Source organism: Streptomyces sp. NBC_01296 (assembly GCF_035984415.1).
Taxonomy (GTDB): domain Bacteria; phylum Actinomycetota; class Actinomycetes; order Streptomycetales; family Streptomycetaceae; genus Streptomyces.
The window spans coordinates 4,099,319-4,553,787 of record NZ_CP130720.1 but is presented as its reverse complement, the minus strand read 5'-3'; the positions used below and the strand labels follow the sequence as shown (position 1 = coordinate 4,553,787).

Here is a 454,469-nt window from a genome sequence, read left to right as displayed (position 1 = left end):
AGCGGCACGTACGGCAGCAGCACGCCGGCGTGGACCGTCATGTAGTCGACGCCCTGCTCGGCCTGCTCGATGACCGTGTCCTTGTAGATCTCCCAGGTCAGGTCCTCGGCGCGGCCGTCGACCTTCTCGAGCGCCTGGTACAGCGGCACGGTGCCGATCGGCACGGGGGAGTTGCGCAGCACCCACTCGCGGGTGGTGTGGATGTTGCGGCCGGTCGAGAGGTCCATGACCGTGTCGGCGCCCCACTTGGTGGCCCAGGTCATCTTGTCCACCTCCTCCTCGATGGAGGAGGTGACGGCGGAGTTGCCGATGTTGGCGTTGACCTTCACCAGGAACCGCTTGCCGATGATCATCGGCTCGATCTCCGGGTGGTTCACGTTCGCGGGAAGCACGGCGCGACCTGCGGCGATCTCCTCGCGGACGACCTCGGGGGAGACGTTCTCGCGGATCGCGACGTACTCCATCTCCGGGGTGATCTCACCGCGGCGGGCGTACGCGAGCTGCGTGACGGCGGCCCCTCCACGGCCGCGGCGGGGCTGGCGGGGGCGGCCCGGGAAGACCGCGTCGAGGTTCTTCAGACCACCGCGCGGCGAGGTGTGCTTGATGCCGTCGTCCTCGGGGCGCACGGGACGGCCCGCGTACTCCTCGGTGTCACCGCGGCTGATGATCCAGTTCTCGCGCAGCGGCGGCAGGCCGCGGCGCACGTCGGTCTCGATCTGCGGGTCGGTGTACGGCCCGGACGTGTCGTAGAGCGTCACGTCCTTGCCGTTGGTGAGGTGGACCTGGCGGACCGGCACCCGGATGTCGGGGCGGGAACCCTCCACATAGCCCTTGTGCCAGCCCGGCTGGCGCTCGGTCTGACCGTCGGCGTCCTGGCTGACGGCAGGCGTGCGTGCGTCCTGAATGGTCATGAGACCTGATCTCCCTACGCCGGCATTACCCGGTAACAGGTTCGGCGGTCGACGCAGCCTCTTCCCGTACGCATGTGTGCTGCGCGTACGGTGATCAGCGCCCTCTCAGCCCGGTGCTCCGAGCTCCCGCGTTGTGCAAAGGTGCCCCCACGCTAGCGTCATCTGTGGCGTGCTGAACAGTGGGCCCCCTCAACTCTTGCGATGATCGGCCGGTGACGTCCTTGCCACAGCCCCCCACCAAGCCCACCGAGCCCACGGGTCACGCGGACCACGATCACGCGGACCACGATCACGCAGGCCCCGGGCATGACCACGTCCCGCCCCAAGGGCACTCCCATGGTCATTCCCACGGCCACGGGCCGGCGGCTCCCGTCTCGAAGCACCTGCGCAAGGTCATCGCGGCGGTGCTGATCCCCTTTGCCGCCGCCGTCTTCGTCGGCATGGTGGTGCTGTGGCCGGGCGGTGCCCCCGCCCACGAGCGCTCCGGAGTGGGCTTCGACCGGCAGACCCAGCAGGGCAGGGTCGTCGCGCTCGAACAGGTCGACTGCAAATCCGTGAACGCCTCGCAGGTGCCGCCCACCAGCAGCGTCTCCACCCCGGAGGGCCGCGAGGCCCGGGCCGCGCAGACCGGCGAGTGCAAGAAGGCCACCATCGAGGTCGCCACCGGGTCCGACAAGGGCCGCACCTTCTTCGAGATCGTCCAGCCGGGCGCCCCCCGGCAGTTGGAGGACGGCCAGGAGGTGGTCGTCGCGTACGCGCCGGACGCGCCCCGGGACCTCCAGTACTCCGTGGTCGACGTGAACCGGAAGCTGCCCCTGGCAGTACTGGCCGGCATCTTCGCGGTGGCGGTGGTCGTCGTCGGCCGGATGCGCGGCCTCTTCGCGCTGGTCGCGCTGGCCGTCAGCTTCGGCGTGCTGACCCTCTTCATCCTGCCGGCGATCCTGCAGGGCTCGAACCCGCTGCTCGTCGCGGTCGTCGGTGCCAGCGCCATCATGCTCATCGCGCTCTACATGTGCCACGGACTGAGTGCCCGTACGTCCGTCGCCGTTCTGGGCACGCTCGTCTCGCTGCTGCTGATCGGACTGCTGGGCTCGGTGTTCGTCGACTGGGCGTTCCTGAGCGGCAACACCGACGACAACACCGGACTGATCCACGGGCTCTACCCGGACATCGACATGAGCGGCCTGCTGCTTGCAGGCGTGATCATCGGATCGCTGGGTGTGCTCGACGATGTGACGGTCACCCAGACCTCGGCGGTCTGGGAACTCCACCAGGCCGACCCGTCGATGGGGTCCCGCGCCTTGTACCGTGCGGCCATCCGGATCGGCCGCGACCACATCGCATCGGTGGTCAACACCCTGGTCCTGGCCTACGCGGGCGCGGCGCTGCCCCTGCTGCTGCTGTTCTCGATCGCGAACAGCAGCATGGGTTCGGTGGCCAACAGCGAGCTGGTCGCGGAGGAGATCGTACGGACACTCGTCGGGTCGATCGGCCTGGTGGCCTCGGTCCCGGTGACAACGGCGCTTGCCGCGCTGGTGGTTTCTGCCGACCGGCCGGGATCCCCGGCCGGAGCGGCGGCCTCTGGGCCGGTCCGCGGGGGCCGGGGACGGCGGCGCAAGCGCTGAGAGACCCGGGTTGCTCGGGGGCCCGGGGCCGACTCGGCGCGTCGGGTCCGTTCAGCCGGCGTTCTGCTCGTTCTGCCGGGACTCGGCCAGGATTCTGTCCAGCGCTTCGTCGAGGTTGTCCTCGAAGTCGCCGAGGTTGCGCTCCTGACCGAGCGGAACAAGCCGGTCGGTGCGGTCGAGGAACGCCACGAGCGGAGCGGCGCCGGCGCGGAACAGGGCCCGGTCGCAGCCGACCTGGAGCCGGATGTGGACATCCGACAGCTCCTCGGGGTCGGTGGGGGCGATGTGCACATCGCCGTCACCGCACGGCTTGTTGATGCCGTCGAGGAGGAGTTCCCGGCCGAACGCCCAGGTCACGGGCGCGTCTCCGGGAAGGTGGAACGTCAGGCGCACCGCGTAGGGGTCACGGGTGTCGTACCGGAGTTCCACCGGGATCCGGAACGAGAGCTCCTCGGAAACGAGGAAGCTCATCATGACCTCTGCCTGTACCGACTCGCGCATCGACTACCCCGCTGTAGGTGAAGTGGCCAGGAATGATCCCCCAGGGCCCTCTTGACAAGGGTGGTGGACGCGCTTGCAGATCACAAGGAGTGAGTTTTCAGATACTGATAGAGAACGAGAGGGTACTCAACAGCGCGCCTACTTCACTCCGTAGCCGATCAACCACATACAGCAATCGTTCCTCCTGGTGCAAAGGGAGAGAAATCGCCATGGTTGCGGCGGTATCGCCGGCAGTGATGGGGATGGCTGCACACACCGTGCCCAGCGCGTACTCCTGACGCTCCGTAACCGGCTCCATGCGCCCGAGGGACCCGATCCGGCGCTCCAGGGCGCGCTGGTCCCGGACGGTGTACTGGGTGACGGCCTCGACCGGGTGCCGGTCGTAGTAGTCCTTGCGCGTCTCCTCGTCCAGCTGGGCCAGCAGGCACTGACCGATGGCGTGCGCGTGCCCGGTCGCACGGAAATCGGCCCACTCCTCGACGGCGGGACTGGCCGGGGTGTCCGAAACGCCCACGAGCTCGATCTCACCGTCGCGGAACACCGCGAAGTAGACGGGGGCCCCGACCGCGTCGCGGAAGTGCGCGAGAGAGTCGAGGATCATGCTGCGACGTTTCTGCTGCAGCCCGCCGCCCGCGAGCCGGCCTGCGGCGGCACCGAGAACGAACACTCCACCCTCGCGCCGCAGATAGCCCTCGTGGGTGAGCGTGCGCAGCAGGTGGTACGCGGTGGGGAGCGGGAGCCCGGCCTCGCGCGCCAGTTGTTTCGCCGGGGCTCCCTCGCTGTGGGAGCCCGCTGCTTCGAGCAGTCTCAACGCTCGCTGCACCGAACCGATCAGCGTTGGCACACCGGCATTGTGAACCGAAGACAAAGCTCACCCCCAGGCATGGCGGCGGGCCTTGGGAGGGCCCGCCCTGCGGGGGCCGCCCCCGCACATGCCGTGGTTCCTGGAGGTCACGCTCGGCCGGTACTTGAGATAGCCGCAGGTCAGGGCGGCACTACCGGCCTTCGACCCAGGGGAACGGCACAGATTGCCACTCTATCCGCCGATTCCCGCGGTGTGAGCGGTTTGCCACCTCACGTTCCCCCGCCTGGGTTAATCCCCGGGCTTGACCCCGCCTACCAGTCGCCGGACGAGGACTTCGTACCGCTGCCGCTGAACTTCTTCACGAGGAAGACCAGGCCGCCGACGAGGCCGACGAAGAGCAGCAGCTTGAAGGCGAACCCGATCAGGGCACCGAGGATGCTGGTGATGACACCGCCGAAGACGAAGAGCACCAGAAGCGGGATCGCGACCCACTTAACCCACCAGGGCATGCCTGCGAATGTCTCTCGGATGCCGTCCATGTCCTCAACCTCTTCCTGAGCCGTGACTTCCTGCTCTCGATGCTAGGAGGCGGCAAAGGCGCCCGGGGGCCCTCGAGCCCCCGGAGTCCCCTGATCCGCCCCTTAGGGGAACCAGGGCTCCGACCCTCGGTCCGGGCCCTCCGGCTATGCCTCCGCCTATGCCTCCGGCGGGGAGAACACCACAAGGACCCGCAGGTCCTCGGTGATGTGGTGGAACTTGTGCACCACCCCGGCCGGGACGTAGACGACGCTGCCGCGGGCCACCGTCGTCGTCTCCTCCCCGACCGTGATCGAGGCGCGGCCGCTCACCACGAAGTACACCTCGTCCTGGCGGTGCGGCTGCTGCGGGTCGCTCTGCCCGGCGTCGAGCGCGTACAGCCCGACCGACATGTTCCGTTCGCGCAGGAACTGCAGATAGGCGCCGTCGTTCGCGAGCCGCTCCGCCTCGAGCTCGTCCAGCCGGAAGGCCTTCATCTTCGTTGTGCCCCTTGCTCTCTCGCGTTCCCTGGCATCCGCAGATCTGCTGATGTCCCACCGGGATCTTCTCTGCCACGATCAGACACATGACGAATTTCGTAGTCAAGACGCTCGCGAACGCCGCGGCCCTGGCCGTCGCCATCTGGCTGCTCTCCGGCATCACGCTCGACGACCACAGCTCTCTGGGCCGCAGGACGCTCACGCTGATCCTGGTCGCATTGGTCTTCGGCCTGGTCAACATCATCGTCAAGCCCGTGGTGAAGCTCCTCTCACTGCCCCTGTTCGTCCTCACGCTCGGACTGTTCACCCTCGTCGTGAACGCCCTGATGCTGCTGCTGACCTCCTGGCTGGCCACGCAGCTCGACCTCAGTTTCCACGTCGACAGCTTCTGGACCGCGCTCGTCGGCGGCCTGATCATCTCCGTCGTCTCCTGGGCCGTGAACATGGCCCTGCCCGACAAGAACTGAACGGACTGCCCATGTACCGCGTGTGCTTCGTCTGCACGGGCAACATATGCCGCTCGCCCATGGCCGAGTCCGTCTTCCGCGCCCGCGTCGCCGAGGCCGGGCTCGACGCTCTCGTCGAGGTGGACAGCGCCGGCACCGGCGGCTGGTTCGAGGGGGACGGCGCCGATCCGCGCACCGTCACCGTCCTCGAGTCCGCCGGGTACGAGCAGAGCCACCGGGCCCGGCAGTTCCGGGCCTCGTGGTTCAGCGGTCTCGACCTCGTCATCGCGCTCGACGCCGGGCACCTGCGGGACCTGCGGGCGCTCGCACCCACCCCCGAGGACGCCGCCAAGGTACGGCTGCTGCGGTCGTACGACCCGGCGGCCACGGCCACGGAGACCGACGTACCGGATCCCTACTACGGCTCCCTCGACGGGTTCGAGCTGTGCCTGGAGCTCGTCGAGGCGGCGAGTGCGGGCCTGCTGGACGCCGTAAGCGAGACAGTGAAGGAGCACACCGCGTGAACGACCATGCCGACCAGGCCGAGGCAGCAACAGCAGCGGCCGGCACGGCGGCCGCCCGGGCGGACGGGCTCGGCGACGGCACCCGGGCCGTGCGCGCCGGACTGCCCGAGCCCGTCAAGAACGAACCGCCCCTGCCCGGACCCGTCTTCGCCGCCCACTTCCACCTCCCCGGCGACGTCGAGGGCCCGTACACCTACGGCCGCGACACCAACCCCACCTGGGCCCTGCTGGAACGGGCCATCGGAGAACTCGAAGCCCCCGGCCAGGACGGCGTGGACACCATCGTCTTCGCGTCCGGGATGGCCGCGGTCTGCGCCGTCCTGCTCTCCCAGGCCCGCACCGGGGACACCGTCGTCCTGCCCGACGACGGCTACCAGGCGCTGCTGCTGGTCCGCGAGCAGCTGGAGGCGTACGGGATCCACGTCCGCACCGCCCCGACCGGCGACGACGCGCAGCTAGCCGTCCTCGACGGGGCCAGGCTGCTGTGGATCGAGACCCCGTCCAACCCCGGGCTCGACGTGTGCGACGTACGGCGCCTGGTCGAGGCCGCGCACGCGGGCGGCACCCTGGTGGCCGTCGACAACACCCTCGCCACCCCGCTCGGCCAGCGGCCCCTGGAACTCGGCGCGGACTTCTCCGTCGCCAGCGGCACCAAGGGCCTCACCGGCCACGGCGACCTCCTGCTCGGCTACGTCGTCTGCCGCGACCCGGGACTCGCCGCAGCCGTCCGGCGCTGGCGCAAGATCGTCGGTGCGATCCCGGGCCCGATGGAGGCCTGGCTCGCCCACCGCTCACTGGCCACCATCCAGCTGCGCGCCCAGCGCCAGTGGGCCAATGCGCTGGCCGTCGCCGAGGCGCTGGCCGACCGTACGGACGTGACCGGGCTGCGCTACCCGGGGCTGCCCGCGGATCCGTCGCACAAGACGGCCGCCCGGCAGATGCGGGGCTTCGGATCCGTCGTCTCCTTCACCCTGCCGGACCGTGCGCACGCCGAACGCTTCATGGCCGCCCTGCACCTGGTCGAGGACGCCACCAGCTTCGGCGGCGTACGGTCCACCGCGGAGCGGCGCGGACGGTGGGGCGGCGACCCCGTCCCGGAGGGGTTCATCCGCTTGTCCGCCGGGGCCGAGGACACCGGGGACCTGGTGGCGGACGTGCTGCGCGCCCTCGACGCCGCGGGCGCCGGCGCCTGAACGGCCGCGGACATGGAGCGGTCCGAGCCTCCCCCCTGGTGGCTCGGACCGCCCGGGTTCTGCGCGCGAAGAACCACGCACCCAAGGCTAGTTGACCCAGCGTCAGAGTCCAATCACGGTAACGACAGGGGCCTATCGACATATTTATAGTTGAAGGCCCCCACCGAGAGGGGCCTTCATGGACCTGGCCCTGCTGCGCACCTTCGTCGCCGTGCACCGGGCGGGCTCGTTCACCCGGGCCGCCGCACTGCTCGGGCTGTCCCAGCCCGCCGTCACGTCCCAGATCCGGACCCTCGAACGCCAGCTGGGCCGGCCGCTCTTCCACCGCAGGGCCCGCGGGGTCACCCCCACCGCCGTCGGCGACGAACTCGCCCACAAGGCCGCCCCGCACCTCGACGCCTTGTTGCGGATCACCGAGGCGGAGCGCGAGGCGGCCGGTGCGTTACGCACCCTGCACCTCGCCGGTCCCCCCGAATTCCTGTGCCTGCGCGTCCTGCCCGCTCTCGCACCGCTCGTCGGCCAGGGCCACACCCTGCGCACCGCCCTGCAGACCGGCGCCGAGGAGGCCCTCGACGGGCTCGCCGCCGGCCACCACGACCTCGTCGTCACGACCGCCCGGCCGCGCGGCGGGCTGTTCAGCGCGACCGCCCTGTGCGACGAGGAGCACGTCCTGGTCGCCGCACCCTACTGGGCCGCCCTCGTCGACCCGGACCGGCTGCGCGAGACCGGCCCCGCCGCCCTCGACGGCATTCCGCTCGTCGAGGTCCACGAGACCCTGCCGCTCGTCGCCCGCTACTGGGCCGCGGTGTTCGAGACCCGCCCCGGGACCCGGCCGGACGCCGCCACCATCGTCGCCCCCGACCTCCGGGCCGTATTGGAATGCGTCCGGGCCGGCGCCGGACTCGCCGTCCTGCCTCGGTATCTGTGCCGGGACGCCCTCGACCGCGGGCAGATCGTCGCCCTGCTCGAGCCGCCCGTACCGCCGCTGCGCACCTGGTTCCTCGTCGTACGGGCCGGCAGCCTCGCCCTCGCCCACCTCGCCCGTGCGCACGACCGGCTGCTGCGCGCCGCCGCGCACTGGTGAGCCTCCGCTTCCGGTGTGCGGCGGGTTTCGCCGACACGCGTTTCAGACACCGCAGTCTGGGCCACTCTTCTCCCATGACCGAACGTCCCGTGGTCAAACGCACCGCCCGCGCGATCCTGCTCGACGGTGACGACCTGATCCTCATCAAACGCACCAAGCCCGGCGTCGACCCGTACTGGCTCACCCCCGGCGGGGGAGTGGAGTCCTCGGACGCCACCGTCGTCGACGCCCTCCACCGAGAGATCCACGAGGAACTCGGCGCGAAGATCACCGATGTGGTGCCCTGCTTCGTCGACACCGTCGAGCACATCGCCGACGGCGGAGTGACCGGAGTGAAGGTGCAGCATTTCTTCGTCTGCCACCTCGAATCCATGGACCCCAGCCAGCGGCACGGGCCCGAAATCGACGAGCCCGCAGGCGAGTACGAGATCGTCCGCGTGCCCTTCAGCCGGGTCGGCATCGCCGCCGTCCATCTCGTCCCGCTGTCCCTGCGCCACTACCTCGACGGCAACATCGAGGGCCTGCGCGCCATGCACGCCCCCGACCTGGGCTGACCTCCGCCCGGGCCGTGTCGGCCCGGGCCTCAGCCGGCCGCGCCCACCAGCTCCTCGAGTGCGTCGAAGCGGATCCGGTCTCCGGGGATCCCGATCCGCTTGAGCTCGTCGACACCGCTGCGGATCATCGCGGGCGGCCCCGAGATGAACGCGTCGTACGAGCTCCAGGGCCCGTGCTCACCGACCGCCTGGGGCAGCTGCCCCGCCAGGCCCTCGCAGACCACCGGGCGCACCGACAGCCACGGATGCGAACGCTGCAGCCCCAGCAGGGTGTCCTTGTCGTACAGGTCTCCGTCGCTGCGCGCCCCGAAGAAGACCTCCACCGGGCGGCGCTCACCGTGTTCCGCCACGTCCTCGATCAACGCCTTGATCGGGGCTATACCCGTACCTCCGCCCAGGCACAGCATCCCGTTGTCGGTGGTGTGGTCCACCACCATCGACCCGGCCGGCGGCCCGAGCCGGAGCACGTCGCCGGGCCGGGCGTGCCGCACCAGCGCATTGGAGACCCAGCCCGCCGGAACGGCCTTGACGTGGAAGGACAGCAATCCGTCGGCTCGCGGTGCCGAGGCGAACGAGTAGTGCCGCCACACCCGGGGCCACCAGGGGGTCTCCAGGCTCGTGTACTGGCCCGCCAGGAAGGAGTAGGGCTGGTCGGGGCGGACCGTCAGCACCGCGATGTCCGGGGTGCGCAGATCGTGCGAGACCACCTCCGCGTGCCACCACGCAGGGGTCTTCACCTCGTCCTGCGCCGCCGCGTCGATCATGATCTGGGACATCGCGGTGTAGGCCCGCACCCACGCGGCCTGCGCCTCCGGCCCCCAGCTGTGCTCCGCGTACCGGGCCAGGGCGCCGATCAGGGCCTCGCCCACCACCGGATAGTGCCCTGCCGCCGTGCCGTACTTGCGGTGCCCGGTGCCCAGTCGGCGCAGATAGGGCACGAGCACGTCCGGGTTGTCGATGTGCTCGGCGGCGGTCAGCAGTGCCTTCAGGAGCCGGTCGCGCTGTGCGTCCATGGCGGCCGGGAACATGCCCCGCACCTCCGGGTGCCCCGTGAACACCAGGGCGTAGAAGTACGAGGTCACCTTGTCGGCGATCGGTGCGATTTCCTCGAGGGTCCGGCGGATCAGCACCGCGTCCGGGGAGGGCTCGACCGCACCGCCCCCGGACGGTATCCGGGCCGTCCGTCTGGCCGATCTGGTGGGCGGAGCGTCCATGCGGTGCCTCGCTTCGAACATCTCGGTCGGTAAGCACGCCACGGCCTTCGAATCCGTGGTTCCGGGCCTCAAAGCCTGCCAGCCGCCCCAACCACTCGCGGGGAAACGCAGAAAATCCGCGTTTCGAACCCACTTTCCTCCTAAGATGCTTGGACTTCCGGGCGGGCCGCCCCGACCAGCTGATACGCCTCTCGCAGGTCGCGGCCCTCGTAGACATGAGTCGCCCGCTCCGCCAGATACGACCTCGCGTTGACCGCCACCGACACCGAGACGGCCTCGAACAGCACGGCGTCGGTCGATGAATCCCCGTACGCGACACAGTCGGCCCGGCTCACCCCGAACTGCGCGCACAGCCGGTCCGCCACAGTGACCTTGCCCTCGGGCGTCAGGATCCCGGACGCTTCCACGGGCCGGGTGAAGGGCACCTCCGGGAAGACCGAGCCGTGTGCGGCATGCGCGCCCCACTCGAGCAGCAGCTCCACGAAGAACGACGGCGACAGTGAGATCACCGCGGAGTAATCCCCGCGCTCCCTGATCTCCCGCCACACGTCGCGAATCCCTGCCAGCCAGGGAGCTCCGTCGAACGCCGCCCGGACATGCGCAGGCGTCAGCCCTGCCCACAGCGCATGTGCCGCCACCGAGAATTCGTGCGGCCCGATCTCCCGCGCTCCGAACGATCGCTCCAGTTCGGCGATCTCCGCGCTCAGGCCGAGCTGTCGGGAGATCTCGACCGGCGCCGCCGAGCCGTACATCAGCGTCCCGTCGAGATCAAAAAGGTGCAGGAGGGTCATGGCAGTCGAGGCTAGCCCGTTCATTTCCCCGCGGGCACCTTCCGGCCGTGGCCGGGGCAGAAACAGCATGTTTCACGTGAAACATCGCCTGGTCCACCAGGGGACTCCCCGGGTTGGCCGGGGAGAGACAGCGGCATGTTTCACGTGAAACATGCTCCCCAAATCCTCTGGACGCCCTCCCTCCGGTGATCCACTCTGGGCCGGTGACACCACCACACCTGACCGACCTGCCGATCCGTGCGCTGACCGTGGACGACCTCCGCCACTGCGCCGACCTGTCCGAAGACCGCGGGTGGCCGCGCGAGGACCACAAGTGGGGGCTGCTCCTCGCCGCGGGCAGCGGCTACGGCATCGATGCCCCCGACGGACAGGGGCTCGCCGCCGCCTGCGTCGTCACCTCGTACGGCCACACCCACGACGGCCCGGAACTGGCCGCCATCGGAATGGTCCTCGTCGCCGAGCGCTATGCCCGCCAGGGCCTGGGCCGCCGTCTGATGACGTACATCTGCGACGACCTCCTCAAGGGCGTCCCGCTCACCCTGCACGCCACTCCCTACGGCCGCCCCCTCTACGAGGAGCTCGGCTTCGACACCACGGGCCGCGCGGAAATGCTCCGGGGTACGTTCCGCCACGACCCCGCCGCTCCGCGGCCGGGCTCCGTGGCGGTCCGGCCGGCGACAGGCGAGGACATCCCACGGATCCTCCGCCTGGACACCGAGGTCTTCGGTACCGACCGGACCCACATGATCACGCGGCTTCCCGCCTTCGCGGACCGGCTCCTGGTCGCCGAGGACGGACGGGGCGAGCTCGTCGGCTACGCCGCGATCTGGCCCAACATGGAGACCCACGTCATCGGACCGCTGATCGCCCGTGACACGGCCGGCGCCCAGGCGCTCGTCACCGCTCTCGCCGCCGCCACCGACCGGCCGCTGCGGACCGACATCGACGTACGCCACGAGGAGCTCCTGACCTGGCTCAAGGACCGCGGCCTCGGCTCCGTCGCCTTCAACGCGGTCATGACCCGCGACATCCCCCGCCTCCCCGGCGACTGGACCCGCCGCTGGGCCCCGCTCACCGTGGCAGCGGGCTGAGAAAGGACGTCTCCATGACCGACTCCGACGAACCGGCCATCCGCCCCGCCACCGAGGAGGACCTGCCCGCCATCGTCGCCATGCTCGCGGACGACCCTCTCGGCGCCACCCGGGAATCCCCCGGCGACCTCGCCCCGTACATCGAGGCGTTCAAGCGCCTGGCCGACGACCCCCACCAGCACGTGGTCGTGGCGGTCCGCCAGGGCCGCGTCGTGGGCACGCTCCAGCTCACGATCATCCCCGGGCTCTCCCGCAAGGGAGCCACCCGCGCGATCATCGAAGGGGTCCGCGTCCACGCCGACGAGCGCGGCAGCGGCCTGGGCACCCAGTTCATCCAATGGGCCGTCGAGCGGGCCCGCCGTGAGAACTGCCAACTCGTCCAGCTCACCTCGGACGTGACCCGTACCGACGCCCACCGCTTCTACGAGCGGCTCGGGTTCACCGCGTCCCACGTCGGATTCAAGCTCTCCCTCTGATCGCCGTGCGGAAGGCCGGGCTGGCGTCGGTGGCCCGGCCTACGATCGGGAGGATGAGCCCCAGCCTCCCTCTCGTCACGACCGCCGAGCGTCGCCACCGGCTCGGCCGCAGGCACCGTCTGGCTCCCTCGGCGCATGCGGCCACGGTCGCCCAGGCTGCGGACGCCGTGGTGGCGCTGCACGCCACCGACGCCGCGACCGTGTTCCTCTCCGCACGCGCCCGGCTCGCGGAAGGCGGCCCGGCCGCCGTCGAGCGGGCGCTCTACGAGGACGTCTCCCTCGTCCGGCTGCTCAGCATGCGCAATACGCTCTTCGCCGTCTCCACGGAACTCGCCCCGTACGTGGACGCCTCGACCGCCCGGGGCATCGCCGTCAAGGAGCGCCGTACCTTCCTGAAGCGCCTCGAAGAGGACGGCCAAGGCCTCGATGCGGCCTGGCTGGCCCGGGCCGAGGCAGCCGCGCTCGACGCCCTCGACACCGGCGGCCCCTGCACCGGCAGTCAGCTCTCTGCAGCCGTGCCCGCTCTGCGCGAGAAGATCACCATCGGCCGGGGCAAGAAGTACGAGACCGAGACCGGTGTCGCCACCCGTGTCATCCGGCTGCTGGCCGCAGACGGCCGGATCCGCCGTGACCGGCCGCGTGGATCGTGGACCTCCAGCCAGTTCCGCTGGGTGCACACCGAGCCCTGGCCCGCCGTGCCCGCAGCCGAGGCCCGCGCCGAGATCGCCCGCCGCTGGCTGCGCGCCTACGGTCCGGCCACCGAGGCGGACCTCAAGTGGTGGACGGGCTGGACCCTCACCGACGTCCGCAACGCCCTCGCCGCGGTCGGCCCCGACCAGGTCCGCCTCGACGACGGCAGCACCGCCCTCGTCAGCCCCGGCGACACCGCGCCCGAACCCGCCCCGGAGCCCTGGGCCGCACTGCTGCCAGGACTCGACCCCAGCGGCATGGGCTGGGCCGACCGGGGCTTCCACCTCGACCCCGCCCACCGGCCCGCCCTCTTCGACTACGCCGGCAACATCGGCCCCACGGTCTGGTGGAACGGCGAGATCGTCGGCGGCTGGGCCCAGCGCGCGGACGGCGAGATCGTCTGGCGGCTCCTGGCCGGCCCCGGCCGCGCCGCCGAGAAGGCGATCACGGCCGAGGCGGGGCGCCTCGCCCGGTGGGTGGGCGACGCCCGGATCACCCCGCGCTTCCGCACCCCGCTGGAGCGCGAACTCGTCGCCTGAGCCTGCCGGCCGACTACCAGGCCGTCTTTTCCGGAGGGACGACCTACCCGATGCCCCGCCAACCCTGCGGGTCCACCCCGCCGGGCACCGGGGCCTGGGCGTCGTACGGCTCCCTCGTGAACACGAACGAGCCCAGGTCGAGGTGGCTGACCGAACCGTCCTCGCGACGGACCGCCCGCAGCGTCTCCCCCGCGTAGTAGCCGGAGAGTCCGGTCCAACTGCCATCGGGCTCGGCCCGGAACCGGGCCGACCGGCCCGTCGCACCCACCGGCGCGAGTTCCAACAGCCCGTCCGCCTTCAGTCGCAGCACCTGCGCCGACGTACCCCAGTACCAGGGGCCACACAGCTCCAGGGCGACCGGATCGGCCTCCCGGAACGGCCGCCAGGGCTCCGGGAACCGCGGCTCCGCGTCCGCGACGATCGCCACCAGGTCCGCGGCCACCGCGGCGGCGGGCAGCCCCGACGTGCAGTTCGCCAGCACAACCGCCGCGAGGTCGTCCGCCTCGCTCAGCCACAGCCCCGCCACGAACCCCGGGAGGGATCCGGTGTGGCCGGCGAGCCTGCGCCCGCCGCTGTCCGCCAGCTGTACGCCGAGCCCGTAGCCGAGCTCGGCGAAACCGGGCTCCGGCGGAGAGGCCGGCGTCCGCATCTCCCGTACGCTCTGTGCGCTCAGCACCCGCTCGTCGCCACGGGCGAGAAACACCGCGAACCGCGCCAAGTCACGCGTCGTGGACCAGAGTTGTCCGGCCGCGGCCATCAGACCCAGATCCTCCAGCGGCTCGGGCATCATCACGTCGGCCCACGGGTGAACCGCCCAGCCGCCCGCATGCGGAGCCTGCGGCTGCGCCGTCGTACGGTCCAGAGCCAGCGGCTCCAGGACCTCGGCCCGCAGCACCTCTTCCCACGGCTTCCCGCGGACGGCCTCCACGAGCGAACCCAGCAGCGTGTAGCCCGGGTTGGAGTAGTGGTGGCGCCTGCCGGGCCGGAAGCGGAACGGCTCCTCGCCCAGCACGTCGGCAAGCCCGGGGCGCAGCGCGGCGGGCGTGCGCTCCCACCACTCGCCCGGCGTCTCCGCCGCCAACCCGCCGGTGTGGGCCAGCAGTTGGGCGATGGTCACCTCGCCGGCGCCGGTCCCGGGCAGGTGCTTCTCCAGCGGGTCCTCAAGCTGCAGCAGGCCCTCGTCGCGCAGGCGCATCACCAGAACGGCGGTGAAGGTCTTGCTGATCGACCCGATCCGGTACTGCACGTTCCCGTCGGGCCCGTGCCCCTCGACGGAGGTCCGGGAGCCCTCCCAGACCACCTCGCCGCCGCGGGCCACGGCCGCCACCACGGACGGCGCCCGCCCCTCGCTCTGCGCGACGGCGATCCGGTGCCTCAGCGCACGCCGGGTCGCAGGGAGCAGATCCAGATCTTCAGATACGGCATCCATGATCGGATGCTACGTGTTGGCCATGTCCACGAACCGCGAATAATGGCCCTGGAAGGCGACGGTGATCGTCGCCGTGGGGCCGTTACGGTGCTTCGCGACGATCAGGTCCGCCTCGCCCGCGCGGGGCGACTCCTTCTCGTACGCGTCCTCGCGGTGCAGCAGGATCACCATGTCGGCGTCCTGCTCGATCGAGCCCGACTCACGCAGGTCGGAGACCATCGGCTTCTTGTCGGTGCGCTGCTCGGGACCACGGTTCAGCTGCGACAGCGCGATCACCGGCACCTCGAGCTCCTTGGCCAGCAGCTTGAGGTTTCGGGACATGTCCGAGACTTCCTGCTGGCGGCTCTCGGGGCGGCGCGAGCCGCCCGACTGCATCAGCTGGAGGTAGTCGATGACGACGAGCGAGAGGTCGTTGCGCTGCTTGAGGCGCCGGCACTTCGCCCGGATCTCCATCATCGACAGGTTCGGGGAGTCATCGATGTAGAGCGGGGCGGCGGAGACGTCGGGCATCCGGCGGGCCAGCCGGGTCCAGTCGTCGTCCGTCATGGTGCCGGAGCGCATGTGGTGCAGGGCCACCCGGGCCTCCGCCGACAGGAGGCGCATCGCGATCTCGTTGCGCCCCATTTCGAGGGAGAAGATCACGCTCGGCAGGTTGCTCTTGATGGAACAGGCCCGGGCGAAGTCCAGCGCGAGGGTGGACTTACCCATGGCGGGACGGGCCGCGATGACGATCATCTGGCCCGGGTGCAGGCCGTTGGTCAGCGAGTCGAGGTCCGTGAACCCGGTCGGGACGCCGGACATCTGGCCGCTGCGCGAGCCGATGGCCTCGATCTCGTCGAGTGCGCCCTCCATGATGTCGCCGAGCGGCAGGTAGTCCTCGGAGGTCCGCTGCTCGGTGACGGCGTAGATCTCGGCCTGGGCGCTGTTGACGATCTCGTCGACGTCGCCGTCCGCCGCATATCCCATCTGCGTGATCTTCGTACCGGCGGCGACGAGGCGGCGCAGGACGGCCCGCTCGTGGACGATCTCCGCGTAGTACTCGGCGTTGGCCGCGGTCGGGACGGACTGGACGAGGGTGTGCAGGTACGAGGCACCGCCGACCTTGCTGATCTCGCCGCGGCGGGTCAGCTCGGCGCCGACCGTGATCGGGTCGGCCGGCTCTCCCTTGGCGTACAGGTCGAGGATCGCCTGGTAGATCGTCTCGTGCGAGGGCCGGTAGAAGTCGTGGCCCTTGATGACCTCGACCACGTCCGCGATCGCGTCCTTGGACAGCAGCATGCCGCCGAGCACCGACTGCTCGGCATCGAGGTCCTGCGGCGGGACGCGCTCGAAGCCGCCGCCACCGCCGTCCCAGGAGCCGCCCTCGCGGCCCCGCTCGTGCTGTTCGTCCCCGCGGCCCCGGCTGTCGCTGTTACGGCGCGGACGGGCGGGCAGACGGTCACCTGGACCGCTGTCGGCCCAGGGGTCGTCCATGGGCTCGGGCATGCTCACCGGGCCGCCTCCTCCCGTCCGCAACGCGGACCTCGCCGTGCCACTCTTTCTAGGGCACGGCTCTGACATTTGGGGCACCCGGATCCGCAGTCGGCGAGTCGGGCAACGCACAACGGTAGGGCCGGGAGCGACGTCAGCCAATCTTGTTATCCACAGGCTGTGTGGATGAGATGTGGATGACCGACCCAATGCTGTGGGTAAGTCGCCGGAAGCTGTGCACGGACCGGGGGACGGTGCTGTGGACAAAATCACCTGCCCTACCCACACACCCAACCTGACCTGCACGTTCTCCCTCCACGGGCTGTGGGGGAGAAATTTCTTGGCCGGGTTTGCGAGATCGCCTCCAACGGGGTGCCGAGAAGACGCGAGCCAACTCACAGGTAAGGATCCAAGACTAGTTGCGTCTATTACCTGTGGAAGATTAGATTGAGCGCATGACACAGGTCCTCGCGCCGCTGAAGGCCGCCCCGAGACGGCACGACCGCGAGATACTCGCGCTCGCCGTCCCGGCTTTCGGCGCCCTCGTCGCCGAACCCCTGTTCGTGATGGCAGACAGCGCCATCGTGGGGCACCTCGGCACCCCCCAGCTGGCCGGCCTCGGCATCGCCGCCGCCCTGCTCACCACCGCCGTCAGCGTCTTCGTGTTCCTCGCGTACGCCACCACCGCGGCCGTTTCCCGCCGGGTCGGCGCGGGAGACCTCCCTGCAGCCATCCGGCAGGGCATGGACGGCATCTGGCTCGCCCTCCTGATCGGGGCGGCCGTCGTCGCCGTGATGCTCTCCACGGCTCCCTGGCTGATCTCCCTCTTCGGAGCCTCCGACACCGTCGCCCCGTACGCGGTCACCTATCTGCGGATCTCCGCCCTGGGCATCCCGGCCATGCTGATGGTGCTGGCCGCCACCGGTGTCATCCGCGGCCTCCAGGACACCCGTACCCCGCTCTACGTCGCCGTCGGGGGCTTCGCCCTCAACGCGGCCCTGAACGTCGCCCTCGTGTACGGCGCGGGCTTCGGCATCGCCGGTTCCGCCTGGGGCACCGTGATCGCGCAGTGCGCCATGGCCGGCGCCTATCTCGTGGTGGTGGTCCGCGGAGCCCGCCGGCACGGGGCCTCCCTGCGCCCCGACTCCACGGGCATCCGGGCCTGCGCCCAGGCCGGCGTACCGCTGCTGGTGCGCACCTTGTCGCTGCGCGCCGTCCTGATGATCGCGACCGCCGTGGCCGCGCGGCTCGGCGACGCGGACATCGCAGCCCACCAGATACTGCTCTCCCTGTGGAGCCTGCTCGCCTTCGCTCTCGACGCGATCGCCATCGCCGGGCAGGCCATCATCGGCCGCTACCTGGGCTCCGGCGACACCGAAGGCGCCAAGGCCATCTGTCGCCGCGTGGTGCAGTGGGGGATCGCCTCCGGGATGGTCCTGGGCGCGCTGGTGATCGCGGCCCGCCCGCTGTTCATACCGCTCTTCACCGGCGATCCCGCGGTCGAGGACGCCCTGCTGCCCGCCCTGCTGGTCGTGGCCCTCTGCCAGCCGGTGGCCGGCATCGTGTTCGTGCTCGACGGGGTCCTCATGGGCGCAGGAGACGGCCGCTACCTGGCCCGGGCGATGCTCGTGACGCTGGCCGCGTTCACCCCGGTGGCACTGCTCGTCCCGGCCGTCGGCGGCGGTCTGACCACGCTCTGGTGGGCCATGACCCTGATGATGCTGGTCCGGATGGCCACCCTCCAGCTGCGCGCCCGCTCCGGCCGATGGCTGGTCTCGGGGGCGACCCGCTGATCCGCTGATCCACTGGCCGACGTTTCACGTGAAACGTCGGCTGCTCCTCGGCATGTTTCACGTGAAACATCGACCCACAGCCCCCGGTACAACGACGAAGGGCCGCACCCCACAGGGGTGCGGCCCTTCGTTCGCAGCACTTAGGCGGCGACAACCTCGACGCCCACGTTCGCAGCGACCTCAGCGTGCAGACGCACGGAGACCTGGTACGAACCGAGGGTCTTGATCGGGGCAGCCAGCTCGACGCGGCGCTTGTCGACCTTCGGACCACCGGAAGCCTCGATCGCCGTGGCGATGTCGGCCGGGGTCACGGAGCCGAAGAGACGACCGGCGTCACCCGAGCGGGTGGCCAGACGGACCTTCGTGCCCTCGAGCTTGGCCTTGATCTCGTTGGCCTGCTCGATGGTCGCGATCTCGTGGATCTTGCGGGCGCGGCGGATCTGCGCCACGTCCTTCTCGCCACCCTTGGTCCAGCGGATCGCGAAACCACGCGGGACCAGGTAGTTGCGAGCGTAACCGTCCTTGACGTCGACGACATCGCCGGCGGTACCGAGGCCAGAAACCTCGTGGGTCAGGATGATCTTCATTAGTCGGTCACCCTTTCCTTATCGCGCGGTGGACGTGTAGGGCAGCAGCGCCATCTCACGGCTGTTCTTCACGGCCGTGGCGACGTCACGCTGGTGCTGCGTGCAGTTGCCGGTGACGCGGCGGGCACGGATCTTGCCGCGGTCGGAAATGAACTTCCGCAGCATGTTCGTGTCCTTGTAGTCCACGTACGCGGTCTTGTCCTTGCAGAACGCGCAGACCTTCTTCTTAGGCTTGCGCACAGGCGGCTTCGCCATTGTGTCTCTCCTGTGTGATCAAGAAGTGGGGATGCGAGCTTCCCTAGAAGGGAGGCTCGTCCGAGTAGCCACCGTTGGAGCCGCCGGAGCTTCCGCCGGAGCTTCCGCCGGAGCTTCCGCCCCAGCCGCCCCCGCCGCCCTGCTGCTGGCCGCCGGCCGGCGCGCTGGACGCCCACGGGTCGTCGGAGGGAGCTCCGCCGCCCTGCGGGGCGCCGCCGCTGGGGGCTCCGCCCCAGCCACCGCCGCCACCCTGCTGCTGACCGCCGCCGTATCCACCCTGGCCACCGCGACCGGTGGTCTTGGCGACCTTGGCCGTGGCGGTCTTCAGGCTGGGGCCGACTTCCTCGACGTCCAGCTCGTAGACCGTGCGCTTGACACCCTCACGGTCCTCGTACGACCGCTGCTTCAGCCGGCCCTGCACGATGACGCGCATGCCCCGCTGAAGGGACTCGGCGACGTTCTCGGCCGCCTGACGCCAGACCGAGCAGGTCAGGAACAGGCCTTCGCCGTCCTTCCACTCATTGGTCTGCTTGTCGAAGATGCGGGGAGTGGACGCGACACGGAACTTCGCGACCGCCGCACCCGAGGGGGTGAAGCGCAGCTCGGGGTCGTCGACGAGATTGCCGACGACCGTGATGACGGTCTCGCCTGCCATGGATGAACCTCTCGGCGGGGATTTGCTGCTGGGCTGCTGTGCTACTCGGTCCCGATTACCGCTGAACCGAAGTTCAGTGGGTCTCGGGGCGGAGGACCTTGGTCCGGAGAACCGACTCGTTCAGGTTCATCTGTCGGTCAAGCTCCTTGACGACCGCAGGCTCGGCCTGAAGGTCGATGACCGAGTAGATGCCCTCGGGCTTCTTCTTGATCTCGTAAGCGAGACGACGACGGCCCCAGGTGTCGACCTTCTCGACCTTTCCGTTGCCCTCACGGACGACGGAGAGGAAGTTCTCGATCAGCGGGGAGACAGCGCGCTCCTCGAGATCGGGGTCGAGGATGACCATCACTTCGTAGTGACGCATGTGGAACCCACCTCCTTTGGACTCAGCGGCCACGGTCGTTCCGTGGCAGGAGGGTCGTGATGCGTGCGCACGGCGTCTGTAAGCAGACACCGCGCAGCTGTACAGACTACCTGCTCGACTCCTTCCGGTTGAAATCCGACGGGAGGAGGCCACACTCTGTATGCATCGGGTGTGCTCGGTGCTATGCCCCCGGCCCCTGCCGGAGGAGGCCCCGCAGCACCGCTCTGCGTCAGCCAGGAGGTGCCTTCCGATGGCACAGGCCATGCAACCCAAGTCCTCCATCTCGCTCCTCGCCACCGACGGCAAGCCCCATCCGCTGCAGGACACCCTCGTGGTGGCCACGGTGGTGCTCGGCATCGTGGCGTTCATCACGGGGTTCTTCGACAATCTGCACCTGCTGAGCTCGTGGACCGGGCTCGTCGGCATCCTGACCGGCGCGTACGGACAGTTCATCTCGGAGACGACACGCGAGCGCTTCGCACTGATCATCGGGCTTGGCGCCTCGGGCGTGGGCTTCTACCTCGGCATGGCGCACGGCGGTCTCTTCGGCGGCTGGGCGGGCTGACCGGGGCACCTCGGCGACAGGGCGCCGGCCTCACACCGGCCCGGGCCCGGCCCGTCCCCCAGATGGGTGGCGCCCTTGTCGCAGTAGGCTTCGCGCCATAGCCAGCGAAGCCGCCGGAGGAGACGCCCCGCATGAGCCTGTCCCTGAGGACCATCAGCCGAGAGCAGCATCTGGGATACCTCCAGAGCCTGCCCTCGGCTAGCCACTGCCAGGTCCCGGCGTGGGCCGACGTGAAGAACGAGTGGCGCTCCGAGAACCTCGGTTGGTTCGACCAGAACGACGAACTGGTCGGTGCCGCCCTCGTGTTGTACCGCCAGCTGCCCAAGGTGAAGCGGTACCTCGCGTACCTCCCCGAGGGCCCGGTCATCAACTGGTACGCCCCGAACCTGGAGGAATGGCTCCAGCCGATGCTGGCCCACCTCAAGCAGCAGGGCGCCTTCACCGTGAAGATGGGCCCGCCCGTCGTCATCCGCCGCTGGAACTCGGCCGCCATCAAGGCCGGTATCCAGGACCCGGACGTGAAGCGCCTGCGCGACGTGGAGGCCTCGGTCATCGAGCCCCGCGCCTTCGAGGTGTCGGACAAGCTGCGCCGCATGGGCTGGCAGCAGGCCGAGGACGGCGGCGCCGGCTTCGGCGACGTCCAGCCCCGCTACGTCTTCCAGGTACCGCTGGCCAACCGCTCGCTGGACGACGTCCTCAAGGGCTTCAACCAGCTGTGGCGCCGCAACATCAAGAAGGCCGAGAAGGCCGGCGTCGAGGTCGTCCAGGGCGGCTACGAGGACCTGCCGGTCTGGCAGGAGCTGTACGAGGTCACGGCCGAGCGCGACAAGTTCCGCCCGCGCCCGCTCAGCTACTTCCAGCGCCAGTGGACGGCCCTCAACTCCGAGGACCCGAACCGGATGCGGCTGTACATCGCGAAGCACGAGGGGGAGCCGCTGGCCGCCGCCACGATGCTCACCGTCGGCCAGCACGTCTGGTACTCGTACGGCGCCTCCGCGAACCACAAGCGCGAGGTGCGGCCCTCGAACGCGATGCAGTGGCGCATGCTGCGCGATTCGTACGCGCTCGGTGCCAGCGTCTACGACTTGCGCGGCATCAGTGACACGCTGGACGAGAACGACCACCTGTTCGGCCTCATCCAGTTCAAGGTCGGTACGGGCGGCGAGGCCGTCGAGTACGTCGGCGAGTGGGACTTCCCGCTCAACAAGGTGCTGCACAAGGCGCTCGACATCTACATGTCGCGCCGCTGACCTGCGTCCGCACCCCCCACACACCGCACCGCTGCACCTTGCAGCTTTTCAAGAGAGGCTCCGGACGGGCATGGCGCTCACGCTCTACGTCGACACCGCGCGCTGGCGTGCGCACCAGAAGCAGATCCAGGACCAGTTCCCCGGGATGATCCCGGTCTGCAAGGGCAACGGCTACGGCTTCGGCCATGAGCGGCTGTGCGAGGAGGCGACCCGGCTGGGCGCCGACGTCCTGGCCGTCGGGACCACGTACGAGGCCGCCAGCATCAAGGACTTCTTCGGCGGCGACCTGCTCGTCCTCACCCCGTTCCGGCGGGGCGAGGAGCCGGTGCCGCTGCCGGACCGGGTGATCCGGTCGGTGTCCTCGCTGGACGGGGTCCGCGGCCTGGTCGGCGCCCGCGTGGTCATCGAGTGCATGAGCTCGATGCGCCGCCACGGCATCTCCGAGCAGGACCTGGGCCAGCTGCACGCGGCGATCGAGGACGTGCGGCTGGAGGGCTTCGCCCTGCACCTGCCGCTGGACCGCCCCGACGGCTCGGACGCCGTCGAGGAGGTCATCGGCTGGATGGACCGGCTGCGCGCGGCCCGGCTGCCGCTGCACACCATGTTCGTCAGCCACCTGCGGGCCGAGGAGCTGGCGCGGCTGCAGCAGCAGTTCCCGCAGACCCGCTTCCGGGCGCGGATCGGCACCCGGCTGTGGCTGGGCGACCACGAGGCGACCGAGTACCGGGGCGCCGTCCTGGACGTCACGCGCGTCGCGAAGGGCGACCGGTTCGGCTACCGGCAGCAGAAGGCGGCTTCCGACGGCTGGCTGGTCGTGGTCGCGGGCGGCACCTCGCACGGGGTGGGCCTGGAGGCCCCCAAGGCCCTGCACGGCGTGATGCCGCGCGCCAAGGGCGTGGCCCGGGCCGGCCTGGCCACCGTGAACCGGAACCTGTCGCCGTTCGTGTGGGCGGGCAAGCAGCGCTGGTTCGCGGAGCCCCCGCACATGCAGGTGTCGATCCTGTTCGTGCCGTCGGATGCGCCCGAGCCGAAGGTCGGCGACGAGCTGGTGGCGCACCTGCGCCACACCACCACGCAGTTCGACCGGGTGCTCGACGCCTGACCGGTCAGTCCCTGGGGGCCATGCCCCACTCGACCCGCTGACCCTCCGAGGGCGCCGCATCCTGCGGCGCCCTCGCGGCGTCCGACAGCGCAAACACGTCCTCGGCCCCGTCCAGGACCCCGCCGGACGGGTCGTCCGACCCGTCGCGGCGTACGACGTCCCGCTCGGGCATCAGGATGTCGCGCACGACCACCGCGCACAGGTAGAGGGTCGTCAGCAGGTGGGCGGTGATCGCCACCTGGTAGCCCTCCACGGGCAGACCCTGGTGCTTGTCCCCGCTCGTCGTGTAGGCGAGGTACAGCCAGATCCCGAGGAAGTACACGACCTCGCCGGCCTGCCAGATCAGGAAGTCCCGCCAGCGCGGCCGGGCCAGCGCCGCCAGCGGGATGAGCCACAGCACGTACTGAGGCGAGTAGACCTTGTTGGCCAGGATGAAGGCGGCCACGACCAGGAACGCCAGCTGGGCGAAGCGGGGGCGGCGGGGAGCGGTCAGCGTGAGCACTCCGATGCCCGCGCACAGCAGCAGCGTCAGGCCCGTCGCGTACGTGTTGGCGTCCTGCAGGGGGTTCCCGGAGCGCTGGGAGATGAGCAGCCACACGGACCCGAAGTCGATCGGCCGCTCCTGGCTGAACGTGTAGAACTTCTTCCAGCCGTCCCAGGCGAGGAGCATGACCGGCAGGTTCACCACGAGCCAGGAGACGGCCGCGCCGAGGGCGGCGGAGCCGAACGCCCGCCACTTCCCGGCCCGCCAGCACAGCACGAACAGCACGCCGAGCAGCAGGACGGGATAGAGCTTGGCGGCGGTGGCCAGGCCGATGAAGACGCCGAAGAGCATGGTCCGGCCGCGGGACCACATGAGCATTCCCGCGGCGGTCAGGGCGATGGCCAGCAGGTCCCAGTTGATCGTCGCGGTGAGCGCGTAGGCGGGCGCGAGGGCGAAGAGCAGCGCGTCCCAGGGCCGGCGGTGGTGGGTGCGCGCGACGCACACGGCGATGACCGCGGCGCAGGCCATCAGCATCCCCGCATTGACCATCCAGTACATCTGCTCGCGGTGCTGCATGGAGCCGCTGCCGGGGGTCAGCCAGGAGGCGACCTCCATGAAGAGCCCGGTGAGCACCGGGTACTCCAGGTACTCCATGTCGCCGGGTAGCCGGTCGAAGTAGGGCGTGAGTCCATCGGCGAAGCCGCGTACGGCAAAGAGGTGCGGGATGTCGGAGTAGCAGGCGTGGGTGTACTGCGAGCCGGCTCCGCGGAACCACGCCCAGTCGTAGCAGGGGAGCTTCTGCACCATGCCGAGCGCGAACAGTCCCAGGGCGACGAGGACGACGACGCGCACCGGGGTCAGCCAATGGCCGCCCAGCCGGGCGTAGCGGCCCATAGGGCCGCCGATGAACTCGCTGCCGGCCGCGGCGACCTCGTCCTGCTGGGTGGGCAGTACGGGCCGTTCCTCGTGCACCTTGGTCATGCGCTCATCCTGCCGTACGGGGCCGGACATGCGGGAGGGCCGCCGCACGGTGTGCGACGGCCCTCGCCGGAACAGGGGGGGAGGGGGTCAGCCCGAGGTCCCGACCGTGGTCCCCCAGCTGGTGCCGCCCGGGCGGCCAGGTCTGCCCGATGGCGTCGGAGACGGTGATCCGCTGGATCCGCCGACGCCGCCGTTGGTGCTGCCGCCGTTGGTGCTGCCGCTGTTCGTGCCGCCGCTGGTGTCCGGGATGCAGTACAGCTCCCACGGCTTGCAGGTCGGCTTGCCGCCCTTCGACGGGGAGGGGGAGACCGGCGGAGAGGAGCTCGCCGACGGCGAGGGCATCGACGGGGACGGCGACGGGGAGAAGGAGGGGCTCGGCGAGGGGGCGCCGGAGGCGTCCGCGGTGACGCCGATCTTGTCGGCCTCCGGGAACTCCTTGACCGGCGTGCCCTTGAGGGCTTCCTTCATGTACTCGGTCCAGATCGCGGCCGGGATGTCACCACCGTGGATGGAGTCGACACCGCCCACGCCGTTCATGGAGATCAGCTTCTTGTCCGCCGAGTTCGGGTCGGTGCGGAACAGGGCGACCGAGGTGGACAGCTCCGGGGTGTAGCCGACGAACCAGGCCGACTTGTTCTGGTCGGTGGTTCCGGTCTTGCCGGCGGCGGGCCGGTTGAACCCGAGCTTCCTGACCTTGGTGCCGGTGCCGTTCTCGATGACGTTCTGCAGGACCTTGGTGACGTTGTCGGCGATGGCGTTGTCCATCGCCCGCTGCTCCTTGGGGGCGCCGAAGCCGGGCAGCTCCTTGCCGTCCTTCTCGACACTGGTCACGGAGAACGGCTCGCGGTGCGTACCGGAGGCGGCGAAGGTGGCGTAGGAGTCGGCCATGCGGATGGCGCTCGGGGTCGAGGTGCCGAGGGCGAACGAGGCGTCGTTGTTCGGGTTCATCGAGTCCTTGAGGATGCCCGTGGACTCGGCGACCTCCCGGACCTTGGTGTGGCCGACGTCGAAGACGAGCTGCGCGAACGGCACGTTGATGGACTTCTCCATCGCCTCGTTGAGGGTCACGTATCCGTAGGGGTAGGTGCTCTCGTTCTTCTGCTTGAACGGCTTGCCGGACGCGTCCCGCAGCGGCTTGCCGTCGCGGTTGTTGATCACCGTCAGGTCGTTCGCGTTGTACTTGCTGTCGGCCGAGATGCCCCGGCCGTCCGAGTTCTGGGTGCCGTACTGCATCGCGGCCGCCAGGACGTACGGCTTCCAGGTCGATCCGACCGGGACGCCGATGGTGTTGGCGTTGTTGCTGAAGTACTTCTTGTCCATGCCCGGGCCGCCGTACAGGGCCACGATCGCCCCGGTCTTCACGTCCACGGAGGCCGCGCCGAACTGCACGAAGGTGTCGTACTCGGGCCGGGCCTTCTCGTCCAGGAAGTCGTTGCGGGTGTCCTCGACGGCCTTGACCAGTGCGTCCACCCTCGGCTTCTGGAAGGTGGTCTTGATCTGGTAGCCACCGCGGGCCATCTCGTCGGCCGTGATGCCCGTGACCTTCATCACGTACTGCTTGGCCGTCTCGACCAGGTAGCCGGTCTGTCCGGACAGACCGCGGGCCTGCTCGGAGTCGACGAGCTTGGGGAACTCCTTGAACTGGTCCCGCTCGGACTTCGGCATCCGCTTCACCGCGACCTCGCGGTCCAGGACCCAGGCCCAGCGCTCCTTGGCCCGCTCGGTGTTCTTCTCGGGGGTGGCCGCGGCACCGATGCCGCCGTCCGGGTTGTAGAGGTTGGGGCCCTTGAGCACGGAGGCGAGGAAGGCACTCTCGGAGGGCGTGAGGTCCACGCAGTCCTTGCCGAAGTAGGCCCGCGCGGCCGCCTGGATGCCGTAGGCGTCCCGGCCGTAGTAAGCGGTGTTGAGGTAGCCCGCGAGGATCGTGTCCTTCTCCTCGGACACGCCCAGCTTTATCGAGATGAAGAGCTCGGTGACCTTGCGCTTGAGCGTCTGGTCGGAGTCCAGGTACGTGTTCTTCACGTACTGCTGGGTGATGGTCGAGCCGCCCTGGGTGGAGCCGCCCTTGGCCATGTTCCACACGGCTCGGGCGACGCCCATCGGGTCGACGCCCTTGTCCGTCTCGAACGACTCGTTCTCGGCGGCGATCACGGCGTTCTGCATCGACTTGGGGATCTTGTCGATGGGCACGATCTGCCGGTTCATCGAACCGCCGGTGGCCACCATCTGGGTGCCGTCTTGCCAGAAGAAGACGTTGTTCTGTGCCTGGGCCGCCTTGTTCGCGTCGGGCGTGTTCACCGACGCGATGCCGATGCCGGCCCCTGCCGTGATGATCGCGAAGAAGCCGAGGGCGGTTCCGCAGACCAGCTTCCAGGACGGCACGAAGCGCTGCCAGCCCGCCTTGTCGGAGCGCGGGTAGTTGATCAGCCGCTTGTCCGGGCGGCCGGCCCCGCGGCCCGCGGGGCCGGCGGCGCGGCCGCGGCCTCCGGATCCACGGGGGGCAGCCCGGCGCGCCCCGGCACGGCTGCCGTGGCCGGGCGGCTCTGCGTACGGTCCGCTGGGTGACGCCGTGGGGACGTCACGTGCGGGCCCGGCGCCCTGGCCAGGGCGCTGCTGGGCGGCCCGGCGGGCCGCGGCACGACCGCCACCCTCGGGCTGCGGCGGTTTGCGGCGGTGCTCGCTCATCGAACGACTACTCCTCGGGCAGGCGAGTGGCCTGGAAGCGGCAGGTGAATTCCGGTTCCCCCCGTTGTCATGGCCCACAGACTACGCACGCTCAAAACCCGAACAGTGCCGAAGTTCACCCCAAATCAGGCAACTCGCCTGGTACGAATTGGTGATGTGATGCCGGTCACCACGTCACCCCTTGTCGCCGGAGACGGCCCGCTCTATCGTCTGGATGTATCGAGCCGATACATCAGCTCGGCATAAAAACTCAGAGGCGAAGGAGGCAGGCGGATGAGCAGGCGCTCAGGCATCCTCGAGTTCGCCGTCCTCGGCCTCCTTCGCGAATCCCCCATGCACGGGTACGAGCTCCGCAAGCGGCTCAACACCTCGCTGGGGGTGTTCCGGGCGTTCAGCTACGGAACGCTCTACCCCTGCCTCAAGACGTTGGTCGCCAACGGCTGGTTGATCGAAGAACCGGGCAACGCCCCGGAAGACGCTCTCGCCACTTCACTCGCAGGGCGCCGAGCCAAGATCGTCTACCGGTTGACGGCCGCAGGTAAGGAGCACTTCGAGGAGCTCCTGGCCCACACGGGGCCCGACGCCTGGGAGGACGAGTCCTTCGCCGCCCGCTTCGCCTTCTTCGGTCAGACCGAGCGGGAAGTGCGCATGCGGGTCTTGGAAGGCCGTCGCAGCCGGCTCGAGGAGCGCTTGGAGAAGATGCGCGCCTCACTCGCCCGTACGCGGGAGCGCCTCGACGACTACACGCTTGAGCTGCAGCGGCACGGCATGGAGTCCGTGGAGCGCGAAGTGCGCTGGCTGAACGAGCTCATCGAGAGTGAGCGGGCGGGACGGGATCAGAGACGACCCGGTCCGCCCGACGAAACTGCAAAGTGAGGCCTGCATCTCGCAGGCCTCGTCCGAGAACAAACAGGGAGCAACCGGAATGGGTTCGGTTCGCGTAGCCATCGTCGGCGTGGGCAACTGCGCCGCCTCGCTGGTGCAGGGCGTCGAGTACTACAAGGACGCCGACCCGGCGGCCAAGGTCCCCGGTCTGATGCACGTCCAGTTCGGCGACTACCACGTGAGTGACATCGAGTTCGTCGCCGCGTTCGACGTCGACGCGAAGAAGGTCGGCCTCGACCTTTCGGACGCCATCGGCGCCAGCGAGAACAACACCATCAAGATCTGCGACGTCCCCAACTCGGGCGTGACCGTGCAGCGCGGCCACACCCTGGACGGCCTGGGCAAGTACTACCGCCTGACGATCGAGGAGTCCGCCGAGACCCCGGTCGACGTGGTCCAGATCCTCAAGGACCGCGAAGTCGACGTCCTGATCTGCTACCTGCCCGTCGGCTCCGAGGCCGCGGCGAAGTTCTACGCCCAGTGCGCCATCGACGCCAAGGTCGCCTTCGTCAACGCCCTCCCGGTCTTCATCGCCGGCACCAAGGAGTGGGCCGACAAGTTCACCGAGGCCGGTGTCCCGATCGTCGGCGACGACATCAAGTCGCAGGTCGGCGCCACCATCACGCACCGCGTGATGGCGAAGCTGTTCGAAGACCGCGGTGTCCGTCTTGAGCGCACCATGCAGCTCAACGTCGGCGGCAACATGGACTTCAAGAACATGCTCGAGCGCGACCGCCTCGAGTCGAAGAAGATCTCCAAGACACAGGCCGTCACCTCGCAGATCCCCGACCGTGAGCTCGGCGAGAAGAACGTCCACATCGGCCCGTCCGACTACGTCGCGTGGCTCGACGACCGCAAGTGGGCCTACGTCCGCCTCGAAGGCCGCGCCTTCGGCGACGTCCCGCTGAACCTCGAGTACAAGCTCGAGGTGTGGGACTCCCCGAACTCCGCCGGTGTCATCATCGACGCCCTGCGCGCCGCGAAGATCGCCAAGGACCGCGGCATCGGCGGCCCGATCCTGTCGGCCTCGAGCTACTTCATGAAGTCCCCGCCGGTGCAGTACTTCGACGACGAGGCCCTGGCCAACGTCGAGAAGTTCATCAAGGGCGAGGTCGAGCGCTAAGTCGCACCCCAAGGGTCTTCGGACACCTGGTCTTCGACTGTTCTTCCGCGGAGGGTCCCCGGGCAATGCGCCCGGGGACCCTCCGCGTATGTGACCCTTGCCCTCATGCCTGTCGTACGTGATCTGCGCGTACTCCTGCGCCTGAGGGACTTCCGCAACCTGCTCGCCGTACGGCTGCTCTCCCAGGCGGCGGACGGCGTGTACCAGGTGGCGCTCGCCACGTACGTGGTGTTCTCCCCCGAGAAGCAGACCTCGCCCGCGGCCATCGCCTCGGCCATGGCGGTACTGCTGCTGCCCTACTCGGTGATCGGCCCCTTCGCCGGGGTGCTGCTCGACCGCTGGCGGCGCCGGCAGGTCTTCCTCTACGGCAACCTGCTGCGGGCCTTCCTCGCGTGCGGCACCGGAGTGCTGATCGTCACGCACGTCCCCGACTGGCTCTTCTACGCCTCCGCCCTCTCGGTGACGGCCGTGAACCGCTTCGTCCTGGCCGGGCTCGCCGCCTCCCTGCCCCACGTCGTCGACCCCGCCCAGCTGGTCACCGCGAATTCGCTCTCGCCCACGGCCGGGACGCTCGCGGCGGTCGCCGGCGGCGGACTCGCCTTCCTCGTCCAGCTGCTGGCCTCCGACTCCAACGCCCTGGTGGTGCTGCTCGGCGCCGCGCTCTACCTGTGCGCGGCCCTGGTCTCGCTGCGTCTGGCCGTGGGGCTGCTCGGGCCGGACCACCCTGCCGGACGGGTCCACCCGTCGGTCGCCGAGGGGGTCGCCCTGACCGTCCGCGGCATGGTCGAAGGGCTGCGGCACCTGGCCTCCCGGCGCGAGGCGGCCCAGACGCTCACCGCCATGACCCTGATGCGCTTCTGCTACGGGGCCCTGTTCGTGATGCTGCTCATGCTCTGCCGGTACTCCTGGTCGGACACGGATTCCGGCGGCCTCGCCCTGCTGGGCATCGCGGTCGGGGTCTCCGGGGCCGGGTTCTTCACGGCCGCCGTCGTCACCCCCTGGCTGGTGGGCCGGCTGGGCACCCGCGGCTGGATCACGGCCTGCTCCGCCGGGGCAGCCGTCCTGGTGCCCCCGCTCGGCCTGTTCTTCAGGCCCGGACCGATGCTGGTCGCGGCCTTCGTGCTCGGCCTCGCCACCCAGGGCGCCAAGATCTCCACCGACACGGCCATCCAGTCCCATGTGGACGACGACTACCGCGGCCGCGTGTTTTCCGTCTACGACGTGCTGTTCAACATCGCGTTCGTGAGCGCGGCCGCCGTGGCCGCCCTCATGCTCCCCCCGGACGGGCAGTCCGTCGTGCTGATCGTGAGCGTGGCCGTTCTCTATGCGCTGACGGCGCTCCACCTGAAGCGGCAGGGCGATGTTTCACGTGAAACATCGCCCCGCTCGGACGCGTGATGCTCCGGCCGCATCAGGCCTGAGCGGCCCACCACTCCTTCAGCGCGGTCACCGCGGCGTCGCGCTCCATGGGGCCGTTCTCCAGCCGCAGATCGAGCAGGAACGCGTAGGCCTTGCCGATCACCGGCCCGGGGCCGACGCCCAGCACCTCCATGATCGCGTTGCCGTCCAGGTCGGGCCGGATGGCGTCGAGCTCCTCCTGCTCCTGCAGCTGCGCGATGCGCTCCTCCAGACCGTCATAGGTGCGGGAGAGGGCATTGGCCTTGCGCTTGTTGCGGGTGGTGCAGTCGGACCGGGTCAGCTTGTGCAGGCGCTCCAGCAGCGGGCCGGCGTCGCGGACGTAGCGCCGCACCGCGGAATCGGTCCACTCGCCGTCCCCGTAGCCGTGGAAGCGCAGGTGAAGCTCCACGAGCCGGGACACCTCCTTGACCATGTCGTTGGAGTACTTCAGCGCGGTCATGCGCTTCTTGGTCATCTTCGCGCCCACCACCTCGTGGTGGTGGAAGGAGACCCGGCCGTCGCTCTCGAACCGGCGGGTGCGCGGCTTGCCGATGTCGTGGAGCAGGGCGGCCAGGCGCAGCACCAGGTCCGGGCCGTCCTGCTCGAGCGCCATCGCCTGCTCCAGCACGATCAGCGAGTGGTCGTAGACGTCCTTGTGCCGGTGGTGCTCGTCACTCTCCAGCCGCAGGGCGGGCAGCTCGGGCAGCACGTGGTCGGCCAGCCCGGTGTCCACGAGCAGGCCCAGGCCCTTGCGGGGGTGCACGGACAGCAGCAGCTTGTTCAGCTCGCCCTGCACCCGCTCCGCCGAGACGATCTCGATCCGGTCGGACATCGCCTGCATCGCCGCCACGACCTCGGGGGCGACCTCGAAGTCGAGCTGGGCGGCGAAGCGCGCCGCACGCAGCATCCGCAGCGGGTCGTCGGAGAAGGAGTCCTCCGGGGTGCCGGGAGTGCGCAGAACGCCCGCCTGGAGGTCTTCCAGGCCGCCGTGCGGGTCCACGAACTCCTTCTCCGGCAACGCGACCGCCATCGCGTTCACGGTGAAGTCGCGGCGGACCAGGTCCTCCTCGATCGAGTCGCCGTAGGAGACCTCCGGCTTGCGCGAGGTGCGGTCGTACGACTCCGAGCGGTACGTGGTCACCTCGATCTGGAAGCCGTCCTTCTGGGCCCCGACGGTTCCGAAGGCGATGCCGACGTCCCACACCGAGTCGGCCCACGGCCGGACGATCCTCAGAACGTCCCCTGGGAGGGCGTCGGTGGTGAAGTCGAGGTCGTTGCCGAGACGCCCGAGCAGCGCATCGCGTACGGACCCGCCGACCAGGGCGAGGCGGAAGCCCGCCTCGTGGAACCGGCGGCCGAGATCGTCGGCGACAGGGGCGACCCGCAGCAGTTCACTGACCGCGCGGTGCTGCACCTGACTCAGGGCACTGGGATTGTCTGCGTTGGCGTTCGGCACAACAGAAAAGGGTACGTGCCCGGCCCGGCGAGGGCTTCCCTGTTTGTGGCCACCCCGGCCTGCGGCGCCCCCGAGGCGGCCCCGATCATGTGGAGCAAGGCGCGGCACTCGCGCACAGCGCGCCTCGTTACCATTCGTGGACGCACAAACGACGACCACTGACACTTCGAGGGACGGGCTAGCGCGTGGCCGAGGCGGCAGACATCCAGGGGGCACCCCCCGCACCTGCCCGGCGCCGCTGGCTGCGGCGCGCAGTCGTTCTGCTGGCCGGGACCCCCGTGCTCGCCGCTCTGGTCTACTCGCCCGCCCCACAGGCCGCCCAGGCCGCCGACGCGGGCACCGTCGACGTGCAGCTGGACGGAATGGCCCCCGCGGCCCCGGTCAAGGGCGACACGCTCACCATCTCCGGCAGCGTGGTCAACAACGGCCGCGAGACGATCACCGGCGCGCACGTGGGTCTGCGCGTCGGGCCCGCCCTGGGCGACCGGGCCTCCATCGACGAGGCGGCGGAACGCGCCGGGTTCCGGGCCGGCACGGATCCCGGGGAGATCGACCCGGCCTATGCCGTGAAAATCCCCTCGCTGCCGTCCAAGGTCAAGCAGGACTTCACCCTCACCATCCCGGTCAACAAGCTGGAACTGGACAAGGACGGCGTCTACCAGATCGGCGTCTCGCTGTCCGGCGAGACCGAGAGCCGCCAGTACGAGCAGGTCCTCGGCATCAAGCGGACCTTCCTGCCCTGGCAGCCGGAGGCGGCCTCCAAGCGCTCCCAGCTCACCTACCTGTGGCCGCTGATCTCCGGCACGCACCTGACGGCGGAGACCGGCTCGGACGAGCTCCAGACCCCCGTCTTCCTCGACGACTCGCTCGCCGACGAGCTCAAGTCCGGCGGGCGCCTCCAGCAGATGGTCGCCCTCGGCAAGGACCTGCCCGTCACCTGGGTCGTCGACCCCGACCTGCTCTACACGGTCGACGCGATGACCAAGGGCTATCGCTACCGCACGCCGGACGGGCGGATCGTCCAGGGCAAGAACAAGGCCGTCGCCGAGCAGTGGCTGAGCTCCCTGGAAGCCGCGGTCCAGGGCAAGAAGATCGTGGCGCTGCCGTTCGCCGATCCGGACATCGCCTCCCTCGCCCACCAGGGCAAGGACGTCTCGGGCACCCTGGGCCAGCTGCGGCCGGCCACCGACAAGGCGAAGCAGGCCGTGGAGACGGTGCTGCACGTCTCCCCGTCCACCGACTTCTCCTGGCCCGTGGACGGCGCCATCGACCCGTCGATCGTCAACGTGGCCACCTCGGCAGGCGCCCACAACGTCCTCACGCGCAGCGACAGCCTCCAGGAGACCGGCGCCCTGGGATACACCCCCTCGGCCGCCCGTCCCATCGGAGCGGGCACCACAGCCGTCGTCGCGGACGCCGATCTCTCCACCGCCTTCGAGGGCGACATGCTGGGCGCCGGGAACTCCACCCTGGCCGTGCAGCGCTTCCTCGCCCAGAGCCTCGCCCTGAACCTGCAGAAGACCGACAACCAGCGCAGCTTCGTCGTCACCCCGCAGCGGATGCCCTCCTCCAGCCAGGTACAGACGATGGCAGCCGCCCTGCGGGGCCTGCAGGCGGGCCGCTGGACCCAGCCGGCCGACCTCGAGGCCGCGGCCACCACCAAGCCCGACCCGGGCGTCAACACCCAGGTCCCCGGCGCCGGCCAGTACCCCGATGCGCTGCGCAAGACGGAGCTTCCGGTCTCCGCCTTCGAGAAGATCCGCACGACCCAGAACACCCTGGACCACTTCAAGGTGATCCTCACGGCGCCCGACCGCGTGGAGATCCCCTTCGGGAACACCACCAACCGCGAGATGTCCACCTCCTGGCGGGGCCGCCCCGAGGAGGGCCGGCTCTACCGGGACCAGGTGCAGGAGTACCTGATCGGCCTCACCGAGAAGGTCAAGGTCGTCCCCAAGTCCGACGCCACCCTGTCCGGGCACAGCGCGACCATCCCGGTCAGCGTCCAGAACAGCCTCGTCCAGGACGTCCACAACCTGGTCCTGCGGGTGAAGTCGGCCAACCCGACCCGCCTGGTGTTCGGCGACAGCGGCCAGGCCGAGCAGGAAGTGACCGTCACGGGCGGGCACAGCCAGACGGTGAAGTTCACCGCCAACGCCACCGCGAGCGGCCCCGTCGAGGTCACCGCACAGCTCTTCACCACGGACGGCGTGCCCTACGGCAAGCAGCGCAAGTTCACCGTGGAGGCCACCGAGATCACTCCCACCGTGATGCTCGTCATCGCCGGCGGCGTCCTCCTCCTCGTCCTCGCAGGCATCAAGATGTACGCCAGCCGCAAGCGCGTCGCGGCCCGGGCGGCCGCCGAGGAGAACACGCAGCCGAGTGACGAGACCCCGGACACCGGACCGCAAAGCACCGGGCCGTCCGGCACGGGTGAGACAGTGGACCGTTGAGCGATGCCGTGGCCGGTCGGCCTGGGGACGATGAGGTGGGGTTTCGATGAACGCGCCGTACGACGGTGACCGCGCGCAGGGCACTGGTGGGCCCGCGCCCTCCCAGGGCACTGCCCCGGGCACCCCGGTGCCCGGGCAGGTTCCCGTGCCTGCGCCCGCGCCGGACCGCGACCCATATGTCCAGGACGCCTACGACCACGACCCCTACCGGTCGCAGGACCTGTCGGCCCAGGATCCCGTCGCCGAGGTCCTGTACGACCGGGCCTCCCACCCGCCGCCGCCGCCCGGCACCTACCAGGAGCCCGGGCCGCTCTACGCGGCGCCCCAGACCCCCGTGCACGCCCCTGACCCGCACGTCTGGGCCCAGACTCCGCCGCCCGAGCCGGACGGGCCCTCCCGGCACCTGCCCTACGGCGACCACGCCACGACCACCCAGTTCGTCGGAGTGGACTCCCTGGTCACCAAGGCGGCGGACGAGCAGCCCGAGCCCGACGCCTTCGCGCACCTCTACCGGGACCAGCAGGGGACTCCCGGCACCACCGCCGAGGACCCCCCCGTCGCCGCCCCGGCACCGAGCAAGCCCGCCGGGCGCGCCTCCAGCCTGCTCAAGTCCAGCGCCCTCATGGCCGCCGGCACGATCGTCTCCCGCATCACCGGCTTCCTGCGGACCCTCGTCATCGCCGGTGCCATCGGCGTCGGCACGTTCAACGACACGTACCAGATCGCCAACACCCTGCCGACGATGATCTACGTGCTGGTCGGCGGCGGCGCCCTCAACGCCGTCTTCATCCCGCAGCTGGTGCGGGCCATGAAGCAGGACGACGACGGAGGCGAGGCGTACGCCAACCGCCTCCTGACCCTCGTCGTGGTCCTCCTGGCCGCCATCACCACCATCTGCGTCCTCGCCGCACCGGTGTTCATCACGATGATGTCGCCGAAGCTCGCCTCCGACCCCCAGCAGATGGACGTCGCGGTCGCCTTCGCCCGCTACTGCCTGCCAACCATGTTCTTCATGGGCATCCACGTGGTCCTCGGTCAGATCCTCAACGCACGCGGCCGGTTCGGCGCGATGATGTGGACCCCCGTCCTCAACAACATCGTCGTCATCGCCACGTTCGGGGCCTTCATCTGGGCCTTCGGCGGTTTCACCACCTCCGGTGTCGGTGCCACCACCGTCACGGCCGACGGCGTCCGCCTGCTCGGCCTCGGCACCCTCCTGGGCCTCACCGTCCAGGCGCTCGCAATGCTGCCCTACCTGCGCGACGCCGGCTTCAAGCCGCGCCTGCGCTTCGACTGGCGGGGCCACGGCCTCGGCAAGGCCGCCCGCCTGGCCAAGTGGACGTTCTTCTTCGTCCTCGCCAACCAGATCGGCCTCGTCGTCGTGACCCAGCTCGCGACCTGGGCCGGATCCGTCGCCGAGAAGCAGGGCCACCCCGGCACTGGGATCACGGGCTACCAGTACGCGCTGCTGCTGTGGCAGATGCCGCAGGCCATCATCACCGTCTCGGTCATGACGGCGGTCCTGCCCCGCATTTCCCGCTCCGCCCACGACGGGGACGCCGCCGCCGTCCGCGACGACATCTCCTACGGGCTGCGCACCTCGGCCGTCGCGATCGTGCCGTGCGCCTTCGCGTTCCTCGCGCTCGGCGTCCCCATCGCCACCCTGCTCTACGCCAGCTCCGGTTCCGGCGCCCAGAACATCGGCTACATCCTGATGGCCTTCGGCCTCGGACTCATCCCGTACTCCGTCCAGTACGTTGTCCTGCGCGGGTTCTACGCCTACGAGGACACCCGGACACCCTTCTACAACACCGTCATCGTCGCCGCGGTCAACGCGGTCGGCTCCGCCGCCGCGTTCTTCGTGCTCCCCGCCCGCTGGGCGGTCGTCGGCATGGCCGCCGCCTACGGTCTCGGCTACGCGGTCGGTGTGGGCGTCGCCTGGCGGCGCCTGCGCAACCGGCTCGGCGGCGACCTCGACGGCGCCCACGTCATGCGCACTTACGCCCGCCTCACCGGCGCCTGTGTCCCCGCGGCCGCTGTGGCGGGCGCCGCAGCCTACGCGGTCACCCAGTGGCTCGGCAGCGGAGTCACCGGCTCCCTCGCCGCCTTGGTCGTCGGCGGCATCGCACTGGCCGTCGTCTTCCTCGTGGCTGCCAAGAAGATGCGCATCGAAGAGCTCAACGCCATGGTCGGAATGGTTCGCGGACGCATGGGGCGCTGAATGCGCACAACCGTCGGACCCCTTCGCGTGTCGTGCATAGCGCCGGACTGTGGGCACAATTGGCATGGCTTCGCAGACTGGCCGACAGCGCGTAACGGATGGGGAGGCAGGAACGACGGTGGCGGAACGTAGCACGGCTGCCGTCGACGTGGCCGACAACGGCGGCAACGAGCCGCCGGCCGCAGATGCGGCAAAGGCCACGGCCGACGGGGTGGACACCCAGAACGGACGAGCCGCGGACGGACGCATGCCAGAAAAGGACGGCGAACGCAGAAAAGCGGCCCCTGCTGCCGCCCCCGAACTCCACAGCGGCCACAAGCTCGCCAGGCGCTACCGCCTCGAAGAGTGCGTCACCCGTCTGGACGGATTCAGCAGCTGGCGTGCGATGGACGAGAAGCTGCGCCGGGCCGTGGGCGTCCATCTGCTGCCTGCCGACCACCCGCGGGCCCGCGCCGTCCTGGCCGCCGCCCGCTCCTCCGCGTTGCTCGGCGACCCCCGGTTCGTCCACGTCCTCGACGCCGTGGAGGAGAACGACCTCGTCTACGTCGTCCACGAGTGGCTGCCCGACGCCACCGAGCTGACCGCGCTCCTCGCCGCGGGCCCCCTGGAGCCCCACGAGGCCTACCAGCTCGTCACCCAGGTGTCCCAGGCCATGGCCGCCGCGCACCGCGAGGGCCTGGCCCACCTGCGCCTGACGCCCAGCGCCATACTGCGCACTTCCACGGGCCAGTACCGGATCCGCGGGCTCGCCGTGAACGCCGCCCTGCGCGGCATCACCAGCGACACCCCGCAGCGGGCGGACACCGAGGCCATCGGCGCACTCCTGTACGCCGCCCTGACCCAGCGCTGGCCGTACGAGGTCGACGCCTACGGCCTCGCCGGCCTGCCCAAGGGCGTCGGCCTGATCGCGCCCGACCAGGTCCGCGCCGGGGTGCACCGGGGGCTGGGGGAGCTCGCCATGCGCGCCCTCGCCAACGACGGGGCCACCGCTTCCCGTCAGGAGCCCGCCTGCACCACCCCGGAGGAGCTGGCCAAGGCCGTCGCCGCGATGCCCCGCATCCGGCCGCCGGAGCCCGCTTTCACCCCGCCCCCCGAGTACCAGCACACCACCTACCAGCAGGGCAGCTACGGCCGGCCCATGCCGCCCGGAGCGCCTACCACCGCGGTCCGTCCCGTCGTACCTCCGCCGCCCCCGCTGCAGAGCCGTACCGGCCGGGTCCTCAAGTGGGGTGTCGCGGCCCTGCTGATCGCCGCCCTCGGCCTGGGCAGCTGGCAGCTCGCCGACACCCTCCTGGACCGCGGCAAGCAGGGCAGCAGCGGCAGCAACCAGACCCCGCACAACAAGGGTGACGACGAACCGGCGGCCAAGGACCCCACTCCGCTCGCCATCAAGGGAGCCGAGGAGTACTTCCCCGACGGCACCCCGCAGGACAAGGACGGCGTCTCCCACACCTACGACGGCGACGCCTCCACGTACTGGCGGACCAAGAGCTTCATCGACGGCCCCCAGGTCGTCATCAAGCCCGGCGTCGGCATCGTCTACGACCTCGGCTCCGAGCAGGAGGTCAGCGCCGCCTCGATAGCGCTGCGGTACCCCGGCAACCACACCACCGCCGCGCTGTACGCGACCAACGGCACCTCGTCGTCGACCCCGGTCAGTTCGATGACGAAGATCGCCGCCAACACGACTTCGGACACCACTCTCACTCTGAGCGCCGAAAAGCCCGTCAAGACGCGCTACGTCCTGGTGTGGATCACCGCCATGCCCATGGCCGGCGCCGACACCTACAGCAACGCGGGCTACAAGCAGGCGATCACGGACGTGAAGTTCACGGGCTGATACACCGCAGGGGAGGGCTCACCGTTGGACGGCTCCGCGCCCGGCAGCAGCAGCGACCAGGAACTGCTGGCGCTGCATGTCTCCGGTGATCCCGACGCCTTCGGGGAGCTCGTGCGGCGGCACCGCGACCGGCTGTGGGCCGTGGCCCTGCGCACGCTCGGCGACCGCGAGGAGGCCGCCGACGCCGTGCAGGACGCCCTCGTCTCCGCCTACCGGGCCGCCCACACCTTCCGCGGGGAATCGGCCGTCACGACCTGGCTGCACCGCATCACCGTCAACGCCTGCCTCGACCGGGCCCGCAAGGCGGCCTCCCGCAGAACCGCGCCCCTCGACGACACAGAGCGCCTGGAGCGCCTCCTGGAGCCCCACGAGTCCGCCGAGGCACCGGCGGAGCGCCAGGAGCTCCACCGGCAGCTCCTGGACGCTCTCGGCACGCTCCCGGCCGAGCAGCGGGCCGTCCTCGTCCTCGTCGACATGCAGGGATACCCCGTCGCCGAGGCCGCACGTATCCTCGACGTCCCCACCGGCACGGTGAAGAGCCGGTGCGCGCGCGGCCGGGCGAAACTCCTCCCGATGCTCACTCATCTGCGCTCGAATGCCGGGGATAACACCGCCGCCGAGCGGGGAAGGAACCGGACGCCGGGGACTCCCGTCCCACCAGCGGCAGACCCCAGTCAGCCAGCCCCAGACGCAGACACGGTGAAGGGCGGAGGTGGACGAACGTGACTCCCGCAACCGGCACGATCCGGCACCCTGACGTCTCGGAGATCTCCGACCTGACCGAGGGGCTCCTGTCCCCGGTCCGGACCGCCGAGGTACGCCGCCATCTGGGCGCCTGCCCGCTGTGCGCCGACGTCCACGCCTCCCTGGAGGAGATCCGGGCGCTCCTCGGCACCCTGCCGGGACCGCCGCGGATGCCCTCCGACATCGCCGGGCGCATCGACGCGGCACTCGCCGCCGAGGCCCTCCTCGACTCCACCACGCCCAAAGCCGGTACCGCACAGGCCTCCGAGCCCGGCACTCCGCGCGATGTTTCACGTGAAACATCGCCCGCCACACCCGCCGCTCCGGGCACCCGGCGGCCGGCCGGTCACCCGGCCGGAGCAACCGGCCCCGGGCGCCGTCGCGCCCGCCGCCGGATCGCCGTCATCGCAGGCCTGGCCGGAGCGGCCGCCTGCGCCCTCGGCATCTTCCTGGCGGGCAACCTGCTCGGAACCGGCTCCCCGGACACCGCCGCCCGTAAATCCGGCACGAGTGCAGCCGCCGAGGCCCCCACCGACGGTACGTACACCGCCCAGGGCCTCCAGGACAGCGTCCACCGGCTCCTGGTCCCCGGACAGGGCGCCAAGACCGCTCCGCAGGGGGAACAGCCGAACAACACGTACGGGTTGGAGAACTCCACGCCCTCACCAGGGCTGGTCCCCGGCGACCGCAACCGCACGGAAACCCCCTCGGTCCCGCCCTGCGTCCAGGGCGCCACCGGTCGCCCCGACACCCCGCTCGCCGCCGAACGCGGCAGCTACGAGGGCTCCGAGGTCTATCTCCTCGTCCTGCCGCACCCGGGCGACTCCACCCGCGTGGACGCCTATCTCGTCGGCGCCGGCTGCGCGGACACCCCCTCGGCCGAGTCCGGCACGCCTCTGCTGACCCGGACCTACCCCCGAAGCTGACACCTTGAGGTCCGGACGGGGGCGGGCCGGGAATGCATGCGCCGTAGGATCCGTTGGGTGGGGTGAGAGTTCACACCGGCCCCCCGGCAAGCAGCGCGCAGTCCACAGAGACGAGGAAGAAACCCGTGAGCGACGTACGAAACGTGATCATCATCGGTTCCGGGCCGGCCGGTTACACGGCAGCCCTGTACACCGCACGCGCTTCGCTCAAGCCGCTGGTCTTCGAAGGCGCCGTCACCGCCGGTGGCGCGCTGATGAACACCACCGAAGTCGAGAACTTCCCCGGCTTCCAGGACGGCATCATGGGTCCGGACCTCATGGACAACATGCGCGGCCAGGCCGAGCGCTTCGGCGCCGAGCTCGTGCCCGACGACATCGTGTCCGTGGACCTCACCGGTGAGATCAAGACCGTCACCGACACCGCCGGCACCGTGCACCGTGCCAAGGCCGTGATCGTCACCACCGGGTCCCAGCACCGCAAGCTCGGACTGCCGAACGAGGACGCCCTCTCCGGCCGCGGTGTCTCCTGGTGCGCCACCTGCGACGGGTTCTTCTTCAAGGACCAGGACATCGCCGTCGTCGGCGGCGGCGACACCGCGATCGAGGAAGCAACCTTCCTCTCTCGGTTCGCCAAGTCCGTCACCATCGTGCACCGCCGCGACAGCCTGCGTGCCTCCAAGGCCATGCAGGACCGCGCCTTCGCCGACCCGAAGATCAAGTTCGCCTGGGACAGCGAGGTCGCCGAGATCCACGGCGAGCAGAAGCTCTCCGGCCTCACCCTGCGCAACACCAAGACCGGTGAGACCTCCGAGCTCCCCGTGACGGGCCTCTTCATCGCCGTCGGCCACGACCCGCGCACCGAGCTGTTCAAGGACCAGCTGGAGCTCGACGAGGAGGGCTACCTCAAGGTCGACGCCCCCTCGACGCGCACCAACCTGAGCGGCGTGTTCGGCGCCGGCGACGTCGTGGACCACACGTACCGTCAGGCCATCACCGCCGCGGGAACGGGCTGCTCCGCGGCCCTCGACGCCGAGCGCTTCCTCGCCGCCCTCGCGGACGCCGAGAAGGCCCACGCGACGGTCTGACCCCCACGCACACCCCCCACCCCACACCCCGCAGGAAGAAATAGGAGGCCGCTGTGGCCGGCACCCTCAAGAACGTGACCGACGCTGACTTCGACGAGGTCGTCCTCAAGAGCGACAAGCCCGTACTGGTGGACTTCTGGGCCGAATGGTGCGGCCCGTGCCGTCAGATCGCCCCCTCGCTCGAGGCCATCGCGGCCGAGCACGGCGAGATCGAGATCGTCAAGCTCAACATCGACCAGAACCCGGCCACGGCTGCCAGGTACGGCGTCATGTCCATCCCGACCCTGAACGTCTACCAGGGCGGCGAGGTCGTCAAGACCCTCGTCGGTGCCAAGCCGAAGGCCGCCATCCTGCGCGACCTCGAGGGCTTCATCGAGGCCAAGGCCGTCTGACGGCCGACGCTCCGCCCGGCGGTGGCCGGGTGAGTTTCACGTGAAACGGGGCCGCCCCCTCAAGGGGCGGCCCCGTTCGCACATCACAGCCCGTGCGGCCGTCACAGCGGGCGCAGCGCGGGCTCCTTGCGCGCCGCACCGAGCAGCCGGTCCAGCGCAAGCTCCACGTCTTCCTTCCACGAGAGCGTCGAGCGCATCTCCAGCCGCAGCCGCGGATGCACGGGATGCGGCCGCACCGTCTTGAAGCCCACGGCCAGCAGGTGGTCCGCAGGCAGCAGGCACGCCGGGCCCCCCCACCGCGCGTCTCCGAACGCCTCGATCGCACGGAACCCGCGTCGCAGCAGATCCTTGGCCACCGTCTGGACCATCACCCGGCCCAGGCCCTGGCCCTGATAACCCGGCATGATCCATGCCGTGATCAGCTGCACCGCATCCGGCGACACCGGACTCGTCGGAAAGGACGCGGCCCGCGGTACGTACGCGGGCGGCGCGTACAGCACGAATCCCACCGGGACGTCGTCCACGTAGACCACGCGGCCGCACGAACCCCACTCCAGCAGGACGGCGGAGATCCACGCCTCCTTCTCCAGCGCCGGAGTCCCCGCCTTCACGGCGGCCTCACCGCTGACCGGATCCAACTCCCAGAACACACAGGACCGGCAACGCCGAGGCAGGTCCTGAAGGTTGTCCAGCGTGAGTGGTACCAACCGACGCCCCATGAGCGCATCGTATCCACTGCCCGAATCAGGAGAAACCGCTACAAGGCAAAGGGGCGGACCGCGCCGGTTCGCACCGGCACGACCCGCCCCTCGGCGGCCGGGGACTCACTCCCCGGACAGTCCCTGCTCCAGCACCCGGCCTTCGCCCGGCGCCAGCGTCCCCAGAATCCGCTCCAGATCCTCCATCGAGGCGAACTCGACGGTGATCTTGCCCTTCTTCTGGCCCAGATCCACCTTCACCCGCGTCTCGAACCGGTCCGACAGCCGCGTCGCCAGCTCGCTGAGCGCCGGAGCCACCCGGGCGCCCGCCCGCGGACCCTTCGGCTTCACGGCTCCGGAGGGCTCCGAGCCCATCAGCGACACGATCTCCTCGACCGCACGCACCGACAGACCCTCGGCCACGATCCGGTGCGCCAGCCGGTCCTGGACCTCGGACTCCTCCACCGACAGCAGCGCCCGCGCATGCCCCGCAGAGAGCACACCCGCGGCCACCCGGCGCTGCACCGGCGGCGAGAGCTTCAGCAGGCGCAGCGTGTTCGACACCTGCGGGCGCGAGCGCCCGATGCGGTCCGCCAGCTGGTCGTGCGTGCAGTTGAAGTCCTGCAGCAGCTGGTCGTACGCGGCCGCCTCCTCCAACGGGTTCAGCTGCGCCCGGTGCAGGTTCTCGAGCAGTGCGTCCAGCAGCAGCTTCTCGTCGTCCGTCGCTCGGATGATCGCCGGAATGCGCTCCAGCCCGGCCTCCCGGCATGCCCGCCAGCGGCGCTCACCCATGATGAGCTCGTAGCGGCCAGGAGCCGACTGCCGCACCACCACCGGCTGAAGCAGACCCACCTCCTGGATGGAGGTCACCAGCTCCGCCAGCGCGTCCTCGTCGAAGACCTCACGGGGCTGCCGCGGGTTCGGCGTGATCGCGTCCATCGGGAGCTCGGCGAACGTCGCCCCGGCGACCACATTGGCCTCGGGCTCCACTGCCGCCGGCTTATCCGCCACCGCGAGCGCGACCGCCGATGTTTCACGTGAAACATCCGCCTGCGCCAGCGAAGCCAGCTTCGCCGCCGCGATCCCGCGCTCCGATGCCATGGCAGGCACCGCTGACGGGGACGTCGACCCGGCACCGATCACCGGCGGCGTCTTCTCCTGCGGAGCTGCGGGGATCAGCGCACCGAGCCCCCGTCCCAGACCCCTACGTCGCTCACTCACTGGATCCCCTCCGCCACACTCTGCGTGCTGTTCATGCCCGCGCCCAGATGGGCGTGCTGGGCGTCGTACGAAATTCCGGCCCCCCGCAGCGCGATCTCACGCGCCGCTTCCAGGTAGGAGAGAGAACCGCTGGAACCCGGATCGTAGGTGAGCACCGTCTGGCCGTAGCTCGGCGCCTCCGAAATACGCACCGACCGCGGGATGCTCGTGCGCAGCACCTCCTTGCCGAAGTGGGTGCGCACCTCCTCCGCCACCTGCGAGGCCAGCCGGGTCCTGCCGTCGTACATCGTCAGCAGGATCGTCGAGACATGCAGCGTGGGGTTCAGGTGGGCCCGCACCAGGTCGACGTTGCGCAGCAGCTGACCCAGCCCCTCCAGCGCGTAGTACTCGCACTGGATCGGGATCAGTACCTCGGCGCCGGCCACCAGCGCGTTCACCGTCAGCAGCCCCAGCGAGGGCGGGCAGTCGATCAGGATGTAGTCGAGCGGCTGCTCGTACGCCTGGATGGCCCGCTGCAGCCGGCTCTCCCGAGCCACCAGCGACACCAGCTCGATCTCCGCACCCGCCAGGTCGATCGTGGCCGGAGCACAGAAGAGCCCCTCCACGTCCACCACCGGCTGGACGACCTCCAGCAGCGGCCGGCTGTCCACGAGCACGTCGTAGATCGAGGGCACATCCGCGTGGTGGTCGATACCGAGCGCCGTGGAGGCGTTGCCCTGGGGGTCGAGGTCGACCACGAGGACCCGCGCACCGTGCAGAGCCAGCGAGGCCGCCAGGTTCACGGTCGTCGTGGTCTTGCCCACGCCGCCCTTCTGGTTGGCCACCACGATGACCCGCGTCTGCTCGGGGCGGGGCAGCCCCTCGCCGGCGCGCCCCAGCGCCTCGACCGCCAGCTGGGCGGCACGGCCGATGGGCGTGTCGTTGTCTACAAGGGGCGACGATGTTTCACGTGAAACATCCTCGCCCGCCGATTCAGAGCGGGGACCGGGGACCGGATCGGCCATCGGCCCCGCGAGGTTGGCGTCGGACCGCACGGTGTCACTCTCCTCGACATCAGGCTCGCGATGAACAGAGCCTGCCATGGCATCGGGGTTGCGAACCAGCGGGGCCCGTACTCCTGTGGATGAATCCACCGATGTGGACAACTCCGTCCCCCCTTCGTTCTTGCGATCGCGGGGGGACGCAGCCGCACGGCCGCGGCTGATGATTCCGTGCAGCAGAGAGCGACGTTTCACGTGAAACACGATGCCCGGACGGAGGCATCAGGCCGCTACGACACTCCGAAATCCATACCTATAGGGCTCAATGCACCCGAAATCAGCGACGCCGACGCGTCCGGCTGGTGCGAGCGGCCTTAGCCCGCTTGGCCGCGAACCTCACCCCACCGGGGCTTTCTCCGACCTCTACCCGGACCACCGTCGACATGGGATCCACCACACCCTCGCCCACGTGCAGCACCGAGGTCTTCACCACACCCAGCTTCGCCAGCGCGACCTTCGCCGCCACCAGCTCCTCCTCGGCAGTGTCGCCCTTCAGGGCCAGCATCTCCCCGTACGGACGCAGCAGGGGCACGCCCCAGCCCGCCAGGCGGTCCAACGGAGCCACGGCACGCGCCGTCACCACATGCACCGGCTGCACCTTGCCCAGAACCTCCTCGGCCCGGCCGCGCACCACCGTGACGTGGTCCAGGCCGAGCAGCTCCACGGCCTCCTGCAGGAAGGTCGTACGCCGCAGCAGCGGCTCCAGCAGCGTGATCTTCAGATCGCGCCGCACCAGAGCCAACGGGATACCGGGCAGGCCGGCACCCGAGCCGACATCGCACACGGTGACGCCCTCGGGCACCACCTCCGAGAGCACCGCGCAGTTCAGCAGGTGCCGCTCCCACAGCCGTGGCACCTCACGCGGGCCGATCAGGCCGCGCTTGACCCCCGCATCCGCCAGCAGCTCCGCATACCGCACAGCTTCCGGGAAAAACTCGCCGAACACCGCGCGCGCCTCTTCGGGCGCCGGGGGAAGCTCCGCTGCCTCCGTCACGGGGACCGTCCTTCCGTACCGCATGGATCGTTGAAAACGCACTGCTCGAACTGGCACCGCCCGAACGGGCACTGCCAGGCTGACAAACTTCGGCCCCGTCTGCGACACAGACGGGGCCGAACACTCAGGGTTGCGATCAGGCCGGCAGCACGACGACGAAGCGCTGCGGCTCCTCGCCCTCCGACTCGCTCTTCAGACCGGCAGCCGCCACGGCGTCGTGAACGACCTTCCGCTCGAAGGGCGTCATCGGGGCCAGCTTCAGCGGCTCGCCGGACGCCTTCACGTCCGCGGCCGCCTGGGCGCCCAGCGCCGCCAGCTCCTCGCGCTTCTTCGCACGGAACCCGGCGATGTCCAGCATCAGCCGGCTGCGGTCCCCGGTCTCCCGGTGCACGGCAAGGCGGGTGAGCTCCTGCAGGGCCTCCAGGACCTCACCGTCGCGGCCCACGAGCTTCTGCAGATCACGGCTGGCCGAGTCGCTGACGATCGACACCGCGGCCCGGTCGGCCTCGACGTCCATGTCGATGTCCCCGTCCAGGTCGGCGATGTCCAGCAGACCCTCGAGGTAGTCGGCCGCGATCTCGCCCTCCTGCTCGAGGCGGGTCAGGGTGTCGCCACTCTCAGCGGCGGCGGTGGTGGTGCCTTCCGTCACGGGAGGGACTCCTTCTTACTTCTTGGAAGAGGGCTTGGGGGGCGTCTGGCGCTGCGATTTCGACTGCCGCTTCGGCTGCTGGCGCTTGGCGGCAGTGCCGCTCGCCGCGTCCGAATCGGCCGTGGCCTCGACACTCTTGATCACAGACCCGTCCGCCTGGGCAGCCAGACCCTGCTTCGTGAGAGCCGCGATGAACTTGCGCTCGTTGTCGTTGCGGTCCGGGCCCTTGGCCACGATCGCCGCGACGATCTTCTTCTTGCCCCGGCCCTTCACATCGCCGTGCGTGGTGACGTGCTTCAGCAGACGGGTCAGGTACTGGTCCTGGGCCTTGCTGCCGGGCGTCGGGTTCTGGTTGATCACGTACATCTGCTGGCCCATGGTCCACACGTTCGTGGTCAGCCAGTAGACGAGGACACCCACGGGGAAGTTGATGCCCATGAAGGCGAAGATCAGCGGGAAGATGTACATCAGCATCTTCTGCTGCTGCATGAACGGCGTCTTGACCGAGAGGTCGACGTTCTTCTGCATCAGCTGACGCTGGGTGTAGAACTGCGACAGCGACATCATGACGATCATGACCGCGGTCACGATCCGGACGTCCATCAGGGAAGCGCCGAGCGCGGCGACCTTCTCCTCGCTGTCCGTGAACTTCGCGGCCAGCGGGGCGCCGAAGATGTGCGCCTGACGGGCGCTCTCCAGCAGCTGCTGGTTGATGACGCCGATGGTCTGGCCGTTGGCGATGGCCGAGAGCACGTGGTACAGCGCGAAGAAGAACGGGGACTGCGCCAGGATGGGCAGGCACGAGGAGAGCGGGTTGGTACCCGTCTCCTTGTACAGCTTCATCATCTCTTCGGACTGGCGCTGCTTGTCGTTCTTGTAGCGCTCCTGGATCGCCTTCATCTTCGGCTGGAGCGCCTGCATGCCACGCGTCGCCTTGATCTGCTTCACGAAGAGCGGGATCAGGCAGATGCGGATCAAGACCACCAGGGACACGATGGACAAGCCCCAGGCCCAACCGCTGTCCGGGCCGAAGATCGCGCCGTACAGACTGTGGAACTGGACGATGACCCACGAGACGGGCGTGGTGATAAAGCTGAACAGACTGGCAATCGTGTCCACTAATCAGGCTCCTTGAGCATTGCGAGATCTACGCAACGCACTGCGCAGCTGCTCGTGCCAACGCGGGCGTTTACGGGGTGGGACATGATCGACACCACCGGCGGACCACGGATTGCACCGCAGGATCCGCCAGCCGGTCAGAACCGTCCCCTTCACCGCACCATGCCGGTCGATGGCCGTGAACCCGTAGTGCGAGCACGAGGGGTAATAGCGGCACACCGGCCCGAGCAGCGGACTGATCGTCCACTGGTACAGCTTGATCAATGCGAGCAGCGGGTACTTCATCGAGCCACGCCTCCCAGGAGCCGCGACAGGGCGGCATCCAGGTCCCGGGCCAGTTCGTCGACACCGGCATCACCCGCGCCGGGCAATGCCCGTACCACCACCAGGCTACCGGCGGGCAGCTGGGACAGCCGCTCGCGGACAAGATGGCGCAAACGGCGCTTCACCCGGTTACGGACGACGGCGCCACCCACGGCCTTGCTGACGACGAAACCCGCACGCGTCGAGGGATCGATCTCCCCCGGCTCGTGCGGGTCCGTTGCACCGCTTGTACGTAGGTGGACGACGAGGAGCGGGCGACCAGCCCGGCGACCTCGACGTACCGCGCTCGCGAAGTCCTCGCGCCGCCTCAGCCGATTCTCGGGAGACAGCACGACGTCACGACCCGCGCGTTGTTACGCGGAAAGGGCGGCGCGGCCCTTGCCACGGCGGTTCGCGAGGATCGCGCGACCGGCACGGGTACGCATCCGCAGGCGGAAGCCGTGGGTCTTGGCACGACGGCGGTTGTTCGGCTGGAAGGTGCGCTTGCTCACTCGGGGGCTCCAGAGAATAAATCGTTGTGGCGGGACATCGCCTGGCTGTCACCGTGCGCCCACGAGGAAACTCGCGTGTTCGCCCGAGTGGCACCGCTAATCGATCACAAAAGGTGATCTTCGCCCATCGGTAGGCAGGCGGCAGCAGCCATCGACAACTCGACCTCGTTACGGTACGCGCGGCTACGCCATCCGGTCAAACCGAGGCTGCGAGGCCCCACACTGTGCACAGGCTGTGGACAACGACTTGAACCGTACCCGTCGGCCTGACTACCGTTGTCTGATCCCGGATTTTTTGTCCCGACCGTCCCAAAGAACCACACATTCGTGGGACCCCTGTGAGAGAGCGTGCTCTGTGGCTGACGTACCTGCCGATCTTGCCGCAGTGTGGCCAAGGGTGCTCGAAAAGCTCCTCGGGGAGGGACAGCAGGCCATCGAGCCCAAGGACAAGCAGTGGGTCGAGCGCTGTCAGCCCCTGGCTCTCGTCGCCGACACCGCGCTCCTCGCCGTCCCCAACGAGTACGGCAAGCGCGTCCTCGAGGGCCGGCTCGCCCCGCTGATCAGCGATGCGCTCAGCCGTGAGTGCGGCCGCCCGATCCGCATCGCCATCACCGTGGACGACTCCGCCGGCGAGCCCGCGCCCCTGCCGGCGCCCGCGCAGCAGCGCCCCGAGTCGTACGAGCCGTACGGCGGCCAGCGCTCCGGAGGCCACAACGGGCCGGGCGGCCCCGGAGGCCCCGGCGGCCCCGGCGACGACCAGCTCCCGACCGCCCGCCCCGCCTACCCGGACTACCAGCAGTCGCGCCCCGAGCCCGGCTCCTGGCCCCGCGGCGGCCAGCAGGACGACTACGGCTGGCAGCAGCCGCGCCTCGGCGGCTTCCCCGAGCGCGACCCGTACGCCTCCCCGCAGCCGGGCTACCTCCAGCAGTCCGAGCCCGGCGGCTACGAGCAGGGCTCCTACGAACAGCAGCAGTACGAGCCCCGCCCGCAGCAGTCCCATCAGTACGAGCAGCAGCAGTACGAGCAGCCGGCCCCGCGCCCGGCGCCCGGCCGGCCCGCGCCGCCCCCGGCCCCGTCCGGCGGCTCCACGTCGGGCCCGCTCGAGCCGACCGCCCGGCTGAACCCCAAGTACCTGTTCGACACCTTCGTCATCGGTGCCTCCAACCGCTTCGCGCACGCCGCCGCGGTGGCCGTCGCCGAGGCACCCGCCAAGGCGTACAACCCCCTCTTCATCTATGGGGAATCGGGTCTTGGCAAAACGCATCTGCTGCACGCCATCGGGCACTACGCGCGGAGCCTCTACCCCGGCACCCGGGTGCGGTACGTGAGCTCCGAGGAGTTCACCAACGAGTTCATCAACTCGATCCGCGATGGCAAGGGCGACGCGTTCCGCAAGCGCTACCGCGAGATGGACATCCTGCTCGTCGACGACATCCAGTTCCTCGCGAGCAAGGAGTCGACGCAGGAGGAGTTCTTCCACACCTTCAACACGCTCCACAACGCCAACAAGCAGATCGTGCTGTCCTCGGACCGGCCGCCCAAGCAGCTCGTCACCCTCGAGGACCGGCTCCGCAACCGCTTCGAGTGGGGCCTGATCACCGACGTCCAGCCGCCCGAGCTGGAGACCCGGATCGCGATCCTGCGCAAGAAGGCCGTCCAGGAGCAGCTCAACGCCCCGCCGGAGGTACTGGAGTTCATCGCCTCCCGCATCTCGCGCAACATCCGCGAGCTGGAGGGGGCGCTGATCCGGGTCACGGCCTTCGCGAGCCTGAACCGGCAGCCGGTCGACCTGGGCCTGACCGAGGACGTCCTCAAGAACTTGATCCCCGGCGGCGAGGACTCCGCGCCCGAGATCACCGCGTCGGACATCATGGCGGCCACCGCCGACTACTTCGGCCTCACCGTGGACGACCTGTGCGGCTCCTCACGCAGCCGCGTCCTGGTCACCGCCCGGCAGATCGCCATGTACCTGTGCCGGGAGCTCACGGACCTGTCCCTGCCCAAGATCGGGGCGCAGTTCGGCGGCCGCGACCACACCACCGTCATGCACGCGGACCGCAAGATCCGGGCGCTGATGGCGGAGCGGCGCTCCATCTACAACCAGGTCACGGAGCTCACCAACCGCATCAAGAACGGCTGAGCCGAGCCTCTTCAAACGCATCCAGAGGGCGCTCCCGGGGTACTTCGGGGGCGCCCTTCTTCGTCCGCGCGCCCCTGACCTGTTCGAATACGCCCCCTGTGGAGCAACTCATCCACAGATTCCCGGACTTTCCTCCGTCCACAGGCTGGGGACGGCTTCCGTCACCCACAATCTGTCCACAGGGGTGCCGTATGAGGCTCCATCAAGCCTGGTCAGCCGCCTGTGGAATTGTGCGCAAGCGCCATCCACAGGCTGTGGACAGAAATTTCATCCACAGGCTCGTCCACTCCTCTGTCCACCGCCGACCCACAGGTTGTCGGATCCTGTGCACAGGATCCGACGAGTTACCCACACCGTTGTCCACTGTTCGGCAACATTGCACCCCCCGTCACCGCCCTGAGTGAAAGCCGTCACATCGAAGTCGACGTTTGGGCTGTGGAGTACCGGGGGAAAGCTGGGGACACACCTGTGGAGTAGTCGGGGTCGCCTGGGGACGGCCTGTGCAGAACTTTTCGTTCTCCACAGAGACACCGTGTTGTCCACCGGTGTCACCCACAGGGTCGGTGGATAAAAAACGCGGGTTGACCTGCGAAAACGGGCTTATCCACCGTTTCCACAGGCCCTACTACTACCCCCATAGAGAGTTAGGCCGGTTTCGGTTTTCAAGCGGGTCCTGTGCACAACTCGGTGGGCACGCCTCCCCGACACCTCGCTCCCGACTTGACCTCCGGCAGCACCGACTGTCGGCGCCGTACGTCAGACTGGTCCCCGGCAACGAGGCTCCGAGCCACCGAGGGCATCGAGGCATCGAGCCGACGACGAAGGCCGGCAGACGAGCGAGCAACAGCAGGAGGCGGTTCCGGTGAAGATCCGGGTGGAGCGCGACGTACTCGCGGAGGCGGTGGCTTGGGCTGCCCGTAGCCTCCCGGCCCGGCCGCCGGTGCCCGTTCTCGCGGGCCTGCTGCTGAAGGCCGAGGAGGGCACGCTGTCCCTCTCCGGCTTCGACTACGAGGTCTCGGCCCGCGTCTCCGTCGAGGCGGACGTCGAGGAGGACGGCACCGTCCTCGTCTCCGGCCGGCTGCTCGCCGACATCTGCCGCGCCCTCCCCAACCGCCCGGTGGAGATTTCCACAGACGGTGTACGGGCGACCGTGGTCTGCGGCTCCTCGCGATTCACGCTCCACACCCTGCCTGTGGAGGAGTACCCGGCGCTGCCGCAGATGCCGACCGCGACCGGCACCGTGCCCGGTGAGGTCTTCGCCTCCGCCGCCGCCCAGGTCGCCATCGCCGCCGGCCGCGACGACACGCTGCCCGTGCTGACCGGTGTGCGCATCGAGATCGAGGGCGACCGCGTCACGCTGGCCTCCACCGACCGCTACCGCTTCGCGGTCCGCGAGTTCCTGTGGAAGCCGGAGAACCCGGACGCCTCCGCCGTGGCCCTGGTGCCCGCCAAGACGCTCCTGGACACCGCCAAGTCCCTGACCAGCGGTGACACCGTCACCCTGGCGCTCTCGGGCTCCGGCGCGGGCGAGGGCCTCATCGGCTTCGAGGGCGCCGGCCGCCGCACCACCACCCGCCTGCTCGAAGGCGACCTGCCGAAGTACCGCACGCTGTTCCCGACGGAGTTCAACTCCATCGCCGTGATCGAGACCGCCCCGTTCGTCGAGGCCGTCAAGCGCGTGGCCCTGGTCGCCGAGCGCAACACCCCGGTCCGCCTCAGCTTCGAGCAGGGCGTGCTGATCCTGGAGGCCGGCTCCTCCGACGATGCACAGGCTGTGGAACGTGTGGACGCCAAACTCGAGGGCGACGACATCTCGATCGCCTTCAACCCGACCTTCCTGCTGGACGGCCTGAGCGCGATCGACTCCCCGGCCGCGCAGCTGAGCTTCACCACGTCCACCAAGCCGGCGCTGCTCAGCGGCCGCCCGGCGGTCGACGCCGAGGCCGACGAGGCGTACAAGTACCTGATCATGCCGGTGCGCCTGTCCGGCTGACGCACGCCTGCGTCGGGCCCGGTCTCGCAGGCTGCGGGGCCGGGCCCGACGGCGTTCGCCCCGCTCGCACGGCCCCCGGCGCCCCCCCGCCCCGGCGCCTCGTACGGGCCCTCGTACGGCCGCCCCTGGAGCGCCCGTGGCGCCGCGCGGCACCGCCCGGCGTAGGCTCGGAGCCTGGGTGTCCCGGGGGATTCCGGGGAACCCGGCACAGACGGCCACAACGCTTAAGGAACCACCTGATGGAGCTTGGTCTCGTCGGTCTCGGCAAGATGGGCGGCAACATGCGCGAGCGCATCCGCCGCGCAGGCCACACCGTCATCGGATACGACCGCAACCCGGACCTCGCCGATGTCCACAGCCTGCGGGAACTTGTGGACAGCCTGCAGGCCCCCCGCGTCGTGTGGGTGATGGTCCCGGCGGGTGCGGCGACGCAGTCCACCGTCGACGAGCTCGCGGAGCTGCTCTCGATCGGCGACATCGTGGTCGACGGCGGCAACTCCCGCTGGACCGACGACGAGAAGCACGCCGAGGAGCTGGCGGCCAAGGGCATCGGCTTCGTCGACTGCGGTGTCTCCGGCGGCGTGTGGGGCCTCGAGAACGGCTACGCGCTCATGTACGGCGGCGCGAAGGACCACGTGGCACGGGTCCAGCCGATCTTCGACGCCCTCAAGCCCGAGGGCGAGTTCGGCGCCGTGCACGCCGGCAAGGTCGGCGCGGGCCACTTCGCGAAGATGGTCCACAACGGCATCGAGTACGCCATGATGCAGGCCTATGCCGAGGGCTGGGAGCTGCTCGAGAAGGTGGACTCGGTCACCGACGTCCGCGAGGTCTTCCGGTCCTGGCAGGAAGGAACGGTCATCCGTTCCTGGCTGCTCGACCTCGCCGTGAACGCGCTGGACGAGGACGAGCACCTGGAGCAGCTGCGCGGCTTCGCGCAGGACTCGGGCGAAGGCCGGTGGACGGTGGAGGCGGCGATCGACAACGCCGTGCCGCTGCCCGCGATCACCGCCTCGCTCTTCGCGCGGTTCGCGTCCCGCCAGCAGGACTCGCCGCAGATGAAGATGATCGCCGCGCTGCGCAACCAGTTCGGCGGCCACGCGGTCGAGAAGGCGTAGCCGCCCGCCCGCCGAAGGGCGCGGCACCACAGCAGCACAGAGCAGAGCAGCAGGAAGCCGGGGGAGGTCGGCGTCGTATGCATGTTTCGCATCTCTCACTGGCCGACTTCCGCTCGTACGCCCGGGCCGAGGTTCCCCTCGACCCGGGCGTCACGGCCTTCGTGGGCCCCAACGGCCAGGGCAAGACGAACCTGGTCGAGGCCATCGGCTACCTGGCGACGCTGGGCAGCCACCGTGTCTCCTCGGACGCACCGCTCGTACGGATGGGCGCGGACCGGGCCGTCATCCGCGCGGCCGTCACCCACGGCGAGCGCCGGCAGCTGGTGGAGCTGGAGCTGAACCCGGGGCGGGCCAACCGCGCCCGGATCAACCGGTCCTCGCAGGTCAGGCCCCGGGACGTACTGGGGATCGTACGGACGGTGCTGTTCGCGCCGGAGGACCTGGCCCTGGTGAAAGGGGACCCCGGGGAGCGCCGGCGGTTCCTCGACGAGCTCGTCACGGCCCGCTCGCCGCGGATGGCGGCGGTGCGGTCGGACTACGAGCGGGTCCTCAAGCAGCGCAACACCCTGCTGAAGTCGGCGGCGATGGCCCGCCGGCACGGCGGCCGCTCCATGGACCTCTCCACCCTCGACGTATGGGACCAGCACCTCGCGCGCGCGGGCGCGGAGCTTCTGGCGCAGCGCCTCGACCTGATCGCGACGCTGCTGCCGCTGGCGGACAAGGCGTACGAGCAGCTCGCGCCCGGCGGCGGCCCGCTGGGCCTCGCGTACAAGTCCTCGGCCGGCGGCGAGGCCGGCGAGACGGTGGACAGCGGTACGGCGCGCACGCGCGAAGCGCTGTACGAGGTGCTGATGGCGGCCCTGGCCGAGGTGCGCAAGCAGGAGATCGAGCGCGGCGTGACCCTGGTGGGCCCGCACCGCGACGACGTGCTCCTGCGTCTCGGCGACCTCCCGGCCAAGGGGTACGCGAGCCACGGCGAGTCCTGGTCGTACGCGCTGGCGCTGCGGCTGGCCTCGTACGAGCTGCTGCGCTCGGAGGGCGCCGAGCCGGTGCTGATCCTGGACGACGTCTTCGCGGAGCTGGACGCACGGCGCCGGGAGCGGCTGGCGGAACTGGTGGCTCCGGGCGAACAGGTGCTGGTGACGGCGGCGGTGGACGACGACGTTCCGGGTGTCCTGGCGGGAACCCGGTTCGGGGTGTCCGGCGGTGAGGTGACCCGGCTGTGAGCGACGAGAAGAAGGAACCGCGCAAGGTCCCGGAGCCCTCGGGCGTGGACCTCGCGCGGCAGGCGCTGGCGGCGGCCCGGGAGCAGGCGCGGGCCCGGGGCAATGCGGCCGTCGGGAAGAAGGGGAGCCGGCAGCCGGGACTGCGCTCGGGTGCGCGCGCGGACGGCCGCGACCCGATGCCGTTGATGGCGGCGCTGGACCGGCTGCGCACGGAGCACGGCTGGGAGATGCCGATGGCGGTCGCGGGCGTGATGGAGCGCTGGCCGGAGATCGTCGGGCCGGAGATCGCGGCGCACTGTGAACCGGAGCGGTACGAGGACCGTGAACTGGTCGTGCGGTGTGATTCCTCGGCATGGGCGGCGCAGCTGAAGCTGCTGGCTCCGCAGCTGGTGGCGCGGCTGAACGCGGACCTGGGGCAGGGCACGGTCCGGATGATCAAGGTCCAGGGCCCGGGCGGACGCCCGAAGCGGTACGGGCCGCTGCGCGCACCGGGCAGTACGGGCCCGGGGGACACGTACGGATAGCCGCGCGGCCGCGCCCGCCGCGGTCCGCGGCAGGGCCGGCCCCGGCCCGGCATACCGGCCGGTGTGCCTCTTTCGCGCACCCCCTGCACCCATCGCCCCGGGTGGCGTCCCTCACGGTAGCGGGAGGTTGACAGGCCGAAGCGCTGGGTGCCCGTGTGAGCCTCTTTGAGCCCCTTCCCGGATATGGGGAGTCGGAGAGAGGAGGTTCAGGGCGGCACATGCGGACTCAGGTACCGGCAAACCCCCATTCATGTCCGTGGTACCGGTAGACTGAAGCGAATCCCGCCCGCTTGCGGGATCTAGCTGACAAACGCTGACAACGCAGATCGACGCAGCCGCTCCTGCTTGCATGCCTGCTGGCCCGGAGTACGGCCTGTGCTGTGCCAGAAAGGGCGCTTCGTGGCCGATTCCGGCAACCCCAACGACAACCAGTCCACAGCCGGCGAGAACGGCGAGGTAACCGCCTCGTACGACGCCAGCGCGATCCAGGTCCTCGAGGGCCTGGACGCGGTCCGCAAGCGGCCAGGCATGTACATCGGCTCGACCGGTGAGCGCGGGCTGCACCACCTCGTCCAGGAGGTCGTCGACAACTCGGTCGACGAGGCCATGGCCGGGCACGCGGACACGATCGACGTCACGATCCTCGCCGACGGCGGCGTGCGGGTCATCGACAACGGCCGTGGCATTCCGGTCGGCATCGTGCCGTCCGAGGGCAAGCCGGCGGTGGAGGTCGTGCTGACGGTCCTGCACGCGGGCGGCAAGTTCGGCGGCGGCGGCTACGCCGTCTCCGGTGGTCTGCACGGCGTGGGTGTGTCCGTCGTGAACGCCCTGTCGACGAAGGTAGCGGTCGAGGTCAAGACCGACGGCTACCGCTGGACCCAGGACTACAAGCTCGGTGTTCCGACGGCGGCGCTGGCGAAGAACGAGGAGACCGACGAGCACGGCACGTCGGTGACGTTCTGGGCCGACCCGGACATCTTCGAGACGACCGACTACTCCTTCGAGACGCTGTCGCGGCGCTTCCAGGAGATGGCCTTCCTCAACAAGGGCCTGACCCTGACGCTGACCGACGAGCGCGAGTCGGCGAAGGCGACCGTCGGTGCGGACGACCCCGACGCGGACGCGGCCGAGCCCACCGCGCGCACGGTCAAGTACTACTACGAGGGCGGCATCGTCGACTTCGTGACGTACCTGAACTCGCGCAAGGGCGAGCTCATCCACCCGACCGTCATCGACGTCGAGGCCGAGGACAAGGAGCGCCTGCTCTCGGTCGAGATCGCGATGCAGTGGAACTCGCAGTACACGGAGGGCGTGTACTCCTTCGCGAACACGATCCACACCCACGAGGGCGGCACGCACGAGGAAGGCTTCCGTGCGGCGCTGACGGGTCTGGTGAACCGTTACGCGCGCGACAAGAAGCTGCTCCGCGAGAAGGACGACAACCTCGCCGGCGAGGACATCCGCGAGGGTCTGACGGCGATCATCTCGGTCAAGCTGGGCGAGCCGCAGTTCGAGGGCCAGACGAAGACCAAGCTGGGCAACACCGAGGCCAAGACCTTCGTGCAGAAGGTCGTCCACGAGCACCTCAACGACTGGTTCGACCGCAACCCGGTCGAGGCCGCGGACATCATCCGCAAGTCGATCCAGGCGGCAACGGCGCGCGTCGCGGCCCGCAAGGCCCGTGACCTCACCCGCCGCAAGGGCCTGCTGGAGAGCGCCTCGCTGCCGGGCAAGCTGTCCGACTGCCAGTCGAACGACCCGACCAAGTGCGAGATCTTCATCGTCGAGGGTGACTCGGCCGGTGGCTCCGCGAAGTCCGGCCGCAACCCGATGTACCAGGCCATCCTGCCGATCCGCGGCAAGATCCTGAACGTCGAGAAGGCCCGTATCGACAAGATCCTCCAGAACACCGAGGTCCAGGCGCTGATCAGCGCCTTCGGTACCGGTGTGCACGAGGACTTCGACATCGAGAAGCTCCGCTATCACAAGATCATCCTGATGGCGGACGCCGACGTCGACGGCCAGCACATCAACACCCTGCTGCTGACCTTCCTGTTCCGCTTCATGCGGCCGCTGGTCGAAGCCGGCCACGTGTACCTGTCGCGCCCGCCGCTCTACAAGATCAAGTGGGGCCGGGACGACTTCGAGTACGCGTACTCGGACCGCGAGCGCGACGCCCTCGTCGAACTGGGCAAGCAGAACGGCAAGCGGATCAAGGAAGACTCGATCCAGCGCTTCAAGGGTCTGGGCGAGATGAACGCCGAGGAGCTGCGCGTCACCACCATGGACGTCGACCACCGTGTGCTCGGCCAGGTCACCCTGGACGACGCGGCCCAGGCCGACGACCTGTTCTCGGTGCTGATGGGTGAGGACGTCGAAGCGCGGCGCTCCTTCATCCAGCGCAACGCCAAGGACGTTCGGTTCCTCGACATCTGAGTCGGTCTCCGCTGACCGCCTGAAAGGACTTCTGACCAGCAATGGCCGACGAAACCACCCCCACCGCCGAGGAATCCGCGGCGGAGCAGCCCGTCATGCGCATCGAGCCCGTCGGGCTCGAGACGGAGATGCAGCGCTCCTACCTCGACTACGCGATGTCCGTCATCGTGTCCCGCGCGCTGCCCGACGTACGGGACGGCCTCAAGCCGGTCCACCGCCGCGTGCTGTACGCGATGTACGACGGCGGCTACCGGCCCGAGAAGGGCTTCTACAAGTGCGCCCGCGTCGTCGGTGACGTCATGGGTACGTACCACCCGCACGGCGACAGCTCCATCTACGACGCCCTGGTCCGCCTGGCCCAGCCGTGGTCGATGCGCATGCCTCTGGTGGACAGCAACGGCAACTTCGGCTCCCCGGGCAACGACCCGGCGGCCGCGATGCGCTACACCGAGTGCAAGCTGATGCCGCTGGCCATGGAGATGCTCCGGGACATCGACGAGGAGACCGTCGACTTCACGGACAACTACGACGGCCGCAACCAGGAGCCGACCGTCCTGCCGGCCCGCTTCCCGAACCTGCTGGTCAACGGCAGCGCCGGTATCGCCGTCGGCATGGCCACCAACATCCCGCCGCACAACCTGCGCGAGGTCGCGGCCGGCGCCCAGTGGGCGCTGGAGCACCCGGACGCCTCGCACGAGGAGCTGCTCGACGCGCTCCTGGAGCGGATCAAGGGCCCCGACTTCCCGTCGGGCGCGCTGGTCGTGGGCCGCAAGGGCATCGAGGAGGCGTACCGGACCGGGCGCGGCTCCATCACCATGCGCGCGGTGGTCGAGGTCGAGGAGATCCAGAACCGCCAGTGCCTGGTGGTCACGGAGCTTCCGTACCAGACCAACCCGGACAACCTGGCGCAGAAGATCGCCGACCTCGTGAAGGACGGCAAGGTCGGCGGCATCGCCGACGTGCGCGACGAGACCTCGTCGCGCACGGGCCAGCGTCTGGTGATCGTGCTCAAGCGCGACGCGGTCGCCAAGGTCGTGCTGAACAACCTGTACAAGCACACCGACCTCCAGACGAACTTCGGCGCGAACATGCTGGCGCTGGTGGACGGCGTGCCGCGCACGCTGTCGGTCGACGCGTTCATCCGCCACTGGGTCACGCACCAGATCGAGGTCATCGTCCGGCGGACGAAGTTCCGTCTGCGCAAGGCGGAGGAGCGGGCGCACATCCTGCGCGGCCTGCTCAAGGCGCTGGACGCGATCGACGAGGTCATCGCCCTGATCCGGCGCAGCAACACCGTCGAGATCGCGCGCGAGGGCCTGATGGGCCTCCTGGAGATCGACGAGATCCAGGCCAACGCGATCCTCGAGATGCAGCTGCGGCGCCTGGCGGCCCTGGAGCGGCAGAAGATCGTCGCCGAGCACGACGAGCTCCAGGCGAAGATCAACGAGTACAACGCGATCCTGGCCTCGCCGGAGAAGCAGCGCTCCATCGTCAGCGAGGAGCTGGCGGCGATCGTCGAGAAGTACGGCGACGACCGGCGCTCCAAGCTGGTGCCCTTCGACGGCGACATGTCCATGGAGGACCTGATCGCCGAAGAGGACATCGTCGTCACGATCACGCACGGCGGCTACGTCAAGCGCACCAAGACCGAGGACTACCGCTCGCAGAAGCGCGGCGGCAAGGGCGTGCGCGGCACGAAGCTGAAGCAGGACGACCTGGTCGACCACTTCTTCGTGTCCACCACGCACCACTGGCTGCTGTTCTTCACGAACAAGGGCCGGGTCTACCGCTCCAAGGCGTACGAGCTGCCGGACGCCGGCCGCGACGCCCGCGGGCAGCACGTGGCGAACCTGCTGGCCTTCCAGCCGGACGAGAAGATCGCCCAGATCCTCGCGATCCGCGACTACGAGGCCGCCCCGTACCTGATCCTGGCCACCAAGGGCGGCCTGGTGAAGAAGACGGCGCTCAAGGACTACGACTCGCCCCGTTCGGGTGGTGTCATCGCCATCAACCTCCGGGAGACGGGCGCCGACGGCGCCGACGGCACCGCTGACGAGCTGATCGGCGCCGAGCTGGTGTCCGCCGAGGACGACCTGCTGCTGATCAGCAAGAAGGCGCAGTCGATCCGCTTCACGGCGACCGACGACGCGCTGCGCCCGATGGGCCGCGCCACCTCGGGCGTGAAGGGCATGAGTTTCCGCGAGGGTGACGAACTGCTCTCCATGAGCGTGGTCCGGCCCGGTACGTTCGTCTTCACCGCGACCGACGGCGGTTACGCCAAGCGGACGCCGGTCGACGAGTACCGCGTCCAGGGTCGTGGTGGTCTGGGCATCAAGGCCGCGAAGATCGTGGAGGACCGCGGGTCGCTCGTCGGGGCGCTCGTGGTGGACGAATCGGACGAGATTCTCGCCATCACGCTGGGCGGTGGTGTGATTCGTACGCGAGTCAACGAAGTCAGGGAGACCGGCCGTGACACCATGGGCGTCCAGCTGATCAACCTGGGCAAGCGCGATGCCGTGGTCGGTATCGCTCGTAACGCCGAGGCCGGTCAGGATGCTGACGAGGTCGAGGAGACCGAGGCAGCCGAAGGACAGGCCGCCGAGTCCGCCGAGGGCACGCAGCCCTCGGCCGGGGAGCACGAGGAGTAAGTCGTGAGTGGAGCCACGGGCGCCGGACCGGCCGAGACTGGGGACGACGGTGCCCGTGGCCCCGCCGCGGACTCCCCCGGTGGGGGCGCGGCCGCCGAGGGCAGGGGGAGAACCGTGACGGACACCCGCAAGCCGAAGCAGGAGAAGGCCGCGGCCGGCCAGCAGCCGGAGCAGCCGTACCACCCGCCGCAGGCCTACGCGGCGCCCTCGGGCCCGGGCGCGCCGCGGGGTGCCGGGGACGCCGGTGCGCAGCGCAAGGCGCGTACGGGGGCCCGTACGACGCCCAGGACGCGCAAGGCGCGGCTGCGGGTGGCCAAGGCCGACCCGTGGTCGGTGATGAAGGTCAGCTTCCTGCTGTCGATCGCGCTGGGCGTCTGCACGATCGTGGCGTCGGTGGTGCTGTGGATGGTCATGGACGCCATGGGCGTCTTCTCGACCGTCGGCGGCACCATCAGCGAGGCGACCGGGTCGAACGAGAGCAACGGATTCGACCTCCAGTCGTTCCTGTCGCTGCCGCGCGTTCTGATCTTCACGTCGGTCATCGCGGTGATCGACGTGGTGCTGGCGACGGCGCTGGCGACGCTGGGCGCGTTCATCTACAACCTGTCGGCGGGCTTCGTCGGCGGTGTGGAGCTCACGCTCGCCGAGGACGAGTGACCGCCGAATGACCTGCGGGGACGCCCCCGGGGAACGGATTTTGGCGTGACCGTGTCTGTGCGCTAATCTTCAGGAGTCAGCGCGCAGCGCGGATGGGGCTATAGCTCAGTTGGTTAGAGCGCATCCCTGATAAGGATGAGGCCACAGGTTCAAATCCTGTTAGCCCCACAGTGAAGAAGACCCCCAGGCCACCGGCCTGGGGGTCTTCTTCGTAGGGCCAGTTGAGCCCTTCCCAGGTCACCGAACGGTATCGGTGCGTGTGTATTGTTGGCCGTCAGAAGTCCCCAACGTCAATGAAAGACGAGGTCGCGCGGTGAAGAAGCTGCTCCTGGTCGCACTGGCCGCCATCGGCGGGCTCCTCGTGTACCGCCAGATCCAGGCGGACCGCGCCGAGCAGGACCTGTGGACGGAGGCAACTGACTCCGTGCCTTCCGGTTCCGGTGTGTGAGACCCAAGGCTGATCTCATGAAGCCCCGGCTGCCGCTGCGGCCGGGGCTTTGTGCTGTTCTGTGACAAAAAGTTACGTTATGCAAAGATTTGGCTTGCGCTAGCAAAATCGGGGTGGGCGTGATGGCTCGGGTACGGAAGACGGTGCTGGTGGGGGCGGCGGCCCTGGGGCTGGCCACGGGCCTGCCGGGGGCGGTGCAGGCCGCCACGGCGCCCTCGCAGCCGCTGCCGGCGTACCAGGGCGCCCCGGGCGCCAAGAAGATCGAGGGCAAGGCCAGCAGTGCGGACGCCCCGCTCGTGGCGCCCGGGCAGGTCTACGCGGACACCCTGGCCCCGGGCGAGCGCGTCTACCGGCTCAACCTCGACGACGCCTCCAGCGTGTACTTCTCCGCGGTGCTCCAGCCCCCGCGCGGGGCCAAGGTCGGATACGGCGACGGCCTCGAGGTCGCGGTCATGACCAAGGAGGGCGCGCGCTGCCCGAACAACCCCGGCCGGGCCGGCTTCGGCTACGACCCCGTCCCGCTCGGCGCGGTCGCCGTACGGCGGCTCGAGGAGGACGCCGAATGCCAGGGCGCCGGGGTCTACTTCGCCAAGGTCACCCGCACCGCAGCGAAGGACTCCGACCAGAGCGCGTGGCCGGTGGAACTCCTGCTCCAGCGCGAGCCCGGCCTCGCCACGGGCAGCGCCCCCGCCACCGCGCCCAGCGTCTGGCCCTCGGCCTCGCCGACGCTGCCCGGCACCGAGCCGGTGGCGCGGACCGGCGGCACCGGTTTCAACGACGCCCGCGCCCTGGGCAGCGGGGTCTGGCGTGACGACCTGCGGCCCGGGCAGACCCGCTTCTACCGGGTACCGCTGGACTGGGGGCAGCAGTTGGGACTCAGCGCCGAGCTCGCCGACGCCAGGATGACCAAGCCGTACGGGTCCGCCTCCAACGGGCTCACCGTCTCGCTCTACAGCCCGTACCGGAGCCTGGTCACGGACAAGGACATCTCCTACAGCGGCAAGCAGGCGGGCGTCACCCTGCCGAAGACGGCCCCGGTGGCCTACGAGAACCGCTTCTCGGACACCGACGGGGTGCGCGGGGCCCGGGTGGCCGGCTGGTACTACATCGCCGTGACCCTGGGCGGGAAGGTCGCCGAGTTCACCGAGGGCGCGAGCCCCGTGCCGCTGACCCTGCGCATGGACGTCACCGGCGGCCCGGCCAAGGCGCCCGCGTACAAGGAGAGCCTGACCGCCGCCGGATTCGGGGTCGGCGCCGACGACCGGGCCGCGGCCAAGGACGGGCTCACCGCACCCGAGGCCACGGAGGCGGCCGGCAGCCGCTCGGTGATGCGGGTGGTGGCCGGCGCGGGCTTCGCCGCCGGGACGGCGCTGCTGCTGGTGCTCGGCGGCTGGATCCTGCTGGCCCGGCGGGGCCGGAGCGGGTAGTCCTCCCCCGGGGGCCCTCAGAGCCCGGTCAGTGCCCAGACGCCCACGGCGAAGCAGAGCAGCGCGGCGACCAGGATCCCGACGGCGACCTTCGGCGGGGGCGGGGCGATGCCGCCGGTCCGGGCGGGCGGCGGGGCAGGGGCCGCGGGGTGCGGGACGGTCGGCGGCTCCGGCGGAGCCAGGTGGAAGCTGCCGGTGCCGGTCGCGTCGGCCGGGGCCGCGTACGGGGAGGCGGGGGAGGCGGCGTACGGGGAGGCCTGGGCCGTCGCGACCGTGCCGCGGGGATCGGCGGGGGTGGGCCCGGACGGCGCCGTCACGGGTGTTGCCGCCGCGGGCGGGGCGCCGGACGGCTGAACCGCCGCCGCGGCCGCCGTGGGCGTCTCGGGGGTCACCGCAGCCGTGCTCTGGGGGCCCTGGGGGCCGAAGCCGACGGGGATCGGGCCGAGTTGGTCGAACACCTCCACCGGGTCCTCGTCCGGCGCGGGCGGCGGGAGCAGCTCCACGGCCTCGGCAAGGGCCTTGCGGGCCCCTGTGGCGGTCCGGAACCGGCTCTGCGGATCCGGTTGCAGGAGGTTCGCGACGACGTCCCAGAGCGGCGCGGGGAGGCCCTCGGGGGCGCCGGGGGTGCCGTGGGCGAGGAAGTGCTCCACCAGGGCTTGGGAATCGGGCTTGCGGCCCTGGAGGAGGTACAGCGCGACCAGCCCGACGGCGAAGAGGTCCGCGGGGAAGTCGGGTTCGGAGCCCAGCAGTTGTTCGGGGGCGAAATAACCGGGCGTGCCCACCACGTAGTTGGTCTCGGTGAGCCGGGGCTCGCCCTTGCGCATCGAGATGCCGAAGTCGGACAGCCGCAGGTGCGGCCGCCCGGTTCCGGTGGCCTCCATCAGGATGTTGGCCGGCTTGATGTCGCGGTGGACGACACCCTCCGCGTGCACCGCGGCCAGCCCCGACAGGAGCTGGTCGAGCAGCGTGCACACGAACCGGGGCGGCAGCGGGCCGTAGTCCCCGATCACGTGGGCGAGGGAGCCGCCGGCCACGAGGTCCATCGTGAACAGGACCTTGTCGTCGTCCGCCGCCCAGCTGGCCGGGGCCAGCACGTGCGGGTGGTCGATGCGCAGCGCCTGCTCCCGTACGAAGCGCAGCAGGGTGTGGGCGTCGCTCTGCCGGAGGACCTTGGCGGCGACGTACCGGCGGCGCCGGTGGTCCCAGGCCCGCCATACGGCGCCCACGCCGCCGCGGCCGATCGGATCGATCAGCTCGTACCGGCCGGCGAAGATCTCACCCATCGCTGCGCCCGTCCCCCGTACCCGTCCGTCGTGTCAGTTCTGGTGCGACTCGTAGTGGGCGACCGCGTCCGCGGTGCGGCCCGCGCCGTAGACCCGGAGGAACTCTGCCAGTTCCGGATGGCTGGGGGCGAGGGACTCGGCCGCGTCGATGATGTCGCCGGCCGCGGAGACCGAGCGCAGCAGCGACTGGATCTCCCGGACGACGCGCTTGACGGTCGGCGCGCCGGAACCGGTGGTGGTCTGGCCGCTGTTGCTGAGGACGGAGCCTCCCTGGGTCTTCTTGATCTCGTCCATCCGGTCGGTGGCCTCGGCCGCGCTCACGCTTCCGTCCGCCACCTGGCCGGCGAGGTCCTGGAGCGCCTGGACGCGCTGGACCACGGCCGGGTTCCCGATCTTGGCCCGCTGGCCGCTCATCAGCTGGGAGAGCATGGGCGCGGACAGGCCGAGGACGGCAGCGAGGCGGGCCTGGTTCAAGCCGAGGTCATCTATGAGCCGGCGGAAGAGGGCGCCGAGCGGCTCCCCGTACCAACTGCGCTGGAGTTCCCGGGCTCTGGCCGTGGCCTCTTGCTGTACAGCGTCCACTCTTACTACTCCCCTACTTCGCTGGTGCGAACCTCGCGAGCATCTTACGGAGAGTGGTCGCAGGGCGGGAGTCCCTATCATTTTGCGAGATGCGGGGGTACACCCGGTACTCTGTTCTGCGGAACGGCCACTCCTTCGCGGGAGACGGTCGCGTCCACCGTTTCGGGGCTTTAGCTCAGTTGGTAGAGCGCTGCCTTTGCAAGGCAGATGTCAGGAGTTCGAATCTCCTAAGCTCCACAGCATCAGAGGCCCCCTGGCCAGCGGAAACGCCGGCCAGGGGGCCTCTTCGTGCGGGCTGGGGCGACCGCGCGCGGCCGCTGCTAGAGGTCGATCCAGTAGCGGCGCTTGGGGCCGATGAGCGTCTCGCGGACGTCCTCGAGGACGCCGCCGCCGCGCTCGATCGTGCGCACGGACCCCGTGTTGTCCGGGTCGCACGTCAGCAGGACCCGGTCCATTCCCATGATCCGGGCCTCGTGCAGGACCGCGCGCAGGGCCCAGCCGGCCAGGCCGCGGCGGCGGGCGGAGGGCCGCACGCCGTAGCCGATGTGGCCGCCGGCGTCGAGGAGGAACCCGTTCAGGTAGTGGCGCAGGTCGATGGCGCCCAGATAGGTGTCGCCCTCGGCGATCCACCAGTACGTGGCGTGGACGCGGCCCTGCTCGACCGGGACCGTGCGGTCCCCGTACAGGCGCAGTCGCTCGGTCCAGGCGGCGAAGCCCTCGGCGCTGTCGACGTCGTCGTCGGAGCCGAGGCCGGCTCCGTCCATGTGGGCGTCGGGACCCCATTCCTCGCGGGCGGCGAGCCAGGAGGCGTGCAGCCGGGGGGAGGGGAAGGTGAGCTCGGGCATCCGGGGACAGTAACAGCCCGGCAGCAGCCCGGGCGCCCGGCGGCGAGCGGGCCCGGTGTCCCCCGGTTGGCGCCGTCACAGGGCCGGGCGGCCGCTCCTGTCCGACAGTGGGGGAAGGCACCGAGCCAGGGGGCGACACCACCGCCGGAGGCGTACAGACATGGGACTCTTCGACTTCCTCAAGTCCGACAAGAAGAAACACGAGGCCGCCGAGAAGGCAGCGGCGGCCTCGTCCGCCGACTACGCGTCGAAGTACAGCGACGGCGTCTCGGCCACCAAGGCCGCCGCCGAGCGGATGGCCGCCGCGGCTCCGCCGAAGGCCGCACCGGTTCCGCCGAAGCCCGCCGCGGCGCCCCACTCGCCGTACACCCCGACCCCGGCGTCCGCCGCCCACAAGGCGGTTCCCGCGGCCCCGGCCTCGGGGCCCGCGCCGACCGCCGCGCAGCTCATGTACACCGTGCGGGCCGGCGACTCGCTCTCCTCGATCGCCCGCCGGGAGCTGGGCAACGAGGCCCGCTGGCGCGAGCTGTACGCCATGAACAGGGGCGTCATCGGCTCCAACCCCGAACTGCTCCGCCCGGGGCAGGTGCTCACCCTCCCCCGCTAGCCGCGCGAGGGCAGGAACGGCGGGAGGGCCCGGATCCACCGGATCCGGGCCCTCCCGCCTGCTCCTGCCGTCCGTGCCGGGCGCCTGCCGGCTACATCGGGTTCTCGTCCGCCGGGCCGGACCCGCTCTCGCGCTCCTTCGCCGCCAGCTCGTCGTCGAAGCTGGCCTGTTCGCGCTCCCGGGACAGCTCCGTGGCCGCCGGCGGCTCGACGAGCCAGTCCGGGTTCGACTGCTGGTCCCACCACCGCCACGCCATGTACGCGCCGGCGGCCACGGCGCCGATCACCGCCACCCACTTCAGCGCCCGGCCGGTGCAGGCCCGCCGCTCGTTGCGCCTGACCAGCTTCTGCACTTCCTTGGCCGACACCTGGCCGCGCAGCGCCGCCAGGGCCGCCGTCGACCGTGACGCGGCCTCTTCGGCCACCGGCTGGGCCGCCGCCAGCGCGCTCTCGAGCCTCGGCTGCGTGTAGTCGGCCGCCTGGCGCGCCGCCCGGCGCGTGTGGTGCACCGCCATGGTCGCCGCCCGGTCGACGTTCGGCGGCACGTGCGCGCGCGCCGCCTTCATCCGCGGATGCAGATGGCAGTCGTACGCCGTACGGGCCTGCCGTGCCGCCTCGGCGGTCGCGTACGACACCTTCGGTGCCAGCCGCTCGTTCGCCTCGGTCGCGTAGTGCACGGCGGCTTCCCTGGCGGTTGCTGCGTACGGCGCCACCACTTCCGCTGCGTGCTTGACCGTGTCCCTGGCGCTTTCGGCGGCCAGGTGCACGCTGTCCTTGCGGGTCACGGGATCCTCCTCCTCGGTGGCGGACACAGTTCACCTTTCCACCCTTTGTCGGATCATGCCTGCCATACCGTCGAGCGGCATGCGTGACAGGGCATACGGGTGGAGGATTTCTGTGCCGTGCAGCCCTCCGTGGGAGGATCTGGAACCGACAGTGATGACTATGGAAGGCAGATCCGTGGCCGAGAAGCTCTACGCCACCCTGAAGACCAACCACGGCGACATCGAGATCGAGCTGCTGGCGAACTTCGCCCCGAAGACGGTCAAGAACTTCGTGGAGCTGGCCACGGGCGCCCGCGAATGGACCCGTCCCACCGACGGCCAGAAGACCACCGATCCGCTGTACGACGGCACTGTCTTCCACCGCGTCATCAGCGGTTTCATGATCCAGGGCGGCGACCCGCTCGGCAACGGCACCGGCGGCCCGGGCTACCGGTTCGCCGACGAGTTCCACCCCGACCTGGCCTTCACCAAGCCGTACCTGCTCGCCATGGCCAACGCCGGCCCGGGCACCAACGGGTCCCAGTTCTTCATCACCGTCGCCCCCACCGCCTGGCTGACCCGCAAGCACACCATCTTCGGCGAGGTCACCGGCAAGGCCAGCCAGAAGGTCGTCGACGACATCGCCGGCCTGCGGACGAACCCGCGCACCGAGCGCCCCCTCGACGACGTGATCATCCAGTCCGTCGTCGTCGAGAAGCGCTGACCGGCGGCCGCGCCCCCGGGAACCTTTCCGCCCCGCCCGTCCGTCCTGGATGTGTACCGGACCGGCGGGGTGCACGCCCTGCCCCCGCCGCTGATCGAGGGGACCGATGGACACCGACCGTCTGCCGGGCTGCTACCGCCACCCGGACCGCGACACGGGGATCCGCTGCACGCGCTGCGAGCGGCCCATCTGCCCCGAGTGCATGATCAGCGCCTCGGTCGGCTTCCAGTGCCCCGAATGCGTCCGTGACGGCTCCGGCACCGGCCACGGCCCGGCAGCGAACGCGCCGCGCACCGTGGCGGGCGGGGTGGTGGCCGCCGATCCCCACCTCGTCACCAAGATCCTCATCGGGATCAACGTCGCGGTGTTCCTGGTGGGGCAGCTCGCGCCGGCGGTCGTCGTCCAGCTGGAGCTGCTCGGGCGGTACGTCGAGTACTTCGGCGGTCCTGTCGAGGGCGTCTCCACCGGCCAGTACCACCGGCTGCTGACCTCGGTGTTCCTGCACGTGGAGTGGTGGCACATCGCGGGCAACATGCTGGCCCTGTGGGTGATCGGCGGCCCGCTGGAAGCGGCCCTGGGCCGGGCCCGCTACCTCGCCGTCTTCCTGTTGTCGGGCCTGGGCGCAAGCGCCCTCGTCTATCTGCTGACCGCTCCGAACACACCGACCCTCGGCGCCTCCGGCGCCATCTTCGGCCTGCTCGGCGCCACCGTCGTCCTGGTGCGCCGGCTGCGCTACGAGATGCGGCCGGTGATCACCATGGTCGTGCTCATGCTGGTGCTGACCTTCGTGCCCTTCGGCGGCAGCCTGTCCGTGTCCTGGCAGGCCCACATCGGCGGCCTGGTGACCGGCCTGCTGGTCGGTCTGGGCATGGTGGGACCGGCCGCCGGCAGGAAGCGCACGCTCGTCCAGTGGGGGACCTGCGCGGCGGCATTCCTGCTGGCAGCGGCGGTGGTCCTGATCCGTACGGCCGAACTCACCTGATCACACCGGCGTCAACACTCCACAGGGTTATCCACAGATCTTCTGTCTTTTCCTCAGGTGTGGATGACGCTGTGGATAACTCATGGGGAGAGCTTGTCGGACCCGGTGCGCCTGTGCTTGTCGGCGCTCGGACCGGGCCCGGCTACTTCCACTGAGTGGAGACGCCGAACCCCGCCGCGATGAAGCCGAAACCGACCACGATGTTCCAGTTGCCCAGTGCCTCGATCGGCAGCTGGGTCTCGGTCACGTAGAAGACGACGATCCACGCGAGACCGATCAGGAAGAACGCCAGCATGACCGGGGCGACCCAGCTGCGGTTGGTCAGCCTGATGGTCTGCGCCTGCTTCGCCGGCGGCGGCGTGTAGTCGTCCTTCTTGCGGATACGTGACTTCGGCACGAGGGGCTCTCCTGTCGATGCGCTGGGGACCTGGCCTGCCCCGGGCGTCCGTTAGCGTAGTGGACCTGTGGCGTTGAAGGAGAAGGGTACGTTGAGCAATTCCGACGACTCCTCCGTGGGTCCCCGTCGCCGGGCCAAACCGGTCCGGCTGCTGACCGCCGCCGTTTTCGCCCTGGCCGGCCTCATCTTCGTCACCAGCTTCAACACGTCCAAGGGTACGAACATCCGGACGGACGCCTCGCTCCTCAAGCTCTCGGACCTGATCCACGAGCGCAGCCAGAACAATGCGCTGCTCGAGCAGAGCACCGCGGCCGTCCGCAGCCGGGTGGACGCGCTCGCAGAGCGTGACGACGGCAGCACCAAGGCCGAGGACGCGAAACTGGCCGCCCTGCGTGTCGCCTCCGGCACCGAGCCGCTGTCCGGCAAGGGCCTCACGGTCACCCTGAACGACGCCCCGCCGAACGCCACGGCTCGCATCCCCAACGTGCCCGAGCCGCAGCCCAACGACCTGGTGATCCACCAGCAGGACCTCCAGGCCGTGGTGAACGCCCTGTGGCAGGGCGGCGCCCAGGGCATCCAGGTCATGGACCAGCGGCTGATCTCCACCAGCGCGGTGCGCTGCGTGGGCAACACGCTGATCCTCCAGGGCCGCGTCTACTCGCCCCCGTACAAGGTGTCGGCGGTCGGCGACCCGGCCGCGCTGCGCAAGGCGCTCGCCGCCTCCCCGGCCCTGCAGAACTACCAGCTGTACGTGACGGCGTACGGGCTCGGGTGGAAAGTGGACGAGCACAAGGAGCTGACACTCCCCGGGTACTCCGGCACAGTGGACCTCCACTATGCGAAGCCGCTGGATGCCTCTTCCGCGACCAGCACGCCGTGACGCCGTCCTGCGCCTGGTGGTGCGGACCTTCAGCGAGGTGTGCCTGACGGCGGGCACGCTGATCGTGCTCTTCGTCGCGTACGTCCTGCTGTGGACCGGGGTCAAGGCCGACCGGGCCATGGACGGGGAGATGGCGCGGATGCGCGACCGCTGGGCCTCGGCCGCCGCCCCCGCACCCGCCCCGGCCGCCCCCGTCCCGTCCGCCCCGTCCGCGAGCCCGGCCGCCCCGCAGCCCGCACCCTCCCCGCCGGCGCAGGACGGGCCCGCGTACCCCCCGGGCCGGGCCTTCGCCGAGATGTACATCCCGCGCTTCGGCCCGGACTGGAACAAGCCGGTCCTCGAGGGCACCGGTACGGAGCTGCTGAAGAAGGGCCTCGGCCACTACGCGGGCACGGCCAGCCTCGGCGCCGCCGGGAACTTCTCGGTGGCGGGCCACCGGCGGACCTACGGCGACCCCTTCAAGGACTTCCCCGAGCTGCGCCCCGGCGACGCCGTGATCCTCAAGGACGCGACGGCCTGGTACACGTACACGGTCCGCAGCGAGCCGCTGCGCACACTGCCCACCGACGTCGGGGTGGTCGACCCGGTGCCGCGCAGGTCGCCGTTCACGGGCCCGGGCCGGTACCTGACGCTGACGACCTGCGATCCGGAATGGGGCCACAGCCACCGGCTGGTCGTGTGGGCCGAGCTGACGCAGACCCGGACGGTCGCCCAGGGCCGCCCGGAGGGTTTGCCGAGCTGACCCACCGGGCCGGGCCGCTGCCTTTAGTCTGTTTGCGTACCGCCCCCGCGGTGCGGTGGGTTGTTCGTGGACGGATAAGGAAACAGACGGCATGTACGGCTGGATCTGGCGGCATCTGCCGGGCAACGCGTGGATTCGCGCGCTGATCTCCCTCGTACTGGTCTTCGCGGTGGTCTTCGTGCTGTTCCAGTACGTCTTCCCGTGGGCCGAGCCGCTGCTCCCGTTCAACGACGTAACGGTGGACGAGGGATCGGGAGCCACTCCGTGAGCGCGCGCATTCTGGTTGTCGACAACTACGACAGCTTTGTCTTCAACCTGGTCCAGTACCTGTACCAGCTCGGCGCCGAGTGCGAGGTGCTGCGCAACGACGAGGTCGAACTCGCCCACGCGCAGGACGGCTTCGACGGCGTGCTGCTGTCGCCCGGACCGGGAACGCCGGAGCAGGCGGGCGTCTGCATCGACATGGTCCGCCACTGCGCCGACACCGGGGTCCCGGTCTTCGGCGTGTGCCTGGGCATGCAGTCCATGGCCGTCGCGTACGGCGGCGTCGTGGACCGGGCGCCCGAGCTGCTGCACGGGAAGACCTCGCCGGTGGTGCACGGGGGCCTCGGCGTCTTCGAGGGGCTGCCTTCGCCGTTCACGGCGACCCGCTACCACTCGCTCGCGGCCGAGCCGGGGACCCTGCCGGACGTGCTGGAGGTCACCGCGCGTACCGAGGACGGGATCATCATGGGGCTGCGGCACCGGGAGCACGACGTCGAGGGCGTGCAGTTCCACCCCGAGTCGGTGCTGACCGAGTGGGGCCACCGGATGCTCGCGAACTGGCTGGTGCGCTGCGGGGACGCGGGGGCCGTCGAGCGCTCGGTGGGGCTGGCCCCGGTGGTGGGCAAGGCCGTCGCGTGACCGCGGTCGCGCCGTCCGCGCCCACGCAGGGCCGGGCCGCGCGGCGCAGGGCAGCTCAGGAGGCCGCGAAGCGCTCGCGGAGGCGGGGAGGCGGGCGGCGGCGCAGGCGGCCCGAGTCGGGCGGCCCGGCGGTCGTCGCGAGCCGGCTCGCCGGGGAGCTGTTCATCACGCTGGGCGTGGTGATGCTGCTGTTCGTCGCCTACCAGCTCTGGTACACGAACGTGCTGGCGGAGCGGACGGCGAACGGGGCGGCGGGTTCGCTGCGGCAGACCTGGGAGCGGGACCCGGGCGGGGCCGCCGCGCCGCTCGTCTCGGCGTTCGAGCCGGGGCAGGGGTTCGCGATCCTCTACATCCCGAAGCTGGACGTGAAGGTGCCCGTGGCGGAGGGGATCAGCAAGCCGAAGGTGCTCGACAAGGGGATGGTCGGGCACTACGGGGACGGCGCGCTGAAGACGGCGATGCCGGCCGACCAGCAGGGCAATTTCGCGCTGGCGGGCCACCGCAACACCCATGGCGAACCGTTCCGCTACATCAACCGGCTGGTGCCGGGCGACCCCGTCGTGGTCGAGACGCGGGACGCGTACTACACGTACGAGATCACCTCGTCGCTGGCGCAGACGCCGCCGACGAACGTGTCGGTGATCAAACCGGTGCCGGAGGGGTCGGGTTTCACCTCCCCGGGCCGGTACATCACGCTGACGACCTGCACCCCGGAGTTCACGAGCACCTACCGGATGATCGTATGGGGCAGGATGACCGGTGAACGCCCCCGCAGCCAGGGTGCTCCGCCCGCGCTGACCAGCCCGTAAGGACGAACAAGCAGTGTCACGTGCCGCACCGCCGCCCCAGCAGAGCCGCAGTGTGCTCGCCGGGTTCCTGAGCCTGCTGGGCGAGTTCCTGATCACCGTGGGCCTGGTCCTGGGCCTGTTCGTCGCGTACTCGCTGTGGTGGACGAACGTCCTCGCGGACCGGCAGGCCTCGGCGCGCGGAGACGACGTCCGCCGGCAGTGGCAGAGCGCCCCGGGGGCGAACGCGCCCGCGGCGCCGGGGGCGCTGGACACCATGGACGGCATCGGCTTCCTGCACGTGCCGGCGATGAAGAACGGCGAGGTCCTGGTCAAGCGGGGCACGGCGCCGGACGTCCTCAACGACGGCGTGGCCGGGTACTACACCGACCCGGTGAAGGCGGCCCTGCCGTGGGAGCCGTCGGGGAACTTCTCGCTGGCGGCGCACCGGGACGGGCACGGGGCGAAGTTCCACAACATCGACAAGGTGAAGGACGGCGACGCGGTCGTCTTCGAGACGCGGGACACCTGGTACGTGTACAAGGTCTTCGCGGAGCTGCGGCAGACCTCGAAGTACAACGTGGACGTGATCTCGGCGGTCCCGAAGGAGTCGGGGCGGACGGCTCCCGGCCGTTTCATCACGCTGACCACCTGCACGCCGGTGTACACGTCGAAGTTCCGGTACATCGTCTGGGGCGAGCTGGTGCGCACGCAGAAGGTGGACGCGCAGCGCACGCTCCCGGCGGAGCTGCGCTGACACGGACGGACCCCGACCCCACGCGGACACGGGAAAGCCCCTGTGAGCGGCCTCAGAGCCGCTCACAGGGGCTTTCGTACGTCTCCGCGTGGAACGCCGTCGGCTAGCGCCGGCCGCCCGTCAGGCCGCCGAAGAACGTCCCGCCGTTGTTGTTGCCGCCGTCCTGCGGGCCGGCCACCGTCTGGACGTTGATCACCCGGCCCGCCTCGACGGGCGTGCCCGCCGGCGGATCGGTCTGCATGACGATCGCCTTGTCGTCCGTCGGACCCGCGATGACCTGGAGGCTCAGGCCCCGGCTCGCGAGGTCCGCCTTGGCCTGGGCGACGGTCTTGGTGATCAGCTGCGGGACCTGGGTCTGCTGGCCCGCCTTGGCGATCTGCACATTGACGGTCGTCCCCACGGCGAGCTGCTCGCCCGCCAGGTACTGCTGCTGGACGATCGTCTTCGGCGGGGCACCGGGCGAGTCGACCTCCGTCACGCTGCCCAGCTTGAGCTTGGCGTCGTTCAGAGCCTTGACCGCTGCCTCCCTGGTCTTCCCGAGGAGGTCAGGCATGTCGGACTTCGACTGCTCCTTGGCGACCGTCAGCGTGACGGTCGAGCCCTTCGGGGCCTTGCCGCCGCTCTTCGGGGTCTGGTCCAGGACGGTGCCGGCGGTCCGGTCGGACTCCTGGGTCTTCTTCTCGACCGCGAAACCCTTGTCCTTGAGCGCCTTCTCGGCGTCCTCGAACTTCACGTTGAGGACGTCGGGCACGTCGACGTTCGGTGCGCCCGAGGAGACCTTGACCTTGACCGTGGAGCCCTTGTCGACCTTGGTGTCGGGCGCCGGGTTCTGCGAACAGATCGCGCCCTTGGGCTGGTTCTCGCAGGCCTCGTCGGCTTCCTTCTCGACCTTGAGGCCGACGTTGTCGCCGGTCTTCTGCGCCTGCTCGAGGGTCACGCCGATGAGCTTCGGCACGCTGGGCCGGTTGTCGGCGCCGCCGCTGAAGAGGGAGCGGCCGATGAGGATGGCGCCGACCAGGACGAGGATGCCGGCCGTGACCAGCAGGATCGTCGAGGCCTTGCTCTTCTTCTGCTGGCGGCGGCCGTGGCCGCCCTGGTCGTAGCCGCCCTGGCCGGCGTACCCGGCGGAGCCGTTGTATCCGCCGTCGCCCTGGGGCATCGGCGGGAGCATGGAGGTCTGGCCGGAGTCGGCGGCGCGCAGGGCGGTGGTGGGCTGGTCGTAGCCCTGCTGTCCGTAGCCGTGGCCCTGGTCGGGGTAGCCGTAGCCGGGGGCGCCCATGGCGGCCGCCGCGGCAACGGGCTGGCCCTCGAGGCAGGCCTCGATGTCGGCGCGCATCTCGTCGGCGGACTGGTAGCGGTAGTCGGGGTCCTTGACCAGCGCCTTCAACACGATCGCGTCCATCTCGGGCGTGATCTCGGGGTCGAAGTTCGACGGCGGCTGGGGTTCCTCCCGTACGTGCTGGTACGCGACGGCGACCGGGGAGTCGCCGATGAACGGCGGCCGGACGCTGAGGAGTTCGTACAGCAGGCAGCCCGCGGAGTAGAGGTCGGAGCGTGCGTCGACCTGCTCGCCCTTGGCCTGCTCAGGGGAGAGGTACTGGGCGGTGCCGATGACGGCCGCGGTCTGCGTCATGGTCATGCCGGAGTCGCCCATGGCACGGGCGATGCCGAAGTCCATGACCTTGACCTGGCCGTTGCGGGTGAGCATGACGTTGGCCGGCTTGATGTCGCGGTGCACGATTCCGGCGCGGTGCGAGTACTCGAGGGCCTGGAGGATGCCGATGGTCATTTCCAGGGTGCGCTCGGGCAGCAGCTTGCGGCCGGAGTGCAGGAGCTCACGCAGGGTGGAACCGTCGACGTACTCCATCACGATGTACGGGATGGAGATGTTGTCGACGTAGTCCTCGCCGGTGTCGTAGACGGCGACGATCGCCGGGTGGTTCAGCGACGCGGCCGACTGGGCCTCGCGACGGAACCGGGCCTGGAAGGACGGGTCGCGGGCGAGATCGGCGCGCAAGGTCTTGACGGCGACGGTACGGCCGAGCCGGGTGTCGTGGGCGAGGTAGACCTCGGCCATGCCACCGCGGCCGAGCACGTGGCTCAGCTCGTACCGGCCGCCGAGGCGACGCGGCTCTTCCATAACGTTGCAGCCCTCTCCGTCAGTCCCGACCGCACCCGTGTGTGGTCCGGCGGTGTGCTGTTCGCGCAAAGGCTACCGGCCGATCGTCGGTGATCGGTTCGTGACCACAGGCTGATACAGGACCGGTACCGTACGCTCGGATCCGGGCGGGAACAGTGATGTGGATCACTCCAGTTCGGCTTTTGCGCCCCTTTTGGTCTTTGCGCTCCCCCGTCAGCCCTGGTTCTTCAGGACGGCTTCCATGACGGCCTTCGCGACCGGGGCCGCGAGGCCGCCACCGCTGATGTCCTCGCGGTCGGCCTCGCTGTCCTCGATGACGACGGCGACGGCGACCGGGGAGCCCTTGTCGGTCTTGGCGTAGGAGATGAACCACGCGTAGGGGCGCTTGGCGTTCTTCTCGCCGTGCTGGGCGGTGCCCGTCTTGCCGCCGACGGTGACGCCGCTGATCTTGGCCTTGCCGCCGGTGCCGTTCTCGTTCTCGACGACGTTGACCATCATCTGCTGGAGCTTCTGCGCGTTGCCGGGCGAGAGCGGGCGGCTCATCTCCTGCGGCTCGTGCTTCTCGATGATGTCGAGGTTGGGAGCGGTGAGCTGGTCGACCATGTACGGCTTCATCAGCTTGCCGTCGTTGGCGACGGCCGCGGCGACCATCGCCATCTGGAGCGGGGTGGCGGCGGTGTTGTACTGGCCGATCGCGGAGAGCGAGTTGCTCGGCCGGTCCATGTTCTTGTCGTAGACGCTGGCGAACGCCCGGACCGGGGTGTCGATCTTGTCGTTGTTGAAGCCGAACTTCTGCGCCGTCTCCAGCATCTTGTCCTTCGTCACCTTGTCGGCGACGTTGGCGAAGACCGAGTTGCAGGACACCTGGAGCGCGAAGTTGAGGGTCGCCTTCTCGCAGCCCTTGGCGTGGTTGACCATCGGGGTCTTGGTCGTCGGCAGCAGGAACGGCTCGGGGGTGTCCGTCGGCGCGTTGATGTCGGTGACGACGCCGTGCTCCAGGGCGGCCGCGGCGGTGACGACCTTGAAGGTCGAGCCGGGCGGGTAGGTCTCGCGCAGGGCGCGGTTGACGAGCTTCTTCTCCGCGCTGTCCTTCAGCTCGACCCAGGCCTTCTCGTCGGTCTTGGAGTTGCCGGCGAAGCTGGACGGATCGTACGAGGGGGTGCTGACCAGGGCCAGGATGGCGCCGGTGCGCGGGTCGATCGCGGCGACGGCGCCCGTCTTGGTGCCGAGCTTGTCGAAGGCGGCCTGCTGGGCCTCCGGCATCAGCGTGGTGACGACGTTGCCGCCGGCCTTCTTCTCGCCGGTGAACATGCCGATCGTGCGGTCGAAGAACAGCCGGTCGTCGTTGCCGGTGAGGATCTTGTCCTCGAGGGACTCGAGCTGGGTGGAGCCGAAGGCCTGGGAGGCGTACCCGGTCACGGGCGCCCAGAGCGGTCCGTCGATGTAGGTCCGCTTGTACTTGTAGTCGCTGCCGTCCGTGGTGTCGGACCCGGTGATGGCCTTGCCGCCCGCGACGATGATGTTGCCGCGCTGGGTGGCGTACTGGGCGATCTGGACCCGGCGGTTCTCCTTGCGGGTGCTGAGTTCCTCGGCCTGGACGTACTGGAGCCAGTTGGTCCGGATCAGCAGGGCGAGGACGAGCAGCCCGCAGAAGATCGAGATGCGGCGCAGGGGCTTGTTCATGACGGGCGGACCACCTGGGTCATCTCGGAGTCGGGGGACGGTGCCGGTGCCGGGGCGGGGCGGCGTGCGGTGTCGCTGATCCGGATGAGGATCCCGATGAGGGCCCAGTTCGCGAGGACGGACGAACCGCCGGATGCGAGGAAGGGCATGGTCATGCCGGTCAGGGGGATGAGGCCCATGACACCGCCGGCGACCACGAAGATCTGCAGGGCGAAGGCGCCGGAGAGACCGATGGCGAAGAGCTTGCCGAAGGGGTCGCGGGCGGCGAGGGCGGTGCGCACGCCGCGCTCGATGATCAGGCCGTAGAGCAGGAGGAAGGCCATGACGCCCGCGAGGCCGAGCTCTTCGCCGACCGTGGAGAAGATGAAGTCGGAGTTGGCGGCGAATCCGATGAGGTCGGAGTTGCCCTGGCCCCAGCCGGTGCCGAGGACCCCGCCGGAGCCGAAGCTCATGATCGACTGGCCGACCTGCTCGCAGGCGCCCGACTTGGAGTAGCAGGCGAAGGGGTCGAGCCAGGCGTTGACGCGGACCTTGACGTGGCTGGCGGTCGCGCCGACGACGCCGGCTCCGGCCACGCTCATGACCAGGCCGATGACGATCCAGCTGGTGCGCTCGGTGGCCACGTACAGCATGATCACGAACATGCCGAAGAAGAGCAGCGAGGTGCCGAGGTCGTTCTCGAAGACGAGGACGAGCAGGCTCATCGCCCAGATCATCAGGATGGGGCCGAGGTCGCGGCCGCGCGGCAGGTAGAGGCCCATGAAGCGGCGGCTGGCCAGGGCGAGCGCATCGCGCTTCACCATCAGGTAGCCGGCGAAGAAGATCGCGATGACGATCTTCGCGAACTCGCCGGGCTGGATGGAGAAGCCGCCGACGCTGATCCAGATCTTCGCGCCGAAGACGTCGGCGCCGAGGCCCGGCACGACCGGCAGGATCAGCAGGACCAGCGAGGCCGCCATGGAGATGTACGTGAACCGCTGCAGGGTGCGGTGGTCCTTGAGCAGCAGCAGCACGCCGGCGAACAGGGCGATGGCCACGGCGGTGTACATCATCTGGCGGGGGGCCGACTCGGAGAAGTGGCCGAAGCTCCGCTTGGCCAGGTTCTGCAGCCGCTCGGACTGGTCGAGCCGCCAGATCAGGACGCAGCCGAGCCCGTTGAGCAGTGTCGCGATCGGCAGCAGCAGCGGGTCCGCGTACTTCGCGTAGCGGCGCACCACGAGGTGGGCGATGCCGGCGAGGACGGCGAGGCCGCCTCCGTACGCGACCATGCCGGGAGGCAGCTTGCCGTGGATCGACAGGCCCACGTTGGCGTAGGCGAAGATCGGGATGACCACGGCGAAAACGAGCAGCAGGAGCTCGGTGTTCCGCCGGCTCGGCAGCTCGATGGCGCCGATGGTGGTCGTGTTGGTGACAACGCTCATGGTGTGGCAGGCCCCCTGTGCCCGCGGGTGTCTACTACTGCTTGCCGCAGAGGCCGACCAGCGACTGCTCCGAGGGAGTCAGGCTGGGGCCGGGTGCTGGTGGGTTCTGCGCTTCCGCGGCGCGGCGCTCCTCGTCCTTCTTGCAGGCGGTGACCTGGGCGCCGAGTTCGTCGATCTTCTGACGGGCGCCGTCGAGGCTGGTCTCGGTGATGGTGGCCTCGACCAGCTTGCGCTTGAAGGGCGGGAGGTACTTCAGTTCGATGTCGGTGCGGTCGTTCTCCACCTTGGAGAGCTCCAGCGGGCCGAGGTTCTGGCTGATGCCGCGGAACAGCGCGACGTGCTCGCCCTTGACGCCGATGTAGAACTGGGTCTGGGTCCAGCGGTGGGCGGCGTAGAGGCCGCCTCCGACGACACCGGCGACGATCAGCAGGATCAGGGTGCGGGTGGTCCACTTGCGCCCTTTGCTGCGGCGCCGGCGGGGGTGGTCGTACGTGTCGTCGTAGCGGGAGTCGTCGTCGTACGGATCGGGTTCGCCGAAGCTGCCGTACGTGCCGCCGCCCTGGCCCTGGTCGGGGTATCCGTAGCCGGGGGCCTCGCCGCTGCCGGGGGGCCCGAAGGCGCCGGCCGGCGGGGGGGCCTGGCGGCCCAGGCCCGAGGCGCGGCCCGCCGGGGTCTGCATGGCGTTGCCGCCGTCGAAGAGCTGGTGCTGGTTCTCGGCGACCGCGCCGACGACGACCGGGGTGTCGTTCAGCTGGGCGGCGAGGGTGTCGCCGCTGTCGGTGTCGAGGACGTCCGCGACGATGCAGGTGATGTTGTCCGGTCCGCCGCCGCGCAGGGCGAGCTGGATCAGGGCCTGCACGGTCTCGTGGGGGCCGTGGTAGCCGGCGAGCGTCTCTTCCAGGGTCTGGTGCGAGACGACGCCGGACAGGCCGTCGGAGCAGATCAGGTAGCGGTCGCCGGTACGGACCTCGCGGATCGAGAGGTCGGGTTCGACGGTGTCACCGCTGCCGAGCGCCCGCATGAGGAGCGAGCGCTGCGGGTGGGTGGTGGCTTCCTCTTCGGTGATCCGGCCCTCGTCGACGAGGCGCTGCACCCAGGTGTGGTCCTGGGTGATCTGCGTGAGGACGCCGTCGCGGAGCAGGTAGGCGCGGGAGTCGCCGACGTGGACGAGTCCGAGGCGCTGGCCGGTCCACAGGAGCGCGGTCAGGGTGGTGCCCATGCCCTCGAGCTGGGCGTCCTCCTCGACCATGACGCGCAGCTGGTCGTTCGCGCGCTGCACGGCAGTGGCGAGCGAAGTGAGGATGTCGGAGCCCGGGACGTCGTCGTCGAGCTGCACGAGCGAGGAGATCACCTCGGAGCTCGCGACCTCGCCGGCGGCCTGGCCGCCCATGCCGTCGGCGACGGCGAGGAGACGGGGCCCGGCATAGCCGGAGTCCTCGTTGCCCTCGCGGATCATGCCCTTGTGGGATCCGGCGGCGAACCGCAGGGACAGACTCATGCGCACCTGCCCAGTCGACGCTTCCTCCGGGTACAACCGGTCTCGAGCCACACTGCCCACCCTCCGGTCGGGAGCGCGCTCGGGTCCGTGTCCTGGGTGGGCCGGACTGCCGCGGCTCGCTCGCTCCGCTCGCTCATTCTCGTACTACTTCCGCAGCTCGATGACGGTCTTGCCGATGCGGATCGGGGCGCCCGGCGGAATGGGCGTCGGGGTGGTCAGCCGGGTCCGGTCGAGATACGTGCCGTTGGTGGACCCGAGATCCTCGACGATCCACTGGCCGTCACGGTCGGGATAGATCCTGGCATGGCGGCTGGAGGCGTAGTCGTCGTCCAGCACGATCGTGGAGTCATGTGCCCGGCCCAGCGTGATCGTCTGCCCCGCGAGGGCGACGGTGGTGCCCGTGAGGGTGCCCTCCGAGACGACGAGCTTGGTCGGCGCTCCGCGGCGCTGGCGCTGCTGCGGAGGCGCGGCGGTCTGCCGGCCTCCGGCCTGCGCCGGCGCTCCGGACGCGGCGCTGCCGCGGCGCGAACCGCGCTGCGTGACGCGCGTACCGAAGAGGTCGCTGCGGATGACCTGGACGGCCACGATGACGAACAGCCACAGAACGGCCAGGAAACCCAACCGCATGACCGTCAGGGTCAGCTCTGACATTGCCCCCGCTTCACCCTTCGGCTTGCCGGTAAATGATGGTGGTACTGCCCACGACGATCCGCGAGCCGTCGCGGAGCGTAGCGCGGGTGGTGTGCTGCCCGTCCACCACGATGCCGTTGGTGGACCCGAGATCCTGGATCGTCGAGGGCGTTCCGGTCCGGATCTCACAGTGCCGGCGCGAGACGCCGGGGTCGTCGATCCGCACGTCGGCTTCGGTGCTTCGGCCGAGTACGAGCGTGGGGCGCGAGATCTGGTGGCGGGTGCCGTTGATCTCGATCCAGTGGCGCCGGGTGGCGCCCGCTGTCGGTACGGGGGCCGGGCCGCCGCCGCCCGGCCGGCGCGCGGCCCCGCCCGGGGGCGGTCCGGCCGGCATCGGCGGTGCGGCGACCGGAGGGTAGCCGTAGCCGCCCTGCTGGTTCGGGGGGGCCGACGGCTGCGCCTGGGAGGTGCTGGAGGCCAGCGTACGGCTGCGGACCCGGTAGAGCCCGGTGTCGAGGTCGTCGGCCTTCTCCAGCTGGACCTTGATCGGGCCCATGAAGCTGTAGCGCTGCTGCTTGGCGTAGTCGCGGACGAGGCCCGCGAGCTCGTCGCCGAGCTGGCCGGAGTAGGGGCTCAGGCGTTCGTAGTCGCCGGTGCTGAGCTCGACGATGAAGTCGTTGGGGACAACGGTCCGCTCGCGGTTCCAGATCGTCGCGTTGTTGTCGCACTCGCGCTGGAGCGCGCCGGCGATCTCGACGGGCTGGACCTCGGACTTGAACACCTTGGCGAAGGTGCCGTTCACCAGACCTTCGAGTCGCTGCTCGAACCGCTTCAGGACTCCCATGGGGCACCTCCTCCGTCGTTGTCGCCCTGTACTGCTTACTGATCGTATCCACGCGTGGCGGATTCGGCTGGTTCCCCCCGGGTCCCATGCGCAGGAGTGTTGGTCCTCACAAGGGATCGTAGGGGTGCTCAGGGGACAGTGTCCCGCACCGGACGTGCGGTGCGGGAGGGGCATTCGGAGCGGGGTCGACGGGGGCGGGGAAAGCGATGTGAATCCACCCCGTCCGACGTGCTAATGTTTCGACGTCGCCAGGGGAACGGACCGAAAGGGAAGATCCACTGGGGAGCTGCTCGGGCGAGTGGCGGAACGGCAGACGCGCTGGCTTCAGGTGCCAGTGTCCTTCGGGACGTGGGGGTTCAAATCCCCCCTCGCCCACATCGACGAAACGGTCGTCATCGCGAAAGCGATGGCGGCCGTTTCGCTTTTCCCGTGCCCTGGTGGGGTGTTGATCTCGAGCGGGTCGTCCTTGCGGACCGCCGGCGGGCCGATCCCGTTTCGTGCGCCGGGAGTTGGGGGCCGTGGCCGCTGCGGCCGCGGTGTCGGCCGTACGACTTTCGTCACGCAGGGCGCGACGAAAGAGGGCGGCCGGGCGGGGGCGCGGGTGTCTAGGGTCGGTCGCGTGGATGCGACGGCGAGGATGCGGGCGGGCTGGGACTGGCTGACGGGCCCCGAGCCGTGGACCCGGCGGATGCTGGCGGGGGACCTGGTGATCGCCGGGCTGATCGCGCTGCTCGGCCTGGGGGTCGAGGAGCTCGACAACGGCAGCGTGCAGCGGATGATCGGCAGCGCCGCGGCTGTGGTGCTGCTCACGCTGCTGCGGCGCCGCCTGCCGGCGGCGACCCTGGTCGTGGCGGCGGCGGTGTCCCCGTTCCTGCCCGGCTCGTTCCTGGTCATGATCCTGCTGGGCTGGTCGGCGGGGCGCAGGATCGTCGGGGTGGGCCGGGCGCTGACCGCGTTCACGCTGGCCTTCCTCGCCTCGGTCGGCTTCGGTGTGCTGCAGGCGTGGTCCGACAAGCGGCCCGTACTGGTGATCGTCTTCTCCACGCTGATGTTCCTCGCGATGACGGTGATGCCGGGTCTGGCCAGCCGCTACTGGTCGCAGCGCCGGACCCTGCTGCAGGCGCTCCAGGAGCGCAACGGGCAGCTGATGAGGGAGCGCGCGATGGTCGCCGGGCAGGCCCGGCTGCGCGAGCGCCAGCGGATCGCCCAGGACATGCACGACAGCCTGGGCCACCAGCTGGCGCTGATCTCCGTGCACACCGGCGCCCTGGAGGTGGACCCGAAGCTCACCGACCGCCAGCGCGAGGCCGTGGGGGTGCTGCGGCAGGCCTCGGTCGCGGCGATGCACGAGCTGCGCGAGGTCGTCGGGATCATGCGGGACGGCGTCGAGGCGCCGGTGCCGGTCGAGGAGGCCCAGCCCGCGGCGCGCGGGGTGGCCGGGATCACCGGGATCGTCGAGGCGGCGCGGAGCGCGGGGACCGACGTACGGATGACCTCGGCGGGGCGGCCGAGGCCGCTGGTCGCGGCCTGCGACCACGCGGCGTACAGGATCGTGCAGGAGGCGCTGACCAACGCGTACAAGCACGCTCCGGGGGCGCCGATCTCGGTGGAACTGCGGTACGAGGACGACTCGCTGGTGGTGGAGATCGCCAACGGGCCCGCGGCCGGGCCGGGCACGGGCGAGGTGGTGTCGGGCGGACAGGGGCTGACGGGGCTGCGCGAACGGGCCCGGCTGGTCGGCGGGATGGTGCACGCGGGCACGACCGAGGGTGGCGGGTTCCGGGTGGCCGGGGTGCTGCCGTACGGGACGGAGCCGGCGGGCGTGGAGGACATCGCCGACGACTTCGGGCAGCAGGCGCAGGCTCTGGGGCTCGCGGGTGCGCCGCCGATGGACTGGGCGGCGGTGGACCGGGAGCTGGCCGTACGGAGCCGCAGCCGGACCGGGGGCCTCGCGATGGGCTGCGGGATCGCCTTCGCGGCGGTGGTGCTGCTGGTGATCGTGCTCGGGGCCGGGGTGGTGCTGCTGATGGGCACGGCGGGCAGCGCGATGATCAGCCAGGACGACTACGACAGGGTGCAGGTGGGCGAGCCGGAGGAGGCGGTCCGCAGCCGGCTCCCCGACGGCGAGAGCTTCCTCACCGACGGCTTGGACCGGAAGGGACCGGAGCGGCCGGAGGGCGCCCAGTGTCTGGCACTGCTGTCGTCGGACGACTCGGGGCTCTCCACCGATACCGTTTTCCGGTTCTGCTTCAAGGACGGCAAGCTCGTCGACAAGCAGGCGTACGAGGTCGAGCAGTAGGAGCGCGGGTGACAGCCAAGGTGATCCGAGTGGTGATCGCTGACGACGAGCCGCTGATCCGGGCCGGGATCAGGATGATCCTGACCTCGGCTCCGGACATCGAGGTCGTCGCGGAGGCGGCGAACGGCCGTGAGGCCGTGGACCTGGCCCGCGCGCACGCGCCGGACGTGATGCTGCTGGACATCCAGATGCCGGTGATGGACGGCCTGACCGCGCTCGGTGAGCTGGGGCGGGCGGCACCGGAGGTCCGGGCGCTGATCCTGACCACCTTCGGGGAGAAGGAGAACGTGCTGCGGGCGCTCGGCTCGGGCGGCGCGGGGTTCCTGCTGAAGGATTCGGCGCCGGGCGAGCTGATCGGCGCGGTGCGGGCGGCCGCGGCCGGGGACGCGTACCTCTCGCCGGGGGCGACCCGGCACGTGGTCGACCAGCTGGCCTCGGGGCAGGCCGCGGGGCGCGGCGAGGAGGCCCGGCGCCGGGTGGCGGAGCTGAGCGAGCGCGAGCGCGGGGTGCTGGCGCTGCTGGGCGAGGGGCTGTCCAACGCGGACGCGGGCCGGCGGCTGCACATGAGCGAGGCGACGGTGAAGACGTACGTGAGCCGGATCCTGGCGAAGCTGGGCTGCGAGAACCGGGTTCAGGCCGCCCTGCTGGCCAGGGACGCCGGGCTCTAGATACGGTCGGGCCGAATTGATGATGTTGGCCGGGACAGTACGACGGGTACGGGCGGGGGCGGCACGGATGGTGGCGGTACCGGAGCAGCGGGTTGCGGAGCCGGACGGGACGACGGGCGGCGGGCGGATACCCGCGGTCGACGGGTTCGCCCCGCGGGCCGTGGCGGGCTCGCCCAAGGAGGCGGGCAAGGCGCTGCGCATGCGGGTGCCGCGCTCGGCGCACGCGCACTTCGAGGCGCCGGCCGGGCGGCCGGACGCGGTGCAGGCGGTCGAGGAGTCCAACGTCGGGCGGGTCGCCGAGCTGGCGCCGATCCGGGTGGGCCGGATGGCCGCGAACCCGTTCGCGTTCCTGCGCGGATCGGCCGGGCTGATGGCGCACGACCTGTCCGGCGGCCCGGTCACCGGGGTCGGCGCGCAGATCTGCGGCGATGCCCATGCGGCGAATTTCGGCCTGTACGGGGATGCCCGCGGCCGGCTCGTCATCGACCTGAACGACTTCGACGAGACCGTGTTCGGCCCGTGGGAGTGGGACCTGAAGCGGCTGGCGACCTCGCTGGTCCTGGCCGGGCGGGTGGCCGGCGCGGACGAGGACACCTGCCGGGCCGCGGCGCACGACACGGTGGGCGCGTACCGCCGCACCATGCGGCTGCTGGCCAAGCTGCCGGCGCTGGACGCCTGGAACGCCATCGCGGACGAGGAGCTCGTCTCCCACACCGATGCCCGCGACCTGCTGGGCACGCTGGAGCGGGTCTCGGAGAAGGCCCGCAACAACACCTCGGCGCGGTTCGCCGCCAAGTCCACCGAGGCCGGCTCCGACGGCGGGCGGCGCTTCGTCGACGCCCTGCCGGTGCTGCGCCGGGTCGGCGACGCCGAGGCGGCGGCCGTGGCGGACTCGCTGGGCCCGTACCTGAAAACCCTCCAGGGGGACCGGCTGCCGCTGCTGGCCCGCTACGCCATCCACGACGTGGCCTTCCGGGTGGTCGGCACCGGGAGCGTCGGCACCCGCTCGTACGTGGTGCTGCTGCTGGACCACCGGGGCGAGCCGCTGGTGCTCCAGGTCAAGGAGGCGCGGCCGTCGGTGCTGCTGCCGCACCTGCCCGCGCTGGGCTTCGCATCTGCCGTCGAGGAGCACGAGGGCCGCCGGGTGGTGGCCGGGCAGAAGCGGATGCAGGTGGTCTCCGACATCCTGCTGGGCTGGACCACGGTGGAGGGGCGGCCGTACCAGGTCCGGCAGTTCCGCAACCGCAAGGGCAGCGTGGACCCGGCGGCGCTGGCGGCCGACCAGATCGACGACTACGGGCGCATGACCGGCGCCCTGCTGGCCCGCGCGCACGCGCACAGCGCCGATCCGCGGCTGCTGGCCGGGTACTGCGGCAAGAACGACGAGCTGGACGAGGCGATGGCCACCTTCGCGGTGGCGTACGCCGACCGGAGCGAGGCCGACCACGCGCACCTGCTGGCGGCGGTGCGGTCCGGGCGGATCGCGGCGGAGGCCGGGGTCTGAGCGGGTCACGGTCCCGGGCCCGGGGTCGCGGTCCCGGGTCCCGGGGCCCGGGGACACGGGGTCACGGTCCCGGGTCGATGTTCCACGTGAAACATCGGCCCGGGCCGACCGGCCTTAGGGTGGCCGGGTGAGCGAGCAGCAGACTGAAGAGACCGGCGACGAGCGTCCCGAGGCGCGCCTTGAACGGGCCGTGCGGGCCGCCGAGCAGGCGCTGATCGAGTTCGAGATCGCCGTGGAGACCTTCCGGGTGGAGGTGGAGAACTTCTCCCGCCTGCACCACCAGAAGCTCGGCCCGATGTACTCGAGGCTCGACGAGCTGGATGCGCTGATCGCCGAGGCGAAGGCGGAGCGCAGCGGCGATGCCGAGGATCTGCGACGGGCCCGGGACGCCCGCTCGCTGGTGATGCCGATGCCGGGCGTGGACGAGCTGTTCCACGACTGGATGGGCTCGGACGGCATCTCCGACGACGCGTCCGCGATGCTCACCGACCACCCGGTGCGGCCCCCGGAGCGGGTGCGGCCGACGGAGGAGGTACGCCGGCTCTACCGCGAGCTCGTCCGTCAGGCGCACCCGGATCTCGCCCGGGACGAGGCCGAGCGGGAGCGGCGCGATGCGTTCATCGTGCGGGTCAACGCGGCGTACGCGCGGGGCGAGGAGCAGATGCTGCGCGAGCTGGCCGAGGAGTGGGCGGCGGGTCCCGTGCCGGAGGCCGTGCGGCAGCTGAACGAGAGCGAGGAGCTGTACGCCCGGCTGGAGTGGCTGGCACGGCGCAAGGAGCTGCTGTCGGTGCTGGCGCGGGAGCTGGAGGACAGCGCGATCGGGTCGATGCTGCGGATGGCGCCGGAGGATCCGGACCGGCTGCTGGAGGAGATCGCGGAGCAGCTGCTGGCCCAGGTCTCCGAGCGCGAGGCCGAGCTCGCGGAGTTTGGATAGGTTGGGAGTCAGACCTGCGATGAGAGAAGGCGACGTATGAACTTCGGACCGCTTCCCTCGGTGGACGCCGCCGCGGTGCCCTCCGAAGGCTTTGTCCTCGACGTCCGTGAGGACGACGAATGGGCTGCCGGACACGTGGAAGGCGCCCTGCACATCCCGATGAGCGACTTCGTGGCCCGCTTCGGTGAGGTGACGGAGGTCGTCGAGGACGGCCGCCGCGTGCACGTGATGTGCCGGGTCGGCGGGCGCTCGGCGCAGGTCACCCAGTACCTCGTGCGCCAGGGCATCGACGCCGTGAACATCGACGGCGGCATGCAGGCCTGGGACGGCGCCGGGCGCCCGATGGTGACCGACACCGGGAACCCGGCCTTCGTGCTCTAGAGCGCCGGGCGCCGGCCGTCAGGCGAGGGCGTGGGCGGCCAGCAGGTCGCCCAGCGCCTCCTCGTGCGCGGCGGCCGGGCCCAGCTGGAGCTCCAGCTGCTTGGCCCACGCGTGGTAGCGGTGCAGCGGGTAGTCGGTGTCGGCGCCGAAGCCGCCGTGCAGGTGCTGTGCCGTCTGCACGACCCGGCGTACCCCCTCCGAGGCCCAGATCTTGGCAACGGCGACGTCCCCGGCGCTCGGCAGCGGGCCGCCGGCTCCGCCGGTCGCCGCGTCGAGCCGCCATGCGGCCTGCCAGAGGGTGACCTCCATGGCGCGCAGGTCGATGTAGCGGTCGGCGGCCTGGACGGCGACGGCCTGGAAGGTGGCCACCGGGAAGCCGAACTGCTCGCGCTTGCCGGTGTATTGGCTGGTCATGGCGAGGACGTTCTCGCCGAGTCCGAGTGCCAGGGCGCAGGTTCCGGTGGCGAGCAGCTGGCGGAGCCGCTCCCAGGCCCCCGGGGTGTCGATGAGGTGGCTCGCGGGCACCCGTACGCCGTCCAGGGCGAGTTCGGCGAGCCGTTCCCCGCTGGTGGAGACCTGCTCGGCCAGGGTGAGGCCCTCGGCGGCGCGCGGGACGAGCGCGAGCACGGCCTCGCCCTCGCCGGTGTGGGCCGGTACGGCGATCCAGTCGGCGCCGTGCGCCCACGGGACGGCCGTCTGGACCCCGTCGAGGGTCCACTGCGTGCCCTCGCGGCGGGCGGTGACGGAGAGTTCCGCGGGATCGTGGCCGCTGCGCCCGTGGGCGGCGGCGGTGAGGACGAGCGTGCCCCGCCCGGATTCGGGCAGCAGGGCGGCGGCCAGTTCGGGGCTGCCGTGGGCCTGGACGGCCATGGCGGTGGCGCAGTGCTCCAGCAGCGGAACCCGGGCCAGCACCTTCGCCGCCTCGCGCAGCACCAGGCACAGGGCGATCGCGTCGAGGCCCGCCCCGCCGTGCTCCTCGGCGAGGACCAGGCTCAGCAGGTCGGACGCGGCGAGCTTGGCCCACAGCGGCCGGTCGAAGTCCTCGGCGACGGCCCCCGGGGTCAGCGCGGGGCTGGGCACGCCGTCCGGGGCGACGTCCGCGAAGACGGCCTTCGCCGCCTCGACGGCGGCCTGCTGCTCCTCGGTGAAGGTGAAGTCCACTGCCTGTCCTCCCGCGCGCACCGGATCCCCGTCAGGCCCGGTCCGGACCTGACGGTGCGTCAAGATAGAGCACGCGGTGGAAAATGCACAGCGAAGGAAAGGGGCGGCGCCTCAGCGGTCGAAGTCGATCTCCACTTCCTCCGTCACCGCGTGCGACTGGCAGGCCAGCACGAAACCGGCCTCCGTCTCCTCCGCCTCCAGCGCGAAGTTCCGGTCCATCCGGACCTCTCCCGTGACCAGGAACGCCCGGCACGTGCCGCAGACCCCGCCCTTGCAGGCGTACGGGGCGTCCGCGCGGTTGCGCAGCACGGCGTCCAGCAGGGACTCCCCGTCGCGGACCGGCCAGGTCCCGGAGCGGCCGTCGAGCCGGGCCGTGACCCGTACGTGGGAAGGGGCCGCGGCCGGGGCGGGCGGTGCCGTGTCCTCGACGTGGAAGATCTCCTCGTGGATCCGGGTCCGGACGACGCCGAGCGTGCCCAGCGCCCGCTCCGCGCCCACGACCAGCCCGTACGGGCCGCACAGGAACCAGCCCGTGACGTCCGCGACGGGCAGCAGCGCGGGCAGCAGGGCCTTCAGCCGCTCCTCGTCGAGGCGGCCGGACGGCAGCCCGGCCTCCTGCTCCTCCCGGGACAGGACCGTCACCAGCTGGAACCGGTCCGGGAAGCGGTCCTTGAGGTCGGCGACCTCGTCCAGGAACATCGTCGACGCCGCCGTACGGTCGCTGCGGACCAGGCAGAACCGGGCGTCGGGCCGTGCCGCCAGCAGCGAGGCGGCGATCGACAGCACCGGGGTGATCCCGCTGCCGCCGACGATCGCCGCGTAGTGCCCGGTGGCCGGCGCGGCGTCCGGCTCCAGGACGAAGCGCCCGGCCGGGACCATCACGTCCAGCACGTCCCCGGCGGCGATCTCCTTGTGCGCGAACGTGGAGAACTCGCCGCCCTCCACCAGCCGCACGCCCACCCGCAGCGCCGCCGGGCCGGGGCCCGCGGGGTCCGGGGCGGGGGAGCAGATCGAGTACGTACGGCGGATCTCCACGCCCTCGGGGGTGCTGCGGCGCAGCGTGAGGTGCTGGCCGGGGGCGTGCAGGTACTCGCCGCGCAGCTCCTCGGGGACGCGCAGGGTCAGCGCCACGGAGTCGTCGGTGAGCCGGTCGACCGCCGCCACCGTCAGCGGGTGGAAGGCGCCGTGGCGCGCGGGGCGCCCGGAGCCCGACGTGGGCGACGGCGTGGACGCGGCCATCTACAGCTCCTTGAAGTGGTCGAACGGTTCACGGCAGGCGGTGCAGCGGCGCAGCGCCTTGCATGCGGTGGAGGAGAACCGGCTGAGCAGCTCGGTGTCGGTCGATCCGCAGTTCGGGCAGCGGACGGAGAGGGTGAGCGGGACCGGTCCGCCGGCCGCGTGCGGCCGCGGCGGGGCGATGCCGAACTCGGCGAGCTTGCGCCGGCCCTCCGCGCTGATGTCGTCGGTCGACCAGGCCGGGGCCAGGACGGTGCGCACCCGCACGTCCGGGATGCCGTGGCCGGTCAGGACCCGCTCGATGTCGGCGGACATGGCCTCGATGGCGGGGCAGCCGGTGTAGGTCGGGGTGAGGGTGACCTCGACGTGCCCGTCCTCGTGCATCCGCACGCCGCGCATGACGCCGAGCTCGGCGAGGCTGAGGACGGGCAGCTCCGGGTCCGGCACGGAGCCGGCGAGCTCGGCCAGCTCCGCCTCCAGGCGGGTCATGGCCTCGGGGGTCTGCGGAGCCTCGGGGCCGGCCGCAGGGGCCGCGGTGCGCGGCTTGTCCGTCACCATGACGCCCCCGGATGGCTGCGGTGCAGGTGCTGCATCTCGGCGAGCAGCCTGCCGAAGGACTCGGTGTGCAGGCCCTGGCGGCCCGCCCCGGCGGCCCAGGCGCCGGTGCGCGGGCCTTCGGGGAGCGTGAGCCCGGCCCGCTCCAGTACGCCGCCCACGGCGGCCAGCCAGCGGGCTTCCAGGGCGGCCCAGTCCACGCCGCCGATGCCGTCGACCGGCTGGAACATCTCGCCCGTGAACTTCCACAGCGCGTCCAGGGCGGCCTGCATGCGCGCGGTGCTCTCCTGCGTGCCGTCGCCGAGCCGCAGGGTCCACTGCTCGGCGTGGTCGCGGTGGTACGCGGTCTCCTTGACGGCCTTGGCCGCCAGCGGGGCGAACGGGCCGTCACCGACGGCCAGTTCCGCGTACAGCTCGTGCTGGTGGAAGGAGAAGTAGAGCTGGCGCGCGATGGTGTGGGCGAAGTCCCCGTTGGGCTGCTCGACCAGCTGGAGGTTGCGGAAGGACCGCTCCTCGCGCAGGAAGGCCAGCTCGTCCTCGTCGCCTGCCAGGGACAGCAGGATGCGGGCCTGGCCGAGGAGGTCGAGCGCGATGTTCGCGAGGGCGACCTCCTCCTCCAGGACGGGGGCGTGACCCGCCCACTCGCCGAGGCGGTGGGAGAGGATCAGGGCGTCGTCCCCCAGCGCGAGGGCCGCCGACTGAACGAGATCGGGCTGAACGGCATCGGTGCTGGTCACAGGTGGTGCACCCCCTCGGGGATCTCGTAGAAGGTCGGGTGCCGGTACGGCTTGTCGGCCGACGGGGCGAAGAACGGGTCCCGCTCGTCCGGCGAGGACGCGGTGATCTCGGTGGAGGGCACCACCCAGATCGAGATGCCCTCGCCGCGCCGCGTGTAGAGGTCGCGGGCGTTGCGCAGGGCCATTTCCGCATCGGGCGCGTGCAGACTGCCCGCGTGCGTGTGCGAGAGGCCGCGGCGCGAACGCACGAACACCTCCCACAGTGGCCAGTTCTGCGTCATACCCCTGCCTCCTCGTTCGTTGCCGTGCTCTGTACCGCGGTGTGTGAGGTCCGGGCCGTGTGCTTCTCCGCGTACGCCGCGGCCGCCTCGCGGACCCAGGCGCCTTCCTCGTGGGCCCGGCGCCGCTGGCCGATCCGCTCTTCGTTGCACGGGCCGTTGCCCTTGAGCACGTCCCAGAACTCGGCCCAGTCGATCGCACCGAAGTCGTGGTGCCCGCGCTCCTCGTTCCACTTCAGGTCCGGGTCGGGCAGGGTCAGGCCCAGCGCCTCGGCCTGCGGAACGGCGATGTCCACGAAGCGCTGGCGCAGCTCGTCGTTGGAGTGCCGCTTGATCCGCCAGGCCATGGACTGCGCGGAGTGCGCCGACTCGTCGTCCGGCGGACCGAACATCATCAGCGAGGGCCACCACCAGCGGTCCACGGCGTCCTGCGCCATCGCGTGCTGCGCCTCGGTGCCCTTGGACAGGGCCATGAGGAGCTCGAAGCCCTGGCGCTGGTGGAAGGACTCCTCCTTGCAGATCCGGACCATCGCGCGGGCGTACGGCCCGTAGGAGCAGCGGCAGATCGGCACCTGGTTGGTGATCGCCGCGCCGTCCACGAGCCAGCCGATCGCGCCGACGTCGGCCCAGGTCAGGGTGGGGTAGTTGAAGATCGAGGAGTACTTCTGCTTGCCGGAGTGCAGCTTGTCGAGCAGCTCGTCGCGGCTGGTGCCGAGGGTCTCCGCGGCGCTGTACAGGTAGAGGCCGTGGCCGGCCTCGTCCTGGACCTTGGCCATCAGGATCGCCTTGCGGCGCAGCGAAGGCGCACGGGTGATCCAGTTGGCCTCGGGCTGCATTCCGATGATCTCGGAGTGGGCATGCTGGGCCATCTGGCGGACGAGCGAGGCGCGGTACGCCTCGGGCATCCAGTCGCGCGGCTCGACGCGCTCGTCGGCCGCCACGGCGGCGTCGAAGGCTGCCGCGAGCTGTGCCCCGAGGTCAGCCCCGAGGCCTGAGTCCTGCCCCGTTTCCGGGGTCACTGCCACCATCCCGGCCCCCTGCCAGAGATTGTTGACCGCCCGACCGACCGATCGTTCGGTTCGTACTCTTCAATGGTGGGTCGGCGGCCCGTAGGGTGTCAACCTCTGAGGTCAACCCTGTGGACGCCGGATGATCGGGGCGGGATGGAATCGAACGAGCGCGAGCCCGCGGAAGCAGCTGCTGCGCCGGCCGGTCCGCCGATCGATCCGCCGGTCGTCGCGGCGGCGGCCGCGCCCGTCCCGTCGGCCCGTCCGCCGGCGGATCTGCCGGTCGAGCCGCCGGTCGAGCCCCCGGCCGAAGCGGCCGTCGAGCCGCCCGTCGACCGGGCGGCGCCGCCGCGGGCTCCCGGGATCGCGGGCCTGTCCGCCCCGTACCGCGTCGTCACGGCCCTGGCCCTCGCGGCGGTGGGCCTCGCCGCCTGCGGCCACCTGGCGCTGGTCTTCCTGCACGTCGCCCCGTCCAACACGGTGAGCAAGCAGCACGCGCAGACGGTCGACGACTGGATCTACCCCGAGTTCGAGCAGAACTGGAAGCTCTTCGCCCCCAACCCGCTCCAGCAGAACATCGCGGTGGAGGTGCGGGCCGAGGTCCGCTCCACCCTCGGCGGCGAGCCGGTCCCCGTCGGCTGGCGCGACCTGTCGGCCGAGGACGGTGCGGCCATCCGGCACAGCCTGCTGCCGAGCCACACCCGGCAGAACGAGCTGCGCCGGGCCTGGGACTTCTTCACCGGCTCGCACGACGAGGACAACAAGCCGATCGGCGAGCGCGGCGAACTGTCGGAGCAGTACCTGCGGCGGATCGCGCTGAACCGGCTCACGGAGGACGGGTCCGTGCGGGGCGAGATCATACGGATCCAGCTGCGCTCGGCGACGCGCTCGGTCGCGGCGCCGCCGTGGAGCGACGAGAAGACCGACACCCAGACGTACTACCGGGAGCTGCCGTGGTGGACGCTGTGAGACGGGCGCGGGCCGCTGCCGGCCGGGCGGTCGCACAGGTCACCGGACGGGCGCTGGGCCCGTACCAGAGCGCCGTCGTCCGCATCGGCTTCTCCGCGACCTGGCTGTTCTTCCTGCTGAGGGAGTTCCCCAACCGGCACGAGCTGTACGGGCCGGACGGGCCCTGGAGCTTCGGGCTGGCGGAGCGGCTGATCGACTCGAACCACGCCTTCACGGTGCTGATGTGGTCGGACTCGGGGCTGTGGTTCGAGACCGTCTACGCGGTGTCGGTGCTGTCGAGCGTGCTGCTGATGCTGGGCTGGCGGACGCGCGCGATGTCCGTGGTGTTCATGGCCGGGGTGCTGTCGCTGCAGAACCGCAGCGTGTTCATGGGCGACGGCGGGGACAACGTCATCCACCTGATGGCGATGTACCTGGTGCTGACCCGGTGCGCACAGGTGTGGTCGCTGGACGCGCGGCGCGCACGGCTGCGGGGGTCGGCCTCGGCGGGGGCGGCCGGGCCGGTGCTGTGGGGTGTGCTGGGCGCGGTGTTCGCGTACGGGGCCGTGGCGGCGCGGTTCGGCTACGGCTGGCTGGCGGCCTTCGCGGCGCTGTGGGTGGTCTGCGCGGTGTGGTGGATGGTGGACCGGTTCGAGCCGGAGGGCGAGGGGCGGGCGGTCCTCGACGTCCTGGCGAACCTGGTGCACAACGCGGGGCTGCTGGTGATCATGGCGGAGGTCTGCCTGATCTACGCGACGGCCGGCTGGTACAAGATCCAGGGCTCGCGGTGGCAGGACGGGACCGCGCTGTACTACCCGCTCGGTCTGGACTACTTCACGCCGTGGCCGGAACTGTCGTCGGTGGTGGCGGGGAGCGGGACGCTCGTGATGCTGCTGTCGTACGGGACGGTGGCGGTGCAGGTCGCGTTCCCGTTCACGGTGTTCAACCGGCGGATCAAGAACGTGCTGCTGGGGGCGATGATGCTCGAGCATGCCGGGATTGCGGTGCTGCTGGGGTTGCCGTTCTTTTCCCTGGCGATGATCGCCGCCGATGCGGTGTTCCTGCCCACGGTGTTCTTGGTGTGGGTGGGGGCCAGGGCCTCCGGCCTGGTGGGGTCGGCGGGGTCTGCGGGGGCGGTGGCGTCTGCGGGGTCTGCGGCGGTTCCGGCGGAGGCCGGGCGGGCCCTTGCGCCGGCGGAGCCGGGCGCCGGCGTGCGCTGACCCGCCGGGGCGTGCGGGTTGCGCTGCGCGGGGCTCTCCCCGCCCCGCCCTTTCCCCGTTCCCGGGGCGTGCCCCGGACCCCCGGGCCACGGCCCGTACGCTCGTCGGCATGACTGAGCAGCACGGGAGCCCCGACGAGAGCGCACGGCAGTGGCGGGAGGCCGCCGAGCGGGGGGACCTCGTACTCCTCGACGGGTTCCACGCGCTGAAGCACGCCCTGCGGTTCGGGGCCGAGGTGCGGGCCGTGGTCGCCGATGATCCGGATGCCGTGCGGGCGCTCGCCGGCGAGCTGGCTCCGGACGTGGCGGGCGAGGTCGGGCGGCTGGTGCGGAAGGCCGAGCTGCGGACGCTGCTGACCCGGGTCCACCCCACCGGGGTCGCGGCGCTGGCGGTACGGCCCGACCGGGCCGAGGGCCGGGCCCGGCTGGAGCGGCAGCCCCGGACCGCGCCCGTCGTCGTGCTCGACAACCCCCGCAACCTCGGCAACGTCGGCGCCGTGGTCCGGCTCGCCGCAGGCTTCGGCGCCACCGGCGTGGTGACCCGCGGCGACCTCGACCCCTGGCACCCGAACGTGGTCCGGGCCGGGGCCGGGCTGCACTACGCCACCACCGTGGACCGGGTGGAGCTCGACACCCTGCCCGCCGGGCCGCTGTACGCGCTCGACCCGGAGGGCGAGGACATCCGCGCCCTCACCCTCCCGGACGACGCCCTGCTCGCCTTCGGCTCGGAGCGGCACGGGATCTCGCCCGAGCTGCGGGAGCGGGCCGATCATCTGGTTTCCCTGCCGATGCGGCCCCAGGTCTCCAGCTACAACCTGGCCACGAGCGTGGCCATGACGCTCTTCCACTGGGGAGGGCCGAAGCCGCACGAGGCAGCGCCGTAGGGCCGGGCGGGTCAGGCGTCCAGAGCGACCGGCATCAGGAGCGAGAAGGCGTCCTCGTCGGCGGGGCGCAGGAGGACGAGGGGGGCCTTGGGGCCGGCGTACTCCAGCAGCAGTTCGTCCGCGGCGGCGAGCGCCTCGAGGAGGAACGCGGGGTTGACCCCCACCCGGTCACCGGTGGAGTCGTCGTCGCCGACGGTCACCGTGTCCGTCAGGACGAGGACGCACACCTCGGCGTCCTGCTCCCCGAGCGCCTGCCGCAGGGCCGGTACGTCCAGCGTGAGGCGGCGGCCCTCGGGCAGCCGGGTGAGGCGGCGGTAGTCGGGGAACTCCTCGTCCAGGCTCTGCCCGGCGACCTGGCGGCCCTGGGTCTCCAGCTCCACCTTGCCGCCCGCCACGGTGAGGCGGGCCGGGGCGGCGTCGGTCAGCAGGGCGCGCATCGCGTCCACGAGCGGGGTGGGCACGGTCACCTGGACCCGGCCGCCGCCGTGGCCGGTGGTGGACGTACGGGCAACGGCCATCCGGTAGCGGTCCGTGGCCACGAGGTGCAGGGCGTCGCCCTCGATGTCGAAGTGGACCCCGCCGAGCACCGGCAGCTCGGGGTCGGTTCCGGCGGCGAAGCGCACGGTGTCCAGGGCGGCCGCGATCTCGGTGCCCGGCACGGTCAGCCGGGCGGTGGCGGTGGTCATGGGGGTCTCCTTGTGTCCGAGTAGAGCTCGTACCGTGGAGAACTCGTCGCGCGCATCGGCCAGCCCGCGTTCGAGCCGCCGCAGATGCGCGTCGAGCAGCCGGGGCACCAGGCCGGTGTCCCCGCCGGCCCAGCCGGCCAGCACCAGCCGGATGTCCGCGAGCGGCATCCCCGAGCGCCGCAGCCGGGCCAGCAGCCGGGCCTCGCCGAACTGCTCGGGCGCGTACCAGCGGTATCCGGTCACCGGATCCACCCAGGCCGGTACGAGGACGCCCGCGCGGTCGTAGAACCGCAGGGCGCTCACCCCGAGCCCGCTGTCCCGGCCCATCTCGCCGATGCTGCGCATGTCGCTCTCCACACCCACGACTCTGGGACCTCCACCAGGTCGAGGGTCAAGCGGGCCCGGCGCCGCCACGCCGGGCCCGCTCCAGCCGTCGCCGTCAGGCCTGGCGGCGGATCTCCACCATGCGGAAGCGGTTCGAGACGAAGGCTCCGTCGCACAGGGCCGCGTTCGCCGCCGGGTTGCCGCCCGAGCCGTGGAAGTCCGAGAAGGCCGCGGTCTGGTTGACGAAGACCCCGCCCGTCAGGTTCAGCGACAGCTGCGCCGACTCCTCGAGGCAGACCTCCTCGATGGCCCGCTCGGTGTCCGCGGACGTCGTGTACGCGCCGACCGTCATCGCGCCCTTCTCCCGCACCGTGCGGCGCAGGAGGTCCAGGGCGTCCGCCGTGGAGTCCACGGCGACCGCGAAGGAGACCGGGCCGAAGCACTCCGAGAGGTACGGGGCCTCCGGATCCGGCTTGGCGGCGTCCAGCTTCACCATCACCGGCGTACGGACCACCGCGTCCGGGAACTCCGGGTTCACCACCTCGCGGGAGGCCAGAGCCACCTCGCCGAGGGCGGCCGCCGCCTCCAGGCGGGTCTTGACGTCCGGGTTGACCAGGGCGCCGAGCAGCGCGTTGGCCCGGGCGTCGTCGCCCAGCAGGCCGCCGACCGAGGCCGCGAGGTCTGCGACGACCTCGTCGTACGACTTGTGGCCGGCGTCCGTCTCGATGCCGTCCCGCGGGATCAGCAGGTTCTGCGGGGTGGTGCACATCTGGCCGCTGTACAGGGAGAGGGAGAACGCCAGGTTGGACAGCATCCCCTTGTAGTTCGAGGTCGAGTCGACGACGACCGTGTTGACGCCGGCCTTCTCCGTGTAGACCTGCGCCTGGCGGGCGTTGGTCTCCAGCCAGTCGCCGAACTCGGTCGAGCCGGTGTAGTCGATCAGCTTGATCTCGGGGCGGACGGCCAGGGTCTTGGCGATGCCCTCGCCCGGGCGCTCCACGGCCAGCGCCACCAGGTTCGGGTCGAAGCCCGCCTCGGCGAGGACCTCGCGGGCCACCTTCACCGTCAGCGCCAGCGGGAGCACGGCGCGCGGGTGCGGCTTGACCAGCACCGCGTTGCCCGTGGCCAGGGAGGCGAACAGGCCCGGGTAGCCGTTCCACGTCGGGAACGTGTTGCAGCCGATCATCAGGGAAATGCCGCGCGGGACGGCCGTGAAGGTCTTGCCGAGCTCCAGCGGGTCCTTCTTGCCCTGCGGCTTCGACCAGTCGGCCTGGCCCGGGACGCGGGTCTGCTCCTCGTACGCGTAGGCCACCGCCTCCAGGCCGCGGTCCTGTGCGTGCGGGCCGCCCGCCTGGAACGCCATCATGAAGGCCTGGCCGCTGGTGTGCATGACCGCGTGCGCGAACTCGTGCGTCCGCGCGCCGATCCGGGCCAGGATCTCGATGCAGACGAGGGCGCGCGCCTCGGGACCGGCGTCCCGCCAGGCGCCCATGCCGGCCTTCATCGCGGGCAGCAGTACGTCGGGGTCGACGTGCGGGTACTCCACGCCCAGCTCGGGGCCGAACGGGGACACCTCGGCGCCCGTCCAGCCGTCCGTGCCGGGCTGGCCCAGGTCGAGCCGGGTGCCGCGGACGGCCTCGAAGGCGGCCAGCCCGTCGGCCGGCGCGGTTTCCCCGTAGGCCTTGGGGTGCTCCGGATGCGGGGACCAGTAGGCGCGGCTGCGGATGGCCGCCAGGGCCTGGTCCAGGGTGGACCGGTGCTTGTCGGACAGCTGGGGGACGGTGAGCTCGGCGGCCATCAGGGACCAACTCCTCGTTGAGCCGGGCAAGATCAGGCTGGGTCGCAGACTGAGATCAGGCAGGGGCGGGTGAAGAAGAGCAGACTGGAGTTAGAGTAACCGAACGATCGGTCGGGACAAGAGGGCCCGGCAGGCCTGTGGATAACCCGGTGCGGGAGGATCAGGACATGACAGCAATCGAGCGGTCCCGCACTGTGGCGGTCGTCGGCGCCGGCACCATGGGGCAGGGCATCGCCCAGGTCGCCCTTCTCGCAGGTCACCGGGTGCTGCTCTACGACATCAACGCCGAGCTCGCCGCAGGCGGCGTGGGCATCGTCCAGGACCGCGTCGACCGCATGGCCGCGAAGGGCCGTCTCGACCCGGCCGAGGCCGAGGACGCGATCGGCCGGATCGATGCGGCCTCCGCCCTCGCCGACCTCGCCGGCGCCGCGCTCGTCATCGAGGCCGTCGTCGAGGACGCCGCCGTCAAGCGCGCGCTCTTCGGAGCACTCGAAGAGGTGGTCGCGCCGGACGCCCTGCTGGCCACGAACACCTCCTCCCTCTCCGTCACCGAGCTCGCCGCCGGCCTCGCGCACCCCGGCCGCTTCCTCGGCCTGCACTTCTTCAACCCGGCCCCGCTGCTCCCGCTCGTCGAGGTGGTCAGCGGTTTCGCGACCGACGCGGCCGCCGCCGAGCGCGCGTACCGCACCGTGCTGGGCTGGGGGAAGACGCCTGTCCGCTGCGCCGACACCCCGGGCTTCATCGTCAACCGGATCGCCCGCCCCTTCTACGCCGAGGCCTTCGCGGTGTACGAGGAGCAGGGCGCCGACCCGGCCACCATCGACGCCGTGCTGCGCGAGTGCGGCGGCTTCAAGATGGGCCCGTTCCAGCTGACCGACCTGATCGGGCAGGACGTCAACGAGGCCGTCACCCGCTCCGTGTGGGAGTCCTTCTTCCGCAGCCCCAAGTTCACCCCGTCCCTCGCGCAGCGCCGGCTGGTCCAGTCGGGCCGCCTGGGCCGCAAGTCGGGGCACGGCTGGTTCCCGTACGGCCCGGACGCCCAGGCTCAGGCCCCGCACACCGCCGGTCCCGAGGAGGCCCCGGAGAAGGTCGCCGTGGTCGGCGACCTCGGTCCCGCCGCCGGGCTCGTCGAGCTGCTGGAGGAGGCCGGGATCGCGGTCACGTCCACCGAGCACGGGGGCCCGTACATCCAGCTCCCCGGCGAGGGCCAGCTGGTGCTCGCGGACGGCAAGACCGCGATCGAGTTCGCCGACGTCGTCTACTTCGACCTCGCACTCGACTACCGCGGCGCCACCCGTATCGCACTGTCCGCCGGCGAGGACACCAGCGAGCGGACCCTCGCCGAGGCGGTCGGCCTGTTCCAGAAGCTCGGAAAGCAGGTCTCCGTCATCGGCGACGTGCCCGGCATGATCGTGGCGCGCACGGTCGCGATGCTGATCGACCTGACCGCCGACGCCGTCGCGCGCGGCGCGGCCACCGCCGAGGACATCGACACGGCGATGCGGCTCGGCGTCAACTACCCGCTGGGCCCGTCCGAATGGCACGACCGGCTCGGCCGCGACTGGGCGTACGACCTGCTGCACCACCTCGACGAGCGCTGTCCCGGCGGCCGCTACGCGCCCTCGCTGGCGCTGTTCAAGCTCGGCTACGCGGAGGACGCCGAATGACCACCGCCAGGCGGGACACGTACACCCCCGAGACGCTCCTGTCGGTCGCCGTCCAGGTCTTCAACGAGCGGGGCTACGACGGCACCTCCATGGAGCACCTCTCCAAGGCGGCGGGCATCTCGAAGTCCTCGATCTACCACCACGTGGCGGGCAAGGAGGAGCTCCTGCGCCGGGCCGTCAGCCGCGCGCTCGACGGGCTCTTCGCCGTCCTGGAGGAGCCGGGCGCCGTACGCGGCCGGGCGGTCGAGCGGGTCGAGTACGTCACGCGGCGCACGGTCGAGGTCCTGGTCGCCGAGCTCCCGTACGTGACGCTGCTGCTGCGGGTCCGGGGCAACACCCGGACCGAGCGCTGGGCCCTGGAGCGCCGGCGCGAGTTCGACCACCAGGTCGCGGAGCTCCTCAAGGCCGCCGCGGCCGACGGGGACCTGCGCGCGGACGTGGACATCCGGCTGGCCACCCGCCTGCTGTTCGGCATGGTGAACTCCCTGGTGGAGTGGTACCGCCCGCACCCCGGCACCACCGCGGACCAACTGGCCGACGCGGTCGTCCACATGGCGCTGGACGGCCTGCGGACCATACGCGGTCGGTGACCGGCCATGATCCGTACGATCCGGCCGCATATTTTCTGATCGGCCGCCGCGCGGGGTCTGTACGATGAGCATGCTTTCGAACATGTTCAAGCAGGATGAGAAAATGGGGGGGCCGGTGCGCAGTCGCCGTCTCGTAGTTTCCGCTGCCGTCGTCGTCGCGGCCAGCGTTGGTTTCATCCCGGGCATGGCCCAGGCGGCCGGTCCGGCCGCGGGTCCGTCCGCACCGGTGGCCAAGGGGGTGTCCGCTCCCGGAGCGGACCTGGCCAAGCTCGGTGCATCCGAAGTCAAGAAGTTCCACAGCCCCGCGGAGCACTCGGTCCGCAAGGCCCTGCCGGCGGCCAAGGGCCAGACCGCCGCGACCGCCCAGAGCGCCGAGGCCGCCGTCGGCAACCCGGACCTGGGCCTCGTCCTCGACGCGCAGAGCACGTCCGCGCACGGCATCGAAGTGCGGGCCCAGGTCCTCAGCTCCCCGGGCGCCACGCTCCGCGTCACCTACAACTGGGGCGACGGGACGACCGACGGCGCCGACGCCCTCCCCGGCCAGGAGGTGTCGCTCAAGCACAGCTACGCCGAGCTCGGCGAGTACAACGTCAAGGTCACCGTCACGGACGCCGCGAACCAGGCCGAGGTCGTCAACGAGCTCCCGCTGTCGACGGTCGGCTCGGACTTCACCCCGTACACCCCGACCCGTCTCCTGGACACCCGGACCGGCACCGGAGCCCCGATGGGCATGGTCAAGGCGTACTCCTCGGCCAAGGTGAAGATCGCCGGCAACGGCAAGATCCCGGCCGGCGTCACGGCCGTGGCCCTGAACGTCACCGTCACCAACGCCGCCAACCCCGGGCACGTCACGGCCTTCCCCGGCGGCGGCACGCGTCCGACCACCTCGAACCTCAACTTCGAGGCCGGCCAGACCGTCCCGAACCTGGTGGTCGTGCCGGTCGGCAAGGACGGCACCGTCGAGCTCTACAACGGCAGCTGGACGGCGGTCGACCTGATCGCCGACATCACCGGCTACTTCACCCGCACCGCGGCCAGCGGCTACACGCCGATGGCCCCGGTCCGCGCCGTGGACACCCGCTCCGGCCAGGGCGCGCCCCAGGGCCAGGTCGCGGGCCGCGGCACGATCGGCGTGCAGCTCGGCGGCTGGTACGTGCCCGCCAACGCCACCGCCGTGGCGCTGAACGTGACCGCCACCGGCCCGCGCGAGGACGGCCACCTGACGGCCTACCCGAGCGGCCAGCAGGCTCCGAACACCTCGAACGTGAACTTCAAGGCCGGGCAGACCGTCGCCAACTCGGTGGTCGTCCCGGTCGGTCCCGACGGGAAGGTCAACGTCCTCAACGGCGCCTGGGCGGGGACCGACGTCATCGTCGACGTCGTCGGCTACTACAGCCCCGACAGCTCCGGCTCCTTCATGCCGGTCACCCCGGGCCGGATGCTCGACACCCGTGCCTGGGGCCAGGGGCCGATGTACCCCCGTGGCTACATCTGGATGCCCATCTCGCACGGCGAGCAGGGCATCGCGGGCTACGTCCTGAACACCACGGTGACGAACACCAAGGACGCCGGCTTCCTCTCGGTCGCCCCGGACACGAACACGCCGGACCAGTACGAGAGCGGCACCGAGGCGCAGCTGACGCGTCCCACCGCGTCCACGCTGAACTGGACGGCCGGCAAGACCGTCCCGAACCTGGTCCAGGCGAGCTCCGGCGGGGTCAACGGAGTCGTCGACTTCTGGAACCAGAGCTGGGACACCACCGACCTGATCGTCGACATCTTCGGCTACTACGAGACCAAGTGATCCGCCCGTAGGCGCCTCGCACAGCGCCCCGGGAACGGCCCTCCAGGCCGTTCCCGGGGCGCTGTCGTTCCTCCGGCCGGCTACTCCTCGGAGATGGCCGGGCCGGCGTTGGGGCCGGCGTCGAGGAGGTCGGTCTCCTCGAAGACCAGCAGCGTGCGCGTCGAGAGGACCTCCGGGATGGACTGGAGGCGGGTCAGCACCAGCTCGCGCAGGGTGCGGTTGTCCGGTGTGTGGACCAGGAGCAGGACGTCGAAGTCGCCGCTGACCAGGGCGATGTGTGCCGCGCCCGGGAGTTCGCGGAGCTTCTCGCGGACCGTGCGCCAGGAGTTCTGGACGATCTTCAGGGTGATGTACGCAGAGGCGCCCTGGCCTGCCCTTTCGTGGTTGACGCGGGCCGTGAACCCGCGGATCACCCCGTCGTCGATCAGCCGGTTGATCCGGGCGTAGGCGTTCGCCCGCGACACGTGGACCTGCTCGGCCACCGACCGTATCGACGCGCGGCCGTCCGCCTGGAGCAGGCGCATGATCGAACGGTCGATGGGATCCAGGGCGCGCGGCGGGGCCTGTGAGGCGGAAGGTGCGCCTCCCGGTGGGACCGGTGCGGAACCCGCTGCGGCCATTTGTTCATCCGGCATTGCCCACTGCCTCCCTCTTCTGGACGTCCTGCACCCATCCCAGGGCCCCGGCGCCACTTTGTCCACAGCCTGGAGCCGCCTGTAGCCAAATTGCGCCATCGACCGAACAATCGGTTGGTGAGGGGCCTCACATTCCCCCAGCCACCGCTGGGGGTACCCCCAGAGCGCCCAGACGACTTCCCACGAGGAGGTGTACGCCGCCATGACGGTCCAAGAGCTGCCCGGTGCCGGTGCGTCCCACCGATCCACCCCGCCGCCCGCCTGGAGGCCCCGTACGGATGCCGCCCCGCTGCTCCCGGACCCCGAGCCGTACCGGGTGCTGGGCACGCCGGCCGCCGAGAAGCTCGATCCCGAGCTGATGCGCCGCTGCTACGCCGAGCTGGTGCGCGGCCGCCGCTACAACGCCCAGGCCACCGCCCTCACCAAGCAGGGGCGGCTCGCCGTCTACCCCTCCACGGTCGGCCAGGAGGCCTGCGAGATCGCGGCCGCGCTGGTCCTGGAGGAGCAGGACTGGCTGTTCCCGAGCTACCGCGACACCCTCGCGGCCGTGGCGCGCGGACTCGACCCCGTCCAGGCGCTGACCCTGCTGCGCGGCGACTGGCACACCGGCTACGACCCGCGCGAGCACCGGATCGCCCCGCTGAGCACCCCGCTCGCCACCCAGCTGCCGCACGCGGTCGGCCTGGCGCACGCGGCCCGGCTGCGCGGCGACGACGTGGTCGCCCTCGCCCTGGTGGGCGACGGCGGCACCAGCGAGGGCGATTTCCACGAGGCCCTGAACTTCGCGGCCGTCTGGCAGGCCCCGGTGGTCTTCCTCGTCCAGAACAACGGCTTCGCCATATCGGTCCCGCTGGCCAAGCAGACCGCCGCCCCCACCCTGGCCCACAAGGCCGTCGGGTACGGGATGCCCGGCCGCCTCGTCGACGGCAACGACATCGCCGCCGTGCACGAGGTGCTGTCCGAGGCGGTCCGGCGGGCCCGGGCCGGTGGCGGACCGACGCTGATCGAGGCGGTCACGTACCGCATCGAGGCCCACACCAACGCCGACGACGCGACCCGCTACCGCGGTGACGCCGAGGTCGAGGCGTGGAAGGCGCACGACCCGGTGCAGCTGCTGGAGCGCGAGCTGACCGCGCGCGGGATGCTGGACGAGGCGGGCATCCAGGAGGCCAAGGACGCCGCCGAGGTGATGGCCGCGACGCTGCGCGAGCGGATGAACGCCGAGCCCGTGCTCGACCCGATGGACCTGTTCGAAAACGTCTACGCGGAGCAGACCGGCCGGCTCCGCGAGCAGGCGGAGATGCTGCGCGCCGAGCTCGACGCGGAGGAGCAGTCGTGACCACGGTGGCCGTGAAGCCGGCGACGATGGCGCAGGCCCTGGGACGGGCCATGCGCGACGCGATGGCGCAGGACCCGACGGTCCACGTCATGGGCGAGGACGTCGGGACGCTCGGCGGGGTCTTCCGGATCACGGACGGCCTCGCGAAGGAGTTCGGCGAGGACCGCTGCACGGACACCCCGCTCGCGGAGGCCGGGATCCTGGGCGCCGCGGTGGGCATGGCCATGTACGGGCTGCGGCCGGTCGTGGAGATGCAGTTCGACGCGTTCGCGTACCCGGCGTTCGAGCAGCTGATCTCGCACGTGGCGAAGATGCGCAACCGCACGCGCGGCGCGATGCCGCTGCCGATCACCATCCGGGTGCCGTACGGCGGCGGGATCGGCGGGGTGGAGCACCACAGCGACTCCTCCGAGGCGTACTACGTGGCCACTCCCGGCCTGCACGTGGTGACCCCGGCGACCGTCGAGGACGCGTACGGGCTGCTGCGCGCGTCGATCGCGAGCGACGACCCGGTGGTCTTCCTCGAGCCGAAGCGGCTGTACTGGTCGAAGGCGCAGTGGAACCCCGAGACGCCGGCGGCCGTACCGGGGATCGGGAAGGCACTCGTCCGACGTACCGGCACGAGCGCCACGCTGATCACGTACGGGCCCTCGCTGCCGGTGTGCCTGGAGGCGGCCGAGGCGGCGCGCGAGGAGGGCTGGGACCTGGAGGTCGTGGACCTGCGCTCGCTCGTCCCGTTCGACGAGGACACGGTCGTGGCGTCCGTACGCCGCACCGGGCGCGCGGTGGTGGTCCACGAGGCCAACGGCTTCGGCGGACCGGGCGCGGAGCTCGTCGCCCGCATCCAGGAGAAGTGCTTCCACCACCTGGAGGCGCCGGTGCTGCGGGTGACGGGCTTCGACATCCCGTACCCGCCGCCGATGCTGGAGAAGCACCATCTGCCCGGTGTGGACCGGATCCTGGACACCGTGGCCCGCCTGCAGTGGGAGAACTGATGCCGCAGGTAATGGAGTTCAAGCTCCCCGATCTCGGGGAGGGACTGACCGAGGCCGAGATCGTCCGCTGGCTGGTGGCGGTGGGCGACGTCGTCGCCATCGACCAGCCCGTGGTCGAGGTCGAGACGGCCAAGGCGATGGTGGAGGTGCCGTGCCCGTACGGCGGTGTGGTCACCGCCAGGTTCGGGGAGGAGGGCACGGAACTCCCCGTCGGAGCACCGCTGATCACGGTGGCGGTGGGTGCGGGCGCGGACGAGGTGGTGGAGCCCGAGGACTCCGGCTCGGGCAACGTCCTGGTCGGCTACGGGACGGACCACTCGCGCACGGCGCGTCGGAGGCGGGTGCGACCTGGCTCCGCGGCGCCGGCTGTTGCCGCTGCTCCCGCACCCGCTCCCATCGCACCCGCTCCCCTCGCAGCCACTCCCGTGGCGACCGGTCCCGTCGCCGTGATCTCGCCGCTGGTGCGCAAGCTGGCGCGGGATCACGGGATCGACCTGCGCGCGCTGCGCGGGTCCGGGCCCGAGGGCCTGATCCTGCGCGCGGACGTCGAGGCGGCGCTCCGCGCACCGGAGCCGGCGACCGTGCCTGCTCCCGCCCCCGTGGCGGTGGCGGCGAGCGGTGAGCGGATTCCGCTGAAGGGCCTGCGGGGCGTGGTGGCCGAGAAGCTGTCGCGCAGCCGCCGGGAGATCCCGGACGCCACGTGCTGGGTCGACGCCGATGCGACCGAGCTGATGGCGGCGCGGGCCGCGATGAACGCCGTGGGCGGACCGAAGATCTCGGTGCTCGCGCTGCTGGCCCGGATCTGCACGGCCGCCCTGGCGAAGTACCCGGAGCTCAACTCGACCGTGGACCTGGCGGCGAACGAGATCGTGCGGCTGCCGTCCGTGCACCTGGGCTTCGCGGCGCAGACGGAGCGCGGCCTGGTCGTCCCGGTGGTCCGGGACGCGCAGGCGCGCGGCGCCGAGTCCCTGTCGGCGGAGTTCGCCCGCCTCACCGAGGTCGCCCGGGCCGGGAAGCTGGCTCCGGCGGACCTGACGGGCGGGACGTTCACGCTGAACAACTACGGGGTGTTCGGTGTGGACGGCTCCACGCCGATCATCAACCACCCGGAGGCGGCGATGCTCGGCGTCGGCCGGATCGTGGCGAAGCCGTGGGTGCACGAGGGTGAGCTGGCGGTCCGGAAGGTCGTCCAGCTGTCGCTGACCTTCGACCACCGCGTCTGCGACGGCGGCACGGCCGGTGGGTTCCTGCGGTACGTGGCCGACTGCGTGGAGTCGCCGGCGGTGCTGCTGCGTTCGCTGTGACGGGGGCCTAGCGGGGCTCGTCCCCTACCCGCCCTTCGCCCGGTGAACGGGAGAAGGGCGGGGCGGGGAGAGAGCTCCGCGCAGCGGGACCCGTCAGGTGGTCAGGAGCAGCTTGCCCACGTGCGTGCTCGATTCCATCGTGCGGTGGGCCTCGGCGGCGTCCGCCATCGCGTACGTCGCGTGCACCACCGGCCGGACCCGGCCGGCGGCCACCAGCGGCCACACGTGCTCCCGCACGGCCGCGACGATGGCCGCCTTCTCCACCGCCGGCCGCGCCCGCAGGGAAGTGGCCGTGATCGCCGCCCGCTTCGCCAGCAGCGCGCCCAGGTTGAGCTCGGCCTTCACCCCGCCCTGGAGCCCGATCACCGCGAGGCGGCCGTTCACGGCCAGGGCGTCCAGGTTCCGCGCCAGATACTTCGCGCCCATGATGTCCAGGATCACGTCCGCGCCGGCGCCGCCCGTCGCGGCCCGCAGCTCCGCCACGAAGTCCTGCTCGCGGTAGTCGATCAGGATGTCCGCGCCCAGCTCCTTGCAGCGGGCCAGCTTCTCCGGGCCGCCGGCCGTCACCGCCACCGTCGCGCCGACCGCCTTCGCCAGCTGGATCGCCATCGTGCCGATGCCGCTGGAGCCGCCGTGCACCAGCACCGTCTCGGCGGGGCGCAGATGGGCCACCATGAACACGTTCGACCACACGGTGCAGACCACCTCGGGCAGCGCCGCCGCCGTCACCAGGTCCACGCCGGCCGGGACCGGCAGCAGCTGGCCCGCCGGGACGGCGACCCGCTCCGCGTACCCGCCGCCGCCGAGCAGCGCGCACACCTCGTCGCCCACCGCCCAGCCGGACACCCCCGGCCCGACGGCGGCGATCCGCCCCGAGCACTCCAGGCCGGGGTAACGGGAGGCGCCGGGCGGGGGATCGTAGAACCCCTGGCGCTGGAGGATGTCGGCGCGGTTCACGGCGCTCGCCGCGACGTCGACGAGGACCTCGCCCTCGCCGGCCACCGGATCGGGTACCTCGGCCCAGACGAGGGCCTCGGGGCCGCCGGGCTGTTCGATGGTGATCGCATGCATGGCCCGGAGGGTACGCCAACTCCGTGACCGGTCGGCTAGTCGGCAGGCCCGAGTGTCACCGACGGCGAGGCGGGCGGGGCCGCCCGCACGATGGTGATGAGACGGTCCGTCAGCTGGAGCGGGCTCGCGTGCGGGTCGTCGTACGCGAGCAGCCGGTGCCCGCGCAGCACGCTCACCACCAGGTCGTCCGTCTCCCGTACGCCCTTGCCGACCTCGGCCCTCCTCACGGGCCGTTCGACCAGGTCCAGCCCGCTGCCCTGGTGGATCAGGTCCTCCATCACGGTGCCCGCGCTCGGGCTCAGCACCGAGAGCCCCAGCAGCCGGCCCGCCGCGCTCGCGCTCGTGATCACCGCGTCCGCACCCGACTGGCGCAGCAGCGGCGCGTTCTCCTCCTCGCGGACCGCCGCGACGATCTTCGCGCCGCGGTTCATCTGCCGGGCCGTCAGCGTGACCAGCACGGCGGTGTCGTCCCGCTGCGTGGCGATGACGATCTGACGGGCCTTCTGCAGCTCGGCGCGGAGCAGTACATCGGAGCGGGTGGCGTCGCCGACGACTCCGGTGAAGCCCTCCGCGTTGGCCGTGTCGATCACCTTGGCGCTCGGGTCCACGATGACGACCTGCTCCTTGCGGAGGCCGGTGGCCAGCAGCGTCTGCAGGGCCGAGCGGCCCTTGGTGCCGAAGCCGACGACGACCGTGTGCTCACGCAAGTTCTTCCTCCAGCGGCTCAGCCGCCACTCTTCGCGGGTCTTCTCGGTCAGGACTTCCAGCGTGGTTCCGACCAGGATGATCAGGAAGAGCACGCGCAGGGGCGTGATCAGCAGGATGTTGGTCAGCCGCGCGCTGTCGCTGTACGGGACGATGTCGCCGTAGCCGGTCGTCGACAGGGTCACCGTGGCGTAGTAGACGCAGTCGAGCAGGTCGACCGTCCCGTTGGCGTTGTCGTGGTACCCGTCGCGGTCGAGCCACACGATCAGGACCGTCAGGAACAGCACGAACAGGGCCATCAACAGGCGTTTGCCGACCTGCCGGAGCGGTTTCTCCACGACGCGCTTGGGCAGTTTGATGCGCCGTGAGACGAGTTTCTCGTCGGCGCCACGGGCCATCGCGTCCTGGCCGTGGAGTTTCACGTGAAACATCCTCCCGAGACCCACGGCAGATCCAGGATCTCGAGGTCCTGCCCGTCGCGCGCCCCGTGCGGCGGTACGACGGCCAGCCCGTCGGCGGCGGCCACGCCGCGCAGCATCGCGGGGCCGTTGTAGCGCAGCGGTACGGCGTGCTCGTCGGTCAGCAGGACGGGCACGAGCCGGGTGTCGTACGGGTGGCCGGGTACGTCGCCCTGCACCGGGACCGTGTACCGGGGCCGCTGGCGGCGGCCGGCGAGGGCGCGCAGCAGCGGTTCGGCGAGGGTCAGCAGCCCGGATACGGCGGCGAGCGGGTTGCCGGGCAGGCCGACCAGGTGGCGGACCGGGTCTTGGCCGCAGGCCCCGTCGCCGAGCCGGGCCAGCAGCATGGGGTGCCCGGGGCGTACGGCGACCCCGTCGACCAGCAGCTCGGCGCCGGCCTCGTGCAGGACGGGGCGGACGTGGTCGACGGGGCCGGAGGCGGTCCCGCCGGTGGTGAGGACCAGGTCGGCCTCGGAGCACGTGATGGCCTCCAGCAGGGCCTTGGCTCCGGCGGGATCATCGCCGAGCTGCCGGGTGGCGATGACCTCGGCGCCGAGCCGGGTGAGCCACGGGCCGAGCATGGGGCTGAGGGCGTCGCGGATCAGGCCGTCGTGCGGACGGCCTTCGGTGAGCAGTTCGTCGCCGAGCACCAGGATCTCGACGCGGGGCCGGGGCCGGGTGGTGAGTTCGTCGTACCCGGCGGCCGCGGCGAGCCCCAGGACGGCCGGGGTGACCAGGGATCCGGCGGGCAGCAGCAGATCGCCGGAGCGGCACTCCTGGCCGCGCGGGCGGATGTCCTGGCCGGTGAGCACGGCCCGGTCGGCGTGCAGCTGGGTGCCGGACTCGCGGGAGTGCTCGCTGCGGATCACGGCGGTGGTGTCGGCGGGGATCCGGGCGCCGGTCGCGATCCGTACCGCCTCGCCGTCGGCCAGCGGCTCGGGGCGGTCGGAGCCGGCCAGCACGCCGCCGCCGGGGCGGACGGTCCAGGGGCCGGGGCCGGCGACGGCCCAGCCGTCCATGGCGGAGGTGTCGAAGGACGGCAGATCGGTGAGGGCTTCCAGGGACTGGGCGAGCACCTCGCCGAGCGCGTCGGCGAGCGGGACCCGGTGGGTGCGGGGCCGGATGCCGGAGCCGGCGCGGACGGCGGCCTCCCGGGCCTGCGGCCAGCCGGCGGCGCGGTGGGCGCCGGCCGCGCCGGACCGGGGATCGCGGCTGACCAGGGCCAGGGCCTCGTCGAGGGCTTGGAGGGCGTGGTCGGCGTCGGTGGGGGTCATCCTGAGCCGTTCTGTTCGGCCTCGGCCTCGGCTTCGGCCGCCCAGCGCAGGGCCAGGTCGGCTGCCTTGCGGGAGGCCTCGGCGACGGCGGTGGCGGGGTCGGTGCCGGTGGCTTCGGCCTGGGCGGCCGCGTAGCCGACCAGGAAGGTGGTCAGGGGGGCGGCGGGCCGGGCGACACCGTGCGCGGCGTCGCGGGCGAGGTCGAGCAGGGTCTTGGTGTCGACGGCGAGGTCGATGCCCAGCTCGGTCTTGACGGCGGTGATCCATTGGTCCAGCACGCTTCCATGCTCCCTGATCCTGGCGCGGGCGGCTGCGAGATCGTCCCAGGTGTCGCAGTCGAAGGAGGCGAGTGGCGCAGTGTCCGTCACCTTGGCCAGATCCAGCTCGGCGGTGAGGGCGCGCAGGGGGAGCCCGGCGAGGCTGCCGTGCTCGGTCGCCAGGAGGGCGAGCTCGCGGCGCAGGGGTTCGGCGCGGTAGGCCGCGACGAGCGGCTGGTCGCGGCCGGTGGGGTCGCGCAGGAGGGCGCCGTCGCCTCCGGGGGCGGGGGCGCGGAGGAGGGCGCGGACCGTGGCCCGGTCGAGGAACGGGAGGTCGGCGGAGAGCACGAGGACCAGCTCGGCGGTGGTCTGGCGCAGACCGGCGTCCAGGGCGGCGACGGGGCCGGCGCCGGGCGGGTCCTCCCGGGTCCAGCGGACCGGGCGGGAGGTGGGCCGGCGGCCGCCGACGACGACGGTGGTGGCGGCGTCCGTGCAGGCGTCCAGGACGCGGTCGATCAGGGCGCGGCCGCCTACGTGGAGGGCGGGTTTGTCCGCGCCGCCGAGTCGTCTTGCGGCGCCGCCGGCCAGGACGATCGCGTCGTAGGTCATACCCATGAGTATGCGCGGGCCATGTCCCCGGTGGGGAGCCGCATTTAGCCGGGCCGGATGGTGCGGCGGGGCCGGAAACGAAAGTGGCGGGGCCCGCAAGCCCCGCCGCCGCCTTCGCTTACAGGTACGGGCCCGAGCGGATGGCGCCGTGGGCGTCTTCCTCCTCCGTCGGGGCGCCCGGGGGGAGGGCGCGTCGCATCTGTTCCAGCTGGGCCCGCGCCGCCATCTGCTGCGCGAACAGGGCCGTTTGGATGCCGTGGAACAGGCCTTCCAGCCAGCCCACCAACTGGGCCTGTGCAATGCGCAGTTCCGCCTCGGAGGGGATCGCTTCCTCCGTGAACGGGAGCGACAGGCGCTCCAGTTCCTCGACCAGTTCGGGAGCCAGGCCGTCCTCCAGCTCCTTCACGGACGCTGCATGGATGTCCTTGAGACGGACCCGGCTGGCCTCGTCCAGAGGTGCGGCGCGGACCTCTTCCAGAAGTTGCTTGATCATGCTGCCGATCCGCATGACCTTGGCGGGCTGTTCGACCATCTCCGTCACCGGGACCTCGCGCGACTCGTCATCGGCGCCGCCGACCGGCATCCCGTCCTGTCCCACGATCAGGCCGTGCGGGGGGCTGTCCTGCGACCGTTCACTCCTCGGCATCTCCATGCCGCCATTCTCTCGCACACCTTCGTACTCACACGGTGTGCCCCCGTACGGGCGTGATCCACCCTGTACGGGGGCGTGAACGCACAGTGACCGTCAGCCCGCCTCGCGCCGGGCCATGGCGCCGCTGGACTTGGTGACCAGGGCCGCCAGCAGGGCCGCGCCCAGCGGGACCGCGACGAGCAGCCCGCCGAGGGTCTCCCACGGCACCGCGATCGGCACGTACAGCACGTCCTTCGCGTCGCCGGCCATCTCCATGAGGTGTTCCGTCTCCCGCCGCTGGACGAGCCGCAGGCCGACCGCCGGCAGGATGCCCGCCGCCGAGCCCAGGACCACGCCCATCAGGGCCACGACCCCGCACTGGAAGCCGCTGAGCGTCCGCCGCACCCGCGGCGGTGCGCCGACTGCCGCCAGGGTCTTCAGATCGGCCTCGGCATCGGCCTGCGCGAGACCGGTGGCGATGCCGGCGGCGCCGATGGTGACCAGGCCCGCGAAGATGGTCAGGGCCAGCATCGTGATGTCGGCCTCGGTCTGGTAGCCGGCCTCGATGGTGACGGGGGCCTCCACGCCGATCTGGTCGATCCGCCCCGCCACCCGCTGCTTCTGCCGGCTGGTGGCCGCGGAGTCCAGGGTGAAGTACGACGCGTACGGCAGGGTGGTCAGCCCGGCGCTCTTGGCCGCGGCGGGCGGCAGGACGAGCTCCAGGCCGTACCCCTCGGCGGTGTCGGGGGTCTGGTGGACGGCGAAGACCTTGTCCTGTCCCTTCGGGTCGACCCCCGGCTGGTAGTCGTCGTCCTTGTTGTCGATCAGCCGGACGGTGACCTTGCCGTCCTTGACGTTGCGCTTGTCGAAGGAGACGCCCTTGCCCTCCTTCAGGGCGGACACCGCGCCGGGATCGGTGACCGCGAGCGCCGCCATCAGCTTCTCGTCGGCGACGACCACGTCGAACTGCGCGGAGTGGCGGTTGTACGTGCACCGCGGGTCCTTGCGCAGCTCCTTCTGCTGAGCGCGGGTGAACGAGTCGATCCCGTCCTTGGCCTCGTAGAGCGGGCAGCGCTGCTCCTTGGGCCGCATGATCTCGGCCCGGCCGCAGCCCTCGGGGCCGGTGAACCGCTCACAGCCGGGCTTGCCGTACGAGATGTGGTCCACGTCCGCCCGTACGGCCAGGGGGAGTTCCTGGGCCAGGGCCTCGCGGACGGCGCCCATGTCCTTGCTGCGGCCGAGCTCGTGGATGGCCACCATTCCCGCGCCGTCCGGGAGTTCGGCGACGTACTCGTGGCGGGCCTGGAGGTCCATGCTGTGCTGGTAGGTGGCCACCGCGACGGTGCCGGCGACGGCGGCCAGGACGGCGGCCACGGCGGGTGCCGTACGGCCCCGGTTGCGTACGGCGTCGCGCAGGGCGAGCCGTGGCGACAGCGGCAGCCAGCGCCCGAGCCGCCCGAACAGGCCGACCAGCACCGGGGTGAGGGCGACGATGCCCAGCTCGGCGATGGCGCTGCCGCCCGCGACGACGGTGGAGCCCATCCGGGAGGCCGTGCCGTAGAGGGCGATCGCGGCGCCGGCGGCGAGGGCGACGAGGCCGAGGACGGGCAGGACCCGGTTGGCCCGGCGGACCCCACGACGGCCGGTCAGCGAGGCCAGCACGGTCTGCCGGGAGGCGGTGACGGCGGGGGCGATCGCGGCCAGCAGGCCGGTCACGACGGCGAGCAGGGCGATGCCGAGGATTTCCAGCGGGCGGAACGTGAACCCGCCGAAGCGCGCGCCGAGATACTCCTCCAGCGTCGACCGCAGCCCCAGGGTGAGGGCGACGCCGATGACCGTGCCGGTGACGGCGGCCGCGGCGCCGATGACGAGGCCGCCGGAGAGCACGATGGCCCGGATGTGGCGCCGGTCGCCGCCGTTGGCGCCGACCAGGCCGAGCTGGCGGCGCGAGCGCCGGGCGCCGACCGCGAAGGCGGGGCCGGCCAGCAGGCAGATCTCCAGCATCGCGAGGCCGACGACCGTGGCCAGGACGGCCAGTTCGGTGGTCGGGAGCCCGTTGGCCCGGTTGTAGTAGCCCAGTTCCTTCTGCTGGACGATGTACGGCACGTCGGACTCGGCCGGCGGGTCGAGCTGCACGGCGCGGGAGACGACCTGCACGCTCTTCGTGTTGAGCGCCTTGACCATGTTCCACGTGAAACCATCGCCGCCGACCTTGACCAGGTAGGTGTCGGTGGCGACCACGCCGGGGACCCCCGCGGCCTGGAAGGCCTTGTCGAGCGGGGCCAGCAGGGTGCCGGGCGGGGCGAGGATCTCGGTCTTGTTGAGCTCGGACGGCAGCTCGTACGCGCCCACGATCCGGTACCAGGCGTCCGAGCCGCGCGCGCGGAACTCGGAGCCCACGAAGAACCCGGACTCCTTCAGGAAGGCGGTCGTGGCGATGACCTCGCCCGGCTCCCGCGGCAACTGCCCCCGCTGCAGTTCGATCATGCCCTTGACCAGCGGACTGGCCGTGTCGATCTCCCGCAGGTCGGTCTCCAGCAGGCCGTACCGGGTGCGGATCTTGGTGTGCGCCGTGCTGTCCTTCAGGGACTGGGCACCCGGCGGGATCGCGGAGGGCAGGAGGTTCTGATCCCTCTCCGACCGGGGGTTGTACTTGTCGTAGCCGCCGACGGGCATGGAGTTCCTGCCCTCGACGTCCTGGTAGACGGGCCCGCTCAGCTCCGAGTCCTTCAGCCGGGCGTCGGCCGCGCCGATCGCACGGGTGACGGCCTGCTCGGGGGAGAGCTGAGCGCTGCGCGTGGTGAGATCGGCGGCGCTCACGCCGACGATCGGCAGGGCGATCATCGCGAGGACGAGGGCGCTGCGGCCCTTGGCCCGCCAGGCGTCGCGGCGGGCGATCCGGATGGCCGCGATCCATGCGTGGTACGAGGAGTTCACCGGCCGGCCTGCCCGGAGAGCAGGGAGTCGGCCTGGCTGCGCAGGGTCTCGTCGACGACGCTGCCGTCGCGCAGGAAGACCACGCGGTCCGCCCATGCGGCGAACCGCGGTTCGTGGGTGACGAGGATCCCGGCGGCGCCCGCGTCGCAGCGCGAGCGCAGCAGGGCGAGGACGGATTCGCCCGTCTCGGAGTCGAGGGCGCCGGTGGGCTCGTCCGCGAGGACCAGACGGCGGTCGCCGACGAGGGCGCGGGCGATGGCCACGCGCTGCTGCTGGCCGCCGGACATCTCGTCGGGGAAGCGGTCGGCGAGCTGCCCGAGGCCCATCTCCTCCAGCGCGGCCAGGGCCGAGACGCGGGCCTTGCGGGCGGAGGTCCCGTCGAGCTCCCGGGGCAGCGCCACGTTCTCGGCGGCGGTGAGGGCCGGGATCAGGTTGTAGTCCTGGAAGACGTACCCGATGCTGCGCCGGCGCAGCGCGGCCAGCTCCTTGCGGCTCGCGGTGGTGATGTCGGTGCCCTCGACGATGACGTGGCCGCTGGTGGGCGTGTCGAGGCCGCCGGCCAGCGTGAGCAGCGTGGACTTGCCGGAGCCGGACGGGCCCATGACGGCGACGAGCTCGCCGGGGTACACCGACAGGTCGATGCCGCGCAGGGCGTGCACTTCGGTGGCGCCGCTGCCGTGCGTGCGGACGAGCTTGGTGAGCTGGAGCACCGGCCGTGCGGACGGCGCGGGCGGTACGGGCTGTATGTGGGGCGCGGACTGCTGGTCAGGCATGGAGGTCCCCCCTGGGACGGTGGTGGCCTCAGCCGCGGGGCGTGCGGAAGGCGCGGGGCTTCGGTGCGGCGGCGGCCGCGGGGGCGTCGGTGTCTGTGGCCTGGGGTGGTTCGGGCTCGGCTCTCCGGTCGGCCGGCAGGGAGAGCCGTACGAGCCGTGATTCCGAGTGGTCGAGCCACCGGGCCTCGGCCTCGGTCTGGAAGATCAGCTGTTCCAGGACCAGCAGCCAGGCCACGTCGTCGCGTTCGCGGGACTTCCCGCTGTCGATCGCGGCGAGCGCCTGCGCCTTGAGCCGGGTGTAGTCCTGCATCGCCTTGATCGTGGCGTGCCGCTGGGCCTGGATGACGGCGCGGATGTCCACGCCGGGGGCGCCCACGGCCATGGCGAGCTTGATGGACAGCTCGTCGCGGGGCGGGTTGGTGCGGTCGACGGGGCGCTCGTACCACTGGTGCAGTTCGGCGCGTCCGGAGTCGGTGATGGCGTAGAGCGTGTGCCCGGCGGAGTCCTCGCCGCCGGGTGCGACGAGGCCGTCGCGTTCCAGCCGGGCGAGGGTGGTGTACACCTGCCCGACGTTGAGCGGCCAGGTGGAGCCGGTGCGGGATTCGAACTCGGTACGCAGCTGAGAGCCGTACCGAGGACCCCTTTCCAGCAGGGCGAGAAGGCCGTGGCGGATCGACATACTCAGTATGTATACCGAGTATGCCCACGGTCGCAACCGTCCTGAGGAGTAGGCCGGAAGGGGGAGAGGGAGCCTCGCGTCCCACACAGGGCGGGGTCAGATGCCCTTGCGCAGGCGCATCCCGAGGTAGCCCAGACCCAGTCCCATCAGGGCGAATCCGGTGCCGAGCGGCAGTATGTGCGCGGCCAGATCGGCGGCGCGCTCGTTCGGCCCGGTGCCCAGTGCGGTGACCGCGGGCGGCGGGCTCGGCGGGACCGGCAGCGCCGGCAGGGCCGGCAGGACCGGCGGTACCGCCTTCGGGGCGGCCGGCCGGTGGTGCGGGCGCACCGGGAGGGGGCGGGCCGCCAGCACGGTGTCCGGGTTCGCGGGCTCGGCCGCCGGCCGCCCGGGCCGTTCCCGCCCGACCCCGGCGGCGCTGCCGGCGAGCTCCTCGTACGCCTCGTGGGGTACGTCGGCCACCGGGTCGGTGCCCGCGGTGTCGCCGGTGTCGGCGGTGTCGTCCGGATCGGTCTTCGGGGCCTTGCGGGGAGCTCGGGCGGAGGAGTCCGCGGCGGCCGGCGCGAGCGGGCGTGCGGCCGCGGCGAGGCCGGCGGGGGACGAGGCGGCGGGGGACGAGGCGGACGCGGTGGAGGCGGCGGGGGACAGCGCGGCGGCGGCCACTGCGGCCCCGGCCAGCCAGCGCTGTGCGCGGAGGCGTTGAGTCACGGGGAGCCCCTCCCGTCCCGAGCACCGAGATGTCGTGCTCAGGTTGCCACGGGGGGACAAAACGGGCATCCCGGGCGCCCCGGCGGGGTCGCCGGGATGCCCGGGATGTCGTCCGGTTGCTCCTGGTTGCCCAGGATGCCCCGGCTGTCCCGACTACTCCGGAATGCCGGTCGACACGGTCAGCGTGTACTCCGTGCCTTCCTTGTCGATCTTGTCGCCGGGCCGCGGGTTCTGGTCGAGCACGGTGTCCTTCCCGTACACGGCCTCGTCCTTCTCGACGATCTTGTACTTGCCGCCGGAGGCCTGGATGCACTCCTTGACCGAGAGCAGGTTCTTGTAGCGCAGGTCCGGCGCCGTGTACTTCGTGGCGTCGCTGTAGTGCTTGCTCGGATCCTTGCACTTGGACGACTCGATCGTGCGCGAGACGTCCGGCCCCTTGAAGCCGGACTTGGCCGAGGCGGACGTGGAGGCCCCGGGCGACGCGGAATTGCCGTCGGCCTTGTCCTTGTCCCCGTCGCCGTTCATCGAGATCGCCGCGATCAGACCGCCGACGGCCAGCAGCGCCACCGCGATGGCGCCGATGATCACGGGCATGTTCCGCTTGTCGCCGCTCCCGGAGCCGCCGCCGGCCGGGGCCGCGGTGGTCGTCGGCGAGATGGTGAACGGCGGCGGGGTCTGCGGCGCGTACTGCTGCTGGTGCGGGACCGGCTGCTGCTGGGGCGGGTAGGCGTACCCGCCCTGCCCGTGCGGCTGCGCCACCGGCGGCGGGGTCTGCGGTGCGTACGGGGACGGCGGCGGGGTCGGCGCGTACGGCTGCTGCACCGACTGGGCCGGCGGCGCCTGGAACCCGGAGTCCACCGGCGGGAAAACGGCCGAGCCCACGCCCGCCCCGCTGGCGCCGGGGTGCGAGCCCGGGACGATGACCGGGGCACCGGTCTGGCCGGCCGACATCACGCGCGCGACCTCGTCGCGCATGGCGGCGGCCGTGGGGAAGCGCTCGTTCGGGTTCTTCTTCAGGGCCCGCGCCACCAGCGCGTCCATCGCCGGGGTGACGGAGCGGTTGATGGAGGACGGGGCGACCGGCTCCTCCTGCACGTGCGCGTACGCGATGGCCAGCGGCGAGTCCGCGTCGAACGGGATCCGGCCGGTCAGCAGCTGGAAGAGCATGATGCCGACCGAGTACAGGTCGGACCGGGCGTCGACCCCGCGCCCCAGCGCCTGCTCGGGCGAGAGGTACTGGGGGGTGCCGACGACCATGCCGGTCTGCGTCATCGAGGTGACCCCCGACTGCATGGCGCGGGCGATGCCGAAGTCCATCACCTTGACCAGGCCGCGCTTGGTCATCATCACGTTGCCGGGCTTGATGTCGCGGTGGACCAGGCCCATCTCGTGGCTGACCTCCAGCGCGGCCAGCACGTCGGCCGTCACCTTCAGCGCCTTGTCCGCGGGCATCGCCCCGTACTGGCGGACGTCCGCGTCGAGCATGGAGCCGAGCGGCTGTCCCTCGACGTACTCCATGACGATGTACGGCATCACCGCGGCGTCGCCCGCGCCGGGGCCGCTGAACGTCACTTCGCCTTCGCCCGTATCGAAGACCGAGACGATGTTCGTGTGCGACAGTTTCGCAACAGCCTGTGCCTCACGGCGGAAGCGCTCGCGGAACGACTGCTCACGGCCGAGATCGCTGTGCAGGGTCTTGATGGCGACCTGCCGGTCGAGCGCCGTGTCGTACGCCAAGTACACGGACGCCATGCCGCCCGCACCCAGCAAGTCCCTTAGCTGGTAACGGCCACCGGCCAGAGAGCCGCCCGCGTACTGGCCCTGAGTGCCGTCCTGGCTCATGACTGTTGCTTCCCCTCGGGATGTGTCCCTACGCCTCTGGCTGAGCGCATGTCGGGCCCAGTCTGCCGGAGGGCAAGCACACGTCAAGCCGGGTGCCCGTTCCGTGACCACGGGTCACGGCGCGCCATTGTCCGAACGGCGACCTGTTCCGAGGCTGTAGCGTTCATCGGAGCACCCGAAAAGGACCTACCGCTGAGCGGCGGCCGAGAGAGACGACGGCGAGGACTGATGGCACCCGAACCCGAGGGAAACGGCGCCGGGATGGCCGAGGGTCCTGAGCATTGGGGCGCCGGCGGCCTGGTCGGCGACGGCCGGTACCGGCTCACCCACCGCCTGGGCCGTGGCGGCATGGCGGAGGTGTTCGCAGCCGAGGACGTCCGGCTGGGCCGGACCGTCGCCGTGAAGCTGCTGCGCGCCGACCTCGCCGAGGACCCGGTCTCCAAGGCCCGCTTCACGCGCGAGGCGCAGTCGGTCGCCGGACTCAACCACCACGCCGTCGTCGCCGTGTACGACTCGGGCGAGGACCGGGTCGGCCCGAACACCGTCCCGTACATCGTGATGGAGCTGGTCGAGGGCCGCACCATTCGCGACCTGCTGATCAGCGCCGAGGCCCCCGGCCCGGAGCAGGCGCTCATCATCACCTCGGGCGTGCTCGAAGCCCTCGCGTACTCGCACCAGCACGGCATCGTGCACCGCGACATCAAGCCCGCGAACGTCATCATCACGGAGACCGGCGCGGTCAAGGTGATGGACTTCGGCATCGCCCGCGCCCTGCACGGCGCCCAGTCGACGATGACGCAGACCGGCATGGTCATGGGCACCCCGCAGTACCTCTCCCCCGAGCAGGCGCTCGGCAAGGCGGTGGACCACCGCTCCGACCTGTACGCGACCGGCTGTCTGCTGTACGAACTGCTCGCGCTGCGGCCCCCGTTCACCGGCGAGACCCCGCTGTCGGTGGTCTACCAGCACGTGCAGGACGCGCCGGTCCCGCCCTCGCAGCTGCCGGAGGGCCACCACATCCCGCAGGAGCTCGACGGCCTCGTCATGCGCTCCCTCGCCAAGGACCCGGACGACCGGTTCCAGAGCGCCGAGGAGATGCGCGGGCTGGTCCAGTACGCGCTGCAGATGCTGCACGACCAGGGGCCGAACACGGGCACCTGGAACACCGGCCCGGTCGCCATGGCCCTGCCGCACGGGCGCGGCGGCGCGGCGCAGACCACGGCGATGCCGATGGGCCAGCACGGCGGCCAGCAGAATTACCCGGCGCACGCCACGACCTCGCAGTTCCAGCAGCCGATGGTGCCGCCGCTGAACCCGGACGACGGCTCGGCCTTCCCCGGCGGGGGCGGGTACGACAACCACGGCCGCGGCGGTGGACCGGGCGGCTACGACGGCTACGACGACCGCGGCGGCAGCCGGTGGAAGCTGTGGCTGTTCGCGGTGCTGGCGATCGTCGCGATCGCGGGCGGCGTGGCGTACGCCGTCAACTCCATGTCGCACAAGAACAAGGACGACAGCGTTCCGCCTGCCGTCCAGAGTTCCTCGAGCGGCCAGCAGACGACCCCGTCCGCGCAGCAGAGCACGCCGTCGCACGAGACGCAGCCCTCGCGCTCGTCGGAGGAGTCCGTGCCGCAGCCGAGCCGCAGCAGCAAGTTCACGCCGAGCACGAGCCCGTCGGCGACGCCGTCGTTCAGCTCGACGCCCTCGGCGTCGATCACTCCGTCGAAGTCGCCGTCGACGAAGCCGTCGCCGTCGAAGAGTGTGATTCCGCCGGTGGACCCGCCCAATCCGGTTGACGAACCTTAGGCGTGACGAGTGAACAGGCCCGGCGGAATTCGATTCCGCCGGGCCGTTCGCGTTGATCGGTGAATGCGCAGCTCAGAGGGCGTGCTGGTACTCCCGGTCCGGATTTTCGGCCAGCGAGTGCACGGTGACGAACTGGGGCTCGATGCGCATGTAGGCGGGGTCGAAGACCGCGCCGTCCACGAAATGCGGGACCGGTCCGAACAACTCGAGTTCAAGGGTGGTCGGCTCGACGATCCGGGCCGTTCCGGTGAACTGCACGGACCACAGCCGGGGATCACGGGAATTGAAGTTGTCGGCGCCATAAGCCACCACGCTGCCGTTGCAGGCCTGGTGATGACCGAAGCCGGCGTGCATTCTCAGGACGACCTTGCCGTCCACCACGACGTGGCGGGCGAGGGCGAGGAAGGGGAGCGCGCGCATGCTGGTGGCCATCCTGCCGTACGGCACCCGGCGCAGCAGTTCGATGGCGTGGAGTTCCTCCGGTGACATGCGTCCACTGTCCGGTACGGATGCTCCGCCGGAAAAGAGGAAGCCGCCCCGACGATCAGGGACCTTGGTCCCGAGCGGACGGAACCGGGGTCAGGCCCGGTTCTCGGCCTGCAGCCGGGCCACGTACGCGGCGGCCTGGGAGCGGCGCTCCATGCCCAGCTTGGACAGCAGGCTGGAGACGTAGTTCTTGATGGTCTTCTCGGCCAGGTGCAGGCGCTCGCCGATGACGCGGTTGGTCAGGCCCTCGCCGATCAGGTCGAGGATCTTCCGCTCCTGCTCGGTGAGATGGGCCAGGCGGTCGTCGCCCTTGCCGTTCTTGCCGTCGCGCAGCCGCTCCAGCACGCGCGCGGTGGCGACCGGGTCCAGCAGCGACCTGCCGGCCGCGACGTCCCGTACGGCGCTCAGCAGCTCGTTTCCGCGGATCGCCTTGAGCACGTAGCCCGAGGCCCCGGCCATGATCGCGTCGAACAGTGCCTCGTCGTCGGCGAACGAGGTCAGCATCAGGCACTTGATGTCCTCGTCGTGCGACCGGACCTCGCGGCAGACCTCCACCCCGCTGCCGTCCGGCAGGCGCACGTCGAGGACGGCCACGTCGGGCCGGGTGGCGGGGATCCGGACCAAGGCGTCCGCGGCGGTGCCTGCCTCGCCGACGATCTCGATGTCCTCTTCGACCGAAAGGAGCTCATGGACCCCGCGACGTACCACTTCGTGGTCGTCCAGGAGGAATACCTTGATTTTTCCGTCTTCGCGCACGAACTCAGTTTCACACACTCACCCCTTCCCTGACGTCGTTACCCGGGATAACGTGCCGTTGTTCCGGCCCCCTGCAAGGCTGTGACCAGTGGTTGTTCCCCGAGCTGCCGATTTACTTGGAAATCCAAGCAAAAACGCAGGTCAAGTGGGGTTTCGCGGATATGCGACGCACTGGGTAACGTGCATTGCGCAGGGCACTTGCCGGGGCACCTGTCACGCTCGCATCCGCACACGACGCGCACCCACCCCGTGCGCTGGTACGGATCGGGTGAGCCGCACTGGACCCCGGAGAACCCGGGAGCCGGACCGACGGAGGAGCAACACGTGACCGTGGAGAGCACTGCCGCGCGCAAGCCGCGACGCAGCAGCGGCACCAAGCGGGCGGCAGGCGCGGCGAGCGCCGCCAAGGCCCCCGCTGCCAAGGCTGTCGCCACCGCGCAGAACGCCGAGCCCCAGCTCGTACAGCTGCTGACGCCCGAAGGGGAACGGGTCAGCGCCGCAGACAATCCCGATGCTGCGGAGTTCCTGTCCTTCGTCGAGGACATCACCACCGAGGACCTGCGCGGGCTCTACCGCGACATGGTCCTGACCCGCCGTTTCGACGGCGAGGCGACGGCCCTGCAGCGTCAGGGCGAGCTGGGTCTGTGGGCCTCGCTGCTCGGCCAGGAAGCCGCCCAGATCGGCTCCGGCCGCGCGCTGCGCGACGACGACTACGTGTTCCCGACGTACCGCGAGCACGGTGTGGCCTGGTGCCGCGGCGTGGACCCGACGAACCTGCTCGGCATGTTCCGCGGCGTGAACCACGGCGGCTGGGACCCGAACACCAACAACTTCCACCTGTACACGATCGTCATCGGCTCGCAGACGCTGCACGCGACCGGTTACGCGATGGGTGTGGCCAAGGACGGCGCGGACTCCGCGGTCATCGCCTACTTCGGCGACGGCGCGTCCAGCCAGGGCGACGTCGCCGAGGCGTTCACCTTCTCGGCCGTCTACAACTCCCCCGTGGTGTTCTTCTGCCAGAACAACCAGTGGGCGATCTCCGAGCCGACCGAGCGCCAGATGCGCGTGCCGCTCTACCAGCGCGCCCAGGGCTTCGGCTTCCCGGGCATCCGCGTGGACGGCAACGACGTCCTGGCCTGCCTCGCGGTCACCCGCTGGGCGCTGGAGCGGGCGCGCCGCGGCGAGGGCCCGACCCTGGTCGAGGCGTTCACGTACCGCATGGCTGCGCACACCACCTCCGACGACCCGACCAAGTACCGGCGGGACGAGGAGACGGCGTCCTGGGAGGCGAAGGACCCGATCCTGCGCCTGAAGACCTACCTGCTGGCCAGCGGCGGCGCCGACGAGGCGTTCTTCGAGGCCCTGGAGGCCGAGAGCGAGACGCTGGGCAAGCGGGTGCGCGAGGTCGTGCGCGCCATGCCCGACCCCGACACCATGGCGATCTTCGAGAACGTCTACGCGGACGGGCACGCGCTCGTCGACGAGGAGCGCGCCCAGTTCGCCGCCTACCTCGCGTCCTTCGAGGAGGGTCACTGATGGCTGTCGAGAAGATGTCGATCGCGAAGGCGCTCAACGAGTCCCTGCGCAAGGCCCTGGAGACGGACCCGAAGGTCCTGATCATGGGCGAGGACGTCGGCAAGCTGGGCGGTGTCTTCCGGATCACCGACGGCCTGCAGAAGGACTTCGGCGAGGAGCGGGTCATCGACACCCCGCTCGCCGAGTCCGGCATCGTCGGCACGGCGATCGGCCTCGCGCTGCGCGGCTACCGCCCGGTGGTGGAGATCCAGTTCGACGGGTTCGTCTTCCCCGCGTACGACCAGATCGTCACGCAGCTCGCGAAGATGCACGCGCGGGCGCTGGGCAAGGTCAAGATGCCGGTCGTCATCCGCATCCCGTACGCGGGCGGCATCGGCGCGGTGGAGCACCACTCGGAGTCCCCCGAGGCGCTGTTCGCGCACGTCCCGGGCCTGAAGGTGGTCTCCCCGTCGAACCCGAGCGACGCGTACTGGATGCTCCAGCAGGCGATCCTCAGCAACGACCCGGTGATCTTCTTCGAGCCGAAGCGGCGCTACTGGGACAAGGGCGAGGTCGACACCGACGCGATCCCGGAATCCCTGCACGCGGCGCGGGTGGCGCGTGAGGGCTCGGACCTCACCCTGGCGGCCTACGGCCCGATGGTGAAGGTCTGCCTGGAGGCGGCGGCCGCGGCGGCCGAGGAGGGCAAGTCGGTGGAGGTCGTGGACCTGCGCTCGATGTCCCCGATCGACTTCGACGGGCTGCAGGCCTCCGTGGAGAAGACCCGCCGGCTCGTGGTCGTCCACGAGGCCCCGGTGTTCCTGGGCACGGGCGCGGAGATCGCCGCCCGCATCACGGAGCGGTGCTTCTACCACCTGGAGGCTCCGGTGCTGCGCGTGGGCGGTTTCCACGCTCCGTACCCGCCGGCCCGCCTGGAGGACGAGTACCTGCCGGGCCTGGACAGGGTGCTCGACGCCGTCGACCGCTCGCTGGCGTACTGAGGAGCCACGTTCATGACCATCCGCGAATTCAAGATGCCCGATGTGGGCGAGGGCCTCACCGAGGCCGAGATCCTCAAGTGGTACGTCCAGCCGGGTGACACGGTCACCGACGGCCAGGTCGTCTGCGAGGTCGAGACGGCGAAGGCGGCCGTGGAGCTGCCGATCCCGTTCGACGGGGTCGTGCACGCGCTGCTCTTCGAGGAGGGCACCACGGTCGACGTCGGCCAGGTGATCATCTCCGTGCAGACGGGTCCGGCCGAAGCGGAGGCCCCGGCCGCTGCGGTGGCCGCTCCTGCTGCCGCCCCGGCTGCGGCCGAGGCTCCCGCCGCGGCGCCGGCCCCCGCGGCCCGCCAGCCCGTCCTGGTGGGCTACGGGGTCTCCGAAGCCTCCACCAAGCGCCGCCCGCGCAAGGCGGTGCCCGGCGCGCCCGGCGTCGCCGCGGCGCCGGCCGCGCCGGCCGCGCCGGCGGTCGCGGTCGAGCAGAACGGCACCGCCGCTGCGGCCGCCGGGCTGAACGGCAACGGGCACGCCGGCGGGGAGCGCCCGCTGGCGAAGCCGCCGGTGCGCAAGCTCGCCAAGGACCTCGGGATCGACCTGGCCTCCGTGGTTCCCACCGGGGAGGGCGGGGTCGTGACCCGCGAGGACGTGCACGCCGCCGCCGCGGCGGCGATCGCCCCGCAGGCCGCGGTCGCGCAGGCTCCGGCCGCTGCCGCCGCCGTGCCCGCGCAGGCCCAGGTCCAGGCCGTGGCTCCCGCCTCGGTTCCCGGCGAGGCGTCGGCCCGCGAGACCCGGATCCCGGTCAAGGGCGTCCGCAAGGTCACCGCGCAGGCCATGGTCGGCTCCGCGTTCACCGCGCCGCACGTCACCGAGTTCATCACCTTCGACGTGACCCGCACGATGAAGCTGGTCCAGGAGCTCAAGGACGACCCGGACCTCGCCGGTCTGCGGATCAACCCGCTGCTCCTGATCGCCAAGGCCGTCCTCGTGGCCGTCCGCCGCAACCCGGACGTCAACGCGTCCTGGGACGAGGCGGCCCAGGAGATCGTGCTCAAGCACTACGTCAACCTGGGCATCGCGGCGGCCACCCCGCGCGGCCTGATCGTCCCGAACATCAAGGACGCGCACGCCAAGACGCTGCCCGAGCTGTCGAGGGCCCTGTCCGAGCTGGTCACCACGGCCCGCGACGGCAAGACCTCCCCGGCCGACATGCAGAACGGCACCCTCACCATCACCAACGTCGGCGTCTTCGGCGTGGACACCGGTACGCCCATCCTGAACCCCGGCGAGTCCGCGATCCTCGCGGTCGGCGCGATCAAGCTCCAGCCGTGGGTCCACAAGGGCAAGGTGAAGGCGCGCCACGTCACCACCCTGGCGCTGTCGTTCGACCACCGGCTCATCGACGGTGAGCTCGGCTCCCGCTTCCTGGCGGACATCGCGGCCGTCCTGGAGCACCCGCGCCGGCTCATCACCTGGTCGTAGCGGCACCTGTTCGCAGGCGCGCATCCGAAGGCCCCCTCGCCACCGCACCGCGAGGGGGCCTTCGGCGTGCCGGAAAAGTCTTGGCCAGGGGCTCTGCCCGGTGTGATCATCGGGCAGTGACCCTGATCTACCGCGCTGCCCTCGCAGACCCCGCCGACATCGACCGCGCCGTCGCCTACCCGGCCGACGGGCCCGTCGAAGCCCTCTCCGCCGACAAGATCCGCGAGGAGCTCGCCGAGAACCGGTTCCGTCCCGAGTGGATCTGGTGCGCGGAGGACGAGACCGGCGAGATCCTGGCCCGCGCGCTGTGGTGGGGCCGCGCCGACAGCGAGCGGCCCATCGCGCTCGACTGCCTCCAGGTACGGGAATCCGTCGCCGACCCGGCGGGCGTCGCCGCCGCCCTGCTGGCCGCCGGACACGAGGCCTTCGGGAACCTCCCGCTCTACAACGTCTCGCTGCCCGGCGACTGGCGGACCCGCCCCGACCTGGTCGAGGCCGTCGCCTGGCGCCAGGAGGCCGCGCACAGGGCGGGCCTGACCCGGGAGATCGAGCGGCTGCGCTACGAATGGACCCCGGCCGCCGGGACCGCGGAGCCCACCGGGCGCCTGGTGTTCCGCGAGGGCGCGGACGAGGAGTTCCTCGAGGCCTTCGTCCGCCTCTCGGCCGGCAGCCTGGACGTGCACACGCAGAACGAACTGCGCTCGATGGACGCCGAGCAGCTGGCCCGCGAGGACGTCGAGTTCTACCTCGACTGCCCCGGCGAGCGCTCCTGGTGGCGCCTGGCCGAGCTGCCGGACGGCACCCTGGCGGGCATGGCCATCCCCTCCGCGACCCCGTACCACCGCAACGTCGGCTACCTGGGCGTCGTACCGGAGCAGCGCGGCCGCGGCTTGATCGACGAGGTCCTCGCGGAGATCACCCGCTTCCACGCGGCCGCGGGCGCCGAGCGCATCACGGCGACCACGGACACCGCCAACGTGCCCATGGCCGCGGCGTTCGACCGCGCCGGATACGAAGTCACGGAGATCCGGCTGGTCTTGGAGAGCCCGGAGGGGTGACCCCGTAGCGCGGGCGGGCAGGGAAGCAGGCGCTCGTGGGGTCGGCGGCGTTCCGCGCGGATGACGTGGCCGCGGCCACGGCGGAGATCCTCGAGGTGGTGGAGCTCGCCACGCGCTTGGCGGCCCCCGCACACGGGCGTTCGGTGCGCGAGGTCTTCCTCATGTGGCGGGTGGCCTTCCTCCCCGGTGTCCTGATGCCCGCGTCGGCCTCGCCCGAGGTCGTCAAGCGGCATTTCAGGCAGTACGCGCGCGCCCTGGAGCGCGCGTTGGACCGGTGAACCGGGGCGGCGGCCGGACACCGGCAGGCGGTAGCCTCCCGCCGGGGGAAGGGGGGGCCGGGGTGGCCATCGCCGAGTTGCAGGTGTACTCCGTAGAGGAGGCCGACGTCACGGGCGGCATATGCGTGGTCCGCTGCCTCGGCGGGGTCGCGCGCGCCGGACAGGTCTACGCCGTCGGGGAACTGCGGCTCGGCCTGCGGCGGATCGAGCGGTACGGGCGCTCCGTGGCCTTCTTCGACGCGGGGCACGTGGCCAAGGTCCACCTCACGGGCGCCCTGGTCGCGCTGCTCACCCGGGGGCAGGTGCTGACCGCGGTCCCGCCCGGCGCGCATGCGCTCGAGGACATCGAGGCCTGGCTGGCCACCGACCCGCCGCTGCAGGACGAGCCGCATCCGCTGACGCTGCGCACCCTGGCCGTGGGCCGGATGCAGGGGGACCGGCTGCCCGAGGAGACCCGGCTGCGCTGGGGCCGGGTGGCGCTGGCCGCGACCCACCGCAAGGCGCAGTGGGCGGGGTCGCACGCGCTGGACCGCGCGGTCGAGGTGGCCGCCGTACGGGGCTACCTGATCCGACAGTTCGGCCCGGGCCGCGGCGGCGACCCGGCGTCCCTGTGCCGGGACGCGCTGGCCGTGATCGACCTGACCCCGGCGGAGGCGGCCGCGGAGGCCCGCACCTGGCGCGACCTGCCGCGACCCCGCATCCGGCACCTGCGGCGCATCAAGCTGCTGCTGCCCTGGACGGCCCTCGCCCGCCCCCACCTCCCGGACGGCGACCCCCTGGCGCAGGCAGTGGACGCCTGGTCGGCGATCCGGCCGCTGTTGCCCTAGTTGCCCTAGCTGCCCTTGGCGGCGTTGCCGAGCACCTTGGTCGGGGTGATGCGCACGACGACGCGGACGTTCTCGGACGGGGCCTCGGCGTACTCCTTGCCGGCGCCCGGCCCCAGGTACTGCTCCGAGATGCGGATGGCGACCTCGCGGCCCGTGTCCTCGGCGAGGGTGGCCGTGCCGCGGATCTCGACGTAGAGGAAGGGGTTGGCGGTGTCGAAGACGGTCAGCCCGACGCGCCCGTCCCGCGCGATGTTCCGCTCCTTGCGGCGGCCCTGCTCGGTGGAGACCAGCAGATCGGCGCCGTCCCGGGCCACCCAGACCACCGAACTCTGGGGACTCCCGTCGGGGTTGAGGGTGGAGAGCACCGCCGGGTGCGGGGAGTCCAGCAGGCCACGTACGGTCTCGTTCATCTCAATCGTCATGCGCGCGAGGCTAGTTGGGGCCCTCGGCACCCGTACAGGAACCTGCCTCGACTGGTCGAAGTCGGATCACAGGACCCTGTCAGTCGATGGGTTCGCCGTCGTACGTGCCGCCGATACAGGTCCACAGGCCGGTTGCGGACTCGTACTCCACCGTTCCTTTGGCTTTCATGCACTTCGGCTCGTCGACGGCGGGCACGGACACGGACACGGCAGCCTGTGCGGCAGGGCCCATGAGGCCGAGAACAGCCAGCATCAGGGCAGCGATGAAACCGAGAAGTCGTTTACACATGGAGACCTCCTGTGAGGGCGGGCCATGGCCATGACGTTACTCCGATCGGGTAGGGGCGCACTCCGTGAGCGGTCACCCGCATTTGGCAGCAGACTGGAATCATGGCGAACACACCCGTGGTAGCCGTAGGTCGACCGGATGGCCTTGGCTGGCGGCATGTCACCATCAACGACCATCCCGCGGGCCAGGTCCGTTCCATGGGGGAGTTGCGAAGACTCATACGCGGCGCTGGTCTGGTATCCGGGTACGACATCCATTGGATCGGCGAGGACTGCACGGTCTGGCCGGATTGCCCGTGGTACCGACGCACCGTCGGCACTCTCATGGCAGCCGGCCTCCTGGCAACTGCATGCATGCTCTTCAAGATCGGCATGAAGGACACCCTTAACGCCCTTACCTACTCCGGGCGCATTACAGGAATTATTTTTCTCCTCGCCTTCCTGCTGGAAATAATTGCCGCAGCGGCTGCCGTTGACTATTGGCACAAGCGAAAAATGGCCTACTCGGGCATGATCATCCTGATGGGTGCACTGGTCTCGTTGGCTGTCAGCCTGCTCCTGCTCATCGTGTGGATGACCGACGGTGGGGATTATGCGGGTTACCTGCCGTTTTGGATAATTTTCACACTGTGGTCCGTATGGACCGTGGTCACACTCATCCACGGCCGGGCGTGGATCGGAATTCCCCATCCCAGGCGAATCGTGGCCGGGGCGGTCGTATCCGCTCTCATCGCCATCACCAACGTGACGTATACGCAGATATATATCCCCTATGCGACATCTCCGCTGGTGATGAGTTCCGCTTCCTTTGGAAAGCCGAGCCTGGACGGGGAGCGGAAGAAGATGTATTTGCCGGTTCATCTGTATGTGAAGAACAGTGGCCAGATCCCGATCTACCTGCTCGGTAGCATCTACTGGCTTGAAGGCGGCCCCGCTATCGATCCGCCCCGTACCGACTCGCCCCATCGCGACTTGTCCTACACGTTGATCCACGACGGCGAGTTCATCAAGCCTCCTGGTCGTCCGTTGAATCCAGGACAGGAATTCTCGGAGGATGAGGTCATTGAGTTCACCCTCGACAAGTTCAAATACGAGGCAGTAAGGGTCTATACCGAGTTGTACGCGATCAGGAAGGACAGGGTGACGATAGTCGGCGACTACGAGCGCTCCGGGAGGGATCTGCAGGCGCTCAAGCGGGAAGGTAAGGATCAAGATCCCAAGGGTCCGCGCCAGGGCTACTTCAGATACCAGACTGAGATCTCGAACAGTAATGAGATTCTCAATGTGACGAGAGGCCGGCAGCGTATAACCCTGTGGTACGTGGACAATAAGAAAAAGCCGTACATTTACGCGGTTGTGGCGCCGCCCAGCGAGAGAGTGGATTTTGACCTTGGGCATGTCCATGCGAACCAAGAGGCCATTGATCGGTACGGCCTGGAAGCGGTGCGCAGCTCAATCACGCAGAAACCCTTCAAAGAACTCATGGAGATGGCTGAGGCCGAGCCCAAACTTCCAGAAGGCGAATCGCCCACGCCGCCGAGTACTGAAGCGCCCTAGTGCTCCAGCGGTAGATCGTGATCGCACCGGGGCTGTGGCTTGCAGTTCTCGCGGGGCAGATCCGCGAGCAGGCCGGGCATCAACCGCCTTATCCGTCAGCGGGGTTCGACCCGCGTGTACCGGCCCGCGATCCGGTCCATCAGGGCCTCGAATGCCTTCAATGCCGGAGGAGTTCGCAGAAGCGGTCCAGGGCGCGGTCGGTGCGGCTGCGGTCGCCGGTGGTCGTGAGGTCGAACAGCAGGCCCCGGATGACGGCCATGACCAGTGTGGGAGTAACGGTGTCGTCAGGGCCGTTGGTGATGTCGCGGAACGTGGCGCCGAGGGTGTTGAACCAGTCCGTGATCGCCTCAGCCTGGTTTGGGTAGTTCTCGGGGTGGGCCAGGCCGTCGGCGTGCACCTCGAAGAACAGTCGGACGAACGCGGCGCGTTCGGGTGCGCTGATCCAGGCCCAGATGCCGCGCAGGCGTTCATCCGGAGAGGCTGCCTCCGGCGGGAGGTTCTCGGCCAACCGTGTCGAACCGCGGCGGCGGGCCTCGGCGAGGACCGCAGATACCAATTCCTGCTTGCTTCCGAAGTCATAGAGCAGCATCCGCGGGCTGGTGTCGAGAGCCGCGGCCAGCGGCCGCAGGCTCAACCCGGCCAGGCCATGACCCAGTACGTAGTCGGTCGCTCGCGCCAGCGTGCGCTCCCGCCGGGCGGGATCTGGGGGTCGCCCCACGGTGGATCATCCTCTCGGTCCTGCAGATCTGAGCCTGCGTCAGTATATGGTACGACTGTTTCAAGAACGAGAAGGAGACGGTCATGTACACACTCGATCGGGCACTCGCGCTGGGCGCCGGAGGCCCCGTGGGTGCGGCCTGGATGGCCGGACTGGCCTGCGGACTGCGCCGCGACGGAGTGGATCTCAGCGAGGCGGATCTGATCGTCGGCACGTCGACTGGCGCGATCATCGGCGCAGTGCTGGCCACCGGTCAGGACCCCGGCCGGCTCGCAACCCCTGTGCGCCCCGCCGCCTCCGACGGCACCCCGCCCCAGGTGGACGAGCGTCGGCTGGGCGAGGCGTTCGCCGTGCTCGGCGATGCCGCCTCGAACCCGGCCGAAGCGCGGCGCCGGGTGGGCCGGATCGCGCTCGTCGCCGAGACCGGTCCCGAGCAGGCGCATCTCGACCGGATGCGCGCCATGGTCGGCGCAGACCAATGGCCGGACCGGAAGCTGCTCATCGCTGTGCTGGACGCCGAGACCGGCGAGCAGGAGATCTTCGATCGTGCGAGTGGCGCACCGCTGCCCTCTGCCGTGGCGGCAAGTACGGCCTTCCCGGGCATCTACCCACCGATCACCATCAACGGCCGTCGATACATGGACGGCTCCCTGCAGTCGGCGACCAACGCCGGCCTCGCGACCGGAGCCCGCACGCTCGTCGTCATCGACCCGCAGGCGCACCTGTTTCCCCACGACCTCCACCAGGAGCTGACGGTCGCAGGAGCGCACACAGTGGTGACCATCGAGCCCGATCCGGCATCAATACGCGCATTCGGCTCGAACATGAACGACCGGACGGCCTGGGAACCGGCCTACCAGGCGGGCCTTCGCCAAGCCGCCGATGCCGCAGAGCAGCTCCACTTCGCGTGGAAGACCGGATCCGACACGGACTGATCGCCGCCCCATCTCCGGAATGGCGCTGCCTCCGGTTGCAACCCACCCCTCGGCCCCGGCCCTGCCGACAGCCGACCAGCGACCACCCGCCAACCAGCCGGTCAAGATCACGATCTACCGCTGGAGTACCAGGGCCTGTCCGGTGGATCTCGCCGGACAGGCCCTGGTCCCGAGGAGGGCTCAGCGCTTGAGCGTGAAAGTGAAGTCGCCGGAGAGCTTGCCGCTCAGCCGGACTGCCGAAACGAGTTTGCCCTCCGTGATCAGTCTCTCGACCTCGGCCCGCGAAAGACCGCACCCTTCGGCGATCAGTCGCACCGGCCGGACGGGGATCCGCGCCGCGAAGCGGACCGAGACGTCGACCACCTCGCGGTCCAGGTGATCCGATCCGCCGGTGTCGAGGCGCCAGGCGTTGTCCCAGTCGAGGGCGATGCGATTGCGGCGCCGCACGACTGGATCCTGGAGCAACTCAGCCGCCAGGCCGGGGTCGTTGCGATGCATCCGGTCCAGCAGCTCAGGTCGTATGGAGCGCACGTTCATCCGCTCCAGGATCGTGAGCTTTGCCGTGTCCCCGCAAGCGGTGCAGAGCACGAGGAGCCAGGCGTCGAGGAGCTTGTGGTTTGCGTTGACGCGGAATTTGCCGTTCGCCCGGAAGCGGTCGGACGCGCACGCGGGGCAACGGCGGAGAACGGTCGGCAGGCAGGTGGGCATGACCACCCAGTCATTGAGCACAGAAGTACACCGGTTTCAGTGAGAAAGTCCGCAGCAAGAAGCAGCGCGGCGCACAGGCGCGACGCGCGGCAGATCAGCACTCGGGGGGTCTCACAGGGTGTACAACGGGACGTCCTTGCCTAGACGACTTGACTCGGCAGCACGGTAATGGCGCACAGCGGCGCTGTTCCACTGGTTTTCGAGCGCCTCACAGCCAGGTTCCGCTCGCCCGGGAGTTCTTGAGCGCATTGATCGTTCGCTCGACTTCGTTTCTGCGCGGCCTCGAACACGGTGCCGTCGTGGATGAACGCTGAGGGGCCCGGCAGATGGTGGAGCCGACGCTGATCTGACTCCAGTCCACGCGGTCCTCGGCATCCGCGTCGGCCTGAACAGCGGTCAGTACCGCCCCGACACCCACACGCCGGCAGATGCGGCTCGAGCCGGGCCCACTCGTCCTTGCTCAGACCCTAGTTCCACGGGATGTTGAGCCAGGGGCTGCCCGGGTCGCTCATCAGGGCCTGGTGGGTGGCGGCCATGTCGGTGTACCAGTGCCCGTACTCCTCCTCGTCGAACTGCAGGCAGCGTCCGAGGATGAAGCCGGCGGAGAGGTCCTCCCAGGAGCGGTAGGCGAGGCGGCAGACCCTCCCGGCCCGGACGACGGCGTCCTCGGCCTCCCGCAGCGTGCCGAAGCGGGCGCCGAGGCCCCAGCGGGCCATCTGGGAGGCGCGCCCGTAGTCCCAGGCCTCGACGGACCGGACGAACCTGCCCTCGCCGAGGATCCCGTCGGCCCGGAAGCGCTGCTCGTAGCGGGCGATGCGGCCGATGACCCGCTGCACGCCGGCGACCTCCCCCTCGACCTCGGCTGCGGAGCGGGGCCGGGCGACGGTGACGCCCTCGGGGGTGATCCGGGGCTCGGCCGCCCGTTCGGCGTTGGCCCGCAGGGTCGCCTCGGTGGCGTGCCGCCAGTGCTCGACGTCCACCGGCCCGGCGAACTCCTGGGCGAGGGCGGTGCGGATGCGGAGCGTGAACTCCCACACCGCACTGACCATGTCGGCCGTCAGCAGCCGCTCGGTACTGAGCAGCCATTCCTCGCGAGTGGTGACGCCCCAGTACTCCCTGAGCTTCTCGCGCTCCTTCGTGTACCCCTCGCCGTGGTAGCCCAGGGCGTTCCAGAACAGGCCGTTGCGTACGGAGAGGTGCGCGCCGCAGGCGAGCCCGAAGGCGGCGGGGCCGCGCAGCGGTCCCCCGACGTGGAGGGAGTGCACCTTGTTCTGTTCCAGGCCGTACGTGGGGACACGGTCCCAGTGGGCGTTCCACACGGCGCGGTCGGCGGGGGACGCGGGCAGGAAAGCCTCGCAAGGGCTGCCGGGGTCGATGGCCAGGTACGGCGGATCGCCGGGCCCGAAACTGTCGGCGAACCAGGCGAGGTTCTGGCGCTTGAAGACCCCGTCGGGGGTGGGGGCGGGCAGCATGCCGGCGGTGTACGCCACGTAGGCGTGGGCGCCGACTTGCGGGAAGTACTTGGTTTCGAGCAGAACCGAGGTGGGATGCGTGTCCGCGTAGCCGCGGGCCATGGGTACGAACAGCCAGGCGCCGGCCAAGGCGTCGAAGTAGGCCGGCCAGTTGTTCGCGAGCTTGGCTTCGTACAACTCTCGCTCTATGACGCTCGGCGCGGTCCAGGTCCCCATGGGGAAACCCTAACGGGGCCCTCCGACGCCCGGCTCGGCCCATACCGTCTTGCCGATGACCCGCTGAGCTGCGCCGTGGTGGGCCGGTCACCATCCTCGGGGCGCGGCGTGGTGGGCCGGGCACCTCGGGCGGCGTATGCCCCGGGCGTGGTGCGGGTGGGGTGGGTGGTCCACTCGGGCTCCAGTGGCGCTCCAGGAGACTGCGAACGGTTGCTGCCCTGGCCAAGGCCCTGTGGCGGACTCCGGCGCCTGATCATTCGGGTTCCGCGGTCCGTTCGGGCTGATGGCGCGCCGTGCACGCCGGGCCGAATGTGTGTGACGGGTCCACCTGGTTCTCCCGCCTCCCCCGACCGCAGGGTTGAGGGGCTGGAGAGAACGTCGGGGGAAGGGATGGATCCGTCATGAGCGCACCGAGTCTCGAACGCCTGGAGACCCTGAGCAGCCGGTTCGTACCGGACCTGGTCGTGGCCGAACTCTGCGCCGAGCTGTTCGCCTCGCTGCCGCGCAGCGACCAGCGGCGCAAGGGGGAGGTGTACCTGCGCGGCCTGCTGAAGGCCGAGGGGCGCAAGTCGATACGCAATATCGCGGCGCACGTCGGCGACCGGGCGGCCGAGCAGAGCCTGCACCACTTCGTCGTCTCGTCCACCTGGGACTGGGGTCCGGTACGGGCCGCACTCGCCCGGTATCTGGAGCGGGCGCTGCGCCCCCGTGCCTGGGTCGTGCAGCCGGTGGTGATCTCCAAGGCCGGCACGGAGTCGGTCGGGGTGGCCCGCCGCTTCGTGCCCGAGCGGGGCCAGATGGTCAACAGCCAGGTGGCGTTCGGGGTCTGGTCCGTCGGCGAGGAGCACGGCTGCCCGGTGAACTGGCGGCTCGCGCTCACCCAGAAGTGGCGCGACAGCGTCGGCCCCCTCTCCCCCAACGTCCACGAGTCGGAACTGGCGACCAGCCCGCTCGAATGCGCCGCCGGAGCCGTCGAGGAGCTGCGCGACTGGGTCGGGCAGATCCGCCGTCCGGTGGTGTTCGACCTGCCCGACGTCGATCCGGCCGCGGTGGCCCGCCGGTTCGGGCCGGCCGGGACGCACTTCGTGGCCTCGGCCCGCGGCTCGATGCGGGTCCGCTGCGTGGACCCGGTGCTGCCGAGCAGCGGCAACCGGGAACTCGCGGCGCACCAGCTGCTGTTGATGGCGGGCACGCTGCGCCGCCCGGTGACCTGGCTGGACCCGCTGACCTTGCAGCAGCGCACCTCGCTGGTGGTCGGCGTGCGGGTGGAGCTCCCGCAGGCGCCCCGGCCGCTGCTGCTGTTCGGCGAGTGGAACGACCCGCGCGGCTGGCCCGAGCAGTGCTGGGTCACCGACATGACGCAGGCGCCCGCCGGCGGGCTGCTGCGGCTCGCGAAGCGGGCGCAGAACGTCGAGGCGGATTTCGCCAACGTCTCGCAGAAGGTGGGGCTGACCGACTTCGGCGGCCGCTCCTTCGGCGGCTGGCACCGGCACACCACCCTGGCCTCCGCCGCGCACGCGGTGCGGGTGCTCACCCAGGGGGCCGGCGAGCGGTAGGCATCCGGCCGCCGGCCCCGGTCAGCCGGAGGCCGGCCGGGGCCGGCGGTCAGCCGATGGTCTGCCGGGGCTGGTCGCCGCGGGGGCCCTTGTTCAGCGCCTGCCGGGTCCGCTGGAGCTGGAGGGCCAGCTGCACCTGGAGGGCCTGGGTCGGCTTCTGCCAGTCCTCGCCCAGGATCTCGGTGATCCGCTCCAGCCTGCGCGAGACCGTGTTCGGGTGGACGTGCAGGGACTCGGCCGCCCGGGAGGGGCTGTTGGCCGAGGCGAAGTACGCCTCCATGGTGCGGATCAGCTCGGTGTACTGCTGGTCGTCGTAGTCGAGGACGGGGCCGATGGTGTCGTTGATGAATCCGGCGATGTTCGGCTTCTCGGAGAGCAGGACGCCGAGGAAGCCCAGCTCCTCGGGGGACGCCGTGCTGCCGGGGCCGGTGAGTGCCGCGACCGCGTCCAGGACCCGGCGGGCCTCCTGGTACAGGTGGACGATCCCGGCCGGATCGTCGACGGGACCGGCGGAGCCGGCCGTGACGGGCTTGCCGAGCACCTCGGAGAGCTCCTTGGAGGCCGTACGGGCGATGGCCCCGGCCTGGGTGCCGGGCAGCAGCAGCACCACGATGTCGCCGTCCACGCTCTTGAGGCCGTGGTGGCGGTTGGCGTACGAGGCGGCCCAGGCGAGCACGCGGCCCTGGACCCCGCCCTCGGGCCGGGCGATCACGATGACGTGGGGTTCGTCGAGGTCGAGCGCGAGGCGGCGGCTCTGCTCGGCGATCTGCACCGGGGACAGCGAGGTGCCCCGCAGCAGGTCGTGGAAGAACTCGTCCCGCATGTGGCCCTCGGCGGCGGCCATGCCCTGCTCCATCAGCAGCACCACGGCGGTGACCTGGGCGGTGAGCGCGAGGAGCTGGATCTGGCGGTCGGTGGCCGGCTCGTCGCAGACCAGGATGAGCGTGCCCAGCATCTCCTCGCCCGCGGCGACCGAGGCGACCCAGACCCCGTCGCCCGTGCTGCGCGGCTGCCGGTCGGTGTGCGCGTCCAGCAGGACGGTGCGGATCTCGGACTCGTCCAGCTCGGGGGGTTCGCCGCCGGGGCAGGCGAGGTTGCGGCCGGCCGCGTCCCGTACGAGCAGCGCGCCCTCTAAACCCTTGGCCGCCTCGGCGGCCAGGTTGCCGAGGCCGCCGCCCTGGAGCACCAGGTCGAGCAGGCGGCCGTGCGTCTCGCGGAGCTGGCGGGCGGTGGTGGAGGAGTCCAGGGCGCGGGAGGTGTCCTGCTCCAGCTCCACGACCTCGTACCGGGTCTGCTCCAGCAGCCGGGCCTTTTCGATCGCAACGGTGGCGAGGTCGGCGAGCGAACTCATCAGCGACACCTCGTCCGGGGTGAAGTGCCGGACGTTGCGGTCCGCGACGTACAGGGCGCCCAGGGTGGTTCCGGCGTGCCGCAGCGGGACGGCCATGACGGCGTGCAGGCCCTCAGCTTGTACGACCTCGTCGATGACGGGGCTGTGCTGGAAGGTTTTGTCACTCATGTAGTCGGCCGACCAGAACGGGGCCGATCCGTCCGCGGCGCGCTTGCCGACGCCCCCGCCGGACAGCGGGATGGCGAACCCGATGGTGAGCGCGGAGGCGTGGCCGTCGGCCGAACGCACCCTGGAGCACTGCGCGTCGAGGTCGTCGAAGCTGACCCAGGCCATGTCGAGCCCGAGCAGCAGCCGGGCCCGCCGGGTGATCACCTTCAGCAGCTCGTCGAGGTCGTACGGCAGGGTCAGGTCGCGCGCGGTGTCCACGAGGGCGGCGAGGCCGGCCTCGCGCTGCTGGCGGCGTACGAACAGGGCCCGGATGCCGAGACTCTGGTCCCTGGCCCTGGTCAGCTGGGCGAGGGCGGCCCCGGACAGGCCGGACTCACGGGCTTTGCGGACCACGTCATCGAAGGCAGCCGCAGGCGCCTCTCTGTTCAGCAGTTCCAGCATTTCGTAAGCGTGGTCAACCACGACTTCTCCCCCGACCCCCATAAAAGCCGTTCACGATTGCACCAAACCGAGTGCAAGCAATCCCTGGCCTGCCTGAAAGTATCTCTTGGGGCAAGAACCGGTCAAGAAACACTCGAGAAGCGATCCAGGTCAGCGACGCGGAGGGTGATCGGATCACCACGGTCCATGACTGATGCTGTCACGTGAACACCTTCTGGTCGAGGCTGACTCAAGGGCAGGCTGCTCACTGAGCGTTCCGGTGCCGACACCACCATCGGCACCACCATCGGCACCACCAACAGCCTGATGTTTCCTTGGGGGAGTTCGCATGTCTCAGGTGTCACAGCTGTCTCAGCTCCAGAGCTACGAGCGGTCGCTGCTGCGCAGCCGGCTGTCGCTGACCCGGCAGGACCGGCCGCGGGTGTTCACGCTCGGCGACCGCGAGTGGGACCTGTTCGACGAGGTCTTCGCCCCCGTCTACTCCCCTTCGACGGGTGTGGCCCTTGAGCTGCTCGGCCTCAACAAGCTTGCGTCGAGCCCGCGTTCGGGCTCGTTCCTGGAGATAGGGTGCGGCACCGGCGTGATCGCCGTGACCGCCGCGCTGGCCGGATACGATCGGGTCGTGGCGGCCGACATCAGCCCGTCCGCCGTCGAGAACGCCTCCGTCAACGCAGAGCGGCACGGGGTGGCGGACCGCCTGCAGGCGCTGCACAGCGACCTGTTCTCCGGACTGCGTGAGAGCGAGCGGTTCGACGTCGTCTTCTGGAGCTCCAACTACGTGATGGGGCCCGAGAGTTACGAGTACAAGTCGGTGCACGAGCGGGCATACGTGGACACCGGGTACCAGGCGCACCGCCGGTATCTGGAGCAGGCGGTGCACTGGACCACCCCGGGCGGCCGCGTCCTGCTCCACTTCAGCGACCGCGGCGACCTGGCGGCACTGCACGAGATGGCGGACGGGAGCGGGTGCGAGCTGTCGACCGTGGCGAGCCACCGGGTCCGCGAGGGGGAGTACGGAGAGGACATGGTCGAGCACATGCTGCTCGAAATCAAGCCAATCTCGGCCTGATTCAGACGGGGGGATATTGCATCATGCGCACGCTGCTCGTGGACAACTACGACTCGTTTACCTATAACCTCTTCCACTATCTGACCGAGGTCAATGGTCGGGAGCCGGAAGTCGTTCGAAATGACGACCCGCACTGGAAGATCACGGATCTCGGCGGGTTCGACAACGTCGTGGTCTCGCCCGGCCCCGGCACCCCGCGCAGGGCGGCCGACTTCGGCGTCTGCGCCGAGATCATCGAGCGCTCGCCGCTGCCGCTGCTGGGCGTCTGCCTCGGCCACCAGGGGATCGGGCACGTGCACGGCGCCACGGTCGCCCGCGCGCCGGAGCCCCGGCACGGCCGCACCTCGCCCGTCCTGCACGACGGCACGGGCCTGTTCGCCGGGCTGCCCTCCCCGATGGAGGTGGTCCGGTACCACTCGCTCGCCGTGACGGACCTGCCGCCCGAGCTCGAGGCCACCGCGTGGACTCCGGACGGCATCCTGATGGGGCTGCGGCACCGGACGCGGCCGATGTGGGGGGTGCAGTTCCACCCCGAATCGATTTGCAGTCAGTACGGGATCGAGCTGCTTGCAAACTTCGCCGATCTGACCCGCGCGCACCAGGCGAACCAGGCGCATCACACGAACCACGAGCACCACGAGCACCGCGCGACGGGGGCCCGCCGCCCTGCCGCCGCGCCCGTCGCCGCAGCCGCAGCCGCAGCCGCCACCGACACCGCCCCCGCGCCCGCCGCCGAGGCCCCGGTCCGCCGGCTCCGGCTGGTCACGCGCGAGCTGCCCACCCGCTGGTCTTCCGAGACCGTCTACGACCAGCTCTTCCGCGGCAACGACCACGCCTACTGGCTGGACAGCAGCCTGCCCGGCGGCGACCGCGGCCGGTTCTCGGTCATGGGCGATGCCACCGGCCCGCTCGCCCGGGTCGCCACGGCCGACGTGTGGAGCGGGTGCGTCACCGTCGAGTCGGCGGGCGGCGCGAGCGAGCTGGTCGCCGCCCCCTTCCTGGAGTGGGTCGACCGCGACCTGCGCTCCCTGCACACCGAACTCCCCGAGCTGCCCTTCGACTTCGCGCTCGGCTGGGTCGGCTACCTCGGCTACGAGCTCAAGGCCGAATGCGGCGGCGATCTCGTGCACCGCTCGCCGGTGGCCGACGCCACCATGGTCTTCGCCGACCGCGCCCTGGTCTTCGACCACATCGGGAACACCACGCACCTGCTGGCCCTGGCGGAGGGGACCGCCGAGGAGTCCGCCGCCGCGGCCGACGCCTGGCTGATCGGCACGGCCGAGCGGCTCGCCCAGCTCGCGGGCCTGAGCCTGCCGGCCCCCCGGCCGACCGCCCCGAGCGGGGAGATCCGGCTGCGCCACGACCGCGGGGCCTACCTGGACCTCATCGACTCCTGCCTCGAGGAGATCGCCGCAGGCGAGACGTACGAGGTCTGCCTCACCAACATGGCCGAGGCCGATGCCCGCCTCGACCCCTGGGCCGCGTACCGCACCCTGCGCCGCACCAGCCCGGCGCCGTTCGCCGCGCTGCTCCAGTTCGGCGAGCTGTCCGTGCTCAGCACCTCGCCCGAGCGGTTCCTGCGGGTCACCCGCGACGGGCTCGTCGAGTCCTCGCCCATCAAGGGCACCCGGCCGCGCGGCAGCACCCCGCAGGAGGAGGCGGAGCTGATCGCGGACCTGCTGACCGACGAGAAGGACCGCTCCGAGAACCTCATGATCGTCGACCTGGTCCGCAACGACCTCGGCCGCTGCGCCGTGCCGGGCTCGGTCGAGGCCGAGGAGCTGTTCCGGGTCGAGACGTACGCCACCGTCCACCAGCTGGTGAGCACCGTACGGGCGCGCCTGCGGCCGGAGCTGTCGGCCGTGGACTGCGTACGGGCCGCCTTCCCGGGCGGGTCGATGACCGGGGCCCCCAAGATCCGCACGATGCAGATCATCGACCGGCTGGAGGCAGGTCCGCGCGGGGTGTACTCGGGGGCCATCGGCTACTTCTCGCTCTCCGGCGCCGCGGACCTGAGCATCGTGATCCGCACCGCCACGGTCACCGCCGACCGGGTCCGGTACGGGGTCGGCGGGGCCGTGGTGGCCCTGTCCGATCCGGCCGCCGAGTACGAGGAGACGGCCGTCAAGTCGGCTCCGCTGCTGGCGCTGACGAATACCCGGTTCCCGGAGAGGCGGCGAGACCGGATCCCGTCCTGACCCCCCAGCCGTGCTGGAGGCGGGTGAGCTCCTCCGTCTCCAGCGCGGCGGCGACCTGACGGGCGGGTACGCCGACCCGCTCCAGGGCCCGCAGGGCGCACGCCGCCTCCCCGTCGGCGTTGAGGAGGGTGTCACCCGTCAGCTCCGGCTTCCGGGCGGCGGCCTCCAGGGTGTCCACGGACAGGGCGAGCGCGGTGTTCCAGCCCACCAGGGCGCCCACGCCGCCGCCGGCGCCGGTACCCCACAGCAGCCGCGGCTGCGGGGCGCCGTTGGCGCGGAGCACCCGCCACCAGTCCCCGGACAGCCGTTCCTCGCGCAGCCGGTACATCGTGCGGGCCACGGCCAGCCCCGCGGCGCCGCGCACCTCGTGCCGGGGGCCGACGCGGAGCTCGTCCAGCCGGGCGTCGACCGCCACGTCGAGCAGGCCCACCGGGAAGGAGGCCACCATCGGGGCGGCGCCCAACGGCCGGCCGCAGGTCAGGGACCGCTCCAGCCCGTCGAGGTAGCCGTCGAGCACCTCGGCGTACCGCTCGTCCGAGAAGACCATCGAGGCATGCACCCCGATCCCCTCGGCGAGGCAGTCGGACAGCACCTGGGGACCCGCCGGGGTCATGGGGATGCGGACGAGTGCGTTGGGGCGGTCCACCGCCCGGTGCACCGCGCGGGCCGCCGCGCCCATCGCCTTCGCGTCATGGGCGCGGCGCGGGGAGACGGGCACGGAGACCTGGCCCACCGCGCCCTTGCTGATCTCGTGCACCGGCAGCAGGAGATCGCAGGCGCGCCGCAGCTGGGCCACGCTGCTGCCCGCGGGCGCGAGGGCGTTGTGGAAGTGGGCGCCCAGGGTCGGGTACCGGGCTCCGGCGTCGAAGTCCCCGGGGTCCTGCGTGCTCAGCCACGGCGAAACCCCCTCGGACACCAGTTGCTTCAGCAGCGCTCCAGCTCCTTGACTAACCACGAACACGACCTTAGAACGTCATGACATCCGTATGAACTGAACCGTTGATGGTGTGTCAAGTGCCGGACCTTCCGGGTCCTGTGTCCTCTCACGTGTGCGGACCTTAAAGGGTTCGAAGGCGACCCCGGTCCAACGCCCCGGTACTGCGTCAGGTTTATTTCGGGCCCTTGCTTTCAACCTGACCGAATGCGGCCCCACCTGACGTAGTGGCGAATCTCTTGTGGTTCCCCCGAATGCCTGTTTCACAGACTTCTGGCTGCATCTGATGTCACGGCAGGTTCAGCACTGGGAGGTGCCGCATGCACGGTGTTGCACGCTGGAAATCATTGCCCGCGGGCCAACAGCCCGTTTGGCCGGATGAAGACGCCCTGGAGAATGCCAGGGCCGAACTCGCCGAAGCGCCCGCACTCGTCCGTCCGCAGGACGTCGAAGCCCTTCGCGGCCTGCTCGCCGCGGCCGCGCGGGGCGAGGTGCAGGTCATCCAGGGCGGGGACTGCGCGGAGGACCCCGCGGAGTGCACTCCCGGCTATGTGGCGCGCAAGGCGGCGCTCCTCGACGTGCTGGCCGGTGTCATGAAGACGCGCTCGCTCAAGCCCGTCATACGGGTGGGCCGGCTGGCCGGCCAGTTCGGCAAGCCGCGTTCCCAGCCGACCGAGACCGTCGGCGGCATCGAGCTCCCCGTGTACCGCGGCCACATGGTCAACAGCCCGGAGCCGGACCCCGAGCTGCGCCGTCCCGACCCCCGGCGCCTGGTCGCCGGCTACCGGGCGGCGGCCGGGGCCATGGGCTGGCTGGGCTGGCACGGCGAGGGGCGCCCCTCCGCGGCCGAGGCCCCGGTGTGGACGAGCCACGAGGCGCTGCTGCTGGACTACGAGGGCCCGATGCTGCGCACCCAGCCGGACGGCTCGGTGCTGCTGACCTCGACCCACTGGCCGTGGGTCGGCGAGCGCACCCGCGAGCTGGACGGCGCCCACATCGAGCTCTTCGCGACCATCGCCAACCCGGTCGCCACCAAGGTCGGTCCGAAGATGACCCCGGCCGAGCTGGTGGAGCTGTGCGGGCGGCTCGACCCGGAGCGGGAGCCGGGCCGGCTCACGCTGATCTCCCGGATGGGCCAGGGCACGGCGGCCGAGAAGCTGCCCGAGCTGGTCCGCGCGGTGCACGACGCCGGGCACCCGGTGCTGTGGCTGTGCGACCCGATGCACGGGAATACCGTCAGCCTGCCCGGCGGCGTCAAGACCCGTTATGTGGAAACGGTCGTACGTGAGGTCGAGGAATTCCAGAAGGCCGTCGTCGACAACGGCGGAGTGGCGGCCGGTCTCCACCTGGAAACGACCCCGGACCTGGTCCACGAATGTGTTTCCGACCAATACCACGTCGACGAACTGGGCGAGAAGTACACCTCGTTCTGCGACCCGCGTCTCAATGTCGACCAGGCCGTCGAGGTCGCCTCGGCCTGGCGCGGCTGAGGCCGAAGAAAAAGAGGGGGTTTCTCCATCATGGAAGGAAAGATCGCTCTGGTCACCGGAGCGGCCGGCGGCATAGGCGAGGCGATTGTCCGCGCCCTGGCTTCCCGGGGCGTCCGGGTGGCCGCGGTCGACCGCGACGCCCACCGCCTGCGCGACGTCGCCAAGTCCGTCGCGGAGGAGGGCGGCCGGGTCGATCCGTTCCCGGCCGACGTCACCTCCAGCGCCGACGTCGAATCGCTGGTCGACGACGTCGAGGCGCTCGTCGGTCCGCTCGACTTCCTCGTCAACGCCGCCGGCGTGCTGCGGCTGGCCGAGGCACGCACCCTGACCGACCAGGAGTGGAGCACGACGTTCGCGGTCAACACCACGGGCGTCTTCTTCGTCTCCCGGGCCGTCGTCAACCGCATGGTGCCGCGCCGCCGGGGCGCGATCGTCACGATCGCCTCCAACGCCGCGGGCACCGCCCGTACCGAGATGTCCGCGTACGCCGCCTCCAAGGCCGCCGCGACGATGTTCACCAAGTGCCTGGGGCTGGAGGTCGCCAAGTACGGCATCCGCGCGAACCTCGTGGCGCCGGGCTCGACGGACACCCCGATGCTCAACTCCATGTGGCAGGACGAGAGCAGCGCGCGGGCCTCCATCGACGGGGTCCCGGACGCGTACCGCGTCGGGATCCCGCTGGGCAAGCTGGCGCGTCCCGAGGACGTCGCCGAGGCGGTGGTCTTCCTGCTCTCCGACAAGGCCGCCCACATCACGATGCACGACCTCACCGTCGACGGCGGTGCGGCGCTCGGTGCCTGAGACCGGTGCAACCAGTCAGCGAACCGTGAACGAGAGCGTGAACGAGAGGGAGAAACGCATGGCAGGCATACCTGCGATCAACCCCTATCCGATGCCGTCGGCGGCCGACCTGCCCGCCTCCGGCGTCGACTGGGAGATCGATCCGGACCGCGCCGTCCTGCTGGTGCACGATCTGCAGAAGTACTTCCTGGCCCCCTTCCCCGCGGGCGAGCAGCCCGTCGTGGACCTGTCCCGCAACGCCGGCGCGCTGCGCGTGCGCGCCGCCGAGCTCGGCATCCCGGTCGCGTACACCGCGCAGCCGGGCGGTATGACCCCCGAGGAGCGCGGACTGCTCGGGGACTTCTGGGGCCCGGGCATGCAGCCCAGCCCGGAGCACCGCCAGGTCGTGGAACCGGTGGCGCCCGCCGCCGGCGACTGGATGCTCACCAAGTGGCGCTACAGCGCCTTCTTCAAGACCGATCTGCTGGAGCGGATGCGCGCACAGGGCCGCGACCAGCTGATCCTCTGCGGCGTGTACGCGCACGTGGGCGTCCTGGTGACCGCGGTCGACGCGTTCACCAACGACATCCAGCCCTTCCTCGTCGCCGACGCCGTCGCCGACTTCAGCTGGGAGGAGCACCGGATGGCGCTCGAGTACGCCGCCGGCCGCTGCGCCCGCCTGACCACCACCAAGGAGCTCCTGACGGCCCTCCCGGACCGGGTGGCCGCCTATGCCGGAGCGGGAGGGGAAACCGCATGACCGGAGACCTGCTGGGCCGGATCCTGACCGGCCGACCGCCGGCCTTCGCGCTGATCCACCGCCCGGAGACCACCGTCACCGGGCACCTCGACCTCTTCTTCGGCGAGTTCGCCGAGGCGGCCACGCTCGCCGACATCCCGCTCCGGGACGTCGAGGCGGGCGCCGGCGCCCGCCAGGACGTGCTCACCCTGGTCCCGTACCGGCAGCTCGCCGAGCGCGGTTTCGAGGCGCCCGACGACGGCACCCCGCTGCTCGCCATGGTGATCGAGGAGCAGGCGCAGGTGCCGCTCGCCGCCGTCCTGGCGGGGATCCCCGACGCCCCCGTCCACCTCGCGACGGGCGGCGACTTCGACATCGACGACGACACGTACGCCGAAACGGTGCGCCGCGTCATCGCGGACGAGATCGGCACCGGCGCCGGCGCCAACTTCGTGATGAAGCGGTCCTTCGTGGCCGACATCAGCGAGTACTCCACCGCCGCGGCGCTGCGCTTCTTCCGCCGGCTGCTGGAACGGGAGACCGGCGCGTACTGGACGTTCATCGTGCACACGGGCGAGCGCACCCTCATCGGTGCCTCGCCCGAGCGGCACGTGAGCCTCTGCGGCGGCCGGGCCGTGATGAACCCGATCAGCGGCACGTACCGGTTCCCCGCGTCCGGGCCCGAACTGCCGGGCGTCATGGACTTCCTCGCCGACCGCAAGGAGGCCGACGAGCTGTACATGGTCGTCGACGAGGAACTCAAGATGATGGCCCGGATCTGCGCATCGGGCGGCCGGGTCGTCGGGCCGTACCTCAAGGAGATGGCCCGCCTCGCCCACACCGAGTACTTCATCGAGGGCCGCACCTCCCGCGACCCCCGCGAGATCCTGCACGAGACCCTGTTCGCACCGACGGTCACCGGGTCCCCGCTGGAGAGCGCGGGCCGGGTCATCAAGAAGTACGAGCCCCAGGGCCGCGGCTACTACAGCGGCGTGCTGGCCCTGATGGGCCAGGACGAGAACAGCGAGCGGACGCTGGACTCGGCGATCCTGATCCGCACCGCCGACATCGACGGCGCCGGCCGGATGCGCATCGGCGTCGGCGCCACCCTCGTGCGCCACTCGGATCCGCTGTCCGAGGTCGCCGAGACCCGCGCGAAGGCGGCCGGCCTGCTCGCGATGTTCGAGCCGTCGGGGCCGCGCCGCTTCGGCGACCACCCGGACGTACGGGCGGCCCTGAGCCGGCGCAACGCGACGATCGCCGGATTCTGGCTGGACGACGACGCCTCCCGGGCCCGGCCGGTCCCGCTGCTGATGGGCCGCAAGGTGCTGGTGGTCGACGCGGAGGACACCTTCACCGCGATGATCGAGCACCAGCTGCGGGCCATGGAGGCCGACGTCACGGTCCGCCGGTTCGACGAGCCGTACAGCTTCGCCCCGTACGACCTGGTCGTGATGGGGCCGGGGCCGGGCGACCCGCGGGAGGTGGACGACCCGAAGATCGCGCACCTGCGGTCGGCGGTGGACACCCTCCTCGCTGAGGGGCGGCCGTTCCTCGCGGTCTGCCTCAGCCACCAGGTGCTCAGCACGAAGCTGGGCTTCGCGCTGAAGCGCCGGGATCAGCCCAACCAGGGCGTGCAGCGGGAGATCGAGCTGTTCGGGCGGCGCGAGCGGGTCGGCTTCTACAACACCTTCGCCGCGCAGAGCGCCTCGGACACCGTCGAGGTGCCCGGGATCGGCATGGTCGAGGTGTGCCGGGAGCCGGGGACCAGGGAGGTGCACGCGCTGCGGGGGCCCGGCTTCCGCTCGATGCAGTTCCACGCGGAGTCGGTGCTCACGGAGGACGGCATCCGCATCGTCGGCGAGGCCCTGTCCGGACTGCTCCAGGAGCAGTCCGTATGAGCATGAAGGCGACGGTGGCCTGGTGGGACCTGAAGGGTTCGGGGCACAGCATCGACTCGCTGCGGGCGTACCTGCGCGATGAGGCGGTCGACCGGTTCGCCGCGGTCGAGGGGCTGCGGCTGAAGTTCTGGATCGCGGACCCGGCGACGGAGCGCTGGGGCGCGGTGCTGCTGTGGGAGTCCGCGCAGGCGGCGGCGCAGCCGCTGGCCCCGCGGGCGGCCGAGCTGATCGGGCGGGCGCCGGTGCAGTACACGGTGTTCGACGTGGAGGCGACGGTCGAGGGTGTCCACACGCTGCCCGGGACGGTGTGAAGCACGAGAGCGCGTACGGCCCCTCACGGGCCCCCGGGGGCCCGTGAGGGGCCGTACGCGTGGGTGTCACGGCCTCTGGTCCGCCCTGCTGGTCATCACCCGGCGCAGCACCTCCGTCATGGCGTCCAGCGTGCCGTGGAAATCGCAGTCCAGGTCCCGCAGATAGGTGTTCTGCGCCAGGATCGCGGCCGCCGGGCGGTCGGTCAGGGTGATGCTCAGCGTGAGCGTGAGCCGGCCGTCCTCGTCCTCTCCGATCTCATTGCGAATCTCGGCGATGTCGCTGTCGTCCAGATGCCGGTAGGTAATGCGCCCGGCACTCTCCTGCGGAGTGACGCGTTGCACGAAGGTCAGCTCGCCGCGCCGGATTTCCCGGAGAAATCCATCGGCGTACCGTTCGTTGATCCGGCAATCCGTAATGGCCGGAACATAGCCGGTGGGGAACTCCGCCTTGTGTAGCAGCGCCTGCCACAGACTCTCCCGCGTAGGAGCCGGACACCCCTCCTGAACTGCGCCGACGATCGGACGTGTCCACGAAAGCGTCAGCATTGATCTCTCCTTTCCGCTGCTAAGCCGGCGTGCAGCATCGGTTGGGCGAAGAGTGGTGTCAAAGTCGGGCGGATCATTTCGTCACCTGCCCCCGGGACCTGACGGAATGAGAGAAGGCCACTGCCTCACCGGCTGTTGTTTCTTGCAGGGTGACGGTTGGTCGGTGGCGTTCCGCGGAGCGCCTTCCCGTTAAATCCGAAGCGGAGAATCAGGAGAACGCTGATGTCTGAACGGTTCGACGGCCAGGTCGTCCTCGTCACCGGAGGAGGCGAAGGCATCGGCCGGGCAGCGGCGGTTGCCTTCGCCCGGCTCGGCGCACTGGTGGTGGTCTCGGGCCGCCACCCGGAGACGCTCGAAGGAACGGTCAAGCTGATCCGCGACGCGGGCGGGCAGGCCGACAGCGTGGTCGCCGACGTGTCGGAGACGACGGCCGGCGCGGACGCCGGCGCCGCGTACGTCGTCGCCGAGACCGTGCGCCGGCACGGCGCCCTGGACGTGGCCTTCAACAACACCACCGAACTGGGCCCGCACCAGTCCGTGGCGGACATCGACGAGACGGTCTGGGCGCACACCCTGACGGCCAACCTCACGGGTGTCTGGCTGTCCATGAAGCACGAGATCGCCCACATGCAGAGCGCCGGCGGCGGGGTCATCGTCAACACGGCCAGCAACATCGGCGCCCAGGGCATGCTCCCCGGCCTCGGCGCGTACGCCGCGTCCACGGCCGCCGTCAGCGCGCTGACCCGGACCGCGGCCCGCGAGTACGTCGCCCAGTCGATCCGCATCAACGCCATCAGCCCCTGCCCGCTCGGCCGGGGAGCCAGCGTCGAGGAGATCGCCGACACCGTGGTCTGGCTCTGCTCCGACGCGGCCGCGTACATCGTCGGGCACGACCTCGTGCTCGACCGCAAGACCAGCGAGTAGAGCGGTGGCCCGTCCCATGCAGACATCTCCCCGTCCCTGCGACGATCCCGGCGAGCCGGGCTGGTCCAAGCGGGACAGCGTCGTGGCCGAGGCCGAGGCCGATGTGGAGGGCGCCGTGCCCGACGTGGTGCTGATCGCCACCGGCAGCGAGATGCGCATCGCCCTCGACGCCCGCGCCATCCTGCACCGCGAGGGCATCGCCGCCCGCGTGGTGCCGCTGCCCTGCCCCCCGTCCCCGCCCGGCGTCCGGGCCCGGGTGTCCGTGGCGGCCGGCTCCGCGCTCGGCTGCTACGAACTGCTCGGCGAGGCCGGCATCCCGGTCCGGCTCGACCAGTGCGGCGCGCGCGGCCCGTACACCGCGCTCCACGGGCAGCACGGCTTCAGCGCCGCCCGGGTGGCCGCCACCGCCCGGGCCGGACTGGCCCGCGCCGGACACCGGGAGAGCGCGTGAGCACGGCCGTACTGACCGCCCGCATCCCGGGCTCGAAGAGCATCACCAACCGGGCGCTGCTGCTGGCCGCCGCGGCCGACGGGGTCTCGCTGCTGCGGGCCCCGCTGGTCAGCGCGGACACGGTCGCCTTCCGGGAGGCCCTGGCCGGCCTCGGCGTCCCCGTCGTGGAGGGCGACGACGGCTGGAAGGTCACCGGCAGCGGCCGCGCCCCGGCCGGCGGCGGCGCGGTGTGGTGCGAGGACGCGGGCACCGCGGCCCGGTTCCTGCCGCCGTTCGCGGCGACCGGCGCCGGCGCGTTCACCTTCGACGGCACCGGCCAGCTGCGCGCCCGGCCGCTGCGGCCCCTCGCCGAGGCGCTGGGCCGGCTCGGCGCGGACGCCCGGGTCACCGAGCCTGTCGGCGGACTGCCGCTGACCGTCGCCGCCCGGGGCCTGACCGGCGGCGAGCTGACCGTGGACGCCTCGCTCAGCAGCCAGTACCTCACCGGACTGCTGATGGCGGGACCGCTGATGCGCCAGCCGCTGACCGTACGGGGCGAGGGGCTGGTCAGCCGCCCGTACATCACCATGACCCAGGAGCTGATGCGCCACTTCGGCGCGTACGTCGACGAGTTCGAGGGCGGCGCGATCCAGGTGCTGCCCGGCGGCTACCGGGCCGCCGAGCTCGACATCGAACCCGACGCCTCCACCGCCTCCTACTTCTTCGCGGCGGCCGCCGTCACCGGGACCACCGTCACCGTGCCCGGCCTCGGCCGCGGCAGCGTCCAGGGCGACCTCGGGTTCGTGGAGGTGCTGCGCCGGGCGGGCGCCCGGGTGGAGATCGCCGACGGGGCGACCACCGTGACCGGCACCGGGCCGCTGCGCGGCGGCTTCGCCGTCGACATGGGCGACATCTCCGACACCTTCATGACACTGGCGGCGGTGGCCCCGCTCGCCGACGCGCCGATCACCGTCCACGGCATCGGCCACGCACGGCTCAAGGAGTCCGACCGGATCGCCGCCGTCGAGGAGAACCTGCGGGCCCTCGGGATCCGCACCGAGTCAGGACCGGACCGGCTCACCGTCCACCCGGGCCGCCCCAAGGCCGCCCGGATCGCCTGCCGACGGGACCACCGGATCGCCATGGCGTTCTCGGTACTGGGCCTGCGCGTCCCCGGCATCACGCTCGACGACCCGTCCTGTGTCGGCAAGACCTTCCCCGGCTTCCACGCCGAACTGGGACGGCTCTTCCCGGCCCACCGCTCGGGCACCCACAGTCAGTGACAACGAAAGGGATGTGAGAACCCCCATGGCCGACATACTCATCGCCGGCGGTGGCATCGGTGGCCTCGCCGCGGCGCTCGGACTCGCGAAGCGGGGACACCAGGTCACCGTCCTGGAGCGCAGGGACGTCTTCACCGAGGTCGGCGCAGGCATCCAGCTCGGTCCGAACGCCTTCCACGCGCTCGACCTGCTGGGCGTGGGCCAGGAGGTCCGCGACCGCGCCGTCTTCATCGACGAGCTGCGCTTCATGGACGGCACGACCGGCGAGAAGGTCGCCGCGATGCCGGTGAAGGAGAAGTACCGGGGCCGGTTCGGCAACCCGTACGCCGTCGTCCACCGCGTCGACCTGTACCTGCCGCTGCTGGAGGCCGCCCGCCGCCACCCCGGCATCGAGCTGCTGGGCCGCCACCACGTCGTCGCGTACGAGCAGAAGGCGGGCGCGGTCTGCGCCGTCCTCGCCGACGGCCGGCGCCTCACCGGCGACGCGCTGATCGGCGCGGACGGGCTGCACTCCGCGATCCGGCAGCAGATGGTCGGCGACGGGTCCCCGCGGGTCTCAGGACACACCATCTACCGGTCGGTGATCCCGATGGAGGAGGTGCCCGAGGAGCTGCGGTGGAACACCGTCACCCTGTGGGCGGGCCCGAAGTGGCACTTCGTCCACTACCCGATCGCGGGCGGCGAGCACTTCAACCTGGCCGCGACCCGGGACGACGGCGCCACGGAGGCCGTGGCCGGCCTGCCGGCGGAGCACGACCACGTGGTGAACTCCTTCCCCGAACTGTCCGGAGCCGCACGCCGGTTGCTGGAGCTCGGCCGGGACTGGAAGTCCTGGGTGCTGTGCGACCGCGACCCGGTGGACCGCTGGACCGAGGGCCGGGTGGCGCTGCTGGGCGACGCCGCGCACCCGATGCTCCAGTACGCCGCGCAGGGCGCCTGCCAGGCCATCGAGGACGCGGTGCTGCTGAGCGGGCTGCTGGACGGCTGCCCGGCCGATTTCGAGCAGCGGCTGGAGAAGTACAACGCGGCGCGGCGCGAGCGGACCGCGCAGGTGCAGCTGGTGGCGCGGGAGATGGGGCGACAGCTCTACCACGCGGCGGGCGAGGCGCGGGTCGAGCGCAACGCGATGCTGGCGTCGCTGTCGGACGACGACATGTACGACAAGGTGGCCTGGCTGCACGGCGCGTACGACTTCGACCGCCTCACGGCAGGCTCTTGACGCAGGCCCCGATGGCTTCGGTGAGGTAGGTCTTCGGATCCGCCGCGTATACCCCGGCGCCCGCCGGCCGCGCGGTGTTGCCGTCCGTACCGCATTCGCCGCCGCACCGCCCGAACGGGCGGTGCGGCGGCGCCGTCCGGGCCGGGTCAGACCGTGAGGACGATCTTGCCCGTGGTGTGGCGGGACTCGCCGTGCTCGTGGGCCTTGCGCACGTCCTGGAGGGGGAAGGTCTCCGCGATCAGAGGGCGCAGCAGGCCCGTGTCCACGAGGGTGGCCAGTTCCTGCAGGACCATGTGGTCGGGAGCCACGTTGACCGTGATGGCGCGGACGCCCGCCGCGGTCGCCTTCGCGGTGATCTCCTCGATCCCGAGGGGGTTCGTCACGCCGATGTAGAGCCCGCCGGGGCGCAGGGTGCGCAGGGAGCGGTCCTCGTACTCGCCGCCGACCAGGTCGAGTACGACGTCCACGTCCTGGACGGCCTCGGTGAAGTCCTGCGCCGTGTAGTCGATCAGCTCGTCGGCGCCCAGCTCGCGCAGCAGCTCGTGCTTGGCCGCGCTGGCCGTGCCGATGACGTACGCGCCGCGGGACTTGGCGATCTGGACGGCCAGGTGGCCGACGCCGCCGGCCGCCGCGTGGATCAGCACCCGCTGGCCCGCCTGCAGGTCCGCGCCGTCGATCAGGGCCTGCCAGGCGGTCGAGCCGGCGAGCGGCAGGGCGGCCGAGGAGACGTGGTCGAGGCTGCCCGGCTTGCGCGCGAAGTGGCGCGCGGGCGCGGCGACGTACTCCGAGTACCCGGCGGCCTCGTCGGGGAAGGAGGGGAGGCCGAAGACCTCGTCGCCGACCTTGAACCGGTTCTCGCCCGCCGCGACCGCCACGACGGTGCCGGAGACGTCCCAGCCGACGCCGAACGGCGGGGTCATCCACAATCCGAATGCACGGATCTTCCAGTCGATGGGATTGACTCCGGCGGCGTGGGTCTTTACCAGAATTCCCGCAGGACCGGGAATAGGAAGAGGGGAATCTGTCAGGTTCAGTACTTCGGTGCCGCCCAGGACGTCCTGGCGGACCGTACGCATCGTTTCTGTCATGCATTCAATGATCGCAACTCGCAAAGCCGAAGCCCCGTCGATATTCGGCCATTCACGACCTGACAGACCGGCCCGGATTGGTTTTTGCGCCGAAGGCGACTGCTCAATGCTGGGGTATATGACTCAGCTGCGATCACTTGGTTCGGCCGGCCCTGAGGTTTCCGCTCTCGGCCTCGGCCTGATGTCCATGTCCGACTTCTACGGCCCTGCCGACCGGGCCGAGGGAGTCGCCACCGCGCACGCCGCCATCGACGCCGGGATCACCCTCCTCGACACCGGTGACTTCTACGGCAGCGGCCACAACGAGCTCCTCCTGCGCGAGGTGCTGCAGAGCCACGACCGCGAGCAGCTCACCCTCAGCGTCAAGTTCGGCGTCCTGCGCGACCCGTCCGGCGGCATCCTCGGCGTCGACTGCCGTCCCGAGGCCGTCAAGAACTCCCTCGCCCAGACCCTGCAGCGGCTCGGCACGGACTACGTGGACGTCTACCGCCCGGCGCGCCTCGACCCGGCGGTGCCGATCGAGGAGACCATCGGCGCCATCAAGGAGATGGTGGAGGCCGGCCACGTCCGGCACATCGGCCTGTCCGAGATCGGCGCGGAGACCCTGCGCCGGGCCTCCGCCGTGCACCCCATCTCCGACCTCCAGATCGAGTACTCCCTGCTCTCCCGCGCCATCGAGGACGAGATCCTGCCGACCGCGCGCGAGCTCGGCACCGCCATCACCGCGTACGGGGTCCTCGCCCGCGGCCTGCTGTCCGGCCGCTGGAACCACCAGCGCGCCGCCGCCTCCGACGACGGCCGCAGCAACTTCCCGCGCTTCAGCGGCGAGAACCTCGACCGCAACCTGCAGCTGGTCGCGGCCCTGGGCAAGGTGGCCGAGGTCAAGGGCGTCACCACCTCGCAGCTGGCGATCGGCTGGGCCATGGCCCAGGGCGTGGACGTCGTCCCCGTCGTCGGCTCCCGCCGCCGCGACCAGCTCACCGAGGCGCTCGGCGCCCTCTCCCTCGAGCTGACCGCCGAGGACGTCGCCGAGATCGAGCGGGCCGTCCCCGCCGAGGAGGTCGCCGGCACGCGCTTCGACGCCGAGGGCATGGCCATGCTCGACAGCGAGAAGAAGGGCTGAGCATGAGGCCGTTCTGCAGCGCCGCCCAGTGGCAGGCCGAACTCCTCGACGTCGAGGCGTACCTCGACCGCCTCGGCATCACCGGGCCGCTGGAGCCGGACGCGGAGACCCTGCGCCGGCTGCACCGGGCGCACGCCCTGACCATCCCGTTCGAGAACCTTGACATCCTGCTGGGGCGGGGCATCGACCTCGACGTGGACGTCATGCAGTCCAAGCTCCTGCGCAGCAGGCGCGGCGGGTACTGCTACGAGCACAACATGCTCTTCGCGGTGCTGCTGGAGCGGCTCGGGTACGAGGTCACGCGGCTGTACGCGCGTCCGCTCCTGGACGCGCCCAAGCCGCTGCCCCGGACCCACCTGATGCTGAGCGTGGCCGTGGGCGGGGAGACGTACCTCGCTGACGTGGGCTTCGGAGACGAGGGCCCGCTGGAGCCGATCCTCGTCGCCGACGGGACCGTCTCGGACCAGGGCGGCTGGGTGTACCGGCTGGCCCGCGAGGAGGGCACCGACAAGGAGTGGGTGCTCTTGCTGAAGCGGGACGACGGCTGGTTCCCCCTGTACTGGTACGCCACCGAGGCGCACCACCACATCGACTGCGTGGTGGCGAACTACTTCATCTCCACGCACGGGAGCTCGCCGTTCACCGGCCGCGTCTTCCTGGAGCGGATCGCGGAGGACTGGCGGCTGAACCTCAACCACCGCAAGCTCACCCTGACCCGGGCCGACGGCACCGTCGAGGTCCGGCACGTGGCGGACGGGGAGGTGCGCGAGCTGTTGGCCAAGCAGTTCGGCATCGAGCTGACCGAGGAGGAGACCGCGGTGGTCGTCGCCGCGCTGCCGGCCCCCGAGCCCTCCTGAGCCCGCATGGCCCCTGCGGGGCCCGTGGCGCGCACCCGGCCGGTGCGCACCGCGGGCCCCGTTCCGTTGGCGGTGCGGGCGCCCGTACGCGACCAAGCCGGACGCGAGCCGTACGCGAGCCGTACGCGACAAAGCCGTACGGGCCCGGCGGGGGGAGCCGGGCCCGTACGGCGGACGCCTGAGGGGGGCGCCGAGGGGGGTGAGCGCGGTGCAGGGGGTGTGCGGGGAAGTACGGGGGTCAGCGGGGCTGGACGGCGATGCGGGTGGCCTTGCCGGTGGAGGCGCCGCTGGTGACGAAGGAGCCGTCCAGGTTGTTGATGGTGAAGGCGAAGTCGAAGTTCGCGGTGTTCTTGCCCGTCACCGAGATGTTGGCCTTGAAGGTGATGGTGGAGGCGGCCTTGCCGTCCGCGCCGATCAGGAAGGCGACGTCGGTGTCGGAGTAGGTGCCGCAGCCGGTCTGGCGCCACTCGCCGTGCGAGGCGGTCGTGGTGTTGTTCGGCGAGGTGAAGTTGACGACGCCGGCGGTGGCGGTGGCGCTGCCGTAGTAGCTGCCGAGGAAGACCTCGTGGGTGTTGTCGTCGACGACCTTCCAGCTGCCCGGCAGGGTGTAGCAGCCGCTTCCGCCCTCGACGGCGGCGTTCGCGGAGCCCGTGACGGCCGTCGCGGTGGCGAGCGCGGCGACTCCCGCGAAAACGGCGACCTTGATACGGGTGCTCTTGCGCATGTGATTGTCTCCCATGGAATTGGTGAGTATTCCTGCAATTCCTATGATGGCGCGCTGAATTCACCAGAGGTATGGACCAGATGTCGATCCGTCAGGTCGGCTCGATGCGTTCGCCGTGGCAGAAAAACCCCTGTGCCGCACGCGCAATGCATGCGGCACAGGGGCGTGGATATCAGGGAAGGATATTCAGTCGATCTGCATGACGATGCGAATGGCCGGGTCCACGTCCGGCTGCTTCGGCATGGCGACCGGGTCGATGACCAGGCCGAAGTCCTCCGCGTACACGGCGCGCAGGGCGGCGTCGTCCGCAAGTTCCACCGTCACGGTGCCGTTCTCGTCCGTACGCGTCAGCTCCCGGCCGTTGACGGTGACCCGGCCGCCCTCGTTCTGGATCGAGCAGATGAGGTTGTGCAGGAACACCGAATCGGGCGCCGTGCGGTACCACCAGAGCGTCGGGTAGAAGTCCTCGATCCGCACCGGCCGTTCGTCGAGCCGGTACTGGATCTCCCCGTTCAAGTGGACCTGGAGGAAGCCCTCCTCCGGCCGGGTCACCTGGTAATCGCCGTGCGGGTCCTTCTGGACCTCCGCAGACCCGGTCTCCAGCGGGAACCGGCTGTTCTTGCCGAAGCCCACGTCGATCAGCCAGTCCCGGTCCTCCAGGCGCACGCGCAGCGCAAGGTGGCACAGCGGCGCGCCGAACCCGCCGCCGAGGAAGACCTGGCCGGCGAGGATCTCCACGGAGAAGCCGAGCGCCTCCAGGAGGTGCCCGAAGGCGGGGTTCAGCTCGTAGCAGCCGCCGCCGCGCCGGCGGGCGACGACCTTCTCGTACAGGAAGTCCCGCTCGAGGCTGAGCTCGGCGCCCTCGACGTGGTAGTCGATGTTCTCGAAGGGCACCGACAGCACGTGGCGCTCCTGGAGGTGCCGCAGGGCGTGGATGTCGGCCTTCTCCGGCCGGCGCGCGCCGATGCGCTCCAGGTACGCGTCCACCATCGCATCGCTGAGCATGGTCTTCGTCCTCTCCTCGGTCATCGGGACCACCCGGTCGGCGGGATGTTGTGGTTCACCCGGAAGACGTTCTGCGGGTCGTACGCGTCCTTGACCGCGACGAGCCGGGCGTACGTCGCCTCGTCGTACGCCGAGCGCAGGTGCTCGGGCGTGCTCTCCAGGGCGCTGATGAAGCTCAGGAACGGGCCGCCGATGCGCCAGGGCTCCATCGTCTCGATCAGCCGCTCCTGGAACTCCCGTACGTCCTGGATGTGTTCGGGCCAGACGGGGGCGCCCGCGAACAGCGTGTACGCGGTCTCGCGGTGCGGCAGCGCGTTGGGGTGCTCGGGCTGCCGGCCCAGGGCCCCGCCCAGGTGGCGCAGCTCGATGCCGGGGCGGACGGCGTCCACCCCCTCCTTGATCAGCGGCAGCAGGGTGTCGATCGCCGCGTCGTCGAGCTCCCGGATCCGGGTGGAGCGCTCGTAGTAGACGAACGGGACGGTCGGGTCCATGTTGATCTCGGCGACCCGGGTGTACGGCATGTCCGCGACGGTGTCGAGGACGGCCGGCGCGATCTCCCGCAGCGGGCGCACCAGTTCCTCGCCCTGCGCGACGGGCCCGTTGTGGGCGATCCGGATGTGCGCGAGGAAGCGGCCGCGGACCGGCTCCGGCAGCACGTCGATGTCGGGGAAGCGCATCACGGCGATCGAGGACTGCATCGCGTCGGGGACGGTCCGCGTCCAGTCGCGCCAGGTGCGCAGGATCTCGTCGATGTGCTCGCCGGGGAGGAACAGGCCGCCGCCGTAGAGCCGGGCGACGGGGAAGAGGCCGATCTCGATGGAGGTGACCACGCCGAAGTTGCCCTTGCCGCCGCGCAGCGCCCAGAACAGGTCCGGGTGCTCCTCGGGGGACACGAACCGCAGCTCGCCGTCCGCGGTGACCAGGTCGATGTTCTTCACGTGGTCCGCGGAGTAGCCGTACGAGCGGCCGAGCGGGCCGAGGCCGCCGCCCAGGGTGTACGAGACGACGCCGACGCCGGGGGAGGCGCCGTTGAGCGGGGCCAGCCCGAAGGCGGCGGCCTCCTCGATGACCCGGCTCCACTGGACGCCGGGCTCGATGCGGGCGGTGCGGGTGCGCGGGTCGATCCGTACGCCGTCGAGGTTGCGGGTGTTGATCAGCAGGGCGCCGTCGGCGGGCAGCGCGACGCCGTGCCCGGTGGCCTGGACCGCGACCGCGATGCCGTGGCGCGCGGCGAAGCGCACGGAGGCGAGGATGTCGGCGGTGCCGTCGGCGAGGACCACCGCGGCGGGCCGGGCGTCCGGCAGGATCCGGTTGAAGCCGAGCGCCTCGTCCTGGTACGCGTCGGTGCCGGGCAGCAGGAGCGGCCCGCGCAGCTCGGACGCGAGCGCGGCGAGGTCGTCGGTGGTCACGGCGGTGGTGGTCACTGAGGAGGTTCCTTTCGCTGGCGGGGTGCTCACTCGGCGGCCTTGCCGGCGGTGCGCAGGCTCGGGAGGGTGAGCGCGGTGAGCAGCACCACGACGCCGCCCAGCCAGGCCACGGTGATCAGCTCTACCTGGTCGACGATCAGACCGCCGACGAGCGCGCCGAGCGCGATGGCCAGGTTGAAGACCGACACCCACAGGGCCGAGGCGGCCTCCATGGCGTCGGGCGCGGACTTGAGCATCCAGGTCTGCAGGCTGACGGAGACCCCGCCGAAGGCCAGGCCCCACAGGACCAGCAGGGCGATGCCGCCGGCCTGGCTCTTGCCGAGCAGCGGGAAGAGCAGCATCGCGGCGGCCAGCGCGACGATGATGACGGCCATGGTGCGGCCCAGGTTCTTCGCGACGGCCGCGCCGGCGACGAAGTTGCCGATGATGCCGGCGACGCCGAAGCCCAGGAGCAGGACGCTGATCAGGTCCTCGTCGATGCCGGAGACCTGCTGGAGCATCGGGCTGACGTAGGTGTACGCGGCGAGGTGCCCGGTGACGATGAGGGCGGTGGCGATGATGCCCGAGCGGACGCCGCGGTTGGCGAACTGGCCCATCAGCTCGCCCACGCTGACGGGCTTGGTGGCGGGCAGCGAGGGCAGCAGGACCAGCAGGGCGACGAGGACCGCGAAGGCGAGGACGCCGAGCGTGGCGAACGCGGTGCGCCAGCCGGCCAGACCGCCGATCAGGGTCCCGGTCGGCACGCCGAGGACGTTGGCGGCGGCGACGCCGCCGAAGATGAGCGCGGTGGCCCGGGGGATCGCCGCCGGCTGCACCAGTCGGAAGGCGAGACCGCCCGCGACGGCCCAGAAGCCGCCGATCGTGACGCCGACGAGGACGCGCGAGGCGAGCAGGATCCCGAAGTTGGGTGCGAGGACGGTGACCAGGTTGGCGACCGCCATCACGGTCATCAGGGCGACGAGCAGGAAGCGGCGGTCCATACGGCCGACGACCACCGGGATCAGCGGCGCGGACAGCGCGGCGACCAGGCCGGGCACGGTCACCATGAGGCCGGCCGTGCCCTCGGAGACGTGCAGGGCGCCGCCGACCGAGGTGAGCAGGCCGATGGGCAGCTGCTCTGCGGTGACGAGGGTGAAGATGCCGACGGCGACGGAGACGACGGCCAGCCAGCTCTTCAGGGAGGTGGGGTCCGGCGCCTGCGCCGGTGCGGCGGTCTCGGCGGGTGTTTCGAGTGTTGCCATGACAAGAACCTCATTCGTGTCTCTGGGGGCGGGGGCCGCGCCGCCGGGAGCCGGCAGGTCGGCCGCGGGGCAGGTCAGGTGCGCGGGACCCAGCCGGACTCGTCCCAGAACCGCAGCTGCCGCAGCTTCGACGTGGTGGCGATCTCCGCGACCTGCTCACCGCCGAGGACCAGCGTGGTGGGCTGCTCGGGATCGAAGACCGGCCATGCGGGGCTGCTCCCCCGGCTACCGCTGGGGGTACCCCCAGGGCCGGTGGGCACGCCGTCGCGGGCGAAGGCGGCCACCAGGTCCATGAAGGTCTCGGAGACGGCGCGCTCGTGCGGTCCGTCGTGGAACAGGGGCATGCTCTGCGGCACCGGGTAGGTCGCGGAGACGGCCGAGGGGTCGCCGTACGTGCCGAACAGGAACGGCGAGGTCGCCTCGTGCGGGGTGCCGTGGTGCGGCGGCCGTACGGGGTAGGCGAACTCCATGACGTACTGCGGCGACCGGCCGTGGCGGGCGTGCCGCTCGGACAGCCGCATGATCTGGTGGCGGAAGAGCGCGTCGCCCCAGATCTCCGTCCACAGCGACAGCGGGTCCAGCGGGAGCCCGTCGGCCTCGGCGGCCTCGCGGTAGGCGGCTATGCAGGCGTCGGCCAGCTCGTACGGGGCCTTGTCCATCCCCTTCTCCAGCACGCCGCGCACGGCTTCGCGGAGCTCGGCCGCGTCCGTGGGCGGCGGGGTGGGGGTGGGCTGCGGGGGGCAGGGGCCGGTGTAGAACGAGCCCTCGGTCCGGGCGTGGACGGCCAGGATCGGCACATCGGGGGTGGGCAGTTCGTAGTCGAAGGCGCTCATCCAGCGGCCGTCGACGACCGGGCCGCGGAACTCGCGGCCGCTGCCGACCTCGCGCTCGCCCGGCAGCCCGCCGAACACCTCCTCCCAGGCGCCCGTCAGGGCGGCCGCCGGGACCTCGCGCAGGCCCGGCACCGTCGTGCCGAGCCGGCGCGCGACCGACTCGTACGCCCGGCGGGAATCGGCGGGGGACAGCGAGGTGGCCGGCTCCCACACGTGGCAGGCGCTGATCGGGACGATGCGGCGGATGATGCCGCGCAGCTCGGGCAGGAGCGCGAGCTGCCAGGTGCTCGCCCCGCCGGCGGAGGTGCCGGCGACGGTGATGTTGCCGGGGTCGCCGCCGAAGGCCGCCGCGTTCTCGTGGACCCAGCGCAGCAGCGCCACCTGGTCCTGCAGGCCCCAGTTGGCGAAATCGCCGGTGTCGGGGTCGGTGAACTCCTCGTGCAGGCCGAAGCCGAGCGCGCCGAGGCGGTAGTTGAAGGTGACGACGACGAGGTCGCCGCGGTCGGCGAGGCGGGCGCCGTCGTAGACGGGCAGGCTGCCGCCGCCGACCATCCAGCCGCCGCCGTGGATGTAGACCAGCACCGGCCTGGCGCCCTCGGCGTCGGCGTCCTCTTCGGCGCCGCCGCTGTCCGCGGCCTGCGCGGGAGGCGCGGCCGGCGTCCAGACGTTGGCGTACAGGGAGTCCTCGGCGCTGCCGGGGATGATCGGCTGGAGCGATTCGGGGGCGAAGGCCGTGGCGTCGCGCACCCCGCTCCACGGGACGGCCGGCCGCGGCGAGGCGAAGCGCAGGCCACCGACCGGCGGCGCGGCGTACGGGATGCCGCGGAAGACGGACAGCCGTCCGCAGCGTTCCCCGGCGATCACGCCGGCGCTGGTGTGCGCGAGCACGGATCCGGCTTCGGCATCGTTTTCTGGCGAAGGGCGGTGGGCGGCTGAGGTGGCCATTGCCGTGGGTTCTCCATCGTCATCGGCGGGCGGTCAGTCACGCCGACTCCACGGTGACCATTCGAACCGAATGTGCCGCGTCGGATGACTCCGGACCATCCGATGCTGGTAACCGCGCGAGAACCCCGCAACAAGCGGAACGGCAGTGTGTCAGGTACCGGGTTGTCCGTCAGATCGATTCGGCAACGGCGGGTGGCCGTGTATTTTCATTCGGCGTACGCTGCCGGGTTCGAATCGTCAAGGAGAATGCGATGCTGGACGACGCAGGAGTGGCCGAATACCTCGGGCGGATCGGCGCGAAAAGGCCGGAGAAAGCCGATCTCGAGGGTCTGCGCCACCTTCAGGAGCGGCATGTCCTCTCGGTGCCCTTCGAAAACATCGACTACCACCTCGACCGCGAGATCCACCTCGGCGAGCAGGTCGTCGACAAGATCGTGCGCCGGCGGCGCGGCGGTGGCTGCTACGAGGTGAACACGGCCTTCGCGGTCCTGCTGGAGGCCCTCGGGTACCAGGTCGAGATCCTGCCGGGCCGGGTCTACCGGCCGGACGGGCTGGGGCCGGCGATGTGCCATCTCGCGCTGCGGGTGACCCTGGACGAGCCCTGGCTGGTCGACGCCGGATTCGGCCGCAACAGCCGCCACCCGCTCCGCTTCACCACCACTGACGTGCAGCAGGACCCGAACGGGGAGTACCGGGTCGCGCCGGCCGAGGCCGGCGGCTTCGATGTGTCCCTGGAGCGGAACCCGCTCTACCGGATCGACGACCGCCCCTGCCGCCTCGAGGACTTCGGGCCCACCCTGTGGTGGTGGCGCAGCAGTCCCGACTCGCCGTTCCTCCAGGAGCTGTTCTGCTCGCTGCCGCTCGCGGACGGCCGGGTCACGCTCAAGGGGAAACGCCTGGTCAGGGTCGAGGGCGGGGCGCGCACGACCGAGCGGCTGGAGGGCGACGAGCAGATCCTGGCCGCCTACCGCACCCACTTCGGAATGCTGCTCGACGAACTCCCGAAGACGGTGGCGCAAACCGGACCGTCGGGATCCAGCTGACCTGACACAGACAGTTGACGGACTCATCCGAATACCGTGGACCGGCTGCTGCGGCGAGGCGCACGATGCGAAGAGTACGGCGTTACTCCGTATCCGGAAGGAGCATTGTGTCCATCGTTGATCCCTTGCTGGAATTTCCACTCGACACCCAGCCGGACCCCGACGAATTCCTGCGCGCCGCCCTGCGGTGGCATTTCTCCCCGGAAACGGGTTCGCCGTTCTGGCTGGAACGCGCAGGAACTCTCGGATTCGATCCGCTGACCGACATCGGTGGATTCGCCGACCTGGGAAAGTTCCCCAACCTCGCCAACGAACTGCGCCACGTACGGGCCGAGGACCTCATACCCCGCGGTTACGGCGAGAAGCCCGAGGTCGTGGGCGTCTATGAGAGCGGCGGCACCACCGGCGCCCCCAAGCGCATCGTCCTGCTCCGGGAGTGGCTGGACCGGCTGCTCGCCTGGAGCAGCGCCCAGCTGGACCGCCACGGCGTCCCGCAGAACGTGAACTGGCTGGTCGTCGCCCCGACCGGGCCCCACATGGTCGGTGACGTGATCAAGCGGCAGACCGCCTTCCGCGGCGGCCTCGCCTTCACCGTCGACCTCGACCCGCGCTGGGTCAAGAAGCTGATATCCGACGGCAAGGGCGCCGAGGCCGGCGCGTACGCCGAGCACATCGTCGACCAGGTCGCCTTCCTGCTGCAGACCCAGGACATCGGCGTCCTGATGTGCACGCCGCCGGTCCTGGAGCGCCTCGCCCGCCGCGACGACCTCGCCAAACTGATCGACGAGAAGGTCAAGGCGATCAACTGGGTCGGCACCCAGATGGACGCCGACACCCGCTACCTGTACCGCACCGAGGTCTTCCCCAAGGCCCACCTGTACAGCGGCTACGGCTCGACGATGATCCTCGGCAACGCCAGCGAGCGCCCGGGCCTGTCCGACGACGACCCGTGCATCTACGACCCGTTCTCCCCCCACATGATCTTCGACGTGGTCGACCCCGGGACCCGCGAGACCGTCCCGTACGGCGAGCGCGGCCAGGTCGTCATGCACCACATCAGCAAGAGCCTGTTCATGCCGAACAACCTCGAGCGCGACTACGCGACGCGCGTGCCCGGCCCCGAGGGCATCTGGCAGCTCGGGGACTCCGTGGCCGACATCGCGCCGGTCCAGGAGTTCGACAACGAGACCGTCATCGAAGGGGTCTATTAATGGGCGCCGGGAGTGCCGGCGGCACCGGGAGCGCCGGGAGCGACGGCCTGATCACGCTGGACGCGCTCGGGCCCGCCGGATCCTTCCGCGCCCGCAAGCGCATGACCGTCACCGATGTGACGGGCGCCCCCGTCGCCGAACTCAGCCTGGTCCCGAAGCTGTTCGTGACCCGCGCGATGGACGCGCTGCGCAAGGCCGGCTCGCTGCCGGCCGAGGAGCGGACGGCGGCGCTGGCCCGCGCCGGGAAGATCTTCGCCGAGGAGACGATCGACGGGCTGTCGTTCGCCGAGTACGAGCACACGGTCGCCCGGGTCTCGGGCGTGCCCATCGGCGTCGTGCAGGCAGCGACCGCCGCCATCATCGAGGCGACCGAGCAGTCCCGGTTCGCCGCGTACCAGGCCCGGCCGACCGGCGCGGTGGACGACTGGCGCGCCGGGGAGACCCGTACGGGCAGCGCCGTGTGGACCCGGCGCGGCGACGTGTTCGCCGTGCACGCCGCGGGCAACCACCCCGGCCCGCACTCGCTGTGGGTCGAGGCGCTCGCCCTCGGCTATCGCGTCGCGGTACGGCCCTCGCGCCGCGAGCCGTTCACCCCGCACCGGCTGATCTCGGCGCTGCGGGCCGCGGGCTTCGGCAACGACCAGGTGGTGCTGCTGCCCACGGACTACGAGGCGGCGGACGAGATCCTGCGCAGCGCCGACTACGGCCTCGTGTACGGCGGCGACGACGTCGTGCGCAAGTACGCCGGCACCAACGTGCTGCCGCAGGGCCCGGGCCGCTCCAAGATGCTGGTCCCGGCCGGTGTCGACTGGCGCGACCACCTCGACACCATCGTGGACTCCATCAGCCACCAGGGCGGTGTGGCCTGCATCAACGCCACCACCGTGCTCGTCGACGGCGACCCGGCGCCGCTCGCGCAGGCCATCGCCGAGCGCCTCGCCACGATCCCCAGCCTGCCCCCGCAGGACCCGAAGGCCGTCCTCGCGGTGCAGCCGGTGGAGGGGGCGCGCGCCATCGAGAAGTTCCTGCTCGCCAAGGCGGCCGGGACCACCGCGCACCTCGGCGGCGACGGCATCGTGGAGGAGCTCGGCGACGGCAGCGCCGTACTGCGCCCGGCCGTGCACCAGCTGGAGCGGCCGGACGCCGAGCAGGCCGGCATCGAACTGCCCTTCCCCTGCGTGTGGGTGGCCCCGTGGTCGCCCGCCGACGGGATCGGCCCGCTGCGCAACTCGTTGGTGCTGACCGCGTTCACCGAGGACGAGGCGCTGATCGACGCACTGCTCCAGGAGCCCACCATCAGCAACGTCTACCTGGGCGACCACCCCACGTACTGGATCAGGCCGGGCGTTCCGCACGACGGCTACCTCGGCGAGTTCCTGATGCGGACCAAGACCGTCATCCGCGACTGACGCACCGAACGGGGCCGGGCCTCGGCCCGGCCCCGTTCACGCACGGCACACACCGCCGTGTGCGCACAGGTCTCCCGCCTTCCCTTTCTTCCCGTCACCCAGTCATCCCGTCACCCACGAAGGAGCGTATTTGTCATGTCCATGAATGGAACGGTCGGTTCCAGACCTGTGAGAGCGCCACGGCTCCCCTCGCTGACCGGACTCCGCTTCCCCGCGGCCCTCCTGGTCTTCTTCTTCCACGCCTCCCTCGGGGTGCCGTGGATCCGGCTCTTCGAGGACGACGCGGCGAACGACGCGTTCGCCAAGTACGCCTCGCAGGCCGGCGCGCTCGGCGTCACCTTCTTCTTCGTCCTCAGCGGCTTCGTCCTGACCTGGTCGGCCCGCGACCGGGACACGATGCGGGCCTTCTGGCGCCGGCGCTTCGTCAAGATCTACCCGAACTACGTGATCACCTGGGCGCTCGCGCTGCTCACGTTCGCGGCGGTCATGACGAAGCCCTGGCAGGCCGTGGTCAACCTGCTCATGGTGCAGGTGTGGGTAGCGGACTTCGCCACCAACTTCAGCGTGGACCCGCCCAGCTGGTCGCTCGGCGCCGAGGCGATCTTCTACCTCGCCTTCCCGCTGCTGTTCCTGCTGATCAAGAAGATCGACCCCGCCCGGCTGAAGTGGTGGATAGGCGGCGTCGTCGCCGCCATCTGCCTCACCCCGACGCTGACCTACGCGGTCATCCCGGGCGGCGGCATGCAGATGCCCGGCGCCGACGGCACCTCGACCGTGCAGTACTGGTTCGCGTACGTCCTGCCGCCCGTCCGGCTGCTCGACTTCGCCCTCGGCATCCTGGTCGCCCGCGCCGTGATGACGGGCCGCTGGCGCAACATCGGCACGACCTGGTCGGCGCTGCTGCTGGCCGTGAGCTACGCGGTCGCCATGAACGTGGAGCACCTGTACGCGCAGCGCTCGGTCACCCTCGTCCCGATCGTGCTGCTGATCGCGGCCGTCGCCACGCGCGACGCGGAGAACAAGCCGACGCCGTTCAACAACCGGTTCATGATCTGGCTCGGCGAGATCTCGTTCGCCTTCTACCTGCTCCACTACATCGTCCTGGCCTACTCCCGGGACCTGCTCGGCGACCGGCTCTACTCGACCCCGGTCGCCGTCGCCCTGATCGCCGCCCAGATCGTCGTCGCCGTGCTGCTGTCCTGGGCGCTGTACGCCTGGGTGGAGGCGCCGATCACGCGCCGCTTCTCCAGCTCCCGGAAGGCCAGGGCGGCGAAGGCCGCCGCGGCCGGGGCCGCCGTCCAGGGCGCCGGCCCGTCCGACTCCGAGGGCCGCACCCTCGAGACCGTCTGACCGTCCGACCCGTCGGGCCGTCCGAGCGTCCGACCGGGGTTCCGCTCCACCGCACGGCCGAGCCGGCCCCGCCGGCGCCCCCACCGGCCCTGCCCTGCGCCGCCCTTCGGGTTCCCGGGACCCCGAAGGGCGGCGTCCTGCGTCCGCCGTCCCTCAGGCCGTCCCGGCCAGCAGCCGGTGGCCCGCCGCGGGCAGGCCGAGGCCCACGTACGGGCGCAGCTCGCCGTAGGCGCGGGCGTCACCGACCAGGATGCCGCCGAGCAGGGTCCGGCAGTCCGCGTCCAGCACGAGCTTCGCGTACGTCCCCGCCGCCTCGTCCAGCCGGCTCAGCTCCACCGCGCCCGCGGCGGCCGCATGGGCGTCGCCGAAGCTCGCCACCTCCACGCCGAGCAGCTTGAGCTTGGTCGACAGGTCCGCCTCCCCGAACGGCTCCCCGCCCAGGCCCAGGAGCTGCCGGGCGACGGAGGTCGCCATCCGGTAGCCCGGTGCGGCCAGCCCGTGGCAGCGGCCCGACACGGCCGCGCACTCGCCGATCGCCCAGATCCGCTCGTCCTGCGTCCGGCACAGCTCGTCGACCAGGAACCCGCCGCGCTCCCCCCTGGCCAGGCCCGCCGGGCCCGCGAGCTCGTCCCGCGGGCGCACCCCCGCCGAGAACACCACGACGTCCGCCGCGAGCGAGCTGCCGTCGGCCAGCACCACCGAGGCCACCCGGCCGTCCGGGCCCGCTGTGATCGCCGCCGTCGCCACCCCGCAGTGGATCCGCAGCCCGCGCCGGGCCACGCGCCGACCGAGGACACCGCCGCCGGCCGCGTCCACCTGCAACGGCATCAGCCGCGGGGCGAGTTCCACCACGTGCGGCTCCATGCCGAGCAGCCGCAGCGCGTTCGCGGCCTCCAGGCCGAGCAGCCCGCCGCCGATCACCACGCCGGGGCGGCCCGGCACGGCGGCGGCGCGGATCGCGTCGAGGTCGCCGAGCGAGCGGTACCCGAAGCAGCCGGGCAGGTCGTGGCCCGGCACGGGCGGCACGAACGGCCGCGAGCCGGTGGCCAGGACGAGCGCGTCGTACGCGACCACGTCGCCGGCGGTGGTGGTCGCGGTGTGCGCCGCCCGGTCCACGGCGGCCACGCCGGTGTTCAGCCGCAGCTCCAGCAGCGGGTCGTGCGACCCGGGCCCGGCCAGGGCGAGGTCCGCCGCGCTCCGGCCGTCGAGGTACGAGGACAGCGCGACCCGGTCGTACGCGGGATGCGGCTCCTCCCCGAGCACCACGACCCGCCAGGCCCCGGCGGCATCGAGGCCCCGCAGCTCGGCGACGAGCCGGTGCCCGGCCATGCCGTGCCCGGCGACGACGAGGGTACGAACGGTACGGGTCATGGCGTGCTGCCCCCTTCGGGCCGTACGGCTGCACACAGCGTGCGGACGACGTCCGTGCAGCCTCCGCAGCCGGTGGTGGCGCGGGTGGTCGCGGCGATCTGCGCCAGGTCGGCGGCGCCGGCCCGGCAGGCTTCGGTGACGGTGTGTTTCGTGACGTTGTTGCAGCGGCAGACCACGGCGTCACCGGGGAGTTCGTCGGCCCCCGGCGCGGCCGGTGCGGTGCCGAGCAGGAGCTCCAGCCGCCCGGCGGGCACCGGCAGGTCGAGTGCGTACAGCCGGCTCACGGCGGCGATGGCCCGCGGCAGCCCCAGCAGGACCGCCCCGGTGATCCGCTGCCCGTGCAGGGTGAGGCGGGCGTACCGGCCGCGCGCCGGATCGGTGAACGCGACCACCTCCGCGCCCTCGGGGGCCGGACCGCCCCGGCCCAGGCGGACCAGGTCGACGCCGGGCACCCGCAGCCGGGTGATCTGCCGGGTGCCGCCGTACGCCGGGGCGCTGCCGGTGAGCTGCCGGGCCAGCGACTCCGCCTGCGCCCACGCGGGTTCGAGGTGCCCGGCGGTGTCCCCCGGGTGCTCGGCGCAGTCGCCGATGGCGTGGATGCGCGGGTCGTCGGTGCGCAGCAGCCCGTCGACGACCACGCCGGCGGCGACGGTGAGCCCGGCCCGGCGGGCGAGCCCGGTCTCGGGGACCGTGCCGGTGCACAGCAGCAGGGTGTCGGCCGCGAGCACCAGACCGTCGTCGAGGGTCAGCTTGCCGGGGCAGTACCCGGCCGCCGTCCGGTCCGCGTGGACGTCCACCCCGAGGTCCTCGAGGCGCCGGGTGAGCAGCGCGCCCGCGGCGGCGTCCAGGTGCCGGTGCAGCGGATGCGGCCCGCGGTGGACGAGGGCCACCTCGTGCCCGGCCCGGCGCAGCGCGGCGGCCGCCTCGACCCCGAGCAGCCCGCCGCCCAGGACGACGGCGGCCCCCGGGGGCGCCGCGGCGCAGCGCTCGGCATCGGCGAGGGTCCGCAGCGCCGTCGCGCCCTCGGCCGGCAGCCCCGGGATCCGGGGGACGGCCGGGCGGGACCCGGTCGCCAGGACCAGGGTGTCGTAGCGGTGCACGGAGCCGGCCGTGCCGTCGGTGGAGTGGACGAGGCGGCGCGCGCGGTCGATCCGGGTCACGGTGACCCCGGTGTGCAGGCGGATGCCCGCGGGCAGTGCGGGCAGGGCGAGGGCGGGGGCCGGCAGCGTCCCGTCCAGGACGGAGCCCAGCAGCGCCCGGTGGTACGGGGCCTGCGGCTCGGCGCCGAGCACGGTCACGCCGCCCCGGTGCCCGTGGTGGTGCAGCCGCTCCGCGAACCGCTGCGCGGCCGGGCCGCCGCCGATCACCAGCACCTCGCCCGCGCTCACGGCCCCGCCTCGGCCGGCTCGATCCGTACCGCGGACACCTTGAACTCCGGCATCTTGCTGCGCGGATCGAGCGCCGTACCGGTGATCAGGTTGGCCCGGCCCGCCCCGGCGAAGTGGAACGGCAGGAACACCGTGTCCGTCCGCAGCGAGGGGACCAGCCGGACCCGGGCCAGCGTGCTGCCGCGCGCCGAACTCACCCGGGCCCACCCGCCGTCGGCCAGCCCGCAGCGCCCGGCCGTGTCGGGGTGCACCTCCACGAACGCCTCCGGCGCGGCTTCGGCCAGCTCCGGTACCCGGCGGGTCTGCGCGCCCGACTGGTACTGGGCGAGCACCCGCCCGGTCGTGGCGTACAGCGGGAACGCGGCGTCGGGCGTCTCGGCGCCGTCGCGGTGCTCGACCTCGGCGAACCGGGCCAGCCCGTCCGGGTGGGCGAAGGCGTCGAGGAACAGGCGCGGGGTGCCGGGGTGTGCCGCCGTGCCCTCGGCGGTCTCCGGGCACGGCCAGTGCAGCGCCTCACCCGCGTCGAGCCGCTCGTAGCTGATGCCCGAGTAGTCGGCCCGCCCGCCCTGCGAGGCCCGCCGCAGCTCCTCGAACACCTCGCGCGGCGCGGTCCGGAAGCGGTCTGCGGGCTGGCCGAGCCGGACCGCGAGGCCGTGCAGCACGTCCAGGTCGCTGCGTGCCTCGCCGGGCGGGGACAGCAGCCGCCGCCTGCGCAGCACCCGGCCCTCGAGGTTGGTCATCGTGCCCTCCTCCTCGGCCCACTGGGTCACGGGCAGGACGACGTCCGCGATCTGCGCGGTCTCGGACGGCACGAAGTCGGCGACGACCAGCAGGTCCAGGGAGTTCAGCCGCTCCGCGATCCGGGCCGCGTGCGGCGCCGAGACCACCGGGTTCGAGCCGAAGACGAGCAGGGCGCGCGGCCCGCCGTCCGTGCCGAGCGCGTCGAGGAGCTCGTACGCACTGCGCCCGGGGCCCGGCAGCGCCTCGGGCTCCACCCCCCACACCGCGGCGACGTGGGCGCGCGCGGCGGGGTCGGTCAGCATGCGGTAGCCGGGCAGCTGGTCGGCCTTCTGGCCGTGCTCGCGCCCGCCCTGGCCGTTGCCCTGGCCGGTCAGGCAGCCGTAGCCGCTGCCGCCCCGGCCGGGCAGGCCGAGGGTGAGGGCGAGGTTGATGAACGCGGCGACCGTGTCGGTGCCCTTGCTGTGCTGCTCGGCGCCGCGCCCGGTCAGTACGTACGCTCTCTCCGCGCCGGCCAGCAGCCGGACCGCCTCGCGCATGTCGGCGACCGGGACCCCGGTGACCCGCTCCACCCGCTCGGGCCACCAGGCGGCGGCCCGCGCCCAGGCGGCGGCGAAGCCGGTGGTCCGCTTGTTCAGGTAGCCCTGGTCGGCGTGGCCCTCGACGACGGCGAGGTGGAACAGGCCCAGGGCGAGTGCGAGATCGGTGCCGGGCGTCGGCTGGAGGTGCAGGGCGGCGCCCTCGGCGGTGGGGGTGCGGCGCGGGTCGATGACGATCAGGGCCGCCCGGTTCAGGTGGCGCATCAGCGGCGGCATGGTCTCCGCCGGGTTGGCCCCGGCGAGCAGGATCACGTCCGCGCCGCCGAGGTCGGTGACGGGGAACGGCAGGCCGCGGTCGAGCCCGAAGGCCGCCGATCCGGCGGCCGCCGCCGAGGACATGCAGAACCGGCCGTTGTAGTCGATCTGGCTGGTGCCGAGTGCGACCCGGGCGAACTTGCCCAGCTGGTAGGCCTTTTCGTTGGTGAGCCCGCCCCCGCCGAACACGCCGACCGCGTCCGGGCCGTGTGCGGCGCGGATCTCCCGCAGCCGGGCGGCGATCGTGTCGAGCGCGGCCTGCCAGGTGGCGGGGGCGAGCACGCCGTCCGCGCCGCGCACCAGGGGCCGGGTGAGCCGCCCCGGGGTGTCCAGCAGCGCGGGCGCCGTCCAGCCCTTCTGGCACAACCCGCCCTGGTTCACCGGGAACTGCGTCGGCTCGACGGTCGTGCGGCCGGCCGCGCGCGTGAGCCGCGTACCGCACTGCAGCGCGCAGTACGGGCAGTGCGTGACGGTCTCGCAGGAGGCGGTGGTCTCGGAGGGTGCGGTCGTGTCAGACACGGGAGGCTCCGGTCCGCACGCGCTCCGGCGCGCTCTCGCCGGCCGGCCGCCTGCGCAGGTAGACCGCCCAGGTGACCAGGACGCACACCAGGTAGAAGCCGAGGAAGGCGACGAAGGCGGGCTCGCCGGACCCGGCGGGGCCGCTGTACGCGCTCCGGAAGACCAGGTTGACCCCGACCCCGCCGAGCGCCCCCACCGCGCCCGCGATGCCGATGACCGCACCCGACAGCCTGCGGGCCCGGGCGAAGGCGGCGCTCGCGTCGTGGCCGGAGGTGACCTCCTCCTCCGCCTGCCGGGCGAAGACGGCCGGGATCATCTTGTACGTCGAGCCGTTGCCCAGGCCGGTCAGCACGAACAGGACGGTGAAGCCGGCGACGAAGAGCCCGTACGAGCCCTGCGCCGAGGCCAGCAGCAGCACCGTGGTGCCCGCCGCCATCGCGCAGAACGTCAGCAGGGTGACCCGGGCCCCGCCCCACCGGTCGGACAGCAGCCCGCCCACCGGCCGGAACAGCGAGCCGAGCAGCGGCCCGAGGAAGGTGTACGAGGCGGACTCGAGCGGGGTGGCGCCGAACTGGCTCTGCAGGACCAGCCCGAAGGCGAAGCCGTAGCCGATGAACGAGCCGAAGGTGCCGACGTAGAGGAGCGAGATCCACCAGGTGTGCGGGTTGCGGGCGGCCTCGCGCTGGGCGCCGGGGGCGCTGCGCACGGCCGCGAAGTTGTCCATCTTCAGGGCGGCGAGCAGCGAGGCCGCCACGATGAGGGGGAGGTAGACGGCGATGACGTACGCGGGGTGGGTGCTGCCCGCGGTGGCGATGACGAGCAGGCCGATCAGCTGGATCGCGGCGACCCCGAGGTTTCCGCCGCCCGCGTTGATGCCGAGGGCCCAGCCCTGCAGGCGCTGCGGGAAGAGGGCGGTGATGTTGGTCATCGAGGAGGCGAAGTTGCCGCCGCCGACCCCGCCGGCGGCGCCGATCAGCAGGAACACCCACAGCGGGGTCCCGGGGCGCTGCACGAAGTACAGGGCGGCGAGGGTGGGGACGAGCAGGACGGCGGAGGCGAACGCGGTCCAGTTGCGGCCGCCGAAGCGGGTCACGGCGTAGCTGTAGGGGAGCCGGAGGGCGGCGCCGACGAGGGTGGGGACGACGACGAGCAGGAACTTCTGGGCGGGGGTGAAGCCCAGGCCGATCGCGGGTGACATGAAGAGCACCAGGACCGACCACATGCTCCACACCGAGAAGCCGATGTGCTCGGAGAGGACGGAGAGGATCAGGTTGCGGCGGGCGGTCTGCTTGCCGGAGCGCTGCCAGAACTCCTCGTTCTCGGGGTCCCAGTCCTCGATCCAGCGTCGGGTTGCCGGCCGTGCGGGCCGTGCGGGCGGCGTCATGGCTTCTCGGCTTTCTGTTCGGCGGCTGACCCTCTAAACTATACAGTTCAGTTCAGTTAATCTCCATGGGTTGTTCCGGGGATTGTGGAGTTCGGTCCGGCCGGCTCAGCGCGCGGTCCACCAGCGGGCCCGCGCCCCCGGTGTACGTACCGGGATCGCACAGCCGCGCCAGTTCGTCCGTGCTCCGGCTCCCCTTGAACACCGGCTCCTCGGCGAGCAGTTCGTACAGCGGCCGGCCGCTCTCCTCGGCCGCGGCCGAGGCCCGGGTCAGCAGCTGCTTCGCCGCCGCCTTGCCCAGCTCCGGTGCGAGCACGGCCGCGATCCGCTCGGAGACCACCTGACTGCCGGTCAGCAGCAGATTGGCCCGCATCCGCTCCGGCCGCGCGGTCAGCCCCTCGGCCAGCTCGACCGCGGTGTGGGCGGCGCCGCCGACCAGCCGCAGGCACTCGCGCAGCAGCTGCCATTCGGCGTGCCAGGCCCCGGCCGAGCGCTCGTCCTCCGCGACCAGGCACTGCACGAGCCCGGTGGCGAGGACCGGGACCTGGAGGGCGGCGCTGCGCAGCAGCGTGCTCAGGACCGGGTTGCGCTTGTGGGGCATGGCCGAGGAGCTGCCGCGGCCGGCCACGGCGGGCTCGGCGACCTCGGCGACCTCGGTGCGGGCCAGGTTCTGCACGTCGATCGCGATCTTCCCGAGGGCGCCGGCGGTGAAGGCGAGCGCGGCGGCGAGATCGGCGATCGGGGTGCGCAGTACGTGCCACGGCAGGGCGGGGCGGGCGAGTCCGGTCTCGGCGGCGAAGGCCTCGACCAGGTCGTCCAGGTACGCGCCGGGCTCGAGTTGGCGCCCGGCGCCGTCGATCCGGGCGTATTCCAGGTAGCCGGCCAGCGTGCCCGCCGCGCCGCCGAGCGACACCGGCAGCCCGCCGTCCTGCACCCGGGCCAGGCGCCGGTCGGCGTCCAGGAGCAGCTGCCGCCAGCCGGCCGCCTTCAGCCCGAAGGTGGTGGGCACGGCCTGCAGGGCCAGCGTCCGGCCCGCCATCGCCGTGTCCCGGTGCTCGCCGGCCAGCCGGGCCAGGGCCTCGGCGGTGCGGGCCAGGTCGGCCCGGATCAGCTTCAGGGTCCGGGCGGCCACCAGCATGGCGCCGGTGTCGAAGATGTCCTGGCTGGTGGAGCCGCGGTGCACGTACTCGGCCGCTCCGGTGCCCTGTGTGTCCTGCTCCGCGACCACCCGGGTCAGCTCCTGCACCAGGGCGACCACCGGGTTCGCGGTCTCCCGGGCGGCCAGGGCCACGGCCCGCAGGTCGAGGTGCTCGGCCCGGGCCGCCCGGGTGATGGCCTCGGCGGCGGTCCCCGGGAGGGTGCCGAGTCCGGCCTGGGCCCGGGCCAGGGCGGCCTCGGCGTCGAGCATGGCCTGCAGCCAGGCCAGGTCGCAGACGGCCTCCTCGGCCGGGGTGCCGGCCCGTACCGGCGACAGCAGCCCCGCGTCGGTGAGCGCGTCCTGCGCCGCCCGGCTCGTACCGGCCGCGCTCATACCAGCACGCCGGTCAGGTCGGTCTCGGTCGGCAGCGGCGCGACACCGCTGGGGACCGTGCCCGCCGCCGGGAGGGCCAGGACGGATCGGGCGATGGCGTCGGAGTCGCCGAGGGTGACCGAGTCGACGCCCGGGCGGATGCCGGCCGCGGTGACCCAGTGCACGGACTCGGTGGGCACCCCGTACGCGAACCGGCGCGGGTGGGCCCGGCCGCGGGCGTCGAGCAGCCGGTACGGGCGCTCGGTGACGGCGAGGCCGCCCGACTCGTAGCTGCTGCCGTCGGCGCCGGCGATCCGGTACGTGGTGCACTGCTCGGTGTCGAGCAGGTGGCGCAGCAGCGGGTCGTCGGTGCGCCGCAGGTCGGGCTCGGGCAGCCGGGCCTCGATCAGGACGGTGGCGCGGACCGCGGGGCCGGGCACGGTACGGGACTGGGCGATGAAGGTCGCATCGGCGCCGGCGGCGGTGTCGACGCGGATCTCGGTCCCCGGGCCGGTCAGGACGAGCACCCCGGCGTCGATGAGGGCGATCATCTCCTCGATGCGGGAGGCCGGCGGGCCGATGGAGAGGAAGGCGTTGAGCGGCGTGTACCAGCCTTCGAGATCGTCGCGGTGCGAGTCGCCGTCCAGACCGCCGTGGTCGACGGCGAGGCGGATCTCGTTGCGCAGGTCGCGCATCACGTCCAGGGCCGCCTTGAGCGGTCCGCTCAGGTTGCCGGCCTTGGCCTCCGCGACGTCCTTGGCCAGGTACGCCACCAGCCAGTCCCGGAAGTCCTCGCGGCTGGTGAACTCGCGGTCGCCGTACGGGCGGGAGAGCTTCTCCCAGTCCCAGCGCTGCTCGTCCTCGATGCCGTAGACGTCCAGCAGCGAGCCCCGGTCGGAGGCCGACTCCAGCGACAGGTAGCGCGTGGTGAAGCCCTCGCGCTCGGCGCCGCGGCCGCGGTTCTCCAGGAGGGTGCCGTAGTACACGCTCTCCGTCTCGCGGGAGATGAGCGGCCACAGGTCCGCGGAGAAGCTGATGCCCTCGCCGTCCTCGGAGCGGCGGCGCATCTCGGCGATCTTCTGCGGGGTCAGCAGGCGGGGCAGGTAGCGGCCGTACGCGCCCTTCTCGTTCTCGCCGCGGGCGTGGTACGGGATGCCGCGCCGCGAACTCGCGTACAGGACGGGCTCGTTCCCCGAGGGCCGGTAGACCAGGCGGCCGTCCTCGGCGCGGACGAAGCTGCCGCCGCGGCCGGCGGTGAAGAGCGCCATGTGGTCGAAGAAGTTCAGGCCGAGGCCGCGCAGCAGCACGTTCTCACCGGGCCCCACGACGTTCAGGTCCAGGTCCGCGGGGTTGGCGGGCGTGACGTAGGTGAGGTGGTGGATCCGGGCGAGGCTCGCGGTCTTCGCCTCGCGGGGGGTCAGCCGGGCCGGTACGTGGCCCTGCGCCATCACGATCGCGTCGAGGTCGTTGAGCCGGGTGCCGCTCTCGAGGCGGACGCCCTGCTGCCCGCCGGTGCTGCCGTGCGTGTCGGCCATGGCCACGGCCCGGGAGCGGTGCACCTCGACGGTGACGTGGGCCGGGGCGCTGCGCACGACGCGCTCGAAGGTGGCGCGCAGGTAGCTGCCGTAGAAGGCGCGGGTGGGGTAGGTGTTCGGGCCCAACCGGCGGGCCTCGGCGAGGGTCGCCGCGTCGGCGGCTCCATCTGCCTCTGCGGCTGCGGACGCGGCGACGCCCTGGGCCCACTCGTACAGGCTCGGGCCCGGCTCGATCGGGCCCTCGGTGCGGACGCTGTCGTCGGTGTAGATGGTGATCTGGGAGGCGACCGTGTTCATCAGCAGGTGCTGGGACTGGTCGGAGCGCCAGACCTGGCCGGCGCCCGGCGCCGAGGGGTCGACCACGTGGACGGTGACCGCCGAGTGCCAGGGGTTCCTGCGCTCGTTGGCGCACAGGCGCTCCAGGACGGAGAGGCCGCGCGGGCCGGCGCCGATGATGGCCACCTGGTGCTGTCCCTGCTTCTGTCCCTGCTGCTGTCCCTGCTGCTGTCCCTGGGGCCGGTTCATCGCTGCTCTCCGTTCTGGGCGGTGTTCTCGTCGAGGGTGCGGGCGCCGTGCATCCAGGCCACGTAGTCGTGGAGCTCCTCGGGGGTGTACGAGGACAGCTGGTCGTTGCGGGCCGTGGCGGCGGCTCCGGAGGTGTGCCAGAGCTTGATGCTCTCCCGGGCGAGGAGCTGGATCCGGGCGGTGCGCTCGCTCCGCTCGGCGTTGAACTTCCGGAAGCGCTCGGGGAGTTCGTCGGTACCGCAGTCGAGCAGGTCGCCCAGGATCACGGCGTCCTCCAGGCCCTGGCAGGCGCCCTGCGCCACGTAGTGGAGCATCGGGTGGGCGGCGTCGCCGAGCAGGGCGACCCGGCCGTCGGTCCAGGTGTCGACCGGGTCCCGGTCGACCAGCACCCAGGACTTCCAGCCCTCGCCGAGGGCGAGCAGGCGCTGTGCGTCCTCGCCGAGGGCGGCGAACTCGCGGCGGATGTCGCCCGGGGAGGCGGGGACCCCGGCGAGCGTCTCGGCCGCGTTGTTGTCGCTGCTGGCCGCGAGGTTGAGGTACTTGCCGCCGGCGATCGGGTAGTGCACGAAGTGGCAGTGGGGGCCGGTCCACCAGGTCACCGAGGTGAGGTGGCGCAGCTCCTCGGGGACCTGCTCCATCGGGATGACGGCGCGGTAGACGGTGATCCCGGAGTTGCGGGGCGCGCCGTCGCCGACGAGCTGGGCGCGGATCGCGGAGTGGATGCCGTCGGCGCCGATCAGGGCGTCGCCGGTGATCCGCTCGCCGTCCTCGAGGAGGACGCAGGCGCCGGTCTCGTCCTGCTCGTACCCGATGGCGGTGGCGGCGCTGCGCAGTTCGATGGAGTCGTCGGCCTGGCAGGCCTCGAGCAGCTTGGTGTGCAGTTCGGCGCGGTGGACGACGGCGTAGGGGTTGCCGAACCGTGCGCGGTAGCGCTCGGTCAGGTCCATGCTGACCACGTGCCGGCCGGTGACCCCGTCCATGAACCGGAGCTCGTCCATCTGGACGGCGGTGGCGCGGACGGCGTCGCCGAGGCCGAGGCGGTCGAGGGCGTGCAGGCCGTTGGGCGCGAGCTGGATGCCGGCGCCTATCTCGGCGAACTCGGGGGCGCGTTCCAGGACGAGGACGCGGTGTCCCTGGCGGGCGGTGGCGAGGGCGGTGGCCAGCCCGCCGATTCCGCCGCCGACGATGATCAGCTTCGACATCAGACGTTCTCCTGGGTGCGGTCGGCGGTGGCGCCGGCGATGGCTCCTGCGGGGACGGCGGCGGGGGCGGTGGCTCCGGCGGTCAGCAGCCGGGCGAGCTCCAGTCGCTTGATCTTGGTGGTGGCGGTCTGCGGCAGTTCGGACTGGCGCCACTGGACGGGCTCGGCCATCGGCGGCAGTCCGGCGACGGCGGCCTTCCAGGCCACGGGGTCGAGGGGCTTGTCGTCCTTGGTGCAGACGACGGGGACGGCGCGGCCGGTCTCGTCGGGGATGATGATGACCTCGGCGAGCTCGTCCAGCCGGGTGAACAGGGTGTCCTCGGCGGCGAGGGTGGAGCCGAAGCCCTCGATCAGGTCGACCTCGCGGTCGAGCAGGTGCACGCAGCCCCACTTGGTGCGGTAGCCGACGTCGCCCATCCGCCACCAGCCGTCGTTGACCTGCTTGTCGTAACGTTCCTGCTCGCCGAGGTAGGTGACGATCCGGCCGTCGCTCTTGACCTCGATGAAGCCCGGGTTGGTCTCGGAGGGCGGCAGTCCGTTGCGGCTGACGACGCGGACGTCCGTCATGCCGGGGAAGGGCATGCCCACGCAGCGGCCGTCGGCGTCGAGCCCGCGGCGCTTGGAGAAGGAGCGGGCGACGGCCGGGCCGATCTCGCTCTGCCCGTACAGCTGGCCGAAGACCGGGGCCTTGCGCTCCGTCGCCTTCAGCAGCCGCTGCACGGTGCGCGGGTGGATGGCGTCGAAGGTGCTGCTGAAGAGCTTGACGTTGGCCAGCGGCCGGCGGGGGTCGTCGGCCAGCTCCTCCCACTCCATGAAGGAGTTGGGGTGGGCCTCGAGGATGCCGGGGCGCAGCCGGGCGAAGAGGTCGGCGGCCTGCTTGGGGTCGGAGTCGGCGAGGACGACGATCGGGAAGCCGCGGAAGAGGGAGATGGCGAGGGCGGTGATGAGCCGCGAGTGGACGAAGGAGACGTGCATGGCGATGGTCTCGCGGCCCGGTACGAGCGGCTTGGTGATCGCGGCCTGCGGGCGGTAGCGCGCCTCGAGGGTGGCGCCGGTGTGGACAGCGAGCTTGGGGGTGCCGGTGGTGCCGGAGGTGTGCGTGATCAGGGTGGGGTGCTCGGGCGGCATCGTCACGGCGGGGACCCGGGGGACCCCGGCGAGCGAGGCGAGCTCGGTGGCGTCCTGGTAGCTGCCGGAGGTGAGCAGGACCTGTCCGGCCTCCTGGAAGACCGAGGCGGGCAGTTCGGTCTCCAGCTTGTTCTGGTCGGTGAGCAGGTAGGGCTGGTCGGTACGGCGTACGAGTTCGGCGACGGTCTCGCCGTCGAGCTTCGGCGACAGCAGCACCGGGACGGCGCCGATGCGGGCCACGGCGCAGGCCAGCAGGGTGATGTCGAAGCCGTCGGACTTGTAGACGACGACCCGGCGGCCGGGCCGTACGTCGGCGGCCCAGAGCCTCGAGGCCATGTCGTCGATCAGGTCGGCGACCTCGGCCACGGTCGCCCGGCGCCCCAGGCCCGGGGCTATGTCCAGGTCGTGATCGAGGATCACGACGTTCGACGGGTGCTTTCTCGCGGCCCGCTCGAAGAGCGTTCCGAGCCGGATTCCCTTGTTCCCGATGCGCTGCAGAATCATCGCCTTGACCTTTCCCAAGTAAGTTGCAATGACGATCAGTTACGGAAGAGAAGAGGAGAGGAGAGAAGAGGAGAGGAAGCTCAGGAGCCGGTCGCGCGCAGTTCCGTCTCGATGACGACCTTGATGCGCTCGAGGGTCGCGGTGAGGTCGCCGGCCACCTTCTCGCCCCACTCGGCGAAGAACTGCTGCTTCTGCTCCTCGTCCATCTCGGCGGTGATGCCGCGGATCCCCTCGGTGGCGGAGCCCATCCGGAAGTGGTGGACCAGGAGGCTCTCCTTGCCGTCCGGCTCCATGGAGAAGCCCCAGACGCTGTCCTGCTTCTCGCCGGAGCTGTTGTGCATCGCCCACTGGAAGGTCCGGCCGCGCTCGGCGGCGACGACCTCGGCGTACGTCGTCCACTTGCCGCGGACCACCGGCGCCCAGGAGACGACGTCCTCGCTCCGCTCGTTCTCGCCGCGGAACACGGAGCCGACCGCGCCGGGGGCGCCGGCGGTCCACTCCCCGCCGAGGCACTCGGGGCTCCACTCGCCGCTCCGGGCCAGGTCGCTGACGACCGCGTACACCTCGGCCGGCGCGGCGGAGACGTGGATCTGGGCCCGGGACCGGAAGAGGGGAGTCTGGGTGTCGCTCATGGGGTGACCTCCTGTTGCTGAACTGCCTCGAGTGCTTGCCTGCGGACTTCAACTGCGGTGCTCGGCGCCGTGTTTGGCGCTCTCAGCTAGATGAACCATACAGTTCAGTTCAACTGAACGCAACGGTACAGTTCAGTTGGGTTCTAGACTGGGCCCGCACCTTCGATGAGTAGGGATCGACATGACCGCAAGGAACAGCGCCACCGAAGCCCAGCAGCAGCCCGTTCCCACCGGCGCGCGCGCGGCGCGCAAGCGCGAGGCCATCCTGGAGGCGGCCCGCACGGTGTTCCTGCGCGAGGGCTTCGGGGCCGGAGTGGACCAGCTCGCCGCCGAGGCCGGTGTCTCGAAGGTCACCGTCTACAACCACTTCGGCAGCAAGGAGAACCTGTTCAACGCCGTGATCGGGCAGACGCTCGACGAGGCGCTGGAGGTGGCCCAGTCGGTGATCCAGGCCCGGCTCGCCGAGTCGGACGACGTCCGCACCGACCTGCTGGAGGCCTGCCGCATCTGGGTCGCGGGCCTCACCACCCCGGAGGTGCTGGCACTGCGCAACGTGATCGCGGGTGAACGCCACCGCTTCCCGGAGCTCGGCGCCACCTGGCAGGAGGAGGGCCCCGGCCGCCAGCACGCCGCCCTGGCCACGGCCCTGGGCCGCCTCGACGACCGCGGCCTGCTGCGCATCCCGGACATGGAACTGGCCGTCCTGCAGCTCTCCGGCCTGGTCCTCTCCCCCCACCTGGTCTACGGCGCCTACGGCACGGCCCTGGACGAGGACCTGGCGGAACGCCTCATCCAGGGCGGAGTGGACATGTTCCTCCACCACTACGGTGTGAACTCCTAGCCCGGCCGGGACCTTGCGCACGGATCTCGGCGATACGCCAGCCGACGCCCCCGTCGGCTTACTGCGACGCTTTCACGCCCAGGGGCGAAGGATGCCCAGGACGGCCGCGAGCAGTGCCGCAAGGCCGACGTGGGCAAGGGCGAGGAACATCCACTCCAGTCTGCTCATGCGCCACTGGCTGCGGATCAGTAGCCGCCACTCGTACACCACGGCCCCGACGCCGATCGCGAACAGCGGCCCCCAGAGCAAGGCCCACCATGACCAGATACCGCCGAAGGTGAGCACGGCGTTGACCGCGCCGAAGAGCAGTACGGTCAGAGACCATGCCGGCTTCTGCTTCTCCTCCTGCATGGAGTACGAGGGGTTGCTCATCACTCATGACCTCTCGGGTTGTGACGGTGAACGGTGCAGGGGGTGTGTCGCAGCCGTGGCTGTGACACACCCCCTTTCACAGCGACGCCCCCGATGCGTACGGTGCCGTACGACTTCGCGGACAGGCTGGGCGAGAGAACGGCCGACAGTTTCCTGGATACCGATCAGGGCCGGTTCGCCGGCCTTCTGGTCCTGGTTCCCGTCGGCGACCCCCCCTGCCCCCGTCAGCCCACTTGGCGCGACGAGATCTTGCCCCCGCCCCCTGCCGCCATGGTTAATGGATGGTCGCCGGTCCATGACACGGCACCACCTTGCAGACCAGGGGGAGAAAACACATGGAGAACTCGCAGCCGACGGGCGGAGCGCCGCAGGAGCCGCCGCCCGCCGGGTCCCGGAACGCGCCGCAGTCCGGGCAGGCGAACGGTTCCTTACCCGCGGGGCCGAGCGCCCCGCCTCCGCCGCCCTCCGCGCCGCCCGCGTCGCCGCCTTCGATGCCGCCGCAGGGCCACGGCATCGAACTCCGCATCAGCAGGAGGATCCTGTGGGTGGGCGGCGCCGCCTATCCGCTGGAGAGCATCGCCCGGGTGTACACCTTCACCCTGAACCCCAGGCGCAAGGACGCCACGATCCGCTTCCTGAAGAACCTCGCCGTCGTCCTGGCCAGTGCCTTCGCCCTGACCATCCTGGCCGGTCTGACATCGTTCGCGGACCGCGACGCGGCGGAGACCATCCTCAGCTTCGTCTGGCTCGGTGCGGCAGCTGCCTTGGTCTGGTCCCTCGTGGAGTGGGGGGCGGTCCTGACGGCTTCGTCGCACTACGTGCTGGCGGTCGAGACCTCGGGCCCGTCGATAGCAGTGGTCACCAGCAAGGACCCCGGCACACTGCACCAGCTCGTCGGCCAGATCACCCACGCCATCGACAACCCGGACACCGAGCTCTACGGGGTGCGGGTGGACACCATCGTGATCAACCCGAGGAACTACCACTTCGGCGACAACGTCAACATGTACGGCGGTTCCAACAACGTGGGGATGGGGACCCGGTGAGCGGCGACAACTACTACTTCGGCGACAACGTCAACATGACCGGCGGCACCGGCAACACCGGCATGGTGAAGAACGTGGGCGCCCCGGCCGCCGCGGCCGGACCGCATCCGGAGCTGCTGGCGGCCGTCGATGAGCTCCGCCGTCTGATCGGGGAGCTGCGCGCGCAGCTCCCGCCGACGAGCGCCCAGGTGCTGGACGCCGCACTGCCCGCCGCCACCGGCGAGGCGCCGGTCCCCGCGGAGTCGCGGCAGAGCGCGCTGATGTCGATCGCCGGCATCGCCGCCGTGGTCGGCCCGCTGGGCCAGCCGATCGTCGAAGCCGTGACCAGGATCCTCGACCTGCTGGCCGCCTGACCCCAGCGGTCGTGCCGGGGTCGGCCCCGCCCAGCCCTGGCACGACCGCCACCCCGAGACCGGGCCGGACTTCGTGCTGCCCAAGCGCGGTGCGGCTGCTCCCGAAGACCTCGTACGGGCCCGCGCCTTGTTCGCGCGGCATCCTCGGCGCATCTGAGCCGGCGCCGGTCGGTGCAGGTCGGTGCAGGGACGGCCCGGTGAGGCCGGCGGTGGCGGTTGCGGCGGCTGTGGCCGGGGCGGCCGGCTTCCGGCGGCGCCACCGTTGCGGTCAGTCCTCGTAGCGGCCCAGGCGGTCCGCCGCGTAGTCGTCGAAGGCCTGGTCGATCTCCTCGGCGGTGTTCATCACGAACGGGCCGCTGCGGAAGACCGGTTCGCCGATCGGCTCGCCCGTCAGGAAGAGCAGGTCGGCGCCGACCGGGCCGCCCTCGACGCGCACCGTGTCGCCGTCGTCCCCGAGTACGGCCAGTTCGCCGTCGGCCAGCTCGCTCGAGGCGACCCTGCCGCTGCCGGACAGGACGTACACCGCCGCGTTGCGGCCCGCCGGCGCCGGGAGTTCGGCGCTCGCGCCCGGGGCGATCGAGGCGTGCACGACCGTCACCGGGACCTGGGTGTCGAAGGGGCCGGTCACGCCGAGCGCCGAGCCCGCGATGACCTTGAACCAGGAGCCGTCCAGGTTCCGGACCACCGGGATCTGCGCCGCGCCGTGGTTCTGGGTGCGCGGCCGCAGCCCCTTGCGGGCGGCGGGCAGGTTCACCCAGATCTGCAGGTTGTGCTGGAGGCCCCCGGCCGCGCGGAAGGCGTCGGTCGGCTGGGCGGAGTGCACCACGCCCGCGCCCGCCGTCAGCCACTGCACGGCGCCGGGCGGGACGACCCCGCGGTTGCCGGTGGAGTCGGCGTACTCGATGTCGCCCTCCAGCACGTAGGCGATGGTCTCGAAGCCGCGGTGCGGGTGGTCGGGGGCGCCCTTGGGCTCGCCCGGGCCGAGGTCCACCGGGCCGACCTGGTCGACCATCAGGAAGGGGTCCAGCTGCGGGATCTGCGGGGTGGGGAAGGGGCGGCGGACCGGGAAGCCCTCGCCCTCCAGGGTGTGGACCGGCTGCAGTACGTCGATCACCGAACGGATCGCGGTGGTCTCGACAGCGGAAACCTGCGTGGTCATGATGCCTTCTCTCTTCGTTCGGGGCTCGTCGCTCTGCGGTCGAATGAACCGTACAGTTCAGTTCAGTTCGATGTCAGTTATACGGGAGGGCCCGTCCTCGATCAAGTCCTGCGGACCGACCCGCCCGCGGATAACTGACAGATACCGCCGACCGCCGTTGTCGGCGCATCCCGTGCGCGGACAGACTCCTGCTCATTCACCGACGTTCACCTCGCAGGGGCATGCCGGATTCGGCATTCGCTGCGCATGTCACCTTTGCGGAAGGACAGTTCATGCCCGAGCTCAAGATCCTGGCCATCTCCGGCAGCCTGCGCGGCGCCTCGTACAACAGCGCCCTCGTGCGGGCCGCCCAGAAGTTCGCCCCCGGTGACCTGGCCATCGAGATCTACGAGGGCCTGCGCGACATCCCGCCCTACGACACCGACCACGACGTCGAGCCCTCCCCGGTCGCCGTGGCCGATCTGCGGCGCCGCATCGCCGAGGCGGACGGCATCTTCATCGCCACCCCCGAGTACAACTACGGGATCCCCGGTGTGCTGAAGAACGCCCTGGACTGGGCGAGCCGCCCGGCCCTCAACTCCTCGCTGACCGGCAAGCCGATCGCGATCGCCGGCGCCGCGCAGACCAACTTCGGCACCGTGCGCGCCCAGCTCGCGCTGCGCCAGATGTTCCTGTGGACGGACTCCAAGGTCGTCGGCAAGCCCGAGCTCATGATCTTCCGGGCCCAGGAGCGCTTCGACGACGGCGGCAACCTGACCGACGAGACCACCGTCGAGATCCTGCAGGGGCTGCTCTCCGCGCTCGGCACGAAGATCCGCGAGACCCGCGCCAACGCCGCCGCGGGCCTCTGACCGGTCGGTCCCCGCCGATCCGCCCCATAGGCCGGAGTCGCCAGCTCCTGCACGTTCCCCCCTCTCCGAAGGGCCGCTCACACCCCCGTAGCGGCCCTTCGGCCTTTCCCGGATCCGGTACGGAACCCGGGACGGGCCTCGTCCCCGCATCCCGCCCCGGGAGTTGACGAAGCCTTCGCGGTGCTGTGCGCGAACCTTGGGGGGCCTTGCGAGGATCGCCTCATGCGTGCAGCTTTCATCGAAGAACTGGGCCCCGCCGAGAACATCCGCTACGGCGAGATGGCCCCTCCGACCCCCGGCCCGACGGACGTCCTCGTCGAGGTCGAGGCGGTGTCCGTCAACCCGGTGGACACCTTCGTGCGGTCCGGGCTGTTCCGCACCCCCGTCGAGTTCCCCTTCGTCATCGGCCGCGACCTGGTCGGTACGGTCGTGTCGGCCGGACCCGGCGCGGCGGGCTTCGCCCCCGGCGACCGCGTCTGGTGCAACAGCCTCGGCCACGGCGGCCGCCAGGGCGCCGCCGCCGAACAGGCCGTGGTCCCGGCCGACCGCCTCTACCGGCTGCCCGCCGCCACGGACGCCGCCGAGGCGGTCGCGGTCGTGCACCCCGCCGGCACCGCGTACCTCGCCCTGTTCACCCACGGCCGGGTCCGCCCCGGGGAGACCGTGCTCGTCGCCGGCGCCGCCGGGAACGTGGGGAGCGCCCTGATCGTCATGGCCGTCGAAGCCGGGGCCCGGGTCGTCGCCACCGCCGCTGCGCGCGACGCCGAGCACTGCCGGGCGCTGGGCGCCGAGACCGTCCTCGACTACAAGGACCTCGAACTGGCCGCCCGCATCCGCGAGTTCAGCCCGCAGGGGATCGACGTCCACATCGACACCTCGGGTACCAACGACCTGGCCGCCGCCGTCGAACTCCTCGCCCCCCGCGGGCGGATCGTGCTCCTCGCCGGCGCCCGCTCCCAGCCCGTCCTGCCCGCCGGGCCGCTCTACATGAAGGACGGCTCCGTCGTCGGCTTCGTGATCTCGCACGCCACCGCCGCCGAACTCGCCGAGGCCGCCGGGTCGATCAACCGCCTGATGGCGAACGGAAAGCTGCGCGCCCGCTCCGTCGAGCGGGTCCCCCTGTCGGAGGCGGCCCGTACGCACCGGCGCATCGAGGACGGCGAACTGCACGGCAGCCGCGTGGTGTTGCTGCCGAAGGAGTCCTGACGGCAGACCTGACGGCAGACCTGACGGCAGACCCGACGGCAGACCTGACGGACTGGCCCCACGGCGCCTCCCGCCGCTGACGGCGACTGCCAGACTCGCGGCATGGACGACTCCCCAGAGGCCCGGGCCCAGGCCCAGGTGAAGGCCCGGTCCCATGCCCACGCCGAGTCCCTGGCCGCCCCGCCTCCGGGGAACACCTGGGCGCGGTTCGCCATCCTCGGCGCCCTGCAGCTCATGCTCAACGCCTCGGTCTCGGTGACGTTCGCCGCCGGTCCGGCCATGCAGCGGGAACTCGGCCTGAGCCGGGTCGACCTCATCATCGACAGCGCCGCGTACGGCCTGGCCTTCAGCGGGCTGCTGCTGCTCGGCGGGCGGCTCACCGACCGGATCGGGCAGCGCCGGCTGTTCACCCGGGGCACGGCCCTGTTCGCCGTCGCCTCGCTCGCCGCGGCGCTGGCCCCCAGCTCGCACACCGTCCTCGCCGCCCGCTTCCTCCAGGGCTGCGGGGCAGCCCTCGCCGCCCCGGCGGCCATGGCACTGCTGCGGGTCGTCTTCCCCGAGGGCAGGGCCAGGGCCACCGCGCTGGCCCGCTGGGGTCTGCTGGCCAGCCTCGGCGCCGCCGTCGGCATCGTGCTCAGCGGGGCGCTCGTCGCCTGGCTGAACTGGCGGTGGAGCTTCGGACTGCTCGCCGCCGCGGCCGCGGCCGTACTGGCCCTCACCCCCCGGTCGCTGCCGGCCGGGCCCGCGCCCGTACGGGTCCCCGTGGACCTCCTCGGCGCGGTACTCGGCACCCTCGCGCTCTCCACCCTCGGCTACGGCTTCGTGATGGTCGGCCCGCACGGCTGGGCCGCGCCGCAGGTCCTCGCCCCGCTCGCGCTCGGCGCGGTCCTGCTCGCCGTGTTCGTCGCCGCCCAGCAGCGCGTGCGCGCCCCCCTGCTGCCACCCGGCTTCCTCGCCTCGCGCTACCGCGCGACCGCGCTGGTCTGCGCGCTGCTCGGCCCGGCGATCGGCGCGAGCACCGCCTTCCTGCTGGCCCTCTACTTCCAGCAGGTACGCGGCTATTCGGCGCTGCAGAACGCCCTGGCCTTCATCCCGTACAGCGCGATGCTGCTCGGTGTCGGCTTCGTCGCGGGCCGGATCGTGGCCCGCCTCGGCATCCGCGCGGTGGCGGTGGGGGGACTGGCGGTCATCGCCGCCGGCCTCTTCCTGATCGGCGGCGTGGGGCTGCGCACGGGCTCGACGCCGTACGTCCTCGCGGGCCTGGTCATCCTCTCGGCCGGCATCGGCACGCTGATGTCCGCCGCGGTGCCGGGGGCCGTCAGCGGGGTCCCGGAGGAGCAGTCCGCCCTCGCCGGGGCGGTGGTCAACACCGCCATCCTGGCCGGGCCGACCATCAGCCTCGCCCTGATCACCTCGGCCGCCGACGCCCGGACGGCCTCCCTGCTGGCCGCCGGGGACCCGGCGGCCGCGACGGGCGGGTACGCGTTCGCCTTCGAGGCGGCCTGCGCCGTGTTCCTGCTGGCCATCGGCCTGGCGCTGTACGGGCTGGCGCCCGCCCGCCAAGGCCGCAAGGGGCGCCGGGGAGACCGGATCGGTCCGTCCGACCGGATGGGTCGGCCCGGCCCGAGGGCCGCCGACCGGCAGGCGGAGCACTCCTCCACTCCGGCCTGACGAAGGGGGGCAGGCCGGGGTGGAGGTACCGAGGCCGCGGCGATCACGCAGGGTGAGGTCGTCACGAGGGTGCAGCACAGCTGAAGAGTGAAGCGATCCGTGCAGGTCACAGGAGTTGGCGCGCCGAGTTCAGGGCGTTTCACCGGGGTGCGCGCGCCGGCCTCCGGTTGCCGGATGTGACGGAGTGGCCGTGAGTGGACAGGGGCAAGTCCCGTGCCCCCGACATGTCCCGTGTCCCACGTCCCATGTCACCGCTCTGCCTCTGAACAGGAGAGAGATCTTGCACCGCATCACCCGCTACACCCTCCCCGCCGCCCTCTGCGTGACGCTGCTGTCCGCGTCCCCCGGTCTGGCCGGCGCGGCCAACGCCCCCGCCAGGCCGTCGGCGCCCGTGGCGAAGAAGTCCATCCCGGGTACCGAGGCGCTGACCGCGCAGGTGCAGGCACTGGGCTCGGCAGGCGTGCTGATCACGCCCGTCACCAACTTCCTCGGGGAGGTCCTCAAGTCGCCGGACGGGAAGCTCCCGGAGGCGGCCCTGGCCGCGCACAAGCAGAAGATCGACGCGGCTCTCGCGGGCCTGAAGCAGACGTTCGCGGCGGTTGCCCCGGCCGCCCCGGCCGCGCCCACCGCACCCGAGGCCCCGGCCAAGCCCCCGGCCGACGCCCCGGCGGCCCCGGTGGTCCTGCCCAAGCCTCCCGCGGAGGTGGCCAAGCCTCCGGTCGAGGCGGCGAAGCCCCCGGCGGAGGTGGCCAAGCCCCCGGCCGACGCGGCGAAGCCCCCGGCGGAGGCCGCCAAGCCGCCCGCCGAGGCCGCGAAGCCTCCGGTCGAGGCGGCGAAGCCTCCCGCGGAGGTGGCCAAGCCCCCGGCCGAGGCCGCGAAGCCCCCGGTCGAGGCCGCGAAGCCGGTGGAGGCGGCCAAGCCCCCCGCCGCGGTGGCCAAGCCCCCGGTCGACATGGCCATGCCGCCCGCCGAGGTCGCCAAGCCCGTCACCCTCCCGGCCGCGGCCCCGGCGCCCCTGCCCGCCGTCGCCCCCGTCTCCGCGCGGGCTGCCAGGGCCGGTGCGCCCCTCGACCTCGTCGCCGCCGCGGTCGACCACCTCAAGGCGTCCGTCGACGAAGTCGCCAAGGCGGCCGGCCCCTGCGGCTGCACGACCAACGCCAAGGACAAGGCCACGGACGTCGTGAACGACCTCGGCACCACCGTGGTCGCCCTGTTCACCGGTCTCGGCCTGCCCGGCATGCCGGAGGCCGCCCCGGCCCCCGCCCCGGACCCGGCCGAGTAGCTCCGCGCCGAGCCCCCGTCCGCCCCCGGTGTCCCCCGGACACCGGGGGCGGACGCGCGTGCCCCGTACGACCCCCTGTGCGACCGCGCGACCTCGCAGACACCCTTGACGCGCCCCGCCCCCGGATGGACGCTCCCGGATCTCGCATCCGAACGGTTGCAGCTGGGGGGCCGGTATGCCGGAGCAGTCTGTCGAGCCTGAGTCCGATTCTGTCCAGACGGTGGGGGAGCTGCGCGCGCAGCTCGTGGAGCACGGAGCGCGCTGGTCCGTCATCGAGCACCTCGCCGACGAGGAGGCCGTGCCCCGGCCCTCCCTCGGCCTGGAACCCGGGGCGAACCTCACGCCCGCCGAGGAGGCGGGCGCCGTCGACCTGCGCGGGCTCATCGGGCACGAGAGCGGCAATCCGCACCTCACCCGGCGCCGCGCCGCCCACGGGCTGCTGCCCGCAGCGCAGGGCGGGCCGGTCGTCGCAGCCCGCCCCGCCGCCGTCGACTGGCGGGCCCGCTGGGGCTGGCCCTGGATCACCAAGGTCAAGGACCAGAACCCGTGCGGCTCCTGCTGGGCCTTCGGGGCCGCGGGCCTCGTCGAGTCCATGGCCCGCATCGAGCACGACGTATGGGCGGAGCGGTCCGAGGGGGACGTCCACGACGGTCTGAAGTTCACCTGCGGCCAGGGCTCCAACCCGGAGACCGCCCTCGACTGGGTCAAGACCAACGGCGGCCTCGCCGATCCGGACTGCTGGCCCTACTCCCCGCCGCCCTCCACCGTCCCCGCCGACCGCCGCGACGCCTGGCGCGCCGAGTACACGCCCAGCTGGGACCGGTCCGGCCGTACCGTCCGGATCACCGACTACGTCCGCCTCGGCGATGTCGAGCAGCAGAAGGTCTGGCTCGACACCGTCGGCCCGCTGACCGCCTGCTTCGACGTGTACGACGACTTCTTCGGCCTCGGCTCCGGCGTCTACCACCGCACCAGCGACCGCCTCGCGGGCGGCCACTGCGTGCTGATCGTCGGCTACGACGACGCCGCCGGCTGCTGGCTGTTCAAGAACTCCTGGGGGACGGGCTACCACGTCGGCGGATACGGCCGGATCGCCTACGGCGAGGTCAAGATCGACTACTGGGCCAAATGCGGCCTGCGCGGCACCAACATCGACCCGTGGAGCAAGCGCCGCCTGCACACCGGCAACGTCTACGAGAGCGGCAACGGCCGCGCCCACCGCAACTTCGAGATGCTCGCCGCCGCCGGCGGCGGCCGCCTCCAGCACTGGTGGCGCGAGGGCGACGCCCCCTACCCGTGGGCCCGCGCCAAGTCCTACGCGAACGACGCCTCGGGCCAGCCCGCCTTCACCGGCACCACCTACAACCGGAACATGGAGTCCCTGCACGTGACCACCGGCGGCCGGCTGCGCCACTGGTACTACGAGCAGTCCGCCGGCGTCTGGCGCGACGGCGGCGCCTTCGGGCCGGGCGACGCGGCGATCGGCTCGACGCCGGCGTTCATCCAGAGCGACTACGGCAAGCCGGGCAACTTCGAGGTGGTCGTCCGTACCGCCGACGGCCGCCTGAACCACTGGTGGCGGATCAACGGCGCCCCCTGGACCTGGAACGACGGCGGCCGCTTCGCCTCCGACATCGCTCATTTCGGGCCCGCCCTGATCCAGACCCGCAGCCGCCACCTCGACCTCGTCGCCACCCGTACGGACGGCCGGATGCAGCTGTGGTGGCGCGACGACCCGAACGGGTTCGCCTGGCGCCCCGGGGAGGTCTTCGGCAGCGGGATCACCTCCGCGCCCTGCCTGATCGAGGCGCAGTACGGGGCGGCCGACGAGGACACCGCCGGGAACTACGAGCTGTGCGCGGTCGTGGCGGGCGGCCGCATCGAGCACTGGTGGCGCGGCAACGCCTCCGGCTCCGCCTGGAGCCGCAGCGCCGCCTTCGGCCACGACGCGCTCGCCGTCACCGGGATGCTTCAGGGCAGCTTCGGGTTCAACCTGGAGGTCATCGTCCTGCGCACGGACCGCCGGCTGCAGCACTACTGGCGTGACGGGGTGGGCTGGCACGAGGGGCCGGTGATCGGCCCCGCCTGAGCGGGAGGTCGTCGCGGGTGGAGGTACGCAAGGTCGCCCTCGGCGCCGGTGAATCGTACGAGCTGCGGCTCACCGGGCGCGGTGCGCGCGGGTACGTGTGGACCTGGCAGGTCACCGGGGACGCGGACGCCGTCTCCGTGAACGAGGCCCCGCCGCCGCCCGTCGAGGTCCTGCCCGGCGCCCCGCTGGAGCGGACGTACGTCGTCCGGGGCCGCTGCCCGGGCGGGCGGGCCCGGATCCGCTTCGCGCAGATCCGCCCGCCCTACCCGCAGGAGGCCCCGTACGACGAGTTCGTCCTGGAGGTGGAGGTCACGGCCGCGGCCGACGGGGGCCACGGGGACTGAGGGCCCAGTGCTGTACGGCCTCCAGCGGGCCCCGGTCGAAGCGGCGCAGCCAGAGCCGGGACCCGGCGAGCAGGGTGAGGCTGACCGCCGCCCACAGGCCCATCACCCACCAGGGCCCGCTCCCGCCGAGCCGGTCGGCGAGGCCCAGCCCGATGCCGTAGCAGAGCAGCATGCAGAGCAGGTTCTGGCCGACGTAGCAGGACAGGGCGGTGCGCCCGACGGAACCGAGGGCGCCGGCCCCGGGGATCCGCAAGCGGTCGAGGGCGCAGCCGATCAGGCCGATGTACCCGACGGCGACCAGCGGGGCGATGCCGTAGCGGCCCAGGACGAAGAAGTCGTGGCCGCCGAGCGCGGCGGCGGCTCCGAGCGGCAGCCCGAGCCCGAGGCCCCAGGCGGCCATCCGGACCCGGATCCGGCGCCCGGCGGCGGTCGGCGCGAAGGCGCCCGCGCGGTACAGCCGGATGCCGAGGAGGAAGAGGAAGACCAGGAGTCCGAAGGTGAAGACGGGCTCGATGCGCAGGGCGGGGGCGTGGTCGAGCCGGAAGGCGATCTGGTCGAGGTAGCCGCCGTGGGCGTACAGCCGGGCGGCCTCGGGGTCCAGGGTCTTGGGCCCGGAGTCCGCCTTGGCCAGGTCCCCGAGCGTCACGAGGCCGATCAGGGCCAGGTGCAGTCCGCCCGCGGTCCACATCATCGCCCGCTGCACCTTCTCGGAGCGGGCCAGCAGCCGGGCCACCAGCAGGGCGGTGACGGCGTACCCCATCAGCACGTCCCAGGCGAAGATCAGGACGAAGTGGACGGTCCCCTCCATGAAGAGGAACGCGGCCCGCCGCGGGTAGCGCCCGGGCCACGGCTCGCCGCGGCGCGCGGCGGAGTCGTACTGGATGGCCAGGCCCACCCCGAACAGGATCGTCAGCAGGGCGAGGAACTTCCCGTCGGCGAGGAACCGGAACGCGTTCTCGGCGATGTTGGCGGCGGACGGGTCCGTGAGCGGGTCGGGCGGATTCATGCCGCCCTGGAGCACGCCCCACTCGGAGCCGGGGGACGCGAAGATCCATACGTTGGTCATGAGCGTGCCGAGGATGGCGGCGCCGCGCAGGACGTCGAGGAGCGGGAGCCGGGTCGAGGTCACCGCGGGGGCGACGAGGGTCGTGTGGGCCATGACTTCAGCGTCCCGGCGCGCGGGCCCCCGTACGTCCTGCGGGTGGACGAAGCCCGGGTACATCCTTCGATGCAGTGGCGCGGGGCGGCGGTCCACATCCCGGACGGGGCGACCGTTGCACCCCTCATGTATCTATCCTGTGCGCATGCCGCCAGCCGCACCCCCCGCCCCGACCGCCGCCACCGCTGCCGAACGCGTCTACCGACACGTCAAGCAGGCCGTCTTGATGGACCGCCGCTACGAGGGCGGCACCCTCCTCACCGAGGGCGAACTCGCCGACGCCGTCGGGGTGTCCCGCACGCCGGTCCGCGAGGCGCTGCTGCGGCTGGAGACCGAGGGGCTGCTGAAGCTGTACCCGAAGAAGGGCGCGCTGGTGCTGCCGGTCTCCGCGCAGGAGATCACCGACGTCATCGAAACCCGGCTGCTGGTCGAGGAGTTCACCGTACGCAGGGCCGTGCCGTCGGCGCCCGGCCTGCTGGAGCGGCTCGCCGGGCTGCTGGAGGAGCAGCGCCGCCGCGCCGCCGAGGGCGACCTCGCGGCGATGATGGCCGCCGACCGGAGCTTCCACGCGGAGATCGTGCAGAGCGCCGGGAACGCGATCCTCTCCCGCCTCTACGACCAGCTCCGCGACCGGCAGCTGCGGATGGGCGTGGCCCTGTTGCACGCGCACCCCGAGCGCGTGGAGCGGACGCTGGCCGAGCACGCGGAGATCCTGGAAGCGCTGCGGGCCGGGGACGCGGAGACCGCGGCCGCCGCCGTACGGGGCCATGTGGGCCGGGTCGAGGCGCTGGTGCGGGGGCCGGGCCGGTGACCGGGCCCGTGGTGTTCAAGGATCCTCCGGGGGGCCGGAAGGCGGTGGCGGTCTGGTCCATCGGCGTCGCGGTCTACTTCGTCGCGGTGATCTTCCGTACCAGCCTGGGCGTGGCCGGACTGGAGGCGGCGGACCGCTTCCACGTGGGCGCCTCCGCCCTCTCGACCTTCTCCCTCCTCCAACTCCTGGTCTACGCGGGCATGCAGATACCCGTCGGCCTGCTGGTGGACCGGCTCGGCACCAAGAAGGTGCTGACGCTGGGCGCCGTCCTGTTCACGGCCGGCCAGATCGGCTTCGCGCTCTCGCCCTCGTACGGGATGGCCCTCGCGGCGCGCGCCCTGCTGGGCTGCGGCGACGCGATGACCTTCATCTCCGTGCTGCGGCTGGGCACCCGCTGGTTCCCGGCCCGGCGCGGCCCGCTGATGGCGCAGCTGGCGGGCCTGGTCGGCATGGCCGGCAACCTGGTCTCCACGCTCGTGCTGGCCCCCGTCCTGCACGGCGTCGGCTGGGTCCCGGCGTTCGCGGGCAGCGCGGTGGCGGGTGTGGCCGTACTGATCCCTCTGGTCCTGTTCCTGAAGGACCACCCGGAGGGCCACGAACCGCCGGCGTCCCCGGGCGGCGGCGGGAGCTTCGTACGCCGCCAGATCCGGGACTCCTGGAAGGAACCCGGGACCCGGCTCGGCCTGTGGGTGCACTTCACGACCCAGTTCCCGGCGATGGTGTTCCTGCTGCTGTGGGGGATGCCGTTCCTGGTCGAGGACCAGGGGCTGGCGCGGACCACCGCGGCGGGGCTGCTGACGCTGGTGGTGGCCTCGAACATGTGCTTCGGGCTCGTCTACGGCCAGCTGATCGGCCGCCGCCAGTCGGCCAGGATCCCCCTGGCGCTCGGCACGGTCACCCTCACGGCGGTGCTGTGGGCCTCGGTCCTGGCCTACCCCGCCCCCCACGCCCCGATGTGGCTCCTGGCCACGCTGTGCGCGGTGCTCGGCACCTGCGGCCCGGCCTCGATGATCGGCTTCGACTTCGCCCGCCCGGCGAACCCGGCGGAGCGCCAGGGCACCGCGTCAGGCATCACCAACATGGGCGGCTTCCTGGCCTCGATGACGACCCTGCTGGCGGTGGGCCTCCTGCTGGACGCCACCGGCGACGACTACCGGATCGCCTTCTCGTCCGTCTTCGCGGTCCAGCTCCTGGGCCTGACCCAAATCCTCCGCCTCCGCCCGGCGGCCCTGAAGACCGAACGCACCCGCGCACCGGCCCCGGCCCCGAGCCGCCCCGCTTCGGACGCCCCCAGCCCCACCCCGGCCTGACCGGCGCAGCCGGGCTCCGCTTACGCGGCGGCGCGGCACCCGAAGCCGGTCCGACCCCCGGCAGGGGCCTGGCGGGACAGACCCCCGTCCAGTCCCGCCCGGCCCGGGCCATGCCGACCCTACGGCCGCACGAGGCCCCCGGATGTACCTGGTGCGCACGGCCCGTTGACGTTGCGCGCAAGCGAACGGGCCTCCCGGACCGCCCGGTGCCGGAACTCGGTGGGGCTCGTCCCGTACGCCTCCCGGAACGCCCTGCTGAACACGGAGGCGTTGGTGAACCCCCACCGCCGCGCCACGGTGTGGACGGGGCTGGTGAGCAGCCCGGGGTTCCCGAGATCGGCCCGGCACCGCTCCAGCCGGCGCCGCCGGATCCCGGCCGCCACCGTTTCGCCCCGGTCCCGGAAGAGCTGCTGGAGGCGGCGCAGCGAGATGCCGTGCCGGGCGGCGACGGCGGACGGTGTCAGCTCCGGATCGCCGAGGTTGTGGTCGACGAAGACCTCGATCCGTTCCAGCAGGGCACGGGTGCGGGCTTCGGGCGCGAGCTCGTCCTGCGCGCCGAGCTGCCCGGCCAGGCAGGCGCCGACCAGGTCGTGCGCGATGGTTCCCAGCCGGTTCAGCTCGGCCGGTCCGCAGTCGGCCGCGTGCGCCGCCAGCGACTTCATGTACTGGGCGAGGATCGCCCCCATGCCGTGGCCGCCCGGGATCCGGTGGGCCAGCAGTCGTTCGACCCGGGCGCCGCGCAGCGGCAGCGCATCGCGCGGGAAGGACAGGACGATCGCCCGGATCCGGCCCCCGTCCACATCCGGGACCGCGTCCGAGTCCATCGGCAGCGAGGTGTCCCAGAGCACCATGTCCCCGGTGAACAGACCCGATTCGCTGCGGTTCTGGGCGAGCGACATGGCCCCGGTGGTCACGAGCCCCAGCTGGTACTGCTCGGGATCGCTGCGCCGTACGTGGGCGGCGGTGCGCTGCGAGCGCAGCGAGCTGAACTCGAACGACGACACCTGCACGCCGCCGAGGTCCAGGACGGACGCCTCGGCCCAGAAGTCCCGGACGCGTTCACTGCGGATCGCCGTGGGCACGAGCTCCTGCGCGATCACGTCGGTGAACCAGTCGAGCCGCTCCGGCGCCGGTACCGCGGCAGCCGACATCCTTGACCACACCCCCGGAACCCTCCTTCTCCTGCCATGTGTTGTCCCGTCCATGACAGGGACGTGACATCGACAGGAGCGGTTCTCGGCCGCCGTGAGGGGCGGGAGGAGGGCCGCCGTGAGGGGCGGGCGGGGGCGCCGTACGCGGTCCGCGCCGCCCGGCGGCTACGGGGTGACGGCGAAGTTCGCCAGGATGGCCGCGGCCAGCTCCGGGTCGCCCTCCGTCTTCACCCGGTCGGCCACGGCGTGGGGCCGGACCCGCCCCGCCGCGAGGCGGACGTACGTCTCCCAGTCCGTCGTCAGTGTCACCGCCGGCCCCAGCGACGGCGTCCCGTCCACCGTCCCGCGCCCCTCCGCGTCCACCCGCACCGTCCGCATGAACTCCACCGGACCGTGCACGTCGATCACGACCGCCGAGTTCGTCGGCGCCCCCGCCAGCTTCGCGACCACCTTCGGCAGCCCGGCCAGCAGGATGTCCCGCGCCACGAACGCCCCCGGCGAGTCCCAGTTCCCCGGCACGCCCAGCGCCGCCCGCAAGTCCTGCTCGTGGATCCACACGTCGAACGCCCGCAGCCGCAGTGCGAGCTCCAGGGTCACCTGGTCGCCCAGCGGCCCCCGCACCATGGTGTCCGGATCCCGCTTTTCATTGCGCAGCTGCCGCGACCGCCGGATGATCGTGTACTCGAGCTCCGAGGTCATCTCCGGCGCGGTGTGGTGGCGCCGGACGTCGACCTGCACCTCCATGTACCGGCTGAACTCGTCGACCACGTGCCGCAGGTCCCTCGCGACGGTGTGGATCGGCCGCGGATCCCCCAGCTGCTCGCATTCGATGCCGATGATGTGTGACACCACATCACGGACGGACCAGCCGGGACACGGTGTCGCCCGGTTCCACTCGCCCTCCGTCAGGGGGAGGACCAGCTCGGATATCGCCTCGATGGAGTGCGTCCACGCGTCGGCATAGGGCTGGAGGCTGGGATGCGGCTGGACGGTCAACGGGACCCCTCGCGTGCTGTTCAGTGGCGCATTTTCTGGAAGCGTGTGGACTGCTTCCAAAACTACGCTGCCGGTGAGCACCCCGGCAGTGCTTTCGTGTGACGATCGTAGGCCCGAGTTGACGGCTTGAATGCCAGGACGGTGGTACTGTGCGCGCCTCGCTGATCCAAATCGCGGTGACCGACGGGGAGTCGGTTGCTTCACGCCGTGCCCGCGTGGCCGATCTCGTGCGGGACCAGGCCGGCTCGGATCTGGTCGTCCTGCCCGAACTGTGGACGGTGGGTGCCTTCGCCTACGAGCAGTTCGAGACCGAGGCCGAGCCGCTGGACGGCCCGACGTACGAGGCGATGTCCAAGGCGGCGCGCGACGCCGGGGTCTGGCTGCACGCCGGCTCGGTCGTGGAGCGCGCGGGCGACGGCTCGCTCTACAACACCACCCTCGTCCTCTCCCCGACCGGCGAGCTGGCCGCCACGTACCGCAAGATCCACCGCTTCGGCTTCGACCAGGGCGAGGCCGTGCTGATGACGGCCGGCGACTCCCTGACCACCGTGACCCTGCCGGAGCAGACCCTCGGCATCGCCACCTGCTACGACCTGCGCTTCCCCGAGCTGTTCCGCGGCCTGGTCGACGCCGGGGCCACGACGATGGTGGTGGCCGCGGGCTGGCCGGCCCGCCGCCGCGCCCACTGGACCCTGCTGAACCGGGCGCGGGCCGTCGAGGACCAGTCGTACGTGCTCGCCTGCGGGCTGGCCGGTACGCACGCGGGCGTCGAGCAGGCCGGACACAGCCTGGTGGTGGACCCCTGGGGCGAGGTCCTGGCCGAGGCGGGCCCCGCCGAGGACGTCCTCACGGTGGACCTGGACCCCGCAAAGGTCGCCGAAACCCGCGACCAGTTCCCGGCCCTGAAAGACCGCCGCCTGGGCCGGTGACCAGGCGGCCGGGGATCGCGCAGTCGTCCCCGGGGTCGGCGTTTTGTCCCGGACCGGGTGCTTCGTGCCCGCATCGACGCCCGCGATAGGTTGCCGCCATGCCTCTCCTCTACGTGACCGATCTGGCGTACCCGGCGCGCGGCCGCCGGTACTGCGACGAGGACATCCTCCTCACCTCCCGCCTGCGCGAGCACTTCCCGCTGGCCCTGTGCCATCCGCTGGACGCGGCGGGCATGATGGCGGGCTTCGACGCGGTGATCGTCCGCAACAGCGGCCCGGTCCTGCACTACCAGGAGGCGTACGACGGCTTCCGCGCGGCCGCCCTCGCCGCCGGCACCCGCGTCTACAACCCGCTCACGGGCCGCGGCGACATGGCGGGCAAGCAGTACCTCCTCGACCTCACCGCCGCCGGCTACCCGGTGATCCCCACGATCGACGACCCCGCGGACCTCGCGCTGCTCCCCTCGGTCCCCTCGTACGCGGTGAAGCCCAAGCAGGGCGCGGACTCCATAGGGCTGACCTTCACCCCGCACCCGGCCGGTCCGGCGGGCGAGAACCTCATCCAGCCGCGCATCGACTTCGCGTACGAGGTCTCCTTCTACTTCGTCGACGACGCCTTCCAGTACGCCCTCTACGCCCCGGACCCGGACCGCCGCTGGGAGCTGAAGCCGTACGAGGCCACTGCGGCGGACCTCGACTTCGCCCGCAGCTTCATCGAGTGGAACACCCTCTCGCACGGCATCCAGCGGGTGGACGCCTGCCGCGCCCCCTCCGGAGAGCTCCTCCTGGTCGAGCTCGAGGACCTGAACCCGTACCTCTCGCTGGACCTCGTGCCCCCGGCAACCCGGGCGGCCTTCATCACCGCTCTCACAGAATCCCTTCACTCGTTCCTCACCGTCTGATGTCAGAGGCAGATGCCACGCTTCCCCCATGGACAAGCAGACGTTCTGGAAGCTGATCGAGACGGCCCGGTCCGAGGCCGAAGCGGACCAGGTGGCGGCGCGCGCCTCGGAGTTGCTGGCGCGCTGCCCCGAGGCCGAGATAGCCGCCGCCCAGCAGGTCCTGTGGGACCTGCTGGCGGAGTCGTACCGCAGCCCCCTCTGGGCCGCGGCCTACATGATCAACGGCGGCTGCTCGGACGACGGCTTCGACTACTTCCGCGGCTGGCTCCTGACCCAGGGCGAGGAGGCCTTCGCCCGCGCCCTGGCCGACCCCGACTCCCTCGCCGACCACCCCGCGGTGCGCGAGGCGGCGGCGGAGGGCCTGGAGCTGTGGGACGAGGAGGCCCTCTCGATCGCCTGGACGGCGTACGAGTCCGCCACGGGCCGCGAACTCCCGTCGGAATCCTTCACGATCAGCTACCCGCCGCTGGACCCGGCCTGGGACTTCGACTTCGACGACACGACGCAGACCGCCCCCCGCCTCCCCCGCCTGAGCGCCCTCTTCGACTAGAGCCGACTGGTGTCCAGGTCGATCCCGAAGGGCGTCGGCAGGGGGACCGTCTCTCCGAATGGGTGCGGCCCGTAGACCTCCGTGTAGCCGAGCCGCCCCGGCCCGGCAAACAGGGTGACGGTTTTGTCGAGCCGATCGACCAGCAGGTACAGCGGCGCACCGTACTCGGCGTACCTCCGCCGCTTGACGACGCGATCGGTCTCGGCGGTCGCTTGTGACGTTACCTCCACGATCAGCAGCGTCTGATCGGGCGCCAACGCACCGGACCCGCGAGCGAGTCTCCCGGGGACCACGGCGATGTCGGGGACGTACCAGTTCAAGGACCCTGGCAGGTCGAGGTCCCCGGAGCCGTCGATGCACTCCAGCGCGTCGACCGTCCCGGAGAGCTGCGAGCGCAGGACGTCCCGCACGCACTCGTGGTCCCACCCGGTCGGCAGGTCGCGGATGACGCCTTCGACCAGCTCGGCGCGGCCGCCGCTGACGCGCTGCACGGCGTACTTCAGCGCTCGCTCGGGATCGATGCCCTCGCCATGGTCGTGCGCGGTGGTCATCGCGGGACGCCCCCTTCGCTGCCTGCGACCACGGTCCCATGCGGGCCGGCCCGCCGTCGTCACCCCTGGGGGTGTCGTCGTACGGCCGTGATCGGGCGTTCATGCGCGGATGGCAAGCTTGAAGCATGAACGATGCCGCCCCGGCGCACACCCCCGCGCCCCGCCGTGCCCGTCTCCGTGCCCCCGAGCTGATCGGCAAGGGTGGCTGGCTGAATACAGGTGGGAAGGATCTGACCCTCGCCGACTTGCGGGGACAGATTGCGATCCTCGATTTTTGAAAATCGACAACGGGCCACCGAACTCTTCGTCACACTGAGTGTGTGCACCAAGACACGATCTGTGACCTGTACCTCCGCCTGTCTCTTGACCGGGACGGCAAGACCGCAATCGAACGGCAGGAAGCCGACTGCCGTGCCTGGGCCGAACGCAACGGACTGACCGTCCGCAAGGTCCACATAGACAGAGGGCGCTCCGGCTACAAGACCGTTGAGCGCAAGGGTTTCGACGCCGCGCTGGCGGCCGTCACGGCGGGCGTCGTGGGCACGCTGATCGTCTGGAAACTGGACCGCCTGTCCCGCAAGGGCATCGGCCAGGTCGGCAAGGTGCTGGACGACATCGAGAAGGCCGGCGGCCGTCTCGTCTCGGTGGTGGACGGTCTCGACACCTCGAACGACTCGGCGCGCATGGTCGTGGCGATGCTCGCCGAACTCGCCCGATCCGAGTCGAAGAATCTCGGCACACGCGTCGGCCATGCCAAGCGATACCTACGCAGCAAGGGTCAGTGGATCGGCGGACAGCCTCCGTACGGGCTGCTCATCGACCCGCAGACCAAGAAGCTCGTTCATGACCCGGAGCACGCCGTCTACGCCCGTCTCATCGCGGATGAAGCGCTCGCCGGAACGTCGCTGGTCAAGATCGCCCGACTTCTCAACGAGTACGAGATTCTTTCACCCAGAGGCGGGCAGTGGAACGCGGCCAGCATCATGCAGCTCCTGCGCTCCCCGGCGTTCGCCGGCCTGATGCCGGAGACCGAGACCGTCGAGACGGACGACGGCGAGCGGAAGTACACGGGCAGGGTCTTCCCGTACCGCGATCCCGAGACTCTGGACACCGTCGAGATCGGCGAGGGGATCATCACGGTCGGAGAGCGTGAACAGATCATCCGCACCCTAGAATCCAGGACGTTCGTACACGCAGGAAAGCGGCGGCCGAAGCCCGAGGGGACGGCGCTGCTCACGGGACTCGTCTACTGCGCGGTGCCCGGCTGCGGTCGCCGGATGCACCGCGTGGGAGGCAGCTACCAGTGCATGGCTCGCCGCGCGGGCAACCAGTGCATCGGAGCGTCGGCGCTGGCTGAAGCGGTTGACCAGTACGTGACGGAACAGTTCCTCACGAAGCTCCCAGCGCTCGAACCGGACGACCCGTTGCTTGTCGCGATCGCAGACCGCTGGGTGCACCGCGTGGACCCGGAGACCTTCGCGAAACGTGATGCGCTTACTGCTGAGATCCAGGATGAGGAAGCCCGCCTCGCCGATCTGGAGGACGCGCGATACGTGCGTGGTGAGTTCAGCGGCGCAGCAGCAGTGGAGCGTTATAACCGGCTTGCGGAGCGCCTGAGAGGACGCATCGAGGGGCTTAGCGCCGATCTCCGAAAGCTCCCCATGCCGTCCGTGGACGTGTCTCCGATGCTCGACGGCCTCACCCTGCGTGAAGCGTGGGCGGATGCGACTAGCGAAGACCGGCGTGGCCGGTTGTCGCTTGCCATTGACCGGGTTGAAGTGACGAAGGGGGTGCGCGGCCAGCGGATCATTCCAGAGCAGCGCATCCAGATCCAATGGGCGAAGCTGGGCGCCGACGCCGCCACCTGAGCACCAAGGTAAGCCCCCTGCTGTCGGCAGCGGACCCGCGTGACGAAGTGACGAAATGACGCTCTCGCCCGGTTACCTCTTATAGAAGTGTTGTTGTTTCCATGAGTGGATCAGAAGTAATCGTCATTCCGTCACTTCGTCACCAGAGATGTCCAAAGTTCAGGCGCAGCCCTCACAGCGATCCCGGCCCCAGCTCGGAAAACACGTCCTGGGTACGGCTCCATTTTTGGGTTGCCGACCCTTGCAGCCACTGGCCAAGGTCTCCTCTTAGCCCCTGAGAACGACCCCGTTAACGAGGCGATAAGCCGTGCGAGGCATCGCTGAAGCCCCCGATGGCTGCCCGTACTGGGCGGCTGTAGGGGGCTTCGTCGTACCCGCACCCTGAACCAACAAGCTTGTCCTGACGCCCTCTTGCGCCGGTCAGCCACAGGAGTGAGGCTCGTGCACATTCGTGCAACCGACTCGACACCTGGAGTGATCGTGAACCTAAGGTTCCTCGGCATCATCCCGAACACGCCAACCGACGAGTCCCCCACCATTTGGCTTGATGAACAGACCGGTGACCTGCTGATCCAGTCGTACAAGGCGACGGCGGAAGAGGTGAAGGCCTGCCAGGAGATCGGCTCGATCCCTGGGCACTCCACGGATGTACCGGACCACGAAACGATCATCAGGCTCCCTGCGGTGATGCTGAAGTACATCCCGCGCCCGAACGAGAACGGAGAGGCTGGAAGTGCAGCCACCCGCGCGTAACGCACTGGCCTGCGCGCAGCACTCAGCCGTGCATCTTGAGTTGCGTGACAGCTACATGCTCGATGATCCAGAGTTCCTTGCCTGGCAACAGGGCAAGCGGCTGGACCCGGCTGATCGGTCGTCGTGGTGGGGCGGCTGGCACGATGCGGTGAGCGCTGCCACGGCGCGCGGGGTGGTGGTCCGCCGGGTCCGCATCGTGTCCGAGCCGATCAGTGACTACGTGCGCTACGAGTACGACTGCACGTTCACCAATCTCGCTGCGGGTGAGTTGGTCCGGTGGCTGCCCCGCCGGCGGACGACGGACTTGGCGTTGCCAGGTGCGGACTTCTGGGTCTTCGACGGCAGCCAAGCCCTCTTCCACCACTTCACCGGAGAGGGCCAGTTGGACGAGGATGGGCGGGAGTACACCGACGATCGTGCACGGGTCCACCTGTGCGCCAAGGCGTTCGAGGCCGTCTGGCAACGAGCCATCCCGCACGAGGAGTACAAGCCGCGCTGATCGGTTACCGCCATGGCTGTCTCTCCTTCTTCGAGTGCCCAGCATGCCCGGCAGGCTCTGGCGAACCGACTCGCTGAGCTCTGCCGGGACTCCGGGCTGAACGGGCGCGATCTCGCCCGGATCTGCGGATGGCACCCGTCCAAGTCATCCCGGATCATGAACGCCCGTACGCCCCCATCCGCCGACGATATTCGGGCTTGGTGCCGCGCGTGCGGCGCCGAAGGGCAGACAGAGGATCTGATCGCCTCACTGCGGACCGTCGAAGACGTGTGGATCGGCTGGCGACGCATGGAGCGCGCCGGGCTCAAGCAAGCACAGGAAGCCCGTCTGCCGCTCTTCGAGCGAACCCGCCGGTTCCGCTCCTACTCCTCGTGGTTCGTTCCGGGCCTGATCCAGACCTACGGCTACACGGAAGCCGTCTTGCGTGCCGTTCAACGCAGAAGGGTCGAGGTCGATGACGTGGCCGATGCCGTCGCCGTGCGCATGGAACGTCAGCGCGTCCTCTACGAGGGCGACCGCCGGTTCGCGTTCCTGGTTGAGGAGTCGGTCTTGCGTAACGGTCTCGGTGGGCCGGACGTGCAGGAGGAACAGCTCAGCCACCTCCTTATGGTCGGTTCCCTGCCCAGCGTCAGCCTGGGCGTGGTGCCTACACGGACCGATCGGTCCCGGATGCCGGTGGAAGGGTTCTGGATCTTCGACACGGCACAGGTCAACGTCGAGCTGGTCTCTGGCTACCTCACGCTGACCCAGCCGAGCGAGGTTGCCGCGTACGTGGACACGTTCACTGAACTGGCCGAGATGGCCGTCCATGGGGCGAAGGCCCGCGCATTGATCACCAGCGCCATGCAGACCCTCAGGTGACGACCGTGCAACCTCATGCAATCTCCTGGAAGTTGCAGCTCCACCGTTTCTAGCGTGGTCGCTACACGGACGACACGAGGAGCGGGGCCGTGAAAACGATCACGTATGCGCAACCCCCGGTAGAGCTGCCGTTGCGAACAGCCCCGGACCCCGTACCGGCGGCTGGCTGCGGGGTATGCGCCGCCCTGGCCGTACAGCGCCGGGAAGCCAGTCTCCGGGGCGACCACTCCATGGCCAGTGATTGCAACGTAGAGCTTCGGAACCACCCTCACACCAGGGAAGCGGCATGACCGTGAGGGCCGTGCTCCGGTACGTCAGCTACGTCATGCACCGCCACCCCTCGGCGGAGACGACGGCCACAGCGCGGTGCCTGAACCCGGACTGCCGCTGGACTGCCGCGCCGACCGGGAACGCCGACGTGTGTACGGATATGTGCATCGAGCACACGGGCCGGACCGGTCATATGACCTTCCTCCGGGAGTTCTCGGAAGTCGCCGTGGTCGAGCGTGCCCAGTGAGGGCGTCAGTCACCGACCTGGTGTTCCACGCGGTGGCGGATGTACTCGTCCGGATGGGACCGGGCTATCGCCACGGCCGCGTCCACCAGGTCGTGCAGCTCCGGAGGATAGGCCGACTTCCGGAGCGGCAGGCCCGGCAGGATGCAGCGCCGGACGTCCAGGTGCTCGTTGCTCACGAACTCGCGCAACGCGGTTTCGTACCACTCGGCCCTCACGGTTGCGGCGTCGTCGGGTTCCGCCGGACCGTTGGCTGCGGGGTGCTCCGCCCGTACGGTGGGCATGCGCAGGGGTAGAGCCGACCAGTACCAGGCATTCGCCGCGCCCGCCCGCTCGAGGTCCGTGCCGGCCCGCAGGTATCCAAGCAGCGAGGCCTGGACCCGCCTGTGCCCGAACGCGTTCAGCGCCGGCTCGAGGAAATGGCGGTTGAAGCTCGGGTCAGAGTCGTAGACGGCTGCCTTGATCAGCGTCTGGAAGGACTCCTCGGAAAGGATCAGCTCCCGGCGGCAGGCCTTGTACAGCGCCGTCCGAGCATGGTTCACCCAGGTTCGTGGATCGCCGGGCTGCGGCTCCCGAGCGACATCGAGCCCGAGGACCCGGACGACCTCCGCCACGCATCCGGCGAACACCTCCCTACGGTCCTCCACCGGCCCCGGCAGCGCCAGGAACCCCTGAACCGTCCGCGCCGTCTCGCCGGCAGTCGCCTCGTCCTCGTCCGTAGCCAACCTTCGGCCCCCTGTCGTAGGTCCCGCCGTACGCGTGTGATCCGACGTTCATACCAGGATGGCAAGCTTGAAGGATGAACGATGCTGCCCCGGCGCCCACCCCCGCGCCCGCACCCCGCAAGCGTGCCCGTGTCCGTGCCCCAGAGCTGATCGGCAAGGGCGGCTGGCTGAACACCGGAGGCAAGGAAATCACCCTTGCCGACCTGCGAGGTAAGTGTGTTGTTGTCGATTTCTGGACCTTTTGCTGCATCAACTGCCTGCACGTCCTCGACGAGCTGCGGGAGCTGGAGGAGAAGCACCGCGACACCGTCGTGATCATCGGGGTGCACTCCCCGAAGTTCGTGCACGAGGCCGAGCACGCGGCCGTCGTCGACGCCGTCGAGCGGTACGAGGTGCACCACCCCGTGCTGGACGATCCCGAGCTGGCCACCTGGAAGCAGTACGCCGTACGGGCCTGGCCGACGCTCGTCGTGATCGACCCCGAGGGGTACATCGTCGCGCAGCACGCCGGTGAAGGGCATGCGCATGCCATCGCGCGGCTCGTGGAGGAGCTCGAGGCCGAGCACGAGGCCAAGGGGACGCTGCGGCGCGGCGACGGGCCGTACGTGGCGCCCGAGCCGGTGGCGACCGACCTGCGGTTCCCCGGGAAGGCGCTCGTGCTGCCGTCCGGGAACCTGCTCGTGTCGGACTCGACGCGGCACCAGCTCGTGGAGCTCGCCGCCGACGGCGAGAGCGTCGTACGGCGCATCGGCAGCGGGGAGCGCGGGTTCGGACCGGACGCCTTCAGCGAGCCCCAGGGCCTGGCGCTGCTCCCCGACGGCTCCGTCGTCGTCGCCGACACCGTCAATCACGCGCTGCGCCGCTTCGACCCCGCGACGGGCGCCGTCGAGACCGTCGCCGGGACCGGGCGGCAGTGGTGGCAGGGGTCCCCGACCTCCGGGCAGGCCCTGGAGGTGGACCTGTCCTCGCCGTGGGACGTGGCCTGGTGGCAGGGCAAGGTGTGGATCGCCATGGCGGGCGTGCACCAGCTGTGGACCTGGGACCCGGAGACGGGGACCGTGGCCGTCGCCGCGGGCACGACCAGCGAGGGCCTGCACGACGGGCCCGCGCTCGAGGCCTGGCTCGCGCAGCCGTCCGGGCTCGCGGCCGCCGCGGACCGGCTGTGGATCGCGGACTCCGAGAACAGCGCCCTGCGGTACGTGGAACCCGGGGGCGAGGGGGCCGACGGGTACGCCGTACGGACCGCCGTCGGGACCGGCCTGTTCGACTTCGGGCACCGGGACGGCGACGCCGGCCAGGCCCTGCTCCAGCACCCGCTCGGGGTGACCGCGCTGCCCGACGGCTCGGTCGCGGTGTGCGACACGTACAACCACGCCCTGCGCCGCTTCGACCCGGCGACCGGCCAGGTCTCCACGCTGGCCACCGACCTGCGGGAGCCCAGCGACGCCGTGCTGGTCGGCGAGGACATCGTGGTCGTCGAGTCGGCCCGGCACCGGCTGACCCGGCTGCGGCTGCCCGAGGAGGCGGTACGGGTCGACGCCGTCGCCCACCGCACCCAGCGGGCCGCCACCGAGGTCGCCCCGGGCACGCTCCGGCTCGACGTGGTGTTCCAGGCGCCGACCGGGCAGAAGCTCGACACCCGCTACGGGCCTTCGACACGGCTGCTGGTCTCCTCGACCCCGCCGGAGCTCCTGGTGGAGGGCGAGGGGGCCGGGACGGACCTGTTCCGGGAGCTGGCCCTGAACCCCGACGTCACCGAGGGGGTCCTGCACGTCTCAGCCATGGCGGCCTCGTGTGACGACGACCCGGCGAACGAGTACCCGGCCTGCCACGTCCACCAGCAGGACTGGGGCGTGCCGGTGACCGTCACGGCGGAGGGCGCGAACCGCCTGCCGCTCGTCCTCGCCGGCATGGACGCCTAGGACGACGAAGTCCGGGCGGGACCCCGATGCGGGGCCCCGGCCGGACGGGGTCAGCCCTCGTGCTTCCCGGGCTCCCCGGGCTTCCCGGGCTCCGTCTTCTCGTTCTTCTCGACGTCGGCGACCAGCAGGTTCGGGTCGATGCCCGTGAGGAAGGCGCCGCTCGGGACGTAGACCCGGTGGTGGCGGATCGCCACCGAGGTGGGGCCGGACAGGCCGTCCTTCCCGGTCAGCACGACGGTGTGGGTGCCGTCCGGCCGGACCAGGGCGAGCTGGCTCTCGGTGTTGTTCAGCGCGGCGAGCACCGCCTTGCCGTGCCCGGCGAACGCGAAGTCGTCGATCCCCGTCAGCCCGGTGGCGTGCGTCCTGATCGTCCCCGCGGACCCGTCCTCCCCGACCGGGATCCGCAGCAGCGTGCCCCGGTCGTAGTTCGACACCCAGACCGCGTGGTGGCCCACCTTGATGCCGTTGGCGCCGATGAACGTGGCCGGCTCCAGCGCGGCGCCGGTGGCCCACGTCGACACCGCCGGGTGTGCGTCGTCCAGCGAGATGCGCCACACCGTGCCGAGGACGGAGTCGGCGCCGTAGAGCAGTCCGCGGTGCTCGTCGAGGGCGAGGCCGTTGGTGAAACCGTTCGGCGGCAGGTCGGCGAGCTTGCCGACCTCGCCGTCCGGGGTGATCCGGTAGAGGCCCGTCTCGACCGTCCCGGTGTTGAAGGCGACGTAGAGCGTCCCGTCGGGCGTGCGGACGATCCCGGTCACGACGGCGCCGCCGACGAGGGGCGTCTTCGGGTCCGCGACGGCGGGCAGGGTCGCGAGGAGCCGTCTGCCGCCGTGCGGGTACACCCGGACGACCTGGCGGGCGAAGGCGAAGGTCAGATCGGCGGAGCCGTCGGGCTCCAGCGCGAGGTTCTCCGGCGTCTCGCCGGCCGTGAAGTCGAAGTGCGCGACGATCCGCGGGTCCGTGAGGGAGAAGGAGGATGCCGGCGGGCCGGCTGCGGCCGCGCCCGCGGAGGGGGCGGCCGCGAGGAGGGCGAGGACGAGGCCCACGGCGCCCGCGATGCGCGGCATGGGGAGGAGGCGGAACAGGCGGAGCACGGGACTCTCCTTGTCGGCCGGGAAGGACGGAACCCCAGCACAACATGACGGAGTGTCACCATAGGTTCATCACACCGCGTCGGCGCCTCAGATCGACCCGCCCGGCCGAAGCCCACGCCGCCCCCCTGGTGCGGGAGGCGGCGCAGCCGCGCGGCGTCAGCCCTCCAGGAAGGCCAGCAGCGCGTTCGCGAGCAGGTACGGGTCGTCCGCACCGCACAGCTCGCGGGCGCTGTGCATCGAGAGGATCGCGACGCCGATGTCCACCGTCTGGATCCCGTGGCGGGCGGCCGTGATCGGGCCGATCGTCGTGCCGCAGGGCATCGAGTTGTTCGAGACGAAGGTCTGCCACGGCACGCCGGCCCGCTCGCACGCCGCCGCGAACACCGCGCGTCCGCTGCCGTCCGTCGCGTACCGCTGGTTGACGTTGACCTTCAGGATCGGGCCGCCGTTGGCGCGCGGGTGGTGCGAGGGGTCGTGCCGCTCCGCGTAGTTGGGGTGCACGGCGTGGCCGGTGTCCGCGGAGAGGCAGATGGTGCCCGCGAAGGCCCGCGCGCGGTCCTCGTACGTGCCCCCGCGCGAGAAGACGGAACGTTCCAGCACGTTGCCCAGCAGCGGGCCGTCCGCGCCCGTGTCCGACTGCGAGCCGCTCTCCTCGTGGTCGAACGCGGCCAGCACCGGGATGTGGTCCAGCTTGTCGGCGGCCGCGGCGGCGGCGAGCGCCGCGACGCCCGCGTGCACCGAGATCAGGTTGTCCATCCGCGGGCCGGCGACGAGTTCCCGGTCGCGCCCCAGGTACGCCGGCGGCTCGATCGAGTGGACCATCAGGTCCCAGCCGGCCACCGAGCCCTGCGGCAGGCCCTCTTCCTCCTCCAGGAAGGCGATGAGGTCGCCCTCCCGGACCTCGCCCAGGCCCCAGATCGGCTGCATGTGGCGCTGCTTGTCGAGCTTGAGCCCGTCGGTGTTGACCGACCGGTCCAGGTGCACGGCGAGTTGGGGCACGCGCAGCAGCGCGCGGTCCACGTTCACGAGGCGCTCGCTGCCGTCGCGCAGGCTCAGCCGCCCCGCCAGCCCCAGGTCCCGGTCCAGCCAGGTGTTGAGCAGGGGGCCGCCGTAGATCTCGACGGCGATCTGCCGCCAGCCCTGTGATCCCGTGTCAGGCAGCGGCTTGACGCGGAGGTTGGGGGAGTCGGTGTGTGCGCCGACGATCCGGAACGGGGTGTGCGCGGTCGCGCCCTCCGGGACGAACCAGGCGATGAGCGCTCCGCCGCGGAGGACGAACCGGCCCCCGCTGCCCGAGTCCCAGGCGTCCGTTTCCGACAACTGCCTGAAGCCTGCCTTTTCCAGCCGCTCGGCCGCATTGGCCACGGCGTGGTACGGCGACGGACTGGCCGTCAAAAAGGTCATCAGATCGTCGGTGTGTCCGCGGTCGAAGCGGGCGGGAGAGCTCATGTGGTTCACCTTAACGACGGTCGTGTTCGCCATGGTCGGACTGCGGCGGATAGCCGAAACGCCGGGGCCGCGGGCCGTGTGGTCCACGTCCCGGCGGCTTTTCAGCCCGGCGGGCGCTCGAATCGGCGCTGCAGCTGCCTGCGCTCGCCCCGGCGGATGCGCGGGAGCATCTCCGGGGTCGTCGCGGAGCGCTGCGCGCGTCTCTTGCGTCCGGCGCAGAAGATACAGGCCTCACCGGGCGGCGCGTCCGGATCGATGGGCGCGCCGGGGTGCTGGGAGCAGCCGGAGGCGCCCCGGGGCCGTGACAGTTCGCGGGCCACGATGAACGCCCGGTGGAGATCGTCCGCGATCCGTACGAACTCATCGGCCGGGGAGGAGAAGCCCAGGTGGAAGCGGCGGTCCTCGACGGTGCGGAGGTGGTCGCGCAGGGCCTGCAGGGTGTACGGGGGGTCGGGCACGGGATAGCCCAGCCGGCGCTGTTCCCCGGCGGGCGGGGCGGCGGCGGCCGCGCGGGCGCCCTGGGCGCGCAGCCCGAGGCGGCGCCGGTCGTTGCAGATCAGACAGCGGCCCCAGCCGTCGGGCGCCTCGGGGTCGAGGGCCCCGTTGGGGTGCTCGGAGCAGCCGGTGTAGCTCTTGGCGGGGGCGAGCCCGGCGGCGGTCTGGAAGGCGGTGTAGAGGGCGTCGGCGACAGCCTCGTACTCCGCGGGGTGGGCGCCGTCGTACAGCTCCCGCAGATGGTCGCCGAGGCTGCCCAGGGCAGCCTGCAGCTCCTTGAGGGCGTACGGCCGCCCGGTCGGGACGGAGTACCCCCTGCTGTTGCCGTGCTGCTCTGCTGGGCTCATACCTACGAGCGTCCCATGAACCACCGACAACCTGTGAATGCCGCCGGCAGGCGGCCGGTACGCCGTCCGTACGCCGCCGGTACGCCGACGGCCGGACCCCTGCAGAGGGTCCGGCCGTCGGTGTGCGACTGGCGATGCGGCGCAGCCGGGTGGCTAGAACGCGGCCTCGTCGAGCTCCATCAGGGTGTTGTCGACGGCCTCGGCCAGCGTGCGGGCGACCGAGACGTTCGGCAGGACCTGCGAGGCGAAGAACTTCGCGGCCGCGATCTTGCCGGTGTAGAACGGGACGTCCTTCGCGGAGGCGCCCGCCAGCTTCTCGGCGGCCACGGCAGCGCCCTTGAGCAGCAGGTATCCGACGACCACGTCACCGGACGCCATCAGCAGGCGGGTGGTGTTCTGGCCGACCTTGTAGATGTTCTTGACGTCCTCGCCGGTGGCGGTGAGGTCGACGATCATCTGGCCGACGATGCCCTCCAGGTCGACCGCGGCCTTGGCGAGCGCGTCGCGGGCGCCGGCCAGCTCCTCGCCGCCGGCGGCCTCGGCCAGGAACTTCTTGATCGTCTCGGAGAGGACGTTCAGCGAGGCACCCTGGTCGCGGACGATCTTCCGGAAGAAGAAGTCCTGGCCCTGGATCGCCGTGGTGCCCTCGTAGAGGGTGTCGATCTTGGCGTCCCGGATGTACTGCTCGATCGGGTATTCCTGGAGGTAACCGGAACCGCCGAAGGTCTGCAGCGACTGGGCGAGCTGCTCGTACGAGCGCTCCGAGCCGTAGCCCTTCACGATCGGCAGGAGCAGGTCGTTCAGGCCGATCTCGGCGGAGGCGTCCTCGCCCGCGGCCTGCTTGACCTGGATCGCGTCCTGGACGGAGGCGGTGTACAGGACCAGGGCGCGCATGCCCTCGGCGTACGCCTTCTGCGTCATGAGCGAGCGGCGCACGTCGGGGTGGTGCGTGATGGTGACCTTGGGCGCGGCCTTGTCCATGAAGTTGGCCAGGTCGGTGCCCTGCACGCGCTCCTTGGCGTACTCCAGGGCGTTCAGGTAGCCGGTGGAGAGCGTCGCGATGGCCTTCGTGCCGACCATCATGCGGGCGAACTCGATGATCATGAACATCTGGCGGATGCCGTCGTGCTTGTCGCCGATCAGCCAGCCCTTGGCGGGGTGCTGGTCGCCGAAGGTCATCTCGCACGTGTTGGAGGCCTTGAGGCCCATCTTGTGCTCGACGTTCGTCGCGTAGACGCCGTTGCGCTCGCCCAGCTCGCCGGTCTCCCAGTCGAAGTGGAACTTCGGGACGAGGAAGAGGGACAGGCCCTTGGTGCCGGGGCCGTGGCCCTCGGGGCGGGCGAGGACGTAGTGGAGGATGTTCTCCTCCATGTCGTGCTCACCGGACGTGATGAAGCGCTTGACGCCCTCGATGTGCCAGGAGCCGTCGTCCTGCTGGATCGCCTTGGTGCGGCCGGCGCCGACGTCCGAGCCGGCGTCCGGCTCGGTGAGGACCATGGTGGAGCCCCAGCGCTTCTCGACCGCTATCTGCGCGACCTTCTTCTGCGCCTCGTTGCCCTCTTCGAAGAGGATGCCGGCGAACGCCGGGCCGGAGGAGTACATCCAGATGGCCGGGTTCGAGCCGAGCAGCAGCTCCGCGTAGGCCCAGATCAGGGAGCGGGGCGAGGTGGTGCCGCCGATCTCCTCGGGCAGGCCGAGACGCCAGTACTCGGAGTCCATGAAGGCTTCGTAGCTCTTCTTGAAGGACGCCGGGACGGGCGCGGTGTTGGTGGCCGGGTCGAAGACCGGCGGGTTGCGGTCGGCGTCCGCGAAGGATGCGGCCAGCTCGTTCTCGGCGAGGCGGGCGATCTCGGACAGGACGCTCTTGGCGGTGTCGGTGTCCATCTCACCGAACGGGCCGGTGCCGTACAGCTTGTCGCGACCGAGCACCTCGAAGAGGTTGAACTCGATGTCTCGGAGATTCGACTTGTAGTGCCCCATGGCGACGGCTCCGTTAAGGCTCGGGAAGACAGGTTCCTCGTACATACCAATCGGTAATGTCATGATGCTACCCGTGGGTAATAAGACGCAACCCCCTGCCGGTCGACTGTGACCAGGGTCAAGCCCGCAACCCTGGCGGGAATCCGCGTCCACGGGGCGCGGGGCGCTCGGTAGGCTTCGCCCTATGTACGGCTACGACCAGAACGTGAGCGCAGGGCAGCAGTACGCCGCCCCGCAGCAGATGGCCGGCGGGTACGGCGAGCAGCCGCTGTACCCCGAGCCCTCGCCGCCGTCGCTCGCCGACGCGGTGCGGGCCTTCACGACCGGGTCGCTGTCCGCCGAGGACTTCCAGCAGATCTTCGCCACGTCGAAGGTCTACTGTCCGCGCGGCGAGACCCCGGGCTTCCTGGCGCTGCACAACACGCAGCAGCCGGTGATCCCCATGTTCACCACGCTCAAGGAGCTGCGCCGGTACGCCGGCAAGGAGTCCAAGTACTTCGTGATCACCGGCGCCGAGGTGATCGACCTGCTGCCGACCGGGTACGGCTTCGTCCTCGACATGGAGGGCGACCACCGGATGGTCTTCGACGCGAAGGCCGTGGAGCAGATGGTCGACTTCGCGATGCGCCGCATGTACGGCTAGACGCCGTAGGCGCAGGTGAGCGGCTTCGGGCCCCGGGGAATTAACCTCGGGGCCCCTTCTGTTCTGTGGGGTGTGGCAGAAAGTTCGAGTTTCAACTAAACTCGACGCAGAAGGAGGTTCCGACCATGCCTGCAGTGACTGTGGAGAACCCGTTGACGCTCCCCCGCGTCGCCGAGCCCGCCCCGGAGACCGCCGCCCGCAAGGTGCTGGCCGTCACGACAGCTCCCGGTGGGTTCGAGGGCGAGGGGTTCCCGGTGCGCCGCGCGTTCGCCGGGATCAACTACCAGTACCTCGACCCGTTCATCATGATGGACCAGATGGGCGAGGTGGAGTACGCACCGGGCGAGCCCAAGGGCACCCCGTGGCACCCCCACCGCGGCTTCGAGACCGTCACGTACCTGATCGACGGAACCTTCGTCCACCAGGACAGCAACGGCGGCGGCGGGGTCATCAACGGCGGTGACACCCAGTGGATGACCGCCGGCTCGGGCCTGCTGCACATCGAGGCCCCGCCGGAGTCCCTCGTCGTGTCCGGCGGCCTCTTCCACGGCCTCCAGCTGTGGGTGAACCTCCCCGCCTCCGACAAGATGATGCCCCCGCGCTACCAGGACATCGGCGGCGGCCAGGTCCAGCTGCTGTCCACCCCCGACGGCGGCGCCCTGCTCCGCGTGATCGCCGGTGACCTGGACGGCCACGCCGGCCCCGGCATCACCCACACCCCGATCACGATGATCCACGCGACCGTCACCCCGGGCGCGCAGGTCACCCTCCCCTGGCGCGAGGACTTCAACGCCCTCGCGTACGTCATGGCCGGGCGCGGCAGCGTCGGCACGGACCGGCGGCCCGTCCACACCGGGCAGACGGCGGTCTTCGGCGACGGCGGCTCCATCACGGTGCGGGCGGACGAGTCCCAGGACGCGAACACCCCGGACCTGGAGGTCATCCTCCTCGGCGGGCGCCCGATCCGGGAGCCGATGGCGCACTACGGGCCGTTCGTCATGAACAGCCGGCAGGAGCTCCAGCAGGCCTTCGACGACTTCCAGGCGGGCCGGCTGGGGACCATCCCCACCACTGCCCGGGAGCGCACGAAGTCGGCGGACCAGCACTCCTGACCGCGCCTGACCGCGCCTGACCGCGCCTGACCGCGCCTGACCGCGCCTGACCGCGCCGGGCAGGACGTTGCGGGTCTCTCCTAGCGGCGCAGGGCCTCCGCCGGCTGCGTACGGGAGGCCCGCCAGGCCGGGTACAGGCCGGCCAGCACCCCGGTGACCAGCCCGATCAACGGCGCCACGGCGACGGTGAGCGGCGACATCACCGGGGTCCAGTCGCGCAGCGCCGACACGCCGACCACGGTCAGGGTGCCGAGCGTGGTGCCCACCAGGCCGCCCACCGCACCCTGCGCGGCGGACTCGGCCAGGAACTGGGCGGTGATGTGCCGCCCGCGCGCCCCGAGGGCCCGGCGCAGCCCGATCTCCCCGGTCCGCTCCAGCACCGCGACGAGCGTGGTGTTGGCGATCCCGACCGCCCCGATGACCAGGCAGATCGCCGCCAGCAGCAGGAACAGCTGGTCGAGGTCGGAGGTCACCCCCGCCCGCAGGGTCTTCGGGTCCGGTGGCGGCGCGGGCGTCAGCCAGTCGGGATGGTCCGGGCGCAGTGCGAGCGGGAGTTCCGCGGCCACCTGCCGGGCCGCGCCGAGCTCGGTCACCACCAGCATCCTGGCCCGCTGGGCGTTGTCCGGCGGCCCCCACAGCTTCTCGGCGGTGCCCCGGGGCACGATCACCGACAGCAGCAGGTCCGGTTTGCGGTCCGCCCCGCTCGCGATGCCGATCACGGTGAACGGGTGCTCGCCGATGAACACCGCGGGGCGGCTCTCCAGCGTGGTGATGCCCAGGCGCGCCGCCATCGCCGAGCCCACGACCGCGACCTGTTCGGTGCGCCCCTCGTGGAAGGCGTCGTACGCCCGGCCCGAGCCCAGCGTGAGCCCGGCCGCGCGCAGCATCCCCGGGGAGGCGGCGACCACCGGGATCCGCTCGCCCGTCGCTCCCGCGACAGGGGCGGACCGTACGGTGGTCTCGCCCAGCGGCACCGGCCAGAACACCCCTGCGGCGCGCACCCCGTTGAGCGTGCCCGCCCGGGCGTCCGCGTCGCGGGGGAAGGCGAGGGGGACCTGCCGGGCGAGCTGGGGATCGCCGCCGCCCGCGGTGTCCTGGACGCCGACCTCGGTGGCCGTCAGCGCGTTGAAGCGGCTGTCGATCTGCGAGGAGGCGGTGGCCGTGAGGCCGAGGATCGCCACGAAGGTGCCCACGCCCAGCACGGTGCCGAGGCCGGTCAGCGCGGAGCGGGCGGGCCGCTGGAGCATCCCGGCCAGGGCCTCGGAGAGCAGGTCGCGCAGGGACAGCCGGGACGGCGTGATCCCGGTGCCGGCCCGCCGGCTTCGCCGGACGCTCCTGATGCTCCCCATGCGGGCACTGATGCTCCCCATGCGGGCACTGATGTTCCTCATGCGGGGACGACCTCGCTCAGGACCCCGTCGCGGATGGACACCGTCCGCCGGCCGCGGGCGGCCACATGGAGGTCGTGCGTGATGACCAGCAGGGTCAGCCCGTCGGCGTGCAGCGCGTCCAGCAGGGCCAGTACGGCGCCCGCCGTGGTGGTGTCCAGGTTCCCGGTGGGCTCGTCGCACAGCAGCAGCGAGGGTTCGGCGACCAGGGCGCGGGCGATGGCCACGCGCTGGCGCTCGCCGCCCGACATCCGGGTCGGGAGATGGCCGGTGCGGTGGCCGAGGCCGACCCGTTCCAGCGCCGTACGGGCCCGGTCGGCGCGCTCCGCGCGCGGGATGCCGTTGTAGACCATGGCGAGGCGGACGTTCTCCAGGGCGCTGCGGTGCGCCAGGAGATGGAAGGACTGGAAGACGAAGCCGATCCGCTGCCCGCGCAGGGCGGTCCGGTCCCGGTCGCGCAGGGCGCCGGTGTCGATGCCGTCGAGCAGGTACCGGCCGGTGGTCGGGGCGTCGATGAGCCCGGCGACGTTGAGGAAGGTGGACTTCCCGGAGCCGGAAGGGCCGACCACGGTGACGTACTCGCCGCGTTCCACGGTCAGTTCGCAGGGCCGCAGCGCCTGGACGGGCGGTGGTCCGGGGTAGGTGAGGCCGACGCCTTCGAAGCGGACGACGGGAGTGGCCTCCACGGCCGGGTGGGCGGCGGTCATGGCTTCGCCTGCGCGACGAGCACCCGGTCGCCGTCGGCGAGCGCGCCACCGCCGACCGGCTCGACCTGGACCATTCCGTCGGCGGACATCCCGGCCCGGACCTCGACCCGGCGCCGGGCGTCCGCGGCGGCGGGGTCCTTGCCCAGCACCGTGACGGTGGTCCGGCCGTCGGCGCCGGCCGAGACGGCGGAGAGCGGTACGACGAGCACCGGCTCCCCGGACGAGGCGGCGGTCACGGTGAGCCGTACGCCCTGGCCCGAGAGCCGGGGGTCGAGGGTCTGATCGGGCTTGACGGTCAGCGCGTACCCGCCCGGGTCCTGCGCGGCGGCCGGCGGGCTGTCCCCGGAGCCCGCGCCGGAACCGGCGCCGGAGCCGCCGCCCGTCGGGGAGCCGGCGGCGGCCGGGGCCGGGTCGGTGGCGACCGAGCCGACGGTCCCGGTGGCGGTCAGCCCGGTGGCCTCGGACAGCACCTCGACCTTCATCCCTGCCTTGACCAGGTCCTTCTGGTGCGCCGGGAGCGAGGCCCGGATCACCGGGGCGCCCGCCGAGAGGGTCAGCAGCCCGTCCGGGACGGGTTCGCCGACCGCGGCCTTGACCGTGTCCACACGGGCCGGGAAACCCTTGACGAAGACGAGCTCGTCCGCCGGGACCATCGGGCCGGCCGCCGCCCGGGCCGCCTCCAGGCGGGTGGTGGCCTTGGCCAGATCCTGCTGGGCGAAGGTGAGTTGCTGCTGCGCCTCCGCGGTGTCGGCGCCGCCCCCCGCCTTGGCCTTGGCGAGGGCGCTCTTGGCGGTGGTGACCTGCCGCTGGGCGCTGTCGGCGGCGTCCTCCGCCGCCTGGAGCTTCTCGGCGTCGCCGGGGTCGGCCGGCCGCGGGGTGTAGCCGAGCGCGGCGTAGAGCGCGGTGACGGCGGCCTTCGTACCGGCGCCGTACGTGCCGGCCGGATCCTTGCCGGTGGCGTGGCCGAGCGCCTTGAGCCCCTCCTGGAGCTGCCCGACGTCCTTGCCGGTGGCCCCGGGCTTCAGGTCCCGGTACACGGGCAGGGCCCCGGCCAGCGCGAACACCGGCCGCCCCGACACCTCGACGAGTACCTCGCCGGCCTGTACGGCGGCGCCGGGCTGTTTGTTGACCCGCGTGACCACGGGCTTCCCGCCCGTTCCGGCGGCAGCGGCGGCCCCGGCCCCCGGGGACACCGTCAGCGACTGCTCGGCGGTGACCGTGCCCCGTACGACCACGGAGGAGGTGAGCACCCGCCGTTCGACCCGGTCGGCGAGGACGGACGCGGGCGGCGCCGCGGCATCGGCCGCGACCTGGGCGGGGGAGCGGATGGCTCCGGCGAGGACCACCCCGGCCCCGGTGAGGGCGACGGCGCCCGCGACGACCCAGATCAGGATCCGGCGCCGCCGGCCGAGCGAGGCCCGTACGTCCTCGGTCCCGCCTGCGGCGTCCGGCTCCTCGGGGGCGGCGGCCTCTTGATGTTTCACGTGAAACCCACTTCTTCGTTCAGCAGTTCTCGCCGAGCACCTCGAGGGAACTCACCTTCCACGGGGCGCCCTCCTTCTCGCGGGTCAGCGTGAAGGCGCCCATCTGGGTCGGCTTGTCCTGGAGTTGGTCTATGGGCTGACCGGTTTTGGCGTCGTGGATGAGCCAGCGGTCCAGATCGACGCAGTCGTGCAGGATCCGGGTCTGTGCGCCGGGGGCTTCCACGCCGTCGATCCGGTGGCCCACCTCGCCGAGCAGCACCTGGCCGTGGGTCTTCGACTGGGCGAGGTTGTCGCGGAGCTCCTGCAACTGCGGCCCGGTGGCGACGCGTTCGACGGCAGGATCCTGGGGATCGGGCGCCCGGTTCGCCGCCAGCCACGTGGCCCAGTACGTGTCGTACGCCTGCTGCACGTCCGGGCTCGGCGGCTCCAGCGCCGACCCGGTGTCCGCACCTGCCGGGGAGGCGGCGGAATCCACGGTGCACCCGGTCGTCAGGACGAGCACCAGAGCCGCCGCCAGGGCCGGCAGCAGGGCGGAAACCGTGGCCCGCGGGCCGGCCGGGGCCCTCACGCCGAGCCGTCCTTCAGCACCTTCTCCGCATAGGTGACCTGCTCGTCCAGGCGCTTCTTCTCCTGGTCCAGATCCTGCTTGCGCCGTTCGATCAGGCCTTTCTGGTAGGCCGTCAGGACCGCGCTCCAGGTGTCGGTGAGCTTCGTCTTCTGCTTGCAGGACACGTCCGTGGTCGCGGCGGTGATCTCCTCGGAGGTGACCGGCCCGGTCCACCGCGTGCCCTCCATCTGCTGGAGCTCCCAGGGCGTCTTCACCTGGAACCCCGCATCGCGCATACAGGTGCTCCACTGCGTGATCCCCGCGACGATCCGGCTGTCGCCGCGCGCCCGGTCGCCGGCCTGCTGCGTGAGCTGGTCGACGAGGCTGTTGCCGGCCGGGGCCGCGGACGGGCCGCTGGTGCTCCTCGGGTACAGCTTGCGGTCGGCCTCGCCCGAGCAGCCGCCCTCCGGGGCCCCCGGATGGGCCGGTCCGCCGTCCTGCGGACCGAACAGGGCGGCCGTCTCGTTCGGGTCGCGCTTCTTCTCGCCCGCCGCGTCGCGGTCCGGCAATGCGCCGGACCGGTACCCGTACTTCTTCGCGGATTCGGCGTCGACCAGGCCGATTCCGGTGGTGGCCCGGTGTGCACCGACGACGGTGACGTAGGTGCTCGCGTTCTTGAAGGAGGCGAATCCGATGCGGTGCATACAGGACTCGGTGAGCAGGTCCTGTGCCTGCCGCAGCACCTTCGCCTGGTTCTGGTCGAAGGCGTAGGCATCGAGCGGGAGTACAGCGTTCGCCGGGTCCGCCTGCGGTGTGACGCTCACCTGTGGTTCGCCCGTGGGACCGTCCGGTCCCCCCTGTTTCGCCGCCGGTTCGGCGGTGCAGGCGCCGAGCGTCAGGACCGCGACGGCACCGGCCAGCAGCAGGGGCAGCCGTTGGCGTGCGTGGAGCACGATCAGCCTTTCCGTGGTGGTCTGGTGGTCGTACACTGCCCGGCACGCCCGGGGGCCGGGACCGATTCCAGCGGTCCCGGCCCCGGGCGGCTCCGAGCGCCCGATCAGCAGGGATTGGCCGCCCACTTGGTGATCAGGGTCATCGAGCTGTACCCGGTGACGCCGGTGTTGTTGTTCTTGTGCCGGTCCCACCACCTGTTGCCGTTGATCACGGTGCCCGACTTGTAGCAGATGGGCGTGATGGTGTGGTTCCGGTAGCCGAGGCCGTTGACGGAGGCCGAGGTGGTGGAGTTGGAACGGATCCGGACCCCGTCCTCGGTGTAGTCGCCGGCGTGGGCGACGGTCACGGAGCCCATGACGATCGTCGCGGCGGAGAGTGCCACTGCGGTGAACCTTGCTGCCTTGCGCACGCTGTCTCCTCTTGGATATCGGACACGTCGTGGTGCAGCCGAGAGGAGTGCTCCGCGGCTCAAGTGCTGCAGCGGCCCCCCGGTCCGGTGAAAGACGATGGCACGAAGACGAATGCCGTACCAGGGGGATCCGGGCGTGCGGCGGAGACCGGCTTGAATGCTGTGTTTCGGGGCGCGTGGCCGGTTACACGGACTCTTCAGATCCTTTTGGGCATTTCCGCAGGAGGGGGCGGTGGCCGGAAAACGGACACCTCGGGTTCTCCGCGAACGGATGATCGAGGACCGTTTCGCGGTTGTCCTGAAACCCTTGTTACTCGGGCTCCTCGGTGCGCTCGGCCCCCGCGTGGCGCCCCCGAAGCTCCGACACCACGCCGAACGCGGCCGCGGTCAGCGGTACGGCCAGCAGCATGCCCAGGATCCCGGCGACGCTTGCGCCGGCGGTGATGGCGAGCAGGACCACGGCCGGGTGCATCTGGACGGTCCGGCTCTGGACCGCGGGCTGGAGGATGTACCCCTCCAGCATCTGTACGGCGAGCACCACGCCCAGCGTCCACAGCCCGATGGCCCATCCCCGCTCGGCGAAGGCGACGAGGACGGCCACCGCGCCGGAGATGAAGGCGCCCAGGTACGGGATGTACGCGCCGACGAACACCAGGACGCCGAGGCCGACGGCACCGGGGACACGGAGCACGAGCAGCCCGACCGTGATGAAGACCGCGTCGATCAGCGCGATGAAGGTGGTTCCGCGCATGAAGCCCTCGACGGCCCCGAAGGCGCGGCGGGCCATGGCCTCGACGATGTCGCCGGTGGCGCGCGGCGCGAGCGAGCGCAGGGCGCCGGCGGCGTGGTGGGAGTCGCGCAGGAAGAAGAACATCAGCAGGAGGAAGAGGATGGTGGTGGCGAGCATCTCGCCGACGACGCTGATGCCGGAGATGACGCCGGAAGCGGCCGTGGCGCCGAACTTGGCCAGCAGCTCCTTGGCGTGGGAGGCCAGGTCCTCGAGGGAGGTCCCGGCGGGACCGAAGTGCTCGGCGAGGCCCTGCCCGGCCTGCTTGAGGGAGTCGAGGATCTGGTCGCCGGTGCTGATGAGGGCGTGGACGACGATGTACGTGACCCCGCCGAACACCGCGAGTACGGCGAGGCAGGTCAGCGCCGCTGCGGCGCCGCGGTTCACCTTCATCCGCACGAGCCGCCGGTGCATCGGCCCGAGCAGGGCGGTGCCGAGCAGCGCCAGCAGTACGGGCGTGACGACGGCCTTGAAGGTGATGCACAGCCATACGCCGACGGCGACCACGCCGGTGACGAGCAGGACGGCCGCGCACCACGCGGCCAGTCGCCTGACCGGCGGGGGAAGCAGTGTCAGCACAGGTGCATCAAACCACGGCATTCCGGTGCGGATCGGGCGCGGCGCCCGTACCGACGGCCCCGGCTGGGACGGGCGGTCGTCCTTCAGTCGTCCTTCGCCTGTTCGTACATCTCGAACCAGATCGACTTGCCCTCGCCGCGCGGGTCCACGCCCCAGGTGTCCGCCAGCATCTCCATCAGCAGGACGCCCCGCCCGCTCGACGCCATCTCGCCCGGATGCCGCTTGTGCGGCAGCTCGTCGCTGGCGTCCGCGACCTCGATGCGCAGCCGGCGCGTCCCCAGCTCGCCCACCGCCTCCGCGGCCAGCAGCGCGTCGCCGTCCGTGTGCAGGAGGACGTTCGTGACCATCTCGGAGACGATGAGCACCGCCGAGTCCACCTGCTCCTCGTCCGCCCAGTCGTGCAGCAGCTCCCGGATCTGCCGGCGTGCGCCCGCGATCCGCTCCGGCTCCGCCTGCGCCACGGTCAGCACCGTGCGGCGCGCCGGCCGGGTCAGCTGCGCCGCCGGGGCGCCGCAGCCGCAGCCCGCGCCGTCCCGGCACAGCAGGACGACGGCTATGTCGTCCTCGCGCCGGTCGGCCAGCGGGCCGGTGGTGTGGTGCGAGGAGGGCCCGTGCACGGCCTGGACCAGCAGGTCGGCGAGCTTCTCCAGGCCGTCGGACGCGTGGGTCACGGGATCGTGCGTCTCGGATTCGAGGATCGCCCGCAGCCGTGCCCAGCCCGTGTCCAGGTCGTGCCCGCCGGTCTCGATGAGCCCGTCGGTGCACAGCATCATCGTCTCGCCGGGCTCCAGCGTGAACCGCGTCGTCGGGTAGTCCGTGTCGGGGACGATGCCGAGCGGGAGGCCGCCGGCGGTCGGGCGCATCAGCACCGTGCCGTCCGTCATCCGGATGGCGGGATCGGGGTGGCCGGCGCGGGCCACCTCCAGCAGCCCGGTCTCCGGGTCGCACTCCACGTACAGGCAGGTCGCGAACCGCGGGCTGCGGAAGTCGGACTCCTCGTACGAGTCGGCCTCCTTCGAAGAACACAGCCCCGCCAGGAAGCGGGAGGCGCGCGAGAGCACGGCATCCGGCCGGTGGCCCTCGGAGGCGTACGCGCGCACCGCGATCCGCAGCTGGCCCATCAGCCCGGCGGCCCGCACGTCGTGCCCCTGCACATCCCCGATGACCAGCGCGAACCGTCCCGAGGGCAGCGGGATCATGTCGTACCAGTCGCCGCCGACCTCGAGCCCGCCGCCGGTGGGGACGTACCGGGCGGCGATCTGCATGCCCGGGATGTCGGGGCCCAGCATCGGCATCATCGACCGTTGCAGGCCGGAGGTGAGCTCCCGCTCGGACTCGGCCACGCCTGCCCGCTGGAGGGCCTGGGCCAGCATCCGGGCCACCGTCGTCAGGACGGACCGCTCGTCCGGCGAGAAGGACACCGGGTGCTTGAACGCGGCCATCCAGGCGCCCATGGTGCGCCCGGCGACGATCAGGGGGAGGAAGGCCCAGGAGATCCGGCCGAAGCGCTGGGCGAGCGGCCAGGTGGCCGGAAAGCGCCGCTTGTAGTCATCGGGGGAGGGCAGGTAGATCGCCCGCCCGGTCCGGACGACCTCGGCGGCCGGGTAGTCCGTGTCCAGCCGCATGTCCGTGAAGAGGTCCTCGTCCCCGGGACCGTGCCCGTGGTGCCCGATGACCGACAGCCGGTCCCCGGCCACCCCGAAGACCGCCAGCCCGTCCGGGTTGAAGCCCGGCATCGAGAGGGACGCGGCGACCCGCAGCACCTCGGCCGTGGACCGGGCCTCGGCGAGCGCCCGCCCCGCGTCCAGCAGGAAGGCCTCGCGGGAGCGCCGCCAGTCCCCGGTGATCGGGGTGTGCACGGCGGTGGTGCCGGGCTGCGGCTCGGCGATCTCCTGGATGGTGCCGATCAGCTCGTAGTCGACGCGGCCGTCGACCGAGCGGTTCTCGAGGGGTCTGGAGCGGCTGCGCACGGTGCGCAGCACCCGTCCGTCCTCGTCCATGATCCGCAGCCGGGCCTCCGCGAGGGTGCCCTCGGCCACCGCGAGATTGACGATCCCGTTGATCTCGTTCCAGTCCACCGGGTGAAACCGCGACCGTACGGCGACCTCCGGCAGGACGACGGGCTCCGCGGGCAGCCCGAGGAGCCGGGCGGCCTCGCTGTCCAGAGTGACCGTCCCGGAGGCGTTGTCCCATCGCCACAGGCCGGTCGCGATGGCGGCCAGGACGTCCTCGGTGCGCACCCGGTCATCTTTACAGGTCATCCCCCCGACGTGCCTGTTCGCGGGGGCTGCCGGGCACTCCCGCACGGCCCCCGGCCCGGACGGTAACCTTGTGAGGGTTGAATCCACCTTGGTATCGCGAAGAACTGGATGACTGATGCATCGGTACAGGTCCCACACCTGCGGCGAGCTCCGCGCCTCTGACGTCAACGCCGACGTCCGGCTGAGCGGCTGGCTGCACAACCGTCGAGACCTGGGCGGCATCCTCTTCATCGATCTGCGCGACCACTACGGCATCACGCAGCTCGTCGCCCGCCCCGGCACCGCCGCGGCCGCCGTCCTGGACAAGCTCTCCAAGGAGACCGTCGTCCGCGTCGACGGCAAGGTCGTCTCGCGTGGCACCGAGAACGTCAACGCCGACCTGCCGACCGGCGAGATCGAGATCGAGGCCGTCGAGGTCGAGGTGCTCGGCGCAGCCGCCCCGCTGCCCTTCACCATCAACACCGACGACGGTGTGAACGAGGAGCGGCGCCTGGAGTACCGCTTCCTCGACCTGCGCCGCGAGCGCATGCACCGCAACATCATGCTGCGCTCGGCCGTCATCGCGTCGATCCGCTCCAAGATGGTGGCCCTCGGCTTCAACGAGATGGCGACCCCGATCCTCACCGCGACCTCGCCCGAGGGTGCGCGTGACTTCGTCGTCCCGTCCCGCCTGAACCCGGGCAAGTTCTACGCCCTGCCGCAGGCCCCGCAGCAGTTCAAGCAGCTGCTGATGATCTCGGGCTTCGACCGGTACTTCCAGATCGCGCCGTGCTTCCGCGACGAGGACGCCCGCGCCGACCGTTCGCCGGGCGAGTTCTACCAGCTCGACGTCGAGATGTCGTTCGTCGAGCAGGAGGACGTCTTCCAGCCGATCGAGCGCCTGATGACCGAGATCTTCACGGAGTTCGGCAAGGGCCGCGAGGTCACCTCGCCGTTCCTGCGGATCCCGTTCCGCGAGTCGATGCTGAAGTACGGCAACGACAAGCCCGACCTGCGCGCCAAGCTGGAGCTCGTCGACATCACCGACGTCTTCGAGGGCTCGGAGTTCAAGGCGTTCGCCGGCAAGCACGTGCGTGCGCTGGCCGTCCCGGACACCGCCGCGCAGCCGCGCAAGTTCTTCGACGGCCTCGGCGAGTACGCGATCTCGCTGGGCGCCAAGGGCCTGGCGTGGGTCCGCGTGGGCGAGGACGGTTCGCTGACCGGCCCGATCGCCAAGTTCCTCACCGAGGAGAACGTCAAGGTCCTCACCGAGCGCCTGGGCCTGGTCCCCGGCCACGCCGTGTTCTTCGGCGCGGGCGAGTTCGACGAGGTCTCCAAGATCATGGGCCCGGTCCGGGTCGAGGCCGCCAAGCGCGCCGGCCAGTTCGAGGAGAACGTCTTCCGGTTCTGCTGGATCGTCGACTTCCCGATGTACGAGAAGGACGAGGAGACCGGCCGGATCGACTTCTCGCACAACCCCTTCTCCATGCCGCAGGGCGGCATGAAGGACCTCGAGGAGAAGGACCCGCTCGACATCCTGGCCTGGCAGTACGACATCGTCTGCAACGGCATCGAGCTGTCCTCCGGCGCCATCCGCAACCACGAGCCCGAGGTCATGCTGAAGGCCTTCGAGATCGCCGGTTACGAGGCCGAGACCGTCGAGCGCGAGTTCGCCGGCATGCTGCGCGCCTTCCGCCTCGGCGCCCCGCCGCACGGTGGCATCGCCCCGGGCGTGGACCGCATCGTGATGCTGCTCGCCGACGAGCCGAACATCCGCGAGACCATCGCCTTCCCGCTGAACGGCAACGCGCAGGACCTGATGATGGGCGCGCCCACGGTCCTCGAGGAGTCCCGCCTGCGCGAGCTGAACATCGCGCTGCGCAAGCCGGTGGAGACGAAGCCGGCGGAGGCCAAGCCGGTCGCCGAGGCCGTCCACCCGGACGCCGCGCGCTAACCGCGGGCCGCCGCGGGCAGCCGCGGCCAGGCATCACGAAGGGCCCGGGATCCGATGGATCCCGGGCCCTTCGCCGTACGTACGTGCGGGCGGGCTCAGAAGCTCTGGAGCAGGCCCTTGACCAGTGCGCCGGACGTCAGCTCGGCGGGGGCCGGGCCGGCGTGGAAGAAACCGGCGTTCTCGGCGTCCAGCTTGCGCAGGAAGTCGAAGGCCTTGGCGTCGTGGTCGCCGAAGGCGACGAACTGCCAGTGGACGCCGGGTGCGCAGGCGGCGGCGTCCGCGAGGGCCTGCTTGGCGGGCCGGACGCTGTCGGGGGCACCGTCGGTCTGGAACACCACGAGGGCGGGGTGGTCGCCGCCGTCCTTCTGGTAGCGCTCGATGACCTGCTCCACGGCGCGGTGGTAGCTGGTGCGGCCCATGTGGCCGAGTTCGGCGTGGCGGGCCTCGACCCAGGCGCCGTCGTGGGCGTCGAGGGTCAGGTCGGCGGTGCCGTCCACGTCCGTGGAGAAGAACACGGTGTGCACGGTCGCCTCGTCGTCCAGGTGGGCGGCGAGGGCGAGGGCGTGGTCCGCGAGGTGCTGGGCGCTGCCGTCCTTGTAGAACGGGCGCATCGACCCGGACCGGTCCAGGACCAGGTACACCTTCGCCCGCGCACCGGCCTTGCCCTTGCCCCGGAGCACCTGCCCGGCGGCCTTGTAGGCCCCGGCCACCCCGGGCGCCTGCCGCTTCACGGCGGCCAGCGCATGGGCCGGCCCGTCCCCGCCGGCCTCGACGACCGGCTCCGCCACGATGTCCGCGGCCTCGACCACGTTCTCCGCCACGGGAGCCTCGGCCTCGGGCTCGGCCACGACGACCTCGACCTCGGGCTCGGCCGCGACGGCTTCCGCCTCGGGCTCGGCCACGACGACCTCGGCCTCGACCTCGGGCGCGACGGCTTCCGCCTCGGGCTCGGCCACAACGACCTCGACCTCGACCTCGGGCGCGACGGCTTCCGCCTCGGGCTCGGCCACGACGACCTCGACCTCGACCTCGGGCGCGACGGCTTCCGCCTCGGGCTCGGCCACGACGACCTCGACCTCGACCTCGGGCGCGACGGCTTCCGCCTCGGGCTCGGCCACGACGACCTCGACCTCGACCTCGGGCGCGACGGCTTCCGCCTCGGGCTCGGCCACGACGACCTCGACCTCGGGCTCGGGCGCGACGGCTTCCGCCTCGGGCTCGGCCACGACGACCTCGACCTCGACCTCGGCCTCGGCCTCGGGCTCGGCCACGACGACCTCGACCTCGGGCTCGGCCACAACGACCTCGACCTCGGGCTCGGCCACGGGGGCCTCGACCTCGGGCTCGGGCTCGGCCACGGGGGCCTCGGCCTCGGGTTGTACCTCCGCCACCGGCTCGGCGACGGCCTCGTCAGCCGCCTCCGGCGCGGGCGCCTCAGCCTCGGCCGCAACCTCGGCCTCGGCTGCCGGTTCGGCGACCGGCTTCGCCGCAGCCGCAGGTTCCTGCGTAACCGACCCCGGCATGGGGCGGCGCGCCTCCGGGACCGTGGGGTCCGGCGCCGGGGCGGTGAGAAGGGTCCCCGGTTCACGGTCCCGCGGAGCGGACTGTGGGGGAACCGTCGGATTGTCGAAGGACGCCGCGACCAGTTCGGCCGCCACGTCCAGGGGGGTGCGTTCCGCCTGGCTCGGGACAGCTGCCGAAGTACCGTCCGTCGTCTCCGGAACCGGCTCGGCAGACCGTCCGAACACCTTGCGCAACAAGCTCCGAATACCCATGGGCCAGGCCTTTCGCATGAGTGCGTGCGTCATTTGTCCGTGCTGCGCGGTTGATCCCTGCCCAGAGTGGACACGTAAGGTTATCGGCCGCTTGGCTGGAACTTCGGCAGGGGCGCCCTTCGTGGCGCCCGGCCCACCCAGCACACACCCCATCTTGCCGAACTCCCGCACCGACGTGCCCGGTTCACCGGGCGTTCATTCCGCCGCCGCCGCATCGGCGCAACTCGCGCCTACCGTCACCGCTGGATTCGACCGACATGATGTCGGCGCCCGTGTATCTACGGAGGACATTCGTGCGCAAGCTTCTGCCGCTCATAGGCAACCCGCATGGGGGCGGCCGTTCCGCCCTCACCTGTCGCTACCGCTGTGGTGACGCCTGCTTCCACGAGGTGCCGAACAAGAGCGACAACGAGTACGTCGGCGATGTCATCGCCCGCGCCTACTCCCGCCGCTCGATGCTCCGCTCCGCCGCCGTCGTCACGGTCGCCACCGCTGCCGGTACCGCCATCACGCTCAGCGGCAACGGCTCCTCGGCCGCCGCCGCCCCCGCCGCCGACGCCCAGGGCGGCGCCGATGCCGCCAACGCCGCGGGCGCCCGCGGTCTGCGCTTCAAGGCCGTCGCGCCGAACACCGACGACCGGGTCACCGTCCCCGAGGGCTACGAGCAGAACGTGGTCATCCGCTGGGGCGAGCCCATCGTCAAGGGCGCTCCGGGGTTCAACGCCGACAAGCAGACCGCAGCCGCCCAGGCCGGCCAGTTCGGCTACAACAACGACTTCCTCTCGCTGCTCCCGCTGGGCAGCGACTACGAGCGCCAGCAGCTCCTCGTGGCCAACCACGAGTACACCGACGAGATCCTCATGTTCAAGGGCTACGACCCGGCGAACCCGACCCGCGAGCAGGTCGAGATCGCCTGGGCCGCGCACGGCCTCGGTGTCGTCGTCGTGCAGGAGGACCACCGCAGCGGCAAGCTGACCGCGGTCAACCGCCACCAGCTCAACCGCCGCCTCACCGCGACCAGCGAGTTCAAGCTCACCGGCCCGGCCGCGGGCAGCCCCCTGGTGAAGACCTCCGTCGACGCGACCGGCACCAAGGTCCTCGGCACGCTCAACAACTGCTCCGGCGGCACCACCCCGTGGGGCACCACGCTGCACGGCGAGGAGAACTTCAACCAGTACTTCGCCAACGCCGGCCAGGTCACCGAGCCCGTCCGGGCCGCCCGGCTGAAGCGCTACGGCGTCACCACCGGCGCCACCGAGCGCAAGTGGGAGCGCTTCGACAAGCGCTTCGACGTGCTCCAGGAGGCCAACGAGCCGCACCGCTTCGGCTGGGTCGTCGAGCTCGACCCGTACGACCCGAACTCCACCCCGCGCAAGCGCACCGCACTGGGCCGCTTCAAGCACGAGGGCGCCCAGCCCCGCCTGACCGAGGACGGCCGTCCGGTCGTCTACATGGGCGACGACGAGAAGTTCGACTACTTCTACAAGTTCGTCTCGTCGAAGCAGATGAAGAAGGGCAATGCGCGCGCGGCGAAGGAGCACAACCTCACGCTGCTCGACGAGGGCACCCTGTACGTCGCCAAGCTGACCGGTGACTCCCCGGCCGCGGAGATCGACGGCTCCGGCAAGCTCCCCTCCGACGGCCAGTTCGACGGCTCCGGCGTGTGGATCAAGCTCCTCACCTCCTCCCCCTCCGGCAACGTCTCGCACGTCGAGGGCATGACCGCCGAAGAGGTGGCCGTCTTCACGCGTGAGGCCGGCGACAAGGTGGGCGCGACCAAGATGGACCGCCCCGAGGACATCGAGCCCTCGCCGCGCACCGGCCGCGTGTACGTGGTCCTCACCAACAACAGCGACCGCGGCAAGGCCGGCAAGGCCGGTGCGGACGAGGCCAACCCGCGCAACCTGAACAAGCACGGCCAGATCCTGGAGCTCGCCGAGAACTTCGACGACCCGGCCGGTGACGGCTTCGCCTGGCGCCTGTTCCTGGTCGCCGGTGACCCGAAGGACCCGTCCACCTTCTTCGCGGGCTTCCCGAAGGACAAGGTCAGCCCGATCTCCTGCCCGGACAACGTGACCTTCGACCCGCACGGCAACCTGTGGATCTCCACGGACGGCAACCAGCTCGGCTCCCACGACGGCCTGTTCGGTGTCGCCACCGCCGGTGACCGCCGCGGCGAGCTGAAGCAGTTCCTGACCGTCCCCCGCGGCGCCGAGACCTGTGGCCCGCTGGTCCAGGACAAGCGCGTCCTGGTGGCCGTCCAGCACCCGGGCGAGATCGACGGCGCGTCCGTCGAGAAGCCGCAGTCGGTGTGGCCCGACGGTCCCGGCAAGATCGTCCGTCCGGCGGTCGTGTCCGTCTGGCGCAAGGACGGCAAGAACATCGGCGTCTGATCGGGCCGGCAGGCGCGGTCGTCGACCGGTTGCATCCATCCCCGGGCGGGCGCTGTTTCACGTGGAACACCGCCCGCCCAGGGGCGTTTCGTGCTGAATGTCCGTTCGTCAGTCGTTCGTCAGGCGTCCGACGGGGAGCCTGAGCGTGGTCACCGCCCCGCCGTCGGGTGCGTTGGCGAAGCTCAGGGCGATCTCCAGGACCGCCGCCTGGCCGGCCGCGATCGTCAACCCCAGCCCGTGGCCCCGGCCGCGGCCCGGGTCCCCGGTGCGGAACCGCTGCGGGCCCTCCTCGATCAGCGCGGGCGGGTACCCGGGCCCGTGGTCGCGCACGACCACCACCGGGCCCTCGACGCTCACCTCGACCGGTGGCTCCCCGTGCTTGTCGGCGTTGACCAGCAGATTGGTCAGGATCCGGTCCAGCCGCCGCCGGTCGGTGAGCACCACCGCGTCGCGGATGACCCGTACCGAGGCCTCCAGGCGGGTCGCCGCGACGGCCCGCTGCACCGCCTGGCCGAGTTCCACCCGGGCCGAATCCGCCTGCTCGACGCCCGACTCCAGCCGGGAGATCTCCAGCAGGTCCTCGGTGAGCAGGTGCAGGGCCTTGAGCCGGTCGTTGATCATCTCCTTGGGGCGGCCCTCGGGCAGCAGGGCGGCCGCGGCCAGCGAGCCGGTGAGCGGCGTGCGCAGCTCGTGCGCGACGTCCGCGGTGAAGCGCTTCTCCGCCTCGATCCGCTTCTGGAGGGACGCGGCCATCGAGTCGAGCGCCTGCGCCACGTCCCCCACCTCGTCGCGGTGGCGCGGCAGACGCCGGCCGCTGCCCTCGTACGCGCCGCGCGTGCCGTCCTCCTCGACGGGGAACCCCACGCGCGCGTCCAGGTCGCCGGCGCTGATCCGGCGGGCCACTGCGGCCGTGGTCGTCAGCCGCCGGCTGATCCGGTGGGCGAGGAACACGCCGGCCAGCGCGACCACTCCGGCCGCGAGCGCCGAGGAGGCGAGGATCGCGGTGTCGATGTCCCGCAGCCGGTGGCGGGTGCTCTCGTACGGGATCCAGACGGTGAGGGCCTTGCCGTCGGCGGGTGCCGCGGCCCACATGACGGGGACGTCGTCGTGCTCGCCGACCATGCTCCCGGTCAGGCCGCGGGCCACCAGCCTCCGCAGTGGCCCCGGCAGCCCGGGCGGGTCGAGGGCGAGGTTCACGTCACCGTGCGCGGTGCCGTACTGGTAGTGGGCGAGGGCGTGCTCCAGCTCCCGGTCTGCGTCCTTGCGCACCTCGCCGACGATCTGCCGGGCGACCACGTTGTGCACGAGGATCCCGAGCCCCGCCGCGACCGCGCAGCACACCGCCGCGATGGTCAGGGCGATCTTCCAGCGCAGGCTGCTCATGACCCGCATCGCGGCCCGGCCCCCTCAGACCCTGCTCGTCGAGCACGGGATGCCGCTGTCGCTCGTGCCGGCGCATTCGTCGAGGGTGAGCTGGGAGAGGTTCATGATCCCGGCCTTCGGGTCCCACACGTAGTCGGAGACGGAGACCTTGTCCGGGTTCGAGGTCGGCTCGCGGACCGCCAGGTGCTCGGCGGCCACCTCCACGCCCTCCAGCACCCCGCGCCGGGACAGGATCCGGGCGATCGACCCGTCGTCGCGGACGGTGTAGACGCGCAGTTCGCTGACCCGGCCGTCGACGTCCAGGGCGGTGATCAGCTCCTCCCGGCCGTCACCCGTCACGTCGCGCAGGACGGCGGGCCGCACCGGGCAGTACGGGCCTCCGTCCACAGCCTGTGTACACAGTGAGATCCGCTGCACCGCCCGGGGGTCGACGAGGCGACCGGTCCCGCCGTCCTCGGCGGTGGCGGCGGTGACGTCGGCCCGTACGACGTCCACCGCGTTCACGCCCCGCATGCTGCGGTTCGCGGCCTTGGGCAGTCCGGGGACCACGGCGGCCTTGCCGGGCTGCTGGCCGGGGCCGGGCGGGTCCGGGTGGATGTTCTCCCACAGGGTCTCCGGGGCGTGCGCCGTGCCCAGGTCGCCGTCGTTGCGCAGCCCCTCCACATCGGCGCACCCGGCCGTCGCCGCGAGGACGGCGGCGAGGACCGGGGCCGCGGCGCGGCCGCGCAGGGAGAGGCGCCTCATGCACCGATGCTCTCCCGTCCCGGGCACGCGGGCCCGGCCCCGGGGCCATTCGGGCGACGGACGCGTCCCGGTGCCCCGTGCCCGGCGGACGGTGCCCGATGCCCGGCGGACGGTTCGGCGTCAGTGGTCCGCGGAGGCGATCGCGCGGGCCGCCGCGACCTCCTGGCGCACCGGGGCGAGGACGGAGGTCTCGTCCCCGGGCTGCGGGGCCGCGGGCCGCAGCTGGGCCGGGGTCCGGGCGCTGCGCACCCCCTCGGCGAGGGCGTGCAGGTCGGTGATGACGCTCGCCACCTCCTCGTCGCGGGGGGCTTGGGCGCCGTGGTTGACCCGGACCCGGGCGGCGGTGGTCGCGTCCACGATCCGCTCGACAGCGACGACCAGCGGCCACCAGGCGGCGGCCCGTGCTCCCGTCGGCGGCGGCTCCGTCAGCGCCCGCTGGAACTCGTTCCGTACACCCGACATGTCCCGGTAGATCCGCCGCCGGGCCTGGAGCCGGGCGGTCCGGGCGGCCTGCCGGCCGGCCTCCGTCTCCGGATGGCCGCCGAAGGCCCGTTCCACGTACCGGGCCGCATCGTCCACGGTGTCGGCGAGCCGGTCGCCGATCCGGGTGTGCCAGCTCTCGGGCCACAGCAGATAGCCGAAGACGAGGGTGATGGCGCAGCCGATGAGGCTGTCCAGCAGCCGGGGCCGGATCAGGTCGAAGCCCTGGTGGTTGAGGAGGTCCGAGAGCAGCAGGATCACCGGGGTGATCGCGGCGGTCTGGAAGGCGTACCCCTTGACGGAGAACACGGGGATCAGTGCGGCGAGCACCACCATCACCGGCACGTCCCACCAGCCGCGCGGCACCTCGGCGAGCACGGCGGCGGCCACGACCAGCCCGGCCGCCGTCCCCAGGGCGCGCAGCAGGGCCCGGGAGAACACCGAGCCGAAGTCGGGCTTGAGGACGAAGGTGACGGTCAGCGCGACCCAGTACGACCGCTCGACCGGCACCAGGGAGACCAGGCACTGGGCCAGCCCGATGCACAGCGCGAGGCGCAGCCCGTACCGCCAGGAGGCGCCGGACAGCACCATGTCGCGCACGGCCCGCCGGGCCCGGACCGTCAGCGCGGCGGGCCGGCCGAGCCGGTCGTCGATGTTGTGCAGGTCCGGGTCGGGCAGGTGCACGATGGCCGCCGCATGCCGCAGGGCCGCGTCGAGGGCCCGTTCGGCGGGGGTGTGCGGTGCGGGCAGCTCCGGTACGGACTTTCCGGTGCGGCCTTGTTCCACGGCCTGCGCCAGGTCCCGTACGGCCGCCGGGATCTCGGGCGGCAGGGGTCTGCCGCGCAGGTGCATGGCGGGTGCGGCCTCGACCAGCGGGATCACCACGTTCAGCTGGGCCAGCATCCGTACGAGGGCGGGGCTGCGGCCGTGCACCCGGGCGCGGCGGCCCAGCACCAGGTCGTAGGCCTGGTTCAGGGCGTGCGTGACCTGCCGGCGGCGCTCGTCGTAGTCCGGTCCGCCCGCGGCTTCCAGGGCGTCGGCGAGGGCCCGGTAAGTGGCCGCCACGGCGGCGCGCTCCGGTTGCCGCCCGCGCAGCGGCCAGCCCAGCAGGGTCAGCAGGAGGACGAACAGCCCGCCCGCGCCGAGCAGCAGCGGGGCCGTCCACCAGGGCCGGGGGAGCGGCAGGCCGGCACCGACCACGGCGTTGAGGAGCAGCAGAAGTCCGGAGACGGAGGCGACCGTGCCGATCGAGGAGATCATCCCGGAGACGAGGGCGATCAGGGTGAGGGCGCCCACCGCGAGCCAGCCGTGGCCGAAGACCAGGGTGCCCAGGGCGACTCCGATCGCGCCGAAGAGCTGCGGCACGGCGATGTTCAGGATCCGCATCCGGTAGGCGTCGGCGGTGTCGCCGATGACCCCGGACAGGGCGCCCATCGAGACGAGGGCCCCGTACTCGGGCTCGTCCAGAGCGAAGCCGACGGCGAGCGGGGTGGCCATCGCGACGCCCGCGCGCGCGGCCGCGGCCCAGGGGATCGGGGCGGTGCTCGGCCGCAGTCCCTTGAGCAGCCAGGCGGGCGGAGCCAGTGGACGGTGCCGGGGTCGCCCGGACGGTATCTGTTCGGTGCGTTCGGTGCTCATTCAGCTTCCGTGCGGCCGCTCGTGAATCGGTTCTTCTGCGCTGTTCCGTGGTCTTGCGTTCTTCTTGCGTTCTTCTGGGGCGGTCTGAGTGCGTTGGTACCTTCCGAGCTTATGGGGTGCGACGCAGTCGGCCGGTCAACCAGGCGGCAAGAGCGGCGGCGAGCCCGATCGCCAGGATCACCCAGGCGGTGGTGCGCAGGAACGCGGTGAGCGCGTCGTACACCGCCGCGGCGGCCGCCCGGTCGATGTCGGCCGGCAGGTCGTCCAGCGTGAGCCGGCGGCAGACGGCCACCGCGATCCACAGCAGGACGGCGCCCACGGCGACCCCCAGGCCGGTGGCGATCACGGCGCGGCGCCGGTGGACGGCGACGCCGATCGCCGCCGCGGCCAGCACCACGGTCAGCACGGGAAGCCAGATGCCGGCGATCTGCAACATGTGGAAGCCCTTCCTGAGCGCGCCGAGATTGTCGTACTCCATGACCTTCACCGAGACGTGGGTCACGGGGATGCGGTCGGCGAACGGCACCCCGTCGCCGACGAGTTCCCCTTTGATCTGCTCGATGACGGGCGCGAGGTCGATGGTGAGGGCGTCGCCGTCGCCGGTGGTGAGGGCCTGGAGGAAGGCGGCGTGCGCGGCGCGGTTGGCCGCGTCCCAGGCGGTCCGGTAGGCGGGGGTGCCGGCAAACGAGTGGAGGGCCTCGCCGAGCAGGGCGTCGACCCCGCCCTGGAAGGGGCCGGCGTCGATCTGCCCGGCGAGGGCGCGGCTCGCCTGGGCGACGACGACGCCCTGGACGGCCGTGTTCTCGGCCAGCGGGGACATGGCGGCGGTGTACCGGTCGGCGTTGCCCAGCTCGCGGTCGGCCCAGTACGCGACGGCGCCGGCGGGCACGAGGACGGTCACGAGGACGATGAGTACCGCCGAGAGGAAGGTGCGCACGTCACCAGGGAAAGCCGGGAGGGTGCGGGGCGCGAGCGGTGCTGCTGCGGGCGGGTGGCGGGCGTTCGCACGGGGGCCGGTGGTGCGTCGGGGCGCGGCACCCTTGCGGAAAGGGATTCTGGACGCCTACTATCCAGATTATGAGGATGGGCGAGGGCGTCGAGTGGGCGCTGCACAGCTGCGTCAACCTGGCCTGGGCCGGTCCCGGGCGCGCCGTCCCGGCGGCGCGGCTGGCCGCATGGCACGACCTGCCGGCGGCGTACCTCAACAAGCAGCTCCAGGCGCTGGCCCGGGCGGGCATCGTGACCTCCACGCCCGGGCCCAGGGGCGGCTTCCGGCTGGCCCGCCCGCTCGCCGAGATCACGCTCATGGACGTGGTCGCCGCCGTCGAAGGCACCGAGGAGGCCTTCCGGTGCACGGAGATCCGGCAGCAGGGACCCGGTGGCGCCCCGACCGCGGACGACGCCCCCGCGTGCGCGATCGCGCACGCCATGAACCGGGCCGAACTGGCCTGGCGCCAGGCCCTCGCCGCGGAAGACCTCGACGGGATCCGGCGCCGCGCCGAACTGCAGGCGCCGGATGCCGCGTCCCGGCTGCGCGCGTGGCTCGCGGCCGGGGCCGGGGGCCGCTGATCCGCCGATCCGCTGATCCACTTGCCGGGCGGGGGCGGCGGGTGTGCCCTGGATGATGGGAGAGAGGAGCCCTGTCATGGCACACGCGGCACCCACCGCCCCGAGGCGGCACCTGCAGGCGACCGGCATGGACGAGGCGAGCAGGGGCCAGCTGACACGGGCGCTGCTCCTCGGACTGGTCTACGGAGTCTGGGCGGCCTACATGCAGCGCCAGACGGGACCGGTCGATGCGGGCAACGTCTTCTACGGCATCCTGTGCGGCGCCCTCTTCGCCGGCATCATGTTCACCCTCGCCCGCGTCGGCCCCCGGCTGAAGCGGGAAGTGCACGCGGCGGCGTACGGCGTCTTCGCCGGTATCGCCGTGGGCTACCTGAACAGCCTCACCGACCACTCGGTCCTCCGCTCGAGCTGGATCGGCCTGATCACCGGCATCGGCATCGGACTGGTGGCGTTCTACCGCTTCCACCAACGCGAGGCCTGAGCCGGAAGCCGAGGCGGGCGCCGGTCCCCGTACGGGAACCGGCGCCCGCCCGTATCCCGGGTCAGTCCTCGGGCGAGGACTCGGAGCCGGTGGCAGAGGTGGCCACCGCGGCCACGGAGGCGGCGGGGGCGTCCTCGCCGGCGGTCCTACGGCTCGGCTGCTTCGGGGCCGGCGGGGCGGAGCGGGTGACCTCGGCGCGGAGCATGGCGTTCAGGGCGGCGTACGGGTCGATGGGCATGCCGGAACCTCACGGTGTTCGGGTGTGTGTGTGTGTGTGTGTGGGGGACGCGCTGCTGCTCGGCCCGCTCAGCAGCGCAGGACCACACCCCGCACCGTCCCCGCGGACGGCATCGGTCCGTCCGTCCCGAACGACTCGGCGCGCATCGCCTGACCGGCGTGTTTCACGTGAAACACCGGCCGCGGCAGCTGCCGTACACCCGCCGGTCCGCGCACGACCAGGCGTACGGCGGGGCGCACTTCGGGATCCGCGGCCGGATCGGACTCCCCCTCGACGGGCGCGCCCGGCTCGCTCGGCGCTCCGGACCCGGTGCGCTCGACGACGGCGGCCGCCGCTGCGGCCGTCGTGACGGCGGGACCGGACGCGAACAGGCACAGCAGCACGACACAGGCCGCCGAAAGGGCCCTGGCCAGTGCCGTGCGTGCCTGCCGTGTCCCGCTCATGCGAGGGGTCTGCCCCGACACGCCGGGCGACTCCCCGACCGGAGTGCAGAAGCCCCCGACCGGGGGACGAAGACACCCCCCTCGGCTGACAGAAGCCGAGGGAGCTGCCGGTGCGCGGGGCGGTCGGGGCCGGTCGCGGGCGGTCGGGGGCGGTCGGGGCGGCGCCGGCGGGGTCAGCCGGTGCGGTGCCGGCCGGTCAGCCGCGCCAGGACCGTGGTCTCACCGCTGATCAGCCGCAGTTGGGCCCGCCCGGGCCGCTGCCCGCGACCGCTGATCCCGCCGGGCGAGACGCGGTCGACGGTGAAGACGGCGGTACGGCCGTCCGCGCGCGCGATCTCGACGGTCAGCCCGCGTCGCAGCTCGGCGAGGCGCAGGTCGGCGGCCGTGACCACGGCGGTGCCGGCCGAGCCCGGGGCCGGGGTGTCGTGGTCCCAGGAGGCTTCGTCCCCGTCCCCGCCCAACGGCAGGTCGATCCCCAGACTGGGGATGTGCAGCCGCAGCGGCCGTGCGGCCCGCAGCGGTGTGATGCCGGCGGCCCGTGCGGGTCGGGGCCCCTTGGCGGCGGCGTGCTGCCCCGAGTGCTCCAGCTGCTCGACGAGCCGGCGGTGACCGGACAGGCCCAGGGCCCGCGAGGGCAGCGCGTCCGCGGCGGTTGCGGCGCTGGGCCGCGCGCCCTCGGTGCTCCGCAACATCCCTATGCCGGCGCCCAGCAGAGCCACTGTCAGCACGCCGACCACCCACTTGGCGCGGGGCATGGAATTCCCTCCTGGTCCGATTCCCCGGCTCAGGCGGCCGGGTCTCCTGAGAGCAGTGGAACCCCTCCCTGCCCGTCAGTACCGGTTACAACGCCGAAGACTGACGCCACGTCACAGGCGTGTCGGAGCCCCGCCCCGGACGTCTTCCCAGCTGGTGACGGGTGCACCGCCCCTGACCCGAGGATTGCGCAGGATACGGCCGAACGAGTGCACCGCGTACCGCGCGCGGGTGGACGGCGGAGCGGCTACTGCTGCCGCGTAGCGCCGTCCGGGTCGTTGAGGATCAGCTCGGCCATCCTCAACAGACGCCGGAAGTACGTGCATGCCGCGTCGTGCGGGGGTGGCGGCGAGGCCCACCGGCGCAGTCCCGGCAGACACTCCGCGACCGCATCCAGCCGATGCCGGTCCAGACGGCCGCCGGCCGTCAGGTACGAGAGGACGTGCCCGCACACCACGATGTCGAGGCCGGTCGCCCCGGTGGCCCCCGCGGGCAGTTCGGGAACCGGCCCGGCGTGAGCGCGCCAGAGCCGGGCGACCTCGTGGACCACCGCCCTGTGCCCGTCGGGCCCGGGCCAACGGGGCCCCCGAAAGAACTCCGTGTCGGCGGCCGAGGGACGCTGCCGGTGCAGGATCCGCTTCTCCTCGCGCCGCCGCTCGGCGAACGCGGCCCGCTCGGCGATCCCCGCGTCCCGGCTCGACTCGAGCTTCTCCAGCGCCCTCAGCAGCGCGTCCCCGTCCCGGTCCAGGTCCCCGACGGTGCCGAGGTAGGACCAGGTCGCCCGGAACCCGAAGGGCTTGAACAGGACGACGGCGCTGCGCAATGCGCTCCGCCGGTGGGCGTGCGGCAGCGTGCGGTCCCGCACCCGCCGGGCGTACACGCTGAAGCTCATGGACCCGACCCTATGAGTGCGGGGCGGGGCCCCGGGGCCGGGGAGGGTCAGACGAGGACGAAAGCGATCGCCGCCGCCCCCATGAGGGCGGCGGCGAGGTGGATGGCCGGGTGGCCGTGGTCGCCGAACCAGAGGTGGCGGGCCAGGCCGCCGAGGGCGGCCAGGGCCGTGATGAGGCCGACCTGGGCCAGTAGCGTGGCGGCGGTGAAAGGGGCCAGGAGCAGCAGAACGGTGTTGAGCCAGAACGGGACGGCGCCCGTCCAGCCGCGCCATTCCCAGATCGCCGTCTGCATGTACTACCGGCCCCCTCATCGTCAGCTCGCGGGCTGTACAGCCTCCTGGGGTGCGGCGGCCGGGACAAGGGCCCGTTCGGCAAGAAAACCGAAGGCCAGGCCGAAAGTCGTCCACATCGCGACCTGGATGGCCACGGTCGCGAGGCGGAACTGCCAGATCAGGGCGGCCGGGAAGTCCGCCGGGACCTCGTTGATGCCGGGCAGGGCCGCGTAGGCGATGGCGACCACCGCGACGAAGCCGACCGAGGCGACGACCGAGGCGTTCCAGTTCCCGAGCTTGGGCGCCAGGCGCCGGCCCAGGATGAGCGCACCCGCCGAGAGCAGCGCGCTCAACGCGATCATCAGGATGTAGAGGGTTGTCCTCCGGACGACGGTGTCGGGGTCCCCGACGGCCGGCGGGTTGGAGGGGTACTTGAGGAACGGCACCAGGTTGAAGGCGACGAACAGGCCGCCCGAGACCAACAGGGCCGTGGCCCGCGGGCCGAAGCGGCCGATCCGGCCCAGGGCGTAGCAGAACACGAGCGCGGCGATGCCGCCGAGCGCGATCCCGTACAGGAGCGTGCCGGTGCCGAGGCCTGCCGTGGCCTGGAGGGCCCGGCTGACCGGGGCCGCCTCCTCGCCGTGATCGTGGGCGGCGTGGCCCGCCTCCTCGATGGCGATGGCCGCGTCGACCTTGGACTCACCGAGGACGTACGCGACGAGGAACGCCGCCACGCCGGCGAGCAGCCCGGCCAGCATGCCCCGCACCAGCAGGACGCGGGGGGAAATGGAGTTCATGGTTCGGTCTTCCCTTGCCGAGGCGGCGATCAGTGGCAGGGGAAGCCGAGGAGGTGGCGACCGTCGTGCATCCACTCGTGGACGGTGTCGCCCTGGAAGAGCGCGGTGGCGCCCTGCTCGGCACCGACGAGGTAGAGCAGGACCAGCATCAGGACGCCGACGAACAGGGCCCAGGGGGCGAGCGCGGAGAGCGAGATCGGGGTGACGGCAGGGGCCGTCGTGGGCACGGCGGAGTGAGCCATGGCAGAACCTCCAGAGGGAACACGCGTCCCGGTCAGTGGTGCTCGCGACGACATGGCGGGTCTGACTTCTCCTCCCCCTCCGGGAGGATTCACAGTGGCGCGACCGTGCCGGATTTTCACCGGTACTTCCGTCATACCGTCGTCTTTTTTTAGGTTGTCGTCCGAGACCGTACCGCGTTTACGCTCCCCTTATGAAGAGTGCCGTGGTACGAGTTCAGTTCGTGAGACGTCCGTTCGACGCCTCGCGACAGGTGCGCTTCGACCACGGCGACCCCTGCCCGGAGTTCGCGGGCCTGCAGGGCCCGGACGCGGGGGAGTGGGCCGGGCGGACCCTGGACGAGGTCGCCGCCGAGGATCCGGCCGCGGTCCGCAGCTGGCTGACGGACCCCGACTACGCACCGCCCGGCGGGGAGTCCGTCGCCGCGCTGATCGCCCGCGTCGGCGCCGCCCTCGCCGCTCTGCCCGCGGGCACGCACCGCGCCGTGGTCGACCAGGCCGTCGTACGGGCGGCCGTGGTGTTCGCGCTGGAGCTGCCGGCCGCCGCGTTCTGGCGCCTCGACGTACGGCCGGACACGGTGACCAACCTCACCGGGCGGCTCGGGCGGTGGAACCTCCAACTGGGGCAGCCGGTCGACAAGTAGCCGGAGCAGAACGGGGCGCGGGCAGCAGAACGGCCCGGACCCCGCGACGCGGTCCGGGCCGAACGTGTGCAGGAGCCGTTGCGCGACCCGCGCGACCTACGCGACGATCCAGTCGCTCGTCGCGATCACCGGCTGCACGCCGTCGCGGTGCACGGTGCCCTCGATCAGGCCGTACATCCGGTCCGCCGCGAAGTAGACCTCGTTGTCGTTCTTGAGGCCGAAGGGCTCCAGGTCGACGAGGAAGTGGTGCTTGTTGGGGAGGTTCAGGCGTACCTCGTTGACCCGCGGGCAGTGGTCGAGCACCCGCTCGGCCATCTGGTTGAGGGTCTGCTGCAGCGAGTACGAGTAGGTTTCCGCGAACGCTTCCAGCATGTTCTTGCGGACCTTCTTGTACGACTGGTCCCAGTCGTACGCGGAGTCGTCCGCGGCCAGCGCCGAGTGCGCCCAGCGCGCGGTGACCTTGGTCGCCAGGATGCGGTCGTACGCCTCCTTGAGCGTCGTGTACTTGTCCTTGATGTAGCCGTGGAACTCGGAGTTCGTCGAGTTCATCACCGTCAGGTCCTTCAGGCCCGAGATGACCTGCAGGCCGGTCGTCTCGCTGTACGTGATCTGCGCGGTGCGCACCTCCTGGCCCTTGAGGACGAAGGAGTGCTGCTCCTTGCGCGTCGGGACCGGGATCCGCTCCCAGGCGTACTCCTCGATCCGGATCTGCGCCTCGCGGATCGGCGACTGGGAGGAGACGAAGTGCTTCGCGAGCAGGATGCCGAAGGCCTCGGGGGAGGCGATGCCGTGCTCCTTGCCGAAGGCGTACACCGTGTTCTTGGTGGTGTCCGTCGGCAGGCAGTTGGCGTTGTCGCCGGTCAGGTGGACGTCGCGGAACTCGCCGCGGAGCGCGACCGAGACGTTGAGGTCGCGGATCTCGTGCCACGAACCGTCGCCGCCCTTGCGGGTGACCTTGACGATGCGGTTCTCGGCCTTGCCGTACTGGTTCTGCGCCAGGACGTGCTTGCTCATGGTGTCTTCCTTCGGTGCCTCGGGAACACGGAGTCCGGTGGTCTGGATCCCGTACGCCCGGCGTCCAGCGCCCGCCCCTGACCGCAGGACGTCCCGCTCCCCGCCGTTCGGCCCCGAGGGGCCGCCCCGGGACTGACGTGCATCCCGGTCCGTAGGTGCTGCTTCGGATTGCAACATGCGCGAAGGGCGTTGTTACCCGTACAGATCATCCGAACACCGGCACCCACGGCTTGGGCGACCGCACAGCGCAGCAGGTCAGACGGTGTGCGTATCCGCGACCGACAGCGCCTCGTCGAGGATCGCGAGGCCCTGGGCCACGTCCTGCGGGCCGATGTTGCAGGGCGGGGCGACGTGGATGCGGTTGCCGGCGGTCAGCGGCCAGAGCCCGCCCTTCTTGCAGGCGGCGGCGAACTCGGCCATGGGCGCGTTGTCCGCCCCCGAGGCGTTGTACGGGACGAGCGGCTCGCGCGTCTGCCGGTCCCGTACGAGCTCCAGGGCCCAGAACGTGCCCAGACCGCGGACCTCGCCGACCGAGGGGTGCTTCTCGGCGAGGGCGCGCAGGCCCGGCCCCAGCAGCTCCGCTCCGGTGCGGGCGGACTGCTCGACGATGCCCTCCTCCTCCATGACGTTGATCGTCGCCACGGCGGCTCCGCAGGCCAGCACGTGCCCGGAGTACGTCAGCCCGCCCGGGTAGGGCCGGCGGGCGAAGGTCTCGGCGATGGCGGCCGAGATGGCGACCCCGCCGAGCGGGACGTATCCGCTGGTCACGCCCTTGGCGAAGCAGATCAGGTCGGGGGTGACGTCCCAGTGCTCGGAGGCGAACCACTTCCCGGTGCGGCCGAAGCCGACCATGATCTCGTCCAGGATGAAGACGATGCCGAAGCGGTCGCAGAGCTCGCGGACCCCGGCGAGGTAGCCGTCGGGGTGCACGAGCACGCCCGGGGCGCCGCCGACGGTCTCCAGGATGATCGCGGCGATGGACTGCGGGCCTTCGAAGACGATGGTGTCCTCGAGGTGGCGCAGGGCACGCTCGCACTCCTCGGCCTCGGTGGCCGCGTAGAAGGGCGAGCGGTAGGCGAAGGGCCCCCAGAAGTGCACGACGCCGGCGGTCGCGCTGTCGTTGCCGAAGCGGCGGGCGTCACCGGTCAGGTTGATCGCGGTGGACGTGGCCCCGTGGTACGAGCGGTACGCGGACAGCACCTTGGGCCGGCCGGTGTGCAGCCGGGCCATCCGTACGGCGTTCTCGACGGCCTCGGCGCCCGCATTGGTGAAGAAGATCTTGTCGAGGTCGCCCGGGGTGCGCTCGGCGATCAGCCGGGCCGCCTCCGAGCGGACGTCGACGGCGAAGCCGGGCGCGACGGTGCAGAGCTTGGCCGCCTGCTCCTGGATGGCAGCGGTCACCTTGGGGTGCTGGTAGCCGATGTTCGTGTAGACCAGGGCACTGGAGAAGTCGAGGAAGCGGTTGCCCTGGTAGTCCCAGAAGTACGAGCCCTCGGCCCCGGCCACGGCGAGCGGGTCGATGAGCTCCTGCGCCGACCAGGAATGGAAAACGTGCTTCCGGTCGGCGTCTTTCACGGCGGCGAGCGCGTGGGCAGCTTCTGCGTTCATGTCCCGAGCGTAGTTGTCCACGATGCGGACCCCGGGGAGGGTCGGTACCCCGTGCGCCATCCAGTGGGGGCCGTGTTTCTCCCCCAGCTACCGCTGGGAGGTGCCCCCAGTGAAACCACCGCCCCGGTCCGCCGGCCATCACGGCCACCGGGCTGCGCAAGGCGTACAGGGACAAGACATCCGGCCGCAATCCACGCGCACATGACGCACCGTCCGGTTACCGTCCATGCGTGCACCGACGATCAACGACGCGAGGACGTGACAGGTGAGCGAGCAGGACGCGCTGGCCCGGCGCTTCGAGGAGTACCGCCCCCATCTGCGGGCCGTGGCCTACCGGATGCTGGGCTCGATCAGCGAGTCCGAGGACGCCGTGCAGGAGGCCTGGCTGAAGCTGAGCCGCTCGGACGTCACCGCCGTGGACAACCTGGGCGGCTGGCTGACCACCGTGGTCGGCCGGGTGTGCCTGGACATGCTGCGCTCGCGCACCACGCGGCGCGAGGATCCGCTGCAGGGCCAGGACGGGCACGTCCGGCTGCCCGACCCGGTCGTCACGCGGCTCGCAGCCGTCGATCCGGAGCACGAGGTCCTCGTCGCCGATTCCGTGGGCATCGCGCTGCTGGTGGTCCTGGAGACCCTGGCTCCCGCCGAGCGGCTCGCCTTCGTCCTGCACGACCTGTTCGCGGTCCCGTTCGACGAGATCGCCCCGGTCCTCGGCCGCAGCGCCGCCTCCACCCGGCAGCTCGCCAGCCGCGCCCGCCGCCGGGTCCAGGGGGCCGCGCCCGCCCCCGACGCCGACCTGGTGCGCACCCGGGAGGTCGTGGAGGCCTTCCTCACCGCCTCGCGCGGCGGGAACCTCGACGCGCTCGTCGACCTCCTCGACCCCGATGTCGTGGCCCGCTCCGACGGCGGCACGCTGCGCCCCAGCGCCGTCCGGCGCGGTGCGACCGACGTCGCCTCGAACGCCGTCATGTTCGCCCGGTTCGCAGCGGCCGCCCACCCGGTCTTCGTCAACGGGTTTCCCGGGGTGCTCGCCATGGCGGAAGGCAAGCCGCTGTCACTCATGGCGTTCACCGTCAAGGACGGAAAGATCGTCGCGCTCGACATCCTCACGGACCCGGAGCGCCTGGCACGGATCGACCTGGGGTCCGTCCTGGGCGACTGACCCGCACCCGCCGAACCGCCGGGCCCGGTTCCGGTCTTGTCGAGGATCACCAGTGATTCCTCGGTGGACCGGGAAAGCTTGCATTGATTCGAATATCAATAACCGGGTCGATCGTCGGAATCTTCGCTCGAACCCTTGCGCTTCCTGGGCGGTTTGGGCAGGATCTGGTTCCTGTTCAGCCGCCCGGTCGTGCGATCCGCAACCGGGTCGGCTCTGCAAGGGACGGGAACGCCACCGCGAAGCCGCCCGAATTTCCGACGCGCCGGGCCTCCCACGAATTTACCCCGGCCCCCTTTCCCGCCTCCCCTTTCCCTCACCCTTTCTTTCCTCTCTCCCTCCCCCTTTCCCTTGGTACGCATCCAGGAAAGACGTGATCGTGAGCAAGCACTCTGGTGCCGGAGGGAGTCTGCGGGCCGACGCGCTGGGCACGTTCGACTCCGTCGTGATGGCCGTGGCGGGCTGCGGCCCGGCCTACACCATCGCGGGCACCTTCCCCGCACTGATAGCAGCCGTCGGTGTCGCCGGCCCGGCGGTCCTCCTGTACTGCGCCCTCCCCGTCCTCGGCATCGCCCTCGCCTTCCGCCACCTGGGCCGCCTCGACCCGAACGCCGGGGCCTCGTACGCCTGGACGGGCCGGTCGCTGCATCCCTCCCTCGGCTTCCTCAGCGGCTGGGCGCTCGTCGTCTCCGCCACCGTGTTCATGGCCTCCACCGCCCTGCCCGCCGGCGCCGCGACGCTGTCCCTCTTCGGGGTCCCGGCGGCCGGCCACACCGCCCTGGCCACGGCGGTCGGTGCGGGCTGGTTCCTGCTCGTGGCCGGCGTCGTGATGTACGGCGCCCGGATCAGCGCCCATGCCCAGACCGCCGTCACCGGGACGCAGCTCGTACTGCTCCTGGCCTTCGCCGTCGCCGCCCTGTCCACCGACGGCAACGTGGCGGACTTCTCCCTCTCCTGGTTCGGATTCGGCCACTTCGACGGCCAACACCACTTCGTGACCGGCGCGTTGATCGCCGTCTTCGCCTACTGGGGCTGGGACGTCACCAGCAACCTCGGCGAGGAGACCCGCAGCGGCCGCCGCGGCTCCGGGTTCGGCGGGGTGATCGGCGTCGTGACGTGCTTCGCCCTGTTCGTCGTCTTCACCATCTCCGTCAACATCCTCGTCGGCACCGACGTCGTACGGCAGAACCCCGAGTCCTTCCTCACCGTCCTCGGGGACGCGGTCTGGCCCGGCTGGGGCGGCCGGCTGCTCGTCCTCGCGGTGCTGCTCTCCACCGTCGCCACGCTGGAGACCTCGCTCATCCAGGCCACCCGCACCCTGTTCGCCATGGGCCGCGACCGCACCCTGCCCCCGGCGTTCGGCCGCATCCACTCCCGTAGCCGGACGCCGTGGACCGCCACCGCGGTCGTCGCGGGCGTCGCCCTCGCCCTCACCGTCGCGGCCAATCTGGGCTCCGGCACGGGCTCCGGCTCCGGAGCGCGGCTGCTCGCCGACGCGGTCAGCGGCGTGGGCCTGCTGATCTGCTTCTACTACGGCCTCGCCGCGTTCTCCGCCGTCGTGGTCCACCGCAAGCAGCTGTTCGCGTCCGTGGGGAACCTGCTCCTCATCGGCCTGTGGCCGCTGGGCGGCGGTCTGTTCATGGTGTGGATCTTCGTCCGGTCGCTGACCGAGCTGAACGCCCTCGCCCTCGGCATCGGGCTCGGAACGCTCGTGCTGGGCGTCGTGCCGATGCTGAGGTACCGGCAGCACGGCCGCTCGTACTACGAGGCGGTCCCGCTGGACCCCGAACGCGCCCGGGCCGTGGACGCCTCGTACGGAGTCACCGACCTCGACCCCTCCTCCCGGGCCGGCACGGGCCGCTCCGACGAACTCCTCACCGACTTCTGAGCCGTCGGCCCGTACGCCCGCAGTCCCGCAGGTCCCCAGCTGGTTGGGTCCGTCGATCCGAGGAGGGTCCAGTCCGCATGGCCATGGCCTGGAAACGCCGCCGCTCCCCGGCGGCACCGCAGTACGATCCCGCATTCGGCGACAAGGCCCTGTCGGAGGCCTGCCAGGACGTCGCCGCCGGCCGCTGGCAGGGCCTGCGCGACCTGCTCGCGGCCGGTGCGCCCCGCGACTGGGACCGGCGCAGCCACCGGATCCGGCTGCTGGCCGACGCCGCCGCGGACCGGCGGGTCGCGGAGGCCTGGCAGGCTTCCGAGCCGGACAGCCCCGACGCGGTCGTGCTCCGCGCGGACATCGAGGTGATGCGGATGTTCGCGGTCGCCCGGCGCGGGACGATGCCGGCCGTGAACCGCCTCGACTGGACCGCCCGGATCTGCCTGCAAGCCTCCGACGCAGCCCCGGAGGACCCCCATCCGTGGGTCTCGCTGGTGACCCTGGCGCGGCTGTACGAGGGCGGGCACGCCTCCATGGGCCGGTGGTGGCAGGAGCTCTGCGCCCGCGACCCGTACCACCGGGAGGCGCACCACCAGGGGCTGCGCTACATGTCCGCCCGCTGGCACGGCTCGCACGGCCAGGCGTACAACTTCGCGCGGGACCGCGCGGCCGCCGCCCCGCTGGGCTCGCCGCTCGCGGTCCTGCCGCAGGTGGCCCGGGCGGAGCAGTACCGGCACCGGGCCGAGGGCGAGGGCAGGAACAGCCTGGACCTGCTGCACCACTGGAGCGGCGACGCGGGACGCTGGGACCTGCGGACGACGATGGAGCGCTGGATCTGGCCCCGTACGGCCCCGCAGGCCCAGGACGTGGCCGACCTCAACCACCTGGCCCACGGCCTGGTCCACGCCGACATGCTCGCGGACGCGGCCACGGTCTTCGACCTCCTGGACGGCCGGGCCACCCGGGTCCCGTGGGCGTACACGGGCGATCCGGAGGAGCAGTACGTCCGCTGGCGAGCCCGCACCCGCGCCGCCACCCGCTGACCGGGCGGCGGCGGGCGGAGGAGGCCCCGCTCCTCCTCAACCCCGACCGGCGATCCGGCTGCGGACTCAGGACACCCAGGCGGCGTCGGCTTCGGACTCGGCGTCCGTCAGGATCGCCTTGCCCATCTCGCCCGAGATCGCGGCGAGCAGGGCCGCCTTGCGGGCGGCGAAGAAGCCGTCGAAGTCGTCGGCGCGCATGAGGGCGGGGTCGGCGACATGGGTGCGGACGTGCGCGTCCAGCTCCGCCGGGCCGATCTCGGCGGTCTTCGCCAGCTGCGTCAGGTAGGCGGAGGGAGCCTGGCTGCCGATGATCCGGTTCGTGCGTGAGGTCAGGGGGGTCTTGTTGACGATGGAGTTGTAGATCTCCGACTTGAACCCGTTCTGCTCGCACCACGCCTTCGGGAAGATGTGGTGGATGTCGACGGCCTCGTCGAAGTAGTCGGTCACCTTCACCGGCTCGCCCGTCCGCCAGTCGGCCGCCCCGGCCTTGAGCAGCAGCGCGTAGATGCCCTTGTACGCGGCACTCTGGCGGGTGCGCAGGGTCAGCAGCCGGCCCGGCGCGAACTGCGCGGCCGTGACCGTGCGCGGCTCCTGGTCGCTGCCGCGGATCCACTCCACGACGTCCGGCAGGTCCTGGCTGAACCGGGTCTCGGTCGAGCCTCCGTACAGCTCCCCGAACACTCCGCACCAGTACCAGCGGGCGAGCTTGCGCTGGGCGCCGGCCGGCTCGGCCGCGTTCCCGGCGGCGGCCAGGACGGCGGCGAGGGGGATGAGCTGGGCGCGGGTGTCCCGCAGCCTCTCCTCGAGCCCACGTGGCGGCGCGCTTGTCATGCTTCCTCCAGTCGTACGGTGCCCATCGGTCGGCGGTGACGTTTCTGCGGTGACGGATCAGGGCGTGGGCGCCATCGATGCGGCCTCCCAGGCGAACCCGTCCGGGTCGGTGAAGGGGCCGGCACCGCTGCCCAGGACGAGCCGGTGGGATCCGGCGCCGTCGGCGGGGACGCCGAGGTCCTTGGCGAGGGCGCGGCGCCCGTACAGCGCCAGCTTGACGCCGCCCGAAGGGGCGTCGAACTGGACGTACTTGCTGCCGAAGCTCTTCGCGACGGCGAGGCCTTGGCCGACGTAGAACCGCTTGCTCGCGGACACGTCCGCCGATCCCAGCAGGAGCACGATCTCGTCGATCTGCCGGGTGTCCGGGCCGGTGTCCTTCCTCGCCGAGGTGGCGACCTTCCAGATCGTCCCGTCGGGGGCCCGTACGACGCCGCCGTAGCCCCAGAAGGACTTCGAGGCGGGCTTCAGCGCCGTGGCGCCGGCGTCGAGGGCGGCGCCGAGGAATGCGTCGACGGTGGCGGGCTGGGACACCGTGAGCGCCAGGGCGAAGCCGCGGAAGCCGGATGTCGGTGCCTCCGAGGCCTGCAGGCGCACCCGGGCGCCCGGGCCGAAGGCGGTGTAGAAGCGGTCGGCGGCCGTGTGGTCGGCCACCTCGAGGGTGACGGATGCGAGGGAGTTCATGCCGATCACGCTAGTTCCGGCCCGGTCGCCGGTGCTTCTCGATTCCTGACCGGTCTGGTGACCTGCTTCGCCACGCACGACGGTATGCCCGCCGCCCCGTCCGCCGCGCGGCGCCGGTAGACGCTGGGCGGCATGCCGACCAGCTCGGCGAAGCGGGTGCTGAACGTGCCCAGCGACGAACAGCCGACCGCGAAACAGACCTCGGTGACGCTGAGGTCGCCGCGACGCAGCAGCGCCATCGCGCGCTCGATGCGCCGCGTCATCAGGTACGAGTACGGCGACTCGCCGTAGGCCAGCCGGAACTGGCGGCTGAGGTGCCCGGCCGACATGTTCACGCCGCGGGCGAGCGCCTCGACGTCGAGAGGCTGCTCGTACTCCCGGTCGATCCGGTCGCGAACGCGCCGCAGCCGGGCGAGGTCGCTCAGGCGCTGCGCGGCGGTGAGTGCGCTCATCCACGCAGGATGGCACATGGGGGGACTCCGTTCATCGATGTTCACGATCACCGGGCCGGCCTTCAACTGGCGGGCGGTGGCGCTGTGTTCGCCGGTGAGGGGAGGGCGGGGGAGCGGTCCGGCGGCGGCCGGGGTCAGCGCAGCTCTTGGATGCGGACCAGGTTGCCCGCGGGGTCGCGGAAGGCGCAGTCGCGTACGCCGTACGGCTGCTCGGTCGGCTCCTGGACGACCTCGGCGTCGGTGGCCTGCACCTTCTCGAAAGTGCCGTCGAGGTCCCGGGTGGCCAGCAGGATCCAGCCGTAGGTGCCCTTGGCCATCATCTCGACGATGGTGCGGCGCTCGTCCTCGGTGATCCCGGGGTCGGCGGCCGGCGGCGCCAGGAGGATGGACGTGCCGGGCTGGCCGACGGGGCCGACCGTGATCCAGCGCATCTTGCCCTGGCCGACGTCGCTGCGGACCTCGAAGCCGAGGGCGTCGCGGTAGAAGGCGACGGCGGCGTCCGGGTCGTCGTGCGGGAGGGCGGTCGTGTGAATGGTGATGTCCATGACCATCACGCTAGCCGCGGCGCAGCGGCCGGGCTTCTCGATTCCTGACCTGTCAGGCCGCGGGGTCAGCCACGGGGTCAGGCCATCGAGCCGGGGCGGACCATTCGACGAGCGGTGGCCGTACCCGGGCGCACAGCGGCCGGCCGCACGCATCGGTGAGGCGCAGGCGCGCGAGCAGACGTCCGCAGCGCAGCGCGGCGGCGGTGGTGTCCGGGCCGACGGCATCGAGCATCAGCTTCGCGCGGCGGAGCCGTAGGCCGACCCGGAAACCTGGAGGGCCTCGAGCAACGACCCACGTGTCCCCCCGGGCATCCCGGCGGCACCCGAGCGTCGGGTCCGGTGCGGGGGCGGGCGCTACTCCCGGGGGAGTACGGGCGGGTCCGGGACGCCCGGGGGAGTAGGGGCGATCTCCTGCGTCGGCGTGAGGGAACGGCCCTTCGGGGGCGGGACGCTGGAGGCAACCGGGCGGGCCATCGGGGCCACCGGGCCGAGTCCATGGGGAGGGGCCCGAGATGGGGCAGGCGGGGCGAACAGGTGGATACCGCAGGGTGATTCCCTGGGGCGTGCTGGCGCTGTGGGTGATCGCGATCGCCGTCGCCGGGTCGTTCGCGGGCAAGCTCGCGGACGTACAGCGTGACCGGACGGCGGACTATCTGCCGTCGGGAGCCGACTCGACGCAGGTGGCCGGGCTCCAGGAGAACCTGCCCGGCGGCGAGGTGACCAGCGTGCTGCTCGTCTACCACCGCGACGGCGGGCTGACCGCCGCCGACCGGGGCGCCGCCGAACGGCAGGTCGCGGCGGTCACGGTCCCGGCGGGTACGGCGGGGACAGGGTCCGCCGAGCCCCCCGTGCTGCTTGCCGGGTCGAAGGACCCCCGGGACTTCGGCGCGACCCTCCGCGGACCCGGTGTTCCGTCCGGGGACGGCGCCACCCTCATGTACGCGGTGTCCACGGCCGCGCCCGGCACGGACGACACCGCGCGGAAGGCCTTCGTCGAGGGCGTACGGGCCCATGCGCGCGGTGGCGACGGGCTGAGCGTGTGGGTCGGCGGCGACGGCGCCGTCGAAGTCGACGCCAAGGAGGTGTTCGGCTCCATCGACGGGACGCTGATGCTGGCAACCGGCCTGGTGGTGGCCCTGCTCCTGATCCTCACCTACCGCAGCCCGGTGCTCTGGCTGGTGCCGCTGGTGGTGGTCGGGGCGGCCGCGGTCTGCGCGCGGGCCGCCGTGTACGGGCTCGCCTCGGGCTTCGGGCTCACCGTGACCAGCCAGAGCGCCGGGATCATGACGGTCCTGGTCTTCGGCGCGGGCACCGACTACGCACTGCTGCTCGTCGCCCGCTACCGCGACGAACTGCGCCGTACCCCCCTTCCCCACGATGCGATGCGCACCGCGCTGCGCGGTTGCGGACCGGCGGTGCTGGCCTCCTGCGGGACGGTCGTGGCGGGGCTGGCCTGTCTGCTCGCCGCCGACCTCAACAACATCCGCGGTCTCGGCCCGGTCGGCGCGGTGGGCGTACTGTGCGCGCTCATCGCGATGATGACGCTGTTGCCGGCGGTCCTGGTGCTGCTCGGACGGCGGGTGTTCTGGCCGCTGATCCCCGCGTACGGCAGCGAACCCAAGCAGTACACCTTCAACGTCTTTGCCGTGATGGGGAGTTCGGCAGGCAAGCGGCCGGTCGTCGTGCTCGTCACGGGAGTCGTGCTGCTCGGCGCGCTGGCGCTCGGTGTGTTCAGCCTGCCCGGTGCGCTCAAGAGGGAGGACAGCTTCACCAGCAAGCCCGAGTCGATCGCCGCCATGGGAACGCTGGCCAAGGCCTTCCCGGATCGCAGCAGCCGGCCCATCGAGGTCATGGCGCCCACCGCAGCCGCCGACCGGATCCTCGCCGAAGCCAGGTCCGTCGAAGGCGTCGCCGGCGCCGAGCGGGGCCGCAGCGGCGGCGGCTGGACCGAGATCGCCGTCACCGCCGAGGCCGCGCCGGAGTCCGCGGGGGAGAGCGCCGTCATCGAACGGCTGCGGGCCGGACTCGACGGCGCGCACGTGGGCGGCGCGAGCGCCCGGCAACTCGACCTGGCCACCACCAACGCCCACGACCGCCTGATCGTCATCCCCCTCGTGCTCGCCTCGGTGCTGCTCGTCCTCATGCTGTTGCTGCGCAGCCTGGTCGCCCCGCTGCTCCTGGTCGCCGCCGTCGTGCTGGTGTGGGGCGCGGCGCTGGGCATCGGCGGACTGGTCTTCGGCCCGGTCTTCGGCTTCACCGGCGTCGACCCGGGCCTGCCGCTGCTGACCTTCGTCTTCCTGGTCGCCCTCGGCGTCGACTACGGCATCTTCCTGATGCACCGCACCCGCGAGGAGACCCGGGGCGGCGCCGAGCCGAGGCGGGCCGCACTGACCGCGCTCCGCACCACCGGCGGAGTGATCGCCTCGGCCGGGATCGTCCTGGCGGCGACCTTCGCGGTGCTCGCCTCGCTGCCGCTGGTGATGTTCGTGGAGATGGGCACGGTCGTCGCGGTCGGGGTGATCCTGGACACCTTCCTGGTCCGCACGTACTTGGTGACCAGCGCCAGTGTGCTGCTCGGCCGCAGGGTGTGGTGGCCGGGCCGGCCTTCCGGTACCTCGGCCCCGGTGGCCGGACCCGCGCCGGAACTGGTCGGCGACCGGCGATGAGGGCGACGATGTCCCGGTGGCAGAAGTGACCGACCCCCCGAGCGCGGCCGCGCGCGTACTGCGCGTACTGCACCAGGACCCCCTGGCGGCCGCGCACCCGACGCGGAACGACGCGGTGATCGCGGCCGGTGTCGCCCTGCTCTGCGGGGCCGTGGCGTACGCCGACACCGCGATGCGGCCGGACGCGCTCGGGTGGGCCCTGCTCGCCTGCTCGGCCCTGCTCCTGGTGTGGCGGCGGCGCCGGCCGCTCGCGGTGATGATCGGATCCGTCGCCTGCATCGCCCCGTACCAACTGCTCGACAACGCCCACGCCGCCCCCATGCCGGCCGGGATGCTCGCCCTGTACACGGTGGCCGCCACCGGCACCGTCCGCCGGACGGTGACGGTCGGCGTGTGCGTCGTGGGCTTCGCGGTGAGCGCCATGTCGTCCAACGGCGTCCACCGCGCCCTGGACGTCCTGCGCACCTCCGGCTGGCTGGTGGCGGCCCTCGTGCTCGGCGTCGCCGTCCGCAACTACCGCAAGTACCTGGCCGAGGAGAGCACCCGGGTCGGACAGGCCACCGACCGCAGGATCGCGGAGGAGCGTCTGCGCATCGCCCGCGACCTGCACGATCTGCTGGCCCACAGCATCACGCTGATCGGTGTCCGTACGTCGGTCGCCGCCCACGTCCTCGCCGTGGACCCGGACCGGCTCGACCGGGCGGCGATCGCCGAGGCGCTGGACTCCATCGCCGACACCTGCCGCGAGGCCCGCGCGGAGCTCCGTACGACCCTGACCGTGCTCCGCGCCGATGAGCACGGGCCGCTGCCGGACCTCGCGGGGCTGCCCGATCTGGTCCGTACGGCCGAGGCGGAACTGACGATGGACACCGGCGGAGTCCATGTCCCGCCGGCCGTGGGGGCCGCCGCCTACCGCATCGTCCAGGAGTCGCTGACCAACGCGGTCCGCCATGCGGGTCCCGCCGCCACCGTCCGGGTCCGCGTGGCGGCGGCGGAGGGGGCTCTGCGGCTCACCGTCAGCGACGACGGCCGGGGCCCGGGGGCGGGTTCCACCGCCCCGGGTTTCGGCATCGTCGGCATGGGCGAGCGCGCCCGCAGCGTCGGCGGCACCGTGCGGACGGGCCCCCGCTCCGGCGGTGGCTTCGAAGTGGCGGCGAGCCTGCCGCTGCCACCCCGTCCACCCCGTTCCCCGGAGGCATCCGCGTGACCACGCCACCCGAAGGTCAGGACCGCGTCATCCGGGTGCTGCTCGCCGACGACCAGACGCTCGTACGGGCGGCCTTCACGATGCTCGTCGAATCGGCTCCCGACATGACGGTCGTCGGACAGGCCGGCAACGGGCGGGAGGCCGTGGAACTGGCCCGCGCCGAGCGGGTCGACGTGGTCGTCATGGACATCAGGATGCCGGGCACCGACGGCATCGAGGCGACCCGGCTGATCGCCTCCACCGAGGACCTGGCCGGGGTGAAGGTCCTGGTCCTCACGACGTACGACACCGACGAGAACGTGGTCGAAGCGCTGCGGTCCGGGGCCTCCGGCTTCCTCGTGAAGGACACCAGGCCGGCCGAACTCCTGGCCGCCATCCGCACGGTGGCCGGCGGCGAGTCGCTCCTCTCACCGGGCCCGACGGCCCGACTGATCGCCCGGGTCCTGCGCACCCCGAGTTCCGCCCCGGCCCCCGCCGCCCTCGACCCGCTCTCCGGCCGGGAACGGGAAGTCCTCACCCTCGTGGCCCGGGGCCTCAACAACACGGAGATCGCCGACGCGCTGGCCCTGAGCCCCCTCACCGCGAAGACCCATGTGAGTCGGATCATGGGCAAACTGGGGGTGCGCGACCGGGCGCAGCTCGTGATCGTGGCGTACGAGTCAGGGCTCGTGGTGCCCGGAGACTGAGCGGGCACGAAAATCTTGGTGAGCGCGGCCGACGGAACCGGGTACCGTCTTTGTCATGTTCTTCCAGACCCCGATTTACGAGTGAGAGCGTGACGGGCCCCTGCTGACGTCCTTCGACGTCGCCGCGCCCGTCCCCCACCGTTGAATCCGTAGATCACTGCACATCATGACCGGGAGAACCCATGACCGTGAGCAAGAACATCAACAACCCCGTGGGCCAAGGCGGCGGCCAGCGCAAGAGGCAGTCCCGCGCCGAACGGCAGAACAACGGTCCGCACCGCAACCTCGACCGCCGGGGCGCCGCCGACCAGAAGGCGGAGCTGGTGCGCAAGATGCGCGAGAAGGCCGGCGCCGCCGAGGACGCCGGGCAGACGGGCGACGACACCGCACAGAGCTGAGGCACGTTCCCCAGCCCTCGTGCCACCGGCGGGCCACCACGACACCCCCTAGAGGGGCGGAGCCCCGCGCAGATGACGTACGAGCTGTTCGAGGGCGGTCCAGCTCTCGGCGGTCTCGCCGTCGCCGAGCGCGTAGTAGTAGCCCGGCCGGGCGCTGGGGCCCAGCTGCACCGGGCGTTGACTCAGCGGCGTCCTGCTCGCGGTCTCGCGCCCTGCCTCCCGGACCTCCGCGGGGCCCAGTACGAAGGCGTACGGCAGCGGCGGGTGCTCGAAGCGGGGCGGGGCGCTCAGGTCCCGGCGTGCCTCGCGCAGCTGGCACATCATGGTCTTGAGCCCGTGCCGGGTCACCAGCTCGCCGGCCAGCTCCGGCAGTGCCTCCAGGGGCCGCTCCTCACCGGGGCCGTAGCCCACCGTGAGGGTGACGTCCTCCTCCACCCCCTCCGCCGTGCGGATCACGCGCAGGGTGGCGACGGCCGGCCGGTCCGGGGGGCCGACGACCACCGTCCAGGTGGGCTGGGGGGCGCGCTCGTACGCCAGGTCGGTCAGCTGCCGCCGCGACCAGGGCAGACCGGCCGGCTCCGACGTCCCCCAGCCGGCCGGCGGGCCGCCGGTCAGCGCCCGGTATGCCGCTTCCAGCCCACCGCCGAGGACGAGGTCCGCCTCGGGCTGGTGCAGGGTACGGAAGGAGACGATGAGCTGACGCTCGCCGCTGGGCCGGACCTCTGTGAAGGCGTCCGCCACCGGGGACTCGCCGTTCTCGTCCCGGTCCGGGGAGAAGGCGCCGTCCTGCCAGCGCAGCACCGCGCCGGTCAGCCCGTCGTAGTAGCCGCACCGCTCGTCCTGCACCACCCAGCGCGAGGGCACGGTCTGCAGCAGCATGCGGGTGGGCAGGGAGAGCCGGCAGTGCGGCGGGGTGACGATCTGCAGGGACCGGTCGCTCTCCACGGTGGCCCGCAGCGCCTCGGAGAGCCAGCTCGTCATGGGAACGACCGGGCGGTCCTGGAGGACGACGGCGGCCTCGTCGGTGAGCATGTCGACGGCCGGCTGGGCAGCGGCGGGCACCGGTACGGCCGTGATGCCCGCGACGTCGACCGGGCGTGCCGCGCCGACGGTCCCGGGGGCGTCCGGCGGCCAGACCCGGCCGCCCAGAAGCATGGTCAGACGGGCCGCGAAGGCACCCGCAAGCTGTTCGGCCTGGGGGAGGCCCGTGGTGGCGCGGGCCTCGATCCACCACGCCGGGCCGTCGCCGGACGGCTCGGCGCCGGGCCCCAGCAGCCGGGCCGCCTCGCCCGGCACCTGGAGCATCAGCGGCGCCTCGATCGAGACGAGCGGCCGGCCCTCGGCGTCGCACAGCTGGATCACGGCGCCCTCGCCGGTGGTCCCGATCGTCAGGTCCGGGCCGCCGGCGAGCAGGCCCGCCAGGATGCTCAGGGCGTCCGGCATGCGCTCGGTGAGCGCGATCACGTCCTTGGTCATACGGTGTTCCCCCTGGTCATGCGTGGTCGGCCGGAGTTTCGGTGTCGCCGTCCGCGGCGGCGAGCGCCGTCTGGACCAGCCGGGTCGGCTCGCCCCGGCGCACGAGCGTGCCGCGCCCGGGCGGCTGGCTGTTCGCGTACACGCCGGGGAACAGCTGGCCCTCCTGCCGGTCGCCGGTCATGACGACCGCCGTCGTACCGCTCTCGCGGAGCGTCATCATGAACGGCTCGTACAGCGCCCGCGAGGCTCCCGCCACCCTGCGGGTGACGACGAAGTGCAGGCCGATGTCCTGCGCGGAGGGGATGAACGGCACGAACGGCGCGAGCGGTTGCTGGCCGCCGCTGGTGAGGACGTCGTAGTCGTCGATGAGGATGACGATGCGCGGACCCGAGTACCAGGTGCCGGACGCGAGGGCGTCCTGGGAGGCGAGGTCGTCGGGCATGCGCTTCTCGAGCTCGGCGGCGATACCGGTGGCCAGCGCACCGCACAGCCGGGAGTTGTGGGCGTAACCGCCGCGGTACTCCTCGGGGACCAGCCTGCGCAGGCCCCGGCGCGGGTCCATGACCGCGAAGACGATCTCCTCGTCGGAGTAGCGGTCCATGAGCCCCTGGGTGACCAGGCGCAGCAGGTTGGTCTTCCCGCACTCGCTGTCGCCCAGGATGATCAGGTGCTGGTCGCGCTTGAACAGGTCGAGCAGGACGGGCGCGAGGGCCGTCTGGTCCAGTCCGAGCGGCACCCGGTTGGGTTCGGCCGTCACGGACGGCAGGGAGGCGGCGGGGATGCGGGTGGGCAGGACCCTGATCCGCTGGGCGCCGTCGCCGGACCAGGACGAGCGGATCACCAGGGCCGCCTGTTCGACGGCCGGGCCCAGCTCGGCGGTCGAGGCGAGGGAGTCGATGCGGGGCAGCGCCGTCTGGGCGAAGAGCTTGCCGTCGGTCAGGACGCGGCCCTTCTCGTCCGGGGCCAGGGTCTCGGCGAGCTTGCGGTCGATGCTGGAGTCGCCGGGGTCGTTCAGGCGCAGCTCGACGCGGGTGCCGAACAGGGACTGGGTGGCGATGCGTACGTCGTTCCAGCGCAGCATGCCCGCGACGACGTGGATGCCGTAGCCGCCACCGCGCTTGAGCAGGTCGGTGACCGCGTCCTCGATCTCGTCGAAGTCGTCGCGCAGGGCGCCGAATCCGTCGATGAGGAGCACGATCTCGGTCGAGGACAGCTCGGGGAGCCGGCCTTCGGCGCGCAGTTCGCGCAGCCGCTCGACGGAGTCGATGCCGTGTTCGCGGAACAGCTCCTCGCGGTCGGCGAGCATGCCGCGGATCTCTTCGATCGTACGGGCGGCGCGTTCGCGGTCGGCGCGGCCGGCGATGCCGCCGACGTGCGGGAGCCCGGTAAGGGCGGCGAGGCCGCCGCCGATGAGGTCGAGGCCGTAGATGCCGACCTCGCGCGGCGTGTGCGTCATGGCGAGGGACAGCGCCAGGGTGCGCAGCAGGGTGGTCTTGCCGGACTGGGGGCCTCCGATGACGGCGGCGTGGCCGCCGGCGACGGTGAGGTCGAGGACCCACTGCCCCTGCCACTGCTTGGCCGGGTCGTCGAGGAGGCCGAGCGGCACCTTGAGCGGGCCCGGCCGGACGGCCAGCTGGATGCCGCGCTCGCCGGCCCGGAGCGGACCTGCCGAGGCGTCCAGGGCGATGGCCCGGGGCAGCGGCGGCAGCCAGATGGCACGGGTGGGCCGGGCCGCGTCACGGAGTTGGTCGACGACGACGGACATGACGGTCGGCCCGGGGTTGCGGTGGCGCATGGCCGGCTGGCCCTCGCCGGGGCTCGTCTCGGGCTCGCCGAGGGTGTTGAACTCCGGGTAGGGGTGTACGGCCGGGCCCTTGTCCTCGAGGTCCCGGGCGACCGGGCCGTGGTAGGGGCCGGAGACGAAGCTGGCCTTGAACCGCTCGTACGCGCTGGTGTCGACCTTGAGGTAGCCGAAACCGGGGATGGGCGGCAGGTGGAAGGCGTCGGTGGTGTCCAGCACCGTACGGGACTCGTCGGCGGAGAAGGTGCGCAGGCCGAGCCGGTACGAGAGGTACGTGTCCAGGCCCTTGAGCTTGCCGCCCTCGATGCGCTGGCTGGAGAGCAGCAGGTGGACGCCGATGGAGCGGCCGATGCGGCCGATGGACAGGAACAGGTCGATGAAGTCGGGTTTGGCGGTGAGGAGTTCACCGAACTCGTCGATGACGACGAAGAGGTGCGGCAGCGGATCGAGGTCGGGGCGGGTCTCGCGCAGCGCGGCGTAGTGCCCGATGTCGGCGATGTTGCCGGCGTCCTTGAGGACCTGCTGGCGGCGCTTCACCTCGCCGGCGAGGGAGGAGTGGACGCGCTCGACGAGACCGGCCTGGTTCTCCAGGTTGGTGATGACGCCGGCGACGTGCGGCAGGCCGGCGAAGGGGGCGAAGGTGGCGCCGCCCTTGTAGTCGACGAGGACCATGGCGAGGTCCTCCGGCGGGTGCGAGGCGACGAGCGCCAGCACCAGCGTGCGCAGCAGCTCGCTCTTGCCCGAGCCGGTGGCGCCGACGCACAGGCCGTGCGGGCCCATGCCGAGTTCGGAGGATTCCTTCAGGTCGAGCAGGACCGGCTGGCGGGAGTCGCTGATGCCGATCGGTACGCGCAGGAAGGCGCGTTCGCCGCGGGGCCGCCACAGTTCCTTGACGTCCAGGGCGGCCGGGTCCTCGACGCCGAGCATCTCGGCGAAGTCGACGGGGCCGGAGAGCGGGGCGTCGACGAGGGACTCGGGGGACAGCCGCAGCGGGGCCAGCAGGCGGGCGAGGCCCTCGGCGCCGGGGGCGGTGGCCTGGTCGGCGGTGCCGTCGGCGGTGACGGGCTCGGCGGGGCGCAGGTCCTCGATGTGGACCCGGTCGCCGTCGACGGTGATGCGCAGGGAGACCTGGCCGGGCTCCTGCACCCGCTCGGCCACCAGGTGCAGCACGGTGACGCCCATGTCCCGCAGGCTCACGGCGTCGTCGGGGCGGGGCAGCTCGCGCGCGTCGTCACCGTACTCGTCGCTGACGATCAGCAGCCGGTCGGTCATCTCCAGGGCGTCCTTGCCGGACAGGCCGCGCCGCACCTCGGCGGCGTAGGAGGCGCGGGTGCGCAGGTCCCGGCTCATGAGCCGGGCGAGTGGGGCCAGCGCCGGGGCGATGCGGCGGGCGCTGACGGGCCCGTCGTGCTCGTCGGGGTCGAGGATGTGGGGCAGCCACTTGGCCCAGGCCCAGTCGGTCATGCGGTCGCCGGGGCAGGCGAGGGCGAGGGCGACGTCGTCGGGGGCGTGGGCGACCGCGGTCTGCGTGAGCAGGGCGCGTACGACGCGCAGGACGCCCTCGCGGTCGCCGACGACGCTGATGTTGCCGGCGCGGTCGAGGGGGATGGTCAGGGGCAGGTCGGTGGCTGAGGAGAATCGATTCGTCAGCGCCCCGGCCTCGTTGAGCATGAACCGGTCGGGCGGGGTGAGGACGCTGCCGCCCTGCTCGCCGATGACCAGGGGGCGTACGGGCATCCGACCGGTGCCCACGCGCATCCGCAGGAAGTCGCTGTCGCGGCGGCGCCGCTCCCACAGCCGCGCGGGGTCGCGCACGATGTCGTAGAGCGCCTCGGGCGGCGGGTCGAGGACCCGGGCCGTCTCGCGGCGCTCGCGCTCCTCGGCGCCCAGCTCCTCGCGGAGCTCCTCCAGGTACTCCAGGTAGCGCTCGCGCTGCTGGCGCCGGGTGCGCTGGGCCTTGCCCCGCTGGGACAGCAGCATGCCGACCGAGCCGATGACGGTGACGAGGAGCACGATCGCGCCGAGTCCGGCGAACTGGCTGTTGCGCACCATCGTCATCATCACGACGGAACTCATCACGCCGGCAATGGGCATGAGGGTGTGCAGGGCGCCGCCGGTCTTGCCCTCGGGCAGGTTGGGCGGCGGCTCGATGGTGCGCGCCTCGGGGGTGGGCAGCGGCCGGGTGGTGCGGGCGGGGCGGTGGACTATGCGGGTGCTCATCGGTTGCTTCGCCTGCTCATGGCTCGGGTGAGGACTTCGGCGGCAAGCTCGGTGACGGCCTCGCGCGTGACCTGGCCGAGCAGGTCGGTGCGGATCGGGCCCCCGGTGGCGAGGTGCCGGTCGTAGGGGAGCATCAGTACCTTCACGCCGTCGAGCCGGAGGTGCTCTCGCGCCGCGGTGGCATCGAGGGTCATGTGCGGGGACGACGGGGAGACGACGACCACGGTTCTCTCCAGCATCCTGGGGCGCGACAGCGACGCCATCCAGTCCAGCACCGATCGGGTACCGGTGATGCCCTCGGCGGTGGCGGGGGTGACCAGCACGCGGGCCTGGGCCGCCGACAAGGCGGTGCGGGACAGTTCGCTCGGGAGGGTGTCGCAGTCGACGACGGTGACGCCGAAGTAGCGGCGCAGCGCGACCATCACCGTGCGGTACTCCTCCAGTTCCAGCCGGTTGCCCACCCGGCCCTGGCTGCCGGGCAGGAGCCAGCCCCGGTCGGGCAGCTGGACGAGGTAGCCGACGACGTCGGTGAGCTGCATCGACGGGTCGATGAGCTGCGCGACGTCACTCGTCGTCCAGCGCACCTTGGTGACGCCGAGCCTGGCCGGGAGGGTGCCCAGTGCCGGGTCGGCCTCCAGCATCAGCACGGGGTCCTGACGGTAGTGCGCGTAGGTGTGGCCGAGCAGCGCGGCGACGGTGGTCTTGCCCGCGCCGCCGCGGATGCTGGTGACGACGATCTGTCGGCCGGTGGTGAGCGGCTGCTGCAGCGCCTGCGCGACGCGGGTCGCCTCCTCCACCTCGCGGCTGGCGGAGGAACCGACGAGGCGGCGCAGCGAGCGGGAGGTCCGCTTTGCGGCGGAGTCGCCGCTGAGCGGCTTGCCCTTGACCAGCTCGTCGGGGAGCGGGAGCTCCATGGTGACGGGCGCGGGCAGGGGCCTGGGGGCGGGCGCGGGGGCGGGCGCAGGCGCGGGCGTGGGCGCCGGGTGGGCGTCGGCGGCCGGGCCCGGTGCGCCGGCCTGCGCAGGCGCGTCGGCGGATGCGGTCGGGGGCCGGCCGGCCTGCTCCCCGGGCGGTCCCGGTTCGCCGGGGTCGTTGGTGAGGTTGCGCAGGTCGCGCAGTAGGTCGCCCTGCCAGTCGTCCTGGGGCATGCGGTCTCTCCTGGAGCTCAGAACTGGTGGAGCAGACGTACGTAGACGCCGAACACCCCGACCGCGAGCGGGAACAGTGCGATCACGCCGATGGTCTCGACGAGGTCCACGGCGCGCCGCAGCCGGACGCAGACGTGTTCCGGCAGCCGGACCGACAGCACGGCGAGCGGCACGATCGCCACCCCGCAGAGCGCTGCCAGCGGACCGGCAGGGGTGCCGGGGACGTGGTCGATCCACAGCACCGCGAGGCGCACGAGCAGCACCAGGGCGGCGGCCAGCAGCGTGACGACCTCGGCGATCAGGGGGAAGGCGCGCGAGCGGGAGAGCAGCACGACCACCATCACGGACGCGAGCAGGACCGTCCACCACGAGGGCGAGGTGACGGCCAGCAGCCCGCCGGCCATGGCGGACACGGCGACGGCGACCGTGGCCAGGACCAGCCCGCGGTGGGTGGCGGCCAGGGCGGTCTCGACCTCGTGGCGGCTGACGGAGGCGCCGCCCGAGCGGCGGTCGTCGAGCCCGGTGAGCCCGGCCGCCATCAGCGCGAGGCGGGGCAGCAGGCCGAGGACGACGAGGGAGACGACGGCCATGACGGAGCCGAGGCGCGCCGGGTCGGCCTGGAATGCCGCGATGGCCTCCCACACTCCGGTGGTGACGGCGACGGCTCCGGCGCCGATCAGACCGCCCCTGCCGAGCTGCGAGAACAGCCCGAGGAGCGCGAGTGTCACGGTGAGCGCGCCGGCCACGGCGGCGAGCCGTGCGGGCCCGGACCAGGCGTGCGCGTCGGCGGCGGTCCACGCGGCGAACACGCCGAGCGCGCCACCGGTCAGCAGGAGGGTGGTGCCGAGGTCGCGCGCTGCCTGGCCTTCCGCCTCGGCTCCCGCCCGGCTTCCCGGCTGCGCGGACCGACCGGCCCGGATGCCGATCCGGGCCGCGACCGCGCCGACGGCCGCGACCAGCACGGCCGCCACCGCGAGTGCGGCCGCCACCGGGGCCGGGCCCTGGCTGCTGCGCGCGAGCACGGCGGCGGTCACGGCCAGCACGATCGCCGCCAGGCCCGAGGTCCACCGCCGGGCCTCGGAGCGCCAGCGCCACGCGCGTACGTCCAGGTCCTCGGCGAGCTCGTCGGTGACGTCGTGCACGACGGGCGCGGAGGGCGCGTCGTGCACGCGGACGAGCCGGAGCACGGCGCCGTCGGGCACGGCGGCACCCGCGAGGGTCCCGTCCTGCGGCAGAACCGTTCCCTCAGCGGTGATCAGATGCCGGGCGGCCGGGCGCTCGCCGACCTTGTCGCCCAACAGCCGTAGGACATCGGGCAGGAGCCGCCCGATGGGCTCGTCCGCGGGCAGCACGAGATCCACGCGCCGGCGGTCGCCGACGAGTGTGATCCTGCTCAATTCCGTACGCTGTTTGCCCCCCACGTTCACCACGCGGCAGAACCTATCACTGGGCCGACTCCGTCACTTTGTGCGTTCCTTTCGGATTGTTCGGCGTTTTCGCCTTCGAGGAGGACGGCGAAGGTGACTTCGACGGTGACTTCGACGGTGACATCGACGGTGAGGGCGTCAACTGCGGTGCATAGCGCTGCTCTTGCTGCCCCTGCTGCTCTTTCTGCTTGGCCAGGGTGTGCTGGATGAAAGACCACCCCACACAACCGGCGCACAGAAGCGCCGCAATGGCGATGCCCGCGAATATCCTGCCGAGCTTCTCGTCCGCCGTACGGCGGGCCCGCTGGGCCCCGTAGAGCAGGGCATCCCGCATGCGTCGGCGCCGTACCGACACCGACTCCAGCAGCTGACTGTCGTAATCCTTCGCCATCATTCCCCGATCAGCCGGGCTCCACGAGCCGGTGTGGACCTACGAACCCCCGGCGATCTGCAAGGCCATGAACAGCGGCCAGGACACCCCTGCACCATGGAACGGCGCGGTCATGACACGCACCGGGCGCCATGACTATCAACTTTCACCGGGGGAACGCAAAAGCGCGTCGACGATCCACCCGTCGCCGGGCGGTAGTTCACCGCCCGGCGACGACCGGAGCCCGGAAGACCTCGGTCTCCGAGAAACTCACTGCCGTTCCTGGCCCAGCGCCTCGCGGACCTCAGCGCGCACCTTCTCGTCGCCCACTGCCAGCAGGTAATCGGCGAATTGCCGGGCCTCCGGCCCCTTGGCGCGATACACGAGGGCGACGGCGTGGTTCAGCGGGCGGGGGGAGGAGCTGACGTTCAGCACGCTCAGGGCCATGTGCACACCCAGGGGGCCATCGAGAACCGACACCGCACTGGCCAGGTCGACCAACTGCGTGGGCAGGTCGAACAGGCGCTTCTCGCCCGCCGCCAGGGACCGCACGCCCAGGTCGACCACCTCCTTGATGTCGTCCAGCAGCGCCCGCAGCGTGGCGTTGTCGAACAACTCGCCCAGCCTGTCCTCGAAGTACTGGCTGTCGGCGAGCCGCACCAAGGAGCGGGCCGCCTCCACGCGCAGTGGTCCGGTCCCCTTCTCCTGCGCCAGGTCCCCATCGGCCACCGCGTCCGCGAGCTGCGCGAAGGTGCTGTCGACCGAGAACTTGCGGTCGATCGAGAACTCGTGCCAAAGCGTGTTCCCGGGGTCCGCGGCAGCCCGGATGACCGCCTCGTACCCGGCCGTCTCACCCCAGGTCGCCAGCGCCACGCAGGCCAGGAAACGCTCGATCTCCGGTTCGGCGGGATCGTTCATCAGCTCGACGAGTCCGGCCACGCGGTCCCGGTGTCCGGGCTCGTCGAAGGCCCCGAAGATCACATCGTCGATATCCGTCGTCGGCTCGCCGTCGAAATCCGTGCCGAGCAATTCAGTGAAGCGGGTCACGAGTGGCATCCTTTCGCATTCCGCCCGTCGGTCGTCGTCACGGTCCGCTGATGTAGTCATGCGGCACGACGCTCTTGATGAGCCACTCCGAGTCCCGGCGTGTGTGCATCATGTCCGTCCAGCGAATCGCGACCGCGCTCCGCAGCGTATTCGCGTCGTCGCGATTCGGCCTCTTCGGGATTCGCCAGGCGGCAGTAGTCCCAGAAGTCGGCCAGGACCGGGAACGCGTCGTCGAGGGAGTAGTCACCCTGAACGTGCTCGACGTAGTGGTTCTCCACCCTGACGCCCTGCGGGCTGATGGTGACGGTATGCGCCTTTCCGTTCAGATCCTCCGGTGCGAAGTCCGGGTTGGCCTTGGTTTCGTTCACCAGGTCGATCGCCTCCAGGACTTTCAGCGGCGAGCGCCGGATGTCGGCCGTCACCCACTGTCCCAGGAACTTCAGCTCGTCAGGCACGGAGAAGAACGGCACCCCGAACGCCTGGCAAGGGCCAGGCTTCGGGCTCCACCACGTCGTCCCCACGGTTCTCCATGAAGCGACGGCAGCCGACCACGGCCACCGCCAGCGAGAACACTCCATTAACCCGGCGGCGTCGGCTGCTCCGGCGCACCATTGAACAGATAGTCATACATGGCCTGGAGGTAGGCGTGAAGAGTTTCCCTGTCGGAGAATTCGATATCGGTCAGCCGCTCATATTCGGCCGGCCCGAACGAGTCGTCTGCCAGAGCCTGGGTGAAACCTGAACGAACCGCTTCAACGAACGATTCGTTGAATCCCATAAGTGTAGGCCTGAGGTAGCCGCTCGTATCATATCCTTCCGTGAGGTTGAGATATGTCTTGACGAACCGCTCGAATCGCTCTTCCATTCAATTTCTCTTTCACGGGTGGCGGCCGGGTGCCGGGTTGGCGAACATGGTGTGCAGATCCCACTTGCCATCATGGAGTCGATAGACCGGAACGATTGATCCGCCTTCGAAGTCTACCGGTTTGAAGGCAGTCGGGTTGGCCGGATCGCGATAGTAGCCGCTAAATTCATCGTGAGCTCCAGGACCCAATATGTCCTCAATCGACGTCTCTTTCGGCACCTCTCCGGTGCGCGCGATTTCGTCACGGAAATATGCATCCGCACGCACCATGTCTTCTGCGTTGTCGAAGCGGGTGGCATAGGGGCCAACTCGGTGCACGCCGCCGTTCACGCCGTCCACCGTCGTGCCGGTCAACGGGTCGATGTTGTTTTCGGACTTGAGGAGTCCGGGGTAGTTGGAAGCCGGCCCGTACACCTTGGGAGTTCCATTGCTGTCAAGGAGTACCGTCCCAAGCCGGTCGATGAGGGCCTGGTCGTCAGGGTAAAGGTGACGGCCTGGTGCGTGCCCCTGGCCACCCTGTCGGTCGTCCAACTCCTTGATGCGTTCGTCGACCACCTTGGGGTCCATCGGCTGGTCTCCGGCACCACCTGTCGAAGCATCGGGTGCGTCGCCCTGGCTGCCTGCATCGGGGGAGCTGCTCGAGGCGTCGTGGCCGCCGCCGTCACCCTGGTGGGGAACGCCCGAGCCGCCGCCGTGGCCGTCGCCGCCCGTCGTGGTGGTGTCGCCATGGGTGGCAGTGCCGCCGCCGGTCGCGGTGCTGCCGGTGCTGCTGTGGGTCCCGGAGCCACCGCCACCTGGTGTGGTGTGGTTGTTGTGCGCCGTGTTGTCGGCTGTGCTGCCTGGAGTGTGGGTGGCCGTCCCACCGACGGGGTGGGTGGTCGTCCCGGTCGGGTGGCCCGCCGCACTCTCCACGTGGCTGGGGCCGCCCGCGCCTTCGAGGACCTTCGCCTCTTCCTTGACCGGAGCGGTCTCGTGCTCGTGGACGTTGGGCAGGTCGTCCTTGTGCGGCTCCCTGACGGGTTCGGTGTCGCGAACGACGTTGCCGTGTTCGTCCCTGATGTACCCGTCATCGCCGATGACGCGCTTGTTGCCCGCATGGTCGACGTACTCACGCCCAGGCGGCGTCTTCTCGCCGGAGCCGGAGGAGTGGGAAGCTCCGTCGCCCGAGTGGGACGGAGTGGAGGCCGGCTCCCCCGAACGGCCGGGAGCCGCGGGAACCTCGCCCGGGTGCGGCGCGGTGCCGGTCGGCATGTTGCGGGCCATGTCGTCCACGCCCGCCTGGCTGGCCTTGAGGCCCTCCATGAAGTCGCCGACCTTGAGCTTGGTGATGCCCGCCGCCTTGCCGAGGTAGCTCATCGGGTCGACGAGCGCGCCCGCCTTGCCCAGCAAGGTCGCGGCCTCCGCGGCCGCACCCAGCTTCCCGGCCTGGCCGGCCTTGCCGAGCTTGAGGAGGGAGCCCGAGCCGAGGGTCAGACCGTTGAACAGCACCGTCCCGACCGCCCGCGAGGGGTCCTTGCCCCATTCGTCCCACGCGACCATCGACTTGCCGAAGTTGCGCAGGGCCGCCTTCTGGCGTTCACGGTCAGTGTGGTCCTCCGGGCCGAGCGTCTTGTCGAGCACCCAGTCGTACGGCGTGATGAGGTAGCCGCTGACACCGCCGAAGACGTCGCCGATGCCCGACCAGGTCTTCTTGAAGTTGTCCCAGTCGAACACGTTGACCATGCTGCCCAGGCCCTTGAGCGTGCCCCAGACACCGTCGACGAAGAACCCCTTCAGCGCACCGCCGACATTGTCCTTCGTCCACTCCCACGCAGCCCGCAGACCCGTGTACTCACGCTCGTCGACCGTCCCCCAAGGCGTCTCCTTGGCATCCTTGACGTCGCTTTCCTTGAAGCCGTACATGCCGGCCTTGTGCGAACCGTCATCGACGACGAAATGCGTACCACCCACCAATGAGGTGATCTTGTTGGCCGCATCCCGTTCGACGCCCTGGAACGCCACCCACGTCGTACCGACCTCACGGACAAGACGCGCGTTCTCGTCGATCTTGCCCTGGTCCTGCTGCCAGTCGTCATCGTCCTTGTTGTCCGCGACGAACTTCTCCGCATCCTCGCGGAGCTGCTTCATCTTGTCCACCAGCGGACGGGCGGTCGACGCGAAGCTCGTCAGCGCACCGCTGACGGACTCCAGCTTCTTCGCGAACTCGTCCGCCTTGTCCCGCACCGGAATCGTCGAATTGAGCAACTCCTCCTGCTCGGGGGCGTCGTAGACCGGATCCAACGCCTGAAACGCGTTGTGAACGTCCTTGCCCGTACCGCGAATGCCGGAGGCAGTCGTCTTCAGCGACGTCGCATGCGTCTCCAAAGTCTCCAGATTGCCCGTGAAGGTCGGTATCTTCCCCAGGTCGATCACTTCTTGGGGCCCTTCATCTCTTCCGGAGTCGGAGCCTTGGAGTACTCCTCCTGCTTGTTCTTCGCCATCTGCAGGTCGCCCTTGAGGTACTCCTCAGTGGCCAGGCGCGCCCCGGTGATGGACTTCGCCGTCCGGACCGGAAGGAATTTCACGTCGTTCTCCGTGTGCTGCTGGAACTCCTGCAGCGCCTGGGCCACGGGACCGAACGCACCCCCCTTGGGGATCTCGGTCCCGCCCAGAACCATCGTGCCCGCCCACGTCGCGGCGCCCACCAAGCCGTCGCCGTACGCTGTGAACTCGTCCTCGAACTTGCCCCCGGCCTCGACGGTCTTGCTGAGGACCCCACGAACGCCATCCGGCTTGATGTCCCAATTGGACACGATGTCCCCCGTTTCGTAAGACGTTTCTTTCCCGTGCCCCGGCGTCAGCCGATGGCGTCGACCGCGGCCTTGGCCCTGGTCAGCGTCTGGCGCGCGGTGCCGTCGTTCTTCGTCATCGTCGAACGCAGCAGCGCGATGATCGCGCGGACCTCGGCGGCCGCCTTGTCCCAGCGCTGCTCCTTGCCGTGGTACTCGTCCGACACGCCGTCGGCCTGGAAGTCGGCCATCGCCGCCTTCACCGCCGACTCGCGCTCGCGGAGCACCGTCTCCAGCCGGCCGATGATGCCGTCCAGCGACCCCTGCACCTCGGTCGAGGCGCCGAGGTCGTAGCTACGCCGGTCCGTACCCGTTCCACCCATGTCAACTACCCCCGTCTGCCTAGCGGCCCGAGAAACGAGCCGCGTCGAAGTTCGCCGCCGCCATCTGCTGCTTGGCGTTGTCCGCCGACTCCTGGTCACCCTGGCCGAACGACGTGTCCATCCCCGACTGACCACCCAGGATCGAGCGCAGCGCACTGTTCAGCGCGGCCGTCACCTCGTCCGAGTGCTCCTTGAACTGGTCGAAGGCCACCTTGCCCGAACCGTGGAACTTGCCCTCCAACGGCGCGGCAGCGGCAATCAGCTGTCGGATCAGACCATCGAGATCCTCAGTCGAACCCTGCGTCCGGGACTTCAGCCCCGACAACGCCGTGTTACCCATGTCGAACTTCACGAGCTCACCCCCGCACCTCTCACAACAAGCCACTCGAACACCCGTGGCCAGAACTGGCGTTCCATGTCTATCAACCAGGCGTTGTCACTTACAAAGTGATTGAGGGTCACATCTCGTTATTTGTTGCTGAGTAGTGGCATTCGTCGCCGAATCAGCCGTCTCTGTCACACGTTTGTGACGAGACGCTGCTGCGTCTGCACAGGTGAGCAGCAGTGCCCGGTCTCGCCCTGCCGGAACCACGACCCCTCGAGGGGAACGGCCGCAACCCTGCTGCTTCAGGTCGCCGAAGGGCCCGTTCGCCAAGGGTTGATCGGTGGGGCGATGAGCGCGCGCCCAGGATGGACCGCGCTGTCCACCGCTTACGCAGGCGAGCAGCCCCGGGACTTCGACCCGAGGGGCACCGCGGGCTGAGTGTTGCCCTGGGGTGCAGGTGTCATCGGGGCCTGCGAGAGCGTTTCCGCGAGGACGGCGATGTGGGCTGCCGCGGTCGCGTCGTCGCCCGGGTCGAGGGCATCGGGGATCCGGATCCGGGCAAAGCACCTGCCGAGACGGCTGCGCGAAGCGTGACGGTCCGGGGGGCGGATGTCAGCCGCCCCGGCCTTGAGGGTTCGGACAGGGGTGGGTCGTTGGGTGGCGTGTCGTCGAAGGGCTCCGCTCCGTATCCGTAGTCGGCGCCGCTTACAGCCGGCCACCAACCGATCGGTGGTCATTGGTGATCACCAGCTGAGTCGCGGGGGCGGGCTCGCAGTCCGCCCCCGCCAAGTTGGTTCTTCGAGTGGGTGATTGACCGTCTGCCTGCGACGTGGCGAGTGTGCGAATCCCCATGGTGTTGTGGGCCGGTCTCCGCTCACGCGTCGGCCGTGACGGGGCCCTCGATGAACCGGGTGACGAGCTCGGTGAAGACGTCCTCCTGCTCGAAGAACATGACGTGGCCGGCGTCGATCTCGGCATAGGAACTGTCCGCGATCGCGGCGTGGAGGGCGCGGCTGTGCTGGACCGGGATCGTGATGTCCTGGGTGCCCCCGATCACGAGGGTGGGGGCCTCGATGAGCGGCAGCAGGGGCCGGATGTCCACCCTCAGGTCATAGGCGATGTGGCGGAGGGTGCCGGGGGTGGGCGGCATGTTGGGGATGAGGGCCTCGAACTGGTCGCGGCCGATGGAATTGAGGAAGCCGCGGCTGAAGCCGGTCATCGTCACCGCGCGGCCGAAGGAGGCGGGGACGGAGGCGCCGAGGTCCTGCCAGAGGGTGAAGAGGCTGCGCAGGTATTCGTCGCCGTCGGTGTGGGCCCAGCCGGCGACGAGGATCAGCCGCCGCACCAGGTCGGGGCGCAGGGCGGCGACCGTGGCGGTGACGGTGGAGCCCATCGAGAAGCCCAGCAGGTCGACGGGCCCGTCAGCCGCGTCCTCGATGACGGCGATGACCTGGGCGGCGAGGCCCTCGGCGGTCAGCGGGGCGCCGTCGTCGACGGTCGCTTCGGTGCCGGACAGGTCCGGGGTGATCACCGTGTGGTGCGGGGTGAAGCGGGGCGCGGTCTGACCCCAGTTGACGGCGGCGCCGGCCGATCCGGTGCCGTGGACCAGGACCAGGGCGGGGCCCGAGCCGGCCTTCTCGTAGTGGACCTGTGCGCCGTTGACGGTGACGGTGGCCATGGAATGCTCCCTGTCTGCTGTGTCGGCCGGGGCGTTCGTGCTCCGGCCAGACCCACAGTGCCGCCGTCCGGCAACGGTCGGGAGAGACCTCCCTACCCTGGGATCGGCAGTCCCTGGTTGAGCCCCGGACCGTCCGGCAGGATGACCGTATGAAGATCGACCGTGAGGCACTCGCCGACTTCCTGCGCCGCTCGCGCGACCGGGTCCGGCCCCAGGACGCGGGTCTGCCCGTCGGCCCCCGGAGGCGTACGCCGGGCCTGCGCCGCGAGGAGGTCGCCCAGCTCGCGGGCATGTCCGCCGACTACTACATCCGCCTCGAACAGGCCCGCGGCCCGCAGCCCTCGTCGGAGATGCTCGCCGCCCTGGCCCGCGCCCTGCGTCTGTCCGGCGACGAACGCGACCACCTCCACCTCCTTGCCGGCCGGCGCCCCCCGGCCGCCCGCACCTCGGGCGACCACGTGAGCCCGGGACTGCTGCACCTGCTGGACCAACTGCCGGGCACGCCAGTGCAGGTGCTCAGCGATCTCGGTGACGTCCTGGCCCAGAACGCGATGGCCGAGGCGCTGCTGGGCGGCGTCTGTTCGGTGTCCGAGCACGGCCGCAACGTGGTGTGGCGCTGGTTCGCCGACGCGGCCCAGCGCACCGCGTACCCGCCGGAGGAGCACGAGTACTACAGCCGGCTGCATGTGGCGGACCTGCGGGCAGCCGTGGGCCGACGGGCCGCCGACCCGGCCGCGACCCGCCTGGTGGAGCGACTGAAAGGATCCGGCGAGGAGTTCACCGGACTGTGGGAACTGCACGAGGTCGCCGTACGCCGGGCATCGCGCATGCGTGTCCTGCACCCGCTGATCGGCCCGGTCGACCTGGACTGCCAGGTCCTGCTCGCCCCGGAGGGGGATCAGCGCGTGGTCCTGTACACCCCGCCCGTCGGCAGCGACACCGGCGAACGCCTCGCCCTCCTCAAGGTGGTGGGCACCGGCCAGTTCACCGGGTCCGGCTGACGGGCGGTAGGGCGGGGCGCGTGGTGAGGGACGCTATGCCCGGTCGGGATCGGCCGCCTGTTCGCGAGCGTCTGTCAGTACGGCAAGCACTTCGCCCACCTGCTCGCGCACATGCGGATCGGTGATGAGTCCGTCGGCGCCGACCATATGGGAGGGCACCGGAATCCTGGCGCAGGCCGATTCCACGATGGCGGCTCCGGTGTAGCCGAGTACGAGTCGCAGCGTGGCCTCCGCACCCTGACCACGTCCGGGGGAGGCGGCGTTCACCCAGGCCACGGGCTTGTCGCAGATCTCGGTGCCGCCGATCGTCCAGTCCAGCAGGTTCTTGAACGCGCCGGGCAGAGTGCCCGCGTACTCCGGAGTGCAGATCAACACCGCAGCCGCCTCGCCGATCGCCGCCCGTAGCTCGACCACAGGCGCGGGCAGCGGATCGGTGTCGTCGTCGGGGTTGAAATGCGGAAGCGCGGCCAACCCCTCGTACACGGCGGTGCGTACCTGCGACGCGGCCACTGCTTGCGCAGTGCGCAGTACCGCCTCGTTGGACGAACCGGCCCGCAGGCTTCCGGACAGCAAGAGGATCAGCGGCAGCGTAGACACGTCGTCACCCTACCGACCCCGTTGCACACGGCGGATGTGCTCTTCCAGGCGCCCGAGGCGTCACCCCCGTAGCCCTATGCGCCGCCGATCGCAGCAGGGTCGAGGGAGTCGACGTCTTCCATGAAGGACAGCATCCGGGCGTTGACCACGTCGGGGTGGTCGATCTGCGGGCCGTGCCCCGTCGCCGTGATGATCTCGGCGCGGGCTCCGGGAACGAGGCGCGGAACGCGTTCCAGCTGCCGCTTGGGGTGTACGAGCAGGCTGTGCTTGCCCATGATGACGTAGAGCGGGGTCCGGATGGACCGCAGCGCGTCCTCGGCCAGCGGCAGGGGTGCGGGACGGCGGATCCGGTACGCGCGGGCGCCGAGCTGGATCCACTCGCGCATCTCGGGGATGGCGAGGACCGGCTGGTCCAGCCACTTGGCGAGTCGGGGGCGCAGCGCCTTCGGGGCGAAGGTGGCGAACAGGCTGATGAAGATCCAGACGAAGAAGCGCAGGCCGACCTTCTCCAGGCCGCCGGGGTCCAGGGCGGTGACCGAGGCCAGCCGTTCGGGCCGCCGGTGGGCTTGGTTGAGCACGAGCCAGCCGCCGTAGGAGGAGCCGACGAGGTGCACCCGGTCGAGGCCGAGCGCGTCGAGGGCCTCGTCCATCCACTGCGCGGCGCGCTCGGGCTGCCACATGGGCTCGCGGTGGACGCTGCGGTTCGCGTCGCCCGGGGTGTCGAGGGCGTAGACGGGGCGGTCGAGGCTGAGCCCGGGGGTGTTGGGGAACCACATGGCGGAGGAGTAGGCCGCGCCGTGGATCAGGACGATCGGCGTCCGGGACTCGGCGGCGGGGTCCGCGGGCCCGTACCGGTAGACGTGCGTGGTGCCGAAGGTCGTCTCGACGTCCCTCTCGGAGCGGATGGGTGCCCCCATCGCGTGGAGCACGTCCTCGGCGGCGAAGTAGCGGTCGCGCAGAGTGTCGTTGACGTAGCGGCCGACATCGCGGCGTACGCGGGCGGTGTTCTCGGGCACGGCGGCACCTCCTGTGAAGATCCGTTCTTCGTGGTACGACCGTATCATCAATGTGGTACATCGGTACCATGAAGGGGTTCGGGCAGCGGAGCACGAACCCACCATCGACAGGCGACAGGCGGAGACACGGGAACATGCCGAAGCGTGTGGATCACGAGGAGCGGCGCGCCCAGATCGCCGAGGCGCTCATCCAGGTCGCGGGGCGGCGCGGACTGCACGCCGTCGGTATGCGCGACGTGGCCGCGGAGGCGGGAGTGTCGCTCCGGCTCGTGCAGTACTACTTCGAGACCAAGGAGAAGCTGCTCTTCTACGGCCTCCGCCACCTGACCGACCGCTTCACCGCGCGGGTGGGCGCCCGACTGGCCGCCGCGGGCCCGGACCCGGGCCCGCGCACCACGGTGGAGGCACTGCTGCTGGCCTCGCTGCCGACCGACGAGGAGAGCCGCACGTTCCACCTGCTGTACAGCTCGTACGCGATCCTGTCGGTCACCGACGAGGCCCTGGCCGCCCAGCCCTTCATCGACAACCCCGACGCCGCGGAGCACGCCCTGACCGGCCTCATCGAACAGGCGCAGAGCTCAGGCCTGGCCGACCCGGACGCCGACGCGCGCACGGAGGCGATCAGTCTGCTCGCGATGGCGGCGGCCATGGGCACCAGCATCCTCGTGGGCCAGCGGAGTCCGGAGTCGGCGATCGCGGTGCTCCGTCACCACCTGGACCGGATCTTCACGACTGCCGAGACGTCCGGGAGGGGAGCGGGATCAGCCTGACGTGTTGCGGCCAGCCGGCGGTTGCCTCAGGGCGAGGATGATCAGCAGAACGAACGCGGCTAGGGCGGTGAGCGTGCGCAGGTTGTTGAAGAGTTCCCAGCGCCGCAGGATCTCCGCGTGATCGACCGGTGCCGAGGTGCGTGCCCATTCCTTGATCCGGCCGTTGATCGGCACATTGCCAAGCCGCGTTATCAGGAAGGACGCGAAGGTCAGCAGGGCTGCGGTACCCGCGATCAGCCGGGCGCGGCCGCGTGTCAGGGCCGCGAGAGCGAGGGAGCTCAGCGTCGACACGGCCATCGCCGCCTGCATGGTGATGCCGTTCATCTTCATCAGCTCGGCGTGGAATGACAGCCGCATGTCGAGCGGTACTGCGTTGAAGGTGGGGACGAGGTTGGCCGCGCCGTAGCCGAACGCGCCGGCGAGGAGGCCGGTGGCGAGCAGGGCGAGTCCCTGGAGGAGTCGGATGCGCATGTTCGTTGGCTCCAGAACGTGGATGGTTGTGCGGCCATGTCCGTTCGACGTCTCCGGGTTGGGAAGGCGGGCCTTCATGCCCGCGCAGCGAGGAAGCGGTCGCCCGGTTCGCCGCTGAAGTGCCCTGGGGGGAGCCGTCGGCCGTACGCGACCAGGAGGAGGTCCTGTGCGGTTCCGTGCAGGGGCGTGCCGGTACCGAAGGACCAGTCGAGGTCGTCGGCGCGGAGCTCGATGCCGCCCAGGTCGGCTCCGAAGAACTTGAGGGTTTTGGCGTCGACGCCCTCCAGGAGGATGCGCAAGCGATCCTCGGGAACCTGACGGCCGAGGCCCAGGGCGACCGTGATGTCCAGGCCGTGGATCACGTCGTGGCCCAGGGCCGCCTCGATGCCGCCGACCGGCGGCCTCCAGGGGTGATCCGCGTTGTCGCCGAGCAATGCGGCGAGCTCGCGCGTCGAATGGGCGGCCGCGTCCTTGTGGGCGCATCGGTCGGTCATCTGGTGGAGGCTGCCCCGCGCTCTGATCAGTTCCCACGCCATCTTGGTGAGCGAGTACCGGAACCCCATCGTCATGTGGGCCGCGACTTCCCGTACCCGCCACCCCCCGCACAGGGTCGGCGCGTTCCACTCCTCGGCCGACAGGCCGTCCAGGATGACCGCCAGCTCCCTGCGTTCGGCCGCGATCGCGGCCCTGATCTCCGAGGCTGGTCTGCGGTGCGTCGTATTCCCCATGGCCTCAAGGCTCTCGGCAGGCCCGCCATAAGTCCAAGAGTTTGCATGTCTCGCAACTAGCATGATCAGTTATGGACATTCGGCAGCTGCGCTACTTCGTCACGGTCGTGGAGGAAGCCAACTTCACCCGCGCCGCCGCCCGGCTGCACCTGGCGCAGCCTGGGGTGAGCGCCCAAGTCCGCCGGCTCGAAAAGGAACTCGGGCACCCGCTGCTCGACCGCTCCGGTCGGTCGGTGACCCTGACGGAGGTGGGCGAGGCCGTACTGCCGTACGCGCGGGCCGCGCTCTCCGCAGTCGAAGCGGTACGGCAGACCGCAGACGAGTTCACCGGACTGTTGCGTGGTCACGTCACCCTCGGCCTCGTCTCGGGCGCGTCCGCGGCAGCCCACGACTCCGACCTGGCCGGCATTCTGGCCCGCTTCCATAGGGGCCACCCCCAGGTGGAGATCACCCTCACCGAGGACACCTCGGAGCGGATGCTCGCCGCGCTGCACCGAGGGGAACTCGACATCGCCGTGATCGGACTCGCGGACGAGGAGCCCCCGCCAGGCATCTCCATCCAGGTCCTGGTGGACGAACCCCTGGTCGCGGCGGTCGCCCCGGACGACCCCGCCCTCACGCCCCCGGACCGCACGCACATTCCGTTGGCAGAGCTCCGCGACCGTCCGCTGATCAGTCTGCCGCGCGGCACGGGTATCCGTGGAGTGCTCGACCGCGCGTGCACTCAGGCCGGTTTCCAGCCCCGCATCGCCTTCGAGGCAGCCGCTCCGCCGTTCCTTGCACAGCTTGCCGCCCGCGGTCTCGGCGTGGCGGTGCTCCCGGCCCTGCCCGCAGGCGCGGCGTCGGCCTTCGGGCTGCGGACGCTGGAGATCACCGAGCCACGGCTACGCGGCCGGGTCGCCCTGGCCTGGCGGACGGACGGCCCCTCCAGCCCTGCCGGCACCGTCTTCCTGAACCTGTTGCGTACGCGCCTGGGCCCAACCTGATGCACGGTGAAGGCAGTTATGGCGCGCGAATGACATCGCGAGCCCTGAGAGGCCTAGACAACAAACAAGCCCCAGGTCGCTGACCTGGGGCTTTGCAATGGAGCGGATGACGGGAATCGAACCCGCGCCATAAGCTTGGGAATCTATGGAGCTCAGAGTGTCGATATGGCCTCTGACCTGCAAATATCGGTTGCTGGGTGGTCCGCTGCGAGGGTGCCGCTGTACCCCTGTCGACCGCTGTTCACCCCTCCGAAGGGCACGGATGGGGCACGGGTGGAAGGCCCCTGCGAGTACTACCGAAGGTGGCTGCGATGCGAGCGTCGGGACCGTCGTGTGGCGATGAAGGCCACGTAGGCCACGACGAGCAGGATGGCGATGATCAGGAGATAGAGCATGCCCTCCACCACCGCGCCGATGAGTCCCAGGATGACGGCCACGAGAAGCAGGAACAGGAAGATCGCCATTGCGGACACCTCCTCTGGCACGGGGCTCGGGGCGGTCAGCGGCGCGCGAGCTTCCGTTCGCCGTGGGCGCCGGGCTGGTAAGCCATCTCGTAGTGCTTGAAGATCGCTTCTTCCTGCTCGGCGGGCAGGATGTCATCAGTGCCGATGGCCGGGGCCTTCTTCACGACTGCCTTGGCGTGCGCGACCTTGACGTAGCCGGGTCCCACGATCGCCTCGTCGAGAGGAACGAAGACCAGGCGCCGGCGGGTGGGCAAGCCGGTGAGGACGGTGGCCATGGCCGGTTCGTCGGTAGCGGTGTGCACGTAGATCGCTTCCAGCGAGCCGATCCTGTGTCCTTTTGGGTCGACGACGTCGCAGTCGCGCCACTCGCGGATATCGGCTGAATGGATCATGCCCCGCTCCCTGCGGCGCGATGAGGGTGACACAACGGCCCCGGCACATTCACACGCCGGGGCCGCCCTTCCGGGCGCTGCACGTGAGAGTGCACCGACCCATTCATCATGGTATGCCCTGGCGCTTCTCCGGTACCAGTGATGTTTTGCGGCGGTACAGGCCACCTATCGCCGTGAGAATCCTGGCAGTAGCGCGCCCGTAGCGACGGGGGCGCCAGGCCCTCTTCGCGTGTGCGAGGGGATTTCAGCCGTGCTCTTCCTCCTCGGCCTCCATGCGCCGGATTCCCGCGTGGGTGAGGGTGGCCATCGCGGGGGTGTTGCCCGGTTCCCAGTCGACGGTGATCAGGCCTTCGCCCGCGAGGTAGGTGCAGGCGGCGGCCAGGTCCTGTTCCGGTACGTGGAGGTCGCGCCGCAGCTGTGCTCCGGTGATGCCGAGGAGCCGGTTGCCTTCGACGGCTTCGTACAGGACCCGGAGCACCTGTTCGCGGTAGGTCTTGCGATCCCGCAGTGTGGCCATGACCGCGTCCTTTCGTGTGCGGGGGTGGGCTCCGGGGCCCGTTGGGGCTCGTCGGGGTTCTCAGGTCTCGTCGGAGTGGGCGCCGGTGCCGACGGGGGTCCTGCTGGTGGCCAGCCAGGAGCGGGCGGGGCCGGCAGGTGTTGCAGTGTCCACGGTGAGGTGGAGGCGGGTGTCGCCGTCGAGGCCGGGATAGCTGCGCTGCTCCGGCGCGGCGAAGCAGCCGCGAAGGGCTTCCGCGACTGCTCGGGCGGCTTCGGGCGTGTGCGCGATGATCCGTACCTCGGCATGCCCGAGCGATGGCAGTGTCTGGGTCTCGATGTACTTCACGTAGGCGTGTTCCCTTTCTGAGTGGGCGAGAAGTCGGCGGATCGGGGCGCCGTGGCGCCCCGACCGCTGCCCCCGGTCGGAGGAAGGTCTGTTCCTCACCGGTCGGCATCCGTGCGGTGGGCTCGACGACCGGTGTCGTCCGGCAGGCCGGGAGGTCTCGGCAGGGGGTCGCTGAAGCGGTAGGCCTCGATCCGCGCGTCGTGCTGGGCGTTGAGCAGGTGGATCCAGCGCATTCCGATGGCGATCGCGAGGATGGTCACCGCGATGAGGACGATGGTCTCCACGGACCTCACCTCCAGCCGTTCGCGGGCAGCGGGAGGGCGCTTCGTCCCATCGGCTCCCCGAAGGGCGACATGCAGGCCCCGCCCTCGCCCTCCCAGGTGGCTTCCCGGCGAGTGCGGGCGTCGCGGATGCCGCGCCCGATGACGGTTTCGTTGGCCATCAGGACTGCGGCGGTGAGGGCGCTGCCCGGGATCGCGGCGGCGGCCATCAGGCGGGCCGCGGCGGCGGGTGCGGTTTCGGGCGGGATGACGAGGAGGTCCCAGCGGCCGACGGTGTAGGAGAGCAGGATCAGTTTGTCGGGGTCCTGTTCGGTGAACCAGCCCACGTGCAGCGTGCGCCCGTCCACGGCAACCGTGTGCGGGACGACGGGCCAGCGGGTGGGGTTCACGGTGACGCGGGTGACGCGGCCCCAGGGTTCCTCCAGGGCGGCGGCGAGCGGCGGAAGCTCGGCTTCGAGGTCGCGGGAGTGGGGCCACCAGGCCCCGTCCAGCAGGCCGGCGAGCGTGGTCTTCGGGGTGAGGGACAAGCGTGCCGGGAGCTCTGCGGCGAGGTCGCGGGACGCGGTCCGGTCGAGGGTCGTGGTCATGATGCGGACCTGCCCCCGGACTGCCCGTCGGCAGCCCGGTTTTTAGGCGATCGCCGGAAACGACACCCGCATGAAAGCCGGTGTGCGAAGTACTCCCGGTGCTTTAACTGTACGCCTGTTCGGCGGGCTACGGCCGGTCTGACCAGGTATTTTCCGGCGGGCGGTGGAGCGGGCGGCGGGAGTACCGTGAAAGGACGACAGGCCGCACGTCGCCCGACCGGCACCGGCACCGGTGCCGACCTGCGGCGCAGTACGGCCGCACCCGTAGACGGGCGAACCCACATGGCTGACTCCGACATCCCCCACCCGTCCCCGCTGCTCCTGCCGGATGAGATCCACCAGGCGGTCAAACCGGGTACCGCCTTGCTGCGGCTGGAGACCACGCGGTCCCGGGAGGGGCTTCTGGACGGTGCGTGGTGGCCGCGCACCCGGGACATCGAGACCGAGCTGCCGGCGCTGATCAGCGTGTTGTCGGGGCATCTCGGGCCGATCACCCGGGTGGGCGTGGACGCGTCCGCCTGGAACGGCCTCCCGGCCCGCCTGGTCATCGACGGCCAGGTCGTGCACCTCGACTCCGACCCGGTCGGCGACGACACCGTCCTCATCACCCGCGGCCACAACGACCACTTCGCCCTGCTGGTGGTTCCCCCGGACACCACCGCCGACGCCGCCCGCGAAGCAATGGCCCGTGCCGTCCGCGCCGACAACATCACCCAGGCCGCTCAGATCCTCATCGCCACCACACCCGAACCCACGGACGGCGGCTCCGCCGACCCGGCGGCCTGATCCCGAAGCCTCAGCGGCCGAGGTACCACTCGACGGCCGCGGCGACGGCCTCGGGGGACTCTTCCGGCGCGTAGTGCCCTGTGTCCGGGAGCACCTCGAGCTCGGCATTCGGGTACCACTGCATCCAGGTGGGCCCGCATGGCCTCGGGCCCCAGCGCGGGGTCGTTCGCACCGGCGAGGAGGAAGACAGGGGGGGTGCGACACCCCACGCCGCGGGTATTCGCTGTCGGTCCGGACCTACGAGCGACGGCGCCACAACGACCCCGGCACATTCACACGCCGGGGCCGCCCTTCCGGGTCGCCGCACATGAGAGTGCAATGACCCATTTGTCATGGTATGCCCGTAGCGCACCTCCGGCATGAGGGGCTTTTCGCCCGAGGGGCCGACTGCCCGGAGGCGGGTCTGGGGGCGATCTCTCCTGGCTGGCATATTGCGCAAAGCGCGATCTGTCATTCGCGTCGATGAAAAGCAGCATAAAGATATTTGGGTTCTAGTTATTCGGACCAAAAAATATGGCCAGTCGGGTGATAATAAATGCGAACCGAGACCGCCATTCGCCCGGCGCCAATCGTCGTGCGCGACACGTAGCTAAAGCGGAGCCGGCGGGCCCGGTCGTGGCAATCTGCTCGCCTGTGCAAAGTTTTCGAGCGGAGGTGCGCGTCCTGTGAGCGCCACTGTCAATCCCACCGTCAGCAGGCGCCGACTGGGGTCGGAGCTGCGTCGGCTCCGGGAGATCAGCGGTATGACGACACAGCAGGTGACGGAGCGCCTGCTGATCTCCCAGCCCAAGATCAGCCTGCTGGAGAACGGCCGCCGTCTCATCAAGCCGCGCGATGTGCGCGATCTCTGCGCGCTGTACGGAGTTCAGGACCAGCGGCGGGTCGACCATCTGATGCAGCTGGCCAGGGAATCGGGTCAGCAGGGCTGGTGGAACTCCTACGGCGACATTCCGCACGGCGCCTACATCGGTCTGGAGGCCGAGGCGGCCGCGATCCGGCTCTACGAGCCGCTGGTGATCCCCGGCCTGCTGCAGACCCCCGCCTATGCCCGGGCGGTCATTGCAGGAACGATCCCTCATGTCACCCCCGAACAGGCCGCCGCACACCTCCAGGTGCGGCTGCGGCGCCAGGACCGGCTGGGAGCCCCGCGGAACCCGCTGCGCTTATGGGCCGTACTGGACGAATCGGCGCTGCGGCGCGTCGTGGGCAGCCGCGAGGTCATGCGCAAGCAGCTGGACCATCTGATCCACCTCGGTGCCCAGCCGCACATCACCATGCAGGTTCTCCCTCACGGTGTGGGTGCGCACCCGGGTGTCTCAGGACAGTTCTCGCTGCTCGAGTTCGCCGACGCCACCGATGCAAGCGTGGTGTATCTGGAAAGGCTCACCAGCGACCTCTATCTGGAGAAACGTTCCGACGTGCGGCTCTACGGAGATCTGTATGCGCACTTGCAGGCTCAGGCGCTGAGCCCGGACAGTACCCGGCATTTCATCGACGAAGTCATGAAGGCGTACGCCGGCCAGGGATGACGTGAGGGCCGATCTCGGAACTGATCACTCGCGAGCGCCACTGAGCCCCTGGACGATGTGTCCAGGGGCTCAGCCGCCGAACGGCGGACGGGACGTCCTACGTGCTTGACCGAGCTTCAGCCCCTGCCGCCGACCCGTAAGCAGCAGTCGGTGACGGGAGTGCGGAGCGTTGGCCGATCCGGCCGAGTGCTCGAGACCCGAAGGGTCAGGGGCGTGACGCGGTCAAGTCTGCGATGGGCTAGTCCTGTCGGGTTGTCGTACCTCGCCGGATTCTCTTCATGGTGAAGAGGACCGAGCCTCCGACGAATGCCAGCGCTGCTGCAGAGGCGGCCATGATGCCGGTCCCGCTGCTTGAGCCGGCCCCCGCCGGCTGCTGGCCGGTGGCGGCGCTCACGTGGGCGAAGTTGACGCTCTTGGCCGCGTGGCGGGGACCCTCGTCGCCGGGATCAGCGTCTTGGCCGTTCGGCAGGAAGTCGGCCCACGGCGGCTTGCCCTCGTCGTGGTCGTCCTGACCGTTCCCGTTCTCGCCCTTGTCGTGGTCGCCGTCCTCGTCCTTGTCGTGGTCGTCGCGGCCGTTTTCGCCCTTGTCCTTGTCCTTGTCGTGGTGGCCGTTCCCGCCCTTGTCCTTGTCCTTGTCCTTGTCCTTGTCCTTGTCGTGGCCGTGGTGCCCCTTCTCGCCCTTGTCACCGCGAGGCCCCTTGGGTCCCTTGGGTCCCTTGGGTCCGACAGGTCCTGCGGGTCCTGCGGGTCCCGTCGGGCCGGGAGCACCGGGGGCGCCGGGGCTGCCCGTCGGGCCGGGGGCGCCGGGGGATCCGGGAGCGCCGGGGGCGCCGGGGCTGCCGGTCGGGCCGGGGGCACCGGGGGCGCCGGGGGATCCGGGAGCGCCAGGGGCGCCGGGGGCGCCGGGGCTGCCGGTCGGGCCGGGGGCACCGGGGGCACCGGGGGCACCGGGGGCGCCGGGGGATCCGGGAGCACCGGGGGCGCCGGGGGATCCGGGAGCGCCGGGAGCGCCGGGGGCGCCGGGGCTGCCGGTCGGGCCGGGGGCACCGGGGGCACCGGGGGCACCGGGAGCGCCGGGGGCGCCGGTCGGGCCGGGGGCACCGGGAGCGCCAGGGGCGCCGGGGGCGCCAGGGCTGCCGGTCGGGCCGGGGGCGCCAGGGGCACCGGGAGCGCCAGGGGCGCCCGTCGGGCCGGGGGCACCGGTCGGGCCGGGGGCACCGGTCGGGCCGGGGGCACCGGTCGGGCCGGGGGCACCGGTCGGGCCGGGGCTGCCGGTCGGGCCGGGGCTGCCGGTCGGGCCGGGAGGACCGCTCGGACCGGGAGGACCAACGGCGCAGGTCGGCCTCGTAATGGTGTTGTTGTCCATCGTGACCGCGGCCTCACGCGCCAGGGCGCGGCCTTCGATCACGGCGCTGTTGTTCAGCGTGATGGACTGCATGGCCAGGATGGTGCCCTTGAACTGGGTGGTCGTGCCGAGGGTGGCGGAGCTGCCCACCTGCCAGAACACGTTGCAGGCATTTGCTCCGTTGATGAAGGCCACGGAACTCGACGAAGCCGTGGTCAGGGTCGAGGGGATCCGGAAGATGAAGACGGAGTTGGGGTCGCCCTCGCCGTCGAGGGTGACCGTCCCGGTGAGTTGCAGGGACGGCGGGGACGCCGGGGCCGTGTAGACGCCGGGTGCCAGCGTCAGTCCGCCGATCTCGTCCGAAGCGAGAATGGTCCCGGGCCCCCGGCCTGCCGCGTCGTCGTAGGCGACGACGAGGTCGGACTTCGCCTGAGCGGCGGCGGCGTTGGGGGCTACGCGCGTCACTCCGTTGACGATGCCGGGCGGGAAGCCGGTCACCGATGTGCCCGGATAGAGGCCCAGGTCGCCGTTGATGACGGAGGGGTTCGTGTTGGTGACCGTCGAACCGGCCAGGACCCCGTAACTGGCGGTGGTCCCCAGCAACACGGGGGCTTCTGCGGCGTGGGCGAGGGTCGGGACCAGGGCGGCCGACGCCAGGAGCGCTGCGGGGAGCAGTACAAAGGCTCCCCGTTTGAGCAGATTGCGTTGAGGGCTTGTGTCGGGTGGAGCCGACCGGATGACATCCAATGCCATAGCAGGACCTTTCTTGTTGCTTCGATCCTCAGTCCTCCCGAAGGAGGGTTCCGAGCGCCCGCGACGATGACTGCTCAGGGCCGCAAGCTCCCTACCTGCGTCGGCGCGCAGGCTCACCCTGAGCAGGGGGACCCGCAGAACGACTCCCTGTCAGGGGTGGTGATGCGCCGTCACCCGGCAGTATTCACGCATATTTCACAGCAATAGACCACAAATCGGAAAAAAGGGGCTGCATGAGTGACGCAGCGTCAGGAAGGCAGATGTATCGCACGTCCGTGCGAATCGGTTGCGTGGTCACAGTGGGGAGCACGCGCGGACAGGCTGGATCTGATCCGCTTGACGTGCGAGATCAGCGGCTCAGGTCCCGAGGCCGTCGACCCGGCGGACGCGACGGGGGGCCGGCGGTGAAGGCGAGGCGCCGGCCGCGCTGCGATCAGAAGTCCGTGCACTTCGCAGTCACCGAGGCCGGGCGTCCGCTGCTGCCGCACCGCTGAACCGGCGGGCATCCGTGGGCGACCACGGCCCGCGGGGCCAAGTCCGAAGTCTCGCGCAGACGGCATGCGTTGGTGGGCCCGACCTCATGGCAGCGCGCTGCCCGGGGGCGGTGCGGCGCACTCGCTGCACCTGCCGCGGGTGGTAGGCCTGCCCAAGTAGCCGACGGAGGTCTAGGCAATAGAGAAGGCCCAGGTCTGTGACCTGGGCCTTCTTTCAAGACCGGATGACGGGAGCCGTGGCGGCCCTCCAGGGCTCCTGGACGGTGCGTGGTGGCCGCGCACCCGCGACATCGGAACCGATCTTCCGGCGCTGATCAGCGTGTTGACGGGGCATCTCGGGCCGATCACCCGGCCGGGTTCCGGGCGTGTGGTGCGCTGGTCAGAGCCCCTCGTCGTGCAGGTCCTCTTCGCGCAGCAGGTCGTCCTCGCGGCGGCGCGAGGTCTCCTTCTGGCCGGGCTTCTGTCCCTTCTCACGGGACTGCTTGCCCGGCTGGGGCTGCGCGGGGTCTCCGGGGCGGCGATGCTGTTCCTGCGCCTCGCGGCCCTTGCCCGACTCCTGACGCTTGTCCTGCGAACCGTCCATGACGGCGACTCCTCTTGATGCGTGGGGTACGGATTCCTCTCGGATCACGCTGACACGCACGGCGACGGTCTGCATCATGTCGGCTGCGAAGCGAGGCACACGGATGACGCCCATCCCCTCTGTCGGCCGCTGCTTACCAACGGAGGCATGGGCCGTCGAGGTGGCCATTGCCCGACACCCGGAGACCGCCGCCCGGCTCCGCGCGCTTGAGGCCCGCGCCGGAGAGGTCACCGACCTTGGCGAGGCTCGGGACGTCGCCGCCGAGATCAGCCGCATCCGCAACTCCGCCGCCGCCGAGGCCGGCCTCCGTACCGCCGGCGAGGCCGCCCGGTGACCGATGACCGTTGGGTGTGGGAAAGGGCATGGTCGGGGCACGGACGCGTCGCCGCTACCCGGCGTCCGCCGTGGCGGCCCCCCCGGCGTGCGGCCGTTCAGCTCACCGGGATGATGTCGGGGGCGCCGAGCCGCACCGCGTCGGCGGTCCGGTCGTCCGGCTGCTGCTGGGCCTCGCGCTCGGCGGCCACGCGCTTGAGGTAGTGGTCGACCTCGCGGTCCTGGTGCGCCCGGTCCCATCCCAGGTGGGGCGCCATCAGCTGGGATACGGTCGGCGCCGCGTCCACCCCGCGGTCCCAGGACTCGATGGAGATCCGGGTGCGCCGGGCGAGGACATCCTCCAAGTGGCGAGCTCCCTCGTGGGTCACGGCGTACACGGCCTCGACCCTCAGGTAGTCGTCGGAGCTCGGCAGTGCCTCGCCGAGTGCGGGGTCGGCCGCCACCAGGGCGAGCAGTTCGGGCGCCAGGGAGCCGTAGCGGTTCAGGAGGTGCTCGATGCGCGCGACATGGAGCCCGGAGCGCCCGGCGAGCCGGTGCCGCGAGTTCCACAGAGCCGGATAGCCGTCGGCGCCCAGCAGCGGAACGCGGTGCGTGATGCAGTCGGGGACCTTCTCGTCCAGGCCTCGGACGGCCTCGTCGACCGCGTCCTTGGCCATCACCCGGTACGTGGTGTACTTGCCGCCCGCCACCACGACGAGTCCGGGTACCGGATGGGCGACGAGGTGCTCCCGGGACAGCTTGCTGGTCTCCGCCGCCTCGCCGGACAGCAGGGGGCGCAGGCCGGCGTAGACGCCCTCGACGTCCTCGGGGACCAGTGGGGTGGCCAGGACGCTGTTGACGTGTTCCAGCAGGTAGGTGACGTCCTTGGAGCTGAGCGCGGGGTGGGCTTTGTCGAGCGTCCAGTCCGTGTCGGTGGTCCCGATGATCCAGTGCCGGCCCCAGGGGATGACGAACAGCACGCTCTTCTCGGTGCGCAGGATCAGACCGGTGCGGGAGTTGATGCGGTCACGGGGGACGAGCAGGTGGACGCCCTTGGAGGCGCGGACGTGGAACTGGCCGCGGGTGCCGGCCATGGCCTGGGTGTCGTCCGTCCACACCCCGGTCGCGTTGATGACCTGCTTGGCCCGCACCTCCGTCTCCGCGCCGCTCTCCAGGTCCGTGACCACGGCGCCGACCACCCGCTCGCCCTGCCGCAGGAAGCGGCTGACGCGGGTCCGGTTGGTGGCCAGCACCCCGTACGAGGCGGCCGTACGGGCGAGGAACAGGGTGTGCCGGGCGTCGTCGACCTGGGCGTCCCAGTACTGGATGGCTCCCACCAGGGTGTCGGAGCGCAGCGCGGGCGCCTCGCGCAAGGCCCGATGCTTGCTCAGGTGGCGGTGGACGGGCAGGCCGCCGGAGTTGCCGGAGGCCCTGGCCATCGCGTCGTACAGCAGCACGCCGCTGCCGACGTACGGGCGCTCCGCGAGGCGGTGTTGCAGGGGATAGAGGAACGGCACCGGACGCACCAGGTGGGGGGCGAGGTACCGGAGCAGGAGGCCCCGTTCCTTGAGGGCTTCGGCGACGAGGCGGAAGTCGAGCATCTCCAGGTAACGCAGGCCGCCGTGGATGAGTTTGCTGGAGCGGCTGGACGTGCCCGAGGCCCAGTCGCGGGCTTCGACGAGTCCGACGCTCAGGCCCCGGGTGGCGGCGTCCAGGGCGGCTCCGCTGCCGACGACGCCGCCTCCGACGACGAGGACGTCGAGTTCGCCCCGTCCCATGTCGGCGAGGGACTGCGTGCGGGCTTGGGGTGAGAGGGCCACCGGATCGACCATGGTCTCCTCCTCAGTGCTGTGGGCACGCGTGGCCGGATCGGCCGGAACCTATTCGACCTTGGCCCAGTCGAGCGTGCGCTCCACCGCCCGCTTCCAGCCCTCGTACCCTTCCGTGCGCCGTTCCTCCGACCACTCGGGCGCCCAGCGCTTGGACTCCTGCCAGTGGGTGCGCAGTTCGTCCGTGTCGCGCCAGAAGCCGGTGGCGAGCCCGGCCGCGTAGGCGGCGCCGAGCGCGGTCGTCTCGGCGACGACCGGACGGCTGACCGGTACGCCGAGGACGTCGGCCTGGGTCTGCATGCACAGGTCGTTGGCCGTGACTCCGCCGTCGACCTTGAGCACGTCGAGGTGGACACCGGAGTCCTGCTCCATGGCTTCCACCACGTCGCGGGTCTGGTAGCAGATGGCCTCCAGAGTGGCCCGCGCCAGGTGGCCGTTGTCGTGGTAGCGGGCCAGACCGACGATCGCGCCGCGGGCGTCGGAGCGCCAGTACGGGGCGAACAGGCCGGAGAAGGCGGGGACGAAGTAGATGCCGCCGCTGTCCTCGACCGTGCGGGCCAGACGTTCGCTCTCGGCGGCGTCACCGATGATCTTCAGCTGGTCGCGCAGCCATTGCACGGCGGAGCCGGTGACCGCGATGGATCCTTCGAGGGCGTAGATCGCGGGGCTGTCGCCGAACTGGTACGCCACGGTGGTCAGGAGGCCGTGCTGCGAGCGGACCAGTTCCGTCCCGGTGTTGAGCACCAGGAAGTTGCCGGTTCCGTACGTGTTCTTCGCCTCGCCGGGCGCGTAGCAGACCTGCCCGACGGTGGCCGCCTGCTGGTCGCCGAGGACACCGGTGATGGGAATGGCCTCGCGCAGCGGCCGGGAGGTGCGGGTCCGTCCGTACGCCTCCGGGTGGGAGGACGGGTTGATGGTGGGCAGCATGGCCCGGGGTACGCCGAAGAAGCCGAGCAGTTCGTCGTCCCAGTCGAGGGTCTCCAGGTCCATGAGCATGGTGCGGCTGGCGTTGGTGACGTCGGTGGCGTGGACGCCGCCATCGGGTCCGCCGGTGAGGTTCCACAGCACCCAGCAGTCGGTGTTGCCGAAGAGGGCATGGCCCTGCTCGGCGGCCTCCCGCACGCCGTCGACGTTCTCCAGGATCCATTGGATCTTGCCGCCGGAGAAGTAGGTGGCCGGTGGCAGCCCCGCTTTGCGGCGGATGATGTCGCCTTGGCCGCCGCGCTCCAGTGCCGCGGCGATGGAGTCGGTACGGGTGTCCTGCCAGACGATGGCGTTGTAGTACGGGCGGCCGGTGCGGGGGTCCCAGACGACGGTCGTCTCGCGCTGGTTGGTGATGCCGACGGCCGCCAGGTCGGAGGCGTCGAGGTTTCCGTGCCGCAGGGCGTTCTGGATCACCGAGTTGGTGCGTTCCCAGATCTCCACCGGGTCGTGTTCGACCCACCCCGAGCGCGGGAGGATCTGGGAGTGCTCCAGCTGGTGCCGCGCCACCTCGTTGCCGGCGTGGTCGAAGATCATGAAACGGGTGCTCGTGGTCCCCTGGTCCACTGCGCCGACGAAGTCAGCCATGGGGTGCCGCCTCCTCTTGGGATGCCGTGTGTGGGGGCTGTCCGTCCGGGACGGGACGGACGGGACGAACCGACGTGCCGTGCCGTGTTCCGCCCGCCCCGGATCCGGTCAGCTCTCCTCCGGTGCCGGTACGCGTCCGGGAGGCTCCGGTTCGGCGGTCGGCAGGAACCGGCCGATGAGGAGCTTGTAGATACCCGCACCCAGCACACCGCCGATGAACGGGCCGATGATCGGCACCCAGAAGTAGAAGTTGCCGTACTGATCTCTCCATGCCCCGCCGTACCCGGTGAGGAAGCTGGCCAGCCGGGGGCCGAGGTCACGGGCCGGGTTGATCGCGTACCCGGCGTTGGTGCCCCACGCCATGCCGATGGCCACGACGATCAGGCCGACGATGAACGGGGCCAGGTTGGCGCCGGGAGGCGTGCCCAGCAGGTCCGTGACCGCGAAGATCAGCATCAGCAGGATCGCGGTGCCGATGATCTGGTCGCGCAGTGCGCCCCACTCGGTCACCGGCAGGTTGGTGTTTCCGTTGGCCGGGAGCGTGGAGAAGACGCCCTGCGTCTTGATGGTGTGACCGGGGTCGGCCTTGGCCAGCGCCTCGGTGTAGTTCCAGCGGACGATCAGGGCCGCCACGAAGGCTCCGGCGAGCTGGGCCAGCGCGTAGGGGGCGACCCTCTTCCACGGGAATCCCTTGAAGGTCGCGAGGGCGACGGTCACCGCGGGATTGAGGTGGGCGCCGCTCAGCCTTGCCGCGACGTAGACGCCCAGGGTCACGCCGAGACCCCAGGCCCAGGCGATGCTGTCGTGGTTTCCGAGGCCGCCCGCGGGGTCCGTCAGGGCTCCGCCGGCGACCACCTGGGCCACGACACCACAGCCGAAGAGGATGAGGATCATGGTGCCGGCGAATTCGGCAGAGAGTTCGCCGATCAGCCCATGCGCTTTGAGGCGCTCCTTCATGGGTGCCCGCTTCCCGCCGGTCCGAAGACCGGCATTCGACTGCCCCGAGCCCCCCGGTTCAGCGTAAGACGGGTCGCCCGTACCGGAAAGGCGAGGGCGGTCCGGTCCCGCGGAGGCCGGTGCCCGCTTCGGATTCCCGGTCCTCCTCCGAGGCGGCCGACCGAGCTCTCGCGGATGTCCGCGGCGTGGCAGCACACTGTTCGTATGGATCGCCGGCCCCGACCGGGAGGCACACGATGAAGATGCTGATCAACAGTCCGCAGACCGTGGTCGCCGACGCCCTCCGGGGGCTGGCCGCAGCCCACCCGGACCTGGACGTGGACGCCGAGGCCCGGGTCGTCGTACGGCGGGACGCGCGGCAGGGCGGGCGGGTCGGTCTCGTCTCCGGCGGCGGCTCCGGACACGAGCCCTTGCACGCGGGCTTCGTCGGACCCGGAATGCTGTCCGCCGCCTGCCCGGGCGAAGTGTTCACTTCCCCCGTGCCCGACCAGATGGTGCGGGCGGCCAAGGCCGTGGACTCCGGCCAGGGGGTGCTGTTCGTCGTCAAGAACTACACCGGGGACGTGCTGAACTTCGACATGGCCGCCGAGCTCGCCGAGGAGGACGGCATTCGGGTCGAGCGGGTGCTGGTCAACGACGACGTCGCCGTGACCGACAGCCTCTACACCGCCGGGCGCCGGGGGACGGGGGCCACGCTCTTCGTCGAGAAGATCGCCGGGGCGGCGGCGGAGGAGGGCGCTCCCCTGGAGCAGGTCGCCGCCATCGCCCGGCGGGTCAACGAGGCCTCGGGCAGCTTCGGCGTGGCGCTGAGCGCCTGCACCACGCCCGCCAAGGGCAGTCCCACCTTCGATCTGCCGGACGGCGAGCTCGAGCTGGGCATCGGGATCCACGGGGAGCCGGGCCGGGAGCGGCGCCCGATGATGTCGGCGGGGGAGATCGCGGAGGTCGCGGTGGGCTCCGTGCTGGACGACATGGCGAACGCGACCCCGACCGCCGACGGGCCGGTACTGGCCCTGGTGAACGGGATGGGCGCGACGCCGTTGCTGGAGCTGTACGGATTCCACGCGGAGGTGGCCCGGGTGCTGGCGGCACGGGGCGTACAGGTGGCCCGGACCCTTGTGGGGAACTACGTCACCTCGCTGGACATGGCGGGGTGCTCGGTGACGCTGTGCCGGGCCGACGAGGAAATGCTGCGGCTGTGGGACGCGCCGGTGCAGACGGCAGCGCTGCGCTGGGGCCGCTGACCCCCCAGGCGGTCTCCCGCGGCGCATCCGCCGGGAGCCGGACACGGGCTCCGACCGGTGTGCCGGATCTTCTGTCGAACGGCGGGCGCCCGCCCGCGTGTCGGACGCGGCGCGTCTTTCCTGTCGCTCCAAGGGCGGGGGCCGGAGCCCGTCGTCGCGAACTGGCGGGCCTGGGTGGGCGGTTACGTGCCCGGCTTTGTGCCGCGATGCGAGACGCCCTCACGTTCGCGTGGTGCACGGCCCGCGAAAGGCCCTCCGAGCAGGGCATTCCTGCGAGTTGGCGTGCGCGGAGGGCGCTGCGAGGCTGAATGGGTCTAGACAACGAAGAAGGACCAGGTCGCTGACCTGGGCCTTCTTGCAAGAGCGGATGACGGGAATCGAACCCGCGCTATAAGCTTGGGAATCCCCCGGCACTCAAGGGCCTGCACAGCCTCTGACCTGCTGAGATGGTGGCCAGGAGTGGCGCAGGAGCGGCCCCGTCGAGCCCTCTGGTGACCGCTGCTTACCGCCTCTACCGGCACGTTGTGGCACGGCCGGCGGCTTCGCATGGCTCCTGTCTGTCCTCCAGCGGGAGAGCCCCATAGCGTCAAGTCACGGTGACGGTTTATGCTCGGGTTGTGCGAGCCGAGAGTGAACCCCTGACCGACGACGAGAAGACCGACCTGGACGACGCCCTCAAGGCCGTCCGCCGGGCCGAGCAGGCCCTTGCGCGGGCGCAGGCGCACCTCAATCGCACGGTGGGCCGGATCGGCTCCGCCGACCGCTACGGGCAGAAGGCTGCGGCAGGCCGCCGCGTCGGCTGGTCCCGCCAGCACGTCACCACCCTTGCCAACGCCTACCGTGCGGGCGAACTTGACCAGGAGGAGAGGACCGAAGCCGCATGAGCACCGCGCCCCAGCCGTCCGCTGTCCCACAGCCGCCCACCCAGCCCGAGGCGATCCGCGCCGCCCTCGCCCAGGTGGCCCCGCAGCTGCTCGCCGACTTCGACCGCGACCGCGCAGCCAGCACCGCCCGCGCGCGCGCCGACGTTTCCGCCATTCCCCTCCGCACCTTCACGGAGGCGTGGGCTGTTGAGGTGGCCATTGCCCGACACCCGGAGACCGCCGCCCGACTCCACGTGCTTGAGGCCCGCGCCGGAGAGGTCGCCGACCTCGGCGAGGCCCGTGACATCGCCGCCGAGATCAGCCGCATCCGCAACGCCGCCGCCGCCGAGGCCGGCCTTCGTACCGCTGGCGAGGCCGCCCGGTGACCGACGACCGTTGGGTGAAAGGCCCAGGTCGCTGACCTGGGGCTTCTTGCAAGAGCGGATGACGGGAATCGAACCCGCGCTACACGCTTGGGAATCTATGGCGCGCGGTGACACATACGGCTTCTGACCTGCCGTTTCTTGTTCCGGCGGCCTCCACCCGGACTGCCTCTGGGTACCGGTTCTGACCGCTGATCACCGCCCCGAAGGGCACGGATGGGGCACACCCTCCATGATGGTGGCCCAGATCGGCGGCCGAAGCCCCGCAACTCAGCGGCTCACGGCAGTCTCCCGCTCCATGCGTGTCAGCTTCTCGGGGTTGCACACGGTGTAGAGCCCGGTGATGAGACCGTCGTCGATCCGCATCGCCACGATCATGTCGATCTCCCCGTCGATGCGCGTGATCAGAGCCGGGGGCCGTTGACCTGTGCCGGTTCCACCGTCACCTGGGGGCCGAGAAGCTGGTGAAGGGGACACGCGAGCTGATCAACTGGATCGCCGGGCAGGCCACACTGACCGATATCCGCCTCAACTCGCCCGTGCGGCGCGTCGTCCAGACCGACGGCGGAGTACGGAACGAGCGCAGCCAGTCCGATGCCACGTCCAGAGATCGCGCGCCGCTCAGCGAGGCTTCAGCATCTTTGGACCAGCACCGCCTTGGGGCGGGTACGTTGCCCTCATGGCCTGTCCAGGGACGCTGCCCCTGCCATATCGCGGCAACCGTCCGCCCGCCCCGAGCGTGTCGACTGCCGCGGAATCCAACCAAGCTCTACCAGTGACCTGGGTCTGAGGTTTGGCGTTAGGTCGGCAGGAGTCGTCCTGGTCCGAAGAGTCCGCCATTGTCGGTAACCGATGCCCAGCGGGCTGTGCTGGAGGGCTGGGTGCGTCGTCGTACTACGGCCCAGGCTCCGGCTCAGCGGTCGCGGATCGTGCTGGAGTGCGCGGACGGGCACTCGATCATGGAGGTGTCGCGTCGGCGCCTGGCCGGCAAGCCAGACGAGCCTAGGGACCGCGTACCGCCTTCGTCGACCGGGAGAGAAGTATGACCATCAAGGACATCGGGCCGGAACCTCAAAGCTTCGACCTCGAGAAGGCGACGCTCGAGAATACCAACTATCGCGCGGTCGCCTGGTCTGGGAAGTACCTTCAGCTGACCCTCATGTCGATCCCGGTGGGTGAGGACATCGGCTTGGAGGCGCACCCGGAGACTGACCAGTTCCTACGACTGGACGCAGGCCGGGGCCGCGTCCAGATGGGCCGCACGAAGGATCGACTCGACTTCGACCGGGAGGTCGAGGATGGCTGGGCCATCTTCGTGCCCGCCGGCACTTGGCACAACGTCACCAACATCGGTGACGAGACCCTGCAGCTCTACGCCGTGTACGCGCCGGTCCACCATGCGTCGGGCAAGATCCATGCGACAGCTGCCGCCGCTGAGCGCGACGAGCACTCGGGCAACGACGAGCCGGCAAGGTGGTCGGTCCAACCTGCCCAGCAGCCATCGGACGAGCACGCCTGACCAGCGGGGGCTTATCGCGACCGTAGTTCCTGGCCCCGAGGTGAGCCGGGAGAATCACGATCTTCCCTCCCACCTGTACGCCCGGGCTATCGCTGGTTCAGAGAATCCGAGGTCCTGATCGGCGCCGGCATCCATGCGGCGTCGCTTGTTGATCCTTTCCCGCTCCGGCAGTCTGTCCGTCCTGAGTGTGGACAGCGGGGGTGGTGGCCCCAGCGGTGGCCATGGTGGCGGTGAGGGAGGGGCATCGGCAGCCCAGGGTGCTGTCACGGTGGGCCTGGGGCACCGGCGGTCGGGGTCGGCCAGGGCCGCAGGGGGATCGTGTCAGGAGCAGGCCGTGCGGCGTTTGGTGGCCCCAGTGGCCGTGCGTGCTGGATGGCTGCGAGGGGGATTGAGGATCCCAAGTACCGTGCGGGCAACCGGGAGATCATGTTGCCCAGCTTCGTTCTTCTCGACGTCCGCCGGCACCTGGAGTGGTTCGCGCAGGACGGGCCCGATGGCCCCGTCTTCGGCCCGTGACGCGGTCGCTATGTCGGAGGAGTTCCGCGTCGGCCGATCGGGATCCGAGACGCATCGACGTGGGGTGGCCGAGAGTGACTGTTCGGCTCCAATCCGACGCCCCGTTGCGGCACTTGTGGCACGCGAATGACAGGCAGGCGTGAGAGGTCTAGACAACAAACAAGCCCCAGATCTGTGACCTGGGGCTTTGTCGTGGAGCGGATGACGGGAATCGAACCCGCGCTATAAGCTTGGGAAGCTCATGTTCTACCATTAAACTACATCCGCATAACGTTCCAGTTGCCTGGATCGGTAGCGTTGCTCACTCTACCCCATGATCGACCCCCGGTGAATCGACCGCGGGGTCGTCGTCATGTGTGGGGTGCACCGAGGGTCGTGGGGGCGGGAGTTGGGGCGTACCGTACAGGTGCGCAGCGGTGCTCGAGGGCCGCTGGAGTGGCGGCTGGAGCAGGTCGCGATCATCCCCTAATGTGGCGATTCGTCGCAGTACAGCAGGTTGGGGAAAGGGACTCGATGGAGAACACCGTCGTCCGTTGTGCCGAAGGGCACGTTTTCAGTACCGCTTCGTTCCCGCTGCAGCACCTCGGTGCCGGCCGGATCGGGCCCGGGCGGCTGCTGCGGTGCCCGCGGTGTGCGCGGCTGAGGCATGCCGTGCCGGTCGGTGCGGCCGTCAAGCGATAGTCCGACAGACGCGCGGGCGCCCGCTCTCGATTGCGGGAGGCCCGCGCGCACTGCGTATCCTCGGGACGTGCTTCTCTCAGACAAAGACATCCGGGCCGAGATCGACAGCGGACGGGTTCGCATCGACCCGTTCGAGGAATCGATGGTGCAGCCCTCCAGCATCGATGTACGTCTCGACCGCTTCTTCCGGGTGTTCGAGAACCACCGCTACGCCCACATCGATCCGGCGGTCGAGCAGCCCGACCTGACGCGGATGGTCGAGCCGGAGGGCGACGAGGCCTTCATCCTGCACCCGGGGGAGTTCGTACTCGCCTCGACGTACGAGGTCATCTCGCTGCCCGAGGACATCGCCTCCAGGCTGGAGGGGAAGTCCAGCCTGGGCCGCCTGGGGCTGGTGACGCATTCGACCGCCGGGTTCATCGACCCCGGGTTCTCGGGGCACGTCACGCTCGAGCTGTCGAACCTCGCCACCCTCCCGATCAAGCTGTGGCCCGGGATGAAGATCGGGCAGCTGTGCATGTTCCGGCTCAGCTCGCCCGCCGAGTTCCCGTACGGGAGCGAGCGGTACGGATCGCGGTACCAGGGCCAGCGCGGCCCGACGGCCTCGCGCTCCTTCCAGAACTTCCACCGCACCCAGGTGAGGCACGAGGCATGAGCGACGCAGTACGCGAGAACCTGAACTACGAGGGCTTCGGACGCGCCGTCCGCGAGCTCGCGCAGACCATCGCCGACGACGGCTACGAGCCCGACATCATCCTGAGCATCGCCCGCGGCGGCGTCTTCGTCGCCGGCGGTCTGGCGTACGCGCTCGACTGCAAGAACATCCACCTCGTGAACGTGGAGTTCTACACGGGTGTCGGCACCACGCTGGAGATGCCGGTCATGCTGGCGCCCGTGCCCGAGGCGATCGACTTCACCGACAAGAAGGTCCTCATCGCCGATGACGTGGCCGACACCGGGAAGACGCTGAAGCTCGTCCACGACTTCTGCCTGGGGCACGTCGCCGAGGTCCGGTCCGCCGTGATCTACGAGAAGTCGCACTCGCTCGTGAAGTGCGAGTACGTGTGGAAGAAGACCGACGAGTGGATCAACTTCCCGTGGTCGGTCGAGCCGCCCGTCGTGAAGCGTGAGGGTCAGGTTCTCGACGCCTGAGTTCTTGGAGGGGCCCCGGTGCTTTGCGCCGGGGCCCCTTCGCGCACCCGGTTGCCTACAGGGTGCCCAGCTTGATGATCGACAGCAGTGCGACCAGCTGGATCGAGGAAGCGCCCAGCGCCTTCGGCCACGGCAGGTCGTGCGACTTGCTGACGAGCGAGGTGAACAGGGCGCCGGCCGCCAGCCAGGTGACCCAGCCCAGCACCTGCACGAACATGTTGTCGCCGCCCAGGAACACGGCGAAGAGCAGGCGCGGCGCGTCCGTGATGGACATGACCAGCATCGACAGGCCCACGGTCGGCTGCCACGCGCCATCGCCGCTCAGCTGGCGGGCCAGGGTGTGCGTGACGCCGCCCAGGATCAGCCCGCAGATGACGAAGGCCACGCCCGCGCTGAGGACGATCGGGACGGCGTTGGCGAGGGTGGCGCCCATGACGTCCTTGCGGGCGTCGTCGAGGCCGAACACCGCGAGCAGGCCGTACAGGAACGTCACGATCAGCGCCGGGCCCCAGACGGCGTGGTCGCGCATCTGCAGGAACGTCGGCCCCGGCTGCATCACGATGCCGCGGAGCAGTTCCTTCCACGGCAGCCGCGGGCCCGTCGGCGCGGCCGCCGCTGCGCCCGCGTGGTACGTCGCGCCCTGGCTGTACGGGTCCTCGCCGTACGCGAAGACCTGGGTGTGCCCCGGGTTGTCGTTCGCGTACGAGCCGCCGCCCGTGCCTCCCTGGCCGTACGGGGGCTGCTGCTGGCCTTGGGGAGGCGGCTGCTGCTGTCCGTACGGGTCGAAGTACTCGGGCTCGCCATGGCCTCCGGCGGCGGGCTGCTGAGGCCACTGCTGCTGGGGAGGGTAGGGCTGCTGGCCGTACGGCGCCTGCTGCGGTTGCTGCTGACCGTACGGCTGCTGCCGCGGGGGTTGTTGGGGAGCGCGGTTGTTGTCCCTGCCGCGTCCGATCCTGAATCCAGCCACGTGATCGAACGTACCTGGTCCCGAGAGCGGTGGTGGGCGGGCCGCCGGAATAAGCACCCTTTGCGGCTGACCTGTGACATCCCCTAGGGGAACCCCGGGGGGCTGTCCCCACTGCGGAGGAGGGCTGCGAATTGTCGGGTTTACATAGTTGCGTGGGAGTGTGTGGCGCTTCGTTACATTGCCTACGGATTACGTAGATGTCGGGTCCGTAGCTTCGAGTCTGTCGCCGACAAGCCATGAGTAGGTGGCACCGAGCTACGAGAAGAGCCCCCACATGCGCAGCACTCGCCGCACCACCCTTCGTACCGCCGCCGTCCTCGCCGGCGCGGCCACCGTTCTGGCCGTCCCGGTCGGGTCCGCGTTCGCGGACTCGCCGTCCGCGCCGGGGCCGGAGGTTCTGCCTGGGGTCGAACAGCCCGCGACGGACCCGACGGGTCCGGTTCCTCCGGCGGTCACGCCGGAGAAGCCGGAGAAGCCGGCCCGGGCCTTTGTGACCACGGTCAAGCTCGCGGACGGGTCGACCGCCAAGGTCTACAAGATCGGCGCCGACCACTACGAGGCCGAGATATTCGCCGACCCCACGAAGCTGGACACGCTGGTCAGCAAGGGGGGCTCCGCGACGTACGGGCAGAGCAACGGGCTGCACGTCGTCCTGCAGCCGAACGGGACCGTGACCTCGTGGGTGGACGGTGCGCACAAGCCGAAGCCCGAGGTCAAGAAGGAGAGCTCCGTCCGGATCGCCATGCCGGACGGGCGGATCGCGAAGCTGGTCGACGGCCCGAAGGGCAAGCGCGTCGAGATCTCGATGCCGAACGGGAACCGGCTCGGGACGGTCGACCTGTCGCACCCGAGCGCGCAGAACGACGGGTGGACGTACCGGATCGTCCAGGACGGGAAGCGCGTGAAGTTCGTCGTCATCGACGGGAAGGGCGGCGGGAGCAGCTGGGTGTACGGATTCGACGGGAAGCTGATCGAGAAGTACACGGCGCAGACCCCGAAGAAGAGCGGGGTGGGTGGGGAGCGTGTGGTCCCGAAGGGGGGCGTGAAGGCCGGGGCGGAGGGGCTCTCGACGGGTGACGCGCCGATGCCGGTTGCCGCCGGCGGGGGGATGGCTGCCGTGGGGGCGGCGGGGCTGGGCTTCGCGCTGCTGAAGCGGGGCCGCGCCGACCAGTCCTGACGGGGCGGGGGCCGGGGCGGCAGCATGCGCGGCTCCGCCGCGTGGGGGGCTGCGCCCCCGGGCACCCAGGCCCCCGGCCCCCGGGCCCCCGAACGGCCGGTCCCCTGAGTGGGGACCGGCCGTTCCGGCGTCGCGTTGTCCGGACGGACTACTTGGCGTTGCCGCCTTCGGCCGACGCCTTCGGCTCGGCCCCGGCAGCCCCCGCCGCCGGCTTCGCCTCGGCACCAGCCGCCGGCTCGGCACCAGCCGCCGGCTCGGCACCGGTCGCGGGCTGGGCCTCGGCCTCCGGCTCGCCCTTGGCCTGCGCTTCGGCGCCGGCCTCCGGCTCGGCCTTGACCTCTGCCTCTGCGGCGTCGGTCTCGGGCTGCGTCTCGACCGTGGCTTCCGCTTCGGCGGCGGCTTCCGGCTCGGCCTTCGCGTCCGCCTCTGCGTCAGGCTTTGCAGCGGCCGGCTCGGGCTTGGCCTCCGGCTCGGCGTCTGCCTTTGCCGCAGCTTCGGCGTCGGCCTCCGCCTTGGCCGGAGCCTCGGTCTCGGCCTGGGCAGCAGCCTCCTCCGCCTCGGCTTCTGCGGCGGCCGCAGCCTCGGCCTTGGCCGCAGCCTCCGCCTTGGCCTTCGCGGCGGCCTCTGCCTCCGCCTTGGCCTTCGCGGCGGCTTCCGCCTCCGCCTTCGCCTTCGCGGCGGCCTCGGCTTCCGCCTCCGCCGCCTGTTCGGCGGCCAGGGCCTCGGCGGCCAGTTCTTCCTCCGTCGGGGCCGGGGCCTTCACCGACTCCAGGAGGAGCTGGGCCACGTCCACGACCTGGATGGATTCCTTGGCCTGGCCGTCGTTCTTCTTGCCGTTGACCGAGTCCGTCAGCATCACCAGGCAGAACGGGCAGGCCGTCGAGACGATGTCCGGGTTCAGGGACAGGGCCTCGTCGACGCGCTCGTTGTTGATGCGCTTGCCGATCCGCTCTTCCATCCACATCCGGGCGCCACCGGCGCCGCAGCAGAAGCCCCGCTCCTTGTGGCGGTGCATCTCCTGCTGGCGCAGCCCCGGCACGGCGGACATGATCTCGCGCGGCGGCGTGTAGACCTTGTTGTGCCGGCCCAGGTAGCAGGGGTCGTGGTACGTGATCAGGCCGTCCACCGGCGTGACCGGCGTCAGCCGGCCCTCGTCGATCAGGTGCTGGAGCAGCTGCGTGTGGTGGATGACCTCGTACTCGCCGCCCAGCTGCGGGTACTCGTTCGCGATGGTGTTGAAGCAGTGCGGGCAGGTCGAGACGATCCGCTTCGCCGACTTCGGCTTCTTCGTCGACGGGTCGTCGTCGTCCTCGCCGAAGGCCATGTTCAGCATGGCCACGTTCTCCTGGGCCAGCTGCTGGAACAGCGGCTCGTTGCCCAGGCGGCGCGGGGAGTCACCGGTGCACTTCTCGTCGCCGCCCATGATCGCGAACTTGACGCCCGCGATGTTCAGCAGCTCCGCGAAGGCCTTCGTCGTCTTCTTCGCGCGGTCCTCGAGAGCGCCCGCGCAGCCGACCCAGTACAGGTAGTCGTACTCGGAGAGGTCCTCGGCGTCCTTGCCGACGATCGGGACCTCGAAGTCGACCTCCTTGGTCCACTCCACGCGCTGCTTCTTGGCCAGACCCCAGGGGTTGCCCTTCTTCTCCAGGTTCTTGAGCATCGTGCCCGCCTCCGACGGGAACGCGCTCTCGATCATCACCTGGTAGCGCCGCATGTCGACGATGTGGTCGATGTGCTCGATGTCGACCGGGCACTGCTCCACGCACGCACCGCAGGTCGTGCAGGACCACAGCACGTCCGGGTCGATGACGCCGTTCTCCTCGGCCGTGCCGATGAGCGGGCGCTCCGCCTCCGCCAGCGCCGCCGCCGGAACGTCCTTCAGCTGCTCCGCCGTGGCCTTCTCGTTGCCCTCCATGTCCTTGCCGCCACCCGCGAGCAGGTACGGGGCCTTGGCATGCGCGTGGTCGCGCAGCGACATGATCAGGAGCTTCGGCGACAGGGGCTTGCCGGTGTTCCACGCCGGGCACTGCGACTGGCAGCGGCCGCACTCCGTGCACGTGGAGAAGTCGAGGATGCCCTTCCAGGAGAACTGCTCGACCTGGGAGACGCCGAAGACGTCGTCCTCGCCCGGCTCCTCGAAGTCGATCTCCTTGCCGCCGCTCGTCATCGGCTGGAGCGCGCCCAGCGCGGTCGCGCCGTCGGCGTTGCGCTTGAACCAGATGTTCGGGAAGCCGAGGAAGCGGTGCCAGGCCACACCCATGTTGGTGTTGAGCGAGACGACGATCATCCAGATCAGCGAGACGCCGATCTTGATCATCGCGGTGAAGTAGATGGCGTTCTGCAGGGTGCCGAGCGAGAGGTTCTGGAAGACCAGGACCAGCGGGTACGAGGCGAAGTACGCCGGCTCGTACGAGTCCACGTGGTGGATCGCGCCCTCGAGCCCGCGCAGCGTCAGGATCGCGAGGCCGATGGTGAGGATCACGTACTCGACGAAGTACGCCTGCCAGGCCTTGGAGCCCGTGAAGCGCGACTTGCGGCCCGCCCGGGACGGCAGCGACAGCAGGCGGATGACGATCAGCACGGCGATGCCGAGGATCGTCATGACGCCGATGAACTCGATGTACAGCTCGAACGGCAGGAAGCCGCCGACGATCGGCAGCACCCAGTCGGCCTGGAAGAGCTGGCCGTACGCCTGCAGCAGCGTCGGCGGCAGCGTCAGGAAGCCGATCGCGACGAACCAGTGCGCGAAGCCGACGATGCCCCAGCGGTTCATCCGGCTGTGGCCGAGGAACTCCCGGACCAGGGTGAGCGTTCGTGCCTTCGGGTCGTCCGTACGGCTGCCAGCCGGTACGGGCTGTCCGAGCTTCACGAAGCGGTAGATCTGCGCCACGGCTCGGGCGAGCAGCGCGACGCCGACCACGGTCAGGACCAGCGACACGATGATCGCGGCGAGTTGCATGGGAGGGCTCCTCGGGCGGGACTTACTAAGCGGTAACTTATTGAGTCAAGGCTTGAGGTTACCCAGTTCCCGCGCCGCAATGTAGGTGGGCGAGCGGTGATCTGTGTCGCTCAGGCATGCCTCGGTCGGCACCGCTGTCGGTAGGCCGCCCGAGGGGTCTGAGCCAGGATCGCGAGATCCATCCCCAGCCAATGGCTCTCCACATAGTGCCGGTCCAGCAGGGCCATCTCCTCCCAGGGGAGGTCGGATCGTGCGCTGACCTGCCACAAACCGGTCATTCCGGGCCGTACGAGGAGCCGGTCGGCCCGGTCCGTACGCGCCTGCGCGCGCGGCCCGACCAGTGACATCTCTCCGCGGAGCACGTTCAGCACTTGCGGGATCCCGTCCAGGGCGCACCGCTCCACGGCCGCGCCGAGCCGGCCCGCCGCGTCCGTACGCAGCCGCCAGGTCCGAAACGGCCGCCCGGCCAGCCCGGCCGCCGGCTCCCGTACGAAGACCCGGCCGCCCTGGGCTGCGTACAGCAGGGCGGCGACGAACAGCAGCGGCGCCGCGAAGACCCCGAGCAGCACCACGGCCCCGAGGAGGTCGGCCACCCGCTTCGCCGAGAGGTCCGGGCGGTGCCGGAACGGGAGCGGGGAGGGGTGCGGATTCGCGGGTCGCCGTCGCACGAGGCGCCGGATCGGGGGGAACGTGAGCGGCGGCAGCGGCATGGGGGCACCCTGCATGCGCCTGCGGCGGTTTCCGTGATGCCGCGCAGCGGACCGCCCCGGCATCGCCCGCTCGGCCCCCTGGTGCGGCCCCGCCGAAACCCCTCCGCGACTCCTCCGCGACCCCTGCGGCCTACCCCCGACCGGGCGGCTTCGAGTGGTTCTGCAGCGCTTCCGGACCACCCCGCCTGCCCGCCCCCGTGGGGCGTTTCCGCAGGTGGGGCCCACTGTCGCCGGTCGCCCCGCGGCTGCGTCAAGCCGCTCGCCAAGCCTGAGTGAGCGTAAGGCGAGGATAAAAGTTGAGCCATGCAGACTCACCTCTGTTGACGCCGGAGCGGCGTTACGGCATGGTTGAGTCTGTTCCACTCAAGTCAGCTGGAGGAAATCAAAATGGCACGTGCGGTCGGCATCGACCTGGGCACCACTAACTCCGTCGTCAGCGTTCTGGAAGGCGGCGAGCCCACCGTCATCACCAACGCCGAGGGCGCCAGGACCACGCCGTCCGTCGTCGCCTTCGCCAAGAACGGCGAGGTCCTCGTCGGCGAGGTGGCCAAGCGCCAGGCGGTCACGAACGTGGACCGCACCATCCGCTCCGTCAAGCGCCACATGGGCACTGACTGGAAGATCAACCTGGATGGCAAGGACTTCAACCCGCAGCAGATGAGCGCCTTCATCCTGCAGAAGCTGAAGCGCGACGCCGAGGCCTACCTGGGTGAGAAGGTCACGGACGCGGTCATCACCGTCCCGGCCTACTTCAACGACTCCGAGCGTCAGGCGACGAAGGAAGCCGGTGAGATCGCGGGTCTGAACGTCCTGCGCATCGTCAACGAGCCGACCGCCGCCGCCCTGGCCTACGGCCTGGACAAGGACGACCAGACCATTCTCGTCTTCGACCTCGGTGGCGGCACCTTCGACGTGTCGCTGCTCGAGATCGGCGACGGCGTCGTCGAGGTCAAGGCCACCAACGGTGACAACCACCTCGGTGGTGACGACTGGGACCAGCGCGTCGTCGACTACCTGGTGAAGCAGTTCGCCAACGGCCACGGCGTGGACCTCTCCAAGGACAAGATGGCGCTCCAGCGCCTGCGCGAGGCCGCCGAGAAGGCGAAGATCGAGCTGTCCTCCTCCACGGAGACCACGATCAACCTGCCCTACATCACGGCTTCCGCCGAGGGCCCGCTGCACCTGGACGAGAAGCTCACGCGCGCCCAGTTCCAGCAGCTGACCGCGGACCTGCTGGACCGCTGCAAGACCCCGTTCCACAACGTCATCAAGGACGCCGGCATCGCGCTGTCCGAGATCGACCACGTGGTCCTGGTCGGCGGCTCCACCCGCATGCCGGCCGTCGCCGAGCTCGTCAAGGAGCTGACCGGCGGTCAGGACGCGAACAAGGGCGTCAACCCGGACGAGGTCGTCGCCATCGGCGCGACCCTCCAGGCCGGTGTCCTCAAGGGTGAGGTCAAGGACGTCCTGCTCCTCGACGTGACCCCGCTGTCCCTCGGCATCGAGACCAAGGGCGGCATCATGACCAAGCTCATCGAGCGCAACACCACGATCCCGACCAAGCGGTCCGAGATCTTCACGACGGCCGAGGACAACCAGCCGTCCGTGCAGATCCAGGTCTACCAGGGCGAGCGCGAGATCGCGGCGTACAACAAGAAGCTCGGCATGTTCGAGCTGACCGGCCTGCCCCCGGCCCCGCGTGGCGTCCCGCAGATCGAGGTCTCCTTCGACATCGACGCGAACGGCATCATGCACGTCACGGCCAAGGACCTTGGCACGGGCAAGGAGCAGAAGATGACCGTCACCGGCGGCTCCTCGCTCGGCAAGGACGAGGTCGACCGCATGCGCCAGGAGGCGGAGCAGTACGCGGACGAGGACTTGCGCCGCAAGGAGGCGGCCGAGTCCCGCAACCAGGGCGAGCAGCTCGTCTACCAGACGGAGAAGTTCGTCAAGGACAACGAGGACAAGGTCCCGGCCGAGGTCAAGACCGAGGTCGAGGCCGCCGTCGCCGAGCTGAAGGAAAAGCTCAAGGGCGAGGACACCGCCGAGATCCGCACCGCGACCGAGAAGCTCGCCGCGGTCAGCCAGAAGCTCGGCCAGGCCATCTACGCCGACGCGCAGGCCGCCCAAGGCGCAGCCGGTGCCGGTGACGCCGGTCAGGCCGGAGCCGCGGACGCCGCCGACGACGTCGTCGACGCCGAGATCGTGGACGAGGACAAGCCGAAGGGCGGCGCTGCCTGATGTCGGAGGAGACCCCGGGTTTCGACGAGAAGCCCGAAGTCCCCGCCGGCGCCACGCCTGACGACGCCGAGCCGAAGGCCGCAGCTTCCTCCGAGGAGGAGGCCGCGGCCCCGGCCGGGGACTCCGGAGCGCCGTCTTCTCAGGAGACGGCTCTCCTGGCGCAGCTGGACCAGACCCGTACCGCGCTCGGCGAGCGCACTGCGGACCTCCAGCGGCTCCAGGCGGAGTACCAGAACTACCGCCGCCGGGTGGAGCGGGACCGGATCGCCGTCAAGGAGATCGCGGTCGCGTCCCTCCTGACGGAGCTGCTCCCGACCCTGGACGACATCGGCCGGGCGCGGGACCATGGCGAGCTGGTCGGCGGCTTCAAGTCGGTGGCCGAATCGCTGGAGACCGCCGCGGCCAAGATGGGGCTGCAGCAGTTCGGCAAGGAGGGCGAGCCCTTCGACCCGACGATCCACGAGGCCCTGATGCACTCGTACGCGCCGGACGTCACCGAGACGACCTGCGTGGCGATCCTGCAGCCGGGGTACCGGATCGGCGAGCGTACGATCCGCCCCGCGCGGGTCGCGGTGGCCGAGCCCCAGCCCGGGGCCGCCCCCAAGTCCGAGTCCGCGGACGGCGACACGCCTTCGGACAAGGACGCGGATGCCCCCGACAAGGGCTGACGCAGCAACCGTAGAGGCACGAGAGGAGGGACACCGGGGATGAGCACGAAGGACTTCGTCGAGAAGGACTACTACAAGGTCCTCGGTGTTCCGAAGGACGCCACCGAGGCCGAGATCAAGAAGGCGTACCGGAAGCTCGCGCGCGAGTTCCACCCGGACGCCAACAAGGGCGACGCCTCGGCCGAGGAGCGCTTCAAGGAGATCTCCGAGGCGAACGACATCCTCGGCGACGCCAAGAAGCGCAAGGAGTACGACGAGGCCCGCACCCTGTTCGGGAACGGTGGCTTCCGCCCCGGTCCCGGCGGGGGCGGCGGCTCGTTCAACTTCGACCTGGGCGACCTGTTCGGCGGCACCCAGCCGGGTGGCGGCCCGGGCGGCGGTTTCGGCGGCGGCGGTCTGGGCGACGTCTTCGGCGGGCTGTTCAACCGCGGCGGCGCGGGCCCCGGGACGCGTGTCCAGCCGCGCCGCGGCCAGGACATCGAATCGGAGGTCACCCTCTCCTTCACGGAGGCGGTGGACGGGGCCACGGTCCCGCTCCGGATGTCCTCCCAGGCGCCCTGCAAGGCCTGTTCGGGCACCGGCGACAAGAACGGCACACCGCGCGTGTGCCCGACCTGCGTCGGCACCGGCCAGGTCTCGCGGGGCAGCGGCGGCGGCTTCTCGCTGACCGACCCCTGTGCGGACTGCAAGGGCCGCGGCCTGATCGCGGAGACCCCCTGCGACGTCTGCAAGGGCAGCGGGCGCGCCAAGTCCTCCCGCACCATGCAGGTCCGGATCCCGCCGGGCGTCTCCGACAGCCAGCGGATCCGGCTGCGCGGCAAGGGCGCTCCGGGTGAGCGCGGCGGTCCCGCCGGCGACCTCTACGTCGTCGTCCACGTGGACGGCCACCCGGTGTTCGGCCGCAAGGACGACAACCTGACGGTCACCGTCCCGGTGACGATCGCCGAGGCCGCCCTGGGCGCCGACATCAAGGTCCCGACCTTGAACGGCCCCGCGGTGACGCTGAAGCTCCCGCCGGGCACCCCCAGCGGGCGCACGATGCGGGCCCGCGGCAAGGGAGCGGTCCGCAAGGACGGCAGCCGCGGGGACCTGCTGGTGACGGTGGAGGTCACTGTTCCGGCCTCGCTGTCGGACAAGGCCCGCGAGGCGCTGGAGATGTACCGCGACGCGACGGAGTCGGAGGACCCGCGCGCCGCGCTGTTCGAGTCCGCGAAGGGAGCATGACATGGACGGCCGCCGACGACCGCCCCGGTTCGGCAACGGGGCGTACGAACTGACCGACGAGACTCCGGTCTACGTGATCTCGGTGGCCGCCCAGCTCTCGGGCCTGCATCCGCAGACCCTGCGCCAGTACGACCGCCTCGGCCTGGTCTCCCCGGACCGGACGGCCGGCCGCGGCCGGCGCTACTCGGCCCGCGACATCGAACTGCTCCGCACGGTGCAGGCGCTGTCCCAGGACGAGGGCATCAACCTGGCCGGCATCAAGCGGATCATCGAGCTGGAGAACCAGGTCGCCGCGCTCCAGCAGCGCGTGGCCGAGCTCTCGGCGGCGGTGGACGGCGCGGCGGCCGTGCTCCAGCAGCGCGAGGCCCAGGTGCACGCCTCGTACCGGCGAGATCTGGTCAAGTACCAGCCGCCGGTGCCGGGCAGCGCCCTGGTCGTCTGGCGCCCCGCGCCGAAGCGCCAGAGCGACTGACGTCGGCTTCCTCCGGCTGCACGACGCGCACGTCCTGCATGCACGCACAGGCCCCGCCCAAGATCCCCGGGCGGGGCCTGGCGCGTTCCGGTGCGTTCTTCAGTCGCCCTCGTCCTCGAGGATCCCGGAGCGGGCGATGAGGAAGCCGAGTTGGGCGCGGCTGCCGCTGCCGAGGGTGCTGGCGAGCTTCGCGATGTGCGCGCGGCAGGTCCGTACGTTCATGCCCAGGCGGCGGGCGATGGCCTCGTCCACGTGGCCCTCGATGAGGAGCTGCGCGATGGTGCGCTGCACGCCCGAGATGCCGCCGCGGGTGTGCTGGTACGTGACTTCCTCCTGGAGGGGCACAGCGCGGTGCCACAGCTGCTCGAACACCTTGATGAGGTAGTCGACCAGCCCCGGGTGGCGCAGCTCCAGGGCGACCTGGCGGTCGTCGCTGGCCGGGATGAAGGCGACGGTCCGGTCGAAGATGATGAGGCGTTCGAAGAGCTCCTCCAGCGTGCGCACCTCGACCTTGCCCGCCTTGAGGAGGTCGACGTACGCGAGCGTGCCGCGGCTGTGCCGGACGGTGTGCTGGTAGAGGGTCCGGATCCGGACACCGCGGTCGGTCAGCGGCTGGTCGCGCTCCAGGGCCTCCGTGAGCTCGAGGCTGGGGCGGGCGCCGCCGGGCTGGATGGTGAGCATCTCGGTGCGGCACTCGGCGGTGGCGAGGTTGAGGGCCGCGTTGATGGGGTCGAAGCCTTCGAGCACGGTGATGGCGTGGGTGCTTGCCGGATTCTGCGCACTGATGGCGAGAAACGGCTCGAAAGCCTCGGACAGTTCGAGAGAATCCCGGTGTCTGTCGCGGATCTCCCGTTCGATCGGATGCAGCCGCTGTGCGAGTGCCACCGCCGGTGGAACCGGACGGAGCGAATTGGCGTCATCAGGATCTGGCTGCAACAACGCCAGATCGAGCAGGCAGGGTGCCGTTTTGACGTCCCCACGTGCGATACGTCCGGTCCGCAGCGCGCTCGTGTAGAGCCGCGCCCCCTCGCTGCACAGCTCCGTGACCGAGTGGGGATGTGTCGCTTTTGTTCTGTTTATGGTCAAATCTCCACCCCCCAGGGTCCTGAACATGCAAGAACATGATGCATCGTCCCTGTGGCAGTGATGTGCCTGAATGAGCCATCGTCTGACAGGCGGGGGAGAGGATTTCATCAAGTGAGGACGAAGCCGACCATGAACAAGAGAATGCTTCGCTCGGCGCTTGCCACCGTCATCTTCTCGGCTGTGGCCGGTCTGGGACTTGCCGGGGTCACCCTGGGGGGCGCCGAAGGGGGTGCCGCAGGCCTCCGGGCGGCGCCGCTCGAGGACAGCGGATGGCGCGCGGCACCGATGGACAGCGGATGGCGCTCGGCCCCCGTCGAGGCGGATGCCGGCACCGTTGCCGTGGAGACCGCGGTATGACCCCCGACGACCGCGGATTCCGTCGCGAAATGGCCTCTGCCTACCGCTCCGGCTGGCAGTTCATCGACCTTGCCACGGCCATCCCCCACCCTGGCGACTCGTTGATGGTCACCCTGTTCGGACAGCCCATCGTCATCACGCGCGAGGAGGACGAGGACGTCCGGGCGTACCGGTGCCTGCGCCGCCCCCGCGGCGCGCCGCAGCCCGTCCGCTGCGAGGTGCGCTACGGAATGGTCTTCGTCAACCTTGATCAGCGCGATCACCAGCTCTTCGAACCCGATATCACCACCGCCACCCCCCGCAGTGCCTGAAGCGATTCCCCCGTCGTTGCAGATCGCTCCAGGTGCTTCCCCCACACAACGGCGCCATCGTGGACCTGACCACGGTGGCGCCGTTGTGATGTCCGCGTCCAGTCCCTGAACCGGACAAGGTGAAAGCTGAACCGTTTTCGGTTCAGGCGCGGCCCATCGCCCGGTCGAGGGTGATCTCCATGACGACCCGGTCCGGGTTGGGAGAGGGCGTCCGCCCGTAGCGCTCCGCGTAGCGCGCCACCGCCTCGGCGACCGAGGCCTCGTCCGTACGGATCACCGCGTGCCCCTCCAGGGTCGCCCAGCGGCGTCCCGCCATCTGGCACACCGCCACCCGGGCCGGGCCCCGCTCCGTCCCCTGGGCCGCCAGCACGTTGCGGATCTTCTTGCTGTTCTTGTTGCTGATCACCCGGGCCAGGCCGGCCTCCGGGTCGTACGTGACGCCCACCGGCACCACGTGCGGGGTCCCGTCGGGGCGCGGGGTGGTCAGCGTGCAGACGTGCCGCTCCCGCCAGAAGGCGAGGTACTCGGGCGTCGGGTTGAGTACGTCAAGAGCCATGGCCCGAGCGTACGGGAGGGGGCCGATTCCGCCCTTGAGTGGAATAGACTCAACTTTGCGCACGCTGCCATAGTCAAAGAGCGAGACGCGAAGAACGAGACCTTGAAGCCTGTGTCTGACCTGTCTGAGAGGAGAAGTCGCACGTGGATGCCGAGCTGACCAACAAGAGCCGGGACGCCCTGAACGCGGCCACCAGCCGGGCCGTGAAGGACGGCCACGCGGATCTGACCCCGGCGCACCTGCTGCTGGCCCTGCTCGCCGGCGAGGACAACGAGAACATCACCGACCTCCTCGCGGCCACCGAGGCCGACCAGGCGGCGGTCCGGGGCGGCGCCGAGCGGCTGCTGGCGGCCCTGCCCAGCGTCACGGGCTCCACGGTGGCACCCCCGCAGCCCACGCGCGAGCTGCTCGCCGTACTCGCCGAGGCCGACCAGCAGGCCGGGAAGCTCGGCGACGAATACCTCTCCACCGAACACCTCCTCATCGCCATCGCCGCCAAGGGCGGCGCGGCCGGCGAGGTCCTTTCCACCCAGGGCGCGACGGCGAAGAAGCTGCTGGACGCCTTCGAGAACGCACGAGGAGGACGGCGGGTGACCAGCCCCGACCCCGAGGGCCAGTACAAGGCCCTCGAGAAGTTCGGCACGGACTTCACGGCGGCCGCGCGTGAGGGCAAGCTCGACCCCGTCATCGGCCGCGACCAGGAGATCCGGCGCGTCGTCCAGGTCCTGTCGCGCCGTACGAAGAACAACCCGGTGCTCATCGGCGAGCCCGGCGTCGGCAAGACGGCCGTCGTCGAGGGCCTCGCGCAGCGCATCGTGAAGGGCGACGTCCCGGAGTCACTGAAGAACAAGCGGCTGGTCTCCCTCGACCTCGGCGCGATGGTCGCGGGCGCGAAGTACCGCGGCGAGTTCGAGGAGCGGCTGAAGACGGTCCTCGCCGAGATCAAGTCCAGCGACGGCCAGATCATCACCTTCATCGACGAGCTGCACACCGTCGTCGGCGCCGGCGCCGGCGGCGATTCGGCCATGGACGCGGGCAACATGCTCAAGCCCATGCTGGCCCGCGGCGAGCTGCGGATGGTCGGCGCGACCACGCTCGACGAGTACCGCGAGCGGATCGAGAAGGACCCGGCGCTCGAGCGGCGCTTCCAGCAGGTGCTGGTCGCCGAGCCGTCCGTCGAGGACACCATCGCGATCCTGCGCGGGCTCAAGGGCCGCTACGAGGCCCACCACAAGGTCGTCATCAACGACAGCGCGCTGGTGGCCGCCGCGACCCTCTCCGACCGGTACATCACCTCCCGCTTCCTCCCCGACAAGGCCATCGACCTCGTCGACGAGGCCGCGTCCCGGCTGCGCATGGAGATCGACTCCTCCCCGCTGGAGATCGACGAGCTGCAGCGCTCGGTCGACCGCCTGCGGATGGAGGAGCTGGCGCTGAAGAACGAGTCCGACCCGGCCTCGATCGAGCGCCTGGAGAAGATCCGCAAGGACCTGGCGGACCGGGAGGAGGACCTGCGGGGCCTGACCGCCCGCTGGGAGAAGGAGAAGCAGTCCCTCAACCGCGTCGGCGAGCTCAAGGAGCGCCTCGACGACCTGCGCGGCCAGGCCGAGCGCGCGCAGCGCGACGGCGACTTCGACACCGCCTCCAAGCTGCTCTACGGGGAGATCCCGACGCTGGAGCGCGAGCTGGCGGAGGCCACCGAGGAGGAGGAAGAGGCCTCCAAGACCGGAACCTCCAAAGGCACGATGGTCAAGGACGAGGTCGGTCCCGACGACATCGCGGACGTGGTCGGCGCCTGGACGGGCATCCCGGCGGGCCGTCTCCTCGAGGGGGAGACGCAGAAGCTGCTGCGCATGGAGGACGAGCTGGGCCGCCGCCTGATCGGCCAGGGCGAGGCCGTACGGGCCGTCTCGGACGCCGTACGCCGCACCCGGGCCGGGATCGCCGACCCGGACCGCCCGACCGGCTCGTTCCTCTTCCTGGGCCCGACGGGCGTGGGCAAGACGGAGCTGGCCAAGGCCCTCGCGGACTTCCTCTTCGACGACGAGCGGGCCATGGTCCGCATCGACATGTCGGAGTACTCCGAGAAGCACAGCGTGGCCCGTCTGGTCGGCGCCCCGCCCGGGTACGTCGGCTACGAGGAGGGCGGCCAGCTCACCGAGGCCGTACGCCGCCGCCCGTACTCCGTGGTGCTCCTGGACGAGGTCGAGAAGGCCCACCCCGAGGTCTTCGACATCCTGCTCCAGGTCCTGGACGACGGGCGCCTCACGGACGGCCAGGGCCGCACCGTGGACTTCCGCAACACGATCCTGATCCTGACCTCGAACCTGGGCAGCCAGTTCCTGATGGACCCGGCGACCTCGGCCGAGGAGAAGCACGACCGGGTCATGGACGTGGTCCGGGCCTCCTTCAAGCCGGAATTCCTCAACCGCCTCGACGACCTGGTGGTCTTCTCCGCGCTGACGAAGGACGAGCTGGCCCACATCGCCGAGCTCCAGATCGGCAGCCTCGCCAAGCGCCTGGCGCAGCGCCGCCTGACCCTGGACGTCACCCCCGACGCCCTGGCCTGGCTGGCGGACAAGGGCAATGACCCGGCGTACGGCGCCCGCCCGCTGCGCCGCCTGATCCAGACGGCGATCGGCGACCGCCTGGCCAAGGAGATCCTGGCGGGCGAGGTCCGCGACGGCGACACCGTACGGGTCGACGTGGCCGGCGAGGACCTCATCGTCGGCAAGGCCCTCTGAGCTGCGCCGGCGCGGCCGGCCACAGGCACACCGCCCCCGCTTATCGGCGGCTTACTCCTGTCCGCCCTGCGCGGATCGTGCGTGCGGGGGTGGACAGGGGGTGGGAGCCATGGGGGAGGATGACATCATCCGCACGAAGGGAAATCACGGTGAGCATCGACCCGGCCTCGATTCCGAACTTCGGAGGGCAGCAGCCCGATCCGCAGGCCACAGGACCGGCGGGCCCCGTCGTCCCCGACCAGGATCTGGTCAAGCAGCTGCTGGAGCAGATGGAGCTCAAGTACGTCGTCGACGACGAGGGTGACCTCGCGGCGCCGTGGGAGGAGTTCCGTACGTACTTCATGTTCCGCGGCGAGGACGAGCAGCAGGTCTTCTCGGTGCGGACCTTCTACGACCGTCCGCACGCGATCGAGGACAAGCCCCAGCTCCTCGAGTCGATCGACGACTGGAACCGTCGCACCCTGTGGCCGAAGGTCTACAGCCACACGCACGACGACGGCTCCGTCCGCCTGATCGGCGAGGCGCAGATGCTGATCGGCACCGGCGTCAACCTGGAGCACTTCGTTTCCTCCACGGTCAGCTGGGTCCGTGCCTCCATCGAGTTCGACAAGTGGCTCGTGGAGCAGCTCGGACTGGAGAAGGAGATCGACTCGACCGACGGTGACGAAAAGGACGGGGACGACGACAACTAGTCGTCGCCACCCGTCACAGCGGCACGCGGGCGATCAGCAGCAGGTACAGCCCGTAGCCGTACGAGAGCCCGGCCAGCCCCGCGGTCACCACGACCGCGGAGCGCGGCCGGGCTCGTGCCATTGCGGCGGCGACCGGCAGGAGCAGCGGGAACGCCGGCAGCAGGAAGCGCGGCTTCGATTCGAAATAGCCGGCCCCGCCGTAGGTGATCAGCAGCAGCACGGCGGTGTACACGAGCAGCGCCGGCGGCATCCGGTCGAGCAGCAGGAGCACCGCCAGGAGCCCGGCCGCGGCCAGCACGGCCACGGTCACGACGGTGGCGAGCGGTACGTGCCCGCCGGTCAGCACCCGCCAGACGGTGCCCGTCGTGTACGAGCCGAAGTCGAAGCGGGAGCCCCAGCGCCGCTGCACGGTGAAGTACCCGGCCGGATCCCCCGTACGTATCCCGACGGCGAGGACGTACGCGGCCCAGCCCGCCGGGGCCAGCAGTGCGGCCGCCCACACCTCGGGCGCGCGGGATCTGCGGACGAACAGCGCGTGCAGGGCCACGGCGGACACGGCGGCGGCGACGGCGATCCCGGTCGGGCGGGTCAGCCCGGCGAGCACGGCGAGGCCCGTGGCCCACGGCCAGCGCTCGCGCAGCACGGCGTACAGGGCCCAGGCGGCGAGCGCGGCCAGCAGCGGCTCGGTGTAGGCGAGGGTGAGCACCACCGCGTGCGGGGTCGCCGCCCACAGCGCCACCAGCAGCACCCCGACGCGCGGGCCGAGCACCAGCTCCCCGACCCGGTACACCCCGACGGCGGCCACCGCGGCGGCGGTCCAGGCCACGAGCAGCCCGGCCCACGGGGTGGCTCCGGCCAGCCGGACGAGCAGCGGGTACAGCGGGAAGAAGGCGTAGTCGCTCTGCACCAGCCCCGACCCCGCCCACATCTGGGTGCGGCCGTAGCCGTGCACGGCGATGCCGAGGTACCAGACGGAGTCCCAGGAGTGCCCGAGCACCCGGACGGGGCTCCGCCCGGCCCACCACGCCCCGACGGTGAGCACCAGCGCCCCGCCGGCCCGGACGGTGGTGAACACCCCGAGCGCGACGAGGGCGGCGGGCACCCTGCCGGTCCGGAGCTGCTGCGGCCGCACGGAAACCGACGCACTGCCCGTCGCCGTCATGAACCCCGTCTTTCCCGCGCTGCGTGCGTACGCCCATCCCGACGAGGAGAGCCTCGGGCACCCTAAAGCTCACCACCTTCCGGCGGGCGTGAATGCCCCCGGAATCTCCGGTGAAATCAGCCCGCCCCGGAGGCGTCCCCCCGATGAGCGCCCCGCTCAGAGCCGCCGCAGGCGGTCCGCGGCCTCCTCGAGGACCTCGGTCTTCTTGCAGAAGGCCCAGCGGACCTGGGTGGCTCCTGCGGCCTGGTGGTCGTAGAAGACCTGGTTGGGGATGGCGACGACGCCGCAGCGTTCCGGGAGGGCGCGGCAGAAGGCGAGGCCGTCCTTTTCGCCGAGCGGGGTGATGTCCGTGGTGATGAAGTACGTGCCCCGGGGGCGGAAGACCTCGAACCCGGCCGCCGTGAGGCCGTCGGCGAGGATGTCGCGCTTGGCGGCCAGGTCGGCGCGGAAGCCCTCGTAGTAGCTGTCGGGGAGGGACAGGGCCTCGGCGATGGCGTACTGGAAGGGGCCCGAGGAGACGTACGTCAGGAACTGCTTCGCAGAGCGGACCGCCGAGACGAGCTCCGGCGGGGCGGTGATCCAGCCGACCTTCCAGCCCGTGAAGGAGAACGTCTTGCCGGCCGAGCTGATGGTGACCGTGCGCTCGCGCATGCCGGGCAGCGAGGCCAGCGGGACGTGGGCGCCCTCGAAGACCAGGTGTTCGTAGACCTCGTCCGTGACGACGAGGAGGTTCCGCTCCACCGCCAGTTCCGCGATCGCCGCGAGCTCGGCCGGGGTCAGGACCGTGCCCGTCGGGTTGTGCGGGGTGTTCAGCAGGAGCAGCCGGGTGCGCGGGGTGACCGCGGCGCGCAGTTCGTCGAGGTCGAGGGTGAAGGCTCCGGCGTCCGGGCGCAGGGTGACCGGCACGCGGGTGGCGCCGGCCATCGCGATGCAGGCCGCGTACGAGTCGTAGTACGGCTCCAGGGCGATGACCTCGTCGCCCGGTTCGAGCAGGGCGAGCAGCGAGGCGGCGATGGCCTCCGTCGCGCCGGCGGTGACCAGGACCTCCGTGTCGGGGTCGTGGCTCAGGCCGTAGAACCGCTGCTGGTGCCGGGTGATCGCGGTGCGCAGCTCCGGGACGCCGGGGCCCGGCGGGTACTGGTTGCCCAGGCCCGAGAGCACGGCGCGGGAGGCGGCCTCGGCGATCTCGGCGGGGCCGTCCGTGTCGGGGAAGCCCTGGCCGAGGTTGATCGACCCGGTGCGGGCGGCCAGGGCCGACATCTCCGCGAAGATCGTGGTGCCGAAGGAGGCCAGGCGGCGGTTCAGGAGGGGGCGGCTGCCGCCCACGGGTGCGCTCATGGGCGCCATCCTGCGGGGAACCTCTGGACTTGCTCAAGTGTGCTTTGGCCCGGGTGGCGTGCGGGCATCCCCCCTTCACACCCCGGGGGACCGGGGCGATGAACGTGAACGGGGGTTGGTTGTCATGTCTGTCTTCGGTTTGGCGCTGGTGGCGCTGGTCATCCTGGGCTTCGTGCTCCTGGCACGGAAGGTCGTCCGCGCCTGGACCGGCGCCGACTCCGGCTCGGGTTCCCGCTCGTCGTGGTGGGCGAACGGAGGCGGGTCTTCCAGCTCGTGCGGGGGCAGCTCGTCCTGCGGTTCCTCGTCGTCCTGCGGTTCTTCCTCGTCGTGCGGTGGAGGATCGTCCTCCTGCGGCGGCGGAGGTTGCGGTTCCAGCTGACACGGGGCAGCTGGCGCCGCGTGCGTCGGGGCGCCCGGCGGTGCTAACTGCCGTCGGGCGCCCTCATGTTCGGACTCCCCGTTCGGCCGCGGTGCGACGCGCGGGGCGCATGTGGCTGAACACGTGAACTGTGTAGCCCCCGGGGGGATGTAAACCCAATCAAGTTGGGTAAAAACGCTGTGAGTGCCGTGCCTTTCATGATTCCCTCGGTTGAGTAGACCAGTCCTCGGACCTCCCTGGACTTCCTGTGGACCCGTGCCGGTGTCCCCCACCCGTTGACTACCGCTGGCGGGCCCCGGCCCATCTCCCTCGCGCGTTTGCGGAGCCGACTCATGCTCACGACCCTCCAGACCACCTACACCGACACGCGTGCCGCCGATCTCGCCTGGGCCCTGGGTCGGGACCGGCTGCCCGCCCTGGCCGTACTGAACCTCGAACTGGCGGGTGCCAAAGTGGAGTTGCGCCTGCTCGGCGCCTCGCACCAGGTGCTGCTGGAGGCCGGCCGGGTGCTCTGCTCGGAGACGGTCGCCTGCATGCCCGGCAGCAGTACGCCGCTGCCGCTCGGCGTGGCCAAGCGGATGGGGGACTGGGAGTACGAGTTCGCCGCGCGGGTCGAGACCCTGTCGCAGGGGTCCTTCGCGGGACGTGCACAGGAACTGCTGGCGCTGGTCGCGGATCACCCGAACGGATTGGCCGGAACCTTTCCCGGCAGCCCGCACGCCTTCACCGCCATGCTCGCGCAGCGCCACGAGGGCCAGGTGCGCTGGCGGACCTGGCACGCGTATCCGCAGGAAGGCCAGTTGGTGGCCACTCGTACGAGGGTCGGTGTGCGCACGGGCGCACCCGCGGGCGCCCTGGAGTCCGACGCACGGTAGTGCGGGACTGGGCTGGGCGTTCCGGGGCGCGGGCGCCGGGGGCGTCCCCCCGCGGTTAGGCCAACTGGCTGGAACGGTAGGTCACTTACACCCATGTGGGTGACGGGATGCGAGTGGGTGGTGACGTACGGTTCGCTGCATGATCGACCGTTCCGTCCCGCGCCGGGTGCTCCCGGCTCCGGAGCCGCGGGGCGTGGCGACCCTCCCGGCCGCCCTGCCCGTACGGCCCCGGACCGGCCGACTCCTCGTCCTGGCCACCGTGTTCGTCTGCGCCGCCTGCGGGCTCGTGTACGAATTGGAGCTGCTCGCCCTCGGCTCCTACCTCATCGGCGATTCCGTCACCCAGGCGTCCGTCGTGCTGTCCGTCATGGTCTTCGCGATGGGGGTCGGCTCCCTGCTGGCCAAACGGCTGCGCAGACGGCCCGCGTTCGGATTCGCCGTCATCGAGGCGGGCCTGGCCCTGCTCGGCGGGCTCTCGGCGATGGCGCTGTACGCGAGCTTCGCGTGGCTGGGCGAGTCCCGGCCCGCCCTCGTGGCCTTCTCCTTCGCGATCGGCGTGCTCATCGGCGCCGAGATCCCCCTGCTGATGGTCCTCATCCAGCGGATCCGCAGGCAGGACGCGGGCGGCGCCGTCGCCGACCTGTTCGCCGCCGACTACGTGGGCGCCCTGGTCGGCGGGCTGGCCTTCCCGTTCCTGCTGCTGCCGGTGCTCGGCCAGCTCACCGGCGCCATGCTGACCGGCACCGTCAACGCGGTCGTCGGCGCGGGCCTGGTCCTGTGGCTGTTCCGCCGCGACCTGAGCCGGCGCTCCCGCTGGCTGCTCATCGCCGCGAACGTCACCGTGCTGGCCGTCCTCGCCTGCGCGACCGTCCTCGCCGACGACTTCGAGCGGGTCGCCCGGCGCGCCGTCTACGGCGGCGAGGTCCGGGTCGCGCAGCAGACCGGCGTCCAGGAGCTCGTGCTGACCGGCCCCGCCACCGGCTCCCCGCGCTCCCTCGACCTGTTCCTCGACGGCCGGCTGCGGGTCAGCGGCTACGACGAGTACCGCTACCACGAGGCCCTCGTGCACCCCGCGATGACCGGCCCGCACGCCCGGGTCCTGGTCCTCGGCGGCGGCGACGGGCTCGCCGCGCGCGAGGTGCTGCGCTACCGCGACGTCGCCTCCGTCACCGTCGTCGAGCTCGACCCCGGCGTGGTCCGCCTCGCGCGCACCGACCCGATGCTGTCCGCGCTCAACGGCCGGGCGTACGAGGACCCCCGCCTCGCCGTCGTCACCCAGGACGCGTTCCGCTGGCTGCGGGGGCCGGCCGCCCGGGACCGGTACGACGTCATCCTCTCCGACCTCCCCGACCCGGGCATCACGCCCAGCACGAAGCTGTACTCGCAGGAGTTCTACGGGCTCGCCGCCCGGGCCCTGCGCCCCGGCGGGCGGCTCGCCGTCCACGCCGGACCGCTGGCCACGCGCCCGCGCACGTACTGGACGGTCGAGGCCACCCTGCGCGCGGCCGGCCTGCGCACCGCTCCCTACAGCGCGGGCGGGCGGCTCTCCGGCTTCGCCGCCGGACCCGACCGCAGCCTCGGCAGGACCGACGCGCCGCCGCAGGACTGGGGCCTCGTACTCGCCGGCCGGGACCAGGTCCCCGAGCTGCGCGTGGACCGCGACACGCCGTGGCCGCGCTCGCTGTCCACGCAGTCCCTGCGGGACGCCGCGCGCGACGCCGAGCGCACCCGGGTGGGGGGCCTGCCGCCCTCGACGCTCCCGCACCCGCGGTATTCGTAAGCGCCGGACCGGGTGCGGGAGGGTCTCTCGTCGGTAGGCTCGACCACATGGAGCATCAGGTGTTCGTGCCGGTACCGGCAGACGACCTCCGCGCCGTGCTGCGCGACCCCGCCCGGGTGGCCCGCTGCGTACCCGGGCTCCAGCAGGACGCCGACGCCGCGTCCGGGCCCGTGTCGGGCCGGCTCAAACTGCGGGTCGGCGGGAACACCGTCACCTACCGCGGAGCCCTGTCCGTCACCGAACGGGATCCGTACGTCTTCACCGTGACCGGTGAGGGCACGGAGATCCGCGGCAGCGGGACCGTCAAGCTGTCGCTGGCGCTGCTGCTGACCCCCGTGGACGACGGGACCCGACTGGGGTTCACCGCCGAGGCCGCCGCCGACGGGCGGGCCGCCGCCTTCCCGCCGGAGGCCACCGCGACGGCCGTCCAGCGGCTCCTGGACCGGGCCACCGAGCAGCTCGCGGCGCTGGCGGCCGAAGCGGCGGAGCCGATGACCGACGTCATCGCCGAGGCCGAGGAGGCGGAGGGCGACGCACCCGACGGGGAGGACGGCGGCGTCACGGAGGTCACGGCCTCCGTCTTCGACACCGACGTGCCGCCCCCGTCCCTGGACCCCTTCATGGACGGCGATTTCGAGGGCCTCCCGGACTTCGGCCGGACCGCGGAGAGCGGCGAGGCCGGGGAGAGCGGAGAGATCGACGGGTTCGGCGCGGCCGCGCAGCCCCCCGCCGAGGCCGCCCACGCCCGCCGCACCATGATCGGCCGCAGCGCCGAGGAAGTGGACCATGCGCCCCCGCGCGGCCGCTACGCCCCGGTACCCGCCCCCGCGACCACCGGCGCCGGCGCGAACCTGCGCTGGATCGCCCCGGCCGCCGCCCTGGCGCTGGCCTCGGCGGTCGTGGTCGGCCGAGCCCTGCGCCGCCGCCGCTGACCCACCGCACACCGCCTAGAGTCGGCCGCATGAGTACGCAACTGAGCGCAGGCGGCGCCGAGGTGACCGTCGACCAGGAGAACGGCTGCCGGATCAGCAGCCTGCGCATCGACGGCACGGAGCTGCTGCGCCAAGGCTCCCACTACGGATGCTTCCCGATGGTGCCGTGGTGCGGGCGCACGGCCAACGGGCAGTTCCAGGACGGGGCCGTCGTCCACCAGCTGCCGATCAACCAGCCGCCGCACGCCATCCACGGCTTCGGCCGCGACGCGCCCTGGCGCCCCGCCCGCGTCACCCCCGCCGAGGCGGCGTTCACGTACGACCTCACCGAGCCCTGGCCGTACCCGGGCCGGGTCACGCAGATCGTCGAGCTGGGCCCCGACTCGCTGACCCTCACCCTGGGCGTGGAGACGTACGGGGACTCCTTCCCGGCCCAGGCGGGCTGGCACCCCTGGTTCCACCGCAACCTCGGCGCCGGCGGCGAGGACGTACGCCTCGACTTCGCACCCGACTGGCAGGAGGAGCGCGGCGCCGACCACCTGCCCACCGGCAAGCGCATCGACCCGCTGCCCGGCCCCCGGGACGACTGCTTCGGCATGCCGCACGGCGTCCTGGCCACCCTGACCTGGCCCGGCGAGCTCGAGCTGAAGATCAGCAGCCGGGCGGAGTGGGTGGTCGTGTACGACGAGCAGCCCGAGGCCGTCTGCGTGGAGCCGCAGTCCGGCCCGCCGAACGGGCTGAACTCCCTGCCGCGCCTGGTCAGCCCCGTGGACCCGCTGGAGATCTCCACGACGTGGACCTGGCGGCGGCTGTCCCGGGCCGGGTCCGTGCACAACTAAGCTCGGGGCCATGAGTGACGTACGGGATGCGCTTCTGCAGCAGATCAAGGACAAGGCCGTCGTGCACGGCAAGGTGACCCTCTCCTCCGGCAAGGAGGCCGACTACTACATCGACCTCCGCCGGATCACCCTGGACGGCGAGGCCGCCCCGATGGTCGGCCAGGTCATGCTCGACCTCACCGCCGACCTGGACTTCGACTGCGTCGGCGGTCTGACCCTGGGCGCCGACCCGGTCGCGACCTCGATGCTCCACGCCTCCGCCGCGCGCGGCGAACGCCTCGACGCCTTCGTCGTCCGCAAGGCGCAGAAGGCCCACGGCATGCAGCGCCGCATCGAGGGCACCGACGTGAAGGGCAAGCGCTGCCTGGTCGTCGAGGACACCTCGACCACCGGCGGGTCCCCGCTGACCGCCGTCGAGGCCGTCCGCGAGGCCGGCGGCGAGGTCGTCGCCGTCGCCACGATCGTGGACCGCGGGGCCGCGGACGCCATCGCCGAGGCGGGCCTGCCGTACCTCACCGGCTACCGGCTCGCCGACCTCGACCTGGCCTGATCTCGCCTGATCTCGCATTCTGGCCCCCCGGAGAACTGGTGACTCAGCTCCCCGGGGGTCCGGGCACAGGTCCTGACCTGCTCTTTCCCGGCCGAGCCGAATGTTTCACGTGAAACGGTCCAGCCTGCACGGGTGGAGTGTCGCGCGGAGTCTGGAAAGATGAGCCCGACGGTTACGTCGCCCCCAGGTCAGGGCCAGCAATCGCACACTCCCCGCACATCCAAGGAGCGGACAGATGCCCATCGCAACCCCCGAGGTCTACAACGAGATGCTCGACCGGGCGAAGGCAGGCAAGTTTGCCTACCCGGCGATCAACGTGACCTCGACCCAGACCCTGCACGCTGCACTGCGCGGCTTCGCGGAGGCCGAGAGCGACGGCATCATCCAGATCTCCACGGGTGGTGCGGAGTTCCTGGGTGGCCAGCACAAGAAGGACATGGTCACGGGCGCGGTCGCCCTGGCCGAGTTCGCGCACATCGTGGCGGCGAAGTACGACGTCACCGTCGCGCTGCACACCGACCACTGCCCCAAGGACAAGCTGGACGGCTACGTCCGCCCGCTGATCGAGGTCTCCGCCGAGCGCGTGGCCAAGGGTCTGAACCCGCTCTTCCAGTCGCACATGTGGGACGGCTCCGCCGAGACCCTGGCCGACAACCTGGCCATCGGCCAGGAGCTGCTCGCCAAGGCCGCCGCCGCGAAGATCATCCTCGAGGTCGAGATCACCCCGACCGGTGGCGAGGAGGACGGCGTCACCCACGAGATCAACGACGAGCTGTACACCACCGTCGACGACGCGATCCGCACCGCCGAGGCCCTGGGCCTGGGCGAGAAGGGCCGCTACCTGCTCGCCGCCTCCTTCGGCAACGTGCACGGCGTCTACAAGCCGGGCAACGTCGTCCTGCGTCCCGAGCTGCTGAAGGACCTGCAGCAGGGTGTCGGCGAGAAGTACGGCAAGACCAGCCCGTTCGACTTCGTCTTCCACGGCGGTTCCGGCTCCTCCGAGCAGGAGATCGCCACCGCGCTGGAGAACGGCGTCGTGAAGATGAACCTCGACACCGACACCCAGTACGCCTTCACCCGCCCGATCGCGGACCACATGTTCCGCAACTACGACGGTGTCCTGAAGGTCGACGGCGAGGTCGGCAAGAAGTCCACCTACGACCCGCGCACCTGGGGCAAGCTCGCCGAGGCGAGCATGGCCAAGCGCGTCACCGAGGCGTGCGCGAACCTGCGCTCGACGGGCACGAAGCTGAAGTAGTACCCGCTCCACCCGCTGTGCCGAAGGGCCCGGCCCGCCGTCTCACGACGCAGGGCCAGGCCCTTCTGCACCGGCATCCCGCCGAACCATGACCGGGGGAATGTTCTCCGGGTCAAAGCCCAGGTCAAAGGCACTGGTCGACGGCCTGGCCAACGGTCTCCGGTCGACACCCCGGGGAGACCGGGTGAGGATGAACGAGCGGGCGCCCGCTTCCCGGCTTCTCGCTGATGGGAGCAACCCTCATGCAACTGCACACCCGACTGAACACCCGACGCGCAGTGGCTTCCCTGTTCGCGGGCTCGCTCGTGCTGTCCGGCGCGATCGTCCTCGCGCCGACCGCGAGTGCCGCACCCGCCGCAAGCTGCACGGTCACCCCAGGCCCGAACAACACGTACGTCACCATCTCCGGCGAGGGCTTCACTGCCCCGCGGACCCTCAACGACGGTGAATCCACCGTGCCCTTGGCAGTGGACGGGTCCGGACACTTCCTGGTGAAGCGCTTCCAGAAGAACGTCAACTACACCGTTCTTGCCGTCAACGAGGACCAGCCCTTCGTCTTCGTGAACTGCAAGGTCGTCAAGGGCTCGAACACCCAGAGCCCCACCCCCACCCCCAGCCCGACCAGGACTCCGCGCCACCACCGCAGGTAGCCCGGCCGGGGGCGGTCGTGCCCCGGGTCAGCGGGCCGTCAGGGCGGGGTGGGGGCGCGGGCGGCGGACCAGGCTGTGCCGCGCGGGAACCGGGGGCGCCACCGGTTCCAGGCTGCGGGCCGCATGGGCCACCGACGCGAGGGTCACGTGCCGGTGCCAGCCCGGCAGGGAACGGCCGGAGAAGTCACGGAGCCCGATCTCCTGCACGCTGAGGCCGGCTGCCGCCGACACCCGGTGCGCCGTCTTCGTCATCCGCACCAGCGCCCCCGGGTCCGTCCGCACCATGTCCGTGACCCACAACTGCGTCGGCAGCCGCCGGGCCGACTCCCACTCGCCGAACAGCAGCACCTCGCGCCGCCGTCCCGGTGCCGGATCCGGCACCATCACCCGGACCGCCGCCACCAGCGAGGTCCGCCGCGCCCCGGGAGCGTCGGGCGCGTCGGGCGCGGCCCACTCCACCGGCATCCGCAGCCCCCTGACGTTCTGCAGGATGTCCCGCGCGGCGAGGGTCCCCGCGCCGAAGCCCGGCAGCCGCGGGTCCGTCACCAGCAGCCGCGCCTCGGGGCTGATCCGCCCCACCACGGGCACCCGCGCCTCGGCGAACCGGTTCAGGGTGGCCCGCGTCGCGATGTCCCGGATGTCCATCACCACCGGCCGCGGCGCCAGGCCCGACTCCCGCAGGGTGTCGAGCGCGCCCGTCACCGCGCACTCCTCGTAGCCCTCGTACGACGCGGTCTGCGCGGCCTCCGGCTCCTCGCCGAGGAACAGCCGCCATCCCACCGGCGTCACCACCCCCGGCGACGTGAACCACATCCCGAACGCCTGCTGCCCGCGGAACATCTGGCCCCGGTGCGGGTCGAAGCGGTGCCCCGCCCCCACCGAGTGCTCCCCGCCCTTCGGGATCGCCATCGGCTGCGCGACCCACACGTTGAGCGGAGCCGCCTGCCCCAGGTACTGCGCCAGGGCCGCGCGGATCGGCTGCCAGTCCCACGTCGACGCGGCGATGAAGTGGTGCAGGCTCTGCTCCGCCGCCGTGGCGCCGGCCCCCGCCCCCAGCTGCTGCGCGATGTTGCGGATCGACTTGCGGCCCTCCGCCGCGAGCAGCCCGCGTACGTACTGGCGTCCCCGCTCCCGCTGGTCCTTGCGCCGCAAGGACGTGAACACCGCCGCGCACAGCTCCTCGACGGCCTCGTCCGCGAGCTTCCGTCGTCCCGCCCGGACACCCTGGTACGTACTGCTGCTCGCGCTGCTGATGGTGGTGTTCACGACTCCCCCTTCGTCGATGGCCCTCCTACCGTCGGCCCGCGGCCCCCTCGCCGGGGAGGTGTGCCGGGCACACGACTGGGCCGACTGGTGGTGGGGCGCCCACCACCCCTCACCCACGGGAGCCGCAGCGGTGGTTGGACCACCGTCCGTACGCACCACCGCCGCACCGCGGAGGGGTCCGATACCCCAGACTTGGACCATGTCCATTCACCAGAACCTGCTCGGGGGCCCCGCCCCCACCCACCTCCCCGACGAGCCGGGCCGCGAGGCCCTGGCCGCGGGCACGCCCGCCGTCGAGGTGGCCGCCGCGCACCCGACCTCGTCCCTCGCCTGGGCGACCCTCGCCGACGAGGCGTTCGCCGCCGGCCGCACCGTCGAGTCGTACGCGTACGCCCGTACGGGCTACCACCGCGGCCTCGACGCCCTGCGCCGCGCGGGCTGGAAGGGCCACGGCCCGGTGCCGTGGGAGCACGAGCCGAACCGCGGCTTCCTGCGCGCCCTGTACGCCCTGTCCCGGGCGGCCGGGGCGATCGGCGAGAAGGAGGAGTACGAGCGCTGCTCGACCTTCCTGCGCGACTCGTCCGAGACGGCGGCGGACACCCTCGGCGCCTGATCCGCGGGCATATGTACGTGATCGGGGCCTCTCACCGGGGCCCCGATCGGCCACAGTGTCCCAAAAGTGACTGTGACCCCGGTCACACCGCGCTGGAGGGAATCCGCCAACCGGTCCTATGATGCGGGCAGGGGACCGGGGCTCCACTCACCCATCGGAAGGGGCGGACCGCTACCCGGAAGCACGTGTCGAGGAGACAGCGATGTCGAACACCCTTGATGCCTCCGGAGCCGGTTCGGACACCCCGAACCTCGACTTCGCCGGCACGACCCCGTACGAGGACTACGTCCAGGCGGACGTCCTCACCCACCTCCAGCACCTGCGCTCGGACGACCCGGGCGAGATGGTCTTCCTGGTGACGACCCAGGTCATGGAGCTGTGGTTCACGGTCATCGTCCACGAATGGGAGACGGCCGCGAAGGCCCTCCGCGAGGACCGCATCCCCGTCGCGATGGATGCGCTGAAACGATCCCTCCGCGAGCTCGAGGCCCTCAACGCCTCCTGGCGACCGCTCGCCCAGCTCACCCCGGGCCAGTTCAACGCCTACCGCGCCGCCCTCGGCGAGGGCTCCGGTTTCCAGTCGGCGATGTACCGCCGGATGGAGTTCCTGCTCGGCGAGAAGTCGGCCTCCATGCTCGTCCCGCACCGCGGCGCCCCGCGCGTCCACGCGGAGCTCGAGAAGGCCCTCCAGGAGCCCAGCCTCTACGACGAGGTGCTGCGCCTGCTGGCCCGCCGCGGCCTGCCGGTCCCGCAGACGGTCCTGGACCGCGACCTCTCCCAGCGGTACGAGCCCTCGCCCGAGGTCGAGGCCGTCTGGACCTCCCTGTACGCGGACCCCGACGCCGAGCTCGACCTCCACCGCCTCGGCGAGGTCCTCACGGACGTGGCGGAGCTCGTCTGGCGCTGGCGCAACGACCACCTGGTCGCCACCCGCCGCGCGATGGGCGCCAAGACCGGCACGGGCGGCTCGGCCGGCGTGACCTGGCTCGAGAAGCGCGCCACGAAGAACGTCTTCCCCGAGCTCTGGACGGCGCGAAGCCATGTCTGAGCCGACGAAGGGCGACCTGGCGGCCCGCGCCGCGGAACTGGACACCGCCGACGAGCTCGGCAAGCTCCGCGACCGCTTCACCCTGCCCGACGGCGTCGTCTACCTGGACGGCAACTCCCTGGGAGCCCTCCCGACCGGCGTCGCGCAGCGCATCGCCCAGGTCATCACCCACGAGTGGGGCACGGAGCTCATCCAGTCCTGGAGCGCCGGCACCTGGTGGACCGCCCCCGAGCGGATCGGCGACAAGCTGTCCCCGCTCATCGGCGCCGCCCCCGGCCAGACGGTCGTCGGCGACTCCACCAGCGTCAACCTGTTCAAGGCCCTGGTCGGCGCCGCCCGCCTGGCCCGCCCCGGCCGCACGCAGCTGCTGGTCGACGCGTCCACCTTCCCCACCGACGGGTACATCGCCGAGTCGGCCGCCCGGATGACCGGCCTCACCGTCGTCCCGGTCGACCCGTCCCACGCGGCCGAGGCGATGGGGGAGGACACCGCCGTCGTCCTGCTCAACCACGTCGACTACCGCACCGGCCGCCTCCACGACCTCCCGGCCCTCACCACGGCGGCCCGCGCCGCCGGGGCCGTCACCGTCTGGGACCTGTGCCACTCGGCCGGCGCCCTGCCCGTCGACCTCGACGAGCACGGGGTCGACCTCGCGGTCGGCTGTACGTACAAGTACCTGAACGGCGGCCCCGGTTCCCCGGCGTACCTCTACATCGCCGCACGCCACCAGGGGGCCTTCGACTCCCCGCTCCCCGGCTGGAACGGCCACGCGGAACCCTTCGCGATGACCCCGGACTACGCCCCGGCGGCCGGCGCGATACGCGGCCGGGTCGGCACCCCGGACATCCTGTCCATGCTGGCCCTGGAAGCCGCGCTCGATGCCTGGGACGGGGTCGCGGTGGAAGCCGTACGGGCCAAGTCCCTGGCCCTGACGGACTTCTTCCTGGAGTGCGTGGCGGCGTACGTGCCGGCCGGCAAGGTCGAATCGGTCACCCCGGCCGAGCACGACCGGCGCGGCAGCCAGGTCTCCCTGCGCACCGAGAACGCCCGTGAGGTCATGGACGACCTGATCTCCCGCGGGGTGATCGGGGACTTCCGTGCCCCGGACGTCCTGCGCTTCGGGTTCACCCCGCTCTACGTCGGTTTCGCCGATGCGGAGCGTGCCGCCCGGACACTGGGTCACATTTTCGGGTGATGTAGCGGCGAAACGTCACGGCAACCGGGCGGGCGGGGCTTCGGCCCCGTCCGCCCCTGCACATTCCGTCCCTGGCCGCCGCCCACCACGGACGGTCCTGTTCCGGCCTGATACGGTCCCGCTCTGCCGGAACACCAGTCCCACGCGTTACCGAGAGGTTGAGCCGATGACGGACCCCGCAGTCGAACGGGACGCCGCTGAGGCCGCCTCGGCCTTCTCCCACCCGCCGGTCGCCCCCGACGCGACCGGGTCGTACGGGGACCACCCCGACCAGGTGATCGACTTCTACGTCCCGCGCGGCGCCGCCGCGACGGGCGCGGCCCCGCTGGTCGTGGTCCTGCATGGCGGTGCCTGGCGGGCCCCGTACGACCGGCACCACATCACCCCGCTCGCGGACTTCCTGGCCCGCCGGGGTTTCGCCGTCGCCAACGTCGAGTACCGGCGCGGCAGTTCCCTGCCCCGCCAGAACGCCGAGGGCCACGTGGCCGGCCGCTGGCCGGAGACCTTCGACGACGTCGCCGCCGCGATGGACGCCCTCCCGGGCCTGGCTTCGGCCCACCTCCCGCAGGCCGACCCCCGCCGTACGGTCATCACCGGCCACTCGGCGGGCGGCCACCTCGCCCTGTGGGCGGCAGCCCGGCACGTCCTGCCGCCCGAGTCCCCGGCCGCCTGGAGGCTGCCTTCCCCGCCGCTGCTGCGCGGCGTGGTGGCACTGGCCCCCATCGCGGACTTCGTGGCCGCGGAGGAACTGGGTGTGTGCGGGGGTGCGTCCGCGCAGCTGCTGGGCGGCGCCGACCAGTGGGCGGAGCGCCTGCCGTTCGCGGACCCGGCGGCCCTGCTGCCGACCGGGATCGCCACGACCGTCGTCCACGGCCGGGAGGACATCGTGGTCCCGCCGGAGGTGGCCGAGTCGTACGTGGCCGCCGCGGCGAAGGCCGGGGAGACCGTGGGCCTGACCCTGCTGGACGGCGTCGGTCACTTCCCGCTGATCGACCCGGCGGCGGACGCCTGCGCGGTGGTGGCCGAGGAGATCTCGCAGCTGGCCTGGTAGAGGCCGGCGGCCCGGTACAGCAGCAGGGCGTGCACGAACCGGTCCTCCCGCCTCGGCGGACACCGCCAAGCCAGCGGCCAGGCGCCGTCGAGGGCCGGGACGGGGATGTAGGTGGTCCGGCGCGGCCCTGACGCGAGCCGCGTGAAGCCCGGTGGCCAGATCCGGTACGCGGCACTCCCGACGGGGATCAGGAAGTACACGGGCCGCTTCCCGTTGGCCTGCACGACGATCGGCCCGGGGTCACCGCCAGTGAGCGTGACGAGGAGGTCGGCCAGGTCGCGCCCCATGTCACCGTCCACACGTACAGCGTCAAATAGCACTCCCGCCTTGCGAATTCCGATTCCGGTGGACGGAATCCAGCTGGGCGTGCGGGAGTTGGGCGCGTGACTTTCAGTGTTCATGGCCCCAGCGTGATGGCTCAGGTCTACCGTTTTCTACGTCTCGGACTTGATAGGTGAGAAGTCTGGGAGGGCGCGCGATGCGCTGGAGACCATTTGAGTTCGTTTCGGTTCGGGGGTGTTCACCATGCCGAAGGCCGGCGCCAACAAGGACAAGGAAAACGACAACGAAGACGAGCGACCGACGACGTCGTACGTCGCGGAGATCGCCCGCATCCTCCGGCTGGAGAAGAAGCTGACGCAGGTGGAGGTGGGGGAGATGACCGGCTACACCGGCTCGGCGATCAGCGCCATGGAGACGGGTGCACAGCCGGTGAGCGACAAGATGCTGGTGGGCCTGGAGGTGGCGATCGGCGACCGCCGCGGCTTCTTCGAGACCGCGCGGAAGTACGTCCTGATGGAGAAGTACCCGGTCCGCTTCCGGAAGTTCTCGCAGGTGGAAGCCGAGGCCCTGATGCTCTCCTCGTACCAGACGATGGTGATGGACGGCCTGTTCCAGACGGAGTCGTACGCCCGGGCGGTGTTCAAGGGCAGCTATCCGCCGGTGTCCGACACCAGGGCGGAGGAGCTCGTCGAGGCCCGGATGGCGCGTAAGGCGCTGTTCGATCGCGACCCGATCGCGATGCTCGAACTGATCGTCGAAGAAGGGGTTCTCGAGCGTCCGTACGGGGGCTGGGACGTCCAACGGGGGCAGCTTCTGTCGCTCGCGGAGGATGCCCAACGCGACAACGTATCGGTGCAGGTCCTGTCCAAGCACCGGGGCCTGAAGGGCTCCCACGCGGGCGAGCGCGGCCCGATGAAAGTGGTGGAAACCGGGGATCACCAACACGTCGTCTACATGGAAATCAACGACGAGGGCATCCTCATCAGTAACCCGGCAAAGGTGTCCCGACTGGCGCAGCGGTATGCGAAGATCCGCTCGCAGGCACTGAGCCCCGATGAATCTCTGGAACTCATCCAGCGGTTGGCAGGAGAACGGAAATGAGCACCAGCACCCTGCAGTGGTTCAAGTCGAGCTACAGCGACGGCGGTGGTGGGGACTGTGTCGAGGTGGCCGCCTGCCCGCACGCCGTGCACGTCCGGGACTCCAAGGACCTCGCCGGCCCGACCCTGGCCGTGGCTCCCGCGGCCTGGGCCGACTTCGCGGGCTGGGCCGCGGGGGCGTAAGGGCCGGTGGCCGGAGCCGGCTACTGCACGAAGTCCCAGGTCTGGCCGCTGGTCACACCGCACCGCGCCATGATGACCCAGCCCCGCTCGACCGTCAGGCAGTGGCCGTCGCCGTCGTTGACGAGGCCTTGGCGTTCCTCGTTCCACTTCTGACCGCGGCTGCCGTCGCAGTCGGCGAGGACCACTTCTTCGTAGTCGGCGCTCGCCAGGCAGGCTCCCGTCACGGAGCTGCGGATGGTCACGTGATCGGGGCTGTACCACCGCTGTCCCGGGGAGCTGCTGCAGCCGTACACGGCGACGTCGTGGTCGCCGTTCCACTCCAGGCACACGTTCAGCTCGGAGTTGACCAGCTCGAAGCGGGAGGCGTCGATGGCCCGCGGTGTCGGCACTGCCGCCTGCGCGGCCGTGGTGGTGAGCGCGACCGTGGTGAGTACCGCGAGGGTGCGGAGGGTTTTGGTGAGCACACCCGAGTTGTAGGGCGGCGCTGATCGCCGGGGAAGGCGGACCGGCCCCGTGCTCACCCGACCGGGCGGCCAGGTTCACTCGACCCGCTCCGCCGCGCTCGGCGACAGGTCCCCGACTTCCCCACGCCTCAGCGGGTTGCCAGCGCGGCCAGGGCGCGCAGGAAGCGCACGTACGGCGACCAGCGTGCCGGGCGGGCCACCCTGCCCGTGCAGGCGAGCTCGGCGCGGTCGAGGCCGTCCTCCAGGCAGGCGTCGTGCAGGGGCCGGAAGGCCAGTGGCCAGGTGATGCGGGCCAGGCCGCGCGGGGACATGGAGAGGGTGTGGTGCAGCCGGGTGCTGTCCGGGCCTGCGGGCAGCACGGCCAGCTCGTGGTGGCCGTGGAACCCTCGTGGTCCGGTGAACTCGAAGCGGATCCAGCGCCCGGGCGCGTACCCGGCCACGGTGTAGCGCACCGGCCCGTGGCCCCCCGTCGCACCGGGGCCCAGCGGGCGGTCGAACTCCATCGGGGACCAGTCCCGGCCCGGCCACAGCAGGTCGTCGTCCCCGCTCGCCAGGGTGTCGATGAGTGCACCCACCTCGCTCCCCTTCGCGGGCAGCAGGCGCTCGTGCACGTTGTGGACGCCCATGCGTCCTCCCCTCACCATTATTAGAGACGGCTCTCTAATAAATTGGAGAGTACTCTCTGATTCATGGCGCGACCACCCCGCTTCGACACCGACCAGCTCCTCGACGCCGCCGTCCGGCTCGCCGCCGCCGGAGGGCCGGCCGCCGTGACCATGTCGGCGGTCGCCCAGGCCGTCGGCGCGCCGAGCGGATCGGTCTACCACCGCTTCGCCGGGCGTACGGCGCTGCTCGCCGAGGTGTGGCTGCGGACCGTGGAGCGGTTCCAGCAGGGCTACTTGGCCGTGCTCGCCGCCGAGGCCGATCCTCGCCGCGCGGCGCGCGCCGGCTCCCGGTACGTGGTGGGCTGGAGCCGGGAGAACACGGAGGAGGCCTGCCTCCTCCTCTACGGCGCCGCCGACTTCGGGCGCGCCGACTGGTCCGAGGGGCACACCGCGCGGGCCGACGCCGGCAACGGCCGGGTGTTCGCCACCCTGGGCGGCCTCGCCGGGGCGCTGGGCGCCACGGACGAGCAGGCCCGGGACCGGGTCGCGGTGGCCCTGGTCGACCTGCCGCTCTCCGTGGTCCGCCGCCACCTGCGCGCGGGGGCGCCCCTGCCGCGGCACGCCGAGGACCTCGCCGAGGAGTGCACGGCGGCCCTCCTGGGCTAGGCCTGGGCTAGGCCGTCTCGACCTGGTTGGCGGTGGCGGCCAGGCGGGCGGCGAAGGTGGCCAGGCGCTCGCCCTGGTAGCGGGCCGCGGTCAGGGTCTCCTCGCTGACGGCGCCGCTGCTGGCCGGGTGCGAGGTGCCGTACGGGTTGCCGCCGGCGCCGAAGACGACCGGGTTGGTGAAGCCGGGCGAGACGATGACCGAGCCCCAGTGGTGGAACGTGTTGTAGAGGGCGAGCAGCGTGGACTCGTTGCCGCCGTGCGCGTTGTGGGCGCTGGTGAAGCCGGTGGCCGGCTTGTCGGCGAGGGCGCCCTGCTGCCAGAGGCCGCCCGTGGTGTCGAGGAACTGCTTCAGCTGGCCCGCGATGTTGCCGTACCGGGTCGGCGAGCCGATCGCGTACGCGTTGGCCCAGACGAGGTCGTCCAGGGTGGCGACCTCGACGTCCTCGGTGTCCTCGACGTGCCGGCGCCAGGCCGGGTTGGAGTCGATGGCCGCATCGGGGGCGAGCTCGGGCACCCGGCGCAGGCGGACCTCGGCGCCCGCCTTCTCGGCGCCTTCGGCCACGGCCTTCGCGAGCTCGTGGACGTTTCCGGTGGAGGAGTAGTAGACGACCGCGACCTTGGCGCTCATGGTGAGGACCTCATCTGTAAGTGGATTGCTATCCGGTTCGATGGGTGCGAGTAAAGCGGATAGTCATCCGCTTGGCAAGGGGTGTCCGGTAGCCTCTGGGTATGAGCCGCATCGAACTCCCGGTCACGGGACAGGCCCCGCCCGAGCGCGCGGACGCCGCCAGGAACCGGCGGAAGATCCTGGACGCGGCCGCGCGGCTGGTCGCCGAGCAGGGGCCGGACGCCGTGACCATGAACGCCGTCGCCCATGCCGCGTGCATGGGGGTCGGGACCGTCTACCGCCGCTTCGGCGACGTGAGCAGCCTGCTGTTCGCGCTGCTCGACGATGACGAGCGGCGCTTCCAGGAGGCCTTCATGAGCGGGCCGGCTCCGCTCGGCCCCGACGCGCCGCCCGCGGTCCGGCTGCGCGCCTTCCTGCACACCCTGGCCGAACGGCTCGTCGAGCAGCGTGCCGTGATGGCCGTGGCCGAGGCCGCGTCACCGGGCGCCCGGTACGCCAGCGGTGCGTACCTGACCATGCACACGCACGTCGCGATGCTGCTGCGGCAGGCCCGCCCGGAGGCCGACGCCCCGGTCCTGGCACATCTGCTCCTGGCCCCGTTCGTCCCGAGCCTGTTCGAACACCTCACGGCCCGCGAAGTGCCGATCTCCCAGGTCAAGGCCGCAATCGACGCCCTGATCGGATTCGCACAAGAACCCTATGGATCAAGACGCTGACCGTCTGTACTCTGGCTGAGCTTTCGAACCTGTTCAAGGTTCGCACCAGACCAAGGGGGGTACGGTGCTCCGTCGCCGTGTCATGTTTTCCGCTGCCCTCGTGGCGGCGGGCGTAGGCCTCGTATCGGGGACGGCCCACGCGGCCGACCCGGTCGCGCCCGCCACTCGCGCGGTGTCCGCGCCGACGGTGGACCTGGGCAAGGCCAAGGCGGCCAACGCCCAGACCTTCTCCAGCGCTGCCGACCGTACGGTCCGTACGCCGCTGCCCGCGGGCAAGGGCAAGAGCGCCGCCGCGCAGGCCCAGGCCGCCGAGGGCAACCCGGACCTCGGCATCCACCTCAACGCCAGCGCCCACAGCGCCCACGGGCTCGACCTCGTGACCGACATCACGAGCGCCGCCGCGCCGCTGACCGTCACCGTCGACTGGGGTGACGGGACCAAGGTCGAGGCCCAGGCCTCCGGCAGCACCCAGCTCAAGCACAGCCACGCGTACGCCGAGCTCGGCGACTACAAGGTCACCGTGACGGTGGTCGACACGGCCAACCAGGTGCAGGCGGCCAACGACGTCCTGATCCGCACGGTCGGCTCCGACTTCGTCGCGCACGCGCCCACCCGGCTGCTGGACACCCGCAGCGGCACCGGTGCGGCGAGGGCGAAGGTCGGCGGCCGCAGCAGTGCCCAGGTGAAGATCAAGGGCGTCGCCGGCATCCCGGACGAGAACATCACCGCCGTGGCGCTCAACGTCACCGTCACCAACACCGTCGAGGCCGGCCACATCACGGCGTACCCCAAGGGGGGTGCGGTGCCGACCACGTCGAACCTGAACTACGAGGCCGGGCAGTCGGTTCCGAACATGGTGATCGTGCCGGTCAGCACCGACGGCTACGTGGAGCTGTTCAACGGCGGCTGGGCGCCCGTCGACCTGATCGCGGATGTGACGGGGTACTTCACCCGTTCCTCCGCCGCCGGGTACACCTCGCTGGCGCCTTCCCGGTTCGTCGACACCCGTGAGGGCCTCGGCACGTCGAAGGGCCAGGTTTCGGGCTACGGGTCGTTCGGGGTCCAGATCGCCGACCGCGGGAGCGTGCCGAAGGGCGCCACCGCCGTCGCGCTCAACGTGACCGTCACCAACCCGCAGGAGGCCGGCCACGTGACCGTCTTCCCGAGCGGGCAGTCGGCGCCGACCACCTCCAGCGTGAACTTCAGCGCCGGTCAGACCATCGCCAACTCGGTGATCGTGCCGGTCGGCGCGGACGGCAAGATCAGCATCCGCAACGGCAGCTGGAAGGGCACCGACGTCATCGTCGACGTCGTCGGCTACTACAGCCCCGACAGCAAGGCGGCGTACATGCCGCTCACCCCGCACCGGTGGCTGGACACCCGCCTGATCGAGTGGAAGGGCGGGCCGGTGCCCTCCCGCGGCTACATGCACATGGCGATCTCCCCCGATGAGCAGGGCATCGAGGGCTACGTGTTGAACACCACGGTCACCAACACCGTCAGCCCCGGCTTCCTGTCGGTCGCTCCGGACCCCAACACGCTGGACCAGTACAAGAACGGCACGGCGGTCTGGCCGGAGCGTCCGGTCTCCTCGGTGCTGAACTGGACGGCGTTCAAGACCGTTCCGAACCTGGTCCAGGCGAGCTCCGGCGAGCACGGTGTCATCGACCTCTGGAACCAGAGCTACAACAACGTGGACCTGATCGTCGACATGTTCGGGTACTACGAGTCCAAGTAGCCCGCAGGTTCTCGAAATGACGCCAAGGGGCGGTGTGCCGTAGGGCACACCGCCCCTTCGGCACTGCCGTGCGGCCGGCGCTCAGTCCGAGGCTTCCACCGGGCTTATCTCGAACATTCCGCACACCCGCAGGTTGTAGGGGATCTCCACGGCCACGCCGCTGTTCGGCGGGTAGACCTTGACGTAGGACGACGTCTGCCGGCAGTTCGGTGCAACGGACCGGCTGTTGGTGCGCATGATCGCGGTCACCGTGTCGTCGGGGCCGAGGAACACCGTGCTGATCGGCTCGCCGGTGCGGATCGCGGAGGTGCCGATCTGGTGGTGCCTGGCATCCGTGACGCTGACGCCCGGATATCCGCGCAACGCGCAGGTGTGGCCTGTGGTGTTGGTGAACAGGATCGGGTAATTGACCGATCCTCCGGCGCGTTCACGCGCGCCGATGGCCAGGTCCAGGTCGGCCACTCTGCAAGTAGGGGTGGCTGTCGGCAAGGCCGACGCCTGGGCGGCGCCCAGTGAGGCGCCGGTGGTTGCCAGGAGGGCTGCGGCAGCAAGGGCCGCGGCCCGCGGCAGGACGTTGCTCATGGCAAACTCCTGTGCGAGCTAAAGGGAGTTGCCCGCGACTGGCGCGCGACGTGTGCGCATGCCGTTGGGGGGAGAAGTGCTCGCACCCTCGCGGGGGCCCGACCGAGCGGTGCGCTCCCGCGGTTGAACAGCGCGGGCCTGATGGCACCAGTTTACCGGCCAGGGGCTCCCACGGCCTTCCGGCGGCGGACACGCCGGAGGGGCGGCGCACCACACGGCGCACCGCCCCTCCGTGGTGCTGCTACAGGAACGAGTTGATCTCGATCGTCTCGGTACGGCCGGGGCCGACGCCGATCGCGGAGATCGGGGCGCCCGACATCTCCTCGAGGGCCTTCACGTACGCCTGGGCGTTCTTCGGGAGGTCCGAGAACGTCTTGGCCTTGGTGATGTCCTCGGACCAGCCGGGGAGGTTTTCGTAGATCGGCTTCGCGTGGTGGAAGTCCGTCTGCGAGTACGGGAGCTCCTCGACGCGCTTGCCGTCGATCTCGTACGCGACGCAGACCGGGATCTGCTCCCAGCCGGTCAGCACGTCCAGCTTGGTGAGGAAGAAGTCCGTCAGGCCGTTCACGCGGGTGGCGTAACGGGCGATCGGCGCGTCGAACCAGCCGCAGCGGCGGTCGCGGCCGGTGGTCACGCCGCGCTCGCCGCCGATGCGGCGCAGGTCCTCGCCGTCCTGGTCGAACAGCTCGGTCGGGAACGGGCCGGCGCCGACGCGGGTCGTGTAGGCCTTGAGGATGCCGATGACGCGGCTGATCTTCGTCGGGCCCACGCCGGTGCCGGTGCAGGCGCCGCCGGCGGTCGGGTTCGAGGAGGTGACGAAGGGGTACGTGCCGTGGTCGACGTCGAGCAGGGTGCCCTGGCCGCCCTCGAACAGCACGACCTTGTCCTCGTCGAGCGCGTTGTTGAGGATCAGCGTGGTGTCGGCGACGTACGGCTTGATCTGCTCCGCGTACTGGAGCATCTCCTCCACGATCGCGGCGGCCTCGATGGCGCGGCGGTTGTAGAGCTTCGCGAGGAGCTGGTTCTTGCCCTCGAGCGCCGCTTCCACCTTCTGGACGAGGATCGACTCGTCGTACAGGTCCTGGACGCGGATGCCGATGCGGTTGATCTTGTCCGCGTACGTCGGGCCGATGCCGCGGCCGGTCGTACCGATCTTGCGCTTGCCGAGGAAGCGCTCGCCGACCTTGTCGAGGGTGACGTTGTACGGCGTGATCAGGTGCGCGTTACCGCTGATCAGCAGCTTGGAGGTGTCGATGCCGCGCTCGTTCAGACCGCGCAGCTCGGAGAGCAGGACGGCCGGGTCGACGACGACCCCGTTGCCGATGACAGGTGTGCATCCGGGGGAGAGGATGCCGGAAGGGAGAAGGTGCAGTGCATACTTCTGGTCGCCTACGACGACCGTGTGGCCGGCGTTGTTGCCGCCCTGGTAGCGCACCACATAGTCAACGGATCCACCGAGCAGGTCGGTGGCCTTTCCCTTGCCCTCGTCACCCCACTGAGCTCCGAGCAGCACAAGAGCGGGCACAGGCGTACACCTCTTCCGGATGGGGCATGTCCAAGGTCAGGGGGCGTACGACGATGTACACCGCAGGCTGAGCCGTCGGACCGGTGCCCCGGAATAGACGAAGGCCCTGGCGCAATAGCGCAAGGGCCTCTTGCACAAAGATGCTACCCGAGGAAGGACCGAGGTGTCGGCTCCAGAGCCCACCATGAGCCATGCGGGCGCGCCGGTAGGCGGCCTGCTCGTGCTCGTCGACCCGGTCGCCCGCCGTCTTGACGGCGAGTCCGTGCGGATCGCGAAGGATGTTCTGTCAGCGGGCGCGGCAGCGAAAATCTGCCTCCCGGACTCGCAGGAGGAGTTTGCGCGGGCACTTGCCCGCCGGGGTCATCGCCAGCCGGTGATCGTGGGCGACGACCGGGCGCTGGTACGGGCCGTGGGGTTGCTGTACCGGGCGCGGGGGCTGGGCGAGGGCGCCCTGTCGCTGGTCCCGGTCGGTCCCGCGGGCTCGCTGGGGCTGGCCCGGTCCCTGGGCGTGCCGCTGTCCGCGGTGGCGGCGGCGCGGACGGTGCTGGACGGGTCCGTCCGGACGTGCGACCTGCTGGTGGACGACAGCGACGGGGTGGTGCTCGGGGATCTGCGGATTCCACCCGTCCGGGCGGTGGCGCGGCCGTCCGTCTGGAGTGCGTACCGCTCGCTGGTGCGGACGCTGGTCCCGGCGGGCGCTCCGGCGGGCCGCCGGCTGCGGGTGGAGGTGGACGGGCGGGTCCTGGTGGACGTGGACCGGGTGGTGGAGGGCATCCGGGTGGTGCCGGTGTCGTCCGACGGTGTGGCGGAGGTGACGGTCCGGGTGGCCGGCGGGCCTTCGCTGCTGGCGAGGGCAGGTTCGGTGACGGTGTCGGGATCCGACTTCCGCTACCGGGCGGACGCGCTGGTGGCGGGTCCGGTCCGCCGCCGCACCTGGACGCTGCGCCCGGCGGCCTGGTCCCTGACGGTCCCCCGCTGACCCCTGTCCCCGGCGGGCCCTGCCCGCCGGGGACATCCGGCCCCGCCCGGGCAGGGCCTGGCGGCTACGGGGGCTACGGGGGCTACGGGAGGTTCAGGGTGGCCCGGTGGGCCCGCCAGCGGTCCATCAGCCCGGCCATCTCACTCTGCAGGAACTCGAAGAACTCGGCCGTCTCCGCCATCCGCACTCCCGCCGGACTGTCCGCGCCGAGCCCGGCGACCCCGTCGCGCAGCGTCTTCTCGAAGAGGGTCAGCACCTGGTCCCGCCGGGTGAACGTCGCGTACCAGAGCTCGTTGTGCAGCACGTAGCGGTCCCGCCGCGAGCCCGGCTCCCGCTCCCGGCTGATCATGGTCACCTGCGTCAGGTACGCCACCGCCCCCGACACCGCCGCCGGACTGATCTGCAGCGCCTCGCTCAGCTCCGCCGAGGTCATCGCCCCGCTGTCGCTCGCGAGCAGCTGCGCGAAGACCCGTGAGGCCATCCGCTGCATCCCCGCCTCGGTGAGCTGCGCGGCGAACCGCTCCACGAAGCGGGAGACCGCTTCCTCGCTCCGTACGTCCTGCGCCTGTGCATCCATGTCGTCCGCCACCCTCCTGACTTTATACGTTTCCCTAGCTTCACAAGTTTGTGAAAGTAGCGTACGTTCAGAATCATGACGAAGGCAATCAGCGTCGCCGGACTGCGCAAGGCGTTCGGCCGCACCCACGCACTGGACGGACTCGACCTCTCCGTGGCCACCGGCGAGGTCCACGGCTTCCTCGGCCCCAACGGCGCCGGCAAGTCCACCACCATCCGGGTCCTGCTGGGCCTGCTGCGCGCCGACTCCGGAACCGCCGAGCTGCTCGGCGGCGACCCCTGGGCCGACGCCGTGGAACTGCACCGCCGTGTCGCCTACGTCCCCGGCGACGTCACCCTGTGGCGCAACCTCTCCGGCGGCGAGGTCATCGACCTCTACGGGCGCCTCCGCGGCGGCCTGGACCGGGCCCGGCGCGCCGAGCTCGTCGAGCGGTTCGAACTGGACCCCACCAAGAAGGGGCGCACGTACTCCAAGGGCAACCGGCAGAAGGTCGCGCTCGTCGCCGCCTTCGCCTCCGAGGCCGAGCTGCTCATCCTCGACGAGCCCACCTCCGGGCTGGACCCGCTGATGGAGGAGGTCTTCCAGGCCTGTGTCGCCGAGGTGCGCGCCGCCGGGCGGACCGTCCTGCTCAGCTCGCACGTCCTCAGCGAGGTCGAGACCCTCTGCGACCGGGTCAGCATCATCCGCAAGGGCCGCACGGTGGAGACGGGAACGCTGGCCGATCTGCGGCACCTGACCCGTACGTCGATCAGCGCCGAGCTCGCCGGCCCGCCGAACGGCCTCGCGCACCTGCCAGGCGTGTACGACGTGGAGGTGCAGGGGCTGAAGGTCCGCCTCCAGGCCGACACGGACAAGCTGGACGCCGTACTGCGCTCGCTCGCCGAGTCCGGTGTGCGGTCGCTGACCTCGACCCCGCCCACGCTGGAGGAGCTCTTCCTGCGGCACTACGCCGAAGACGCGGACGACGCGAACGTGAGCGGGAACGGGACCGGGAACGTGAAGGCGGGCGTGTCGCGATGAAGAACCAGCTGGCCGGCACCGGGACGCTGCTGCGGCTCGCGCTCCGCCGCGACCGCGTGATGATGCCGGTCTGGATCATGGTCGTGGCGATGACGGTGCTCAGCCTGCCCGCCTCGCTCGAGTCGGTGTACGGGACGGCCGCCGAACGGGCCCGCCTGCTCGGCACGATGAACACCAACGGCTCGCTGCGCGCCCTGTACGGGCCGGTCTTCGGCGACTCGATCGGCGCCCTGACCGCATGGCGCGGCGGCATCTTCGCCGGGGTGCTCGCCGGGATCATGAGCCTGGTCGTCGTGGTCCGGCACACCCGCGAGGAGGAGGAGACCGGACGTCAGGAACTGCTCTCCGCCGCGATGGTGGGGCGGCGGGCGCCGCTGACGGCCGCGCTGCTGGCGGCACTGACGGCCAATGTGCTAGCCGCGCTCCTGGTGACGGGCGGACTCGCCGGGCGCGGTGCGGGCGGTGCGCTCGCCCTCGGGGTGGGCATCGGCGCCACCGGCATGCTGTTCGCGGCCCTGGCCGCCATCGCCGCGCAGCTCACCGAGAGCGCGCGGCTCGCGAAGGGGCTCGCGGGTGCACTGATCGGCGCGGCCTTCGTGCTGCGCGCCGCCGGGGACGCCGGGAGCGCCGGGGGTTCGAGCGCGCTGACCTGGGTGTCTCCGCTGGGCTGGCTGGAGCACGTACGGGCCTTCGCGGCCGAGCGCTGGTGGGTGCTCGGCCTGTTCGCAGCCGCCGTGGCGGTGCAGGTGGCGGCGGCGTACGCGCTGGCCGGCCGCCGTGACCTCGGCATGAGCTTCCTGCCGGCCCGGCCGGGACCGGCGGAGGGCCGGCTGGGCAGCGCGGGGGCGCTGGCCTGGCGGCTCCAGCGGGGCAGCCTGATCGGCTGGAGCCTCGGGTTCCTGGTGGCGGGGGTGGTGTTCGGCGGGATGACGGACGGGGCCACGCAGTTGGTCGGCGACAACGAGCGGACCCGCGAGATCATCGAGCGGATGGGCGGGCAGAGCGGTATCGCCGACGCCTTCCTCGCGACGATGGCCGGGATGCTCGGCATGGTCGCCGCCCTGTACATCGTCTCGGCGGTGCTGCGCCTCAGCGGCGAGGAGTCGGGGCAGCGCGCCGAACCGCTGCTCGCGAACGCGGTCGGCCGGCTGCGGTGGGCCGGCGGCCACCTGGCCGTGGCGTTCGGCGGCTCGGCGCTGATCCTGCTGCTGGCGGGGCTGGGCCTGGGCATCGGGCACGGCCGGGACGTGGGAGCGGCCGTCGGCGCCTGCCTGGCCCAACTCCCGGCGGTGTGGGTGATCGGCGCCCTCGCGGCCCTCCTGCACGGCGCCGCCCCGAGGTACGCGGTGGCCGCCTGGGCGGTGGCCGGGACGGCGCTGACGCTGGGCTGGATCGGCCCGGCGCTGAACCTCCCCCAGGCCGTCCTGAACCTCTCGCCCTTCGCCCACCTGCCCAAGCTGCCGGGCGCGGAGGCCGTGGCCTGGGCCCCGTTGTGTGCGCTGACCGCGCTGGCGGCGGCCCTGCTGGCGGCCGGCCTGACGGCACTGCGCCGCCGCGACCTGGCCGCGTAGGACCCCGTCAGAACTCCACGAGGAGTTCTTCCAGACCGCGGATGACGTACCCGTCCCGCCACCGAGGCTCCCGTACGAGCTTCAGGGGCGGGACGCCGTCTGCCAGCAGGGCCCCGAACGAGGCGGTCAGCTCGCGCCGCGCGAGCGGAGCGCCCAGGCAGTAGTGGATCCCGGCCCCGAAGCTCAGATGCGGGTTGTCGGCCCGTACGAGGTCCAGGGCGTCGGGGTCGTCGAACCGGGCGGGATCCCGGTTCGCGGACCCGAACAACAGTGCGACCTCGGCTCCGCGGGGGACGACCGTGTCGCCGATCCGGATGTCGTCCAGCACCCAGCGCTCGAACATCTGCAGGGGAGTGTCGTAGCGCATCAGTTCATCCACAGCTGTGGACAACTTTTCGGAATCGAGCGAGGCGCGCTGCTCGGGGTGCCGGAAAAGGGTCCACCAGCCGTTGACGGTGGTGTTCACGGTGGCCTCGTGGCCGGCGTTCAGCAGGAGCACGCAGGTGGAGATCATCTCCTGCTCGCTGAGCCGGCCCTCCTCATCGTGGGCGGCGATCAGACCGGAGATCAAATCCTCGCCGGGCTCCCCCCGTCGCTCCGCGATCAGCTCGCGCAGATACGCGCTGAACTCCACGCTCGCCCGCACCGCCCGCTGTGCGGTCTCCTCGTCCGGCCGGAGCTCGAACATCCCGCAGATGTCCGCCGACCAGGGCCGCAGCAGCGCCCGATCGGACTCGGGCACCCCGAGCAGCTCGGCGATCACCGCCACGGGCAGGGGCTCGGCGACGACGGTCAACAGGTCCCCGCCCCCGTCGGCGAGGAGCTGCCCGACCAGCTCCCGGGCGAGCCGGTCCACGGCGGGGGCGAGTTGCTCCACGGTCCGCGGGGTGAACGCCTTGGACACCAGCCGCCGCACGCGTGCGTGGGCGGGGTCCTCCAGGTCCAACAGGCCGTTCCCGTTGAGGACGTGGAACGGCTCGTGCTCCGGGGGCGGGGCCTCGCGCCCGAACTCCTCGTGCGAGAAGCGGTGCAGGTAGGTCCGGCCCAGCCGGCGGTCGCGCAGCAGCGCGCTCACATCGGCGTAGTGCGGCACCAGCCACTGCCCGGTGGCCTCGAACCACAGGGCGCGGCCCTGTTCGCGCAGCTCCCGGTAGGCGGGGTACGGATCGGCGACAAACGCGGCATCCCACGGATCAAAGCCCATCCCCGCAGCCTAGGACGTCTCCCCGCACACGGCGTGACTCGCCGTCATGTTGCGGTGGCTCACGCCGGAGTCACCAGGCGGGTCTCGTAGGCGAAGACCGCGGCCTGGGTGCGGTCGCGCAGGCCCAGCTTCACCAGGATGCGGCTCACGTGCGTCTTGATCGTGGACTCCGCGACGATGAGCCGGTCCGCTATCTCCGCGTTGGACAGTCCCTGCGCGATCAGCACCAGCACCTCCGTCTCCCGCTCCGTCAGCTCCGCGACCCCCGCCGGATCCGCGAGCTTCGGCGGGGTCGAGAGCTTCGAGAACTCGAGGATCAGCCGCTTGGTGACCGTGGGTGCCAGCAGCGCCTCACCGGACGCCACCACCCGCACCCCGTCGGCCAGCTGCCGCGCCGAGGCGTCCTTGAGCAGGAACCCGGAGGCCCCGGCCCGCAGGGCCTGGTACACGTACTCGTCGAGGTCGAAGGTCGTCAGGACCAGCACCTTCGCGTCCGTGTCGGAGGCGACGATCTCCCGTGTCGCCTCCAGCCCGTTCATCACCGGCATCCGGATGTCCATCAGCACCACGTCCGGCTGCAGCGCCGCCACCTGGGCGATGGCCTCGCGGCCGTCCACCGCCTCGCCGACCACCTCGATGCCGTCCATCGCGTTCAGCAGGACGGAGAAGCCCTCCCGGACCATCATCTGGTCATCGACGATGAGGACCCTGATCGTCATGCCGACTTCCCCGATTCCTGCCCTGACGCCTGCGCCGACTCCTGCGCCCCGTCCTGCCGTCCGCGCACCGGTATGAACACCGCCACCTCGTACCCGCCCGCCGCGGTCTCCCCGGCCGTCATCTCCCCCTCCAGCATGGCCACCCGCTCCTGCATCCCGGTGATCCCGTGCCCGGCGCCGGCCGAAGGCCGCACGTCCCCGGTCGCCGCCGCATTGACGACCCGTATGCCCAACCCGCCCAGCACGTACGAGACCTCGACCGAGGCCGCCGCCCCCGGTGCATGGCGCAGGGTGTTGCTCAGCGCCTCCTGGATGATCCGGTACGCCGACAGCTCGACGCCCGGCGGCAGCTCCCGCACCGCACCCGTGACCGTCTTCTCCACGCTCAGCCCGGCCTCCCGCACATTGGCCAGCAGCCCGTCCAGCGAGGCCAGCGTCGGCTGCGGGGCGTCCGGCGCCTCGTAGTCCGCGGAGCGCACCACACCCAGCACCCGGCGCAGTTCCGTCAGCGCCGCCACCGCGTTCTCCCGGATGGTGACGAACGCCGCCTCCAGCTCCGGCGGCGGGTTCTTCACCCGGTACGGCGCGGCCTCCGCCTGGATCGCCACCACCGACATGTGGTGGGCCACCACGTCGTGCAGCTCCCGCGCGATCGTCGTCCGCTCCTCCAGCAGCGTCCGCCGGTCCCGCTCGACGGCCGTCACCTCCTGCTGCGCGCTGACCTCCTGCTCCGCCGCCCGGCGGATGTTGCGGACCGTGACCACCAGCAGGGAAACCGCCAAGAGGAAGGCCATGGGCATGATTTCGACGGGCTCCCCCCGGCCGAGCACGAGCGGTATCGCGAGCCCCATCCCCAGGGTGATCACCCACATCCAGCCGGCCGCCCGAGGCCTGGTCCGCATCGCCGCGATGGTCACCGTGAGGAAGAAGGAGGCGAAGGCACCCGGCGACCAGGGCCACACGTCGTTGCTGGCGCCGACCACCGCGAGCACCCCGGTGGCGGCCCCCGCCGCCCAGAACGCCCCCACGGGCCGCACCAGGGTCATCAGCACCGGCGTGGCAGCGATCAGCCCCATCACGAGCGAGTTGCTCGGCGCGACGAACTCGTCGGTGCTGGTGGACGTGAGCATCACCACGAGGAACGCCAGGAGACCCACGACCGCATGCGGCAGATGGGCCAGCGACGGCCGTATCCGCTCCGGGAGCCGCCGCGTCACCGGCCCGTCCGTGCGCATCGGCGACAGCGGCCGGTACGCGAAGGCGTCCGTGATCAGATCCTGGCGCAGGCTCTGGAACAGGCCGGAGGCCATCCGGAACTCGGGTGCCCGGGGGGTCACCCGGGAGGTCGTCTCGGTCATACACACACCGTAGGTCGGCCGCCCCCTCGTCCGCGTCGCCGCTGAAGGGGATATCCCGGCCTCCCTCTCAAGTACTACCCGGGCCACTCAGTAGCCCGTCGGACGGACCAGCCCCGTCTCGTACGCGAACACCGCGGCCTGGGTGCGGTCCCGCAGGCCCAGCTTCACCAGGATCCGGCCCACATGGGTCTTCACGGTCTGCTCGGCCACGACCAGGTGCCCGGCGATCTCCGCGTTGGACAGGCCCTGCGCGATCAGCGACAGCACCTCGGTCTCCCGCTCGGTCAGCTCATCGATCCGCGCCTTCGAGGGCGCCCGCGGCGCCCCCATCCGGGAGAACTCCGTGATCAGCCGCTTGGTGATGTTCGGCGAGAGCAGCGCCTCGCCGGCGGCCACCACCCGGACCGCCTCCGCGAGCTGGTCGGCCGACGCGTCCTTCAGGAGGAACCCGGAGGCCCCGGCGCGCAGCGCCTCGTACACGTACTCGTCGAGGTCGAAGGTGGTCAGCACCAGCACCTTGACGGTGGCGTCCGGGGCGGCCGTGATGACGGAGGTGGCCTCGATGCCGCCCATCCCCGGCATGCGGATGTCCATCAGGACCACGTCCGGGCCGAGTTCGCCGACCTTCGCCACCGCGTCGGCGCCGTCCACGGCCTGGCCGACGACCTCGATGTCGGGCTGGGCGTTGAGGAGGACGGTGAAGCCCTGCCGGACCATCATCTGGTCGTCGGCGATCATCACCCTGATCGGGTCGGCCGGAGTGCTCATGCTTCTTCTGCGTCCTTCTTCGTCTCGGGATCCATGGGGAGCACGGCGCTCACCTCGTACCCGCCGCCGGGGCGCGGACCGGCGGCGAGCTCGCCCCCCAGCATGCCCGCCCGCTCCCGCATCCCCAGCAGACCGTGTCCGGCACCGTGAGAGGGCGGCGCCGGCCGGGTCGGCGCGCTGTTGGCGATGCACAGGTGCAGTTCGCGCGGCCCGTACGCGATACCGACCTCCACCCGCGAACCGGGGGCATGGCGCAGACAGTTGCTCAGCGCCTCCTGCACGATCCGGTACGCGGTGAGCTCGACGCCCGGGGCGAGCGGCCGCCGGATGCCCGCGATCTCGGTGGTGACGTCCAGCCCGGCGCCGCGCACGTTGTCCACGAGGCCGTCCAGTTCGGCGAGGGTGGGCTGCGGATGGTGCGGGTTCGCCGGATCGTCCGGCTGCTCGGAGCGCAGCACGCCCAGGACCCGGCGCAGTTCCGTCAGCGCCTCCAGGGCGTTCTCCCGGATCCCGGCCAGGTTCTCCTTGAGCTCCGCGGAGGGGTTCTCCACCAGGTGCGGGGCGACCTGCGCCTGGATGGAGATCACCGACATGTGGTGGGCGACGACGTCGTGCAGCTCGCGGGCGATCCGGTTGCGCTCCTCCAGCAGGGTGCGCTGGGCCCGCTCCTCCTCGGTGAGCGTCTCCTGCTCGACGAGCTTGCCGCGGGCCAGGCGCGTGGCCCGCAGGGCGTACCCGAGGATGCCCACGAACCCGAAGAGGATGGCCACGACCGCGACGATGGTCTGGCTGTGCGGCGGCCTGAGCACGGCCTCGGCCAGTCCGGACAGGCCGAGCGTGATGCCGATGACCCAGGCGGTCACCCGGGGCGGCACCCGCAGCGCGACCATCAGGATCAGGGGCGCGAACGTGAACGGCCCGGAGGGCGTCCACGGCCAGGACTGCCCCTGACCGACATGGTCGTGGATGGCCCAGGCGACCAGAGTCGTGGTGACGAGGCCGAGCCACCAGGCGGCGATCGGCCGGACCATGCTGAGCAGGACCGACGCGGACGTCAGCAGCGACAGCCCCAGCACGGCCGCGCCGTAGACCCCGTAGTGATCATTCAGCTGCATCCCCGTCAGGACCCCGCAGGGGATGGCCGCGTAGGTGAGGACCACATGCGGCAGCCAGGCCAGCCAGCGGGGCCGGGACATCTTCGGGAGGGGATCCCGCCTCAGGGTGAACAACTCCCGGGCCAGACCGTGCAGAAGGAAGGTGCGGTCCTCGGCGGCGGGCGGCTCGGTCTGCTGGTTCACGTCGCCCAGGCTAAGGCGGGCCCTAGACATGGCTGACTTCCTTGGCGGGGGTCATCCGGGGTCGGCGGACGGCGGCGGCCGTGGTGGCGGCCTTCGGCCGCCGGGTCTGCTCGTACGTGCGGAACGCGGCCCAGCAGACGCCCAGCGCGGCGGCGAACACCGGCAGCCACAGCAGCCGGGCGGCTATCCACTGCACGGAGTCGGGCACGGTGTGCAGCCCGGGCAGATCGAAGGGGGCCAGCAGCCCGAGGGCGGTGACGGCCATCATCGCGGTCTGGTGCCACAGGAAGATCGTCATCGCGGACAGGTTCATCAGCGCCACCTTCGCCCAGGCCCGGGGCCGCCGCATGGCCCGGTCCAGCGGCCCGCGGAGCAGCAGGGCCAGCCCGCACTGGGCCAGGCCGAAGGCGACGGCGGCCAGCGTCGGCGGGTTCAGGTTCGATATCGGCGCCCCGGGGACACCGACCATGGACGCCGGATACCCGCCCCACAGAACGAGCCCCAAGGCGGCCGCCGCGCCCCCGCCCACCAGCAGCGCGGCCGGGGTCCGCCGGGCGAACGCCCCGCGGGACCAGGCGGCGCCCAGGGTGTAGGGGACGAGCCAGCCGGCGGCCACATTGACCCAGCCGATCCACTCGGGCCCGCCGAGGCCGAACCGCCACACGTCCACGCCCGCCACCACCGCCAGCGGCCACAGCGGATGGAGCCGGGCCACGAGCGGGGTGGCGGCGGTGAGCACGGCGAAGACGAGGAGGAACCAGAGGGGGGAGAGCACGAGTTTGACCAGGGTCTGGACGGTGCCCGGTGCGGCCCCGCCGAGCAGCATCCCGCCCGCCGTGACGGCCCAGAGGACGAGTACCGCGGCGACCGGCCGGAACAGCCGGGACAGCCGCTGTCCGACCCACACCCCGTACGGGACCCCGCGCTCCCGCGCCGAGGCGTGGCCGCGGGCGGCGACATGGCCGCCGACCAGGAAGAACACGGCCAGCGTCTGGAACAGCCAGGACACCGGCGCCAGCCAGGGCAGATGGGCCAGCGGACTGGTGGTGCTCAGGCCGCCGTCGGCGGCGGTCAGGGCGGTCACCAGCCAGTGGCCCAGCACCACGCCGAGGATCGCGAAGGCCCGCAGCGCGTCCACGGTCCGGTCCCGGTCGGGCGGTGTGCCGGCGTCGATGCGGTCCGCGAGGACGGACCAGCGGGCGCGGAGCTTACGCACGGGGTACCTCCGGGGTGGTCGGGGCGGCGGTGGCCAAGGCGATGCGGGTCAGGCTGTCGAGGGACGCGGTGCCGGGCTTGAGGTAGTCGCTGTGCCCGCCGGGGCCGGCGTCGAAGGGCCGGGCCCCGAAGGCGGGGTCGACGGGGTCGGTGCCGAAGCCGATCCCGCCCAGGCGGACATGGGGGACATGGCCGATCCAGTCGGCGCCGCCGCGCCCGGCCCAGACCCGGGCGCCGGTCGGCAGTTCGGCGGCGGATCCGGCGCCCGTGCCCGGACTGCCGAACAGGGCGATGTCGGTGACCTGGGGGCCGGTGCCGGTCCGGGCGCAGACCACCGAGCCGTACGAGTGGCACAGCAGCGAGAGCCGGGCGTGGGGAGCGGCGGCCTGCCCCAAGCGCACGAGGAAAGGGCCCAGTTCGGCGGCAGCAGCATCGGCCCGGTCCGCGGTCAGGACGGTCGTGCTCACCGTGCCGGGGGTGTCGTACCCGAGCCAGGCGACCACGGCGGAGCGCGGGTGCTCGGCCTGGAGGCGCTGCTGCAGGGCGACCGCCCCGGCACGGAACCTCTGGTAGGTGTCCAGCGTGGTGTCGGAACCGGGCACCAGGACGGCGACCCGGTCGGCGGTCTCCAGATCGCCGAGCACCTCGACGGCCCGCCCCTTGCCGCGGCCGTCGAACGCGAGGAACCGGGCCGTCCCGTCGGCCCCCATGGCGCGCAGCTTCGCGGCACGGCCCGTGCGGCCGGCGTCCTGCGCCATGCGGGCCGCCTCCGCGAGGTTGGCGCGGTTGCCGGCGTACCGGTCCGGGAGCGCGGTGTGTTCGGCGAAGGCGACGGGCGCGGGCGCCGGGACGTCGGGAGAGGCGGCGGCGGACACGGGGAGGACGACGGCCGCGGCGACGAGGCCGGCCAGCAGGGTGCGACGCAGACGGCCGCGGGGGCGTCCGGCACGGCCGCCTTCGGGGCGACCTGCTGTGCGTCCTGCGGGGCGTCCTGCGGGGCGTCCTGCGGGGCGGGTCATGGCGGGTCCCTTTCCTTCGTTCGATCCGGAGGGGCTGAACTCGCGAGGGGCTGACCTCGCGTCTTCTCCGGTTCTGAAGTTAGGAATTGAGGGGCATCGTCGGCGTCCCGCTGGGGAGCGGTCTTTGCGGATAGCTCTCAGGTATGACAGGGGGAACCTGAGAGCCACGGGCGCAGCGGGCGGTCATCCCCGGGGCGGCGTCCCGCAGGCGGTCGACTAGGGTCCCGGGATGACCAACGGCAACCACGGCAACAGCGGGAACCACAACGGCAGTCGCCCCGCCGACTGGCGCAACGACCGCATCGGCAGCGCCCATCGGGGCGAGAACCCGACCGTCCTGCGCCGCCTCGACCAGGGATTCGCCGTGATCGGCGACCGGCAGTTCCTCCCCGGGTACGCGGTGCTGCTGACCGACGACCCGTCGGTGACCCGGCTCTCGGACCTGCCCCGGGCGCGCAGGACGGCGTACCTCGCCGACATGGACCGGCTCGCCGAGGCCGTCGAACGGGCCTGCCGCCGGCTCGACCCCGCCTTCCGCCGGGTGAACATCGAGATCCTGGGCAACACCGACCCGTACCTGCACGCCCACATCTGGCCGCGCTACGAGTGGGAGCCCGCCGACATGGTCCGGATGCCGGTGTGGCGGTACGAGCAGGAGGAGTACTGGAGGGGGAGCCGGTACGAGCTGGCGGACCGGCACGACGCACTGCGCGTCGCCATCGGGGAGGAGCTGGACCGCCTGCCCGAGGGCTGACGCCCACGGGCAACGCGCCGGCCGTACGCTGCGAGTGCTACGGCTCCGGCGGCTCTTACGGCTCCTGTCGCTCCTACGGCGTCGTCGCCACGCGGATGCCGAAGCCGATCAGGACCACGCCCGTCGCCCGGTCCAGGACGCGCCGCACGCGCGGCCGGGCGAAGAAGCGCCGGGCGCGCGAGAGGACGTACACGTACGTGCCGAGCCAGGCCACCGTCAGGGCGAGGTGGATCAGGACGAGCAGCGCCATGCCGGTGGCCGGCCGGAGGCCGGACGGCGCGAGGGCGGGCAGCAGGCCGGTGTAGAAGACGGCGATCTTGGGGTTGAGGGCGTTGCTGACCAGGCCGGTCCGCCAGGCGCTGCCCGCGGAGCCGCGCACGGCGGCCGGCTCCGCGCCCGGCCGGCGCAGGGAGCAGACGCCGAGGAAGCAGAGGTACGCGGCGCCCGCGAGCTTCACCGCCAGGTACACCTCGGCCGAGGCGGCGAGCAGCGCGGCGAGTCCGGCGACGGTGAGGGCGCCCCACAGGAGCAGCCCGGCGGTGATCCCGGCGACGGTGCGCAGCCCGTCGGCGCGGCCGCGGGAGACCGCGCGCTTCGTCACGACGGCCATGTCGGGGCCGGGGACGAGGGTGAGCAGTGCCAGGACGCCGGTCGCGGTCAGGAGTTGCGTGAGCACGCGGCTCAGTCTGCCACCAGGGGCTCCGCGAGCGGTTCGACGAGGGCCGCCGCGCCGGCGGGGGGCCGGGTCCTGGCCGGGGCTGGTCCAGTACGCGCGGGCGCCGATGATCTCCCCGTCCTGCACGCTCCCGGGGGAGACGCAATCCGGGGCGGCGGCCGTCCGCCGCCCCGCATCACGTGTCGGCCAGCAGCGTGTCCACGGCCTTCGTGAGGCGGTCCAGGACCTCGACCGTTTCCGCGAAGGCGGCCTCGCCCAGTTCATCGGCCAGGCGGGCGGCCAGGGCTGCGTGGGCCGGGGTGATGCGGGCGACCGCGGCGCGGCCCTCGTCCGTCGGGCGGAGCAGCTTCGCGCGCCGGTGGGCCGGATTCGGGACGTACTCCGCGAGGCCCTTGGCGGCCAGCAGGTCAGCGATGCGCTGGACGCTCTGCCGGGTGATGCCCATGACCCGGGCGATGCCCGCCACCGGCAGGGGCTCCTGGAGCACCGCGCCCAGCACCTGCCACCAGGCCGCGGTCAGCCCGGCGGGCCGGGCCAGCTCCTCCGAGAGCGCGAGGAACCGGCCGTTCAGCCCGAACACCCCGAGCGCGGTGCGGCTCAGCAGGTCCTGCCGGGCCCGAACCGGCAGGGGCTCCGGCGGGGAATCAGGCATCGCCGCGCTCCGCAGCCGCCATCAGGACCGGGAACGCGCTCGCGTCCGAGTCGTGGAACAGGCGGTACCAGGCGTCGAGGACGTCCGGCTTGTAGACGTTCAGCCGGGCGAAGACCTCCCGGGCGAAGGCCACCGGTTCCGTCGGGCCGGCCGTGATCAGGTCGCCGTCCGTCACGGCGTCGGCCTCGACGTACCGCTCGGCGCCCCCGTAGCCCGGCTGCTGCGCCAGGTAGACGCAGGCCGCGCTGGTGTGGCCGCGGGCGTCGAGCAGGCCCTCCCGGGCGAGGCCGGCCGTGGCCCCGCAGATCGCCGCGACCGGGACCCCGGCCGCCAGGAACTCGCGCGCCTTCGCAGCGAAGGGGGCCAGGTCGTCGCCGGAGTCCCACAGGGAGGCGCCGGTCAGGATGAGGAGCGAGGAGTCCTCGGGGGAGAGGTCCGCGAGGGCCAGGTCGGGCTGGATGCGGACGCCGCCCATGGTGGTGACGGGCGCTCCGGCGGCGAAGCCGACCGTACGGACCTGGTGGCCGCGCTGGGCCAGGTGTGCCGTGGTGTGCCCGGCCTCCCAGTCCGCGTAGGTGTCGTAGACCGCCAAGTGGACGGGCCTGGTCGTGGGAGCGGTGGGGGGAGTGGTCATCTCGTCGCCTCCTCCATCTGCACTTCATAGGGCGTGTCAGCAGACTGTCATATCGACAGTATGCTGTCAATCAATGGTCAATCAACGGTCAATCAACCCCTTCCGTGCGGACACGTGCAGACAGACTGCCGAGACCCGGCCCCCACCCGCAGACAGTCCGCCGATATCCCTTCCCACCTGCGCACTTTTAGCGTGGCCGTATGACCCCTCACGTCACCTCCGCCGCCCCCGGGGCCTCCCGCGCCGACGGCGCGGCCGTCAAGGCCGCCGACCGCGCCCACGTCTTCCACTCCTGGTCCGCCCAGGCCCTGATCGACCCGCTCGCCGTCGCCGGGGCCGAGGGGTCGTACTTCTGGGACTACGACGGCAACCGCTTCCTCGACTTCTCCTCCCAGCTGGTGAACACCAACATCGGCCACCAGCACCCCAAGGTCGTCGCCGCGATCCAGGAGCAGGCCGCGCGGCTCTGCACCCTCGCGCCCGGCTTCGCCGTCGACGTCCGCTCCGAGGCCGCACGCCTCATCGCCGAGCGGACCCCGGGCGACCTGGACAAGATCTTCTTCACCAACGGCGGCGCCGAGGCCGTCGAGAACGCCGTACGGATGGCCCGGCTGCACACCGGCCGCCAGAAGGTGCTCTCGACGTACCGCTCGTACCACGGGGCCACCGCCGCCGCGATCAACCTGACCGGCGACCCGCGCCGCTGGCCCTCCGACACGGCTGCCGCCGGCGTCGTGCACTTCTGGGGCCCGTTCCTCTACCGCTCGCCGTTCCACGCCACCACCGAGGCCGAGGAGTGCGAGCGCGCCCTCGCCCACCTCGCCGACACCATCGCGTTCGAGGGGCCGGCGACCATCGCCGCGATCATCCTGGAGAGCGTGCCCGGCACCGCCGGGATCATGACCCCGCCGGCCGGCTACCTCGCGGGCGTGCGCGAGCTCTGCGACCGCCACGGCATCGTCTTCATCCTCGACGAGGTCATGTCCGGCTTCGGCCGCACCGGCAAGTGGTTCGCGGCCCAGCACTGGGACGTCACCCCCGACCTGATCACCTTCGCCAAGGGCGTGAACAGCGGGTACGTGCCGCTCGGCGGCGTCGCCATCTCCGGCGCCATCGCCGAGACGTTCGCCACGCGCCCCTACCCCGGCGGCCTGACGTATTCCGGCCACCCCCTGGCCTGCGCGGCCGCCGTGGCGACGATCAACGCCATGGAGGAGGAGGGCGTCGTCGAGCACGCCGCCCACCTCGGCGCGAACGTGATCGGCCCGGCGCTCGCCGAGATCGCCGAGCGGCACCCTTCGGTCGGCGAGGTCCGCGGCCTGGGCGCCTTCTGGGCCCTGGAGCTCGTACGGGACAAGGAGACGCGCGAGCCGCTCGTCCCCTACAACGCGGCCGGCGGCGACAACGCGCCGATGGCCGAGTTCGCGGCGGCCTGCAAGGCCTCCGGCCTGTGGCCCTTCGTGAACATGAACCGCACGCACGTCGTCCCGCCGTGCACCATCACGGAGGCGGAGGCCAAGGAGGGCCTGGCCCTGCTGGACGAGGCGCTGACGGTCGCGGACCGGCACACCACGTCGGCCTGACGCCGGAAACCGTCCGCGTTCGATCGGTTTCAGCCGCGCTGCCTGGCCTAAGGTGTCCGAAGTTCACTTAAGGAGACGGACCCTTATGTCAGGCAGCGGCGCTGTCACCCGCAACACACTTCGCCAGCAGATCGCGGACGCGCTGCGTGACGAGGTGCTCGCGGGACGCCTGCCACCGGGCACCGAGTTCACGGTCAAGCAGATCGCCGAGCAGTACGAGGTCTCCGCGACCCCCGTGCGCGAGGCACTGGTCGACCTCGCGGCCCAGGGGCTGCTGGAATCGGTCCAGCACCGGGGCTTTCGGGTGCGCGTCTACACCGTGGACGACTACCGGGGGATGATCGAGGCCCGTACGCTCATCGTGGACGGGATCTTCCGGCGGCTCGTCGAGCGCGGCACCGCGCCCGGCTCCGGCGAAATGCTGGTGTCGGTGCGCCGTCGTGCCGAGGAGGCGTGCCGGGCCGCGCAGAGCGGCTCGCTCGAAGTGCTGATCGGCTACGACCTGCGCTTCTGGAGGGAGCTGAGCGGGCTGGTCGGCAACACGTACATCTCGGATTTCCTGCACCGGATCCGGGTGCAGTGCTGGGTCTTCGCCGTACCGCACCTGAAGGCGGCGCCGGATCTCCACACCGGACTGTGGTCCGGCCACAACGAACTGGTCGACGCGGTGACCCGCGCCGACGCCGACGAGGTACGCGGCCTCGTGTACGCGTACAACCAGCACGGGCTGGACTGGGCCGCGGGCCTGAAGGCGGTCGGCGCATGACAGGCCCCGCAGCGACCGGCGCGACCGCCGGCGCCGACGCGGCAGCCGGGACCGGCGCGAGCGGCACCGAAGCCGCCCCGGCCTGGCTGGGCGCCGTCGGGCTCTCCGTCGTCATCCCCGCCCACGACGACGAGCACCGGATCGGCGCGACCCTCGACGCCCTCCGCGAGCACCTCGACTCCCGCCTCGGCACCGGACCCGGCGACTGGGAGCTCCTCGTCGTCGACGACGGCTCCGCCGACGCCACGGCCGCCGTCGTCGAGGCCGCGGCTGCCGACGAGCCCCGGATCCGGCTGGTCCGCTCCGAGCACCGCCGCGGCAGGGGCGCCGCGCTGCGCGCCGGAGTACTGGCCTGTGCCGGGGAGCGGGTGCTGCTGACCGACGCCGGGCTGCGGACGCCGCCGGCCGAGCTGGACCGGCTGCAGCAGGCCCTCGGCCAGGAGGGCCAGGAGGGTCAGGAGAGCCGGGACGGCCGAGAGAACCGCAGCGGCGGCGAGCCCGCGGCCGTCGCCCTCGGCCGGACGGGAAACCGCCTGGTCCGCGCCCTGGGCATCCCCGGGATACCCGGTTTCCGCTCCGACACCTGCGGCTTCGCGCTCTTCGACGGGGACCGGGCGCGCGCCGCCTTCGGTGCCTCCGTCCTCGACGGCCCGGCCATCGACGCCGAGGTGCTGCGCTGGGTCCGCCGCCAGGGCTGGCCCGTGGCCGAGGTACCGGTGCGCCGCACGGCGCAGCCGGCGCCCAGGCCCCGCCGGGCCCCCGGCGACCGGCGCCGCGCGCTCGCGGAGCTGTTCCGGCTGAACGCCGGCGGCCTCGCCGTCGCCGCGGTCTTCCTCGTGCTCTCCGCCTACGTTTTCCACGGCCTGTGGGCGGACCTCGACGGCCGCTACCTGAAGGACGCGCTCCAGGACCAGAACCAGTGGGAGTGGTTCGTCGGCGTCGCCACCGACAACATCACCCACCTGCGCAATCCGCTGTTCACCACCGCCCAGGGCATGCCCGACGGCGTGAACCTGATGGCCAACGCGACCATGCTCGGCCTGACCGTCCCGCTGATCCCGGTCACGCTCCTGTTCGGGGAGACCGTCACCTTCGCGCTGGTCCTCACGCTCGGCATGGCCGCCAGCGCCTGGACCTGGTACTGGCTGATCCGCCGCCGCTTCGTGCACAGCCGCTGGGCCGCCGCCGCGGGCGGGGCGCTCGCCGCGTTCGCGCCGCCGATGGTCTCGCACGCCAACGGCCACCCGAACTTCGTCGTCCTCTTCATGATCCCGCTGATCATCGACCGGGCCCTGCGCCTGTGCGACGGGCGCAACCACGGGCGCAACGTGGTCCGGGACGGTGTCCTGCTCGGCCTGTTCGCGACGTACCAGATCTTCCTGGGCGAGGAGCCGCTGCTCATCGCCGCGCTCGGCATGCTGGTCTTCTCGCTGGCGTACCTGCTGGTCGACCGCCGACGCGCCCTCGAGGCCGCGCGGCCGCTGGGCCTCGGCCTGGTCATCGCCGCCGGCGTCTGCGTGCCGCTGCTGATCGTCCCGCTGTACTGGCAGTTCTTCGGCCCGCAGAGCTACCACTCGGTGCTCCACGGGGACAACGCCGGGAACAGCCCGCGCGCCCTGGTCGAGTACGCCGCCCGCTCCCTCTTCGGCGACGCCGAGACGGCGGGCCGGCTCTCGCTGAACACCACCGAGCAGAACGCCTTCTACGGGTGGCCCCTGCTGGCCTTCGGCGCGGCCGTGTGCGTGTGGATGTGGCGGCGCACGGTCGTCCGCGCGCTCGCGATCACCGGCGCCGTGGCGCTGCTGCTGTCCCTGGGGCCGTGGGTGCCCGTGCCGCGGACGGACGTCGTCCTGCCGGGGCCCTGGCGGCTGGTGGTGAAGCTGCCGCTGTTCGAGTCGGTGATCGAGGGGCGCGTGGCGATGGTGTGCGCCCCCGTGCTGGGCGTGCTGCTCGCGCTCGCGCTGGACCGGATCGTACGGGTCCGGACGCGTGAGCTGCGCACGCTCGGCCTGCTCGGGGTGGCGGCCGCGCTGATCCCCGTGCTGCCGCTGCCGCTGGCCGTACGGGAGCGGGCGCCGGTGCCGGCGTTCATCACCTCGGGCGCCTGGAAGGGCTACGTCAAGGACGGCGAAGCACTCGTCCCGGTACCGCTGCCCGACCCGGGCCAGGCGGACGCGCTGCACTGGCAGGTCGAGGCGGACTTCGGCTTCCGGCTGGCCGGCGGCTACTTCAACGGCCCGTGGGGCCCCGACCGGATCGGCATCTACGGGGCCACCCCGCGCCACCTCTCGAACGTCCTGCGGGACGTCCGGTACGGGGCGCAGCCGCCGGAGATCACCCCGCAGTGGCGGGAGCAGGCCCGGCAGGACCTGGAGTTCTGGAAGGCGGGCGCGATCGTCCTGCCGTTCCAGGACCGGGATGCCGAGCTGCGGGGCATGATCAGCGAGCTGCTGGGGCGGCAGCCGGAGAAGGTGCAGGACGTCTGGGTCTGGAGGATGGGTCCGGGGCGGGTGTAGCGGGCGGCTCCGGAGCGGGTTCTGCCTGGTGGCGGCCGTGTTCCGCCGCAGGTTCGCCAAGGGTTCCGCCACAGGTTCTGCGCAGCCCTTCGCGGAGGGTGTTCGGCACACTACGCTGGCCGAATCGGCGACAACGACTGATCGGAGCCCGCGTGGCCTGTGACCTGTGGCTGGTCCCCCTTGTCGACGTGCTGTGCCACAGCCCCGACAACCCCTTCGCGGAAGAGATCGCCTCGTACGACAAGGCGCTGGGCGAGGCGGGGCTGCCGTCCGTGCCCGTGTTCGCGTACATGCCGGGCCTGAGCGGGGACGTGGCCCCCGTCGCCGGCTTCGACTACGACGCCCTGCACTTCCTGCGGCGTGCGTACCTGCTGCAGATCTGCGGGCTGCCGGTGACGCCGGTGGACGAGCTGGGCGGGGACTACGAGCAGCTGCTGGAGATGTTCGAGCCGACGGCGCAGCAGTCGCACCTGGTGTGGCACTACGACCATGCCGGGGCGTACGTGCCGGTGGACTTTGCGTTTCCGCTGGCCAACGAGGAGCTGTTGGCCGGGGGCGGGCCGTTGGGGTCGGCGCAGGGTTTGCTGCGCGAGCTGATGATGGTGGCGCCGGCGATCGGGATCGACCCGGGGAATCCGCCGATGGCGCCGGCGGCGCCGGGGCGGGCCACGTCGCTGGAGGAGCCGGCGGGGCCGATTCCCTATGACGAGAGCCCGTTCGCGCGCGAGCGGCACGTCTGGCTGGGGCTGCATGCCGCTGCGACGCGGAGCCTGGGCCAAGGGTCGATGATCATCTTCAGCTGAGCCGGCCGCGGGGGCGGGGGTGCGGTTTCCGCTGCGCGGAGCCGCTCCCCGCCCTTTCTCCGTATCCCCGGGCACGGCCCCGGACCCCGAGCCCGCCCGCGGCGCCGTTGCGGGGGCGCTGCCCCGAGCCCCCGCGCCTCACACTCCCCCGGACTCCGTCCGGGGGCCCCAGGGGGCCGGGTTTTTCAGCGGGGTTGTTCCGGGGGGCGTTGGCGGGGCATGTTGGGGCGGGTGCCCGGCGGGAGCGGGAAGCGGGCCGGCGGCAGGCCCGCCTCGGCCCGGGACGACGGGGCGCCGAGCGACTGCATCACCAGCGGCGCCGGGCCCGAGGAGAACTCCACCATCCACTCCGCGGTCTCGGACCGCACCAGCTCCGTCACGTCCTCCGAGAAGCGCCGCAGGACGGTCAGGCACCGCTCCGCCGCCTCGCTCGCCGTGCCCTCCGTCGGGCCCAGGACCTCCCGTACGTTCTCCGAGGCCCAGTCGAACTGCAACGTCTGGAGGCGGCGCTGGACCGCCTGCGCCGTCGCCACGTCCCGCATCCAGCCCGACGTCAGGCCGAAGAACCGGTCGCAGGCCAGGCAGGCCGCGGCCAGCAGCAGCGACAGGTAGCCGTACGGCATCGCGCCCGTGGCGCCCGTGAGCTCCAGCAGCGGCATCGAGGCACCCGCGACGGCCCCCACCGCCGCGCCGACCCGCAGGACCCGCGCGCCCCGGCGCTTCCACGCCCGGTCGGAGAGGTACCACTCCGCCGTGCGCAGTGCATCGGACTCGACCCGCCGGTAGAGCTCGTCCAGCCGCTCGGCCGGCTCGCCCCAGTCCCCGAGAGGGAACGGCCCGCCGGTCAGATCGCCCGCCGCCATCGGTCCGCCGCCCTCCTCCCGGGAGTCCCGGGGTTCCCGGGGATCCCGGGGTGGCCCCTCGGGCTGCATCTCCGGCTGGCTCACCCGGCACTCCCTCTGCCTGCGCTGACGTGTGGTGGTGCGCGTGTGCGCAATGATGCGCATGCTCTTCCTACCTTCGAATGGCGGCCGATGGGCGACGAATCCCCGGTTTTCCGCCCGCAAGGAGGTCTCCATCAGGTCCGCGCACGCCCCGTCTCTCACTCGAAAGAGTTGGTCCTCACGGCGTAGGGCGCGCCGCGCGGTGAGCACGTAGGCTCGGATTGACCAAGCGTCCCGACGGTACGGAGTGAGTGACCTGTGATTCCCGGTGGTGGCCAGCCCAACATGCAGCAGCTGCTCCAGCAGGCCCAGAAGATGCAGCAGGACCTCGCCGCGGCGCAGGAAGCACTTGCGCAGGCCGAGGTCGAGGGCCAGGCCGGCGGCGGTCTCGTGAAGGCGACCGTCACCGGTTCCGGTGAACTGCGTGCCCTGGTGATCGACCCGAAGGCCGTGGACCCGGCGGACACCGAAACCCTCGCCGACCTGGTCGTCGCGGCGGTCCAGGCGGCCAACGAGAACGCCCAGGCGCTGCAGCAGGAGAAGCTGGGCCCGCTGGCCCAGGGCCTGGGCGGCGGCAGCGGCATCCCCGGTCTCCCGTTCTAATTCCTCCACCCCTACCGAAAGAAGGCAGTCCGTGTACGAAGGCGTGGTCCAGGACCTGATCGACGAACTGGGCAGGCTGCCCGGCGTCGGGCCCAAGAGCGCGCAGCGGATCGCCTTCCACATCCTGCAGGCGGAGCCCACCGACGTCCGGCGCCTCGCGCACGCGCTGCTCGAGGTCAAGGACAAGGTCCGGTTCTGCGCCGTGTGCGGGAACGTGGCGCAGGAGGAGCGGTGCAACATCTGCCGCGACCCGCGCCGCGACACCACGGTCATCTGCGTGGTCGAGGAGCCGAAGGACGTCGTCGCGATCGAGCGGACCCGCGAGTTCCGGGGCAGGTACCACGTCCTCGGCGGCGCGATCAGCCCGATCGAGGGCGTCGGCCCGGACGACCTGCGCATCCGCGAGCTGCTGGCGCGCCTCGCGGACGGCGAGGTGACCGAGCTGATCCTCGCCACCGACCCGAACCTGGAGGGCGAGGCGACCGCCACGTACCTCGCCCGCATGATCAAGCCCATGGGCCTGAAGGTCACCCGCCTGGCCAGCGGGCTCCCCGTCGGGGGAGATCTGGAGTACGCGGACGAGGTCACGCTCGGGCGGGCCTTTGAAGGAAGGCGACTTCTCGATGTCTGACGCAACGCTGCACGCCCTGGGCCAGGATCCGGACGACTTCGCCGTCCAGATCGCGGACCAGATCGAGTCCTTCATCGTCGCGGTCACCGAGGTGGCCAAGGGCGAGGACCCGGACAGCGCGGTGCCCTTCCTCCTCCTGGAGGTGTCCCAGCTGCTGCTGGCGGGCGGCCGGCTGGGCGCGTACCAGGACGTCCTGCCCGAAGAGCGCTACGAGCCCGACCTCGGCCCGGAGCCGGACGTGGAGGAGCTGCGCGAGCGGTTCGCGTACATGCTGGACCCGGTCGACGTGTACTCCGAGGTCTTCGACCCCTACGAGCCGCGCAAGGCGCCCGTCGCGCACCGGATCTCCGACGACCTGGCCGACGTGGTGGCGGACCTGCGGCACGGCCTGGGGCACTACCGGGCGGGCCGGACGACCGAGGCGCTGTGGTGGTGGCAGTTCTCGTACTTCTCGAACTGGGGCCAGACGGCCTCGGCCACGCTGCGCGCCCTGCAGTCGCTGGTCGCGCACGTGCGGCTGGACCAGCCGCTGGAGGCCCTGGACGGCCTGGACACCGACGAGGACCTGGCCGAGGACGACCTCGCCGAGCAGGCCGGACGGGTGATGGCCGAGGAAATCGGTGCCCGGCTGGGTGTGCACGGGAAGTAGGGCCACGGGAAGCAGGGACCCCGTCAAACGGGGAACTCGAACTCTGATCTGTTCGTCTCATGATGTGGTACGAAGCGGTCGGATCGCGACCGCTCGTTACACTGCACCAGCAATGAGACGGACTGAGCGAGGAGCGCACGTGGGCCTTGTCGTGCAGAAGTACGGAGGCTCCTCCGTAGCCGATGCCGAAGGCATCAAGCGCGTCGCCAAGAGGATCGTGGACGCCAAGAAGAACGGCCACCAGGTGGTCGTCGTGGTTTCCGCGATGGGCGACACGACGGACGAGCTGATCGATCTCGCCGAGCAGGTATCCCCGATGCCTGCCGGGCGCGAATTCGACATGCTGCTGACCGCCGGAGAGCGTATCTCCATGGCCCTGCTGGCCATGGCGATCAAAAACCTGGGCCACGAGGCCCAGTCGTTCACCGGTAGCCAGGCAGGCGTCATCACCGACTCGGTCCACAACAAAGCGCGCATCATCGATGTCACGCCGGGCCGGATCCGCACTGCGCTGGACGAGGGCAACATCGCCATCGTCGCCGGCTTCCAGGGCGTGTCGGCGGACAGCAAGGACATCACCACCCTCGGCCGGGGCGGCTCGGACACGACCGCCGTCGCGCTCGCCGCGGCGCTGGACGCCGAGGTCTGCGAGATCTACACCGACGTCGACGGCGTCTTCACCGCGGACCCCCGCGTCGTGAAGAAGGCCCGGAAGATCGACTGGATCTCCTCCGAGGACATGCTGGAGCTCGCCGCCTCCGGTTCCAAGGTGCTGCTGCACCGCTGCGTCGAGTACGCACGCCGATACAACATCCCGATCCACGTCCGCTCGTCCTTCTCGGGACTGCCGGGCACCTGGGTCAGCAACGAGAATCCGCAAGGGGACGAGCCGGTGGAGCACGCCATCATCTCCGGAGTCGCTCACGACGTCTCCGAAGCCAAGATCACGGTCGTCGGCGTCCCGGACAAGCCGGGCGAGGCCGCGGCGATCTTCCGCGCCATCGCGGACGCCGAGATCAACATCGACATGATCGTGCAGAACGTGTCCGCCGCGTCCACGGGCCTGACGGACATCTCCTTCACCCTCCCCAAGGCCGAGGGCCACAAGGCCATCGAGGCCCTGGAGAAGGCAAAGGGCAAGATCGGCTTCGACTCGCTGCGCTACGACGACCAGATCGGCAAGATCTCACTGGTCGGCGCGGGCATGAAGACGAACCCGGGCGTCACCGCCTCGTTCTTCCAGGCGCTGTCCGACGCGGGCGTGAACATCGAGCTGATCTCGACCTCCGAGATCCGCATCTCGGTCGTGACCCGCCAGGACGACGTCAACGAGGCCGTCCGCGCCGTGCACACGGCCTTCGGCCTCGACTCCGACAGCGACGAGGCCGTCGTCTACGGAGGCACCGGACGATGACCGCCACCCGGTCGACCCCGGCTCCGGCGCTGGCCGTGGTCGGGGCGACCGGAGCAGTCGGCACCGTGGTGCTCCAGATCCTGTCCCAGCGGGCGGACGTCTGGGGCGACATACGCCTGATCGCCTCCCCGCGCTCGGCCGGCCGCATGCTGGCCGTGCGCGGCGAGGAGAGCGAGGTGCTCGCCCTCACCGAGGACGCCTTCGAGGGCTTCGGCCAGGGCGACGTGGTGCTGTTCCTGACCCCGGCCGAGGTATCGGCCCGCTGGGCCCCCGTCGTCGTCACGCGCGGAGCCGTCGCCGTCGACCAGTCCGCGGCCTTCCGTGAGGACCCCGAGGTGCCGCTGGTGGTGCCCGAGGTCAACGCGCAGGCCGTACGGATGCGGCCGCGCGGGATCGTCGCGAGCCCGGACTGCGTCACCGCCTCGATGATCGCGGCCCTGGGCGCGCTGCACGCCGAGTACGCGCTGGCCGACCTGACCGTGTCCTCGTACCAGGCCGCGAGCGCGGCCGGGCGGGCCGGCTCCGAGGCGCTGCGCCGCCAGCTGTCGCTGGTCGCCGGGACCTCCCTGGGGGAGCAGACCGGGGACGTGCGGCGCGCCGTGGGCGAGGACGCGGGCCCCTTCGCGGCCCCGCTCGCCCTGAACGTGGTCCCGTGGTCCGGTGAGCTCCGCGAGGGCGGCTGGTCCTCGCACGAGCTGGCCGTACGGGCGCAGACCCGCCGGGTCCTGCACCTGGACGCGCTGCCGGTGGCGGTGACCTGCGTACAGGTGCCGGTGCTGACCGGGCATTCGCTGAGCGTACGGGCGCGGTTCGAGGCCGAGGTCGAGGCCTCGCACGCCCGGGAGATCCTGGAGGCCGCGCCCGGCGTGGTCGTCGTGGACGACCCGGCGGCGGGGGAGTTCCCGACTCCGGTGGACGCGGCCGGGACGGATCCGGCATGGGTGGGGCGGCTGCGGGCCTCGCTCGACGATCCGCACTCCCTGGAGTTCTTCGTGTGCGCCGACAATCTCCGCAACGGGGCCGCCCTGAATGCCACTCAGATCGCGGAACTGATCGCTGGTGAATTCGCGTAATTCACTTTGTAGGATCAGTGCTGATCCCTTGATCAAGGTGATGGCCTGACTGCCGCCTGGGGACGGGCGGGGCAATCAGGAAGAGCGGGTACGCATGAGGGCAATGGGGATTTTGCTGGTGAGGCTGCCTCGCGCGTACAACCCTGGTGGGGGGACGCGTGTCCAACTGGCGTGGCAGAGGCACTTCTCGACTTCGCCGTCGTACCGGCGCGCAGCGCAACCAGTGCGCCGCGCCGGCCTCCCCGCACGCCCGCGTCCGGCGGCTACCCGGTGATCGTTCCCGTCCCGCCGGCCGTGCCGTCCGCAGTGCCGCCGATCGCCGCGCCCTCCGCCGTACCGATCCGGGGCGGCCGCGTGCCCGCGCCGCGCGATAGCGCGGAGGCCTCGGGGCGCGGGGAGGAGGCGTCCGCCGCTGCCGAGCCGGTCGTTGCCGAGCCGGTCGCCGCAGAGCCTGCCGTCGTCGCCGGCACCACGGTCGACCACCTCACCGCGACCTACCAGGCCCACTACCGCTCGCTGCTCGGCCTGGCCGCGCTGCTCCTCGACGACACCGCCTCCTGCGAGGACGTCGTCCAGGAGGCGTTCATCCGCGTCCACTCGGCCCGCAACCGGGTTCGCGATCGGGACAAGACACTGGCGTATCTGCGCCAGACCGTCGTCAACCTCTCGCGCTCCGCGCTGCGCCGCCGCATCCTCGGCCTCAAGCTGCTCTCGAAGCCGATGCCGGACATGGCCAGTGCCGAAGAGGGCGCGTACGACCAGCTGGAACGGGACGATCTCATCAAGGCGATGCGCGGACTCCAGCGGCGTCAGCGCGAGGTGCTGGTGCTGCGGTACTTCGCGGACATGACGGAGGCCCAGGTCGCCGAGACGCTCGGCGTCTCGCTCGGCTCGGTCAAGGCGTACGGATCGCGGGGCATTGCCGCGCTGCGGGTGGCGATGGAGGCTGCGCAGTCATGATGGACGACCACACTCCGCCGGGCGGCGCGGGCGAGGAGCAGGCACTGCGGAACCTGCTGCGCGGAGCCGTCGAGGGCCTGGGGCCCTCCGAGGGCGCGCTCGAGCGGCTGCAGTACGCCGTCCCCGTACGCAGGACCCGCAAGCGCCAGGCCCTCGTCGGGGCGGCGGCGGCCGTGCTGCTGGCCGGAACGGCGGTCCCGGCGGCCCTGCACCTGCACATCACCGGCGGCGAGGGCGGCGCGGCCGAGCACTCCGCCATGGCCGGGCACGGCGAGGAGCCCGCCACGGCGGGCGGCGGCACCTCCGACCCGCACCAGAACGGTTCGGGCTCCCCGTCCAAGTCCGCCGAGGCCGCCGGCCGGGGCGTGGAGACGGGCGGCGCCGGAGTGCACCCGCAACCGGAGCACGGCGGATCCCCGACCGGCGGCGCTGCGGCCGGCCCGGCCACCGAGGGAGCCTCTGCGGGCGCCTCGGCCGGCACCGGCCCGATGCCCCCGGCGGCGGCGTCCGGACTGCCCGGGTGCAGCGCGGAGCAGCTGGGCGTGCAGGGCACGGCCAAGGCCCCGCAGGCCGACGGCAAGGTGTACGGCAGTTTCAAGGTCACCAACGTCTCGGGGCGCGGCTGCACGGTCATCGGCCCGGACACCGTGACCGCGGCCTCGGTGACGGCCTCGGCGCCCGGCCAGGGCTCGGGGGTCACCGTGGTCGGCCATACGGCGGGGGATCCGGCGGCCGGGCTGCCCGACCCGTCGGCGGAGACGCCGCTGCTGCTGCTCCAGCCGCACACGGCGTACGAGGTCCGCTTCGCGTGGGTGCCCTCGGCGCAGTCCTGCCCGGCGGCATCGCCCGACCCGGGGCCCAAGCCCCCGGTGGACGGCGCCCAGGACACCGGGCAGCGCGCGGGCGCCGCTGCGGCGGGCCCGGAGCCGGACACCCGCGGTCCCGCCCCGGACAACACCGGGGTGGAGGTGACCCACACGCCGAACACGGCGCTGCCGGGGGCGCCGACCACGCAGACGACGATCCCCGCGGCGTGCGGGGGGACGGTCTACCGGACGGGCGTCATTCCGCTGGACGCGCCGAAGCCGTAGCCGAAGCCGTGGCCGCCGCTGCGGGCGCCTCCTGTACGGCAGGCCCGGGCAGCAGCCCCGCCTCGGCGTCGCGCAGGGTCTCCACCTCGCGGCGGTAGAGCCGGAACCACATGAACAGCACGAAGGCGGCGAAGACGAACCACTCGCCGGTGTAGCCGAGGTTCTGGAAGGCCTTCAGGTCGAGCCCGGTGTTGCTCGGCGCCTGCGCGGGCACCGGGATCAGCCCGTCCGCCGGGGTCTGCACCGTCAGCCAGGCGTCGTACAGCCCGTACGGCACCAGGTTGACCAGCGAGGCCGCCCCGATCACCCCGAGCTGCCCGGCCGGGAGCCCGCCCGAGGCGTACACGCCCTTGCTGCCGGCGCTCTCCGAGGCCTGGAGCGCGCCGGTCACCTCGACCCGCCCGGTCGGTGCGGCCGGAGCCCGGGCCGCGTCCGCCGCGCCCGGCAGCCAGCCCCGGACCACCGGGACGGCCTTGCCGGTGTCGGTGCGCAGCAGGGTCAGCACGTAGAAGCCGGACTTCCCGTCGAGCCGCCGCTCGGGGACGAGCAGCTGGTCGGCGTACTCGCCGGAGACGGAGGCGAGGCGTCCGGAGGTGTTCTTGTCCACCGGGAGCAGCGAGTCCAGCGGTGCGGCCACCTGGTCGGCGGGGCGTGCGCCGGCCGCCTCCTTGTGGCTGTCGACGCGGTCCTCGAAACGGCCGAGCTGCCAGGTCCCCATGAACAGGCAGACGGGAACGGCGAGCGCGACGAAGACGTTGATCCCCCACCAGCGCGGGGTCAGGAGAAACCGGTGCACCCCACCACCGTACGGGGGGTGCACCGGATCACCGGGGCCGGGGCCGCCGCCGGGCCACGGCCTGGGCCGCGTCGCGTCCTACTGCGGCAGGTGCTTCTGCACGAACTCGAGCTCCATCCGGACCTGCTTGATCCGCTCCTCCACGACGAGCGAGCCGTGCCCGGCGTCGTACCGGTACACCTCGTGCACCGCCCCGCGCGCCGCCAGCCGGTCGACGTAGTTCTCGATCTGCTTGATCGGGCAGCGCGGGTCGTTGACGCCCGCCGCGATGTGGACCGGGGCCTTCACGGCGTCGACGTAGGTGAGCGGGGAGGACGCCTCGAACCGCTCAGGGACCTCCTCCGGCGTGCCGCCGAAGAGGGTGCGGTCCAGGGACTTCAGCGCCTCCATCTCGTCGTGGTACGCCGTGACGTAGTCGGCGACCGGTACGGCGGCCAGGCCCACGGCCCAGGCCTCGGGCTGCCTGCCCAGGCCCAGCAGGGCCAGGTAGCCGCCCCAGGAGCCGCCGGAGAGCACGAGGCGCGCGGGGTCGGCGAGGCCGGAGGCCACCGCCCACGCGCGGACGGCCTCGATGTCCTCGAGCTCGATCAGGCCGACGCGGTGCTTGAGGGCGTCCGTCCATTCGCGGCCGTAGCCCGTCGAGCCCCGGTAGTTGACCCGGACGACCGCGAAGCCGTGGTCCAGCCAGGCCGCCGGGGTCGCCGCGAAGGAGTCGCTGTCGTGGTGGGTGGGCCCGCCGTGCACCTCGAAGACGGTCGGGAACGGGCCGTCGCCGTGGCCCTCGGGCCGCTGCGCCAGCGCGTGGATCCGCCCGCCGGGGCCGTCCACCCACACGTCCTCCACCGGCACCGAGCCGGGCGGCCGAAACCCCGGGGGATCCAGGACGATCCCGCCCGCGGTGGACCGTACGGAAGAGGGCTCGGCCGCCGAGGACCACTGGTACTCGACCGTGCCGTCGGGCCGGGCCGTCGCGCCCGAGACCGTGCCGGGCGGCGTGTCCACCTTGGCGAGCTCCTGCGCGGCCAGGTCGTAGCGCCAGAGCTCGCTGCGCGCCTCGAAGCTGTGCGCGATCAGCAGGGCGGAGCCGTCCGGGTACCACTCGGCGCTCACATCGCCCGGCAGCTCGATCGCCAGGTCCTGCTCGGCGCCGGTGCCCACGTCCCACACCATCGGCTCCCAGCGGCCGCGCCGCTGGTGGCCGACCAGCAGCCGGGTGTCGCCGGCGACCGGCGCGAAGCCGAGCACCTCGAGGCCCAGCTCCACCGTGCCGCCGCGGGAGTCGTCGAGCTCGGCGACGGTGGCCCCGTCGAGGGTGACCACGCGCAGGGCCGAGTGCATGGCGTCCCCGTGCTCGGTGTGCTCGATCGCGATCAGGGTGCCGTCGTGGGAGAGGTCGCCGACGCCGGCCGACTCCCGGTGCCGGTAGATCACCACCGGCTCGGCGACGTCCGGCCGCACCACGTGGATGGTCGAGCCGTCCTCGTCGGTGGAGCGGCCGACGACCGCGGTCCCGTCGCGGCCGATGGCGAGCCCGCCGGGGTACGAGGGCTCCAGCCCGGGGGTGGCAGGCTCGTCGGGGCCGCCCGCGAAGGGCTGGCGCACCCAGGTGCCGAATTCGTCGCCGTCGGTGTCGGAGAACCACCAGATCCACTCGCCGTCGGGGGAGAGGGTTCCGTCGGTGGTCCCGTTGGGGCGGTCGGTCGCCTGCCGCTGCGTGCCGGTGGCGCGGTCCCAGGCGTAGAGCTCGTAGGTTCCGGTCGCGTTCGAGACGAAGAGCGAGCGGTCAGGGGCGTCCTCGGCCCAGTCGGGCAGCCCGACGCGCGGCGCCCGGAAGCGCTTCTCCCAGTCCGGCATGGCCGTGTTGTCAGTCATACCCCCCATGTAACCCGATTGGCGCTGCCGGATGGTCGTGAAGGGCGGGAGGGGGCAGCGTGGGCGGGGTCCCACCCAGCCGTTTTCCAGTGAGGAGCGATCATGGCGAAGAAGCGCAAGGAGTCGACTCAGGAGAACCTTCGGTCGTCGGAGTCCGGGACCCCGCAGAAGCCGGCGCAGCTGATCGAGGACGTCCGACAGGCCCAGACGGAGGCCATGAAGGAAGACCGGATGCGCGAGCAGCGCCGTAAGGGCGGGCGCGGCTGACCCCGGCCCTTGTCCCGGATGCCGCCTCCTCCGAACGGAGGGACAGTGGAGGGCGTAGGCCCTCCGGCGTGTCCCGAGGAGGAGTGACCATGGCCAGGAAGGCTCGTACCGGCACGGCGCAGGCCGCGGAGCGCGCGCACGAACGGGCGAAGAACACGGCGGCCGAGGCGCGCGCCAAGGCCGCGGTCAGAGACGTGCAGTCCGTCTCGGCGAAGACGCGGGGCATGCAGCAGAAGGCCCAGGCCAAACGTGGCTGAGCCGCTGCCGTTGCCGGTTCACCGGTCGTGGCCTGTGGTTTCCCCGGGAAACCACAGGCCGCGGTCGTAGGGTGGCCGCATGCGGATGATCGTCCGGGGCGCCCGGCTGCTGACCGCCCCGAATTCCGGGGACACCGGCCTGTACGACGTCGAGGTCGCCGAGGACGGCCGGATCGCGCGGGTGGTCCCGTACGACGACCAGAAGGAGCCGCCGGGCACCGGCGTGCTGATCGAGGCGCACGGCGGGCTGCTGTCGCCGCCCTTCGTCGAGCCGCACATCCACCTGGACACGGCCCTGACCGCCGGCGAGCCGCGCCCGAACGCCTCCGGGACGCTGTGGGAGGGCATCGCCTGCTGGAGCGAGCGCAAGGCGACGTTGACCCGCGAGGACGTCATCGCCCGGGCCACGCAGGTGCTGCGCTGGCAGGCGGCCCAGGGCGTGCTGCACGTACGGACGCACTGTGACGTCACCGACCCGGCACTCACCGCGCTGGACGCGCTGCTGGAGGTCCGCGACCGGGTCCGGGAGTTCCTGACCCTGCAGATCGTCGCCTTCCCGCAGGAGGGCATCGTCTCGTTCCCGGACGGCGAGGCGCTGCTGCGCGAGGCGGTCGCCCGCGGCGCGGACGTCGTCGGGGCGATCCCGCACTTCGAGGACACCCGCGAGGACGGGGTGGCGTCGCTGGGCATCGCCTTCGCGGTGGCCGAGGAGCACGGCCTGCGCGTGGACGCCCACTGCGACGAGATCGACGACGAGCAGTCCCGGTTCGTGGAGGTGCTGGCCGCGCTCGCGCTGCGCACGGGGCTGCGGGAGCGGGCGACGGCCTCGCACACGACGGCGATGGGCTCCTACGGCGGCGCGTACAGCTTCAAACTCCAGCGGCTGCTGTCCCGTTCCGGGATCAACCTGGTCTCCAACCCCTTCGCGAACCTCAACCTCCAAGGGCGCTTCGACGGCTATCCCAGGCGGCGCGGCCTCACCCAGGTCAAGGAGATGCTGGCGGCCGGCGTCAACGTGGCCTTCGGCCACGACGACGTGATGGACCCGTGGAACGCGCTCGGCACCGCGAACCCGCTCCAGACCGCCCTCGTCGGGCTGTACGCGGCGCAGCTCACGGGAGCGGACGAGATCCCGGTGGCGTTCGAGATGGTGACGGAGCGCGCGGCGCGGGTGCTGGGGCTGACGGCCTCGGAGTACGGCATCGTGGAGGGTGCGCCCGCCTCCTTCGTGCTGCTGCCGGCCGAGACCCCCGCCGAGGCGATCCGCCGCCAGGTCCGGCCGCGGTACGTGGTCTCGCACGGGACGGTCCTCGCCGAGACGCGGCCGGCGCCGACCCGGCTGAACTGGCCGGGGGAGCCGCCGTCGGAGGTGGATTTCCGCCGGACGTAGGCTCACGCCCCATGACGACATGGACATGTGACACCGCATCGGGCCGGGCGGCTCTGGAGATCGCCGCCGAGTACGCGGATGCGAGCCTGCTGAACCACTCGGTCCGCTCCTACGCCTTCGGCGCGCAGTACGCGGCCCGGCACGGGCTCTCGTACGACGAGGAGCTCTTCTACGTCAGCGCGCTGGTCCACGATCTGGGGCTGACCGCGCCGTTCGACAGCCACACGCTGCCCTTCGAGGAGGCGGGCGGCCATGTCGCCCGCGTCCTGACGGCGGGCCTGGGCTGGCCGGCGGACCGGCGCGCCCGCGCGCAGGAGGTGATCGTCCTGCACATGCGGGACGACGTCACCGCGGCCGAGGACGTCGAGAGCCACCTCCTCCAGGTCGGCACCAGCGCCGACGTCTCGGGGCTGCGCGTCGCCGAGTTCGAGACGGCGTTCACCGCGGAGCTGCTGGAGGCGTACCCCCGACTGGGTTTCGGCGCGTCCTTCCTCGCCCTGGTCGAGGACCAGGCCGTCCGCAAGCCGGACTGTGCGGCCGCGGCCTATGTTGCGGGCGGCGCGGCGCAGCGGATCGGGGCGAACCCGCTCGACCAGCGGTAGCCTGCGCGCATGTCGTGGGACGAGGACGGAACACCGCACCCGCTCGCACTGCGCCGCACCGGCCGCAGCGAGCAGGAGCCGGACCGGCTGCCCGAGGTCCGGGAGCTGGAGGTGCTCGGCTGGGAGCCCGCGCCCGAGGACATGCTGTGGGTGTTCCTCCCGTACGTGTGGCCCCCGGCGGCCCGGACCTGGATCCCGGACCGCTCCACCCACTGGGCGGTGGAGACCCGGCTGGACGGCCACGGGCACATCACCGACGTGCAGGCCGCCCCGCTCGCCGAGCCCGATCTGCACGACCTCGACTGGGAGGCGGAGGAGGTCCTCACGGAGCTGGGCCTCCCGCACCGGCCGCCGGGCCGGCTGTGGCTGCTGCGCCCGCTCGGCTCCCTCCCCACCGTCGGGGCGGTCCTCGACCGCCTCCGGGCGGTGGCGGAGGAACGCGGGGTGGAGGTCCGGGCCTCGGCGGCCTTTCTCGCGCTGACGCGGGGCGAACTCGCCGCCCTGGCCGCCGAGTCCGGCAGCGAGACGTAGGCCAGGACCGGGTATCCCGCCGATTTCACCCGCGGAATCCTCGCCACCGGTGGCGAGAACCTGCACTCGTCGGTGCGCGCCCCGCGCCCGTGCGGGGCTCACCGCGGCGCGGCCGCTGTGGCCGGGGCTGCGGCCGGGGCCTGCCGGGATCGCCGTCCGCCCGTGGATTGCGGCCGGTCGTCGGGCCCGTAACCCATTCCTGATGCTCTCCTTACAGACCTCATGGCTCCTGCAATGTAAAGCCCAATTCTCGCCACGAGTTGCTTCTGGACGCATCTGAAGAGGCGTCAATATGCTGGCCTGCAAGGAAGTTCAAGAGTTGTGTAATGTGACTGACGTCGCATCATTCGGACTGCCGCGGCGTTAACGATCATTGCTAGAGTCCAAAAATGGCCAGCCGATTTTTCGGGTGTGCCGGAATTGGCCTCGGGATCGGAGATCACCTTTCCGAGGCGCGCCGCCCGTTCGGACTCCGTGGCGGCGACCCAAGTGGAACCAGAGCGCGCCGCCGGCCGATGATCTCGGTCGCGGCGGGCCGAGACGGGGAAGGGCCGTGCCTCATGACGTATGACACCTCCGGGGTAATCGCTGCGTTAGGGAGCCGCAACCTGCTCCCGGACGAGTACGAGACGGTGTTCGCGAGCGGCTCCCTGATCAGAGGCTGGGGCAACCCCACCAGCGACCTCGACGTCCACGTGGTCACCAAGGACGTCTGGATCAGCACGATCGACGAGACCAACCACGTCGCGCTCGAACCGAACACGCTCCAGTACGAGGGCACGTTCGTCGACGGCCGCCGCTGGGACATCGAGTACTGGACCTCGTCCCAGCTCGAGCAGGTCCTCTCGAAGGTCGCCCAGGAGCAGTTCGCCGACGACCAGGGCACCTGGCGCACCCTCAGCTACCACGAGATCGCCATGCTGGAGCGGCTCCCGTACGCCGCCGCAGCCGACGACGGCGCCTGGCTGACGGCCACCCGCGAGCGGCTCGCGGCCTCGGCCCACCGGTCGGTGCTGATCGTGAACTCGCTCAAGCAGGCCGACAGTTACACCGAGGACGCGGCCGGCCAGATCGCCCGGGGCGACCTGCACAGCGCGGTCATCGCGACCAAGAACGCCTTCAACCACGCCGTCGACGCGCTCCAGGCGAGCCTGGGCCAGTTCGGCAGCCTGTGGCCGAAGTGGCGGGCCCGGCGGATGGAGATCCTGAACCCCGCGCTGCTGCCGTTCGACGCGTACTGGGCCATCGAGACGATGCGCTCCTTCGACCCCGACAACCCGCAGAAGTGGGTCGAGGAGACCATCGCCGTCTGCCAGCGGATCTCCATGGAGGTGTCGGTCTGATGCCGCTCGACGAAACGCCCGCCGACAAGGACCTGCAGGTGGGGCCCGGGTCGGTGGCCTCGCTGCCGCTGAACGTGAAGATCCGCAACCACCGGGGCACGACGGTGGTCGGCGGGTACGAGCACTTCTTCGAGCTGACCGCGTCCGCCGCCCACATCTGGCGGCAGATCGACGGAAAGCGCACCGTGAGCGATATCGCCGCGCTGATCGCCGAGGAATACGAGATCGATCAGGAATCCGTGGTGCAGGACATTGTCGAGCTCTTCACGGAACTCGCGCAGCACGATGTCGTGAACATTGCGCAAGGCGATTCTCGGAGCTGAATTCCACAAGGGGCCACCGCCTCCTGCACATTTGCCCGTGGGTTTGAAATTTCGGGGGCATCACATGCTGGACGATCTCCAGTTCGATGTATTCGGTCCGCTGACCGTTCGGCGGAACGGTGAGTTATTAGAGATTCCGCAGGCGAAACACCGGGTCGTGCTGGCGGCCCTGCTGCTCCGCGCCAACCGCACCCTCACCGCGGAGGAGCTCATCCAGCAGCTGTGGGGCGGCGAACCCCCGCTGACCGCACGCAAGACGCTCCAGGGGTACATCGCCCGCCTGCGCAAGGTGCTGGGCGCCGACGTGGTCGTCAGCCGGGCCTCCGGCTATGCGATCGCGATCGAGGGGGAGCGGCTCGACCTCGACCGGTTCAATCTCCTCCTGCACGAGGCGGAACTCTGCACCGAACCGGCGGAACGCGCCCGGCTGTTCCGGTCGGCGTTGGAGCAGACCAAGGGGACCCCGCTCGTCGACATCCCCTCGGAATACCTCCACCAGGGCGACGGTGCAGCCTTGCTTGAACGCTGGCTGAATGCCACGGAAAGCTGGGCCGACGCCGAAATGGCGGTGGGGCGCTGCGCCGAGGTCTTGCCCCGGCTCAGGGCCCTCGTATCCGAACACCCCTTCAGGGAAAGCGCGTGGGGCCGCCTGATGACGGCCCTGTACAAGGCGGGCCGCCAGGGCGAGGCCCTCACCACGTACCAGGAGGCCCGGCGCCTGTTGTCGGAGGAACTCGGCGTGGAACCCGGCGAGGAACTCCGCGCCGCCCACCGGCAGATCCTCACCGGGCCCGCCCGGTCGTCCGACGGGGATCGGGCGCCGCGCGCCTTCGCCGCGCCCGGCAGCGGCGGCGGCAGCGGCGAAGGCAGCTCCGGCAGGGGCACGGGCCCGCGCCCGGTCGTCGGCGCCGCCGGGCGTGCGGCCGCCCCGTACACCCTCCCGCCGCGCCTCGCGGAGTTCGCCCGGCCCGGCATCGAGGCCGAGCTGATCCAGCGGCTGCGGGACGTCTCCCGGGACGGCGCGGAGCGCACCGTCCCGCAGACGCTCAACCTGTACGGGGCCGCCGGGGTCGGCAAGACCACCATGGCGGTCCGGGTCGCCCACGCCGTCAGCCCCGTCTTCCCCGACGGCCAGCTGTACGTCGAGCTCCAGCGCGGGGACGGCTTCCGCGAGCCGGCGGACGTGCTCGGCGAGCTGGTGCGCGCACTCGGGGTCGCCCCCGGCGCGGTGCCCGCGGAGTTCGCCGAACTGGTGGCGCTGTACCGGGGGCTGCTCTCCCACCGGCGGGTGCTGATCGTGCTGGACGGGGCGCGCGACGAGGCCCAGGTACGGCCGCTGCTTCCGGCCTCGCCGACCTGCGCGGCCGTGGTGACCAGCCTGGAGATGCTGTCCACCCTGGGCGGCACCCGGCACGTACGCCTGGGGCTGCTGTCCGCGGAGGAGTCCCGCGAGATCCTGGCCCGGATCATCGGCCGCGAGCGGGTGGCGGCCGAGGAGGGTGCCGCGCAGGACCTGGTGCGGTACTGCGGGCGGTTGCCGCTGGCCATCCGGATCGTCGGCGCGCGGCTGCTGGAGCGGCCGCACTGGCGCCTGGAGACGCTCGCCCGGCGGCTGGAGTCGGACCGCAGGAGGCTCGACGAGCTGGTGGTCGGCGACCTCGGCGTCCGCGAGAGCCTGGCGGTCGGCTACGCCGCCCTGGACGCCCCGGAGCGGCGGGCGTTCCGGCTGCTCAGCCTGCTGGAGATGGCCTCGTTCCCGGTACGGGTGGCCGCGGCCGCGCTGGGGCTGCCGGACGACCGTGCCGAGGAGGCCCTCGAGCGGCTCACCGCACAGCACCTGCTCGACGCCGACTTCGTCAAAGGCAGCGGGGTGCGCTTCTCGTACCACCCGCTGGTCCGGCTGTACGCGCGGGAGCTCACGTTCGACGTGGACTCGATGCAGAGCCGGCACGGCGCGGTGCAGAACGCGCTGGCCGCCTGGTACACGAGGCCGGCCGGAGCACTGGTCCCGCTGCGGGCCACCGCGCCCGCGACCGGACCGGCCGGGCGCGCCGGATCCCCCGGCGTTCCCGCCGCCGCCCTGCCACCGGAGCTCGGCTTCACCGCCTGAGCCCCACGACTGCACGACACGCCACGATCCCCACACCCCCCACGTCCCGTCCCCCGCCGTGCCGCCCGAGGCGTGTCAGCCCGCCCCTGGTTCCCGGCCCACGGGGAGATCCGAGGAGAACCGACGTTGATCGAACGCTATTCCACTCCGGAGATGGCCGAGCTCTGGACCGAGGAGCACAAGTACGAGACCTGGACGCGCGTCGAAGTGCTCGCGACCACGGCCCAGGTCGAACTGGGCGTCGTGGACCAGGGCAGCCTGGACGACATCCGCCGCGCCCCCGTCCCCGCCGTCGCCCGCATCCGGGAGCTGGAGCTCACCCGCGACCACGAGATCCTCGCGTTCCTCGCGGCCTACACCGAGACGATGCCGGCCGCTTCCGCGCGGTGGGTGCACCACGGGATGACGAGCTACGACCTCGTCGACACCTCACTGGGGCACATCCTGGCGCGCAGTTGCGACCTCGTGCTGAACGCCGCCCGCACGTTCGCCGAACTGCTCGTGGAGCGCGCCCTGGAGCACTGGGACACGGCGTGCATCGCCCGCACCCACGGCATCCACGCCGAGCCCACCACCTTCGGGCAGAAGCTCGCCGTGCACGCCTTCGCCCTCCACCGCAGCCTCGCCCGGCTGACCGCGGCCCGCGCCGCCGTCGCCGTCGGCACCCTCTCCGGTCCCGTGGGCACGTACGCGCACATCTCCCCGTACGTCGAGGAGTGGGTCTGCGGGCAACTCGGGCTCGGCGTCGAGCCGATGCCGACGCAGGTGGTGGCGCGCGACCGGCACGCCGAGCTGCTCTCCGCGCTCGCGGTGACGGGGGCGGTCGTCGAGCAGTTCGCCCTCGAGATGCGGATGCTCCAGCGCACCGAGGTCGGGGAGGTCGACGAGCCGCGGACCAGCGCCTACCAGGGGTCGAGCGCGATGCCGCACAAGCGCAACCCGACGACGAGCGAGCGGCTGTGCGGCCTCGCCCGGATCCTGCGCTCCCACGCCGGGGCGGCCTACGAGAACGTCGCGCTGTGGCACGAGCGGGACCTCGCGCACTCCTCCGTGGAGCGCGTCATCCTGCCCGACAGCCTGACCGTGGCCCACTACCAGCTCGTCTCGGCCGCCGGGCTGCTGCGCGGGCTGCGGGTGTTCCCCGAGCGGATGGCGCGCAACATCGACGCCACCCGCGGCCTGGTCTACAGCTCCGAGGTGTTCCTGGACCTGGTCGACCGGGGACGGGACCGCGAGGAGGCCTACCGGCTGGTCCAGGCCGCGGCCACCGAGGCGTGGGAGACCGGTACGAGCCTCGCCGAGGGCCTCGCCTCCCGCGGGGTCGCCGTCACCGGTGAACAAATGGACCCGCGGCGCTTCCTCGGCAACCGCGACCACCTGAAGTCCCGACTGATCGAACTGAGCAAGGAGCTGCAAGACCATGTGGAAGTGTGAGCCCGTCGTCGGTGCCAGCCTCGACGTCACCGAAGTCACCGCCCTCTACCGTGCGTCCACCCTCGGCGAGCGCCGTCCCGTCGAGGACGTCGAACGGTTCACCCGGATGCTCGCCGGTGCCAACCTCGTGATCACGGCCCGCCTCGACGGCCGGCTCATCGGCATCGCGCGCTCGATCACCGACGGCTCGTACGTCACGTACCTGAGCGACATCGCCGTGGACGCCGAGTTCCAGCGCCGGGGCGTGGGCCGGGACCTGATCCGGGCCACCCGGGAAGCCGCGCCGCAGGCCAAGCTCGTGCTGCTCTCGGCGCCGGGCGCCGTCGCGTACTACCCCCACATCGGGTTCACCCGCCACGAGTCCGCATGGACCCTCGATGCGCTCGGCTGAAGCCGGGCCCCGCGGGGTCGGCCGTCCCGCCCCGATCCCGAACCGCCGTCGAATGACGTTCCGTAGGTGACGACAATGCAGCTGAAGACGCCCGGATTCGATGCCCAGGTCAAGGCGGCCGCCGAGCGGGCCCGTGCCTGCGCCCTGGCCGCCGACGCGATACGGATAGCGGCCACCCTCGACGGGATGGTCCCCGAGCAGGTCGGCCGAGCGGCCATGGGGCTCGGTGAGCGCGTGTACACGGAGATCGCCGAGTCCCAGGTCGCCGGTTTCGCCCCGACCGGCGGCCCCGAAGCCGAGGACGGGGCCGGCGCCCCGGCCCCGTCCGAAGCCGGCACCGGGGCCGACAGCGGCGCCGGTGACCTGCTGATGCTGACCGGGACCGGGCGGCTGCGCATCGTCCCGGCCGGTACGCAGCCCGCCGGGACGCCGGAGGGCGAGCCGCTCGGCACCCTCAAGTGGCAGTCCCGGCCCGAATCCCTGGGCAGGCTGTGGGCCCTGGCCCAGGACGTCCAGCGGCTGCAGTTCGAGGAGATCCACCGCTGGCTCGCGCAGCAGGAAGCCGAGTCGGTGCGGGAGCGGATCGACGCCGTCGCGCACGCGCTGGTCCACATGGCCCCCGTGCTGCTGTACGTCGGCGACCGCTTCTACAGCAACCTCGGCAAGTTCAGCAATCTGCCCGGGCGTTCGATGGCCCCCGGGGCCGAAGGGTCCGTGCTCACCGTGCTCCGGGAGACCCCGGCCGCGCGCTGGTCGCCCGAGGACGCCACCTTCCTCGTGTGCATGCACGCGCTCATCGGCTCGGGCTCCCCGGTCCGGGCCGAGGAGTTCAACGGGGTGCAGCTGGCCCCGGACCGGCTGGCGGACTTCCTCCGCGAGCGCATCGAGGCGTACGGGGCGCAGCTCCCGGACCTCGCCGGCGAGCCGACGGGCGCCGCGCTCGACGCCCTGGCCGCCGCCTGCGCCGGCGGGCGGGCGGAGCTGTTACGCCGCGGCGCCGTGTTCTACCGCGAGATCAACGGCGCCTCCCTGCACAAACGGGAGCGGATCATGGCCGAGCCGCTCGGCTGGGACGAGCTCCCGGCGCCGGTGGCGGGCCTGCTCTCCGGCGCCGCGGGCCGGCACTTCCCCGTCGCGGCCTCGTCCGAGACGGTGCGGGCGTACGCCGAGGAGGTCGTGGAGCGCGTCGTACGGCTGGCCCCACCCGCCGGGTTCACCAGCGCGTACGAGGGGTTCCTCCACCGGTTCTTCGAGACGCTGGCCGACGCCCTGGACTGCGACGTCGTGATGGGCCGCGGCCCCAAGAGCGTCGCCGTGCTGCACAGCGACCACCCGGCCGCGGACCGGATGGCCCTGGCCACCCGCGACTTCTACTGCTGCGTCGCGCCCGGCGCCGCCTTCGCGCGGAAGTTCACCGACGACCGGGACGGCCTCGCCAAGACCCTCTCCGCGTACAGCGCGCGGATGCGCTACAACACCTGGCACTACCTGCCGCACAGCATGTCCTGGACCGAGGAGTCCCCGGGCCGCGACGACTGGTTCTTCGCGCCGATGACGGCCGACATCACCAACTGGTCCGACCAGCACCACACCGGGCACGTCGCCTTCGGCGTCCGGCACGCCCTGCGCGTCCCGCTCGGCATCGTGCTGGAGGGCGCGTACCGCCCCGGCCTGTACGACCTGCGGCTGCTGCGCACCTCCGGCGCCGAGTTCGAGCTGCCCCACCTGCGGGCGGCCATGGTGACGGGCCGGGTCCAGGCGCTGCTGCACCAGGCGGCCGCCGACCGGGGCCTGGAGGTCGGCGACTTCGACAACAGCTGGTACCGGACCTTCCATGGCGGCTGACCTGCAGTACGCCGACATCCGCACCCTCCGCGCGGCGTACGGGGACGGCAGCCTGCTGCCCTCGGAGCACCTGGCCGCCACCTTCGCGCAGCTGGACCGGTGGGAGCCGCGGATCGGGGCCTTCCTCACCCTCGCCCGCGAGCGCGCCACGGCCGAGGCCGCGGCCGCGGACCGGCTGCTCCACCGGTACGGCAAGGCCGTCTGGGAGGACCGGCCGCTGCTCGGCATGCCCGTCTCGGTCAAGGACCTGACCCCGACGGAGGGCATCCGGACCACCCGCGGCTCCCTGCTGCACGCCGACGCCGTGCCCGACCGCGACGCTCCGGCCGTGGCCCGGCTGCGGGCCGCGGGGGCGGTGGTCATCGGCAAGACCAACACCACCGAGGGCGGGTGGAGCGCGGCCGGGGTGAACCGGCTGCAGGGGCCGACGCGCAATCCGTGGGATCCCGCCCGCACCCCCGGCGGCTCGAGCGCCGGTGCGGCCGCCTCGGTGGCCGTGGGCATCGGCGTGGGCGCCACCGGCACCGACGGCGCCGGGTCGATCCGCATCCCCGCGTCGTTCTGCGGGGTCGTCGGGTTCAAGCCCTCGCTGGGCCGGATCCCGTACGTGCCGCAGAGCCCGGAGGAGCTGTCCCATCTGGGGCCGCTGACCCGGACGGTGGCCGACGCGGCCCTGCTCACGCAGGTGATGTCCGGCTACGACGCGGGCGATCCGCTGTCCTTCGGGGTCCCCGGCGAGCCGACCGGGGACCCGGAGGCCGCGGCCGGGCGGCTCCCGCGGCTGCGCATCGGCTGGATCCCCTCGCTCGGCGATCCCGCGCCGCAGCCCGGCATCGCGGCCGCCGCCCGGCGGGCGGTCGAGGCGCTGGCCGCCCGGGGGCACACGGTCGAGGAGATCCCGCCGCCGTTCGAGGACCCGTACCCGGCGCTGGAGACGATCCTGGCGGGCTGGGAGGCGGCCGGCCACGCCCGCGACCTGGACGAGGTCGCAGACCGCCTCGACCCCGGCCGCCTCGAGGTCATCCGGTACGGGCGCGGGCTGAGCGCCGCCCGGCTGGCCCGGGCGTACGAGGCGCGTGCCGTGCTGCGGGCCCGCAGCCAGGCCCTGATGGAGCGGTACGACCTGCTGGCCATGCCGACCGTGGCCATCGAGCCGTTCGCCGCCGAGCTCCACGAGCCGCCGGACCCGGTGCGCAAGGGCGCCCTGTCCTGGCTGGCGTGGGCGCCCGAGGCCTACACCTTCAACCTGACCGGCCAGCCCGCGGTGTCCGTCCCGGCGGGACGCTCGCCGGGGGGCCTGCCCGTCGGCCTGCAGCTGGTGGGCGGGCGCCACGAGGACCTGCGGGTCCTGGCCGCCGCGTACCAGGTGGAGCAGGCGCGCCCCTGGCACCACCGGTACGCAGCACTCACCGCACAACGCCCGGAAACCGAAGGGGAACCGACATGACGAAGCCCACCACCGCGCGGGAAGCCGGCGAGCGCCGCTACGCCCGCTTCGCCACCGGCAGCGTCGGCTTCGTCGAACGGCACGGCCTGTGGAACGCGGACCAGCGGGCCGCGGCGGACGCGCTGGAGGAGACCCTGGCGGGGCTCGAGTTCGTCCGGGTCGGCTTCGGCGACCCGCACGGGCTGATGCGCTCCAAGACGCTGACCGTCGACGCCTTCCGCACGGCGCTGCGCAACGGCATCGACATGAGCCCCGGCCCCTTCGTCTTCGACACCGGGCACGCCGTGGGCGTCGACTTCTTCGCGCCCGGCGGCGGCATCGGCATCCCCGAGCTGACCGGCGCCGGCGACTTCCTGATCGTCCCCGACCCGCTCACCTTCAAGGTGCTGCCGTACACCGAGGCGGCCACCGGCTGGGTCATCGCCGACGAGTACCTGCGCGACGGCAGCGCCCACCCGCTCTCCAGCCGCGCCGTGCTGCGCCGCCAGTGCGCCCGGGCCGCCGAGCGCGGTCTGAGCTACGTCGTGGGCCTGGAGGTGGAGTGGTACGTGACCCGGCTGGCCGGTGTCACGGGGCACGGCCCGGCAGCCGCCTCGGCCGCCGCCGCCGCGGCGGTCGGCGGGTTCGGCGTGCAGGGCGAACCGCCCGCCGTCGAACCGGTCAACAGCGGCTACCAGTTCAACCTCGACACGTTCACCGACGGCCTGATGCACGTCGTCACCCCGCTGGCGCGCGCCCTGCGCGAGCTCGGCCTGCCGCTGCGCACCGTCGAGCACGAATCGGGCCCGGGCCAGCTGGAGTTCACCTTCAGCCCGATGGACGGCCTCGACGCCGCCGACGCCATGCTGCTGTTCCGCACGGTCGCCAAGCAGATCTGCGCCCGCCTCGGCCACCACGCCTCCTTCATGTCGCTGCCCCGGCTGGAGCGCTTCGACCCGAGCGGCTGGCACCTGCACCAGTCGCTGTTCGACGCCGCGGCCGACCGCAACGCCTTCGTACCGCAGCAGGGCGCGGCCCTGCTGTCGGACGAGGGGCTCGGCTACGTCGCCGGGCTGCTCGAACACGCCGCGGACATCGCGCTGTTCGCCATCCCGACCGTCAACGGGTACCGCCGGCTCGACGAGCAGTTCTCGCTCTCCCCGGACCGGGTCGTGTGGAGCGCCGAGAACCGGGGCGCCCTGATCCGCGTGCTCGGCGGCCCCGGCGAGGAGTCCACCCACCTCGAGAACCGGCTCGGCGAGCCCTGCGCCAACCCGTACCTCTACCTCGGCTCGCAGCTCGCCGCGGGCCTCGACGGCATCGAGCGCGGGCTGCGGCCGGGCGCTCTCGCACAGGACCCGCACGCCCCCACGGAGGCGGCCCTGCCGCGCGACCTGGCCGAGGCGGTGGCCGCGATGGAGGGCAGCGCCCTGGCCCGGGAACTGCTGGGCAAGCCGCTCCACGACTGCCTCGCGCAGCTCAAGCGCAGCGAGGTGTCCCGGTTCGGGGACTGGCTGGCCGCATCGGGGCCCGCCGGACCGGGCGAGACCACCGTATGGGAGCACCGTGAGTACTTCGGCGCCTACTGACGCAGGCCCGCCGGGGGACGGGTGGGGACCCCGCGGGACCACCGCATGACTTCCGTACGGCGACGGCCCGTGGCGGACCTTCCGAAGGGATTTGAACAGTGATCGTTGCGATGGACGGACCCGACGGCGCGGGCAAGAGCACCCAGGTCAAGCGGCTGCAGAGCTGGGCCGAGAGCCAGGGCCTGTCGTTCCGCGTCGTGGGCAAGTGGCAGGTCTTCGAGGAGGCGCAGGTACCGCAGGCCCGCTTCCTGCGCGGCACCACCCTCGACGAACTGCGGGTCTGCATCGCCGAGATGCCGAACCCGGCCCGGATGCTCTTCCTCGGCTGGCTCAACACCCTGGCCGCGGAACGCGCCCGCGCCGCCGAGGCGGACCTCGTCGTCCTCGACGGCTACTGGGTCAAGCACGCCGCCACCGAACTGCTGGCGGGCTGCCCCCAGGCGCTCGTGGACGCGATCGTCGAGGCCATGGCCCCGGTGGACACCGTCGTCTTCTTCGACGTCACGCCCGAGGAGGCGCTGCGCCGCAAGAAGGGCGACATCACCCCGTACGAGTGCGGCCGGGACCCGCAGTGCCGGCCGGAGAGCTTCCTGTCGCACCAGACGGCCACCCGGGAGGTCATGCTCGACTGGGCGGACCGGCGCGGCTGGGACGTCGTACGGGCGAACACGGCCGAGGCCGCGGCGCAGCAGCTGCGCAAGCTCCTCGCGCCCAAGCTGGGGGTCGAGGTCAACCCCCGCCTCGCGGCCGCCGACACCCCGGCCGGACACTGATGCTCCGCGACGGGCAGGGCCTGCGGCGCGGCCTCGCGGCCGCGCTGTTCGTCCGCTACCTCGGGGCGGGCAGCTGGGCGCCCCTCCAAGTCCTGTTCTTCGTCCGGTCCGTGGGCCTGTCCACCGGCAACGTCGTCATGGGGCTGACGGCGGCCGGGCTGGCGGGCCTGGTCGCCGGGCCCGTCGTCGGCCGGCTCGCCGACCGGTTCGGGCCGCGCGAGGTGGGCATCGCCGGACTGGTCGCCCAGGCGGGCGCCGCGGGCGCGCTGCTGCTGGTGGAGGGCATGTCCGGGTTCCTCGTGGTGATCACCCTGATCGCCCTGGGGCGCGGCGCCTTCCCGGCGATCAGCGGGGCGCTGATCGCGTACGTCGGCGGCGAGGACCGGGTCGCGTACCGGGCCCGGATCTACTCCCTGCAGAACCTCGCCATGGTCTCCGGCTCGCTGCTCGGCGGGCTGGCGCTGCAGGCCGACACCCGGACCGCCTATGTGATCGCGATCTGCGCCGACGTCGTCTCGTACCTCGTCGCCGCGCTGCTGGTGGCCCGGCTGCCGCACCTGCCGCCGGTGCCCAGGGAGCCGGGGGGCGGGCAGCGCTACGCCCTGGCCGACCGCCCGTTCCTCGCCGTCAGCATGCTCGCGGGGACCCTGGTCATGTTCGACGTCTTCATGACCGTGCTGATGCCGGTGTGGATCGCCGAGTACACGGACGCGCCGCGCTGGACGGTGTCGCTGGTCTTCGCACTCAGCTGCGCGCTCGTGGTCCTGCTCCAGACCAAGGTCGCCAAGGGGGTCGAGACCCCGCGCGACGGGGCGCTGGCCATGCGGCGCAGCGGTCCGGTCATCGCGCTGGCCATGGGGCTGGTCTTCGCCGCCGCGCACGTCCCGATGTACGCGGCGATGGGGCTGATCCTGGTCGGCACGGCGGCGCTGACCTTCGGGGAGATGCTGTTCACTGCGGGGGAGTACGCGCTGTCGTTCGGGCTGGCCCCCGAGCACGCCCAGGGCGAGTACCAGGGCGTGTTCTCCGTCGGGGTCGGCATCGGCGGGGCCGTGGCGCCGGCCGTGCTGAACGCGCTGTGCCTGAGCGCGGGCCCGCTGGGGTGGGTCGTGCTCGCCGCCGTCATGGTCACGGCCGGAGCGGCGGTGCCGCCGGTGGCGGCGATCGCCGAACGCGGCCGGACCCTGCGGGAGAAGGACCGGGAGCCCAGACCGGCCGGGTGAGCGTCGCGGCCGGCCTGGGCCCGTCTTCGGGTGGGTGCGGGCTTGGGGGGCTTGCCCCCTACCGGCCGCGCGCGTCCACCAGCTGTGCCACCCGCGACTCGATCCCCGGGTCGTGGGAGGCGAACTCCGTGCGCCGGGCCTTCTCCTCGGCGCGTACGCGCTCCAGGACCGGCCCGGTCCACGGGGCGTCGAGGACGATGCCCCACAGGGGGCGCAGGCGGGCGGCCCGGGACACCTTGGCCTGGAAGGCGTCGCAGCTCAGGTCCACGGAGCGGTAGCCGTGGGCCGCCGCGTACTGCACGGCCTCGTAGTAGGTGAGGTTGAAGTAGAGCTTGGCCTCGCGGGCGATGGAGTCGTCCAGCCCGTGCGAGCGGGCGTACATGGTGTCCCCCCAGAAGAAGTACTGGGTGAAGCCCACCATCCGGTCGCCCCGGTAGGCCGCCAGGATCCGGCAGTTGTCGTCGAACAGCGTGGCCTGCTGGGCGAAGCGCTCCGACTCGCTCGCGTCGGTGACGGGATGGCCGTAGCGGATCAGCACCTGCGCGGACAGCGGGCCGAGCAGCTGGTGGCACTCGGAGAGGCGCTTGACCTCGGTACGGCAGCCCGCGTCCGTGTAACGGCGCATCTCCCGGCGGATGGACGTGAACTGGTGCGAGGTGAACCGCCTGCGGTACCCCTCCAGGCCGTCGGGGTCGACGGGCAGGACCGCGGTCGCGTCCATCATCACCACCTGGTCCCGGGGGCCCAGCAGCGGCAGCAGCCGCTCCACCGACTCGTCGGTGAGGTAGAGCAGGGCGGCCAGGCCGCCGTCGGCGGCGCCCAGGGCGCGGAAGCGGTCCAGTACGGTGCGCACGCCCGCCGTGGCGAGCGGCCCGGCGGTGCCCGGGGCGACGATCACCTCGCTGGTGTAGCCGAGGCGGGTGCCGCCGAGGAGCAGCGGGCGCTCGGGCGTGGCGGGCTCGGCGGCGCCGGGGAACAGGACGGCGGGATCGTAGAAGTGCGGGACCTTCCCGGTGAAGCGGTGGGTGGGCAGGCCGGCGACGTACGAGCCGCCGGAGGAGGCGACCAGATGGCGGGAGCCGGAGTCGTGCAGCTCCTCGCCGTAGAGCAGCCAGCGGTGGCTCGAGTAGAGGGCGGAGTCGCCGGCGAGTGCGTTCCACTCGTCGACGTCCGCGTCGCGTATCGAGGCGAGCTCGACGAGCTCCGGCCCCTGCGGGTCCTGCGTACCGTCGGCCACGCCGTCCGTCCCTGCCGTCACGCTGTGCGTCCTTCCGGATCGTCATCGAATGCCCTGGTCATGCAGGCCAGCTTCACCCGGGCGCCCGGTCGAGGATGCGAAAGTCGGCCATTCCTTCGTCGATGCGCAGATAGGCGAGCCGGGCGGCGCTCGCGCCGCGGCAGGCGTACATGCCGACGGCGGCGGCGGTGAGTTCCTCGGGGTCGGCCTGCGGGTCGGTCTCCAGGTGGTCCGACACGGTCGTCTGGACGAGGTCGGAGTCGGCGTCCACCGCCATGCGCTCGGTCAGCGTGACCGTGAGGCCGTAGCCGTTCTCCGCGGCCCAGGCGCGCAGTTCGCCGTCGATGACGAGCTCGTGGCCGGCCTGGAGGAGGAGCCCGGTCAGATGGGCCGTGCCGCCCTTGCCCAGGTGCCGGGGCAGCCCTGCGAGGACCCGGCGGCCGATGCTGAACCCGTCCTCGCCGCCCTCGTGGGCGGCCTCCTCGCCCCGGGCGGAGAGGGTCGGCAGGAAGGGGATGTTGGCGATGACGTGGTCGTACGGGTACGCCCCGGCCGGGAGCGGGTCGTACAGGTCGCCGACGAGGACCTCGATCCGGTCGCCCGTCCCGTTGATCTCCGCGTTGAGCCGGGCCACTTCGGCCGTCTCGGGCAGCAGCTCCACCAGCGTGGCCGCGGCCCCCCGCTGCGCGGCCACCAGCCCCTGGAAGCCCGGCCCGGAGCAGAGGTCGAGGACGCGGTCCCCCGCCCGGCAGCCGGTGCGCCGGGCCAGGGCGACGGAGTCCCGCCCGAAGTAGTGGCGTACGGGGAAGGGGCTCGGCGGCTCCGCGAAGAGCCACACCCCGGCGGAGCGGAACAGGCTGACGTCGACCAGCCGGACCCCGTCCCCGCGCCGCACGGCGACGCCGCTCTCGACCAGGGCGGGCAGGGCCTCGGCGAGGGCGGGCGGCAGCCGGTCGGCCGCCGCGTCCTCGCCGAGCAGCAGGAACCCGGCGAGGACGCGCAGCTCCCCGTCGAGGCCGCGGGTGGCGGCGGCCCACTGGCGGCGGTCCACCGAGTCCCCGGGGAAATCGGCCAGGAACTCGGCCAGTCCGGACCGTTCGAGCGCGGTGACGAACCGCGTCACAGGACGGCTCCGGCCGTGCCCTCGCCGTGTTCCGGCAGCCCGATCCAGGTGCGCAGCATCAGCCGGCCGCCGTCGACCGGCTTCTCGTCGTCGAACGCGGTCCGGCCGTGCACGATCGACCGGTTGTCGATGAAGATCATCTCGCCGGGTGCCAGCCGCCCGTGCGTCTGCAGATCGCGCCGGTCCAGCAGCGAGTCCAGCAGGTCCAGCGCCTTGACCTGCTCGGGCGTCAACGGCGGTACGTGCGGGTGCCGGTGCCCGATCTCGATGTAGTCCCGCAGGTAGTACATGCGCTCCCGGCCGCCCCTGAACTCCAGGACGGGACGCTCGGTCGTCAGCGGCACCCCCGGGGTGTCGTCCCGGGTGTCGAAGTGGACGGGCAGCCGCAGCGCCGCGAGCTCCTCCGGGTGGGCCCGCAGGATCTCCAGCAGATCGCTCACGTGCACCGTGACCAGCGCTCCGCCGCTGGAGGCCTGCCGGAAGCAGAACAGCGTGAAAATGTCCGGAAGCCGCCCCGGCCGGTGCGCCGCGTCCGTGTGCAGGCTGCCGCCCTGCCGGCTGTCCGAGTAGCGGCCCGTCGCACCCTCGCCGAGCCGCACCCCCCGGTCCCGTACGTCCCGCAGCAGGGCTCCCGCACCGTCCTGCGGCAGCAGGTCCCCGGCCAGCCGGGAGACCGCCACCGTGAACCGGCGCGCCTGCTCCTCGGTGAGGTGGTCCAGGCCGCCGAGCACGAAGTACCCGGGCCGGGCGTCGAGGTGGCGCCGAACGTACTGCCGGATGCTCTCCCCGAACTCCCGGTACCGGCCCGTGCGCACGTCGTCCTCCCCGCTCTCGGCGACGGCCGTCGCCAGCGCGCGGTCGACGGGGTGGCGGACGGTCGAGAACGGATCGTTGCTGTTCATTCAGACTCCCAAGGCCTGGCTGCCGAGACGCTCCGGGACCAGTCCCGAACCGCGCAGCCACACGGCTATCTCTTCCGCGCAGTGCGCGACCCCCGAAACCCCGCTGCCCCCGACGGCCCGGAGCACCGCCCCGGCGGCCGCGCCGCGGCCGTCACTGCAGGCCAGGACCTGGGTGACGATGTTGTCGAGCACGACCGGCCTGCGCACGTCGAGGGCGCAGTTGTACGTCACCCCCGGCTCCGGGGCCAGCTCCAGGGCGGTGATCCGGCCGGGCGCCCCGCCCGCCGCCGGATCGATGAACAGGCGGGCCTCCAGACAGTGCGTGTCCCGGTCGACGCGGATGCGGCCGGGGGCGGGCACCGCGCCCTGCGCCAGCTCCATCTGGAAGGCCACCACGTCCAGGCCGGTCTGCGCCTCGCACATCCGGTAGGCCAGCGGCAGCCGGCCGTTGACCTCCAGGAAGTAGTGGCCCCGGGCGCCGACGATGAACTCGACCGTCGCCACGCCCCGCAGCCCCATCCCGGTGACGAGCCGGGCCGTGTCCCTGCGCATCCGCTCCAGCAGCTCCGGCGCCACGCCCAAGACCGGCGAGGCCTCCAGCAGCTTCATGCTGCCGTCGACCAGCAGGCTCTCCCGTTCGCCGAGCGGGTGCACGGTCCCGGCGTCGTCGACGGCGACGGTGACCCCGACCACCCGTCCCTGCTCCACGTACCGCTCGGCGTACCAATCGGTGCCGTCGCCGTCGCCGTCGGCCTCGCCGTCGGCGGAGCCCGCGTGCGCGCCCGTGACCTCGCCCGCGCCCCCGTCCTCGGCGATCAGGGCGAGTGCCTGCTCCGCCTCGGCCTCCGTCTGCACGATGCGCACGCCGAGGCCGCCGCAGCCGGTGACCGGCTTGAGGATGACGGGCAGCCCGATCTCCTTGACCAGCTCGGCTATCTGCCGGTGCCCCGTCGCGTGCGGCAGCACGGGCAGGCCGAGCCGGTCGGCGGTGGCGACCGCGTGTTCCTTGTCGCGGGCCGCCTCGAGCACCTCGGCCGTCGGCCCTATGAAGGCGATCCCGGCCGCGGCGAGCTGCCGGGGCAGCTCCGGATCCTCCGCAAGAGCCCCGTAGCCCGGGTAGACCGCGTCGGCGCCGCAGCGCCGGGCCGCCTCGACGATCCGGCCCACGTGGTCGTACGTCTCCGCGAGCCCGGCGCCCTCGAGGTACTCGCACCCGTCCGCGGCGAGCGTGTGCAGCCGCTGGGGGTCCGACAGGGCGACGACGGCGATCGGTGACCATCCCAGCGTGCGGAAGGTGTCGACGGCCCGGGCCGCGATCGCACCACGGTTGGCGATCAGGACTCTTTTCATGGCCTCTCTCAGCCTTCTCTCAGTGGTCGGGATGCGGCCGGCCGAGCGCCCGGTAGTGCGTGACCAGCCGCCGCCGCTCGTCGAGCACGTGGAACGCCAGCGCCGGGGCCAGCTCGTAGTCCACGGCGGGCCGGCCCTCGAACGGCAGCGGAACGGTCGAGGCCACCCCGGGCGCCACCAGCAGCGGAAGGCCCGCGAACGTCGTGGCCGCGGCGACGTGCGCATGACCGCACAGCAGGGCCACGACCTGCGGGTGCCGTTCCAGCACCGCCGCGAGGCGCTCCTCGCCGAACTGGCGGACCCGGTCCACGTACGGGGTGTGCAGGTCGACCGGCGGGTGGTGGAAGCAGACGAAGACGGGCAGTTCGCCGTCCTCGGCGGTCAGCGTCTCGTCGAGCCACCGCAGGGTGAGGTCGCTGAGCAGGCCCTCGTCGCTGCCCGGGATCGTCGAGTCGCACAGCACGAAGACGGCTCCGGGCGTACGGACGACCTGGTTCAGCTCCTCGTCCTGCGGCTTGCCGTCGAGCAGGCCGGTACGGAACGCACCGCGCTTGTCGTGGTTGCCGGGCAGCACCAGCACCGGGTACGGCAGGTCGAACAGCTTGCGGGCCTGCGCGTACTCGTCCGCCGTGCCGTGGTCGGCGATGTCCCCGGAGACCAGGACGGCGTCCAGGGGGCCGGGGAGGTCGCGCAGGTAGTTCATGACCGTCAGCGCGCGCTCTGTGGCGCGCTCCGAGAGGTCCAGGTGCAGATCGCTGACGTGGGCGATGACGGTGGTCACGGCTGGTCGTCCTTCCGGGATGCGATCGCCGCGGCCTGGAAGCGGGCCCTGACCTCGGCGTTGGTGTGCGCCGACGTTACCCGCGCAGGGGTGGCCCCACCCCTGCCGATGTGCAGGGCCACCAGGTGAGGACCGGGCACCCCCTCGATCTCGGCCAGATGCGCGGTGACTTCCTTGGCCGTGTGGCAGACCCGTCCCGTGCGGTATCCGGCCGCGAGCGCCAACTCGTCCCAGCGCATGGCCACATCGCGGGTGCGCTGGCCGCCGGTGGAGTCGTACGCGCCGTTGTCGAGCACGAAGTGGGTCAGGTTCGCGGGGCGCCGCTCGCCGACGAGCGCGAGCCCGCCGAGGTGCATCACCGCCGCGCCGTCGCCGTCGATGACCACGACCTGCTGGTCGGGGCGGTTCAGGGCCGTGCCCAGGCCGAGCCCGATCGCGTGCCCCATGGACCCCTGCATGTAGAAGTTCCGCGGGTTGTCGACGATCCCGAACAGCTCCCGGCTGATCATGCCGGTGGTGCTGTAGACCAGCGCGTCGCCCAGGTGCCCGGCGATGGCGGACACCGCTTCCCGCCGGTCCATCTGCGCGTCCGAGGCGGCCGCCGGCACCGGGTGGGCGCCGACGGTCTTCGCCGGTACGAGGACGACGAACGACCGGTTCTCGCGGCGGGCCTCCTCCGCGCGGTCGAGGAGCCCTCCCAGGCTCTCCTCGGCCGGGTCGAGGATGCCGTGGGCGACCCCGACGGACTCCAGTACGCCGATGGTCCCGGCGCCCATGGCCGCGTGGTGCGGCTCGTCGTCCTCGGCGTTCGGCCAGCCCCGCAGGCTGACGAAGAGCAGCAGCGGGATCTCGTACGCCATGGTGAGCGAGGTGAGCGGGTCGAGGAGGTTGCCCAGCCCCGAGTTCTGGGCCAGCACCACGGCCTTGGTCCCGCCCAGCTCGGCGCCGGCGGCCATGGACAGGGCGATGCCCTCGTTGGGCGCCGGTACGTAGCTGCCGCGCTGCTCCAGCAGCGCGAACGGGCCCTTGAGGAAGGAGCAGGGCACCCCGCTGAAGAACCCGTACCCGCGGCGGTCCAGCTCCGCACAGAAGAACTCGGCGCTGATCATGCGCTCCACTCCTCCCACCGGTTGACCTGCGTGAGACCGAACAGCTCCTTCATCGGGGCGATGGTGTCCTCGACCCCGCCGGTCCCGCCCTGCAGCCGGATCTCCCCGAGGACGTCGCGCATGGCGGAGACCGAGGCGCGCAGCGCGTGGTTCGCGTAGATCACCATCGAGACGCCCGCCGCCTGTGCCTCGGCGAGGTCCCAGTGCGGATAGGTGGTCGGTACGACGACCACGGGCGTGCGGGCCTGCCAGGCCTGGAGGAACTCCAGGATCTCGGCGGGCGTGGACTCCTTGGAGTGGATCAGGATGGCGTCGGCGCCCGCGTCCGCGTACAGGTGGGCGCGGCGCAGCGCCTCCTCGAGCCCGGCTCCGGCGATGAGCGCCTCGACCCGGGCGACGACGGTGAAGTCCCCGGTGGTCCGGGCCCGCACGGCTGCCTGGATCCGGCCGGCGAACTCGCCCGCGTCCTCGAGGTTCTGGCCGCCGCCCAGGAAGCTGTTCCGCTTGGGGAACACCTTGTCCTCGAGGCAGATGCCGCCGATGTCCGCCGCCTCGAACTGGCGGACCGTGCGGACGACGTTGATGTTGCCGCCGAAGCCGGTGTCGCAGTCCGCCAGCAGCGGCAGCGAGGTCGCCTGGTTGACGTGCGAGGAGGCTTCGAGCAGCTCGGACATGGTCAGCAGGCCCAGGTCGGGCAGGGCCCGGGACGCGGAGATCTCGAAACTCGACGCCCACAGGCCGTCGAAGCCGGCCTCCTCGACGAGCAGGGCCGTCAGCGCGTCCCTGGATCCGACGATCCGCGCTATCTCTTTGCGCTCCAGCAACTCGCGCAGTTGCGCCGCCTTCGACACTATTCCCCGGCCCTCTGCGCGAAGCGGCCGTGGTTGGTGCCGGCCACGTCCTCCCCGGGCAACTCGAAGACGCAGTGCCAGTGGAAGGAGCCGGGCTTGGCATGCTCGGCGTCGGTGGCGCTGAGCAGCCGGAATCCCGCGTGCAGGCGCAGCAGGTCGGCCGCGTCCACGTACATGTGCGGGTGCACCTTGTCGTCGGTGGCCCCGGGCTGGCGGAAGGTGTTGGGGCCGACCTCGTTGCCGCGCCCGTACTCGCCGTTGCGCTTGGAGAGCATCGTGGACTGGTAGACGCCGCCCGGGCGCAGTACGCGCCGTACCTCGTCGAGTACGCGTCCGAGCCCGGCCTCGTCATTGTGGTAGACCACGTTGAAGGCGAGGACGTAGTCGAAACTGTCGTCCGCGTAGGGAAGTTCGCCGAAGTCGCCGACTTCGAGGCCGACCTGCACCCCGCGCTTGACGCTCTCCTCCCGGGCGGCCAGGACGGCCGCCTCGCTGGCGTCGGTGCCGGAGCTGGTGAACCCCGCCTCCGCGAACCAGACGGCGTGCCGGCCGACGCCGCAGCCGAGGTCCAGTACGTCCACGGCGCCGAGCTTCTGCAGCCGGGCGGCCTCGTCCACGACCCACGGGTGCGGCCGCGACCAGTCGCCTGTGCGCCCGCTGTCGGTGCGCCAGACCTCGTCCCAGTAGAGATGGGCTGTCATCGGGGTGACCTCACTCGTGATTACTTCCGTACATCCACATCCGGATGCCGATTTCCAATGGGGGACCGAACGGCGCGGCGGCGGCGCCGCGCCTTCAGGCGCTGTCGACGGTCTCCAGCAGGCCGGCCTCGAGCGATCCGTCCAGCAGCGGACGCATCGCGTCGAGCTCGCAGCCGGCGGCGGCGAGCGCCTCCGACAGCGGCCGGCGCCCGTCGAATCCACGCAGCAGCCGCAGCCAGTCCGCGTGGGTCAGGTGGTCGATGACGAACCGGATCCCGCCGTCGACCAGGACGTACGAGGTGTTCGCCTCCGCCGCGTCGTCGAGTACGAGCACGCCCTCGGCGAGGCGGAACACCGAGGTGTCCTCGATCCGTACCTGCGGGAACAGCTCCTGGACCTCGGGGCCCTCGAAGTCCGTCACGCGCAGCTCGTACGGGGCGGGCCCGGACGGGGCCCGGCTGCCCGGGACGTCCACGGCCATCAGGTCGAGGATGCCCAGGTTGACCACGCGCAGCAGCAGTTCGACGTGCCCGGAGCTCTGGTCCCGCTCCAGCCTGCGCAGGGCGCGGTGGATGTTCGCGCCGTCGAGGTACTGGGCGGCGCGCGGTGAGGACAGGGCCTGCTCCAGGAGCTCGTCGCCGTTCTGCGCGAGCATCCGGGTGAAGGTGCGGTGCGTGTGGCGCACGCCCTCGCCCTCGTAGAAGGCGAGCTTGGGCCGGATGATCACCTCTGCGGGCAGGATGTCCCGTACGGCCTCGCGGATCACCTGCTTGTCCCAGAACAGCCGCTTGCGGTAGGCGCGCGGCACGGTCGCCAGCAGCTCGATGATCCGGTGGTCCAGGAAGGGGACGCGGGCCTCGACGCCGTTGCCGGAGGCGGTGCGGTCCTCGACCCAGAAGTTGTACTGCTGCATGTCCCGGAACTTCCAGGCCAGGTAGGAGCCGTACGGGTCGTCCACCGCGCCGGGGGCGTACGCGCCGACGGCGTCGTCGCTGAGCAGCGGCAGGTCGGTGCCCTCCCACCAGACGGAGACGGAGGACTGCGAGCCGAGGGCCTTGCGGCGGGCCATCGTCCGCAGGTTGCCCTCGAAGTCCTCCCAGTCGCCGCCGCCGGAGAGGGCGACGCTGTAGCCGCCGCTGAACTCGTCGGCGCCGGAGCCGAGCAGGATGGCCTTGAGCTCGGGCCGCTCGGCGCGGGCGAAACGATACATCTCGCTCTTGTAGAACTGCTCCGGGCCGCACTGCGGCGTCTCCATCAGCCACAGCAGGCGCCGCCACTCATCGGGCGAGGGCACGCGGTCGGCCCCGAAGGCCACCTGGTGGTTGGGCAGTCCGAGCAGGTCGGCGGTGGCGCGGGCGTACTGCGCGTCCTTGTTGACGACGGTGGCACCGGTCAGCGCGGAGAAGGTGTGCAGCCCGGTGTGCGCCGACAGGGCGGTGATGGCCGCGGAGTCGAGGCCGCCGCTGAGGAAGACGCCGATCTCGGCGTCGGCGATCAGGCACTCCCGTACGGAGGAGGCGAGCAGGTCGCCCATGCTCTGCACGAAGAAGCTCTCGGGGAGCGCGTCGGCCTCGGCCGGCGCGGGCAGCTCCCAGTATCGGTGCACCCGGGTCGCGCCGTCCTGCAGGCTGATGTTGACGATCGCCCCCGAGGGAACGTGGTCCACGTCCTTGAACCAGGTCACGGGCTCGTCGTCGGTCATCACGGGCGCGGCGCTGAGCCCCTGGTCGGCGAGGGCGCGCGCCCAGTCGAGCTCGCGCGGGCAGTCGGGGTGCGCGAAGAGCGCCTTGACCTCGGAGCCGAAGAGCACGGTGTCGCGGTTGCGGTGGACGAACAGCGGCTTGATGCCGAGCCGGTCGCGGGCGAGCAGCAGCCGCTGCTCGCGCAGGTCGATGACGGCGATGCCGAACATCCCCCGCACGTCGTCGAGAAAGGCGAGCCCCTTCTCCAAATACAGATGGAGCAGAACCTCGCAGTCGGACTCACTCCGAAAGCGAACCCGCCCCTCGAACCCCTTGCGCAACTCCCGGTAGTTGTAGATCTCGCCGTTCGCCGCGAGGATGACGTTCCCGTCCTCGCTGATGAACGGCTGCCGCCCGCCCTCGGGGTCGATCAGCGCGAGCCGCGTGAAGGACATGCACGCCTGCCCGGTGTGGTGGAACTGCATGTCGTCCGGCCCGCGCGGCCGCAGCGCATGGGCCATGTCGCGGAGAATCGCGTCGGCCGACCCCGCGAGGGCGCTTCCGTCGGTGTGGGCGAACCCTGCAATTCCGCACATATGGCTTCCGATTCCCCTGTGACGTGGTGACTGGAGCGGACATGCCACGCCCCCGGTCCGGGAGGCGTGGCATGTGGGTCGCTACTAGCGGACAGCGGCGACGATGGTGCCCTGGTCGACCTTCTTGGCCTCCGGCTTGATGTAAACCTTCATTTCTTTCACCTCCGCTCGGCGTCAGTGGTCATTTGCTGTTGAAGAGCATCCACCGCCCCGGTGTTGCCCCGGTGGCGCGAGGGTGGCGCCCCGGCGCCGAGGCCCGCGCCCTCGTGGGCAGGGCGCCGGATCACCCGGGCCCGGGCAGCAGAGTGCCCCACCCCCGGGCGCGGGGATGGGGCGTCAAAGGGGGGCGTCAGGACACGTCGGCGCGGATCGCCTTGCCGATCAGACCGTCCGTGTACGTCACCGTCTTCGCTGTGAACGCGCCCTTGCCGGTGATCGCACCGGTAACGTTTTCACCGGGGGCCAGCTGCACCGTGGAGATCTGGTCCTCGTCGGCGCCGAGTTCGGCCATGTGCTTGGTGCCGTTCGTGTCGGTGATCGCGAAGTAGAGCGGGTTCACGTCGATCGGCTTGCTGCTGTTGTTCGTGATCGTGACGGACACGCTGGTGTAGGCGTCGCCCTGCGCGATGATGCTCTTCTTGAACTCCGCCTTCTTCGCCACAACATCGACCGCAGCCTTCTTCTCAGGTGCGGCGGAGGACGGCTTGGACTCGGGGGCCTTCGACGGCGCGGACGTTGCAGCGGCCGGCGGTGCGGCGTCCTTCACCGTCTTGTCACTGCTCCCACCGCCGAGGACCGCCCCGATGACGCCGAGGAGCACGACTAATCCCACGACACCCAGACACGAGAAGCCGACGATCTTCCCCGCGCCGGACTTCTTCGGCGGCGGGGGCGGGTAGCCGTACCCCGGCTGCGGCTGGCCGGGCGGCGGGAACTGCTGAGACATGGAAACCCCCACAGGGACGGGTGCGAATCCGGTCACCGTATGGGGACGTGTGCGCGCGGGTGCGGAAACGTCCGAACCGTGACAATCGAACATTCAACCATCGGCCGCCGCCGCGACCGCCATGGGTGGCACCTTCAAGGTCGACCCAAGAGTGTGGTCACCCGGCCGGTCACGCAGAAAGCAGGTCAGGCCACCTACTGCATTAGTAGGTGGCCTGACCTGGTACTACAGCGTCGGGGTGGCGGGATTTGAACCCACGACCTCTTCGTCCCGAAGCAACTCGGGTGGGGGCGCTTCCCTGGGTTGCTGAGCCCGTCACCTGCGCTGATGGTTCGCAGGCGTCCGCACTCGTCCGCCGATGTTCGTCGGCGTTGTCACGCAGTTAGACACTCACCACTCAACGGCCCATCACGGGCAGGGCTGTTGTCAGTGCCGGCCTCTATGGTCTCAAGCGCGCGGTCGGCTTCCGGGGGTTCCAGCTCTGAAGGGAATGGTTGCATCCCCGGCCTGTCTGGGGGCGGCCCGGAGACTCGTCCGGGACCTAACCGACGGTCGGGCTTCGTCGATGGCCAGGAGTGACCTGTCAGCGCCGACCGCGCGCACACCTCTCGCCTGGGCGCGGCAAGCGTACGCGTTCCAGTTGGCACAGTTAGGGCGCTGCAGGAAGCGATGTTAAGCGGCAAGTTCGGGAGAGTGCGGCGGTGCAAGCAACTCGCTCTCGCCTTGTTGCGCAGGAATGGCAACGGTGTCTCGGGCAGCCCGTGCGAAGTCGCGCTGTGCTTGCCAACGAGCGCGTGACGCTGCGACGAACTCTGGCTTCGAGTCAGGGGCCCGATGGAACTTGCTAGCCTTCGCGCCTTCGGTCATCAGGGCGTTCGCGGCTTGGTCTGCCAAGTCGGCTACCTCTGCCGGCCCTTCGATGGTCACCAGCGCCAGGAGCGGCCACAGCTCCGCCAGTCTCTCCTGGGCTTGTGCGGCGGCGCTGAGGTAAGTCTCCTCAGAGATACGAGCTTCCGGCTTGACCATCGCGCTTATCGCATGTGCAGTCCGTACTGCCTGATTTATGAACTGTACGTACGCTTCCTTGCGTGTTGTACGGTATTGGTCTTGCCTGGCCTCGACTCGCTCCTTGTCCGTCAACCTCTCTTGGTGTCGGAACTGGTGACGATTCGTTAGCAGACTGAGCCAACTGGTGATGCCAGCGCCAGCGAGCGTTGACAACGCAGTGATCAGTGCAATCGAAGCTCCATCGCTCATGAGTCCATTCTGCTTCGGGGTACTGACATTAGGCGCCGAATGACTCCATCACCCGACCTCAGCCACCTCAACTCCCATCCCGTCTGCCGTCGACCCACACACCGTGGAGCAGGCGCGGTGCCGGGCGTCCAGGTGGAGCGCGCCACTGTACGAACGACCTGGACGCCCGGTGCCGTGTCTGCTCGGCTCTGCCTGGGTCGACGGCAGACGGGATGGGAGTCCCCCACCGACACAACCCACAGGCCGGCACCCGCGTACGGTCCCCTCCCATCCCGGAGTCGGAGCGCCCCCGCCGGAGGCATCGTCTTGAGCCGCACTCGCGTACCGCCTCGGCCACATCGTGGGTTCGTCACCCATCAACCCAAGCTGTTAGGCGTGCGGTCGGCGGCCGGGCCGGAGCGGGGCGAAGACAGGAGCGGCGGCCCGGACGACGGGCCGCACGCGCCGCGCGTGCGCGGCGGGTGCCTTGATGAGGTAGAGAAACCTGTAACAGGCCCATGGCTCAGGGTACTTCGTGTGTCCACTGGCACTTTTCCTGACAGTGCCTCCTAGTGGCACGGGTACCTTCGTAGTGTCGAAGGGAGCCCATCATGGGGGCGGATCTGAGCACGGGGTAAAGGGTGGCAAGGGCGCGCCGCCGACTTGGCTGGGACCAGGCGCAGCTAGCCGCTGCTGTAGACCGCTCGGTCAGCTGGGTCTCGAAAGTGGAGACTGGGCGACTGCCGCTCGACCGTATGAGCGTCCTTGGGCAGCTGGCTGAAGCCCTCGGCGTCGAAGTCATTGAGCTGACAGGGCAGCCCTACCGCCACGACTCATCCGAACTCGACTCGGGTCACTCCGCGATTCCCGGTCTTCGCCTTGCCCTCCAGCAAGCCACGATGCCGGGCGGTGCACTGCTGCTCGGGGCCATCGAGCCGCCCTCACTCGAAGACGTCGCCGCGCGGGTGGTTGCTGCTGAGCGGCTCCGGCAGGACGCGAAATTCACGGCTCTGGGTGACGTGCTCCCGCAGATCCTGCGGGACCTGATCGTCGCCTGCGACATCGCGGATGGGGACGACCTCCGGCGGGCAGAAGCCCTGATGCTCCGTGCAAGCCACATGGCCCGGGTCTCCTCTAACCTGCTGGGTCACCACGACCTTGGTTGGAGTGCCGTTCAGCGTGAGCTGGTGGCGGCTGAGCGCGCCGAGTCCCCGACACTTCGAGCAGCTGCCCGATGGGATCTCTGCGGAGTCTGGCTGTACGAGGGGGAGGTAGCCGCGGCGCGGGACATGGCACTTAGGGCTCTCGATGACCTCGAACCTGATCTGTCCATGGCTGATGCGAGCATCCGGTCTCTGTGGGGTGCGATGCACCTCCGGGCCGCCGTCGCCTGGTCCCGACTCTGGGACCGCACCGAGGCGGAATCCCACCTCGCGGAAGCACGACGGATAGCGGCAGATCTACCCGCTGATGGCAACGTCTTCCAGACGCAGTTCAATGCGGTCAACACGGAGATCCACAGTGTGGAAGTCAGCCTTGAGCTCGGGCACCCGCGGGACGTGCTTTCCCGGTCGGGGCTGGTCGACGTCATGAACATCGCGTCTGGCGAGCGGAAGTCTCACTTCTGGGTCTGCACGGCGGCCAGCCAGATGATGAACGGGAAGACCGAAGCTGCGGCGGAGTCCATCGTTCGCGCTGACGGGGTCGCTCCTCAGCACGTACGCAACCGCCCCGTCGCCCGGAACTTGGTGGACGACCTGCGGTCCGCCAACAGGAACGCGCGCACGGAGGAGATCCGGCGCTTGGCCGGACACATGAAGCTCGGCTGATCAGCCCAGACGGAGAGGGGGCCGTTGCCGTGAGGGTGGCAGACAAGGCGCGATTACTCGTGGAGCTACACGAGATCCGGAAGAAGTTATCCGAGGCTGCACAGCGTGTGGATCGGCTGTCCACAGCGGTCACGGCAGATCGGCAACGTGCCCTTCGAGGCGATCGAGCCGCGAGTTGATCAGATCCAACGCGGCTTTGATCTCGGCAAGTTCGCTGGCCAAGGTGGCGGCCTGCTCGACCTCGACGCTCGGCGGGTCGCTGGCCACGAACGTGCCACGACCCTGCTGACTCACAATCAAGCCTTCATCGCGAAGGATGTCCAACGCGTGCCGAACGGTCATGGCTGCTACGCCATACCGCTCGGCCAGTTTGGCGTTTCCGTCGAGCCTCTGGCCGGCCGTTAGAGCGCCGATCGCGATCTGCTTCCGAAGGTCGTCGGCAACCTGCGCGTAGGCGCTGCGGGGATCATCTGGGCTCACGGTCACAAACCCAGGTTATCTAAGTGATCTAAAGAAGTCTCCCCAAAGGGCTTGTGCTCTTCGACATCCCTACTAATCTAGGTAACACAAGAGAAGTTAGAGATGTTGGGAGCGGCGCCCTACCGCCAAGCAGTCCGCCGCTCCCGTCCCCGTGAAGGGAGCTTCCATCATGCCCGCAACGCTCAAGGTCGTGCAGTCTCCGCAGATCTCGGTCCGGGACCTGTCGAACATGGAACGGACTGTCGCTCTGTACGCCTCGGACATGCCCACCACCTACCGCCACCGCCTGTCCGACGACGCGCTCGGCCGCCTTCACTAGCGGATACCTGCGGCTCTGGATCGCGGACGGGGCCACCCCGGGGCAGACCGCCGCTCATCTCGCGAGGTTCGCTGACGAGCCGCGATTCAACCTCGCCCAGCGGATGGCCTCCTCGGTGTCCCTTTGGGTCGTCAAGGAGATCAGCCCCGCTGCCCGCGCCCGCGCTGACCGGCCGATGGTCGAGACGACCGACATGGTTTCGGCGGTGGCCGCGTGACCCGTTTTCCCGTGGCCCCGGCCGCCGTCGCGCCCATGGCGGCGGCCGCGCGGGCACTGACCCCTTGACCCTGGCTGACCTCCTGCGGGTTGCTTCCGCCCCGGGCTTCGACCGTTGGCGGGACCAGATCCGTCGTACCGGTGGCTGCTCGGACCCGATCCACCTCTCAGGCCAGACCGTCACCCGCGACCGCCGGACCGGGGACGTCCTCTACTCGTACTCGACTGCTGCCGAGCCTGGGGGCCGGTTACGGATCGCGTGCGGCAATCGGCGGGCCTCCCGCTGCCCGTCCTGCGCGTGGACCTACGCGGGAGATACCTACCACCTCATCCGTGCCGGGATCACGGGTGATGAGGGCAAGGATGTCCCCGTCACGGTCCGCTCGCACCCTCGAGTGTTCGCCACGCTGACGGCCCCGTCGTTCGGCCCGGTACACAACCGCCCTGCCTCCGGCCGGTGCCGCTGCGGTACCGCCCATGCCGAGCAGGATCCGGCGCTCGGTACGGCGCTGAACCCCGAGCGGTACGACTACGCGGGCGCCGTGCTCTGGAACAACTACGCCGGACAGCTCTGGCAGCGCTTCACCATCTACCTCCGCCGGGAGATCGCCGCCCGCGCGGGCCTGTCCCAGAGGGCTCTGGCGGACTGCTGCCGGGTCTCCTTCGGGAAGGTCGCAGAGTTCCAGAAGCGTGGCGCGGTCCACTTCCACATGGTCGTGCGCCTTGACGGTCCGGACGGGCCCGACACTGCTCCGCCGTCGTGGGCTTCGGTAGCCCTTCTCGATGATGCGATCCGGGCAGCGGCCGGCCGAGTCGCCCTGAGCGTCCCGGCTTCCGGCGACTTCGCTGCCCGAACCCTCGGATGGGGCACGCAGGTGGATGTCCAGCCCATCGGCGGACTCGGGCACGAGGATCTGACCGAGCAGGCGGTTGCCTCCTACGTGGCGAAGTACGCGACCAAGGCTGCCGAGACCACCGGCACCGCCGACCGCCGCATCGGCGAACTCGCCGAGCTGGACAAGCTCCACCTGCCTGGCCACACCCGGCGCCTGATCGAAGCCTGCTGGGCCCTCGATTCTGCCCACCCGGACCGGCTGCTTGCGCGCTGGTCTCACATGCTCGGTTTCCGGGGCCACTTCTCCACCAAGTCCCGCGCCTACTCGACAACCCTCGGCGCGCTCCGCCAGGTCCGCGCCGACTTCCGCGCCGCCCAGGAGCGTCGCGAACGCGGTCTGGCCGACCCGGACGACTCCTCGGAGGGCTCCACGCTCGTCCTCGCGCACTGGACCTACGCCGGACACGGACATACGCCTGGTGAGTCCTGGCTTGCCGCCACGATCGCCGAAGGCATCAAGACCAACCGCACCACTGCCCGCGAAGCCCTCGCGGAGCTGGACCAAACGGATGCTGAGGGGGAGCGATGACCACGATGGCCTTCCGCAGGGTGGACCCTGTGCCGGTGCTTTACCGCGTCTCCGACGCCACCCGGGTGCTGGGGATCAGCCGCAGCGTCATCTACGACCTGATCCGTGCGGGCCGCCTTCGGACGGTCAAGGAAGGGCGGACGCGCTTGGTTCCCGCCTCCGCGATCGCCGACTACGTTGCCCTCCTGGAGCGCGAAGCGGTGGCCCGGTCGTGACCAAACGTAGAAGCCGCGGGGATGGCGGTCTTTCACTGGGACGAGAAGCGGCAGCGGTGGATCGCCAGCGTGAGCCTCGGCTTCGACCCCAGCGGCAAGCGCATCGTGAAGCGGGGCAGCGGCCGGACCAAAACCGAGGCGAAGACCAAGCTCAAAGAGGTGCTGCGGGACCACGAAGACGGTCTTGCCATTGCGCCGACGAACTACACCGTGGCGGACGCCGTGAACGACTGGCTTCTGTACGGGCTGGCCGGCCGGGATCAGGGCACCGTGGACACGTGCGCGTCCCTTTGCCGGAACCACGTGATCCCCGCGCTGGGCGCTCGCAAGCTGCGTGAGTTGAGCGGTGAAGACGTGGACAAGTGGCTTGCTGCCAAGGCAAAGACGCTGAGCACGCGCACGCTCCAGGCCGTGCACTCGTGCCTGAACCGCGCCGTCAAGCGCGCGATGGTCCGGGACAAGGTGAAGCGCAACATCGTGGAACTCTGCTCCATCCCGAGCGGGCAGTCCGGCCGGCCGTCCAAGGCGCTGACGCTCGTCCAGGCTGAAGCCGTGCTCCGGGCCGCCGAAGGCACCTCAACTCACGCGTACATCGTGCTCGCCCTCCTCACCGGGGCTCGTACGGAAGAGCTGCGCGCGCTCACCTGGGATCACGTCTTCCTGAAGGGGGAGCCGAACGGGGTCCCGCCTGTGCCGCCGCACATTGCGGTGTGGAGGTCGGTCCGGGCCACTGGTGACACCAAGACGAAGAAGTCGCGTCGGACGATTGCCCTGCCTGCCCGGTGCGTGGAGGCGCTCTGGAAGCACTTCGAAGATCAGGGCTGGGATCGCCTCGCCGCCGGTGACCAGTGGACGGAGAAGGGGCTGGTCTTCTCGTCTGCGGTCGGGACCGAGCTCGACTCGACCAACGTCCGGCGTGCCTTCCGGCAGGCGATCGACGGGGCCGACGGGATCGACGCGCAAGAGTGGACTCCGCGCGAGCTGCGGCACAGCTTCGTGTCGCTGCTGTCCGACAAGGGAGTGCCGCTCGAAGAGATCTCCAGGCTCGTCGGGCACTCCGGTACGGCAGTGACCGAGGCTGTCTACCGGAAGCAGATCCGCCCGGTGATCCAGACCGGGGCGACGGTCATGGACAGCATCTTCCGGAGCGCCGCGAAACCGTAGTCACGCAGATAGACACGCACGCAGAAACAGGTGAGGCACCTACTGATTCAGTAGGTGCCTCACCTGCTATTACGAAGTCGGGGTGGCGGGATTTGAACCCACGACCTCTTCGTCCCGAACGAAGCGCGCTGCCAAGCTGCGCTACACCCCGATCGCCGCCTGGCAGCGTTGCTGTCCTGGCGACATCGATTACTTTAGCGGACCCTTGGCCGGAGACGAAATCCGGTTTTCGCGAGGGGCGCGGCGGGGGCCGTCCGCCGTGACCCGGGCCGGGCCCGGTGCCGGGAAGGGCCAGGTCACCGGGGCGGGCGGTGGTCAGGCCTTCGGGGTCAGGGTCAGGAGGGTGGCTTCCGGGGGGCAGGCGAAGCGGACCGGCGTGTAGCGGTTCGTGCCGCAGCCCGCCGAGACGTGGAGGTAGGCACGCTTGCCGTCCGCCTCGTACGTGGAGAGCCCCTTCACCCGCTTCGTGTCCAGGTCGCAGTTGGTGACGAGCGCCCCGTAGAAGGGGATGCACAGCTGACCGCCGTGCGTGTGCCCGGCCAGGATCAGCGGGTACCGGTCCGCGGTGAAGGACTCGAGGACGCGCAGGTACGGGGCGTGCACGACGGCCATCGAGAAGTCGGCGTCCACCTCCGGCCCGCCCGCCACCCGCTCGTAGCGGTCGCGCTTGATGTGCGGGTCGTCCAGGCCGGTGAAGGCCAGTTCCAGGTCGGGCAGTTTCAGGCGCCCGCGCGTGTTGGTGAGGTTCACCCAGCCCGCCGCGTCGAAGGCGTCCCGCATCTCCTCCCACGGGTTGTGCACGGCGCCGACGACCGGCTTGTTGCCGTTCAGCCCGTGCCGCCCCTGGACCTTCTCGATCAGGTAGCGCCCCGGGTTGCGCAGCCGCGGCCCGTAGTAGTCGTTCGACCCGAAGACGTACACGCCGGGGAACGACATCAGCGGGCCCAGGGCGTCCAGTACCTCCGGGACGCCCTCGGTGTCGGAGAGGTTGTCGCCCGTGTTCACGACGAAGTCCGGGCGCAGGCCGGCCAGCGACTGGAGCCAGGCGCGCTTCTTGTGCTGCCCGCCGACCATGTGGATGTCGGAGACCTGGAGTACGCGCAGCGGGCGCATCCCGGCGGGGAGGACCGGCACGGTGATCCGGCGCAGTCGGAACGACCGCGCCTCGAAACCGGCGGCATAGGCCACACCGGCGGCCCCCACCGCCGCGATCGAGGCGGTGACCTTCAGGGGTACTCCGTAACGCGCACGCATGGCCCCATCGTCTCAGACCCGGTAAACCGACGGGCGCCACCGCCCCTCCACCTGGCAGACTCAGGTCATGACCACGCTCAAGGCCAAGCTCCAGGAAGACCTCACCACCGCCATCAGGGCGCGCGACGAGCTGCACTCGTCCACGCTGCGCCTGACCCTCTCCGCCATCACCAAGGAGGAGGTCGCGGGCAAGGAGGCGCGCGTGCTCTCCGACGACGAGGTCCTCAAGGTGATCGCCAAGGAGGCGAAGAAGCGCCGCGAGGCCGCGGACGCCTTCGCCCAGGGCGGTCGTCCCGAGCAGGCCGCGCGCGAGACGGCGGAGGGCGAGTTCCTCGACACCTACCTGCCCAAGCAGCTCAGCGACGAGGAGCTCGGCGCGATCGTGGCGCAGGCCGTCGAGGAGGCCAAGGCCGCGGGTGCCGAGGGGCCGCGGGCCATGGGTGCCGTCATGAAGATCGTGAACCCGAAGGTGGCCGGGCTGGCGGAGGGCGGCCGCGTCGCCGCCGCCGTCAAGAAGCACCTCGCGTAGATACGTAGATATACAGATAGGCAGAACAGATAGGCAGAGAGAGGGGCCCCGCTCGCGCAGTGCGCGGGCGGGGCCCCTCTCTCTTGTCCGTGCCGGCTACGGGCCCTCCGGGCCGCCGATGAAGCCCGGCTCCAGGCTGATGTCCGGGAACGGGTTCGTCGGCGTGTTGCCGCCCGTCGCGCCGCCCGTGGCACCGGCTGCCGTCTGGCCGCCGGGGCGGCCGCCCGGCTTGCCGTCGCCGCCCGGCTTGCCGGGCTTCCCCGGCTTGTTCGGGTTCGGATTCGGGTTCGGATTCGGGTTGGGACGGCCGCCGCCGGCCGGGATCCCGCTCTCCGGGATGGTCACCGTGGTGAAGGGCGGCGCCTCCCGGCCTTCCAGTGCACCCGAGACCGCCTGCTTCCAGATCGGGCCGGGCAGCCCGCCGCCGTAGACCTTGTCGTAGTACTGGCCGCCGATGGTGATGTTCTCCATCGACACCTGCTTCGAGCCGCCCGAGCCGACCCACGTCGCGCCCGCCATGTTCGGCGTGTACCCGACGAACCAGGCGTTGTAGCGGCTGTCGGTGGTGCCGGTCTTGCCCGCGTTCTGCCGGTCGGTCAGACCCGCGGCGGTACCGGTACCGGAGTCGATCACGCCGAGCAGCAGCGTGTTGACGGTGTCGGCGGTCTTCTCCGCCATCACGCGGTCGCACTGGGACTTCGGCACGGCCAGTGCCTTGCCGTGCGCGTCGGTGATGGACTCCAGGGCGACGGGGGTGCAGTACACGCCGCGGTTGGCGAAGGTCGCGTACGCGTTCGCCATGGTCAGCGGGGACATGCCCTCGGTGCCGAGCGCGATGGCCGGGACCTCGGGGAGCTTCGTGCCGTCGGCCGGGATCACACCGAGCTTGGTGGTCATCTCGGTCACGGGGCAGAGCCCGAGCGCGTTGTCGGAGATCATCTCGACGAAGTACGTGTTGACCGACTTGGCCATCGCGTCCCTCATGCCGTACGGGCCGACCTCGGACTCCGACTCGTTCTCCACCCGGTCGTGCATGGTGTTGACCCAGGGCTTGTCGCCGCAGGTCTGCACCGGGCTCGGGTACTCCATGTCGTGCGGGGACTGGTACGTCTTGCCCGCCGGAACGCCCCGCTCCAGGGCCGCTGCCGCGACGAACGGCTTGAAGGTCGAGCCGGTCGGGAAGCCGAAGTTCGATCCGCCCATCCGCTTGTCCACGGAGAAGTTGATCTGCGTCTCGTTCTTGCCGAAGCCGTACGGCTTGGACTGGCCCATCGCGAGGACCCGGCCCGTGCCCGGCTGCACCAGGGTGACGGCCGTGGCGACCTTGTCGTCCTGGTTGACGTGGTCCTTGATCGACTCGTTGACGGACTCCTGCGACTGCGGGTCCAGCGTCGTACGCACGGTCAGGCCGCCCTGGTTCCAGAGCTTGGCCCGCTCCTCGCGGGTCTTGCCGAACACCGGGTCGGTCAGGAACGTGTTGCGCACGTAGTCGCAGAAGAAGCCCGCGCCCTTGACCGCGGTGATGCAGCCGTTCTTCGGCCGCGTCACCTTCAGCGTCACCGGCTTCTTCTTCGCCTCGTCCGCCTCGGTCTGCGAGACGTCCTTCATGTCGGCCATCCGCTGCAGGACGACGTTCCGGCGCTTCATCGCCTCCTGCGCGTCGTTCACCGGGTCGAACCGGCTCGGCGACTGCACGACGCCCGCCAGCAGCGCCGACTCGTCCAGGGTCAGGTCCTTGGCCGGCTTGCTGAAGTAGCGCTGAGCGGCGGATTCGATTCCGTATGCCTGCTGGCCGAAGTAAGTGATGTTGAGGTAGTTCTCGAGGATCTTCTTCTTCCCGAGTTCCTCCTCGACCTGGATCGAGTACTTCAGCTCGCGGATCTTGCGGCCCAGGCTCTTCTCCTGGGCCTCGCGCACCTTGGTCTCGTCGTCGCCGGCCTCTTCGACGAACACGTTCTTCACGTACTGCTGCGTCAGCGTGGAGGCGCCCTGCGCGGCTCCGCCCTCCTGCGCGTTGCGGTTGACCGCGCGCAGGATGCCCTTCGCGTCGATCGCGCCGTGCTCGTAGAAACGCGAGTCCTCGATCGCGACGATCGCCTTCTGCATGTACGGGGAGATGGCCGTGAGGGGTACCACCTGCCGGTCCCGTGAATAGACCGTGGCGATCAAGCCACCCTCGGCGTCCAGAATCGTCGTGCGCTGACTCAGCGGCGGTGTCTTGAGATTGGCCGGGATCTCATCGAATCCCTCGACCGTGCCCTTGGCGGCGAGCCCCAGGGCGCCTGCGCCCGGGATCGCGATACCGGCCAGCACAACTCCGGAGAGAACGGACACCCCGAGGAACTTGGCGGCCTGCTGCGGCCCCGTGAGCCCGGCGCCCGAGCGCTTCTTACCCATGGAGGGCAGCCTACGTTCTCATTCACCGGACACGCGCGAATGCCTTGGCCTAAGCTGTCCCCAACTGTCACAGCAGTGCGGTGCGACATCAACCCCTCGGCTTGATTTTCACCCTTCCCGAATGGGGTGGACTTATGTCCGAATCTCGCCCCTCACTCTGACGTTCGCTCGTCCATGGTCCGCCGATTCCACCCGAATTGCCGGAATGGTCGGGCATGTCGCCGGATCACTCCGTCGGGTGATCTGCCGCTTACCCATAGTCCGTTCGGACCATTCAAGATTGGGCCCGTCGGGGGTGTTGCACTGTCCCCGCCTTCCGTAACGTCCTCAACTGGCAGCGGTGAATATGCCGCTACCGCCGTGGGGGAGCCTCGATTCGGGAGAGGACGGCGCCGGGATGGGCTGGGTTACCGACTGGAGTGCGCAGGCAGCCTGCCGCACTACCGATCCGGATGAACTGTTCGTTCAAGGAGCGGCACAGAACAGGGCCAAGGCGGTGTGCACCGGATGTCCGGTGCGGACCGAGTGCCTGGCCGACGCGCTCGACAATCGTGTCGAGTTCGGAGTGTGGGGCGGAATGACCGAGCGGGAACGTCGCGCATTGCTGCGCCGGCGTCCCACCGTCACCTCGTGGCGACGGCTGCTCGAAACCGCCCGCACAGAGTACGAGCGCAGTACAGGCATCCTCACCGTGGATGTCGATGCGGAGATCGACGTTCCGTACGAGACGTACGCGGCAGCCGGGTAGACCCACCCGCGCGGTCCCGCGTACGACGGCCCCCTCACCCGGAGGCATTCGTCGTACGAACGCCTACGCTCCGGCCGGAACCCCGGCCGCGAGTCGCTCTCCGATGGCCCGCAGCCCGGCGAGGTCGTGCACATCGCCGGGCAGGGCGGCCACCTCGGCCACCGCCACTTCGGGGTGCAGCGAGGTGAAGCGATCGCGTGTGCGCTGTTCGCGCGCGATCACCTGCATCCGTTCGGCGTGCAGGCGCAGCAGTCCTGCGGTGATCTCGTCCACGTCGGCATCGGCGTCGGGGTCGGCTTCGGGGTCAGAGTCTGCGTGGGCATGGGCGTCGGCACGGGTATCGGCATCGGGGGAGCCGGTCTCGGTCCCTCTCTCGGGAGTGTCCGTGGGGTCGCCGGCCACCGCGGCCGAGTCACGAAGTCCAGCTTTCCCGGACTCCTGATCGACAATGCCGCCTTCTTCAAGATTCTCTGCGGCGGCCAACGCCCGCTCTGCGGACAGCTGGTCGGCACCGCTGCCGTGCACCCGGTTCAGTACGAGCCCGGCCAGCGGCATCTGCTCCGCGGCCAGCCGCTCCACGAAGTACGCCGCCTCCCGCAGCGCGTCCGGCTCGGGCGCCGCGACCACCAGGAAGGCCGTGCCCGGAGCCTGCAGCAGCCGGAACGTCGCGTCCGCGCGGGTGCGGAACCCGCCGAACATCGTGTCCATCGCCGCCACGAAGGTCTGCACGTCCTTCAGCAGCGAGGCGCCCATCAGCTTGCTGAGCGTGCCGGTCATCAGGGACATGCCGACGTTGAGGAACTTCATCCCCGCCCGGCCGCCCACCTTCGCCGGGGCCATCAGCACCCGGATGAACTTCCCGTCCAGGAAGGACCCCAGCCGCTTCGGCGCGTCGAGGAAGTCCAGCGCGGACCGGCTCGGCGGGGTGTCCACGACGATCAGGTCCCAGTCGTCCCGGGCCCGCAGCTGGCCCAGCTTCTCCATCGCCATGTACTCCTGCGTGCCCGCGAAGCCGGCCGACAGGGACTGGTAGAAGGGATTGGCGAGGATGGCCTCCGCCCGCTCGGCGTCCGTGTGCCCCTCGACGATCTCGTCGAAGGTCCGCTTCATGTCGAGCATCATGGCGTGCAGTTCGCCGCCGTCGACCCCCTTCACCTTGCGCGGGGTGTTGTCCAGCGAGTCGATCCCCATCGACTGGGCGAGCCGCCGCGCCGGGTCGATGGTCAGCACGACCACCTTCCGCCCGCGCTCCGCCGCCCGTACGCCCAGGGCCGCGGCGGTGGTCGTCTTGCCGACCCCGCCCGCACCGCAGCAGACGATGATCCGCGTCCCGGGGTCGTCCAGCAGCCGGTCCACGGCCAGCCGCGGCGGAGTGTCCATGCCGATGCCCCCCTTCATGCCCGCGCTCACGGTCGTACCCGTGCTCGTACGCGTGGTGGCCCCGCTCATTCCTCGCCCGCCTGCTTCCGCAGCTCCGAGGCCAGCTCGTACAGCCCGGCCAGATCCATCCCCGCGCCGAGCAGGGGGAGTTCGTACGTCGGCACGTCCAGCTGCCCCAGTACGGTGCGCTGCGCGCGCTCCAGCTCCACCCGGCTCGCGTGCTCGGCGGCCTGCGCGAGCAGCGGGTCCACCAGCCGCTCCGCGAGCCCGCCGCGGCGCGCGCCGCCCAGGCCCGCCCGGGACAGGGCCTTGGCCACATCCGCGCGGCGCTCGCCGGCGGCGGCGCGCAGGGCGTCCTCGTCCAGGTGGTGCGGCCGCACCATGTTGACGACGACCCGCCCCACGGGCAGTCCGGCGCCCTCGAGTTCGGCGATCCCGTCCGCGGTCTCCTGGACGGGCATCTCCTCGAGCAGCGTGACCAGGTGGACGGCCGTCTCCGGGGACTTGAGCACCTTCATGACGGCCTGCGCCTGGTTGTGGATCGGCCCGAACCGGGCCAGCCCCGCCACCTCGTCGTTGACGTTCAGGAAGCGGGTGATCCGCCCGGTCGGCGGGGCATCCATGATCACGTGGTCGTAGACGAACCGGCCGGCCTTGTCCTTGCGCCGGACCGCCTCGCACGCCTTGCCCGTCAGCAGGACGTCCCGCAGCCCGGGCGCGATCGTCGTCGCGAAGTCGATGGCGCCGAGCTTCTTGAGGGCGCGGCCCGCGGAGCCGAGCTTGTAGAACATCTGGAGGTAGTCCAGCAGGGCCCGCTCGGCGTCGATGGCCAGCGCGAACACTTCCCCGCCGCCCGAGGCGACGGCGATCTTCCGCTCCTCGTACGGGAGCGCCTCCGCCCCGAAGAGCTGCGCGAGCCCCTGCCTGCCCTCGACCTCCACCAGAAGCGTCCGCCTGCCCTCGCGCGCGAGGGCGAGCGCGAGTGCCGCGGCGACCGTGGTCTTTCCGGTTCCGCCCTTGCCGCTGACCACCTGGAGCCTGCTCACAGCGTCTGAGCCTAACCACTCGCCCCTCGGGCTGCGCATGAGCCCTCCATGTCAGGCGATACGCTCGCCCCCATGACCAAGAAGTTCGAATACGCGACGGTCCCGCTGCTGGTCCACGCCACCAAGCAGATCCTGGACACCTGGGGCGAGGACGGCTGGGAGCTCGTCCAGGTCGTGCCGGGCCCCAACAACCCCGAGCAGCTCGTGGCCTACCTCAAGCGGGAGAAGGCATGAGCGGCGCTGTCGAGGCGAGGCTGGCCGAGCTCGGCCTGACCCTTCCCGAGGTCGTCCCCCCGCTGGCCACGTACCAGCCGGCCGTGCGGTCGGGCGCGTACGTGTTCACCGCGGGGCAGCTCCCGATGGTCAAGGGCAGCATGCCGGTCACCGGCAAGGTCGGCGCCGAGGTGTCGCCGGAGCAGGCCAAGGAGCTGGCCGCGGTCTGCGCGCTGAACGCCCTGGCGGCGGTGAAGTCCGTGATCGGCGACCTCGACAAGATCGCGCGCGTCGTGAAGGTCGTCGGTTTCGTGGCCTCGGCCCCGGACTTCACGGGCCAGCCGGGCGTGCTGAACGGTGCGAGCGAGCTGCTGGGCGAGGTGCTCGGCGAGAAGGGCGTCCACGCCCGCAGCGCCGTCGGCGTGGCGGTCCTCCCGCTGGACGCCCCGGTCGAGGTCGAGATCCAGGTGGAGCTCGTTCCCGGAGCCTGACCCGTACGACGTCCCGTACGGCCCCCGCCGGCTCCCGGCCGGGGCCGTACGTGTTCCCGGTACGCGGTTGCGCGCCCGGCCGGGCGGGACGCGGTCTCGGGCAGGGGAGTGGGCCTCGAACATCGGGCCGGATCCCCGTAGCATCCCGTCATGCCGAATGGTCAGTACGGTCAGCAGCAGCCTCCCGCCGGGGGCCAGTGGTACCCGCCCGAGTGGCCCGACCGGATCCGCGCGCTCATGGACGGATCCCTCACCCCGGTGGAGCCCAGACGCGCCGCCACCGTCATGCTGCTCCGCGACACCCCCGACGGCCCCGTCGTGCACATGCTGCGCCGCAAGGCCTCCATGGCCTTCGCGGGCGGCGCGTACGCCTACCCCGGCGGCGGGGTGGACCCCCGCGACGAGGACCACCAGGTCGGCTGGGCCGGACCGAGCCGGGAGGAGTGGGCCGCCCGCCTCGCCACCGACCCCCGGACCGCCCAGGCCATCGTCTGCGGCGCCGTACGCGAGACCTTCGAGGAGGCGGGCGTCCTGCTCGCCGGCGAGACCGCCGACACCGTCGTCGGCGACACCACCGGCGACGACTGGGAGGCCGACCGTACGGCCCTCGTCGCCCGCGAGCTGTCCTTCGCCGAGTTCCTCGACCGCCGTGGCCTGCGGCTGCGCTCCGACCTGCTCGGCGCCTGGGCCCGCTGGATCACCCCGGAGTTCGAGCCCCGCCGCTACGACACCTGGTTCTTCGTCGCCGCCCTCCCCGAGGGCCAGCGCACCCGCAACGCCTCCACCGAGGCCGACCGGACCGTCTGGATCCGCCCCGCGGACGCCGCCGACGGCTATGACAAGGGCGAGCTGCTGATGATGCCGCCCACCATCTCCACCCTGCGCTCCCTCGAGCCGTACGGGAGCGCGGTCGACGCCCTCACCGCGGCCGCCGCCCAGGACCTGACCCCCGTACTCGCCCAGGCCTCGCTGGAGAACGGCGAACTGGTGCTCAGCTGGCCGGGCCACGACGAGTTCACCAAGCGCGTCCGCCCCGGAGGCACCCCGTGACGAATGCGGCCGCTCTGCCCGGACAGCCCCGCGGAATCGTCACCTCAGGGCCCGCCACCGCCCGCGCGGTCAACATCCTGGCCCCCAACGCCTCGGCGATGACCCTGGACGGCACCAACACCTGGCTCGTCTCGGAGCCGGGCTCCGAGCTGGCCGTCGTCATCGATCCCGGCCCCCTCGACGAGGCCCACCTGCGCGCGGTCGTGGAGACCGCCGAGCAGGCGGGCAAGCGGATCGCCCTGACCCTGCTCACCCACGGCCATCCGGACCACGCCGAGGGCGCGGGCCGGTTCGCAGAGCTCACCGGCACCAAGGTCCGCGCACTGGATCCCGCCCTGCGCCTCGGCGACGAGGGGCTGGCCGCCGGCAACGTGATCCGGACCGGAGGCCTGGAGCTGCGCGTCGTCCCGACGCCCGGCCACACCGCCGACTCGCTCAGCTTCCACCTGCCCGCCGACCGGGCCGTCCTGACCGGCGACACGATCCTCGGCCGCGGCACCACCGTCGTCGCGCACCCCGACGGCCGCCTCGGGGACTACCTGGACTCGCTGCGCCGGCTGCGCTCGCTGACGGTCGACGACGGCGTGCGCACGGTGCTCCCGGGGCACGGACCGGTCCTGGACGACGCGCAGGGCGCGGTGGAGTTCTACCTGGCCCATCGCGCGCACCGGCTCGCCCAGGTCGAGACCGCGGTGGAGAACGGATTCGCCACCCCCGAGGCCGTCGTCGCCCAGGTCTACGCGGACGTGGACCGCTCGCTGTGGCCGGCCGCGGAATGGTCCGTACGCGCGCAGCTCGAGTACCTTCAAGATCACGGACTGATCCCGGGAGGCCCTGAATGACCACGCTGTTCCTGCTGCTCGCACTCATCGCGACGGCCGCGTGGATCACCTCGACGGTGACGCTGCGCATGAAGGCCCTCGAACGGCGCTCGGAGCGCCTGGAGCGGCGGCTGGGCCTGGTCCTGGACCACTTGGGCGTAGCGGAGCCGGAGCCGGCCGGTCTGGACGAGGTACGGGCGCTGGTGCGCGACGGCCGCACGATCGAGGCCATCCGTGTCTACCGGCGCGTCACCGGGGCGGACCTGCTCGAGGCGAAGCAGGCGGTCGAGGCCCTGACGGACGTCTGAGCCCGCCTTCAGCGGGGCGTCTTGGTGCCGTGCCGGGCCGTGTACTCGTCCGCGAGCCACGGGCCGAGGTCTTCCAGGTACGTGTGCAGCACGGCCGGGTCATCGGCCGGATCCAGCGCCACCGCGGCCGCGGCCCGCATCTGCGCGGCGCGCTCCGGGTAGTAGCGCCCGAAGATCTCCGCGGACTCGGCGAGATCGCTCGTCCAGCCGCCCCACCGGGGCATCACGAGGGTGAACCCGGTGCGCACCAGGTGCCGTGAGAAGTGCCGGCTGAGCTTGCGGTACTCGGCGGGGGTCGACGCGGCTTCCAGCCTGGCCCGCCAGCGGGGCAGTACGGCGGCCAGGTCGCCGTTGGTCTCACGGGCGAGCAGGCTGTCCGGGCGGTAGCGCGGGAGGTGCTCGGCCAGGTCCGCGCCGAGCAGCGGGGTGCACAGGCAGGCGAGGAACCAGCCCAGGTCGTCGCGTTCCTGCTCGCTCAGCAGGGTGTTCTTGCCGTAGAGCAGGATGCCGACGCCGTCGATCTCGGCGAAGTCCTGGTCGAGCCCGCGCGCCAGCACCTCGGCGGTGTCCCGGTCCTCGTCGGCGGCCTCGTGGTGCAGGGCGAGCAGCAGGTCGAGGTCGGAGCGCCCCGGGCGGGCCGTCCCGCGCGGCACGGACCCGTACAGGTACGCACTGTGCAGCCGCTGCCCGTACGCCTCGCCGATCCGCTCGCGCGCGGCGGCGACGACCGGCTCGAAGGCGCTCTGCACCCGGCCGAGCGCGCCCTCGCGCTCGAAGTACCCGTACGCATCCAGCCCTCTGCGTTCCATGGCCCACCCTCCACATCCAGCCGTCGGCCCCGCCGGAGCCGGAAACGGCGGAGGGGCCCCGCCCGACCGGGCAGAACCCCTCCGCACGAAACCGAAAGCGTCAGCGGGACCGCTTCGCCAGCCGCTCCACGTCCAGCAGGATGACCGCGCGAGCCTCCAGGCGGAGCCAGCCGCGGCCCGCGAAGTCGGCCAGGGCCTTGTTCACGGTCTCGCGCGAGGCGCCGACGAGCTGTGCGAGCTCCTCCTGCGTCAGGTCGTGCACGACGTGGATGCCCTCCTCCGACTGCACGCCGAACCGGCGCGACAGGTCGAGGAGCGCCCGTGCCACACGGCCCGGGACATCGGAGAAGACCAGGTCGGACATCTGGTCGTTGGTCTTGCGCAGGCGCCGGGCCACCGCACGCAGCAGCGCGGTCGCGACCTCGGGCCGGGCGTTGAGCCACGGCTGCAGGTCGCCGTGGCCGAGGCCCAGCAGCTTGACCTCGGTCAGGGCGGTGGCGGTGGCGGTACGCGGGCCGGGGTCGAAGAGCGACAGCTCGCCGATCAGCTCGCCGGGGCCGAGGACGGCCAGCATGTTCTCGCGGCCGTCGGGGGAGGTGCGGTGGAGCTTCACCTTGCCCTCGGTCACGACATACAGCCGGTCGCCGGGGTCGCCCTCGTGGAACAGGGCGTCACCGCGTGCGAGGGTCACCTCGCCCATGGAGGCGCGGAGCTCCGCGGCCTGCTCGTCATCGAGCGCCGCGAAGAGCGGGGCGCGCCGCAGAACGTCGTCCACGAGTCTCTCTCCTATGTCGACCAGCTCAGGGGACCGTGCTCCCCATTTTGCCGGACGGCTCAAACAGTGCGATCAATCACAAGGATGCCGGACGTACGGGCGTGCTGTGCGGCGAGAGGCCAATCAGAGTGGTGTTACCTGAGGTCCAGGCGGGTGTCAGCGCCCGGCCTTAGGCTGGCCGGGTGTCCAACAAGCCGGTGAGAGCACAGGCCAAGGGGTCCGCAGGAGTGACGGGCGGGCTCAATTCAGCTGTGGGCGAACAAGCCCCCGAGAAGGCGTCCGGGAAGCCCCGGAAGGCCCCGCCAAGCCCCCAGGGCAAAGCTTCGGCCAAGAAAACGGAATCGCGCCTGGCGATGGTGCGCCGGGCCCGCCGCATCAACCGCGAGCTGGCCGAGCTCTACCCGTACGCCCATCCCGAGCTCGACTTCCGGAATCCCTTCGAATTGCTGGTCGCCACGGTCCTCTCCGCCCAGACCACCGACCTGCGCGTGAACCAGACGACCCCGGCCCTGTTCGCCGCCTACCCGACCCCCGAGGACATGGCCGCGGCCGTCCCCGAGGATCTGGAGGAGCTCATCCGGCCGACCGGGTTCTTCCGGGCCAAATCGAGGTCCCTCCTCGGCCTCTCGCAGGCACTGCGGGACAACTTCGGCGGTGAGGTCCCGGGCCGGATCGAGGACCTCGTGACGCTGCCCGGAGTCGGCCGCAAGACGGCCAACGTGGTGCTCGGCAATGCGTTCGGCGTCCCGGGGATCACCGTGGACACCCACTTCGGCCGGCTGGTCCGCCGCTGGAAGTGGACCGAGCAGGAGGATCCGGAGAAGGTCGAGGCGGAGATCTGCGCGATCTTCCCGAAGAGCGAGTGGACGATGCTCTCGCACCGCGTCGTCTTCCACGGCCGCCGGATCTGCCACGCCCGCAAGCCCGCCTGCGGCGCCTGCCCGATCGCCCCGCTCTGCCCGGCGTACGGGGAGGGCGAGACGGACCCGGAGAAGGCGAAGAAGCTGCTCAAGTACGAGAAGGGCGGCCAGCCCGGCCAGCGGCTGAGCCCGCCGCCGGACTACCCGGGCCTCCCGGCCCTGCCGCTGGGCGGCGGGCAGGCGGCCTCCACCGCCTCCTGAGCAAGGGGCGCGAGCAAGCAGCACGAGCACGCAGCACGGCCGCGGGCCGCCACACAGCGGCCCGCGGAGGAACGAATCCGGCCCGGGGCTGCGTTGTCCCCGTATCGGGACGGCGACGGTGTCGGCAACGGCAGGGAGCAGGGGTGCCTATGACGCGCGGAGCGCGGGACGAGAGCAGCGTGGCCCAGGCGGCCGCGCCGCCGCAGCAGGGCAAGCCGCACGGCACGCCGCCGGGCGCGTCGCAGGCCTCGCCGCGGGGCAACCCGTACGAGGACCACGGCGCCCCGCGCGTGAGCAGCCAGGGCCTGCCCGGGTGGCTCGATCCCGTCGTGGAGGCCGTGCGGACGGTCCGGCCGCACCAGCTCAGCCGCTTCCTGCCGCCCGAGGACGGCCGGGGCCGCCAGTCCGCCGTGCTGATCCTGTTCGGCGAGGGCCCGCGCGGCCCCGAGCTGCTGCTCATGGAGCGCGCCGGGAGCCTGCGCTCGCATCCCGGGCAGCCCTCGTTCCCGGGCGGCGCCCTCGATCCGGAGGACGGCGATCCGCACACCACCGGCCCGCTGCGCGCCGCCCTGCGCGAGGCCGAGGAGGAGACCGGGCTCGACCCCGCCGGCGTCCAGCTCTTCGGCGTCCTGCCGCGGCTCTACATCCCGGTCAGCGAGTTCGTCGTGACCCCGGTGCTCGGCTGGTGGCGCGATCCCAGCCCCGTCGGCGTCGTGGACCCGGCCGAGACCGCCCGCGTCTTCACGGTTCCCGTGGCCGATCTCACGGATCCCGATCATCGGGTCACGGCCGTCCATCCGCGCGGCCATCTGGGCCCCGCTTTCACCGTCGAATCGGCTCTGGTCTGGGGTTTTACCGCCGGAGTGATCGACCGGCTGCTGCATTTCGCGGGGTGGGAGCGCCCCTGGGACCGATCGAGGCAGGTCCCCCTCGACTGGCACGCATGAGACGGTGACCCTCGTGAACGTGCTGGACATCCTGTTGCTGCTCGCTGCCGTGTGGTTTGCGATCGTCGGCTACCGCCAGGGGTTCGTCGTCGGCATCCTGTCGGTGATCGGCTTCCTCGGCGGTGGTCTCATCGCCGTGTCCCTGCTCCCGCTGATCTGGGACCAGGTGACCGACAACGGCTCCGAGGTGTCCACCACGGTCGTCGTGATCGCCGTCGTCGTGATCATCGTCTGTGCCTCGATCGGGCAGGCCTTCACCACCCATCTGGGCAACCGCCTGCGCCGCCACATCACGTGGTCTCCGGCGCGCGCGCTCGACGCGACCGGCGGGGCCCTGGTGAACGTCGTCGCGATGCTGCTGGTGGCGTGGCTGATCGGCCTCCTCCTGGCCCAGACCTCGCTGCCCACCCTGGGCAAGGAGGTCCGCAACTCCAAGGTGCTGCTCGGCGTCTCGCGGGTGCTGCCCGCGCAGGCCAACACCTGGTTCTCGGACTTCACCTCCACCCTGGCGCGCAACGGCTTCCCACAGGTCTTCAGCCCGTTCTCGAACGAGCCGATCACCGAGGTGAAGGCGCCCGACCCGGCGCTCGCCCGCAGCCCCGTCGCCGAGGTGGCCAAGCGCTCGATCGTGAAGGTCGTCGGCACCGCGCCGAGCTGCAGCAAGGTCCTGGAGGGCACCGGCTTCGTCTTCGCGCCCGGCAAGGTGATGACCAACGCGCATGTCGTCGGCGGCGTCGGCGAGCCGACCGTGCAGATCGGCGGCGAGGGCAAGCTCTACGACGGCAAGGTCGTGCTCTACGACTGGGAGCGCGACATCGCCGTCCTGGACGTGCCCAAGCTGAAGGCGCCCGCGCTGGAGTTCACCGACAAGGACGCGGTGAGCAGCAGCGACGCGATCGTCGCCGGCTTCCCGGAGAACGGCTCGTACGACGTCCGCGCGGCGCGCGTCCGCGGCCGGATCAACGCCAACGGCCCGGACATCTACCACCGCGGCACCGTCCGGCGCGACGTCTACTCGCTGTACGCGACGGTCCGCCAGGGCAACTCCGGCGGCCCGCTGCTCACGCCCGACGGCAAGGTGTACGGGGTCGTCTTCGCGAAGTCGCTCGACGACCCGAACACCGGGTACGCGCTGACGGCGGACGAGGTCCGCGACGACATCCGGATCGGCAAGGTCTCCGACCGGCGGGTCGACAGCCAGGGCTGCGCCCTCTGATCCGTACGGGCACCTTGCCCGTACGGAACGGGGCGCCGCGCCCGGCTACGTCCGTGGATGCCGCAGGCGGGCCGAGACCCAGCGGGCCCGGCGGCGCAGGATACGTGGGATCCCGAGGCGGGGGTCGTGGCCGTCCCGGCCCGACCTCCCGTGTGTGCCCGGCGTCGCTGCCGGGCGGCGTTCGCGTGCGGTGTCACCGTAGTCGTGCGTCCAGCCCATACAACGAGCTGTGCCCGGGCCCCAAGGTCGGTAACCCCGTCCGGGGCGGCCAATTGGCCTATGCGCCAGGCAATTGAATGGTCGTAAGACAGTCGTACCGGCCGCCGTGTTGACGGTCGGTCAGACGGTTCGCGTGGTCAGCGGTCCGGCTCGGGGTCCTTGAGCCAGTTCACCAACTCGGTCGAGAAGGCCGCGGGATCCTCCTCGTGGGGGAAGTGCCCGAGGCCGTCGAACAGCCGCCACCGGTACGGGGCTTCGACGTACTCCCCGGAGCCGGCCGCGCTCCGGGTCCGCATCACCGGGTCGAGCGAGCCGTGCAGATGCAGCGTCGGCACCCGCACCGGCCGCTTCATCCGGCGGTTGAACTGGAGCCCGTCCGGCCGGGCCATCGAGCGCATCATCCAGCGGTACGGCTCGATCGAGCAGTGCGCGGTGGACGGGATGCACATCGCCCGCCGGTACACGTCGAGGTCCGCCTCCTCGGGGGGCACGGGCCCGGACCAGTCCCGGATCAGCTCCCCCACGAGCGCCCCGTCGTCGGCGACGAGCTGCCGCTCGGGGATGAACGGCCGCTGGAAGCCCCAGATGTGCGAACTGGCCCGCGTCTGACCGAAGTCGGACAGCATCGCCGAGCGCCAGCGCCGCGGGTGCGGCATCGAGGAGACCACGAGCCGGCGCACCAGCTTGGGTCGCATCACGGCCGCGGTCCAGGCGAGGTAGCCGCCGAGGTCGTGTCCCACGAGGGCGGCGTCCGGCTCGCCGAGGGACCGTACGACCCCGGTGATGTCGAGTGCCAGGTTCGCGGGGTCGTAGCCGCGCGGGGTGCGGTCGCTGCCGCCCACTCCGCGCAGGTCCATCGCGACCGCCCGGTACCCGGCGTCGGCGAGCGCGGTCAGCTGGTGCCGCCACGTCCACCAGAACTGCGGGAAGCCGTGCAACAGCAGCACCAGCGGCCCGTCGCCCATCTCGGCCACGTGGAACCGGGCCCCGTTGGCCGCGACGTCCCGGTGGGTCACCGCCCTCCCGCCGGGCACATCGATCCGGACCGCCGTCGCGGCGGTGGGCGGAGTGCTGGAGTCCGGTGAGGGCGCTGTCATGAGGACGAGCGTGCCACACCCACGGCCTGGTCACTCACCGACCGCGGGTGCGGCTTGACGGTCCCGACGAGCGCCGCCGTCTCCTTGACGGAGGCGATGGTCCTCTCCGGCGGCTTGACCTTCTTGAACTTCGACATGGCGATCAGCGCCAGCAGGCCCGCGAGCAGCAGGAACGCCACGCCGACGATGAGGAAGGACCAGGCCAGACCGAGCCCGAGGTTGTGGATCCCGTACGCCGCCGCGAAGCTCAGCACGGGCAGCGAGAACAGGGCGAACACTCCTGCGACCCCGATGGCGGTGCCGCCGATGCCCACGCGCTTGACGTCCTCGCGGATCTCCGCCTTGGCGAGGGCGATCTCGTCGTGCACCAGGGCGGACATCTCGGCGGTGGCCGAGGCGACCAGCTGGCCGAGTGTGCGCTCGGCTCCTTGCGCCCCTTGGTCCACTGCGCTCATCGCTCTCTCCCTCTGTCATCTGCCGTCGTCTGACGCCGTCTGCTGTCGCCGCCGTGCGCGGCGGCTGTCCTGCGCCCGTCACAGCGTCAGTTCAGATCATGCCGGACGGTCGCCCTCGGCGCTGGACCCGGTGGCCGCTTCGAGCGCGGCGGCCGAGGCCGTCTCGGCCTTGCGGCGGTGCTCCGCGGCCTTCTCCTCGTAGATCTTCGCCATCCGCAGGTGGTATTCCGGGTTGTCCTGCTCGTAGATGTCCGGGATGCCGTCGCGATCCTCGTCGCGCTCCTCGTCCTCGGTGAGGGCCTTGTACGTGCGGTTGCGGAGCTTGAGCATGACGCTCGCGACGACGGCGGCGATGAGGGAGCCGGACAGGACGGCGGCCTTGACCTCGTCGGTGAGGGTGGGGTCGCCGGTGAAGGCGAGTTCGCCGATGAGCAGCGAGACGGTGAAGCCGATGCCGGCGAGGGTGGCCACGGCGAGTACGTCCGGCCAGGCCAGGTCCTCGTTGAGTTCCGCCCGGGTGAAGCGGGCGGCCAGCCAGGTGCCGCCGAAGATGCCCACGGCCTTGCCGATGACCAGGCCGAGGACGACGCCGAGCGTCTCGGGCCGGGTGAAGACCTGGGCGATCGCCTTGTCGGAGAGGGAGACCCCGGCGGAGAGCAGCGCGAAGAGCGGCACGGCGAGGCCGGCCGAGACGGGCCGGACGAGGTGCTCGATGTGCTCGCCGGGGGACGTGCGCTCGCCTTCCCTGCGGGAGCAGCGGAGCATCAGGCCCATGGCGACGCCGGCGATGGTGGCGTGGACGCCGCTGTTGTACATCAGGCCCCAGATGACCAGGGCGAGCGGGATGTAGACGTACCAGCCGCGGACGTTCTTGCGGAGCAGGAACCAGAAGAGGACCAGGCCCACGACCGCGCCGCCGAGGGCCAGGAAGTCGATCTCGCTGGTGAAGAACACCGCGATGATCATGATGGCGAAGAGGTCGTCGACCACGGCGAGGGTCAGCAGGAAGGCGCGCAGGGCGGACGGCAGCGAGGTGCCGATGACCGCGAGGACGGCGAGGGCGAAGGCGATGTCGGTGGCGGTCGGGACCGCCCAGCCGTCCATCGAGCCGCCGCCGGCGCGGTTGACCAGTACGTAGACCAGCGCGGGTACGGCCATGCCGCAGACGGCGGCGATCACCGGGAGGGCGGCGGCCTTGGGGTCGCGCAGATCGCCCGCGACGAGCTCGCGCTTGAGCTCGATGCCGGCGACGAAGAAGAAGATGGCGAGCAGGCCGTCGGCCGCCCAGTGCTGGAGCGAGAGGTCCAGGCCGAGGGAGGCGGGGCCGATGTGGAAGTTGCGGACGCTGGCGTAGCTGTCCTCGAGGGCGGGGATGTTCGCCCAGAGCAGGGCGGCGATGGCGGCCGCGAGCAGGAGCACGCCGCCGACGGTCTCGGCGCGCAGGGCGTCGGCCACGAAGCGCCGCTCGGGCAGGGAGAGCCTGCCGAGGAACTTGCGGCTGTGGCGGTCGGTGGGGCTGGGCGCGGCCACGAGGGGACACCTCCGGGGTGGGTTGGACGGCATGGCGAAGCTCGTTGCCGACCAGACTTCCCGGCGCACCCTGAGAGATTGTCCACGTCAAATATTGACGTTTCTCTTACTTTACAGGGCCCGCGCCTTCGCATCCGGTGATCTTCACCTTAAACGGGCGGAGGGTGTCCGGCGCGCGATGCGCCGGACACCCTCCGCCACCCGGAACCGGGCCCGTCAGTCCTCGCTGGAAGCGCTGGGCAGCTTGCTCTGGATCAGGTCCATGACCGAGGAGTCCGCGAGCGTGGTGACGTCGCCGACCGCCCGGTTCTCGGCGACATCGCGCAGCAGACGCCGCATGATCTTGCCGGAGCGGGTCTTCGGCAGCTCCTGCACCGGCAGGATCCGCTTCGGCTTGGCGATCGGGCCGAGCGTGGCGCCCACGTGGTCGCGCAGCTCGGAGACCAGGCCGTTGGTCTCCGAGGCGCTGCCGCGCAGGATCACGAACGCCACGATGGCCTGACCGGTCGTCTCGTCGTTCGCGCCCACGACGGCCGCCTCGGCGACCGACGGGTGGGAGACGAGCGCCGACTCGACCTCGGTGGTCGAGATGTTGTGGCCGGAGACCAGCATCACGTCGTCCACCCGGCCCAGCAGCCAGATGTCGCCGTCGTCGTCCTTCTTGGCGCCGTCGCCCGCGAAGTACTTGCCCTCGAAACGGGACCAGTAGGTGTCGATGAACCGCTGGTCGTCGCCCCAGATGGTGCGCAGCATCGACGGCCACGGCTCGGTGAGGACCAGGTAGCCGCCACCGCCGTTCGGGACCTCGTGGCCATCGTCGTCCACGACCGTGGCGCCGATCCCGGGCAGCGCGCGCTGCGCCGAGCCCGGCTTGGTCTCGGTGACGCCGGGCAGCGGGGAGATCATCATCGCGCCCGTCTCGGTCTGCCACCAGGTGTCCACGATCGGGCAGCGGTCGCCGCCGATGTGCTTGCGGTACCAGATCCAGGCCTCGGGGTTGATCGGCTCGCCGACCGAGCCCAGCACGCGCAGGCTCGACAGGTCGAACTTCGCGGGGATGTCGTCGCCCCACTTCATGAACGTACGGATCGCCGTGGGCGCGGTGTAGAGGATGGTGACGCCGTACTTCTGCACGACCTCCCAGAACCGGCCCTGGTGCGGGGTGTCCGGCGTGCCCTCGTACATCACCTGGGTGGCGCCGTTGGCGAGGGGCCCGTAGACGATGTACGAGTGCCCGGTCACCCAGCCGATGTCGGCGGTGCACCAGTAGACGTCGGTCTCCGGCTTGAGGTCGAAGACCGCGTGGTGCGTGTACGCGGCCTGCGTGAGGTAGCCGCCGGAGGTGTGCAGGATGCCCTTGGGCTTACCCGTGGTCCCCGAGGTGTAGAGGATGAACAGCGGGTGCTCGGCGTCGAAGGCCTGGGGGGTGTGCTCGGCGGACTGGCGTCCGACGATCTCGTGCCACCAGACGTCGCGACCTTCGGTGAAGGCGGTGTCCTGGCCCGTGCGCTGCACGACGAGCACGTGCTCGACCTGCGGGCACTTGGCGACGGCCTCGTCGATGGCGGGCTTGAGGGCGCTGGGCTTGCCGCGGCGGTAGCCGCCGTCGGAGGTGATGACCAGCTTGGCGTCGGCGTCCTGGATGCGGGAGGCCACGGCGTCGGCGGAGAAGCCGCCGAAGACCACCGAGTGCGCCGCGCCGACGCGGGCGCACGCGAGCATCGCGACGACGGCCTCGGGGATCATCGGCAGGTAGACCGCGACCCGGTCGCCGGCCCGGACGCCCAGCTCGGTCAGGGCGTTGGCGGCCTTGGAGACCTCGTCCTTGAGCTCGGCGTAGGTGATCGCGCGGCTGTCGCCGGGCTCGCCCTCGAAGTGGATGGCGACGCGGTCGCCGTTGCCGGCCTCGACGTGGCGGTCCACGCAGTTGTACGCGACGTTCAGCTTGCCGTCGGCGAACCACTTGGCGAAGGGCGGGTTGGTCCAGTCGAGCGTCTCGGTCGGCTCGACGTCCCAGGTCAGGCGACGGGCCTGGGCGGCCCAGAATCCCAGCCGGTCCGCCTCGGCCTCGGTGTACGCAGCCTGTGTCACATTGGCGGCGGCGGCCAGATCGGCAGGCGGTGCGAACCGCCGCTCCTCCTTGAGCAGATTGGCCAGGCTTTCATTGCTCACGACATCTCCCTTTCCCAGGGTGTCCGTTGTGTCCCCGGGCATAGCTCATCAGTCGGCGGCCCTGGTGACAAGGGGTAGCCGGAAATTGGTTTAGACCTATAGCGCGGCCAGGCCCGCGTCGGCCCACGCGCAGAGTGGCCCCTTCCCGCTGCAGGGTGCGGGAAGGGGCCACTCTGTGGCACGGATACCGGAGAGTATCGGTTCAGCCGCGCCCTTGATCAGGATCGGCCGGAGACGGCGATTCGGTCATCATTCGGTCATCATTCAGACGTGTAGTCCGACGCTGTCGAACACCCGGCAGTCGAAGAAGTCCTCGCCTTCGGACAGCAGGTACGCCTGCGCCTCGCCCACGTGGAAGTACATCCCGTGCAGCTCCAGCGTGCCCTCCTCGAGCCGCCGGGCCACCGCTTCGTGCGCCCGCAGGTGCTCCAGCTGCTGCACCACGTTGGTCAGGCACAGCTGCTCCACGGCATCCGCCGGGAGCCGGCCCGCGATCCGGGCCCAGGCGTGGTGGCGGCTCGCCATCCGCTCCAGGCTGGGCAGCCCGTGCCGCAGCCACCGGCGCAGGGGGGTCATCGGGGCACCGGGGGTGGAGTTCAGCAGCGCCTGCATGGCCCCGCACCCGGAATGCCCGCACACCGTGATGCTGTCCACCTTGAGGACGTCCACGGCGTACTCGATGGCCGCCGCGACCGAATCGTCCGTGGCCTCGGCGCCCGGCAGGGGGACCAGGTTGCCGACGTTGCGGACCGTGAACAGGTCGCCGGGCCCGCTGGCCGTGATCATGCTGGTCACCAGGCGGGAGTCGGCGCAGGTAAGGAAGAGCTGCGAAGGCCGCTGTCCCTCCCGGGCCAGCCGGGCCAGCTCGTCGCGGACGTGCGGCGCGGTGTCCCGCTGGAAGGCGCTGATCCCGCTGGCCAGCTGGCCGGCGCCGCGGCGGCGCGGGGCCGGTGTCTCCGCCGCGTTCAGCGCCTGCGCCGCGTCGGGGGCCGTGGCCGCGCCGGGGATCGTGGGCCCGCCCTCCGGCCGGTGGTCGCAGTGGTTCTTCCAGGGGGTCCAGGCGCGGCAGCAGTGGTGCCCGCCGCGCGGGGACCTCTCGACGCGGTCCGGCCGATCGGCGCGGTCCGCCCTCTCGGCGCGATCCGGCGCGCCGTCCGCCTGGGCGGCGAGGTCCGGCCGGTTCGCCCCGGCCGTCCGGGTGGTGGAGCGGCCGGTGACCTCCAGTGAGCCCCCGTGCACCAGATGGGAGTCCTGCCAGTCCTGGAGCGTCTCGTACGCCGCGTGGTCCATGAAGGAGCCGTCCAGCTCGACCACCACGCGCCCGCCGGGCGGGATCTGGTTCAGCACCCGGCTCAGCCGCGGCACCGCGAGGAAGGTCAACTGCCCGCGCGCCCACACCCGGTGGACCCCGCCCTGCACCTCGACCGTGATCCGGGTCCGGGCCAGCCGGTGCAGGGCCATCGCGACGGCCACGGCGATGCCGATGGCGACGCCCGCCAGCACCCCGCCGATGACGACCGCCGCGATCGTCGTCGCGTAGACCAGGATCTCGCGGTGCCGGGTGACCGTACGCAGATGGGTGGCGTTCACCATCTGCACGCCCACTGCCATCACCAGGGCGGCCAGCGCGGCGAGCGGGATCAGGTCGAGGACCGGGACGAGCAGCCCGGCCGCGAGCAGGATCCAGAGCCCGTGCAGCATGACCGACCGCCGGGTGGCGGCCCCGGACTTGACGTTCGCCATGCTGCGGACCGCCCCGCCCGCGACGGGCAGCCCGCCCAGCGCTCCGGACAGGATGTTCGCCGCGCCCTGGCCGCGCAGCTCCCGGTCGAGGTCGGCGCGCGGCGGACGGTTGCCCGTACGCCGCTGGGAGGCGATCAGCTTGTCGGTGGCGACCGCGGACAGCAGGGATTCCACGCTGCCGACCAGGGTGACCGTCAGGACGGCCGCGATGATGCCGAGAACGGGGCCCTCGGGCAGCTCGGGCAGGGCGTGGCTGCTCCAGGACGGCAGGTCCACCCGGGGCAGGGTGAGCCCGGCCAGCGCGGCGAAAGCCGTGGCCGTGGCGACGGCGGCGAGCGCGGCCGGCACCTTGCGCAGGGCGAGCCCCACCCGCCCGGGCAGCCGCGGCCAGCCGAGCAGCACGGCCAGGGTCACGGCGCTGACGCCCAGCGCCGCCGGCTGCAGATGGGCCAACTGGCCCGGCAGTCCCTCGACGTTGGCGACGGCGGAGCTCTGCGGGGTGCCGCCGAGGACGATGTGCAGCTGGGCCAGCGCGATCGTGACGCCGACGCCGGCCAGCATGCCGTGCACGATGGCCGGGCTGACCATGAGCGCGGAGCGGGCGGTGCGCAGCGCGGCGAGCCCGAGCTGGCAGCAGCCGGCGAGCACGGTGACGGCGCAGGTGGTGCGCCACCCGTAGTGCTGGATCAACTCGGCGGTGACGACGGTCAGTCCGGTCGCGGGCCCGCTCACCTGGAGCGGGGCGCCGCCCAGGCGCCCGGCCACGATCCCGCCGACGGCCGCGGCCACCAGGCCCGCCTGGAGCGGGGCGCCGGTGGCCAGGGCGATGGCGAGGGAGAGCGGCAGGGCGATCAGGAAGACGGTCAGGGAGGCGGAGAGGTCGGCGTGGAAGTCGGCGCGGTGACCCCTGCGGGGCGCGCCGACGGCCTTGTTGCCGGCTGTGCTGCCGGGATTGCCGTCGAGCTCTTCGGCTGCGGGCAGGGGGGAGGTGGCTGTCATGGGTTCCCGTCTCCTCTACGGAGGGATGAAGCGGCGGGAGTCTCAACACTCAGTAAATGAAAGGTAATGGAGAGTAAAGGATCGTGGGAGGGAATGGGGGCAAACGGCCTACGAAATAGCACCCAGGGGTGATTAAGCATTTTGTCCGGCTTGTCACATCATCTTCACGGCGGACCGCATGGGACGTTGCGGCGCGGAAGACCCGCAATGGAACCGCGAGGAGAGGTGGGCGGATGATCGCCGCCACGAAGAAGATCGCCGGCGGGCTGGTCGCCACGGCGCTGGCGCTGGGCGTCGCCGGGTGCAGCACCTCGGAACCCGCCAAACCCCCGTCCCCCGGGGGCCCGAACGCCAAGAAGGGGGCCGCCGCCCCGGAGGCCGCCCCCGGCAGTGTCAACCGGCTCATCGGCGACGGCTCGACCGCGTACACGGGTGCGCAGCCGAACGTGCAGAAGCCGCAGAAACTGAAGCCCGGTGAGAAGCCGCCGCAGTTCGTGGTGTTCTCGTGGGACGGGGCCGGCGAGGACAGCCAGAAGCTCTTCTCGCACTTCCGCGAGGTCGGCAAGAAGTACAACGCGCGGATGACGTACTTCCTCAGCGGCGTGTACATGCTCCCGGAGGAGAAACGTTCCCTCTATACGGCCCCGCAGCACGAGTCCGGCCGCTCCGACATCGGCTTCGGCGACCTCCAGGGCATCAAGGACACGGCCACCCAGGTCCGCGAGGCCTGGCTCGAGGGCAACGAGATCGGCACCCACTTCAACGGCCACTTCTGCGGCCCCGACGGCGGCGTCGGCACCTGGTCCGTGCCGGAGTGGAAGAGCGAGATCAACCAGGCGAAGTCGTTCGTCAAGAACTGGAAGACCAACACGCCGGACCTGAAGGGCCTGGAGCCGCTCCCGTTCAACTATGACAAGGAGCTCATCGGCGCCCGGACCCCGTGCCTCGAAGGCCAGAAGAACTTCATGCTGGCGGCCAAGGACATGGGATTCCGCTACGACTCCAGCGGCATCAGCAAGCAGATCTGGCCGAAGAAGACGGACGGGCTCTGGGACGTCCCGCTCCAGCTGGTGCCCATGCCCGGCCGCGCCTTCGACACCCTGAGCATGGACTACAACTACCTGGTCAACCAGTCCGGGACGACCACGCAGGGCGACCCCTCGCAGCACGCGTACTGGGGCGAGCAGATGCGCGAAGGCCTCCAGCAGGCATTCGACCGCGTCTACCAGGGCAACCGCGCGCCGCTGATCATCGGCAACCACTTCGAGTCCTGGAACGGCGGCACGTACATGAAGGCCGTCGAGGACTCCATCCAGTCGATGTGCACGCAGAAGGACGTCCGCTGCGTGCCGTTCCGCGAGCTGGTCGACTGGCTGGACGTGCAGGACCCGAAGGCTCTGGAGTGGATGCGCGGCCTCGACGTCGGCGAGGCGCCCAAGGAGGGCTGGACCAAGTTCCTGACGGCGGGGCCGCCGGCCAAGCCGGCCGCCCCCGCCGGGGTCAAGCCGGCTGCGGAGCCGGCTGAAGAGGGTGGGGACGAGGACTGACGAGGTCCGGGGCCGCCGGCGCACCGCCGGCGGTCTCCCGCAGGACGAAATCGGGGTCGACCTGGGCGGCCAGGTCGACCCCGGTCTTGGTGTTGCCCCAGCTCTCCGCGTTCCGCAGGTGGAAGTGGACCATCTGCTCGGTGTACCGCTCCCAGTCGCGGTGGGCGTACGAGTCGTCGGCCGCGTCCTGCAGGGCCTGCAGGGCCATCCGGTTGGTCGCCTCGAGCAGCTCGAACGCCGCCGGGCGGCCCTTCTCCATCGCCCGCACCCAGTCGGAGTGCCCGACGGTGACGAGCAGGTCCTCTCCGACCTCGTCCTGGAGGAACTCGATGTCGTCCGTGCCTTGCACCTTGTTGCCGATGACCTTGAGCGCGACCCCGAAGTCCCGGGCGTACTCCTTGTACTGGCGGTAGACCGAGATGCCCTTGCGGGTCGGCTCGGCGACCAGGAAGGTCACGTCGAAGCGGGTGAACATGCCCGAGGCGAAGGAGTCCGAGCCGGCGGTCATGTCGACCACGACGTACTCGTCCGGGCCGTCGACCAGGTGGTTGAGGCAGAGCTCGACCGCCCCGACCTTGGAGTGGTAGCAGGCGACGCCCAGGTCCGCGTCGGTGAACGGCCCGGTGGCCATCAGCCGTACGGGCTCCCCGTCGAGCAGCAGCGTGCGCGCGCAGGCCTCGTACACCGGGTTGTCCTCGCTGACCCGCAGCAGGCGCGATCCGGCGCCGGGCGGGGTGGTCTTGATCATCGTGTCGGCGGAGGCGATGCGGGGGTTGGAGCCCCGCAGGTACTCCTTGATCAGGGGCAGGTGAGCGCCCAGGGCGGGCAGCGCGGCGGCCTCGTCCTCACCGAGTCCGAGCGCGGCGCCCAGGTGCTGGTTGATGTCGGCGTCCACCGCGACGACGGGGGCCTCATTGGCTGCGAGGTGGCGGATGAAGAGGGAGGACAAGGTCGTCTTGCCGCTGCCGCCCTTTCCCACGAAAGCGATCTTCATGTTCACCAAGAGTAGTCTGTCGGTCGCTGTCCGTGGTGTTCGTAAGTGAAGAAGACCACTCCAAGGAGGGGTCGGTGACGAGGACGTCCAGTGCGTAGGCTCCTTACTTATGAGTAGCGCATCTGACCCGCTGGTCGCCCTGGGTTCGCTCCCGGGCGTCGCCGAATCCGTGGATTCCGTACGCAAGGCCGTGGACCGCGTCTACGGGCACCGGGTGATGCGCCGGCGCAGCGGGGAGATCACCTCGGAGGCCGCGCTGCGCGGGGCCCGTGGGAGCGCGGCGCTGTCCGGGGCGGACTGGGCGCTGGAGGAGGTGCGCCGCCGGACCGACTTCGGGGCGGAGGCGGAGGCGCGCACGGTGGGCGCGGCGCTGCGTCTGACGGCGGAGGCCGGGCAGCTGCTGAGCATCTGGCGCCAGTCGCCGCTGCGGGTGCTGGCGCGCCTGCACCTGGTGGCGTCGGGGTCCACGGCCGAAGGCGACGTGGTGGGCCGCCCGCGGCTGGCCGGCGAGTCGGTGGACGAACCCCTGATCACCGTTCCGCTCCCGAGCGCGCAGGAGGTGGCGGGCCGCCTGGACGGCCTGTCCCGGCTGATCATCGCGGGCGGCTCGGCTCCGGCGCTGATCACGTCGGCGGTGGTGCACGGCGAACTGCTGGCGCTGCGTCCGTTCGGCTCGTACAACGGGCTGGTCGCGCGGGCGGCTGAGCGGATCGTCCTGATCAACAGCGGTCTGGACCCGAAGGCGATCTGCCCGGCGGAGGTCGGCCACGCGGAACAGGGGCGGGACGCGTACCTGGCGGCCTTCGAGGGCTACGTCTCCGGGACCGCGGAGGGGATGGCGGCCTGGATCGCGCACTGCGGCCGCGCGATCGAGCTCGGCGTCCGCGAGTCGACGGCGGTTTGCGAAGCCCTGCAGCGCGGCGCGGCGTAGGTTCCCCGGGCCCGTTCTGGCCGGACACAGGGTTGCGGCGACACCGTCTTGCTTTGGTGTCGCCGCTGGCATTTACGCCCAGTTACCAAGCGTCCTCGATATTTGCCCATCAGGTCGGGGACTTTGCCCGTCACCTGGTGCGGCTGGCCCGTAATCGACGGGTCGACGTCGCGTGGGTGCTCGGCGTTCATGCTTCGGTCCGTGGGCCTTACTGCGTTTTAAAGATGATCCTCTCGGATGTTCTTTGGTCTCGCGGGCCGTTGACTCCTTTGTACTCCGCTTCGGTGACAAGCGGAACCCCTCCCCACTTTTTTTACTTTCCAGGACGTCTCGGAATGATCCGGACACCCCGCATCCCCGCAGCTCAACGGCCCTGACCCAGCCCACCCCGACCCTCCGGGAAGCCCCCACCTCTCTCCGCCGACCGAAATTCCCAGCCCCGCCGGATCCACCCCACCCCGACCCTCCCGGAAGCCCCCCCACCCCGCTTCGCCGACCGGAATTCCCAGCCCCGCCGGAGGCGGCCCATCAGGCCCTTCCGGAAGCTGACCCACCCCCCCCGCTTTGCCGGCGGCCATTCCCGGACCTTCGGAAGGCGGGCTGCCCCCGCTCTGCCGGCCGGCATTCCCAGCCCTGCCGAAGGCGGACTCACCCCGCTCGGCCGGTCGGCATTCCAGGCCTTGCCGGAGGCCGACTGCCCCCGCTCTGCCGCTCGGGCTCTCAGCAATGCCCGGGTGGGCTGCCCGCGCTCTGCGGCTCGGCGTTCTCAGCTCTGCTGGAGGTGGACTCCCCGTGCTCTGCCGGTCGGGCGCTCCCAGCCCCGGCGGAGTCGACCCACCCCGTCTTGCCGGAGCTGGTCCATCTGGCCCAGCTCCGGCCTGGCGTACGCGGCTTCGGACGCTCGGTGCATGCGGCCCCGCCGGGGCCGACATGCCCAGCGCCGGGCCGTCACGCCGAACCCGGCGATACCGGCTCCGCCTGGCCGTCACGCCCCGCCTGGCGGAGCCGGCATCCCCACCGGGCCGGCACACCAAGGTCGCAGGGGCCGGCATATCGAGCTCCGCCGGCGTTTGAGGCGCGGGGGTCCGGGGGCGGAGCCCCTGGGTCTTTGAGCCCAGCGGGCGGTGGCGGTACGGGTTCGGGCGGAGCCCGGGAGTCTTGGGCCCAGCGGGCGGTGGCGGCGCGGGTCCGAGCGGAGCCCGAGGGCCCTGAGGCCAGCGGGCGGTGGCAGTGCAGGCCCAGGCGCAGCCTCGGCATCTTTGAGCCCAGCGGGTGATGCCGCCGCGGGGCTGGTCGGAGTATCCGGGTCTCGGGAGCGGGCGGTGGCGGTGTGGGTCCGGGCGGAGCCCAAGGGTCTTCGGGCCCAGCCGGCGCTGGCTCAGGCGCAGCCGCGGGATCTTTGAGCCCAGCGGGCGGTTGGCGGCGCGGGTCCGGGCGGAGCCCCGGGTTCTTCCAGCCCGCCCGGCGTTTGAGGGCCGGGTCCGGGCGGTGCCCGGTGAACGGGAGAAGGGCGGGGCGGGGAGAGAGGCGCCGCGCAGCGGCGGCACGCAGCGGCAGCATGCAACGGCGCGCCGCCCACCGGGATCCGGCGGCCGCCTGGCGGGGTCGGCCGCCATTCAGCGGGAGCCTGCCGCTCCCCGGCGTCTGGCTGGCCCCGGCGGGGTCTGGCCACCCCCGGCGGAAACCGGCTCCCGGGGAACCGGCGCCTAGGCGGGAGCCGGCCGCTCCTCGGCGGGGTCTGGCCGCCCCCGGCGGGGACTGGCCCCCCGGGCGGAACCGGCCCCGGGCGGAACCGGCCCCGGGCGGAACCGGCCCCGCGCGGAGCCGGCCCCCGGCGGGACCGGGGCGGTAGCCCCGGGGAGCCCGTCAGGCAGACGCGGCGGCAGCCATAGCACTCGCCCGCCGCCGACTGGCGTACCAGACCAGTCCGGCGGTAGCCGCAGCCGCACCCACCGCCGCCGCAGCGACCAGCGCCGGCCGCGCCGGCATCGACAGCCCGGGCAGCCGCTGCTTCAACCGCACCGGCCGGTTGAACACCAGCACCGGCCACTCCCGCGCCACCGCCTCCTTGCGCAGCGCCCGGTCGGGATTGACCGCGTGCGGGTGCCCGACCGCCTCCAGCATCGGGATGTCCGTCACCGAGTCGCTGTACGCGTAGCACCGCGAGAGGTCGTACCCCTCGGACTCCGCGAGCTCCCGCACGGCCTCGGCCTTGGTGGGCCCGTAGGCGTAGTACTCGATCTCGCCCGTGAAGCAGCCGTCCTCGCCGATGACCATCCGCGTGGCGACGACCCGGTCCGCACCGAGCATCTCGCCGATCGGCTCGACGACTTCCGCGCCTGACGTCGACACGATCACCACGTCGCGACCCGCGGTGTGGTGCGCCTCGATCAGCGACGCGGCCTCGTCGTAGATCAGCGGGTCGATGAGGTCGTGCAGGGTCTCGGCGACGATCTCGCGCACCTGCTGGACGTTCCACCCCTTGCAGAGGGAGGACAGGTACTCACGCATCCGTTCCATCTGATCGTGGTCGGCGCCGCCGACCAGGTAGATGAACTGGGTATACGCAGTGCGCAGTACGGCTCGGCGGTTGATCAGGCCGCCCTGGTAGAAGGACTTGCTGAACGTCAGAGTGCTTGACTTCGCAATGACCGTCTTGTCCAGGTCGAAGAAGGCTGCGGTGCGGGGCGACGAGTGCGGCAAGGGCTGGATTTCCACGCCCCGAGCATATGCGCCCACCATTCGGCGTAAGGTGTGGCGCGTGGGTTTGCCTGAGAAGGCTCTCGGGTACACCATGGAAGTCACGGATCGTTCGCGACCGTGCTAACCCGGTCTGGCTCCTCCCCCCCCGAGTCGGACCGTGGGGACGACCCCCGCTCTCCCCCCCGGCGGGGGTCGTCGCATGTCCGGACGCAGTTCGCGTCCCTGCCTTCGGCCCCAAGTGACCATTCCTGCAGCCCTCCTTCCTCGGCGGACCCTGCGTGGCGAAGGCCCTCACCTCCTCAGACGTGTGACGCTGCGTAGTCGTTCCGCCGCGCTCTGGAACTCACCTGTTGGGGTGATGGAGTTATTCACAGGGCTCCTGTTGTCCACAGTTTTGAGGCAAGATCCACTTCCTTTTCCGGATCGCTGCACGGTGATTCCAGCCGCGAAGTCCGCGGTGCTGGGATTTGCAGTGAGAAGGGGGCGGAGATCGTGGCTGGATCGAAGTCGTGTGAACTGCCGGAGCGCGCGGAAGCAGGCGGAATCAGGCCATTGGGCACTCCGGGAGGGCCGGTGCCCGCCGGCGGGCGGCCGCTGATCATCACCGAGGACCCGCTGCTGCTCGACGATCTGCTGAGGCTGTGCGCGGCTGCGGGCGCTGAGCCGCATGTGCACCATGCGGTGCCGGAGCAAAGCGGAGGGGGCGGTGGCGGAAGCGGCGGGAGGGGTGAAAGCGGTTCCGGGGACGCCGTGGAAGCGCGCGGAAGCGTCGGATGGGAGTCCGCGCCGCTCGTGCTCGTCGGGGACGATGCCGCCCGCCGGGTGCGCGGTGCTCCGCGCCGTGGCGGGGTGCTGCTCGTCGGCAGGGATCTGGACGACCCCCTCGTGTGGCAGCGGGCGGTGGAGATCGGCGCAGAGGAAGTCCTCCGGCTGCCCGACGCGGAGAGCCGGCTCGTCGACCGCATCGCCGATGTGGTGGAGGGAGCCGGGAAACCCGCCCTCGCCGTCGGGGTGATCGGCGGCAGCGGCGGGGCCGGGGCCTCCACCCTCGCGTGCGCACTCGCCCTGCGGGCCGCCCGCGCCGGGGAGCGGACCATCCTCATCGACGGGGACCCCCTCGGCGGCGGCATGGATGTGCTGCTCGGCGGCGAGAGCGCCGAAGGGCTGCGCTGGCCGGACTTCGCGGGCTCGCGGGGCCGGGTGGGCGCCGGCGCGCTGGAGGAGTCCCTGCCGGAACTGCATGCGCTCCGGGTGCTCAGCTGGGACCGGGGGGACCGGGTGGTGGTGCCGCCCGCGGCGATGCGCTCCGTGCTGGCCGCCGCGCGCCGCCGGGGCGGGGTCGTGGTGGTCGACCTGCCCCGGCGGGTGGACGAGGCCGTGGCCGAGGCGCTGGCGCAGTTGGACCTCGTGCTGATGGTGGTGCCGGGCGAGTTGCGGGCCGTGGCCGCCGCGGGGCGGGTCGCGGCCGGGGTGCGGATGGTGGCCCGGGATGTCCGCGTGGTCGTACGGGGCCGCTGTCCGGGCGGGCTCGATGCCGAGTCGGTGGCCGGGCTGCTGGGGGTGCCGCTGGCGGGCGAAGTGCCGGTCGAGGTGGGGCTGCCGGGGCGGGTCGCCGAGGGGGAACCGCCGGGCGGGCAGGGGCGGGGCGCGCTGGCCCGGTTCTGCGACGGTTTCTGGCGGCGGGCGCTCGGCCCCGCCCAGGGGGTGGCGGCATGAGCGCCGTGCTCCTGGACGCGGTGCGGCAGCGGCTCGCCGAGAGCGGGGCGGAGCCGACCCCGGCCCGGGTGGCGGCGGCCCTGCGGGCGCAAGGCCGGCTGCTCGGTGATGCGGAAGTGCTGGGTGTGGCGGCCGAGTTACGGTCCGAACTGGTCGGGGCCGGCCCGCTGGAGGCGCTGCTCTCCGACGCGGAGGTCACCGATGTCCTGGTGGCCGCCCCGGACCGGGTGTGGGTGGACCGCGGCGGCGGGCTGGAGCTGACCGGGGTGACGTTCGCCGACGCCGATGCCGTGCGCAGGCTCGCCCAGCGGCTGGCTGCCGTCGCGGGCCGGCGCCTGGACGACGCCCGGCCCTGGGTGGACGCCCGGATGCCGGACGGCACCCGGCTGCATGCCGTGCTGCCGCCGGTGGCCGTCGGTTCGGCCTGCCTGTCGCTGCGGGTGGTGCGGCCGCGGGCCTTCACGCTGGAGGAGCTGGTCGAGGCGGGCACGCTGCCGCCGGGTGGTCAGTCGCTGCTCCGGGACATGGTCGAGGCCCGGCTGTCGTTCCTCGTCTCCGGTGGGACCGGCACCGGCAAGACCACCCTGCTCAGTGCCCTGTTGGGGCTGGTCGGCCCCGGCGAGCGGATCGTCCTCGCGGAGGATTCGGCCGAGCTGCGGCCCGACCATCCGCACGTGGTGCGGCTGGAGAGCCGACCGGCCAACCAGGAGGGGGCGGGCCTGGTCACCCTGGCGGATCTGGTCCGGCAGGCGCTGCGGATGAGGCCGGACCGGCTCGTCGTGGGCGAGGTCCGGGGCCCCGAAGTGGCCGATCTCCTGGCGGCTTTGAACACGGGGCACGAAGGAGGCTGCGGCACGGTCCATGCGAATGCAGCCGCGCACGTGCCGGCCCGGCTGGAGGCGCTCGGGACGAGCGCCGGGCTCGACCGGGCCGCCCTGCACAGCCAGTTGGCGGCCGCGCTGACCCTGGTGGTCCATCTGGTCCGGGACCAGGCCGGGCGGCGGCGGGTGGCCGAGGTGCATGTGCTGGAGCGGGATGCCGCCGGGCTGGTGGTCACCGTACCGGCGCTGCGCTGGTCCGCCCGGGGGTTCGCGCGGGAGCGGGGCTGGGAGCGGCTGCGTCCGCTGCTGCGGGGTGCGCGGTGAACGGCGTGGCCGCGGTGCCGGTGCCGCTGTTCGCCGGGGTGCTCTGCGCCGGGACGGCCGCCTGGGCCCTGGCCGGGGGAGACCGGGTGTCCCGGCGGGCCCGGGTGGTGCTGGCCGGGGGCGGGCCCGTGGTGCCCCGCGGTCCGCTGCGCCGGGAGCGGCTGGTGGTTGCCGTACGGGTGCGGGCCGCGCGGTGGCGGGAGTGGTCCTGCCTCGGGGCGGGGCTCGTGGTCGCGCTGCTGGGCGGGTCGGTGATCCCGCTGGCGGTGGGTGCGGCCGCGGTGCCGCTGGTGCGCCGGTGGCTGCGGGTCCGGCAGCGGGAGCGGGCGCGCAGCGCACGGGCCGCCGAGGTGATCGCGCTGTGCGGGGCCGCCGTGGGCGAGCTCCGGTCGGGCGCCCAGCCCGGGCAGGCGCTGACGGCGGCGATGCGGCGGACGGCCGCGGGCCCCGGCGGGCCCGGCGCAGCCGAGGCGGGGGTGCTGGCCGCCGCGGCGTTCGGCGGGGACGTGCCGACGGCGTTGCGCCAGGCGTCACGGGAGCCCGGCGCGGAAGGGCTGGCCGGAATGGCCGCCTGCTGGCGGATCTCGGTGGACGGAGGCGCGGGGCTCGCCGCCGGACTGGACCGGCTGGAGGGGGCGTTACGGGCCGAGCGCGACCGGCAGGAGTCGCTGCGGGCCCAGCTGGCGGGGGCCAGATCGACGACGGCGGTGCTCGCCCTGCTGCCGCTGGTCGGCCTGCTGATCGGCACCGGGCTCGGGGCGGACCCGCTCCACGTGCTGCTGCACAGCCCGGTCGGGTGGGGCTGCCTGCTGGCGGGCGGGGTGCTGGAGGCGCTGGGGCTGCTGTGGTGCCGGCGGATCGTACGGGCGGGGGAGCGGTGATGGGGGGCTTCGCGATCCACAGGCTGGGGATGGCGTTGTGCGTCGCGGCGGCGGTGCTATGCACGGCCTCGGCGGTGGCGGCGCAGGTCCGGGCGCGGGCGGCGCGGCGCAGGGTCGCCGCCGTGCTGTCGGTGGAACCGGAGCGGCGGGCGCCGGTGTTCGGGTCGGCGATACGGGTGGCGGTGGCCGCATGGGCCGGCCCGGCCGGGGCGCTGCTGGCGGCCTGGGTGCTGGTCGGCGGGCTGCCGGGGGTGCTGGCCGGCTGCGGTGCGGCGATCGGGGTGTGGCGCTGGCTGCGGCGGACACGACCGCCGGCCGGGGTGGATCTGCAGGCGGTGGAGCGTCAGCTGCCGTTCGCAGCCGATCTGTTGGCTGCCTGCCTGGCGGCCGGTGCGGCGCCGGTGGAGGCCGCGGAGGTGGTGGGCGAGTCGCTGGGCGGCCCGGTGGGCGAGCGGCTGGCGCTGGCCGGGGCGGAGCTCCGGCTCGGCGGCGAACCGGGGGATGCGTGGGGGAGGTTGGCGGAGATACCCGGCGCCCGGGCGCTCGCGGAATGCCTGGAGCGGGCGGCCCGGACGGGGGCTCCGGCGGCGGAGCCGGTCTCCCGCCTGGCGACGGCCCTCCGGGAGGACCGGGCCCGGCAGGCCGGAGCCCGCGCCCAGCGGGCGGCGGTGCTCGTCACCGCTCCGGTGGGGCTGTGTTTCCTCCCCGCGTTTCTCGCGGTCGGAGTGGCCCCGGTGGTGACCGGAATGGCTTCCGGTCTCCTCTCCGGTACCTGAAGCCACTGCATGAACTCGGACCTCAACTCCAGGCCTGAAATCACAACTGAGATCACGTCGAGAACGAAATCAACGGGAGGTCGTCATGAGGATCATCTGGTTGCGCCTGCGGTCCGCGCTGAGCGGTCGGGCGAACGACGCGGGGATGTCCACTTCCGAATACGCCATGGGCACGATCGCGGCGTGTGCATTCGCGGCCGTTCTGTACAAGGTGGTGACGAGCGAGGTGGTCTCCACGGCACTTCAGTCGACCATCGGAAAGGCACTCGATGTGCCGTTCTGAGGAAAAACGCCGGGGGCTCGGCGACCGGGGATATGTGACGGCGGAGGCCGCCCTGGTGATCCCCGCGCTGGTGCTGTTCGCGGCGCTGCTGGTGTGGGCGCTGATGGCGGCCGCCGCGCAGATCCGGTGTGTGGACGCGGCCCGGGCCGGAGCCCGGGCGGCGGCCCGGTCGGAGCCGCGGGGCGTGGCGGTGGCCGCGGCCCGGGCGGCCGCCCCGCCTGGAGCGGAGGTCGGGGTGGAGCGCGAGGGGGACCTGTGGCGGGTCCGGGTGGCGGCGCCGGCGCCGGGCCCGGGCGGGCTGCCGGTACGGCTCGGGGCGCAGGCGGTGGCTCTGGCCGAGGACAGCGTGGGGCCGCCGCCATGAGCCGGGACAGGGGTTCGGCGACGGTGTGGGCGGCGCTGGTGGCCACGGTGCTGGGGGCGGTGTTCGGCGGGGTGCTGCTGCTCGGCCAGGCCGTCGTCGCCCGGCACCGCGCGGCGGCGGCCGCCGATCTGGCGGCCCTCGCGGCGGCGGCGACCTGGACCCACGGCCCGGAAGCGGCCTGCGCCGCGGCACGCAGGGTCGCAGGGGCCCAGAGCGCGGCCGTGACCAACTGCACCGTCCAGGGCGAGGTGGCCGAGGTGGCGGCCCACCCCGCAACGGGCCCGTTCGCCCCGACGATCAGCGCCCGAGCGGGACCGCCCCTACCCGCCGCCGACTGAGGCCCGGCCCCCGTTCCCGGACCAACGCCGGTGGACGCTCCGGAGGCCGAGAGCCGACCCCCTACGGGACCAGGCGGCCTCCCCGGGTTTGCGTCGCTGGGCGGCTCAGGAGGCCGCGGGACGGCCCCCGTACGCGTCCGGGCGGCCTTCCCGGATCTGCGTCGCTGGGTGCTCAGGAGGCCCGAGGAGGGGCCCCGTGCGGGACCAGGCGGGCTTTCCGGGCCTACGTGGCCGGGCGGCTCCGGGGTACGCGGGACGGCCCCCGTACGCGTCCGGGCGGGCCTTCCCGGCCGTACGCCGATCGGCGCTCCGGAGGCCGAGGAGCGGCCCCCGTACGCGTCCGGGCGGGCCTTCCCGGGGCTGTGCCGCCGGGGGCGGGGCGGCGTGCGAGCCCCGGCGGGTGTTGCCGGGCCTGCATCCGCCGGGGGCTCAGGGGGGTGGGGCTTGCGCCAGGAGGCGGGTGAGCAGGCGGATCGCGCCGCGTTTGTGGAGGGGGTCGTTGCCGTTGCCGCACTTGGGGGACTGGATGCAGGAGGGGCAGCCGGCCTCGCATTCGCAGGCCGCGATCGCATCGCGGGTCGCCGTCAGCCAGGCGCGGGCCGTGTGGAAGGCGCGCTCCGCGAAGCCGGCGCCGCCGGGGTGGCCGTCGTAGACGAACACGGTCGGGAGGAGGGTGTCGGGATGCAGCGGGACGGAGACCCCGCCGATGTCCCAGCGGTCGCAGGTGGCGAACAGCGGCAGCAGACCGATGGAGGCGTGCTCGGCGGCGTGCAGGGCGCCGCCGAGGATCTCCGGGTTGATCCGGGCCTCGTCGAGCTGGTCCTCGGTCACGGTCCACCACACGGCCCGGGTGCGCAGGGTGCGGGGCGGCAGGTCCAGCTTGGCCTCGCCGAGCACCTCGCCGGTGATCAGTTTGCGGCGCAGGTACGAGACGACCTGGTTGGTCACCTCGACCGAGCCGAAGCAGAGCCGGGCCGGTCCCCAGGGGATCTCGGTCTCGGTCTCCAGGACGGAGATGGAGGTGGTGTCGCGGGCGGTGGTCGAGAAGGGCGGGCTGGCCTCCTCGACCAGCGCGACCGAATCCTCCAGGTCCAGGTGCTTCACCAGGTAGGTGCGGCCCTGGTGGAGGTGGACGGCCCCGTCGTGGACGGCGGTGTGGGCCGCCGACTCGTCGACCGTGCCCAGCAGGCGCCCGGTGGCCGCCTCGACGATCTGCACCGGGCGGCCGCCCTCGCCCCGGATGTCGGTCAGGTCCGAGGCCCGCTCCCGGCGGGTCCAGTGCCAGGCCGTGGCCCGCCGGCGCAGCAGCTTCGCCGCCTCCAGCTGCGGGATCAGCTCCCGGGCCGCCGGGCCGAACAGGGCGAGGTCCGCCTCCGTCAGCGGGAGCTCGGCGGCGGCCGCGCACAGGTGCGGGGCCAGGACGTACGGGTTGTCCGGGTCGAGGACCGTGGCCTCCACCGGTTGGCGGAACAGGGCCTCCGGATGGTGGACCAAGTACGTGTCGAGCGGGTCGTCCCGGGCGATCAGCACGGCCAGGGCGCCCTGGCCCGAGCGCCCGGCGCGGCCCGCCTGCTGCCACAGGGAGGCCCGGGTGCCCGGGTACCCGGTGATCAGGACGGCGTCCAGGCCCGAGACGTCCACGCCCAGCTCCAGGGCCGTGGTGGCGGCCAGGCCGAGCAGCTCGCCGGAGTGCAGGGCCCGCTCCAGGGCCCGGCGCTCCTCGGGCAGGTAGCCGCCCCGGTAGGCCGCGACACGCCCGGGCAGGGACCGGTCCACCTCGGCGAGTCGCTCCTGGGCGATCACCGAGATCAGCTCCGCGCCGCGCCGGGAGCGGACGAAGGCGACCGTACGGACCCCCTGGACGACCAGGTCGGTCAGCAGGTCGGCGGTCTCGGCCGTGGCGGTGCGGCGTACCGGGGCGCCCTTCTCGCCCCGCAGATCGGTCAGCGGCGGCTCCCACAGGGCGAAGACCACCTCGCCGCGCGGGGAGGCGTCGTCGGCGACCTCGGTGACCGGGACGCCGGTCAGCCGGGACGCCGCGGCCGCCGGGTCGCTCGCGGTGGCGGAGGCCAGCAGGAAGACCGGATCGGCGCCGTAGCGGGCGCACACCCGCCGCAGCCGGCGCAGCACCTGGGCGACGTGGGAGCCGAATACGCCCCGGTAGGTGTGGCACTCGTCGATGACCACGTAGCGCAGGGAGCGCAGGAAGGAGGACCAGCGGGGATGGGCGGGCAGGATCCCCCGGTGGAGCATGTCGGGGTTGGTGAGGACGTAGTTCGCGTACTGGCGCACCCATTCGCGTTCCTCGACCGGCGTGTCGCCGTCGTAGACCGCGGGCCGCACGGCGTTGCCCAGGGGCGCGGCCAGCGCTCGTACGGCGCGCCGCTGGTCGGCTGCCAGAGCCTTGGTCGGGGCCAGGTAGAGGGCGGTCGCGCCCCGCCCGTTCGGTGCTTCCGCGCCGTCCGCGAGGGCGGAGAGCACCGGTGCGAGGTAGGCCAGCGACTTGCCCGAGGCGGTCCCGGTGGCGACGACCACCGACTCGCCGTCCAGGGCGTGCTCGGCCGCCGCGGCCTGGTGCTCCCACGGATGGTCGATCCCGGCGGCCTGAATTGCGGCTACGACATCCGTTCGGATGCGGTCGGGCCAGACTGCATGACGACCCGCCCGAGGGGGCAAGTGCTCCGTATGGGTGATGCGCGCAGCTCGAGAAGGCCCCCGTGAGAGGCGGTCCAGAACCGTGCCTGGGGTGGGTCGCGGGTCCTCGGGTGCCGTGGGCCGACCGGGACGGTGAGTATTGGCCATTGGAAGCGAGTGTGTCACCGGCGTGCGGGACAATGGTCCGAAGGCGTCGTGCGCGCCTGCCGGTAAGTGATTGAATGCCATCGCGGCAGCCAATCCCTCCCCTGCCTACGGGTGGGGAGGCCCCTGGGGGGCGCCGCTCGATAGCAAGGTGCTGGAGGATCCGTGGACCTGTCCCTGTCGACTCGCACTGTCGGCGACCGCACGGTCGTGGAGGTCGGTGGCGAGATTGATGTGTATACCGCGCCCAAGCTGCGCGAGCAGTTGGTCGAGTTGGTGAACGACGGCAGCTACCACTTGGTTGTCGACATGGAGCGAGTGGACTTCCTCGACTCCACCGGGCTTGGTGTGCTCGTGGGAGGTCTCAAGCGCGTTCGTGCGCACGAGGGCTCGCTGCGACTGGTGTGCAACCAGGAGCGCATCCTGAAGATCTTCCGCATCACCGGTCTGACCAAGGTGTTCCCGATCCACACGACGGTGGAAGACGCCGTCGCAGCCACCGACTGACGGCTCACCGTCCGCGGCGCCGCAGGGCGCCGCGGAGGGAGCCGAAGAGGAGCGGGGGCGCGGGCCGAAGCGGTCCGGGCCCCTGTAAGGCACGCCCGTAGTCCGAGGGGGACGCGCATGGCCATCGTTGAACTGCGCTTCAGCGCCCAGCCCGAACACGTCCGGACGGCCCGCCTGGTCGCGGCCGCCGTGGCACGGCGGGCCGGCGTGGACGAAGCCGTGCTCGACGAGGTCCGCCTCGCCGTGGGCGAGGCCTGCTCGCGCGCCGTCGGACTGCATCTCAGCAATGGGCTGACCGCGCCCGTCCGGGTGGTCCTGACCGAGGAGGAGAAGCTGTTCTCCATCGAGGTCGGCGACGAGGTGCCCGGACCGCCCGGCGGCCCCACGGGCGCCGTGCCCGGCCTCGACGCCGCCCTGGACCCGGACACCGACACCGAGGACGAGATGGGTCTCGCGGTCATCAGCGGGCTCGTCGACGACGTCGAGGTGACGAGCGGTGAATCGGGCGGAACCATCCGGATGCGCTGGCCGGTGGCCGCCGCGTCCGATCTTCCGTAGCCCGGTCCCAGGACAGTCCCTTCGCGCTGCCGTCCCGCCGCCCTGCGGCTCGCCCGCAGGCGGTGCCGCAGATGGTGTCGCAGTCGGTTCGGAGATTCTTCCGATCTTAATCAAGGCCCTGCTGAGCAGGGCCTTTTTTCATACCCCCACGGCATTTCCTAGATCAATGACGAGGCGTCAATGCCTTTGTCCCATTACTTCTTTCGGGGGGTAATGGAGTGACGCGATCTATTGCTGAGGAGCAAGAGCAGGCCAATTCCGTTTCCCGCGCACTGTTTTGATCGGGGAGAGCTCCCTACAATCCGTCCACATCTTGAGCTCATCACGTCAAGGAGGACGAATGACGGGGCTCTTCACCCCCAACGCGCCGGTCGGAAACTCTGATCTGGCAGCCGCAGTACTCACCGATGACAATCGGCTCATCGTGATGGTGATCGCGGCCGTGGCACTTGCCGCACTCGTCGTCGCGCAGATCCTGGTCCGCCAGGTCCTCGCCGCGGACGAGGGCACCGACAGCATGAAGAAAATCGCCGCAGCCGTCCAGGAAGGCGCCAACGCCTACCTCGGCCGGCAGCTGCGCACCCTCGGGATCTTCGCGGTCGTCGTGTTCTTCCTGCTCTTCCTGCTGCCCGCCGACGACTGGACGCAGAGGGCGGGACGTTCCGCCTTCTTCCTCGTGGGCGCCATCTTCTCGGCGGCCACCGGCTACATCGGCATGCGGCTCGCGGTCCGCGCCAACGTCCGCGTCGCCGCGGCCGCACGCGAGGCCACCCCCGCCGAGGGCGAGCCCGCCAAGGACCTCACCGACGTCGCCCACAAGGCCATGCGGATCGCCTTCCGCACCGGCGGCGTCGTCGGCATGTTCACCGTCGGCCTCGGCCTCTTCGGCGCCTCCTGCGTCGTTCTGGTCTACGCCGCCGACGCCCCCAAGGTCCTGGAGGGCTTCGGCCTCGGCGCCGCCCTGATCGCGATGTTCATGCGCGTGGGCGGCGGCATCTTCACCAAGGCCGCCGACGTCGGCGCCGACCTGGTCGGCAAGGTCGAGCAGGGCATTCCGGAGGACGACCCGCGCAATGCCGCGACCATCGCCGACAACGTGGGCGACAACGTCGGCGACTGCGCCGGTATGGCGGCCGACCTCTTCGAGTCGTACGCCGTCACGCTCGTGGCGGCGCTCATCCTGGGCAAGGCCGCCTTCGGCGACCTGGGCCTGGCCTTCCCGCTGATCGTCCCCGCCATCGGCGTCATCACCGCCATGATCGGCATCTTCGCGGTCTCCCCGCGCCGCGCCGACCGCAGCGGAATGACCGCGATCAACCGCGGCTTCTTCATCTCCGCGGTGATCTCGCTGGTGCTGGTCGCCATCGCCGTCTTCGTGTACCTGCCGGCGAGCTACAAGGACCTGGTCGGCGTCGAGAACGCCTCGATCACCAACCACTCCGGCGACCCGCGCATCCTGGCCCTCGTCGCCGTCGCCATCGGCATCGTGCTCGCGGCCCTGATCCAGCAGCTGACCGGCTACTTCACCGAGACCACCCGCCGTCCCGTCCGGGACATCGGCAAGTCCTCCCTGACCGGCGCGGCCACCGTCATCCTCGCTGGCATCTCCGTGGGCCTCGAGTCCGCCGTCTACACGGCGCTGCTCATCGGCCTCGGCGTGTACGGGGCGTTCCTGCTCGGCGGTACTTCGATCATGCTGGCGCTCTTCGCGGTGGCCCTGGCCGGCACCGGCCTGCTCACCACCGTCGGCGTCATCGTCGCCATGGACACCTTCGGGCCCGTCTCCGACAACGCCCAGGGCATCGCCGAGATGTCCGGCGACGTCGAGGGCGCCGGTGCACAGGTCCTGACCGACCTGGACGCCGTCGGCAACACCACCAAGGCCATCACCAAGGGCATCGCGATCGCCACCGCCGTGCTCGCCGCGGCTGCGCTGTTCGGCTCGTACAACGACGCCATCGCCAATGCGGTCCAGCAGGTCGGCGCCAAGGCCGGGGAGATGAACCTCAGCCTGGACATCGCCCAGCCCAACAACCTGGTCGGCCTGATCCTGGGCGCGGCGGTCGTGTTCCTGTTCTCCGGCCTCGCCATCAACGCCGTCTCCCGCTCCGCGGGCGCCGTCGTCTACGAGGTGCGCCGCCAGTTCCGCGAGCACCCCGGGATCATGGACTACACCGAGACTCCCGAGTACGGGCGCGTCGTGGACATCTGCACCAAGGACGCGCTGCGCGAGCTCGCCACGCCCGGCCTGCTCGCCGTCCTCACCCCGATCGCCGTCGGGTTCTCGCTCGGCGTCGGCGCGCTCGGCTCGTTCCTCGCGGGCGCCATCGGCACCGGCACCCTGATGGCCGTCTTCCTCGCCAACTCCGGTGGCGCGTGGGACAACGCCAAGAAGCTCGTCGAGGACGGCCACCACGGCGGCAAGGGCAGCGAGGCCCACGCCGCGACCGTCATCGGCGACACCGTCGGCGACCCGTTCAAGGACACCGCCGGGCCCGCGATCAACCCACTGCTCAAGGTCATGAACCTGGTGGCGCTGCTGATCGCCCCGGCGGTCGTGCAGTTCAGCTACGGCGCCGACACGAGCGCGACCGTGCGCGCGATCGTCGCCGTCATCGCCATCGCCGTCATCATCGGCGCGGTGTACATCTCCAAGCGCCGCGGCATCGCCGTCGGCGACGAGGGCGACGGCTCGGCGCCCGCCGAGCGGGTGGCCCAGCAGGCCGATCCCGCGGTGGTTTCCTGACCCGACGGGTGATTCGGGGGGCGACCCTCGGAGCAACCGGAGGGCCGAACGGCCCGAGGACTCGAAGATACGCCCGAACGGCGGACAGGCGGCGCGGACTGACGCGCCGTCTGTCCGCCTTTCTGCGTGCCCGGATGACGGGCGTGTATCTTCCGGGCCGAGAGCCTTCGAAGGGACCAATCCGGTGAACAAGAAGTTTGCGGCCGCGGTGTCCGGCAGTGCGGTACTGATGCTCGTGCTGTCCGGATGCGGCGGCGATGAGACGGACAACAAGGCCAACGCCTGGGCCAAGAAGGTTTGCGACAAGTGGCAGCCCGAGCTGAAGAAGATCGAGACCGCCAACACCGACATCAAGCGCGTGGCGACCGAGAGCAGCAAGCCCGACGAGGTGAAGACGACCGACTCGGCGGCGTTCGGGACGATGTCCGAGTCGTACAAGGCGATGGGGACCGCCCTGCAGGGGGCGGGAGTTCCGCCGGTCAAGGACGGCCAGACGACCCAGACAGCGGCCGTCAAGGGCTTCGAGGACACGTCCAAGGGCTACGCCGACCTGAAGACGAAGATGGACAGCCTGGACCCGCAGGACCAGACCAAGTTCGCCGCGGGCCTCAAGGAGGTGGCGGGCGGACTCGAGGCGGCCACCAAGGGCGGCAAGGACGCGCTCAACACGCTCAAGTCCGGCGGCCTGGACAAGGCGATGAACACCCAGAAGGGCTGCCAGGTCGCGGCGCCGTCGCCGTCGGCGAAGTGAGGTAGCCGGCGGCCGCCGTTGCCGACGGACGCAGCGGTACGCAGGCCAGGGCGGCAGTACGCAGGCCAGGGCGGCCGGGTTCCGGGAACCGGGCCGCCCTGCTCCGTACCGGGCAACCGGGCGCGCGGGCAGGCAGTGGCCGGGCAACCGGCCGCGCGGGGCACGCATCTGCGGCGCCAGCCGACACAATGGACCGGTGAGTACCACCAGCCTTCCCTCGCCCGACCGCGCCGCCGAGCTCCGCACGGCCCTGCTCGCCGCCGGTTTCACCGCCGACGGCCTGCTCGACCTGCTCGGTGCCCCCGCCTACGCCGCACTGGCCCGCAGCGAGACGGTCCCTGCCCTGCGCGCCACCCGCGGCCGCGGCGACGGCCCGCTCGCGAGCCTGGTCCGGCTGTTCCTGCTCCAGCAGCCGGAGCCGTACGTGAACGCCGCCGAGGCGCTGCCCGTCGAAGCCGCGCTGGCGGACGGCTGGCTGCGCCGCGAGGGCGACGAGCTGCACGCCACCGTGGACGTGCGCCCGTACGGCGGCCCCGACGGGGAGGACTGGTTCATCGTCTCCGACCTCGGCTGCGCCGTCGGCGGGGCCGGCGGGATCGGCAGCCGCGAGGAGGGCGTGGTCCTCGGCGTCGGCGGTGCCTCCACCACCCTGGCCGGGATCACCGTCCGCACCCCGGTCGCCACCGCCCTCGACCTCGGCACCGGATCGGGCATCCAGGCCCTGCACGCCGCCCAGCACGCCACCCGGGTCACCGCCACCGACGTCAACCCCCGGGCCCTGGAGTTCACCCGGCTGACCCTGGCGCTGTCCGGCGCCCAGGAGGCCGAGCTGCTCGAGGGGTCGCTGTTCGAGCCGGTCGGCGAGGCCACGTACGACCTGATCGTGTCGAACCCGCCGTTCGTGATCTCCCCCGGCGCCCGGCTGACGTACCGCGACGGCGGGATGGGCGGCGACGACCTGTGCCGGACCCTCGTCCAGGAGGCCGGGGCGCACCTCAACCCGGGCGGGTACGCGCAGTTCCTCGGCAACTGGCAGCACGTGGACGGCGAGGACTGGCACGACCGGGTCCGCGCCTGGGTGCCGCGCGGCTGCGACGCGTGGATCGTGCAGCGTGACGTGCAGGACGTCACGCAGTACGCGGAGCTGTGGCTGCGCGACGCGGGCGACCACCGCACCGACCCCGCCGAGTACGCGCGCCGGTACGAGGACTGGCTGGACGAGTTCGAGGCCCGCAAGACCAAGGCCGTCGGCTTCGGCTGGATCACGTTGCGCCGCAGCGACGCGGCGGAGCCGTCGATCGTGGTCGAGGAGTGGCCGCACTCGGTGGAGCAGCCGCTCGGCGACGCCGTGGTGGCCCACTTCGCCCGGCAGGACTACCTGCGGGACCACGACGACGCGGCCCTGCTGGAGGCCCGCTTCGTACTGGCGGAGGAGATCGTCCAGGAGCAGGTCGGCGCGCCCGGCGCGGAGGACCCGGAGCACGTGGTGCTGCGGCAGAACCGCGGGATGCGGCGCGCGACCAAGGTCGACACGGTCGGGGCGGGCTTCGCCGGAGTGTGCGACGGCTCACTCACGGCGGGCCGGATCCTGGACGCGATCGCACACCTGGTGCAGGAGGATCCCGTCGTGCTGCGGGACCGGACTCCGGGGTCCATCCGGATGCTGGTCGAGCAGGGGTTCCTGGAGCCGGCGGACGGCTGACCGGGCCCTCCCGGCGACCCTCCGGCAGCCCTCCCGGCGGCGCTGCAGCGGCCTCGTCGGCGGCGGCCCGGCCGTGGCCGGATCCATGATGTAACCCGGGGTTCGCGCGCCGTTCCCCGTCGGCTGGCAGGCTCCCGCACAGGGGACGGCCAGGGGCCGGCGGGGGCGTTCCGGGGGGATCCGTACGGGACCCCGAAAACGCTCGGAGGGTAAGGGGGGAACGGCATGGAGAGTGGTCCGGCGGTTTTCGCGGCGACCGTGTTCCTGCTGTTCGGGGTGGCTCTGCTGGGCTGGACGGGGGCGCGGGCCATGCGTCGCGCGCCGGTGGCCGAGGGTGTGCGCCCCGCCGTCGCCGTACCGCTGGCGCTGCTCGCCTCCGGGGCGTCCCTGGTGCTCGGCGTCTGGTGCCTCGCGCGGCTCTGACCGCGGGCCCGGTGACCGGCTGATCACCGGCTGATCACCGGCTGATGACCGGCTGATCGCCGCCCCGCCGACCGGCCCCGATCCTCGCCGGAAACAGGACGTCAGGCAGGGTGCGAGGGCGGGGCCAGACGGCCCCCTGGCCACTCGGCCCGGTGATCGCGACGGGTCCGGCGCGGTATCCGGGCGGCAGAAATGGCACTTGTCGGGTTACCGTTCGAGTGGCCGTTGCGGGCTTCTGCCGTTTGACACGGGGGCGGGTTGTACCGTCACACTCCGCAGCGTCGCCGTACCGCGACCGAGTGCCGACCGGAGAGAAGAGCCAAGTTGTCCCCGACTAGCGAGACCGCAAAGGGCGGCCGCCGACTCGTCATCGTCGAGTCCCCTGCCAAGGCGAAGACGATCAAGGGCTACCTCGGCCCCGGATACGTCGTCGAGGCGAGCGTCGGGCACATCCGCGACCTCCCGAGCGGCGCGGCCGAGGTCCCCGACAAGTACACGGGCGAGGTCCGCCGCCTCGGTGTGGACGTCGAGCACGACTTCCAGCCGATCTATGTCGTGAATGCGGACAAGAAGGCGCAGGTCCGAAAGCTCAAGGAGCTGCTGGCCGAGTCCGACGAGCTCTTCCTCGCCACCGATGAGGACCGCGAGGGCGAAGCCATCGCGTGGCACCTGCAGGAAGTCCTCAAGCCCAAGGTCCCCGTCCACCGGATGGTCTTCCACGAGATCACCAAGGACGCGATCCGCGACGCCGTCGCCAACCCGCGCGAGCTGAACCAGCGCATGGTCGACGCCCAGGAGACCCGCCGCATCCTCGACCGCCTCTACGGCTACGAGGTCTCGCCGGTCCTGTGGAAGAAGGTCATGCCGAAGCTGTCGGCGGGCCGCGTCCAGTCGGTGGCCACCCGCCTCGTCGTCGAGCGGGAGCGCGAGCGCATCGCCTTCCGCTCCGCCGAGTACTGGGACCTGACCGGAACCTTCTCCACCGGCCGCGCCGGTGACGCCTCCGACCCGTCGACCCTGACCGCCCGCCTGAACACGGTGGACGGCAAGCGCGTCGCGCAGGGCCGCGACTTCGGTTCCAACGGGCAGCTCAAGAGCGAGGTGCTGCACCTCGACGAGGCGAACGCGCGGGCGCTGGCCGCCGCGCTGGCGGAGACCTCGTTCGCCGTCCGGTCGGTCGAGTCCAAGCCGTACCGCCGCTCCCCGTACGCCCCGTTCCGTACGACGACGCTCCAGCAGGAGGCCTCGCGCAAGCTCGGCTTCGGTGCGAAGGCGACGATGCAGGTCGCGCAGAAGCTGTACGAGAACGGCTTCATCACCTACATGCGTACCGACTCCACGACGCTGTCGGAGACGGCGGTGACGGCGGCCCGGGCGCAGGTCACGCAGCTCTACGGGGCCGACTACCTGCCCGAGAAGCCGCGCGTCTACGCCGGCAAGGTCAAGAACGCGCAGGAGGCGCACGAGGCGATTCGCCCTTCGGGTGATCGTTTCCGCACCCCGGCCGAGACGGGCCTGACCGGTGACCAGTTCCGCCTGTACGAGCTGATCTGGAAGCGGACCGTCGCCTCCCAGATGAAGGACGCGGTCGGCAACTCGGTCACCGTCAAGATCGGCGGCCGCGCGTCGGACGGCCGGGACGCCGAGTTCACCGCGTCCGGCAAGACGATCACCTTCCACGGGTTCATGAAGGCCTACGTCGAAGGCGCGGACGACCCGAACGCCGAGCTCGACGACCGCGAGAAGCGGCTTCCGCAGGTTGCCGAGGGCGACGCGCTGTCGGCCGAGGAGATCACGGCGGACGGCCACTCGACCAAGCCGCCGGCCCGCTACACCGAGGCCTCGCTGGTCAAGGAGCTCGAGGAGCGGGAGATCGGCCGCCCGTCGACGTACGCGTCGATCATCGGCACGATCCTGGACCGCGGGTACGTCTTCAAGAAGGGCACGGCGCTCGTGCCGTCCTTCCTGTCGTTCGCCGTGGTGAACCTGCTGGAGACGCACTTCGGCCGGCTCGTCGACTACGACTTCACGGCCAAGATGGAGGACGACCTCGACCGCATCGCGCGGGGCGAGGCCCAGTCCGTGCCGTGGCTGAAGCGGTTCTACTTCGGCTCCGAGGACGCGTCGGAGGTCGTGCCGGCCGACGGCGACCACCTCGGCGGCCTGAAGGAGCTGGTCACGGACCTCGGCGCGATCGACGCCCGGGAGATCTCCTCCTTCCCGGTCGGCGAGGGCATCGTGCTGCGCGTCGGCCGCTACGGGCCGTACGTCGAGCGCGGCGAGAAGGACGCGGAGGGCCACCAGCGGGCCGACGTGCCGGACGACCTGGCGCCGGACGAGCTGACGATCGGGTACGCGGAGGAGCTGTTCGCGAAGCCGAGCGGCGAGTTCGAGCTGGGCACGGACCCGGTCAGCGGGAACGAGATCGTCGCGAAGGACGGCCGCTACGGGCCGTACGTGACGGAGATCCTGCCCGAGGGCACGCCGAAGACCGGCAAGAACGCGGTGAAGCCGCGGACGGCTTCGCTGTTCAAGTCGATGACCGTGGACACGGTCACGCTGGACGAAGCGCTCAAGCTGATGTCCCTGCCGCGGGTCGTCGGCGCGGACGCGGAGGGCGTGGAGATCACGGCCCAGAACGGCCGCTACGGCCCGTACCTGAAGAAGGGCACGGACTCGCGGTCGCTGGAGACCGAGGACCAGCTGTTCTCGATCACGCTGGACGAGGCCCTCGCGATCTACGCGCAGCCGAAGCAGCGGGGCCGGGCCGCGGCCAAGCCGCCGCTGAAGGAGCTGGGCACGGACCCGGTCAGCGAGAAGCCGGTCGTGGTCAAGGACGGCCGCTTCGGGCCGTACGTGACGGACGGCGAGACGAACGCGACGCTGCGGCGGGACGACGACGTCGAGACGATCACGCCGGAGCGGGGCTACGAGCTGCTCGCGGAGAAGCGGGCGAAGGGCCCGGCGAAGAAGACGGCGAAGAAGGCCCCGGCCAAGAAGGCGCCGGCGAAGAAGGCCACGGCGACGAAGACCGCCGCGGCGAAGAAGACGACGACGGCGAAGAAGACCGCCGCCAAGAAGACGGCGACGGCGAAGAAGACGGTCGCGAAGAAGGCGGCGGCCGCCGCCCCCTCGTCGGACGACTGATCAACCCCCGGGCCCGTGCGGATCGCACGGGCCCGGGGCCTTTGCGCCACAGTGGGTCCGGGGTCACACCGCATGGTTGTCCACAGGCTCCGCAGCTGCCAAGCGCAGCGGATAGGCTGGGCGGATGACGCGAGCCGAGCAGCCAACGGTCGTGACCGCCCCCGCGAACCCCACCTACGACGAAGCCCTCGCCGCGGATTCCCGCGAGCGTGCGGTGCGCGCACTGCTGCGCACCCCCAGGCTGCGCCGGCTGTGGAGCGCCCAGCTGGTGAGCGGCATCGGCGATGCCCTCGCCCTGCTGGTGCTGGTGCTGCTGGCCTTCCAGACGGCGGTCTCCGAGGAGACCTTCGGCGGCGGCTACCAGGGCTGGGCCCTCGCCGTCGCCGCCGTGTTCGGCGTCCGGATCCTCGCCACCCTGCTCTTCGGCGCCGTACTGCTCGGGCCGCTCGCCAAGCTCCTCGCTCCGAAGGAGGCCGGCGGCAAGCTGGACCGCCGCTGGACGATGATCGGCGCCGACGGGATCCGGCTCGGCCTCTTCGTCGTCGCCCCGCTCTGGCTCGACTGGATCCCGGCCCACGCGCTGACCGCGCTGCTGGCCACCGTCTTCGTCTCCGGCGTCGCCGAGCGGCTGTGGGCCCTGGCCAAGGACAGCGCGGCTCCCGCCCTGCTGCCCTCGCCGCCGCCGGAGGGGGCGACCGTACGCCCGCTGCCGGACCACCTCGACGCGCTGCGCCGGCTGAACCTGCGGACGTCCTTCGCCGCGATGCCCGTCGCCGCCGCCGTGCTGCTCGCCGCGACCCTCGTCGGCAAGGCCCTCGGCCTCGGCGTGGACTGGTTCGCCGAGAACCAGGCCGCCCTCGGCTCGTACGTGGCCTCCGGCCTGTTCGCGGCGTCCGTCTCGCTGCTGCTCCCGCTGGTGCTGCCCACGGCGAAGACCCCGCGTCCCCGTTCCCCGCTGGAGGGCCTGCGGGCCCCCAAGGTGGGGGACCGCCCGGAGAAGGGCCGTACGGGGGCCATTCCGCTGCTCGTGCTGGCCTGCGCCGCCGTCGCCGGGGCCGTGTCCAGCGCCGCCGCCGTGGCCGTCCTGCACGCCTTCGACCTGGGCGGCGGCCCCGCCACCTTCGCCCTGCTCGTCCTGGCCCTGCTCGGCGGTACCGCCGCCGGCATCCGCGCCACCCAGGCCGGCAAGATGCTCCCCGCGCTGTCCCGGCGCCGGCTGCTGGCCCTGGCCATCGTGGTGGCCGGGCTCGCGCTGCTGCTGACCGGGCTGGTCCCGGACACGGCGACCGTGCTGTTCCTGTCGCTGCTCGCCGGCACCGCCGCGGGCGTGGCCGCCAACACCGGGCACACCCTGCTGGACCAGGAGACCGAGGAGTTCCGCAGGGCCCGGGTCACCGAGCACCTGCAGGCCGTCGTACGGGTGGCCGTGGGCATCGGCGCCGTCCTCGCCCCGGTCCTGGCCGCGGGGATCGGCCCGCACCGGCTGGCCGGCGGGGACGTCGTCTTCGCGCACGGCGGGGCCGCCTTCACCCTGATGCTGGTCGGCGCCCTGCTGCTGCCCGTCGGCGTGGTGGTGCTCGCCAAGGCCGACGACCGCAGCGGCGTACCGCTGCGCCGCGACCTGCGCGAGGCGCTGCGCGGCGGGGAGCCGGTGCAGGCCGCGTCCGACGCCGGGTTCTTCATCGCCCTGGAGGGCGGCGACGGCGCCGGCAAGTCCACCCAGGTCGAGGCGCTGGCCGACTGGATACGGGGCAAGGGCCACGAGGTCGTCGTGACCCGCGAGCCGGGGGCCACCCCGGTCGGCAAGCGGCTCCGCTCGATCCTGCTCGACGTCTCCTCGGCCGGGCTGTCGAACCGCGCCGAGGCGCTGCTGTACGCCGCCGACCGCGCGGAGCACGTGGACACCGTCGTCCGGCCCGCCCTGGAGCGCGGTGCGGTCGTCATCTCCGACCGCTACATCGACTCCTCGGTGGCCTACCAGGGCGCCGGGCGCGACCTGTCCCCGACCGAGATCGCCCGGATCTCGCGCTGGGCCACCGACGGGCTCGTCCCGAACCTGACCGTGTTGCTCGACGTGTCGCCGGAGGCGGCCCGCGAGCGGTTCACCGAGGCCCCGGACCGGCTGGAGTCGGAGCCGGCCGAGTTCCACCAGCGGGTGCGGGCCGGCTTCCTGACGCTGGCCGCGGCCGACCCCGGGCGCTACCTGGTGGTCGACGCCGGTCAGGACCCGGAGTCCGTGAGCACCGTCGTGCGCCACCGCCTGGACCGGATGCTTCCGCTCTCGGAGGCCGAGGTGGCGGCCCAGGCCGAGGCCCGGCGCAAGGCCGAGGAGGACGCCCGGCGCAGGGCCGAGGAAGAGGCGGCCCGCAAGGCCGAGGCAGAGCGGCTGCGGGCCGAGGAGGAAGCCCGGCTGAAGGCCGAGGCCGAAGCCGCCCGGATCAAGGCCGAGGCCGAGGCCGCCCGCAGGGCGGAGGAGGAGCGGCTGCGCGCCGAGGAGGAGGCCCGCGCCAGGGCCGAGGCCGAGCGGCTGCGCGTGGAGGCCGAGGAGAAGGCCCGCGCTGCGGAGGCGGAGCGGCTGCGCAAGCAGGCGGAGGAAGAGGCCCGGCTGCGTGCCGAGGCCGAGGAGCGGCGGCTGGAGAAGCAGCGGCGTGCCGAGGAGGCCCTGCTCAGGGCCGAGGAGGCGCGCCGGCTGGCGGAGGCCTCGGCGGCCGCGGCGGCTGCCCAGGCCGCGGCGGCGGCTTCGGCCCCTGCCGTGGCTCCGGCTCCTGCGCCTTCGCCCGCCCCGGCTCCGGCTGTTCCTGCCAAGGCTCCCGCCCCCAAGGTGGCGATGACCAAGGAGCCGCTCCCGGACGACGCGGTGACGGTGGAGACCCCGCTGGTCAAGCGGGTCGTCCAGCCGGACGACGTGACCCAGACGGTCCCCGTGCCGAAGATCGACCCGGCGGCGGAGACCTCGGTGCTGCCCGCCGTCCCGGCGGCCGGCGCGACCGACGAGACGGCGGTCCTGCCGCCCGTACGCCCGTCCCGAACGAGCCCGCCGGCCGGTCAGGCTCCGGCCGGCCAGGCCCGCTCCGCCACGCGGCCGACGGCCCGGCGTCCGGAAGAGAGCCCGGCCGACCGGGTGCCGCCGGGCATCTTCCGGGACTCCGGCGACGACGTGACCCGCGAGCTCCCGCTCCTCGGCGACGACGGCGGCCCGAGCGCGCAGAGCCAGCCGGGTCAGCCGGCGCGGCCGAGCCGGCCGCGGTCCGCCTGGGCCGAAGAGACCCCGCTGGACGATCTGCCGACCCTGGCGGACGAGCTGCTGGGCCGGCGCCGGGACGACGAGGACGAAGAGGGCGGTCCGCGCCGCCGCTGACGGGGATTGTCGGTGGCGCACGCCACACTGGGGGCGGGCGCGAGCAGGACGAGCGGCACGGACGGCCAAGGGAAGACGGCCGGTGAAAGGCGGTGGGCGGGATGCCCGTATGGGACGACCTGGTGGGACAGGAGCGGGTGCAGTCGCAGCTGGCCGCCGCCGCCCGTGACGCCGACGCCCTGGTCACCGCCGTCGAGGCCCGGACGCCGCCGCCCGCCGCGTCCAGGATGACCCACGCCTGGCTGTTCACCGGGCCGCCCGGCTCCGGGCGGTCCACCGCCGCCCGGGCCTTCGCGGCCGCCCTGCAGTGCACCAGCCCCGACCGCGCCCTCGGGGGCGAGCCGGGCTGCGGGTTCTGCGACGGCTGCCACACCACCGTGGTCGGTACGCACGCCGATGTGGAGATCGTCCGTACCGATCTGCTGTCCATCGGCGTGAAGGAGACCCGCGAGCTGGTCCGCCGGGCGCAGCTCTCCCCTGCCGTGGGCCGCTGGCAGGTCATCGTCCTCGAGGACGCCGACCGGCTGACCGAGGGGGCGGGCAACGTGCTCCTGAAGGCCGTGGAGGAGCCCGCTCCGCGGACCGTGTGGCTGCTGTGCGCGCCCTCTCTGGAGGATGTGCTGCCCACCATCCGCTCCCGCTGCCGCCACCTGACCCTGCGTACCCCGCCCGTCTCCGCCGTCGCCGATGTGCTGGTCCGGCGCGACGGCATCGATCCCGCCGTCGCCGCCGCCGCGGCGCGCGCGACGCAGGGCCACATCGGCCGGGCCCGCCGGCTCGCGCAGGACGAGGCCGCCCGCGCCCGCCGTGCCGCCGTGCTGAAGCTCCCGCTCCGCATCGACGACGTGGGCGGCTGCCTCAAGGCCGCCCAGGAGCTGGTCGACGCCGCCGCCGAGGACGCCAAGCAGGTCGCGGAGGAGGTCGACACCAAGGAGACCGAGGACCTGAGGGCCGCGCTCGGCGCCGGGGCCGGCACCGGCGGCCGGATGCCGCGCGGCACGGCGGGCGTGATGAAGGAGCTCGAGGACCGGCAGAAGCGCCGCCGCACCCGTACCCAGCGCGACACGCTCGACCTGGCGCTCACCGACCTCACCGGCTTCTACCGGGACGTGCTGGCCCTCCAGCTCGGCTCCTCGCTGGCGATCGCGAACGAGGAGATGCGGCCCGACCTGGACCGGATCGCCCGAGCGTCCGGACCGGAGCGCACCCTGCGCCGGATCGAGGCGATCATCGCCTGCCGCAATGCCCTGGACCGCAACGTGGCCCCGCTCCTCGCGGTCGAGGCGATGACGATGTCGCTGCGCGCGGGCTGAGCCGCCCCGCACCGGGCGGCCGCGCCTTCAACCGCGGTTGACCGTTTCACCCGTATGAGCGATCCGCCGAGGTCGGGCCGGGTACTGCGGGATCAGGGCGGGGCTGCGGCGCGCCCCCGGGTGGCGGGCGGCCGGTCGGCGCGGGCACTCCCGGGCCGGGTCGCCCGGCAGCACGTAGGCTCCGAGGATGGACACCAGTCGCCTGCTGCGTACCACCGGAACCGTGATCGCAGCTGCCGGGCTGCTGCTCTCCGGGTGCACCTCGGCCGGGTCGGGAGGACCGAGCGCCGCCGCGTCCTCGGCCGGGGGCGCTGCCCGGTCGGCAGCCCCGACCGCGGTCCCGGCCGCGCTGCGCTCGTACTACGAGCAGAAGCTGAGCTGGCGGGAGTGCGGTGTCCCCGGGTTCCAGTGCGCCACGATGAAGGCACCGCTGGACTACGCGCACCCCGAGTCCGGCCAGGACGTGGACATCGCCGTGGCCCGCCGCCAGGCCACGGGGCCCGGCAAGCGGCTGGGCTCGCTCGTGGTCAACCCGGGCGGCCCCGGCGGCTCCGGCATCGGCTACCTCCAGTCGTACGCGGGCGTGGGGTACCCGGCCCCCGTCCGCGCCCAGTACGACATGGTGTCCTTCGACCCGCGCGGGGTGGACCGCAGCAGCCCGGTCCAGTGCCTGACCGGGCCGGAGATGGACAAGTTCACGCAGGTGGACCAGACGCCGGACGACGCTGCGGAGCGGGCCGAGCTGGTGGCCGCGTTCAAGGAGTTCGCGGCCGGCTGCCAGACCCGCTCGCAGCGGGTCCTGCCGCACGTCTCCACCGTCGAGGCCGCCCGCGACATGGACGTGCTCCGGGCGGCGCTGGGCGACGAGAAGCTGATGTACGTCGGCGCCTCGTACGGAACCCTGCTCGGGGCGACGTACGCGGACCTCTTCCCCGGCCGGGTCGGCCGGCTCGTCCTGGACGGTGCGATCGATCCCTCCCTTCCGGCGCTCGATCTGAACCGGGACCAGACCGGGGGCTTCGAGACGGCCCTGCGCTCCTTCACCAAGGACTGCGCGAAGCAGCCCGACTGCCCGCTCGGCAAGGGCGGGCCGGAGGCGATGGCGGGGCAGCTCCAGGAGTTCTTCCGCAAGGTCGACGCCCAGCCCGTGCCCAGCGGCGATCCGGACCGCCCGCTGGGCGAGTCCCTCGCCACGACCGGGGTGATCGCGGCGCTGTACGACGAGAGTGCGTGGCCGCAGCTGCGCGAGGCGCTGACGGCGGCGATGAACGGCGACGGGTCCGCTCTGCTCGCCCTCGCCGACAGCTATTACGAGCGGGAGCCGGACGGCAAGTACGCGAACCTGATGTTCGCGAACGCCGCGGTGAACTGCCTCGACCAGCCCCCCGCCTTCACCGGCCCGGAGGCGGTCGACACGGCCGTGCCCTCCTTCCAGAAGGCCTCCCCGGTGTTCGGCGCAGGCCTTGCCTGGGCCTCGCTGAACTGCACGTACTGGCCGGTCAAGGCCACCGGCACGGCCCGCGCCCTGAGCGCGAAGGGCGCCCCGCCGATCGTGGTGGTCGGCACCGTCCGGGACCCGGCGACCCCGTACAAGTGGGCCCAGGCGCTGGCGCAGCAGCTCGACTCGGGCGTCCTGCTCACGTACGACGGCGACGGGCACACGGCGTACGGCCGCGGCAGTTCCTGCATCGACACGGCGATCAACACGTACCTGCTGACGGGAACTCCGCCCAAGGACGGCAAGAAGTGCACCTGACGCCCTGCCTCCCGTCGATCGGCCCGGCCGTCCGGTCCGCCCATGCCCCGGGCGGACCGGACATCACCCATTGATCCCGATATCGGCCAGGCATCCCGCCCCTCCAAAACATGGTTCAGGGCACCCCGTTTCAGCCTGTAGACTTGGCGCCGCTGCTGATGAGAGCTCCTCTTCGAGGAAACACTTGTCTGACCAGCGGTGCCGCCTTAGCTCAGCTGGCCAGAGCAACGCACTCGTAATGCGTAGGTCTCGGGTTCGAATCCCGAAGGCGGCTCTGTAGAAGCCCCAGGACTCACTCGCCGTGACCTGGGGCTTTTGCTATGTCCTGACGCGGCTGGCCGGTGCGGCTCCTTGCGGTGTGGGATCGCCGGGTTCTGCGGGGGAGGGCGTCGATCCCGCCGGGGGAGGGTGACCTGGGGGTTCGGGGGCCCGGAGGGGCCCCGGTCGCTCGGGGGGCGGGGCGGGGCTAGGTTGGGAAGGCTGGACCTGGGCGACGCGTGGCAGGAGGCCGGGATGTCGACACGGTTGCGCAAAGTGGCGGTGGGGGCGGCCGCAGTGGGCCTGGTGGTGGTGCCTCTGGGGGTGGGGGCGGGATACGCCCTGGATACGTCGGTCGCCTCCAGCGCCTCGGCTTCGGCCCCGGCTGCCGTCGGCGCCTCTCCGTCGGGACCGGTCGCCGCCGACGGGGAGTTCCCGCAGCTCACCCCCGCCGTGGCACGGCAGTTGGACGATGCCGTCCGGAAGGTGATGAGCGAGGCCCGGATACCCGGGGTGATGGTGTCGCTCTCGGCCCCCGGCAAGGGTGACTACGTGCGGGCCTTCGGTGTCGCCGACAAGGCCACCGGCCGGGCGATCAGCACGGACATGAACATGCGCATCGGCAGCGTGACCAAGACCTTCACCGTGACCGCCCTGCTCCAGCTGGTCGACCAGGGCAAGGTCGGGCTGGACGACCCCATCGGCAAGTACGTGTCCGGGGTGCCCAACGGGGACCGGATCACGCTGCGCGAGCTCGCCGGGATGCGGAGCGGGCTGTTCAACTACTCTGAGGACGAAGGTTTCTTCAAGGCGCTGACCAGCAATCCCCGACGGCCCTTCACCCCGCAGGAGTTGCTCGCGTACTCCTTCAAGCACCCGGTGCTGTTCGAGCCCAACGCGAAGTTCTACTACTGCAACACCAACCTGATCCTGCTGGGGCTGGTGGTGGAGAAGCAGAGCGGGCAGAAGCTCGACGCCTACATCAACCAGAAGGTCGTCCGCCCCGCCGGTCTGCGGCACACGCTCTTCCCCGTCGGCGCGGAGTTCCCGACTCCGCACTCCCAGGGGTACACGGACCAGACCGCCACCGGGAAGGTCGAGGACGCGGCCGACTGGAACCCCTCCTGGGGCTGGGCGGCCGGCGCCATGATCTCCGATCTCGCCGACCTGAAGACCTGGGCGAGGGTGTTGGCCACGGGCACGCTGCTGAAGCCCGCCACCCAGGCCGAGCGCCTGAATGTCGTCGAGGCGCTGCCCGGCACCGGCTACGGCCTGGGCATCTTCAACGTCCAGGGCTGGATCGGCCACAACGGCTCGCTGCCCGGCTACCAGGCGCTGGTCGTGTACCTGCCTCAGGCGAAGGCCACGCTGGCGCTGACGCTGAACACGGACATCTCCTACGAGGGTTCCGAGCCCAGCACCCTGTTCGGCGAGGCGATCACCAAGATCGTCACTCCGGACCACGTCTTCAGCCTGCCCGCGCAGCCCGTCACCGGACACTGAGGGCATGGACGAGGTGAAGGTGGTGGTGCGCGTTGCAGGGGACCGGGACGGGGACGTCGACGTCGCGGCCGCGCTGTTCCGCGGGTACCTCGACTTCTACGAGGTGAAGGTCGAGGACCCGGACCGGCCCCGCGCCTTCCTCGCCCAGCGGATCCGGGCCGGCGAGTCCCTGGTGCTGCTCGCCGATGTGCCGGGGGCCGGCACGGTCGGGTTCGCGCAGGTCTACCGGACCTTCTCGTCGCTCGCCCTGCGGCCGGTGTGGATCCTGAGCGACCTGTACGTCGACCCGTCCGGCCGCCGCACCGGCGCCGGGCGGGCGCTGCTGCGCGACGTGCTGCGCCGGGCCCGGGAGGCCGGGGCGGCCGGGGTGCAGCTGGAGACCGCGTACGACAACCGCGTCGCGCAGAGCCTCTACGAGGCGGAGGGTTTTGAACGCGACGCGTTACACGTCTACTTCCACGGGCTGGGGTGAAACATTCCGGCACCGCCGTCGCGTCATTGGGGTGAGACGGACGCGAGGGGGAGTGAATGCGGGAGGGGCGCAGGGATGGGTTCCGCGAGTTCGCGGCGGGCCGGTCGGGGCATCTGTACCGGTCGGCCTGTCTGCTGACCAGCGGGGACACGCACCTCGCGGAGGACCTGGTGCAGGAGACCCTGGGGCGGATGTACCTGCTCTGGGGGCGGATCTCCCGTATCGACAACCCGGCGGCGTACGCGCAGACCGTGCTCGTACGGGCCTTCCTGACGCACCAGCGGCGCAGATCGGCGGGGGAGCGCCCGGTCGGGGAGTTCCCCGAGTCCGGCGCGCCGGCGGCCGGCGGCGGCGATCCGGCGCTGCGGCTGACGCTGCTGGAGGCGCTGGGGCGGCTGGCGCCGAAGGACCGGGCGGTGCTCGTGCTGCGGTACTGGGAGGACCGCAGCGTGGAGGAGACCGCCGACGCGATGAACGCCACCTCGGCGGCGGTGCGGACCCGCACCACACGGGCGTTGGGTCGACTGCGGGCTCAACTGGGCGGTTCACTCAGCGAGTTCGCCGGTCTCTGAACCCCGCACCGTCACCTCGATCGTCTTTTTCCCTTGCTACTCGGTGGAAGGACTGGTTCCGCATGCCCTTTGAAGATGAGCTCAGCGAAGCCCTGCGGCGTACGGGGGACGGCTTCTCGCCCGACGCGCACGCCCTCGTCACCGCCGGTGAACAGCGCGGACGGCGGCTGGTGGCGCGCCGCCGGGCCGCCGTGGTCGGCGGATCGGTGGTCGCCCTGGCGCTGATCGCCGGCGGCAGCGCCTACACCGGCGGCCTCTTCGACGGCGCGGGCGGCTCCGGCACGACGGTCGCCGCGCCGCCGGCCGTCCCGACGCAGTCGCCGGTGATGAACGAGAAGACCGGCGGCGGCGCCGTCTCCGCCGATCAGCTGATCGGGGTGTTCAAGCAACTGCTGCCCGGTGGCACGGTGTCCGGGGCCAAGGCGCGGGGTACGGGCGAGACGGCCCACCCGAGGGTCTCCGGGCTCTACGACGACGGGAAGGGCCCGGCGGTCCTCGGAGTCGATCTCGCGCGGGTCGAACCGAAGGGGCAGAGCGCGGCCCAGTCCGTGGCCTGCCCCGACGAGAACCTCCAGGACTTCGACGGCTGCACCGCCGAGACGCTGGCGGACGGCTCGAAGCTCATGGTCTTCCGGGGCTACGAGTACCCCGACCGCCGGGAGCCCACGAAGCTGTGGCGGGCCACGCTGGTGACCCCGCAGGGCTACCAGGTGGACGTACAGGAGTGGAACGCTACGGCCGAGAAGGGGCAGCCCGTCTCACGGACCGATCCGCCGCTGACCCCGGGCGAACTGAAGGCCTTCGCGACCTCGCCGCTGTGGCGGCCGGCGCTGAGCGACCTGCCCGCCGCCGCGCCGGATGCCGGTGCCGGGCCGGCGGACACGGCATCGGGCGCCGCCGCGGTACTGGAGTCCCTGCTGCCGAAGAGCGGGATCACGGTCGACAGCAAGGGCGGAGAGGGGGACTACGGCTATGTCGTGCTCGACGACGGCAAGGGCCAGTCGCTCGTCCAGGTCAACGTGCAGGCCGGCATGGGCGAGCTGCTCAAGGGCCGCTTCGGGGCCGGGGCCGTCACCCAGCCCGATGGCACGAAGGTGAAGTCCGAGGAGCTGCCCGGTGAGAAGGGCGGCGCGAACGTCGTCTGCTGGACCGTCGACACGCTGCGGCCGGACGGCCGACGCGTGGTCGTCTCCGCCTTCAACACCGGCAACCAGAACAAGCCCGCGACCCGGGACAAGCCGGTCCTGACGATGGAGCAGCTGCAGCAGATCGCGCTCGACCCGAAGTGGTTCGGCTGATCAGCCGGGGCGAGCGCGCTTGCGTGGCGTCCGCTCCTACTTGGCGTCCGCGTAGCACTCCACGATCGCCGTGCTGAACGGGAACCGGACCGGGGTGTCGCCGAAGGCGATCCGGCCGGCCCGGTCGCCGGCGGCGCGGATCGCCTCGGCGACGGCCTCGGCCTCCTCGGCGGGGCAGTGCACCATCACCTCGTCGTGCTGGAAGAACACCAGCTCGGCCCGCATCCCGGCTCCCGCGATGGCCTGCCGGAGGGCCGCGAGCAGCAGCAGGGCCCAGTCGGCGGCGCTGCCCTGGACGACGAAGTTGCGGGTGAACCGGCCGCGGGCCCGGGTGTTGGTGGAGGCATGGCCGGGCGTCCAGCCGTCCTCCCTGTCCTGCGGGATCCCGGCTTCGCCGTCCTCGTCGGCGCCGACCGGCGGCGGGCAGGTCCGGC

The 454,469-nt window shown here is 71.4% G+C and carries 422 protein-coding genes, 6 tRNA genes and 5 pseudogenes (2 of these 433 running past the window's edge); 229 read left to right on the top strand and 204 right to left on the bottom strand.

All coding sequences use genetic code 11. From position 1 onward, the window contains the following. Nucleotides 1-911: the 5' portion of a phosphomethylpyrimidine synthase ThiC gene (gene thiC / locus OG299_RS20560; RefSeq protein WP_327362242.1), read on the bottom strand. The gene continues 877 nt to the left of window position 1, outside the view; the window shows 911 of its 1,788 coding nt (coding positions 1-911); its start codon is at nt 909-911; the stop codon falls past the left edge of the window. A 179-nt stretch (nt 912-1,090) separates the two neighbouring features. On the opposite strand from thiC, the gene OG299_RS20555 reads away from it, so the two are divergent. After that, on the top strand, nt 1,091-2,536 hold the full coding sequence (locus tag OG299_RS20555; protein ID WP_442817523.1) for a YibE/F family protein: 1,446 nt from the start codon (nt 1,091-1,093) through the stop codon (nt 2,534-2,536). Between the two features lie 51 nt (nt 2,537-2,587). Here the strand turns inward: OG299_RS20555 and OG299_RS20550 are convergent, their stop codons facing one another. The 4 genes from OG299_RS20550 to OG299_RS20535 all read right to left on the bottom strand — a co-directional run bounded on the left by OG299_RS20550 (nt 2,588) and on the right by OG299_RS20535 (nt 4,855). Next, nucleotides 2,588-3,037, bottom strand: coding sequence for an SsgA family sporulation/cell division regulator (locus tag OG299_RS20550; RefSeq protein ID WP_266627630.1), 450 nt, complete (start codon nt 3,035-3,037; stop codon nt 2,588-2,590). Between the two features lie 97 nt (nt 3,038-3,134). Then, the gene (locus OG299_RS20545) at nt 3,135-3,881 is read right to left on the bottom strand and encodes an IclR family transcriptional regulator (protein WP_266627629.1); all 747 of its coding nucleotides are present in this window, start codon (nt 3,879-3,881) and stop codon (nt 3,135-3,137) included. Nucleotides 3,882-4,153: 272 nt separating this feature from the next. Further along, nucleotides 4,154-4,381 (bottom strand): DUF5326 family protein, encoded by a 228-nt coding sequence (locus OG299_RS20540; RefSeq protein ID WP_199827984.1) that lies wholly within the window; start codon nt 4,379-4,381, stop codon nt 4,154-4,156. A gap of 156 nt (nt 4,382-4,537) precedes the next feature. Next, nucleotides 4,538-4,855 (bottom strand): cupin domain-containing protein, encoded by a 318-nt coding sequence (locus OG299_RS20535; protein ID WP_030153240.1) that lies wholly within the window; start codon nt 4,853-4,855, stop codon nt 4,538-4,540. 89 nt (nt 4,856-4,944) lie between these two features. Between OG299_RS20535 and OG299_RS20530 the strand changes: the two genes are divergently transcribed. The 5 genes from OG299_RS20530 to OG299_RS20510 all read left to right on the top strand — a co-directional run bounded on the left by OG299_RS20530 (nt 4,945) and on the right by OG299_RS20510 (nt 8,659). After that, complete coding sequence (locus tag OG299_RS20530) at nt 4,945-5,325, top strand: phage holin family protein (protein ID WP_266627626.1); 381 nt, start codon at nt 4,945-4,947, stop codon at nt 5,323-5,325. 11 nt (nt 5,326-5,336) lie between these two features. Further along, the gene (locus OG299_RS20525; protein WP_266627624.1) at nt 5,337-5,828 is read left to right on the top strand and encodes a low molecular weight protein-tyrosine-phosphatase; all 492 of its coding nucleotides are present in this window, start codon (nt 5,337-5,339) and stop codon (nt 5,826-5,828) included. After that, nucleotides 5,825-7,021 carry a cystathionine gamma-lyase gene (locus OG299_RS20520; RefSeq protein WP_327362241.1) on the top strand — a complete coding sequence of 399 codons (1,197 nt, stop codon included), beginning with the start codon at nt 5,825-5,827 and terminating at the stop codon, nt 7,019-7,021. The genes OG299_RS20525 and OG299_RS20520 overlap by 4 nt, the downstream gene beginning before the upstream one ends. Nucleotides 7,022-7,199: 178 nt before the next feature. After that, complete coding sequence (locus OG299_RS20515) at nt 7,200-8,105, top strand: LysR family transcriptional regulator (RefSeq protein WP_266627620.1); 906 nt, start codon at nt 7,200-7,202, stop codon at nt 8,103-8,105. Nucleotides 8,106-8,179: 74 nt separating this feature from the next. Then, on the top strand, nt 8,180-8,659 hold the full coding sequence (locus tag OG299_RS20510; RefSeq protein WP_266627618.1) for an NUDIX domain-containing protein: 480 nt from the start codon (nt 8,180-8,182) through the stop codon (nt 8,657-8,659). Between the two features lie 29 nt (nt 8,660-8,688). Here OG299_RS20510 and OG299_RS20505 read toward each other — a convergent pair whose 3' ends face one another. Beyond that, nucleotides 8,689-10,020 carry a globin domain-containing protein gene (locus OG299_RS20505; protein WP_399848515.1) on the bottom strand — a complete coding sequence of 444 codons (1,332 nt, stop codon included), beginning with the start codon at nt 10,018-10,020 and terminating at the stop codon, nt 8,689-8,691. Continuing rightward, nucleotides 10,014-10,664 carry an HAD family hydrolase gene (locus OG299_RS20500; RefSeq protein WP_327362240.1) on the bottom strand — a complete coding sequence of 217 codons (651 nt, stop codon included), beginning with the start codon at nt 10,662-10,664 and terminating at the stop codon, nt 10,014-10,016. The genes OG299_RS20505 and OG299_RS20500 overlap by 7 nt, the downstream gene beginning before the upstream one ends. Before the next feature lie 203 nt (nt 10,665-10,867). Between OG299_RS20500 and OG299_RS20495 the strand changes: the two genes are divergently transcribed. From OG299_RS20495 to OG299_RS20485, 3 genes are read left to right on the top strand one after another with little or no spacing between them, the layout of a single operon-like run. Further along, a complete protein-coding gene (locus tag OG299_RS20495; protein ID WP_327362239.1) occupies nt 10,868-11,755 on the top strand; it encodes a GNAT family N-acetyltransferase in 888 nt (295 codons plus the stop codon). A 14-nt stretch (nt 11,756-11,769) separates the two neighbouring features. After that, entirely contained in the window at nt 11,770-12,231 is a 462-nt protein-coding gene (locus OG299_RS20490; protein WP_327362238.1) for a GNAT family N-acetyltransferase, read from the top strand. A gap of 53 nt (nt 12,232-12,284) precedes the next feature. Next, nucleotides 12,285-13,460 (top strand): winged helix DNA-binding domain-containing protein, encoded by a 1,176-nt coding sequence (locus tag OG299_RS20485; protein ID WP_266627608.1) that lies wholly within the window; start codon nt 12,285-12,287, stop codon nt 13,458-13,460. Between the two features lie 43 nt (nt 13,461-13,503). On the opposite strand, the gene OG299_RS20480 is transcribed toward OG299_RS20485, so the two are convergent. Continuing rightward, complete coding sequence (locus OG299_RS20480) at nt 13,504-14,889, bottom strand: serine hydrolase domain-containing protein (RefSeq protein ID WP_327362237.1); 1,386 nt, start codon at nt 14,887-14,889, stop codon at nt 13,504-13,506. Between the two features lie 9 nt (nt 14,890-14,898). Then, a complete protein-coding gene (gene dnaB, locus OG299_RS20475; protein WP_053687861.1) occupies nt 14,899-16,362 on the bottom strand; it encodes a replicative DNA helicase in 1,464 nt (487 codons plus the stop codon). Between the two features lie 452 nt (nt 16,363-16,814). Between dnaB and OG299_RS20470 the strand changes: the two genes are divergently transcribed. After that, nucleotides 16,815-18,152, top strand: coding sequence for an MATE family efflux transporter (locus OG299_RS20470; RefSeq protein ID WP_266627606.1), 1,338 nt, complete (start codon nt 16,815-16,817; stop codon nt 18,150-18,152). Between the two features lie 140 nt (nt 18,153-18,292). Here the strand turns inward: OG299_RS20470 and rplI are convergent, their stop codons facing one another. From rplI to rpsF, 4 genes are all read right to left on the bottom strand, one after another. Next, on the bottom strand, nt 18,293-18,739 hold the full coding sequence (gene rplI, locus OG299_RS20465) for a 50S ribosomal protein L9 (protein WP_266627605.1): 447 nt from the start codon (nt 18,737-18,739) through the stop codon (nt 18,293-18,295). A gap of 18 nt (nt 18,740-18,757) precedes the next feature. Further along, entirely contained in the window at nt 18,758-18,994 is a 237-nt protein-coding gene (gene rpsR / locus OG299_RS20460) for a 30S ribosomal protein S18 (protein WP_005315025.1), read from the bottom strand. Nucleotides 18,995-19,037: 43 nt separating this feature from the next. Further along, on the bottom strand, nt 19,038-19,649 hold the full coding sequence (locus OG299_RS20455) for a single-stranded DNA-binding protein (RefSeq protein ID WP_327362236.1): 612 nt from the start codon (nt 19,647-19,649) through the stop codon (nt 19,038-19,040). Nucleotides 19,650-19,722: 73 nt separating this feature from the next. After that, a complete protein-coding gene (gene rpsF, locus OG299_RS20450) occupies nt 19,723-20,013 on the bottom strand; it encodes a 30S ribosomal protein S6 (RefSeq protein WP_004950685.1) in 291 nt (96 codons plus the stop codon). 250 nt (nt 20,014-20,263) lie between these two features. Here rpsF and OG299_RS20445 point away from each other — a divergent pair, with 250 nt between their 5' ends. From OG299_RS20445 to OG299_RS20435, 3 genes are all read left to right on the top strand, one after another. Next, nucleotides 20,264-20,578, top strand: a complete 315-nt coding sequence (locus OG299_RS20445) for a hypothetical protein (RefSeq protein WP_266627603.1) — start codon at nt 20,264-20,266, stop codon at nt 20,576-20,578. 131 nt (nt 20,579-20,709) lie between these two features. Continuing rightward, on the top strand, nt 20,710-21,828 hold the full coding sequence (locus OG299_RS20440; RefSeq protein WP_030857748.1) for a lipid II:glycine glycyltransferase FemX: 1,119 nt from the start codon (nt 20,710-20,712) through the stop codon (nt 21,826-21,828). Between the two features lie 70 nt (nt 21,829-21,898). Continuing rightward, nucleotides 21,899-22,930: an alanine racemase gene (locus OG299_RS20435; protein WP_030857746.1), complete on the top strand. Its 1,032-nt coding sequence runs from the start codon at nt 21,899-21,901 to the stop codon at nt 22,928-22,930. 4 nt (nt 22,931-22,934) lie between these two features. Here the strand turns inward: OG299_RS20435 and OG299_RS20430 are convergent, their stop codons facing one another. Beyond that, on the bottom strand, nt 22,935-24,395 hold the full coding sequence (locus OG299_RS20430) for a glycosyltransferase family 87 protein (protein ID WP_266627598.1): 1,461 nt from the start codon (nt 24,393-24,395) through the stop codon (nt 22,935-22,937). 87 nt (nt 24,396-24,482) lie between these two features. Then, on the bottom strand, nt 24,483-27,080 hold the full coding sequence (locus OG299_RS20425; RefSeq protein WP_327362235.1) for a transglycosylase domain-containing protein: 2,598 nt from the start codon (nt 27,078-27,080) through the stop codon (nt 24,483-24,485). A 273-nt stretch (nt 27,081-27,353) separates the two neighbouring features. Between OG299_RS20425 and OG299_RS20420 the strand changes: the two genes are divergently transcribed. The 3 genes from OG299_RS20420 to OG299_RS20410 all read left to right on the top strand — a co-directional run bounded on the left by OG299_RS20420 (nt 27,354) and on the right by OG299_RS20410 (nt 30,486). Next, complete coding sequence (locus tag OG299_RS20420; protein ID WP_053785476.1) at nt 27,354-27,956, top strand: PadR family transcriptional regulator; 603 nt, start codon at nt 27,354-27,356, stop codon at nt 27,954-27,956. Nucleotides 27,957-28,005: 49 nt separating this feature from the next. Beyond that, the gene (locus tag OG299_RS20415) at nt 28,006-29,088 is read left to right on the top strand and encodes an inositol-3-phosphate synthase (protein ID WP_266627592.1); all 1,083 of its coding nucleotides are present in this window, start codon (nt 28,006-28,008) and stop codon (nt 29,086-29,088) included. A gap of 105 nt (nt 29,089-29,193) precedes the next feature. Further along, nucleotides 29,194-30,486, top strand: coding sequence for an MFS transporter (locus tag OG299_RS20410; protein WP_266627590.1), 1,293 nt, complete (start codon nt 29,194-29,196; stop codon nt 30,484-30,486). Nucleotides 30,487-30,499: 13 nt separating this feature from the next. Here the strand turns inward: OG299_RS20410 and OG299_RS20405 are convergent, their stop codons facing one another. Further along, nucleotides 30,500-31,942, bottom strand: a complete 1,443-nt coding sequence (locus tag OG299_RS20405) for a CCA tRNA nucleotidyltransferase (RefSeq protein ID WP_327362234.1) — start codon at nt 31,940-31,942, stop codon at nt 30,500-30,502. Nucleotides 31,943-32,127: 185 nt separating this feature from the next. Here OG299_RS20405 and OG299_RS20400 point away from each other — a divergent pair, with 185 nt between their 5' ends. The 7 genes from OG299_RS20400 (at nt 32,128) to trxA (ending at nt 41,603) form a co-directional block, all read left to right on the top strand. Beyond that, the gene (locus OG299_RS20400) at nt 32,128-34,395 is read left to right on the top strand and encodes a DUF6049 family protein (RefSeq protein WP_266627586.1); all 2,268 of its coding nucleotides are present in this window, start codon (nt 32,128-32,130) and stop codon (nt 34,393-34,395) included. A gap of 46 nt (nt 34,396-34,441) precedes the next feature. Continuing rightward, nucleotides 34,442-36,616, top strand: coding sequence for a murein biosynthesis integral membrane protein MurJ (gene murJ / locus OG299_RS20395; protein WP_327362233.1), 2,175 nt, complete (start codon nt 34,442-34,444; stop codon nt 36,614-36,616). A 118-nt stretch (nt 36,617-36,734) separates the two neighbouring features. Further along, nucleotides 36,735-38,456, top strand: coding sequence for a protein kinase family protein (locus OG299_RS20390; RefSeq protein ID WP_327362232.1), 1,722 nt, complete (start codon nt 36,735-36,737; stop codon nt 38,454-38,456). A 24-nt stretch (nt 38,457-38,480) separates the two neighbouring features. Further along, nucleotides 38,481-39,182 (top strand): RNA polymerase sigma factor SigM, encoded by a 702-nt coding sequence (gene sigM, locus OG299_RS20385; protein ID WP_266627581.1) that lies wholly within the window; start codon nt 38,481-38,483, stop codon nt 39,180-39,182. Further along, a complete protein-coding gene (locus tag OG299_RS20380) occupies nt 39,179-40,126 on the top strand; it encodes an anti-sigma factor family protein (RefSeq protein ID WP_327362231.1) in 948 nt (315 codons plus the stop codon). Before sigM ends, OG299_RS20380 begins: the two co-directional genes overlap by 4 nt. A 125-nt stretch (nt 40,127-40,251) precedes the next feature. Further along, a complete protein-coding gene (gene trxB, locus OG299_RS20375; protein WP_266627578.1) occupies nt 40,252-41,211 on the top strand; it encodes a thioredoxin-disulfide reductase in 960 nt (319 codons plus the stop codon). Between the two features lie 53 nt (nt 41,212-41,264). Then, complete coding sequence (gene trxA / locus OG299_RS20370; RefSeq protein WP_266627576.1) at nt 41,265-41,603, top strand: thioredoxin; 339 nt, start codon at nt 41,265-41,267, stop codon at nt 41,601-41,603. Between the two features lie 101 nt (nt 41,604-41,704). Here the strand turns inward: trxA and OG299_RS20365 are convergent, their stop codons facing one another. The 9 genes from OG299_RS20365 to rpmH form a co-directional block, all read right to left on the bottom strand. Continuing rightward, nucleotides 41,705-42,322 carry a GNAT family N-acetyltransferase gene (locus OG299_RS20365; protein WP_327362230.1) on the bottom strand — a complete coding sequence of 206 codons (618 nt, stop codon included), beginning with the start codon at nt 42,320-42,322 and terminating at the stop codon, nt 41,705-41,707. A 105-nt stretch (nt 42,323-42,427) separates the two neighbouring features. Beyond that, nucleotides 42,428-43,522 (bottom strand): ParB/RepB/Spo0J family partition protein, encoded by a 1,095-nt coding sequence (locus tag OG299_RS20360; protein ID WP_266627573.1) that lies wholly within the window; start codon nt 43,520-43,522, stop codon nt 42,428-42,430. Beyond that, entirely contained in the window at nt 43,519-44,604 is a 1,086-nt protein-coding gene (locus OG299_RS20355) for an AAA family ATPase (RefSeq protein ID WP_323139574.1), read from the bottom strand. The genes OG299_RS20360 and OG299_RS20355 overlap by 4 nt, the downstream gene beginning before the upstream one ends. A gap of 235 nt (nt 44,605-44,839) precedes the next feature. Next, nucleotides 44,840-45,556, bottom strand: coding sequence for a 16S rRNA (guanine(527)-N(7))-methyltransferase RsmG (rsmG, locus tag OG299_RS20350; RefSeq protein WP_266627572.1), 717 nt, complete (start codon nt 45,554-45,556; stop codon nt 44,840-44,842). Between the two features lie 136 nt (nt 45,557-45,692). Continuing rightward, entirely contained in the window at nt 45,693-46,205 is a 513-nt protein-coding gene (locus OG299_RS20345; protein ID WP_030153171.1) for a Jag family protein, read from the bottom strand. 15 nt (nt 46,206-46,220) lie between these two features. Further along, nucleotides 46,221-47,324 (bottom strand): membrane protein insertase YidC, encoded by a 1,104-nt coding sequence (yidC, locus tag OG299_RS20340; protein ID WP_327362229.1) that lies wholly within the window; start codon nt 47,322-47,324, stop codon nt 46,221-46,223. Between the two features lie 3 nt (nt 47,325-47,327). Beyond that, a complete protein-coding gene (gene yidD, locus OG299_RS20335; RefSeq protein WP_078613072.1) occupies nt 47,328-47,609 on the bottom strand; it encodes a membrane protein insertion efficiency factor YidD in 282 nt (93 codons plus the stop codon). Continuing rightward, complete coding sequence (rnpA, locus tag OG299_RS20330) at nt 47,606-47,980, bottom strand: ribonuclease P protein component (protein WP_078987192.1); 375 nt, start codon at nt 47,978-47,980, stop codon at nt 47,606-47,608. The genes yidD and rnpA overlap by 4 nt, the downstream gene beginning before the upstream one ends. Nucleotides 47,981-48,001: 21 nt before the next feature. After that, nucleotides 48,002-48,139, bottom strand: coding sequence for a 50S ribosomal protein L34 (gene rpmH / locus OG299_RS20325; RefSeq protein WP_008741645.1), 138 nt, complete (start codon nt 48,137-48,139; stop codon nt 48,002-48,004). Between the two features lie 355 nt (nt 48,140-48,494). On the opposite strand from rpmH, the pseudogene dnaA (OG299_RS42765) reads away from it, so the two are divergent. The 12 genes and pseudogenes from dnaA (OG299_RS42765) to OG299_RS20270 all read left to right on the top strand — a co-directional run. Beyond that, nucleotides 48,495-48,794 (top strand): annotated as a pseudogene (gene dnaA / locus OG299_RS42765) (chromosomal replication initiator protein DnaA); the annotation flags it as partial. Between the two features lie 96 nt (nt 48,795-48,890). Further along, nucleotides 48,891-50,279, top strand: a pseudogene (gene dnaA / locus OG299_RS20320) (chromosomal replication initiator protein DnaA); the annotation flags it as partial. An 862-nt stretch (nt 50,280-51,141) separates the two neighbouring features. After that, nucleotides 51,142-52,272 carry a DNA polymerase III subunit beta gene (gene dnaN / locus OG299_RS20315; protein WP_030153167.1) on the top strand — a complete coding sequence of 377 codons (1,131 nt, stop codon included), beginning with the start codon at nt 51,142-51,144 and terminating at the stop codon, nt 52,270-52,272. 239 nt (nt 52,273-52,511) lie between these two features. After that, complete coding sequence (gnd, locus tag OG299_RS20310) at nt 52,512-53,387, top strand: phosphogluconate dehydrogenase (NAD(+)-dependent, decarboxylating) (protein ID WP_266627570.1); 876 nt, start codon at nt 52,512-52,514, stop codon at nt 53,385-53,387. 77 nt (nt 53,388-53,464) lie between these two features. Beyond that, on the top strand, nt 53,465-54,613 hold the full coding sequence (recF, locus tag OG299_RS20305; RefSeq protein ID WP_327362227.1) for a DNA replication/repair protein RecF: 1,149 nt from the start codon (nt 53,465-53,467) through the stop codon (nt 54,611-54,613). Further along, nucleotides 54,610-55,137 (top strand): DciA family protein, encoded by a 528-nt coding sequence (locus OG299_RS20300; protein WP_266627568.1) that lies wholly within the window; start codon nt 54,610-54,612, stop codon nt 55,135-55,137. The genes recF and OG299_RS20300 overlap by 4 nt, the downstream gene beginning before the upstream one ends. 375 nt (nt 55,138-55,512) lie before the next feature. Then, complete coding sequence (gene gyrB / locus OG299_RS20295) at nt 55,513-57,573, top strand: DNA topoisomerase (ATP-hydrolyzing) subunit B (RefSeq protein WP_327362226.1); 2,061 nt, start codon at nt 55,513-55,515, stop codon at nt 57,571-57,573. Nucleotides 57,574-57,614: 41 nt separating this feature from the next. After that, the gene (gyrA, locus tag OG299_RS20290) at nt 57,615-60,221 is read left to right on the top strand and encodes a DNA gyrase subunit A (RefSeq protein WP_266627565.1); all 2,607 of its coding nucleotides are present in this window, start codon (nt 57,615-57,617) and stop codon (nt 60,219-60,221) included. 3 nt (nt 60,222-60,224) lie between these two features. Continuing rightward, nucleotides 60,225-60,878: a DUF3566 domain-containing protein gene (locus OG299_RS20285; protein WP_327362225.1), complete on the top strand. Its 654-nt coding sequence runs from the start codon at nt 60,225-60,227 to the stop codon at nt 60,876-60,878. 94 nt (nt 60,879-60,972) lie between these two features. After that, nucleotides 60,973-61,046, top strand: a tRNA-Ile gene (locus OG299_RS20280). 145 nt (nt 61,047-61,191) lie between these two features. Further along, entirely contained in the window at nt 61,192-61,326 is a 135-nt protein-coding gene (locus OG299_RS20275; RefSeq protein ID WP_208809277.1) for a DLW-39 family protein, read from the top strand. A gap of 122 nt (nt 61,327-61,448) precedes the next feature. After that, nucleotides 61,449-62,753, top strand: a complete 1,305-nt coding sequence (locus OG299_RS20270) for a hypothetical protein (RefSeq protein ID WP_327362224.1) — start codon at nt 61,449-61,451, stop codon at nt 62,751-62,753. A gap of 17 nt (nt 62,754-62,770) precedes the next feature. Here the strand turns inward: OG299_RS20270 and OG299_RS20265 are convergent, their stop codons facing one another. Both OG299_RS20265 and OG299_RS20260 read right to left on the bottom strand, forming a co-directional pair. Further along, nucleotides 62,771-64,036, bottom strand: coding sequence for a serine/threonine-protein kinase (locus tag OG299_RS20265; RefSeq protein WP_327362223.1), 1,266 nt, complete (start codon nt 64,034-64,036; stop codon nt 62,771-62,773). Nucleotides 64,037-64,069: 33 nt separating this feature from the next. Then, nucleotides 64,070-64,618 (bottom strand): helix-turn-helix domain-containing protein, encoded by a 549-nt coding sequence (locus tag OG299_RS20260; protein ID WP_266627559.1) that lies wholly within the window; start codon nt 64,616-64,618, stop codon nt 64,070-64,072. Between the two features lie 164 nt (nt 64,619-64,782). Here OG299_RS20260 and OG299_RS20255 point away from each other — a divergent pair. Further along, nucleotides 64,783-64,855 (top strand) — tRNA-Ala (locus OG299_RS20255). Between the two features lie 83 nt (nt 64,856-64,938). On the opposite strand, the gene OG299_RS20250 is transcribed toward OG299_RS20255, so the two are convergent. Continuing rightward, a complete protein-coding gene (locus tag OG299_RS20250; RefSeq protein WP_266627557.1) occupies nt 64,939-65,463 on the bottom strand; it encodes a GNAT family N-acetyltransferase in 525 nt (174 codons plus the stop codon). Nucleotides 65,464-65,623: 160 nt separating this feature from the next. On the opposite strand from OG299_RS20250, the gene OG299_RS20245 reads away from it, so the two are divergent. Continuing rightward, complete coding sequence (locus tag OG299_RS20245) at nt 65,624-66,070, top strand: LysM peptidoglycan-binding domain-containing protein (RefSeq protein ID WP_266627555.1); 447 nt, start codon at nt 65,624-65,626, stop codon at nt 66,068-66,070. A 91-nt stretch (nt 66,071-66,161) separates the two neighbouring features. Here OG299_RS20245 and OG299_RS20240 read toward each other — a convergent pair whose 3' ends face one another. After that, a complete protein-coding gene (locus OG299_RS20240) occupies nt 66,162-66,854 on the bottom strand; it encodes a DUF5324 family protein (protein WP_327362222.1) in 693 nt (230 codons plus the stop codon). A 175-nt stretch (nt 66,855-67,029) separates the two neighbouring features. Here OG299_RS20240 and OG299_RS20235 point away from each other — a divergent pair, with 175 nt between their 5' ends. Both OG299_RS20235 and OG299_RS20230 read left to right on the top strand, forming a co-directional pair. Further along, entirely contained in the window at nt 67,030-67,557 is a 528-nt protein-coding gene (locus OG299_RS20235; RefSeq protein WP_266633395.1) for a peptidylprolyl isomerase, read from the top strand. Between the two features lie 106 nt (nt 67,558-67,663). Further along, nucleotides 67,664-68,539, top strand: coding sequence for a rhomboid family intramembrane serine protease (locus tag OG299_RS20230; protein WP_327362221.1), 876 nt, complete (start codon nt 67,664-67,666; stop codon nt 68,537-68,539). A gap of 142 nt (nt 68,540-68,681) precedes the next feature. Here OG299_RS20230 and crgA read toward each other — a convergent pair whose 3' ends face one another. Beyond that, a complete protein-coding gene (crgA, locus tag OG299_RS20225) occupies nt 68,682-68,936 on the bottom strand; it encodes a cell division protein CrgA (RefSeq protein ID WP_030153143.1) in 255 nt (84 codons plus the stop codon). Between the two features lie 91 nt (nt 68,937-69,027). Between crgA and OG299_RS20220 the strand changes: the two genes are divergently transcribed. The 6 genes from OG299_RS20220 to OG299_RS20195 all read left to right on the top strand — a co-directional run bounded on the left by OG299_RS20220 (nt 69,028) and on the right by OG299_RS20195 (nt 73,003). Continuing rightward, on the top strand, nt 69,028-69,816 hold the full coding sequence (locus tag OG299_RS20220) for a DUF881 domain-containing protein (RefSeq protein ID WP_266627550.1): 789 nt from the start codon (nt 69,028-69,030) through the stop codon (nt 69,814-69,816). Then, nucleotides 69,788-70,558, top strand: coding sequence for a class E sortase (locus OG299_RS20215; protein WP_327362220.1), 771 nt, complete (start codon nt 69,788-69,790; stop codon nt 70,556-70,558). The genes OG299_RS20220 and OG299_RS20215 overlap by 29 nt, the downstream gene beginning before the upstream one ends. Nucleotides 70,559-70,649: 91 nt before the next feature. Further along, nucleotides 70,650-70,826, top strand: a complete 177-nt coding sequence (locus tag OG299_RS20210; protein ID WP_030292686.1) for a hypothetical protein — start codon at nt 70,650-70,652, stop codon at nt 70,824-70,826. Next, nucleotides 70,823-71,461 carry an aminodeoxychorismate/anthranilate synthase component II gene (locus OG299_RS20205; RefSeq protein WP_266627547.1) on the top strand — a complete coding sequence of 213 codons (639 nt, stop codon included), beginning with the start codon at nt 70,823-70,825 and terminating at the stop codon, nt 71,459-71,461. The genes OG299_RS20210 and OG299_RS20205 overlap by 4 nt, the downstream gene beginning before the upstream one ends. Next, entirely contained in the window at nt 71,458-72,270 is an 813-nt protein-coding gene (locus OG299_RS20200) for a class E sortase (protein ID WP_442817522.1), read from the top strand. The genes OG299_RS20205 and OG299_RS20200 overlap by 4 nt, the downstream gene beginning before the upstream one ends. 13 nt (nt 72,271-72,283) lie before the next feature. Beyond that, nucleotides 72,284-73,003, top strand: a complete 720-nt coding sequence (locus tag OG299_RS20195; RefSeq protein WP_266627546.1) for a class E sortase — start codon at nt 72,284-72,286, stop codon at nt 73,001-73,003. Nucleotides 73,004-73,106: 103 nt separating this feature from the next. On the opposite strand, the gene pknB is transcribed toward OG299_RS20195, so the two are convergent. The 6 genes from pknB to OG299_RS20165 form a co-directional block, all read right to left on the bottom strand. Continuing rightward, nucleotides 73,107-75,143: a Stk1 family PASTA domain-containing Ser/Thr kinase gene (gene pknB, locus OG299_RS20190; RefSeq protein WP_327362219.1), complete on the bottom strand. Its 2,037-nt coding sequence runs from the start codon at nt 75,141-75,143 to the stop codon at nt 73,107-73,109. 213 nt (nt 75,144-75,356) lie between these two features. Beyond that, nucleotides 75,357-76,826 carry a peptidoglycan D,D-transpeptidase FtsI family protein gene (locus tag OG299_RS20185; protein WP_266627543.1) on the bottom strand — a complete coding sequence of 490 codons (1,470 nt, stop codon included), beginning with the start codon at nt 76,824-76,826 and terminating at the stop codon, nt 75,357-75,359. After that, nucleotides 76,823-78,247: an FtsW/RodA/SpoVE family cell cycle protein gene (locus tag OG299_RS20180; protein WP_266627541.1), complete on the bottom strand. Its 1,425-nt coding sequence runs from the start codon at nt 78,245-78,247 to the stop codon at nt 76,823-76,825. The genes OG299_RS20185 and OG299_RS20180 overlap by 4 nt, the downstream gene beginning before the upstream one ends. Nucleotides 78,248-78,281: 34 nt before the next feature. After that, complete coding sequence (locus OG299_RS20175; protein WP_327362218.1) at nt 78,282-79,745, bottom strand: PP2C family protein-serine/threonine phosphatase; 1,464 nt, start codon at nt 79,743-79,745, stop codon at nt 78,282-78,284. 144 nt (nt 79,746-79,889) lie between these two features. After that, nucleotides 79,890-80,396 carry an FHA domain-containing protein FhaB/FipA gene (locus tag OG299_RS20170; protein WP_266627537.1) on the bottom strand — a complete coding sequence of 169 codons (507 nt, stop codon included), beginning with the start codon at nt 80,394-80,396 and terminating at the stop codon, nt 79,890-79,892. A gap of 10 nt (nt 80,397-80,406) precedes the next feature. Further along, nucleotides 80,407-81,219, bottom strand: coding sequence for an FHA domain-containing protein (locus OG299_RS20165; RefSeq protein ID WP_327362217.1), 813 nt, complete (start codon nt 81,217-81,219; stop codon nt 80,407-80,409). A gap of 292 nt (nt 81,220-81,511) precedes the next feature. Here OG299_RS20165 and OG299_RS20160 point away from each other — a divergent pair. The 6 genes from OG299_RS20160 to OG299_RS20135 all read left to right on the top strand — a co-directional run bounded on the left by OG299_RS20160 (nt 81,512) and on the right by OG299_RS20135 (nt 87,005). Further along, nucleotides 81,512-81,594, top strand: a tRNA-Leu gene (locus OG299_RS20160). Nucleotides 81,595-81,856: 262 nt separating this feature from the next. Beyond that, a complete protein-coding gene (locus OG299_RS20155; RefSeq protein WP_266633393.1) occupies nt 81,857-83,518 on the top strand; it encodes a sensor histidine kinase in 1,662 nt (553 codons plus the stop codon). Between the two features lie 8 nt (nt 83,519-83,526). Next, nucleotides 83,527-84,186 (top strand): response regulator, encoded by a 660-nt coding sequence (locus tag OG299_RS20150; RefSeq protein WP_327362216.1) that lies wholly within the window; start codon nt 83,527-83,529, stop codon nt 84,184-84,186. Nucleotides 84,187-84,205: 19 nt separating this feature from the next. After that, a complete protein-coding gene (locus OG299_RS20145; RefSeq protein ID WP_405706364.1) occupies nt 84,206-85,690 on the top strand; it encodes a DUF2252 domain-containing protein in 1,485 nt (494 codons plus the stop codon). Nucleotides 85,691-85,817: 127 nt separating this feature from the next. Next, nucleotides 85,818-86,624, top strand: coding sequence for a J domain-containing protein (locus tag OG299_RS20140; protein ID WP_266627531.1), 807 nt, complete (start codon nt 85,818-85,820; stop codon nt 86,622-86,624). Between the two features lie 36 nt (nt 86,625-86,660). Further along, entirely contained in the window at nt 86,661-87,005 is a 345-nt protein-coding gene (locus tag OG299_RS20135; protein ID WP_266627529.1) for a rhodanese-like domain-containing protein, read from the top strand. An 18-nt stretch (nt 87,006-87,023) separates the two neighbouring features. On the opposite strand, the gene OG299_RS20130 is transcribed toward OG299_RS20135, so the two are convergent. The 6 genes from OG299_RS20130 to paaA form a co-directional block, all read right to left on the bottom strand. After that, the gene (locus OG299_RS20130) at nt 87,024-88,166 is read right to left on the bottom strand and encodes an acyl-CoA dehydrogenase family protein (RefSeq protein ID WP_266627527.1); all 1,143 of its coding nucleotides are present in this window, start codon (nt 88,164-88,166) and stop codon (nt 87,024-87,026) included. Between the two features lie 111 nt (nt 88,167-88,277). Continuing rightward, nucleotides 88,278-89,405, bottom strand: coding sequence for a 2Fe-2S iron-sulfur cluster-binding protein (locus OG299_RS20125; RefSeq protein WP_327362214.1), 1,128 nt, complete (start codon nt 89,403-89,405; stop codon nt 88,278-88,280). Then, on the bottom strand, nt 89,406-89,891 hold the full coding sequence (gene paaD, locus OG299_RS20120) for a 1,2-phenylacetyl-CoA epoxidase subunit PaaD (RefSeq protein WP_266633389.1): 486 nt from the start codon (nt 89,889-89,891) through the stop codon (nt 89,406-89,408). It lies immediately after the preceding gene. A 62-nt stretch (nt 89,892-89,953) separates the two neighbouring features. Beyond that, on the bottom strand, nt 89,954-90,694 hold the full coding sequence (paaC, locus tag OG299_RS20115) for a 1,2-phenylacetyl-CoA epoxidase subunit PaaC (RefSeq protein ID WP_327362213.1): 741 nt from the start codon (nt 90,692-90,694) through the stop codon (nt 89,954-89,956). Beyond that, nucleotides 90,691-90,975: a 1,2-phenylacetyl-CoA epoxidase subunit PaaB gene (paaB, locus tag OG299_RS20110; protein WP_030292728.1), complete on the bottom strand. Its 285-nt coding sequence runs from the start codon at nt 90,973-90,975 to the stop codon at nt 90,691-90,693. The genes paaC and paaB overlap by 4 nt, the downstream gene beginning before the upstream one ends. Beyond that, the gene (gene paaA / locus OG299_RS20105; RefSeq protein ID WP_266627520.1) at nt 90,972-92,000 is read right to left on the bottom strand and encodes a 1,2-phenylacetyl-CoA epoxidase subunit PaaA; all 1,029 of its coding nucleotides are present in this window, start codon (nt 91,998-92,000) and stop codon (nt 90,972-90,974) included. Before paaA ends, paaB begins: the two co-directional genes overlap by 4 nt. Nucleotides 92,001-92,135: 135 nt before the next feature. On the opposite strand from paaA, the gene OG299_RS20100 reads away from it, so the two are divergent. From OG299_RS20100 to OG299_RS20090, 3 genes are all read left to right on the top strand, one after another. After that, nucleotides 92,136-92,948 carry a DUF5819 family protein gene (locus OG299_RS20100; protein WP_266627518.1) on the top strand — a complete coding sequence of 271 codons (813 nt, stop codon included), beginning with the start codon at nt 92,136-92,138 and terminating at the stop codon, nt 92,946-92,948. Then, nucleotides 92,936-94,147, top strand: a complete 1,212-nt coding sequence (locus OG299_RS20095) for an HTTM domain-containing protein (RefSeq protein WP_442817521.1) — start codon at nt 92,936-92,938, stop codon at nt 94,145-94,147. The genes OG299_RS20100 and OG299_RS20095 overlap by 13 nt, the downstream gene beginning before the upstream one ends. 109 nt (nt 94,148-94,256) lie before the next feature. Next, complete coding sequence (locus OG299_RS20090) at nt 94,257-95,030, top strand: TrmH family RNA methyltransferase (protein WP_327362212.1); 774 nt, start codon at nt 94,257-94,259, stop codon at nt 95,028-95,030. Nucleotides 95,031-95,041: 11 nt separating this feature from the next. Here the strand turns inward: OG299_RS20090 and OG299_RS20085 are convergent, their stop codons facing one another. Continuing rightward, nucleotides 95,042-96,061 carry a DNA polymerase III subunit beta family protein gene (locus tag OG299_RS20085; protein ID WP_327362211.1) on the bottom strand — a complete coding sequence of 340 codons (1,020 nt, stop codon included), beginning with the start codon at nt 96,059-96,061 and terminating at the stop codon, nt 95,042-95,044. Between the two features lie 94 nt (nt 96,062-96,155). Continuing rightward, nucleotides 96,156-97,838: a phenylacetic acid degradation protein PaaN gene (paaN, locus tag OG299_RS20080; protein WP_266627513.1), complete on the bottom strand. Its 1,683-nt coding sequence runs from the start codon at nt 97,836-97,838 to the stop codon at nt 96,156-96,158. Nucleotides 97,839-98,005: 167 nt separating this feature from the next. On the opposite strand from paaN, the gene OG299_RS20075 reads away from it, so the two are divergent. From OG299_RS20075 to OG299_RS20065, 3 genes are all read left to right on the top strand, one after another. Next, entirely contained in the window at nt 98,006-99,505 is a 1,500-nt protein-coding gene (locus OG299_RS20075; RefSeq protein WP_327362210.1) for a 3-hydroxyacyl-CoA dehydrogenase, read from the top strand. Continuing rightward, complete coding sequence (locus tag OG299_RS20070) at nt 99,502-100,095, top strand: TetR/AcrR family transcriptional regulator (protein ID WP_327362209.1); 594 nt, start codon at nt 99,502-99,504, stop codon at nt 100,093-100,095. The genes OG299_RS20075 and OG299_RS20070 overlap by 4 nt, the downstream gene beginning before the upstream one ends. Nucleotides 100,096-100,210: 115 nt before the next feature. After that, nucleotides 100,211-101,899 carry a PKD domain-containing protein gene (locus OG299_RS20065; protein WP_266627507.1) on the top strand — a complete coding sequence of 563 codons (1,689 nt, stop codon included), beginning with the start codon at nt 100,211-100,213 and terminating at the stop codon, nt 101,897-101,899. Nucleotides 101,900-101,979: 80 nt separating this feature from the next. Here the strand turns inward: OG299_RS20065 and OG299_RS20060 are convergent, their stop codons facing one another. Continuing rightward, nucleotides 101,980-102,534 carry an Lrp/AsnC family transcriptional regulator gene (locus tag OG299_RS20060; RefSeq protein WP_389865683.1) on the bottom strand — a complete coding sequence of 185 codons (555 nt, stop codon included), beginning with the start codon at nt 102,532-102,534 and terminating at the stop codon, nt 101,980-101,982. A gap of 202 nt (nt 102,535-102,736) precedes the next feature. Here OG299_RS20060 and pdhA (OG299_RS20055) point away from each other — a divergent pair, with 202 nt between their 5' ends. From pdhA (OG299_RS20055) to OG299_RS20045, 3 genes are read left to right on the top strand one after another with little or no spacing between them, the layout of a single operon-like run. Continuing rightward, nucleotides 102,737-103,873, top strand: coding sequence for a pyruvate dehydrogenase (acetyl-transferring) E1 component subunit alpha (gene pdhA, locus OG299_RS20055; RefSeq protein ID WP_327362208.1), 1,137 nt, complete (start codon nt 102,737-102,739; stop codon nt 103,871-103,873). Next, on the top strand, nt 103,870-104,868 hold the full coding sequence (locus OG299_RS20050) for an alpha-ketoacid dehydrogenase subunit beta (protein WP_327362207.1): 999 nt from the start codon (nt 103,870-103,872) through the stop codon (nt 104,866-104,868). Before pdhA (OG299_RS20055) ends, OG299_RS20050 begins: the two co-directional genes overlap by 4 nt. Further along, nucleotides 104,868-106,172 (top strand): dihydrolipoamide acetyltransferase family protein, encoded by a 1,305-nt coding sequence (locus OG299_RS20045; RefSeq protein WP_327362206.1) that lies wholly within the window; start codon nt 104,868-104,870, stop codon nt 106,170-106,172. The genes OG299_RS20050 and OG299_RS20045 overlap by 1 nt, the downstream gene beginning before the upstream one ends. A gap of 93 nt (nt 106,173-106,265) precedes the next feature. Here the strand turns inward: OG299_RS20045 and OG299_RS20040 are convergent, their stop codons facing one another. From OG299_RS20040 to OG299_RS19995, 10 genes are all read right to left on the bottom strand, one after another. After that, nucleotides 106,266-107,243 (bottom strand): NAD(P)H-quinone oxidoreductase, encoded by a 978-nt coding sequence (locus OG299_RS20040; protein WP_327362205.1) that lies wholly within the window; start codon nt 107,241-107,243, stop codon nt 106,266-106,268. Between the two features lie 35 nt (nt 107,244-107,278). Continuing rightward, nucleotides 107,279-108,379, bottom strand: a complete 1,101-nt coding sequence (locus tag OG299_RS20035) for a potassium channel family protein (protein ID WP_327362204.1) — start codon at nt 108,377-108,379, stop codon at nt 107,279-107,281. After that, complete coding sequence (locus OG299_RS20030) at nt 108,367-109,680, bottom strand: molybdopterin molybdotransferase MoeA (RefSeq protein ID WP_327362203.1); 1,314 nt, start codon at nt 109,678-109,680, stop codon at nt 108,367-108,369. Before OG299_RS20030 ends, OG299_RS20035 begins: the two co-directional genes overlap by 13 nt. Continuing rightward, nucleotides 109,677-110,546, bottom strand: a complete 870-nt coding sequence (locus OG299_RS20025; RefSeq protein WP_327362202.1) for an NTP transferase domain-containing protein — start codon at nt 110,544-110,546, stop codon at nt 109,677-109,679. Before OG299_RS20025 ends, OG299_RS20030 begins: the two co-directional genes overlap by 4 nt. Before the next feature lie 118 nt (nt 110,547-110,664). Further along, entirely contained in the window at nt 110,665-111,198 is a 534-nt protein-coding gene (locus tag OG299_RS20020) for a bacterial proteasome activator family protein (protein WP_327362201.1), read from the bottom strand. Between the two features lie 93 nt (nt 111,199-111,291). Next, on the bottom strand, nt 111,292-114,114 hold the full coding sequence (locus tag OG299_RS20015; protein WP_327362200.1) for an ABC transporter permease: 2,823 nt from the start codon (nt 114,112-114,114) through the stop codon (nt 111,292-111,294). Continuing rightward, a complete protein-coding gene (locus tag OG299_RS20010) occupies nt 114,111-114,887 on the bottom strand; it encodes an ABC transporter ATP-binding protein (RefSeq protein WP_266627493.1) in 777 nt (258 codons plus the stop codon). Before OG299_RS20010 ends, OG299_RS20015 begins: the two co-directional genes overlap by 4 nt. Before the next feature lie 28 nt (nt 114,888-114,915). After that, nucleotides 114,916-115,566 (bottom strand): PadR family transcriptional regulator, encoded by a 651-nt coding sequence (locus OG299_RS20005; protein ID WP_266627491.1) that lies wholly within the window; start codon nt 115,564-115,566, stop codon nt 114,916-114,918. Between the two features lie 96 nt (nt 115,567-115,662). Further along, nucleotides 115,663-116,271, bottom strand: a complete 609-nt coding sequence (locus tag OG299_RS20000) for a hypothetical protein (RefSeq protein ID WP_327362199.1) — start codon at nt 116,269-116,271, stop codon at nt 115,663-115,665. A 153-nt stretch (nt 116,272-116,424) separates the two neighbouring features. Then, nucleotides 116,425-118,113, bottom strand: a complete 1,689-nt coding sequence (locus OG299_RS19995; protein ID WP_327362198.1) for a protein kinase domain-containing protein — start codon at nt 118,111-118,113, stop codon at nt 116,425-116,427. Nucleotides 118,114-118,341: 228 nt separating this feature from the next. Between OG299_RS19995 and OG299_RS19990 the strand changes: the two genes are divergently transcribed. After that, nucleotides 118,342-119,919, top strand: a complete 1,578-nt coding sequence (locus OG299_RS19990) for a protein kinase domain-containing protein (RefSeq protein ID WP_327362196.1) — start codon at nt 118,342-118,344, stop codon at nt 119,917-119,919. A 72-nt stretch (nt 119,920-119,991) separates the two neighbouring features. Here the strand turns inward: OG299_RS19990 and OG299_RS19985 are convergent, their stop codons facing one another. Together OG299_RS19985 and OG299_RS19980 are read right to left on the bottom strand one after the other, a co-directional pair. Continuing rightward, a complete protein-coding gene (locus OG299_RS19985) occupies nt 119,992-120,408 on the bottom strand; it encodes a pyridoxamine 5'-phosphate oxidase family protein (protein WP_327362195.1) in 417 nt (138 codons plus the stop codon). Between the two features lie 90 nt (nt 120,409-120,498). Further along, nucleotides 120,499-121,161 (bottom strand): response regulator, encoded by a 663-nt coding sequence (locus tag OG299_RS19980; RefSeq protein ID WP_266627481.1) that lies wholly within the window; start codon nt 121,159-121,161, stop codon nt 120,499-120,501. 324 nt (nt 121,162-121,485) lie between these two features. Between OG299_RS19980 and pdhA (OG299_RS19975) the strand changes: the two genes are divergently transcribed. The 6 genes from pdhA (OG299_RS19975) to OG299_RS19950 all read left to right on the top strand — a co-directional run bounded on the left by pdhA (OG299_RS19975) (nt 121,486) and on the right by OG299_RS19950 (nt 127,322). Then, a complete protein-coding gene (gene pdhA / locus OG299_RS19975) occupies nt 121,486-122,700 on the top strand; it encodes a pyruvate dehydrogenase (acetyl-transferring) E1 component subunit alpha (RefSeq protein ID WP_266627479.1) in 1,215 nt (404 codons plus the stop codon). Next, nucleotides 122,700-123,680, top strand: a complete 981-nt coding sequence (locus tag OG299_RS19970) for an alpha-ketoacid dehydrogenase subunit beta (RefSeq protein WP_266627478.1) — start codon at nt 122,700-122,702, stop codon at nt 123,678-123,680. The genes pdhA (OG299_RS19975) and OG299_RS19970 overlap by 1 nt, the downstream gene beginning before the upstream one ends. A gap of 12 nt (nt 123,681-123,692) precedes the next feature. Further along, on the top strand, nt 123,693-125,159 hold the full coding sequence (locus OG299_RS19965; RefSeq protein ID WP_327362194.1) for a dihydrolipoamide acetyltransferase family protein: 1,467 nt from the start codon (nt 123,693-123,695) through the stop codon (nt 125,157-125,159). Between the two features lie 122 nt (nt 125,160-125,281). Continuing rightward, nucleotides 125,282-126,217, top strand: a complete 936-nt coding sequence (locus OG299_RS19960) for a GNAT family N-acetyltransferase (protein ID WP_327364555.1) — start codon at nt 125,282-125,284, stop codon at nt 126,215-126,217. 35 nt (nt 126,218-126,252) lie between these two features. Further along, nucleotides 126,253-126,495 carry a hypothetical protein gene (locus OG299_RS19955; RefSeq protein WP_327362193.1) on the top strand — a complete coding sequence of 81 codons (243 nt, stop codon included), beginning with the start codon at nt 126,253-126,255 and terminating at the stop codon, nt 126,493-126,495. 62 nt (nt 126,496-126,557) lie between these two features. Beyond that, nucleotides 126,558-127,322: a hypothetical protein gene (locus tag OG299_RS19950; RefSeq protein WP_327362192.1), complete on the top strand. Its 765-nt coding sequence runs from the start codon at nt 126,558-126,560 to the stop codon at nt 127,320-127,322. Between the two features lie 5 nt (nt 127,323-127,327). On the opposite strand, the gene OG299_RS19945 is transcribed toward OG299_RS19950, so the two are convergent. Both OG299_RS19945 and OG299_RS19940 read right to left on the bottom strand, forming a co-directional pair. Then, nucleotides 127,328-127,744: a PPOX class F420-dependent oxidoreductase gene (locus tag OG299_RS19945; protein WP_266627470.1), complete on the bottom strand. Its 417-nt coding sequence runs from the start codon at nt 127,742-127,744 to the stop codon at nt 127,328-127,330. 79 nt (nt 127,745-127,823) lie between these two features. Continuing rightward, nucleotides 127,824-128,033, bottom strand: coding sequence for a hypothetical protein (locus OG299_RS19940; protein ID WP_327362191.1), 210 nt, complete (start codon nt 128,031-128,033; stop codon nt 127,824-127,826). Nucleotides 128,034-128,134: 101 nt separating this feature from the next. Between OG299_RS19940 and OG299_RS19935 the strand changes: the two genes are divergently transcribed. Beyond that, nucleotides 128,135-129,589, top strand: coding sequence for a hypothetical protein (locus OG299_RS19935; RefSeq protein WP_327362190.1), 1,455 nt, complete (start codon nt 128,135-128,137; stop codon nt 129,587-129,589). Between the two features lie 157 nt (nt 129,590-129,746). Here OG299_RS19935 and OG299_RS19930 read toward each other — a convergent pair whose 3' ends face one another. Further along, entirely contained in the window at nt 129,747-130,307 is a 561-nt protein-coding gene (locus tag OG299_RS19930; protein ID WP_266627464.1) for a TetR/AcrR family transcriptional regulator, read from the bottom strand. Between the two features lie 83 nt (nt 130,308-130,390). Here OG299_RS19930 and OG299_RS19925 point away from each other — a divergent pair, with 83 nt between their 5' ends. After that, on the top strand, nt 130,391-131,242 hold the full coding sequence (locus OG299_RS19925) for a patatin-like phospholipase family protein (RefSeq protein WP_327362189.1): 852 nt from the start codon (nt 130,391-130,393) through the stop codon (nt 131,240-131,242). Between the two features lie 180 nt (nt 131,243-131,422). On the opposite strand, the gene OG299_RS19920 is transcribed toward OG299_RS19925, so the two are convergent. Continuing rightward, complete coding sequence (locus OG299_RS19920; RefSeq protein ID WP_327362188.1) at nt 131,423-131,971, bottom strand: DUF1062 domain-containing protein; 549 nt, start codon at nt 131,969-131,971, stop codon at nt 131,423-131,425. Nucleotides 131,972-132,417: 446 nt separating this feature from the next. Further along, on the bottom strand, nt 132,418-133,638 hold the full coding sequence (locus tag OG299_RS19915; protein ID WP_266627458.1) for a DUF1266 domain-containing protein: 1,221 nt from the start codon (nt 133,636-133,638) through the stop codon (nt 132,418-132,420). Between the two features lie 401 nt (nt 133,639-134,039). Between OG299_RS19915 and OG299_RS19910 the strand changes: the two genes are divergently transcribed. Continuing rightward, nucleotides 134,040-135,194, top strand: coding sequence for an IS701 family transposase (locus OG299_RS19910; protein WP_266627456.1), 1,155 nt, complete (start codon nt 134,040-134,042; stop codon nt 135,192-135,194). A gap of 49 nt (nt 135,195-135,243) precedes the next feature. On the opposite strand, the gene OG299_RS19905 is transcribed toward OG299_RS19910, so the two are convergent. After that, entirely contained in the window at nt 135,244-137,175 is a 1,932-nt protein-coding gene (locus tag OG299_RS19905; protein WP_327362187.1) for a helix-turn-helix domain-containing protein, read from the bottom strand. Between the two features lie 307 nt (nt 137,176-137,482). Between OG299_RS19905 and OG299_RS19900 the strand changes: the two genes are divergently transcribed. Continuing rightward, nucleotides 137,483-138,223, top strand: a complete 741-nt coding sequence (locus OG299_RS19900; RefSeq protein ID WP_266627453.1) for a 50S ribosomal protein L11 methyltransferase — start codon at nt 137,483-137,485, stop codon at nt 138,221-138,223. 23 nt (nt 138,224-138,246) lie between these two features. Beyond that, a complete protein-coding gene (gene pabB, locus OG299_RS19895; RefSeq protein WP_327362186.1) occupies nt 138,247-140,421 on the top strand; it encodes an aminodeoxychorismate synthase component I in 2,175 nt (724 codons plus the stop codon). Here pabB and OG299_RS19890 read toward each other — a convergent pair. Next, on the bottom strand, nt 140,348-141,337 hold the full coding sequence (locus tag OG299_RS19890; protein ID WP_266627449.1) for a transaldolase family protein: 990 nt from the start codon (nt 141,335-141,337) through the stop codon (nt 140,348-140,350). The genes pabB and OG299_RS19890 overlap by 74 nt on opposite strands. A 338-nt stretch (nt 141,338-141,675) precedes the next feature. On the opposite strand from OG299_RS19890, the gene OG299_RS19885 reads away from it, so the two are divergent. The 5 genes from OG299_RS19885 to OG299_RS19865 are packed head-to-tail and all read left to right on the top strand — an operon-like array spanning nt 141,676 to nt 146,576. Beyond that, nucleotides 141,676-142,845 carry a 3-deoxy-7-phosphoheptulonate synthase gene (locus OG299_RS19885; RefSeq protein WP_327362185.1) on the top strand — a complete coding sequence of 390 codons (1,170 nt, stop codon included), beginning with the start codon at nt 141,676-141,678 and terminating at the stop codon, nt 142,843-142,845. Nucleotides 142,846-142,875: 30 nt separating this feature from the next. Next, nucleotides 142,876-143,646 (top strand): 2,3-dihydro-2,3-dihydroxybenzoate dehydrogenase, encoded by a 771-nt coding sequence (locus tag OG299_RS19880; RefSeq protein ID WP_030302457.1) that lies wholly within the window; start codon nt 142,876-142,878, stop codon nt 143,644-143,646. A 58-nt stretch (nt 143,647-143,704) separates the two neighbouring features. Next, the gene (locus OG299_RS19875; RefSeq protein WP_266627445.1) at nt 143,705-144,385 is read left to right on the top strand and encodes an isochorismatase family protein; all 681 of its coding nucleotides are present in this window, start codon (nt 143,705-143,707) and stop codon (nt 144,383-144,385) included. Beyond that, nucleotides 144,382-146,265: an anthranilate synthase family protein gene (locus OG299_RS19870; protein WP_327362184.1), complete on the top strand. Its 1,884-nt coding sequence runs from the start codon at nt 144,382-144,384 to the stop codon at nt 146,263-146,265. Before OG299_RS19875 ends, OG299_RS19870 begins: the two co-directional genes overlap by 4 nt. Then, nucleotides 146,262-146,576, top strand: coding sequence for a hypothetical protein (locus OG299_RS19865; protein WP_323179046.1), 315 nt, complete (start codon nt 146,262-146,264; stop codon nt 146,574-146,576). Before OG299_RS19870 ends, OG299_RS19865 begins: the two co-directional genes overlap by 4 nt. A gap of 66 nt (nt 146,577-146,642) precedes the next feature. Here the strand turns inward: OG299_RS19865 and OG299_RS19860 are convergent, their stop codons facing one another. Continuing rightward, nucleotides 146,643-147,122, bottom strand: a complete 480-nt coding sequence (locus OG299_RS19860) for an AtaL-like protein (RefSeq protein ID WP_266627441.1) — start codon at nt 147,120-147,122, stop codon at nt 146,643-146,645. A 222-nt stretch (nt 147,123-147,344) separates the two neighbouring features. Here OG299_RS19860 and OG299_RS19855 point away from each other — a divergent pair, with 222 nt between their 5' ends. The 4 genes from OG299_RS19855 to OG299_RS19840 are packed head-to-tail and all read left to right on the top strand — an operon-like array spanning nt 147,345 to nt 150,978. Beyond that, entirely contained in the window at nt 147,345-148,046 is a 702-nt protein-coding gene (locus OG299_RS19855; RefSeq protein WP_266627439.1) for an SDR family oxidoreductase, read from the top strand. A gap of 16 nt (nt 148,047-148,062) precedes the next feature. Next, nucleotides 148,063-148,497, top strand: a complete 435-nt coding sequence (locus tag OG299_RS19850; RefSeq protein ID WP_266627437.1) for a transketolase-like TK C-terminal-containing protein — start codon at nt 148,063-148,065, stop codon at nt 148,495-148,497. Next, on the top strand, nt 148,494-149,759 hold the full coding sequence (gene aroA / locus OG299_RS19845; RefSeq protein WP_327362183.1) for a 3-phosphoshikimate 1-carboxyvinyltransferase: 1,266 nt from the start codon (nt 148,494-148,496) through the stop codon (nt 149,757-149,759). The genes OG299_RS19850 and aroA overlap by 4 nt, the downstream gene beginning before the upstream one ends. A 25-nt stretch (nt 149,760-149,784) precedes the next feature. After that, entirely contained in the window at nt 149,785-150,978 is a 1,194-nt protein-coding gene (locus tag OG299_RS19840; protein ID WP_266627434.1) for a 3-hydroxybenzoate 6-monooxygenase, read from the top strand. A gap of 146 nt (nt 150,979-151,124) precedes the next feature. Here OG299_RS19840 and OG299_RS19835 read toward each other — a convergent pair whose 3' ends face one another. Beyond that, a complete protein-coding gene (locus OG299_RS19835; protein WP_323179103.1) occupies nt 151,125-152,054 on the bottom strand; it encodes an NADP-dependent oxidoreductase in 930 nt (309 codons plus the stop codon). Between the two features lie 130 nt (nt 152,055-152,184). On the opposite strand from OG299_RS19835, the gene OG299_RS19830 reads away from it, so the two are divergent. Beyond that, nucleotides 152,185-153,189 carry an aldo/keto reductase gene (locus tag OG299_RS19830; protein ID WP_327362182.1) on the top strand — a complete coding sequence of 335 codons (1,005 nt, stop codon included), beginning with the start codon at nt 152,185-152,187 and terminating at the stop codon, nt 153,187-153,189. 2 nt (nt 153,190-153,191) lie between these two features. After that, nucleotides 153,192-154,046, top strand: coding sequence for an arylamine N-acetyltransferase family protein (locus tag OG299_RS19825; protein ID WP_327362180.1), 855 nt, complete (start codon nt 153,192-153,194; stop codon nt 154,044-154,046). Nucleotides 154,047-154,284: 238 nt separating this feature from the next. Here the strand turns inward: OG299_RS19825 and OG299_RS19820 are convergent, their stop codons facing one another. The 5 genes from OG299_RS19820 to OG299_RS19800 form a co-directional block, all read right to left on the bottom strand. After that, complete coding sequence (locus OG299_RS19820) at nt 154,285-154,770, bottom strand: hypothetical protein (protein WP_266627427.1); 486 nt, start codon at nt 154,768-154,770, stop codon at nt 154,285-154,287. A gap of 186 nt (nt 154,771-154,956) precedes the next feature. Beyond that, a complete protein-coding gene (locus OG299_RS19815; protein WP_327362179.1) occupies nt 154,957-155,799 on the bottom strand; it encodes an arylamine N-acetyltransferase family protein in 843 nt (280 codons plus the stop codon). Continuing rightward, nucleotides 155,796-157,199, bottom strand: a complete 1,404-nt coding sequence (locus tag OG299_RS19810; RefSeq protein WP_327362178.1) for an FAD-binding oxidoreductase — start codon at nt 157,197-157,199, stop codon at nt 155,796-155,798. Before OG299_RS19810 ends, OG299_RS19815 begins: the two co-directional genes overlap by 4 nt. Before the next feature lie 29 nt (nt 157,200-157,228). Continuing rightward, complete coding sequence (locus tag OG299_RS19805; protein WP_266627421.1) at nt 157,229-158,443, bottom strand: MFS transporter; 1,215 nt, start codon at nt 158,441-158,443, stop codon at nt 157,229-157,231. 74 nt (nt 158,444-158,517) lie between these two features. After that, nucleotides 158,518-160,221, bottom strand: a complete 1,704-nt coding sequence (locus tag OG299_RS19800; RefSeq protein ID WP_327362177.1) for a carboxylesterase family protein — start codon at nt 160,219-160,221, stop codon at nt 158,518-158,520. Nucleotides 160,222-160,472: 251 nt separating this feature from the next. On the opposite strand from OG299_RS19800, the gene OG299_RS19795 reads away from it, so the two are divergent. From OG299_RS19795 to OG299_RS19780, 4 genes are all read left to right on the top strand, one after another. Continuing rightward, on the top strand, nt 160,473-161,264 hold the full coding sequence (locus tag OG299_RS19795) for an arylamine N-acetyltransferase family protein (protein ID WP_327362176.1): 792 nt from the start codon (nt 160,473-160,475) through the stop codon (nt 161,262-161,264). Between the two features lie 107 nt (nt 161,265-161,371). Further along, a complete protein-coding gene (locus OG299_RS19790; protein WP_266627416.1) occupies nt 161,372-162,475 on the top strand; it encodes a phenylacetate--CoA ligase family protein in 1,104 nt (367 codons plus the stop codon). Continuing rightward, entirely contained in the window at nt 162,475-163,884 is a 1,410-nt protein-coding gene (locus tag OG299_RS19785) for an aldehyde dehydrogenase family protein (RefSeq protein WP_327362175.1), read from the top strand. The genes OG299_RS19790 and OG299_RS19785 overlap by 1 nt, the downstream gene beginning before the upstream one ends. Before the next feature lie 135 nt (nt 163,885-164,019). Then, a complete protein-coding gene (locus tag OG299_RS19780; protein ID WP_266627412.1) occupies nt 164,020-165,234 on the top strand; it encodes an acyltransferase family protein in 1,215 nt (404 codons plus the stop codon). 153 nt (nt 165,235-165,387) lie between these two features. Here OG299_RS19780 and OG299_RS19775 read toward each other — a convergent pair whose 3' ends face one another. From OG299_RS19775 to OG299_RS19735, 9 genes are all read right to left on the bottom strand, one after another. Then, entirely contained in the window at nt 165,388-166,605 is a 1,218-nt protein-coding gene (locus tag OG299_RS19775) for an FAD-dependent oxidoreductase (RefSeq protein WP_327362174.1), read from the bottom strand. Next, complete coding sequence (locus OG299_RS19770) at nt 166,602-167,993, bottom strand: FAD-dependent oxidoreductase (RefSeq protein ID WP_327362173.1); 1,392 nt, start codon at nt 167,991-167,993, stop codon at nt 166,602-166,604. The genes OG299_RS19775 and OG299_RS19770 overlap by 4 nt, the downstream gene beginning before the upstream one ends. Next, nucleotides 167,990-170,104, bottom strand: a complete 2,115-nt coding sequence (locus OG299_RS19765) for a molybdopterin oxidoreductase family protein (protein ID WP_327362172.1) — start codon at nt 170,102-170,104, stop codon at nt 167,990-167,992. Before OG299_RS19765 ends, OG299_RS19770 begins: the two co-directional genes overlap by 4 nt. Beyond that, nucleotides 170,097-171,488 (bottom strand): MFS transporter, encoded by a 1,392-nt coding sequence (locus OG299_RS19760; protein ID WP_266627404.1) that lies wholly within the window; start codon nt 171,486-171,488, stop codon nt 170,097-170,099. The genes OG299_RS19765 and OG299_RS19760 overlap by 8 nt, the downstream gene beginning before the upstream one ends. 52 nt (nt 171,489-171,540) lie before the next feature. Then, nucleotides 171,541-173,016: a nitrosuccinate lyase gene (pcaB, locus tag OG299_RS19755; protein WP_327362171.1), complete on the bottom strand. Its 1,476-nt coding sequence runs from the start codon at nt 173,014-173,016 to the stop codon at nt 171,541-171,543. Continuing rightward, nucleotides 173,013-175,055, bottom strand: a complete 2,043-nt coding sequence (locus OG299_RS19750) for an FAD/NAD(P)-binding protein (RefSeq protein WP_327362170.1) — start codon at nt 175,053-175,055, stop codon at nt 173,013-173,015. Before OG299_RS19750 ends, pcaB begins: the two co-directional genes overlap by 4 nt. Continuing rightward, entirely contained in the window at nt 175,052-176,257 is a 1,206-nt protein-coding gene (locus OG299_RS19745; protein WP_266627399.1) for an FAD-dependent oxidoreductase, read from the bottom strand. Before OG299_RS19745 ends, OG299_RS19750 begins: the two co-directional genes overlap by 4 nt. Then, entirely contained in the window at nt 176,257-177,888 is a 1,632-nt protein-coding gene (locus tag OG299_RS19740; protein ID WP_327362169.1) for a class I adenylate-forming enzyme family protein, read from the bottom strand. Before OG299_RS19740 ends, OG299_RS19745 begins: the two co-directional genes overlap by 1 nt. 80 nt (nt 177,889-177,968) lie before the next feature. Next, nucleotides 177,969-178,520, bottom strand: coding sequence for an SRPBCC family protein (locus OG299_RS19735; RefSeq protein WP_327362168.1), 552 nt, complete (start codon nt 178,518-178,520; stop codon nt 177,969-177,971). A gap of 181 nt (nt 178,521-178,701) precedes the next feature. On the opposite strand from OG299_RS19735, the gene OG299_RS19730 reads away from it, so the two are divergent. After that, nucleotides 178,702-179,361 carry a TetR/AcrR family transcriptional regulator gene (locus OG299_RS19730; RefSeq protein WP_327362167.1) on the top strand — a complete coding sequence of 220 codons (660 nt, stop codon included), beginning with the start codon at nt 178,702-178,704 and terminating at the stop codon, nt 179,359-179,361. Between the two features lie 72 nt (nt 179,362-179,433). Here the strand turns inward: OG299_RS19730 and OG299_RS19725 are convergent, their stop codons facing one another. Next, nucleotides 179,434-179,733 carry a hypothetical protein gene (locus OG299_RS19725; protein ID WP_266627391.1) on the bottom strand — a complete coding sequence of 100 codons (300 nt, stop codon included), beginning with the start codon at nt 179,731-179,733 and terminating at the stop codon, nt 179,434-179,436. 335 nt (nt 179,734-180,068) lie between these two features. On the opposite strand from OG299_RS19725, the gene OG299_RS19720 reads away from it, so the two are divergent. After that, on the top strand, nt 180,069-180,779 hold the full coding sequence (locus tag OG299_RS19720; RefSeq protein WP_327362166.1) for a DUF6232 family protein: 711 nt from the start codon (nt 180,069-180,071) through the stop codon (nt 180,777-180,779). Beyond that, a complete protein-coding gene (locus OG299_RS19715; RefSeq protein WP_266627387.1) occupies nt 180,776-181,132 on the top strand; it encodes a hypothetical protein in 357 nt (118 codons plus the stop codon). The genes OG299_RS19720 and OG299_RS19715 overlap by 4 nt, the downstream gene beginning before the upstream one ends. Nucleotides 181,133-181,400: 268 nt before the next feature. On the opposite strand, the gene OG299_RS19710 is transcribed toward OG299_RS19715, so the two are convergent. Next, complete coding sequence (locus tag OG299_RS19710) at nt 181,401-182,291, bottom strand: pirin family protein (protein ID WP_266627385.1); 891 nt, start codon at nt 182,289-182,291, stop codon at nt 181,401-181,403. A gap of 272 nt (nt 182,292-182,563) precedes the next feature. Between OG299_RS19710 and OG299_RS19705 the strand changes: the two genes are divergently transcribed. The 6 genes from OG299_RS19705 to OG299_RS19680 all read left to right on the top strand — a co-directional run bounded on the left by OG299_RS19705 (nt 182,564) and on the right by OG299_RS19680 (nt 189,734). Further along, a complete protein-coding gene (locus tag OG299_RS19705; RefSeq protein ID WP_266627383.1) occupies nt 182,564-183,142 on the top strand; it encodes an NADPH-dependent FMN reductase in 579 nt (192 codons plus the stop codon). Between the two features lie 222 nt (nt 183,143-183,364). Beyond that, nucleotides 183,365-184,348, top strand: a complete 984-nt coding sequence (locus tag OG299_RS19700) for an NADPH:quinone reductase (RefSeq protein ID WP_266627381.1) — start codon at nt 183,365-183,367, stop codon at nt 184,346-184,348. Between the two features lie 102 nt (nt 184,349-184,450). Further along, a complete protein-coding gene (locus OG299_RS19695; RefSeq protein WP_327362165.1) occupies nt 184,451-186,019 on the top strand; it encodes an MFS transporter in 1,569 nt (522 codons plus the stop codon). Nucleotides 186,020-186,299: 280 nt separating this feature from the next. Beyond that, nucleotides 186,300-187,301, top strand: coding sequence for a hypothetical protein (locus tag OG299_RS19690; RefSeq protein ID WP_327362164.1), 1,002 nt, complete (start codon nt 186,300-186,302; stop codon nt 187,299-187,301). 175 nt (nt 187,302-187,476) lie between these two features. Further along, nucleotides 187,477-189,390 (top strand): C1 family peptidase, encoded by a 1,914-nt coding sequence (locus tag OG299_RS19685; protein ID WP_327362163.1) that lies wholly within the window; start codon nt 187,477-187,479, stop codon nt 189,388-189,390. Nucleotides 189,391-189,407: 17 nt separating this feature from the next. After that, the gene (locus OG299_RS19680) at nt 189,408-189,734 is read left to right on the top strand and encodes a protease inhibitor I42 family protein (protein ID WP_266627373.1); all 327 of its coding nucleotides are present in this window, start codon (nt 189,408-189,410) and stop codon (nt 189,732-189,734) included. On the opposite strand, the gene OG299_RS19675 is transcribed toward OG299_RS19680, so the two are convergent. Further along, nucleotides 189,700-190,893 carry a DUF418 domain-containing protein gene (locus OG299_RS19675; RefSeq protein ID WP_327362162.1) on the bottom strand — a complete coding sequence of 398 codons (1,194 nt, stop codon included), beginning with the start codon at nt 190,891-190,893 and terminating at the stop codon, nt 189,700-189,702. The genes OG299_RS19680 and OG299_RS19675 overlap by 35 nt on opposite strands. 145 nt (nt 190,894-191,038) lie before the next feature. Here OG299_RS19675 and OG299_RS19670 point away from each other — a divergent pair, with 145 nt between their 5' ends. Together OG299_RS19670 and OG299_RS19665 are read left to right on the top strand one after the other, a co-directional pair. Continuing rightward, the gene (locus tag OG299_RS19670; protein ID WP_327362161.1) at nt 191,039-191,704 is read left to right on the top strand and encodes a GntR family transcriptional regulator; all 666 of its coding nucleotides are present in this window, start codon (nt 191,039-191,041) and stop codon (nt 191,702-191,704) included. Continuing rightward, on the top strand, nt 191,701-193,014 hold the full coding sequence (locus OG299_RS19665) for an MFS transporter (protein WP_327362160.1): 1,314 nt from the start codon (nt 191,701-191,703) through the stop codon (nt 193,012-193,014). The genes OG299_RS19670 and OG299_RS19665 overlap by 4 nt, the downstream gene beginning before the upstream one ends. Before the next feature lie 119 nt (nt 193,015-193,133). Here OG299_RS19665 and OG299_RS19660 read toward each other — a convergent pair whose 3' ends face one another. Both OG299_RS19660 and OG299_RS19655 read right to left on the bottom strand, forming a co-directional pair. After that, complete coding sequence (locus OG299_RS19660) at nt 193,134-194,165, bottom strand: AraC-like ligand-binding domain-containing protein (protein ID WP_327362159.1); 1,032 nt, start codon at nt 194,163-194,165, stop codon at nt 193,134-193,136. A 165-nt stretch (nt 194,166-194,330) separates the two neighbouring features. Beyond that, complete coding sequence (locus tag OG299_RS19655) at nt 194,331-195,161, bottom strand: maleylpyruvate isomerase family mycothiol-dependent enzyme (RefSeq protein WP_327362158.1); 831 nt, start codon at nt 195,159-195,161, stop codon at nt 194,331-194,333. A 149-nt stretch (nt 195,162-195,310) separates the two neighbouring features. Between OG299_RS19655 and OG299_RS19650 the strand changes: the two genes are divergently transcribed. From OG299_RS19650 to OG299_RS19640, 3 genes are all read left to right on the top strand, one after another. Further along, entirely contained in the window at nt 195,311-196,090 is a 780-nt protein-coding gene (locus OG299_RS19650; protein WP_327362157.1) for a carbon-nitrogen family hydrolase, read from the top strand. A gap of 98 nt (nt 196,091-196,188) precedes the next feature. Further along, nucleotides 196,189-196,992, top strand: coding sequence for an ATP-grasp domain-containing protein (locus OG299_RS19645; RefSeq protein ID WP_327362156.1), 804 nt, complete (start codon nt 196,189-196,191; stop codon nt 196,990-196,992). A gap of 28 nt (nt 196,993-197,020) precedes the next feature. Then, nucleotides 197,021-197,542, top strand: a complete 522-nt coding sequence (locus OG299_RS19640; protein WP_327362154.1) for a DUF4240 domain-containing protein — start codon at nt 197,021-197,023, stop codon at nt 197,540-197,542. On the opposite strand, the gene OG299_RS19635 is transcribed toward OG299_RS19640, so the two are convergent. Next, complete coding sequence (locus OG299_RS19635) at nt 197,539-198,093, bottom strand: Uma2 family endonuclease (protein ID WP_327362153.1); 555 nt, start codon at nt 198,091-198,093, stop codon at nt 197,539-197,541. The two genes, OG299_RS19640 and OG299_RS19635, sit on opposite strands and share 4 nt — an antisense overlap. 125 nt (nt 198,094-198,218) lie before the next feature. Here OG299_RS19635 and OG299_RS19630 point away from each other — a divergent pair, with 125 nt between their 5' ends. The 6 genes from OG299_RS19630 (at nt 198,219) to OG299_RS19605 (ending at nt 202,591) form a co-directional block, all read left to right on the top strand. Further along, nucleotides 198,219-198,371 (top strand): thioredoxin domain-containing protein, encoded by a 153-nt coding sequence (locus tag OG299_RS19630; RefSeq protein ID WP_327362152.1) that lies wholly within the window; start codon nt 198,219-198,221, stop codon nt 198,369-198,371. A 42-nt stretch (nt 198,372-198,413) separates the two neighbouring features. Further along, a complete protein-coding gene (locus OG299_RS19625; RefSeq protein ID WP_327362151.1) occupies nt 198,414-199,961 on the top strand; it encodes a recombinase family protein in 1,548 nt (515 codons plus the stop codon). A gap of 480 nt (nt 199,962-200,441) precedes the next feature. Then, nucleotides 200,442-200,714, top strand: a complete 273-nt coding sequence (locus OG299_RS19620; RefSeq protein WP_031155832.1) for a hypothetical protein — start codon at nt 200,442-200,444, stop codon at nt 200,712-200,714. Between the two features lie 28 nt (nt 200,715-200,742). Then, nucleotides 200,743-201,213 carry a DUF6879 family protein gene (locus OG299_RS19615; RefSeq protein ID WP_442817520.1) on the top strand — a complete coding sequence of 157 codons (471 nt, stop codon included), beginning with the start codon at nt 200,743-200,745 and terminating at the stop codon, nt 201,211-201,213. 12 nt (nt 201,214-201,225) lie between these two features. Continuing rightward, nucleotides 201,226-202,074 carry a helix-turn-helix domain-containing protein gene (locus OG299_RS19610; protein WP_327362149.1) on the top strand — a complete coding sequence of 283 codons (849 nt, stop codon included), beginning with the start codon at nt 201,226-201,228 and terminating at the stop codon, nt 202,072-202,074. Nucleotides 202,075-202,360: 286 nt separating this feature from the next. Further along, complete coding sequence (locus OG299_RS19605; RefSeq protein ID WP_327362148.1) at nt 202,361-202,591, top strand: DUF7848 domain-containing protein; 231 nt, start codon at nt 202,361-202,363, stop codon at nt 202,589-202,591. A 5-nt stretch (nt 202,592-202,596) separates the two neighbouring features. Here OG299_RS19605 and OG299_RS19600 read toward each other — a convergent pair whose 3' ends face one another. Next, on the bottom strand, nt 202,597-203,313 hold the full coding sequence (locus tag OG299_RS19600) for a hypothetical protein (protein ID WP_327362147.1): 717 nt from the start codon (nt 203,311-203,313) through the stop codon (nt 202,597-202,599). A 74-nt stretch (nt 203,314-203,387) separates the two neighbouring features. On the opposite strand from OG299_RS19600, the gene OG299_RS19595 reads away from it, so the two are divergent. After that, complete coding sequence (locus tag OG299_RS19595; protein ID WP_327362146.1) at nt 203,388-205,235, top strand: NHL domain-containing thioredoxin family protein; 1,848 nt, start codon at nt 203,388-203,390, stop codon at nt 205,233-205,235. Nucleotides 205,236-205,285: 50 nt separating this feature from the next. Here OG299_RS19595 and OG299_RS19590 read toward each other — a convergent pair whose 3' ends face one another. From OG299_RS19590 to OG299_RS19575, 4 genes are all read right to left on the bottom strand, one after another. Further along, nucleotides 205,286-206,329 carry a hypothetical protein gene (locus OG299_RS19590; RefSeq protein ID WP_327362145.1) on the bottom strand — a complete coding sequence of 348 codons (1,044 nt, stop codon included), beginning with the start codon at nt 206,327-206,329 and terminating at the stop codon, nt 205,286-205,288. A 156-nt stretch (nt 206,330-206,485) separates the two neighbouring features. After that, on the bottom strand, nt 206,486-207,778 hold the full coding sequence (locus tag OG299_RS19585) for a M18 family aminopeptidase (RefSeq protein WP_266627345.1): 1,293 nt from the start codon (nt 207,776-207,778) through the stop codon (nt 206,486-206,488). A gap of 101 nt (nt 207,779-207,879) precedes the next feature. Next, a complete protein-coding gene (locus OG299_RS19580) occupies nt 207,880-208,620 on the bottom strand; it encodes a hypothetical protein (protein WP_327362144.1) in 741 nt (246 codons plus the stop codon). 153 nt (nt 208,621-208,773) lie between these two features. Beyond that, nucleotides 208,774-210,600, bottom strand: a complete 1,827-nt coding sequence (locus tag OG299_RS19575; protein WP_266633373.1) for an acyl-CoA dehydrogenase — start codon at nt 210,598-210,600, stop codon at nt 208,774-208,776. A 184-nt stretch (nt 210,601-210,784) separates the two neighbouring features. On the opposite strand from OG299_RS19575, the gene OG299_RS19570 reads away from it, so the two are divergent. Beyond that, the gene (locus OG299_RS19570; protein ID WP_030302361.1) at nt 210,785-211,243 is read left to right on the top strand and encodes an SseB family protein; all 459 of its coding nucleotides are present in this window, start codon (nt 210,785-210,787) and stop codon (nt 211,241-211,243) included. Nucleotides 211,244-211,368: 125 nt separating this feature from the next. After that, nucleotides 211,369-212,355 carry a pirin family protein gene (locus OG299_RS19565; RefSeq protein ID WP_266627342.1) on the top strand — a complete coding sequence of 329 codons (987 nt, stop codon included), beginning with the start codon at nt 211,369-211,371 and terminating at the stop codon, nt 212,353-212,355. Nucleotides 212,356-212,435: 80 nt separating this feature from the next. On the opposite strand, the gene OG299_RS19560 is transcribed toward OG299_RS19565, so the two are convergent. The 8 genes from OG299_RS19560 to OG299_RS19525 form a co-directional block, all read right to left on the bottom strand. After that, a complete protein-coding gene (locus OG299_RS19560; RefSeq protein WP_327362143.1) occupies nt 212,436-213,704 on the bottom strand; it encodes an ABC transporter permease in 1,269 nt (422 codons plus the stop codon). Nucleotides 213,705-213,742: 38 nt separating this feature from the next. Beyond that, nucleotides 213,743-214,450 (bottom strand): ABC transporter ATP-binding protein, encoded by a 708-nt coding sequence (locus OG299_RS19555; protein WP_266627340.1) that lies wholly within the window; start codon nt 214,448-214,450, stop codon nt 213,743-213,745. Beyond that, nucleotides 214,447-215,934: a peptidoglycan-binding protein gene (locus OG299_RS19550; RefSeq protein WP_327362142.1), complete on the bottom strand. Its 1,488-nt coding sequence runs from the start codon at nt 215,932-215,934 to the stop codon at nt 214,447-214,449. The genes OG299_RS19555 and OG299_RS19550 overlap by 4 nt, the downstream gene beginning before the upstream one ends. Before the next feature lie 19 nt (nt 215,935-215,953). Further along, nucleotides 215,954-216,502: a hypothetical protein gene (locus tag OG299_RS19545; protein ID WP_327362141.1), complete on the bottom strand. Its 549-nt coding sequence runs from the start codon at nt 216,500-216,502 to the stop codon at nt 215,954-215,956. Then, nucleotides 216,499-217,434: a hypothetical protein gene (locus tag OG299_RS19540; RefSeq protein ID WP_327362140.1), complete on the bottom strand. Its 936-nt coding sequence runs from the start codon at nt 217,432-217,434 to the stop codon at nt 216,499-216,501. Before OG299_RS19540 ends, OG299_RS19545 begins: the two co-directional genes overlap by 4 nt. A 104-nt stretch (nt 217,435-217,538) precedes the next feature. Then, nucleotides 217,539-217,844 (bottom strand): hypothetical protein, encoded by a 306-nt coding sequence (locus OG299_RS19535; RefSeq protein WP_266627332.1) that lies wholly within the window; start codon nt 217,842-217,844, stop codon nt 217,539-217,541. A gap of 310 nt (nt 217,845-218,154) precedes the next feature. After that, nucleotides 218,155-219,231 (bottom strand): AI-2E family transporter, encoded by a 1,077-nt coding sequence (locus tag OG299_RS19530; protein WP_405701774.1) that lies wholly within the window; start codon nt 219,229-219,231, stop codon nt 218,155-218,157. Nucleotides 219,232-219,293: 62 nt separating this feature from the next. Further along, the gene (locus OG299_RS19525; protein ID WP_327364553.1) at nt 219,294-221,450 is read right to left on the bottom strand and encodes a SpoIIE family protein phosphatase; all 2,157 of its coding nucleotides are present in this window, start codon (nt 221,448-221,450) and stop codon (nt 219,294-219,296) included. A 136-nt stretch (nt 221,451-221,586) separates the two neighbouring features. Here OG299_RS19525 and aspS point away from each other — a divergent pair, with 136 nt between their 5' ends. After that, a complete protein-coding gene (aspS, locus tag OG299_RS19520) occupies nt 221,587-223,404 on the top strand; it encodes an aspartate--tRNA ligase (RefSeq protein ID WP_266627330.1) in 1,818 nt (605 codons plus the stop codon). Nucleotides 223,405-223,499: 95 nt separating this feature from the next. Here aspS and OG299_RS19515 read toward each other — a convergent pair whose 3' ends face one another. Next, entirely contained in the window at nt 223,500-224,927 is a 1,428-nt protein-coding gene (locus tag OG299_RS19515) for a VWA domain-containing protein (RefSeq protein WP_327362139.1), read from the bottom strand. Nucleotides 224,928-225,472: 545 nt separating this feature from the next. On the opposite strand from OG299_RS19515, the gene OG299_RS19510 reads away from it, so the two are divergent. Continuing rightward, the gene (locus OG299_RS19510; protein ID WP_327362138.1) at nt 225,473-227,572 is read left to right on the top strand and encodes a PhoX family protein; all 2,100 of its coding nucleotides are present in this window, start codon (nt 225,473-225,475) and stop codon (nt 227,570-227,572) included. A 108-nt stretch (nt 227,573-227,680) separates the two neighbouring features. On the opposite strand, the gene OG299_RS19505 is transcribed toward OG299_RS19510, so the two are convergent. The 4 genes from OG299_RS19505 to OG299_RS19490 form a co-directional block, all read right to left on the bottom strand. Next, nucleotides 227,681-228,955: a sensor histidine kinase gene (locus OG299_RS19505; RefSeq protein WP_405701765.1), complete on the bottom strand. Its 1,275-nt coding sequence runs from the start codon at nt 228,953-228,955 to the stop codon at nt 227,681-227,683. A 24-nt stretch (nt 228,956-228,979) separates the two neighbouring features. Next, the gene (locus OG299_RS19500) at nt 228,980-229,699 is read right to left on the bottom strand and encodes a hypothetical protein (RefSeq protein WP_266627324.1); all 720 of its coding nucleotides are present in this window, start codon (nt 229,697-229,699) and stop codon (nt 228,980-228,982) included. A 120-nt stretch (nt 229,700-229,819) separates the two neighbouring features. Then, entirely contained in the window at nt 229,820-231,817 is a 1,998-nt protein-coding gene (locus tag OG299_RS19495) for an FUSC family protein (protein WP_266627323.1), read from the bottom strand. A gap of 109 nt (nt 231,818-231,926) precedes the next feature. Then, a complete protein-coding gene (locus OG299_RS19490; RefSeq protein WP_266627321.1) occupies nt 231,927-232,754 on the bottom strand; it encodes a hypothetical protein in 828 nt (275 codons plus the stop codon). 146 nt (nt 232,755-232,900) lie between these two features. Between OG299_RS19490 and OG299_RS19485 the strand changes: the two genes are divergently transcribed. Together OG299_RS19485 and OG299_RS19480 are read left to right on the top strand one after the other, a co-directional pair. Then, nucleotides 232,901-233,386, top strand: coding sequence for an RrF2 family transcriptional regulator (locus tag OG299_RS19485; protein WP_327364552.1), 486 nt, complete (start codon nt 232,901-232,903; stop codon nt 233,384-233,386). 76 nt (nt 233,387-233,462) lie between these two features. After that, on the top strand, nt 233,463-233,867 hold the full coding sequence (locus OG299_RS19480; protein WP_327362136.1) for a hypothetical protein: 405 nt from the start codon (nt 233,463-233,465) through the stop codon (nt 233,865-233,867). Between the two features lie 61 nt (nt 233,868-233,928). Here the strand turns inward: OG299_RS19480 and OG299_RS19475 are convergent, their stop codons facing one another. The 7 genes from OG299_RS19475 to OG299_RS19445 form a co-directional block, all read right to left on the bottom strand. Further along, on the bottom strand, nt 233,929-234,105 hold the full coding sequence (locus OG299_RS19475) for a hypothetical protein (RefSeq protein ID WP_266627315.1): 177 nt from the start codon (nt 234,103-234,105) through the stop codon (nt 233,929-233,931). A 68-nt stretch (nt 234,106-234,173) separates the two neighbouring features. Then, nucleotides 234,174-234,548: a hypothetical protein gene (locus tag OG299_RS19470; RefSeq protein ID WP_327362135.1), complete on the bottom strand. Its 375-nt coding sequence runs from the start codon at nt 234,546-234,548 to the stop codon at nt 234,174-234,176. Nucleotides 234,549-234,721: 173 nt separating this feature from the next. Further along, nucleotides 234,722-235,303: a class F sortase gene (locus OG299_RS19465; RefSeq protein ID WP_327362134.1), complete on the bottom strand. Its 582-nt coding sequence runs from the start codon at nt 235,301-235,303 to the stop codon at nt 234,722-234,724. A gap of 245 nt (nt 235,304-235,548) precedes the next feature. After that, nucleotides 235,549-236,193 carry a hypothetical protein gene (locus tag OG299_RS19460; RefSeq protein WP_327362133.1) on the bottom strand — a complete coding sequence of 215 codons (645 nt, stop codon included), beginning with the start codon at nt 236,191-236,193 and terminating at the stop codon, nt 235,549-235,551. 47 nt (nt 236,194-236,240) lie between these two features. Beyond that, nucleotides 236,241-236,486, bottom strand: coding sequence for a hypothetical protein (locus OG299_RS19455; protein WP_327362132.1), 246 nt, complete (start codon nt 236,484-236,486; stop codon nt 236,241-236,243). A gap of 21 nt (nt 236,487-236,507) precedes the next feature. Then, nucleotides 236,508-237,263, bottom strand: a complete 756-nt coding sequence (locus OG299_RS19450) for a CbtA family protein (RefSeq protein ID WP_266627305.1) — start codon at nt 237,261-237,263, stop codon at nt 236,508-236,510. Nucleotides 237,264-237,292: 29 nt separating this feature from the next. Next, the gene (locus OG299_RS19445) at nt 237,293-237,505 is read right to left on the bottom strand and encodes a CbtB domain-containing protein (RefSeq protein ID WP_266627303.1); all 213 of its coding nucleotides are present in this window, start codon (nt 237,503-237,505) and stop codon (nt 237,293-237,295) included. Between the two features lie 221 nt (nt 237,506-237,726). Here OG299_RS19445 and OG299_RS19440 point away from each other — a divergent pair, with 221 nt between their 5' ends. Further along, entirely contained in the window at nt 237,727-238,146 is a 420-nt protein-coding gene (locus OG299_RS19440) for a histidine phosphatase family protein (RefSeq protein WP_327362131.1), read from the top strand. A gap of 96 nt (nt 238,147-238,242) precedes the next feature. Here the strand turns inward: OG299_RS19440 and pucL are convergent, their stop codons facing one another. Further along, nucleotides 238,243-239,160: a factor-independent urate hydroxylase gene (gene pucL, locus OG299_RS19435; RefSeq protein WP_327362130.1), complete on the bottom strand. Its 918-nt coding sequence runs from the start codon at nt 239,158-239,160 to the stop codon at nt 238,243-238,245. Between the two features lie 255 nt (nt 239,161-239,415). Beyond that, nucleotides 239,416-240,768, bottom strand: coding sequence for an aspartate aminotransferase family protein (locus OG299_RS19430; RefSeq protein WP_327362129.1), 1,353 nt, complete (start codon nt 240,766-240,768; stop codon nt 239,416-239,418). A gap of 265 nt (nt 240,769-241,033) precedes the next feature. On the opposite strand from OG299_RS19430, the gene OG299_RS19425 reads away from it, so the two are divergent. The 3 genes from OG299_RS19425 (at nt 241,034) to OG299_RS19415 (ending at nt 244,849) form a co-directional block, all read left to right on the top strand. Continuing rightward, nucleotides 241,034-241,930 (top strand): sigma-70 family RNA polymerase sigma factor, encoded by an 897-nt coding sequence (locus OG299_RS19425; RefSeq protein ID WP_327362128.1) that lies wholly within the window; start codon nt 241,034-241,036, stop codon nt 241,928-241,930. A 376-nt stretch (nt 241,931-242,306) separates the two neighbouring features. Beyond that, nucleotides 242,307-243,815, top strand: coding sequence for an APC family permease (locus tag OG299_RS19420; protein WP_327362127.1), 1,509 nt, complete (start codon nt 242,307-242,309; stop codon nt 243,813-243,815). Nucleotides 243,816-243,892: 77 nt separating this feature from the next. Beyond that, nucleotides 243,893-244,849, top strand: coding sequence for a hypothetical protein (locus OG299_RS19415; protein WP_323179045.1), 957 nt, complete (start codon nt 243,893-243,895; stop codon nt 244,847-244,849). Nucleotides 244,850-244,915: 66 nt separating this feature from the next. On the opposite strand, the pseudogene OG299_RS19410 reads toward OG299_RS19415, so the two are convergent. The 5 genes and pseudogenes from OG299_RS19410 to OG299_RS19390 all read right to left on the bottom strand — a co-directional run. Next, a pseudogene (locus tag OG299_RS19410) lies at nt 244,916-245,626 on the bottom strand (hypothetical protein); the annotation flags it as partial. 111 nt (nt 245,627-245,737) lie between these two features. Continuing rightward, a complete protein-coding gene (locus OG299_RS19405) occupies nt 245,738-246,361 on the bottom strand; it encodes a glyoxalase (RefSeq protein WP_327362126.1) in 624 nt (207 codons plus the stop codon). A gap of 5 nt (nt 246,362-246,366) precedes the next feature. After that, nucleotides 246,367-246,813: a helix-turn-helix transcriptional regulator gene (locus OG299_RS19400; RefSeq protein ID WP_266627284.1), complete on the bottom strand. Its 447-nt coding sequence runs from the start codon at nt 246,811-246,813 to the stop codon at nt 246,367-246,369. Between the two features lie 134 nt (nt 246,814-246,947). Then, the gene (locus OG299_RS19395) at nt 246,948-247,358 is read right to left on the bottom strand and encodes a VOC family protein (protein ID WP_266627282.1); all 411 of its coding nucleotides are present in this window, start codon (nt 247,356-247,358) and stop codon (nt 246,948-246,950) included. 52 nt (nt 247,359-247,410) lie between these two features. Beyond that, nucleotides 247,411-247,590, bottom strand: a complete 180-nt coding sequence (locus OG299_RS19390; protein WP_442817519.1) for a DUF5990 family protein — start codon at nt 247,588-247,590, stop codon at nt 247,411-247,413. Nucleotides 247,591-247,870: 280 nt separating this feature from the next. Between OG299_RS19390 and OG299_RS19385 the strand changes: the two genes are divergently transcribed. The 4 genes from OG299_RS19385 to OG299_RS19370 all read left to right on the top strand — a co-directional run bounded on the left by OG299_RS19385 (nt 247,871) and on the right by OG299_RS19370 (nt 252,315). Beyond that, nucleotides 247,871-250,024, top strand: coding sequence for an MMPL family transporter (locus OG299_RS19385; RefSeq protein ID WP_327362125.1), 2,154 nt, complete (start codon nt 247,871-247,873; stop codon nt 250,022-250,024). 16 nt (nt 250,025-250,040) lie between these two features. Next, nucleotides 250,041-251,231 (top strand): sensor histidine kinase, encoded by a 1,191-nt coding sequence (locus OG299_RS19380; protein ID WP_327362124.1) that lies wholly within the window; start codon nt 250,041-250,043, stop codon nt 251,229-251,231. Nucleotides 251,232-251,311: 80 nt separating this feature from the next. Next, entirely contained in the window at nt 251,312-251,917 is a 606-nt protein-coding gene (locus tag OG299_RS19375) for a response regulator (protein WP_442817594.1), read from the top strand. Nucleotides 251,918-252,099: 182 nt separating this feature from the next. After that, the gene (locus tag OG299_RS19370; protein ID WP_266627274.1) at nt 252,100-252,315 is read left to right on the top strand and encodes a DUF6243 family protein; all 216 of its coding nucleotides are present in this window, start codon (nt 252,100-252,102) and stop codon (nt 252,313-252,315) included. Between the two features lie 48 nt (nt 252,316-252,363). Here OG299_RS19370 and OG299_RS19365 read toward each other — a convergent pair whose 3' ends face one another. The 13 genes from OG299_RS19365 to OG299_RS19305 form a co-directional block, all read right to left on the bottom strand. Then, nucleotides 252,364-253,791 (bottom strand): DUF6177 family protein, encoded by a 1,428-nt coding sequence (locus OG299_RS19365; RefSeq protein ID WP_266627272.1) that lies wholly within the window; start codon nt 253,789-253,791, stop codon nt 252,364-252,366. Nucleotides 253,792-253,807: 16 nt separating this feature from the next. Next, nucleotides 253,808-257,812, bottom strand: coding sequence for a type VII secretion protein EccCa (gene eccCa / locus OG299_RS19360; RefSeq protein ID WP_327362122.1), 4,005 nt, complete (start codon nt 257,810-257,812; stop codon nt 253,808-253,810). Beyond that, on the bottom strand, nt 257,809-258,960 hold the full coding sequence (locus OG299_RS19355; protein ID WP_266627268.1) for a MinD/ParA family ATP-binding protein: 1,152 nt from the start codon (nt 258,958-258,960) through the stop codon (nt 257,809-257,811). Before OG299_RS19355 ends, eccCa begins: the two co-directional genes overlap by 4 nt. A 17-nt stretch (nt 258,961-258,977) precedes the next feature. Beyond that, nucleotides 258,978-260,390 carry a type VII secretion integral membrane protein EccD gene (gene eccD, locus OG299_RS19350; RefSeq protein WP_442817518.1) on the bottom strand — a complete coding sequence of 471 codons (1,413 nt, stop codon included), beginning with the start codon at nt 260,388-260,390 and terminating at the stop codon, nt 258,978-258,980. Nucleotides 260,391-260,403: 13 nt separating this feature from the next. After that, nucleotides 260,404-260,778, bottom strand: a complete 375-nt coding sequence (locus OG299_RS19345; protein WP_327364551.1) for a hypothetical protein — start codon at nt 260,776-260,778, stop codon at nt 260,404-260,406. Nucleotides 260,779-261,027: 249 nt separating this feature from the next. Then, nucleotides 261,028-261,804, bottom strand: coding sequence for a hypothetical protein (locus OG299_RS19340; protein ID WP_327362120.1), 777 nt, complete (start codon nt 261,802-261,804; stop codon nt 261,028-261,030). Between the two features lie 56 nt (nt 261,805-261,860). Further along, on the bottom strand, nt 261,861-262,274 hold the full coding sequence (locus OG299_RS19335; protein WP_327362119.1) for a hypothetical protein: 414 nt from the start codon (nt 262,272-262,274) through the stop codon (nt 261,861-261,863). Nucleotides 262,275-262,381: 107 nt separating this feature from the next. After that, entirely contained in the window at nt 262,382-262,669 is a 288-nt protein-coding gene (locus tag OG299_RS19330) for a hypothetical protein (RefSeq protein WP_266627260.1), read from the bottom strand. A 12-nt stretch (nt 262,670-262,681) separates the two neighbouring features. Continuing rightward, complete coding sequence (locus tag OG299_RS19325; RefSeq protein WP_327362118.1) at nt 262,682-265,081, bottom strand: hypothetical protein; 2,400 nt, start codon at nt 265,079-265,081, stop codon at nt 262,682-262,684. Beyond that, nucleotides 265,078-265,461, bottom strand: coding sequence for a DUF6507 family protein (locus OG299_RS19320; RefSeq protein ID WP_266627257.1), 384 nt, complete (start codon nt 265,459-265,461; stop codon nt 265,078-265,080). The genes OG299_RS19325 and OG299_RS19320 overlap by 4 nt, the downstream gene beginning before the upstream one ends. A gap of 44 nt (nt 265,462-265,505) precedes the next feature. Further along, entirely contained in the window at nt 265,506-265,820 is a 315-nt protein-coding gene (locus OG299_RS19315; protein ID WP_266627255.1) for a pore-forming ESAT-6 family protein, read from the bottom strand. A 19-nt stretch (nt 265,821-265,839) separates the two neighbouring features. After that, nucleotides 265,840-266,172: a hypothetical protein gene (locus tag OG299_RS19310; RefSeq protein ID WP_327362117.1), complete on the bottom strand. Its 333-nt coding sequence runs from the start codon at nt 266,170-266,172 to the stop codon at nt 265,840-265,842. 847 nt (nt 266,173-267,019) lie between these two features. After that, the gene (locus OG299_RS19305; RefSeq protein WP_327362115.1) at nt 267,020-267,823 is read right to left on the bottom strand and encodes an alpha/beta fold hydrolase; all 804 of its coding nucleotides are present in this window, start codon (nt 267,821-267,823) and stop codon (nt 267,020-267,022) included. 149 nt (nt 267,824-267,972) lie between these two features. On the opposite strand from OG299_RS19305, the gene OG299_RS19300 reads away from it, so the two are divergent. Further along, nucleotides 267,973-268,824: a helix-turn-helix transcriptional regulator gene (locus OG299_RS19300; RefSeq protein WP_266627250.1), complete on the top strand. Its 852-nt coding sequence runs from the start codon at nt 267,973-267,975 to the stop codon at nt 268,822-268,824. 33 nt (nt 268,825-268,857) lie between these two features. Here OG299_RS19300 and OG299_RS19295 read toward each other — a convergent pair whose 3' ends face one another. Then, entirely contained in the window at nt 268,858-269,421 is a 564-nt protein-coding gene (locus tag OG299_RS19295; protein ID WP_327362114.1) for an NADPH-dependent FMN reductase, read from the bottom strand. Between the two features lie 74 nt (nt 269,422-269,495). Then, nucleotides 269,496-270,437, bottom strand: coding sequence for an alpha/beta fold hydrolase (locus OG299_RS19290; protein WP_327362113.1), 942 nt, complete (start codon nt 270,435-270,437; stop codon nt 269,496-269,498). 134 nt (nt 270,438-270,571) lie between these two features. Between OG299_RS19290 and OG299_RS19285 the strand changes: the two genes are divergently transcribed. Beyond that, nucleotides 270,572-271,207: a TetR/AcrR family transcriptional regulator gene (locus OG299_RS19285; protein ID WP_327362112.1), complete on the top strand. Its 636-nt coding sequence runs from the start codon at nt 270,572-270,574 to the stop codon at nt 271,205-271,207. On the opposite strand, the gene OG299_RS19280 is transcribed toward OG299_RS19285, so the two are convergent. Both OG299_RS19280 and OG299_RS19275 read right to left on the bottom strand, forming a co-directional pair. Next, complete coding sequence (locus OG299_RS19280; RefSeq protein ID WP_327362111.1) at nt 271,199-271,678, bottom strand: anthrone oxygenase family protein; 480 nt, start codon at nt 271,676-271,678, stop codon at nt 271,199-271,201. The genes OG299_RS19285 and OG299_RS19280 overlap by 9 nt on opposite strands. A gap of 74 nt (nt 271,679-271,752) precedes the next feature. After that, complete coding sequence (locus OG299_RS19275; protein WP_327362110.1) at nt 271,753-272,406, bottom strand: maleylpyruvate isomerase family mycothiol-dependent enzyme; 654 nt, start codon at nt 272,404-272,406, stop codon at nt 271,753-271,755. 71 nt (nt 272,407-272,477) lie between these two features. Between OG299_RS19275 and OG299_RS19270 the strand changes: the two genes are divergently transcribed. After that, nucleotides 272,478-273,392 carry a LysR family transcriptional regulator gene (locus OG299_RS19270; RefSeq protein ID WP_327362109.1) on the top strand — a complete coding sequence of 305 codons (915 nt, stop codon included), beginning with the start codon at nt 272,478-272,480 and terminating at the stop codon, nt 273,390-273,392. Between the two features lie 293 nt (nt 273,393-273,685). Here the strand turns inward: OG299_RS19270 and OG299_RS19265 are convergent, their stop codons facing one another. The 6 genes from OG299_RS19265 to OG299_RS19240 form a co-directional block, all read right to left on the bottom strand. Continuing rightward, on the bottom strand, nt 273,686-273,856 hold the full coding sequence (locus tag OG299_RS19265) for a hypothetical protein (protein WP_327362108.1): 171 nt from the start codon (nt 273,854-273,856) through the stop codon (nt 273,686-273,688). Nucleotides 273,857-273,891: 35 nt separating this feature from the next. Then, nucleotides 273,892-274,248 carry a PRC-barrel domain-containing protein gene (locus OG299_RS19260; protein ID WP_243628990.1) on the bottom strand — a complete coding sequence of 119 codons (357 nt, stop codon included), beginning with the start codon at nt 274,246-274,248 and terminating at the stop codon, nt 273,892-273,894. Between the two features lie 244 nt (nt 274,249-274,492). Then, complete coding sequence (locus tag OG299_RS19255; RefSeq protein WP_266627228.1) at nt 274,493-274,765, bottom strand: hypothetical protein; 273 nt, start codon at nt 274,763-274,765, stop codon at nt 274,493-274,495. 60 nt (nt 274,766-274,825) lie between these two features. After that, nucleotides 274,826-275,092, bottom strand: a complete 267-nt coding sequence (locus tag OG299_RS19250; RefSeq protein ID WP_266627227.1) for a hypothetical protein — start codon at nt 275,090-275,092, stop codon at nt 274,826-274,828. Nucleotides 275,093-275,187: 95 nt separating this feature from the next. After that, entirely contained in the window at nt 275,188-275,376 is a 189-nt protein-coding gene (locus OG299_RS19245; RefSeq protein WP_327362107.1) for a hypothetical protein, read from the bottom strand. Between the two features lie 5 nt (nt 275,377-275,381). Next, entirely contained in the window at nt 275,382-275,960 is a 579-nt protein-coding gene (locus tag OG299_RS19240) for a DUF5994 family protein (protein ID WP_327362106.1), read from the bottom strand. A gap of 282 nt (nt 275,961-276,242) precedes the next feature. Between OG299_RS19240 and OG299_RS19235 the strand changes: the two genes are divergently transcribed. Further along, nucleotides 276,243-276,746 (top strand): DUF5994 family protein, encoded by a 504-nt coding sequence (locus tag OG299_RS19235; protein WP_266627224.1) that lies wholly within the window; start codon nt 276,243-276,245, stop codon nt 276,744-276,746. Nucleotides 276,747-276,756: 10 nt separating this feature from the next. Here OG299_RS19235 and OG299_RS42760 read toward each other — a convergent pair whose 3' ends face one another. Beyond that, a complete protein-coding gene (locus OG299_RS42760) occupies nt 276,757-276,870 on the bottom strand; it encodes an alpha/beta fold hydrolase (RefSeq protein WP_405701713.1) in 114 nt (37 codons plus the stop codon). Nucleotides 276,871-277,411: 541 nt separating this feature from the next. Here OG299_RS42760 and OG299_RS19230 point away from each other — a divergent pair. Next, on the top strand, nt 277,412-278,275 hold the full coding sequence (locus OG299_RS19230) for a helix-turn-helix domain-containing protein (RefSeq protein WP_327362105.1): 864 nt from the start codon (nt 277,412-277,414) through the stop codon (nt 278,273-278,275). A gap of 238 nt (nt 278,276-278,513) precedes the next feature. Here the strand turns inward: OG299_RS19230 and OG299_RS19225 are convergent, their stop codons facing one another. Continuing rightward, nucleotides 278,514-280,226, bottom strand: coding sequence for an ice-binding family protein (locus OG299_RS19225; protein WP_327362104.1), 1,713 nt, complete (start codon nt 280,224-280,226; stop codon nt 278,514-278,516). Nucleotides 280,227-281,069: 843 nt separating this feature from the next. Here OG299_RS19225 and OG299_RS19220 point away from each other — a divergent pair. Next, nucleotides 281,070-281,225: pseudogene (locus OG299_RS19220) on the top strand (DUF5994 family protein); the annotation flags it as partial. Nucleotides 281,226-281,246: 21 nt separating this feature from the next. On the opposite strand, the gene OG299_RS19215 reads toward OG299_RS19220, so the two are convergent. After that, nucleotides 281,247-281,450 carry a hypothetical protein gene (locus OG299_RS19215; protein ID WP_266627221.1) on the bottom strand — a complete coding sequence of 68 codons (204 nt, stop codon included), beginning with the start codon at nt 281,448-281,450 and terminating at the stop codon, nt 281,247-281,249. Nucleotides 281,451-281,610: 160 nt separating this feature from the next. Between OG299_RS19215 and OG299_RS19210 the strand changes: the two genes are divergently transcribed. Continuing rightward, nucleotides 281,611-281,784: a hypothetical protein gene (locus tag OG299_RS19210; RefSeq protein ID WP_266627220.1), complete on the top strand. Its 174-nt coding sequence runs from the start codon at nt 281,611-281,613 to the stop codon at nt 281,782-281,784. Nucleotides 281,785-281,881: 97 nt separating this feature from the next. Here OG299_RS19210 and OG299_RS19205 read toward each other — a convergent pair whose 3' ends face one another. The 3 genes from OG299_RS19205 to OG299_RS19195 form a co-directional block, all read right to left on the bottom strand. Continuing rightward, entirely contained in the window at nt 281,882-283,594 is a 1,713-nt protein-coding gene (locus OG299_RS19205) for a glycerol-3-phosphate dehydrogenase/oxidase (protein WP_327362103.1), read from the bottom strand. 48 nt (nt 283,595-283,642) lie between these two features. Then, nucleotides 283,643-285,160: a glycerol kinase GlpK gene (gene glpK / locus OG299_RS19200; RefSeq protein ID WP_327362102.1), complete on the bottom strand. Its 1,518-nt coding sequence runs from the start codon at nt 285,158-285,160 to the stop codon at nt 283,643-283,645. A 108-nt stretch (nt 285,161-285,268) separates the two neighbouring features. Next, on the bottom strand, nt 285,269-286,117 hold the full coding sequence (locus OG299_RS19195) for an MIP/aquaporin family protein (protein WP_327362101.1): 849 nt from the start codon (nt 286,115-286,117) through the stop codon (nt 285,269-285,271). 236 nt (nt 286,118-286,353) lie between these two features. On the opposite strand from OG299_RS19195, the gene dhaK reads away from it, so the two are divergent. From dhaK to OG299_RS19175, 4 genes are all read left to right on the top strand, one after another. After that, nucleotides 286,354-287,361: a dihydroxyacetone kinase subunit DhaK gene (dhaK, locus tag OG299_RS19190; RefSeq protein ID WP_266627216.1), complete on the top strand. Its 1,008-nt coding sequence runs from the start codon at nt 286,354-286,356 to the stop codon at nt 287,359-287,361. Nucleotides 287,362-287,978: 617 nt separating this feature from the next. Continuing rightward, nucleotides 287,979-288,245 (top strand): hypothetical protein, encoded by a 267-nt coding sequence (locus tag OG299_RS19185; protein WP_266627212.1) that lies wholly within the window; start codon nt 287,979-287,981, stop codon nt 288,243-288,245. Next, a complete protein-coding gene (locus tag OG299_RS19180; protein ID WP_327362100.1) occupies nt 288,242-288,610 on the top strand; it encodes a hypothetical protein in 369 nt (122 codons plus the stop codon). Before OG299_RS19185 ends, OG299_RS19180 begins: the two co-directional genes overlap by 4 nt. Before the next feature lie 1,039 nt (nt 288,611-289,649). Next, nucleotides 289,650-290,126, top strand: coding sequence for a cupin domain-containing protein (locus tag OG299_RS19175; RefSeq protein ID WP_266627208.1), 477 nt, complete (start codon nt 289,650-289,652; stop codon nt 290,124-290,126). A gap of 709 nt (nt 290,127-290,835) precedes the next feature. Here OG299_RS19175 and OG299_RS19170 read toward each other — a convergent pair. Next, nucleotides 290,836-290,909 (bottom strand) — tRNA-Gly (locus OG299_RS19170). A gap of 481 nt (nt 290,910-291,390) precedes the next feature. Here OG299_RS19170 and dcd point away from each other — a divergent pair. Both dcd and OG299_RS19160 read left to right on the top strand, forming a co-directional pair. Next, nucleotides 291,391-291,978 (top strand): dCTP deaminase, encoded by a 588-nt coding sequence (gene dcd / locus OG299_RS19165; RefSeq protein ID WP_266627206.1) that lies wholly within the window; start codon nt 291,391-291,393, stop codon nt 291,976-291,978. Then, nucleotides 291,975-292,475, top strand: a complete 501-nt coding sequence (locus OG299_RS19160; protein ID WP_030304218.1) for a phosphoribosyltransferase — start codon at nt 291,975-291,977, stop codon at nt 292,473-292,475. The genes dcd and OG299_RS19160 overlap by 4 nt, the downstream gene beginning before the upstream one ends. Before the next feature lie 55 nt (nt 292,476-292,530). On the opposite strand, the gene OG299_RS19155 is transcribed toward OG299_RS19160, so the two are convergent. After that, nucleotides 292,531-293,442 carry a Yip1 family protein gene (locus OG299_RS19155; RefSeq protein WP_266627202.1) on the bottom strand — a complete coding sequence of 304 codons (912 nt, stop codon included), beginning with the start codon at nt 293,440-293,442 and terminating at the stop codon, nt 292,531-292,533. A gap of 274 nt (nt 293,443-293,716) precedes the next feature. On the opposite strand from OG299_RS19155, the gene OG299_RS19150 reads away from it, so the two are divergent. Further along, on the top strand, nt 293,717-294,619 hold the full coding sequence (locus OG299_RS19150; protein ID WP_327362099.1) for a hypothetical protein: 903 nt from the start codon (nt 293,717-293,719) through the stop codon (nt 294,617-294,619). A gap of 148 nt (nt 294,620-294,767) precedes the next feature. Here the strand turns inward: OG299_RS19150 and OG299_RS19145 are convergent, their stop codons facing one another. After that, nucleotides 294,768-297,578, bottom strand: coding sequence for a heterodisulfide reductase-related iron-sulfur binding cluster (locus tag OG299_RS19145; protein WP_327362098.1), 2,811 nt, complete (start codon nt 297,576-297,578; stop codon nt 294,768-294,770). Nucleotides 297,579-297,688: 110 nt separating this feature from the next. Next, the gene (locus OG299_RS19140; RefSeq protein WP_327362097.1) at nt 297,689-298,246 is read right to left on the bottom strand and encodes a sugar transferase; all 558 of its coding nucleotides are present in this window, start codon (nt 298,244-298,246) and stop codon (nt 297,689-297,691) included. Between the two features lie 429 nt (nt 298,247-298,675). Between OG299_RS19140 and dnaK the strand changes: the two genes are divergently transcribed. Genes dnaK through OG299_RS19120 form a run of 4 tightly spaced genes read left to right on the top strand, consistent with a single transcriptional unit; the run spans nt 298,676 to nt 302,893 of the window. Continuing rightward, nucleotides 298,676-300,529, top strand: a complete 1,854-nt coding sequence (gene dnaK / locus OG299_RS19135; RefSeq protein WP_327362096.1) for a molecular chaperone DnaK — start codon at nt 298,676-298,678, stop codon at nt 300,527-300,529. Then, nucleotides 300,529-301,197 carry a nucleotide exchange factor GrpE gene (grpE, locus tag OG299_RS19130; protein WP_266627194.1) on the top strand — a complete coding sequence of 223 codons (669 nt, stop codon included), beginning with the start codon at nt 300,529-300,531 and terminating at the stop codon, nt 301,195-301,197. Before dnaK ends, grpE begins: the two co-directional genes overlap by 1 nt. 39 nt (nt 301,198-301,236) lie before the next feature. Beyond that, nucleotides 301,237-302,421 (top strand): molecular chaperone DnaJ, encoded by a 1,185-nt coding sequence (gene dnaJ / locus OG299_RS19125; protein ID WP_327362095.1) that lies wholly within the window; start codon nt 301,237-301,239, stop codon nt 302,419-302,421. Nucleotide 302,422: 1 nt separating this feature from the next. After that, nucleotides 302,423-302,893, top strand: coding sequence for a heat shock protein transcriptional repressor HspR (locus OG299_RS19120; protein WP_266627190.1), 471 nt, complete (start codon nt 302,423-302,425; stop codon nt 302,891-302,893). Nucleotides 302,894-302,992: 99 nt separating this feature from the next. Here OG299_RS19120 and OG299_RS19115 read toward each other — a convergent pair whose 3' ends face one another. Continuing rightward, a complete protein-coding gene (locus OG299_RS19115) occupies nt 302,993-304,006 on the bottom strand; it encodes a helix-turn-helix transcriptional regulator (RefSeq protein WP_327362094.1) in 1,014 nt (337 codons plus the stop codon). A gap of 102 nt (nt 304,007-304,108) precedes the next feature. On the opposite strand from OG299_RS19115, the gene OG299_RS19110 reads away from it, so the two are divergent. Both OG299_RS19110 and OG299_RS19105 read left to right on the top strand, forming a co-directional pair. Beyond that, the gene (locus tag OG299_RS19110) at nt 304,109-304,336 is read left to right on the top strand and encodes a hypothetical protein (protein WP_327362093.1); all 228 of its coding nucleotides are present in this window, start codon (nt 304,109-304,111) and stop codon (nt 304,334-304,336) included. Then, complete coding sequence (locus OG299_RS19105) at nt 304,333-304,647, top strand: Rieske (2Fe-2S) protein (RefSeq protein WP_030299141.1); 315 nt, start codon at nt 304,333-304,335, stop codon at nt 304,645-304,647. Before OG299_RS19110 ends, OG299_RS19105 begins: the two co-directional genes overlap by 4 nt. A gap of 142 nt (nt 304,648-304,789) precedes the next feature. Here OG299_RS19105 and OG299_RS19100 read toward each other — a convergent pair whose 3' ends face one another. After that, a complete protein-coding gene (locus OG299_RS19100) occupies nt 304,790-305,203 on the bottom strand; it encodes a pyridoxamine 5'-phosphate oxidase family protein (RefSeq protein ID WP_266627185.1) in 414 nt (137 codons plus the stop codon). A gap of 143 nt (nt 305,204-305,346) precedes the next feature. Between OG299_RS19100 and clpB the strand changes: the two genes are divergently transcribed. Then, a complete protein-coding gene (clpB, locus tag OG299_RS19095) occupies nt 305,347-307,947 on the top strand; it encodes an ATP-dependent chaperone ClpB (RefSeq protein ID WP_266627184.1) in 2,601 nt (866 codons plus the stop codon). 149 nt (nt 307,948-308,096) lie between these two features. Next, the gene (locus OG299_RS19090) at nt 308,097-308,639 is read left to right on the top strand and encodes a type III secretion system chaperone family protein (protein ID WP_266627182.1); all 543 of its coding nucleotides are present in this window, start codon (nt 308,097-308,099) and stop codon (nt 308,637-308,639) included. Nucleotides 308,640-308,652: 13 nt separating this feature from the next. On the opposite strand, the gene OG299_RS19085 is transcribed toward OG299_RS19090, so the two are convergent. Together OG299_RS19085 and OG299_RS19080 are read right to left on the bottom strand one after the other, a co-directional pair. Next, on the bottom strand, nt 308,653-309,801 hold the full coding sequence (locus tag OG299_RS19085; RefSeq protein ID WP_266627180.1) for a putative hexosyltransferase: 1,149 nt from the start codon (nt 309,799-309,801) through the stop codon (nt 308,653-308,655). Between the two features lie 156 nt (nt 309,802-309,957). Then, the gene (locus tag OG299_RS19080; protein WP_266627179.1) at nt 309,958-311,148 is read right to left on the bottom strand and encodes a pyridoxal phosphate-dependent aminotransferase; all 1,191 of its coding nucleotides are present in this window, start codon (nt 311,146-311,148) and stop codon (nt 309,958-309,960) included. Between the two features lie 702 nt (nt 311,149-311,850). Between OG299_RS19080 and OG299_RS19075 the strand changes: the two genes are divergently transcribed. The 7 genes from OG299_RS19075 (at nt 311,851) to OG299_RS19045 (ending at nt 318,402) form a co-directional block, all read left to right on the top strand. Further along, nucleotides 311,851-312,393 (top strand): DUF2617 family protein, encoded by a 543-nt coding sequence (locus OG299_RS19075; protein ID WP_327362092.1) that lies wholly within the window; start codon nt 311,851-311,853, stop codon nt 312,391-312,393. A 139-nt stretch (nt 312,394-312,532) separates the two neighbouring features. Continuing rightward, complete coding sequence (locus OG299_RS19070; RefSeq protein WP_327362091.1) at nt 312,533-314,173, top strand: polyamine aminopropyltransferase; 1,641 nt, start codon at nt 312,533-312,535, stop codon at nt 314,171-314,173. Nucleotides 314,174-314,220: 47 nt separating this feature from the next. Next, nucleotides 314,221-315,105, top strand: a complete 885-nt coding sequence (locus OG299_RS19065; protein ID WP_327362090.1) for an SRPBCC family protein — start codon at nt 314,221-314,223, stop codon at nt 315,103-315,105. A 29-nt stretch (nt 315,106-315,134) separates the two neighbouring features. Next, nucleotides 315,135-315,944 carry an aldose epimerase family protein gene (locus tag OG299_RS19060; RefSeq protein ID WP_266627171.1) on the top strand — a complete coding sequence of 270 codons (810 nt, stop codon included), beginning with the start codon at nt 315,135-315,137 and terminating at the stop codon, nt 315,942-315,944. A gap of 10 nt (nt 315,945-315,954) precedes the next feature. Continuing rightward, nucleotides 315,955-316,494, top strand: a complete 540-nt coding sequence (gene pyrE, locus OG299_RS19055; protein ID WP_266627169.1) for an orotate phosphoribosyltransferase — start codon at nt 315,955-315,957, stop codon at nt 316,492-316,494. A 235-nt stretch (nt 316,495-316,729) separates the two neighbouring features. Further along, nucleotides 316,730-317,752: a class II fructose-bisphosphate aldolase gene (fbaA, locus tag OG299_RS19050; RefSeq protein ID WP_266627167.1), complete on the top strand. Its 1,023-nt coding sequence runs from the start codon at nt 316,730-316,732 to the stop codon at nt 317,750-317,752. Nucleotides 317,753-317,994: 242 nt separating this feature from the next. Beyond that, the gene (locus tag OG299_RS19045) at nt 317,995-318,402 is read left to right on the top strand and encodes a hypothetical protein (protein WP_327362089.1); all 408 of its coding nucleotides are present in this window, start codon (nt 317,995-317,997) and stop codon (nt 318,400-318,402) included. A gap of 27 nt (nt 318,403-318,429) precedes the next feature. Here the strand turns inward: OG299_RS19045 and OG299_RS19040 are convergent, their stop codons facing one another. Next, entirely contained in the window at nt 318,430-319,668 is a 1,239-nt protein-coding gene (locus tag OG299_RS19040; RefSeq protein ID WP_266627163.1) for an IS701 family transposase, read from the bottom strand. 199 nt (nt 319,669-319,867) lie between these two features. Here OG299_RS19040 and OG299_RS19035 point away from each other — a divergent pair, with 199 nt between their 5' ends. From OG299_RS19035 to OG299_RS19020, 4 genes are all read left to right on the top strand, one after another. Further along, the gene (locus OG299_RS19035; protein WP_266627162.1) at nt 319,868-320,281 is read left to right on the top strand and encodes a DUF3151 domain-containing protein; all 414 of its coding nucleotides are present in this window, start codon (nt 319,868-319,870) and stop codon (nt 320,279-320,281) included. Between the two features lie 202 nt (nt 320,282-320,483). Further along, complete coding sequence (locus OG299_RS19030) at nt 320,484-321,329, top strand: tryptophan 2,3-dioxygenase family protein (RefSeq protein ID WP_266627160.1); 846 nt, start codon at nt 320,484-320,486, stop codon at nt 321,327-321,329. Further along, nucleotides 321,322-322,524, top strand: coding sequence for a kynureninase (gene kynU / locus OG299_RS19025; RefSeq protein WP_327362088.1), 1,203 nt, complete (start codon nt 321,322-321,324; stop codon nt 322,522-322,524). The genes OG299_RS19030 and kynU overlap by 8 nt, the downstream gene beginning before the upstream one ends. Nucleotides 322,525-322,690: 166 nt before the next feature. Then, nucleotides 322,691-323,575 (top strand): alpha/beta hydrolase family protein, encoded by an 885-nt coding sequence (locus OG299_RS19020; protein WP_327362087.1) that lies wholly within the window; start codon nt 322,691-322,693, stop codon nt 323,573-323,575. Here OG299_RS19020 and OG299_RS19015 read toward each other — a convergent pair. Next, a complete protein-coding gene (locus OG299_RS19015) occupies nt 323,500-323,874 on the bottom strand; it encodes a hypothetical protein (protein WP_323179041.1) in 375 nt (124 codons plus the stop codon). The two genes, OG299_RS19020 and OG299_RS19015, sit on opposite strands and share 76 nt — an antisense overlap. A gap of 226 nt (nt 323,875-324,100) precedes the next feature. Here OG299_RS19015 and OG299_RS19010 point away from each other — a divergent pair, with 226 nt between their 5' ends. Both OG299_RS19010 and OG299_RS19005 read left to right on the top strand, forming a co-directional pair. Then, complete coding sequence (locus OG299_RS19010; RefSeq protein ID WP_327364550.1) at nt 324,101-324,958, top strand: helix-turn-helix domain-containing protein; 858 nt, start codon at nt 324,101-324,103, stop codon at nt 324,956-324,958. Continuing rightward, entirely contained in the window at nt 324,955-325,140 is a 186-nt protein-coding gene (locus OG299_RS19005) for a DUF397 domain-containing protein (protein WP_327362086.1), read from the top strand. The genes OG299_RS19010 and OG299_RS19005 overlap by 4 nt, the downstream gene beginning before the upstream one ends. Before the next feature lie 20 nt (nt 325,141-325,160). Here OG299_RS19005 and OG299_RS19000 read toward each other — a convergent pair whose 3' ends face one another. Further along, entirely contained in the window at nt 325,161-325,604 is a 444-nt protein-coding gene (locus OG299_RS19000; protein ID WP_327362085.1) for an RICIN domain-containing protein, read from the bottom strand. A 128-nt stretch (nt 325,605-325,732) separates the two neighbouring features. Further along, the gene (locus OG299_RS18995) at nt 325,733-326,230 is read right to left on the bottom strand and encodes an SRPBCC family protein (RefSeq protein ID WP_266627147.1); all 498 of its coding nucleotides are present in this window, start codon (nt 326,228-326,230) and stop codon (nt 325,733-325,735) included. Nucleotides 326,231-326,293: 63 nt separating this feature from the next. On the opposite strand from OG299_RS18995, the gene OG299_RS18990 reads away from it, so the two are divergent. Then, nucleotides 326,294-326,875, top strand: coding sequence for a TetR/AcrR family transcriptional regulator (locus tag OG299_RS18990; protein ID WP_266627145.1), 582 nt, complete (start codon nt 326,294-326,296; stop codon nt 326,873-326,875). Between the two features lie 7 nt (nt 326,876-326,882). Here the strand turns inward: OG299_RS18990 and wrbA are convergent, their stop codons facing one another. Continuing rightward, complete coding sequence (wrbA, locus tag OG299_RS18985) at nt 326,883-327,503, bottom strand: NAD(P)H:quinone oxidoreductase (RefSeq protein WP_266627143.1); 621 nt, start codon at nt 327,501-327,503, stop codon at nt 326,883-326,885. A 101-nt stretch (nt 327,504-327,604) separates the two neighbouring features. Here wrbA and OG299_RS18980 point away from each other — a divergent pair, with 101 nt between their 5' ends. Together OG299_RS18980 and OG299_RS18975 are read left to right on the top strand one after the other, a co-directional pair. Then, nucleotides 327,605-328,219 (top strand): TetR/AcrR family transcriptional regulator, encoded by a 615-nt coding sequence (locus OG299_RS18980; protein WP_327362084.1) that lies wholly within the window; start codon nt 327,605-327,607, stop codon nt 328,217-328,219. A gap of 100 nt (nt 328,220-328,319) precedes the next feature. Further along, nucleotides 328,320-329,957 (top strand): PKD domain-containing protein, encoded by a 1,638-nt coding sequence (locus OG299_RS18975; protein WP_327362083.1) that lies wholly within the window; start codon nt 328,320-328,322, stop codon nt 329,955-329,957. An 81-nt stretch (nt 329,958-330,038) separates the two neighbouring features. Here the strand turns inward: OG299_RS18975 and OG299_RS18970 are convergent, their stop codons facing one another. Continuing rightward, nucleotides 330,039-330,539, bottom strand: coding sequence for a DUF4232 domain-containing protein (locus OG299_RS18970; protein WP_327362082.1), 501 nt, complete (start codon nt 330,537-330,539; stop codon nt 330,039-330,041). Nucleotides 330,540-330,780: 241 nt separating this feature from the next. Continuing rightward, a complete protein-coding gene (locus OG299_RS18965) occupies nt 330,781-332,064 on the bottom strand; it encodes an adenylosuccinate synthase (protein ID WP_266627135.1) in 1,284 nt (427 codons plus the stop codon). Between the two features lie 184 nt (nt 332,065-332,248). Between OG299_RS18965 and OG299_RS18960 the strand changes: the two genes are divergently transcribed. Beyond that, a complete protein-coding gene (locus OG299_RS18960) occupies nt 332,249-333,043 on the top strand; it encodes a diacylglycerol kinase family protein (RefSeq protein WP_266633364.1) in 795 nt (264 codons plus the stop codon). Between the two features lie 82 nt (nt 333,044-333,125). On the opposite strand, the gene OG299_RS18955 is transcribed toward OG299_RS18960, so the two are convergent. Continuing rightward, entirely contained in the window at nt 333,126-333,620 is a 495-nt protein-coding gene (locus OG299_RS18955) for a GbsR/MarR family transcriptional regulator (RefSeq protein WP_327364549.1), read from the bottom strand. Nucleotides 333,621-333,695: 75 nt separating this feature from the next. Between OG299_RS18955 and OG299_RS18950 the strand changes: the two genes are divergently transcribed. Continuing rightward, complete coding sequence (locus OG299_RS18950; RefSeq protein ID WP_327362081.1) at nt 333,696-334,640, top strand: ABC transporter ATP-binding protein; 945 nt, start codon at nt 333,696-333,698, stop codon at nt 334,638-334,640. Next, nucleotides 334,637-336,211 carry an ABC transporter permease gene (locus OG299_RS18945; RefSeq protein WP_327362080.1) on the top strand — a complete coding sequence of 525 codons (1,575 nt, stop codon included), beginning with the start codon at nt 334,637-334,639 and terminating at the stop codon, nt 336,209-336,211. The genes OG299_RS18950 and OG299_RS18945 overlap by 4 nt, the downstream gene beginning before the upstream one ends. 7 nt (nt 336,212-336,218) lie before the next feature. On the opposite strand, the gene OG299_RS18940 is transcribed toward OG299_RS18945, so the two are convergent. The 7 genes from OG299_RS18940 to OG299_RS18910 form a co-directional block, all read right to left on the bottom strand. Then, nucleotides 336,219-337,415, bottom strand: coding sequence for a cytochrome P450 (locus OG299_RS18940; RefSeq protein ID WP_266627130.1), 1,197 nt, complete (start codon nt 337,413-337,415; stop codon nt 336,219-336,221). Between the two features lie 59 nt (nt 337,416-337,474). Continuing rightward, nucleotides 337,475-338,134 (bottom strand): response regulator, encoded by a 660-nt coding sequence (locus OG299_RS18935; RefSeq protein WP_266627128.1) that lies wholly within the window; start codon nt 338,132-338,134, stop codon nt 337,475-337,477. Then, a complete protein-coding gene (locus OG299_RS18930) occupies nt 338,131-339,492 on the bottom strand; it encodes a sensor histidine kinase (protein ID WP_266627126.1) in 1,362 nt (453 codons plus the stop codon). Before OG299_RS18930 ends, OG299_RS18935 begins: the two co-directional genes overlap by 4 nt. Nucleotides 339,493-339,579: 87 nt before the next feature. After that, the gene (locus OG299_RS18925) at nt 339,580-340,260 is read right to left on the bottom strand and encodes a response regulator (RefSeq protein WP_266627124.1); all 681 of its coding nucleotides are present in this window, start codon (nt 340,258-340,260) and stop codon (nt 339,580-339,582) included. After that, nucleotides 340,257-341,558 carry a sensor histidine kinase gene (locus tag OG299_RS18920; RefSeq protein WP_327362079.1) on the bottom strand — a complete coding sequence of 434 codons (1,302 nt, stop codon included), beginning with the start codon at nt 341,556-341,558 and terminating at the stop codon, nt 340,257-340,259. The genes OG299_RS18925 and OG299_RS18920 overlap by 4 nt, the downstream gene beginning before the upstream one ends. Before the next feature lie 22 nt (nt 341,559-341,580). Further along, nucleotides 341,581-342,774, bottom strand: coding sequence for an acyltransferase family protein (locus tag OG299_RS18915; RefSeq protein WP_327362078.1), 1,194 nt, complete (start codon nt 342,772-342,774; stop codon nt 341,581-341,583). Beyond that, entirely contained in the window at nt 342,767-343,792 is a 1,026-nt protein-coding gene (locus OG299_RS18910; protein ID WP_327362077.1) for an alpha/beta hydrolase, read from the bottom strand. The genes OG299_RS18915 and OG299_RS18910 overlap by 8 nt, the downstream gene beginning before the upstream one ends. A gap of 229 nt (nt 343,793-344,021) precedes the next feature. Here OG299_RS18910 and OG299_RS18905 point away from each other — a divergent pair, with 229 nt between their 5' ends. Next, nucleotides 344,022-344,546 (top strand): HIT family protein, encoded by a 525-nt coding sequence (locus tag OG299_RS18905; RefSeq protein ID WP_266627116.1) that lies wholly within the window; start codon nt 344,022-344,024, stop codon nt 344,544-344,546. A 73-nt stretch (nt 344,547-344,619) separates the two neighbouring features. Here OG299_RS18905 and OG299_RS18900 read toward each other — a convergent pair whose 3' ends face one another. From OG299_RS18900 to OG299_RS18890, 3 genes are all read right to left on the bottom strand, one after another. Beyond that, on the bottom strand, nt 344,620-345,222 hold the full coding sequence (locus OG299_RS18900) for a LysE family translocator (protein WP_327362076.1): 603 nt from the start codon (nt 345,220-345,222) through the stop codon (nt 344,620-344,622). Between the two features lie 175 nt (nt 345,223-345,397). Continuing rightward, nucleotides 345,398-345,874 (bottom strand): MarR family winged helix-turn-helix transcriptional regulator, encoded by a 477-nt coding sequence (locus OG299_RS18895; protein ID WP_327362075.1) that lies wholly within the window; start codon nt 345,872-345,874, stop codon nt 345,398-345,400. Further along, nucleotides 345,867-346,508, bottom strand: coding sequence for a DJ-1/PfpI family protein (locus OG299_RS18890; RefSeq protein ID WP_327362074.1), 642 nt, complete (start codon nt 346,506-346,508; stop codon nt 345,867-345,869). Before OG299_RS18890 ends, OG299_RS18895 begins: the two co-directional genes overlap by 8 nt. Before the next feature lie 200 nt (nt 346,509-346,708). On the opposite strand from OG299_RS18890, the gene OG299_RS18885 reads away from it, so the two are divergent. The 4 genes from OG299_RS18885 to OG299_RS18870 all read left to right on the top strand — a co-directional run bounded on the left by OG299_RS18885 (nt 346,709) and on the right by OG299_RS18870 (nt 352,176). Beyond that, complete coding sequence (locus OG299_RS18885; RefSeq protein ID WP_327362073.1) at nt 346,709-348,091, top strand: aspartate aminotransferase family protein; 1,383 nt, start codon at nt 346,709-346,711, stop codon at nt 348,089-348,091. 85 nt (nt 348,092-348,176) lie between these two features. Further along, nucleotides 348,177-348,857 carry a GntR family transcriptional regulator gene (locus OG299_RS18880; protein WP_266627106.1) on the top strand — a complete coding sequence of 227 codons (681 nt, stop codon included), beginning with the start codon at nt 348,177-348,179 and terminating at the stop codon, nt 348,855-348,857. Continuing rightward, on the top strand, nt 348,854-351,373 hold the full coding sequence (locus tag OG299_RS18875; RefSeq protein WP_327362072.1) for a glycosyltransferase: 2,520 nt from the start codon (nt 348,854-348,856) through the stop codon (nt 351,371-351,373). The genes OG299_RS18880 and OG299_RS18875 overlap by 4 nt, the downstream gene beginning before the upstream one ends. A 152-nt stretch (nt 351,374-351,525) precedes the next feature. Beyond that, a complete protein-coding gene (locus OG299_RS18870; RefSeq protein WP_266627102.1) occupies nt 351,526-352,176 on the top strand; it encodes a putative DNA-mimic protein in 651 nt (216 codons plus the stop codon). 185 nt (nt 352,177-352,361) lie between these two features. Here the strand turns inward: OG299_RS18870 and OG299_RS18865 are convergent, their stop codons facing one another. Then, nucleotides 352,362-353,123, bottom strand: a complete 762-nt coding sequence (locus OG299_RS18865; protein ID WP_327362071.1) for an SLATT domain-containing protein — start codon at nt 353,121-353,123, stop codon at nt 352,362-352,364. A gap of 255 nt (nt 353,124-353,378) precedes the next feature. Here OG299_RS18865 and OG299_RS18860 point away from each other — a divergent pair, with 255 nt between their 5' ends. The 7 genes from OG299_RS18860 to OG299_RS18830 all read left to right on the top strand — a co-directional run bounded on the left by OG299_RS18860 (nt 353,379) and on the right by OG299_RS18830 (nt 359,541). Further along, complete coding sequence (locus OG299_RS18860; RefSeq protein ID WP_078621772.1) at nt 353,379-353,723, top strand: YbaB/EbfC family nucleoid-associated protein; 345 nt, start codon at nt 353,379-353,381, stop codon at nt 353,721-353,723. A 31-nt stretch (nt 353,724-353,754) separates the two neighbouring features. Then, entirely contained in the window at nt 353,755-354,354 is a 600-nt protein-coding gene (gene recR, locus OG299_RS18855; protein ID WP_030152816.1) for a recombination mediator RecR, read from the top strand. Continuing rightward, the gene (locus tag OG299_RS18850; RefSeq protein ID WP_327362070.1) at nt 354,347-355,003 is read left to right on the top strand and encodes a DUF5063 domain-containing protein; all 657 of its coding nucleotides are present in this window, start codon (nt 354,347-354,349) and stop codon (nt 355,001-355,003) included. Before recR ends, OG299_RS18850 begins: the two co-directional genes overlap by 8 nt. 139 nt (nt 355,004-355,142) lie before the next feature. Beyond that, nucleotides 355,143-356,417, top strand: a complete 1,275-nt coding sequence (locus OG299_RS18845) for an aspartate kinase (protein ID WP_266627094.1) — start codon at nt 355,143-355,145, stop codon at nt 356,415-356,417. Next, nucleotides 356,414-357,490 carry an aspartate-semialdehyde dehydrogenase gene (locus tag OG299_RS18840; protein ID WP_327362069.1) on the top strand — a complete coding sequence of 359 codons (1,077 nt, stop codon included), beginning with the start codon at nt 356,414-356,416 and terminating at the stop codon, nt 357,488-357,490. The genes OG299_RS18845 and OG299_RS18840 overlap by 4 nt, the downstream gene beginning before the upstream one ends. A 171-nt stretch (nt 357,491-357,661) precedes the next feature. Continuing rightward, on the top strand, nt 357,662-358,450 hold the full coding sequence (locus tag OG299_RS18835; RefSeq protein WP_327362068.1) for a SigE family RNA polymerase sigma factor: 789 nt from the start codon (nt 357,662-357,664) through the stop codon (nt 358,448-358,450). Continuing rightward, nucleotides 358,447-359,541 (top strand): hypothetical protein, encoded by a 1,095-nt coding sequence (locus OG299_RS18830; protein WP_327362067.1) that lies wholly within the window; start codon nt 358,447-358,449, stop codon nt 359,539-359,541. The genes OG299_RS18835 and OG299_RS18830 overlap by 4 nt, the downstream gene beginning before the upstream one ends. On the opposite strand, the gene OG299_RS18825 is transcribed toward OG299_RS18830, so the two are convergent. Both OG299_RS18825 and OG299_RS18820 read right to left on the bottom strand, forming a co-directional pair. Continuing rightward, complete coding sequence (locus OG299_RS18825; RefSeq protein WP_266627086.1) at nt 359,513-360,337, bottom strand: SURF1 family protein; 825 nt, start codon at nt 360,335-360,337, stop codon at nt 359,513-359,515. The genes OG299_RS18830 and OG299_RS18825 overlap by 29 nt on opposite strands. 78 nt (nt 360,338-360,415) lie before the next feature. Beyond that, nucleotides 360,416-362,209: a S9 family peptidase gene (locus tag OG299_RS18820; RefSeq protein ID WP_327362066.1), complete on the bottom strand. Its 1,794-nt coding sequence runs from the start codon at nt 362,207-362,209 to the stop codon at nt 360,416-360,418. Between the two features lie 102 nt (nt 362,210-362,311). Here OG299_RS18820 and OG299_RS18815 point away from each other — a divergent pair, with 102 nt between their 5' ends. From OG299_RS18815 to OG299_RS18745, 15 genes are all read left to right on the top strand, one after another. Beyond that, nucleotides 362,312-362,476, top strand: a complete 165-nt coding sequence (locus OG299_RS18815) for a hypothetical protein (RefSeq protein ID WP_159047224.1) — start codon at nt 362,312-362,314, stop codon at nt 362,474-362,476. Between the two features lie 89 nt (nt 362,477-362,565). Further along, on the top strand, nt 362,566-362,733 hold the full coding sequence (locus OG299_RS18810) for a hypothetical protein (RefSeq protein WP_266627081.1): 168 nt from the start codon (nt 362,566-362,568) through the stop codon (nt 362,731-362,733). 79 nt (nt 362,734-362,812) lie between these two features. Beyond that, nucleotides 362,813-364,123, top strand: coding sequence for a cytosine deaminase (codA, locus tag OG299_RS18805; protein ID WP_327362065.1), 1,311 nt, complete (start codon nt 362,813-362,815; stop codon nt 364,121-364,123). An 11-nt stretch (nt 364,124-364,134) separates the two neighbouring features. Further along, nucleotides 364,135-364,725: an HD domain-containing protein gene (locus tag OG299_RS18800; protein WP_327362064.1), complete on the top strand. Its 591-nt coding sequence runs from the start codon at nt 364,135-364,137 to the stop codon at nt 364,723-364,725. Nucleotides 364,726-364,734: 9 nt separating this feature from the next. Beyond that, nucleotides 364,735-365,256 carry a DUF5956 family protein gene (locus tag OG299_RS18795; protein ID WP_266627077.1) on the top strand — a complete coding sequence of 174 codons (522 nt, stop codon included), beginning with the start codon at nt 364,735-364,737 and terminating at the stop codon, nt 365,254-365,256. Nucleotides 365,257-365,816: 560 nt separating this feature from the next. Beyond that, complete coding sequence (locus OG299_RS18790; protein WP_266627075.1) at nt 365,817-366,599, top strand: hypothetical protein; 783 nt, start codon at nt 365,817-365,819, stop codon at nt 366,597-366,599. Next, entirely contained in the window at nt 366,599-366,922 is a 324-nt protein-coding gene (locus OG299_RS18785; RefSeq protein WP_327362063.1) for a PqqD family protein, read from the top strand. Before OG299_RS18790 ends, OG299_RS18785 begins: the two co-directional genes overlap by 1 nt. Before the next feature lie 64 nt (nt 366,923-366,986). Further along, on the top strand, nt 366,987-369,032 hold the full coding sequence (locus OG299_RS18780; protein WP_327362062.1) for an AfsR/SARP family transcriptional regulator: 2,046 nt from the start codon (nt 366,987-366,989) through the stop codon (nt 369,030-369,032). 126 nt (nt 369,033-369,158) lie between these two features. Then, nucleotides 369,159-370,466, top strand: a complete 1,308-nt coding sequence (gene purB, locus OG299_RS18775; protein ID WP_327362061.1) for an adenylosuccinate lyase — start codon at nt 369,159-369,161, stop codon at nt 370,464-370,466. Then, entirely contained in the window at nt 370,453-370,857 is a 405-nt protein-coding gene (locus tag OG299_RS18770; protein WP_266627068.1) for a GNAT family N-acetyltransferase, read from the top strand. The genes purB and OG299_RS18770 overlap by 14 nt, the downstream gene beginning before the upstream one ends. A 66-nt stretch (nt 370,858-370,923) precedes the next feature. Then, nucleotides 370,924-372,702 (top strand): hypothetical protein, encoded by a 1,779-nt coding sequence (locus tag OG299_RS18765; RefSeq protein ID WP_327362060.1) that lies wholly within the window; start codon nt 370,924-370,926, stop codon nt 372,700-372,702. Beyond that, nucleotides 372,692-374,149 carry an amidase gene (locus tag OG299_RS18760; RefSeq protein WP_327362059.1) on the top strand — a complete coding sequence of 486 codons (1,458 nt, stop codon included), beginning with the start codon at nt 372,692-372,694 and terminating at the stop codon, nt 374,147-374,149. Before OG299_RS18765 ends, OG299_RS18760 begins: the two co-directional genes overlap by 11 nt. Beyond that, nucleotides 374,146-375,717 (top strand): glutamine synthetase family protein, encoded by a 1,572-nt coding sequence (locus OG299_RS18755; RefSeq protein ID WP_327362058.1) that lies wholly within the window; start codon nt 374,146-374,148, stop codon nt 375,715-375,717. The genes OG299_RS18760 and OG299_RS18755 overlap by 4 nt, the downstream gene beginning before the upstream one ends. A 110-nt stretch (nt 375,718-375,827) precedes the next feature. Then, nucleotides 375,828-376,490, top strand: a complete 663-nt coding sequence (locus OG299_RS18750; RefSeq protein ID WP_266627060.1) for a thymidylate kinase — start codon at nt 375,828-375,830, stop codon at nt 376,488-376,490. Beyond that, nucleotides 376,490-377,713 (top strand): MFS transporter, encoded by a 1,224-nt coding sequence (locus OG299_RS18745; RefSeq protein ID WP_266627058.1) that lies wholly within the window; start codon nt 376,490-376,492, stop codon nt 377,711-377,713. Before OG299_RS18750 ends, OG299_RS18745 begins: the two co-directional genes overlap by 1 nt. 58 nt (nt 377,714-377,771) lie before the next feature. On the opposite strand, the gene OG299_RS18740 is transcribed toward OG299_RS18745, so the two are convergent. The 11 genes from OG299_RS18740 to OG299_RS18690 all read right to left on the bottom strand — a co-directional run bounded on the left by OG299_RS18740 (nt 377,772) and on the right by OG299_RS18690 (nt 390,248). Then, nucleotides 377,772-378,971 (bottom strand): GNAT family N-acetyltransferase, encoded by a 1,200-nt coding sequence (locus tag OG299_RS18740; protein ID WP_327362056.1) that lies wholly within the window; start codon nt 378,969-378,971, stop codon nt 377,772-377,774. Between the two features lie 52 nt (nt 378,972-379,023). Then, the gene (locus tag OG299_RS18735; RefSeq protein ID WP_266627054.1) at nt 379,024-380,073 is read right to left on the bottom strand and encodes a methyltransferase; all 1,050 of its coding nucleotides are present in this window, start codon (nt 380,071-380,073) and stop codon (nt 379,024-379,026) included. After that, a complete protein-coding gene (locus OG299_RS18730) occupies nt 380,070-380,975 on the bottom strand; it encodes a TauD/TfdA family dioxygenase (protein WP_327362055.1) in 906 nt (301 codons plus the stop codon). Before OG299_RS18730 ends, OG299_RS18735 begins: the two co-directional genes overlap by 4 nt. After that, nucleotides 380,976-382,325 carry a biotin carboxylase N-terminal domain-containing protein gene (locus tag OG299_RS18725; protein WP_266627050.1) on the bottom strand — a complete coding sequence of 450 codons (1,350 nt, stop codon included), beginning with the start codon at nt 382,323-382,325 and terminating at the stop codon, nt 380,976-380,978. Nucleotides 382,326-382,344: 19 nt separating this feature from the next. After that, nucleotides 382,345-383,106 carry a metallophosphoesterase gene (locus tag OG299_RS18720; RefSeq protein ID WP_266627048.1) on the bottom strand — a complete coding sequence of 254 codons (762 nt, stop codon included), beginning with the start codon at nt 383,104-383,106 and terminating at the stop codon, nt 382,345-382,347. Further along, nucleotides 383,103-384,215, bottom strand: coding sequence for a phosphonopyruvate decarboxylase (aepY, locus tag OG299_RS18715; RefSeq protein WP_327362054.1), 1,113 nt, complete (start codon nt 384,213-384,215; stop codon nt 383,103-383,105). Before aepY ends, OG299_RS18720 begins: the two co-directional genes overlap by 4 nt. Then, a complete protein-coding gene (locus OG299_RS18710) occupies nt 384,212-385,066 on the bottom strand; it encodes an isocitrate lyase/phosphoenolpyruvate mutase family protein (RefSeq protein ID WP_266627044.1) in 855 nt (284 codons plus the stop codon). Before OG299_RS18710 ends, aepY begins: the two co-directional genes overlap by 4 nt. Beyond that, nucleotides 385,066-385,767: a class I SAM-dependent methyltransferase gene (locus OG299_RS18705; protein ID WP_327362053.1), complete on the bottom strand. Its 702-nt coding sequence runs from the start codon at nt 385,765-385,767 to the stop codon at nt 385,066-385,068. The genes OG299_RS18710 and OG299_RS18705 overlap by 1 nt, the downstream gene beginning before the upstream one ends. A 94-nt stretch (nt 385,768-385,861) precedes the next feature. Beyond that, nucleotides 385,862-388,045, bottom strand: a complete 2,184-nt coding sequence (asnB, locus tag OG299_RS18700) for an asparagine synthase (glutamine-hydrolyzing) (protein WP_327362052.1) — start codon at nt 388,043-388,045, stop codon at nt 385,862-385,864. A gap of 349 nt (nt 388,046-388,394) precedes the next feature. Then, nucleotides 388,395-388,991: a DUF4352 domain-containing protein gene (locus OG299_RS18695; protein ID WP_266627038.1), complete on the bottom strand. Its 597-nt coding sequence runs from the start codon at nt 388,989-388,991 to the stop codon at nt 388,395-388,397. Nucleotides 388,992-389,663: 672 nt separating this feature from the next. Then, nucleotides 389,664-390,248, bottom strand: a complete 585-nt coding sequence (locus OG299_RS18690; protein ID WP_327362051.1) for a hypothetical protein — start codon at nt 390,246-390,248, stop codon at nt 389,664-389,666. Nucleotides 390,249-390,868: 620 nt separating this feature from the next. Between OG299_RS18690 and OG299_RS18685 the strand changes: the two genes are divergently transcribed. Continuing rightward, on the top strand, nt 390,869-392,056 hold the full coding sequence (locus OG299_RS18685; RefSeq protein WP_327362050.1) for a helix-turn-helix domain-containing protein: 1,188 nt from the start codon (nt 390,869-390,871) through the stop codon (nt 392,054-392,056). A 129-nt stretch (nt 392,057-392,185) separates the two neighbouring features. Here the strand turns inward: OG299_RS18685 and OG299_RS18680 are convergent, their stop codons facing one another. Continuing rightward, nucleotides 392,186-392,542, bottom strand: coding sequence for a GntR family transcriptional regulator (locus OG299_RS18680; RefSeq protein WP_327362049.1), 357 nt, complete (start codon nt 392,540-392,542; stop codon nt 392,186-392,188). A 163-nt stretch (nt 392,543-392,705) separates the two neighbouring features. Between OG299_RS18680 and OG299_RS18675 the strand changes: the two genes are divergently transcribed. The 4 genes and pseudogenes from OG299_RS18675 to OG299_RS18660 all read left to right on the top strand — a co-directional run bounded on the left by OG299_RS18675 (nt 392,706) and on the right by OG299_RS18660 (nt 395,874). Further along, nucleotides 392,706-392,855, top strand: a complete 150-nt coding sequence (locus OG299_RS18675) for a hypothetical protein (RefSeq protein ID WP_327362048.1) — start codon at nt 392,706-392,708, stop codon at nt 392,853-392,855. Nucleotides 392,856-393,136: 281 nt separating this feature from the next. Then, nucleotides 393,137-394,495, top strand: coding sequence for a replication initiator protein RepSA (gene repSA, locus OG299_RS18670; protein ID WP_327362047.1), 1,359 nt, complete (start codon nt 393,137-393,139; stop codon nt 394,493-394,495). Next, the gene (locus OG299_RS18665; protein ID WP_327362046.1) at nt 394,492-394,710 is read left to right on the top strand and encodes a helix-turn-helix domain-containing protein; all 219 of its coding nucleotides are present in this window, start codon (nt 394,492-394,494) and stop codon (nt 394,708-394,710) included. Before repSA ends, OG299_RS18665 begins: the two co-directional genes overlap by 4 nt. Beyond that, nucleotides 394,707-395,874, top strand: a pseudogene (locus OG299_RS18660) (site-specific integrase). The gene OG299_RS18665 and the pseudogene OG299_RS18660 overlap by 4 nt, the downstream one beginning before the upstream one ends. A gap of 77 nt (nt 395,875-395,951) precedes the next feature. On the opposite strand, the gene OG299_RS18655 reads toward OG299_RS18660, so the two are convergent. After that, nucleotides 395,952-396,025 (bottom strand) — tRNA-Pro (locus tag OG299_RS18655). A gap of 164 nt (nt 396,026-396,189) precedes the next feature. Then, entirely contained in the window at nt 396,190-397,128 is a 939-nt protein-coding gene (locus tag OG299_RS18650; protein ID WP_266627007.1) for a metallophosphoesterase, read from the bottom strand. 67 nt (nt 397,129-397,195) lie between these two features. Here OG299_RS18650 and OG299_RS18645 point away from each other — a divergent pair, with 67 nt between their 5' ends. Then, nucleotides 397,196-397,657, top strand: a complete 462-nt coding sequence (locus OG299_RS18645) for a GatB/YqeY domain-containing protein (protein WP_266627006.1) — start codon at nt 397,196-397,198, stop codon at nt 397,655-397,657. Nucleotides 397,658-397,753: 96 nt separating this feature from the next. On the opposite strand, the gene OG299_RS18640 is transcribed toward OG299_RS18645, so the two are convergent. After that, nucleotides 397,754-400,054: a transglycosylase domain-containing protein gene (locus OG299_RS18640; RefSeq protein ID WP_327362044.1), complete on the bottom strand. Its 2,301-nt coding sequence runs from the start codon at nt 400,052-400,054 to the stop codon at nt 397,754-397,756. A gap of 397 nt (nt 400,055-400,451) precedes the next feature. Between OG299_RS18640 and OG299_RS18635 the strand changes: the two genes are divergently transcribed. Continuing rightward, complete coding sequence (locus OG299_RS18635) at nt 400,452-400,802, top strand: WhiB family transcriptional regulator (protein ID WP_030299276.1); 351 nt, start codon at nt 400,452-400,454, stop codon at nt 400,800-400,802. A 63-nt stretch (nt 400,803-400,865) separates the two neighbouring features. Here OG299_RS18635 and OG299_RS18630 read toward each other — a convergent pair whose 3' ends face one another. Then, the gene (locus OG299_RS18630) at nt 400,866-402,200 is read right to left on the bottom strand and encodes an ATPase BagB (RefSeq protein ID WP_327364548.1); all 1,335 of its coding nucleotides are present in this window, start codon (nt 402,198-402,200) and stop codon (nt 400,866-400,868) included. A 47-nt stretch (nt 402,201-402,247) separates the two neighbouring features. Next, complete coding sequence (locus tag OG299_RS18625) at nt 402,248-403,228, bottom strand: ATPase BagA (protein WP_266627003.1); 981 nt, start codon at nt 403,226-403,228, stop codon at nt 402,248-402,250. Between the two features lie 72 nt (nt 403,229-403,300). Between OG299_RS18625 and OG299_RS18620 the strand changes: the two genes are divergently transcribed. The 5 genes from OG299_RS18620 to OG299_RS18600 all read left to right on the top strand — a co-directional run bounded on the left by OG299_RS18620 (nt 403,301) and on the right by OG299_RS18600 (nt 406,111). Further along, nucleotides 403,301-403,462 (top strand): Sp36 family protein, encoded by a 162-nt coding sequence (locus tag OG299_RS18620; RefSeq protein ID WP_007264966.1) that lies wholly within the window; start codon nt 403,301-403,303, stop codon nt 403,460-403,462. Continuing rightward, complete coding sequence (locus OG299_RS18615) at nt 403,459-403,932, top strand: RidA family protein (protein ID WP_327362043.1); 474 nt, start codon at nt 403,459-403,461, stop codon at nt 403,930-403,932. Before OG299_RS18620 ends, OG299_RS18615 begins: the two co-directional genes overlap by 4 nt. A gap of 150 nt (nt 403,933-404,082) precedes the next feature. Continuing rightward, on the top strand, nt 404,083-404,982 hold the full coding sequence (locus OG299_RS18610) for an NUDIX hydrolase (RefSeq protein WP_327362042.1): 900 nt from the start codon (nt 404,083-404,085) through the stop codon (nt 404,980-404,982). Then, nucleotides 404,979-405,824: an MBL fold metallo-hydrolase gene (locus OG299_RS18605; protein ID WP_327362041.1), complete on the top strand. Its 846-nt coding sequence runs from the start codon at nt 404,979-404,981 to the stop codon at nt 405,822-405,824. The genes OG299_RS18610 and OG299_RS18605 overlap by 4 nt, the downstream gene beginning before the upstream one ends. Next, on the top strand, nt 405,821-406,111 hold the full coding sequence (locus tag OG299_RS18600) for a hypothetical protein (protein WP_266626997.1): 291 nt from the start codon (nt 405,821-405,823) through the stop codon (nt 406,109-406,111). Before OG299_RS18605 ends, OG299_RS18600 begins: the two co-directional genes overlap by 4 nt. Nucleotides 406,112-406,119: 8 nt before the next feature. On the opposite strand, the gene OG299_RS18595 is transcribed toward OG299_RS18600, so the two are convergent. Both OG299_RS18595 and OG299_RS18590 read right to left on the bottom strand, forming a co-directional pair. Continuing rightward, nucleotides 406,120-406,920 (bottom strand): nucleotidyltransferase domain-containing protein, encoded by an 801-nt coding sequence (locus OG299_RS18595; protein ID WP_327362040.1) that lies wholly within the window; start codon nt 406,918-406,920, stop codon nt 406,120-406,122. Between the two features lie 100 nt (nt 406,921-407,020). Then, nucleotides 407,021-407,695 (bottom strand): Crp/Fnr family transcriptional regulator, encoded by a 675-nt coding sequence (locus OG299_RS18590; protein WP_003981529.1) that lies wholly within the window; start codon nt 407,693-407,695, stop codon nt 407,021-407,023. 353 nt (nt 407,696-408,048) lie between these two features. Between OG299_RS18590 and nth the strand changes: the two genes are divergently transcribed. From nth to OG299_RS18575, 3 genes are all read left to right on the top strand, one after another. Further along, nucleotides 408,049-408,816: an endonuclease III gene (nth, locus tag OG299_RS18585; protein WP_389590642.1), complete on the top strand. Its 768-nt coding sequence runs from the start codon at nt 408,049-408,051 to the stop codon at nt 408,814-408,816. Between the two features lie 149 nt (nt 408,817-408,965). After that, nucleotides 408,966-409,763 (top strand): NUDIX hydrolase, encoded by a 798-nt coding sequence (locus OG299_RS18580; RefSeq protein ID WP_266626993.1) that lies wholly within the window; start codon nt 408,966-408,968, stop codon nt 409,761-409,763. A gap of 13 nt (nt 409,764-409,776) precedes the next feature. Next, a complete protein-coding gene (locus OG299_RS18575; RefSeq protein ID WP_266633352.1) occupies nt 409,777-410,979 on the top strand; it encodes a MarP family serine protease in 1,203 nt (400 codons plus the stop codon). A gap of 356 nt (nt 410,980-411,335) precedes the next feature. On the opposite strand, the gene OG299_RS18570 is transcribed toward OG299_RS18575, so the two are convergent. From OG299_RS18570 to OG299_RS18550, 5 genes are all read right to left on the bottom strand, one after another. Beyond that, a complete protein-coding gene (locus OG299_RS18570) occupies nt 411,336-412,295 on the bottom strand; it encodes an alpha/beta fold hydrolase (RefSeq protein WP_266626991.1) in 960 nt (319 codons plus the stop codon). After that, nucleotides 412,292-412,750 carry a phage holin family protein gene (locus OG299_RS18565; RefSeq protein WP_266626989.1) on the bottom strand — a complete coding sequence of 153 codons (459 nt, stop codon included), beginning with the start codon at nt 412,748-412,750 and terminating at the stop codon, nt 412,292-412,294. The genes OG299_RS18570 and OG299_RS18565 overlap by 4 nt, the downstream gene beginning before the upstream one ends. Before the next feature lie 96 nt (nt 412,751-412,846). Continuing rightward, the gene (gene nhaA, locus OG299_RS18560) at nt 412,847-414,280 is read right to left on the bottom strand and encodes a Na+/H+ antiporter NhaA (protein WP_327362038.1); all 1,434 of its coding nucleotides are present in this window, start codon (nt 414,278-414,280) and stop codon (nt 412,847-412,849) included. 216 nt (nt 414,281-414,496) lie between these two features. After that, nucleotides 414,497-416,494 carry an acetate--CoA ligase gene (gene acs / locus OG299_RS18555; RefSeq protein ID WP_266626985.1) on the bottom strand — a complete coding sequence of 666 codons (1,998 nt, stop codon included), beginning with the start codon at nt 416,492-416,494 and terminating at the stop codon, nt 414,497-414,499. A 222-nt stretch (nt 416,495-416,716) separates the two neighbouring features. Beyond that, the gene (locus OG299_RS18550; RefSeq protein WP_327362037.1) at nt 416,717-419,194 is read right to left on the bottom strand and encodes a SulP family inorganic anion transporter; all 2,478 of its coding nucleotides are present in this window, start codon (nt 419,192-419,194) and stop codon (nt 416,717-416,719) included. A 233-nt stretch (nt 419,195-419,427) separates the two neighbouring features. On the opposite strand from OG299_RS18550, the gene OG299_RS18545 reads away from it, so the two are divergent. Then, nucleotides 419,428-420,741, top strand: a complete 1,314-nt coding sequence (locus OG299_RS18545; protein WP_327362036.1) for a polysaccharide deacetylase family protein — start codon at nt 419,428-419,430, stop codon at nt 420,739-420,741. Here the strand turns inward: OG299_RS18545 and OG299_RS18540 are convergent. Beyond that, nucleotides 420,695-421,735 (bottom strand): ATP-binding protein, encoded by a 1,041-nt coding sequence (locus tag OG299_RS18540; protein WP_266626978.1) that lies wholly within the window; start codon nt 421,733-421,735, stop codon nt 420,695-420,697. The genes OG299_RS18545 and OG299_RS18540 overlap by 47 nt on opposite strands. A 109-nt stretch (nt 421,736-421,844) precedes the next feature. Between OG299_RS18540 and OG299_RS18535 the strand changes: the two genes are divergently transcribed. Next, nucleotides 421,845-422,666: a Fic family protein gene (locus tag OG299_RS18535; protein WP_266626976.1), complete on the top strand. Its 822-nt coding sequence runs from the start codon at nt 421,845-421,847 to the stop codon at nt 422,664-422,666. A 1,866-nt stretch (nt 422,667-424,532) separates the two neighbouring features. On the opposite strand, the gene OG299_RS18530 is transcribed toward OG299_RS18535, so the two are convergent. Beyond that, a complete protein-coding gene (locus OG299_RS18530; protein ID WP_266633350.1) occupies nt 424,533-425,369 on the bottom strand; it encodes an HAD family hydrolase in 837 nt (278 codons plus the stop codon). A gap of 543 nt (nt 425,370-425,912) precedes the next feature. Here OG299_RS18530 and ssd point away from each other — a divergent pair. From ssd to OG299_RS18495, 7 genes are all read left to right on the top strand, one after another. Next, nucleotides 425,913-427,085: a septum site-determining protein Ssd gene (gene ssd, locus OG299_RS18525; protein WP_327364547.1), complete on the top strand. Its 1,173-nt coding sequence runs from the start codon at nt 425,913-425,915 to the stop codon at nt 427,083-427,085. Next, the gene (locus OG299_RS18520) at nt 427,082-428,230 is read left to right on the top strand and encodes a TadA family conjugal transfer-associated ATPase (protein WP_327362035.1); all 1,149 of its coding nucleotides are present in this window, start codon (nt 427,082-427,084) and stop codon (nt 428,228-428,230) included. The genes ssd and OG299_RS18520 overlap by 4 nt, the downstream gene beginning before the upstream one ends. Nucleotides 428,231-428,235: 5 nt before the next feature. Further along, a complete protein-coding gene (locus OG299_RS18515; protein WP_327364546.1) occupies nt 428,236-429,111 on the top strand; it encodes a type II secretion system F family protein in 876 nt (291 codons plus the stop codon). Further along, nucleotides 429,111-429,887, top strand: a complete 777-nt coding sequence (locus OG299_RS18510; protein WP_327362034.1) for a type II secretion system F family protein — start codon at nt 429,111-429,113, stop codon at nt 429,885-429,887. The genes OG299_RS18515 and OG299_RS18510 overlap by 1 nt, the downstream gene beginning before the upstream one ends. 85 nt (nt 429,888-429,972) lie before the next feature. Further along, entirely contained in the window at nt 429,973-430,170 is a 198-nt protein-coding gene (locus OG299_RS18505) for a DUF4244 domain-containing protein (protein WP_030299318.1), read from the top strand. Next, nucleotides 430,157-430,534 (top strand): TadE family type IV pilus minor pilin, encoded by a 378-nt coding sequence (locus tag OG299_RS18500; protein ID WP_327362033.1) that lies wholly within the window; start codon nt 430,157-430,159, stop codon nt 430,532-430,534. Before OG299_RS18505 ends, OG299_RS18500 begins: the two co-directional genes overlap by 14 nt. After that, nucleotides 430,531-430,872 carry an Rv3654c family TadE-like protein gene (locus OG299_RS18495; RefSeq protein WP_327362032.1) on the top strand — a complete coding sequence of 114 codons (342 nt, stop codon included), beginning with the start codon at nt 430,531-430,533 and terminating at the stop codon, nt 430,870-430,872. Before OG299_RS18500 ends, OG299_RS18495 begins: the two co-directional genes overlap by 4 nt. Before the next feature lie 429 nt (nt 430,873-431,301). Here OG299_RS18495 and OG299_RS18490 read toward each other — a convergent pair whose 3' ends face one another. Continuing rightward, on the bottom strand, nt 431,302-433,755 hold the full coding sequence (locus OG299_RS18490) for a DEAD/DEAH box helicase (protein ID WP_327362031.1): 2,454 nt from the start codon (nt 433,753-433,755) through the stop codon (nt 431,302-431,304). Between the two features lie 81 nt (nt 433,756-433,836). On the opposite strand from OG299_RS18490, the gene bldG reads away from it, so the two are divergent. The 15 genes from bldG to OG299_RS18415 all read left to right on the top strand — a co-directional run bounded on the left by bldG (nt 433,837) and on the right by OG299_RS18415 (nt 454,035). Continuing rightward, nucleotides 433,837-434,178 carry an anti-sigma factor antagonist BldG gene (gene bldG, locus OG299_RS18485; RefSeq protein ID WP_030152678.1) on the top strand — a complete coding sequence of 114 codons (342 nt, stop codon included), beginning with the start codon at nt 433,837-433,839 and terminating at the stop codon, nt 434,176-434,178. A 117-nt stretch (nt 434,179-434,295) separates the two neighbouring features. Next, entirely contained in the window at nt 434,296-434,736 is a 441-nt protein-coding gene (locus tag OG299_RS18480) for an ATP-binding protein (RefSeq protein ID WP_266626960.1), read from the top strand. Nucleotides 434,737-435,076: 340 nt separating this feature from the next. After that, nucleotides 435,077-437,482: a sodium-translocating pyrophosphatase gene (locus tag OG299_RS18475; protein WP_266626958.1), complete on the top strand. Its 2,406-nt coding sequence runs from the start codon at nt 435,077-435,079 to the stop codon at nt 437,480-437,482. A gap of 184 nt (nt 437,483-437,666) precedes the next feature. After that, complete coding sequence (locus OG299_RS18470; protein ID WP_266626956.1) at nt 437,667-438,233, top strand: small secreted protein; 567 nt, start codon at nt 437,667-437,669, stop codon at nt 438,231-438,233. Nucleotides 438,234-438,429: 196 nt separating this feature from the next. Then, nucleotides 438,430-439,935, top strand: coding sequence for a DUF7059 domain-containing protein (locus OG299_RS18465; RefSeq protein WP_327362030.1), 1,506 nt, complete (start codon nt 438,430-438,432; stop codon nt 439,933-439,935). A 225-nt stretch (nt 439,936-440,160) separates the two neighbouring features. Beyond that, nucleotides 440,161-440,358, top strand: coding sequence for a hypothetical protein (locus OG299_RS18460; protein WP_266626952.1), 198 nt, complete (start codon nt 440,161-440,163; stop codon nt 440,356-440,358). A 324-nt stretch (nt 440,359-440,682) separates the two neighbouring features. Continuing rightward, nucleotides 440,683-443,505 (top strand): type I DNA topoisomerase, encoded by a 2,823-nt coding sequence (topA, locus tag OG299_RS18455; protein ID WP_327362029.1) that lies wholly within the window; start codon nt 440,683-440,685, stop codon nt 443,503-443,505. Nucleotides 443,506-443,629: 124 nt separating this feature from the next. Next, a complete protein-coding gene (gene tmk, locus OG299_RS18450; RefSeq protein ID WP_327362028.1) occupies nt 443,630-446,863 on the top strand; it encodes a dTMP kinase in 3,234 nt (1,077 codons plus the stop codon). A gap of 101 nt (nt 446,864-446,964) precedes the next feature. Next, on the top strand, nt 446,965-448,176 hold the full coding sequence (locus tag OG299_RS18445) for a DNA polymerase III subunit delta' (RefSeq protein WP_266626946.1): 1,212 nt from the start codon (nt 446,965-446,967) through the stop codon (nt 448,174-448,176). 187 nt (nt 448,177-448,363) lie between these two features. Continuing rightward, on the top strand, nt 448,364-449,932 hold the full coding sequence (locus OG299_RS18440) for an alpha/beta hydrolase (RefSeq protein WP_266626942.1): 1,569 nt from the start codon (nt 448,364-448,366) through the stop codon (nt 449,930-449,932). A 200-nt stretch (nt 449,933-450,132) separates the two neighbouring features. Further along, nucleotides 450,133-450,206, top strand: a tRNA-Thr gene (locus OG299_RS18435). Nucleotides 450,207-450,445: 239 nt separating this feature from the next. Then, a complete protein-coding gene (locus OG299_RS18430) occupies nt 450,446-451,693 on the top strand; it encodes a serine hydrolase domain-containing protein (protein WP_266626940.1) in 1,248 nt (415 codons plus the stop codon). Between the two features lie 4 nt (nt 451,694-451,697). After that, the gene (locus tag OG299_RS18425) at nt 451,698-452,165 is read left to right on the top strand and encodes a GNAT family N-acetyltransferase (RefSeq protein ID WP_327362027.1); all 468 of its coding nucleotides are present in this window, start codon (nt 451,698-451,700) and stop codon (nt 452,163-452,165) included. Nucleotides 452,166-452,221: 56 nt separating this feature from the next. After that, on the top strand, nt 452,222-452,737 hold the full coding sequence (locus OG299_RS18420; RefSeq protein WP_266626936.1) for a SigE family RNA polymerase sigma factor: 516 nt from the start codon (nt 452,222-452,224) through the stop codon (nt 452,735-452,737). Nucleotides 452,738-452,799: 62 nt separating this feature from the next. Then, a complete protein-coding gene (locus OG299_RS18415; RefSeq protein ID WP_266626934.1) occupies nt 452,800-454,035 on the top strand; it encodes a hypothetical protein in 1,236 nt (411 codons plus the stop codon). 36 nt (nt 454,036-454,071) lie between these two features. Here the strand turns inward: OG299_RS18415 and OG299_RS18410 are convergent, their stop codons facing one another. Beyond that, on the bottom strand, nt 454,072-454,469 hold the 3' end of the coding sequence (locus tag OG299_RS18410) for a bifunctional 3'-5' exonuclease/DNA polymerase (protein WP_327362026.1). 1,291 nt of this gene lie beyond the right edge of the window; the window shows 398 of its 1,689 coding nt (coding positions 1,292-1,689); its start codon lies beyond the right edge, outside the window; it ends in the stop codon at nt 454,072-454,074.

Coding starts and splice junctions, on each gene's coding strand:
- OG299_RS19705 (WP_266627383.1), top strand. CDS start 182,564: ATGCCCGAGCTCAAGATCCTGGCCATCTCCGGCAGCCTGCGCGGCGCC.
- OG299_RS19725 (WP_266627391.1), bottom strand. CDS start 179,733: ATGAGCAACCCCTCGTACTCCATGCAGGAGGAGAAGCAGAAGCCGGCA.
- OG299_RS18520 (WP_327362035.1), top strand. CDS start 427,082: ATGAGCGCCGTGCTCCTGGACGCGGTGCGGCAGCGGCTCGCCGAGAGC.
- OG299_RS20525 (WP_266627624.1), top strand. CDS start 5,337: ATGTACCGCGTGTGCTTCGTCTGCACGGGCAACATATGCCGCTCGCCC.
- OG299_RS18810 (WP_266627081.1), top strand. CDS start 362,566: ATGGCCAGGAAGGCTCGTACCGGCACGGCGCAGGCCGCGGAGCGCGCG.
- OG299_RS18885 (WP_327362073.1), top strand. CDS start 346,709: ATGACCCCTCACGTCACCTCCGCCGCCCCCGGGGCCTCCCGCGCCGAC.
- OG299_RS18475 (WP_266626958.1), top strand. CDS start 435,077: ATGACGGGGCTCTTCACCCCCAACGCGCCGGTCGGAAACTCTGATCTG.
- OG299_RS18665 (WP_327362046.1), top strand. CDS start 394,492: ATGACCACGATGGCCTTCCGCAGGGTGGACCCTGTGCCGGTGCTTTAC.
- OG299_RS18750 (WP_266627060.1), top strand. CDS start 375,828: ATGGACGGACCCGACGGCGCGGGCAAGAGCACCCAGGTCAAGCGGCTG.
- OG299_RS19300 (WP_266627250.1), top strand. CDS start 267,973: ATGAAGATCGACCGTGAGGCACTCGCCGACTTCCTGCGCCGCTCGCGC.
- OG299_RS18770 (WP_266627068.1), top strand. CDS start 370,453: ATGTGGAAGTGTGAGCCCGTCGTCGGTGCCAGCCTCGACGTCACCGAA.
- OG299_RS18415 (WP_266626934.1), top strand. CDS start 452,800: ATGCCCTTTGAAGATGAGCTCAGCGAAGCCCTGCGGCGTACGGGGGAC.
- OG299_RS19515 (WP_327362139.1), bottom strand. CDS start 224,927: ATGCCGGGGTCGGTTACGCAGGAACCTGCGGCTGCGGCGAAGCCGGTC.
- OG299_RS20100 (WP_266627518.1), top strand. CDS start 92,136: ATGGAATCGAACGAGCGCGAGCCCGCGGAAGCAGCTGCTGCGCCGGCC.
- OG299_RS20010 (WP_266627493.1), bottom strand. CDS start 114,887: ATGCCTGACCAGCAGTCCGCGCCCCACATACAGCCCGTACCGCCCGCG.
- OG299_RS20025 (WP_327362202.1), bottom strand. CDS start 110,546: ATGACCTACGACGCGATCGTCCTGGCCGGCGGCGCCGCAAGACGACTC.
- OG299_RS19760 (WP_266627404.1), bottom strand. CDS start 171,488: ATGACGCCGCCCGCACGGCCCGCACGGCCGGCAACCCGACGCTGGATC.
- pabB (WP_327362186.1), top strand. CDS start 138,247: ATGCGCACGCTGCTCGTGGACAACTACGACTCGTTTACCTATAACCTC.
- OG299_RS19990 (WP_327362196.1), top strand. CDS start 118,342: ATGGCACCCGAACCCGAGGGAAACGGCGCCGGGATGGCCGAGGGTCCT.
- OG299_RS20040 (WP_327362205.1), bottom strand. CDS start 107,243: ATGCATGCGATCACCATCGAACAGCCCGGCGGCCCCGAGGCCCTCGTC.
- OG299_RS19375 (WP_442817594.1), top strand. CDS start 251,312: ATGCTCGTCGAATCGGCTCCCGACATGACGGTCGTCGGACAGGCCGGC.
- OG299_RS19840 (WP_266627434.1), top strand. CDS start 149,785: ATGGCCGACATACTCATCGCCGGCGGTGGCATCGGTGGCCTCGCCGCG.
- grpE (WP_266627194.1), top strand. CDS start 300,529: ATGTCGGAGGAGACCCCGGGTTTCGACGAGAAGCCCGAAGTCCCCGCC.
- OG299_RS18890 (WP_327362074.1), bottom strand. CDS start 346,508: ATGACCACTCCCCCCACCGCTCCCACGACCAGGCCCGTCCACTTGGCG.
- OG299_RS19305 (WP_327362115.1), bottom strand. CDS start 267,823: ATGGCCACCGTCACCGTCAACGGCGCACAGGTCCACTACGAGAAGGCC.
- OG299_RS20425 (WP_327362235.1), bottom strand. CDS start 27,080: ATGAGCGAGCACCGCCGCAAACCGCCGCAGCCCGAGGGTGGCGGTCGT.
- OG299_RS19330 (WP_266627260.1), bottom strand. CDS start 262,669: ATGGAAGAGCGATTCGAGCGGTTCGTCAAGACATATCTCAACCTCACG.
- OG299_RS19045 (WP_327362089.1), top strand. CDS start 317,995: ATGCAACTGCACACCCGACTGAACACCCGACGCGCAGTGGCTTCCCTG.
- dnaJ (WP_327362095.1), top strand. CDS start 301,237: ATGAGCACGAAGGACTTCGTCGAGAAGGACTACTACAAGGTCCTCGGT.
- OG299_RS20490 (WP_327362238.1), top strand. CDS start 11,770: ATGACCGACTCCGACGAACCGGCCATCCGCCCCGCCACCGAGGAGGAC.
- OG299_RS19470 (WP_327362135.1), bottom strand. CDS start 234,548: ATGAGCGGGACACGGCAGGCACGCACGGCACTGGCCAGGGCCCTTTCG.
- OG299_RS18970 (WP_327362082.1), bottom strand. CDS start 330,539: ATGAGCAACGTCCTGCCGCGGGCCGCGGCCCTTGCTGCCGCAGCCCTC.
- OG299_RS18730 (WP_327362055.1), bottom strand. CDS start 380,975: ATGAACAGCAACGATCCGTTCTCGACCGTCCGCCACCCCGTCGACCGC.
- OG299_RS18540 (WP_266626978.1), bottom strand. CDS start 421,735: ATGAAGATCGCTTTCGTGGGAAAGGGCGGCAGCGGCAAGACGACCTTG.
- OG299_RS20155 (WP_266633393.1), top strand. CDS start 81,857: ATGCGGGCGGGCTGGGACTGGCTGACGGGCCCCGAGCCGTGGACCCGG.
- OG299_RS19805 (WP_266627421.1), bottom strand. CDS start 158,443: ATGGCAACACTCGAAACACCCGCCGAGACCGCCGCACCGGCGCAGGCG.
- OG299_RS20550 (WP_266627630.1), bottom strand. CDS start 3,037: ATGCGCGAGTCGGTACAGGCAGAGGTCATGATGAGCTTCCTCGTTTCC.
- OG299_RS20165 (WP_327362217.1), bottom strand. CDS start 81,219: ATGGGAGTCCTGAAGCGGTTCGAGCAGCGACTCGAAGGTCTGGTGAAC.
- murJ (WP_327362233.1), top strand. CDS start 34,442: ATGAACGCGCCGTACGACGGTGACCGCGCGCAGGGCACTGGTGGGCCC.
- OG299_RS18675 (WP_327362048.1), top strand. CDS start 392,706: ATGCCCGCAACGCTCAAGGTCGTGCAGTCTCCGCAGATCTCGGTCCGG.
- OG299_RS19415 (WP_323179045.1), top strand. CDS start 243,893: ATGGCCATGGCCTGGAAACGCCGCCGCTCCCCGGCGGCACCGCAGTAC.
- dnaK (WP_327362096.1), top strand. CDS start 298,676: ATGGCACGTGCGGTCGGCATCGACCTGGGCACCACTAACTCCGTCGTC.
- OG299_RS18800 (WP_327362064.1), top strand. CDS start 364,135: ATGACGACATGGACATGTGACACCGCATCGGGCCGGGCGGCTCTGGAG.
- OG299_RS20455 (WP_327362236.1), bottom strand. CDS start 19,649: ATGGCAGGCGAGACCGTCATCACGGTCGTCGGCAATCTCGTCGACGAC.
- tmk (WP_327362028.1), top strand. CDS start 443,630: ATGACGCGAGCCGAGCAGCCAACGGTCGTGACCGCCCCCGCGAACCCC.
- OG299_RS19560 (WP_327362143.1), bottom strand. CDS start 213,704: ATGGGGAGCATCAGGAGCGTCCGGCGAAGCCGGCGGGCCGGCACCGGG.
- OG299_RS19030 (WP_266627160.1), top strand. CDS start 320,484: ATGTCGAACACCCTTGATGCCTCCGGAGCCGGTTCGGACACCCCGAAC.
- OG299_RS19065 (WP_327362090.1), top strand. CDS start 314,221: ATGGAGCATCAGGTGTTCGTGCCGGTACCGGCAGACGACCTCCGCGCC.
- OG299_RS19475 (WP_266627315.1), bottom strand. CDS start 234,105: ATGCCCATCGACCCGTACGCCGCCCTGAACGCCATGCTCCGCGCCGAG.
- codA (WP_327362065.1), top strand. CDS start 362,813: ATGCGGATGATCGTCCGGGGCGCCCGGCTGCTGACCGCCCCGAATTCC.
- OG299_RS19465 (WP_327362134.1), bottom strand. CDS start 235,303: ATGCCCCGCGCCAAGTGGGTGGTCGGCGTGCTGACAGTGGCTCTGCTG.
- OG299_RS20265 (WP_327362223.1), bottom strand. CDS start 64,036: ATGGGTGAGATCTTCGCCGGCCGGTACGAGCTGATCGATCCGATCGGC.
- paaA (WP_266627520.1), bottom strand. CDS start 92,000: ATGGTGGCAGTGACCCCGGAAACGGGGCAGGACTCAGGCCTCGGGGCT.
- OG299_RS18945 (WP_327362080.1), top strand. CDS start 334,637: ATGAAGAACCAGCTGGCCGGCACCGGGACGCTGCTGCGGCTCGCGCTC.
- OG299_RS19945 (WP_266627470.1), bottom strand. CDS start 127,744: ATGACGATTGAGATGAACGAGACCGTACGTGGCCTGCTGGACTCCCCG.
- OG299_RS20415 (WP_266627592.1), top strand. CDS start 28,006: ATGGGTTCGGTTCGCGTAGCCATCGTCGGCGTGGGCAACTGCGCCGCC.
- OG299_RS18545 (WP_327362036.1), top strand. CDS start 419,428: ATGATCGCCGCCACGAAGAAGATCGCCGGCGGGCTGGTCGCCACGGCG.
- OG299_RS20145 (WP_405706364.1), top strand. CDS start 84,206: ATGATGTTGGCCGGGACAGTACGACGGGTACGGGCGGGGGCGGCACGG.
- OG299_RS19855 (WP_266627439.1), top strand. CDS start 147,345: ATGTCTGAACGGTTCGACGGCCAGGTCGTCCTCGTCACCGGAGGAGGC.
- OG299_RS19565 (WP_266627342.1), top strand. CDS start 211,369: ATGCCTGCAGTGACTGTGGAGAACCCGTTGACGCTCCCCCGCGTCGCC.
- OG299_RS18895 (WP_327362075.1), bottom strand. CDS start 345,874: ATGCCTGATTCCCCGCCGGAGCCCCTGCCGGTTCGGGCCCGGCAGGAC.
- OG299_RS19820 (WP_266627427.1), bottom strand. CDS start 154,770: ATGCGCAAGAGCACCCGTATCAAGGTCGCCGTTTTCGCGGGAGTCGCC.
- OG299_RS20530 (WP_266627626.1), top strand. CDS start 4,945: ATGACGAATTTCGTAGTCAAGACGCTCGCGAACGCCGCGGCCCTGGCC.
- aepY (WP_327362054.1), bottom strand. CDS start 384,215: ATGATCAGCGCCGAGTTCTTCTGTGCGGAGCTGGACCGCCGCGGGTAC.
- OG299_RS18535 (WP_266626976.1), top strand. CDS start 421,845: ATGAGTAGCGCATCTGACCCGCTGGTCGCCCTGGGTTCGCTCCCGGGC.
- OG299_RS20180 (WP_266627541.1), bottom strand. CDS start 78,247: ATGAGCGTTGTCACCAACACGACCACCATCGGCGCCATCGAGCTGCCG.
- OG299_RS18480 (WP_266626960.1), top strand. CDS start 434,296: ATGGCCATCGTTGAACTGCGCTTCAGCGCCCAGCCCGAACACGTCCGG.
- asnB (WP_327362052.1), bottom strand. CDS start 388,045: ATGTGCGGAATTGCAGGGTTCGCCCACACCGACGGAAGCGCCCTCGCG.
- OG299_RS19005 (WP_327362086.1), top strand. CDS start 324,955: ATGAGCACCAGCACCCTGCAGTGGTTCAAGTCGAGCTACAGCGACGGC.
- OG299_RS19835 (WP_323179103.1), bottom strand. CDS start 152,054: ATGCGTACGGTCCGCCAGGACGTCCTGGGCGGCACCGAAGTACTGAAC.
- OG299_RS19860 (WP_266627441.1), bottom strand. CDS start 147,122: ATGCTGACGCTTTCGTGGACACGTCCGATCGTCGGCGCAGTTCAGGAG.
- kynU (WP_327362088.1), top strand. CDS start 321,322: ATGTCTGAGCCGACGAAGGGCGACCTGGCGGCCCGCGCCGCGGAACTG.
- OG299_RS18600 (WP_266626997.1), top strand. CDS start 405,821: ATGACCACGCTGTTCCTGCTGCTCGCACTCATCGCGACGGCCGCGTGG.
- OG299_RS19105 (WP_030299141.1), top strand. CDS start 304,333: ATGACCCCCGACGACCGCGGATTCCGTCGCGAAATGGCCTCTGCCTAC.
- OG299_RS19405 (WP_327362126.1), bottom strand. CDS start 246,361: ATGAACTCCCTCGCATCCGTCACCCTCGAGGTGGCCGACCACACGGCC.
- yidD (WP_078613072.1), bottom strand. CDS start 47,609: ATGAAGTACCCGCTGCTCGCATTGATCAAGCTGTACCAGTGGACGATC.
- OG299_RS19750 (WP_327362170.1), bottom strand. CDS start 175,055: ATGAACCGGCCCCAGGGACAGCAGCAGGGACAGCAGCAGGGACAGAAG.
- OG299_RS19925 (WP_327362189.1), top strand. CDS start 130,391: ATGTACACACTCGATCGGGCACTCGCGCTGGGCGCCGGAGGCCCCGTG.
- paaB (WP_030292728.1), bottom strand. CDS start 90,975: ATGACGCAGAACTGGCCACTGTGGGAGGTGTTCGTGCGTTCGCGCCGC.
- OG299_RS19285 (WP_327362112.1), top strand. CDS start 270,572: ATGCCGAAGCGTGTGGATCACGAGGAGCGGCGCGCCCAGATCGCCGAG.
- OG299_RS19505 (WP_405701765.1), bottom strand. CDS start 228,955: ATGAGCAGCCTGCGCTGGAAGATCGCCCTGACCATCGCGGCGGTGTGC.
- OG299_RS19205 (WP_327362103.1), bottom strand. CDS start 283,594: ATGGTCGATCCGGTGGCCCTCTCACCCCAAGCCCGCACGCAGTCCCTC.
- OG299_RS18425 (WP_327362027.1), top strand. CDS start 451,698: ATGGACGAGGTGAAGGTGGTGGTGCGCGTTGCAGGGGACCGGGACGGG.
- OG299_RS18790 (WP_266627075.1), top strand. CDS start 365,817: ATGACGTATGACACCTCCGGGGTAATCGCTGCGTTAGGGAGCCGCAAC.
- OG299_RS20005 (WP_266627491.1), bottom strand. CDS start 115,566: ATGTCGATCCGCCACGGCCTTCTCGCCCTGCTGGAAAGGGGTCCTCGG.
- OG299_RS18510 (WP_327362034.1), top strand. CDS start 429,111: ATGGGGGGCTTCGCGATCCACAGGCTGGGGATGGCGTTGTGCGTCGCG.
- OG299_RS18440 (WP_266626942.1), top strand. CDS start 448,364: ATGGACACCAGTCGCCTGCTGCGTACCACCGGAACCGTGATCGCAGCT.
- OG299_RS19630 (WP_327362152.1), top strand. CDS start 198,219: ATGAACGATGCCGCCCCGGCGCACACCCCCGCGCCCCGCCGTGCCCGT.
- OG299_RS19775 (WP_327362174.1), bottom strand. CDS start 166,605: ATGACCCGTACCGTTCGTACCCTCGTCGTCGCCGGGCACGGCATGGCC.
- OG299_RS19780 (WP_266627412.1), top strand. CDS start 164,020: ATGTCCATGAATGGAACGGTCGGTTCCAGACCTGTGAGAGCGCCACGG.
- OG299_RS20210 (WP_030292686.1), top strand. CDS start 70,650: ATGTACGGCTGGATCTGGCGGCATCTGCCGGGCAACGCGTGGATTCGC.
- OG299_RS19660 (WP_327362159.1), bottom strand. CDS start 194,165: ATGTCGGCTGCCGCGGTACCGGCGCCGGAGCGGCTCGACTGGTTCACC.
- OG299_RS18705 (WP_327362053.1), bottom strand. CDS start 385,767: ATGACAGCCCATCTCTACTGGGACGAGGTCTGGCGCACCGACAGCGGG.
- OG299_RS20250 (WP_266627557.1), bottom strand. CDS start 65,463: ATGCCCGAGCTCACCTTCCCCTCCCCCCGGCTGCACGCCTCCTGGCTC.
- pyrE (WP_266627169.1), top strand. CDS start 315,955: ATGAGTGACGTACGGGATGCGCTTCTGCAGCAGATCAAGGACAAGGCC.
- OG299_RS19585 (WP_266627345.1), bottom strand. CDS start 207,778: ATGAGCTCTCCCGCCCGCTTCGACCGCGGACACACCGACGATCTGATG.
- OG299_RS20020 (WP_327362201.1), bottom strand. CDS start 111,198: ATGGAGATGCCGAGGAGTGAACGGTCGCAGGACAGCCCCCCGCACGGC.
- OG299_RS18990 (WP_266627145.1), top strand. CDS start 326,294: ATGGCGCGACCACCCCGCTTCGACACCGACCAGCTCCTCGACGCCGCC.
- OG299_RS19580 (WP_327362144.1), bottom strand. CDS start 208,620: ATGAGCCCAGCAGAGCAGCACGGCAACAGCAGGGGGTACTCCGTCCCG.
- OG299_RS19315 (WP_266627255.1), bottom strand. CDS start 265,820: ATGGGTGGAACGGGTACGGACCGGCGTAGCTACGACCTCGGCGCCTCG.
- OG299_RS20060 (WP_389865683.1), bottom strand. CDS start 102,534: ATGCCGGATGAACAAATGGCCGCAGCGGGTTCCGCACCGGTCCCACCG.
- OG299_RS19385 (WP_327362125.1), top strand. CDS start 247,871: ATGGGGCAGGCGGGGCGAACAGGTGGATACCGCAGGGTGATTCCCTGG.
- OG299_RS19870 (WP_327362184.1), top strand. CDS start 144,382: ATGACCGGAGACCTGCTGGGCCGGATCCTGACCGGCCGACCGCCGGCC.
- OG299_RS20035 (WP_327362204.1), bottom strand. CDS start 108,379: ATGTTTCACGTGAAACTCCACGGCCAGGACGCGATGGCCCGTGGCGCC.
- OG299_RS19970 (WP_266627478.1), top strand. CDS start 122,700: ATGGCTGTCGAGAAGATGTCGATCGCGAAGGCGCTCAACGAGTCCCTG.
- OG299_RS19075 (WP_327362092.1), top strand. CDS start 311,851: ATGCTCACGACCCTCCAGACCACCTACACCGACACGCGTGCCGCCGAT.
- rpsF (WP_004950685.1), bottom strand. CDS start 20,013: ATGCGTCACTACGAAGTGATGGTCATCCTCGACCCCGATCTCGAGGAG.
- OG299_RS18880 (WP_266627106.1), top strand. CDS start 348,177: ATGTCAGGCAGCGGCGCTGTCACCCGCAACACACTTCGCCAGCAGATC.
- OG299_RS18620 (WP_007264966.1), top strand. CDS start 403,301: ATGACCAAGAAGTTCGAATACGCGACGGTCCCGCTGCTGGTCCACGCC.
- OG299_RS20125 (WP_327362214.1), bottom strand. CDS start 89,405: ATGGCCGCGTCCACGCCGTCGCCCACGTCGGGCTCCGGGCGCCCCGCG.
- acs (WP_266626985.1), bottom strand. CDS start 416,494: ATGCCCGGGGACACAACGGACACCCTGGGAAAGGGAGATGTCGTGAGC.
- OG299_RS18935 (WP_266627128.1), bottom strand. CDS start 338,134: ATGACGATCAGGGTCCTCATCGTCGATGACCAGATGATGGTCCGGGAG.
- OG299_RS19825 (WP_327362180.1), top strand. CDS start 153,192: ATGAGGCCGTTCTGCAGCGCCGCCCAGTGGCAGGCCGAACTCCTCGAC.
- OG299_RS20430 (WP_266627598.1), bottom strand. CDS start 24,395: ATGACCAAGGTGCACGAGGAACGGCCCGTACTGCCCACCCAGCAGGAC.
- OG299_RS20535 (WP_030153240.1), bottom strand. CDS start 4,855: ATGAAGGCCTTCCGGCTGGACGAGCTCGAGGCGGAGCGGCTCGCGAAC.
- OG299_RS19455 (WP_327362132.1), bottom strand. CDS start 236,486: ATGCAGACGGCGATCTGGGAATGGCGCGGCTGGACGGGCGCCGTCCCG.
- OG299_RS18940 (WP_266627130.1), bottom strand. CDS start 337,415: ATGGGCTTTGATCCGTGGGATGCCGCGTTTGTCGCCGATCCGTACCCC.
- OG299_RS19110 (WP_327362093.1), top strand. CDS start 304,109: ATGAACAAGAGAATGCTTCGCTCGGCGCTTGCCACCGTCATCTTCTCG.
- OG299_RS19815 (WP_327362179.1), bottom strand. CDS start 155,799: ATGACCGAGGAGAGGACGAAGACCATGCTCAGCGATGCGATGGTGGAC.
- OG299_RS19280 (WP_327362111.1), bottom strand. CDS start 271,678: ATGCGCATCCGACTCCTCCAGGGACTCGCCCTGCTCGCCACCGGCCTC.
- OG299_RS19610 (WP_327362149.1), top strand. CDS start 201,226: ATGGCTGTCTCTCCTTCTTCGAGTGCCCAGCATGCCCGGCAGGCTCTG.
- OG299_RS18955 (WP_327364549.1), bottom strand. CDS start 333,620: ATGGATGCACAGGCGCAGGACGTACGGAGCGAGGAAGCGGTCTCCCGC.
- OG299_RS19010 (WP_327364550.1), top strand. CDS start 324,101: ATGCCGAAGGCCGGCGCCAACAAGGACAAGGAAAACGACAACGAAGAC.
- OG299_RS18725 (WP_266627050.1), bottom strand. CDS start 382,325: ATGAAAAGAGTCCTGATCGCCAACCGTGGTGCGATCGCGGCCCGGGCC.
- OG299_RS19865 (WP_323179046.1), top strand. CDS start 146,262: ATGAGCATGAAGGCGACGGTGGCCTGGTGGGACCTGAAGGGTTCGGGG.
- OG299_RS19710 (WP_266627385.1), bottom strand. CDS start 182,291: ATGACCACGCAGGTTTCCGCTGTCGAGACCACCGCGATCCGTTCGGTG.
- wrbA (WP_266627143.1), bottom strand. CDS start 327,503: ATGAGCGCCAAGGTCGCGGTCGTCTACTACTCCTCCACCGGAAACGTC.
- pdhA (WP_327362208.1), top strand. CDS start 102,737: ATGACGGTCCAAGAGCTGCCCGGTGCCGGTGCGTCCCACCGATCCACC.
- OG299_RS18820 (WP_327362066.1), bottom strand. CDS start 362,209: ATGACTGACAACACGGCCATGCCGGACTGGGAGAAGCGCTTCCGGGCG.
- eccCa (WP_327362122.1), bottom strand. CDS start 257,812: ATGAGCACCCGCATAGTCCACCGCCCCGCCCGCACCACCCGGCCGCTG.
- OG299_RS19570 (WP_030302361.1), top strand. CDS start 210,785: ATGTACGGCTACGACCAGAACGTGAGCGCAGGGCAGCAGTACGCCGCC.
- OG299_RS19605 (WP_327362148.1), top strand. CDS start 202,361: ATGACCGTGAGGGCCGTGCTCCGGTACGTCAGCTACGTCATGCACCGC.
- OG299_RS19640 (WP_327362154.1), top strand. CDS start 197,021: ATGGACAAGCAGACGTTCTGGAAGCTGATCGAGACGGCCCGGTCCGAG.
- OG299_RS19060 (WP_266627171.1), top strand. CDS start 315,135: ATGAGTACGCAACTGAGCGCAGGCGGCGCCGAGGTGACCGTCGACCAG.
- OG299_RS18570 (WP_266626991.1), bottom strand. CDS start 412,295: ATGACAGCGCCCTCACCGGACTCCAGCACTCCGCCCACCGCCGCGACG.
- OG299_RS19670 (WP_327362161.1), top strand. CDS start 191,039: ATGCCGCCAGCCGCACCCCCCGCCCCGACCGCCGCCACCGCTGCCGAA.
- OG299_RS18690 (WP_327362051.1), bottom strand. CDS start 390,248: ATGAGCGATGGAGCTTCGATTGCACTGATCACTGCGTTGTCAACGCTC.
- glpK (WP_327362102.1), bottom strand. CDS start 285,160: ATGGCTGACTTCGTCGGCGCAGTGGACCAGGGGACCACGAGCACCCGT.
- OG299_RS18490 (WP_327362031.1), bottom strand. CDS start 433,755: ATGGCATTCAATCACTTACCGGCAGGCGCGCACGACGCCTTCGGACCA.
- OG299_RS18610 (WP_327362042.1), top strand. CDS start 404,083: ATGCCGAATGGTCAGTACGGTCAGCAGCAGCCTCCCGCCGGGGGCCAG.
- OG299_RS20470 (WP_266627606.1), top strand. CDS start 16,815: ATGACACAGGTCCTCGCGCCGCTGAAGGCCGCCCCGAGACGGCACGAC.
- OG299_RS20500 (WP_327362240.1), bottom strand. CDS start 10,664: ATGACCCTCCTGCACCTTTTTGATCTCGACGGGACGCTGATGTACGGC.
- OG299_RS19080 (WP_266627179.1), bottom strand. CDS start 311,148: ATGGCGCCCATGAGCGCACCCGTGGGCGGCAGCCGCCCCCTCCTGAAC.
- OG299_RS18795 (WP_266627077.1), top strand. CDS start 364,735: ATGTCGTGGGACGAGGACGGAACACCGCACCCGCTCGCACTGCGCCGC.
- OG299_RS19830 (WP_327362182.1), top strand. CDS start 152,185: ATGACTCAGCTGCGATCACTTGGTTCGGCCGGCCCTGAGGTTTCCGCT.
- OG299_RS19850 (WP_266627437.1), top strand. CDS start 148,063: ATGCAGACATCTCCCCGTCCCTGCGACGATCCCGGCGAGCCGGGCTGG.
- OG299_RS18695 (WP_266627038.1), bottom strand. CDS start 388,991: ATGTCTCAGCAGTTCCCGCCGCCCGGCCAGCCGCAGCCGGGGTACGGC.
- OG299_RS20420 (WP_053785476.1), top strand. CDS start 27,354: ATGAGCAGGCGCTCAGGCATCCTCGAGTTCGCCGTCCTCGGCCTCCTT.
- OG299_RS20270 (WP_327362224.1), top strand. CDS start 61,449: ATGGCTCGGGTACGGAAGACGGTGCTGGTGGGGGCGGCGGCCCTGGGG.
- OG299_RS18635 (WP_030299276.1), top strand. CDS start 400,452: ATGGGCTGGGTTACCGACTGGAGTGCGCAGGCAGCCTGCCGCACTACC.
- OG299_RS19740 (WP_327362169.1), bottom strand. CDS start 177,888: ATGATTCTGCAGCGCATCGGGAACAAGGGAATCCGGCTCGGAACGCTC.
- OG299_RS19530 (WP_405701774.1), bottom strand. CDS start 219,231: ATGCCGTGGTTTGATGCACCTGTGCTGACACTGCTTCCCCCGCCGGTC.
- OG299_RS18995 (WP_266627147.1), bottom strand. CDS start 326,230: ATGGGCGTCCACAACGTGCACGAGCGCCTGCTGCCCGCGAAGGGGAGC.
- OG299_RS18640 (WP_327362044.1), bottom strand. CDS start 400,054: ATGGGTAAGAAGCGCTCGGGCGCCGGGCTCACGGGGCCGCAGCAGGCC.
- OG299_RS18830 (WP_327362067.1), top strand. CDS start 358,447: ATGATGGACGACCACACTCCGCCGGGCGGCGCGGGCGAGGAGCAGGCA.
- OG299_RS20045 (WP_327362206.1), top strand. CDS start 104,868: ATGCCGCAGGTAATGGAGTTCAAGCTCCCCGATCTCGGGGAGGGACTG.
- OG299_RS19275 (WP_327362110.1), bottom strand. CDS start 272,406: ATGGGGAATACGACGCACCGCAGACCAGCCTCGGAGATCAGGGCCGCG.
- OG299_RS19370 (WP_266627274.1), top strand. CDS start 252,100: ATGACCGTGAGCAAGAACATCAACAACCCCGTGGGCCAAGGCGGCGGC.
- OG299_RS19400 (WP_266627284.1), bottom strand. CDS start 246,813: ATGAGCGCACTCACCGCCGCGCAGCGCCTGAGCGACCTCGCCCGGCTG.
- OG299_RS18565 (WP_266626989.1), bottom strand. CDS start 412,750: ATGAGCGCAGTGGACCAAGGGGCGCAAGGAGCCGAGCGCACACTCGGC.
- OG299_RS18500 (WP_327362033.1), top strand. CDS start 430,157: ATGTGCCGTTCTGAGGAAAAACGCCGGGGGCTCGGCGACCGGGGATAT.
- OG299_RS19695 (WP_327362165.1), top strand. CDS start 184,451: ATGGACGACTCCCCAGAGGCCCGGGCCCAGGCCCAGGTGAAGGCCCGG.
- rplI (WP_266627605.1), bottom strand. CDS start 18,739: ATGAAGATCATCCTGACCCACGAGGTTTCTGGCCTCGGTACCGCCGGC.
- OG299_RS19070 (WP_327362091.1), top strand. CDS start 312,533: ATGATCGACCGTTCCGTCCCGCGCCGGGTGCTCCCGGCTCCGGAGCCG.
- OG299_RS19965 (WP_327362194.1), top strand. CDS start 123,693: ATGACCATCCGCGAATTCAAGATGCCCGATGTGGGCGAGGGCCTCACC.
- OG299_RS18645 (WP_266627006.1), top strand. CDS start 397,196: ATGACCACGCTCAAGGCCAAGCTCCAGGAAGACCTCACCACCGCCATC.
- OG299_RS18815 (WP_159047224.1), top strand. CDS start 362,312: ATGGCGAAGAAGCGCAAGGAGTCGACTCAGGAGAACCTTCGGTCGTCG.
- OG299_RS19985 (WP_327362195.1), bottom strand. CDS start 120,408: ATGTCACCGGAGGAACTCCACGCCATCGAACTGCTGCGCCGGGTGCCG.
- OG299_RS18925 (WP_266627124.1), bottom strand. CDS start 340,260: ATGAGCACTCCGGCCGACCCGATCAGGGTGATGATCGCCGACGACCAG.
- OG299_RS19035 (WP_266627162.1), top strand. CDS start 319,868: ATGTCCATTCACCAGAACCTGCTCGGGGGCCCCGCCCCCACCCACCTC.
- OG299_RS19880 (WP_030302457.1), top strand. CDS start 142,876: ATGGAAGGAAAGATCGCTCTGGTCACCGGAGCGGCCGGCGGCATAGGC.
- OG299_RS18420 (WP_266626936.1), top strand. CDS start 452,222: ATGCGGGAGGGGCGCAGGGATGGGTTCCGCGAGTTCGCGGCGGGCCGG.
- OG299_RS19795 (WP_327362176.1), top strand. CDS start 160,473: ATGCTGGACGACGCAGGAGTGGCCGAATACCTCGGGCGGATCGGCGCG.
- OG299_RS18785 (WP_327362063.1), top strand. CDS start 366,599: ATGCCGCTCGACGAAACGCCCGCCGACAAGGACCTGCAGGTGGGGCCC.
- OG299_RS19495 (WP_266627323.1), bottom strand. CDS start 231,817: ATGAGCACCGAACGCACCGAACAGATACCGTCCGGGCGACCCCGGCAC.
- OG299_RS42760 (WP_405701713.1), bottom strand. CDS start 276,870: ATGCAGTGGTACCCGAATGCCGAGCTCGAGGTGCTCCCGGACACAGGG.
- OG299_RS18580 (WP_266626993.1), top strand. CDS start 408,966: ATGACGCGCGGAGCGCGGGACGAGAGCAGCGTGGCCCAGGCGGCCGCG.
- OG299_RS19150 (WP_327362099.1), top strand. CDS start 293,717: ATGCGCAGCACTCGCCGCACCACCCTTCGTACCGCCGCCGTCCTCGCC.
- OG299_RS19270 (WP_327362109.1), top strand. CDS start 272,478: ATGGACATTCGGCAGCTGCGCTACTTCGTCACGGTCGTGGAGGAAGCC.
- OG299_RS18950 (WP_327362081.1), top strand. CDS start 333,696: ATGACGAAGGCAATCAGCGTCGCCGGACTGCGCAAGGCGTTCGGCCGC.
- OG299_RS18875 (WP_327362072.1), top strand. CDS start 348,854: ATGACAGGCCCCGCAGCGACCGGCGCGACCGCCGGCGCCGACGCGGCA.
- OG299_RS19145 (WP_327362098.1), bottom strand. CDS start 297,578: ATGCAACTCGCCGCGATCATCGTGTCGCTGGTCCTGACCGTGGTCGGC.
- OG299_RS19395 (WP_266627282.1), bottom strand. CDS start 247,358: ATGGACATCACCATTCACACGACCGCCCTCCCGCACGACGACCCGGAC.
- pucL (WP_327362130.1), bottom strand. CDS start 239,160: ATGAGCAAGCACGTCCTGGCGCAGAACCAGTACGGCAAGGCCGAGAAC.
- OG299_RS18850 (WP_327362070.1), top strand. CDS start 354,347: ATGTCTGACGCAACGCTGCACGCCCTGGGCCAGGATCCGGACGACTTC.
- OG299_RS20245 (WP_266627555.1), top strand. CDS start 65,624: ATGGGACTCTTCGACTTCCTCAAGTCCGACAAGAAGAAACACGAGGCC.
- OG299_RS20365 (WP_327362230.1), bottom strand. CDS start 42,322: ATGGGGCGTCGGTTGGTACCACTCACGCTGGACAACCTTCAGGACCTG.
- OG299_RS19365 (WP_266627272.1), bottom strand. CDS start 253,791: ATGACCAAGGACGTGATCGCGCTCACCGAGCGCATGCCGGACGCCCTG.
- OG299_RS19355 (WP_266627268.1), bottom strand. CDS start 258,960: ATGCCCCAGGACGACTGGCAGGGCGACCTACTGCGCGACCTGCGCAAC.
- dnaB (WP_053687861.1), bottom strand. CDS start 16,362: ATGGACGACCCCTGGGCCGACAGCGGTCCAGGTGACCGTCTGCCCGCC.
- nth (WP_389590642.1), top strand. CDS start 408,049: ATGGTGCGCCGGGCCCGCCGCATCAACCGCGAGCTGGCCGAGCTCTAC.
- OG299_RS20170 (WP_266627537.1), bottom strand. CDS start 80,396: ATGTCAGAGCTGACCCTGACGGTCATGCGGTTGGGTTTCCTGGCCGTT.
- OG299_RS18505 (WP_030299318.1), top strand. CDS start 429,973: ATGAGGATCATCTGGTTGCGCCTGCGGTCCGCGCTGAGCGGTCGGGCG.
- OG299_RS19885 (WP_327362185.1), top strand. CDS start 141,676: ATGCACGGTGTTGCACGCTGGAAATCATTGCCCGCGGGCCAACAGCCC.
- OG299_RS19785 (WP_327362175.1), top strand. CDS start 162,475: ATGGGCGCCGGGAGTGCCGGCGGCACCGGGAGCGCCGGGAGCGACGGC.
- OG299_RS19195 (WP_327362101.1), bottom strand. CDS start 286,117: ATGAAGGAGCGCCTCAAAGCGCATGGGCTGATCGGCGAACTCTCTGCC.
- OG299_RS18780 (WP_327362062.1), top strand. CDS start 366,987: ATGCTGGACGATCTCCAGTTCGATGTATTCGGTCCGCTGACCGTTCGG.
- OG299_RS19100 (WP_266627185.1), bottom strand. CDS start 305,203: ATGGCTCTTGACGTACTCAACCCGACGCCCGAGTACCTCGCCTTCTGG.
- OG299_RS19685 (WP_327362163.1), top strand. CDS start 187,477: ATGCCGGAGCAGTCTGTCGAGCCTGAGTCCGATTCTGTCCAGACGGTG.
- OG299_RS18760 (WP_327362059.1), top strand. CDS start 372,692: ATGGCGGCTGACCTGCAGTACGCCGACATCCGCACCCTCCGCGCGGCG.
- OG299_RS19260 (WP_243628990.1), bottom strand. CDS start 274,248: ATGATCCATTCAGCCGATATCCGCGAGTGGCGCGACTGCGACGTCGTC.
- OG299_RS18615 (WP_327362043.1), top strand. CDS start 403,459: ATGAGCGGCGCTGTCGAGGCGAGGCTGGCCGAGCTCGGCCTGACCCTT.
- OG299_RS18550 (WP_327362037.1), bottom strand. CDS start 419,194: ATGACAGCCACCTCCCCCCTGCCCGCAGCCGAAGAGCTCGACGGCAAT.
- OG299_RS19575 (WP_266633373.1), bottom strand. CDS start 210,600: ATGGGGCACTACAAGTCGAATCTCCGAGACATCGAGTTCAACCTCTTC.
- OG299_RS19180 (WP_327362100.1), top strand. CDS start 288,242: ATGAGCACCGCGCCCCAGCCGTCCGCTGTCCCACAGCCGCCCACCCAG.
- OG299_RS20445 (WP_266627603.1), top strand. CDS start 20,264: ATGGCACAGGCCATGCAACCCAAGTCCTCCATCTCGCTCCTCGCCACC.
- recF (WP_327362227.1), top strand. CDS start 53,465: ATGCATGTTTCGCATCTCTCACTGGCCGACTTCCGCTCGTACGCCCGG.
- OG299_RS20030 (WP_327362203.1), bottom strand. CDS start 109,680: ATGACCCCCACCGACGCCGACCACGCCCTCCAAGCCCTCGACGAGGCC.
- OG299_RS19160 (WP_030304218.1), top strand. CDS start 291,975: ATGAGCGACGCAGTACGCGAGAACCTGAACTACGAGGGCTTCGGACGC.
- dhaK (WP_266627216.1), top strand. CDS start 286,354: ATGAAGATGCTGATCAACAGTCCGCAGACCGTGGTCGCCGACGCCCTC.
- OG299_RS19645 (WP_327362156.1), top strand. CDS start 196,189: ATGCCTCTCCTCTACGTGACCGATCTGGCGTACCCGGCGCGCGGCCGC.
- OG299_RS19020 (WP_327362087.1), top strand. CDS start 322,691: ATGACGGACCCCGCAGTCGAACGGGACGCCGCTGAGGCCGCCTCGGCC.
- OG299_RS20185 (WP_266627543.1), bottom strand. CDS start 76,826: ATGAACAAGCCCCTGCGCCGCATCTCGATCTTCTGCGGGCTGCTCGTC.
- paaD (WP_266633389.1), bottom strand. CDS start 89,891: ATGACCCGCCTGGAGGCGGAGCTGGCCGAGCTCGCCGGCTCCGTGCCG.
- OG299_RS20485 (WP_266627608.1), top strand. CDS start 12,285: ATGAGCCCCAGCCTCCCTCTCGTCACGACCGCCGAGCGTCGCCACCGG.
- rpsR (WP_005315025.1), bottom strand. CDS start 18,994: ATGGCGAAGCCGCCTGTGCGCAAGCCTAAGAAGAAGGTCTGCGCGTTC.
- OG299_RS19345 (WP_327364551.1), bottom strand. CDS start 260,778: ATGGCGAAGGATTACGACAGTCAGCTGCTGGAGTCGGTGTCGGTACGG.
- OG299_RS19485 (WP_327364552.1), top strand. CDS start 232,901: ATGGGCGAGGGCGTCGAGTGGGCGCTGCACAGCTGCGTCAACCTGGCC.
- gyrA (WP_266627565.1), top strand. CDS start 57,615: ATGGCCGACGAAACCACCCCCACCGCCGAGGAATCCGCGGCGGAGCAG.
- OG299_RS20355 (WP_323139574.1), bottom strand. CDS start 44,604: ATGGCAGGCTCTGTTCATCGCGAGCCTGATGTCGAGGAGAGTGACACC.
- fbaA (WP_266627167.1), top strand. CDS start 316,730: ATGCCCATCGCAACCCCCGAGGTCTACAACGAGATGCTCGACCGGGCG.
- OG299_RS19115 (WP_327362094.1), bottom strand. CDS start 304,006: ATGTTCAGGACCCTGGGGGGTGGAGATTTGACCATAAACAGAACAAAA.
- OG299_RS19175 (WP_266627208.1), top strand. CDS start 289,650: ATGACCATCAAGGACATCGGGCCGGAACCTCAAAGCTTCGACCTCGAG.
- OG299_RS19460 (WP_327362133.1), bottom strand. CDS start 236,193: ATGAGCTTCAGCGTGTACGCCCGGCGGGTGCGGGACCGCACGCTGCCG.
- OG299_RS20230 (WP_327362221.1), top strand. CDS start 67,664: ATGGACACCGACCGTCTGCCGGGCTGCTACCGCCACCCGGACCGCGAC.
- OG299_RS20135 (WP_266627529.1), top strand. CDS start 86,661: ATGAACTTCGGACCGCTTCCCTCGGTGGACGCCGCCGCGGTGCCCTCC.
- OG299_RS20175 (WP_327362218.1), bottom strand. CDS start 79,745: ATGAGTCTGTCCCTGCGGTTCGCCGCCGGATCCCACAAGGGCATGATC.
- OG299_RS18495 (WP_327362032.1), top strand. CDS start 430,531: ATGAGCCGGGACAGGGGTTCGGCGACGGTGTGGGCGGCGCTGGTGGCC.
- OG299_RS19910 (WP_266627456.1), top strand. CDS start 134,040: ATGAGCGCACCGAGTCTCGAACGCCTGGAGACCCTGAGCAGCCGGTTC.
- gnd (WP_266627570.1), top strand. CDS start 52,512: ATGGAGCTTGGTCTCGTCGGTCTCGGCAAGATGGGCGGCAACATGCGC.
- OG299_RS19235 (WP_266627224.1), top strand. CDS start 276,243: ATGGCTGACTCCGACATCCCCCACCCGTCCCCGCTGCTCCTGCCGGAT.
- paaN (WP_266627513.1), bottom strand. CDS start 97,838: ATGGCCGCCGAGCTCACCGTCCCCCAGCTGTCCGACAAGCACCGGTCC.
- OG299_RS19450 (WP_266627305.1), bottom strand. CDS start 237,263: ATGAACTCCATTTCCCCCCGCGTCCTGCTGGTGCGGGGCATGCTGGCC.
- OG299_RS19935 (WP_327362190.1), top strand. CDS start 128,135: ATGGCGAACACACCCGTGGTAGCCGTAGGTCGACCGGATGGCCTTGGC.
- OG299_RS20070 (WP_327362209.1), top strand. CDS start 99,502: ATGACCACCGCCAGGCGGGACACGTACACCCCCGAGACGCTCCTGTCG.
- OG299_RS18650 (WP_266627007.1), bottom strand. CDS start 397,128: ATGCGTGCGCGTTACGGAGTACCCCTGAAGGTCACCGCCTCGATCGCG.
- OG299_RS18930 (WP_266627126.1), bottom strand. CDS start 339,492: ATGACCGAGACGACCTCCCGGGTGACCCCCCGGGCACCCGAGTTCCGG.
- OG299_RS19720 (WP_327362166.1), top strand. CDS start 180,069: ATGGAGAACTCGCAGCCGACGGGCGGAGCGCCGCAGGAGCCGCCGCCC.
- OG299_RS19635 (WP_327362153.1), bottom strand. CDS start 198,093: ATGACCACCGCGCACGACCATGGCGAGGGCATCGATCCCGAGCGAGCG.
- OG299_RS20440 (WP_030857748.1), top strand. CDS start 20,710: ATGAGCCTGTCCCTGAGGACCATCAGCCGAGAGCAGCATCTGGGATAC.
- OG299_RS20510 (WP_266627618.1), top strand. CDS start 8,180: ATGACCGAACGTCCCGTGGTCAAACGCACCGCCCGCGCGATCCTGCTC.
- OG299_RS19430 (WP_327362129.1), bottom strand. CDS start 240,768: ATGAACGCAGAAGCTGCCCACGCGCTCGCCGCCGTGAAAGACGCCGAC.
- pcaB (WP_327362171.1), bottom strand. CDS start 173,016: ATGAGCGCGGCCGGTACGAGCCGGGCGGCGCAGGACGCGCTCACCGAC.
- OG299_RS18905 (WP_266627116.1), top strand. CDS start 344,022: ATGACCAACGGCAACCACGGCAACAGCGGGAACCACAACGGCAGTCGC.
- pknB (WP_327362219.1), bottom strand. CDS start 75,143: ATGGAAGAGCCGCGTCGCCTCGGCGGCCGGTACGAGCTGAGCCACGTG.
- OG299_RS20085 (WP_327362211.1), bottom strand. CDS start 96,061: ATGCGCAGCATCGGCGAGATGGGCCGGGACAGCGGGCTCGGGGTGAGC.
- OG299_RS19700 (WP_266627381.1), top strand. CDS start 183,365: ATGCGTGCAGCTTTCATCGAAGAACTGGGCCCCGCCGAGAACATCCGC.
- aspS (WP_266627330.1), top strand. CDS start 221,587: ATGCATCGGTACAGGTCCCACACCTGCGGCGAGCTCCGCGCCTCTGAC.
- OG299_RS18910 (WP_327362077.1), bottom strand. CDS start 343,792: ATGACCCGCCCCGCAGGACGCCCCGCAGGACGCCCCGCAGGACGCACA.
- OG299_RS19735 (WP_327362168.1), bottom strand. CDS start 178,520: ATGAGCGACACCCAGACTCCCCTCTTCCGGTCCCGGGCCCAGATCCAC.
- OG299_RS20090 (WP_327362212.1), top strand. CDS start 94,257: ATGACTGAGCAGCACGGGAGCCCCGACGAGAGCGCACGGCAGTGGCGG.
- OG299_RS20410 (WP_266627590.1), top strand. CDS start 29,194: ATGCCTGTCGTACGTGATCTGCGCGTACTCCTGCGCCTGAGGGACTTC.
- OG299_RS18595 (WP_327362040.1), bottom strand. CDS start 406,920: ATGGAACGCAGAGGGCTGGATGCGTACGGGTACTTCGAGCGCGAGGGC.
- OG299_RS19240 (WP_327362106.1), bottom strand. CDS start 275,960: ATGACCACGACCCTCGACCGGACCGCGTCCCGCGACCTCGCCGCAGAG.
- OG299_RS18630 (WP_327364548.1), bottom strand. CDS start 402,200: ATGAAGGGGGGCATCGGCATGGACACTCCGCCGCGGCTGGCCGTGGAC.
- OG299_RS19940 (WP_327362191.1), bottom strand. CDS start 128,033: ATGTGTAAACGACTTCTCGGTTTCATCGCTGCCCTGATGCTGGCTGTT.
- OG299_RS19995 (WP_327362198.1), bottom strand. CDS start 118,113: ATGAGCCAGGACGGCACTCAGGGCCAGTACGCGGGCGGCTCTCTGGCC.
- OG299_RS18745 (WP_266627058.1), top strand. CDS start 376,490: ATGCTCCGCGACGGGCAGGGCCTGCGGCGCGGCCTCGCGGCCGCGCTG.
- OG299_RS18840 (WP_327362069.1), top strand. CDS start 356,414: ATGACCGCCACCCGGTCGACCCCGGCTCCGGCGCTGGCCGTGGTCGGG.
- OG299_RS18445 (WP_266626946.1), top strand. CDS start 446,965: ATGCCCGTATGGGACGACCTGGTGGGACAGGAGCGGGTGCAGTCGCAG.
- OG299_RS18430 (WP_266626940.1), top strand. CDS start 450,446: ATGTCGACACGGTTGCGCAAAGTGGCGGTGGGGGCGGCCGCAGTGGGC.
- OG299_RS19215 (WP_266627221.1), bottom strand. CDS start 281,450: ATGGACGGTTCGCAGGACAAGCGTCAGGAGTCGGGCAAGGGCCGCGAG.
- OG299_RS19730 (WP_327362167.1), top strand. CDS start 178,702: ATGACCGCAAGGAACAGCGCCACCGAAGCCCAGCAGCAGCCCGTTCCC.
- OG299_RS20435 (WP_030857746.1), top strand. CDS start 21,899: ATGGCGCTCACGCTCTACGTCGACACCGCGCGCTGGCGTGCGCACCAG.
- OG299_RS20075 (WP_327362210.1), top strand. CDS start 98,006: ATGACAGCAATCGAGCGGTCCCGCACTGTGGCGGTCGTCGGCGCCGGC.
- OG299_RS19480 (WP_327362136.1), top strand. CDS start 233,463: ATGGCACACGCGGCACCCACCGCCCCGAGGCGGCACCTGCAGGCGACC.
- OG299_RS19800 (WP_327362177.1), bottom strand. CDS start 160,221: ATGGCCACCTCAGCCGCCCACCGCCCTTCGCCAGAAAACGATGCCGAA.
- OG299_RS19915 (WP_266627458.1), bottom strand. CDS start 133,638: ATGGGGACCTGGACCGCGCCGAGCGTCATAGAGCGAGAGTTGTACGAA.
- OG299_RS19390 (WP_442817519.1), bottom strand. CDS start 247,590: ATGCTCGATGCCGTCGGCCCGGACACCACCGCCGCCGCGCTGCGCTGC.
- OG299_RS19675 (WP_327362162.1), bottom strand. CDS start 190,893: ATGGCCCACACGACCCTCGTCGCCCCCGCGGTGACCTCGACCCGGCTC.
- OG299_RS19255 (WP_266627228.1), bottom strand. CDS start 274,765: ATGGCCACACTGCGGGATCGCAAGACCTACCGCGAACAGGTGCTCCGG.
- OG299_RS19120 (WP_266627190.1), top strand. CDS start 302,423: ATGGACGGCCGCCGACGACCGCCCCGGTTCGGCAACGGGGCGTACGAA.
- OG299_RS18960 (WP_266633364.1), top strand. CDS start 332,249: ATGAGCCATGCGGGCGCGCCGGTAGGCGGCCTGCTCGTGCTCGTCGAC.
- OG299_RS19745 (WP_266627399.1), bottom strand. CDS start 176,257: ATGTCGAAGCTGATCATCGTCGGCGGCGGAATCGGCGGGCTGGCCACC.
- OG299_RS18460 (WP_266626952.1), top strand. CDS start 440,161: ATGGAGAGTGGTCCGGCGGTTTTCGCGGCGACCGTGTTCCTGCTGTTC.
- OG299_RS19595 (WP_327362146.1), top strand. CDS start 203,388: ATGAACGATGCTGCCCCGGCGCCCACCCCCGCGCCCGCACCCCGCAAG.
- OG299_RS18980 (WP_327362084.1), top strand. CDS start 327,605: ATGAGCCGCATCGAACTCCCGGTCACGGGACAGGCCCCGCCCGAGCGC.
- OG299_RS18755 (WP_327362058.1), top strand. CDS start 374,146: ATGACGAAGCCCACCACCGCGCGGGAAGCCGGCGAGCGCCGCTACGCC.
- OG299_RS20515 (WP_266627620.1), top strand. CDS start 7,200: ATGGACCTGGCCCTGCTGCGCACCTTCGTCGCCGTGCACCGGGCGGGC.
- OG299_RS19500 (WP_266627324.1), bottom strand. CDS start 229,699: ATGAGGCGCCTCTCCCTGCGCGGCCGCGCCGCGGCCCCGGTCCTCGCC.
- OG299_RS20480 (WP_327362237.1), bottom strand. CDS start 14,889: ATGGATGCCGTATCTGAAGATCTGGATCTGCTCCCTGCGACCCGGCGT.
- OG299_RS19900 (WP_266627453.1), top strand. CDS start 137,483: ATGTCTCAGGTGTCACAGCTGTCTCAGCTCCAGAGCTACGAGCGGTCG.
- OG299_RS20540 (WP_199827984.1), bottom strand. CDS start 4,381: ATGGACGGCATCCGAGAGACATTCGCAGGCATGCCCTGGTGGGTTAAG.
- OG299_RS19445 (WP_266627303.1), bottom strand. CDS start 237,505: ATGGCTCACTCCGCCGTGCCCACGACGGCCCCTGCCGTCACCCCGATC.
- OG299_RS19875 (WP_266627445.1), top strand. CDS start 143,705: ATGGCAGGCATACCTGCGATCAACCCCTATCCGATGCCGTCGGCGGCC.
- OG299_RS19085 (WP_266627180.1), bottom strand. CDS start 309,801: ATGACGGCGACGGGCAGTGCGTCGGTTTCCGTGCGGCCGCAGCAGCTC.
- OG299_RS19265 (WP_327362108.1), bottom strand. CDS start 273,856: ATGGCGATCTTCCTGTTCCTGCTTCTCGTGGCCGTCATCCTGGGACTC.
- OG299_RS20215 (WP_327362220.1), top strand. CDS start 69,788: ATGCCTCTTCCGCGACCAGCACGCCGTGACGCCGTCCTGCGCCTGGTG.
- OG299_RS19555 (WP_266627340.1), bottom strand. CDS start 214,450: ATGACCGCCGCCCACCCGGCCGTGGAGGCCACTCCCGTCGTCCGCTTC.